Annotated in this window: 432 protein-coding genes, 10 tRNA genes, 1 other RNA gene, 6 pseudogenes and 1 riboswitch (2 of these 450 running past the window's edge); of the genes and pseudogenes, 137 read left to right on the top strand and 312 right to left on the bottom strand. The window is 64.8% G+C overall.

The genetic code is table 11. The features are described 5' to 3' along the window. Positions 1-535, top strand: partial view of an L-serine ammonia-lyase gene (locus tag Cocul_RS03000; RefSeq protein ID WP_055121804.1) — the end only. The gene continues 863 nt to the left of window position 1, outside the view; only the last 535 of its 1,398 coding nucleotides appear in the window; its start codon lies beyond the left edge, outside the window; its stop codon occupies positions 533-535. Between the two features lie 557 nt (positions 536-1,092). On the opposite strand, the gene Cocul_RS12220 is transcribed toward Cocul_RS03000, so the two are convergent. Continuing rightward, positions 1,093-1,299, bottom strand: coding sequence for a hypothetical protein (locus tag Cocul_RS12220; RefSeq protein ID WP_150114324.1), 207 nt, complete (start codon positions 1,297-1,299; stop codon positions 1,093-1,095). 532 nt (positions 1,300-1,831) lie between these two features. Between Cocul_RS12220 and Cocul_RS12765 the strand changes: the two are divergent. Then, a pseudogene (locus Cocul_RS12765) lies at positions 1,832-2,632 on the top strand (transposase). Between the two features lie 93 nt (positions 2,633-2,725). On the opposite strand, the gene Cocul_RS12215 reads toward Cocul_RS12765, so the two are convergent. The 7 genes from Cocul_RS12215 to Cocul_RS02955 all read right to left on the bottom strand — a co-directional run bounded on the left by Cocul_RS12215 (position 2,726) and on the right by Cocul_RS02955 (position 9,474). After that, positions 2,726-3,049, bottom strand: a complete 324-nt coding sequence (locus tag Cocul_RS12215; RefSeq protein WP_150114322.1) for a hypothetical protein — start codon at positions 3,047-3,049, stop codon at positions 2,726-2,728. Between the two features lie 381 nt (positions 3,050-3,430). Further along, complete coding sequence (locus tag Cocul_RS12210; RefSeq protein ID WP_150114321.1) at positions 3,431-5,641, bottom strand: hypothetical protein; 2,211 nt, start codon at positions 5,639-5,641, stop codon at positions 3,431-3,433. A gap of 479 nt (positions 5,642-6,120) precedes the next feature. Beyond that, positions 6,121-6,396 carry a hypothetical protein gene (locus Cocul_RS02975; RefSeq protein WP_055121799.1) on the bottom strand — a complete coding sequence of 92 codons (276 nt, stop codon included), beginning with the start codon at positions 6,394-6,396 and terminating at the stop codon, positions 6,121-6,123. A 12-nt stretch (positions 6,397-6,408) separates the two neighbouring features. Continuing rightward, positions 6,409-6,960, bottom strand: coding sequence for an MspA family porin (locus Cocul_RS12760; protein WP_281176039.1), 552 nt, complete (start codon positions 6,958-6,960; stop codon positions 6,409-6,411). Then, on the bottom strand, positions 6,939-7,340 hold the full coding sequence (locus Cocul_RS12755) for an MspA family porin (RefSeq protein WP_281176038.1): 402 nt from the start codon (positions 7,338-7,340) through the stop codon (positions 6,939-6,941). The genes Cocul_RS12760 and Cocul_RS12755 overlap by 22 nt, the downstream gene beginning before the upstream one ends. A 222-nt stretch (positions 7,341-7,562) precedes the next feature. Then, the gene (hisS, locus tag Cocul_RS02960) at positions 7,563-8,840 is read right to left on the bottom strand and encodes a histidine--tRNA ligase (RefSeq protein WP_055121796.1); all 1,278 of its coding nucleotides are present in this window, start codon (positions 8,838-8,840) and stop codon (positions 7,563-7,565) included. A 10-nt stretch (positions 8,841-8,850) separates the two neighbouring features. After that, positions 8,851-9,474, bottom strand: coding sequence for an MBL fold metallo-hydrolase (locus tag Cocul_RS02955; protein ID WP_055121795.1), 624 nt, complete (start codon positions 9,472-9,474; stop codon positions 8,851-8,853). 67 nt (positions 9,475-9,541) lie between these two features. Between Cocul_RS02955 and Cocul_RS02950 the strand changes: the two genes are divergently transcribed. Continuing rightward, positions 9,542-10,387, top strand: coding sequence for a peptidylprolyl isomerase (locus tag Cocul_RS02950; RefSeq protein WP_055121794.1), 846 nt, complete (start codon positions 9,542-9,544; stop codon positions 10,385-10,387). A gap of 41 nt (positions 10,388-10,428) precedes the next feature. On the opposite strand, the gene Cocul_RS02945 is transcribed toward Cocul_RS02950, so the two are convergent. The 21 genes from Cocul_RS02945 to Cocul_RS02845 form a co-directional block, all read right to left on the bottom strand. Next, positions 10,429-12,711 (bottom strand): RelA/SpoT family protein, encoded by a 2,283-nt coding sequence (locus tag Cocul_RS02945; RefSeq protein WP_055121793.1) that lies wholly within the window; start codon positions 12,709-12,711, stop codon positions 10,429-10,431. A 4-nt stretch (positions 12,712-12,715) separates the two neighbouring features. Further along, on the bottom strand, positions 12,716-13,276 hold the full coding sequence (locus tag Cocul_RS02940; RefSeq protein ID WP_055121792.1) for an adenine phosphoribosyltransferase: 561 nt from the start codon (positions 13,274-13,276) through the stop codon (positions 12,716-12,718). Positions 13,277-13,278: 2 nt separating this feature from the next. After that, complete coding sequence (locus Cocul_RS02935) at positions 13,279-14,895, bottom strand: ABC transporter substrate-binding protein (protein ID WP_055121791.1); 1,617 nt, start codon at positions 14,893-14,895, stop codon at positions 13,279-13,281. 321 nt (positions 14,896-15,216) lie between these two features. Further along, the gene (secF, locus tag Cocul_RS02930; RefSeq protein WP_055121790.1) at positions 15,217-16,371 is read right to left on the bottom strand and encodes a protein translocase subunit SecF; all 1,155 of its coding nucleotides are present in this window, start codon (positions 16,369-16,371) and stop codon (positions 15,217-15,219) included. Then, positions 16,368-18,191, bottom strand: coding sequence for a protein translocase subunit SecD (gene secD / locus Cocul_RS02925; RefSeq protein WP_082422123.1), 1,824 nt, complete (start codon positions 18,189-18,191; stop codon positions 16,368-16,370). The genes secF and secD overlap by 4 nt, the downstream gene beginning before the upstream one ends. 168 nt (positions 18,192-18,359) lie before the next feature. Next, complete coding sequence (gene yajC / locus Cocul_RS02920) at positions 18,360-18,680, bottom strand: preprotein translocase subunit YajC (protein ID WP_055121788.1); 321 nt, start codon at positions 18,678-18,680, stop codon at positions 18,360-18,362. A 53-nt stretch (positions 18,681-18,733) separates the two neighbouring features. Then, positions 18,734-19,789, bottom strand: coding sequence for a Holliday junction branch migration DNA helicase RuvB (gene ruvB, locus Cocul_RS02915; protein ID WP_055121787.1), 1,056 nt, complete (start codon positions 19,787-19,789; stop codon positions 18,734-18,736). 9 nt (positions 19,790-19,798) lie between these two features. Continuing rightward, complete coding sequence (gene ruvA, locus Cocul_RS02910; protein ID WP_055121786.1) at positions 19,799-20,413, bottom strand: Holliday junction branch migration protein RuvA; 615 nt, start codon at positions 20,411-20,413, stop codon at positions 19,799-19,801. After that, on the bottom strand, positions 20,410-20,943 hold the full coding sequence (gene ruvC / locus Cocul_RS02905; protein WP_055121785.1) for a crossover junction endodeoxyribonuclease RuvC: 534 nt from the start codon (positions 20,941-20,943) through the stop codon (positions 20,410-20,412). The genes ruvA and ruvC overlap by 4 nt, the downstream gene beginning before the upstream one ends. Positions 20,944-21,070: 127 nt before the next feature. Further along, positions 21,071-21,823 (bottom strand): YebC/PmpR family DNA-binding transcriptional regulator, encoded by a 753-nt coding sequence (locus Cocul_RS02900; RefSeq protein ID WP_055121784.1) that lies wholly within the window; start codon positions 21,821-21,823, stop codon positions 21,071-21,073. 192 nt (positions 21,824-22,015) lie between these two features. Further along, on the bottom strand, positions 22,016-22,855 hold the full coding sequence (locus Cocul_RS02895; protein WP_245622079.1) for an acyl-CoA thioesterase: 840 nt from the start codon (positions 22,853-22,855) through the stop codon (positions 22,016-22,018). Between the two features lie 86 nt (positions 22,856-22,941). Next, positions 22,942-23,394: a LemA family protein gene (locus tag Cocul_RS02890; protein WP_055121782.1), complete on the bottom strand. Its 453-nt coding sequence runs from the start codon at positions 23,392-23,394 to the stop codon at positions 22,942-22,944. Beyond that, positions 23,394-24,518 carry a glycosyltransferase family 4 protein gene (locus Cocul_RS02885; protein WP_055121781.1) on the bottom strand — a complete coding sequence of 375 codons (1,125 nt, stop codon included), beginning with the start codon at positions 24,516-24,518 and terminating at the stop codon, positions 23,394-23,396. Before Cocul_RS02885 ends, Cocul_RS02890 begins: the two co-directional genes overlap by 1 nt. 3 nt (positions 24,519-24,521) lie before the next feature. Continuing rightward, positions 24,522-25,430, bottom strand: coding sequence for a phosphatidylinositol mannoside acyltransferase (locus Cocul_RS02880; protein WP_055121780.1), 909 nt, complete (start codon positions 25,428-25,430; stop codon positions 24,522-24,524). Between the two features lie 35 nt (positions 25,431-25,465). After that, positions 25,466-26,128 carry a phosphatidylinositol phosphate synthase gene (gene pgsA / locus Cocul_RS02875; protein WP_055121779.1) on the bottom strand — a complete coding sequence of 221 codons (663 nt, stop codon included), beginning with the start codon at positions 26,126-26,128 and terminating at the stop codon, positions 25,466-25,468. Then, complete coding sequence (locus Cocul_RS02870; RefSeq protein ID WP_055121778.1) at positions 26,121-26,768, bottom strand: HIT family protein; 648 nt, start codon at positions 26,766-26,768, stop codon at positions 26,121-26,123. Before Cocul_RS02870 ends, pgsA (Cocul_RS02875) begins: the two co-directional genes overlap by 8 nt. After that, entirely contained in the window at positions 26,740-28,788 is a 2,049-nt protein-coding gene (thrS, locus tag Cocul_RS02865) for a threonine--tRNA ligase (RefSeq protein WP_055121777.1), read from the bottom strand. Before thrS ends, Cocul_RS02870 begins: the two co-directional genes overlap by 29 nt. A gap of 281 nt (positions 28,789-29,069) precedes the next feature. Beyond that, entirely contained in the window at positions 29,070-30,272 is a 1,203-nt protein-coding gene (locus Cocul_RS02860; protein WP_055121776.1) for a Dyp-type peroxidase, read from the bottom strand. Positions 30,273-30,320: 48 nt separating this feature from the next. Continuing rightward, complete coding sequence (locus tag Cocul_RS02855; RefSeq protein WP_055121775.1) at positions 30,321-30,902, bottom strand: copper chaperone PCu(A)C; 582 nt, start codon at positions 30,900-30,902, stop codon at positions 30,321-30,323. Between the two features lie 6 nt (positions 30,903-30,908). Next, positions 30,909-31,484 (bottom strand): copper resistance CopC family protein, encoded by a 576-nt coding sequence (locus Cocul_RS02850; protein ID WP_245622078.1) that lies wholly within the window; start codon positions 31,482-31,484, stop codon positions 30,909-30,911. Positions 31,485-31,713: 229 nt separating this feature from the next. Beyond that, a tRNA-Val gene (locus Cocul_RS02845) sits at positions 31,714-31,788 on the bottom strand. A gap of 304 nt (positions 31,789-32,092) precedes the next feature. On the opposite strand from Cocul_RS02845, the gene Cocul_RS02840 reads away from it, so the two are divergent. The 9 genes from Cocul_RS02840 to msrB all read left to right on the top strand — a co-directional run bounded on the left by Cocul_RS02840 (position 32,093) and on the right by msrB (position 35,208). After that, positions 32,093-32,165: transfer RNA gene (locus Cocul_RS02840), tRNA-Gly, on the top strand. A 25-nt stretch (positions 32,166-32,190) separates the two neighbouring features. Further along, positions 32,191-32,262, top strand: a tRNA-Val gene (locus Cocul_RS02835). 18 nt (positions 32,263-32,280) lie between these two features. Continuing rightward, positions 32,281-32,353, top strand: a tRNA-Gly gene (locus tag Cocul_RS02830). Positions 32,354-32,385: 32 nt separating this feature from the next. Beyond that, positions 32,386-32,456: transfer RNA gene (locus tag Cocul_RS02825), tRNA-Cys, on the top strand. Between the two features lie 9 nt (positions 32,457-32,465). Beyond that, positions 32,466-32,537 (top strand) — tRNA-Val (locus Cocul_RS02820). An 18-nt stretch (positions 32,538-32,555) separates the two neighbouring features. Continuing rightward, positions 32,556-32,628: transfer RNA gene (locus tag Cocul_RS02815), tRNA-Gly, on the top strand. 48 nt (positions 32,629-32,676) lie between these two features. Continuing rightward, positions 32,677-33,402 carry a pyrimidine reductase family protein gene (locus tag Cocul_RS02810; protein ID WP_150114320.1) on the top strand — a complete coding sequence of 242 codons (726 nt, stop codon included), beginning with the start codon at positions 32,677-32,679 and terminating at the stop codon, positions 33,400-33,402. A gap of 4 nt (positions 33,403-33,406) precedes the next feature. Next, on the top strand, positions 33,407-34,801 hold the full coding sequence (locus tag Cocul_RS02805) for a glycosyltransferase family 87 protein (protein ID WP_069723546.1): 1,395 nt from the start codon (positions 33,407-33,409) through the stop codon (positions 34,799-34,801). Next, positions 34,798-35,208, top strand: a complete 411-nt coding sequence (msrB, locus tag Cocul_RS02800) for a peptide-methionine (R)-S-oxide reductase MsrB (protein ID WP_055121773.1) — start codon at positions 34,798-34,800, stop codon at positions 35,206-35,208. The genes Cocul_RS02805 and msrB overlap by 4 nt, the downstream gene beginning before the upstream one ends. Before the next feature lie 66 nt (positions 35,209-35,274). On the opposite strand, the gene hemQ is transcribed toward msrB, so the two are convergent. Next, positions 35,275-35,976: a hydrogen peroxide-dependent heme synthase gene (gene hemQ, locus Cocul_RS02795; protein ID WP_055121772.1), complete on the bottom strand. Its 702-nt coding sequence runs from the start codon at positions 35,974-35,976 to the stop codon at positions 35,275-35,277. A 147-nt stretch (positions 35,977-36,123) separates the two neighbouring features. Here hemQ and Cocul_RS02790 point away from each other — a divergent pair, with 147 nt between their 5' ends. Together Cocul_RS02790 and Cocul_RS02785 are read left to right on the top strand one after the other, a co-directional pair. Then, positions 36,124-36,834, top strand: a complete 711-nt coding sequence (locus Cocul_RS02790) for a DUF3000 domain-containing protein (RefSeq protein ID WP_082422122.1) — start codon at positions 36,124-36,126, stop codon at positions 36,832-36,834. Then, a complete protein-coding gene (locus Cocul_RS02785) occupies positions 36,824-38,029 on the top strand; it encodes an HRDC domain-containing protein (protein ID WP_055121771.1) in 1,206 nt (401 codons plus the stop codon). Before Cocul_RS02790 ends, Cocul_RS02785 begins: the two co-directional genes overlap by 11 nt. Here the strand turns inward: Cocul_RS02785 and dxs are convergent. The 5 genes from dxs to dut all read right to left on the bottom strand — a co-directional run bounded on the left by dxs (position 38,018) and on the right by dut (position 43,239). Beyond that, the gene (dxs, locus tag Cocul_RS02780) at positions 38,018-39,955 is read right to left on the bottom strand and encodes a 1-deoxy-D-xylulose-5-phosphate synthase (protein ID WP_055121770.1); all 1,938 of its coding nucleotides are present in this window, start codon (positions 39,953-39,955) and stop codon (positions 38,018-38,020) included. The genes Cocul_RS02785 and dxs overlap by 12 nt on opposite strands. A 47-nt stretch (positions 39,956-40,002) precedes the next feature. Next, the gene (locus tag Cocul_RS02775; RefSeq protein ID WP_055121769.1) at positions 40,003-41,241 is read right to left on the bottom strand and encodes a class I SAM-dependent RNA methyltransferase; all 1,239 of its coding nucleotides are present in this window, start codon (positions 41,239-41,241) and stop codon (positions 40,003-40,005) included. Continuing rightward, the gene (locus Cocul_RS02770) at positions 41,231-41,890 is read right to left on the bottom strand and encodes a DUF3159 domain-containing protein (RefSeq protein ID WP_055121768.1); all 660 of its coding nucleotides are present in this window, start codon (positions 41,888-41,890) and stop codon (positions 41,231-41,233) included. The genes Cocul_RS02775 and Cocul_RS02770 overlap by 11 nt, the downstream gene beginning before the upstream one ends. A 6-nt stretch (positions 41,891-41,896) precedes the next feature. Further along, entirely contained in the window at positions 41,897-42,676 is a 780-nt protein-coding gene (locus Cocul_RS02765) for a DUF3710 domain-containing protein (RefSeq protein ID WP_055121767.1), read from the bottom strand. Between the two features lie 116 nt (positions 42,677-42,792). After that, positions 42,793-43,239, bottom strand: coding sequence for a dUTP diphosphatase (gene dut, locus Cocul_RS02760; RefSeq protein WP_082422120.1), 447 nt, complete (start codon positions 43,237-43,239; stop codon positions 42,793-42,795). A gap of 104 nt (positions 43,240-43,343) precedes the next feature. On the opposite strand from dut, the gene Cocul_RS02755 reads away from it, so the two are divergent. Continuing rightward, the gene (locus tag Cocul_RS02755; RefSeq protein WP_055121765.1) at positions 43,344-43,829 is read left to right on the top strand and encodes a DUF3093 domain-containing protein; all 486 of its coding nucleotides are present in this window, start codon (positions 43,344-43,346) and stop codon (positions 43,827-43,829) included. Between the two features lie 446 nt (positions 43,830-44,275). On the opposite strand, the gene Cocul_RS02750 is transcribed toward Cocul_RS02755, so the two are convergent. Next, entirely contained in the window at positions 44,276-44,569 is a 294-nt protein-coding gene (locus Cocul_RS02750) for a DUF4193 domain-containing protein (protein ID WP_055121764.1), read from the bottom strand. Between the two features lie 190 nt (positions 44,570-44,759). Beyond that, positions 44,760-45,596, bottom strand: a complete 837-nt coding sequence (locus Cocul_RS02745; RefSeq protein WP_082422148.1) for an inositol monophosphatase family protein — start codon at positions 45,594-45,596, stop codon at positions 44,760-44,762. A gap of 39 nt (positions 45,597-45,635) precedes the next feature. Between Cocul_RS02745 and ppgK the strand changes: the two genes are divergently transcribed. Both ppgK and Cocul_RS02735 read left to right on the top strand, forming a co-directional pair. Then, positions 45,636-46,388 (top strand): polyphosphate--glucose phosphotransferase, encoded by a 753-nt coding sequence (gene ppgK, locus Cocul_RS02740; protein WP_055121763.1) that lies wholly within the window; start codon positions 45,636-45,638, stop codon positions 46,386-46,388. 158 nt (positions 46,389-46,546) lie between these two features. After that, positions 46,547-48,136 (top strand): RNA polymerase sigma factor, encoded by a 1,590-nt coding sequence (locus tag Cocul_RS02735; RefSeq protein ID WP_055121762.1) that lies wholly within the window; start codon positions 46,547-46,549, stop codon positions 48,134-48,136. 100 nt (positions 48,137-48,236) lie between these two features. Here the strand turns inward: Cocul_RS02735 and Cocul_RS02730 are convergent, their stop codons facing one another. The 4 genes from Cocul_RS02730 to Cocul_RS02715 all read right to left on the bottom strand — a co-directional run bounded on the left by Cocul_RS02730 (position 48,237) and on the right by Cocul_RS02715 (position 52,383). After that, positions 48,237-49,025 (bottom strand): DUF4190 domain-containing protein, encoded by a 789-nt coding sequence (locus tag Cocul_RS02730; RefSeq protein ID WP_055121761.1) that lies wholly within the window; start codon positions 49,023-49,025, stop codon positions 48,237-48,239. Between the two features lie 42 nt (positions 49,026-49,067). Then, positions 49,068-50,315 (bottom strand): DUF418 domain-containing protein, encoded by a 1,248-nt coding sequence (locus Cocul_RS02725; RefSeq protein ID WP_055121760.1) that lies wholly within the window; start codon positions 50,313-50,315, stop codon positions 49,068-49,070. 116 nt (positions 50,316-50,431) lie between these two features. Then, a complete protein-coding gene (locus Cocul_RS02720; RefSeq protein WP_150114319.1) occupies positions 50,432-52,189 on the bottom strand; it encodes a DEAD/DEAH box helicase in 1,758 nt (585 codons plus the stop codon). Then, complete coding sequence (locus Cocul_RS02715; RefSeq protein ID WP_082422147.1) at positions 52,144-52,383, bottom strand: DUF3039 domain-containing protein; 240 nt, start codon at positions 52,381-52,383, stop codon at positions 52,144-52,146. Before Cocul_RS02715 ends, Cocul_RS02720 begins: the two co-directional genes overlap by 46 nt. 59 nt (positions 52,384-52,442) lie before the next feature. On the opposite strand from Cocul_RS02715, the gene Cocul_RS02710 reads away from it, so the two are divergent. The 6 genes from Cocul_RS02710 (at position 52,443) to galE (ending at position 57,713) form a co-directional block, all read left to right on the top strand. Beyond that, positions 52,443-52,916, top strand: coding sequence for a DUF3099 domain-containing protein (locus Cocul_RS02710; protein WP_245622077.1), 474 nt, complete (start codon positions 52,443-52,445; stop codon positions 52,914-52,916). Between the two features lie 3 nt (positions 52,917-52,919). Then, positions 52,920-54,467 carry a DUF7782 domain-containing protein gene (locus tag Cocul_RS02705; protein WP_055121757.1) on the top strand — a complete coding sequence of 516 codons (1,548 nt, stop codon included), beginning with the start codon at positions 52,920-52,922 and terminating at the stop codon, positions 54,465-54,467. Beyond that, the gene (gene dtd / locus Cocul_RS02700) at positions 54,464-54,898 is read left to right on the top strand and encodes a D-aminoacyl-tRNA deacylase (RefSeq protein WP_055121756.1); all 435 of its coding nucleotides are present in this window, start codon (positions 54,464-54,466) and stop codon (positions 54,896-54,898) included. The genes Cocul_RS02705 and dtd overlap by 4 nt, the downstream gene beginning before the upstream one ends. Before the next feature lie 65 nt (positions 54,899-54,963). Continuing rightward, complete coding sequence (locus Cocul_RS02695) at positions 54,964-55,950, top strand: sigma-70 family RNA polymerase sigma factor (RefSeq protein WP_055121755.1); 987 nt, start codon at positions 54,964-54,966, stop codon at positions 55,948-55,950. A 111-nt stretch (positions 55,951-56,061) separates the two neighbouring features. Then, positions 56,062-56,748, top strand: a complete 687-nt coding sequence (locus Cocul_RS02690; protein ID WP_055121754.1) for a metal-dependent transcriptional regulator — start codon at positions 56,062-56,064, stop codon at positions 56,746-56,748. A gap of 5 nt (positions 56,749-56,753) precedes the next feature. Next, positions 56,754-57,713 (top strand): UDP-glucose 4-epimerase GalE, encoded by a 960-nt coding sequence (galE, locus tag Cocul_RS02685; RefSeq protein ID WP_055121753.1) that lies wholly within the window; start codon positions 56,754-56,756, stop codon positions 57,711-57,713. On the opposite strand, the pseudogene Cocul_RS12750 reads toward galE, so the two are convergent. Continuing rightward, a pseudogene (locus Cocul_RS12750) lies at positions 57,710-58,685 on the bottom strand (DUF4192 domain-containing protein). The gene galE and the pseudogene Cocul_RS12750 sit on opposite strands and share 4 nt — an antisense overlap. Positions 58,686-59,019: 334 nt before the next feature. Between Cocul_RS12750 and Cocul_RS02670 the strand changes: the two are divergent. From Cocul_RS02670 to Cocul_RS02660, 3 genes are all read left to right on the top strand, one after another. Then, positions 59,020-59,949, top strand: coding sequence for a PAC2 family protein (locus Cocul_RS02670; protein ID WP_055121750.1), 930 nt, complete (start codon positions 59,020-59,022; stop codon positions 59,947-59,949). A gap of 54 nt (positions 59,950-60,003) precedes the next feature. Then, on the top strand, positions 60,004-62,523 hold the full coding sequence (locus Cocul_RS02665) for a DEAD/DEAH box helicase (RefSeq protein WP_055121749.1): 2,520 nt from the start codon (positions 60,004-60,006) through the stop codon (positions 62,521-62,523). 82 nt (positions 62,524-62,605) lie between these two features. Then, entirely contained in the window at positions 62,606-63,556 is a 951-nt protein-coding gene (locus Cocul_RS02660) for a hydrogen peroxide-inducible genes activator (RefSeq protein ID WP_055121748.1), read from the top strand. 5 nt (positions 63,557-63,561) lie between these two features. Here the strand turns inward: Cocul_RS02660 and Cocul_RS02655 are convergent, their stop codons facing one another. Beyond that, positions 63,562-64,410 carry a hypothetical protein gene (locus tag Cocul_RS02655; protein WP_055121747.1) on the bottom strand — a complete coding sequence of 283 codons (849 nt, stop codon included), beginning with the start codon at positions 64,408-64,410 and terminating at the stop codon, positions 63,562-63,564. Between the two features lie 165 nt (positions 64,411-64,575). On the opposite strand from Cocul_RS02655, the gene hrpA reads away from it, so the two are divergent. Further along, the gene (gene hrpA / locus Cocul_RS02650; RefSeq protein ID WP_055121746.1) at positions 64,576-68,415 is read left to right on the top strand and encodes an ATP-dependent RNA helicase HrpA; all 3,840 of its coding nucleotides are present in this window, start codon (positions 64,576-64,578) and stop codon (positions 68,413-68,415) included. Between the two features lie 7 nt (positions 68,416-68,422). Here hrpA and nrdR read toward each other — a convergent pair whose 3' ends face one another. Together nrdR and Cocul_RS02640 are read right to left on the bottom strand one after the other, a co-directional pair. Further along, positions 68,423-68,905 carry a transcriptional regulator NrdR gene (gene nrdR, locus Cocul_RS02645; protein WP_055121745.1) on the bottom strand — a complete coding sequence of 161 codons (483 nt, stop codon included), beginning with the start codon at positions 68,903-68,905 and terminating at the stop codon, positions 68,423-68,425. Positions 68,906-68,994: 89 nt separating this feature from the next. Continuing rightward, entirely contained in the window at positions 68,995-69,195 is a 201-nt protein-coding gene (locus Cocul_RS02640; RefSeq protein WP_055121744.1) for a hypothetical protein, read from the bottom strand. Between the two features lie 404 nt (positions 69,196-69,599). Here Cocul_RS02640 and lexA point away from each other — a divergent pair, with 404 nt between their 5' ends. Together lexA and Cocul_RS02630 are read left to right on the top strand one after the other, a co-directional pair. Then, positions 69,600-70,310 carry a transcriptional repressor LexA gene (gene lexA / locus Cocul_RS02635; RefSeq protein ID WP_055121743.1) on the top strand — a complete coding sequence of 237 codons (711 nt, stop codon included), beginning with the start codon at positions 69,600-69,602 and terminating at the stop codon, positions 70,308-70,310. Positions 70,311-70,548: 238 nt separating this feature from the next. Then, a complete protein-coding gene (locus tag Cocul_RS02630) occupies positions 70,549-71,331 on the top strand; it encodes a DeoR/GlpR family DNA-binding transcription regulator (RefSeq protein WP_055121742.1) in 783 nt (260 codons plus the stop codon). A 73-nt stretch (positions 71,332-71,404) separates the two neighbouring features. Here Cocul_RS02630 and ptsP read toward each other — a convergent pair whose 3' ends face one another. Then, complete coding sequence (gene ptsP, locus Cocul_RS02625) at positions 71,405-73,102, bottom strand: phosphoenolpyruvate--protein phosphotransferase (RefSeq protein WP_055121741.1); 1,698 nt, start codon at positions 73,100-73,102, stop codon at positions 71,405-71,407. Positions 73,103-73,290: 188 nt separating this feature from the next. On the opposite strand from ptsP, the gene Cocul_RS02620 reads away from it, so the two are divergent. The 3 genes from Cocul_RS02620 to Cocul_RS02610 all read left to right on the top strand — a co-directional run bounded on the left by Cocul_RS02620 (position 73,291) and on the right by Cocul_RS02610 (position 76,800). Continuing rightward, positions 73,291-74,265: a 1-phosphofructokinase family hexose kinase gene (locus tag Cocul_RS02620; protein ID WP_055121740.1), complete on the top strand. Its 975-nt coding sequence runs from the start codon at positions 73,291-73,293 to the stop codon at positions 74,263-74,265. 50 nt (positions 74,266-74,315) lie between these two features. Further along, on the top strand, positions 74,316-76,385 hold the full coding sequence (locus Cocul_RS02615) for a PTS fructose transporter subunit IIABC (protein ID WP_055121739.1): 2,070 nt from the start codon (positions 74,316-74,318) through the stop codon (positions 76,383-76,385). 145 nt (positions 76,386-76,530) lie between these two features. Continuing rightward, positions 76,531-76,800, top strand: a complete 270-nt coding sequence (locus Cocul_RS02610; protein ID WP_055121738.1) for an HPr family phosphocarrier protein — start codon at positions 76,531-76,533, stop codon at positions 76,798-76,800. Between the two features lie 71 nt (positions 76,801-76,871). Here Cocul_RS02610 and Cocul_RS02605 read toward each other — a convergent pair whose 3' ends face one another. Then, the gene (locus Cocul_RS02605) at positions 76,872-78,149 is read right to left on the bottom strand and encodes a uracil-xanthine permease family protein (protein ID WP_055121737.1); all 1,278 of its coding nucleotides are present in this window, start codon (positions 78,147-78,149) and stop codon (positions 76,872-76,874) included. A 158-nt stretch (positions 78,150-78,307) separates the two neighbouring features. Next, positions 78,308-79,828: a GTPase HflX gene (gene hflX, locus Cocul_RS02600; protein ID WP_245622076.1), complete on the bottom strand. Its 1,521-nt coding sequence runs from the start codon at positions 79,826-79,828 to the stop codon at positions 78,308-78,310. 47 nt (positions 79,829-79,875) lie between these two features. Between hflX and Cocul_RS02595 the strand changes: the two genes are divergently transcribed. Next, the gene (locus tag Cocul_RS02595; RefSeq protein WP_055121735.1) at positions 79,876-80,622 is read left to right on the top strand and encodes a hypothetical protein; all 747 of its coding nucleotides are present in this window, start codon (positions 79,876-79,878) and stop codon (positions 80,620-80,622) included. Here Cocul_RS02595 and dapF read toward each other — a convergent pair. Genes dapF through Cocul_RS02580 form a run of 3 tightly spaced genes read right to left on the bottom strand, consistent with a single transcriptional unit; the run spans position 80,619 to position 82,962 of the window. Continuing rightward, positions 80,619-81,431, bottom strand: coding sequence for a diaminopimelate epimerase (gene dapF / locus Cocul_RS02590; RefSeq protein ID WP_245622075.1), 813 nt, complete (start codon positions 81,429-81,431; stop codon positions 80,619-80,621). The genes Cocul_RS02595 and dapF overlap by 4 nt on opposite strands. Beyond that, a complete protein-coding gene (gene miaA / locus Cocul_RS02585) occupies positions 81,428-82,345 on the bottom strand; it encodes a tRNA (adenosine(37)-N6)-dimethylallyltransferase MiaA (protein ID WP_055121734.1) in 918 nt (305 codons plus the stop codon). The genes dapF and miaA overlap by 4 nt, the downstream gene beginning before the upstream one ends. Continuing rightward, on the bottom strand, positions 82,342-82,962 hold the full coding sequence (locus Cocul_RS02580) for a hypothetical protein (protein WP_245622074.1): 621 nt from the start codon (positions 82,960-82,962) through the stop codon (positions 82,342-82,344). Before Cocul_RS02580 ends, miaA begins: the two co-directional genes overlap by 4 nt. Positions 82,963-83,089: 127 nt before the next feature. Between Cocul_RS02580 and Cocul_RS02575 the strand changes: the two genes are divergently transcribed. Further along, the gene (locus tag Cocul_RS02575; RefSeq protein WP_055121732.1) at positions 83,090-84,409 is read left to right on the top strand and encodes a DUF349 domain-containing protein; all 1,320 of its coding nucleotides are present in this window, start codon (positions 83,090-83,092) and stop codon (positions 84,407-84,409) included. A 63-nt stretch (positions 84,410-84,472) separates the two neighbouring features. Here the strand turns inward: Cocul_RS02575 and Cocul_RS02570 are convergent, their stop codons facing one another. From Cocul_RS02570 to recA, 4 genes are read right to left on the bottom strand one after another with little or no spacing between them, the layout of a single operon-like run. Continuing rightward, positions 84,473-85,165 (bottom strand): Rv2732c family membrane protein, encoded by a 693-nt coding sequence (locus tag Cocul_RS02570; RefSeq protein ID WP_055121731.1) that lies wholly within the window; start codon positions 85,163-85,165, stop codon positions 84,473-84,475. 52 nt (positions 85,166-85,217) lie between these two features. Then, a complete protein-coding gene (gene miaB / locus Cocul_RS02565) occupies positions 85,218-86,708 on the bottom strand; it encodes a tRNA (N6-isopentenyl adenosine(37)-C2)-methylthiotransferase MiaB (RefSeq protein WP_055121730.1) in 1,491 nt (496 codons plus the stop codon). Positions 86,709-86,743: 35 nt separating this feature from the next. Continuing rightward, entirely contained in the window at positions 86,744-87,361 is a 618-nt protein-coding gene (locus Cocul_RS02560) for a regulatory protein RecX (RefSeq protein WP_055121729.1), read from the bottom strand. A gap of 7 nt (positions 87,362-87,368) precedes the next feature. Then, a complete protein-coding gene (gene recA / locus Cocul_RS02555; RefSeq protein WP_055121728.1) occupies positions 87,369-88,511 on the bottom strand; it encodes a recombinase RecA in 1,143 nt (380 codons plus the stop codon). A gap of 199 nt (positions 88,512-88,710) precedes the next feature. Between recA and Cocul_RS02550 the strand changes: the two genes are divergently transcribed. From Cocul_RS02550 to Cocul_RS02540, 3 genes are read left to right on the top strand one after another with little or no spacing between them, the layout of a single operon-like run. Further along, positions 88,711-89,271, top strand: coding sequence for a biotin transporter BioY (locus Cocul_RS02550; protein WP_055121727.1), 561 nt, complete (start codon positions 88,711-88,713; stop codon positions 89,269-89,271). Further along, positions 89,264-89,956 (top strand): energy-coupling factor ABC transporter ATP-binding protein, encoded by a 693-nt coding sequence (locus Cocul_RS02545; protein ID WP_055121726.1) that lies wholly within the window; start codon positions 89,264-89,266, stop codon positions 89,954-89,956. Before Cocul_RS02550 ends, Cocul_RS02545 begins: the two co-directional genes overlap by 8 nt. After that, complete coding sequence (locus Cocul_RS02540) at positions 89,953-90,588, top strand: energy-coupling factor transporter transmembrane component T family protein (protein ID WP_055121725.1); 636 nt, start codon at positions 89,953-89,955, stop codon at positions 90,586-90,588. Before Cocul_RS02545 ends, Cocul_RS02540 begins: the two co-directional genes overlap by 4 nt. An 11-nt stretch (positions 90,589-90,599) precedes the next feature. Here the strand turns inward: Cocul_RS02540 and Cocul_RS02535 are convergent, their stop codons facing one another. Continuing rightward, positions 90,600-91,424 carry a PspA/IM30 family protein gene (locus Cocul_RS02535; RefSeq protein WP_055121724.1) on the bottom strand — a complete coding sequence of 275 codons (825 nt, stop codon included), beginning with the start codon at positions 91,422-91,424 and terminating at the stop codon, positions 90,600-90,602. Between the two features lie 177 nt (positions 91,425-91,601). On the opposite strand from Cocul_RS02535, the gene Cocul_RS02530 reads away from it, so the two are divergent. Next, complete coding sequence (locus Cocul_RS02530) at positions 91,602-91,973, top strand: helix-turn-helix domain-containing protein (protein WP_425388762.1); 372 nt, start codon at positions 91,602-91,604, stop codon at positions 91,971-91,973. 42 nt (positions 91,974-92,015) lie between these two features. Here Cocul_RS02530 and Cocul_RS02525 read toward each other — a convergent pair whose 3' ends face one another. The 15 genes from Cocul_RS02525 to Cocul_RS02460 form a co-directional block, all read right to left on the bottom strand. Next, on the bottom strand, positions 92,016-92,492 hold the full coding sequence (locus Cocul_RS02525; RefSeq protein WP_055122014.1) for a CinA family protein: 477 nt from the start codon (positions 92,490-92,492) through the stop codon (positions 92,016-92,018). A gap of 70 nt (positions 92,493-92,562) precedes the next feature. Beyond that, positions 92,563-93,162 (bottom strand): CDP-diacylglycerol--glycerol-3-phosphate 3-phosphatidyltransferase, encoded by a 600-nt coding sequence (gene pgsA / locus Cocul_RS02520; protein WP_055121723.1) that lies wholly within the window; start codon positions 93,160-93,162, stop codon positions 92,563-92,565. An 11-nt stretch (positions 93,163-93,173) separates the two neighbouring features. Continuing rightward, entirely contained in the window at positions 93,174-94,187 is a 1,014-nt protein-coding gene (locus Cocul_RS02515) for a TerC family protein (RefSeq protein ID WP_055121722.1), read from the bottom strand. Positions 94,188-94,368: 181 nt separating this feature from the next. Next, positions 94,369-97,356, bottom strand: coding sequence for an FtsK/SpoIIIE family DNA translocase (locus Cocul_RS02510; protein ID WP_082422117.1), 2,988 nt, complete (start codon positions 97,354-97,356; stop codon positions 94,369-94,371). Positions 97,357-97,435: 79 nt separating this feature from the next. Beyond that, the gene (locus Cocul_RS02505; protein WP_245622073.1) at positions 97,436-98,068 is read right to left on the bottom strand and encodes a TIGR03085 family metal-binding protein; all 633 of its coding nucleotides are present in this window, start codon (positions 98,066-98,068) and stop codon (positions 97,436-97,438) included. 39 nt (positions 98,069-98,107) lie between these two features. Next, complete coding sequence (locus tag Cocul_RS02500; RefSeq protein WP_055121720.1) at positions 98,108-100,114, bottom strand: ribonuclease J; 2,007 nt, start codon at positions 100,112-100,114, stop codon at positions 98,108-98,110. Between the two features lie 2 nt (positions 100,115-100,116). Next, positions 100,117-101,022 carry a 4-hydroxy-tetrahydrodipicolinate synthase gene (dapA, locus tag Cocul_RS02495; RefSeq protein WP_055121719.1) on the bottom strand — a complete coding sequence of 302 codons (906 nt, stop codon included), beginning with the start codon at positions 101,020-101,022 and terminating at the stop codon, positions 100,117-100,119. A gap of 50 nt (positions 101,023-101,072) precedes the next feature. Continuing rightward, entirely contained in the window at positions 101,073-101,825 is a 753-nt protein-coding gene (locus Cocul_RS02490; RefSeq protein ID WP_069723545.1) for an FAD-dependent thymidylate synthase, read from the bottom strand. A 1-nt stretch (position 101,826) separates the two neighbouring features. Further along, positions 101,827-102,573 (bottom strand): 4-hydroxy-tetrahydrodipicolinate reductase, encoded by a 747-nt coding sequence (gene dapB / locus Cocul_RS02485; RefSeq protein WP_055121717.1) that lies wholly within the window; start codon positions 102,571-102,573, stop codon positions 101,827-101,829. A 153-nt stretch (positions 102,574-102,726) separates the two neighbouring features. Further along, positions 102,727-104,994: a polyribonucleotide nucleotidyltransferase gene (locus Cocul_RS02480; RefSeq protein ID WP_055122012.1), complete on the bottom strand. Its 2,268-nt coding sequence runs from the start codon at positions 104,992-104,994 to the stop codon at positions 102,727-102,729. Positions 104,995-105,253: 259 nt separating this feature from the next. Then, positions 105,254-105,523: a 30S ribosomal protein S15 gene (rpsO, locus tag Cocul_RS02475; protein ID WP_055121716.1), complete on the bottom strand. Its 270-nt coding sequence runs from the start codon at positions 105,521-105,523 to the stop codon at positions 105,254-105,256. 100 nt (positions 105,524-105,623) lie between these two features. Further along, positions 105,624-106,859, bottom strand: a complete 1,236-nt coding sequence (locus Cocul_RS02470; protein WP_342669499.1) for an MFS transporter — start codon at positions 106,857-106,859, stop codon at positions 105,624-105,626. A 9-nt stretch (positions 106,860-106,868) separates the two neighbouring features. Next, complete coding sequence (locus tag Cocul_RS12585; RefSeq protein WP_211257084.1) at positions 106,869-107,027, bottom strand: hypothetical protein; 159 nt, start codon at positions 107,025-107,027, stop codon at positions 106,869-106,871. Further along, positions 107,024-107,971, bottom strand: a complete 948-nt coding sequence (locus Cocul_RS02465; RefSeq protein ID WP_055121715.1) for a nucleoside hydrolase — start codon at positions 107,969-107,971, stop codon at positions 107,024-107,026. The genes Cocul_RS12585 and Cocul_RS02465 overlap by 4 nt, the downstream gene beginning before the upstream one ends. A gap of 47 nt (positions 107,972-108,018) precedes the next feature. Continuing rightward, on the bottom strand, positions 108,019-108,981 hold the full coding sequence (locus tag Cocul_RS02460; protein ID WP_055121714.1) for a bifunctional riboflavin kinase/FAD synthetase: 963 nt from the start codon (positions 108,979-108,981) through the stop codon (positions 108,019-108,021). 30 nt (positions 108,982-109,011) lie between these two features. Between Cocul_RS02460 and truB the strand changes: the two genes are divergently transcribed. Further along, positions 109,012-109,902 (top strand): tRNA pseudouridine(55) synthase TruB, encoded by an 891-nt coding sequence (gene truB, locus Cocul_RS02455; RefSeq protein ID WP_055121713.1) that lies wholly within the window; start codon positions 109,012-109,014, stop codon positions 109,900-109,902. On the opposite strand, the gene Cocul_RS02450 is transcribed toward truB, so the two are convergent. The 8 genes from Cocul_RS02450 to Cocul_RS02415 form a co-directional block, all read right to left on the bottom strand. Continuing rightward, positions 109,897-110,547, bottom strand: a complete 651-nt coding sequence (locus tag Cocul_RS02450; RefSeq protein WP_055122011.1) for a 4'-phosphopantetheinyl transferase family protein — start codon at positions 110,545-110,547, stop codon at positions 109,897-109,899. The genes truB and Cocul_RS02450 overlap by 6 nt on opposite strands. Beyond that, positions 110,544-111,314, bottom strand: a complete 771-nt coding sequence (locus tag Cocul_RS02445) for a metallophosphoesterase family protein (RefSeq protein ID WP_245622072.1) — start codon at positions 111,312-111,314, stop codon at positions 110,544-110,546. Before Cocul_RS02445 ends, Cocul_RS02450 begins: the two co-directional genes overlap by 4 nt. A 25-nt stretch (positions 111,315-111,339) precedes the next feature. Next, positions 111,340-112,662, bottom strand: coding sequence for an MATE family efflux transporter (locus Cocul_RS02440; RefSeq protein ID WP_055121711.1), 1,323 nt, complete (start codon positions 112,660-112,662; stop codon positions 111,340-111,342). Further along, on the bottom strand, positions 112,659-113,624 hold the full coding sequence (locus Cocul_RS02435) for a DHH family phosphoesterase (protein WP_055121710.1): 966 nt from the start codon (positions 113,622-113,624) through the stop codon (positions 112,659-112,661). Before Cocul_RS02435 ends, Cocul_RS02440 begins: the two co-directional genes overlap by 4 nt. Positions 113,625-113,630: 6 nt before the next feature. Next, entirely contained in the window at positions 113,631-114,077 is a 447-nt protein-coding gene (gene rbfA, locus Cocul_RS02430) for a 30S ribosome-binding factor RbfA (RefSeq protein WP_055122010.1), read from the bottom strand. A gap of 150 nt (positions 114,078-114,227) precedes the next feature. Next, the gene (infB, locus tag Cocul_RS02425; RefSeq protein WP_055121709.1) at positions 114,228-117,128 is read right to left on the bottom strand and encodes a translation initiation factor IF-2; all 2,901 of its coding nucleotides are present in this window, start codon (positions 117,126-117,128) and stop codon (positions 114,228-114,230) included. Positions 117,129-117,232: 104 nt separating this feature from the next. Next, positions 117,233-117,610, bottom strand: coding sequence for a YlxR family protein (locus tag Cocul_RS11680; RefSeq protein ID WP_082422116.1), 378 nt, complete (start codon positions 117,608-117,610; stop codon positions 117,233-117,235). A 164-nt stretch (positions 117,611-117,774) separates the two neighbouring features. Next, positions 117,775-118,086 carry a hypothetical protein gene (locus Cocul_RS02415; RefSeq protein WP_055121708.1) on the bottom strand — a complete coding sequence of 104 codons (312 nt, stop codon included), beginning with the start codon at positions 118,084-118,086 and terminating at the stop codon, positions 117,775-117,777. Positions 118,087-119,494: 1,408 nt separating this feature from the next. On the opposite strand from Cocul_RS02415, the gene Cocul_RS02405 reads away from it, so the two are divergent. Continuing rightward, a complete protein-coding gene (locus Cocul_RS02405) occupies positions 119,495-120,058 on the top strand; it encodes an Ltp family lipoprotein (protein WP_245622070.1) in 564 nt (187 codons plus the stop codon). A 21-nt stretch (positions 120,059-120,079) separates the two neighbouring features. After that, a complete protein-coding gene (locus Cocul_RS12545) occupies positions 120,080-120,826 on the top strand; it encodes an excalibur calcium-binding domain-containing protein (RefSeq protein WP_055121706.1) in 747 nt (248 codons plus the stop codon). Between the two features lie 29 nt (positions 120,827-120,855). On the opposite strand, the gene nusA is transcribed toward Cocul_RS12545, so the two are convergent. Both nusA and rimP read right to left on the bottom strand, forming a co-directional pair. Further along, positions 120,856-121,857, bottom strand: coding sequence for a transcription termination factor NusA (nusA, locus tag Cocul_RS02395; RefSeq protein WP_055121705.1), 1,002 nt, complete (start codon positions 121,855-121,857; stop codon positions 120,856-120,858). Continuing rightward, complete coding sequence (gene rimP, locus Cocul_RS02390) at positions 121,854-122,402, bottom strand: ribosome maturation factor RimP (protein WP_055121704.1); 549 nt, start codon at positions 122,400-122,402, stop codon at positions 121,854-121,856. Before rimP ends, nusA begins: the two co-directional genes overlap by 4 nt. Before the next feature lie 38 nt (positions 122,403-122,440). On the opposite strand from rimP, the gene Cocul_RS02385 reads away from it, so the two are divergent. Further along, positions 122,441-123,265: a hypothetical protein gene (locus tag Cocul_RS02385; protein WP_150114316.1), complete on the top strand. Its 825-nt coding sequence runs from the start codon at positions 122,441-122,443 to the stop codon at positions 123,263-123,265. A 1-nt stretch (position 123,266) separates the two neighbouring features. Here Cocul_RS02385 and Cocul_RS02380 read toward each other — a convergent pair whose 3' ends face one another. Then, entirely contained in the window at positions 123,267-125,024 is a 1,758-nt protein-coding gene (locus Cocul_RS02380; protein WP_055121702.1) for a proline--tRNA ligase, read from the bottom strand. A gap of 32 nt (positions 125,025-125,056) precedes the next feature. Here Cocul_RS02380 and yaaA point away from each other — a divergent pair, with 32 nt between their 5' ends. Further along, positions 125,057-125,788 carry a peroxide stress protein YaaA gene (gene yaaA, locus Cocul_RS02375; RefSeq protein ID WP_055121701.1) on the top strand — a complete coding sequence of 244 codons (732 nt, stop codon included), beginning with the start codon at positions 125,057-125,059 and terminating at the stop codon, positions 125,786-125,788. 1 nt (position 125,789) lies between these two features. On the opposite strand, the gene Cocul_RS11670 is transcribed toward yaaA, so the two are convergent. The 10 genes from Cocul_RS11670 to mqo all read right to left on the bottom strand — a co-directional run bounded on the left by Cocul_RS11670 (position 125,790) and on the right by mqo (position 135,558). Beyond that, positions 125,790-126,611, bottom strand: coding sequence for a chymotrypsin family serine protease (locus Cocul_RS11670; RefSeq protein ID WP_150114315.1), 822 nt, complete (start codon positions 126,609-126,611; stop codon positions 125,790-125,792). Between the two features lie 116 nt (positions 126,612-126,727). Beyond that, entirely contained in the window at positions 126,728-126,970 is a 243-nt protein-coding gene (locus Cocul_RS12205) for a hypothetical protein (RefSeq protein ID WP_069723543.1), read from the bottom strand. Further along, on the bottom strand, positions 126,970-128,187 hold the full coding sequence (locus Cocul_RS12745) for a chymotrypsin family serine protease (RefSeq protein ID WP_082422115.1): 1,218 nt from the start codon (positions 128,185-128,187) through the stop codon (positions 126,970-126,972). The genes Cocul_RS12205 and Cocul_RS12745 overlap by 1 nt, the downstream gene beginning before the upstream one ends. Continuing rightward, positions 128,187-129,344 carry a chymotrypsin family serine protease gene (locus tag Cocul_RS02360; protein WP_055121700.1) on the bottom strand — a complete coding sequence of 386 codons (1,158 nt, stop codon included), beginning with the start codon at positions 129,342-129,344 and terminating at the stop codon, positions 128,187-128,189. The genes Cocul_RS12745 and Cocul_RS02360 overlap by 1 nt, the downstream gene beginning before the upstream one ends. Before the next feature lie 36 nt (positions 129,345-129,380). Further along, a complete protein-coding gene (locus Cocul_RS02355) occupies positions 129,381-130,133 on the bottom strand; it encodes a hypothetical protein (protein ID WP_055121699.1) in 753 nt (250 codons plus the stop codon). Between the two features lie 31 nt (positions 130,134-130,164). Then, positions 130,165-131,070: an ABC transporter ATP-binding protein gene (locus tag Cocul_RS02350; RefSeq protein WP_055122007.1), complete on the bottom strand. Its 906-nt coding sequence runs from the start codon at positions 131,068-131,070 to the stop codon at positions 130,165-130,167. A gap of 61 nt (positions 131,071-131,131) precedes the next feature. Beyond that, positions 131,132-131,818 carry a response regulator transcription factor gene (locus Cocul_RS02345; RefSeq protein WP_055122006.1) on the bottom strand — a complete coding sequence of 229 codons (687 nt, stop codon included), beginning with the start codon at positions 131,816-131,818 and terminating at the stop codon, positions 131,132-131,134. Next, positions 131,812-132,816, bottom strand: coding sequence for a sensor histidine kinase (locus Cocul_RS02340; RefSeq protein WP_160318482.1), 1,005 nt, complete (start codon positions 132,814-132,816; stop codon positions 131,812-131,814). The genes Cocul_RS02345 and Cocul_RS02340 overlap by 7 nt, the downstream gene beginning before the upstream one ends. Before the next feature lie 175 nt (positions 132,817-132,991). Further along, positions 132,992-133,756: a uroporphyrinogen-III C-methyltransferase gene (cobA, locus tag Cocul_RS02335; RefSeq protein ID WP_055121697.1), complete on the bottom strand. Its 765-nt coding sequence runs from the start codon at positions 133,754-133,756 to the stop codon at positions 132,992-132,994. Between the two features lie 314 nt (positions 133,757-134,070). Next, the gene (gene mqo / locus Cocul_RS02330) at positions 134,071-135,558 is read right to left on the bottom strand and encodes a malate dehydrogenase (quinone) (protein ID WP_055121696.1); all 1,488 of its coding nucleotides are present in this window, start codon (positions 135,556-135,558) and stop codon (positions 134,071-134,073) included. Positions 135,559-135,809: 251 nt separating this feature from the next. Here mqo and Cocul_RS12740 point away from each other — a divergent pair, with 251 nt between their 5' ends. The 3 genes from Cocul_RS12740 to mtr are packed head-to-tail and all read left to right on the top strand — an operon-like array spanning position 135,810 to position 138,260. Then, on the top strand, positions 135,810-136,052 hold the full coding sequence (locus Cocul_RS12740; protein WP_245622069.1) for a hypothetical protein: 243 nt from the start codon (positions 135,810-135,812) through the stop codon (positions 136,050-136,052). Continuing rightward, a complete protein-coding gene (locus Cocul_RS02325) occupies positions 136,010-136,846 on the top strand; it encodes an alpha/beta hydrolase (protein WP_245622068.1) in 837 nt (278 codons plus the stop codon). The genes Cocul_RS12740 and Cocul_RS02325 overlap by 43 nt, the downstream gene beginning before the upstream one ends. A gap of 28 nt (positions 136,847-136,874) precedes the next feature. Further along, complete coding sequence (gene mtr, locus Cocul_RS02320) at positions 136,875-138,260, top strand: mycothione reductase (RefSeq protein ID WP_055121695.1); 1,386 nt, start codon at positions 136,875-136,877, stop codon at positions 138,258-138,260. Between the two features lies 1 nt (position 138,261). Here mtr and map read toward each other — a convergent pair whose 3' ends face one another. Beyond that, positions 138,262-139,152 (bottom strand): type I methionyl aminopeptidase, encoded by an 891-nt coding sequence (gene map, locus Cocul_RS02315; protein WP_055121694.1) that lies wholly within the window; start codon positions 139,150-139,152, stop codon positions 138,262-138,264. Positions 139,153-139,241: 89 nt separating this feature from the next. Between map and Cocul_RS02310 the strand changes: the two genes are divergently transcribed. Then, positions 139,242-141,047 carry a metallophosphoesterase gene (locus Cocul_RS02310; RefSeq protein ID WP_055121693.1) on the top strand — a complete coding sequence of 602 codons (1,806 nt, stop codon included), beginning with the start codon at positions 139,242-139,244 and terminating at the stop codon, positions 141,045-141,047. A gap of 170 nt (positions 141,048-141,217) precedes the next feature. Here Cocul_RS02310 and Cocul_RS02305 read toward each other — a convergent pair whose 3' ends face one another. The 7 genes from Cocul_RS02305 to dxr form a co-directional block, all read right to left on the bottom strand. Beyond that, positions 141,218-142,225, bottom strand: coding sequence for a poly-gamma-glutamate biosynthesis protein PgsC/CapC (locus Cocul_RS02305; protein ID WP_055121692.1), 1,008 nt, complete (start codon positions 142,223-142,225; stop codon positions 141,218-141,220). Further along, positions 142,222-143,499, bottom strand: coding sequence for a poly-gamma-glutamate synthase PgsB (gene pgsB / locus Cocul_RS02300; RefSeq protein ID WP_055121691.1), 1,278 nt, complete (start codon positions 143,497-143,499; stop codon positions 142,222-142,224). The genes Cocul_RS02305 and pgsB overlap by 4 nt, the downstream gene beginning before the upstream one ends. 52 nt (positions 143,500-143,551) lie before the next feature. Further along, positions 143,552-145,336, bottom strand: coding sequence for a gamma-glutamyltransferase (locus Cocul_RS02295; protein WP_055121690.1), 1,785 nt, complete (start codon positions 145,334-145,336; stop codon positions 143,552-143,554). A gap of 157 nt (positions 145,337-145,493) precedes the next feature. Further along, complete coding sequence (locus Cocul_RS02290) at positions 145,494-147,338, bottom strand: penicillin-binding transpeptidase domain-containing protein (RefSeq protein ID WP_055121689.1); 1,845 nt, start codon at positions 147,336-147,338, stop codon at positions 145,494-145,496. Positions 147,339-147,371: 33 nt separating this feature from the next. After that, entirely contained in the window at positions 147,372-148,526 is a 1,155-nt protein-coding gene (gene ispG / locus Cocul_RS02285) for a flavodoxin-dependent (E)-4-hydroxy-3-methylbut-2-enyl-diphosphate synthase (protein WP_211257092.1), read from the bottom strand. A 140-nt stretch (positions 148,527-148,666) separates the two neighbouring features. Then, positions 148,667-149,809 carry a M50 family metallopeptidase gene (locus tag Cocul_RS02280; protein ID WP_055121687.1) on the bottom strand — a complete coding sequence of 381 codons (1,143 nt, stop codon included), beginning with the start codon at positions 149,807-149,809 and terminating at the stop codon, positions 148,667-148,669. 35 nt (positions 149,810-149,844) lie between these two features. Next, complete coding sequence (gene dxr, locus Cocul_RS02275) at positions 149,845-151,029, bottom strand: 1-deoxy-D-xylulose-5-phosphate reductoisomerase (RefSeq protein ID WP_055121686.1); 1,185 nt, start codon at positions 151,027-151,029, stop codon at positions 149,845-149,847. Between the two features lie 258 nt (positions 151,030-151,287). On the opposite strand from dxr, the gene Cocul_RS02270 reads away from it, so the two are divergent. Then, entirely contained in the window at positions 151,288-151,713 is a 426-nt protein-coding gene (locus Cocul_RS02270) for a DUF2631 domain-containing protein (protein WP_055121685.1), read from the top strand. Between the two features lie 132 nt (positions 151,714-151,845). Here Cocul_RS02270 and Cocul_RS02265 read toward each other — a convergent pair whose 3' ends face one another. From Cocul_RS02265 to rlmN, 3 genes are all read right to left on the bottom strand, one after another. Further along, a complete protein-coding gene (locus Cocul_RS02265; protein WP_055121684.1) occupies positions 151,846-153,429 on the bottom strand; it encodes a hypothetical protein in 1,584 nt (527 codons plus the stop codon). Further along, entirely contained in the window at positions 153,426-154,208 is a 783-nt protein-coding gene (locus Cocul_RS02260; protein ID WP_055121683.1) for an ABC transporter ATP-binding protein, read from the bottom strand. The genes Cocul_RS02265 and Cocul_RS02260 overlap by 4 nt, the downstream gene beginning before the upstream one ends. Positions 154,209-154,277: 69 nt before the next feature. Then, a complete protein-coding gene (gene rlmN / locus Cocul_RS02255) occupies positions 154,278-155,387 on the bottom strand; it encodes a dual-specificity RNA methyltransferase RlmN (RefSeq protein ID WP_055122005.1) in 1,110 nt (369 codons plus the stop codon). A gap of 57 nt (positions 155,388-155,444) precedes the next feature. Here rlmN and Cocul_RS12735 point away from each other — a divergent pair, with 57 nt between their 5' ends. Next, complete coding sequence (locus Cocul_RS12735; RefSeq protein WP_425388768.1) at positions 155,445-155,819, top strand: LapA family protein; 375 nt, start codon at positions 155,445-155,447, stop codon at positions 155,817-155,819. 6 nt (positions 155,820-155,825) lie between these two features. Here the strand turns inward: Cocul_RS12735 and Cocul_RS02245 are convergent, their stop codons facing one another. The 5 genes from Cocul_RS02245 to rpsB form a co-directional block, all read right to left on the bottom strand. Further along, positions 155,826-156,704, bottom strand: coding sequence for a phosphatidate cytidylyltransferase (locus Cocul_RS02245; RefSeq protein WP_150114311.1), 879 nt, complete (start codon positions 156,702-156,704; stop codon positions 155,826-155,828). Positions 156,705-156,747: 43 nt separating this feature from the next. Then, a complete protein-coding gene (gene frr / locus Cocul_RS02240) occupies positions 156,748-157,305 on the bottom strand; it encodes a ribosome recycling factor (RefSeq protein WP_055121681.1) in 558 nt (185 codons plus the stop codon). Positions 157,306-157,418: 113 nt separating this feature from the next. Next, positions 157,419-158,105, bottom strand: a complete 687-nt coding sequence (gene pyrH / locus Cocul_RS02235) for a UMP kinase (protein ID WP_425388767.1) — start codon at positions 158,103-158,105, stop codon at positions 157,419-157,421. Positions 158,106-158,327: 222 nt separating this feature from the next. Then, a complete protein-coding gene (tsf, locus tag Cocul_RS02230; RefSeq protein WP_055121679.1) occupies positions 158,328-159,146 on the bottom strand; it encodes a translation elongation factor Ts in 819 nt (272 codons plus the stop codon). Between the two features lie 228 nt (positions 159,147-159,374). Beyond that, positions 159,375-160,178 carry a 30S ribosomal protein S2 gene (rpsB, locus tag Cocul_RS02225; RefSeq protein ID WP_055121678.1) on the bottom strand — a complete coding sequence of 268 codons (804 nt, stop codon included), beginning with the start codon at positions 160,176-160,178 and terminating at the stop codon, positions 159,375-159,377. Between the two features lie 334 nt (positions 160,179-160,512). Between rpsB and Cocul_RS02220 the strand changes: the two genes are divergently transcribed. Beyond that, positions 160,513-161,091: a M23 family metallopeptidase gene (locus tag Cocul_RS02220; RefSeq protein WP_055121677.1), complete on the top strand. Its 579-nt coding sequence runs from the start codon at positions 160,513-160,515 to the stop codon at positions 161,089-161,091. A gap of 11 nt (positions 161,092-161,102) precedes the next feature. Here Cocul_RS02220 and Cocul_RS02215 read toward each other — a convergent pair whose 3' ends face one another. From Cocul_RS02215 to rplS, 8 genes and pseudogenes are all read right to left on the bottom strand, one after another. Continuing rightward, entirely contained in the window at positions 161,103-162,068 is a 966-nt protein-coding gene (locus Cocul_RS02215; protein WP_055121676.1) for a tyrosine recombinase XerC, read from the bottom strand. Between the two features lie 81 nt (positions 162,069-162,149). After that, positions 162,150-163,343 carry a DNA-processing protein DprA gene (gene dprA / locus Cocul_RS02210; RefSeq protein ID WP_055121675.1) on the bottom strand — a complete coding sequence of 398 codons (1,194 nt, stop codon included), beginning with the start codon at positions 163,341-163,343 and terminating at the stop codon, positions 162,150-162,152. After that, positions 163,340-164,916 (bottom strand): annotated as a pseudogene (locus Cocul_RS02205) (YifB family Mg chelatase-like AAA ATPase). Before Cocul_RS02205 ends, dprA begins: the two are co-directional and overlap by 4 nt. Further along, entirely contained in the window at positions 164,876-165,286 is a 411-nt protein-coding gene (locus Cocul_RS02200; RefSeq protein ID WP_069723541.1) for a YraN family protein, read from the bottom strand. The pseudogene Cocul_RS02205 and the gene Cocul_RS02200 overlap by 41 nt, the downstream one beginning before the upstream one ends. A 111-nt stretch (positions 165,287-165,397) precedes the next feature. Next, positions 165,398-165,703 (bottom strand): DUF2469 domain-containing protein, encoded by a 306-nt coding sequence (locus tag Cocul_RS02195; protein WP_055121674.1) that lies wholly within the window; start codon positions 165,701-165,703, stop codon positions 165,398-165,400. 60 nt (positions 165,704-165,763) lie between these two features. Continuing rightward, positions 165,764-166,414: a ribonuclease HII gene (locus Cocul_RS02190; protein WP_055121673.1), complete on the bottom strand. Its 651-nt coding sequence runs from the start codon at positions 166,412-166,414 to the stop codon at positions 165,764-165,766. A 2-nt stretch (positions 166,415-166,416) separates the two neighbouring features. Further along, on the bottom strand, positions 166,417-167,220 hold the full coding sequence (gene lepB, locus Cocul_RS02185; protein ID WP_055121672.1) for a signal peptidase I: 804 nt from the start codon (positions 167,218-167,220) through the stop codon (positions 166,417-166,419). A gap of 278 nt (positions 167,221-167,498) precedes the next feature. Then, entirely contained in the window at positions 167,499-167,840 is a 342-nt protein-coding gene (gene rplS, locus Cocul_RS02180) for a 50S ribosomal protein L19 (RefSeq protein WP_055121671.1), read from the bottom strand. Positions 167,841-168,144: 304 nt separating this feature from the next. Here rplS and Cocul_RS02175 point away from each other — a divergent pair, with 304 nt between their 5' ends. From Cocul_RS02175 to Cocul_RS02150, 6 genes are all read left to right on the top strand, one after another. Then, complete coding sequence (locus Cocul_RS02175) at positions 168,145-168,774, top strand: thiamine phosphate synthase (protein ID WP_055121670.1); 630 nt, start codon at positions 168,145-168,147, stop codon at positions 168,772-168,774. Further along, entirely contained in the window at positions 168,771-169,892 is a 1,122-nt protein-coding gene (gene thiO / locus Cocul_RS02170; RefSeq protein WP_055121669.1) for a glycine oxidase ThiO, read from the top strand. The genes Cocul_RS02175 and thiO overlap by 4 nt, the downstream gene beginning before the upstream one ends. Continuing rightward, positions 169,889-170,083: a sulfur carrier protein ThiS gene (gene thiS, locus Cocul_RS02165; protein ID WP_055121668.1), complete on the top strand. Its 195-nt coding sequence runs from the start codon at positions 169,889-169,891 to the stop codon at positions 170,081-170,083. Before thiO ends, thiS begins: the two co-directional genes overlap by 4 nt. A 2-nt stretch (positions 170,084-170,085) precedes the next feature. Next, on the top strand, positions 170,086-170,871 hold the full coding sequence (locus Cocul_RS02160; RefSeq protein ID WP_055121667.1) for a thiazole synthase: 786 nt from the start codon (positions 170,086-170,088) through the stop codon (positions 170,869-170,871). A 3-nt stretch (positions 170,872-170,874) separates the two neighbouring features. Then, positions 170,875-171,987: a ThiF family adenylyltransferase gene (locus tag Cocul_RS02155; RefSeq protein WP_055121666.1), complete on the top strand. Its 1,113-nt coding sequence runs from the start codon at positions 170,875-170,877 to the stop codon at positions 171,985-171,987. 481 nt (positions 171,988-172,468) lie between these two features. Next, entirely contained in the window at positions 172,469-172,678 is a 210-nt protein-coding gene (locus Cocul_RS02150; protein ID WP_055121665.1) for a hypothetical protein, read from the top strand. Here the strand turns inward: Cocul_RS02150 and Cocul_RS02145 are convergent. Continuing rightward, positions 172,653-174,980 (bottom strand): Tex family protein, encoded by a 2,328-nt coding sequence (locus Cocul_RS02145; RefSeq protein WP_425388761.1) that lies wholly within the window; start codon positions 174,978-174,980, stop codon positions 172,653-172,655. The two genes, Cocul_RS02150 and Cocul_RS02145, sit on opposite strands and share 26 nt — an antisense overlap. A 54-nt stretch (positions 174,981-175,034) precedes the next feature. Between Cocul_RS02145 and Cocul_RS02140 the strand changes: the two genes are divergently transcribed. Both Cocul_RS02140 and Cocul_RS02135 read left to right on the top strand, forming a co-directional pair. Next, the gene (locus tag Cocul_RS02140) at positions 175,035-175,394 is read left to right on the top strand and encodes a GntR family transcriptional regulator (protein WP_055121663.1); all 360 of its coding nucleotides are present in this window, start codon (positions 175,035-175,037) and stop codon (positions 175,392-175,394) included. After that, entirely contained in the window at positions 175,391-176,338 is a 948-nt protein-coding gene (locus Cocul_RS02135) for a hypothetical protein (RefSeq protein WP_055121662.1), read from the top strand. The genes Cocul_RS02140 and Cocul_RS02135 overlap by 4 nt, the downstream gene beginning before the upstream one ends. 316 nt (positions 176,339-176,654) lie before the next feature. Here the strand turns inward: Cocul_RS02135 and trmD are convergent, their stop codons facing one another. Further along, positions 176,655-177,506 (bottom strand): tRNA (guanosine(37)-N1)-methyltransferase TrmD, encoded by an 852-nt coding sequence (gene trmD, locus Cocul_RS02125; protein ID WP_055121660.1) that lies wholly within the window; start codon positions 177,504-177,506, stop codon positions 176,655-176,657. After that, complete coding sequence (gene rimM / locus Cocul_RS02120) at positions 177,506-178,006, bottom strand: ribosome maturation factor RimM (protein WP_055121659.1); 501 nt, start codon at positions 178,004-178,006, stop codon at positions 177,506-177,508. Before rimM ends, trmD begins: the two co-directional genes overlap by 1 nt. 118 nt (positions 178,007-178,124) lie before the next feature. Between rimM and deoD the strand changes: the two are divergent. Then, positions 178,125-178,848 (top strand): annotated as a pseudogene (gene deoD / locus Cocul_RS02115) (purine-nucleoside phosphorylase). Between the two features lie 35 nt (positions 178,849-178,883). Here the strand turns inward: deoD and Cocul_RS02110 are convergent. Genes Cocul_RS02110 through Cocul_RS02100 form a run of 3 tightly spaced genes read right to left on the bottom strand, consistent with a single transcriptional unit; the run spans position 178,884 to position 182,571 of the window. After that, entirely contained in the window at positions 178,884-180,614 is a 1,731-nt protein-coding gene (locus Cocul_RS02110; RefSeq protein ID WP_055121658.1) for a phospho-sugar mutase, read from the bottom strand. A 4-nt stretch (positions 180,615-180,618) separates the two neighbouring features. Further along, positions 180,619-181,260, bottom strand: a complete 642-nt coding sequence (gene deoC / locus Cocul_RS02105) for a deoxyribose-phosphate aldolase (RefSeq protein WP_055121657.1) — start codon at positions 181,258-181,260, stop codon at positions 180,619-180,621. A 21-nt stretch (positions 181,261-181,281) separates the two neighbouring features. Then, positions 181,282-182,571: a thymidine phosphorylase gene (locus Cocul_RS02100; protein ID WP_055121656.1), complete on the bottom strand. Its 1,290-nt coding sequence runs from the start codon at positions 182,569-182,571 to the stop codon at positions 181,282-181,284. 161 nt (positions 182,572-182,732) lie between these two features. Between Cocul_RS02100 and Cocul_RS02095 the strand changes: the two genes are divergently transcribed. Both Cocul_RS02095 and Cocul_RS02090 read left to right on the top strand, forming a co-directional pair. Further along, positions 182,733-183,188, top strand: coding sequence for a cytidine deaminase (locus tag Cocul_RS02095; protein ID WP_055121655.1), 456 nt, complete (start codon positions 182,733-182,735; stop codon positions 183,186-183,188). Positions 183,189-183,191: 3 nt separating this feature from the next. Beyond that, complete coding sequence (locus tag Cocul_RS02090) at positions 183,192-184,406, top strand: NupC/NupG family nucleoside CNT transporter (protein ID WP_055121654.1); 1,215 nt, start codon at positions 183,192-183,194, stop codon at positions 184,404-184,406. A gap of 43 nt (positions 184,407-184,449) precedes the next feature. On the opposite strand, the gene Cocul_RS02085 is transcribed toward Cocul_RS02090, so the two are convergent. The 4 genes from Cocul_RS02085 to Cocul_RS02080 all read right to left on the bottom strand — a co-directional run bounded on the left by Cocul_RS02085 (position 184,450) and on the right by Cocul_RS02080 (position 186,619). Continuing rightward, a complete protein-coding gene (locus tag Cocul_RS02085; protein ID WP_055121653.1) occupies positions 184,450-184,752 on the bottom strand; it encodes a hypothetical protein in 303 nt (100 codons plus the stop codon). A gap of 171 nt (positions 184,753-184,923) precedes the next feature. Continuing rightward, positions 184,924-185,229 carry a hypothetical protein gene (locus Cocul_RS12190; RefSeq protein ID WP_150114309.1) on the bottom strand — a complete coding sequence of 102 codons (306 nt, stop codon included), beginning with the start codon at positions 185,227-185,229 and terminating at the stop codon, positions 184,924-184,926. A 2-nt stretch (positions 185,230-185,231) separates the two neighbouring features. Next, positions 185,232-185,744 carry a hypothetical protein gene (locus Cocul_RS12185; protein ID WP_160318481.1) on the bottom strand — a complete coding sequence of 171 codons (513 nt, stop codon included), beginning with the start codon at positions 185,742-185,744 and terminating at the stop codon, positions 185,232-185,234. 242 nt (positions 185,745-185,986) lie between these two features. Beyond that, the gene (locus Cocul_RS02080) at positions 185,987-186,619 is read right to left on the bottom strand and encodes a hypothetical protein (protein WP_150114307.1); all 633 of its coding nucleotides are present in this window, start codon (positions 186,617-186,619) and stop codon (positions 185,987-185,989) included. 171 nt (positions 186,620-186,790) lie between these two features. On the opposite strand from Cocul_RS02080, the gene Cocul_RS02075 reads away from it, so the two are divergent. After that, positions 186,791-188,356 (top strand): alkaline phosphatase D family protein, encoded by a 1,566-nt coding sequence (locus Cocul_RS02075; protein WP_055121651.1) that lies wholly within the window; start codon positions 186,791-186,793, stop codon positions 188,354-188,356. A gap of 83 nt (positions 188,357-188,439) precedes the next feature. Here the strand turns inward: Cocul_RS02075 and rpsP are convergent, their stop codons facing one another. From rpsP to gdhA, 17 genes and pseudogenes are all read right to left on the bottom strand, one after another. Further along, positions 188,440-188,928, bottom strand: a complete 489-nt coding sequence (gene rpsP / locus Cocul_RS02070) for a 30S ribosomal protein S16 (RefSeq protein WP_055121650.1) — start codon at positions 188,926-188,928, stop codon at positions 188,440-188,442. A gap of 198 nt (positions 188,929-189,126) precedes the next feature. Then, a complete protein-coding gene (ffh, locus tag Cocul_RS02065; RefSeq protein ID WP_055121649.1) occupies positions 189,127-190,767 on the bottom strand; it encodes a signal recognition particle protein in 1,641 nt (546 codons plus the stop codon). A 46-nt stretch (positions 190,768-190,813) separates the two neighbouring features. Further along, the gene (locus Cocul_RS02060; RefSeq protein WP_055121648.1) at positions 190,814-192,853 is read right to left on the bottom strand and encodes a [protein-PII] uridylyltransferase; all 2,040 of its coding nucleotides are present in this window, start codon (positions 192,851-192,853) and stop codon (positions 190,814-190,816) included. Next, positions 192,850-193,188, bottom strand: a complete 339-nt coding sequence (locus Cocul_RS02055; protein ID WP_055121647.1) for a P-II family nitrogen regulator — start codon at positions 193,186-193,188, stop codon at positions 192,850-192,852. The genes Cocul_RS02060 and Cocul_RS02055 overlap by 4 nt, the downstream gene beginning before the upstream one ends. A gap of 46 nt (positions 193,189-193,234) precedes the next feature. Further along, a complete protein-coding gene (locus Cocul_RS02050) occupies positions 193,235-194,491 on the bottom strand; it encodes an ammonium transporter (protein WP_055121646.1) in 1,257 nt (418 codons plus the stop codon). Positions 194,492-194,624: 133 nt separating this feature from the next. Then, positions 194,625-196,577 (bottom strand): signal recognition particle-docking protein FtsY, encoded by a 1,953-nt coding sequence (gene ftsY / locus Cocul_RS02045; protein WP_055122002.1) that lies wholly within the window; start codon positions 196,575-196,577, stop codon positions 194,625-194,627. Positions 196,578-196,837: 260 nt separating this feature from the next. Continuing rightward, the gene (locus tag Cocul_RS02040) at positions 196,838-200,314 is read right to left on the bottom strand and encodes a hypothetical protein (RefSeq protein ID WP_055121645.1); all 3,477 of its coding nucleotides are present in this window, start codon (positions 200,312-200,314) and stop codon (positions 196,838-196,840) included. Between the two features lie 53 nt (positions 200,315-200,367). Continuing rightward, positions 200,368-203,961, bottom strand: a complete 3,594-nt coding sequence (locus tag Cocul_RS02035) for an AAA family ATPase (protein ID WP_055121644.1) — start codon at positions 203,959-203,961, stop codon at positions 200,368-200,370. A gap of 51 nt (positions 203,962-204,012) precedes the next feature. After that, positions 204,013-204,297, bottom strand: coding sequence for an acylphosphatase (locus Cocul_RS02030; RefSeq protein WP_055121643.1), 285 nt, complete (start codon positions 204,295-204,297; stop codon positions 204,013-204,015). After that, the gene (locus Cocul_RS02025; RefSeq protein WP_055121642.1) at positions 204,285-205,778 is read right to left on the bottom strand and encodes an alanine/glycine:cation symporter family protein; all 1,494 of its coding nucleotides are present in this window, start codon (positions 205,776-205,778) and stop codon (positions 204,285-204,287) included. Before Cocul_RS02025 ends, Cocul_RS02030 begins: the two co-directional genes overlap by 13 nt. 128 nt (positions 205,779-205,906) lie before the next feature. After that, on the bottom strand, positions 205,907-206,767 hold the full coding sequence (gene mutM / locus Cocul_RS02020; protein WP_055121641.1) for a bifunctional DNA-formamidopyrimidine glycosylase/DNA-(apurinic or apyrimidinic site) lyase: 861 nt from the start codon (positions 206,765-206,767) through the stop codon (positions 205,907-205,909). Positions 206,768-206,904: 137 nt separating this feature from the next. Beyond that, a pseudogene (gene rnc, locus Cocul_RS02015) lies at positions 206,905-207,630 on the bottom strand (ribonuclease III); the annotation flags it as partial. Then, a complete protein-coding gene (locus Cocul_RS02010; RefSeq protein ID WP_055121640.1) occupies positions 207,630-208,160 on the bottom strand; it encodes a YceD family protein in 531 nt (176 codons plus the stop codon). The pseudogene rnc and the gene Cocul_RS02010, both read right to left, overlap by 1 nt. Positions 208,161-208,187: 27 nt before the next feature. After that, positions 208,188-208,919: a DivIVA domain-containing protein gene (locus Cocul_RS02005; protein ID WP_055121639.1), complete on the bottom strand. Its 732-nt coding sequence runs from the start codon at positions 208,917-208,919 to the stop codon at positions 208,188-208,190. A 254-nt stretch (positions 208,920-209,173) separates the two neighbouring features. Then, positions 209,174-210,583 (bottom strand): DUF6114 domain-containing protein, encoded by a 1,410-nt coding sequence (locus tag Cocul_RS02000; protein ID WP_055121638.1) that lies wholly within the window; start codon positions 210,581-210,583, stop codon positions 209,174-209,176. Further along, a complete protein-coding gene (locus tag Cocul_RS01995) occupies positions 210,573-211,142 on the bottom strand; it encodes a DUF6230 family protein (protein ID WP_055121637.1) in 570 nt (189 codons plus the stop codon). Before Cocul_RS01995 ends, Cocul_RS02000 begins: the two co-directional genes overlap by 11 nt. 260 nt (positions 211,143-211,402) lie before the next feature. Beyond that, positions 211,403-212,746: an NADP-specific glutamate dehydrogenase gene (gene gdhA, locus Cocul_RS01990; RefSeq protein WP_055121636.1), complete on the bottom strand. Its 1,344-nt coding sequence runs from the start codon at positions 212,744-212,746 to the stop codon at positions 211,403-211,405. A gap of 173 nt (positions 212,747-212,919) precedes the next feature. Here gdhA and Cocul_RS01985 point away from each other — a divergent pair, with 173 nt between their 5' ends. Beyond that, entirely contained in the window at positions 212,920-214,047 is a 1,128-nt protein-coding gene (locus Cocul_RS01985; protein ID WP_055121635.1) for a glycerate kinase, read from the top strand. On the opposite strand, the gene Cocul_RS01980 is transcribed toward Cocul_RS01985, so the two are convergent. Further along, entirely contained in the window at positions 214,017-214,415 is a 399-nt protein-coding gene (locus Cocul_RS01980) for a hypothetical protein (RefSeq protein WP_055121634.1), read from the bottom strand. The two genes, Cocul_RS01985 and Cocul_RS01980, sit on opposite strands and share 31 nt — an antisense overlap. An 83-nt stretch (positions 214,416-214,498) precedes the next feature. On the opposite strand from Cocul_RS01980, the gene Cocul_RS01975 reads away from it, so the two are divergent. Next, positions 214,499-215,752 carry an amidohydrolase gene (locus Cocul_RS01975; RefSeq protein ID WP_055121633.1) on the top strand — a complete coding sequence of 418 codons (1,254 nt, stop codon included), beginning with the start codon at positions 214,499-214,501 and terminating at the stop codon, positions 215,750-215,752. Here the strand turns inward: Cocul_RS01975 and Cocul_RS01970 are convergent. The 17 genes from Cocul_RS01970 to Cocul_RS01890 form a co-directional block, all read right to left on the bottom strand. Further along, on the bottom strand, positions 215,749-216,669 hold the full coding sequence (locus Cocul_RS01970) for an NAD(P)/FAD-dependent oxidoreductase (RefSeq protein WP_055121632.1): 921 nt from the start codon (positions 216,667-216,669) through the stop codon (positions 215,749-215,751). The two genes, Cocul_RS01975 and Cocul_RS01970, sit on opposite strands and share 4 nt — an antisense overlap. Positions 216,670-216,732: 63 nt before the next feature. After that, positions 216,733-218,181, bottom strand: a complete 1,449-nt coding sequence (gene pyk / locus Cocul_RS01965) for a pyruvate kinase (protein ID WP_055121631.1) — start codon at positions 218,179-218,181, stop codon at positions 216,733-216,735. A gap of 108 nt (positions 218,182-218,289) precedes the next feature. Next, positions 218,290-219,171, bottom strand: coding sequence for a prolipoprotein diacylglyceryl transferase (lgt, locus tag Cocul_RS01960; protein WP_055121630.1), 882 nt, complete (start codon positions 219,169-219,171; stop codon positions 218,290-218,292). A 126-nt stretch (positions 219,172-219,297) separates the two neighbouring features. After that, positions 219,298-220,119: an indole-3-glycerol phosphate synthase TrpC gene (locus Cocul_RS01955; protein WP_055121629.1), complete on the bottom strand. Its 822-nt coding sequence runs from the start codon at positions 220,117-220,119 to the stop codon at positions 219,298-219,300. 128 nt (positions 220,120-220,247) lie between these two features. Next, positions 220,248-220,922, bottom strand: a complete 675-nt coding sequence (locus Cocul_RS01950; RefSeq protein ID WP_055121628.1) for a TIGR02234 family membrane protein — start codon at positions 220,920-220,922, stop codon at positions 220,248-220,250. Beyond that, positions 220,919-221,287: a phosphoribosyl-AMP cyclohydrolase gene (hisI, locus tag Cocul_RS01945; RefSeq protein ID WP_055121627.1), complete on the bottom strand. Its 369-nt coding sequence runs from the start codon at positions 221,285-221,287 to the stop codon at positions 220,919-220,921. Before hisI ends, Cocul_RS01950 begins: the two co-directional genes overlap by 4 nt. Next, entirely contained in the window at positions 221,284-222,048 is a 765-nt protein-coding gene (gene hisF, locus Cocul_RS01940) for an imidazole glycerol phosphate synthase subunit HisF (protein ID WP_055121626.1), read from the bottom strand. The genes hisI and hisF overlap by 4 nt, the downstream gene beginning before the upstream one ends. Positions 222,049-222,098: 50 nt before the next feature. Further along, positions 222,099-222,929, bottom strand: a complete 831-nt coding sequence (locus Cocul_RS01935) for an inositol monophosphatase family protein (protein ID WP_055121625.1) — start codon at positions 222,927-222,929, stop codon at positions 222,099-222,101. A 57-nt stretch (positions 222,930-222,986) separates the two neighbouring features. Next, entirely contained in the window at positions 222,987-223,730 is a 744-nt protein-coding gene (priA, locus tag Cocul_RS01930) for a bifunctional 1-(5-phosphoribosyl)-5-((5-phosphoribosylamino)methylideneamino)imidazole-4-carboxamide isomerase/phosphoribosylanthranilate isomerase PriA (RefSeq protein ID WP_055121624.1), read from the bottom strand. 35 nt (positions 223,731-223,765) lie between these two features. Next, the gene (hisH, locus tag Cocul_RS01925) at positions 223,766-224,401 is read right to left on the bottom strand and encodes an imidazole glycerol phosphate synthase subunit HisH (protein WP_055121623.1); all 636 of its coding nucleotides are present in this window, start codon (positions 224,399-224,401) and stop codon (positions 223,766-223,768) included. Positions 224,402-224,420: 19 nt separating this feature from the next. After that, the gene (locus Cocul_RS01920) at positions 224,421-225,707 is read right to left on the bottom strand and encodes an MFS transporter (protein ID WP_055122001.1); all 1,287 of its coding nucleotides are present in this window, start codon (positions 225,705-225,707) and stop codon (positions 224,421-224,423) included. A 60-nt stretch (positions 225,708-225,767) separates the two neighbouring features. Then, the gene (locus Cocul_RS01915) at positions 225,768-225,974 is read right to left on the bottom strand and encodes a hypothetical protein (protein ID WP_055121622.1); all 207 of its coding nucleotides are present in this window, start codon (positions 225,972-225,974) and stop codon (positions 225,768-225,770) included. A gap of 1 nt (position 225,975) precedes the next feature. Beyond that, positions 225,976-226,578, bottom strand: a complete 603-nt coding sequence (gene hisB / locus Cocul_RS01910; RefSeq protein ID WP_055121621.1) for an imidazoleglycerol-phosphate dehydratase HisB — start codon at positions 226,576-226,578, stop codon at positions 225,976-225,978. A 40-nt stretch (positions 226,579-226,618) separates the two neighbouring features. Further along, complete coding sequence (locus tag Cocul_RS01905; protein WP_055121620.1) at positions 226,619-227,743, bottom strand: histidinol-phosphate transaminase; 1,125 nt, start codon at positions 227,741-227,743, stop codon at positions 226,619-226,621. Between the two features lie 4 nt (positions 227,744-227,747). Continuing rightward, positions 227,748-229,064, bottom strand: a complete 1,317-nt coding sequence (gene hisD, locus Cocul_RS01900) for a histidinol dehydrogenase (protein ID WP_055122000.1) — start codon at positions 229,062-229,064, stop codon at positions 227,748-227,750. 21 nt (positions 229,065-229,085) lie between these two features. Beyond that, entirely contained in the window at positions 229,086-229,679 is a 594-nt protein-coding gene (locus tag Cocul_RS01895) for a hypothetical protein (protein ID WP_055121619.1), read from the bottom strand. Then, positions 229,680-230,402 (bottom strand): hypothetical protein, encoded by a 723-nt coding sequence (locus tag Cocul_RS01890; protein WP_055121618.1) that lies wholly within the window; start codon positions 230,400-230,402, stop codon positions 229,680-229,682. 179 nt (positions 230,403-230,581) lie between these two features. Here Cocul_RS01890 and Cocul_RS13070 point away from each other — a divergent pair, with 179 nt between their 5' ends. The 4 genes from Cocul_RS13070 (at position 230,582) to Cocul_RS01870 (ending at position 234,899) form a co-directional block, all read left to right on the top strand. Further along, a complete protein-coding gene (locus tag Cocul_RS13070; protein ID WP_082422112.1) occupies positions 230,582-231,778 on the top strand; it encodes an NAD(P)H-binding protein in 1,197 nt (398 codons plus the stop codon). 64 nt (positions 231,779-231,842) lie between these two features. Then, entirely contained in the window at positions 231,843-233,228 is a 1,386-nt protein-coding gene (locus Cocul_RS01880; RefSeq protein WP_055121617.1) for an exonuclease domain-containing protein, read from the top strand. Between the two features lie 87 nt (positions 233,229-233,315). After that, positions 233,316-233,891, top strand: coding sequence for a hypothetical protein (locus Cocul_RS01875; protein ID WP_055121616.1), 576 nt, complete (start codon positions 233,316-233,318; stop codon positions 233,889-233,891). 12 nt (positions 233,892-233,903) lie between these two features. Next, positions 233,904-234,899 (top strand): GTP pyrophosphokinase, encoded by a 996-nt coding sequence (locus Cocul_RS01870; RefSeq protein ID WP_055121615.1) that lies wholly within the window; start codon positions 233,904-233,906, stop codon positions 234,897-234,899. 184 nt (positions 234,900-235,083) lie between these two features. Here the strand turns inward: Cocul_RS01870 and Cocul_RS01865 are convergent, their stop codons facing one another. From Cocul_RS01865 to ilvA, 4 genes are read right to left on the bottom strand one after another with little or no spacing between them, the layout of a single operon-like run. After that, positions 235,084-235,476, bottom strand: coding sequence for an RNA-binding S4 domain-containing protein (locus Cocul_RS01865; protein ID WP_055121614.1), 393 nt, complete (start codon positions 235,474-235,476; stop codon positions 235,084-235,086). After that, positions 235,476-235,712, bottom strand: coding sequence for a hypothetical protein (locus Cocul_RS01860; RefSeq protein ID WP_055121613.1), 237 nt, complete (start codon positions 235,710-235,712; stop codon positions 235,476-235,478). The genes Cocul_RS01865 and Cocul_RS01860 overlap by 1 nt, the downstream gene beginning before the upstream one ends. 10 nt (positions 235,713-235,722) lie before the next feature. Next, entirely contained in the window at positions 235,723-236,349 is a 627-nt protein-coding gene (locus Cocul_RS01855) for a YigZ family protein (protein WP_055121612.1), read from the bottom strand. 3 nt (positions 236,350-236,352) lie between these two features. After that, positions 236,353-237,618, bottom strand: a complete 1,266-nt coding sequence (gene ilvA / locus Cocul_RS01850; protein ID WP_150114306.1) for a threonine ammonia-lyase IlvA — start codon at positions 237,616-237,618, stop codon at positions 236,353-236,355. A gap of 120 nt (positions 237,619-237,738) precedes the next feature. Here ilvA and Cocul_RS01845 point away from each other — a divergent pair, with 120 nt between their 5' ends. After that, entirely contained in the window at positions 237,739-238,821 is a 1,083-nt protein-coding gene (locus Cocul_RS01845) for an alpha/beta hydrolase (RefSeq protein ID WP_055121610.1), read from the top strand. Between the two features lie 186 nt (positions 238,822-239,007). Next, positions 239,008-239,292, top strand: coding sequence for a hypothetical protein (locus Cocul_RS12180; RefSeq protein ID WP_150114305.1), 285 nt, complete (start codon positions 239,008-239,010; stop codon positions 239,290-239,292). A 36-nt stretch (positions 239,293-239,328) separates the two neighbouring features. Here Cocul_RS12180 and Cocul_RS01840 read toward each other — a convergent pair whose 3' ends face one another. Then, on the bottom strand, positions 239,329-240,666 hold the full coding sequence (locus Cocul_RS01840) for an MFS transporter (RefSeq protein ID WP_055121609.1): 1,338 nt from the start codon (positions 240,664-240,666) through the stop codon (positions 239,329-239,331). Positions 240,667-240,706: 40 nt separating this feature from the next. Then, on the bottom strand, positions 240,707-244,267 hold the full coding sequence (gene dnaE / locus Cocul_RS01835; RefSeq protein ID WP_055121608.1) for a DNA polymerase III subunit alpha: 3,561 nt from the start codon (positions 244,265-244,267) through the stop codon (positions 240,707-240,709). A gap of 103 nt (positions 244,268-244,370) precedes the next feature. Here dnaE and rarD point away from each other — a divergent pair, with 103 nt between their 5' ends. After that, positions 244,371-245,258 (top strand): EamA family transporter RarD, encoded by an 888-nt coding sequence (rarD, locus tag Cocul_RS01830; protein ID WP_055121607.1) that lies wholly within the window; start codon positions 244,371-244,373, stop codon positions 245,256-245,258. Here the strand turns inward: rarD and Cocul_RS01825 are convergent. The 3 genes from Cocul_RS01825 to lspA are packed head-to-tail and all read right to left on the bottom strand — an operon-like array spanning position 245,227 to position 247,186. Then, a complete protein-coding gene (locus tag Cocul_RS01825; protein WP_055121606.1) occupies positions 245,227-245,805 on the bottom strand; it encodes a hypothetical protein in 579 nt (192 codons plus the stop codon). The two genes, rarD and Cocul_RS01825, sit on opposite strands and share 32 nt — an antisense overlap. Then, positions 245,802-246,728 carry an RluA family pseudouridine synthase gene (locus tag Cocul_RS01820; protein WP_055121605.1) on the bottom strand — a complete coding sequence of 309 codons (927 nt, stop codon included), beginning with the start codon at positions 246,726-246,728 and terminating at the stop codon, positions 245,802-245,804. The genes Cocul_RS01825 and Cocul_RS01820 overlap by 4 nt, the downstream gene beginning before the upstream one ends. Then, a complete protein-coding gene (lspA, locus tag Cocul_RS01815; RefSeq protein ID WP_425388766.1) occupies positions 246,728-247,186 on the bottom strand; it encodes a signal peptidase II in 459 nt (152 codons plus the stop codon). Before lspA ends, Cocul_RS01820 begins: the two co-directional genes overlap by 1 nt. Before the next feature lie 121 nt (positions 247,187-247,307). On the opposite strand from lspA, the gene Cocul_RS01810 reads away from it, so the two are divergent. Further along, entirely contained in the window at positions 247,308-248,447 is a 1,140-nt protein-coding gene (locus Cocul_RS01810) for a DUF6263 family protein (protein ID WP_150114303.1), read from the top strand. Between the two features lie 603 nt (positions 248,448-249,050). Beyond that, a complete protein-coding gene (locus Cocul_RS12445; protein WP_160318480.1) occupies positions 249,051-249,323 on the top strand; it encodes a hypothetical protein in 273 nt (90 codons plus the stop codon). A gap of 160 nt (positions 249,324-249,483) precedes the next feature. On the opposite strand, the gene Cocul_RS12175 is transcribed toward Cocul_RS12445, so the two are convergent. From Cocul_RS12175 to Cocul_RS01780, 8 genes are all read right to left on the bottom strand, one after another. Continuing rightward, positions 249,484-250,248: a hypothetical protein gene (locus tag Cocul_RS12175; RefSeq protein WP_150114302.1), complete on the bottom strand. Its 765-nt coding sequence runs from the start codon at positions 250,246-250,248 to the stop codon at positions 249,484-249,486. Between the two features lie 15 nt (positions 250,249-250,263). Then, positions 250,264-250,569: a TNT domain-containing protein gene (locus Cocul_RS01800; RefSeq protein WP_082422111.1), complete on the bottom strand. Its 306-nt coding sequence runs from the start codon at positions 250,567-250,569 to the stop codon at positions 250,264-250,266. A gap of 265 nt (positions 250,570-250,834) precedes the next feature. Then, on the bottom strand, positions 250,835-251,554 hold the full coding sequence (locus Cocul_RS12170; protein ID WP_150114301.1) for a hypothetical protein: 720 nt from the start codon (positions 251,552-251,554) through the stop codon (positions 250,835-250,837). A 2-nt stretch (positions 251,555-251,556) separates the two neighbouring features. Next, the gene (locus Cocul_RS11645; RefSeq protein WP_150114300.1) at positions 251,557-252,435 is read right to left on the bottom strand and encodes a TNT domain-containing protein; all 879 of its coding nucleotides are present in this window, start codon (positions 252,433-252,435) and stop codon (positions 251,557-251,559) included. A gap of 257 nt (positions 252,436-252,692) precedes the next feature. Beyond that, on the bottom strand, positions 252,693-254,714 hold the full coding sequence (locus tag Cocul_RS12165; protein ID WP_150114299.1) for a hypothetical protein: 2,022 nt from the start codon (positions 254,712-254,714) through the stop codon (positions 252,693-252,695). Positions 254,715-254,735: 21 nt separating this feature from the next. Next, positions 254,736-255,092: a hypothetical protein gene (locus tag Cocul_RS12160; RefSeq protein WP_055121599.1), complete on the bottom strand. Its 357-nt coding sequence runs from the start codon at positions 255,090-255,092 to the stop codon at positions 254,736-254,738. A gap of 35 nt (positions 255,093-255,127) precedes the next feature. Next, the gene (locus tag Cocul_RS01785) at positions 255,128-255,835 is read right to left on the bottom strand and encodes an MspA family porin (protein WP_245622067.1); all 708 of its coding nucleotides are present in this window, start codon (positions 255,833-255,835) and stop codon (positions 255,128-255,130) included. A 530-nt stretch (positions 255,836-256,365) separates the two neighbouring features. Then, a complete protein-coding gene (locus tag Cocul_RS01780) occupies positions 256,366-257,058 on the bottom strand; it encodes a WKL family lipoprotein (RefSeq protein WP_055121598.1) in 693 nt (230 codons plus the stop codon). 144 nt (positions 257,059-257,202) lie between these two features. On the opposite strand from Cocul_RS01780, the gene Cocul_RS01775 reads away from it, so the two are divergent. Both Cocul_RS01775 and fic read left to right on the top strand, forming a co-directional pair. Continuing rightward, a complete protein-coding gene (locus Cocul_RS01775; protein WP_055121597.1) occupies positions 257,203-258,135 on the top strand; it encodes an asparaginase in 933 nt (310 codons plus the stop codon). Between the two features lie 12 nt (positions 258,136-258,147). After that, a complete protein-coding gene (gene fic, locus Cocul_RS01770) occupies positions 258,148-258,750 on the top strand; it encodes a protein adenylyltransferase Fic (RefSeq protein WP_055121596.1) in 603 nt (200 codons plus the stop codon). Here fic and Cocul_RS01765 read toward each other — a convergent pair. The 24 genes from Cocul_RS01765 to Cocul_RS01650 all read right to left on the bottom strand — a co-directional run bounded on the left by Cocul_RS01765 (position 258,745) and on the right by Cocul_RS01650 (position 286,812). Then, positions 258,745-260,142 (bottom strand): DNA polymerase IV, encoded by a 1,398-nt coding sequence (locus Cocul_RS01765; RefSeq protein WP_055121595.1) that lies wholly within the window; start codon positions 260,140-260,142, stop codon positions 258,745-258,747. The two genes, fic and Cocul_RS01765, sit on opposite strands and share 6 nt — an antisense overlap. A gap of 67 nt (positions 260,143-260,209) precedes the next feature. Further along, the gene (locus Cocul_RS01760) at positions 260,210-261,571 is read right to left on the bottom strand and encodes a dihydrolipoyl dehydrogenase family protein (RefSeq protein WP_055121594.1); all 1,362 of its coding nucleotides are present in this window, start codon (positions 261,569-261,571) and stop codon (positions 260,210-260,212) included. 38 nt (positions 261,572-261,609) lie between these two features. Then, positions 261,610-264,825, bottom strand: a complete 3,216-nt coding sequence (ileS, locus tag Cocul_RS01755; protein ID WP_055121593.1) for an isoleucine--tRNA ligase — start codon at positions 264,823-264,825, stop codon at positions 261,610-261,612. 233 nt (positions 264,826-265,058) lie between these two features. Beyond that, positions 265,059-265,244 (bottom strand): hypothetical protein, encoded by a 186-nt coding sequence (locus Cocul_RS01750; RefSeq protein ID WP_055121592.1) that lies wholly within the window; start codon positions 265,242-265,244, stop codon positions 265,059-265,061. A gap of 114 nt (positions 265,245-265,358) precedes the next feature. After that, positions 265,359-266,258: a DivIVA-like cell division protein Wag31 gene (wag31, locus tag Cocul_RS01745; protein WP_055121591.1), complete on the bottom strand. Its 900-nt coding sequence runs from the start codon at positions 266,256-266,258 to the stop codon at positions 265,359-265,361. Between the two features lie 211 nt (positions 266,259-266,469). Next, on the bottom strand, positions 266,470-266,763 hold the full coding sequence (locus Cocul_RS01740; protein ID WP_055121590.1) for a YggT family protein: 294 nt from the start codon (positions 266,761-266,763) through the stop codon (positions 266,470-266,472). A gap of 58 nt (positions 266,764-266,821) precedes the next feature. Next, positions 266,822-267,340 carry a cell division protein SepF gene (locus Cocul_RS01735; protein ID WP_055121589.1) on the bottom strand — a complete coding sequence of 173 codons (519 nt, stop codon included), beginning with the start codon at positions 267,338-267,340 and terminating at the stop codon, positions 266,822-266,824. Positions 267,341-267,403: 63 nt separating this feature from the next. Further along, complete coding sequence (locus Cocul_RS01730; protein WP_055121588.1) at positions 267,404-268,099, bottom strand: YggS family pyridoxal phosphate-dependent enzyme; 696 nt, start codon at positions 268,097-268,099, stop codon at positions 267,404-267,406. Next, positions 268,099-268,833 (bottom strand): peptidoglycan editing factor PgeF, encoded by a 735-nt coding sequence (gene pgeF, locus Cocul_RS01725; protein ID WP_055121587.1) that lies wholly within the window; start codon positions 268,831-268,833, stop codon positions 268,099-268,101. The genes Cocul_RS01730 and pgeF overlap by 1 nt, the downstream gene beginning before the upstream one ends. Positions 268,834-268,844: 11 nt before the next feature. Continuing rightward, the gene (ftsZ, locus tag Cocul_RS01720) at positions 268,845-270,092 is read right to left on the bottom strand and encodes a cell division protein FtsZ (RefSeq protein WP_055121586.1); all 1,248 of its coding nucleotides are present in this window, start codon (positions 270,090-270,092) and stop codon (positions 268,845-268,847) included. A 126-nt stretch (positions 270,093-270,218) separates the two neighbouring features. After that, positions 270,219-270,968, bottom strand: coding sequence for a cell division protein FtsQ/DivIB (locus Cocul_RS01715; protein WP_055121585.1), 750 nt, complete (start codon positions 270,966-270,968; stop codon positions 270,219-270,221). Between the two features lie 8 nt (positions 270,969-270,976). Then, positions 270,977-272,419: a UDP-N-acetylmuramate--L-alanine ligase gene (gene murC / locus Cocul_RS01710; protein ID WP_055121584.1), complete on the bottom strand. Its 1,443-nt coding sequence runs from the start codon at positions 272,417-272,419 to the stop codon at positions 270,977-270,979. A gap of 48 nt (positions 272,420-272,467) precedes the next feature. Beyond that, complete coding sequence (gene murG, locus Cocul_RS01705; protein WP_055121583.1) at positions 272,468-273,547, bottom strand: undecaprenyldiphospho-muramoylpentapeptide beta-N-acetylglucosaminyltransferase; 1,080 nt, start codon at positions 273,545-273,547, stop codon at positions 272,468-272,470. A 3-nt stretch (positions 273,548-273,550) separates the two neighbouring features. Beyond that, the gene (locus Cocul_RS01700; protein WP_055121582.1) at positions 273,551-275,122 is read right to left on the bottom strand and encodes an FtsW/RodA/SpoVE family cell cycle protein; all 1,572 of its coding nucleotides are present in this window, start codon (positions 275,120-275,122) and stop codon (positions 273,551-273,553) included. A gap of 16 nt (positions 275,123-275,138) precedes the next feature. Beyond that, complete coding sequence (murD, locus tag Cocul_RS01695) at positions 275,139-276,572, bottom strand: UDP-N-acetylmuramoyl-L-alanine--D-glutamate ligase (RefSeq protein WP_425388760.1); 1,434 nt, start codon at positions 276,570-276,572, stop codon at positions 275,139-275,141. After that, entirely contained in the window at positions 276,569-277,708 is a 1,140-nt protein-coding gene (gene mraY, locus Cocul_RS01690; protein WP_055121581.1) for a phospho-N-acetylmuramoyl-pentapeptide-transferase, read from the bottom strand. Before mraY ends, murD begins: the two co-directional genes overlap by 4 nt. Before the next feature lie 20 nt (positions 277,709-277,728). Then, positions 277,729-279,219 (bottom strand): UDP-N-acetylmuramoyl-tripeptide--D-alanyl-D-alanine ligase, encoded by a 1,491-nt coding sequence (locus Cocul_RS01685; protein ID WP_055121580.1) that lies wholly within the window; start codon positions 279,217-279,219, stop codon positions 277,729-277,731. A gap of 2 nt (positions 279,220-279,221) precedes the next feature. Continuing rightward, complete coding sequence (locus tag Cocul_RS01680; RefSeq protein WP_055121579.1) at positions 279,222-280,748, bottom strand: UDP-N-acetylmuramoyl-L-alanyl-D-glutamate--2,6-diaminopimelate ligase; 1,527 nt, start codon at positions 280,746-280,748, stop codon at positions 279,222-279,224. A gap of 53 nt (positions 280,749-280,801) precedes the next feature. Beyond that, complete coding sequence (locus Cocul_RS01675; RefSeq protein ID WP_055121578.1) at positions 280,802-282,664, bottom strand: peptidoglycan D,D-transpeptidase FtsI family protein; 1,863 nt, start codon at positions 282,662-282,664, stop codon at positions 280,802-280,804. Between the two features lie 154 nt (positions 282,665-282,818). Further along, positions 282,819-283,550, bottom strand: a complete 732-nt coding sequence (ftsL, locus tag Cocul_RS01670; protein WP_069723540.1) for a cell division protein FtsL — start codon at positions 283,548-283,550, stop codon at positions 282,819-282,821. Further along, the gene (gene rsmH, locus Cocul_RS01665; protein ID WP_055121576.1) at positions 283,547-284,602 is read right to left on the bottom strand and encodes a 16S rRNA (cytosine(1402)-N(4))-methyltransferase RsmH; all 1,056 of its coding nucleotides are present in this window, start codon (positions 284,600-284,602) and stop codon (positions 283,547-283,549) included. Before rsmH ends, ftsL begins: the two co-directional genes overlap by 4 nt. 233 nt (positions 284,603-284,835) lie before the next feature. Further along, positions 284,836-285,270, bottom strand: a complete 435-nt coding sequence (mraZ, locus tag Cocul_RS01660; RefSeq protein WP_055121575.1) for a division/cell wall cluster transcriptional repressor MraZ — start codon at positions 285,268-285,270, stop codon at positions 284,836-284,838. Positions 285,271-285,846: 576 nt separating this feature from the next. Next, a complete protein-coding gene (locus Cocul_RS01655) occupies positions 285,847-286,239 on the bottom strand; it encodes a DUF3040 domain-containing protein (RefSeq protein WP_055121574.1) in 393 nt (130 codons plus the stop codon). Between the two features lie 120 nt (positions 286,240-286,359). Beyond that, positions 286,360-286,812, bottom strand: coding sequence for an SAV_6107 family HEPN domain-containing protein (locus Cocul_RS01650; protein ID WP_055121573.1), 453 nt, complete (start codon positions 286,810-286,812; stop codon positions 286,360-286,362). Positions 286,813-287,013: 201 nt separating this feature from the next. Here Cocul_RS01650 and Cocul_RS01645 point away from each other — a divergent pair, with 201 nt between their 5' ends. From Cocul_RS01645 to Cocul_RS01635, 3 genes are read left to right on the top strand one after another with little or no spacing between them, the layout of a single operon-like run. Continuing rightward, positions 287,014-287,682, top strand: coding sequence for a GNAT family N-acetyltransferase (locus Cocul_RS01645; RefSeq protein ID WP_055121572.1), 669 nt, complete (start codon positions 287,014-287,016; stop codon positions 287,680-287,682). A gap of 54 nt (positions 287,683-287,736) precedes the next feature. Then, positions 287,737-288,846, top strand: a complete 1,110-nt coding sequence (locus Cocul_RS01640) for a polyprenyl synthetase family protein (protein WP_425388765.1) — start codon at positions 287,737-287,739, stop codon at positions 288,844-288,846. Positions 288,847-288,863: 17 nt separating this feature from the next. After that, positions 288,864-290,378, top strand: a complete 1,515-nt coding sequence (locus Cocul_RS01635) for an alpha-(1->6)-mannopyranosyltransferase A (RefSeq protein ID WP_055121571.1) — start codon at positions 288,864-288,866, stop codon at positions 290,376-290,378. On the opposite strand, the gene Cocul_RS01630 is transcribed toward Cocul_RS01635, so the two are convergent. Further along, the gene (locus Cocul_RS01630; protein WP_055121570.1) at positions 290,311-290,679 is read right to left on the bottom strand and encodes an Rv2175c family DNA-binding protein; all 369 of its coding nucleotides are present in this window, start codon (positions 290,677-290,679) and stop codon (positions 290,311-290,313) included. The genes Cocul_RS01635 and Cocul_RS01630 overlap by 68 nt on opposite strands. A gap of 61 nt (positions 290,680-290,740) precedes the next feature. On the opposite strand from Cocul_RS01630, the gene pknB reads away from it, so the two are divergent. Then, complete coding sequence (pknB, locus tag Cocul_RS01625; RefSeq protein WP_055121569.1) at positions 290,741-292,936, top strand: Stk1 family PASTA domain-containing Ser/Thr kinase; 2,196 nt, start codon at positions 290,741-290,743, stop codon at positions 292,934-292,936. A gap of 21 nt (positions 292,937-292,957) precedes the next feature. Here the strand turns inward: pknB and Cocul_RS01620 are convergent, their stop codons facing one another. Together Cocul_RS01620 and Cocul_RS01615 are read right to left on the bottom strand one after the other, a co-directional pair. Continuing rightward, positions 292,958-294,346: a class II 3-deoxy-7-phosphoheptulonate synthase gene (locus tag Cocul_RS01620; protein ID WP_055121568.1), complete on the bottom strand. Its 1,389-nt coding sequence runs from the start codon at positions 294,344-294,346 to the stop codon at positions 292,958-292,960. Between the two features lie 81 nt (positions 294,347-294,427). Continuing rightward, positions 294,428-294,943, bottom strand: a complete 516-nt coding sequence (locus Cocul_RS01615; RefSeq protein ID WP_055121567.1) for a polyadenylate-specific 3'-exoribonuclease AS — start codon at positions 294,941-294,943, stop codon at positions 294,428-294,430. Between the two features lie 147 nt (positions 294,944-295,090). Here Cocul_RS01615 and Cocul_RS01610 point away from each other — a divergent pair, with 147 nt between their 5' ends. Continuing rightward, positions 295,091-296,308 (top strand): glycosyltransferase 87 family protein, encoded by a 1,218-nt coding sequence (locus tag Cocul_RS01610; protein WP_160318479.1) that lies wholly within the window; start codon positions 295,091-295,093, stop codon positions 296,306-296,308. A gap of 69 nt (positions 296,309-296,377) precedes the next feature. Here Cocul_RS01610 and Cocul_RS01605 read toward each other — a convergent pair whose 3' ends face one another. The 13 genes and pseudogenes from Cocul_RS01605 to ctaC all read right to left on the bottom strand — a co-directional run bounded on the left by Cocul_RS01605 (position 296,378) and on the right by ctaC (position 310,351). Then, a complete protein-coding gene (locus Cocul_RS01605) occupies positions 296,378-296,593 on the bottom strand; it encodes a hypothetical protein (RefSeq protein ID WP_055121565.1) in 216 nt (71 codons plus the stop codon). Between the two features lie 63 nt (positions 296,594-296,656). Then, a complete protein-coding gene (locus tag Cocul_RS01600) occupies positions 296,657-297,886 on the bottom strand; it encodes an acyltransferase family protein (protein ID WP_160318478.1) in 1,230 nt (409 codons plus the stop codon). Positions 297,887-298,039: 153 nt separating this feature from the next. Then, positions 298,040-298,780, bottom strand: coding sequence for a lysophospholipid acyltransferase family protein (locus Cocul_RS01595; protein ID WP_055121563.1), 741 nt, complete (start codon positions 298,778-298,780; stop codon positions 298,040-298,042). Positions 298,781-298,831: 51 nt separating this feature from the next. Beyond that, positions 298,832-299,782: an ROK family protein gene (locus Cocul_RS01590; RefSeq protein WP_055121562.1), complete on the bottom strand. Its 951-nt coding sequence runs from the start codon at positions 299,780-299,782 to the stop codon at positions 298,832-298,834. Positions 299,783-299,823: 41 nt separating this feature from the next. Continuing rightward, the gene (locus Cocul_RS01585; RefSeq protein ID WP_055121561.1) at positions 299,824-300,969 is read right to left on the bottom strand and encodes a glycosyltransferase family 4 protein; all 1,146 of its coding nucleotides are present in this window, start codon (positions 300,967-300,969) and stop codon (positions 299,824-299,826) included. A gap of 21 nt (positions 300,970-300,990) precedes the next feature. Beyond that, positions 300,991-302,226 (bottom strand): NlpC/P60 family protein, encoded by a 1,236-nt coding sequence (locus Cocul_RS12720; protein ID WP_245622066.1) that lies wholly within the window; start codon positions 302,224-302,226, stop codon positions 300,991-300,993. A 257-nt stretch (positions 302,227-302,483) separates the two neighbouring features. Further along, the gene (locus tag Cocul_RS01575; RefSeq protein ID WP_055121559.1) at positions 302,484-303,119 is read right to left on the bottom strand and encodes a C40 family peptidase; all 636 of its coding nucleotides are present in this window, start codon (positions 303,117-303,119) and stop codon (positions 302,484-302,486) included. Between the two features lie 10 nt (positions 303,120-303,129). After that, positions 303,130-303,327: riboswitch (cyclic di-AMP (ydaO/yuaA leader) on the bottom strand. A gap of 646 nt (positions 303,328-303,973) precedes the next feature. After that, positions 303,974-305,593, bottom strand: coding sequence for a cytochrome bc1 complex cytochrome b subunit (qcrB, locus tag Cocul_RS01570; protein WP_055121558.1), 1,620 nt, complete (start codon positions 305,591-305,593; stop codon positions 303,974-303,976). Beyond that, on the bottom strand, positions 305,593-306,813 hold the full coding sequence (gene qcrA / locus Cocul_RS01565) for a cytochrome bc1 complex Rieske iron-sulfur subunit (RefSeq protein ID WP_055121557.1): 1,221 nt from the start codon (positions 306,811-306,813) through the stop codon (positions 305,593-305,595). Before qcrA ends, qcrB begins: the two co-directional genes overlap by 1 nt. After that, positions 306,810-307,697: a cytochrome bc1 complex diheme cytochrome c subunit gene (gene qcrC / locus Cocul_RS01560; RefSeq protein WP_211257083.1), complete on the bottom strand. Its 888-nt coding sequence runs from the start codon at positions 307,695-307,697 to the stop codon at positions 306,810-306,812. Before qcrC ends, qcrA begins: the two co-directional genes overlap by 4 nt. Before the next feature lie 72 nt (positions 307,698-307,769). Beyond that, positions 307,770-308,384, bottom strand: a complete 615-nt coding sequence (ctaE, locus tag Cocul_RS01555; protein WP_082422106.1) for an aa3-type cytochrome oxidase subunit III — start codon at positions 308,382-308,384, stop codon at positions 307,770-307,772. A 440-nt stretch (positions 308,385-308,824) separates the two neighbouring features. Beyond that, positions 308,825-309,256, bottom strand: a complete 432-nt coding sequence (gene ctaF / locus Cocul_RS01550; protein WP_055121555.1) for an aa3-type cytochrome oxidase subunit IV — start codon at positions 309,254-309,256, stop codon at positions 308,825-308,827. Positions 309,257-309,273: 17 nt separating this feature from the next. After that, a pseudogene (gene ctaC / locus Cocul_RS01545) lies at positions 309,274-310,351 on the bottom strand (aa3-type cytochrome oxidase subunit II). A 454-nt stretch (positions 310,352-310,805) separates the two neighbouring features. Here ctaC and asnB point away from each other — a divergent pair. Next, the gene (asnB, locus tag Cocul_RS01540; protein WP_055121553.1) at positions 310,806-312,728 is read left to right on the top strand and encodes an asparagine synthase (glutamine-hydrolyzing); all 1,923 of its coding nucleotides are present in this window, start codon (positions 310,806-310,808) and stop codon (positions 312,726-312,728) included. 81 nt (positions 312,729-312,809) lie between these two features. Here the strand turns inward: asnB and Cocul_RS01535 are convergent, their stop codons facing one another. Continuing rightward, positions 312,810-313,151, bottom strand: a complete 342-nt coding sequence (locus Cocul_RS01535) for a HesB/IscA family protein (RefSeq protein ID WP_055121552.1) — start codon at positions 313,149-313,151, stop codon at positions 312,810-312,812. Between the two features lie 165 nt (positions 313,152-313,316). Here Cocul_RS01535 and Cocul_RS01530 point away from each other — a divergent pair, with 165 nt between their 5' ends. Continuing rightward, the gene (locus Cocul_RS01530; protein WP_055121551.1) at positions 313,317-314,033 is read left to right on the top strand and encodes a DUF3043 domain-containing protein; all 717 of its coding nucleotides are present in this window, start codon (positions 313,317-313,319) and stop codon (positions 314,031-314,033) included. A 31-nt stretch (positions 314,034-314,064) separates the two neighbouring features. Next, positions 314,065-315,036, top strand: a complete 972-nt coding sequence (locus Cocul_RS01525) for a nicotinate-nucleotide--dimethylbenzimidazole phosphoribosyltransferase (RefSeq protein WP_055121550.1) — start codon at positions 314,065-314,067, stop codon at positions 315,034-315,036. Between the two features lie 77 nt (positions 315,037-315,113). Here Cocul_RS01525 and Cocul_RS01520 read toward each other — a convergent pair whose 3' ends face one another. Further along, the gene (locus Cocul_RS01520; RefSeq protein WP_055121995.1) at positions 315,114-316,232 is read right to left on the bottom strand and encodes a branched-chain amino acid aminotransferase; all 1,119 of its coding nucleotides are present in this window, start codon (positions 316,230-316,232) and stop codon (positions 315,114-315,116) included. A gap of 106 nt (positions 316,233-316,338) precedes the next feature. Here Cocul_RS01520 and Cocul_RS01515 point away from each other — a divergent pair, with 106 nt between their 5' ends. After that, positions 316,339-317,856, top strand: coding sequence for a leucyl aminopeptidase (locus tag Cocul_RS01515; RefSeq protein ID WP_055121549.1), 1,518 nt, complete (start codon positions 316,339-316,341; stop codon positions 317,854-317,856). On the opposite strand, the gene Cocul_RS01510 is transcribed toward Cocul_RS01515, so the two are convergent. Next, entirely contained in the window at positions 317,853-318,242 is a 390-nt protein-coding gene (locus Cocul_RS01510; RefSeq protein WP_055121548.1) for a hypothetical protein, read from the bottom strand. The genes Cocul_RS01515 and Cocul_RS01510 overlap by 4 nt on opposite strands. Positions 318,243-318,391: 149 nt before the next feature. On the opposite strand from Cocul_RS01510, the gene sucB reads away from it, so the two are divergent. The 7 genes from sucB (at position 318,392) to Cocul_RS01475 (ending at position 327,487) form a co-directional block, all read left to right on the top strand. Then, on the top strand, positions 318,392-320,119 hold the full coding sequence (gene sucB / locus Cocul_RS01505) for a 2-oxoglutarate dehydrogenase, E2 component, dihydrolipoamide succinyltransferase (RefSeq protein WP_055121547.1): 1,728 nt from the start codon (positions 318,392-318,394) through the stop codon (positions 320,117-320,119). Between the two features lie 150 nt (positions 320,120-320,269). Continuing rightward, positions 320,270-323,170 (top strand): aminomethyl-transferring glycine dehydrogenase, encoded by a 2,901-nt coding sequence (gene gcvP / locus Cocul_RS01500; protein WP_281176032.1) that lies wholly within the window; start codon positions 320,270-320,272, stop codon positions 323,168-323,170. 29 nt (positions 323,171-323,199) lie between these two features. Continuing rightward, positions 323,200-324,321 carry a glycine cleavage system aminomethyltransferase GcvT gene (gene gcvT / locus Cocul_RS01495; RefSeq protein WP_055121546.1) on the top strand — a complete coding sequence of 374 codons (1,122 nt, stop codon included), beginning with the start codon at positions 323,200-323,202 and terminating at the stop codon, positions 324,319-324,321. A gap of 40 nt (positions 324,322-324,361) precedes the next feature. Further along, positions 324,362-324,754: a glycine cleavage system protein GcvH gene (gene gcvH / locus Cocul_RS01490; RefSeq protein ID WP_055121545.1), complete on the top strand. Its 393-nt coding sequence runs from the start codon at positions 324,362-324,364 to the stop codon at positions 324,752-324,754. Positions 324,755-324,783: 29 nt separating this feature from the next. Further along, positions 324,784-325,539 (top strand): lipoyl(octanoyl) transferase LipB, encoded by a 756-nt coding sequence (lipB, locus tag Cocul_RS01485; RefSeq protein WP_055121544.1) that lies wholly within the window; start codon positions 324,784-324,786, stop codon positions 325,537-325,539. Positions 325,540-325,602: 63 nt separating this feature from the next. Further along, positions 325,603-326,655, top strand: a complete 1,053-nt coding sequence (lipA, locus tag Cocul_RS01480) for a lipoyl synthase (protein ID WP_055121543.1) — start codon at positions 325,603-325,605, stop codon at positions 326,653-326,655. Between the two features lie 46 nt (positions 326,656-326,701). After that, a complete protein-coding gene (locus Cocul_RS01475) occupies positions 326,702-327,487 on the top strand; it encodes a DUF4191 domain-containing protein (RefSeq protein ID WP_055121542.1) in 786 nt (261 codons plus the stop codon). Between the two features lie 10 nt (positions 327,488-327,497). On the opposite strand, the gene Cocul_RS01470 is transcribed toward Cocul_RS01475, so the two are convergent. Further along, complete coding sequence (locus tag Cocul_RS01470) at positions 327,498-327,971, bottom strand: RDD family protein (protein ID WP_055121541.1); 474 nt, start codon at positions 327,969-327,971, stop codon at positions 327,498-327,500. A gap of 138 nt (positions 327,972-328,109) precedes the next feature. Here Cocul_RS01470 and glnA point away from each other — a divergent pair, with 138 nt between their 5' ends. Then, a complete protein-coding gene (gene glnA, locus Cocul_RS01465) occupies positions 328,110-329,546 on the top strand; it encodes a type I glutamate--ammonia ligase (protein WP_055121540.1) in 1,437 nt (478 codons plus the stop codon). Between the two features lie 77 nt (positions 329,547-329,623). On the opposite strand, the gene Cocul_RS01460 is transcribed toward glnA, so the two are convergent. After that, positions 329,624-330,820 carry an MFS transporter gene (locus tag Cocul_RS01460; RefSeq protein ID WP_069723539.1) on the bottom strand — a complete coding sequence of 399 codons (1,197 nt, stop codon included), beginning with the start codon at positions 330,818-330,820 and terminating at the stop codon, positions 329,624-329,626. 108 nt (positions 330,821-330,928) lie between these two features. Between Cocul_RS01460 and Cocul_RS01455 the strand changes: the two genes are divergently transcribed. Beyond that, positions 330,929-331,468: a GNAT family N-acetyltransferase gene (locus Cocul_RS01455; protein ID WP_055121539.1), complete on the top strand. Its 540-nt coding sequence runs from the start codon at positions 330,929-330,931 to the stop codon at positions 331,466-331,468. A gap of 67 nt (positions 331,469-331,535) precedes the next feature. Here the strand turns inward: Cocul_RS01455 and Cocul_RS01450 are convergent, their stop codons facing one another. Together Cocul_RS01450 and Cocul_RS01445 are read right to left on the bottom strand one after the other, a co-directional pair. Continuing rightward, positions 331,536-332,501, bottom strand: coding sequence for a trypsin-like serine peptidase (locus Cocul_RS01450; RefSeq protein WP_055121538.1), 966 nt, complete (start codon positions 332,499-332,501; stop codon positions 331,536-331,538). Between the two features lie 218 nt (positions 332,502-332,719). Then, positions 332,720-333,403 carry an NAD(P)H-binding protein gene (locus Cocul_RS01445; RefSeq protein WP_055121537.1) on the bottom strand — a complete coding sequence of 228 codons (684 nt, stop codon included), beginning with the start codon at positions 333,401-333,403 and terminating at the stop codon, positions 332,720-332,722. Between the two features lie 260 nt (positions 333,404-333,663). Here Cocul_RS01445 and Cocul_RS01440 point away from each other — a divergent pair, with 260 nt between their 5' ends. Continuing rightward, a complete protein-coding gene (locus Cocul_RS01440; RefSeq protein ID WP_055121536.1) occupies positions 333,664-333,921 on the top strand; it encodes a hypothetical protein in 258 nt (85 codons plus the stop codon). 99 nt (positions 333,922-334,020) lie between these two features. Here the strand turns inward: Cocul_RS01440 and Cocul_RS01435 are convergent, their stop codons facing one another. From Cocul_RS01435 to Cocul_RS01430, 3 genes are all read right to left on the bottom strand, one after another. After that, positions 334,021-334,563 carry an NUDIX hydrolase gene (locus Cocul_RS01435; RefSeq protein WP_055121535.1) on the bottom strand — a complete coding sequence of 181 codons (543 nt, stop codon included), beginning with the start codon at positions 334,561-334,563 and terminating at the stop codon, positions 334,021-334,023. Between the two features lie 93 nt (positions 334,564-334,656). Further along, positions 334,657-335,100: a hypothetical protein gene (locus tag Cocul_RS12155; RefSeq protein ID WP_150114298.1), complete on the bottom strand. Its 444-nt coding sequence runs from the start codon at positions 335,098-335,100 to the stop codon at positions 334,657-334,659. Between the two features lie 96 nt (positions 335,101-335,196). Then, the gene (locus Cocul_RS01430; RefSeq protein ID WP_055121534.1) at positions 335,197-335,568 is read right to left on the bottom strand and encodes a roadblock/LC7 domain-containing protein; all 372 of its coding nucleotides are present in this window, start codon (positions 335,566-335,568) and stop codon (positions 335,197-335,199) included. Positions 335,569-335,848: 280 nt separating this feature from the next. Here Cocul_RS01430 and Cocul_RS01425 point away from each other — a divergent pair, with 280 nt between their 5' ends. Then, positions 335,849-336,475 carry a hypothetical protein gene (locus tag Cocul_RS01425; RefSeq protein ID WP_055121533.1) on the top strand — a complete coding sequence of 209 codons (627 nt, stop codon included), beginning with the start codon at positions 335,849-335,851 and terminating at the stop codon, positions 336,473-336,475. Then, a complete protein-coding gene (locus Cocul_RS01420) occupies positions 336,472-336,912 on the top strand; it encodes a roadblock/LC7 domain-containing protein (RefSeq protein WP_069723538.1) in 441 nt (146 codons plus the stop codon). Before Cocul_RS01425 ends, Cocul_RS01420 begins: the two co-directional genes overlap by 4 nt. A gap of 38 nt (positions 336,913-336,950) precedes the next feature. Here Cocul_RS01420 and Cocul_RS01415 read toward each other — a convergent pair whose 3' ends face one another. The 7 genes from Cocul_RS01415 to Cocul_RS01385 all read right to left on the bottom strand — a co-directional run bounded on the left by Cocul_RS01415 (position 336,951) and on the right by Cocul_RS01385 (position 344,915). Beyond that, positions 336,951-337,346, bottom strand: a complete 396-nt coding sequence (locus Cocul_RS01415; RefSeq protein WP_055121531.1) for a glyoxalase/bleomycin resistance/extradiol dioxygenase family protein — start codon at positions 337,344-337,346, stop codon at positions 336,951-336,953. A gap of 52 nt (positions 337,347-337,398) precedes the next feature. Beyond that, positions 337,399-338,844, bottom strand: coding sequence for a threonine synthase (thrC, locus tag Cocul_RS01410; RefSeq protein WP_055121530.1), 1,446 nt, complete (start codon positions 338,842-338,844; stop codon positions 337,399-337,401). 58 nt (positions 338,845-338,902) lie between these two features. After that, on the bottom strand, positions 338,903-339,148 hold the full coding sequence (locus tag Cocul_RS01405) for a hypothetical protein (RefSeq protein WP_055121529.1): 246 nt from the start codon (positions 339,146-339,148) through the stop codon (positions 338,903-338,905). A 98-nt stretch (positions 339,149-339,246) separates the two neighbouring features. Beyond that, on the bottom strand, positions 339,247-339,510 hold the full coding sequence (locus tag Cocul_RS01400; RefSeq protein ID WP_055121528.1) for a hypothetical protein: 264 nt from the start codon (positions 339,508-339,510) through the stop codon (positions 339,247-339,249). A 52-nt stretch (positions 339,511-339,562) separates the two neighbouring features. Continuing rightward, positions 339,563-340,234, bottom strand: a complete 672-nt coding sequence (locus Cocul_RS01395; protein ID WP_055121527.1) for a biliverdin-producing heme oxygenase — start codon at positions 340,232-340,234, stop codon at positions 339,563-339,565. 122 nt (positions 340,235-340,356) lie between these two features. Beyond that, positions 340,357-343,521: a bifunctional [glutamine synthetase] adenylyltransferase/[glutamine synthetase]-adenylyl-L-tyrosine phosphorylase gene (locus Cocul_RS01390; protein WP_055121526.1), complete on the bottom strand. Its 3,165-nt coding sequence runs from the start codon at positions 343,519-343,521 to the stop codon at positions 340,357-340,359. A 50-nt stretch (positions 343,522-343,571) separates the two neighbouring features. Continuing rightward, positions 343,572-344,915, bottom strand: coding sequence for a glutamine synthetase family protein (locus Cocul_RS01385; RefSeq protein ID WP_055121525.1), 1,344 nt, complete (start codon positions 344,913-344,915; stop codon positions 343,572-343,574). Between the two features lie 1,064 nt (positions 344,916-345,979). Between Cocul_RS01385 and Cocul_RS01380 the strand changes: the two genes are divergently transcribed. Next, on the top strand, positions 345,980-347,632 hold the full coding sequence (locus Cocul_RS01380) for a CYTH and CHAD domain-containing protein (protein WP_055121524.1): 1,653 nt from the start codon (positions 345,980-345,982) through the stop codon (positions 347,630-347,632). Positions 347,633-347,683: 51 nt separating this feature from the next. Here Cocul_RS01380 and Cocul_RS01375 read toward each other — a convergent pair whose 3' ends face one another. Further along, positions 347,684-347,866 (bottom strand): SPOR domain-containing protein, encoded by a 183-nt coding sequence (locus Cocul_RS01375; protein ID WP_055121523.1) that lies wholly within the window; start codon positions 347,864-347,866, stop codon positions 347,684-347,686. A 150-nt stretch (positions 347,867-348,016) separates the two neighbouring features. On the opposite strand from Cocul_RS01375, the gene Cocul_RS01370 reads away from it, so the two are divergent. Further along, complete coding sequence (locus Cocul_RS01370; protein WP_055121522.1) at positions 348,017-349,285, top strand: galactokinase family protein; 1,269 nt, start codon at positions 348,017-348,019, stop codon at positions 349,283-349,285. 12 nt (positions 349,286-349,297) lie between these two features. Here the strand turns inward: Cocul_RS01370 and rnpB are convergent. The 4 genes from rnpB to Cocul_RS01355 form a co-directional block, all read right to left on the bottom strand. Further along, an RNA gene (gene rnpB / locus Cocul_RS03955) (RNase P RNA component class A) lies at positions 349,298-349,715 on the bottom strand. A 51-nt stretch (positions 349,716-349,766) separates the two neighbouring features. Continuing rightward, positions 349,767-350,927 carry a bifunctional RNase H/acid phosphatase gene (locus tag Cocul_RS01365; protein WP_055121521.1) on the bottom strand — a complete coding sequence of 387 codons (1,161 nt, stop codon included), beginning with the start codon at positions 350,925-350,927 and terminating at the stop codon, positions 349,767-349,769. After that, a complete protein-coding gene (locus tag Cocul_RS01360; protein WP_055121520.1) occupies positions 350,924-351,649 on the bottom strand; it encodes a zinc ribbon domain-containing protein in 726 nt (241 codons plus the stop codon). Before Cocul_RS01360 ends, Cocul_RS01365 begins: the two co-directional genes overlap by 4 nt. A gap of 11 nt (positions 351,650-351,660) precedes the next feature. Continuing rightward, positions 351,661-352,527 (bottom strand): Nif3-like dinuclear metal center hexameric protein, encoded by an 867-nt coding sequence (locus Cocul_RS01355; RefSeq protein ID WP_055121519.1) that lies wholly within the window; start codon positions 352,525-352,527, stop codon positions 351,661-351,663. 117 nt (positions 352,528-352,644) lie between these two features. Between Cocul_RS01355 and Cocul_RS01350 the strand changes: the two genes are divergently transcribed. Next, positions 352,645-353,145, top strand: a complete 501-nt coding sequence (locus Cocul_RS01350) for a low molecular weight protein-tyrosine-phosphatase (protein WP_055121518.1) — start codon at positions 352,645-352,647, stop codon at positions 353,143-353,145. Between the two features lie 38 nt (positions 353,146-353,183). Beyond that, positions 353,184-354,119 (top strand): SURF1 family cytochrome oxidase biogenesis protein, encoded by a 936-nt coding sequence (locus tag Cocul_RS01345; RefSeq protein ID WP_069723536.1) that lies wholly within the window; start codon positions 353,184-353,186, stop codon positions 354,117-354,119. Here Cocul_RS01345 and Cocul_RS01340 read toward each other — a convergent pair. Further along, entirely contained in the window at positions 354,116-354,766 is a 651-nt protein-coding gene (locus tag Cocul_RS01340; RefSeq protein ID WP_055121517.1) for a LuxR C-terminal-related transcriptional regulator, read from the bottom strand. The genes Cocul_RS01345 and Cocul_RS01340 overlap by 4 nt on opposite strands. Next, positions 354,763-355,488 carry a sensor histidine kinase gene (locus tag Cocul_RS01335; RefSeq protein WP_055121516.1) on the bottom strand — a complete coding sequence of 242 codons (726 nt, stop codon included), beginning with the start codon at positions 355,486-355,488 and terminating at the stop codon, positions 354,763-354,765. The genes Cocul_RS01340 and Cocul_RS01335 overlap by 4 nt, the downstream gene beginning before the upstream one ends. 133 nt (positions 355,489-355,621) lie before the next feature. Here Cocul_RS01335 and Cocul_RS01330 point away from each other — a divergent pair, with 133 nt between their 5' ends. Beyond that, on the top strand, positions 355,622-356,308 hold the full coding sequence (locus tag Cocul_RS01330; protein WP_055121515.1) for an ABC transporter ATP-binding protein: 687 nt from the start codon (positions 355,622-355,624) through the stop codon (positions 356,306-356,308). Then, positions 356,305-357,705, top strand: coding sequence for an FtsX-like permease family protein (locus Cocul_RS01325; RefSeq protein WP_082422102.1), 1,401 nt, complete (start codon positions 356,305-356,307; stop codon positions 357,703-357,705). The genes Cocul_RS01330 and Cocul_RS01325 overlap by 4 nt, the downstream gene beginning before the upstream one ends. 197 nt (positions 357,706-357,902) lie before the next feature. Here the strand turns inward: Cocul_RS01325 and Cocul_RS01320 are convergent, their stop codons facing one another. From Cocul_RS01320 to Cocul_RS01310, 3 genes are all read right to left on the bottom strand, one after another. Continuing rightward, positions 357,903-358,151, bottom strand: coding sequence for a hypothetical protein (locus tag Cocul_RS01320; protein ID WP_055121514.1), 249 nt, complete (start codon positions 358,149-358,151; stop codon positions 357,903-357,905). A 576-nt stretch (positions 358,152-358,727) separates the two neighbouring features. Beyond that, positions 358,728-358,800 (bottom strand) — tRNA-Val (locus Cocul_RS01315). Positions 358,801-358,902: 102 nt separating this feature from the next. After that, positions 358,903-359,313 (bottom strand): DUF3052 domain-containing protein, encoded by a 411-nt coding sequence (locus tag Cocul_RS01310; protein ID WP_150114297.1) that lies wholly within the window; start codon positions 359,311-359,313, stop codon positions 358,903-358,905. Positions 359,314-359,595: 282 nt separating this feature from the next. Here Cocul_RS01310 and aceE point away from each other — a divergent pair, with 282 nt between their 5' ends. From aceE to Cocul_RS01295, 3 genes are all read left to right on the top strand, one after another. Next, positions 359,596-362,334, top strand: a complete 2,739-nt coding sequence (gene aceE, locus Cocul_RS01305; RefSeq protein WP_055121512.1) for a pyruvate dehydrogenase (acetyl-transferring), homodimeric type — start codon at positions 359,596-359,598, stop codon at positions 362,332-362,334. 66 nt (positions 362,335-362,400) lie between these two features. Next, positions 362,401-362,700, top strand: coding sequence for an acyl carrier protein (locus tag Cocul_RS01300; RefSeq protein WP_055121511.1), 300 nt, complete (start codon positions 362,401-362,403; stop codon positions 362,698-362,700). Positions 362,701-362,720: 20 nt separating this feature from the next. Beyond that, entirely contained in the window at positions 362,721-363,560 is an 840-nt protein-coding gene (locus Cocul_RS01295) for an HAD-IIA family hydrolase (RefSeq protein ID WP_055121510.1), read from the top strand. Here Cocul_RS01295 and Cocul_RS01290 read toward each other — a convergent pair. From Cocul_RS01290 to Cocul_RS01275, 4 genes are all read right to left on the bottom strand, one after another. Further along, positions 363,515-363,859, bottom strand: a complete 345-nt coding sequence (locus Cocul_RS01290; RefSeq protein WP_055121509.1) for a hypothetical protein — start codon at positions 363,857-363,859, stop codon at positions 363,515-363,517. The two genes, Cocul_RS01295 and Cocul_RS01290, sit on opposite strands and share 46 nt — an antisense overlap. Positions 363,860-364,059: 200 nt before the next feature. Then, the gene (locus Cocul_RS01285) at positions 364,060-364,887 is read right to left on the bottom strand and encodes a serine hydrolase domain-containing protein (protein ID WP_055121508.1); all 828 of its coding nucleotides are present in this window, start codon (positions 364,885-364,887) and stop codon (positions 364,060-364,062) included. 35 nt (positions 364,888-364,922) lie between these two features. Continuing rightward, on the bottom strand, positions 364,923-366,197 hold the full coding sequence (locus Cocul_RS01280; RefSeq protein WP_055121507.1) for an acid phosphatase: 1,275 nt from the start codon (positions 366,195-366,197) through the stop codon (positions 364,923-364,925). Between the two features lie 190 nt (positions 366,198-366,387). Further along, a tRNA-Asn gene (locus Cocul_RS01275) sits at positions 366,388-366,460 on the bottom strand. 209 nt (positions 366,461-366,669) lie between these two features. On the opposite strand from Cocul_RS01275, the gene Cocul_RS01270 reads away from it, so the two are divergent. After that, a tRNA-Ile gene (locus Cocul_RS01270) sits at positions 366,670-366,743 on the top strand. Between the two features lie 82 nt (positions 366,744-366,825). On the opposite strand, the gene Cocul_RS01265 is transcribed toward Cocul_RS01270, so the two are convergent. From Cocul_RS01265 to Cocul_RS12150, 5 genes are all read right to left on the bottom strand, one after another. Continuing rightward, positions 366,826-367,743: a tyrosine-type recombinase/integrase gene (locus tag Cocul_RS01265; protein WP_055121506.1), complete on the bottom strand. Its 918-nt coding sequence runs from the start codon at positions 367,741-367,743 to the stop codon at positions 366,826-366,828. A gap of 154 nt (positions 367,744-367,897) precedes the next feature. Beyond that, a complete protein-coding gene (locus Cocul_RS01260; RefSeq protein ID WP_055121505.1) occupies positions 367,898-368,722 on the bottom strand; it encodes an FtsK/SpoIIIE domain-containing protein in 825 nt (274 codons plus the stop codon). Further along, positions 368,715-369,188: a hypothetical protein gene (locus Cocul_RS01255; RefSeq protein ID WP_055121504.1), complete on the bottom strand. Its 474-nt coding sequence runs from the start codon at positions 369,186-369,188 to the stop codon at positions 368,715-368,717. The genes Cocul_RS01260 and Cocul_RS01255 overlap by 8 nt, the downstream gene beginning before the upstream one ends. Beyond that, positions 369,188-369,511: a hypothetical protein gene (locus Cocul_RS01250; RefSeq protein ID WP_150114296.1), complete on the bottom strand. Its 324-nt coding sequence runs from the start codon at positions 369,509-369,511 to the stop codon at positions 369,188-369,190. The genes Cocul_RS01255 and Cocul_RS01250 overlap by 1 nt, the downstream gene beginning before the upstream one ends. Before the next feature lie 192 nt (positions 369,512-369,703). After that, complete coding sequence (locus Cocul_RS12150; protein WP_150114295.1) at positions 369,704-370,885, bottom strand: hypothetical protein; 1,182 nt, start codon at positions 370,883-370,885, stop codon at positions 369,704-369,706. A gap of 234 nt (positions 370,886-371,119) precedes the next feature. Here Cocul_RS12150 and Cocul_RS12145 point away from each other — a divergent pair, with 234 nt between their 5' ends. Beyond that, entirely contained in the window at positions 371,120-371,347 is a 228-nt protein-coding gene (locus Cocul_RS12145) for a hypothetical protein (protein WP_150114294.1), read from the top strand. A 284-nt stretch (positions 371,348-371,631) separates the two neighbouring features. Beyond that, on the top strand, positions 371,632-371,874 hold the full coding sequence (locus Cocul_RS01240; RefSeq protein WP_055121501.1) for a hypothetical protein: 243 nt from the start codon (positions 371,632-371,634) through the stop codon (positions 371,872-371,874). A 13-nt stretch (positions 371,875-371,887) separates the two neighbouring features. Here the strand turns inward: Cocul_RS01240 and dnaG are convergent, their stop codons facing one another. Then, positions 371,888-373,783: a DNA primase gene (gene dnaG, locus Cocul_RS01235; RefSeq protein ID WP_055121500.1), complete on the bottom strand. Its 1,896-nt coding sequence runs from the start codon at positions 373,781-373,783 to the stop codon at positions 371,888-371,890. 75 nt (positions 373,784-373,858) lie between these two features. Here dnaG and Cocul_RS01230 point away from each other — a divergent pair, with 75 nt between their 5' ends. Further along, positions 373,859-374,326, top strand: a complete 468-nt coding sequence (locus Cocul_RS01230; protein ID WP_055121499.1) for a guanyl-specific ribonuclease — start codon at positions 373,859-373,861, stop codon at positions 374,324-374,326. A gap of 5 nt (positions 374,327-374,331) precedes the next feature. Beyond that, positions 374,332-374,574 (top strand): hypothetical protein, encoded by a 243-nt coding sequence (locus Cocul_RS01225; RefSeq protein ID WP_055121498.1) that lies wholly within the window; start codon positions 374,332-374,334, stop codon positions 374,572-374,574. 9 nt (positions 374,575-374,583) lie between these two features. Here Cocul_RS01225 and Cocul_RS01220 read toward each other — a convergent pair whose 3' ends face one another. Beyond that, positions 374,584-375,879, bottom strand: a complete 1,296-nt coding sequence (locus tag Cocul_RS01220; RefSeq protein ID WP_055121497.1) for a deoxyguanosinetriphosphate triphosphohydrolase — start codon at positions 375,877-375,879, stop codon at positions 374,584-374,586. 35 nt (positions 375,880-375,914) lie between these two features. Here Cocul_RS01220 and Cocul_RS01215 point away from each other — a divergent pair, with 35 nt between their 5' ends. Continuing rightward, positions 375,915-377,927 (top strand): TPM domain-containing protein, encoded by a 2,013-nt coding sequence (locus Cocul_RS01215; RefSeq protein WP_055121496.1) that lies wholly within the window; start codon positions 375,915-375,917, stop codon positions 377,925-377,927. Positions 377,928-377,935: 8 nt separating this feature from the next. Here Cocul_RS01215 and Cocul_RS01210 read toward each other — a convergent pair whose 3' ends face one another. The 3 genes from Cocul_RS01210 to Cocul_RS01200 are packed head-to-tail and all read right to left on the bottom strand — an operon-like array spanning position 377,936 to position 380,310. Next, positions 377,936-378,400, bottom strand: a complete 465-nt coding sequence (locus Cocul_RS01210) for a hypothetical protein (protein WP_055121495.1) — start codon at positions 378,398-378,400, stop codon at positions 377,936-377,938. 10 nt (positions 378,401-378,410) lie between these two features. Continuing rightward, positions 378,411-378,923 carry a hypothetical protein gene (locus Cocul_RS01205; protein ID WP_055121494.1) on the bottom strand — a complete coding sequence of 171 codons (513 nt, stop codon included), beginning with the start codon at positions 378,921-378,923 and terminating at the stop codon, positions 378,411-378,413. A 1-nt stretch (position 378,924) separates the two neighbouring features. Then, positions 378,925-380,310, bottom strand: coding sequence for a glycine--tRNA ligase (locus tag Cocul_RS01200; protein WP_055121493.1), 1,386 nt, complete (start codon positions 380,308-380,310; stop codon positions 378,925-378,927). Between the two features lie 553 nt (positions 380,311-380,863). On the opposite strand from Cocul_RS01200, the gene Cocul_RS11635 reads away from it, so the two are divergent. The 3 genes from Cocul_RS11635 to phoA all read left to right on the top strand — a co-directional run bounded on the left by Cocul_RS11635 (position 380,864) and on the right by phoA (position 383,426). Continuing rightward, complete coding sequence (locus Cocul_RS11635) at positions 380,864-381,154, top strand: ArsR/SmtB family transcription factor (protein WP_245622065.1); 291 nt, start codon at positions 380,864-380,866, stop codon at positions 381,152-381,154. A 115-nt stretch (positions 381,155-381,269) separates the two neighbouring features. Beyond that, on the top strand, positions 381,270-381,749 hold the full coding sequence (locus tag Cocul_RS01190) for a Fur family transcriptional regulator (protein ID WP_055121491.1): 480 nt from the start codon (positions 381,270-381,272) through the stop codon (positions 381,747-381,749). Between the two features lie 159 nt (positions 381,750-381,908). Further along, positions 381,909-383,426: an alkaline phosphatase gene (gene phoA / locus Cocul_RS01185; RefSeq protein WP_055121490.1), complete on the top strand. Its 1,518-nt coding sequence runs from the start codon at positions 381,909-381,911 to the stop codon at positions 383,424-383,426. Here the strand turns inward: phoA and Cocul_RS12440 are convergent. The 22 genes from Cocul_RS12440 to Cocul_RS12135 all read right to left on the bottom strand — a co-directional run bounded on the left by Cocul_RS12440 (position 383,423) and on the right by Cocul_RS12135 (position 404,759). Next, positions 383,423-384,019 carry a maltokinase N-terminal cap-like domain-containing protein gene (locus Cocul_RS12440; RefSeq protein WP_055121489.1) on the bottom strand — a complete coding sequence of 199 codons (597 nt, stop codon included), beginning with the start codon at positions 384,017-384,019 and terminating at the stop codon, positions 383,423-383,425. The genes phoA and Cocul_RS12440 overlap by 4 nt on opposite strands. 33 nt (positions 384,020-384,052) lie before the next feature. Next, positions 384,053-385,126, bottom strand: coding sequence for a VIT1/CCC1 transporter family protein (locus Cocul_RS01175; RefSeq protein ID WP_055121488.1), 1,074 nt, complete (start codon positions 385,124-385,126; stop codon positions 384,053-384,055). Between the two features lie 70 nt (positions 385,127-385,196). Next, entirely contained in the window at positions 385,197-385,940 is a 744-nt protein-coding gene (locus tag Cocul_RS01170) for an isoprenyl transferase (RefSeq protein WP_425388764.1), read from the bottom strand. Positions 385,941-386,010: 70 nt separating this feature from the next. Continuing rightward, a complete protein-coding gene (gene recO, locus Cocul_RS01165) occupies positions 386,011-386,745 on the bottom strand; it encodes a DNA repair protein RecO (protein ID WP_055121486.1) in 735 nt (244 codons plus the stop codon). Then, complete coding sequence (era, locus tag Cocul_RS01160; RefSeq protein ID WP_055121485.1) at positions 386,746-387,663, bottom strand: GTPase Era; 918 nt, start codon at positions 387,661-387,663, stop codon at positions 386,746-386,748. It lies immediately after the preceding gene. Between the two features lie 60 nt (positions 387,664-387,723). After that, positions 387,724-388,572 carry a pyridoxal kinase PdxY gene (gene pdxY, locus Cocul_RS01155; RefSeq protein WP_055121484.1) on the bottom strand — a complete coding sequence of 283 codons (849 nt, stop codon included), beginning with the start codon at positions 388,570-388,572 and terminating at the stop codon, positions 387,724-387,726. A 5-nt stretch (positions 388,573-388,577) separates the two neighbouring features. Next, on the bottom strand, positions 388,578-389,939 hold the full coding sequence (locus tag Cocul_RS01150) for a hemolysin family protein (RefSeq protein WP_055121483.1): 1,362 nt from the start codon (positions 389,937-389,939) through the stop codon (positions 388,578-388,580). Beyond that, positions 389,936-390,538: an rRNA maturation RNase YbeY gene (ybeY, locus tag Cocul_RS01145; protein WP_055121482.1), complete on the bottom strand. Its 603-nt coding sequence runs from the start codon at positions 390,536-390,538 to the stop codon at positions 389,936-389,938. Before ybeY ends, Cocul_RS01150 begins: the two co-directional genes overlap by 4 nt. Next, positions 390,535-391,491, bottom strand: a complete 957-nt coding sequence (locus Cocul_RS01140) for a PhoH family protein (protein WP_150114345.1) — start codon at positions 391,489-391,491, stop codon at positions 390,535-390,537. The genes ybeY and Cocul_RS01140 overlap by 4 nt, the downstream gene beginning before the upstream one ends. 44 nt (positions 391,492-391,535) lie before the next feature. Then, positions 391,536-392,291, bottom strand: a complete 756-nt coding sequence (locus tag Cocul_RS01135) for a 16S rRNA (uracil(1498)-N(3))-methyltransferase (protein WP_055121480.1) — start codon at positions 392,289-392,291, stop codon at positions 391,536-391,538. A 19-nt stretch (positions 392,292-392,310) separates the two neighbouring features. After that, the gene (gene dnaJ / locus Cocul_RS01130) at positions 392,311-393,447 is read right to left on the bottom strand and encodes a molecular chaperone DnaJ (RefSeq protein WP_055121479.1); all 1,137 of its coding nucleotides are present in this window, start codon (positions 393,445-393,447) and stop codon (positions 392,311-392,313) included. A gap of 59 nt (positions 393,448-393,506) precedes the next feature. Further along, entirely contained in the window at positions 393,507-394,535 is a 1,029-nt protein-coding gene (gene hrcA / locus Cocul_RS01125; RefSeq protein WP_055121478.1) for a heat-inducible transcriptional repressor HrcA, read from the bottom strand. 198 nt (positions 394,536-394,733) lie between these two features. Next, complete coding sequence (hemW, locus tag Cocul_RS01120; RefSeq protein WP_055121477.1) at positions 394,734-396,023, bottom strand: radical SAM family heme chaperone HemW; 1,290 nt, start codon at positions 396,021-396,023, stop codon at positions 394,734-394,736. Between the two features lie 24 nt (positions 396,024-396,047). Further along, on the bottom strand, positions 396,048-396,731 hold the full coding sequence (locus Cocul_RS01115; RefSeq protein WP_055121476.1) for a hypothetical protein: 684 nt from the start codon (positions 396,729-396,731) through the stop codon (positions 396,048-396,050). A gap of 199 nt (positions 396,732-396,930) precedes the next feature. Further along, positions 396,931-398,028, bottom strand: a complete 1,098-nt coding sequence (locus Cocul_RS01110; protein ID WP_245622064.1) for a replication-associated recombination protein A — start codon at positions 398,026-398,028, stop codon at positions 396,931-396,933. Continuing rightward, a complete protein-coding gene (locus Cocul_RS12715; RefSeq protein ID WP_245622063.1) occupies positions 398,000-398,245 on the bottom strand; it encodes an AAA family ATPase in 246 nt (81 codons plus the stop codon). Before Cocul_RS12715 ends, Cocul_RS01110 begins: the two co-directional genes overlap by 29 nt. A 279-nt stretch (positions 398,246-398,524) precedes the next feature. Continuing rightward, on the bottom strand, positions 398,525-399,313 hold the full coding sequence (locus Cocul_RS01105) for a TetR/AcrR family transcriptional regulator (RefSeq protein WP_055121475.1): 789 nt from the start codon (positions 399,311-399,313) through the stop codon (positions 398,525-398,527). A 39-nt stretch (positions 399,314-399,352) separates the two neighbouring features. After that, entirely contained in the window at positions 399,353-400,279 is a 927-nt protein-coding gene (locus tag Cocul_RS11630; RefSeq protein WP_160318477.1) for an MFS transporter, read from the bottom strand. A gap of 366 nt (positions 400,280-400,645) precedes the next feature. Continuing rightward, positions 400,646-401,776, bottom strand: coding sequence for an L-tyrosine/L-tryptophan isonitrile synthase family protein (locus Cocul_RS11475; RefSeq protein ID WP_150114293.1), 1,131 nt, complete (start codon positions 401,774-401,776; stop codon positions 400,646-400,648). A gap of 478 nt (positions 401,777-402,254) precedes the next feature. Next, positions 402,255-404,102, bottom strand: a complete 1,848-nt coding sequence (locus Cocul_RS01095) for an AMP-dependent synthetase/ligase (protein WP_055121473.1) — start codon at positions 404,100-404,102, stop codon at positions 402,255-402,257. Positions 404,103-404,377: 275 nt separating this feature from the next. Then, a complete protein-coding gene (locus Cocul_RS12540; RefSeq protein WP_169786393.1) occupies positions 404,378-404,518 on the bottom strand; it encodes a hypothetical protein in 141 nt (46 codons plus the stop codon). A gap of 16 nt (positions 404,519-404,534) precedes the next feature. Next, positions 404,535-404,759: a hypothetical protein gene (locus Cocul_RS12135; protein WP_150114292.1), complete on the bottom strand. Its 225-nt coding sequence runs from the start codon at positions 404,757-404,759 to the stop codon at positions 404,535-404,537. A gap of 40 nt (positions 404,760-404,799) precedes the next feature. Here Cocul_RS12135 and Cocul_RS01085 point away from each other — a divergent pair, with 40 nt between their 5' ends. Then, complete coding sequence (locus tag Cocul_RS01085; protein ID WP_055121471.1) at positions 404,800-406,128, top strand: carboxylesterase family protein; 1,329 nt, start codon at positions 404,800-404,802, stop codon at positions 406,126-406,128. 12 nt (positions 406,129-406,140) lie between these two features. Here Cocul_RS01085 and idi read toward each other — a convergent pair whose 3' ends face one another. The 5 genes from idi to Cocul_RS01070 all read right to left on the bottom strand — a co-directional run bounded on the left by idi (position 406,141) and on the right by Cocul_RS01070 (position 409,944). Beyond that, positions 406,141-406,716 carry an isopentenyl-diphosphate Delta-isomerase gene (idi, locus tag Cocul_RS01080; protein WP_055121470.1) on the bottom strand — a complete coding sequence of 192 codons (576 nt, stop codon included), beginning with the start codon at positions 406,714-406,716 and terminating at the stop codon, positions 406,141-406,143. A 33-nt stretch (positions 406,717-406,749) separates the two neighbouring features. Continuing rightward, positions 406,750-406,908 carry a hypothetical protein gene (locus Cocul_RS12435; protein WP_160318476.1) on the bottom strand — a complete coding sequence of 53 codons (159 nt, stop codon included), beginning with the start codon at positions 406,906-406,908 and terminating at the stop codon, positions 406,750-406,752. A 436-nt stretch (positions 406,909-407,344) separates the two neighbouring features. Beyond that, on the bottom strand, positions 407,345-408,535 hold the full coding sequence (locus Cocul_RS12130) for a hypothetical protein (protein WP_150114290.1): 1,191 nt from the start codon (positions 408,533-408,535) through the stop codon (positions 407,345-407,347). Between the two features lie 255 nt (positions 408,536-408,790). Beyond that, positions 408,791-409,189: a DUF3558 domain-containing protein gene (locus tag Cocul_RS01075; RefSeq protein ID WP_055121469.1), complete on the bottom strand. Its 399-nt coding sequence runs from the start codon at positions 409,187-409,189 to the stop codon at positions 408,791-408,793. Between the two features lie 230 nt (positions 409,190-409,419). Further along, entirely contained in the window at positions 409,420-409,944 is a 525-nt protein-coding gene (locus Cocul_RS01070) for a hypothetical protein (RefSeq protein ID WP_150114288.1), read from the bottom strand. 169 nt (positions 409,945-410,113) lie between these two features. Here Cocul_RS01070 and Cocul_RS01065 point away from each other — a divergent pair, with 169 nt between their 5' ends. The 4 genes from Cocul_RS01065 to Cocul_RS01050 are packed head-to-tail and all read left to right on the top strand — an operon-like array spanning position 410,114 to position 415,631. Then, positions 410,114-411,997, top strand: coding sequence for an ABC transporter ATP-binding protein (locus Cocul_RS01065; RefSeq protein WP_055121468.1), 1,884 nt, complete (start codon positions 410,114-410,116; stop codon positions 411,995-411,997). Between the two features lie 52 nt (positions 411,998-412,049). Next, the gene (locus Cocul_RS01060; protein WP_055121467.1) at positions 412,050-413,189 is read left to right on the top strand and encodes a MalY/PatB family protein; all 1,140 of its coding nucleotides are present in this window, start codon (positions 412,050-412,052) and stop codon (positions 413,187-413,189) included. 44 nt (positions 413,190-413,233) lie between these two features. After that, positions 413,234-414,571 (top strand): branched-chain amino acid transport system II carrier protein, encoded by a 1,338-nt coding sequence (gene brnQ, locus Cocul_RS01055; protein WP_245622061.1) that lies wholly within the window; start codon positions 413,234-413,236, stop codon positions 414,569-414,571. Positions 414,572-414,626: 55 nt separating this feature from the next. Next, positions 414,627-415,631 carry an LLM class flavin-dependent oxidoreductase gene (locus tag Cocul_RS01050; RefSeq protein ID WP_055121465.1) on the top strand — a complete coding sequence of 335 codons (1,005 nt, stop codon included), beginning with the start codon at positions 414,627-414,629 and terminating at the stop codon, positions 415,629-415,631. 12 nt (positions 415,632-415,643) lie between these two features. Here the strand turns inward: Cocul_RS01050 and Cocul_RS01045 are convergent, their stop codons facing one another. Then, positions 415,644-417,431: a BCCT family transporter gene (locus Cocul_RS01045; RefSeq protein ID WP_055121990.1), complete on the bottom strand. Its 1,788-nt coding sequence runs from the start codon at positions 417,429-417,431 to the stop codon at positions 415,644-415,646. Positions 417,432-417,631: 200 nt separating this feature from the next. Next, positions 417,632-417,958: a hypothetical protein gene (locus Cocul_RS01040; protein WP_055121464.1), complete on the bottom strand. Its 327-nt coding sequence runs from the start codon at positions 417,956-417,958 to the stop codon at positions 417,632-417,634. A 148-nt stretch (positions 417,959-418,106) separates the two neighbouring features. Between Cocul_RS01040 and Cocul_RS01035 the strand changes: the two genes are divergently transcribed. The 7 genes from Cocul_RS01035 to Cocul_RS01005 all read left to right on the top strand — a co-directional run bounded on the left by Cocul_RS01035 (position 418,107) and on the right by Cocul_RS01005 (position 427,233). Next, on the top strand, positions 418,107-419,666 hold the full coding sequence (locus Cocul_RS01035) for an ABC transporter substrate-binding protein (RefSeq protein ID WP_055121463.1): 1,560 nt from the start codon (positions 418,107-418,109) through the stop codon (positions 419,664-419,666). Then, a complete protein-coding gene (locus Cocul_RS01030; protein ID WP_055121462.1) occupies positions 419,666-420,643 on the top strand; it encodes an ABC transporter permease in 978 nt (325 codons plus the stop codon). The genes Cocul_RS01035 and Cocul_RS01030 overlap by 1 nt, the downstream gene beginning before the upstream one ends. Then, positions 420,640-421,455, top strand: a complete 816-nt coding sequence (locus Cocul_RS01025) for an ABC transporter permease (RefSeq protein WP_055121461.1) — start codon at positions 420,640-420,642, stop codon at positions 421,453-421,455. The genes Cocul_RS01030 and Cocul_RS01025 overlap by 4 nt, the downstream gene beginning before the upstream one ends. Before the next feature lies 1 nt (position 421,456). Beyond that, positions 421,457-422,962 (top strand): ATP-binding cassette domain-containing protein, encoded by a 1,506-nt coding sequence (locus tag Cocul_RS01020; protein ID WP_055121460.1) that lies wholly within the window; start codon positions 421,457-421,459, stop codon positions 422,960-422,962. A gap of 93 nt (positions 422,963-423,055) precedes the next feature. Further along, positions 423,056-424,333, top strand: a complete 1,278-nt coding sequence (locus Cocul_RS01015; RefSeq protein ID WP_055121459.1) for an alpha-hydroxy acid oxidase — start codon at positions 423,056-423,058, stop codon at positions 424,331-424,333. Positions 424,334-424,596: 263 nt separating this feature from the next. After that, the gene (locus Cocul_RS01010; RefSeq protein WP_055121458.1) at positions 424,597-425,505 is read left to right on the top strand and encodes a ribokinase; all 909 of its coding nucleotides are present in this window, start codon (positions 424,597-424,599) and stop codon (positions 425,503-425,505) included. A 186-nt stretch (positions 425,506-425,691) separates the two neighbouring features. Beyond that, positions 425,692-427,233, top strand: coding sequence for a metallophosphoesterase family protein (locus Cocul_RS01005; RefSeq protein WP_055121457.1), 1,542 nt, complete (start codon positions 425,692-425,694; stop codon positions 427,231-427,233). 31 nt (positions 427,234-427,264) lie between these two features. Here the strand turns inward: Cocul_RS01005 and uriH are convergent, their stop codons facing one another. Genes uriH through Cocul_RS00995 form a run of 3 tightly spaced genes read right to left on the bottom strand, consistent with a single transcriptional unit; the run spans position 427,265 to position 429,712 of the window. Next, the gene (uriH, locus tag Cocul_RS01000; RefSeq protein ID WP_055121456.1) at positions 427,265-428,206 is read right to left on the bottom strand and encodes a uridine-preferring nucleoside hydrolase UriH; all 942 of its coding nucleotides are present in this window, start codon (positions 428,204-428,206) and stop codon (positions 427,265-427,267) included. A 2-nt stretch (positions 428,207-428,208) separates the two neighbouring features. Next, entirely contained in the window at positions 428,209-428,349 is a 141-nt protein-coding gene (locus Cocul_RS12430) for a hypothetical protein (protein WP_160318475.1), read from the bottom strand. Between the two features lie 25 nt (positions 428,350-428,374). Then, entirely contained in the window at positions 428,375-429,712 is a 1,338-nt protein-coding gene (locus tag Cocul_RS00995; RefSeq protein ID WP_055121455.1) for a YeeE/YedE thiosulfate transporter family protein, read from the bottom strand. Positions 429,713-429,907: 195 nt separating this feature from the next. Here Cocul_RS00995 and Cocul_RS00990 point away from each other — a divergent pair, with 195 nt between their 5' ends. The 5 genes from Cocul_RS00990 (at position 429,908) to Cocul_RS00965 (ending at position 435,876) form a co-directional block, all read left to right on the top strand. Then, a complete protein-coding gene (locus Cocul_RS00990) occupies positions 429,908-431,701 on the top strand; it encodes a BCCT family transporter (RefSeq protein ID WP_082422139.1) in 1,794 nt (597 codons plus the stop codon). 34 nt (positions 431,702-431,735) lie between these two features. Further along, the gene (locus tag Cocul_RS00985) at positions 431,736-432,890 is read left to right on the top strand and encodes a DUF418 domain-containing protein (RefSeq protein ID WP_055121453.1); all 1,155 of its coding nucleotides are present in this window, start codon (positions 431,736-431,738) and stop codon (positions 432,888-432,890) included. 78 nt (positions 432,891-432,968) lie between these two features. Continuing rightward, positions 432,969-434,066, top strand: coding sequence for a PTS sugar transporter subunit IIC (locus Cocul_RS00980; RefSeq protein ID WP_245622060.1), 1,098 nt, complete (start codon positions 432,969-432,971; stop codon positions 434,064-434,066). A gap of 175 nt (positions 434,067-434,241) precedes the next feature. Then, positions 434,242-435,348, top strand: coding sequence for an ATP-binding protein (locus Cocul_RS00975; RefSeq protein WP_055121451.1), 1,107 nt, complete (start codon positions 434,242-434,244; stop codon positions 435,346-435,348). Positions 435,349-435,645: 297 nt separating this feature from the next. After that, positions 435,646-435,876 carry a hypothetical protein gene (locus tag Cocul_RS00965; protein WP_055121449.1) on the top strand — a complete coding sequence of 77 codons (231 nt, stop codon included), beginning with the start codon at positions 435,646-435,648 and terminating at the stop codon, positions 435,874-435,876. 10 nt (positions 435,877-435,886) lie between these two features. Here Cocul_RS00965 and Cocul_RS00960 read toward each other — a convergent pair whose 3' ends face one another. Together Cocul_RS00960 and lepA are read right to left on the bottom strand one after the other, a co-directional pair. Continuing rightward, on the bottom strand, positions 435,887-437,212 hold the full coding sequence (locus Cocul_RS00960; RefSeq protein WP_055121448.1) for an FAD-binding oxidoreductase: 1,326 nt from the start codon (positions 437,210-437,212) through the stop codon (positions 435,887-435,889). A 55-nt stretch (positions 437,213-437,267) separates the two neighbouring features. Continuing rightward, complete coding sequence (lepA, locus tag Cocul_RS00955; protein ID WP_055121447.1) at positions 437,268-439,124, bottom strand: translation elongation factor 4; 1,857 nt, start codon at positions 439,122-439,124, stop codon at positions 437,268-437,270. 154 nt (positions 439,125-439,278) lie between these two features. Between lepA and Cocul_RS00950 the strand changes: the two genes are divergently transcribed. Then, positions 439,279-439,830 (top strand): type II toxin-antitoxin system PemK/MazF family toxin, encoded by a 552-nt coding sequence (locus Cocul_RS00950; protein WP_055121446.1) that lies wholly within the window; start codon positions 439,279-439,281, stop codon positions 439,828-439,830. 216 nt (positions 439,831-440,046) lie between these two features. Then, positions 440,047-440,310 carry a 30S ribosomal protein S20 gene (rpsT, locus tag Cocul_RS00945; RefSeq protein ID WP_055121445.1) on the top strand — a complete coding sequence of 88 codons (264 nt, stop codon included), beginning with the start codon at positions 440,047-440,049 and terminating at the stop codon, positions 440,308-440,310. A 118-nt stretch (positions 440,311-440,428) separates the two neighbouring features. Here the strand turns inward: rpsT and Cocul_RS00940 are convergent, their stop codons facing one another. The 11 genes from Cocul_RS00940 to Cocul_RS00890 form a co-directional block, all read right to left on the bottom strand. Then, positions 440,429-441,070 carry a LysE family transporter gene (locus Cocul_RS00940; RefSeq protein ID WP_055121444.1) on the bottom strand — a complete coding sequence of 214 codons (642 nt, stop codon included), beginning with the start codon at positions 441,068-441,070 and terminating at the stop codon, positions 440,429-440,431. After that, positions 441,067-441,453, bottom strand: a complete 387-nt coding sequence (locus Cocul_RS00935; protein ID WP_055121443.1) for an ankyrin repeat domain-containing protein — start codon at positions 441,451-441,453, stop codon at positions 441,067-441,069. The genes Cocul_RS00940 and Cocul_RS00935 overlap by 4 nt, the downstream gene beginning before the upstream one ends. Positions 441,454-441,463: 10 nt before the next feature. After that, positions 441,464-442,408, bottom strand: coding sequence for a DNA polymerase III subunit delta (holA, locus tag Cocul_RS00930; protein WP_055121989.1), 945 nt, complete (start codon positions 442,406-442,408; stop codon positions 441,464-441,466). A gap of 61 nt (positions 442,409-442,469) precedes the next feature. Continuing rightward, a complete protein-coding gene (locus Cocul_RS00925; protein ID WP_055121442.1) occupies positions 442,470-444,260 on the bottom strand; it encodes a ComEC/Rec2 family competence protein in 1,791 nt (596 codons plus the stop codon). Continuing rightward, positions 444,257-444,970 carry a ComEA family DNA-binding protein gene (locus Cocul_RS00920; protein WP_055121441.1) on the bottom strand — a complete coding sequence of 238 codons (714 nt, stop codon included), beginning with the start codon at positions 444,968-444,970 and terminating at the stop codon, positions 444,257-444,259. Before Cocul_RS00920 ends, Cocul_RS00925 begins: the two co-directional genes overlap by 4 nt. Positions 444,971-445,035: 65 nt before the next feature. Beyond that, positions 445,036-445,803: a DegV family protein gene (locus tag Cocul_RS00915; RefSeq protein ID WP_055121440.1), complete on the bottom strand. Its 768-nt coding sequence runs from the start codon at positions 445,801-445,803 to the stop codon at positions 445,036-445,038. 4 nt (positions 445,804-445,807) lie between these two features. Next, the gene (locus Cocul_RS00910; RefSeq protein WP_055121439.1) at positions 445,808-446,491 is read right to left on the bottom strand and encodes a histidine phosphatase family protein; all 684 of its coding nucleotides are present in this window, start codon (positions 446,489-446,491) and stop codon (positions 445,808-445,810) included. Positions 446,492-446,495: 4 nt separating this feature from the next. Then, positions 446,496-446,963 carry a ribosome silencing factor gene (rsfS, locus tag Cocul_RS00905; protein ID WP_055121438.1) on the bottom strand — a complete coding sequence of 156 codons (468 nt, stop codon included), beginning with the start codon at positions 446,961-446,963 and terminating at the stop codon, positions 446,496-446,498. 161 nt (positions 446,964-447,124) lie between these two features. Further along, positions 447,125-447,736, bottom strand: coding sequence for a nicotinate-nucleotide adenylyltransferase (gene nadD, locus Cocul_RS00900; protein ID WP_055121437.1), 612 nt, complete (start codon positions 447,734-447,736; stop codon positions 447,125-447,127). Positions 447,737-447,790: 54 nt separating this feature from the next. After that, positions 447,791-449,515, bottom strand: coding sequence for a hypothetical protein (locus tag Cocul_RS12575; protein WP_245622059.1), 1,725 nt, complete (start codon positions 449,513-449,515; stop codon positions 447,791-447,793). A gap of 86 nt (positions 449,516-449,601) precedes the next feature. Then, positions 449,602-450,597 (bottom strand): hypothetical protein, encoded by a 996-nt coding sequence (locus Cocul_RS00890; protein ID WP_150114287.1) that lies wholly within the window; start codon positions 450,595-450,597, stop codon positions 449,602-449,604. Positions 450,598-450,708: 111 nt separating this feature from the next. On the opposite strand from Cocul_RS00890, the gene Cocul_RS00885 reads away from it, so the two are divergent. Beyond that, on the top strand, positions 450,709-451,128 hold the full coding sequence (locus Cocul_RS00885) for a hypothetical protein (protein WP_055121434.1): 420 nt from the start codon (positions 450,709-450,711) through the stop codon (positions 451,126-451,128). A gap of 51 nt (positions 451,129-451,179) precedes the next feature. Continuing rightward, positions 451,180-452,226 carry an asparaginase gene (locus Cocul_RS00880; RefSeq protein ID WP_082422097.1) on the top strand — a complete coding sequence of 349 codons (1,047 nt, stop codon included), beginning with the start codon at positions 451,180-451,182 and terminating at the stop codon, positions 452,224-452,226. On the opposite strand, the gene Cocul_RS00875 is transcribed toward Cocul_RS00880, so the two are convergent. From Cocul_RS00875 to obgE, 5 genes are read right to left on the bottom strand one after another with little or no spacing between them, the layout of a single operon-like run. Further along, positions 452,223-453,488: a glutamate-5-semialdehyde dehydrogenase gene (locus Cocul_RS00875; RefSeq protein ID WP_055121433.1), complete on the bottom strand. Its 1,266-nt coding sequence runs from the start codon at positions 453,486-453,488 to the stop codon at positions 452,223-452,225. The genes Cocul_RS00880 and Cocul_RS00875 overlap by 4 nt on opposite strands. 26 nt (positions 453,489-453,514) lie before the next feature. Next, positions 453,515-454,546, bottom strand: coding sequence for a hypothetical protein (locus Cocul_RS00870; RefSeq protein WP_055121432.1), 1,032 nt, complete (start codon positions 454,544-454,546; stop codon positions 453,515-453,517). Next, a complete protein-coding gene (locus Cocul_RS00865) occupies positions 454,543-455,502 on the bottom strand; it encodes a D-isomer specific 2-hydroxyacid dehydrogenase family protein (RefSeq protein WP_055121431.1) in 960 nt (319 codons plus the stop codon). The genes Cocul_RS00870 and Cocul_RS00865 overlap by 4 nt, the downstream gene beginning before the upstream one ends. Positions 455,503-455,526: 24 nt before the next feature. Beyond that, entirely contained in the window at positions 455,527-456,630 is a 1,104-nt protein-coding gene (proB, locus tag Cocul_RS00860) for a glutamate 5-kinase (protein WP_055121987.1), read from the bottom strand. A 44-nt stretch (positions 456,631-456,674) separates the two neighbouring features. After that, positions 456,675-458,198 (bottom strand): GTPase ObgE, encoded by a 1,524-nt coding sequence (gene obgE / locus Cocul_RS00855; RefSeq protein ID WP_055121430.1) that lies wholly within the window; start codon positions 458,196-458,198, stop codon positions 456,675-456,677. A 233-nt stretch (positions 458,199-458,431) separates the two neighbouring features. On the opposite strand from obgE, the gene Cocul_RS00850 reads away from it, so the two are divergent. Together Cocul_RS00850 and Cocul_RS12980 are read left to right on the top strand one after the other, a co-directional pair. Next, complete coding sequence (locus tag Cocul_RS00850) at positions 458,432-458,722, top strand: hypothetical protein (RefSeq protein WP_055121429.1); 291 nt, start codon at positions 458,432-458,434, stop codon at positions 458,720-458,722. Positions 458,723-458,731: 9 nt separating this feature from the next. Then, entirely contained in the window at positions 458,732-459,280 is a 549-nt protein-coding gene (locus Cocul_RS12980) for an ATP-binding cassette domain-containing protein (RefSeq protein ID WP_082422096.1), read from the top strand. On the opposite strand, the gene rpmA is transcribed toward Cocul_RS12980, so the two are convergent. From rpmA to Cocul_RS00835, 3 genes are all read right to left on the bottom strand, one after another. Then, complete coding sequence (rpmA, locus tag Cocul_RS00845) at positions 459,216-459,491, bottom strand: 50S ribosomal protein L27 (RefSeq protein ID WP_055121428.1); 276 nt, start codon at positions 459,489-459,491, stop codon at positions 459,216-459,218. The two genes, Cocul_RS12980 and rpmA, sit on opposite strands and share 65 nt — an antisense overlap. Positions 459,492-459,521: 30 nt before the next feature. Beyond that, positions 459,522-459,827, bottom strand: a complete 306-nt coding sequence (gene rplU, locus Cocul_RS00840; protein WP_055121427.1) for a 50S ribosomal protein L21 — start codon at positions 459,825-459,827, stop codon at positions 459,522-459,524. A gap of 166 nt (positions 459,828-459,993) precedes the next feature. After that, positions 459,994-461,373, bottom strand: partial view of a translation initiation factor IF-2 N-terminal domain-containing protein gene (locus Cocul_RS00835; RefSeq protein WP_055121426.1) — the end only. The gene runs 1,623 nt beyond the window's last position; 1,380 of the gene's 3,003 nt are visible here — the last part of the coding sequence; its start codon lies beyond the right edge, outside the window — the gene reads right to left on this strand; its stop codon occupies positions 459,994-459,996.

Genomic DNA, 461,373 nt, shown 5'->3' with positions numbered 1-461,373 from the left:
CGCCCCCACCAACGGCGCCGCCGGGATCATCCCCGCCGTGATGCACTACGCACGGGACTTCCTCGATGACTTCACCGCCACCAAGGCCAGAGAATTCCTGCTCAGCGCCGGGGCCGTGGGGGCGATCATCAAGGAAAACGCCTCCATCTCCGGAGCCGAGGTGGGCTGCCAGGGCGAGGTAGGCTCCGCCTCCGCCATGGCAGCCGCCGGACTCTGCGCCGTCCTCAGCGGCACCCCCCAACAGGTGACCTGCGCGGCGGAGATCGGTCTGGAACACAACCTCGGGCTTACCTGCGACCCCGTGGGCGGACTCGTGCAGATCCCCTGCATCGAACGCAACGCCATCGGAGCCGTAAAATCCATCAACGCCGCCCGCCTGGCCAAGCTGGGCAACGGAACCCACCGGGTGAGCCTAGACGAGGTGGTAAGCACCATGGCCGAGACGGGGCGCGACATGCTCACCAAATACAAGGAAACCGCCGCCGGAGGCCTGGCCGTGACCCTGGGACTGCCGGTGAGCTTTACGGAGTGCTAGGGGGCGTGCTGTAAAATCCACCGGCCCCGATCACCATCACTGGGGCAGGCCGCCCACACCGAGGCATACACATTTTTGGTCCGATCACTGCGTACATTCCTCCGCTCAAACCGAACGGTTCCTTTGCACCCCTCCTCCTCTCCTCTGGGAGAGGCGCTGAAAGTAAAAGAATAGGTTTTTGAGCGGCCGCTATAGGGAAGATCAACCACCGCCCCACCGGTTTCCGCCTCAATCCCCTCAAGCCGATAGAGAGCATCAAGCGTATTCAGGTATTCACTGAGATCCACGGTATCAATATTATCTTCCGGTGTAAGGGCAGCACCCATATACCGAACGCAAACACTGTGGGTGCACCCAAGAGGAGAATGGCACGCCTGACCGATTTGGATAGCTTTAATGGGTTTCCATACGCCAGCCAAGGGGGCACGAAAAGCAGGAATGTTAATCCAAATATGGCAAGGGTAGTCCAATCCGTTGGATTGTTTACGGCCATACCCACAACGGGGACGTTTTCTATCTACATGAGGTCCTCCATTCAAAATTTTCTACCGTGACATCTACCCACCCGAAAGCAACCTTCCAGCCCTTATCAATCCAACAACTCCTTCATGCCCCAACGGACCATACACGATAGGATTAATAACCCAACCAGTAAACCCTTCAACCACGCCATGCTTTTTATAGGATAAGAACTTTCCCTTCCCCACCTCCCACTTACCCTTAAGCTTAAATGTTTTAACGAATAGAGCCTTGTTATTTTCCATCAAATTGACAGCAACTGGAATTAAGCTGTAATTATTGAATGGCTTAACAGAAAATGAATCTCACTTCACATGGCAGTATATAATACCAAATCCAGTGAAGCCAACAATATCCACAATCTCCAATCCTATATAAGGATAAGTAGGCGAAAGCAATCCAATATCAAATCCATTTCCCGCATAGATATCGCCCAAAATATACATCATCCCTACAACTAAAGATAGTAAAAACAATGAGCCGACTCTGAGGAAATAATTTTATGACGATCCCTTCCCCAGGTCTCGACCGGATAGTCTTAACAAGTATCCAACCGAATATCCGAGGAAAGATAAGTATACAAAAATGAAAAGAAAAATAGAAACACGGCAATATCATCCAGAAATTCCACAGCATCCCCGTAAAGAATGTAGGAAGCGGTGGGCATTATCGGACATATTGAGGTTTATCCATGAGGTAGTATTCTACCCAAATGATTCCCTCACTTCCCCGCGTGTCACACGCAAAACAAGGGGGTGTTGCTGATTTGATTAAAGTGTGAGCAATAAACAAACAACAACACCCAACTTTAAAAGTATCCTACCGCTTACCGCCTGGCACCTAACAGCCCTCGAAGTAGAACTCGCATATCTCCTTGACGAAGCAGATGACAGGGTAGGCACCCGGACACTGACCGTAAAAGCCCGCCTGCTTCTCGTGTTGGACTACATGAGGGAAAACCGCACCCAACAAGCCCTCGCTGTTACCTTCGACATCTCCCAGCCAACCGTCTCCCGTATCCTTACCCACGATGTTCCCCTGCTGGCCCATCTGGTCAGTGTGTGGATCCCCACCTGGAATGACATCATGGATACTTATGGGTTCCTCATCGTCGATGGCGCCTTAATTACCTGCACCAACACCCACACCCGGAAAGACTTATACTCCGGGAAGCATCACACCACCGGCTACAACCTCCAAATCGCCTGCGATGTGGACGGACACCTCGTCTGGACCTCCAACCCACAACCAGGAAGCATGCACGACACGGCAGCCTTGCGTGCCTCGGGTTTTATCACCCACACCCACAACATGAGGATCATGGCAGATAAAGGCTACATCGGTCTAGGGTTTATTACCCCGATGAAGAAACCACCAGGATAATCCTTGGATGCTCACGATCGGGCTTATAACCGCAGCCACGGAACAATCCGCTCCACAGTGGAGCGCACGATCGCGAAGGTGAAATCCTGGCGGGTATTAAAGACCCGCTACCGCGGGCGGCTGCCCTTGTTCGAGGATATTGTGACCATCATTGTCGGGCTTATGTTCTACCACTCTCTAAAAACCTATGAATAAACCTCAGTACATAGAACCCCAGGAATAGAATAGATAAAAATCTTAATACCCCACACTGCACCTCAACAAATTTCCTGCCAGATAGCAGATAAGTTATATAGAATTTTCTCTTTCTAGAATTCCCCCTTTTATTATACTTTTAATATATTCCATATTGGAATTTCCGAAGCAGTAGGGGGTCATACGGATGTCTCTTTCTTCTCGACGGGTAACACTTGGCCTGAAAATACTTTTTTCTTCCACTTCCCACTCTCCCCTGATTATAAATTCATCCACCCCCCAACTATTACAACTATCAACTATTTCCATTGTTCCAGGTATCAGAAAGAATTTTTTAGAAAAGTTCAACTGTATGCAATCTTTCGATAGGAACACATTCCCCCGCCCCCTGTCAGGGTTCAAGATAACAACTTTCACAATCCAAAAAAGTATCGATGCGGATATAATGAGAAAAATAAGACTTCGTATATTTTTACCATTCCCCCAAGAGGCTAGCCAAATGAAAAGGCATCCCGAAAACAATGAAAGGAAAAAACTAGCCCTACCCACGGATAATATGTTAGACCCTGGAATGGGTACATATGAGTCCTGTGAAACAACAATCCTCCAATCATTTCATTAAAAAATAGTCCAGAAAATATAAACATTGCACATAGCGCCGAGATTAACACAGATACCGAAAGGCCAAAAAGATACACATCCCCTCCCTCTAGCAATGATCCCATAATACATATTAAGAAAATGGAAAATACAAGGGTAAGTAGGATTACGGTCAGGCCAATCCAATTCGATCTATGCTTATTTTTTATCATTTTCATTCCATAAGTATTGAATGCCTTTAGTTGTTACCGCTCCGACAATATATGAAGCAGCAATTGGAACGAAAATTGTTGCTGCTGCGGGAACCGCGAAAGGTAGCAACGCTAACCCTCCCGCTGCCAATGCTCCTGCACCAAGACTAGCGGCGCCTCCAACTCCGTTAGATACCCACGCTTCAGTTGGGTCCATGTCATCTTCAATATCCATCAAGGCTCCAGCAGCAACACCAGCACCTCCAAATACATGGCTGCTAAGTCCCGCAATTCGCGCTACATCATCAACCGATCTTCCTGCTTTTTCTGCTCCTTTTTCAGAGATTTTTTTAGTGACTCGTTTTGCTTCTACTTCAGAAAAGGCTAGAGGGGTTCCTGTCCCAAAGTCATAAATACCGCCTGCTATATCAGTTCCTCCAAGGGAGGGGCCCTTCACTTCTCCATATTTATCAACATATTCATCTCTTGTAAGGTACGGGTCCTGTTTAACTACTTCTGGGTCCCCATTACCATCCCAATCTAATTCTCGAACTACAGATCGGTCACCATTCCGCTTTTCCTGTACCCAATCGGTGTGATTGAAAATATCTTCTTTCCCATACAACACCGTCCCATCATCCATCCGATACACAGGAGTATCCGCACCCTCAACGTTTTTCGCACCGTCGTGCCAGCGCCCCTGCTCGTCCTGGAACATGCCGTCATAAGGGTCTTGGGTGACCGTACCGTTGTACCAGGTCTGGTCGTTCTCCCCCGTCTCGGGAGGCGATTCCACCAGCGTATTATCGATCATCTGGGCTTGTTCTAGCCCACCCTCGTCCTTCCATTCCAAGGAAGCAACGGCCTCTTGCTGTCCTTCGGTGTTGTTGTGCGTCCAGTCCGAGGTGCCATTACCGTTGGGGTGCTCGGTGATGTAGCCACCGTTTCCATCGGCAAAGGAGCGCTTATCCAATTCACGGTTGTAGTATCCGGGAACCGTCGTCCCCTGCGTGGGGTCGGAGAAGGTACCATCGCCGTTGTTGAACGGGTGGTTATCAATGTTGGAGCCTTTGCTGGTTCCCGTGCGGTTTGCCCAGTCCTGGCGGTCTTGCTGGGGTAGATCCACCGCCGAGTTGTTGATCGTCTTGAGGTTCGTGGGGCTGCCGTCCTCGTCCCACTGAACCTGGGAGAGGGATTCTTGTTTGGTTCCCTCTTTATTCGTCAGAGTCCAGTCCGTGCGTCCGGAACCATCTTGGCGGGGGTGCTCCGTGACGATCCTCCCATCGCTTAGTTCCCAGGAGCGTTGCCCGGTCACCGGATTCTTGCTCATGTTTTCCGGGTTTTTAGCGGGATTATCACTGGCGGGCTTGGTGGCATCATACTTATCCGGATCAGCCAGGATCGGCAGAGCCGTAGTACGCTCCGGATCCACCACCTGTACAAGTTCCCCGGTCTCCGGGTCTACCTCAAAGTATGTGGGTACTTCCCTTCCCAGTGCGTCATAGGCCCACGGAGCTTTGACGTGTTTCGTCACATTACCCTGGGCGTCGAGCACGTCCACGGAACCGTCGAGATTTTCCACCACTCGCCCACCCGGAGGAACCTCAAGATCATAGCGGTACTCGCGGGGAGATTCCGGGCCCTCTAATAGAATCAGGGATTGCTCCCGGCCATTGCCCCAGTCCAGGTCTCCCTGCCAGGAGCGGTTGCGGCGGCGTCGTTCCAGCACACCTATGCCACCGATAGCCGCGCCGATTGCGCCCAGCGGAGCTACTGGAAGCTCGTTCGTCTCTTCCTCAGCCTCGGGTTCCGCCGCCGGATCATTCTGCTGCGAGACCTTGGGAATCGATCCAGGCGCAGCGGCTTCAGTTTCCTGCGGAGCAGCGCTTTCCTCGGCGGCGTTCTCTGGTTCCGGGTTCAGCACCCTGCCGCGCAGACCCTCCTGCACCTCCACGATCTTTTCCCCTGTTACCGGGTTCGGCCGCACCACCTCCCCGGTGGCGCGGCCGTCCTCGCCCACCACGGCCTGCGTGCCATTACCAATATCGGCTACCTGCACCGTGCGCGATTGACCATCATCACCGCGTATTTCCTCCTCCCAGAGGGGAATGGTGGGGACATTGGAGCGAGCGCTATCCGCGGCGGAAAGGCCGTCAGGCCCCGTGTTTCCCGGTTGGACTCCTCCCGTGCGCGATTCACTCAACGGCCCCAGACGCATATCTTGCTCATACTGCGAGGGGGTGTGCGCGGAATCGTCCCAACGGTGAGTCCGCTCGTGCCCGGTTGTGCCCTCCTCCCAGCGATGCGTGCGTTGATGCCCTTGATTCGCCCCGTCATCCCAGCGGTGCTCGCGCCCGTACATAGGCCCGGAATCCTCCTGGCCAGTAGCCCCGTTTGTTCCCGGTTGTTCGGCCACAGGCGGGTTGACGTTCTGTTGGCTGCCATTGTCCGGGCCACTCGGCCCACCTACGCACACATAGGGAGGCCAGGCACCCGGCCCAGGCTCCTGCCCCGGGTGGGAGGCCCGCCATAGTGCCTCCATCGTGGCATTATGAGCTGCCGTTTCCCGTGCGCAGCGTTCCTCCGGGGTCTCCGCCTGAGCGTATGGTGTTCCCAGGGTCAAGCCAGCACCTACAGCAAGGAGAATGACGCCACGCCATGGTGCGCGCTCCATCTGCTTTCTCATCAATGCCTCCTCTACTTGGCCGTCGCCCGACCCCAAAGCGTGGTAAAACCTGACACCATCAGTCCGCCGCCAATAATCATGAGAACCACGTAGAAGAACATCACCTGCACGTATCCGTGTTCCTCGATGGGCTTGTCGAGGTACTGCGACCACGTCAGGGTGGCGATCATCATCGCCACGCCCAGGCACAAATTGACGATGGGAATCCATATCGGCGTGCGCTGTGGTTTCTGCGCGGTGGCCTTGGCCACTTCGATGGGGTATTCGCTGCGCTCGTGCTGAGTCATCGTCGCTCTCCCTTACCTAATGCGCTGCGGATCGCCGTACACGTTCACGGCATCAATGGAGGTGGGGCTGACCGTGGAGATCGTCACGTAGGAACGCACCGTCACCGGCCCAGCACACCCGTTGACCTGAAGATGAGCGCCGGTAAAACCACCGGCGGCGCGCTTGTACTCCTTATCAATCGGCATAGAAACCAACGCCACGTTGGTAATCTTGCCGGGCTGCAAGTGGCCCTTGATGGCGGGCGAAACCTCCGCCTTGCCGTCTACGCCGCCTTCGAGTTTGCCGGTGGCGTCCGCGCCCGCTTCCAATTTGCCGGTGGCGTCGGCTCCACCCTCAACCTTGGCCGTGGCGTCCGCACCCGCTTCGGTTTTTACCTTTCCATCCGCTCCTACCTGAATATTTCCCTCCGGAAGGTTCACCGATACGCTCGGCCCAGTCTCCCCGCCGACCCCCACATTCGGGCCGCCCTCCACGCCGCCGGAAACGCTAGGACCACCCTCGATAACACCAGAAACGCTGGGTCCGCCCTCCACGCCGCCGCTCACTCGCGGGGCAACACCCACGGTTCCGGCTCCACGCCCGTGGAAATATCCACGCCACAACCCACCTGGTATCCGGCCTCAAAAACCGCGCCGCGCAGCTCCGGTTCCCCCTGCCCGGTGATCCATACCTTGGCTTTGAGGCTGCCGAAGCTCTCTCCGGTGGTGGCCGCCGAGTCCAGTGGCGGGGCCACGTTGATAACCTCGTCCTTCTTCTCCGCGTGGAGCACCCAACCGTCATCGGTGGTCTTTTCCACGTAGCGGTTTTCCAGGGCTTTCTCACCGCCAAAGGGAGCCACGGGCCAGGGCAACACGTCCACCACGGGTGCGGCATGAACCGCCCCGGCACTCATCGCGGTGAGCACGCCCGTGATACCCATGCACGCGATCTTCCATGTTTTCATCCTCACAACCTCCATCTGGCGTGATCCATGATTACTATGTCGAGCAACAGTAATCACATGAGCACCAGAAGTAAAGGATTTTCACATATTTATTTTCATCACCCGCACCAATAACCACTGTGTTGGGCACCGCACAGCCCCGCACCCTACGCACCGCCCCCAAAAAACACGCAAAAAGGCGGTGCCACCAGGCACCGCCTCGCACTCACGAGCCCCGAAAACCTACTCCCCCAGCACCTCGTTCACCACCCCCACCACGGATTCCAGCGCCACCTCTCGTTGATCGTGCGCGGCCAGGTTCTTCACCGCCACGGTTCCGGCCTCGATCTCCTGATCTCCCAGCACCAGGGCCACCTTCGCTCCGGCCCGATCGGCTCCCTTCATCGCGCCCTTCAACCCGCGATCCCCATAGGCCATGTCCGCCCGCACCCCGGCCACGCGCAGATCGTTTATCACCCGCGCCATCACTCGCTTAGCCGCAGCCCCCAAGGCCACGCCGTAGACCTCCACGCGCGGAGCACCCAGGTCGATCCCCTCGGCCTCCAGGGCCAGCACGGTACGATCCACGCCCAGCCCGTACCCAATGCCCGAGAGGTCTTGGCCGCCCAGTTGGGCCAGCAGGCCGTCGTAACGCCCACCGCCGCCGATGCCGGACTGCGCCCCTAAGCCATCGTGGACGAACTCGAAGCAGGTCTTGGTGTAATAGTCCAGGCCGCGTACCAGGCGCGGGTTCACCACGTATTCCACGCCCATGTCATCGAGCAACCCGGTGACGGTCTCAAAGTGCTCGCGGCTCTCGGCGGAAAGGTGATCGAGCATGAGCGGGGCGTTGTCTACCATCTCACGCACCTCGGGGCGCTTGTCGTCGAGCACGCGCAGGGGGTTGATCTCCGCGCGGCGGCGGGTTTCCTCATCGAGGGGCAGTTTAAAGAGGAATTGCTGAAGTTTCTCCCTATATTGGGGGCGGCAGGTGGCATCGCCCAGGCTGGTGATTTCTAGGCGGAAGCCGCTCAGCCCCAGGGCGCGGTAGCTGCGATCGGCCAGGGCGATGACCTCGGCGTCAAGCGCCGGATCGTCCACGCCGATGGCCTCCACGCCCACCTGCTGTAATTGGCGGTAGCGTCCCGCCTGGGGGCGCTCATAGCGGAAGAAGGGCCCGGCGTAGCAGAGCTTGGCGGGGAGTTGTCCGCGATCTAGGTGGTGCTCGATCACCGCGCGCATCACCCCGGCGGTGCCCTCGGGCCGCAGGCTCACCGAGCGGCCGCCACGATCCTCGAAGGTGTACATCTCCTTGGTCACCACGTCCGTGGACTCGCCCACGCCCCGGGCAAAAAGTTCCGTCTCCTCAAAGACCGGCAGCTCGATGTGCTCGAACCCGGCGGTGCGGGCCTGCTGCACAAAGGTATCGCGCACCCGCACGAATCCGGCCGAGGCCGGGGGAACGTAATCGGGCACGCCCTTGGGGGCCTTATGGGCTTGGTACTTTTTCTTCTCGCTCACCCTCCATACTTTAGCTTCCCAGGCGCAGCAGGTGGGGGTTGGTGGCCCGCTCGTGGCTCACGGTGGTCTCCGCGCCGTGACCCGGCAGCACGCGCAGGTGCGCGGGCAGGTCGGCCACCGGCCCACGCAGGGTGTTCAGCATGGCCTCGGGATCGGAGCCCGGCAGGTCGGTGCGCCCGATTCCGCCGCAAAAAAGCACGTCCCCGCTCCAGCACACCTGCTCCCCCACCAGGAGCACGCTGCCGGGCGAGTGACCGGGCGCGGGCACTACTTGGTGTTCCTCCCCGGCGATGCGCACCGCCTCGCCCAGCTTATCGACGTCCCGGATGGGCACCATCGAGGCGACGTCGAAAAGCTCCCGCAGCAGCGGGCCGCGGTCCAGCATGTGCTCGTCAGCGGGGTGAACGCGCACGGGCACCCCGAACTCCGCCGAGAGTTCGCCCGCGTCTCGAATATGGTCGATGTGCCCGTGGGTGAGCACGATGGAGGTGACCGGAACCTCCGCCCCCTCCATCTCTCGGCGCACCAGCGCAGCCGCGCCCAGGCCCGGGTCGATCACCGTGGCCTCCGCCTCTCCCAGGGCCAGGTAGCAGTTGGTTTGTAGGGGGCCGCAGGTGAGCGTGAGAATCTCCATGCCCCAACGCTACAATATGACAGATACCCAGTACCCCTAACCGAGGAATCCGAGGTCATACACCGGGATGAATAACGAACAGCGAGGCCAAGAGGCCCTCCAGCAACTTGACCGGGCCCTGCGCGGCCGCGATCGCGCCGAAAAGACCAAGCCGCTCATGGTGGTGCTCATGGCCGCCGTGGCGATCCTGGTTCTGGTGGGCGGCATCGTCTACGCCGCCACCCGCGACGGCGGCGATACCTCCGCCGAGGGCTCCACCGATACCAGCGTGGACGAACTACCCACCCCGGAGATTCTGGCTATGTCCCGCGAAACCCCGCTGGACAAGACGGTAACCTGCGAGTACCCGGACTCCGGCGAGGCCGCCAAGCAGGTGAGCAAGCCGCAGACCAAGGACGTGCCCACCACCGGCACCGCCACGGTGACGCTGAACACCAGCCAGGGAGAGATCGGCCTAGAACTGGATCGCTCCGTGTCCCCCTGCACCGTGAACGCCATCACGCACCTGGCCAAGGAAAAGTACTATGACGACACCGTGTGCCACCGCATGACCAACGATGGTATTTACGTGCTGCAATGCGGCGACCCCTCCGGCACCGGCGCCGGCGGCCCCGGCTTTAGCTTTGCCGACGAATACCCCACGGATTCCCCCGAGGGCGAGGAAGCGCGCGTGACCTACCCGCGTGGCTCCCTGGCCATGGCCAACTCCGGCCCGGATACCAACGGCTCCCAGTTCTTCCTGAACTATCAGGACTCCCCGCTCCCGCCCGCTTATACCTACTTCGGGCAGATCAGCGACAAGGGCCTAGAGACCCTGGATAAGATCGCGGAGAAGGGCATTACGGCTGGCGCAACCCCGAACGACGGCACCCCGGCCGAGGAGGTCAGGATCACCAGCGCCACGGTCTCCTAAGAGCAGATAATCCCCGCCGGGCGGCGGGGATTTTTTCTGCCCTAATTGGTCACCCGATACACATCAAAAACGCCCTCGGTATTGCGCAGCGTGGTAATAAGCGCCCCTAATTGCTTAGTATCCGATACCGCAAAGGTAAACCGAATGGTGGCAATGTGATCCTCGGCGGCCTGGGAATTCATGGCCATCACGGAAAGCTTCTGCTCGGTAATGGAACGGGTGAGTTCCATGAGCAGCCCCTCCCGATCCAGCGCCTCCACCTGCAAGGTGGCGCTAAACACCGAGCCCTTCTGCTCCCCGGCCCAGGCCACGGTGATGAGCCGCTGCGTCTCCGCCCGCAATTTTTCCGCGTTGGTGCAGTCGGTGCGGTGCACCGACACCCCGCCGCCGCGGGTAACAAACCCAAAGATATCGTCACCGGGCACCGGCTGGCAGCACTTGGCCAGCTTGGCCATCACGTCCGGGCTGCCCTCCACCAGGATTCCCGAGTTATCCGCCGTGGCCGTGGGCTTGGCGTTGATGATCTCGGAGAAGGGGGTGCGGTTCACCAGCTCGTCCTCGGCGGCCTCCTGATCCCCAAACACCGCCATGAGGCGGTGCGCCACCTGCTGCGCGGAGATCGTTCCCGCGCCGATGGCGGTATAGAGCGCATCCACGTCCGGGTAGTGCAGCTCCGCCGCCACCGTCTTCATGGACTGGGCGGTAAAAAGCCGGTGCAGGGGCAGGCCGCCGCGCTGCACCTCGGCGGCCAGGGCATCGCGCCCGGCCTCCAGGTGCTCCTCGCGCCGTTCCTTGCTGAACCACTGGCGGATCTTCGCCTTGGCCCGGCCGGAAACCACAAAGTCCTGCCAGTCCCGCGAGGGGCCGGCGTTTTCATCCTTAGAGGTGAAGATCTCCACGCGATCGCCGGACTTGAGCTTGGTCTCCAGGGCCACCAACTTGCCGTTGATCTTGGCCCCAATGCAGCGGTGCCCCACCTCCGTGTGCACCGCGTAGGCGAAGTCGATGGGGGTGGAATCCACCGGAAGGTTCACCACGTCCCCCTTGGGGGTGAAGGCAAAGATTTGCTTGGTGGTGAGGTCATAGCGCAGGGAATCGAGGAACTCGTTGGGGTCGGCTGCCTCCTTCTGCCAATCCAGGAGTTGGCGCATCCACGCCATCTGATCCACCTCGGCCTGATCCCCCTTGTGGGAACCCTTGGTCTCCTTGTAGCGCCAGTGAGCGGCGATGCCGAACTCCGCGTTGTAGTGCATCTCATGGGTGCGCACCTGTACTTCCAGGGGACGCCCGGAGTTGGTCATCACGGTGGTGTGCAGGGACTGATACACCCCAAAGCGCGGGGCGGAGATATAGTCTTTGAACCTTCCCGGCATGGCGGAAAAAAGCGCGTGCACCACGCCGATGGCGGCGTAGCAGTTGTGCACGTTATCCACCAGCACCCGCACGCCCACCAGGTCAAAGATCTCATCGAAGCTATGGCCGCGCACGATCATCTTCTGGTAAATAGACCAGTAATGCTTCGGGCGGCCCATCACCTCCGCCTCGATGTTATTCTCCCGCAGCGCCTCCTCTAACTGCCCCTTGATCTCCGTCAGGGCGCGATCGCGCTGCGGAGCACGGTCTGCCACCAACCGCACGATCTCGTCATACTTCTTGGGATAAAGAATGGCGAAGGAAAGATCCTCCAATTCCCACTTCACGCTGGCCATGCCCAGGCGGTGCGCCAGGGGGGCGATCACGTCAAGCGTCTGCTTGGCCTTCTTGGCCTGCTTTTCCGGGGGGAGAAAGCGCATGGTTCTCATGTTGTGCAGGCGATCGGCCACCTTAATCACCAGCACGCGGGGATCCTGAGACATCGCCACGATCATCTTGCGGATCGTTTCCGCCTCCGCCGCCGCGCCCAGGGCCACCTTGTCGAGCTTGGTCACCCCGTCCACCAGCCGGGCCACCTCCTCGCCAAAGTCTCCGGTGAGGTCCTCCAGGCTGTACTCGGTGTCCTCCACCGTGTCATGCAGCAGCGCGGCCACCAGGGTGGTGGTATCCATGCCCATCTCCGCGGCGATGGTGGCCACCGCCAGCGGGTGCGTAATATAGGGCTCCCCGGATTTGCGGTACACGCCCTCGTGCAGCCGCTCCGCGGTGGCGTAGGCGCGATCCAGCAGTTCCCCGTCCGCCTTGGGGTGAAACTGCCGGTGAATGCTCAGCAGTGGATCCAGCACCGGATTGACCTTGGTGCGGTTCCCGGTGAGGCTGCGGGCCAGGCGTGCGGACATGCCACGCATTCCCACGGCGGCTCGGGGCTTATTGGGGCGTTCCTGGGTCATGCGCTCAACGATCCTCGGGATTCGGGGGATAGACAACGGTCAACGGGCCATCCCCCAGTTTTTCCCGCCCGCCCAGGCCCGGAACCTCCAGCACCACGGCATGCCCGGCCACCACGGCCCCCACCCGTTCCAGCAGGGAACCTGCCGCCACGAGCGTGCCCCCGGTGGCCAGGACGTCGTCGATAAGCACCACCCTGCGCACCGCCAGATCCATGCCCTCGGCGGGAACCTCCAGGCAGGCCTTGCCGTATTCGAGGGCGTACTCCTCCCTTACCACCGGCGGAGGCAGCTTCCCCTTCTTCCTGATCGCCACCACACCCAGGCCCAGCTCATAGGCCACCGCGGAGCCCAGGAGGAAGCCCCGGGCGTCGAGCCCGCCGATGAGTTCCGCCCCGTACTCGCGGGCCACCCGCGCCAGAGCCACCACGATCTCATGGAAGGCCCGCGCGTCCGCCAAGGCCGGGGTGAGATCCTGAAAGATCACCCCCGGCTCGGGAAAATCCTTCACATACCGCATGGTGCGATCTAACGCCGCCACGGCCTCGGGGAATTGCGGTGTAGCCACGCTTAATCCTTACTCATCTGCCAGCGATCCAGGTTCCAGCCAATGCCGGTGAGCCCGGTGTACACGTTTACGTTACTCACCGTGGGGTCTATCACAAAGGTGCGGGGCTGCGCCGCGAGCGGAATGGCCGTCACCTCCTCCCACAGCTGGCGCTCCGCGTTGCGCAGCGCGGGGGTCTCGGTGTTTTCCAGCTCCATCTCCCCGTACTCGGCGGACGGATCGACGGCGCGCAGTACCGCGTCCATCGTCTCGGTGCCGGGGGCTGCCGTGCCCGCCAGCGACCCCAGATCGCCGCCCTCGGCCGAGGCGTCCACCACCGCGATCCCGGCGGGCTCGCAGGAGACGCGAATGGCCTCCACCATGTCCGCCTTGCGCTGATCCGGGCCCATATAGCCAATGCGCACGGTGCTCCCGCGCAGCGCCTCCGCGATACCGACGTCCACGCCCAGGTGCAGATCGGCAATATCGGCCAGCTGATGGCGCACGGGGTCGGTGGCCCCCACCACGTGCGCCGCCGTGGGCGGCACCTCCACCCCGCTGGCCTGGGAAGAGGCCTGGGCCACCGCCGCCTGATCCACGCAGGCGGCAAACTGCCCCCGGGCCTCCTTGGTGGCAAAGAGCCCATCGCTGCCCAGCAGCAACGTATCCGTGAGCGCCCCGGCCTCGGAGTACACCTCGTGCGGATCGGCCTCCTCGCCCTCGGCGGCACCCCCTATCTCGTGACTAGCGCCGTTGCTCACATCGGCCACGCGGATCCTGGTCTGCCCGCTCAGTTCCTGAACATCGCTCGTGCCCGGCCACACGGTCAGACGTTCCAGGCTCGCGGGGTCTCCGTAATAAGAATCATTACGCGCCAGCACCACCTCACCGCGATCCCCCACCTTCTCAATGCGGTACGGGCCGGCGGAGACCTGCAAGTCCGGGTCAAAGGAACCGGGATCACCGAGGTTATAGCCCTCGCGCCACACCCGCACCAGATCCACCAGGGCGGCGCGGTCATTATTCACCAGGGCGCTGGTGAGTTGCTGCTGAGACATGCCGGCCTTGCGGGCGATGGAATGAGCGGGCAGCACCTCCCCCGGCCCAAAGAGATTACGCCAGCGGCCCCCCATCTTCTGCTCAAACACCACCGTGAAGGTCTTGGCCCCCGGCGTACACTCCAGGTTTTGCACCTGCTCCATGAGCGGAAGATAGGAGCCAAAAAGCTCGGACATCTCCCCCGCCTTGTACGTCAAAAAGAAATCCGTGCAGGTAATCTCCACCCCGTCGGAAAACCTCGCATCCTCCGCGATGGTGTACACCACCTGGCGGTTTTCCCCCGGGAGCACCTGCGCCGTGGCCAAGTCCGTATTGGGGATCATCTGGCCGGAGGGCCCCGGCGTGTACACCCCGGGATACACACGCCCGGACAACACCTGGGCATTAGTAGAGGCCCCCAGGCTGCTGCCCGCATTGGACGTCAGCAACGGGGTGGACACCAAGTAGCCCGGGTAGTCCAGGGTGGAATCCTCCGGGGCGGCCTCCTCCGCCTTATCCGCGCAGGCCGCAAGCCCCCAAGCCATTGCCGCAGCGACGAAGCCGCCCACGAGCCGAGTTGCCGTCTGCCGGGCTATGCGCATAGTTGCCGTCCCTCGAACCTTTCTCCGCCTACCGGCGAACACTTTCTATCTCTCCCCTGCGAGCGCGCCGCCTCACTCCCGGTCGCCGCCTTGGCCTCCGGTCACCTCACCGCCACGCGGGAGCGCCACCACAGTGGGTCAGGATACGCCGCCCGGCGCCGGGAGTGCGGCACAGGAACCAGCAACCGACCGGAGATCGCAGCCGCAAGACCGCGAGGGGATAACGCCCCCCGAGTTTATCCTGCCGCCCCGGCCGGGCCCACACCACTACCCGCGAGGGCCACCCCTTCGGTGCCCCGCTCCCCTATGCACTCACAAGTACTACGGCCGCCAGGTCACGTTACGGCCCTCCGCCTCGGCGGCGTTCGGAAAGCGCACCACGCGCGCGCCCTGCCCTGCGGTGTGCGTGGTCTCCCCCTCCAGGGAGGCGCGCGCGGACACCGAGGCGGCAGCGCCGGGGTTACTGGCCCGGTACCGCTCCACCTCCTCGTTATGGCGGCGCACCTCCTCGGTGCGGTTGGCGATGCTCACCAGGATGGGGGTGGCCAGGAAGATCGAGGAGAACACACCCTCGATCACGCCGATGAGCTGAATGAGCGCCAGATCCTTCAGGTCGCCCACCCCCAGCATCCACACCGCCACCACCATGAGCGCCACGATGGGCAAGGCGGAGATCACGGAGGTGGAGATGGAACGCATCACCGTCTGGTTCACGGCGGCGTTGGCGGCCTCGCCGTACGTTTGGGTGCGCGACCCCATGATCCCGGCCGTGTTTTCCCGCACCTTGTCAAACACAATCACCGTGTCATAGATGGAAAAGGAGAGCACCGTGAGCAGGCCGATGATGGCCGCGGGCGAAACCTCAAAGCCAAAGAGAGCATAAATACCGGCGATCACCACGGCGTCAATAATGAGCGCGATCATCGCGGCGGCCGCCATCTCCCGCTTGAGGCGGGCGGCGATGTACACGAAGGCCAGCACCAGGAACACCACCATCGAGATCAGCATGCGCTTGGTGATGGTGGAACCCCAGGATTCGGACACCGTGGAATCACCCACCGCATCAGGGGTAGCCTTACCTGCGGCGTCCTTGGGTTGGTAGGCCTCAAAGAGCGCCAGGCGTGCCTGCTGGATCTGATCCTCGCTGAGGCGCTGGGAATTAATTTCCAGGGTGGCGGTGGAGCCGGAGCCCACCACCTGCGTGAGCTCCGGGGTCACGCCGGTAGCCTCCTCAAAGGTCTGCGTGACCTCCTCGGTGCTCAACTCCGCGGCGGGGAGGCTCATCTTGGTGCCGCCCTCAAAGTCAATGCTCATATCAAAGCCGCGCAGGCCCACCGCCGCTATGCTCAACGCGACCAAAGCCGCGGTGATCCAATACCACAGGCGGGAGCGGCTGATGAAGTCGATGCCGCCCTCACCCGTGTAGAGCCGATCAAAGAAGTTCATCCTGGGAACTGTGGTGTCGATGGTGGTCATCGTTTCTCCTCGGGAGCCTCAGGAAGCTCGGAAGCCGCAACAGCGGTGGAATCGGCCGGAGTGGCGGTGGGTTGCGCCACCGCAGCGGTCCCGGGGGCACCGGCAGCGTCCGCTTGACGGCGCGCCTGCGCCAGCGCAAAGACCTTGCCCATGCCGTTGACGGCGGGCTTGGACCAGAACGGCTTATCTGCGGCGAGCTTCATCAACGGGGCGGTGACCAGGAAGGTCACCACCAGGTCAAAGACGGTGGTCATGCCGAGGGTAAAGGCAAAGCCCTTGACCTCACCCACGGCCAGGAAGTAAATGACCACGGAGCCGATCAGCGTGACCATGTTGCCGGTAATCACCGTGCGCTTGGCGCGATCCCAACCACGGTGGGTGGCGGAACGGAAGGTGTGGCCCTCCCGCACCTCATCCTTGATGCGCTCGTAGATCACCACGAAGGAGTCCGCCGTGGCACCCAGGCCGATGATCAAACCGGCGATGCCGGAGAGATCCAGGGAATAATCCACCCAGCGACCCAGCAGCACCAACGCCCCGTACACCACGATTCCCGAGCACAGCAGCGTGAACAGGGAGATCAGGCCGTAAAGGCGGTAGTACGCAAAGACGAAGATGGTAATCGCCACCATGCCCACGATGCCCGCGATCAGGCCGGCCTTCAGGGAGGCCTCACCCAGGGAGGCCGGAATGGTCTCCGTGGTGCCGCCGGACTCGCCGTTCTCGCCCGCAAAGGAGAGCGGCAGCGCTCCATAGCGGAGGTTATTGGCCAGGGTCTGGGCCTCCTCTTGGGTGAAGTTACCCGTGATCGAGGTGGCTTCGCCCACCGGGGTGGCAGACTGAATCACCGGGGCGGAGATCACCTGGGAATCCAGGGTGATGGCCACCTGCCGACCCTTATACTCCGAGGTGAGCTTGGCCCAGGTCTCCGATCCGCCGCCGCTGGCAAAGGCAAAGTTAATCACCATCTGCCCCTGCTGGGAATCATAGCCACCAAAGATCTGCTGGCCGGTATCAATCTGCGCGCCGGAAAGACGGGTGCCGTCCTCCCCCGCCGGGCCCTCCAGCACCGGGGCGGGATCGAGAAGGATCACTCCCGACGCCCCCGCACCCCCCGCGCTGGGGTCGCAGGTAACCAGGGGCTTGGCGGGGTCATCGGTGCCCTGAAGCGGGTCGATGGAATCATCGCAGTTCAGCAGGGTGCTTGCCGCCAGCTGCGTGGTGGGATCCTCGGATTGCCGATCCTTGCGCAGCATCTCCGTGAGTTCCTGGCGGCGCTCGGTGGCCTCGATGGAGTTGGCCGGCTCCGGCTTAGCGGTGGCCGTGACCTCCGGGGCCTTGGTCTCCTCCTCGCCCTCCGGAAGGGCAGAGTTGATGTTGCCCACCATCTCCTCGATGGCGGCGGTGGCATCCTCCTTGGAGACCACGCCGTATTCCACCCAGCGGTTAGCCATGTCCCGCACCGCCTCGGGATAGGCCTTGAGGTCGGGGTTACCACCCTGAGCCACCGGGCGGAAGAGCAGCTTGGAGGTCTGGCCCAGCGCGCGAGCCTGCGAGGTATCCTCGCCCGGCACGGTGATCACCAGCGTGTTGCCGTCGGTAATCACCGAGGCACCGCTCACGCCCATGCCGTTGACGCGATTCTCCATGATCGTGCGGGCCTGCGCCAGCTGCTCCTGGGTGGGCTCATCGCCCTGGGGCACCAGGGTCACGCGCGTTCCACCCTGAAGGTCAATGCCGAGCTTGGGGGTGGCGTGGCGATCCCCGGTGAAAAAGATGAGGGCATAGACCACCATGACGAGGAGGAGGAATCCCCCCATCGCCTTCTGCGGCCAGGTGCGGCTTGCCGTCTTGGCAGCCCGTGTTCTGGGTTGTGACACTACTTATTCTCCTCAGTGGCTCGCGTCAAAGGCGCGCAGCGGATGCTTCTTTTAGGAATCCAAGCCCACATGGTACGTCATGGCCGTGGCGATAGGAACGCCCAGGTGCTAGGAGTTCTCCGGGTGATCCCGCTCCTCTGCCTGATTCTCCCCTTGCGCGGCCGCGGCGTTCTCCGCGTCCAGGTTGCGCACCACCGCCAGAAGTTCCCAGGTGGTGACCGTGCCCGGGGCGATTTCCAGTTCCACCACATCCCCCTGCACCGCGCGTACCACGCCGTGAATCCCCGAGGCGGTGACCACCCGCGTGCCGGGAGTAAGAGAGCGCTGTGTGTTCATGATCTCCTGCTGCCGCTTGCGCTGCTTGCTAATCAGCAGCATCTGCGGGACCAGGAACACCATGAGCAAACCGATAATAAAGATCCATTCCATGCCCCTTACTATCCCATGCGCGGCGGGCGGGCCGTAATCTTAGGGCCGTAATCTCAAAGGCCCATCGCTCCCTCCGGCGGCTCCAAACCCAGATGCCGCCAGGCGCTCACCGTGGCCACCCGTCCGCGACCTGTGCGCGCGATCAACCCCGCGCGCACCAGGTAGGGCTCGCACACCTCCTCCACCGTGGTGGGCTCCTCACCCACCGCGATGGCCAGCGTGTTTACCCCCACCGGGCCGCCGCCGTGCCCCCGCACGAGGGCGCTGAGCACGGCGCGGTCAAGGCGATCAAGACCCAACTCATCCACGTCAAAGATCTCTAGGGCTCCCTGGGCTGCCGCTAAGTCCACGGAACCATCGGAGTTCACCTCCGCAAAATCCCGCACGCGGCGCAAAAGCCGATTGGCGATGCGCGGGGTGCCCCGGGAGCGCGAGGCGATCTCCGTGGCGGCCTCCGTGTCTATGCGCACATCGAGGATCTGCGCCGCGCGGGTGACCACGCGGGTGAGATCGGGAACATCGTAGAACTCCATCTGCGCGGTAAACCCAAAGCGATCGCGCAGCGGCCCGGTGAGCATACCGGAGCGCGTGGTGGCTCCCACCAGGGTAAAGGGGGGAAGATCCAGGGGAATCGAAGTGGCTCCCGGCCCCTTGCCCACGATCACGTCAATGCGGAAATCCTCCATCGCCATGTACAGCATTTCCTCTGCCGGGCGAGCAATGCGGTGAATCTCGTCGATGAAGAGCACGTCCCCCTCCATCAGGTTAGACAGCATGGCCGCCAGATCGCCTGCGCGCTCCAGCGCCGGGCCGGAGGTCATGCGCAGCGAGGTTCCCAGCTCCTGCGCCACGATCATCGCCATGGTGGTCTTGCCCAGACCGGGCGGCCCGGAAAGCAGCACGTGATCCGGCACCACGCCCCTATTCTTGGCCCCCCGGAGCACCAAGGAGAGTTGCTCCCGCACCTTCCGCTGGCCGATGAACTCGCCCAGGGATTTGGGGCGCAGGTTCTTCTCAATATCCTGTTCCCCGGCGTTAAGGCGCGGGTTGACCTCTTGGGAGGGGGTTGGGGCCTGCACCTGAAACTCGGTGCGCTCAATATCAGACATCGCCCGCCCTTACTTCTTACCCAGGCTCACCAGGGCCGCCCGCAGCGCCTCCGCGGTACCCATATCGGGCTGCTGCTCCAGCACGCGATCCACGGCGGTTTGCGCCTGTTTCTCGGGAAAGCCCAGCCCCATGAGTGCTTCTACCACCTGCGCTCCATGCGCCCCGGCGGTGGAGGGGAGGGGAAGATCGAGGCCCTCGGCATCACCCGGGGCCTGCCCGCTAAACTGCGCCACCTTGTCCTTGAGTTCCACCACCATGCGCTCGGCCATGCGCTTGCCCACGCCGGGAATGCGTTGCAGCGCCTTGGTATCCCCGCCCGCGATGGCCTGGGCGAGTTCCACCGGGCTGAGCACGGATTCCGCCGCCAGGGCCAGGCGCGGCCCCAGCCCGGAGACGCTTTGCAGTACCCCGAACATCTCCCTGCTGGCGGCGTCGGCAAAGCCATAGAGCACCATCGTGTCCTCCTTGACCGCCAGCGTGGTCATCACCGTGGCCTCCTCCCCCCGGCGCAGCGTTCCGAGGGTGGCGGGGGTGGCGCGGAAGAAATATCCCACCCCCGCGCATTCGATCACGGCACCGTGGAGTTCCACGCTCGTGACGGTGCCTCGCAGTGAAGCGATCAACGGATTCCTCCTTGAGAAAGGGTAGAGCGGGTGCGCGCAAGCAGCGGGGCGCGCCAGCAGTGGCAAACCGCCAGCGCCAGGGCGTCGGCGGCATCGGCGGGCTTGGGAGGCTCGCTGAGCCCCAGGATGCGGGTAATCATGGTGGTCATTTGGCGCTTATCGGCGCGACCATTACCGGAGACCGCCTTTTTCACCTCGCTGGGGGTGTACATATGCACCGGGATACCCCGCTCGGCAGCGGCCAGCACCAGCACTCCCACGGCGTGCGCGGTATGCATCACGGTAGAGACGTTACCGCGCTCAAACACGCGCTCGATGGCCACCACATCCGGGCGGTATTCCTCCATCCACTCGGCCACCGCGCGGGAAAGACGCAGGAGGCGTTCCGATAAATCCGCCCCGGCCGGGGTGCGCACCACCCCCACCGCCACGGGTATTACCGCGCGGCCGCGTCCGGCCTCCACAATGGAGAGCCCGCAGCGCGTCAAGCCGGGGTCAATCCCCATCACCCGCAGTCCCTCTAGGTTCACGGGGCCTCCTTGCCTGTACCGCCTTATATCACCCGCACACTCGCCCCTCATTTTTAGCACATAATTACGAAAACCCCGGCGGCCGGATCCCTCCGGCGCCACCGGGGCGTCGATAAGCAGCGGATGCTTAGTCCTCCAAGGCCGCCATGACCTCGGGGCTTAGGCTCATGTTCGTGTACACGTTCTGCACATCGTCGGAGTCCTCCAGGGCATCAATGAGCCGCAGGATCTTCTTGGCGTCATCGGCCTCCAGGGGCACCTCCAGGTCGGCGCGGAAATCCTGGTCAAAGTCCTCCACCGCGATCTCCGCCGCCACCAGGGCTTCCTTAACCGCCGAGGCATCCTCCGGGGCGCTGACTACCTCAAACACCTCCCCGAGGGCGTTGACCTCCTCCGCACCCGCGTCGAGCACGGCCATGAGCACATCGTCCTCGCTCAGATCGCCCTTGAGCACCTGCACCACGCCCTTGCGGTTGAACATGTAGGACACCGCGCCGGAGTCCGCCATGTTGCCGCCGTTCTTGGTCATCGCGGTGCGTACCTCGGTGGCGGCGCGATTACGGTTGTCGGTGAGGCACTCGATCAGCATGGCTACGCCGTTGGGGCCGTAGCCCTCGTACATGATGGTCTGCCAATCCGCGCCACCGGCCTCTTCCCCAGAGCCGCGCTTGCGGGCGCGCTCGATGTTGTCATTGGGCACGGAGGCCTTCTTGGCCTTCTTAATCATGTCATCCAGGGTGGGGTTCGCCGCCGGATCGCCACCGCCGGTGCGGGCCGCCACCTCGATGTTCTTGATGAGCTTGGCAAACTCCTTGCCACGCTTGGCGTCATTAGCCGCCTTTTTGTGCTTGGTGGTTGCCCATTTAGAGTGTCCTGACATCTCGTGGGTCCTTTCTCAGCCGAGCGGCTACGGGCCTAGCAACCCACCCCGCGAGGAACGCGGGGCGGGGAGGCAGCCATAGCGCGATGTGCGGCCTTCTCCGGGTACGGTTTTCCAGCTTGCTCGATTATACGCAGTGCTTTTCCACAACGCGCACATGCCCGCCCCACCGCCACCGCGCACCCAGGGCCCCTACGCCCTGAGCGTGCGAGTCAGCCCCTCCTGCGCCACCGACGCCACCAACTGCCCTTCCTGGGTATAAATCCGCCCGGTGCACAGGGCACGCCCCTCGCTGGCACTGGGCGAAACCTGATCGTAGAGCAGCCACTGGTCCACCCGCACCGGATGGTGGAACCACAGCGCGTGATCCAGGCTGGCCATCTGCACCGGGTGGTTCCGGTGCGGGGCCATCGCCCCATACAGGATCGTCATGTCTGACATGTAGGCCAAGGCGGCGGCCTGAAAGGCGGGATCCTCCGGCAGCGGTCTGCTGGCCTTAAACCACAGCCGCTGGTGCCCATAGCCCTCGGCGGCGTGGTTTTCAATCATGCGGAACTCCCAGTCCTCCCACTCGGAGAAGAGCAGCAGGTTCTTCTGCGGCAGGTACTCCCGGCCGTCGCTCAGCCCCTCCGGCGGGGGCACCTGGGGCATGGGGGCGCTGTGGACGGGGCCGGGATCGCCGGGGCGTCGGAAGTTCACGTTACCCACGAAGAGCGTACGCTCCCCCTGGGCGGCACGTACGGCCAGGTTGGTATAACTGCGACCTCGGCGCACCGGGGTGACTTCCACCTGCATGGCCTGGGCGGCGTCGCCACCGGAGACGAAGTACCCGTGGAGGGAATCCACCACCTTCTCCCCGTCTCCCGTCTCGCCCAGGGCGGCGGTGGCCGCCGCGAGGGCCTGGCCCACCACCTGCCCGCCAAACGTCCGCTTCTGCCGCGTGCCGGAGGCGATACCCTCCCATACACCCGGTTCCGTGGGCGTGACGCCCAGAATCTTCTCCACGCTCTCCATGCGCCGCTCCTTCGTCATGCTCTAGAAGAGACTATAAGACACCTCACACCGTAGCGTCTTTATGCTTGCAGCTACACATGCGGGGCCTATGCCGCGCCGCTTCCCTAGTCCGGGCTGTGCATCAACTCAAAGTACACCGGCAGCGGCGCCGTGCCCCCCAGGCGCAGAAGCCTGACCAGGGGGCGGGTGCGCAGGGCTCGGGTATCGGTGACGGCATCGTTATAAAAGCGCCGGGCCAGTTCCACGCGCGCCGAGGCATCCACCACCTGTGCCGGCAAATCCGGCAGCACGCCCAACGATTCCTCCATGCGGGCCTCCGCCAGCGCGCGACGATCCAACGCCCGCGCCGAATAATCCGCTCCCAGGACTTCCCGCGCCTGCGCGGCCGCCTCGGGCACCAGAGCCTCTACCAGGCTGGCCCGACGATCCAGGCTAGCGTGCAGGTTTTGCAGGGCGGAATCGGTGCGAATATGAAGCCTGTTGAGGCGCTGGGCCGTAAAATACGCCCACGCCAGGATCAGGGTCAGCAGCACCGCCAGCGCAATCCAGCCGCCCATCAGCGTATCCCCACCGTGGTGCCATCGGCCACCGTTTCATACACCGCAAAGACGTCATCGGCCACCGTGGCCCAATCGTAGCGGTGGGCGCGCCGCGTTCCGGCCTCCTGCAACTGCTTCCGACGCCCCGGATCGCGCACCAGGAGCCGCAGCTTCTCCCGCAGATCGGCCGCCGAGCCATTCTTAAACAGCAGCCCCGCCGGCGCCGCTCCTTGCGCTCCTGCCGTGCCTTCCCGCCCCTCCGCGCCGCACACCGCGGCAAAGGCCTCCAGGTCGCTGGCCACCACCGCGCAGCCCGCCGCCATCGCCTCCACCAGGACGATGCCAAAACTCTCCCCGCCGGTATTAGGGGCCACGTAAATGTCCGCGCGCCCCAAAATCTCCGCCTTTTCCGCGTCGCTCACCCGGCCCACAAAATCCACCCCCGGCACGGAGCGGGGCTTGCCCCCGCCGATCACGGTCACACGCACGGGCTCCCCCAACCCGTCCAGGGCCCGCAGCAAAATATCCAGGCCCTTGCGGGATTCATCAATGCGGCCCAAAAAGACTATCTCCGGCACCCGGCCGCCGTTCTTCCCGTATCGCCGCCGCGCCTGCCGATACACCTCGGTGTCCACCCCGTTGGGGATCAGCACGGGATCGCCGCCTAGCTGCTCCACCTGCCACCGCCGGGCCATCTCCGATACCGCGATGCCCCCGCGAATCTTCTCCAGGTACGGGCGCAGCACCGGCAGGGCGACCTTCAGCAGGCGCGACCCCGCCGCGGAGGCGTGATACGTGGCCACCAAGGGGCCGGAGGCGTATATCATGGCCGCCATCGAATAGCTGGGGGAATTGGGCTCATGGATGTGCAAAACATCAAAGCGCCCGCGTTCCACGAAGGCTCGCACGTTGCTAAACACCTGCGGCCCAAAGGCCAACCGAGCCACCGAGCCATTGTAGGGAACGGGGATGGAACCCCCGCCACGCATCACATAGCCCGGCAATGGGGTGGATTCCGCCGCCGGGCCCAAAACCTCCACCTTATGCCCGCGCTCCCCCAGGATCCGCGCGAGGTCAAGGATGTGGGCCTGAACTCCGCCGGGCTCGTCGAAAGAATAGGGACAGATAATACCGATGCGCACGGGCTAACCCCGCTCCTTCGCCGGGCGCTGGGGGCGTGCCCGGCGCTCCTTGCGCAAGGCGACGTCGCTAGGCCACAGGGGTTGCAGCATGTGCCAGTCCGCGGGGTGCGCGGCGATATTTTCCGCAAAAATATCGGCCACGCGCTGCATGGTGGGCTGCATCTCTCCCACCTCTATTTCCTCGGACACGGAGAAGCCCCAGGAATCCTTTCCCTCAAACCAACAGTGCACCACGTGCAGCGCCGCACCGGTCTGCCGGCATAGTTCCACCGCGCCCACCGGCATGGTGGTGGTTTCCCCAAAAAACTCCACCTCCACGCCCCTGCGCTTAATATCGCGCTCGCCCAGGAGGCACACCACCTTCGCCTCCCCCAACGCCTCCTTGAGATGAGGGAAGGGCGGCGCGCCCCCGGACAGCGCAGAAATATCAAAGCCCAAACTCTCCCGGTACTCCACGAAGGCATCGAATAGGGCCTCCGGGCGCAGCCGCTCCGCCACCGTGACCACGGAACCAAAGGCGCTCACCGCGTACACTCCGGCCATATCCCAGTTTCCCGAATGGGGCAGCACCAGCACCACCCCCTTGCCCCGCGCTGCGGAGGCCTCCAGGTGCTCGCTCCCGCGCACAAAGCGGGCCAATCGCGCCCCCAGGGCGGCGTCGCGCGCCTGGGTGGGCAGCCTGAAGGTCTCCAACCAATATCGCGCGTAGGATCGCAGGGAATCCCGGACGAGATCCCTGGTGACGTTCTCCTGGCCCACCACGCGCGCTAGGTTACGGCGCAGATACTCCGCGCCCCGGCCGTGATCGCTGGCGATGTCCGCCCCCCGCTCAAAGAGCCACCGGGCCCAGGATTCCGGGAGGAAGCGCACCACCCGCCACCCCGCGAGGTAGCCCATCGTGCTGAGGTCCATACACCGCCCTTTCTGTCTCAAGCCTTGGAGGTACGTTAATGATCCCGCTCGGGGCGCGCTTCCTTCGACCCCGCCGGCGGCGCGGAAAGCTGGTTGGCCAGCGGGGATCGGGAGGCAATGCGCAGGCGCTGAATCACCGTGAACACCGAGCCTACCGCCAGAACCCAGATCGCAATGTCGATCGCGTAGGGCACGCCCATTCCCTGCAAACCGATGCCCACCAGGCCGATAATCAACCGCTCCGGGCGCTCGATCAACCCGCCCACCATGCGGAATCCGCTGGCCTCGCCCCTGGCTTTGACGTACGAGATCACCTGGGAGCACACCAACACCACCAGCGCCGCCGCCACCAGGGGCTGCGGGGCATCGTAGGAGTACACCAGCCACCAGATGATCGCGGCGAAGAGCGCGCCGTCGGTGATGCGATCGCAGGTGGCATCCAGGGTGGCGCCGTACTTGGTGCCACCGCCACGCATGCGCGCCATGGTGCCGTCGATCATATCCGTGGCGGCAAACACACCGGAGAGCACCGCCGCCCACACCAGGTGGCCCGTGGGGATCAGCACCACCGAGACCGCGATGGTAAGCAGGGCACCCGCGATGGTGATGGCGTTCGGGGAAAGCCCCGTGCGCAAGAGCGCCGAGGCCACCGGCTCTACGACCACCGCTGCGGGGCGTCGCCCGTACACGCTAAGCATGGGAATCCTCCTGGGTATTCTGCGCCGGGCTCTCGACGCCCTCGGCCGCGATCTCGGCCCAGCCCGCCGCCAGCAGCGCTCGGGTGTGCCGCAGTGTCTGCGGGAGCACCTTGGTGCCCGCCAAGACCGTCATGAAGTTGGCATCGCCGGCCCACCGGGGTACCACGTGCATGTGCAGGTGATCGCGCACCGAGCCTCCCGAGCCGTGGCCGAGGTTCAGGCCCACATTAATCCCCTGCGGGCGCGAGACCCGCTTGAGGGTGCGCACCGCCATCTGGGCGAAGGCCATCAGCTCCGCGCTCTCCGCCTCCGTGAGGGCCTCCAGATCCGCCACCTTGCGGTACGGCACCACCATCATGTGTCCGGCGTTATAGGGAAAGAGGTTGAGCAGGCAATACACGCTTTTACCCCGGGCCACGATGAGCCCCTCCTCATCGCTGCCCCGGGGGGCGGCCAGGAAGGGATCGGTGCCACCCTGCCCCTCGGCGTGCGACGCCCCGGGATTCTCCGCGCCCGTGGAGGCCACCGAGGCCACATAGTTCATGCGGTAGGGGGCCCAGAGGCGCTGGAGCCTATCCGGCTCCCCGGCCCCGGTATCCACCCAGGCGTCCTTATCGTCGTGCGGCAAGGCGTTCCTCATTCGGTTGATCGTTCCTGCGCTCGCCCACCCACGCGGCGATGAGTTCCACCGCCTCGGCCACCGGCACGCCGTTAATCTGGGAGCCGTCCAGGAACCGGAAGCTCACCGCCCCGGCCTCCACATCGCGGCCACCGGCCAGCAGCATGAACGGGATCTTGCCGGTGGTGTGGTTGCGGATCTTCTTTTGCATGCGGTCATCGGAGGCATCCACCTCCGCCCGAATGCCCCGGGCGCGCAGGGCCTCGGTGACCTCGCGCAGATGCGGCACGAACTCATCGGCCACCGGGATACCCACCACCTGCCGAGGGGCCAACCACGCGGGGAAAGCACCGGCATAGTGTTCCAGGAGCACGCCGAAGAACCTCTCGATGGAGCCAAAGAGCGCGCGGTGAATCATAATCGGGCGCTTCTTGGAGCCGTCCGGGGCGGTGTATTCCAGGTTGAACCGCTCGGGCAGGTTAAAGTCCAGCTGCACGGTGGACATCTGCCAGGTGCGCCCGATGGCGTCGCGGGCCTGCACCGAGATCTTCGGCCCATAGAACGCCGCCCCCGCCGGATCGGGCACCAGTTCCAGGCCGGACTTGGTGGCCACCTCGCGCAGAATGCCGGTGGCCCGCTCCCACACCTCGTCATCGCCCACGTACTTCTTGGGGTCCTTGGTGGACAGTTCCAGGTAGAAATCGTCCAGGCCGTAGTCCCGCAGCAGGGAGATGATGAACTCCAGCACATCGGTGAGTTCCCGCTCCAACTGCTCCTCGGTGCAGTAAATGTGCGCGTCGTCCTGGGTGAAGCCGCGGGCGCGGGTCAGCCCGTGCACCACGCCGGACTTTTCATAGCGATACACGGTGCCAAACTCGAAGAGCCGCAGGGGCAGTTCGCGGTAGGAGCGCCCCCGGGAGGCAAACACCAGGTTGTGCATGGGGCAGTTCATGGGCTTGACGTAGTAGTCCTGGCCCGGCTTGGTCTCCTGGCCCTCCGCGTTGTACTCCGCATCCAGTTGCATGGGGGGGAACATTCCCTCGGAGTACCAATCCAGGTGACCGGACTTTTTGAAGAGGTCTCCCTTGGTCACGTGCGGGGTGTTCACAAAGGAGTACCCGGCCGCCAGGTGACGCTGGCGGGAGTGCTCCTCCATGGCAAAACGCACGATCCCGCCGTCCGGGTGGAATACCGGGAAGCCGGAGCCGATCTCATCGGGGAAGCTAAACAAGTCCAGTTCCGCACCCAGGCGGCGGTGATCGCGCTTCTCCGCCTCCTCCAGCATGGTGCGGTACTCGTCCAGGGCCTCCTTGGACTCCCAGGCCGTGCCGTAAATGCGCTGCAAGCCGGCGTTATTCTGATCGCCTCGCCAATATGCCGCCGAGGTGCGCATGAGGGCGAAGGCCGGAATGTACTTGGTGGTGGGCACGTGCGGGCCGCGGCACAGGTCAAACCACTCCACCTCGCCGGTGCGGGGATTCACGTTGTCATAGGCGGTGAGTTCACCGGCGCCCACCTCGGCGGCCTCGTCCGAGTTTGGATCAACATTGCCCTTATCCTCGATGAGTTCGAGCTTGTAGGGCTCGGCGGCGAGGGCCTCCCGGGCCTCGTGCTGGGACTCCCACACCCGGCGCTCAAACCTCTGGCCGGACTTGATGATCTTCTTCATGCGCTTTTCCAGCGTGCGCAGATCCTCCGGGGTGAAGGGCTCGGCGGCGTCGAAGTCGTAATAAAAACCATTCTCGATGGCCGGGCCGATGCCCAGCTTGGTGCCGGGAAACTCCAGCTGCACGGCCTGGGCGAGCACGTGGGCGGCGGAGTGGCGGATCACAAAGCGCCCCTCCTCCGTGTTGGCCGGAACCAGGAAGAACTCGGTATCCGTTTCCGGGGCGTGGGAAAGATCGCGGAGATTCCCCTGCCGATCCTGGGCGCACACGATGGCCTCCGGCCCCTTGGTGGGAAGATCATGCTCCCGCATCGCCTTGCCCACCGGCACCCCGGCGGGGACAAGCAGGGACCTTTTCTCGGCAGAGTTCACCATGTATTCCGCGCTCCTTCTTGCGCTCGTGCGGGAGACGGCATACCGGGCCGCCCCCGCTGTTGTCTCAATCACTGCTGCCGGATCCGCCCTCGTTCTTTCCCCCGGTGCGCCACGGGCGTGCTCAGGGGTTCTAGGAACGGCACGGCAGTAATCCGCCCACAGCATACCCCGGCGGGGATCAAACCCCGGAATGAAGCGCCGGGGCGGCCCCGCCGCTCGGAAGCCCAGGGGAGGCACAGCGTCGGGGTACCCGAAGGCCATAGAAACAGTGCACCGCCGCGTTAGTCCAGCAGGTGCGCTCCCCAAAAATCTCCTCGCCCCTCCCCCGTGCCCGGCGGGATAAAGTACACGGCGGAGCCGATGTGGGTGATCCACTGGTTGAGTCGATCCGCCGCGTCTAGGCGCCGCTGGATCGGAGTGAACTGAACGGTGGGGTCTTTTTGAAAGCAGATGAAGATCTGCCCGGAGTTGGAGCGATCCTCCGCCCCCGGTTCGGGGGCCACATCCCAGTTATAGGGCCGCCGCAGGATCCGTTGCTCCGGGTGTTCTCGCGGCGGCACCGCGCGCGCCATGTGGCTATTGACGTCGATGGTGGGCAGCCCGTATTCATCGCGCGCCTGGAAGTCCGCGGCGGTGTGTTCCTCGCCGCCGGAGAGCGGGGCTCCGCTGTCGAGCGTGCGGCCCACCACCTCCTCGCGCGAGGTGCGGTCGAGCTTTTCCCACTCGTCCATGTGCATCTGGATTCGGCGCACCACCATCGCGGTGCCACCGCGCGCCCACTCCGGACCCTCGTCGATCCACACCTGATCTTGCAGTTCCTCCTCGCCGCGCGGGTTGACGGTGCCGTCCTTTTGCCCAAAGAGGTTGCGCTTTGTTTCCTCCGGCTTCCCGGCGGAGACAAAGCCCTGCTGCAACCACGCCACGTGGGCGTAGTCCGAGCCGGAGCGCACCATGTTGCGCATGGCGTGGGCCGCCACGAGGGGGTCTTCACTACAGATTTGCAGCACCAGGTCCGTCTGCCCCCAGCGCTCCTCCAGGCGATCTTGGGAGAACTCTGGAATGGGCGCCAGCCAGGAGGGACGTTGATCGGCCAGGCCCACTCGATCAAAAGCACCGGGCCCCAGGCCGCAGGTGATCGTCAACCGGGCGGGTTGGGTGGCCAGTTCCGGTTCCAGGCTGCCGCGCGGGGCCCGGCCGACGCAGAGTTCGCGGGCGTCCTGCGTCCACAGGGTGAGCAGCCGACGCAGATCGCGCCGATCCGCCCCCTCCACCAGATTGAAGGCCACCAGGTTCAGGTGGGCCTGCTCGGGCGTGGCAATGCCAGCCTGGTGGGGGCCGTCGAAAGGCACGGTCTCCGCTCCTGCGGTTCCCATACTCGCGGTCTCGGGCTCCCCCGCCTCCGTGGAACGGCACCCGGCCAGCGCTAATCCCCCGGCGGATAGGGAAAGGCCGGAAAGAAAGCCCCTGCGGCTCACCGAACTCATCGGTTCTTCCTCCTCCTCGCGCCCCTCGCGTGCGCGACTTTTTCGGTGCTAGTGCGCGTGATCCGCGTGTTCTCCGTGAGCCTGGTCCTCGTGGCCACCCTGGCCGTCAAGATCGCCGTAGTTCTCGTCGCCCGCGCCGATGCTGCGCACCGGAATGGGATCAAGCTCCACCTCGGAACCATCGCTCAGGGTGAGGGTCACGGTGATCTCATCACCGGCGGCCACGGGGTGCGCGTATCCCATCACCATCATGTGATCGCCGCCTGGTTGCAGCGCGTGGGTGCCGTGCGCGGGAACCTCAAAGCCCCCGGACTTCTCCCGCATCACGCCGTCTACCACCTCGTGCATTTGGTACTCCGCCTCGCCAAGGGAGGTGGTGAAGGACTCCACGGTGATGTCCTTATCCGTATCGTTAACGAGGGTGCCAAAGATACTGGTCATATCGTTGTCCTCCCCCTTGGCCTTCACCACGGCGTCGTCAAGCCGTACGCTCGGCGAGGAATCCGACGCCGTGGCGCTCGACGTCGCAGCACTCGACGCCGTGGATTGCTCATCGTTGCTTGAGCAGCCGGCCGCGAACAGCCCCAGGGCCAGCGCCATCGCGCCCGCACCGATCTTCATAGCCTTCATAATGGGTTACTCCTTATCAGGAAAGTGACGTTGCCGCGCCACGGCGACCACCACAACCGCCGCCATGGCCAGCACCCCCAGGGCACCGACGATCCACGCCAGGGGCCCGGAGAGAAGGGAAGAGTTCTCCTCCTGCTCGTTTTCTTCGCTTGCCGAAGCCCCCGCTTCCGCGTCCCCACCGGCCACGCTAAAGGTGGTCTTTCCCCTGGTGGCATGGCCATCCGAGGAGGTGATCTGGAAGCCCACGGTGTATTGCCCCGGGCCTGGGTTGACGTCCTCGGGCACGGTAACGCTGACGTCCTGCCCGTCGAGGGTGGGCTCCTGGGAGAACAGCACCTCATTGGTCTCGGTGTTGCTCACGGCCAGGGTATTAAAGGTGTCCTTGGGTATGCCGGAAAAAGTCAAGACGATCCCGCGGGGGAACTCCTCCACGGTGCCGCCGTCCTCCGGGGTGGCCGCGATCACGCTATCGTGAGCGCGCGCCGGTTCGGGATAGAGGGCACCCACCGCAGTCCAGGAGAACACCCCCGCCGCCGCGGCCAAGGCCGCCGTGCGGGAAACACGGGAACGAGCAATGCGCACCAATACTCACCTCATATTTTGTGCCGACATGGTTGGAGAACAGGATACCCGCACGCCCGTCAAACCCCGGAAAGGCAAGAACCAGGCGCGGCATCCTGCAGGAGGAGTCGGCGCGCCACGGTGGATAGTTCCGTGCCGGGACGTGCGGTGCATCACCTTCATCAAAGAAACCCGGAAACGAGAAAAACCCGCGCTATTTCCCGTAGCGCGGGTTCTTTTCTTAATCTTGTGGTGGTCCCAGCTGGGATCGAACCAGCGACCTTTCCGGTGTGAACGGAACGCTCTTCCACTGAGCCATGGGACCTTAAACTTGCTGTGCTCGCCGTGTGGCTTGCGAGGAATAAGTTAACACGGGGCCGATCACTCCACCTAATTTGCAGGTCATGCAGCATTTCCCGGTTCCACCCCAGCCACAGTCCGGCCGCCGCATCGCGCTGCCACCATCGGTTCCGCCTTCACTACGGGGCCGCCCCCACACCCAAGAGCCCGTACCCCGCGCGCATCTCCCGTCAAACAGGCGATTTGTTTCCCGGCCCTCCTCGGGATAAAATGTGTCATCGCACCACGGCGGAGCAGGGTTATACCCCTTGCTTTCGCGGAGGAGCAATGCGGATGTAGCGCAGTTGGTAGCGCATCACCTTGCCAAGGTGAGGGTCGCGAGTTCGAGTCTCGTCATCCGCTCCGGGTTATTTCCCTTATAGTGCTTGCGCGTTTAGCTCAGCGGGAGAGCGCTTCCCTGACACGGAAGAGGTCACTGGTTCGATCCCAGTATCGCGCACGGAGGAGTAATCCTCACGCGGATGTAGCGCAGTTGGTAGCGCATCACCTTGCCAAGGTGAGGGTCGCGAGTTCGAGTCTCGTCATCCGCTCCGGTACCACGTACCTGAGGCGGTCACGCCACGGTGGAATGGCCGAGTGGTGAGGCAACGGTCTGCAAAACCGTGCACACGGGTTCGATTCCCGTTTCCACCTCAAGAGTTAGCGCGTTTAGCTCAGCGGGAGAGCGCTTCCCTGACACGGAAGAGGTCACTGGTTCGATCCCAGTATCGCGCACGGAGGAGTAATCCTCACGCGGATGTAGCGCAGTTGGTAGCGCATCACCTTGCCAAGGTGAGGGTCGCGAGTTCGAGTCTCGTCATCCGCTCCGTTTTCTTTTCGGGGGAATCAGGGAAACCGTGCAAACATAGTGGGCATGGAATCCCTCCTTGGCCCCCAACTCCCCCTCTCCGTCCCGGAGAACCGAGCCATCGCCATTAGCACCCCCACCGGCAGCTGCACCCTGCACGGCACCTCGGGCGCGCTGGGCAATCCCACGGACGCCGCGCTGCTCGCTCGCTTGCGTCAGTGGTCGGACGCGGTTTTATGTGGTGCCTCCACCGTGCGCAGCGAGGATTACGCCGGAGTAGCGCTCTCCGCCGAGGCCGCCGAGCAGCGCCGGGGCGAGGGCCGCGCCCCGCTTCCGCCCATCGCCACCATGAGCGCCTCCCTCGATCTTGACCCCGCCAGCAGGTTCTTCACCCACGCGGACGTCTCGCCCCTGGTTTTTACCGTGCCGGATCATCGCGGCACTCCCCGAGCCCAGGCCCTACACCGCGCCGGGGCGCGCCTGTTCTTCCTCCCCAATCCGCGCCCCTCGCGAGTGCTCGCGGAGCTGCATCGCCTCGGCTATCCCCGCGTGGTCTGCGAGGGCGGCCCCAGCGTCTACGGGGAGTTGCTGAGCGCGCGGCTTATCGACGTCTTCCATCTCACCCTCGCGCCCTTTCTCACCTCCTCGGTGGAACGAGCACTCGTGAACGGTGACCCCGCCGAGCCTCAGCGCTGGCTGCTGGAACACACCTTTGCGCACCCGGATTCCACGATGTTTCTGCGCTATCGCCGCGCGGCCCCACACCCTTCTGATCCTGGCTGGGTACGATGATCGGGTGCCTGTTCTTCCGCGCGATCGCCTTTCTACCTCCTGGGTGGCGTCCTCTCCACTGACCTCGCAACGCCCGAGCACCTCACCGCGCGCGGATCGGCTGCTGCGCCCCATCGCGTGGCCGCTGGCCCTCCTCTCGATGATCCATCTGGTGTGTTTCCCGGCCGCCACCGGCACGGAGACGGACGATTTCACCACGGTGTACCGCGCCCTGTCCCGGTTCCTCGACGGCCAGGTGGTGTACAACGAGACTTATTCCCACGTAGACCCCCACTATCTCTACAACCCCGGCGCCACCGTGCTGCTTTCTCCCCTGGGCCTGGCCGGGGATCTTAGCGCCGCCCGCATGGGCTTCATCGTGGCCAACGCGCTGGCCATCATCGCCGCGCTCGGCCTGCTCACCCGCCTCTTTGGCTTTTCGCTTCGCAGCTGGATTTTCCCCGTCTCCGTCCTGGCGGCCTCCGCCACGGAGGCGGTGCGCAGCACCCTGATCTTCTCCAACATCAACGGCCTGCTATTCCTGGCGCTGGTGGCCTTCATGGCTCTGCTCCTGCGAGATCGGTTGTGGTGGGCGGGAGTGGTGCTGGGGCTGGCCATCGTGATTAAGCCCTTCTTCGCCCCGCTCCTCCTCCTGCCCCTGGTCAAGGCCCAGTGGCCCGCCATTATCTCCGCCATCGGACTCCCCGTGGCCTCAAATCTAGTGGCCTGGCCGATGATGAAGCAGCCAGAGCGCTACTTCACCGAGGTCACCCCCTACCTGAGCCAGGTACGCGATTACGCCAATGCCTCCTTAAGCGGCCAGGCGGTGTATTTTGCCATGCCGGGCGGGCTGCACACCGTCGCTTTTCTCCTCATCGCGGCCTGCGTGGCCATCAGCGTGGTGGTGCTGCTGCGGTGGCGCTATACCGATCCCCTGCTGTGGGTGGTTACCACCTCCACGGTGCTGCTCAGCGGGGTGTTCCTCCTCTCCTCTTTGGGCCAGAAGTATTATTCCCTGCTGCTCATTCCCCTCTTCTTCACCGCCGTCCAGACCCGCAGCGTGGCGCATCATTGGCTCACCTGGGTGGCCGCGTATCTGTTCTTCACCCCGCAGACCTTCGTCTCCGGGGGCTGGCACCGCGAATACGTGTTCACCACCGTCACCGCGCCCCTGGGGTGGGCGCTCCTGGTGTTCGCTATCACCGGCATCGTTATCGGCTGGTGGCGCTACGCCGAGCGCGGTGCCCAGCACGGCACACAACGCAGAACCCGCCACCGGGGGGTTCGGCCCCACGAGACGCGCAATGGGCCCCGCAATAAACGCCGTCCTCGGCGGGTTGTACAAAGGAACGTTGCACAAGGGGACGTTGCGCAAAGAAACCACGCCTCCCCCACCCAGCAAAGGAGATTCCACCCATGACTGATTTCAAGCTCATCACGGACGCCCAGTGGCGCGAACGCCTCAGCGCGGAGGAATACCGGGTGCTGCGCCAGGCGGGAACGGAGGCGCCCCACGTGGGCGAGTACACCTCCACCACCACGGAGGGCGTCTATTCCTGCAAGGCCTGCGGGGAGGAGTTATTCCGTTCCACGGAAAAGTTCGATTCCCACTGCGGCTGGCCCTCGTTCTTCTCCCCCAAGGACTCCGATCGCGTGATCGAGCGCGAGGATCACTCCCTGGGCATGACCCGCACCGAGGTTCTGTGTGCCTCCTGCGGCTCCCACCTCGGCCACGTCTTTGCCGGTGAGGGCTATGCCACCCCCACCGATCTGCGCTACTGCATTAATTCCATCTGCCTCACCCTGGAGGAAAAGCCGGTGGACTAAGCGCGTGGCCTACCGACGCCGCCTCACCCCTCCGTGGAGCCTCGCGCGGCGTCGGCAAGCATCCCGCTAGGCCAGGGCCGCCAGCAGTTCCTCAGCGTTATCCACGCGCCGCCCGCTGTAGAAGGGAATCTCCTCGCGAACGTGCAGGCGTGCCTCGGTGTAGCGCATCTTGTGCATGAGGTCCACGATCCTGTCCAGGGAACCCGCCTCGAAGGCCAGCATCCACTCGTAGTCGCCCAGGGCGAAGGCCGCCGTGGTGTTGGCGCGCACGTCCTTGAAGCCCGCCGCTGCGCGTCCGTGCTCGGCCAGAATGCGGCGTCGATCGGCGGGATCGAGGACGTACCAGTCGTAGGATCGCACGAAGGGGTACACCGTCATCCAGCGCTCCGCCTCCTCGCCCATGATGAAGGAGGGCAGGTGGGACTTGTTGAACTCCGAGGGGCGGTGCAGGCCGTTGCCACACCACACCAGCTCGGATACCTGCCCCAGGGTGGTCTCCCGGCGGAAGGCGTTGAGCGCGGCCTGGAGGTGTTCAAACTCCTCGGCGTGCCACCACACCATGAAATCCGCGTCCGCCTTGATCCCGGAGGTAAGGTACACGCCGCGCACGGTGACGTTCCCCTCCCCGGCGAGGCGATCGAGGAAATCCTGCACCTGGGTGGCGTGCTCGGCGCGATCCCCGCCTAGCGCGCCGGGGGCGGTGCGGAATACCGCCCACTGGGTGTAACGCTGTACTTTGTTCAGTTCCTCCAGGTCAAGCTCTGCCATGATCCTGTGGCCTTCCTTTCTCTTTTCGACCCTCTCTTGGGGCCTCTACGAGGCTCAAAGACACGTACCACCCCATCATAAGTTGTAGGCACCGCCCGCGGAGAACGGACCCTTCCTCGGCGCGCCTCCACGGCAAGCACCCCCTTGATGTCTACCTTGGTGAGCGTGACCGATTCCGATTCCTCCTCGACGCCGCACACGCAGCAGTCCCCGCAGCCTCGCGCGCTGCGATCGCCAGGCCCCTCGAACCCGGCCGATGCGCAGCACGACCCCGAGGCCTGGCCCGCCGCTTTTTCCGCCGCGGTGGAATCCATGCACGCCGCGCGGCTGCGCCCCGAGCTTTCCCTGGGCACGATTCGCCCCCCGCAGCGCCTGGCGCCCTATAGCCACGCCATCGGCCTCGAAGTGGAGCACGGCGAGGCAGAGGTGGTGCCCCGCGATTCCGAAGGGGATGCCTTTGGTCGGCTCATCGTTCTGCACGATCCCAAGGCCGAGGACGCCTGGGAAGGTTCCATGCGCCTGGTGGCCTACATCCAGGCCGACATGGATGACGAGGTAGCCGCCGATCCCCTCTTGCCCGAGGTGGCGTGGCAGTGGCTCACCGAGGGATTGGGCAACCATGATGCCGCGCACAGCAACCTGGGTGGCACCGTGACCTCTACCTCCTCCGTGCGGTACGGGGACATCGGCGGGCCGCCGCGCGCCTACCAGTTGGAATTACGCGCCTCCTGGACCGCTAGTTCGGACAACCTCGCCCCGCACGTCCAGGCCTTCGCAGAGGTCTTGGCCCACGTGGCCGGGCTCCCCCCGGAGGGGATCACCGAGCTATCTCGCTCGCGCGCCACCCATGAGCGCTAGCCCGCTGCTCACCCCGCGCGAGGGCACCCCGCCTCTCTCCGACACCCCGGAGGACTTCGCCCGCGCGGCCGCCGCCCTCGCGCGGGGTCGCGGCCCCTTCGCCGTGGACACCGAGCGCGCCTCGGCCTACCGCTACGACGATCGCGCGTTCCTGCTCCAGGTGCGCCGCCGGGGCGCGGGCACCTTTCTCTTTGCCCCCGAGGGCTACCGCTCCGAACTCAGCGCGGCCCTGGTTCCCGTGCTCAACGGGGCCGAGTGGGTGCTCCACGCCGCCGCCTCCGATCTGCCCAGCCTCCTTGCTTTGGGCCTGCGCCCGGGGCGGCTCTTTGACACGGAGCTCGCCAGCCGCCTCGCCGGATTCGCCAGGGTCAACCTGGCGGCCATGACGGAGGAACTCTGCGGCTACGCCCTGGCCAAGGGGCACGGGGCGGAGGATTGGTCCACCACTCCCCTGCCCGCAGAATGGCTCACCTACGCCGCGCTGGACGTGGAAACCCTCCTCGACCTCGCGGACGCCCTCGCGGAGATCCTCGATTCCCAGGGAAAACTCCCCTGGCTGGAGCAGGATTGCGCCGCGCTCATCGCCGCCACCGCGCTCCCCGAGCGGCGATGGACGGCGCTCAAGGGGCTGGGCCGCCTGCGCCGCCCGGCCGACCTCGCCCACGCCCGCGCGCTGTGGGAGGCCCGCGAGGAACTGGCCGCGCGTCACGACGCCGCCCCCGGCACCCTCCTGCCCGATAAGGTACTGCTGGCCATCGCCTCCGATCCGCCCGCCCGCGCGGGCCACCTGTGGCAGGTGCCCGGCTACTCGCGCCGCTGCGACAAACATAGCCAGGCATGGATGCGGGCGCTGCGGCGGGTGCGGGATCTCGACCCCGCTCAGTACCCCGAGGCCCCCGCGCCCGCGCGGATACCCTCGCATTCGCGCTGGCCGCAGGTGGCGCCCCAGGCGGCGGCCGCCCTGGCAAAAGCCAAGGAGGCCTTCCGGTTGTTCTCGGAAGAGACGGGAACCCCCGTGGAAAACCTCCTGCGCCCCAAGATCCTGCGGCGGGTGATCTGGGACGCAGTGGAGGAGCGGCGGCTGCACGATGCCGCCGATCTCCGCGCGGAGCTCGAACAGCGCGGAGCCCGCCCCTGGCAGCGGGATCTCAGCGCCGCGCTGCTGGGGCCGGTGCTGTGGGATTTAGCGGTCTGATTCCTCGCCGGAGGGTTCCGGGAAAAGGCTCGCCAACCAATCCTTCGTGCTCGCCTCGATCGAGGCGGCATCCAGCCCCACTTCGCGCAGCAACTCGCTGCGGGAGGCGTGCGCGGGAAAAATATCGGGGAAAGCCAGGTGGCGCACGGGGGTGTCCACCTCCGCGGCGGCCAGGGCCTCGCTGATCTGCGCCCCGATCCCGCCCCGGATCACCCCGTCCTCCACGGTCACCACCAGGTCATGATCCCCCGCCAGCGCGATCACGGAGCCGGGAATCGGGGAGACCCAGCGCGGATCCACCACGGTCACCCCCACCCCCTCGGCGGCCAGGGCATCCGCCGCCGCCACGACCTCGCCCGCGAGCGCCCCGATGCTCACCATGAGCACGTCCACGCCCTCGGCCTCCCCGGTAGCCCCGGCGGCGTCGCTATAGCGCAGCACCTCCACCCCATCGGCCAGCGCCCCCACCGCAGGAATCGGCTCGGGCAACTCCCCCTTGGGAAAGCGCACCACGGTGGGGCCGTCCTCCACGGCCAGGGCCTCGTGGAAAAGGGCGGCCAGCTGTTCCCCATCGCGGGGCGCGGCCACCGCCAAGCCCGGGACGATGGAGGCGATGGCCAGATCCCAGACTCCGTTGTGGCTGGGGCCATCGGAGCCGGTCACGCCCGAGCGATCCAGCACCAGGGTCACCGGCTGGCGAAGGAGCCCCACGTCCATGAGCAGCTGGTCAAAGGCCCGGTTGAGAAAAGTGGAATACAGGGCTACCACCGGGTGCAGGCCCCCCAGGGCCAGGCCGGCCGCGGAGGTCAGGGCGTGCTGCTCCGCAATGCCCACGTCAAAAAAGCGCTCCGGGTACCTCTCCCCGAAGGCGGCCAGGCCCGTGGGCCCCGCCATCGCGGCGGTGATCGCCACGATGTCCTCGCGCCGCGCCCCGGCTTCAAGCAGTTCCCGGGAAAAAACCGAGGTCCAGCTCGGCCCCTTGGCCGCCCCCACCGCCCGACCGGTGGCCGGGTCGATCACGCCGGTGGAGTGCATGAGGTCGGCAGATTCCGTGGCCGCCGGGGCGTATCCACGGCCCTTCTCCGTCACCACGTGAACGATGATCGGCCCCTCGTAATCCCGGGCGTATTCTAGAACGTTGCTCAGAGCCTTGAGATTATGCCCGTTCACCGGCCCCACGTACTTCATGCCCAGTTCGGGGAACATCTCCGTGGGCAGCACGGAGGATTTCACCCCCTCCTTGAAGGCGTGCAGGGCCTCAAAGGCCCGCTCCCCCACCCAGCCCAGGGATTTGAGGGTGCTCTTGCCTTGCTCCATCACTCGATCATAGGTGCGCATCATGCGAAGTTCCGCGAGATTCTCCGCAAAACCGCCGATGGTGGGGGAATAACTACGCCCGTTATCGTTGACCACGATCACCACGTTGCGGGTCTTGTCCGCGGCGATATTATTCAGTGCCTCCCAGCACATGCCGCCGGTCATGGCACCGTCACCCACCACTGCCACCACGCTGCGCTGTGCCTCCCCACGCAACTGGAAGGCCTTGGAAAGCCCATCGGCGTAGGACAGCGCCGCCGAGGCATGAGAGGACTCCGTCCAATCGTGCTCGCTTTCCCCCCGATCGGTGTAGCCGGATAAGCCTCCCTTTTTGCGCAGGGTATCAAACTGATCCCGCCGCCCCGTGAGGATCTTGTGCACGTAGGACTGGTGCGAGGTGTCAAAGATGAGGGGGTCACGGGGGGAATCAAACACCCGGTGCAGGGCAACGGTGAGTTCTACCACCCCCAGGTTGGGGCCAAGGTGCCCGCCCGTGGCGGAAACCTTGGTGACCAGGAAGTCCCTCATTTCCTGGCACAGTTGCTCTAGTTGATCGGCTTCCAGCGCCTTTAGGTCTGCGGGTGACGATATTTCACGGAGAATATCCATCAGTCTGCTCGGCTCCTTCCGCCTCACACCGGCGATTAGCGTTTGTTCTACTTTACCCCCGGTTGCTCCCCTGGAACGATCAGGGCCAGCACTTCGCTGTGATGGGTTCCGGGGAAGGCATTAATCAGTTCCATCTTCTCCACCCGGTAGCCGTTCTCTCCCCACGCACGCACATCTCGGGCGAAGGTAGCCGGATCGCAACCGATGTGGATGACCGCCTGCGGCCCCGCCTGAGCGATGCCGCGCACCACCTCGGCACCGGCCCCGGTGCGCGGCGGATCGAGCACCACCGCCTGCGGGGCGGGAAGCGTGCCCAGGCAGCGCTCCACCCGGGAGCCGCGCACCACCACATCGTAGGGTTCCAGGCAGGCCTGCGGGGTGGCGGTGGCGGCGTGGGAAGCATCGACGGAATAAATCCGTGCCCGCTCCCCCAGGGCCGCGGCGAGCGGGGGCACAAAAAGACCCACCCCGCCGTAGAGATCCCACGCCACCGCCGGGGAGGGAGACTCGCCCAGCGCCTCCCCCAGCCACCGCGTGATCCTAGAACCATAGGCCTCCGGAGCGCGGCGGTGCACCTGCCAAAAAGCGGTTACCGGGAAGCGGAAGGTGTGCCCCGCCACGGTGTGCCTTACCTCGGGGGTACCCTCAAGCGTCTTTTCTATGTTCTCCGTGCGCCGCCCCCGCGAGGCCCGCCGGGTTTCCACCACGTGCCGCTGGGCATCGTCGCCCATCACCGCGACCACTTCCGCCCCCGGGCGAAATCCCCGTGCCCCCTCGCCCACCAGGCCGTCAAGCAGGCCCGGCACCGGCTGGGAGCAGGAAACCTCCGTGATGAGATCGTGGGAGGCTAATCGACGCACCCCGGCCCGCCCTTGGGCATTCACGCCCAGCCGGGTGCGGGTGCGCCACCGGGTGTCCGGCTCTAGCGCGGTGGTAGCGATCGTGTCCACCCGTATCCCGCCGATGCGGGAGAGTTGATCGCGCAGCACGGACTCCTTGATCTGCATCTCCGCCTGCGGGGTCAGTGGGGCGAAGTCGCAGCAGCCCGCACCTAGCTCGGCGGCCGCGCACCGCGAGGCAGCGCGCAGGGGCGAGGGCTCCACGATCCGCTCGGCGTGGCCGCTCAGGAAGGAACGCTTAGCCTTGGTGATGCGCGCATCCACGGTATCCCCGGGGAAGCCCCCGGCCACGAACACTATGCGCCCATCGACGGTGCCGATCCCCTCGCCACCGTGAGCCATGCGGTCAATGCGCACGCGCAGGGTTGATGCTTCCTTATCCGTCATCTTCCGGGGACTCCTTGCTATCGGGGAATTGTGCCGCCACGGCGGCGTCGGCACGGCGCACCATGATGATGGTCAGCACGGTAACCACGCCCGTGAGCGGCCAGCCCATGAGCATCCTGGCCACGGCCAAGTCCGTGGTGGAAAAGTCCTCATAGAGCACCTTTTGCACCACAAAGCGGGAGAAGAACACCACGGCCCAGCCCGCCGTGGCCCAGGCATAGGCGCGGCGCGCCGGGGCCACGGAGCGCCAGGCCATGCCCTCGCCGTTGATCCCCTTCCACATCAGCCCCACCAGGGGCCAGCGCACCGCAATCGAGACGAGAGCCGCAATGCCAAACACCAACGAGGCCCAGATCCCGTAGAGGAAGTACCCCTTGGCGTCCCCGATCCACCACGCGATCGCCGCGCAGATTCCCACGCCGATGAGCCCGGAGATGGCGGGTTGCAGGGATTCCTTGCGCAGCAGGCGCCACACGAAGATGAGCAGGGCCACACCCAGGGCCGCCAGCAACGCAGGGGTCAACCCCCATAGCGTGTTGACCGGCACCAGCACCAGCACCGGGAGCGTGGAGGATACCAGCCCGGTCAATCCCCCCATTCGCTCCAGGAGGGTAGGTTCCGGTCTGGGGGTTGTTGTCTGATCTTCCACGAATGCTTAGGCCTTCTGCTGATTGTCCTGCTCGGCACGCTGTTTCATGGCCTGGTTAACCTGATCCACGAGCTGTTTGGGCAGAGCCACGGGCAGGGAGTTCCCCGCCAAGATGGGCTGCTCCCCGCGATACACAAAGGTGCGGGCAGCCAGTTCACGGCCCAGGGTGGCGAGGTCATCGGCGGCCTCCAGCGGCCCGGCGAGGGTGAAGCGCAGCATCCAGCGCGGGCCGTCCACGCCGATGAGACGGATGGCCCCGGCGGAGCCGCGCGTGACCACCTCACGCCCCCAGGGGCCGTCCTCCACCTCGGGTTCGAGGCCGTCACCGCGCATCTGATCCACAATCTCCGTCACGGCCTGGCGCCACTGGCTGCCCGAGCGCGGGGCGGCGAAGGCCACGGGGGTGATGCGGCCATAGCGGGTGACCACGTGCAGCATGCGGGGGCCCTGCTCGCCCATCTCCACCTGCACCTGGGACTCGCTGGGCAGCGGGAGTTTGAGGGAGCCGAGGTTGAGGATTCCCCCGGCGAAATCGGAGAAGTCAAAGTCCTCGATGTTGACGGAGTCTCCGTCGAAGGGGCCGGTGTCCCCGTTAATGGCATCATGCCAGGAGGTAGAAAAACCCTCTCCGGCGGCGGGCTCTTCTGCCTGGGTGGTGGCCTCCGTGGAGGCGGGGACGTGTTGCACCTCGGGGTTCTCAGTGCCAGACGCCGCCACGGCGGTACCGGCCTGCTCCTCTTCCTTGGGGGTGTCCTTATCCTTCTTACCAAACGGCCACAGAGCCATGTGGGGGTCACGTCCTTTCTTCACGAAGATCGCGGGGATCTTGGGGTATGGGATTCTGGCTTTTTCAGTCCCAGGATAGCGATACCAGCAGCGTGGAGCGCTACGGGGAGAGAGTTTTAATCAATACCCGTGGAACCATACCCGCCCGCGCCACGATCCGTCTCGTCCAAATCCGCTACTTCCTCAAACTCCGGCAGCTCCACGCGCTGCACCAGCAGCTGCGCGATCCTGGTGCCTCGTTGAATGTGTATCGTCTCGCGCGGATCGAGGTTAATCAGGCAGACCTTGACCTCACCGCGGTAGGCGGCGTCGATAGTCCCCGGGCTATTGACGATGCTCAGGCCCTGCCGCGCCGCCAGCCCCGAGCGCGGGTGTACCAGGCCGACGGTGCCATGCGGCAGCGCAAGGGCGATGCCCGTGCCCACGATGGCGCGCTCCCCCGGGGCCAGATCCACGGACTCGGCGGCGTAGAGATCCGCTCCCGCATCGCCGGGAAAAGCCCTCGTGGGCAGCGGAAGTTCAGGATCAAGGCGTTTGATTTTGATTGCTTCAAGGGGATTCACACGCCCCACCCTACGGCCTCGAGCACCGCTTGGGCTTAACGACGCCCCGACGGGCCGCAACACCGGCGCGGGGACGGCGCGGCGATGCCGTAGGATAGAAAGCCGTGACTGACTCCGCTTCCCCCGCACGCACTGTTCTCTACCGGGAACGCCAGTGGGTGCCGCTGTACTGGTGGCTCCTCGCGTTCGGTTTGGTGGCCCTGGTGACCGCCCAGTTAGCGCACAATCGCTCTACCGCGTGGCTGGTGGCCCCCGCCATTATCCTCTCCGTGCTGGCGGTATGGCTGCTGCTGTGGCTATCCTCCACCGTGATCCAGGTGGAACGGGACGCTCAGGGAGTGCGCTGGCTGCTCGCAGGCGGAGCGATCCTGCCGCATCACGTGGTGGATCGCAGCCTAGCGGTTCCCGCTACCGCCAAGCGCAACGCGATGGGACACCAGCTCGATCCGGCGGCCTTCGTGGTCTCGCACGGGTGGGTACCGGAGATGGTGATGATCGTTCTCGACGACCCCGATGACCCCACCCCCTATTGGCTCATCGGGTCGAAGAACCCCGAGGCCCTGCTGGCGGCCTTTACCCAGGGTGAATAACCTCCCCCTGTCCCGCAGGTAACCTGACAAAATATGGAGTTGCTCGCTTACCTCTCCCCACTCACCGGAGTTCTCCTTATCATCGCCGTCACCCAGGCGATGTGCTCGGCCATTGAGCGCGGCAATCTTCCCCGCCAATCCCTCGTGGGGTTGCGCACCACGGCCACCCAGTCCTCCGATCAGGCGTGGGAGGCAGGACACCTGGCGGCGCTCCCCGCCCTGCGAGCCTCGGTGAAAAGCGCGTACATCATGCTTGCGTTAGCGGCGCTCAGCGCGATCTTCTTCCTCACCGCAGGCACAAACCTCACCCCCCGAGTACCTGCTTATCCCCACGATGGGTGGCCTGATCGTTCCGGCCGTGGTGATGGTGTACGCGGCCCGCGTGGCCGACCAGGCGGCGCGGGCCCTCGGTTCTTCTACCCCCTAAAGTCCCCTCTTAGTGCCCCTTATGCGCAATCCTGGCAGATGATCGAGCCATCATCCTCCACGTGGGAGATGCGGTTCTTGCGCTGCACCAGGAAGCAACTGGAACAGGTGAACTCATCGGACTGGCGCGGAACCACGGTAACGTTCAGTTCCTCGCCGCTGAGGTCCATCGTGGGCAGCTCGAAGGAGTCGATAATCTCCCCGTCCTCGTTCATCGAGGAGTTTTCCGCTTCTGCGGCCTTGATCCCCTCTAAGGAATCGGTTTCAAGATCATCTTCGGCCCTGCGTCGCGGGGCGTCATAATCGGTTGCCATGCGGTTCACCTCTGGCGTCGTCGTTGTGCCACGCCAGTTCACTCCCGGCCGCCCGTGACGTGCAGAAAATGCGCAAGCACGCAACCTCACGGGCCCAAGCGTTGAACTGGCATTGTGTTCTTGGAGGCGCATATTAAACCACGCGGACAGCCCTGTCATATCCGCAGGCTAACTGCGATTTTCCGCCCCCTTAGCCGCCCAGGCGCTCCCCGGCCCCGGCGGCGTCGAGAAGCCTCCCGATCTCCGCCGCGATCCCGGGGGCGGCCGCGAGCGTGCGGCGGAACTCCTCGCCCGGCACGGACAAGGCCGGCGTCTCCACCACGGCCCCGGCCTCCTGGGCGATGAGCGAGCCCGCCGCGTAATCCCAGCAGTGGATCCCGTGCTCGTAATAGGCGTCCGCGTGCCCCTCCGCCACCGCACACAGATCCAGCGCGGCGGAACCCAGGCGGCGAATATCGCGCACCTGCGGCAGGATCGCGCACAGGGCCTTCGCTTGTTGTTCGCGGCGCGCGGCGCTATAGGAAAACCCCGTGGCTACCAGGGCCCGGGCGGCTTCCTCCACGCTCGAGGCGTGCAGTTCCTCCTCGCTATCCCCGCGCAGTACCTGCGCCCCCTGCCCGCGTGCGGCGCGATAAAGCGAGCCATCGGCCACGTTGATTACGGCCCCGGCCACCACGTGTCCGTCGATGGCTGCGGCCAGGGATACCGCGTAACGCGGAATGCCGTAGAGGAAGTTGACGGTGCCGTCGATGGGGTCAATGATCCAGGACACTCCCGTGGTGGATCGCCGCGCGGAGCCCTCCTCCGCGATGATTCCATCGCCGGGCCGCCGTTCCAGGAGCGTTTCCACCAGGAATTCTTCCGCCATCGTGTCCACCACGGTCACCGGGTCCACTGCGGAACTCTTGGTCAGGGTGTAGGGGCGCACATCGCCCAGTTCCTCCCTCTTTTCCTCGATGGCGCTGGCGGCCATGCAGACCAACCCCTCAGCGAGGTCACGCAATGAGATCAGTTCCTGTTGCTCCATCATGCGCCCCATTGTGCCGATTTTGTACACTGCAATGCTATGAGCAGCATCGGATTTGGTATTGACGTGGGGGGTTCCGGGGTCAAGGGGGCCCGCGTGAACCTGGAGAGCAGCGAGTTCGCCTCCGAGCGCATCAAGATCCTCACCCCCCAGCCAGCCACGCCCGAGGCCGTGGCCGAGGTGGCCGCGCGGATCGTTGAACAGGCCGGGTGGACGGGGCCGGTGGGCATCACCGTTCCGGGGATCGTGCGCGATCAGGTGGTGGAAAGCGCCGCCAACATCGACCCCTCCTGGGTGGGGGTCAACGCCCAAGAACTCTTCTCTCGCCACCTCGGCGGGCGCACCGTGACCGTGCTGAATGACGCCGATGCTGCGGGCCTCGCCGAGGTCACCTACGGCATTCCCGAGGCCGCCACCGGCCCCGTCATCTTCCTCACCCTGGGCACGGGGATCGGTTCCGCCATTCTTATCGACGGCCGCCTCTACCCCAACAGCGAACTCGGACACCTGGAGGTCGATGGCAAGGAGGCCGAGCACCGCGCCTCCTCGGCCGTCAAGGAGCGCAAGGACTTGAGCTACAAGCAGTGGGCCAAGCAGGTGGACAAGGTGCTGCGCACCTACGAGGCGCTATTTTCCCCCTCTCTCTTCATCGTGGGCGGGGGCATCTCCCGCAAATCCGAGAAGTGGATTCCGCTCCTTAGCTGCCGCACGAAGGTGCTTCCCGCCCGGCTTCTCAATACCGCAGGTATTGTGGGGGCGGCTATGGCCGTGGAGCGGGTATCCACTCCGTAGCGCATTACCTGCTAAACTGTGCGGTTGTCTATCGTAGCCCCGTGTTGTAATAGGGCCACGCACCAAGCACAGCGAGAGCACCCGGAATCCATGCCGGAGTTCTCGCGAGTATCATCCTTGGATGGTTGAGGAAGCATAAGCAAGTCGAAAGGGCGTACGTGGTAGCCACCACTACTTCAGGAAACTCCGGTGCGGGAGAAAACGAGGCTCACCAGCCCGTATCCTCCACCGCCTCCGCGAAAAAGACTGCAAAAAAGACCGCGCGCAAAGCCGCCCGCAAGGCCGCCCCCCGCACAGCCATGACGGCCGCCCCGGAGGCTTCCGCGCCCTCGTCGGCGCCGAAGAGTCCCGCCGCCACGGGTTCCGCCGAGGCGACGGAGTCCGCTGCGACGCCGCCCGCGAAGAAAACCACGAAGAAAGTGGCCAAAAAGTCTGCGAAAAAGACCGCGCGGAAGGCCACCAAGAGCACCGCGAAAGAGACGGCCAAGAAAACCACGCGCAAGTCTGCGGCGAAAAAGGCCCCTTCCCGCGCCAAGAAGGTAAAGGAAGAGACCCCGGCTCCCGTGGAGGAGGATGAGACCCTCACCGAGGAGGAACTCACCCCCCAGGACGAGGATCAGGACTTCGATCCCGGCCTCGACGAAGAGGACGAGGACTTCGCGGACGTCGAGGACATTAACGATGTGGAGGACTCCGAGGCCTCCGACGATGCCACCGAGGACGAGGAGGAAGCGGACGAAGGTTCCTCCGTGTGGGACGAGGACGAGTCCGCCGCGCTACGCCAGGCCCGCAAGGACGCCGAACTCACGGCCTCCGCAGATTCCGTGCGCGCCTACCTCAAGCAGATCGGCAAGGTGGCGCTGCTCAACGCCGAGCAGGAGGTCTCCCTGGCCAAGCGGATCGAGGCGGGGCTCTACGCCACCTACCGCATGGAGCAGATGGACGAGGCCTTTGCCGCCGGGGATAAGGACGCCAAACTCACCCCCGCCGTCAAGCGCGATCTGCGTTCCATCGCCCGCGACGGCCGCAAGGCCAAGAATCACCTGCTGGAGGCCAACCTGCGCCTGGTGGTCTCCCTGGCCAAGCGCTACACCGGGCGCGGCATGGCCTTCCTGGACCTCATTCAGGAGGGCAACCTGGGCTTGATCCGCGCGGTGGAGAAGTTCGATTACACCAAGGGGTACAAGTTCTCCACCTACGCCACCTGGTGGATCCGCCAGGCCATCACCCGCGCCATGGCGGATCAGGCGCGCACCATTCGCATTCCCGTGCACATGGTGGAGGTCATCAACAAACTTGGCCGCATTCAGCGCGAGTTATTGCAGGATCTGGGCCGCGAGCCCACCCCGCAGGAACTGGCCAAGGAAATGGATATCACCGAGGAGAAGGTGCTGGAGATCCAGCAGTACGCGCGCGAGCCCATCTCCCTGGATCAGACCATCGGTGATGAGGGCGATAGCCAATTGGGTGACTTCATCGAGGACTCCGAGGCCGTGATCGCCGTCGATGCCATCTCCTTCACCCTGCTTCAGGATCAGCTCCAGGACGTGCTGCATACCCTCTCCGACCGCGAGGCCGGGGTGGTCAAACTACGCTTTGGCCTTACCGACGGCATGCCGCGCACTTTAGACGAGATCGGCCAGGTCTACGGGGTGACCCGGGAGCGCATCCGCCAGATCGAGTCCAAGACCATGTCCAAGTTGCGTCACCCCTCGCGCTCCCAGGTGCTGCGGGACTACCTGGACTAATCCCCTCCCCACGGGGCAAGCAAAGGCCCTCGCCGCACCGATCATCATGCCGGTGCAGCGAGGGCCCTTTCTGCGTTCAAGAATCGTTTAACGGCGAGACCTAGCGGCCAATCGCCCCGTCAATCACCTCCGCGATGCACTGATCTTGCTCGAAACCCGCAGGGTACTTCTCGGAGCAGTCAACAATATCGGGGCTGTATCGGACGAAAAATATCACGCCCACGATGGTGATGATCAGGCTGATAGTGAACGCCACCCCGGACATCACCAGGCCCGCCACGGACATGCCCATGCGGCGGCCCTCCGTGGTGTTTTTCTTAGCCTTGCGCACGGCCAGCGCGCCCACGATGATGCCCGCCAGGCCCACCAGCAGAGGGGGAAACAGCAAAAACAGAGAAAGCAGGGAGGCAATACCCAGTCCCAGCGACCACGAGGCCAGGGGGTTCTTCTCCACCGCCGCGGCCGTCCACCCCTCGTCAGGCTCCGTGGAGGTATGCGGCACCTGCACCAGGGCGGGAACGTCCGCCTCCTCCCCCGGCTTCGCATCGCCCTTAGCAGGTTCCTTGGTGGCGGCCGTGCCCTGCTGAGCCTGCTGCGCCGCGGCAGCCTTTTTCGCCTCTTCCTCCTCCGGGGTGGGAATCCGGGGGGCCTTTTCCACCGCCGTCTTTCCCTCGGCGGCGGCCTGCTCCAATCCCGGCCAGGCCGCAGGCGCAGCCTTCTTCTTCCCCTCGGGCTTCTCCCCCTCGCCGGGGGACTCAGACTGCCCCGGGGCGTCCATCGGCACGGCGATCAGGGGAGCCGAGGAATCCTCGGGCTTCTTCTCCGAGGCATCCGAACTTTCCGGGGTTTCCGGCTTCTTGGCGTAGGGGTTCTTCTCCGAGGAGGTCATCAACTTATCCTTTCGCAGGCTATGCGCATCTATGGGAAAACCTTAACACTCCTGCGGTGCCTGCTCACCACGTCCGCGCTCCGGCTGCCACTGCTGCGGCAGCCCCTCTTTGCCGTAGCTCAGCCTCCGGTGCAAGGCCTCCAGTGGGCCTGGCTTCCCGGCGCGCTCCAGGGCCACCGCCGCCAGCAACGTGAGCGCCCACACGCCCACCGCGATGAGGGACTTCCCCGCCGCTCCCATTCCCTCCGCCAGGTTGGCGGTAAAGGGCAACACCAGGAGGAAGAACAGCACGGACTGGGCCACGTAGCCGGACATGGATCGCTTGCCCAGTGCCACGAGGGCAGAAATGATCGGGCTCATGGTGCCCTCACTGTGCAGGCGCCGCTGCGCGGGTTGCACGATCAGGGCGATGGCGGCCACCAGGCCCGGCCCGGTGAGGAAGCCTAATGCCTGGTTGAGGGCGTAGAGAGGCTGTGCCCAGGAGGCGGGGAGCACGCCGATCTCTGCGAGTCCCCAGGGTAGGCCCACGAGGAGGATGAAGGCGGCCGCGATGGCGGCCCAGATGGTGAGGGCGCGGCGGTGCGCGGGGACGTCATGCAGCATGAGCGTGCGAGCCATGAGGAGGCCCACGATCATGGCCGGAAGGAGGGTGAGGAGCAAAATCGGGCTCATCATGGCGATGGATACGAGCGTCAGGGCACCTCGCCCCAGGTACTCCAGGTAGTCTTCGGCGCCACCCGCTCCGCCCATGTCCACCAGACTGAACAAAAACGTCACAATCGCTCCCACGATCCACAGCCCGGCCGCGATTCTCTTGAGGTTTTTATTCCCCACCGCGATCAGCCCTGCGAGGGCAAGGCCGCAGATTCCGTAGCTGAACATAATGTCTCCGTAGAAGAGGAACACCGTGTGAATGGTCCCAAAGAGCACCAACCACCCGTAGCGGCGCAGGAGAACCACCTGGGCGTTCTTGCGCGGATAGCCTCGCCGCAGCAGGCTCAGGGAGATCATGCCCACGCCAAAGCCCAGCAGGGTGGCAAACATGGGCAGGCCCCGCACGTGAATGAACATCGTGCCAAAGACCACGGCGATCTTATCCGCCAGGGAGCCCTCCCGCACTCCGCCGATGCTCTCCGCCATCATGCCCTCGTGCGCGGGCGCCCACGCGGTGACCACGTTGGCGAGCGCGATGAAAAGCAGCATGAGGCCCCTGGCTACGTCGGGGGCAAGGAATCTCGTGGATACCGCGTGGGTGTTTTTCTGCGTCGCGGGCCGGGCCTGCTGCGTCATGGCGTCCTTTCTGAGGAAAAGCAACGGGGTTACCACAGTGATCCCTCATGGTAACTTCCCAGCCTCTCCCCCGCACCCCGCTCAACGAGCTCGCCAGTAAGCAACTCGCGTGATCGCTAGCACTTGCGCAAGTAGGCAATCCGATCGCGCAGTTGCTCCGCCGAGCACATCGCCGTGGGCGGCCCTCCGCACACCCGGCGCGCCTCGTTGTGGATCGAGCCGTGTGGCCTGCCCGTGCGCGCCGCGGTGATGGAGACGATCGCGTTGAGTTCCTTGCGCAGGGTGGGCAGTTCCTCGCTGGCCACCCGGTCGCGGGCCGCGCGGGCGCCCTCGGAGGCCTGGGCCTGGCGCTCCTTTTCCCGCTCGGCCTCGGCACTGCGGGCATCGAGTTGCTCTTTTTCCCGTTTGCGCAGCAGGGCGCGCATCTGCTCGGCGTCAAGAAGCCCGGGCAGCCCCAGGTAATCCGCTTCCTCCTCGGAGCCGCTGAGCGCCCCGGTGCCGTAGGTGGAGCCGTCATAGATGAGGGACTGTAGTTCCGCCTCGGCCCCAAGGGATTGGTAGCTGCGGTCGAGGTCGGGCTCGGTCTTTTCCTTGTTTGCCTCGGCTAGGAGGGCGTCGTCGAGGCCATCGGAGGGGCGGTCGGGTTTGCCCAGCACGTGATCCCGGGACTTTTCCAGCTTGGCGGCGAGGTCGAGGAGCACCGGCACCGAGGGGAGGAACACCGAGGCCGTCTCGCCCGGGATCCGCGAGCGCACGAAGCGCCCGATGGCCTGGGCAAAGAAGAGCGGCGTGGAGGCCGAGGTGGCGTAGACCCCCACCGCGAGGCGCGGCACGTCTACCCCCTCGGAAACCATGCGCACGGCCACCATCCATTCGTCGGTGGAGTGGGAGAACTCGGCGATGCGTTCGGAGGCCCCGGCCTCGTCGGAGAGCACCACCGTCACCGGGGTGCGGGAGATTTTTTCCAGGATCTTGGCGTAAGCACGGGCGGTCTTGGTATCGGAGGCGATCACCAGCCCACCCGCGTCCGGCATGTTCTGCCGGAGTTGGAGCAGGCGGGTGTGCGCGGCAGACAGCACCGCCGGGATCCATTCGCCCTGGGGGTCGAGCGCGGTGCGCCAGGCGCGGGCGGTCTGTTCCGCGTTGAGGGGCTCGCCCAGGCGGGCGGTGTATTCCTCGCCCGCGCTGTCGCGCCAGCGGGCCTCGCCGGAGTAGGCCAGAAAGACCACGGGGCGCACCACGCCGTCGGCAAGGGCGTCGGAGTAGCCGTAGGTGTGGTCGGCCTGGCTCACCAGGTGGCCTTCGCCGTCCTCGGCGTAGCGCACGAAGGGGATGGCGGAGTCGTCCGAGCGGAACGGGGTGCCCGTGAGCGCGAGGCGATGCGTGGCGTCGGCGTAGGCCTCGCGGATGCCGTCGCCCCAGCTTTTGGCGTCGCCGCCGTGGTGAATCTCGTCGAGGATCACCAGGGTGCGCCGCGCGGTAGACACGGAGTAGTGCTTGAACGGGTGCAGCGCCACCTGGGCATAGGTGACCACGATGCCGTCGTGGGCGGCGTTGACGGCGTCGGAGTTGCGGAAGTTCGGGTCGAGCGAGATGCCCACGCGCGCGGCCGCGCTGGCCCACTGCACTTTCAGGTGCTCGGTGGGCACCACCACGATCACGCGATCGACGGTGCGGTTATCTAAAAGCTCGGTGGCCACGCGCAGGGCAAAGGTGGTTTTACCCGCGCCGGGGGTGGCCACCGCGAGGAAGTCCTTGGGCTTTTTTACCAGGTAGGCGGTCAGCGCCTTGCGCTGCCACTCGCGGAGTTGCCCCTTAACGCGCCCCGTCACTTTTTCCGCAGGCCCTTGTACACCCGCTCGCAGTCGGGGCATACCGGGGAGCCTGGCTTGGCTTGCTTGGTCACGGGGAAGGTTTCTCCGCAGAGGGCCACCACCATGTTGCCGCTCACGGCGGACTCAACGATCTGGTTCTTCTTCACGTAGTGGAAGAACTGAGGGGTGTCGTTATCGGTGGTGGTTTCTTCCCTGATCTCGGGGCGATCAATGGTCGTCGTGCTCGTACTCACCTCACCCATCATGCCCCACTCGTACCGGTGGGGGCCACACGTGCGGTTACCCTGGGATCATGGCTTCTCACAGTGCTGGCGGCGCGGTTCCCGACCCCGGGACTATCGACGCCCCCGCGGGCCCTGCTTCCGCTTCCCGACGGCGTCAGCAAGCACTACCAAGGGGGCTGCGGCGGCGTCGGGTAGCGCTCATCACGGATGCTCACCGCACCCCGGAACAGAACCTGCGCCACCGGGAGCGCCTGTACGGGATCATGCAAGGCGTGCGCCTGCCCCTGATTTTCCTGGCCATGCTCGCGCTGGTGGCCTGGGATAATTGGTGGGTTGCCGGTGCGTTATTCTGCGTATCTATTCCGATGCCGTGGCTGGCTGTGGTCGTCGCCAACGGGCGCGGGGAACCCCGCGATCCGCGCGCCCAGCAGGTGTATAAGCCCGCGTTGGCGCGCCAACAGCAGGCCGCCGCCTTAGCGGCCCCCGCCGACCGGCAGGAACTGCCCGCCGCCCCCACTTCCCACCCCACAAAGGACGCTTAATTCATGCCTCTTTCCCGCCTCGTGGACGTCTCCGGTGCCCTGGTGGCGCTGCTGCGTGACTCCCAGTTCACCGCCTCGGGGATCCGCCGCCATCTTGGGGCGCCCGCCACCGACGCCCTCTATCGCGGCGAGCCCGCCGCCGTTCGCCGCGCGGCGCTCGACGATTCCCGCCTCTCTTTCCTCGTGCGCTTCTTCCTCCTTCACGACACTCTCCCCTGGGAGCGCTGCCGGGACGTCCTCGGAGAAGAAGTGGCTCAGGGGTTGCTGAATGCCTCCGCGCTGCGCCGGGAGGGCGACCTCGCGCGCATGCTCATCGACGTCCGCCCCCACGTTCTTTCCGGGCGGGATCAGTGGGTGTTCTCCGATGCCGATGCCTCTATGGTTGAGCACGTTCCCGGCCCCGATCACGTGCTGGGCGTGGGTGCGGCAAGTATCTCCCTGCTCGATTCCGTGCCCACCTCCCCGGTGGGATCGGTGCTGGACCTGGGCACCGGCTCGGGTGTGCAGGCGCTGGGGCAGTCGGCGTGCGCGGAGCACCTCACGGTCACCGATGTCCACCCCCGCGCCCTGAGCTTTGCCCACGCCACGTTCCGCGGTGCCGCTTCTACGGTTTCTGTGTTTCCCGAGGTGGAGGTGCTGGAAGGATCCTGGTTTGAGCCGGTGGCCGGGCGGTGCTTTGACCGGATCATCACCAATCCGCCGTTCGTGGTGGGCCCGCCCGCCGTGGGGCACGTGTACCGGGATTCCGGCCTGGCGCTCGACGGCGCCTCGCGGCTGGTTCTCTCCCAGGCCCCGCGCCACTTGCGTCCCGGCGGTACCGCGCACGCGGTGGCCGCCTGGGTGCACCGCGAGGGGGAATCCTGGCGGTCCCGGGTGGCCTCGTGGCTGCCCTCCCACGGGGTGCAGGCCTGGGTCTTGCAGCGTGACGTCGCCGACCCCGCCCTGTACGTGGGCACCTGGCTGCGCGACGAATCCCTCGATCCGCGCTCCGCCGAGGCCGCTCGCCGCACAGGCGAGTGGCTGGACTTCTTTGAGCAGGAGGGCGTCACCGGCGTGGGTTTTGGCTTTGTGGCCCTGGAGCGTCTGCCCGATGATGAACCCAGCGAGGTGGTGGCGGAGGAGCTGCACCACGACTTCCACGATCCGCTGGGGCCGGAGGTAGAGGAATACTTTGTGCGCAATAACTGGTTGCGCTCCCTCCGCGGGGTGCAGGAGGTATTGTCCTGCCGCTTTGGCCTGCGCCCCAGCGTGGCCCAGGAACGAGTGAGCGTGGCCGATGCCGCCACCGGCATGGGCTTTAAGCCCGCCGTGCAGCGGCTCAGCCGCATGGACGGGCCGCGCTTTAGCCACGAGGTAGACGAGCACATCGCCGCCATCGTCTCCGGCCTGCACCCCGAGGGATTAAGCCTGGGCGAGGTGGTGCACCTGTACTGCGCGGCGCACGATCTTGACGCCGCCAGCGTGCTACCGGAGATCAGCGCCGCCGTGGTGGATCTGGTGCGCCACGGCCTGCTTCTCCCCGCCGATCTCATCACGGAGGAAGCCGCATGAAGGCCGTGCTCAGCCGGGTAACCCGCGCCCAGGTAACCGTAGAGGGCACCGTGGTGGGGGCTATCGACGGCCCCGGCGTGCTCGCGCTCGTGGGCGTGCACCGGGAGGACACCCCCGCAGACGCCGCGACGATGGCGCGCAAGATCGCGGAGCTGCGCCTGCTCGACGGGGAAATCAGCGCGGCGGATGCCGGCGCCCCGGTACTGGTGGTCAGCCAGTTCACCTTGCAGGGGCGCACGTCCCGGGGGCGATGCCCCTCCTGGGCACAGGCCGCGCCCGCCGACCTCGCTCGGCCCCTCATCGAGGCCGTGGTGGCAGCGCTGCGCGAGCGCGGGCTTAGCGTGGAGCAGGGTCAATTCGGGGCCATGATGCAGGTGGAGTCCGTCAACGATGGTCCCTTTACCCTCCTGGTGGACACCCGGGAAAAATAAGCGGGAACTAATGCGAAGGGCCGGGCGTTGTACTGGGCAGCATCGGTGAGAACGAGGAGGCTTTCATGACAGCGTCGGTGACCGAGTTTGACTCTGAGGAACAGGATCGCGGCAGCCGCCGTAACCAGACCAACGATAATCCCTCGGCAGACCTGGTTCGCGTGTATCTCAACGGCATCGGCAAAACCGCCCTGCTCACCGCCGAGGACGAGGTGGAATTAGCCCAACAAATCGAGGTGGGCCTCTACGCCGAGCACCTCCTCCTCAACTCCGAGGAACCCCTCACCCGCGCCAAGAAGCGCGACCTTAAGGTGCTGGCCCGCGAGGGGAAGAAAGCCCGCAGCCACCTGCTGGAGGCCAACCTGCGCCTGGTGGTCTCCCTGGCCAAGCGCTACACCGGGCGCGGTATGCCGCTGCTGGACCTCATCCAAGAGGGCAACCTGGGGTTGATCCGGGCGATGGAGAAGTTCGATTATTCCAAGGGATTCAAGTTCTCCACCTACGCCACCTGGTGGATCCGCCAGGCCATCACCCGTGGCATGGCGGATCAATCCCGCACCATCCGCTTGCCCGTGCACCTAGTAGAGCAGGTCAATAAGCTTTCCCGGATCAAGCGTGAGCTTTACCAGCATCTCGGGCGAGAGGCCACCAACGAGGAGCTGGCCGAGGAGTCCGGCATTGACGAGTCCAAGATCGAGATGCTTCTGCGTCAATCCCGCGACCCGGTGAGCCTGGACATGCCCGTGGGCGCCGACGAGGAGGCCCCCCTGGGCGACTTCATCGAGGACGCGGAGGCGGCCGACGCCGAAAGCGCCGTGGTGGCCTCCCTGCGCCACTCCGATATTCGCTCCGTCCTTTCCACCCTGGAGGAGCGCGAACAGGACGTGATCCGGCTGCGCTACGGCCTTGATGACGGCGTGCCGCGCACCCTCGATCAGATCGGACGCCGCTTTGGGCTATCCCGCGAACGGGTGCGCCAGATCGAGCGCGAGGTGATGAGCAAACTGCGCGACGGGGAACGCGCCGACCGCCTCCGCGATTACGCCCAGTAGTTTTCCGGTTCTCTTGGGCCTGGGGAGGCCTCGTGACAGCAAGAGCCCGGGAGTACGGGTATTGTGATGGTCACTTCCTTAGCGCGAAAGAACACAACAAAGAGGTAAACAGTGAAGGATCTCGTCGATACCACCGAGATGTATCTGCGCACCATTTACGAGCTTGAAGAAGAGGGCATTATTCCCCTGCGCGCTCGCATTGTGGAGCGCTTAGAGCAATCGGGCCCCACGGTGAGCCAGACGGTGGCCCGCATGGAGCGCGACGGACTGCTGCACGTGCGCCCGGATCGCAGCCTGCAACTCACCGACGAGGGCCGCGAGCGCGCCACCGCCGTGATGCGTAAGCATCGCCTCGCGGAGCGCCTGCTCACCGACATTCTCCACCTTGATCTAGAACAGGTGCATGATGAGGCCTGCCGTTGGGAACACGTGATGAGCGACGAGGTGGAGCGCCGCGTGGTGGACGTGCTCGCCGACGCCGCCTATTCCCCCTTTGGCAACCCCATCCCCGGGCTCAAGGAAATCGGCATTGATCGGGAATCCGCTAGCGAGCGCGGGGTGCGCCCCGTGGATCTCCCCGAGGGCCAGGACATACCGGCGCTGCTCCTCCAGCTCAACGAGATCGTACAGATGGAGACCCGCCACCTGCGGGCCTTTGCCGACGCCGGCATCAGCATGGGTTCCGAGGTCATGGTGCACAACGAAGGCGGACTGGTGACCATCTCCAAGGGAGATAAGAGCATCGAACTCGCCGATGACCTCGGCCACGCCGTGCGCGTGGAGCCCCTGGAGGGATAACACCCATGAAGTTGCTGGTTACCGGCGGGGCGGGGTACGTGGGCAGTGTGTGCTCCCAGGTTCTCCTGGAGGCTGGACACGATGTGACCATCGTGGATGACTTTTCCACCGGCAACCGCGACGCGGTTCCCCACGCCGCCCGGCTCGTGGAGGGCCGGGTGAGCGAGGTGGCGGATACCGTGCTCGCGGAGGGCGATTTTACCGGTGTGCTGCACTTTGCCGCCCGTTCCCTGGTGGGTGAGTCCATGGAGAAGCCCGATGAGTACTGGCGCGACAACGTGGGAACCTCGCTGGACTTGCTCGATGCCATGCGCCGCCACGGGGTGAACAACCTCGTCTTCTCCTCCACCGCCGCCACCTACGGCGAACCGGAATCCGTGCCCATCACCGAGGACTTTCCCACAGCCCCCACCAATACCTACGGGGCGACAAAACTCTCCATCGACTATGCCATCGCCTCCTACGCGCAAGCCTACGGCCTGGGCGCCACCAGCCTGCGATACTTCAACGTAGCCGGGGCCTATGGTGGCCTGGGCGAGCACCGTGAGAAGGAAACCCACCTCATTCCGCTGATCTTGCAGGTGGCCCTGGGGCAGCGCGATAAGATCCTCGTCTTTGGCGAGGACTGGCCCACCGCGGACGGCACGGCCGTGCGCGATTACATTCATATCCGAGACCTCGCCCAGGCCCATGTGCTGGCCCTAGAAACAAATCGCCCCGGAACCCACCGCGTGTATAACCTCGGCTCGGGTGACGGCAACTCCGTGCGCGAGGTCATCGAGGCCTGCCGTGCCGTGACCGGCCACCCGATTCCCGCGGAGGTCGCTCCCCGTCGAGCGGGAGATCCGGCCGTGCTCATCGCCTCCTCACAGCGAATCAAGGAGGAATTAGGCTGGCGGCCCGAGCGCACCGATATTCGCACCATCGTCTCCGACGCCTGGGAGTACACCCGCAGGCGGGGCTAGCGGTGGCGGCCATCGGTATCCGCCCCGGTACCGCCTGCGGTGGCGTCACTGTTTTTGCTTTGTGCCGGTGCCACCGCCTCTTTCACCGCGTCAAGCATGGCCTCCGCCCCGCGGCGGCTGACCACGGAATAGAGAAGCCCGCTCAGACCGTGCTCCGGGGCCTCCTCCACCGCCAGGTGAAGCGCAAGAGCCACGCGCCAGGAATGTCCGCAGGCTGCGGCGGCAAGTGCGTAGAGGCACAGCGCGTTGCTCCGCGCTTCCCCCCTCGTGCGCTGGGCCACCCGCCGCAGTATCCGATGAGCCTGGTCCGCGTGCTCTATCGTCGGTGCCACCAGCGCATCGCGCAACATCGGATGGCTGAGCAGGAACGCCAGGTGGCTGGCGTCCCCCTCACCGCGCAATAATTCCCCGGCCTCGGCGGCCAGCTCCCCCAGCAGGGGTGGCGAGAGGTGCGCCCTGTGCACCAGTCGATGCACATCGCGCATGTTTACTGCCCAGGGTTTTCCACGCGGTTGGAAATGCGCGCAGGCCTCCGCCCTGGTGAGTTCCGGCACCTCCCCGCATTCCACCAGCGCCCGCATGGCGGGGGTACGGGAAACCGCCGGAATCACGCCCCCTGGCCACCTGTTCCCAGAGCCGCACGTATCGCTCTCCCGTGATAATTCTGCGGCACCACCATCCTCCCCACAACCGCAAGGGCGGATTCTCCGGGAGACGGTGCGCCTCCAGGAGGCGCCGCAAAGCCGCCACCTCCGGCCGAGACGGAGGGGCACCGATGAGAAAGACCATCGCGGAGGAACTACCCGCCTCACCGATCATGCGCAGGCCCTCGTCCAGGACACCCGGAGGGAGAGGATAATCAGCCCGCAGAACCGGCCCCAGGTGATGGGTGCTGCCCCGGTGGTGTTCGAGGCCCACCAGCACCAGGGAGTCTTGGGGATAGAACCCCAAGACGGCCGGGAGGTTAGCCATGAGGTAGCCGGGGACACCATCGGTCGGGGCGGGATCTGGGGCATGGGTGGGATTCTGTGGTTTCATGCCCCACAGCGTGCCCCGGTGAAACACCGCGAGTGCACCTGACCGGTATGCCCATGTGGATAAGCCGCGCTATCCACACCCCCAGGCCCGGCGCGTGGCGCTGATTCTGCGGGCAAGGTTGGTTACACTGGCGAGACACTGCCGCGAGTTCCTGTGATGCCTCCCCCGTGCGTATTCCCGCTTTGTCCGTCGATATACGGTCTCTCTGGGAATCAATCCACGGGGTGCTTCGTTGCACGGTATAGACCAAGAACTAAGGAGGACAATCATGCCGGAAGAACACCGCCACATGTATGAGTTAGAGTATCCATCGCCAGAAGTTTCCTCCGATGGGGCCGCAGGCCCTACCCTTATCGTCGCCCTTCAGGGATATGCGGATGCTGGCCAGGCCGTGAGCGCCAGCGCCGATCACCTGCTGGCGGCGTTAGAAAATAGGCTCGTGGCCTCCTTTAATACCGATGAACTCATCGATTATCGTTCCCGCCGCCCCACGGTCACCATGGAGAACAATGAGGTTACCAAGGTAGAAAAATTATCCCTGGATATGCGCGTGCTGCGTGATATTCAGGGCCAGCCCTTCCTTTTGCTTTCCGGCCCGGAGCCGGATTTACGCTGGGATTCCTTTACCCAGGCCACAGCCGATCTGGTGCGCAAGTACAACGTGAGCCAGGTAATCTGCCTTTATTCCGCCCCCATGACGGTTCCGCATACCCGTCCCCTGGTGGTCTCCGCCCACGGCAACAGCCCCGAACTCATGCAGGATCTTTTCCGTTTTGATGGTTCCGTCATGCTGCCGGGCTCCGCGGCCCTGCAATTAGAGTCGGTGCTGGGAAAACAACGCACGGCGGTGGCGGGCTTTACCGCTCACGTTCCGCATTATGTTTCCTCCTCCCCCTACCCGGAGGCCACGCTGAAGCTATTGCGCTCGGTGGCGCATAACGCCAACTTGGAGTTACCCCTCCAGACTCTCGAACGGGATTGGGAGCGCGTGGCGCAGCAGCTCACCGAGCAGATGGACGATTCCTCCGAGATCCAGCACGTGGTGGCGGCCCTGGAGCAGCAGTACGACGAAGAGGTGGAGCAGTACCGCACCCGCCACCCCAAGGCTGTGCTTCCCGGAGAGGAGGATCTGCCCAGCGGGGAGGAGATCGGCCAGGAATTCGAGCGCTTCCTGGCAGACCTCGACGAGGAGGAATAACCAGGAGGCACAACCCCGTCCCTCTCCCGGGGTTGGTCTACTAGGGTGGGGTGAATGAACCTCTCCCAGATGTTGCCTGACCTCAGCGAAGTCCCGGAGTCTCTCTTTGAGGAATCCATCTTTGATTCCTTCCTCGCCTGGGCGCGCCAGCGGGATATTAACCTTTATCCCGCTCAGGAGGAGGCCTCCCTGGGGATTCTGGCGGGCGATAACGTCATTCTGGCCACCCCCACGGGTTCGGGGAAATCCCTGGTGGCCATCGCCGCGCACTTCATCGCCATGGCGCGGGGCCAGCGGAGCTTTTATACCGCCCCCATCAAGGCCCTGGTGAGTGAGAAGTTTTTTGCACTCTGCGAGACCTTCGGCCCGGATAACGTGGGCATGATGACGGGCGACGCCACCGTGAACGGCAACGCCCCCATTATCTGCGCCACGGCGGAAATCGTGGCGAATATCGCGCTGCGCGACAGCAACCAGGCGCGCATGGATCAGGTGATTATGGACGAGTTCCATTACTATTCCGATCCCGAGCGCGGCTGGGCCTGGCAGGTGCCCCTGCTGGAATTACCGCAGACCCAATTTCTGCTCATGTCCGCCACCCTGGGGGACACGGAGTTCCTGCAAAAGGACCTCAGCGAGCGCACCGGGCGCACCACCTCGCTGGTGGCCGGGGCCACCAGGCCGGTTCCCCTGGATTTCTCGTACGTTTATACCCCGGTGCATGAGACCATCGAGGAACTTCTTTCCCAGGGCAAGTCCCCCATTTACGTGGTGCATTTCACCCAGCGCGAGGCCGCCGAACGCGCCCAGGCACTCACCTCCCTGGCCATGGTCACACCGGAGGATAAGGAGGCCATTGCCGCCGAGATTGGGGCCTTCCGGTTCAGCACGGCCTTCGGCTCGCAGCTGTCCCGGCTGCTGCGCAAGGGCATCGGAGTCCACCACGCCGGCATGTTGCCCAAGTACCGGCGCCTCGTGGAGCGCCTGGCGCAAAAGGGGTTGCTCAAGGTGATCTGCGGCACCGATACCCTCGGGGTGGGCATCAACGTGCCCATTCGCACCGTGGTGATGACCGGCCTGGCCAAGTTTGATGGCACCCGGCAGCGCATCATGAAATCCCGCGAGTTTCACCAGATCGCGGGCCGCGCGGGCCGCGCGGGCTTTGATACCGAGGGCACCGTGGTGGTCGAGGCGCCCGAGCATGAGATCGAGAACTGGCGGCTGCGCCAGCGCGCGGGCAGCGACCCGAAGAAACTCAAGAAACTGCGCAAGAAGCACGCCCGGGACGGCGAGGTGAGTTGGAGCGAGCGCACCTTTGAAAAACTCACCCAGGCCGAGCCGGAGCACATGGCCTCACAGTTCAAGGTGTCTAATTCCATGGTGATTAATCTGGTCTCGCGCCCGGGAAATACCTACGAGCACTTTGCGCATCTGCTGCGCACCAATCACGATCCCCGCGCAAAGCAGAACAAGGATATTCTCACCACCATCGAGTTAGGGCGCGGATTGTTACGCGCGGGGATCGTGGAAAAACACGGTGAAGGCTATCGCCTCACCCGGGAAATGCAGCGGGACTTTGCCCTTAACCAGCCGCTCTCCCCCTTTGCCCTGGCCGCGCTCACGCTGCTTGACCCGGAATCGGAGGGGTACGCCCTGGACGTCATCAGCACCTTCGAGGCGATCTTGGACGATCCACGCCCCGTCCTGGTGGCGCAGCAAAAGGCGGCCCGTGGGGAGCGCATCGCGGAACTCAAGGCCGATGGCGTGGATTACACCGAGCGCATGGCCATCATCGAGGACATCACCTGGCCCATGCCCCTGCACGAGGAATTAGAGGATGCCTTTGAGACCTTTTCTCAGGGCGCCCCCTGGGCCCGCGAGTTCCGGCTAAGCCCCAAGTCCGTCCTGCGTGACATGATCGAGCACGCCATGACCTTTTCTGACCTCGTGGCCACGTATTCCCTCGCCCGCTCCGAGGGCGTCGTTTTGCGCTACCTCACCGATGCCTGGCGTACCCTCCAGCACTCCGTCCCCGCGGAATATCGCACGGAGGAGTTGGAGGACATCATCGTGTGGCTAGGCGAATTGATTAGGCAGGTGGATTCCTCGCTCGTGGACGAGTGGGCGCACATGGCCGATCCCGATGCCCCGGTTTCTCAGGCCGTGGTGGATCAGGAGCTGGCCTTTGGCGTGGAGGATCCCACGGCGCTGAGCGCCAACCGGCGCGCCTTTACCATCATGGTGCGCAACGCCATGTTCCGCCTGGTGGAACTCTTTGCCTGGGAGAAGGAAGATCGCCTGGCGGAGCTGACCGACTATATCGAGGACGCGCCGGACTTCCCCGCCGCGATGGACGAGTACTTTGACCAGTACTCGGACCTCGATACCGGCCCCCAGGCTCGCGGGCCGGAGTACTTCCGCCTGGATACCACGGGGCGGGCCTGGCAGGTGCGGCAGATCTTCAAGGACCCGGAGGGCGATAATTCCTTCGCCTACGAGGCCGTGGTGGATCTGGATGCCTCCGACGAGGCCGGGGAGGTGCGTTTTTCCTCCCTGCGGATCGACGCACACTAGGGTGCGCCGGGGCGGCGTCGATAAGCCCGACGGGGAGTTATTAATGGCTCCCTGCCGGTGTCATAGGTTAAGGTGATGGACTATGCACAATAAAGAGTACCGGCCGACTCTTGCCCAGCTACGCACCTTCGTCACCATCGCTGACAATAAGCACTTTGGCACCGCCGCAGCCAAGCTCAATATCTCCCAGCCCTCCCTTTCCCAGGCGCTCTCCGCGCTGGAAAACGGGATCGGCGTGCAGCTCATCGAGCGCTCCACCCGAAAGGTCATCGTCACCCCCATCGGGGAGCGGCTCCTGCCCTACGCCAAGGCCGCCCTGGACGCCACCGACATCTTCGTCGCGCATTCGCGCGGCTCCTACGGCCAGCTCTCCGGTCCGCTCACCCTCGGCGTAATCCCCACCATCGCTCCCTATCTCCTGCCCACCCTGCTCCCCCTGCTTCAGCAGGAATACCCGGAGCTAGAGCCGCGCATCGTGGAGGATCGCACCACCCACCTGGTCACCATGCTGCGCGATGGGCGTATCGACGCCGCCCTGCTCGCCCTTCCCTCCGAGGCCCCCGGCCTCGTGGATATCCCCCTCTACCAGGAGGAATTCGTGGTGGTGGTTCCCTCCTCGCACCAACTGGCCGGGCGGCACGACCTCACCCTCCAGGCGCTTGAGGAACTGCGGCTTCTTTTGCTTAACGACGGCCACTGCCTCCACGATCAGATCGTGGATCTCTGCCGCAAGGCGGATCTCAACCCCGGCGAGGCCGCAAGCGCCGTCACCCGCGCCTCCTCCCTAACCACCATCGTGCAACTGGTGGCCGGGGGGCTGGGTTCCACGCTGGTTCCCATCAGTGCGGTGGAGGCGGAGTGCCAGCGCCCGGGCCTGAGCATCGCCACCTTTGCCCCCGGGGTGAGCGCGGAACGCCACGTGGGCCTGGCGTATCGAGCCTCAAGCTCCCGCGCGGCGGAGTTCACCAAATTCGGCGGCGCCATCACCCGCGCCTATCGCACGGCCGTGCCGCTGCGCCCGCCGATGAACTGAAGTGCTTAGGCGGCCGGGAGTGCGCCCTGGCTGGCCTGGCGGAACATGTGCGCGTATATCAGATAGTACGCGGGCAAAAGCACCAGGAAGCCCAGGGTGAAGGTGAAAAGTCCGCCAAGAACCAGCGCGATGCCGCCCGCGAAGCTAAAGAGCAGCAGCACGCCGTAATTGCGCTTGCCCGCCTTGAAGCCCAGGACGATGGATTCTTTGAATCCATAGCCATCGGCGGCGTACCAATTCCAGAAGATAAAGAACGGGTTGATGAGGAAGCTGAGGATCATCACGGCACCCAGAATCCCCACGATAAAGAGGTCATTTGCCCCCGTGGTCACGACGGCCACCACCAGGGGAACCACGACGATCGCGAGGCCCACCACGCTCAGGAAGAACTGCACGATGGACAGGGCCAGCACCTGAAAGTACCGCACGTTACGGAAGAAATCGCCCAGGCCCACGCGCTTCTTATTCACCTGCGCCAGCAACCCGGTGAGGATAAACGGCGTGATGAGCACTTGGCCCACGCTCATCAAGAGCGAACCCCAATCATCCCCCAAATTAGTGGTGGTGTACATCTCATCGGCCTCGATGGAGTCCATGGCCTCCATCGCCGGGAGAAACGAAACCACAAAAAACAGGGCAGCGGTCACGATCCCCAGAATCAGGGTGCCGATGATCCAGATGTACCAACTACTAAATACGGCCTTAAAACCCCAGGATATGGCCTCCCCGACGTTCACCTTGCCGGTGCCCTCGCGGGGCTTTTCCTGGGCCCATTCGGGAGTCTCCTGAACGTACTGGGGATATTTATCAAAACCCGGAGAATCCTCCGGGTGCGGGGTAGACGGATAGGTCATTACGGTATCCTTCCTTTCTTTGTTCTCCTCTGTCGCGTCACCCAGGTTATCGCAAACCAGCCTGCGTTTGTAGGGAAAACCCTGGCACGGAGCACCTCTGCCGTGCTTTATATACCGCCTCGCCATTGGTGCGCCGCCCCGCATGGCCTAAAATCGGCCGATAGCATGGATACTTCTAGTGTGAAAGAGCGCATCGCCGCCCGGCTTCCCCACGTTCCCCTCGCCCAGGAGCGCTCCCTGCGCCGCCGCTTCCACAAGGCCCGCACCGCCGAGGACTGGGAGAGTCTGGCCCGCGACGTCGATCGCGGCTGCGCCGAGGTGGAGCGGCGCACCCAGGCAATCCCGGAGATCGCCTACCCCGAGGAACTCCCCGTGAGCGCCCGCCACGATGATATTGCCCAGGCGATCAGGGATCACCAGGTGGTTATCATCGCCGGCGAGACCGGATCGGGAAAGACCACGCAGATTCCTAAGATCTGCCTGGAGTTGGGCTTTGGCCGCCGCGGCATGATCGGGCACACCCAGCCGCGGCGGCTGGCCGCGCGCACCGTGGCGGAACGCATCGCCCAGGAACTGGGCCAGGATATTGGGGAATCGGTGGGTTACGCCATTCGCTTTGATGATCGTGTGGGGCCCCGCACCGCCGTGAAACTCATGACGGACGGTATTCTCCTCGCGGAAATGCAGCGCGATCGCTTTTTTAACGCCTACGACGTCATTATCATCGATGAAGCCCACGAGCGCTCGCTTAATATCGATTTCCTTTTGGGCTATCTCAAGCGGCTGCTCCCCCAGCGCCCCGACCTCAAGATCATCATCACCTCGGCCACCATCGACCCCGAGCGCTTCGCTCATCACTTCGCGGACGCCCAGGGCACCCCCGCCCCCATCGTCGAGGTATCCGGGCGCACATACCCGGTGGAGATTCGCTATCGCCCGGAGGAGGATGACCCCGACGCCCTCGTGCATGCCATCGAGGAACTCATGGCGGAGGGCCCCGGAGATATTCTCTGTTTCTTCCCCAGCGAGCGCGATATTAGAGACGCCATGGAGCTGCTGGAGTCCCGGCGCTGGCGCGGAACGCATATCCTGCCCCTCTTCGGCCGCCTGTCCAACCAGGAACAACACCGGGTGTTCTCCCCACACGCGGGGCGTCGCATTGTGCTGTCCACCAACATCGCGGAAACCTCCCTCACGGTTCCCGGTATTCACTACGTGGTGGACACCGGCACCGCGCGCATCTCCCGCTATTCCACCCGAACAAAGGTGCAGCGGCTTCCCATCGAGGCCATCTCCCAGGCCAGCGCCAATCAGCGCTCCGGGCGCTGTGGGCGCGTGGCCGAGGGCGTGGCGATCCGCCTCTACTCCGAGGAGGACTTCCAATCCCGCCCGGAGTTCACCGACCCGGAGATCCTGCGCACCAACCTCGCCAGCGTTATTCTCCAGATGGCCTCGCTGCGCCTGGGCGATATTGCCCGATTCCCCTTTGTGCAGCCCCCGGAGGCCCGCCATATCCGCGACGGCCTCACCCTTTTGCACGAACTCGGCGCCATCTCCCGGCCCCGGCCCGAGGGCCCGCCCACGCTCACCCGCATTGGCCGCGATCTCGCACGGATTCCCGTGGATCCCCGGCTGGCCCGCATGCTGGTGGAGGCCCAGCGCCTGGGCTGTCTCCACGAGGTCATCGTGATCGTGGCGGCCCTCACCACGCAGGATATTCGCGAGCGGCCCCTGGATCACCAGGCCCAGGCGGATCAGCTGCACGCGCGATTCCGCGATAAAAAGAGCGACTTCCTCAGCTACCTGAAGCTCTGGGATTACCTTGGCCGCAAACGCCAGGAACTCAGCGGCAACGGCCTACGCCGATTGATGAAGTCCGAGTTCCTGCACTACATGCGCTCGCGCGAGTGGCGGGATCTGGTGCGCCAGTTGCGCGAGGTATCCAAGCAACTGGGGTGGAATATCCCCGATCCCTCCGGCGATGCGGAGGCCATCCACTCCAGCCTCCTGGCCGGGCTGCTCATGAACATCGGGCAACGCGACAGCAACTCCAAGGAGTTCCACGGCACCCGCAACACCAGGTTTATGGTGTTCCCCGGCTCCGCCCTGGCCAAGAAGCCCCGGGAGTTCGTCATGGCCGCCGAGCTGGTGGAGACCTCGCGCCTGTGGGCCCGCGACGTCGCCGCCATCGACCCCGCCTGGGTGGAGCGCCTGGCCGGGGACCTGCTCAAGCGCCAATACTCCGATCCCGCGTGGTCGCGCTCCAAGGCCGCCGCGGTGGTGCGGGAAAAGGCCACGCTCTACGGGGTGACCATCTATGCGGATCGCACCGTGCCCTATCATCGCGTGGATCCCCAGGCCGCGCGTTCCCTCTTTATCCGGCACGCCCTCATCGAGGGGGACTGGGCCACCCGCCACCACTTCTTCCACGATAATGCGGCCAAACTGGCAGAGGCCGCCGAGGTGGAGGACAAGGCCCGGCGCCGAGGCCTGGTGGCCGATGAGGATATTCTCTACGAGTTTTACGATCAGCGCATACCCGATTCCATCACCACGGGCGCGCACTTTGACTCCTGGTGGAAGAAAAAACGCCGCACAGATCCCACCGCCCTGGACTTCTCCCCCGAGGCCCTGCTGCACGACGACGCCCAGGACATCACCCACGAACTCTTCCCCGACCACTGGGATCAATTCCGCCTGGAATACTCCTTTTCCCCGGGGCACAAGGATGACGGCGTGCGCGTGCTGATCCCCGTGCCCATGCTCGCCAGCATTGACCCGGCCCCCTTCCAGTGGCTCGTTCCCGGCATGCGCGTGGAATTGGTCACCGAGCTGATCCGCAGCCTGCCCAAGGGGCTTCGCCGCAGCGTGGTACCCGCCCCCGACTTCGCGGAAAAGGTCGCCCCCCTGCTCAACCCTGGCGCTGACCTACGGGAATCCCTCGCCGCTGGGTTACGGGGCCTGGGTGGCACCGGCATTGACGCCGCCGATTTCTCCCTCTCCGCCCTACCCGCGCATCTGCGCATGACCTTCGCCGCGGTGAATAAGCGCGGCAAGATCATCGACACAGATAAGGACATTCACGCCCTGCGCAAGCGCCAGGCCACGCAGATCCGCTCCTCCATGGATCGCCTGGGCAGTTATGCCGAGACCACGTCCGCGAAAGAATGGACCGCACAGACCCTGGGTACCATTCCGGAGACGGTGGAGACCTCCGTGGACGGACACTCCGTCATCGCCTACCCCGCCCTCCGGCTGCACGAGGGGGCTATCTCCGTGGTGGTGCTCCCCACCAAGGCCGCCGCGGAGCAATCCATGCTCACCACCACGCTCACCCTGCTGATGCGGGCCGCCCCGGTCAACGCCAAACAGATGACCAAGGGGCTACCCCTGCAACAGCGCGTGGCCCTGGAGCACTATCCGCACGGCGGGGTGGAGGGGATCGTGGAGGAGGCTCGCGTGGCGGCCATCCGGGATCTTCTTCTGGCTGCGGGCGGCCCCGTGCGCAGCCCTGATGGCTTTGCCGCCCTGCGCGATTCCCTCGTACCCAAGGTGGCCGGCGAGGTTCGCCGCAGCATCGTCACCATCGCCCCGGCCCTGGTCTCCTACGAGCACGCGGTGGAAGAATTACGGGGTTGGGAGGGCCCCGCCATCGACGATATGCGCGGGCAACTCAACTTCCTGCTCCCGCCCAAGGCCCTCATCGTGCACGGGATCGAGCACCTCAAGCACCTCCCGCGCTATCTTCAGGCCATGAACCTGCGGTTGGAGGAAATGAATCGCGATCCCGATAAGGATGCCGCCCGGCAGGACGAGGTGGACGCCGTACTCACCCACCTGCGCAAGGTACTGGCCGCCAAACCCAAGGGCCTGGAAAAAACCCGGCCCGTGAAGGAGATTTATTGGATGATCGAGGAGTTTCGCGTGAGCCTGTTTGCGCAGCGCCTGGGCACCGCCCAGCCGGTCTCTCGCAAGCGGATTACGCGGGCCATCGACAAACTCTAGGCGAGCTCTAGATCTCGTGCGTGGCTATATCACCCCGGCCCTCCCGTTCGCGGCGGCGCATGAGACGAATCTCCTTTTCAAAGTCCTCCGCGCAATCAAAGGATTTGTACACGGAGGCGAAGCGCAGGTATGCCACCTCGTCTAGTTCGCGCAAGGGCTCCAGGATCGCCAGGCCAATGGCATTGGCATTGATCTGGGAACTACCGTGGCTGCGCACCGTCTCCTCCACCTGCTGAGCCAAGCGCTTCAGGGCATCATCGGAAACATCGCGCCCCTGGCAGGCCCGGCGCACGCCGGTAATCACCTTGTCCCGGCTAAAGGGCTCCGTGACCCCATTGCGCTTGACCACCAGGAGAATCGCCTTCTCCACCGTGGTAAAGCGCCCGGAGCAACTGCTACATTCCCGGCGGCGGCGGATCGCCGCCCCGGCGTCAATCACCCTGGAATCGATCACGCGGGAATGCATGTGGTGGCAAAAGGGGCAATACACGGAAAAACCACGCTTCCTTATGGATTCATGGCAAGTAGCCATGCGGCAAAGGAATAATCATACCCTCCCGATTCTATGGCGATCCCGGCCTACCGCGCCGTCGCTGCCGCCCCTGCATGAATATCCGTCCCTGCGGGCACCGCCGGATCGGTGCTCTCATCGGTGAGGAACACGGCACCAAGCACCACGCTAAGACCAAACACCCCACCCACCACGTAGGTGGTGATCTGATCGCTCAGGCGGCGTCGCGGACGTGTTCCACCTCCCGTACCATCGCCGCGCACAAGCATCGGCCCTTCCTTTCGTGCCGGCACCGCTTTCTTATTCGAAAGAGAGAGCGTTCGAATAGAGCCTCGGGAATCCTTCACCCCAAGGCGAGTACCCGGCTCCCATACCGCCGCCGGGGGAACGGGACGAGCGCGAAGTTTACTGTGGTTAATGGGGTAGAGAGAGGTGGTCATGGGGTTGCCCTTCCTGTTCGTGTTTCATGGGAAATATCAGCATGGACACTCGAACACGATACCCACATCATGTAGATCAGATGTTCGACTATATGTCCGATACCTGTTGTAGCACCCGGCCCGGCGCCTGTCTAGCCTCGCCTCAAAAATTTTCGAACACTCGTCCCAAACACCCCTCGGCATTGTGTACAGTGAAGAGCATTGGAATCGCACCGGCAAAGGAGTACCGCACCATGGCACGCACGCCAGGCAAGCCCGCCGCAGATAAAGACGCACCCGATCTCTCCACGCTTTCTCCGCGGCAACGCAGGATCCTTGAGGTCATCCGAGACGCCGTGGTACTGCGCGGATACCCCCCGAGCATCCGGGAAATTGGAGATGCAGCGGGGCTTCAATCCACCTCCTCGGTGGCGTATCAGCTCAAGGAGCTGGAGAAGAAGGGATTCCTGCGCCGCGACCCCAACAAGCCCCGCGCGGTGGACGTGCGGCACCTCCCCGGGGACGCCACCCCGGCCGCCGCAAAAAAGAAAACCACCACCCCCGGCGCACCCGTTCCCTCCGAGAGCGGCGCCACCTCGTATGTGCCGCTCCTGGGCAGCATCGCCGCCGGCTCCCCCATCCTCGCAGAGGAAAACGTTGATGATTACTTCCCCCTACCCAGCGACGTGGTGGGCGATGGGGAACTCTACATGCTCAAGGTATCCGGGGAATCCATGCGCGATGCCGGCATCCTGCACGGCGATTGGATCGTGGTGCGCTCCCAGCCGGTGGCCGAGGAGGGGGAGTTTGTCGCCGCCCTCATCGACGGCGAGGCCACCGTGAAGGAGTTTCACCGAGACTCCACCGGGGTGTGGCTCCTGCCCCACAACGAGGCCTTTGACCCCATCGATGGCTCCCAGGCTCAGATCATGGGCAAGGTGGTATCCGTCATGCGGAAACTGTAGGATCACAACCCCCAAAAGGGGGTGTTTCCTTCCCAGCGCCTCACCTTTCCCACTTTCTGACCTCCGCTTTTAGCCCGAGCCAACACGAGGTCAATCAATCCCACAAAGAGAATGTGGTTTTTGTGGAAGAATGGGAACACCGCAGGAGCAGCGGAAGTAGCCGGAACTGTGGGAGCACATGCCCAGGCTGCATCCGACCGCCGTCCGGTGGAAGCCCGATTGGAAAGGAATGACCGCCATGTACGCAGAGGAGCGTCGGCGTCAGATCGCCGCGCAGACCGCCGTCGAGGGCCGGGTGAACGTGACCAAGCTCTCTCGTAAGTTCGATGTCACCGCGGAGACCATCCGCCGCGATCTCGCGGTGCTTGACCGCGAGGGCATCGTCCATCGCGTTCACGGCGGTGCCGTGGCCACGCAGTCCTTTCAGACCACCGAACTCTCCCTGGACGCCCGCCTACGCTCGGCACCCAACGCCAAATCCGCCATCGCCCGGGCCGCGCTGAACTTCCTCCCGGAGACCCCCGGCAGAGGCCTTTTCTTGGATGCCGGAACCACCGTGACCGCCCTAGCGGATCTCATCGCGGATACTCCCCAAGCCAATCAGTGGTCCATCGTCACCAACAGCCTTCCCATCGCGTTGACGATGGCTAATAAGGGGCTCAGCGAGATTCAGCTATTGGGTGGTTCCGTCCGCGCCATCACCCAGGCCGTGGTGGGCGATACCGCGCTGCGCACCCTGGCCCTCATGCGCGCGGACGTGGCCTTCATCGGCACCAACGCCCTCACCCTCGATCACGGGCTGTCTACCGCGGACGCGCAGGAGGCCGCCATCAAGTCCGCGATGGTCACCAACGCGCGGCGGGTGGTGGTGCTGTGCGATTCCAGCAAGATCGGCAATGATTACCTGGTGAGTTTCGCCGCCATCGAGAACATTGACGTCGTCATCACCGATAGCAACGCCCCAGAATCCTACGTGCAGAGCCTGCGCGACCGCGATATTGAGGTGGTCTTGGGCTCCTAGCGCCACCGCAACAGCCGCCAAGAAACGCACAACGGCGAGGGCAAAACCCTCGCCGCACGGCTTTTATAGGCAATCAGGCCAGGATCGCCCGCACGGCGTCGCGCGCCTCGGAGGCCCCCTCGGAGGCAAGCGCCGCAGCGGCCGCCGCCTCGCACTCCTCCAGGGTCACCTCCGCGAGCTGCGCGCCCACTCCGGCTACGGCCGTGGAGGCCGCCGAGAGGGAGTTCACGCCCAAGCCGGTGAGCACGCAGGCCAGGAGCGGATCGGCGGCCGCCTCCCCGCACACGCCCACGGCGGTGTGGGTATCGTGCCCCACCATGCAGGTGTGCTGAATGAGGCGCAGCACTGCGGGCTGCCAGGGGTCGGTGAGGTAGGCCAACTGGGAGGAAAGACGATCGGCCGCCATCGTGTACTGGGTGAGGTCGTTGGTGCCGATGGATACAAAGTCCAGGTGAGGCATGATCTTATCCGCCATGAGGGCGGCGGCGGGCACCTCGATCATCGCCCCCGGCGTGAGGCCGCGCTCTTTACACAGGGAGGCAAACCACTCAGACTCCCGCGCCGTGGAGACCATCGGGGCCATGACCCAGGTGGGGGCCTGATCGCCCCGGCCCTCGGCGGCCTGCGCAATCGCGTCAAGTTGGCGGGTGAGCAGGGCCTCGTTATCCCGGGCGATGCGCAGCCCGCGCACGCCCAGGGCGGGGTTTTCCTCCTCGCTCATGTTCGCGTAGGCGATCGGCTTATCCGAACCGGCGTCGAGGGTGCGCACCACGACCTTGGACTCCGGGAAGGCCGCGAACACCTTCCCGTACAGCGCCGCCTGCTCGTCCACCGAGGGTTCCTCCGTGGCGGAGAGGAAACTCATCTCCGTTCGGTACAACCCGATCCCCTCCGCCTGGGTATCGGCGGCGATGCGCGCGGCGTTGGCGTCCTGAACGTTGGCGAGCATCTGCACCCGATGTCCATCCTTGGTGCTGGCGGGCCCGGTCCACCGCGCGATCTTGGCGGCGCGCTCCTGGGATTCCTGCACCATGCGCACCGCCTCCTCCGGGTCGGCGCCGCTGCGCACGGTGCCCACGGAGCCGTCGATAAGCACCTTAGCGCCCGCCTCGAAGTCGCGGATCGCGGTGCCAGCGGCCACGATGCAGGGAAGATTGAGCTGACGGGCGATGATCGCGGTGTGGCTGGTGGGGCCGCCGAGTTCGGTGACCAGGCCCCGGTAGTGCTCGATGTCCAGCGCGGCGGTATCGGCCGGAGAGAGGTCATCGGCAAAGAGAATGGCCTCGCCGTCAATGGCGGGAAGGCCCGGCTCCTCCTCCCCGCGAAGTTGCGCGATCACGCGATCCCGAATATCGCGCAGGTCGGTGGTGCGCTCGGCCATCACGCCACCGGCGGCATGAAACATGGTCACGAACTTAGCGGTGGCCTCCACGGTGGCGAAGGCGGCGTCCATGCCCGATCGGATATTCTTACGCACGGTTTTGCGCCAGCCGCGATCGCGCACCATGCCGGCGGTGGCGTCGAGTACCTCCGCCGCAGGCCCCTCGGCACTGCGGGCGCGCCCGTCGAGGCGCTCCGCGACGGTATCCGCCGCCGCCACGAACCGCTCGTACTCCGCCTCCCGTTCTTCCTCGGGAATCGTGGTGCCGCCGGTGGGGAGTTCGGGGCGAGGGCGCACCCACACCACGTCCGCGTAGGCGATGCCCGCGACCACGCCGGTTCCTTTCACGGTGAGGTGAGCAGAAGCATTGTTTCCAGAGCCTTCGGTCATGCGCACCACTCTAGCCGGGATCGCGGAGATCACGCCACAGCAACGTGCCCGAGCAAACACGCAATACGCCGTACCTTTCCCATAAACAGACATATGACCTCTTGACTTTTCGGGCATCAAGCGAAAGGATTAAGACATAATCAGACATTTACAGTGACCTCCGTCTCCCACCGACCCCAAGGACTCCCGTGATCCTCACGCTCACCCCCAATCCCAGCGTCGATGCCACCCTCACCCTCCCCGAACCCCTCTCCCCAGGCTCCGTCCACCGGCTGCGCTCCCTCAGCCACGTGGCCGGCGGCAAGGGCGTCAACGTGGCACACGCCATCCACCTCGCCCAGCACCCCACCCTCGCCCTCTTCCCCGCACCCAGCACCGATCCCTTCGTGGAACTCGCCGCCCGGGAGGCCATCCCCCACCGGGCCATCGCCATGAGCGAGCGCGTGCGCACCAACACCACGATCACCCAGCCCGACGGCACCACCACCAAGCTCAACGGCCCCGGCCCGCAGATCAGCCCCGAGGTGCGCGAACTCCTGGCCGATACCCTGGTGGAAACCGCGCAGCACAACGACGCCCCGTGGATCGCCCTCTCCGGCTCCCTGCCGCCGGGGCTGCCTGCCGGCTGGTACGGGGAACTCGTGGCTCGCCTGCGCGCGGAGGCTCCCCGAGCCCGCGTGGCCGTGGATACCTCGGACGCGGCAATGATCGCCCTGGGAGAAAGCTTTGACCGCGCCGCCCCCCACCTCATCAAGCCCAATGGTCTGGAACTAGGGCAACTGGTGGGCTGCGATGGGCTGCACCTAGAGCGCCGGGCCGCGGCGGGTGACGTTCAGCCCGTGGTGGAGGCCGCCCGCTCCATCGTCGCCCGTGGGGTGGAATCCGTGCTCGTCACCCTCGGCGGCGCCGGGGCGGTGCTCGTGACGGCCCAAGGCGCGTGGCAAGCCACACCTCCGCCCACCGCCGTGGTGTCTACCGTGGGAGCCGGGGATAGCTCGCTGGCCGGGTACCTGCTGGCCGCCACGCAGGGGGCCGCCCCCGAGCAGCGCCTGCGCCAGGCGGTAGCCTACGGCAGCGCCGCCGCCGCCCTGCCCGGTACTACCCTGCCCCGGCCCGACCAGGTAGACATGGAGCGAACCCAGGTCACCGGCATCGCCGCCTAAATCCTTACCCACCCGTACAACTTCATACCGCAATCTCAGAAAGGAACCCGATGTCCTCCCCCATCATCACCGCCGACCTCGTCGGCCTCGACGTGGACTACGGCGGTGAACCCGCCGCCGTCATCGACAATCTCGCCCGCCTCGTCGCCCACACCGGACGCGCTACCGACGCCGCCGTGCTCGCCCGCGACGCCCGGGCCCGCGAGGAGAAATCCGGCACCGGCGTTCCCGGCGGCGTGGCGATCCCGCACTGCCGCTCCGCCGCCGTCACCGAACCCACCCTCGCCTTCGCCCGGCTCAGCCGCTCGGTGGACTTCTCCGGCCCGGACGGGGAGGCCTCCCTGGTGTTCCTCATCGCCGCCCCCGAGGGCGGGGGTAAGGAACACCTCAAAATCCTCTCCAAACTCGCCCGCGCCCTGGTGCGCAAGGACTTCCTGGAGGGGCTGCGTGGGGCCGCCACGGCCGAGGAGATCGTGGAACTAGTCACCGGCGTGGTCAATGCCGCGCCCAAGAAAAAGAAGCCCGCCCCAGAGACCGCCCCCAAGGCTCTGGCGCAGGAGGCCACGGCCAAGGTCACCCGCGTGGTGGCCATCACCGCCTGCCCCACCGGCATCGCCCACACCTACATGGCTGCCGACGCCCTCACCCAGACCGCCGAGGCCCGCCCGGACATCGAGTTCGCCGTGGAGCCCCAGGGTTCCTCCGCCGTCACCCCGCTGCCCGCCGCCACCATCGAGGCGGCCGACGCCGTGATCTTTGCCACCGACGTCGGGGTGAAGGACCGCGAGCGCTTCGCAGGCAAGCCCGTGATCGAATCCGGGGTTAAGCGCGCCATCAACGAGCCGGGCGTCATGCTCGACGAGGCGGTGACCGCCGCCGCGAATCCCCGCGCCCGCCGCGTGGCCGGTGGGGCGGCAAGGCCAAGCGACTCCGCCCCGGAAGAGGGCTCGGGCCTCAGCTGGGGCAAGCGCATCCAACAGGCCGTGATGACCGGCGTATCCTACATGGTGCCCTTCGTGGCCGCCGGTGGCCTGCTGCTGGCCCTGGGCTTCATGCTCGGCGGCCGGGAGGTGGGTGACTACTGGCAGGTTCTGGTGACTCAGTACTCCCTGACTAACCTGCCGGATCAGATGGCCGTCATCAACGGCCAGTTGGTGGCCTTTGACCGCGCTGGGCTGGGGCTCTATCTGGCCGCCGTTTTCTTTGCTACCGGCCAGGCCGCGATGGGCTTCGTGGTAGCCGCGCTCTCCGGCTACATCGCCTACGCCCTGGCCAACCGCCCCGGCATCGCCCCCGGTTTTGTGGGCGGTGCGCTGTCCGTGGCCCTCGGCGCGGGCTTCATCGGCGGCCTGGTCACGGGCATCCTCGCGGGGCTCATCGCCATGTGGATCGGCTCCTGGAAGGTGCCGCGCTGGGTGGCCTCCCTCATGCCGGTGGTGATTATCCCGCTGCTGACCTCCATGATCGTGGGCCTGGCGATGTTCCTGTTGCTGGGCAAGCCGCTGGAAGCCATCATGACCGGCTTGCAGGATTGGCTGAACTCCATGTCTGGTTCCTCCGCCGTTCTGCTCGGCGTGATCCTGGGCCTGATGATGTGCTTTGACCTCGGCGGCCCGGTCAACAAGGCGGCCTACCTCTTTGCCACCGCCGGCCTTTCCACCGGGGATGATTCCTCCATGAAGATCATGGCCGCCGTGATGGCCGCGGGCATGGTGCCGCCCATCGCGCTCTCCCTAGCCACCTTCCTGCGCGGCAGCCTGTTTACCCCCGCCGAGCGGGAAAACGGCAAGTCCTCCTGGCTGCTGGGTCTCTCCTTCGTTTCCGAAGGCGCGATTCCCTTCGCCGCGGCCGACCCGCTGCGCGTGATCCCCTCCATGATGGCTGGCGGCGCGGTCACCGGCGCGCTGAGCATGGCCCTCGGCGTCACCGCCAGCGCCCCGCACGGCGGCATCTTCGTGCTACCCGCGATCTCCCCGGCCCTGGCCTGGGTGCTCTCCCTGGTCGCCGGCATCGCGGTGTCCACCCTGGCGGTGCTCGCCATGAAGCAACTGTGGCCCAACAAGGCCGTGCGGGAGGCGGCCGCAACCACGGCCCCAGAGAACGCCCCGGCCGCCGCATGATCCCCCGCACGCGCTGTGCGGCCAAGAGCGATCAGGAGTGGCCAGGAGCATGAACCTGGCACCGCCGCCCCGGCGCGCCTAGACTACAAGACTGAGCATTTTTCTATTTCCCGCCGCGCCTCCGGGCGCGGAAGAAAGGACAATCATGGCCTCTAAGACCGTCACCGTTGGTTCCGCCGTGGGTCTGCACGCCCGCCCGGCCTCCATCATTGCCGATGCCGCCGGCGATTACGACGAGGACATCTTCCTCGCCCTGGTAGGGGGCGATGAGGACGACGAGACCGATGCCGCCTCCTCCCTGATGATTATGGCCCTGGGCGCGGAGAAGGGTGACCAGGTGACCGTGACCTCGGAGAACGCCGAGGCCGTGGAGAAGATCGCCGCCCTCATCGAGAAGGACCTGGATTCCGAGTAGCCCTCCCGGCCCAAATCAAACGAGCACCCGGCCCGCCACCCCATGAGCGGCCGGGTCCTTTTCTACCGCCTTTACCGCGCTTGGGCCACCGAGTTTCCCTCCCCCACGCGGCGATACAACCACATCAGCACCGGGTATCCCAGCATGATTCCGGCCGAGCCCCAGGCGATGCCCTCTAGTTCCACCGAACCCACGCGCAGGGTGAGATTGCCGATCCCCGCCACCAGGGCCACGGCCGCCGCCGTCAGATTCACCGGGTGGTTGAAATCCACCTTGTTATCCTGCCAGATCCGCACGCCGAGCATGCCGATGAGCCCATAGAGCACCAGGGTGGCCCCGCCGAGAACCCCGGCGGGAATGCTCAGGATCAGCGCGCCAAACTTGGGGATAAAGGCCAGCGCCACGGCAGTGAGTGCGGCCACCCAGTAGGCGGCGGTGGAATACACCCTGGTGGCGGCCATCACGCCGACGTTCTCCGCGTAGGTGGTGGTGCCCGATCCTCCGAAGCCACCGGCGAGCGTGGTGGCGAGGCCGTCGGCAAGCAGGGCGTCCCCCGCACGATCGTCGAGGTTGCGCCCCGTCATGGCGGAAACGGCCTTGACGTGGCCCACGTTTTCCGCGATGAGCACGATGACCACCGGCAGGGTGACCAGGATCGCGGAGAGCCGGAACTCCGGGGTGTGGAACTGCGGCACGCCCACCCAGGCGGCCTGCGCAATCGTCTCGCGCGCGCCGTCCGCGAGGTTGCCCGTGGCGGCGGCAAAAACCCAGCCGATCAATACCCCGCCGAGGATCCCCAGGCGCGCCGCCATGCCCCGGCCCGCCACCGTGAGGATCGTGATGCTCAGCAGGGTCACGGCGGCCACCAGGGGCTGTGCCTCAAAATTACGCGCGGCGGTGGGCGCAAGGTTCAGGCCGATCAGCGCCACGATCGCGCCGGTGACGGCGGGCGGCATGACCGCATCAAGAGCCTTCCTCCCGGCCACCTTGACCGCCAACCCCACCGCGGCGAGCACCAGGCCCGCGGCCACCACGCCGCCGAGTTGCACCGCGATCCCCTCGCCCTGGGTAGCCGCCAGCGGGGCGATGAAAGCGAAGGAACTACCCAGGTAACTGGGCAGGCGGTTGGCGGTGAGGAGGAGAAAAAGCATGGTGCCCACCCCGGAGAAAAGCAGGGTGGTGTTCACCGGGAAGCCGGTGAGGGTGGGCACCAGCAGGGTGGCCCCGAACATGGCGATGACGTGCTGCATCCCTATGCCGATGGTGCGCGGCCAATCCAGGCGCTCCTCGGGGGCCACTACCTCCCCGGGAAGGATCTTCTTGCCGTCGCCGTGGACGGCCCACCTCATCACGGTTGTTCCTTGACGGAGAGCATGAGCGGAACCTATCTGCCAGAAATACCCTTACGCGAGGATTATACGAGGCCCCTGCCGTGCGGTGTTTCCTCGGCGGTGGCTTTTCGGAGAGGGCTGCACAACGCCCCTCCGGGGGAGGTAATGATAAATAATCATTCCTCCAGGGAAGATATAACCTCAAACTCCCCCAGTTCCTCCGCCAGGCGGCGCGGCAGGCGCACGTCGATCCGCGTGCCGGTATCCGTGTACTGCTCGTCCAACACGGTGCCAAACTCGTGTACCCGGGAGACCACCTCGCCCCGGGTAAAGGGAATCTCCAGGATCACGTGGCTGTCAAGGGTGTTGAGGAAGAGTTCGATGCGCGATTCCAGCTCCCCGATCCCTTCCCCGGTGGCGGCGGAGACGAATACCGCGTCCTCGATCACGTGCCTCAGCTCCGCCAGGGCCAGGGGGTCCGCGATGTCCGTCTTGTTCACCACGATCACCTCGGGCGGGGCCTGCTCGCCGGTTTCCCGCACGATGTCCGCGATCACGTGGTTGACGGCCTGAATCTGCTTGAGGGGGAAGGGATCGGAGCCGTCCACCACGTGCAGCATGAGGTCCGCCTCTAGCACCTCCTCCAGGGTGGATTTGAAGGCCTCCACCAGCTGCGTGGGCAGGTGACGCACGAAGCCCACGGTGTCGGTGAAGATGATGGAGCGGCCGTCGGCCAGCTGCGCCTTGCGGGTGGTGGGATCCAAGGTGGCAAAAAGCGCGTCCTCCACCAGCACACCCGCCCCGGTGAGCGCGTTGATGAGGGAGGACTTTCCGGCGTTGGTGTACCCGGCGATGGCGATCTTGGGCGTGAGCGAGGCGCTGCGCCGCGAGCGCTTGACCTCGCGGGAGGTTTTCATCGCGGCGAGTTCCTTGCGCAGCCGCGCCATGTCCGCGCGCAGGCGGCGGCGATCCGCCTCGATCTTGGTTTCGCCGGGGCCGCGCAGACCCACACCGCCGTTGGACCCGGCGCGCCCGCCCGCCTGGCGCGAGAGGTTACCGCCCCAGCCGCGCACGCGGGTGATGAGGTATTCCATCTGGGCCAGGGAGACCTGCGCCTTGCCCTCCTTGGACTTGGCGTGTTGCGCAAAGATGTCCAGGATCAGCATGGTGCGATCAATGACCTTGGTATTCAGCGCGTTTTCCAGGGCCACCAACTGCCCGGGGTTGAGTTCGCCGTCGCAGATCACGGTGTCCGCCCCGGTGGCGGCCACCGTATCGCGCAGTTCCTCCACCTTGCCGGAGCCCACGTAGGTGCCAGAATCCGGCTTATCGCGGCGCTGATAAAGCATCTCCACCACCTCCGCGCCGGCGGTCTCCGCCAGGGCCGCCAGCTCGTTCATGGTGGCCTCCACCTCCGCGAGGGTGCCCTGCGTCCACACCCCCACCAGGATCACCCGTTCCAGGCGTAGTTTGCGGTACTCCACCTCGTAGCCATCGGCTTGTTCCTCGGCGTGAATGGTGGTGTGGCGGTACACGCGCCGCAGGGAGTTGCGCTCGGAGAGGTCGAGATCGCCCACCGTGGGTTCGTCGGTGCTTATCGACGCCCCCTCCGGGCCCGCGCTGCCGCTCAAGGCCTGGGCCAGGAGTTCCTCGTGGGAATCGGGGAGGGAATCGGTGGAATCCATTGGGTTGTTCATCGCCGCCCATTGTCCCACACTCCCCGCGGGGGACTAGAGTTTGTGCCATGAGCACGGATCTCAAAAGCATCGGCCTGGGTTTTTCCACGTGGCAGGACGCGGTGGAGGCCGCCATTGCCTCCAACGCGCTCTCGGTAACCGGGGAGGTGCGCGGGGGGCAGTTGATCCAGTTCGCGGATCGCTCCGGGGCGCAGATCAACATCCTGGCGGTGGAGCCCTTTGCTACCTTCGCTGGCTTCGATTCCGTCACCCAGACCTACGCGCACGTGGACATGCTGACCGACGTGGTGGCGCTCTGCGAGATCGTCGATCCCCTGGGCAACGCGCTGACCGCCGTCACCTGCAACCTTGCCCAGGGCCCGCTGCTGGCCGAGGACGGCCAGCAGCAGTTCCAGCCGCTGGCCGTGACCGCCCTGGGCATTGATACCGCCGTCTATCCCTCGGCGGTGGAATATGAGAACGCCACCGGCAACGTCCTTGGCATGATCCTCTCGGAGGGGGCCCAAAGCGTGGCGGCGGGCACGGGGGCCACGGCTCCCGACGCCTCCGCGGAGTTCTCCGCGCGGGTGCTTGAGGCGGAGTACCGCACGGCGGAGCTGACCGGGCAGCGCTTTATCCACGCCACCGTGGACGGCCCCTTCCCCTTCGACGTGTGCCTGCCCGATGCCCCCGAGTTACCCCAGCGCGATGAGGTCATCGCCGGGACGGTCATGCTGGTGGCCTCCATTAAAGCCCCCCTCGGCGGGGGCTGCTGCGGCGGGGGCGGCGGCTCCTGCGGCTGCGGCGGGCATTAAAGCCAGGTGGTGCCCTCCGCCACGATCTCCGAGGGGCCGGTGAGCGTGGCGGATTCCTCCCCGAGGGTCACGGTCACCTCGCCGCCGGGAACCCGCACGGTGACCTCCCCGGTGGTGCGCCCGGCGTCGGCAAGCGCCGCGGTGGCCGCCGCGACGGTACCGGTACCGCAGGAGAGGGTCTCCCCCACGCCGCGCTCCCACACGCGCATGTCCACCGCGCCGTCGATAAGCGGGGTGAGCACCTCCACGTTGACGCCCTGGGGAAAGAAGTCATGGTCCCACTCCGGCTGGCCCAGTGGCCAGTCCGCTAAGCCCCGGGTATCCAGGTTCGGGATCACCGCGGCCAGGTGGGGGTTGCCCACGTTGATGCCCAATCCGGCGAAGGATCGCTCCCCCATGCGCGCGGTGGAGAGCCCCTCCACCCGCACCGGCCCCATGTCCACAGACACCACCGCGCGCCGGGCCGTGGCCTCGCGCACCTCTACCACGCGGAGCCCGGCCCTGGTGTCCACGGTGAACGCGGCGGTATCCACCAACCCACGGGAGTAGAGCCAGTGGGCAAACACCCGCACGCCGTTGCCGCACATCTCCGCGAGGGAGCCGTCCGCGTTGCGGTAATCCATAAACCACACATCATTCCGGCGCACCACGCGCAAGATGCCATCGGCGCCCAGGCCCCTGTGCCGATCCGCCAGGCGGGCCACCCGCTGCGGGCTTAAGTCAATCTCCTCGTTTTCATCGGGAATGATGAGGAAGTCATTGCCCGTTCCGTGGCCTTTGGCATATAGCAATTCCGTTTCCTTGCTCACCCCAGCCACTCTAGCGCCTGGGCGAAGGTATCACCGGCCGCGTCAACCCAATGAATCCGGGGATCGCGGCGGAACCATGCCCGCTGCCTGCGCACATAGCGCCGCGTGCCCGTGGTGGTGCGCTCACGGGCCTCCTCCCAGCTCAGCTCCCCCGCCAGGGCCGCCAGCACCTGCGCGTACCCGATGGCGCGGCCCGCCGTGGAATCGCGCCGCAGGCCGCGCTGGGCCGCCAGCCCCTCCACCTCGGCCACCAGCCCCGCCTCAAACATGCCCTCGGTGCGCCGAGCGATGCGCGGGTTGAGCCACTCCGGCGTGGTCTCCAGGCCGATGATCCGGGTATTCCAGCGCGGCGGCGCGCCGATCGGTGGCTGGCTCGCCTGGTACGGCCTGCCGGTGAGTTCGATGACCTCCAGGGCGCGCACGGTGCGGCGGGGATCTTGATCCTCGATGATCCTGGCCGCCTGCGGGTCACGCCTCGCCAACTCGGCGTGGAGGGCCGCCACGCCCTCCTCGTCCAGGCGCTCCTGCCACCGTTGCCGCACCGTCGGATCCGTGGGGGGAAACTGCCAGTCGTCGAGCAGCGACTGCGCGTACAGCATGGAGCCGCCCACCAGGATCGGGGTGACGCCGCGCCCCCGCAGGGCCTCCACGTCCGCCACCGCCGCACGCTGGTACCGCGCCACCGAGGCCGTCTCTGTGACCTCCCACACGTCTAACTGGTGATGGGGTACGCCCTCGCGCTCCGCCACGCTGAGTTTGGCCGTGCCGATGTCCATGCCCCGGTAGAGCTGCATGGAATCCACGTTCACGATCTCCCCGCCCAGATGATGAGCCAGAGCCAGGCCCAGAGCGGACTTTCCCGACGCCGTGGGCCCCACCACGGCGATGGGGGTGGGCGGGTGCGGGGCGCTCACGCCTCCCACTCCCACTGGGCCACATACCGGCCCACCCCGGCGGTGGCGTCCGCGTCCACCAGGTGCGCGCGATCGGGTCTCAGCGCGGCGAGTTCGCACCACAGTTCCGGCTCGATCACCCCGGCCCGGCTCAGCCAGTGGCAAAGATCACCACCCTCCTCGCCAGGCCCGCCCTGCCGCAGGCGGCCCGCCAGCAGATCGCGGCACCACTGATCGGCGCGGGAGGCGCCGTCGAGGAGCGAAAGCGGCGCGCGAGGGGTCAGCCCCGCCGAGCCGTCCAGGGCCACCACCGTGAGAACACCCTCCTCCGGGGTGCACAGGCGATCGCGCACCTGCACCACGTTCGCCCGGGGGCCAAGCACGTGGCGCATGACCAGTTCCGGGAGGTAGTGCCCCTCACCCACCTGCTCCTGCGGGGCTCCCCAGGCGCGGAAGCTCCCCGCATGGGCGGTAAACCATCTCTCGTCCTCGCTGCCCACCAGGTGAATCGGCATGTCCGCGTACCTCTCCGCGCTGCGTTGGGCCAGCGCGCGCAGGCGCTGCGCCGCCTCGTCGCGTTGGGCCAGCGCCGCAACGAGGGCGGGGCTTCCGGGCATCACCAAGAGTTGAGCAGTCACGAGGAATAAGGTTAATGGGTGGATCATGACGCGCAAGGGGCGGGCCTGTACATTTGATAGGTGCGATGTGTGACGGTCGCGCGCAGCGCGGCGTGAGAACTCAACCAATAAGGACGTGGTTTCCGATATGACCCCCCAGCCCGCCCCCAACCCGGCGCAATTGGCAAAGAAAAAGCCCGCCCTCGGCCCCAAGGCCGCGGCGCAGGCTCCCGCCGCCCGGCCCGCGCCCAATAATCCGGCGCAATGGGGGCGCGTGGAGGCCGACGGCACCGCGTGGGTACGCACCGGCGACGGAGAACGCCGCATCGGCCAGTACAAGGCCGGCACCCCCGAGGAGGGCCTGGCGCACTTCGGGTCCCGCTACGACGACCTCTCCACCGAGGTTTCCCTGCTGGAATCCCGCCTGCGCCTCCACCCCGAGGACGCCGCGGCCATCCGCGCCCAGGCCAAGGACATCCGCTCTCAGCTCGATACCGCCGCCGTGATCGGTGACCTCGACTCCCTGGACACCCGCCTGGTGGGGATCATCGCGGATACCGATACCGCGCAGGCCCAGGTGACCCAGGAAAAGCAACGCCGCCGCGCCGAGGCCATCGCCGCCAAGGAGAAACTGGCCGCCGAGGCCGAGGAGATCGCCGCGAACTCCACCGAGTGGAAGGCCGCCGGGGACAGGATACACGCGATCCTCGACGAATGGAAAACCATTCACGGGGTGGATCGCAAGACCGACGATCAACTCTGGAAGCGCTACTCGCGCGCCCGCGACTCCTTCAACCGCCGCCGCGGCTCCCACTTTGCCGACCTTGACCGCGCCCGCGCCCAGGCCAAACGCTCCAAGGAAGAGCTGGTGGAGCGCGCCCAGGCGCTGCAAGACTCGACGGACTGGGGCGAAACCGCCCGCGCCTTCCGCGACCTGATGAAGGAATGGAAAACCATCGGGCGCGCCCCCCGCGAGGCGGACGACGCCCTGTGGGAACAGTTCCGCAGCGCCCAGGATCACTTCTTCAACGCCCGTACCGCCGCCAACGACGCCCGCGACCGCGAATACGCGGACAACGCCGCCGCCAAGGACGCCCTGCTGGCGGAATACCGGCCCCTGATTAACCCCGAGGACAACCTAGAAGCCGCCCGAGACAAGCTGGCGGAGTTGCAGGAGAAGTGGGAGCAGATCGGCTACGTTCCCCGCGGCAAGGTGCGCGAATACGAGGATAAGATCGCCGCCGTGGAACGCTCCGTCAAGGAGGCCGCCGAAAGCAAGTGGCGGCGCACCGATCCCGCCGCCCAGGCGCGGGCCGCGCAGTTCCAGGCCAAGGTGGACGAGTTCACCGCCCAGGCCGAGCAGGCGGAGGCCAAGGGCAACGCCGCTCAGGCCGAGAAATTCCGCGCCCAGGCTGCCCAGTGGGCCGAATGGGCCAACGCTGCGGCGCAGGCCGTGGAGAATCGGTAGCCACCCACCAATACGAATCCCCCTCGGCCTCATCCCAGCATGGATGCGACCGAGGGGGTCGGTTTATTTCTCCCTATTCTTTCTCTTCCCAGTGGGTTCCGGCCGCCTCGCTCGCGCGGCCCGCTCCGTGGCCCGGCTACGCCGATCATCCACCAGCAGCGGATTGTCCTGCTCGCCGCGCTGCTGTTGTTTCACCAGGGCCGCTCGCTGGGCGTAGCCCACCTCGTCGAGATCACTGACCTCGGCTCGCGCCTGCGCGATGCGTTCCTGCTCCGGGGAGCGGCGCAGCGCGATGAGGGAATACACCACCACGGCCACCACCACCGCGAAGATCGCCAGGTACGCCCCGGCCCCGGCGCTGGTAGCCTCCTCGCTGCCCGGGCGGGTCTGACGCAGCCACATGGCCAAGAGCGCCTCCACCATTGCCACGGTGCACAGCATCCAGGCCAACAAGGCCCACACCGTGCGACGCAGGGCGAGCGCCAGCCCCGTGAACACGCCCAGGCCCAGGAAGGCACAGACGGCGAAGATATACTCGGTGACCTTCACCCCGGCCTCGGAGGCGGCGTCGCTAAAGAGCAACACCTGGTATCCCGCCACCCCCGTGACCTGGGGAAGAAACAGCGAGACCACGTAGAATACGAAGGCACCCAGCAGCACGTACCCCGGTGTACCCAGCCATAGCCGCGAGGCCGCCTTGCGCTCCAGCTCGGCCAACTGCGCCGCCGAGTGCTCTTCCTTGTGTGCTTCTGCCATGAGATTCCTGCCCTCGGTCGTGCTCAGTTGATATGTGATGCCGGCGAAAAAATTAGGAGCGCGGGCGCAGGCTCGGCATGCCCAAGCCCACCCCCACGGGCGCGGTAGTGGGCGTGCGGCCGATCTCCGCCATGTCTCCCGCGCGGGTGCGGCGGTGCCACGCCACCCCGGAGTCCGCGATGAGGAAGAACGGGGTGGAATCCGTCACCGTCACCTCCACCACGTCGCCGGGGCGAATGGCCTCCGTGGCCCCCGAAGGATCAAAGTGCACCAGGCGGCCATCGCGGGCGCGCCCGGACATGCGCCGGGTGCGGTGATTCTTTCGCCCGGCCTGATCTTGCACGATGAGTTCCACCGCCGTGCCCATCAGGGCGGCGTTATCCTCCGCGCTAATCCTCTCTTGGAGGGCGATCAGCCGCTCGTAGCGCTCCTGCACCACTTCTTTGGGTACCTGGTTGCCCATCTCTGCCGCCGGGGTGCCGGGCCGGGGCGAGTACTGGAAGGTGAATGCGGAGGTAAAGCGGGCCTTTTCCACCACATCGAGGGTGGCCTGAAAGTCCTCCTCGGTCTCCCCGGGGAAGCCCACGATGATGTCCGTGGTGATCGCCGCGTGCGGAATCTTGGCCCGCACCTCCTCCAGGATGCCCAGGAACTTTCTGGTGCGATAGGAACGCCGCATGGACTTCAGTACCGCATCCGAGCCGGATTGCAGGGGCATGTGCAACTGCGGACACACGTTGGGAGTTTCCGCCATGGCGTCGATGACGTCCGAGGTGAACTCCGCCGGGTGGGGGCTGGTAAACCGCACCCGCTCCAGGCCCTCGATCTCCCCGCAGGCGCGCAGCAACTTGGAGAAGGCCGAGCGATCGCGCTCCAGATCGGGATCGGCAAAGTGCACGCCGTAGGCGTTGACGTTTTGCCCCAGTAGGGTCACCTCCGTGACCCCCTGATCCACCAGGGCCTGCACCTCCGCGAGAATATCGCCGGGACGGCGGTCTGCCTCCTTGCCGCGCAGCGAGGGAACAATGCAAAAGGTGCAGGTGTTATTGCACCCCACGGAGATGGATACCCACCCGGCATAGGCCGATTCCCGCTTGGCGGGCAGCACCGAGGGAAACTCCTCCAGCGCCTCCACGATCTCCACCTCGGCGCGATCATTGTGCTGGGCACGATCCAGCAGCGCCGGCAGCGAGCCAATGTTGTGCGTGCCAAACACCACGTCCACCCAGGGGGCCTTGTCCACCACCGTGGAGCGATCCTTCTGCGCAAGGCACCCACCCACGGCGATCTGCATTCCGGGGTGCTGATCCTTCACCTTTTTCAACTGCCCCAGGGAGCCATACAGGCGGTTATCCGCGTTTTCCCGCACGGCGCAGGTGTTATACACCACCAGATCCGCCTGGGCGTCGGTGGAGGCCGGAACGTATCCGGCTTCCTCCAAGAGACCGGCCAGACGCTCAGAATCATGCACGTTCATCTGGCACCCAAAGGTTTTCACCTCATAGGTGCGGGGGTGGGCTTCTTGCTTCATCACGGGCCACATTCTAATGGCCTGGACCGGTGAGAACCCAAACTCACCTAGCCCTCAAGTTCCCGGTATCGCTCCTCCACCGCCTCCCGCGCTAGGGCCAGGGATATTCCCTCGGAGAAGCCCCGGCGAGCCAACACGCCCACCACCCGGCGGAGATCCTTGTGCTTGCCCACATAGTCCTCCGGCACCTCCTTGATCCCACGTGCCTTCTTGCGCGCACAGGCCAGGGCGGTGGCGCGCTCCTCCTCCCGGGTGATCTGCGCCAGGGCCTCCTGGCGTTCCCCCGCCGCCACGCCCTTTTCCCGCAGTTCCCGGGCGAGGAGGCGGGTGGATTTGCCCCGCCTCCCGGAGCGTTGCCGCACCCACTCCCAGGCAAAAGCGGCATCGTCTACCAGGCCCGCCTCCTGCAAGTCATCCAGCACTGCGGCCACCAGGGCCGGATCGTGTTCCTTATCCAGCAGCCGTTCCTGTAGCTCGTGCCGGGATCGCGCCCGGTGATCCAGCAGCCGCAGCGCCGCCTCGCGCACCGTGGACTTGGACTGTTCCTCCTCGGCGTTAAAGAAACCCTGCGGCTGATAGTGAGCGATGGCGCTGCGCAGCCGCGCGAGTTTTTCTTCCTTGCTTTCTCGCTCCTCGCGGATCGCTTGCCTCGCTCTCTCAGACATGGTGGGATCAGTCCTCGTCGTCAAAGTCCACGTTGGGCACCACGTCCACAGGCTCGTCGCTCAATCCCTCGTTCGCACCTGCCGCTGAGCCTGCCGGGCCCTCTGCTCCTTCCGATTCCGGGTTCTCCCCCATGCCGAGCTTGGCCAGGATCTTCTGTTCGATCTCATCGGCCAGGGCGGTATTCTCCTTGAGATTCAGGCGCACCTTTTCCTTGCCCTGGCCCAGCTGATCGCCCTCGTAGGTGAACCAGGAGCCGGACTTTTTAATCACGCCGTTTTCCACGCCCATGTCGATGAGAGAGGACTCGCGGGAGATGCCCTCGCCATAGATGATGTCAAACTCCGCCACCTTGAAGGGCGGGGATACCTTGTTCTTGACCACCTTGATCTTGGTGCGGTTGCCAATGGCATCCTGGCCGTCTTTGAGGGTTTGGATACGGCGCACGTCGCACCGCACGGAGGCGTAGAACTTCAACGCCTTACCGCCCGTGGTGGTCTCCGGCGAGCCGAACATCACGCCGATCTTCTCGCGCAATTGGTTAATAAAGATGGCGGTGGTGCCGGAGTTATATAGCGCGCCCGTCATCTTCCGCAGCGCCTGGCTCATCAGGCGGGCCTGGAGGCCCACGTGGCTATCGCCCATCTCGCCCTCGATCTCCGCCTTGGGCGTCAGCGCCGCCACGGAGTCCACCACGATGATGTCAATGGCCCCGGAACGCACCAGCATGTCCGCGATCTCCAGGGCCTGCTCGCCGGTATCCGGCTGGGAGACCAGCAGGGCATCGGTATCCACGCCCAGTTTGCGGGCGTACTCGGGGTCGAGGGCGTGCTCGGCGTCGATAAACGCCGCAATGCCGCCGTCTTTTTGCGCGGAGGCAATCGCGTGCAGCGCCACGGTGGTTTTGCCCGAGGACTCCGGGCCGTAGATCTCCACGATCCGCCCACGGGGAAAGCCACCGACGCCCAGGGCAACGTCGATAGCCGTATTGCCGGAGGAAATGGCGCGCACCGGGGGGCGTTTATCCTCGCCCAGGCGCATCACGGCACCTTTGCCGAAGTCCTTTTCGATCAGCGCCAGGGCGGCGTCGAGAGCCTTCTGCCGATCCTCGCCGGTGCTCTTTGCGTTGGTGGTCTTTTTCTTTGCAGCCATTATCTTTAACCCTTCGGTGATCGCTGGAAGCCCTCACAGTTTAGACCGCCGCGGAACCATCGTGGTTCCCCCGCTAGCCTGGCCCTCACCCTAGACGGTGGGCGCGACAATTCCCGAACATACACGCACGCATGTTCGAATGGCAAACCCGCGAACCCCGCGCTCCACATTAAACGGTGTTCAAGGTAAGTTCTCTAGCATGAATCCCTCGCTTCGTTCCCTCACCGACCTCGCTCTGGCCGCCGTGTTTGCCGCGCTCATCATCGTGCTGGCCTTCGTCTCCATCCCCGTGGGCAGCGCGGGCGTGCCCATCGTGCTCCAAAACGCCGCGTTCATCCTCACCGGACTCGTCCTCGGGGCGCGCCGCGGCCTCATCACCGTGGCCATCTTCTTCGCCCTCGGCCTCGTTCTCCCCGTCCTCGCCGGGGGCCGCAGCATCACCGCCGCCCTCGCCGGCCCCACGGCGGGCTACATCATCGGCTATATCGTCTCCACCGCCCTCGCCGGGTTTCTCGCCTACCACCTGCGCGGCAACCGCTACCTCGCGCTGAGCATCGCCGCCATCGTCGCGCTGTTCTCGCAATACCTCTGCGGGGCCATCGGCCTCGTCCTACGCGCGGACATGTCCGTGGGTGCGGCTACCCTCTCGCAGGGTTCCTTCGTGCTTATCGACGCCCTCAAGCTCCTCGTGGTCATCGCCGTCGCGGCGACGATCCACGCCGCCCTGCCGCACCTGCTGCGCCCCGCCGCCCATGCCTGAGATTCAGTTCCGCGACGTCACCCTGGACTACGGCACCGGCCCGATCCTCCACCACGTCACCACCACGCTGCGCGAGCACCGCATCGGCATCATCGGGGCCAACGGCTCCGGAAAGTCCACCTTCGCCCGCATGATCAACAGCCTAGCCACCCCCACCAGCGGCGAGGTGCTTGTTGACGGCCTGAACGTGCGCAAACAGGGTAAGCAGGTGCGTCAACTGGTGGGCTTCATCTTTTCCGATGCCGATAACCAGATCATCATGCCCAATGTGCGCGATGACGTCGCCTTTTCCCTGCGCACCAACAAAACCCTCAGCAAGGCCCAGCGCCAGGAGCGCGCCGAGGCTGCCCTGGCGGAGATGGGGCTTACCGCGCACGCGGACTCCTCCCCGCACGTGCTCTCCGGTGGACAAAAGCAACTCCTCGCCCTGACCTCCGTGCTCATCTCCCGGCCCAGCCTCATCGTGGCCGATGAGCCCACCACCCTGCTCGACCTGCGCAATCGTCGCCTTATTCAAAGCCGCTTCGCCGCGCTGCGCCAGCAACTCATCGTGGTCACTCACGACCTCGACCTTCTCGCGGACTTCGATCGCGTGCTCTGCATCGACCAGGGCGGCATCGTTGACGACGGTACCCCCCACGAGGTCATTGAGGCATATAAAACCCGCATCGAGGCCGAGCAATGACCCCCCTGGGCGTGTACGTTCCCGGCCATTCCCCGGTGCACCGAGCGGGCGTGGACGCCAAGCTCCTCGCCGTGCTGGGATACGTGCTCGTGGGCGTCCTGGCCGTCCATTCCCTCCCTGCCGCCGCGCTCTACGTTCTGCCCTGCGCGCTGGGCTACGCACTGGCGCGCATCCCCCTCCCCGTGGCGTGGTCACAACTGTGGCCACCCCTGCCCGTGCTGCTCTTTCTCGGGGCGTTCCAGTGGTGGCAGCGCGGCGCGGAACACGCCGCCGTGCTCGTGATAACCCTGGGTTCCTCGCTCATGGCGGCCGCCCTGCTCACCCTGACCACCACCATCGCTGACCTCATGGAGGGGCTAGAAAAGGGACTCTCCCCACTGGCGCGCTGGGGGTTTCCCGCCGAGCGATTCTCCCTCGCGCTCTCGCTCACCCTGCGTATGATCCCGGTGCAGGTGGGCACCGTGCGGGAGGTGCTAGAGGCCCGCAGGGCGCGAGGAGCCGCGTGGAGCGCCCGCGCCTTCATTACCCCCGTGCTCATTCGATCCCTCAACCGCGCCCAGGCCATCGCGGAGGCCCTGTGGGCCCGCGGCGCGGGCGACGAGGAGCACTCACCTCGCCGCCCTGATATTTAAATCTCGCCTATTTAAATCTCGCCACGCAGTTCCTTCATGCGGCGAGCCACGGCGTCGTCCGCCGCCGAGGGGGCCTGCGCGCCGCCGGACTCGATCTGCTTGGCCTGCTCCTGGGTACCCGCGTTCATTTCGCGGCGGATCTGCTCCAACCGGGAATGCCCGGCCATCTGAATCCCGGCCTGCTGCACCTCTGCCATGCGCGCCTCCACGGAGTTCTCCGCAAGTTCCGCCTGGCCCAGGGCATGCGAGTAACGGCGCTCGATCTTATCGCGCACCTGATCCAGATTCGGCGTAGCACCGGAGGTCAAGGCGTTCATCGACTTGACCGACTCCGCCACCTTCTCCTGCATCTTCGCCTGCTCCAGCTGGCTGAGCAGCTTGGAGCGCTCGGCCACCTGCTGCTGTAACTTCGCAGAGTTGCGCTCCACCGCCTGCTTGGCCTGCTGCGCCTGCTGAATGGCCTGATCGTGGAGCTGCTTAGTGTCCTCCACGGACTGCTCGGCCGTGACCAACTGCGCGGCAAAGGCCTCGGCGGCGTTTTCATACTCCACGGCCTTCTTCTCATCGCCCTGGGCGCGGGCCTGATCGGCCAGTTGCAGCGCCTGCTTGGTATTGGCCTGGAGCTTCTCAATCTCCTCCAGACGGCGATTAAGCTGCATTTCTAATTGACGCTGATTACCAATCACCGCCGCGGCCTGCTTGGAGAGTTCCTGATGCTGCTTTTGGGCCTCCGCCATGGCTTGCTCGATCTGCACCTTGGGATCGGCGTTCTCCTCGATCTTGCTGTCAAAGAGCGCCATCAGGTACTTCCACGCCTTGCTGAACGGGTTTGCCATCGTCCGTGTTCCTCCTATTGTGCGTATCCAGTGTGAATAGTACCGCGTTTATTTCCGCGCCTCCCAGCGGGCCAACCGCGCACCCATGGAACCCACGTTCCCCGCTCAGCGGCACCGGGAACCGGGGGAGCAGAACCCCCGGTGGGAACAAAAACCCGGTGCGGCGAGTTACATAACATGATGGGTACACAAACCGCTACTTTGACCACCCGCCCCGCGGCCCCACGGACACCCCAGCGCAGGCGGCCCCGCCCGGAGCCCCTGCTGCGCGAGGCCCTTGGGGACGCCCTACGCGCCTTCCGCGCCGAACGGCGCATCACGCTGCGCGAGTTGGCGGAATCCGCGCGCGTCTCCCCCGGATACATCTCCGAGCTGGAGCGCGGCCGCAAGGAGGTCTCCTCCGAGCTTCTTGCCTCCGTGTGTCACGCCCTGGGAGTAACCGTGGCGGACGTGCTCATCGAGGCCGCAGGCTCCATGGCTCTGGGCGATGTGGCGGAGGAACTGGCCACGGGCGATCTCAGCGGGGCCGCCCCCAGGGAAACGCCCTAACCGGGCTACCGCCCCACGCCGCGCCCTCCCCGCGTGGAGGCGCTAGGTGCTCTTCGCGGCCGAGTGAACCAAGCGCAGCAGGCCATCCAGGGCAAGGCGCACGGATTCCTCCCGGATCGCGGCGCGATCCCTCGCCAGGTCATGACGCCGCGCCGTCCATAGGCCCGGGCCGTAATACCCCAGCCATACCTCGCCCACCGGATGCCCATCCTGGGGTTGCGGCCCGGCCACCCCGGTGAGCGCCACGGCCCAGGTCACCCCCAGTTTTTCCGCGCAGCCGCGGGCCATGTGCAGGGCCGTCTCCTTAGCCACCGGGCCATGATCGGCCAGTACCCCGGCGGGAACCCCGGCCAGGGATTCCTTCAGATCCGTGGCGTACACCACCAGGCCGCCGCGCAACACGGCGGAGGCCCCAGGGATCTCCGCGACGGTGGCGGCGGCCAACCCGGCGGTGAGGGATTCACACCAGCCGAGGGTTTCCCTACGACCACGCAGCGCAGCCACCACGTCTCCGGCGATGTCGCGCGCGGTAGCCTGCTCCCCGCGCCGGCCTCCATGACCCCCGAGCGCGGTCTCACCGACCACGCCGCTACCCCTCGGCTGGTTTTTGCCGCTGCGCGTCCACCACGTACTGCACCCCGGTGACCACGGTAACGGACACGGCCACCAGCATCACGCCGTAGGTGGGCCAATCCATCCACCCCGGCAGCGGGCACAGATACAGGGCCACGCCCAGGGATTGCAGCACGGTTTTCAGCTTGCCGCCCCTACTCGCCGGAACCACCTTGCCCCGGCGCAACAACACCATGCGCCACAGGGTGATGCCAAGCTCCCGCACCACGATCACCACGGTGATCCACACCGGCATGGCCCCGGTGAGGTTGAGGCACACCAGCGCGGTAATCATCAGAGCCTTATCCGCGATGGGATCGGCAATCTTGCCAAAGTCCGTGACCAACCCCCGCGACCTGGCAATATCGCCGTCGAGCTTGTCGGTCATCATCAGCGCCGCGAAGGTGCCAAAGGCCGCCCACATCCACCCGGTGTGGGTGTTATCCCCGCGCAGCGTGAGCCACGCAAACACGGGAACAAAAACGATGCGCAGGCACGTCAGCACGTTGGGCAGGTTCCAGTTCGATGGAGCCTGCACGGGGGACCCGCCGCTCGTCGTTGAGGCATTCACGCCCATCACTGTACCCCTTAGGGGTGCGCGGGTGCCCCCGTGGTCTGCTCGTTGCGCCTATCCCGCTTGTTCTTCCATAGCGAGGCCACCACCGTGACCACCAGCACACCCACGATCACCAGCAGGGAGGCCTCCGTGCTGATCTCCGGCACGCCGTGGACGGACTCTCCGCCATTGATGAAGGGCAGGTTGTTCTCGTGCAGGGCGTGGAAGATCAGCTTGATGCCGATGAATCCCAGGATGATCGAAAGCCCGTAGGAAAGATAGCCCAGGCGATCGAGCAGGCCGTCGAGCAGGAAGTAGAGCTGGCGCAGACCCAGCAGGGAGAAGGCGTTGGTGGTGAACACCAGGTAGGCCTCCTGGGTGACCCCGTAGATAGCCGGAATGGAATCCAGGGCGAACATCACGTCCACCATGCCAATGGCCACCAGCGCCACCATGAGCGGGGTGAAGTAGCGCTTGCCGTTCTTCTTCAGGGTGAGGTGATCGGACTCGTACGTTTCCGTCACCGGCACCACCTTGCGCACCAGCTTGATGACCCACATATCCTGCGGGTCCGTGGGCGGGGCATCGCGCACCTCGTCCAGGATCATCTTTGCCGCGGTAAACAGCAGGAAGATGCCGAAGAGGTAGAACACGTCCGACCACGCATTGATGATGGAGGCGCCCAGCAAGATAAAGACCAGCCGGAACACCAGGGCCAAGGCGATGCCGATCAGCAGCACCTTTTGCTGGTATTTCCGGGGAATCTGGAAGGCACCCATGATGAGGGCAAAGACAAAAAGGTTATCCACGGAAAGCGCTTTTTCCGTGACATAGCCGGTGAGATACTCTATGCCGTGCTGGTGGTCCCACACCGCGTACACGAAGCCGCCAAAGGCCAGGGCCAGCAGCACGTAGACTACCGACCACCAGGCGGATTCCTTGATCGTGGGCTCGTGGGGGGTACGCACGTGGGAGTAAAAATCGAAAATAAAAAGACCGAGGATCACCAAACAGGTGGCTCCCCAGATCCATAGCGGAACAGTCATGCTGACACGCAGCCTCTGGTTCGGTGGAAAGATAACCGGAGGTCTCCCCCACTCGCCACGAAGCCGAGCCAGCATGACCGGGGACTTCGCCGCGCCTTCACCCGGCAGCCGCAAAGCCATCCGTGTTGACGATCAATGCTGTGGGCGGGGTACTCCCCTCCTATGGCGGATTAGTTTAGCACTAGAAGGCTCCGCCGGTGGGATTATAGGTGGCGCTCACGCTGCGCGCCTCGCTCCCGGAACCATCGGCCCCCTCAGCGCCCCCTCCATGTCCCTGCGCCGCGGGGGCGTCGAAAGTCTCCTCCTTGGGCGCCTCGGCGGGATCGGCCCCCTTAATCATCCACACGATAGTGTCCAATTCCTCGGGCTTGACCAGCACCTCGCGGGCCTTGGAGCCCTCGGAGGGGCCCACCACGCCGCGCGATTCCATGAGATCCATGAGGCGCCCGGCCTTGGCAAAGCCGATGCGCAGCTTGCGCTGCAACATGGAGGTGGAACCCAGCTGGGAGGTCACCACCAGTTCCACGGCCTCCAGGAGGTCATCCATGTCCTTTCCGATGTCCTCGTCAATCTCCTTTTTCTCCGCGGCTTTCTCCTCGGTCACGCCCTCGGTGTAATCCGGCTCGGCCTGCTCCTTGGCGGCCTCCACCACCCGCTGAATCTCCTCGTCGGTAACAAAGGAGCCCTGCAAGCGCTGCGGCTTCCCCGCGCCCTGAGGGATAAAGAGGGCGTCGCCCATGCCGATGAGTTTTTCCGCCCCGCCCTGATCCAGGATCACGCGGGAATCCGTGAGAGAGGAGGTGGCGAAGGCCAACCGGGAGGGCACGTTGGTCTTAATCAGGCCGGTCACCACGTCCACCGAGGGGCGCTGGGTGGCCAGCACCAGGTGGATACCCGCCGCGCGCGCCTTCTGGGTGATCCGCACGATGGATTCCTCGATCTCCTTCGGGGCCGTCATCATGAGGTCGGCCAGCTCGTCCACCACGCACACGATGAAGGGATAGGGCCGGTACTCGCGCTGGGAGCCCGCCGGGGCCTGGATCTCCCCGGAGCGCACCTTGCGGTTGAAGTCCTTGATGTGCCGCACGCGGGCGGCCTTCATGTCCATGTAGCGCTGTTCCATCTCCTCCACCAGCCATTGCAGGGCGGCGGAGGCCTTCTTCGGCTGCGTGATGATCGGCGTAATCAGGTGGGGAATCCCCTCGTAGGGGGTCAATTCCACCATCTTGGGATCCACCAGGATCAGACGCACCTCCTCCGGGGTGGCGCGGGTGAGAAGGGAAACCAGCATCGAGTTCACAAAGGCGGACTTGCCCGAGCCGGTGGAGCCGGCCACCAAGAGGTGCGGCATCTTCTGCACGGAGGCGGAGATGAAATCACCCTCGATGTCCTTGCCCAGGCCAATGAGCATCGGATCCTTGTTGTCCACCGTGGCCGGGGCGTTGAGCACATCGGCCAGGCGCACCATCTCCCGATCCGTATTGGGCACCTCGATGCCCACGGCGGACTTGCCCGGAATCGGCGTGAGCAGCCGCACGTTATCCGTGGCCACCGCGTAGGCCAGGTTCGATTGCAGGTTAGTGATCTTGGAGACCTTCACGCCCGGCCCCAGTTCCACCTCGTAGCGCGTCACCGTGGGCCCGCGCGAGAAGCCGGTCACCGCCGCATTCACCTTGAATTCCTCAAACACCGCCGTGATCGCCTCGATCATGCGATCGTTGGCCTCGGAGCGCTCGCGGGGCGGTTCCCCGACGATCAGCAGCTCCGTGGAGGGCAGGGCATAGTCGCTTTCCGACGCCCCCGTGGCCGCCGCGGGGGGCAGGAACTCCTCGTCCTCCCCGTCCTCCTCCGGTTCCGTCACCACGGGCGCGGGCGCGGGGGGCGGCGTCGGCTCGGCGGCGCGGCGCGGCGCGGCTCCCCCAGAGCGCGCGATGATGGCCTGGCGGATGGACTCTCGGCTGGTGGTGACCGCATCGCGGGGGACCTCAGGGGTTTCTTCCGGCGGCTCGGTCTCCTCAAAGTCCAGGGCCGGGAACTCGTCGGTATCGGCCACCGAGGGGGAGGCCTGCGCGCGCCTCTTCCGGCCAAAGAGCCCCTCGGGATCAGGTTCCCGCTCCTCAACGTCCTCGGGGGGAAGGTCATAACCGCGCGGGGCGGGGCGCTTGGGGGCGCGCGGCGCGCGAGGCTCTCGGGGGTTCGGGGTGGCCGGTTGAGCCTCCGGGCGCACGCGACGCTCCAATTCCTCGTCCACGTGGGAGTAGGCGTCCTCGGGTTCCTCCTCCCTATCCGCGTTAGCGGAGCTGCGGATCAGCTCCACCACGTAGTCATAGCCCTCCCTCACGGTAATACCCGTGACCTTGAGCGCGCCATAGAAAATCACCAGCGCCAGGATGGGAATGGCCAGGTAACGGCTAAATCCCACGGCCAAGACGCCGCCGGTATAGGCTCCCACCAACCCCCCGGCGGCGTCCCTCCCGGTCGCCTCGGCCGGATCGCCGGCGAGCAGGTGAATCAGCCCCAGCATCGCCACCGCGATGAGCGCGGTGCCGCCGGTCACGCGCACCATCACCTCCTTGGGCTGGCGTATTCCCATCATCAGCGCCACGGCCACCGCCACCAGGGCGATGGGAAGCACAAAGGCCCCGGCCCCGATCACGGCGTGCACTCCCCTGGCGATGAACTCCCCGATGGGGCCGGCCACGTCGAACCACACCGAGGCTCCCAGCACCACGGCCACCCCGATGAGGCTCAGGCCGATGCCGTCGGAGTGCTCGCGCACGCTCTCGGCCAAGCCTACGGAGGGAGCGGCGTTCTCCTTCTCCGGCTCCTCCTCATAGTTTTCCTTGGCAGCGGCCTTCTTCTTGGGCTTTGCGGGTTTCCTGCTCATATCCTCCGATTTTTCTTCTGGTGTGTGCGCGCCACCGAGGCGGCGGGTGAGCCTTCCCACCCCGCCGGCGGCCGCGCCAAAGAGGGACTTCACTCCGCTGCTCACGGCTCCCACCGCGCTCCCGGTGCGCTCTTGCGAGGTTTCGGCGGCGCGGAAGGCCGCCGTGGCGGGGACACCACGATCACGCGAGATGACCGCGGTGCGCTCCTCTAGGCGGCGGGTTTCACCCGGGCGGGTACCGGAGCGGCGCGGTTTCCGGGTGGACGAACTCGTGGCAGACATGCGCACCAGGATAGTTCCTCTAGCCCCATGATTCACATGCGCCACACCAGCGCGCTAAAAACTTTTCCGTATCCCCCAGTCACCCCTGGAGGCTTGACTCGGAGCCTTCGCCCTCGTTCCCCTCCACCGTCACCTCCGCCGCGGAACGCCCGTAGCACCACAGCAAGATCTCGCCGGGCTCACCCTGCACCCGCGTCACCGCATCACCCTTGGCCGCCACCCCGCGCCGATCCGCCGCCACGATGGGACGCATACCGCGCCCCTCCAGCACCACCGGGCGCGGGTTGCGGCGCAGTATCATCGGCGCCATGCGCCCGCAATACCCCCACAACAACTCGTTGACCCGCCGGGAGAAATCCCGGGGCTCCACCTCTCCCCCACCCCGGCGCACGTCCTCGTGATGGACGAAGTGCTCGACGGTGTTGAAGGGGACGTCGATAAGCCGCGCCGGAGACAGCCTGCCGGGGCCGGAACCCCACTCGCGCACCACGGACTCATACGGACGGGACTTCTGGCGGCGCGTGAGCGATTCCAGGTGCCCGTTGAGAAAGCCAAGAACCATTCCCGCCGAGGCATCGGGGCGGCATTCCCGCAGCCACAGGTGCACCGCCAGATCGTGCGTTACCCACCCCTCGCACAGCGTGGGCGCCTCCGGCCCCACTTCCAGCAATAAATCGCGCAGTTTGGCGCGCTCGGCGCTCGCAAAAGACATGCGCCCCAGCATAGGCCGGGGCGCATGAGCGTGCAGGGTTTAGAGGGATTCGCGGGTGGAATCCACGTCCGAGTCGGCCACGGGGCCACCCTGATCCGAGCTCATGGGGATCACCGTGGGCATAATCATCGGCTCGCGCCGCCACTTCTGCTCCACAAAGCGCGAGACCTTGCGGCGCAACTGCTGCACCATGCGGTAGGGATCATTCTCCCCCTCCGCCGCCAAATCATTCAGGGTGCTCTCCGCCAACTCCCGAACCTGCGGAACCATGGAGCGGTCATCCTCGGCAAAGCCCTTGGTCTGCACCGTGGGCGCCTCCAGGAGGCGGCCGGTGCGGTTATCAATCACGGCGGTGATGCTCATGATGCCGCCCTCGCCCAGGGAGGTACGATCCGCCAACACATCCGAGTCCACCTCGCCCATGGTCACGCCATCGACGTAGAGGTGCCCCACCGGGATCTGGCCCACCACCTTGGCGTGGCCGTTGACCAGGTCCACCACCACGCCGTTTTGCGCGAGCACCGTGTGATCCTCCCGCACGCCGGTGGCGATGGCCAGCTCCTTGTTCGCCCGCAGATGCCGCCACTCGCCGTGCACCGGCATGGCGTTGCGGGGGCGCGCCGCGTTCCAGAGGAAGAGCAGCTCGCCCGAGTAGCCATGACCCGAGGTGTGCACCTTGGCGTCCCGGCCGGTGACCACCGTGGCACCGATCTGGAAAAGCATGTTAATCACGCCGAACACGGCCTCCTCGTTGCCCGGCACCAGGGAGGAGGACAAGATGATGAGGTCACCCTCGCGCACCGTGATCTGGCGATGCTCGCGGCGAGCCATGCGCGAAAGCGCCGCCATCGGCTCACCCTGCGTACCCGTGGTCACCAGCAGCACCTTGTGCGGGGCCATCTTGGCGGCATCGTCCATGGAGACGATGGTGCCGCGCGGGGCCTTGAGGTAGCCGAGTTTCTCCGCGATCTCCATGTTGCGGATCATGGAGCGGCCGTTGAAGGCCACCTTGCGGCCCGCCGCCACCGCCGCGTCCACGGCGGCCTGCACGCGGTACACGTTCGAGGCGAAGGAAGCCAGAATCACGCGCTGCTTGGCCTCCCCGATCAGGCGCTTGAGCGTGGGGGCGATCTCCGCCTCCGAACCCGAGACGCCGGGGGTGGTGGCGTTGGTGGAATCGCACAGCATGAGATCCACGCCCTCGTCGCCAAAGCGAGACAGCGCGGGCAAATCGGTGGGACGACCATCGGTGGGGGTCTGATCCACCTTGATGTCGCCGGTGTGGATCACCAGGCCCGCGCCCGTCTTGATCGCGATGCCCAGGCAATCCGGCACGGAGTGATTCACGTGCCAGAAGCGCAGGTTGAAGGGGCCGCGATTCTCGTTGGAATCCTCGTTGATCTCGATCAGCTTCGGCCGCTGGCGGTGCTCCTTGCACTTGGCGGCGATCAGGGCCACCGTGAACCGGGAGGCCAGGATCGGGATATCCGCGCGCAGCTTCAGCAGCCACGGGATCGCGCCGATGTGATCCTCGTGCCCGTGGGTAATCACCAGGGCCTCCACCCGATCCAGGTGCTTTTCGATGGGCCCAAAGTCCGGCAAGATCAGATCCACGCCCGGCTCGCTGGAGGTGGGGAACAAAACGCCACAGTCCACGATGAGCAGGCGGTTATTGTACTCGAACACCGTCATGTTGCGGCCGATCTCGGAGATGCCGCCGAGGGCGTAGATGCGCAGGCCGTTCTTGGGGGCCTTGGGCGGTGCGGGCAGGCGCTTGGTGAGGTCCGCTCCCTGCATGGACTTCACCACATTGCGGCGGTTGCCACCATTGCCGCCCTGTCCGCCGTTATTGTTGCGACCACCGCGACGGCCCCGGCCGCCGCGCTTGTTGCCGCCATTGCCCCCGCCCTGGGAGCGCGGGGCGGAATCGTTCTTTGCGCCGTTGCCGTTCCCCTCGTTCTTCTCCGGGGCCTGGAACACCGGGGCTTCCTCCGGGGGGCCGGCCTTGCGGGTTACCTTGCGGGAGCGGTTTCGGGTTTCGCTCATATTTATAGAACTCCAGCTTTCTGCATATCACGGCGGAGTTCCTCCACCTGCTGCGAGGTCGGAGCGACCACGGGCAGGCGGGGATCCCCTACCTCGATGCCCTGCACGCGCAGGGCAGCCTTAGCGAGGCTGACCCCGCCCAGGCGAACCTGGGCGCGGATCAGCGGATTCAGTGTGGCGTTGATTTCTCTAGCTCGAACGAGGTCGCCTTCCTCGAAACTGGTGTGCAGCAAGCGAAGTTGCGGGGCCGCCACATGCCCGATCACGGAGATGAAGCCGCTCGCGCCCAGGGATAGCCAGGGCAGGTTCAGCGGATCATCGCCGGAGTACCAGGCCAGGCCGGTCTCCTGGATCAGGGGGGCGGCGGTGGCCAGATCCCCCTTGGCGTCCTTCACGGCCATCACCGTGGGCAGTTCCGCCAGGCGGCGAATGGTATCCGCCTCGATGGGGATGCCGCTGCGCCCGGGAATGTCGTAGAGGCAGATGGGGAGATCCGTGGCACCCGCCACGGCCTCGAAGTGCCGGTACACCCCCTCCTGGCTGGGCTTGGAGTAGTACGGGGTGACCACGAGCAGGGAGTCCGCGCCCGCCTCGGCCGAGGCCTGGGCGAGGCTTATCGACGCCCGCGTATCATACGTTCCCGCGCCCGCGACGATGCGCGCGCGGTCGCCCACTTCCTGCTTGACTGCGGTGAGCAGGCGCAGCTTTTCTTCCACGGTCACCGTGGGGGATTCCCCCGTGGTGCCGCCGAGAACGAGGGAGTCGCATCCGCTGTCCACCAGGTGGGCGGCCAGCCGGCAACCAGCATCAACATCAAGGTCACCCTCCTTGGTCAGGGGGGTGACCATCGCAACGCTGACCGTGCCGAAGTGCTCGACTCCCGCCTTCGCTGTCAATCCTGTGCTCATGCCCATAAACACTACAGTCTCGGCGGGAATAACGGCACAACGCCCCACGGTTAATCCGCCCCGTAGGCGCTTTCCACCCCCGGCGGGCCGTCGGCGGCCGGAACCTCCTCGACGTCGATGAACAGCGCCGGAGCCACCGGCCGCAGGGCCCCCAGCAGGGCCGAGGCCAGGCTGCGCCACTCGGAATCCGCGTGCTCGGCGCCAAAGCTCAGCATGACCGCGCGCCACGCCTGCATGGAGCCGGTGACCACCAGGGAGGTCGCCACCGCCACCGGCACCACCGCGTGCGCGGCCTGGTGCGCCTGACGCGCCGCCCACACGGCATCGCTATGCTGCGCCTCCTGCTCCCCCAGCCCCTCCACGATCTGCCCGTAGGCAAAATGCGCCTCGTCCATCGTTCTCAGAAAAAGCGTGCGCAGGGCCTCATCCTGCGCGATCACCGGCGGAATCACCACCTCCGTGCGTTCCGCGTCCATGGGCGGGGTGGCCCTGGTGACGGTGAGGTCCTCCCGGCAGGCCAGGGTGTCCACGCACCGCCGCGATAACCCGGTGATGTACACCGTGACCGTGGCGTGCGCCATGAGATCCCAGCGGGCCACCTCCTGAAGATGCCGCAGGTACGCCGCCGTGCCCCGGGTACGCGGGCGGGGCTGATCCAGGCTTCCCGATTCCAGCCTTCCCGCGAACTCCACCGCGGCCTCCGCCGCCGTGGCCCCTTCCTCCGGGCGCCAGGGCGTATCCCCCGGGACGGTCAACGCGGGGGCGCTGAGCACCCGCACCCGCAACGTCGCCTGCCGTACCACGCTAGAGCCCCAAGTAAGAGTCCAGGCCCACCGTCAACCCACGGTGCTCGGCCACCTTGCGCACCCCGAGCACCACGCCGGGGACAAAGGAGGTGCGATCGTAGGAATCCTGGCGGATCGTGAGCGTCTGCCCCTGGGTACCAAAGATGATCTCCTCGTGGGCGTTCATGCCCTGCATGCGCACCGCGTGCACCGGGATGCCGTCCACGGCGGCCCCCCGGGAGCCGTCGAGAGCCTGCTCGGTGGCGTCCGGTGCGGGGGCCATGCCCGCCTCCCGACGCGCCCGCGCGATTCCCTGCGCGGTGTGCACGGCCGTGCCGGAAGGGGCGTCGAGCTTATTGGGGTGATGATACTCCACCACCTCCGCCGACTCAAAATACGTGGCGGCCTGGCGGGCAAAGGCCATAGCGAGCACAGCCGAAACGGCGAAGTTCGGGGCGATGAGCACGCCCACCTCCGGGTTGCCCTCGCACCAGCTGCGCACCTGGTCTAGGCGCTGCTCATCGAATCCGGTGGTGCCCACCACGCAATGAATCCCCCGCTCAATGCAGAACTCCAGGTTGCCCATCACCTGATCGGGCACCGTGAAGTCCACGATCACCTCTACCCCGGCGTCCACCAGTTCCTGCTTATCGTCCCCGTGATCCAGGGCCGCGGCCAGTTCCAAGCCCTCGGCATCCTTGATCCCGGTCACGATGGTGGAGCCCACGCGGCCCTTGGCGCCCAGAACGCCAACCTTGATCGTCATGTGTTTCCTCCTCGGAGATATTTTTATGCTCCCACCACGCTAGCGCAGGCGATCCGCCCGCACCCCGTGGCACGCACAAGGGCCTCGCCGCGTTTTCCTCGGGAGTGATTCCCGGGGCGCGGCGAGGCCCTACGTGCTGGGGTTCCGGGGCGGTTACTTCTCCGCCACCGGCACCAGGGAAAGCTTGCCGCGGTTATCAATATCCGCGATTTCCACTTCCACCTTGTCCCCGACGTTAATCACGTCCTCCACCTTATCAATGCGCTTGTTGCCGCCCAGGTTGGAAATGTGGATCAGACCGTCGCGCCCCGGGGCGATGGACACGAAGGCACCAAAGGCCACGGTCTTGACCACGGTGCCCAGGAAGCGCTCGCCCACCTTGGGCAGCTGCGGGTTGGCGATGCTGTTGATCTTCTCCACGGCGGCGTCGGCGGCGTCCCCGCTGGTGGCGGAGACGTACACGGTGCCGTCCTCCTCGATGGAGACCTCCGCGCCGGTTTCCTCCGTGATCGCGTTGATGGTCTTGCCCTTGGGGCCGATCAGCTCGCCGATCTTGTTCACCGGCACGCTGACGGTGACGATCTTGGGTGCAAGGCCGCTCATCTCATCGGGACTATCGATGACCTCCATCATCGTGTCCAGGATCGTCAGGCGCGCCTCGCGGGCCTGATCCAGGGCGGAGGCCAGCACCTTGGAGGGAATGCCGTCGAGCTTGGTGTCCAGTTGCAGGGCGGTGATGAACTCACCGGTGCCGGCCACCTTGAAGTCCATGTCGCCGAAGGCATCCTCCGCGCCCAGGATGTCCGTGAGCGCCACGTACTGCGTCTTGCCCTCCACCTCGCCGGAAACCAGGCCCATGGCGATGCCCGCCACCGGGGCCTTCAGCGGCACGCCGGCGTTGTACAGGGACAGCACGGAGGCGCACACCGATCCCATCGAGGTGGAGCCGTTTGAGCCCAGGGCCTCGGAAACCTGGCGAATGGTGTACGGAAACTCCTCGCGGGAGGGGATCACCGGAACCACCGCGCGCTCCGCCAGAGCACCGTGGCCGATCTCGCGGCGCTTGGGCGAGCCCACCCGGCCGGTCTCGCCCGTGGAGTAGGGCGGGAAGTTGTAGTGGTGAATGTAGCGCTTGGACTTCACCGGGGTCAGCGAGTCAATCTGCTGCTCCATCTTGAGCATGTCCAGGGTGGTCACGCCCAGGATCTGCGTCTCGCCCCGCTCGAACAGGGAGGAGCCGTGGGCGCGCGGCACCAGATCCACCTCCACCCCGAGGTCGCGGATGTCGGTGAGGCCGCGGCCATCGATGCGGAAGCCGTCGGTGAGGATCATCTCCCGCACGATCTCCTTCATCACCGCGCCGTAGGCGGCGCGAATCTGCTTGGCGGCCTCCTCCGGCTCCTCGTCCTGCGCAAAGCGATCCAGCAGTTGCTCCTCCACCTCGGCGTAGAAGGCGTCGGTGGCCTCGTCGCGCTCCTGCTTGCCGGCGATGGTGAGCAGCTTGCGCAGCTTCTTGGCGGCCTTCTTTTCCACCGCATCGTGAATCTCCTCGCTGTAGGAGGGGAAGAGCGGGAACTCGCGTTCCTCCTTGGCCGCGCGCTCGGCCAGGCCCTCCTGGGCGCGGCAGAGCGTGGCCAGGAAGGGCTTGGCGGCCTCCAGGCCCTCGGCCACCACGGACTCCGTGGGGGCGGGCGCTCCCTGGGAAATGCGCTCCACCACGGTCTCTCCCGCGCCGGCCTCCACCATCATGATCGCCACGTCTTCTACCGTGCGGCGGCCCTGGCGGCGCTTGACGATGCGCCCGGCCACCACCAGCTCAAAGAGGGCGTCCTCGTGCTGCTGCGCCGTGGGGAAGGCCACCCACTGCCCCTGGGGGTGCTCCTCATCGGCCAGCAGAGCCATGCGCACGCCCGCCACCGCGCCGGAGACCGGCAGGCCGGAGAGCTGCGTGGCGGCGGAAGCGCCGTTGATGGCCACCACGTCATAGAAGTCCTCGGGAGCCTGGGACATCACGGTAATCACAATCTGCACCTCGTTGCGCAGCCCCTTGGTGAAGGTGGGGCGCAGCGGGCGATCGATCAGGCGGCAGGCCAACACGGCGTCCGTGCTGGGGCGTCCCTCGCGGCGGAAGAAGGAGCCGGGAATCCGCCCGGCGGCGTACATGCGCTCCTCCACGTCCACGGTCAGGGGGAAGAAGTCCAGCCCCTCGCGCGGCTTGCTCGACGCCGTGGTGGTGGCCAGCAGCATCGTGTCCTCGTCGAGGTAGGTGGTCACCGAGCCGTCGGCCTGGCGGGCCAACTGGCCCGTTTCAAAACGCACCTCGCGGGTGCCAAAGTCACCGTTATCTATGGTGGCCACGGCCTCGGTGATGCCGTATTCCTCGTCGAAATTGAATTCGAGGTTCTTTTCCACGTTCTTCAGCGGGTTATTTTCGTTCTTCCTGCCGGGATTCGGCTTCCCGGACTGAGACTTCCTAGGCAAAGGGGTGCCCTCCTATAGGCATACATAGCGTGATGGCGATCGTCGGTGCCGCCTTCATCCTCGTGCGTGCTATGAACAACGCTCACCCTAACACGCCCACGCGCAGACACGCACCCCGCCGCACCATGACAAACACGGTGCGGCGGGGTGCGTTATGCCTCTGGCCGATACGCCTCTCGGCGCCTCTTATCGGCGGCTTCTATCGGCGCAAGCCCAGGCGGGAGATCAGATCGCGGTAGCGATCCACGTTCGTCTCCGCCAGGTAGTTGAGCAGGCCACGACGCCGACCCACCATCAGCAGCAGGCCGCGGCGGGAGTGGTGATCGTGCTTGTGGCTCTTCAGGTGCTCGGTGAGGTTGGAGATACGCTCGGTGAGCAGCGCCACCTGCGCCTCGGGGGAGCCGGTATCGGTCTCATGGAGGCCGTACTCGGACAGGATTTCCTTCTTCTTCTCAGCGCCCAGGGACATTGAGATCATCACCTCTTGGTTATTTCAGTCCACACGAAAAAACAATCCGGGCAACTACTGTGGACCGCAGTTGCCAGACCGCGCTACAGGATAGCAGGTTTTATTCCTCCACAGAAACCCTGCCCCAGGAATCCGGGTACAAATACTTCTTCATGGCCAGGAACCACACCACCCCGGCGATCATCACCACGCCCAGGAGCAGGAAGATCACCGAGTAGTTGGCCGCCTCCCCCGCCGTGGCCCCGGTCACCGTCACGTCTCCGAACACCACGCCGGTCATCAGGCTGCTCACCAGGGCCACACCGATGGAGGGCGAGACCACCATCGCGAGGTCGTTGAGCCCCACCGCGCGCCCGGACTCGGAAACATCCACCGTCCCCACCACCGTGTCCACCGCCGGGGAGTACAGCATGGAAATGCCGCCGAAGAACAGCACCGCGCACAGGCCCACCGCCCAGATCCCCGATTCCAAGGTAAAGGCAGCCAACAAGCAGCTCAGGATCATCAGGCTCACCGCCAGGAGGATTCCCGGCCCGCGCCCAATCCACCCCACGATGTTCCCGGAGAGCATGCCCGTGACCCCTCCAATGAGGTTGGCCCAGATGAGCACAAAGGCCATGCCCGCGGCGTCGTAACCGTAAAGCTGAGCGCCCACCTCCTTGAACAAGGGGTTCATGGCGAACTGGGCCGCGTAGAAGATCAAGACCAACGAGACCGCCACCAGGTAGGCGCGGTTACGGAAGAACTCCGGGGTGATAAAGGCGTGGGACGCCACGCTGATGTACACGCCAAAGCACACCGCCAACAGCACAAAGGCAATTCCCCACGTCCAGGAGAACTCGGACATGAACATCACCAAGCTGCCCACCGTCGCGGAGACGAGGAGGAAGCCCACCACGTCGATGCGGCGCCCCTCACCGCGCACGTCGGGCAAATTGCGATACAGGCAGGGAAGGAAGATCACCGAGAGCAGAGGGATAGCAAAGAGCCACACCCAGCTGATCTTGCTGAGCTGCCCCGCCGCCACCAGGCCGACCGCCGTGGAGAACTGATACGCGGCAGTAAACAGGCCAAAGTACACCGCCTTCTTGGGGCCCGGGACGTATTTGGTGGTCACCACCAAAAACACCGAGCCGGCCACCTGGCACCCGGCGGTTTGAATCACGCGCGCGATAATCACCAGCCAGATCGAGGCCGTGGAAAACAGGCCCAGCACCGAACCCACCACGATGAGCGCCATGCCCACCATCATCATGCGCCGCAGGGAGACGAAATCCCCCAGGGAGCCGTAGATCACGCATACCACGCCCAGCACCACGCCGGGCAGGGAGGTAATCAGGGCCGCCTACCCCGGGGCCCCAAGATCCTGGCCGATGTCCGGAAACACAAAGTTAAAGGAGTGCAGGCACAGGATTCCAAAGACAAAGACGCAGAGGAGCCCGGGGATGGCCGTCATGGCGTTGCGCTGCACCTGGGGGTCTACCTGCGGGGCGGGGGCGCTCATCGGAGCACCGAACCAATGCGCTCCATGAACTCCCTCAGAAAGCGCGGGGCGTCCACCGCCACGGCGGCCCGCGAGGTGCGCTCGGGGTGGTTCAGCCGCTTCTCATCACCGATGGTGCGCCCGCGCGTGGGCCCCTCCAGATCCACCTTGAGGTTGATCGGCAGCAGGGTCACCAGGGAGGGATCCACCGCCACGGCCACCGCCAGCGGATCGTGGAGTCCGCAGCCGCCAAGGTAGGGCGCGGTGGTCTCGTAAGCCTTGATGTAGTAGTCCGTGATGTCCGCCAGGGCGCGGCCCGCCTCGGTGCCCAGCTCGCGCCACTGGCGAGTCTCCGCGTAGGTGAGCAGGGTTTGCAGGGTCACGTCCAGGCCGATCATGGTCACGTCCGCCCCGGAGCGCAGCAGGGCATCGGCGGCCTCCGGGTCCTGGCTGATATTGGCCTCCGTCCAGGCATTGACGTTGCCGGGCACCGTGAGCGCGCCGCCCATGATGATGATGTGGGCGGCGCGGGCAAAGTCGGGATCCTGGGCGATCGCGGCGGCGAGGTTGGTCATGGGGCCGGTGGCCACGATCACCAGATCCTCGCCGTGCTCGCGCACGGAGTTCACCAGGAAGTCCACAGCCCCGCGCTTCTCCACCGAGCGCGGCGAGGGGGAGAGTTCTACCTCCCCGATGCCGTTCTTGCCGTGGATAAAGGCGGAGATGTCCAAGACCTCAAAGCTGTCCTTGGCCTGCGCGTGCGGCTCCCCCACGAACACCGGCACCTCAGCGTGCCCCAGCAGGTCAAGCAGCGCGAGGTTATTGGCGGCGCCCTGCTCGATGAGCACGTTGCCATACGTGCAGGTCACTCCTATAAGTTCGAGCTCCGGGGAGCCCAGTGCATAGGCCAGGGCCAGGGCGTCATCGACGCCGGTATCCAGGTCAAGGATGATTTTACGTGCCACGGGGTGTACTCCTTGTGCCGATCGTTCGGTTGAGATCACCCCATACTTTATCCCGCGAGAATCTCCCGAGCACGGCTAACATCCTGCCCCATCGCCTCCAGGAGTTCCTCGACCCCGTGGAACTTCACCATCGGACGCAGATGAGCCACGAACTCTACCGTGGCGGTGTGCCCGTAGAGGTCGGCCTCCTGGTCGATCACAAAGGATTCCACGCTGCGGGGCTCATCGCCAAAGGTGGGATTGGTGCCCACGGAGATCGCGGCCGGGTACCTTCGCTCGGCCACCATGCTCCCCTTGATCGGCCCGGAGTCCACCACCGTGAGCCACCCGGCGTACACGCCATCAGCCGGCAGGGCCATGGACTCGGAGAAGTACTGGTTGGCCGTGGGGTAGCCCAATTCCTTGCCCCCGCGCCCCGCGCCGTGCACCACCTTGCCCGTGACCCGGAACAACCTCCCCAGCGCCCAGTTGGCCCCCTCGATATTGCCCTCGCTGAGGTAGCGGCGCACCAGGGAGGAACACAGCCGCTGCCCGCCATCGTGGTAGAGGCCCACCACAATCGGCTCGATGCCGTATTCCTCACCCAACTCGCGCAGCGTATCCACGGTGCCCGCGGCATCCTTGCCGAAGGTGAAGTTCTCCCCCACCAGCACCGCCGTGGCCTTGAGGGTATCCACCAGCAGCGAGGTGAAGTAATGGCGCGGGCTGAGGCCCGCTAGTTCGCAGGTGAAGTTCACCACCAGCATGGCGTCCACGCCCAGTTCCCCCGCCAGCCGCAGGCGCTCCTCCAGGGAGGTCAGGCGGGCCGGGGTCTTTTCCGGGAGGAACACGGAAACCGGGTGGGGATCAAAGGTCACCATCACGCAGGGCACCCCGCGGCGGCGTGCCTCCTCCACCGCGCGCCCAAGCAGGTGCTGGTGCCCCCGGTGCACACCGTCAAATACCCCGATGGTGGCCACCGATCCAGCGAGATCCGAGGGAACGGTTGCAAGCCCGTGCCAAATATTCACGCACCCAGACTACGGCATACACTACGAGGCATGATCGATCCCCTCGCGCGCTCAGGAATAGTAGTGGTAGATAAGCCCCAGGGGTTGAGTTCCCATGACGTGGTTTCCCGGCTGCGCAAGGCCTTGGGAACCAAAAAGGTAGGCCACGCCGGCACCCTCGACCCGATGGCCACCGGCGTCCTGGTGGCAGGGGTGGAGCGCGGCACCAAGTTCTTGGCCCACATGACCGCCGCCACCAAGGCCTACCGCGCCACCATTCGCCTGGGACAATCCACCACCACCGACGACGCCGAGGGAGAAATCACCGCGCAGGTCCCCGCCGCGCGCCTGCGGGACCTTAACCCCGCGCTTATCCACGCCGCCCTGGCCGCCCTCACCGGGGACATCATGCAGCGCCCCTCCACGTTCTCCGCGATCAAGATCGACGGCCAGCGCGCCTACGCCCGCGCCCGTGCCGGGGAGAAGGTGGAGATTCCCCCGCGCCCCGTGACCGTCTCCCGCTTCGATCTGCTCAACCGCCGGGGCACCGACCTCGATGTGGAGGTGCACTGCTCCTCGGGCACCTATATCCGCGCCCTGGCCCGCGACCTCGGGGAGAACCTTGGCGTGGGCGGGCATCTCACCATGCTGCGTCGCACCGAGGTGGGCCCGTTCACGCTCGCGGATTCGGTGCTTCTTGACGCCCTCTCCGAGAACCCACGCCTCAGCCTCACCCTGGACGAGGCTCTGCGGCGCTGCTACCCCACCGTGGCGGTGACCGCCGACGAGGCCGCAGCCCTGGCCAAGGGACAGTGGTTGGAACCCCGTGGCCTAAGCGGAATCCACGCCGCCGTGGATCCCGAGGGGCGCAGCATTGCCCTCATCAGGGAACAGGGCAAACGGCTCTCCACCATCTTTGTGGCACGGCCATCCACCCTATAACAGCACCGTGATCGCCGCGCAGCAGTACCCCTCGCGCACGATCCACCGCCCCGCGAAAGAGCGCATCGGCGCGGCGTCGAGAAGCAGCCGCGAGCTAAAGGTTCCCTCCGGGTGCAGCACGATCTCCGCCTGGTCAAAATCCAGCCAACGCTGTGTGAGCGGGAACCACGCCTTGTAGGTGGCCTCCTTGGCACAAAAGAGCAGCCGATCCGCCCATTCCCTTCCCTCAGCGCGCCATCGCTGCACCGTTTTTCTTTCTGCGTCCAGCGCGATGCTGCCCAGCACCCCCTCCGGGAGCGCGGCGGCCGGTTCCACGTCCAGGCCCACCGAGCGCACCACGGATCGGGGGGCTACCGCCGCCGCGCGCAGCCCCTCGGTGTGGGCGAGCGAGCCGGTGAAACCCTGCGGCCACAGCGGCATTCCCTTGGCTCCCCGGAGAATAGGGGCGCTGGGCGGTACCCCGTAATAGGCCAGCGCCTGGTGCGCGCACCAGCGGGCATCGCCAAACTCCGCCTTGCGCTTATCCACCGCGCGCGCCACCAGGGCGCGCTCCACGGCGGGTAGTTCCGCGTAACGGCACAGGGAATCGCCGTTTGACCGGAGAACCCGCCACTGCACCTGCGGCGGAAACAGCGCGTCCATCATCGCGCCCACCCCCTCAACACCGGGTGGGGCCACGGGCTGGCGGGGCGCGCGCGCCACTCCCTCGGGTACCCCAGGGAGGCCTCAATGTGCGCCACCTCCTTCACCCGGGTGATTCCCGGCAGATGAAGATGCCCGTGCACCACGGCGCGGGCGTGGTAACGCTGCGGCCAATGCCGCGTGTGCTCGGTGCCGCACCACAGGGACAACTCCGGTATGCCCATGCGAGCCACCGGCTCGCGCACCAGGGGCCAATGGTTGACCAGCACCGTGGGCGTACCGGTCAATTCCGCGAGCCTGCCCGCGCTATAGGCCAGGCGCTCCCGGCACCACCCCGGAACGTCCACGAAGGGCTCCAGCGCCACGGCGTCGATCAGCATTCTCCCCGAACTCCGCGCGCTTTCCGGGGTGATCCCCGCCGGGGCAAAGCTGTAATCGTAGAGGGTACACAGCGCCGCCACGGCAATACCCTGGAAAACCGGATACTCGTCCTCCGGGGTATGCACGCCGATCTCCCGGCAGCGGCGCACCAGTTCCGCGTAGCGCTCGCGGCCCCGGTAGGGATCATCCGCCCGGCTCAACAGCTCGTGATTACCCGGTGCCCATACCACCCGGGCGAAGCGCTCGCGCAGCCGCGCCAGGACGTCCACCACCAGATCCATCTTCTCCGCCACGTCCCCGGCCACGATCAACCAATCCCCGGGGTGGCTCGGGCGCAGGGCGTCCACGTGCTGCCTATTTGCGGGAACGGCGGCGTGTAGATCGGACACCGCCCACAGAGTAGGCCCGGTCACCTCACGCCGCCCACTTCATCGAGCGGAAGCGCCACACCACCGCCACCAGGCGCAGCCCGATGAACGCCAGCAACCCGCACCACACGCCCATGAGGCCGCCGTCGAAGGCATAGGCCAGCCACACGCCGGGCAGGAAACCGCAGAGCACCGACGCCACGGTGGCGTTGCGCAAAAAGGCGGCGTCGGCCGCGCCCAGCAGCACGCCGTCGAGGGCAAAGAGCACACCGCCCATCACGATCATGGCGATCATCAGCCACCACGGGCCGGCAATCTCCCTCAACACGGCATCCTCCGCGCTAAACAGACGGGGAATCACGCCCGCCCCCAGGGCAAAGCACGCCGCGAGGAGGCAGGAAAAAGCCACGGAATAGCGCGTGATGGCCACCCCCACCGCACGCGCCTGCCGCACCGTGCCCCGGCCCAGGGCCGCGCCGGTGAGGGTCTGGGCGGCGATCGCCAGGGAATCCAGCACCAGGGCCAGGAAGTTCCACAGTTGCAGCATGATCTGGTGTGCCGCCAGGGCCGCCACGCCAAAGCGCCCCGCCACCCCGGCGGCGGAAAGAAAGGCCACCTGGAAGGAGGCAGAGCGCACGATGAGATCGCGCCCCAGCACCAGCTGCTCGCGGATCACGCCCCATTGCGGGCGCCACGGCCCGCGATGCTCCCGGAACAAGGTACCCAGAAAGAGCAGGGCCGCGATGCTCACCCCCACCAGGTTCGCCACCGCCGAGCCCACCAGACCCATGCGCGCCACCAACAAGGGCACCAGGATCGCCCCGGGGATCACCCCGGCCAGGGTGAAATACAGGGGACGGCGGGTATCCTGCACCCCGCGCAACCAGCCATTGCCCGCCATGATGACGAGGGTGAGCGGAATGCCCACCGCCGCCACCCGTATCCACGCCGCCGCCTCCTGGGCCACCTGCGCGTTGCCGCCCAGCCAACCGGCAAAGAGCGGCGCTCCGGTGAATACCACCAAAGCCAGGCCTAGGCCCACGCCCAGGGCCACCCACGTGGCCTGCACCCCCTCCGCCACCGCTGCGGCGCGCCTGCCCTGGCCAAAGAGCCGGGAGGAGCGCGCGGTGGTGCCGTAGGAAAGGAAGGTCAGTTGGGTGGTCACCTGGGATTGGATCGTCGCCCCCACCGCCAGGGCCGCCTGTTCCATGCCGCCCAATCGCCCCACCACGGCGGTATCCAGCAGCAGATACAGCGGGGTGGCAGCCAGCACGCCCAGGGCCGGCAGGGCCAGGGCAAAGATGTCTCGTGCCTTTACCTGTGGAGAATCCTCCACCGCTTCCCTCCGCGCTCCCTGCGCGGCGCTCATGCGTCCTCGTTCTGTTCGCGCAGCACCGCGATCAGGGCGTCGATCACCTCTTGACGTTCCCCCACCGCGGTATAGCCCGCCGCCGGCCGGTGCCCCCCGCCGCCCAGGGCCACCGCGATGCGGGAGACGTCCAGCGTCTCCGAGCGCAAGGACACCGCCCAGGCGTCCGGCGAGGTGGCCTTGAACACCACCCCCAACTGGCAGCCCTGAATGGAGTGCACGAAGTCCACCAGGAATTCCACGGCCGAGGCCGAATGGCCCACCACGTCCCCGTGCTCCGCCACTAAGAGGGCCAGGGAGAGACCGTCGATATTAAGCACGTCAATCCCCGCAAGCACGGTGCCCACCATCTTGAGATCATGGGCGGACACCTGATCCAGAAGGTCTGCGGCGACCTGGCGGGCGTTCACCCCCCGGCTCATCAGATCCGCCGCCACGGTGTGCATGCGAGTGCTGCCCCAGCGAAAACTGCCGGTATCCGTGGCCAGCCCCGCGTAAAGGCTGTGCGCGATCTGCGGGGTCAGCTCCACCCCCATGAGGTGAAAAAGATCGTAGAGGATCATGGTGGTGGACTCCGCCTCCACCTCGATGTAATTGAGGGCCCCAAATCCGGGGTTGGAGGCGTGATGATCCAACACGATCACACGTTGGTGGCGCTCCCGTACCCCCTCGCTCAAGAGCCCCGTGCGCTCCAGGGAGCCGCAGTCTACCGCCACGTACACGTCCGCCTCGGGCAGGCGCGCCCCACGCAGCACCTCAGCCGCGCCGGGAATGGTATAGAGGTTTTCCGCAAAGCGCTGTTCCTGCCCGATGATCCCCTGGGCCTGCACGCCCCGCTTTCGTAGGGCCGCCACCAGGGCGGTCACGGAGCCGATCGCGTCCGCGTCGGGGCGCAGGTGGCCAATCACCACCGCGCTGCGTGCGGTTTTCAGCCACGCGGCTACCTGCTCTAGTTCTGCCACTGGCGTTTAGCGCCCTTCCTCAGCGTCGCTCGTCTTATAGGGGTTGGCGTCCCATGCCGGAGTGGCCTGGGCCTTGAGCCGCGCCAATTCCTCATCGCGCGCCTTGGCCCGAGCCAACACCGCCTCCATGTGCGCGGAGGTTTCCGGCACCGTGTCCAGGGCAAAGGTCAGCGTGGGGGTAAACCGCACGCCCAGCTCGTCGCCCACGATCTTGCGCAGCTGGCCTCGGATGCGTTCTAAGGTCTCGGCGGCGGCTTCCTCGTCCGGGGCCTGCCCGATGTTCTCTCCGCGCACGGTGTAGTACACGGTGGCGTCGTGGAGGTCACCGGTCACGCGGGCGTCCGTGATGGTGATGAGTTCCACCCGAGGGGCCTTAATCTGGCGTTCCAACGCGGTGGCGACGATGGTTTGGATGCGCTTGGCCATCCGCCCGGCCCGTGCCTGATCGGCCATCATGTTCCCCTTTCGGTTCATGCTTAATTGAGGTCATGCTCAATAAGGTCAATTCCACGGCATTGTACCCCGCTGGGCCAGGCGGAAATGCGGCAGGCCCGCCGTGGACGCGGGGCTCACGACGGGCCTGTCAAGGAACCACACAAGGGGTTATGCCTCGCGCGGCACCTCCACCATCTCGTAGACCTGAATCTGATCGCCCACCGCGATGTCCGGGTACGAGAGCACCATACCGCACTCGTAACCAGCCGACACCTCGGTGGCGTCGTCCTTGCCTCGGCGCAGCGAGTCGATGGTGGCGTTTTCCGTGACCACGTTGCCGTCGCGCACCAGGCGCACCTTGGCATTGCGGCGCACCTTGCCGGACTCCACCATGCAGCCCGCGATGAGGCCCACCGCAGACGCCTTGAAGAGCTGACGGATCTCCGCGGTACCCACCTCGCGCTCCTCGTAGATGGGCTTGAGCATTCCCTTGAGGGCGGACTCCACCTCGTCGATGGCCTGGTAGATCACCGTGTAGTAGCGGATATCCACGCCCTCGGCGTTGGCCTCCTCGGTGGCCTTGCCCTCGGAGCGCACGTTGAACGCGATGATGATGGCGTTCGACGCCGCCGCCAGGGTCACGTTCGTCTGCGTCACCGCGCCCACGCCGCGGTCGATGATGTTGAGCTGCACCTCATCATCCACCTCGATCTTGAGCAGGGCGTCCTCCAGGGCCTCCACCGAACCGGCGTTATCGCCCTTGAGGATGAGGTTGAGGGTGGAGTGCTCCTTGAGCACCTCGTCCAGATCCTCCAGGGAGACGCGCTTGCGGTTGCGCGCGGCCTCCGCGCTGCGGCGGCGGGCATCGCGCTGGTTGGCGATCTGCCGCGCCACGCGATCGTCCTCCACCACGAGCAGGTTATCGCCCGCACCGGGCACGCCGTTGAGGCCCTGCACCTGCACCGGCCGCGAAGGCCCGGCCTCCTCGACGTCCTGGCCGTGTTCGTCCACCATGCGGCGGACGCGGCCGTAGGTATCGCCCACCACGATGGAATCGCCCACGCGCAGGGTACCGCGCTGCACGATCACGGAGGCCACCGGGCCGCGTCCGCGATCCAGGTGTGCCTCGATGGAGGTGCCCTGGGCGTCCATCTCCGGGTTGGCCCGCAGGTCCAGGGCGGCGTCGGCCGTGAGCAGCACGGCTTCGAGCAGGGACTCGATGTTTTGGCCCTGCTTGGCCGAGATGTCCACAAACATCGTGTCGCCGCCGTATTCCTCGGGCACCAGGCCGTACTCGGTGAGTTGGCCTCGGATCTTATCCGGCTGCGCCTCCGGCTTATCAATCTTGTTCACCGCCACCACGATCGGCACGTCGGCCGCCTTGGCGTGGTTGATGGCCTCCACGGTCTGCGGCATCACGCCGTCGTCCGCCGCCACCACCAGAATGGCGATGTCCGTGGACTTCGCGCCGCGGGCACGCATGGCGGTAAAGGCCTCGTGGCCGGGGGTGTCGATGAAGGTAATCGTGCGATCGCCGCCCTCGGCCTCCACGTTGACCTGGTAAGCGCCGATGCCCTGCGTGATACCGCCGGCCTCGCGGCCGCCCACGTTCGCATTGCGGATGGTATCCAACAGGCGGGTCTTACCGTGATCCACGTGACCCATCACGGTGACCACCGGGGGACGCTGCGCGAGGTCCTCCTCGCCGCCCTCGTCCTCACCGAACTGAAGATCAAAGGATTCCAGCAGCTCGCGATCCTCGTCCTCGGGCGAGACCACCTCGACGGAGTAGTTCATCTCCTCGCCCAGCAGCTTCAGCGTCTCCTCCGAGACGGAAGCCGTGGCGGTGACCATCTCGCCCAGGTTGAACAGGGCCTGCACCAGCGAGGAGGCATCGGTGCCGATCTTCTCCGCGAAGTCAGACAGGGAGGCACCGCGCCGCAGGCGCAGCTTCTTGCCGCCGCCATCGGGCAGGTGCACGCCACCGATCACGTTCGGGGCCTTCATCGCCTCAAACTCGTTGCGCTTCTGCCGCTTGGACTTGCGCCCCTTGCGCGGAGCGCCGCCCGGACGCCCAAAGGCACCCGCCGTGCCGCCACGACGCCCGCCGCGGCCACCACGGAAACCGCCACCGGCGGGGCCGTTACCGCGATTATTGCCGCCGCGACCACCGCGACCACCATTGGCGGAGGTGGCCGGCATCTGATTCGGATTCGGGTGTGCCGGCATCATCGCCGGGGTGGGAGCCTTACCCGAGCCACCCGGACGCGGCGAGCCACCGGGTCGCTTGCCCTGCTGGCCGGGGCGCGGCGCGCCGCCGGGATTGCCCCCGGAGCCACCGGGGCGCGGTGCCGGGCGATCGCTGCCGCCCGTGGAGAACGGGTTGTTCGCCACGCGCGGGGCGCGGCCACCCGGCTTCGGGCCGGGCTTGGGCATGGAACGCGGGGTGGGGCGCTCTCCCCCGCCCTGCTTAGCGCGCTGCTGACCGGGCTTGGGCATGTCCTGCCCGCCCTGGCCGGGCTTCGGCGCGGGCTTCTTCTCTGCGCGTCCACCGGGGCCCGGCTTCGGGCCGGGCTTGGCCCCCTGTGCGGGCGTGGGGTTCTGTGCGCTGCGCGCGCTCTGGAAGGCCGGGCCGGGCTTAGCCGCAGGCTTGTTCGCGGCGGGCTTCTTCTCCGAGCGCGCCGCAGCATCGGCCGCGGGGCCCGGCTTCGGGCCGGGCTTGCCAGCGCCAGGCTTAGCACCGGGCTTCGGCGCGGTCGCCTGAGCCGCGGGGCCCGGCTTGGCTGCGGGCTTGTTCGCGGCGGGCTTGGGGCCTGGCTTCGGGCCGGGCTTGCCGGCGCCAGACTTAGCACCGGGCTTCGGCGCCGCCTGGTTGGGCTTATCGGCGGCATTATCCGCACCGCCGGAGGCCGCCTCATAATGCGCACGCATCTTCTTCACCACCGGGGGCTCGATGGTGGAGGAGGCAGTCTTGACAAACTCGCCCTGCTCCTTGAGCGTGGCGAGCAGTTCTTTACTGGTAATACCGAGTTGCTTGGCCAGCTCGTGTACACGTAGCTTTCCGGGCACTTCTCTCCTTAGCTGTTGTGCTAGGAACCGCGAAGCACCCGTAAAAAGTCTTTAAGGATACTTCCAGTTCCTAGTCCTGGTTCTTGACGTTCATCGCTGATGCTTCATCGTGTGCTCATCAGTGTTCGGTCTTCTTTCCTTGTATCCGTTCCGTTCCTCGAACCGTGGGCGGCGTCGGCCGCTGCCAGACGCTGCTCCAGGTAGGCATGAACTTCACTCGTGTCCGTATCCACGGGCACCTTCAGCGCGCGCTGAATCGCGCGGCGCTTTTCCGCAAGCTCTAACGCCTCAAGGTCTGGGGTGATCCACGCGCCCCGCCCGGGCATCATCTGCCGTGGATCAGGAATAATCCTCCGATCATCCTGCGGGGCTACCACCAAACGCAGAAGATCGGTGTGAGGGCGGCGCTGCCGAGTGGCAACGCAGGTGCGGATTGGCTTTGCGTGCGACAACCTGCCCCGTGCCTCCTTATGATCTTCCATGCGTAACCAGACCCTGCGACGGCCAGGGCCGCAGTACAGTGTACGCCACGGATCGTGGAAGTTGTAGTTAGGTATTCCCCCGCTTATCGACGCCCCCTTGACACCACTATTCCCCGCGTGCAGGCTAAGAGCGAAGTGCGCGCGGGGAATACGTGGGACTACTTTTACTTAACGACGGCGTCCTGCTTCACCCAGAAGCGCCCCTGATCGTCCTTGTACACGGTATCGCCAGCCTCGGCGGTCTCGTACTCGTTAACCTTCAGGCTGCGCAGATCGAGCGTCTCAAACTCCGGCTTGACGAAGTCCTCGCCCGCAAACCACTTTTCAAAAGCGGCCACGGAGGTGGAGGAACCGGAGAACAGGTGCTCCTCGTAGCCGGGGTGCGGCTCGCTGGTGGCCGAGGCCACGGCGGCGGAACCAAAGGCCAGGGCGGAAGCAGCGGCTGCGGCGATGCCGCGACGCAAAGACTTAGACATAGCGAACTCTCCTTAACACTGTATGGCGGAACACTAACAATTTCCCACCGTACAGCACGAGGGAAGCCTCGTCAATGGTAGGAGCGAGGTTATTTTTGCTCCAGCACCCCGGATAACGGCCGTACGCTGAGACCACTGCGGCAGGGCCTTCCATGAGATAGCCCAGCCAGGTTTTCCCGGAACCGCGCTCCGCAATAACAAAGAACTATGGGCTTTATCCAAGAGGCACTACCCCCACACCACAACCCCCAATCTGTAACGCTCCCTTCACGCAAGAGATAGACAAAGGGAAAGTCCATACTCGTGTACGAAAGGCCTCCCATGTCTACCGAACCAAAGAATTTGAACCGAGCCGTTCTTACACTCGGCGTCTGCAGCCTCATCACCCTGAGCGCCTGCGCCTCCGAGGGAAAAGAGGAGTCACAGGATACCCCTTCAGCCGCCCCCACCTCCACCGTGAAAGTCACTGCCTCTGCCACCGGCACGAACGCGGCAGAAGATCTTGATAAGACCGCTGGTGATATGGCCTCAAGGATCTCAGAGGAACGCGATCACACGGGCCAGCAAACGGAGCCGCGCGCTACCGGCGGCGACAATAGCCAGGCCCCGTCCACGCCTGTGGCTAAACAGGATACCGACGCACAGGCACAACCAGGGGCCGCGCCAGCTTATCCCCAGCAGCCTGCCCCAACCCCGGCGAATCAACGGCAGCCAATTCCCACCGCACCCGCACAGCCGGCTTCCATCGACCCCAACGATGTACCCCTCGAATGCATACATATCCCCGCCCGCGATGGCGATACTCCCCCGGTTTTCCCAGAGTCTTGCCCCACCACGATCCTGGCAGACCTTGATGACCCTAACGGGTTTGAGGCCAGTGCACGCGACCGCAATATGACTGCCGAGCCTACGGATCACACGGATCACACAGCCCCAACACAGTAACACGAGTATTGCGCTATCACGATCACCTTATCCTCCGCGGAATAACAAATAATTTTATTCCAAATCCGGGTGATGCCAATCTTATAAGTACGCTATCCGCCCCCGTAAGCATTATGTCGAGCTTTATCGAGCCCCATCAATATCGACCGTAGCGGAACATGGGATAACACTCGACGAACTACCCAGCCGCCGGGGGCGACGACAACCCTGCGACCACCGGAAGCAGATGGCCCATAACCAAGAGACTAGCTATCGCCACAACCCCGACAGGCAGGGGGCTCAGCGATCCGCATGGCCCCCTTCGACGTTCTGAAGTGTCGCCCACGCACCAATATCCACCCCTTTGACCTGCATTTTTTCTAAAGATTACCCCCCCCCCGCTACCCCCATCCTGTAACACCTTTCAAGAGAATAGGAATATATTTCACAGTTAATTCCATACCTATCCGAAAGGAGATACCCCGTGTCTACCCCCGATCCCACGCAGCAGCCCCAGCCCCAGGTGGTCTACGTCAAAGAGGAGAAGAAATCCTGGTACAAGAAGCCAGGCTGCATGATCCCGCTCGGCCTGGTCGCCCTCATTGCCATTGCGGCCGCCGCGATGGGCGGCGACGGCGAAAGCACCAGCACCTCCGCAAAGGACGAGGAGGTGGCCGCACAACAGGAGAACGCCTCCGGAGAAAATGGAGAGGAGGCCGCTGCCGAAGAAAACTCCGATGATGGCGTGCCCAAGGAATACAAAACTGCACTGCGTAAAGCCGAGTCTTACTCCAAGACCATGCACATGTCCAAGCAGGGTATCTACGACCAACTCACTTCCGAGTATGCGGAGAAATACTCGCCCGAGGCAGCACAGTACGCCGTGGACAATATGGAAGCGGACTGGAACGCTAACGCCCTGGAAAAGGCAAAGAGTTACCAAGACGATATGGATATGTCCCCTGATGCGATTTATGACCAGCTGACCTCGGATTACGGGGAGAAGTTCACCGCCGAGGAAGCCCAGTATGCAGTAGACAACCTCTGAACTCAATAAAAGGAGTACCCCATGTCTCCCACCACCATTCTCTCCTCTCGGCGGCGTGCCGCGTGCGCCATGGCGCTGGCCGGGTTGCTGGCGCTCACGGCGTGCGGCTCCGGCGGCGATGATGAGCCGCAGGTGACTTCCTCGGCGCGCCCCACCTCCACCACCAAGGCCACCACCGCCGCGACTACAACGCGCGCGACGGACGACCTCGATAAGGAGGCCAGCGACCTAGCCGAGGAGATCGAGGAGGAACGCCACGACCGCGACCAGGAAGCGGAGCCGCGCGCCGACAACACCAGTGGAAACAAGCCCGCCAGTACCCCTGTGGTGCGGGTGTCTACGCGCGCCGATAGGAACTCCAATGCGGGGCGCGCGGAGCAACCTGCCGCCGAGGAGAACTACGAGGCCCCAGGTGCTCCGGACGCCCCCGTGGAGGCTGGAGTGCCGGAAGCTCCCGGGGACGATCCCAACCCCATCGAGGCCCAAGACGTACCGGCAGACGAGACGTACTACGCCAACTGCGCCCAGGCGCCGGGGCCGCTGCTGCCGCACCAGGCTGGCTACCGCACCGCCCTCGACGCCGATGGGGACGGCATCGCCTGCGAGCCAGACGAAAGCGACATCATCCAGGCCGTCACCGCGCCTGCCGGTGGGTACGAGTCCTGTAAGGCCGCCCGTGAAGCCGGGGCCAAAACCCCACTCCATGAAGGCGACCCCGGCTACAGCCGAAAGCTAGATCAAGACGGCGATGGCGTAGCCTGCGAATAGCACCCCTCCCCGCAGTTCAAACGGTATTTTTACTCCGCGTCCGAGTGGATGTCGATCTTCCAGCCCGTCAGCCGCGCCGCCAGGCGAGCGTTCTGCCCCTCTTTGCCGATGGCCAGGGAGAGTTGGTAATCCGGCACCACCACGCGCGCGACCTGTTCCTCCGCGTTGGTGATCTCCACGCGCACCACCTTGGAGGGGGAGAGCGCATTGGCCACGAACTTCTTGGGGTCCTTGGAGTAATCGATGATGTCGATCTTCTCCCCGCCCAGGGCCTCCATGATGTTGCGTACGCGCTGGCCGCGCGGCCCGATGCAGGCGCCCTTGGCGTTGAGGCCCCTGGAACGCGCCTTCACGGCCACCTTGGAGCGGTGCCCGGCCTCGCGGGCGATGCCCACGATCTCCACGGAACCCTCCACGATCTCGGGCACCTCCAGTTCAAAGAGGCCGCGTACCAGTTCCGGGTGGGTGCGCGAGAGGTTGATCTGGAGGCGCTGTCCGCCGCGGTTCACGCCTACCACATAGGCCTTGACGCGGTCACCGTGGCTGAGTTTTTCTCCGGGGAGCTGCTCGGCGGGCAGCAGGATCCCGTCTTGGGGGTCTAGCTCCGTGCCCAGTTCCACCACCACGATGCCTTTTTCGTTGGCGTAGACGTCGCGCTGCACCACGCCGGAGACCACCTTGCCCTGGAGTTCCTGGTAGCTGCCGTAGGCCACCCCGGTTTCCGCCTCGCGCAGCCGCCTAATCAGCGCGGTGCGCACCTCGGGTGCGGCCACCCCGGCGAAGCCCTCGGGGGTGTCGTCGTACTCGGAGGAGACGGAGCCGTCTTCCTCGTATTCGGTGACGATCACGCTGACCGCGCCGGTGAGGGAATCGATGTCCACGCGGGCACGCTCGGCGGATTCACCCGGTTCGGTTCCCCGGTAGGTGCGGTAGGCCTTGAGCAGCGCCCCCGCGACGGTCTGGAGGAGTTCATCGACGGGAATGCCTCGGTCATTCTCGATCGCCTGAAGCGCGTCCAGATCAATATTCACTTGTGCTCCTCCTGCCACTGCGTGGCTTCTTCGAATGTGAGGCCGGTGAGCGCGGTCTGCTCTTCCGGCGGCTGTGCGAACTCAATTTGTACCACTGCGGTGATTTCCTGATCCAATCGCAGCGCCTCTAGCCCCACGCTTTTGCCCTTGCCGCGCACGAGGATCACGGCGGACCCGTCCTCCGCCAGCGCACCAATGCGCCCGATCGTGGGCTCCCCCTCCCCCTCAAGGGCCACGGAGACCAGCCGGTGCCGGTTGCGCCGCCAGTGGCGGGGAGCACTCAGCGGGGTATCCACGCCGGGGGTGCTCACCTCCAGCGTGTACCCGGGGCCGAAGTTGCACTCGCCTGCGGCCTCGGCGGCGTCGAAAAGCGCCGAGAGTTCGGTGGAGATGGCCTCTAGGGTGTCGGAATCAGCGTCCACCATGACCGCCACCAGGGATTTTTTCCCGGCGCGGTGGAGCTTCACCCCCTCAATGGGGTGCCCGTGGGCTTCTACCACGGGGCGGGCGAGGGCGGTGATTTCTTCCGAAGTGGGGAATGGCATGAGCCAAGCCTAGCGTGAAGCCGGTATGGTCAATGCACGTGTCACTCCCGTTTCGCTCCCGCACCAGCCTCGCCCTCGTCCTCGGCCTCGCCGCCGCCCCGCTGCTTAGCGGCTGCGAGATAGACGAGTTCCTGGGCCCTCGCCCCAACGCAGCGGTGAGCGAGCTGGCCGCCGGGGCGCGCGCGGACGCCGATCGCCTCTCCGTGGATAATCCGAACCTTGCCGCGCTGCGGGAGGAGCAGGCTCGGACTTTCGACGCCGAGGTGGCCCGCCTCTGCGGCACCCTGGAGGATGGCAGCACCCCGGCCTCCTGCACCAACGAGGAAGAAAACACCGAGCCGCTAGAGCACACCGGCCTGGAACAAATCCTGCTGAGTTTTGCCTCCCTCCCGGAGGAATCCCGGCCCCTGGCCGCGCAGCAGGCGATCATTCTCGCAGAAGCCACCGGCACCACCGACGTGGAGGCCGCCGCGCAGCGGGCAGACCTTTCCTCCGATCCCGAGGCCGCCGACGCCGCCCGCGAGGTGCTGCGCCGGGAGCACGCCCTGGCCTACGGGGTGGGCGTGGCCAAGGCCTTCGGCGCGAGCAACCTCAAGGACCTCACGGCCGCGATCAACGAGCGCATCGCGGCGCTGACCACCGCTCTAGAACCCACCGGGGATGTCCCCGTGGCCGAGGCCGGGTACCTCATCACCGGCGTGCCCTCCCCCACGGACGCCGCCTCCGCGCAGGGGTTTGTTACCGCCGCGATTAATCAGGCGGCGGATTCCTGGGAGGCGGCCGCTGCGGCCGCCACCGGCGATGAGGCGGGGTGGCTGGAATTGGCCGTCACCGGGGCCGCCCACGCGGGGCGCTTCCGCTAGTTCAGCCCCTAACCCAGCCCAGCAGGGTCTGCACGGCCTCCTCGGCGGGCACCTCCACGGATTCCCCGCCGCGGGCGCGCAGCTCGATCTTGCCGTCCGCGTAGCCTCGGCCCAGGATCGCGGCAAAGGGCATGCCCAGCAGCTCGGCGTCCTTGAACTTCACGCCGGGGCTGACCTTGGGGCGATCGTCAAAGAGCACCTCGATCCCCTCCTGGGAGAGTTCCTCGGCCAGGGCACCGGCGGCCGCCACGGCGGCGGCGTCCTTGTTCGCTGCCACCACGTGTACCTGGTAGGGGGCAACCTCCACCGGCCAGCGCAGGCCCTTCTCATCGTGCAACTGCTCCGCCAGCACCGCCATCACGCGGGACACGCCGATGCCGTAGGAACCCATCGTGGGCACGGAGCGCTTGCCGTTGACATCAAGGATCTGCACGTCAAAGGCCTCGGTGTACTTGCGGCCCAGCTGGAAGATGTGGCCGATCTCGATGCCGCGCTCCAGGGTCAGGGTGCCCTGGCCCTCCGGGGCGGGATCGCCCTCCTTGATCTGGGCTGCCTCCACAAAGCCATCCGGGGTGAAGTCTCGCCCGCACACCAGGTTCACCACGTGGCGGTTCTTCTCATCGGCCCCGGTGATCCACCGGGTGCCGCGCACCACGCGGGGATCGGCCAGCACGGTGATCCCGTTGGCGGCCAGGCCGCGCGGCCCGATGTATCCCTTGACCAGGAAGGGGTTGTTCTTGAAGTCCTCTTCGTCCGCCAGTTCCACCTCGGCGGGTTCAAAGGAGGCCTCCAGGCGCTTCATGTCCGCCTCGCGGTCGCCCGGCAGCAGAATACCCGTCAGTTCTGCCTCCTCGGCCCCCGGCTGGGTCACCTTCACCATGAGGCACTTGAGGGTGTCGCTGAGCTGCACCGGACGGTCGTCGATAGTCAGCCCCTCGGCCCGCGCCCAGTCCAGCAGGGTCTCCATGGTGGGGGCGTCCGGGGTCTCATACACGCGGGCCTCCGGCTGGCCCTCGATCTCCCGCTCCTGGCCGGGCTGGGTGACCACGGCCTCCACGTTGGCGGCATAATCGCCCTGCGTGGCACGCACAAAGGTGTCCTCGCCATTGGGGGAAACGGCCAGGAACTCCTCCGAGGCCGAGCCTCCCATCGCCCCGGAGGTGGCCGCGCAGATCACGTAATCCAGGCCCAGACGATCAAAAATGCGCTGGTACGCGCCGCGATGGCGCTGGTAGGATTCCGCCAACCCGGCATCGTCCATGTCAAAGGAATAAGAATCCTTCATCACAAACTCCCGGCCGCGCAGGATACCGGCGCGGGGACGCTCCTCATCACGGTACTTGGTCTGCACCTGGTAGAGGGTGACCGGAAAGTCCTTATAGGAGGAATACAGATCCTTCACCGCAGTGGTGAACATCTCCTCATGCGTGGGGCCGAGCAGCATATCCGCCCCCTTGCGATCCTTCAGTCGCAGAAGAGAGGAGCCATACTCCGTCCAGCGCTGCGAGGTCTCATAGGGCTCGCGCGGCAGCAGCGCGGGGAAGAGCAATTCCTGGGCGCCGATGCCGTCCATCTCCTCGCGCACCAAGGTTTCGATCTTCCGCAGCGTGCGCAGGCCCAGCGGAAGCCAGGAATAAATACCGGGGGCGACACGGCGAATGTACCCGGCGCGAACGAGCAGCTTATGGCTGGGAACCTCGGCATCGGCCGGGTCCTCGCGCAGGGTGCGCAAAAAGAGCGTGGACAAGCGAGTAATCATGCCCTCAGACTCTACCCGTTAGGCTAGAGCGCATGTTGATCGTCCTACCCCCATCGGAAACCAAGGCTCACGGGGGTTCCGGCGCGCCGCTGCGCTGGGAATCGCTCTCCTTCCCTTCCCTCACCCCCAGGCGGAGCAGCATCGCCGCCGACCTCGCGGCATTGCCCGTGGACGAGGCCCTGGGAATCCTCGGAATCTCGGAGAAACTACGCCCCGAAGCCGAGGAAAACACCCGGCTTCTCTCCGGGCCCACCATGCCCGCCATCGAGCGTTACACGGGCGTGCTCTACGACGCCCTCGACGCCCCCTCCCTCCCACCCGCCGCCCGCGAGCACCTGGCGGTGGGCTCGGCGCTGTTCGGGGTGGTCCGCGCGGGGGACATGATCCCGCACTATCGCCTTTCCGCCGGCACCAAACTCCCCGACGCCTCCGGGAACTTCCCCACCATGAAGGCCCGCTGGGGCAAGGCCATCACGCAGGCCCTGAGCGAGGTGGAGGGCCTGGTGATTGACCTGCGCTCCGGGGGCTACCAGCAACTAGGCCCCTGCCCCGGCGCGCTGACCGTGCGAGTGGAATCCGTGCGCGAGGACGGCAGCCGCAAGGTGGTCAGCCACTTTAACAAGCACTACAAGGGGGAATTGGCTCGCGTGTTGGCGCTCAGCGACGCCGAGCCTACCGACGCCGCCTCGGTGGCCGAGGTGGCGCGCGCAGCGGGCATGACGGTGGAGGAGGACTCCCCCACCCGGCTCACTTTGGTGGTGTGAGTTATTCGGTTTCTTCTTCCGCAAATAATGCTTGCTCATACACAGAGGCCGTCTGCCTAGCCATCTCACCGAGAACCTCGGCCCCGTCTACGGCATTTTCCACCACGGTATCCAATCGCTCGGGATTGTTTGCAAGGGTGGACACCGCGTCCTGTGCCTGCGCCCTCACCTCTGCTAATCCATACATGGAAGCAAAAAAGGCCATATCGTTCGCATCGTCCAGCGTGGGAGGTTCACCCGAGTTCATGGTCTCTGCGGGTAATGCCTCCGCCTCCCACTCCGTGAGGCGTTGCTGATATTCATTGTAAGTCAATACCGAATCATTCTGCTCAGCAGTCTCCGTGAACTCCGGCAACTCAAATCGCTCATTCACCTGCCCATCGGGAATGCCATAGGCCTCCTCTAACGCCACGTCAAAGGGCTGCGTGGCCAAAAGAACGCCGAATATAGTCTTGGAGGTCGTCCCCAATGCTTCACCATTGTTGGGGTCAAAGTTGATTCCCCCAGAGTCTCCTGGAAGCCCTGGAGTGGTGGACCAGATGTTATTCCTGGTGCGCAGAAACTGCACGCCGCACGTACGCCCCGTGGTCTGGCCGTCCTTGCAGATGGGCTGACCGAAGTTATCAAAGGAAATCTCCCCTTCCCCAAGATCGCGGTAATCACGCACTCCCGTGAGCACCACGGGAGTGCCGTGGCTATGCCCATATTGATCCACGGAATCGCCCACTCGCGTCATCTCCGCCTCGGGATTGATCTCAGCGGTGCCCCAGTCTGGATTCCATAGCCAAAAATCCGCGTCGAATAAATGCTGTTCATTCTGCATTTTCTCCCCACGATCGGGCCTAGCAATCAGCATATTTCCATCGTCCATAGGGGCATAGAGGTAGGAAATATCCCCCTCCCCTTCCGATCCCTTCACGCAATGCGCCGCACTGACCATCACGTTCTTCTCTGAGAGCCATCGGGCAAAGTCACCGTGCCGGGAAGCCCCTGAGAACACCTGCCCACCACGTCAAACTCCGGCGGTACCTCGACGGGCAAATCATGAGAGGGGTTCTCCTCCCCCAATACCATCAATGCTCCCGGGGCCACCTCGGCGGCGGTGGCAGAGGCGGGCATCACCACGCCAGCGGTGATGCCCGCCAGACCCACGGCTATAGCGCCATAACGAATACACGACATTATTCTTCCTCATTTCCTTCTTCTGCAAGCAGGTTCTCAAAGGCCTCGCCATAGGCCTGCGCGGTCTCCTCCACCAGATTGCCCACGTACTCGGCGGTATCCACGGCATTGCTCACCACCGTGCCCATCTGGGTGGGGTCCTCGGAAAGGAGGTTTACGGCGTCCTGGGTTTGAATCCGCACCTCGCCTATCCCTGACTCCAGATTGATCCAGGCCTGCTCCTGTGCATCCTCTAGTGCCAAAGGTTCTTCCGATACAAGCATGTCCTCGGGAAGATTCTGTTCCGCCCATTCATCGATCTGCTCCGTGTCCTCTTTTAGGGTGTAGGCCTGAGAGTGCTGATCCGTGGATTCCGGCAGAGTGAAACGCTCATTGACCTGTCCATCGGGAATGCCATAAGCCTGTTCCAGAGCCACGTCCATAGGCTGAGCACGGCCTATGAGCCCCACGATCCCTATCGAGGTAACACCCAATGCCTCACCCGTGACGGGGTCAAAGTTCACTCCTCCGGAGTCCCCGGACAGGTAGAGGTTCGTGTGCCAGATTCCGTTGCTCGTGCGCATGAGTTGAGCCCCACAAGTGCGCCCGGAAGTTTGCCCATCTTTGCAGATAGGCTGACCAAAGTTATCAAAGTCCACTTCCCACTTTTCGAGGTCTCGGTAATCTCGCACCCCAGTGAGCACCACCGGATCGCCGTGTCTACGCCCGTACTGATCCACGGAATCCGCCACACGGGTCATATCTGCATCGCCGACCACTTCTGCGGTGGCCCAGTCGGGGCCATCAAACTGCCGGATCACCGCGTCTATTCCGCCTCCTTCCGGGACCGGGTACACCTTGTCTCCGTGCTCTCGCCGAGCAATAAGCTTCCGGCCTTCGGATAGCGGGGCATATACCTCGGGATATGTTTCTACTCCTTCCCCCTCAATGCCGTAGAGGCAGTGTCCGGCGCTCACCAACACGTTGCGCTGGGAACCATCATCAAGGGTTACCGTCCCCGATATCCCCTGAGAGCATGAAGCCGTGGTGATGATCTCCAAGGGGACTTCCCCAACCTCCTCCTGCACTCTGTCATCAAGGCCGTCCGTGGCCATTCTCATCGGCGCACCTGGCGCGACCTCGGCGGCGCTGGCCGTGGTAGCGAAAACAGGGGTGACCATGCCAGCGGCGATTCCCGCCAGACCCACGGCTATAGCGCCATAACGAATACGCGACATTATGCTTCCTCTCCTAGCAGCAGGCCTAGTCCTGCCTGGATGTTTTCCTCGGTCAAGGCAGCCACGTGCTGCGCAACTTCTTGGGTATCTGCCACCACGGCGGGCAATTCTGCGGGGTTCTCCCATACCCGCTGGGTGGAGTCCTCCGCCCATTGCACGGTTTCCTCCACCGCTTCCTGGGTATTGGCCTCGATGATCTCCCCCGCTGGCGTGGCGGGTTCCTCCTCTTCCAAATTTTCCTCAGCCCATTGCCGCTTTTGTTGCTTTTCTTCCTCATACACGCGCACCGGGTCGTGCCCCTCCGTGGATTCCGGCAAGGCAAAGCGCTCATTGACTTGTCCATCGGGTACCCCATAGAGCTGCTCGATGGTGCGATCAATGGGCTGAGAGACAGAAAGCATGTTGCTGAAGGACAATCCATAGGAAACCATTGCCAGCGCTTCCCCAGTCTCAGGATCAAACTGAATACCACCGGAATCTCCTCCAGCGATCTCATTCAACGACCACAGGCTGTTCTGCGTCCTCATGAGTTGCACGCCACAGGTGCGTCCGGTGGTCTGACCGTCCTTGCAGATGGGCTGGCCAAAGTTATCAAAGGAAACCTGCCAGGGCCCCAACGCGGGGTAATCGCGTATTCCGGTGAGAGTCACGGGTTCTCCGTGCGATTGTCCGTATTGATCCACCGAATCCGCAACCCTGGTGGTATGAACCCCCTCAACTAATTCCGCCGAGGCCGCATCGTCTGTATCAAAAAACAGCCTTAACCGCTCTATGTCGCCAAGGTCATCGGGAAATCCAGGCACCTCTTCCCCGTGCTCCCGCACGGCAATGAGTTTATCTCCTTCAGGGGTGCGCGCATATACTTCTGGTTTGAGGGTGACGGAATCTTGCTCCTCACCCACCAGACAATGCGCCACGCTGATAAGAACGTCCTTACGTGTTCCATCTTCCAGGGTGACCGTTCCTGGCAATCCCTGGCTGCACGTAGAATTCAGAAACTCCTGGGGTGCCTCAGCCAGCGGCGAACCCTCTTCCGGTTCCAGGTAGATTTTCATCGGTGCCCCCGGCGCGACCTCGGCGGCGGTGGCCACCGGGGCGGCAAGCCCCAGGCCGGTGGTGGCCAGGCACAGAGCCAGTCCAACACGCATATTCTTCATAGTCATTCTTCCTTTCCGCGAATGTGATTGCAGGGATTAGTTCACCGCGCGTCGATTGATAACCCACCCGGCCGCAGCGGTGACGGCAAAAACCATGCCAACCAGAACCAGGGTGGCCACCGGGCGATCGCTCCCCGTCACCGTGTAGCCGGAATCCTCACCCAGCATCATGATGGCGGTATTGCGCCTGGGCAGCAGGTGGGCGAGCGCCTGAGCCCAGCTCGCCCCGCCCTCGGCATAAGCGGTAACAGCAAGTTCCAGGATCATCATGTCGATGAGCAAGATCATCGCCGCGTACACGGCCTTACCTAAGACGTAGGTGAGCATGGCCGCCAGAACGAGGAACACCGCGACCTCCACATAGGATGCCAAGATAAAGAGGAAGTCGCTCCCCTCCGGGGAGAAATTAACATCATGCCCCAGGGCCACCACTACCAGCATGGCCACGGCCGCTCCCAGGGTGATAGCCGCGAAGAAGCCGAGCACCAGCAGCGTCACGCGCGCCAGGGCTATGCCAAGGCGGTGGTTGGTGGAAAGGTACATCCAGCCGATGCTGCCCCGGGAGATTTCCGCCCCAATGAGCATGGCCCCGGCGAAGATGGCCACCAGACATATCAGATCCGAGCCGCCAAAGAAGCCACTGAGGGATAGGGGCCCGTCATCCTCTTCCCTCGTTGTGAGAACAACAAGAACGGGGAGCGCCGCCACCGCGAGCAGGGTGATAATGAGATACACCCAGGTGGATCGGAGGGAAAAGAGGGATCGCGCTTGGCTGACCAGGTATGACATATCAATGATCCTTTCTGTGGTGAAACGGCGCTTATACAGCCCGGTATTCGGTGGACTCGGCCGTGGCGGAGAGGAATGCCTCCTCCAGGGAGGGGGTGCGGCGTTGTAATCCGGCCACCGTGAGATCCAGCGCCCGGCACATCGCCCCCACCTCCATGGGGTCCTCCACGCCAAAGACGTTCAGTTGATTCTCCGGGCCGCGCTCCACCCTGATCCCGCTGCTGGTCAGTGCGTCCTCCAACTCGTCGGGTCGGTCCACTCGCACCTCGATCAGCGATTCCCCGCTGGTGCCCACGAACTCCTCCACGGTGCCCTCGCGCACCAGCTGCCCGCGCCCAATCACCACCAGGCGATCGGCCGTTAGGGACATCTCGGAAAGCAGGTGTGAGGACACCAGCACCGAGCGCCCCTCGGCGGCTAGTTCCCGGATTCGGTCGCGCATCCAGTGCACGCCCTCGGGGTCAAGGCCGTTGACGGGCTCGTCGAGAAGCAAATGCTTCGGATCGCCCAGCAGCGCGCAGGCCAGCCCGAAGCGCTGCTTCATGCCCAGGGAGTAGCCGCCCACCTTTTTCTGCGCCACGCTGGCGATTCCCACGCGCTCTAGCACGTCGTCAACGCGGCTCATGGGAACGCCTTGCAGGGCGGCCATCATGCCCAGGTGCGCGCGGGCGCTGCGTCCGGGGTGGAACCAGGTGGCATCAAGCAGGGTTCCCACCACCTTGGCCGGGTGGGGGAGGCTGCGGAACTCCGTACCGTCAAAAGTTGCGGTGCCGGAGGTGGGTTTTTCCAGCCCCACCGCCATGCGCATGGTGGTGGATTTTCCCGCACCATTGGGCCCGAGGAAGCCGGTGACTAGGCCGTCGGGCACCGTGAACGAGAGATCGTCCACGGCGTTTTTATCCTTATACGTTTTGGTCAGATTCTTTACTTCGAGCATGTACCCCATCGTGCTGTATCCGTTTTCTCAGCACATCGCCCCCAGGGGTGAAAAACCATGCTCAACCGTGGGGATGATGGAGCAGTTCCTCCGGGGTGACCACCCCGCGCCGATAGGCAAAAAGCACCGCCTGTACGCGATCCCTGGAACAGGTCTTCATCAATATATGCCGCACATGGGTTTTCACGGTGGCCATAGAAACAAATTCCTGCTCCGCAATCTCCTGGTTATTCAGCCCCAACGCCATCAGGCGCAACACGTGCGTTTCCCGCTGCGTCAATTCCTCCACTTCGCTCACCGTGGCGCTTATCGACGCCGCCCCTCCCGCAGGCGCCAGGTCTCGCAGGACGTTCGCCGTCACCTTGGGGGAAAGCACTGCCTCCCCGGAATGCACCACCCGCACGGCGCGCAGTAATTCCTCCGGTTGGGCGTCTTTCAACAAGAACCCGCTGGCCCCCGCGTCAATGGCACCGCGCACAAACTCGTGATCGTCAAAGGTGGTAAGCATGATGACCTTGGTGGTTGGTTGTTCCCGCAGCAGGACTTCCGCGGCAGCGATGCCGTCTACCCTGGCCATTTGCACATCCATGAGCACCACGTCCACGGGGGTTTGTCCCGGCACCTGGTCGCCATCGCTAACGTCCCAGGCCACCTCCATATCCTCCTGGGAATTCACCAGCATGGCAAAGCCGGTGCGCACCAGAGGTTGATCGTCCACCAGCCCCACCGTGATTTTTTCGCTCACCAGGTTACCCTCGCTTCCACTAAGAACTCGCCGTCTTTCCTTTTCACGTCCAGGGTGCCACCCTGGGCGCACACCCGCTCCCCCATTCCGATGAGCCCATAACCGTTCTCCCCAACGCTTTCCTTCGCGGGGTTGCGCGAATGAATCACCACCGCGCGATTTTCCACCTTTACCGTGAGGCCACCCGTGCCCGTGCTGGAATACTTCAGCATATTGGTGAGCAGTTCCTGCACCGTGCGATAAATGATGAACTGGGTAAGGGCGGGAAGATCATCAGGAATATCTCTTAGCCCCATCACGGTAAGTTCCAGTCCATTGCGACGCGCCTCTCCCACCAGCATAGAAAGGTCGGCAACTCCGGGAGCAGAACGAGTATCGCGTTGCCCGTCCTCCCTCAGTACCGAAAGCAAACCCCGCATTTGTGTGAGAGCTTCCCTTGATGTTTGCGAGATAGTTTCTAGGGTCTTCACCGCCAATTGAGGCTCCTTAGCCGCATTGTAGCGCGCGCCATCAGCCAAAGCGATCACACCAGAGAGGCTGTGCGCCACGATATCGTGCATCTCCCGAGCGATACGAGTTCGCTCTAAAGTACCCGCCATGTCAGCCCTCTCTTGAAGAATTTTGCGTTGAACCTTTACCATCCTCCTATTATTTCCAGAAATCCAGAAAAATAGGATGAACACATCCGTCAGAATAAACGAGCCCATAACATGCTCCACCACAAGACGGATACTGCCCATATCAAGCATATTCCCCATCCAACTTAATGCCGCAGCAGAATATCCCACCACCATGATACCTAGCCATAACTTTGCAGAAATCTTCTGCGACCTCTCCCCAGCCAGGTAGGACATATAAAATATCACCGCGTAGCCAAATGATATGGCTGAATACTCATAATATACCCAATAAAGAATAAAGGATATAAGAGTCGCAATACCCAAGACCAGATCAGGAGACCTGGGTATAATAAGCAGCAGTACCCCCAAAGCAAGAATCATCACCGAAGTGGAAGTCCGAGCATCAACAAGGCTTAGGTATGAAAATATCGTCCACGTACTCAGCGCTATTACTCGCCACAGGTTCCCCACCCAACCCACGTCAGGCCACGTTATCCACTTCAACAATCCCATAACGCCCCCACCGTAACGCACCTGCTCCCTCCCCACCTCACCCCTAGGGTTGATCTCCCCTCGGCCCCGCCACCTCACCAATCACGTACACAGCCGGGGAACGCACCTGGTTCCGGCTCATCGTTTCCGCCAAGTTCCCCAATGAGCAGCGGAACACCCGCTCTTTCTCCGTGCTCCCCTCCTGCACGATGGCGCAGGGCGTGGTGGGTTCCAGGGCGGCGTCGATAAGCGCCCCCGCAATGGCACCCGCCTGCCTCACCCCCATGATGACCACGATGGTGCCGCCGCTGCGGGCCAGGGCCGGCCAATCCACCTGGGAGCGCGGGTGGCCGGGCGGGAGGTGGGCGGAGACCACGTGAAAGGAATGCACGAGTCCGCGCTGCGTGAGCGGTATTCCCGCCAGCCCCGGCACGGCCACCGCCGAGGTCACGCCGGGAATCACCTCGCACTCAATCCCGTGACGCAGGCAGTGCTCGTATTCCTCGAAGCCTCGGCCAAACACGTAGGGGTCTCCGCCTTTGAGGCGGGCCACCACGGCCCCGGTACGGGCGTGCTCCACCAGCAACGCATTGATCTTTTCTTGGGTGGTTTGTTTGCCGTAGGGCAGTTTGGAGACGTCGATGATCTTCTTGGCGGAGGTATCGCAGAGTTTGTCCAGTTCCGCCGTGGGGCCAAGGTGATCGGTGAGGATCACCTCCGCTCGTTGCAGGGCCCTCATCCCCCGCACGGTGATGAGATCCCAGGCACCCGGCCCGCCGCCCACCAAGTACACGTGGCCGGGGCTGAAATACTGGTGCGTTGCCGTCATGGGTGCCGAGTGTACCCATACCGGGGCGGCCCGCTGAGGTTTTTCACCACCTTTTCACCGGGGTGTGTGACGGGAGTGATTCCCACCAATCACACAGTGGCAAGGAAAGGTGCTTTCTTTACGTTGTGGTGCCGGTGTGCACCCCATCCGTCACACAGTGGCAGGGAAAAGTACCACCACGCCACCGGGAAACACCACTGATTCACTCCCGCCCCACACCGGCGAGGAAAATCCCGCCCACCCCACGCAAAAACCGCCGCTCTCCTCACATCGTGAGCAAGAGCGGCGGTGTCAAGCGGGTATAAAAGGAAAACCTAGTCCTCCAGCTGCAAGGTGCGCTGGGTGTGCTCCCACACCTCGGCGAACATGTCCGGCTCGCCGGCCAGCTTGTGCCCGTAGGAGGGGATCATCTCGATGAGCTTATCGGCCCAGTCGATCATGCGCTCGCCAAAGCAGCGCTCCAGCAGTTCCACCATCGCCGCCGGGGCGATGGAGGCTCCGGGGGAGGCTCCGAGCAGGCCGGCGATGGAGCCGTCGGTGTCGTTGACCAGGGCCGTGCCAAACTCCAGGGAACCAAAGCGCGGGGCGGCCACGGGCTGAATCACCTGCACACGCTGGCCGGCGATCACGGTCTCCCAGTCCTTACCCTCGGCAAGGGGCATGTACTCACGCAGGGATTCCACGCGGCTGTCAAAGTTCTTCAGCACCTCGGTGACCAGGTACTTGGTCAGGCCGAATTCCTGCACCGCCACGCCCAGGTAGGAGGGGATGTTATCGGGGCGGATGGACTTGAAGAGGTCAAGGTAGGAGCCCTTCTTGAGGAACTTGGGCGTCCACCCGGCGAAGGGGCCAAAGAGCAGGCCGCGCTTGCCGTCGATCACGCGGGTGTCAAGGTGCGGCACGGACATCGGCGGGGCGCCCACGCGGGCCTTGCCGTACACCTTGGCCTGGTGCTGGGCGATGAGTTCCTCGTTGGTGCAGCGCAGCCACATGCCGGAGATGGGGAACCCGGCGATGCCGCGCACGTCGGCCACACCGGCCTTGCGCAGGAGGTCGAGCGCGTAGCCGCCCGCGCCCACGAACACAAAGTTCGCCCGCACCACGGAGAGGTCACCCGTGTGGACGTTTTTGACGGTGATGCGCCACTTCTTGCCCTCGCGCTTGAGCGCCTTGACCTCGTGCCCGTAGCGGAATTGCGTCCCGGCGCGCTGCCCGGCGTCGAAGAACTGGCGGGTCAGGGAGCCGTAGTTGATGTCGGTTCCGGCGTCCGTCCAGGAGATCGCCACGTCCTCGGAGTAATCGCGCCCGGCGGCCATGAGCGGCAGCTTCTCGGCAAACTCGTCGCGGTTATCGGTGAACTTCATGTTCGGGAAGAGCGGGTGCTCCGCCAGCACCTCGTAGCGGCGTCGCAAGTAGCCCACCTGGTCCTCGCCCTGGGCCAGGGAGACGTGGGGGACGGGGTTGATGAAGTCCCGGGGGGAGGGCAGCACGCCGCTGGTCACCTGGTGGGACCAGAACTGGCGGGAGACCTGGAACTTCTCGTTGATGGCCACGGCCTTGGTCACGTCGATCTTGCCGTTTTTCTCCGGCGTGTAGTTCAGCTCGCACAGGGCGGAATGGCCGGTACCGGCGTTGTTCCAGGGGGAAGAAGATTCCATCGCGGCGCCGTCGAGGCGTTCGAACACCATCTGTGTCCACGTGGGTTCCAGCTCTCGTAGCATGGCACCCAGGGTGGCGCTCATAATCCCGGCGCCAATGAGTGCGACATCCACCTCGTCGCTGATCGTTGTTTTCTCAGACACTTGCTCTTTTACCTCTTCTTCTTTGCGCTGGCGGCTGCCTCGCTTGGCTCCTGCAAACCCCGCGGCCCCGCCCGTATGCTCACGCGGGCCGCGGTCAGTGACCTACACCTTACGCCCCTGGGGGACGAAGTCCCGCACTATGGCACGCCTTTTCTTTCCCAATCGGGTGTTCTGCCATGCCACGGCTACCGAATGGCACCCCCGGTCTCTCCCCCACCACGGCAGGATAGAACCATCTACACTGGCTCGACATGGATCGTATCGCCGAGGAAGAGCTGCATTGGGATAAGGACATCCTGGGGGCGGGATTTTCCGCCGCCACCCTGAGCTTCGGGCGTGACCCGGATGGCGAGGGGGAGGCGGTGGCCACCCTCGTGCGTGCCGACGCCCCCGTGGCCACAGCTGCTTCCGCGTCCGCCGCCCAGGCGGGCCCCGGCAAACCAGCCGTGCTGTGGATACACGGCATGACCGATTACTTTTCCAGCGGCACGTAGCCGAGCAGTTCCGCGAACAGGGCTACCCCTTTTACGCCCTTGACCTGCGCAAGTGCGGCCGCTCGCACCGCCAGGGCCAGCATTGGCACTACACCAGCGATCTGCGCCACTACTACCCCGAGCTCACCGCCGTGGCGCGGTGGCTAGGCGAGCGCCACGGCGGCGTGGTTCCCCTGGCTCACTCCACCGGGGGGCTGGTGACCGTGCTTTGGCTGGATCACCTGCGCCATACCGATCCCGCCCTCCTGGGGAGGGTTCCCGCGGTGATCCTCAATAGCCCCTGGCTCGATATGCCCTTCCCCAAGGCCGTGGTGGCCGCCACCAAGGCGCTCACCAGCACCGTCGGCAGGGTACGCCCCTTCGCTTCCCTGCCGCAGAAGGAGGTCAGCGCCTACGGCCAGTCCCTGCACCGCTCCCTGGGCGGGGAATGGGAGTATGACACCACGTTCAAGCCCCTGGGCGGGCACCGTAAGTATTACGGCTGGATTCAGGCGATCTTTGCCGGGCAGGCGGCCGCACGTTCCCAACAGAGTTTGCCTATGCCCCTGCTCACGCTGTGCTCCGCCAAGTCCTGGCTGGGGCACGAGTACTCGGCGGCCTCCGATAGCGCCGATACCGTCCTGGACGTGGAACAGATTCAGCGCCTGGCCCCGGCCCTGGCGGAGGATTCTACGGTGGTGCCCCTCGATTCCGCCCGCCACGATGTTTTCCTTTCCACCCCGCTGGTGCGGGAGGAGGCCTTTGAGGTGACCTTCACGTGGCTTGATCAGACGCCCGATAAAGCACGGAAATAACTACCAGCCCCCGGAGGTTGTATCCCACATGAGTTCCCCCGCCAAGCATTATGACCTGATCGTCATCGGCTCCGGTTCCGGCAATACCCTGCCCGCCGAGTTCGATGATCTCTCCATCGCCCTCGTGGAGGAAGCCCGCTTTGGCGGCACCTGCCTCAACGTGGGCTGCATTCCCACCAAGATGTACGTGTACGCCGCGGACCTCGCCCTGAAGGCCCGGCACGCCGCCAGGCTCGGGGTGGACGCACAGGTTAATTCCGTGGATTGGCCCGGCATTGTGTCCCGCGTGTTTGACAAGCGCATCGATCCCTTTGCCAAGGCCGGGGAGGAGTATCGCCGTGGGCCCCGAACCCCCAATATCGATGTGTACGATCGGCACGCGGTGTTCGTGGGCGAGCGCACCCTGCGCACCGGACAGGGCGATACGGAAGCCCTCATCTCTGCCGATAACGTGGTGATCGCGGCGGGTTCCCGCCCCATGATCCCGGCGGCGATCACGGATTCCGGGGTGGAGTACCACACCAATGAGACGATCATGCGGCTGCCCGAGCAGCCGGAATCCCTCATCATCGTGGGCGGCGGGTACATCGCCATGGAGTTCGCGCACGTGTTTGAGGCCCTGGGCACCAGGGTGACCATAGTGAACCGCTCCGATGCCCTGTTGCGCCACCTGGATACGGAGATCAGCCGGGAGTTCACCAAGCTGGCCGCCGAGCGCTACGACGTGCGCTTTAACGCCGAAATCGAAGGACTCACCCAGGCCGAGGGCAGGATCACCGCCGCACTGAGCGATGGCTCCACCGTTCAGGCCACCCACCTGCTGGTGGCCACCGGCCGGGTGCCCAATGGTGATCGCCTCGATGCCCAGGCAGGCAACGTGTCCGTGACCAAGGGCAGGGTGGACGTGGATGAGTACGGCCGTTCCACCACCGCCCACGGCGTGTGGGCGCTTGGCGACGTCTCCTCCCCGCACCTGCTCAAGCACGTAGCCAACGCGGAGGCCCGCGCCGTGTGGCATAACCTGCTGCACCCGGAGGATCTGCGCCCCATGCCGCACGAGCACGTCCCCGCGGCGGTGTTTACCCACCCGCAGATCGCCACCGTGGGGCTCACGGAGGAGCAGGCCCACCGCAGCGGGGCGGACGTGACCGTCAAGGTACAAAAGTACGGCGACGTGGCCTACGGCTGGGCGATGGAGGATACCACCGGACTGGTCAAGCTCATCGCGGATCGCTCCACCGGTCGGCTTCTGGGCGCACACCTCATGGGCCCGCAGGCCTCCACCCTGATCCAGCAGCTCATCACGATCATGGCCTTTGACATTGACGTGCGTAAGGCCGCCCGCGAGCAGTATTGGATCCACCCCGCACTGCCCGAGGTGGTGGAAAACGCCCTGCTGGGGCTGGAGTTCTAGGCTAGGCCCCGGCCTGCTCGGTGGGGAGGGTGAGGATCTCGTTGCCGTCCTCGGTGATGAGGATGGTGTGTTCAAACTGCGCGGTGAACTTGCCGTCGCGGTTTTGCACCGTCCAGCCGTCCTCCCAGATGTCATAGTCCAGGCCGCCGATGTTAATCATCGGCTCCACCGTGAGCGTCATGCCGGGCTCTAGCACGTCGCGGTAGGCATCGGAATCGTAGTGGAGCACGATCAGGCCGTTGTGGAACGTGGTTCCCACCCCGTGCCCGGTGAAATCCGTGACCACGTTGTACCCAAAGCGTTTGGCGTAGGACTCGATCACCCGGCCAATCACGTTGATCTCCCGGCCCGGCTTGGCGGCCTTGATGCCGCGCATGGTGGCCTCATAGGTGCGCTCCACCAGCAGGCGGTGTTCCTCGGATACCTCCCCGGCCAAGAACGTGGCGTTGGTGTCCCCGTGCACGCCGTTTTTAAAGGCCGTGACGTCGATATTGACGATGTCCCCGTCCTGGATCACCGTGCTATCGGGAATGCCGTGGCACACGATCTCGTTGAGGGAGACGCAGCAGGACTTGGGAAAGTGCAGGTACCCCAGGGTGGAGGGGTACGCGCCGTGGTCGATCATGTATTCGTGGGCCACGCGGTCGATCTCATCGGTGGTCACCCCCGGCTTCACGGCGGCCCCGGCCACAGCCAGGGCGTTGGCGGCGATGGCGGAGGCCTCGCGCATGGCCTCGATGGTCTCGGGGGTTTGGATAAACGGCTCCCCAATGTTTTCTTGCACCTCGTCCTTCCAGGCGTACTCCGGGCGGGCGATGTGCTCGGGCACGGCGCGGATGGGGGTGGGCTTTCCGGGGGTCAGCTTGGCACGGGTTGCAGACATGCTGCCCATGGTAGCCCCCGGCTAACGCCCCGCTTTGTTTACCCGGGGGTAACCCGCCCGACACGCCGCCGACACATCGCCGCGCTACCCTGCCGCCCATGAACACTCTGAAACGCCGCCAGTTCCTCCGCCTCAGCGCCTTGGGTGCGCTGGCCCTCCACCCCGCCCTGGCCCGGGCCTATGCCAGCGCGCAGGCAGGCTCCGGGTTCACCATCGGCGTCCTGCCGGACACCCAGTTTTATTCCCGCTACGCCACCCCGGACACCGGCAACCTCTACCGCGCCCGCTACGGCGTGGAGCCCTACGCGGAACAGACCCGCTGGCTGAGCCAGCACCAGGAGGAATTAGGCATCGCCTTTGTCACCCACCTGGGCGACATCGTGGATCAGGCCGACGTTGCCCAGGAATGGGAGGTCGCCAGCGCCGCCATGCGCACCCTCGACGAGGCCGCGCTGCCCTATTCCGTGCTGCCGGGCAACCACGACCTCTCCGAGCAGCGCCCCACTCCCTTCGCCGCACACTTCCCGGCGTCGAGAAGCACCTGCCGGGGACGCTACGAGGCACCCAACAACGAATGCGAGTACCACCTCTTCCGCGCCGCCGAGCAGGACTTCCTGGTGCTCGCCCTGGCCTGGCGCGCTAACGACGCCGCCCTCGCCTGGGCGCAGGGGGTGCTCGACGCCCACCCCGGCGTGCCCACCATTCTCACCTCGCACGAGATCACGGGGATCGACCCGCAGGGCGAGGTCTTTCTCACCGAGGAATACGGCGAGCACCTGTGGGAACGGCTCATCGCGTCCAACGATCAGATCTTCCTCACCCTGGCCGGGCACCACCACGGCGCGGGATACACGCTGCGCCGCAACGCCCACGGCCACGAGGTTATCCACGTCTTGCAGGACTACCAGATGGCCTACCAGGGCGGCAACGGCCTGCTGGGGCTGCTGCACTTCGACCTCGCCGCCGCTACCTTGACCATGACGGCGCTCTCCCCCTGGGTGGCCACCAAGCCCTCCGCTACCCTCAACCAGTTTGACGCGGTACTCCTGGACGAACCCGACTCCTGGACGCTGCCGCTGCGGCTCCCCCGGCGCGCCGGCACCGCCCCGGATTACACCGGCCGCGCCCTCACCCTCATCACCGCCGGGTACACCGCCCCGGTGATTGATCCCGGCCAGCTCCCCCGCTCCGCCGAGGACTATCCGCGCGTCCCCGCCGCCGCACACTGGCGGCCCGGTGCGTCCACCCCGGGCACGCTTATCGACGTCTCCGGCAACAACAATCACGCCACCGCCGCCGACCCCGGTGGGCTGCGCGTGATTCCCGAGTCTCACCCACTCTCCGCCGACGGAGCGGCCCTGTACTGGGCACAGCCCCACCGCAGCTGGCTGCGCACCGCGCCCGACGCCCCGCTCAACTCCCTGACCTTCGAGGAGGGCTACACCCTAGAGACCTTCCTTTACCTCGATCCCGCCTTTGGTGAGGAAAACTTCTGGATGGGCCTGCTGGGCCGCCTGGGCGAACGCGGCGGAGAGGAACCAGAGGAACCCCCGGCGCTGCTGGCCATCTCCTCGCTGCGCGAGGTGCAGTGGTCCGCCGTGGCCACGCGCGGAAACACCACCGGCTCCTCGAACTGGTCCCACGAGGTTCCCCTGGGCAGGTGGCTGCACGTGGCCGTGGTCAACGATCCCACCCGCGACACCGTGGAGATGTTCGTGGATCACGCCCCCATTCTGCGCGACGTCCTCGGGGCCAACGGGTTAGCCACCGCCCACCAACCCTGGTTGATCGGGGCCTCCATCTGGGCTGGGAAGCCCGATACCCCCTGGGTGGGCGGCATGGGCGAGACCCGCCTGGTGGCCAGGCCGCTGGGGCGGGAACAGTGGTTGACGGCGCGGGGCTAGTCTTTCCCTTTCTTTCCCCTCACCTCGCCTGTGGGTGACGGGTGGGAGCCACACCCGTCACGCAGTGGCGAGGAAAGGTGCGCGCTTATCGCTCGGTGCCTCCCGAGGATCACACCCGTCACGCAGTGGCGGGGAAAAATCGCCATCCGGGCCGGGAACCGGCCTGACCCTTAAGACAGCGCCGCCACCGGCGCGGCGATCGCCGCGCACACCACCACGGCCAGGGCCAGACCCCCGCCCGTGCGCTTCCAGCCATGCTGCACCAGGTCATTGGCCACGATCGCCGGGAGGATGCAGAACACGATATTCTCCGCCCCGCCCACGCGGTGCCCCGTGAGCGCCACCACCAGGGCCTCCAAAGCAATCACGGTGAGAATGGAGAGCGCGCACAGAACGATGAAGCGATCCTTGCCAAAGAGCGGCACCCGACGCGCATACAGGCTATAGATCGCCCAGACCACCACGGCGGAGGCCGCCAGCACGGCGATGTAGCGGGGGTGAATGGAGCTGGCCACCAGCAATCCGGCGGTGATGTAACCGCCGGTGCGCAGCTTGAGGTTTTTAAGGAAGCCGTCTTGGATAAGGATGGCGCACAGCACGGAGGCCGCCGCGATGCCAAAGAACTTGGGTTCGGAGCGCGCGATCTGCTCGAAGAGCGCGCTGGAGAAAGAAAGCGGCAGCACCACGCTGGTGAGCCAGGTGATGGCCAGGCCGATGAGCCCGGCCAGCGGCACCATCCAGGCCAGGGGGATCAGGGTGCGGCGCGGCCCCTGCTTGACCAGGGAGTTGCACAGCATACCGGGCACGATCACGCCGATGAGCGCGAACTCCATGCCGTGTACCTGGGCACCAAAGAGGTATTCGCTGCCGATCACCCACAGCGCCCCGCAGAGCACGCCCACGAAGAGGCCGATGGCGAAGATTTGGCGGGGGCGCGGCAGCCAGACCTTGAGGATCACGTACTTGATGAGCAACCAGGCCACCACGGATACCGCCACCGTGAAGATCACGTTCCACGGCATGTACAGGGAGGCCGCCAGGTAGCCCACGGTGAGCGAGCCGCCCACGGAGATCTGCCGGGAGCGGAAGTAGAGGTAGCTCACCACCAGGCCCACCAGGAAGGTGATGTGGATGAGGTCTACCAGGAAATAATAGGAGCCAAAGTCCACGCTGGTCACTGGGCTGCGGCCTCGCTTTCGGTCTCCGCGGCGGGCATGGGCGTGCGGTTGGTGGTGCGATCCACGACGTCGGAAATGTAGCGGCGCATGGCGGTGACGTGATCGGTGTGGATATTGACCATGCCGAAGATGGCCACGTCCTGCCCCTCGAAGCCGCGGCGGGCTCGGGCCACTAGTTCCTTGCCGTCCTCGGTTTCGTTTTCCACCTCGCAGTCGGCGGTGGTGATGATCCCGTCCTCGGGGAATCCCTGGTCAATCAGGCGTTGGCGCACCACTTCTTGCAGGTCTCCGTAGAGCACCACGCGGTCGATCTCCGCACGCAGGTCGGTGGATACCAGGTCGATGAACATGGCGGCGCGGTCGGTTCGGTCGGCACGGTTGTTGAGGGCCACCACGCGGCGGCAGGAGTCCGGGAGGAAGGTCTCGGAGACGCTGTCAAAGACGCGCACGGTGGATTCCCAGTCGTTCACCGCAAACATGGGCACCCAGAACATGGAGTCGTGTCCGTCGGGGATCTTGGTCACGGAGGTGGTGCCGGGGTCGGGTGCGGCCTTGAGCATTCCGCGCACGGCGGTGTGCGTGTCAATGCCCAGTTCCTCGGCCACGGCCAGGGCCACCGCGATGTTTTCCTCGAACTGCTGGTAGCTAAAGCGCGGCACCAGGTCGCGGGAGAGTTCGGTTTCCTCCGCCACCACCAGGCGGCTGCCGCGCTCCTGGGCGTGATGGCGAATGATCTCCACCAGTTTGGGGGAACGCTCCCCGGTAATCACCACCCCGTTCTCCGGCACGGTGTTGCACAGTGAGGCCGCGATCTCCTCCAAGGTATCGCCCATGTCCTCCTGGTGATCCAGGCGCACGTTGGTAATCACCGTGATGGGCGAGCGCAGGATGGTATCCTGGCAGATGCGCTGGTATTTGGGTTTGACCGCCATGCACTCCACCACCAGGGCGTCTATTTCCGGGGTGATCCATTCCTTGACAAAGCGGTACTGCTCGTTGATGTTGGCGGGGCCGGTGCGCCGGATGGGGTGTTCCTCGGCGTGGCCGTCGATCACGCAGGCGTAGGTTCCCGTGGTCTTGGCGATGGTGTTGTGCCCGGCCTCGCGCAGCACGCCGCCGATCATGCGGGTGAGCGTGGATTTTCCACGGATTCCGTTGACGTGGACGTGGTGGCGCAGGCCGTCGAGCCGGGCGCGGTGCTCGCGCTCGTGGCGGTGGAAGTAGGTCATGGACGCCCCGGCGAGCGCGCCGGACATCGCGAGGAAAGCAAGCATGTATCCGTGATTCCTGATTCTTAGTTAAGAGGAGTAAAAGATCGTGCTGTGTTTATCCGCCAGCCACGGCACCGCCGCGTCGTGAGTCTGCACCGCCTTCCCATCCGTCGGGGGTGCTGCGCACGATGCCGGCACCGCTATCGGCCTCCCCCACCGTGAGGGGTTGGCCCCACTCGCGCAGCAGCCTTTGCAGCGAACCCTGGTGGGAGAGGGTTTCCTCCCCGTACATGGTTTCCGCGTAGGCCCCGTTGCGGTTATCGGCCCCGAAGTTGGGCATGGCGATCGCCTCGGCGGGGCTGAGTCCCCATTGGGTCATGGCCACGAGGTTCTTGAGGTTGTAGGAGGGGATCTTGCGCCCTCCGGGAGAGCCCAGCCCCAGCACGGTGTCCCCCGAGCGCGCAATCAGCGGGGCCATCATGGTTCTGGGGGTAGAGGCGTTACGACGCCCATTCGGCCCCTCCGGGGTGGCATCGGCAGAGAAGTTATCCAGGGAATTGTTGAGGAAGAAGCCCTGCGCCATCAACCCACTGCCGAAGTTGCGTTGCAGCGTGGTGGTCATGGCGGCCACGTTGCCTTGCCCATCGGCCACGGTGATCTGCGCGGTTCCCTCCTCCTGAGAGTCCTCGTAGCCGTGGTGGCTAAAGCCCTCAAGGTCTGCGGGCTGGGGATCGTCCACGCTGTTTTTCTGCGTGATCTCCCCGGCCTTGGCGCGCAGGTAGTCCTCGTTGGTCACCACCTGTTCCAGGTAAGCCCGGGCGCGCTGGGGGTCAAAGTTCGGATCGTCCATCCAGGTGTTGGCGTCCGTGAAGGCCAGGCGCTCGGCCTCCGTCATCATGTGCGCCGCCGTGGCCCGGGCCACCTGGGTATCCTCCTCGGAATAGGGGTCTAGCCTGCCCAGATCGAGGTGACGCATGATGCCCAGGGCCTGGGCCACCACCATCATGCCGGTGGCGGTGGAGGGGTTGCCGCACACGCTGGACTCAGCAAAGTCCGTGCACAGGGCCTCCCGTGATTCCACGGGGGCGGATGCCTCCCGCTGCCACTCGGCCAGCAGGGAGTCCACGTATTCCTCCCCCGCCGCCTGGTCCAACAGCTCGGCGCGCATGTTCGCCACCATTTCCTCGCTCAATCCGCCCTCGCGCGCCCATTCCCGCAGAAATTCCGCGTAGGGCTTATTGTGCAGTTCGTCCCCCTCGGCGGGGCGGTCCCCGCTGGCGTTGCGCAACACCGCCCCCGGCTTGGAGAGCCTAAAGGGGCGCTGGTTTCCCTCCATCGCCCCCGCCAGGCGCGCGCTGGCGCTAAAACCCCGGGTTCCCAGCTGGTAGGCGGGATCAACCAGGTCGCTCAGCGGCATGGTGGCGTGATCCTCGTGGAGCTGGCGCAGCAGGCGCAGGGTCTGGGGCACGCCGATGCTGCGCACCTCCTCGTCCACCCCGTCCGTCACCGCGTCATCGTTATTCAGGCTGTGCACCACCGCGTCGTAGGCGCGGGTCTGTCCCGTGGCGGCGTCGTGGTAGAGCGCGATCGCCCCGCCGCCGGGCCCCGAGGACTGTGGTTCCACCAGCCCCAGCACCGCCTGGGCGGCGATGAGGGCATCGGCCGCGCTGCCGCCCTCGGCCAGCACGTCGCAGGCGGCGCGGGTGGCATCGGGGTGCGTGGTGGCCGCCATGTATTCGGGGGCCTGGGCGACGGTGTCGGCGCCGGTGACCTCGCACTGAGAATGCTGCGCGATGGCGGCCTGGTGATTCCCCGTGGAGCACGCGCTCACCCCCGCGCCGAGCAGGACGGTACTCAGTGCGAGCGCGAGGATTCCCCGCCCGCTGTGGCGCACAACCATCTCTTCCTTTTCCCGTTGGCAACGATGAAGGCGCGGCATGACACCGCGCTGACAGTTACCCGAAGATAGCAACGCTCAGCAGGTCTGACAACCCTCATTATGAGGTTATCCTGGGCTTTCTCCCCAGGAATCCCGATAAAACTCAGGAAACCAGGTACTAAAGTAGATTCTCCTCGGCCTCCGGGTTCTTATACTTGTCCAGCGTGGTCAAGAAGTGATCGGTGATCTGCACCGATACCTCGGAACCGCCACCGAGAACCACAAGTGTGGCGAAGGCAATATCGTCGCGGTATCCGGCGAACCAGGCATGGGAGCCCTCGTTGATTTCCGCCTCACCCGTCTTGCCGTAAATCTCTCCCTCGGACTTCATGCCCCGCGCGGTGCCCTGGGTAACCACGCTGCGCATGGAGCGGCGCAGGTTATCTATCGCCTCCGGGGCTGGTGGGGCCACCTTCTCGCTCACGGTGGTCTCATGGCCGGTAATCAGCGTGGGCGTGGGCGTGTGCCCGGCGGCGGCGGTGGCGGCGCTCAACGCCAGGCCAAAGGGGCTGGCCAGATCCAAGCCCTGGCCGTACCCGGCCTCCGTGCGATCCAGCGCGCTCTCCCCCTCCGGCACGGAACCCGTGATGGTATCCAGGCCGGGAATCTCATAGTCCAGGCCCACGCCAAACTGCTTGGCGGTCTCCTTGAGCTGGCCGGGTTCCAGCTTCGTGGAAATATCGGCAAAACTCGTGTTGCAGGACTGCGCAAAGGCCTGCTCCAGGGGCACGTTGCCCAGGGAGAACTGGTTGTAGTTGGTCACCGTGCGGCCATAAATATCCATCGTTCCGGGGCAGGGCACAATGGAATCCGCGCTGAGCCCCTGGTTCTCGAACCCCGCGGTGGCGGTAATCATCTTGAATACGGATCCGGGGGGATACTGCCCGCTAAGCGCAATATCGCCATCCTTGTCCGCCTCTGCCGTCTGCGCCACCGCCAGGATCTCCCCGCTTGAGGACCTAATGGCCACCAGCATCGCCTTATCCCCCGCGCGGGTGTTCACGGCCTCCTCGGCGGCGCGCTGCACGTCATAGTCGATGCTCACTCCCACCGCCGGGGCCACCGTGGCGGCGTGATACTCCACGTCGTCAAGGGAGGAGCCTTGCTCATTGACCACCGCCACGCGCCACCCCGCCGCGCCGTCGAGGTCATCCTCCACGATGGTGCGCACCCTCGACATGATATCGGGGGCGAAGTCCGGCTTGGGCGTGACCATCGCGGCCTCCGGGTTCAGGCGCACCGCCGGGTCGCCGGAGAGGGCCTCGGTGACCTGCTGGGTCACGGCGTCGGGAAGCGTGGTCACGGAGTACTCCCCCCGCGCGCTGCGCAGCGTCCCCTCCAGCGCGGAGGCCTCCACGGTGCGCACCGTGGGATCGGCCTCCTTGGCCTTCTTCAACGCGGCCTCGATGGTGCGGGCGGTGCGCCCGGGATCACTGAGTTCCTCGGTATTGACCAGCAGGCGCTGCATCACCCCCGGGCTCAGCAGCGCTACTCCATCGGAGCTGACCACGCTGGCGCGCTCGGCGGGCACCGGGCGCAGTTCCAGGTGTTGATGCGCTCCGAGGGTGGGGTGCATGATGGTGGGCTGCCAGCGCACCGACCACTCCCCCTCCGCCGTCTCCTTGCGGGTGAGCAGCATGGAGGACTCGTAACTCAGCGTGCGTTCCCGGGGGAGTTGCCACTCCATGCGGTACCGGGCGGTGGCGGACTGCTCCTTGAGGTCTATCCCCTCCACCGTGGCGCTCAACCCCTCCGCCTGAAGCCCCTCCACGCTGGCCTGGATCAGCGGCAACGCGGACGTAGGATCGTCCACGTACCCTCCCACCGCATCCCAATCCCGCGCGGCGATCGCGTTAAGGAAGTCCTGGGCCACCGGCCGCGCGTCCGCCGGCTTGGGCGTGCAGGCCACGAGGCTTATCGACGCCGTGACCAGCGCCAAGAGCAAAGCGGGCAACCTTTTCATAGCGCCCAAGACTAGCAGTGCGCGCCCGGCCTCCTACTGAGTGACGCGCACCTTAGAACCCACCCCCGCGGCCTGGGCGGCGGCCAATTCCTCTGGATCCATCCCCTCCATGATCCGCATGGCCTCCTCGATCAGCGTTTCCACGATCTGAGATTCCGGCACGGTCTTAATCACCTCACCCTTGACAAAGATCTGCCCCTTGCCATTGCCCGAGGCCACGCCGAGGTCGGCGTCGCGCGCCTCGCCGGGGCCGTTGACCACGCAGCCCATCACCGCCACGCGCAGCGGCGCATCCATGCCCTCCAGCGCGGCGGTGACCTCCTCCGCCAGGGTGTACACGTCCACCTGGGCGCGCCCGCACGAGGGGCAGGACACGATCTCCAGGCCCCGGGGGCGCAGGTTGAGCGACTGCAAGATCTGATCGCCCACCTTCACCTCCTCCTTGGGGTCGGCGGACAGCGAGACGCGAATGGTATCCCCGATCCCCGAACCCAGCAGCCAGCCAAAGGCCACGGAGGACTTGATGGTGCCCTGGAACGCCGGCCCGGCCTCCGTCACACCCAGGTGCAGCGGGTAATCCGTCTTGGCCGCCAGTTGGCGATACGCCTCCACCATCACCACGGGATCGTTGTGCTTCACGGAGATGGCGATGTCCCCGTAGCCGTACTCCTCGAAGAGGCTGGCCTCCCAGATCGCGGACTCCACCAGGGCCTCCGGGGTGGCCTTGCCGTACTTTTCCAGCATGCGCTTATCCAGGGAACCCGCGTTCACCCCGATGCGGATGGGAATGCCCGCGTCCCCGGCGGCCTTGGCCACCTCCTTGACGCGGCCGTCAAACTCGCGGATATTGCCGGGGTTCACGCGCACGGCGGCGCAACCGGCGTCGATGGCCGCAAAGATATATTTGGGCTGGAAGTGAATATCCGCGATCACCGGGATCGGGGACTTCTTGGCGATGGCCGGCAGGGCCTCGGCATCCACGGTCTTGGGGCAGGCCACGCGCACGATGTCACAGCCGGAGGCGGTGAGCTGCGCGATCTGCTGCAAGGTGGCATTGACGTCATGGGTCTTGGTGGTGGTCATCGACTGCACCGAGATCGGATAGTCCGATCCCACGCCCACCGATCCCACCATGAGCTGGCGCGTCTTGCGGCGCGGCGCCAGGGTGGCCGGCGGGGCTTCAGGCATACCTAGTCCGACGGGAATGGACAAGTTCTCATACTCCTTGCAAGGCAGTGCCGCGCCGCACCATCACGGCCCGCGCGCACCGCCCTCGAATCAACACTCTCAGGCTCTCTGCCAACACCACGAGCATACACGGGCCACCACTAGGGGAAGAGCCGCACCGGATTGACCACATCGGCCACCACGAACACCAACCCCAGGGTCAGCAGCGCCGCCCCCATCGCGTAGGTCAGCGGCATCAGCTGGGTGTAATCCGCCGGGCCGGCCGGTGCCAACCCACGCAGCCCGCGCACCGCGTCCCGCGCCTTTTCATAGAGCACCACCGCCACGTGGCCGCCGTCGAAAGGCGGCAGCGGGATCAGATTAAACACCGCCAGGAAGAAGTTGAGGCTAGCCAGCAGCATCCAGAACATGCCCCAATACGAGCGCTCCACGAGCTCCCCGCCCGCGCGCGAGGCCCCCACCACGCTCATGGGGCTATCCGCCGCGCGCTCCGCCCCAAAGATGGAGGCCGCCACCCCCGGGATCTTGGCCGGGAGCTGGCCCAGGGCCTGCACGGTGGACACCATCAGATCCTTGGCGTAGGAAAACGCCACCCCCACGGCCTCCACCGGGCCGAAGGTGGCGATGGCGTTATCCACCGGGGCCGAGGCCACCCCGATCATGCCCTGGCCCTGCTCCCCGGTGGCCGCCACCACCTCCACCTGGCTGCGCTGCCCCTCCCGCTCGATGGTCAGCGTCAGGGTGTCGCCGGGGCGCTGGCGAATGTCCTCGGCCAGTTGCCAAAAGTTCTGCGTGGCCTGCCCGTCAAGTTCCACGATCCTATCGCCGGGGCGTAGGCCCGCCTCCTGTGCCGGGCCCGCATGCACCTCCGCCACGGTGGGGGTGAAATCCGCCTTGGGATTGGGCAAACCGGAGGTCATGGCCACGCCGTAGAGAATGAGCATGCCCACGATGAGATTCATGGTGATCCCGCCGAGCAACACCGCGATGCGCTTCCACCACGCCTTCTTGTACATGGCGTGGGGTTCCTCCTCGGGGGTGAGGGCGGGGTCCTGTGCCGTCATGCCAGCAATATCGCAAAACCCGCCGAAGGGCAGGGCCTTGAGGCCGTACTCCGTATTACCGCGACGGAAGGAAAAGACCTTGGGCCCAAATCCGATGAAGTACCGCCGCACCCTCATTCCGCAGGCGCGGGCCACCGCGAGGTGCCCCCATTCGCGCAGGGCGATGGTCACCGCGATGCCCAGGGCAAAAAGCGCCACCCCCATGAGGTTTGCCGCCATAGATCCGCTCTCCTCTCCTACCTGTTGCCTACCCCTCAGCGCGCCAGGGTAGCCACGATCTCCCGCGCGCGACGCCGCGCCTGTTCCTCCACGCCCAGCACGTCCTCCACCGTGGCGGGGTGGATAGCCCACCCCCCGGCCTGGGCCAGCACCCGCTCCACCACGTCCACGATCTGCGGGAAACGAATCCCGCCCTTGAGAAACGCGGCCGCCGCCTCCTCGTTGGCGGCGTTATAGATGGCCGGGTGGCTGCCGCCCTGGGTCACCGCCGCGCGAGCCAATTCCACGGCGGGGAAGGCCTGGTGATCCACCGGCTCGAAATCCCAGGAAAACGCCCGGCCAAAGTCCAGCGCGGCCTCGGCCCCGGGCACCCGATCCGGCCACCCCAATGCAAGGGCGATGGGTAACTTCATCGACGGCGGCGAGGCCTGGGCTATGGTGGCGCCATCGCGGAACGTCACCATCGAATGCACGATGGACTGTGGGTGCACGGTGACGTCGATGTCGCCGGGAGCCACGCCAAAAAGTAAGGCGGCCTCGATGAGTTCCAGGCCCTTGTTCACCAAGGTGGCGGAGTTAAGGGTGTTCATCTGCCCCATCGACCACGTGGGGTGCGCGGCCGCCTGCTGCGGAGTGACCTCCCACATCTCCTCGCGGCTGCGCCCGCGAAACGGCCCGCCCGAGGCCGTGAGCACCAGCCTCGCCACCTCCCCGCGCGCTCCGGAGCGCAGGCACTGCGCCATCGCGGAGTGCTCTGAGTCCACGGGAACCAACTGCCCTGGTGCGGCGCTGCCGAGCACCACCTCCCCACCGGCCACGAGTGATTCCTTATTCGCCAGCGCCAGACGCACCCCGGCGCGCAGGCTCGCCATCGTGGCTGGTAACCCCATCGAACCCACCAGGGCGTTGAGCACCACGTCCATGCCGCGAGCGGCGTCGAGAGCCTGCACGAGGTCGCGCGCGGCGTCGGGGCCGTCAAACACCGTGGCGCCCAGGGCCTCGGAGACCTCGCGTGCGGCCTCCGGGCGGGCCACCGCCACCCTCTCCGCGGGCAGGCCCAGCCGCCGCGCCTGGGTGATGATCTGCGCCGCCGAGGAACCCCCGGCGGCGATCCCCGCGACCTCGAAGAGATGGGGGTTTTCCGCAATGACCTCCAGGGCCTGCGTGCCGATGGACCCCGTGGAACCGAGAATAAGAATGCGCTGTGCCACGAACACCATTGTTCACCATCGACGGGACACGGCGGCACTGCGGCCTCTCCTTCCGGCCTCCCCGACCCACGCCCCAGGGGCAACCGAAAGGTGGATATGTGGGCGCCACCAGGCCAGAGGCGCGGCGATAAGTTCTCCCCGCCCCCACCCCTGTGGCACAATATGAGGCAGTGCGCAAGCGCCGTTCGAGCCGTTCAAACCATTCGAGCGCCAATGGGGCGTTGCGCAAGCGTGAAGCCCGCAGCATGTACTTAAAGGAGAGATACCGTGGCTGGTTCCCACCACATCGAGCCTGAGATTCACAATGGCGTGTCCACCCTGGACGAGCCCTCGGCCGCCTGGGGCTGGCATGACATCGGCTTCCGCGTCACCCAGCTCGCCGGCTGGGTCTCCGTGATCTTCCTGCTGGGCTACAACTTTGGTAACCACAAGGGCCACGTGGAGACCATCTGGCTGTTCACCCTCGCCGCGCTCATCGCGGTGGGCCTGCTCTTCCACGCCTTCCGCCCCAAGCTCAGCCAGGTGCGCACGCTGAGTTCCCACAACAAGCCGGTGGGCCACAAGGAGCCGGAATGGGCGTACCTCCAGGCCACGCTCCAGGGCCCCTATGCCGAGCTGAGCGATAGTGAGCTCCGCGCCCTCAACATCGAGCCCTCCCGAGTGGAGCACCTGCCCGCGATCCCGCAAAACTAGTACTATTTTCCGCACGGATAAAGGGCCCGCTCTGAGCGAGGCCCCTTATTTTTATGCTTTCCAGTGTTGCGCCGGGTTTCGGTAAGGAGTTCCGGGGGTCAGAACGGATCTTTCACCCCTTAAGTCCGCCTCTTAATTCACCCAGGAACGCACCCTGGTATAAATCTCCGGCCACTTCTCATCTATCCTGCGCGCGCACCGGCGGATCACCACCAGGTACAGCACCAGCGGGGTACCCACGGCCAGCACCACGCCGAGCCCCGCCACCCACGCAATGTCCTGGGTAGCACCCAAGACCAGGGCCACCACACCGGGAATGAGCGGAATCCACCCCATCAGCAGGAAGGCGAAGCCGCTGATCATCGCGGCGGAGGAATAACCTGAGCGATCGGACCAGGGGTTTGTTCCCGGCCTTGAAGTGGGAAAGGGATTGTACACAGATAGGAGTAGCCCCGATCCCGCGGCGGAAAGGGCATAGCCCAGCACCGCCGCGAGCACCAAGGCGGAGTTTCCCCGATCCGGGAGCAGGACCAATACCACCGCGCAATACAGCACGAGGAACGCCCCCGGCACCGCCACCGATCCCGCGTGACGCGCCAAGAGCAGCGTGCGCGCCCGCACCCCGCTCACCATGTGCAGCCACCCACCGGGGCCGTCATAGCCAAAATCATTGGCGGACGTGCTGGCCAGGAAGAAGCACAGAATAAAAGCGCCCATATATGCGCTAAAGGCGCCGTCCGCGTACCCGCGATACAGGAAAAACACCATCACCAGCGGAAGCACAAGCAAGGAACCCACCATGCGGCTATCCCGGCGCATATACCGCAGCGCGCGGGAGAAAATGGCGGTGGCCTGATTATGCTTTAGACCAGGCAGAAAGACCGTGGCGAGCCCCTCCTTGCCCCGGCGGCTCTTTTTCTTCTCCTTCACCGCCACGCTGTGTATCTGCGGCTCCCGCAGATCCTGCGCCACGCCCCGGTACCACAGCCACAGCAGCGCGCCCAGGCTGGCCACGGCGATCAACCCCTGCGCCACGGCCACCGCCCACTGCCCGCTTATCGACGCCCCCACGGCACCACCCGCCGCGCCCAGGGGAGTCCAGGCGACCACGTTCCCCAACGTTTCCAGGGGAACACTCTCGTTGCCATTGACCACCATGTTGAAGGCGAGAACCAAGGCGATGAACCCCACCATGCTCCACGCCGCCAGGCGATCCTTCCCCACGGCGCCACGCCCCAGGAGCCTTCCCAGCACTTCACCAGAAAGAACCGTGGTGAGGAAGGAGATCGCCAGGAAGGGCACCGCCACAACCACCGCCACGGCCGATCCCGCCGCCAGGCACACCACGAGCGCGGTGGCCACCGAGCACAACAGCGCCACCACCGCGCGACTGTGCAAAAACGCCAGCCACCATAACCCCGTGCGCGCCTGCTGCGGGGTCACCGGGAGCGTGGCGAGATCACGGGCGGTGACCTGCTGTTCGCCGGAGGGCATCATCGCCATGAGCACGATGTATGCGATCATTCCGGCAGCGATCGCCGCGGGAATGATCGCGGTCTCTTCCTCCTGAATGTAGAGGAAAAGGAGAGCACCCGCCGAGGCCATGCCGATCAAAGCATAAAAGCCAACGAAGAGGGCCATGATAATCACGGAAGGGTTGGACTTCATCGTGCGGCCCCACAGCGTTGTGTGCAGCTTAATCAGAGTCTTGGTCATCGGGAGTGCTCACCGCCCAACCAGGTAAGCCCCTCCCCGCCGCGTTCCCCGCCCACGGCGTCCACAAAGACGTCCGTGAGAGAGCGCCCACCGCGCACCTCGTCCACGCTGCCCGCGGCCTGAACCCGGCCCTGGTTGATGATGGCCACGTGGCTGCACAGCCCCTCCACCAGTTCCATCACATGAGAGCTAATCACCACGGTGCCGCCGGAGGCGGCGTAGCTGCGCAGGAGGTTTTGGATCGTGCGCCCGGAAACCGGGTCCACGGCCTCCAGGGGCTCATCGAGGATCAGCACCTCGGGATTATGCAGCAGGGCCAGGGCGAGCAGGATCTTCTTGGTCATTCCGGCGGAATAGTCCACCACCCGCTTCTCCCCCGCCTCCTCCAAGCCCAGGGCCGCCAGGAGTTCCCGGCTGCGTTCCTCCACCGTGGCGGAATCCATGCCGCGCAGCGCCCCAACATAGCTGAGCAATTCCGGGCCGCTGAGGCGATCAAAAACGGGAACGCCATCTGCCAGGAGGCCCATGGACTTTTTCATGTCCAGGGGCTCTTTCCAGGTGTGGTGCCCCGCTACCCAGGTATCGCCGCGATCCGGGCGCAGCAGGCCCGCAACCATGGAGATCATTGTGGTTTTGCCCGCGCCATTGGGGCCCACGATGCCGTAAAGAGAGCCTCGGGGAATATCAAGACTGATCTCGTTGACGGCTACCTTGCCGTCAAACGCTTTGCACAACCCCCGCACCGCGAGGGCTTGCGTGGTGGGATCTTCCTGTAACACGTAAAGGCACGTCCTTTCTGCAAAGAAGTATCGTGCCTCTCAGTCTATAGAAGAAAAGTGAACAAGAGATTAAGCAGTGGCCGCTTTCTCTTCCGCCGCCAATTGTCCACATGCCGCCGCGATTTCCGAACCTTTTGTATTGCGCACCGTGCACGGAACGCCCTGGGCGATCACCCTGCGCACGAACTCGTCCTGGCGCTCCTTGGGCGAGGCGTCCCATTCCGAACCGGGGGTGGGATTCAGCGGAATCACGTTCACGTGCACCTTAGATCCCAGGGCCGCATGCAATTTCTTGCCCAGCATATCCGCGCGCCAATCCTGATCGTTTTTATCTCTAATCAGGGCGTATTCCACCGATACGCGGCGGCCGGATTTATCCGCGTAATACCGCGCGGCATCCAAGACCTCCGCCACCGGCCACCGATTATTCACCGGCACCAGGGTATCGCGCAGTTCATCGTCGGGAGTGTGCAGGGAAATGGCCAGGGTGACAGACATGTCCTCGTCCGCGAGCTTGCGGATCGCCGGCGCCAATCCCACGGTAGACACCGTGACGTTGCGCTGGGAAATACCAAAGCCCTCGGGAACCGGGCTGGTGATCTGCCGCACCGCCGAGACCACGCGCTTGTAATTGGCCAGCGGCTCGCCCATGCCCATGAACACCACGTTGGACAACCGCCCACCCTCGGCCTCCATCGTGGCGGCGGCGGTGCGAACCTGATCCACGATCTCCCCCGTGGAGAGGTTGCGATCCAACCCACCCTGGCCCGTGGCGCAAAACGGACAGTTCATGCCGCAGCCCGCCTGCGAGGAGATGCACAGCGTGGCGCGATCCGGGTACCGCATGAGCACGGATTCCAGCAGCGTGCCATCGTGCAAACGCCACAGCGTCTTTTGAGTCTCCCCCTCGTCCGTGGCCGTCTGCGTCACCGGGCGCATGAGCGGTGGGAACAACGCCTCGCGCACCTTTTCCCGCGCCTGTGCCGGGAGATCGGTCATCGTGCTCGGATCGGCCTCATACCTCCCGTAGTAGTGGCGGGCAATCTGATTGGCGCGAAACCGCGGCAATCCAAGATCGGTCACCGCAGACACGCGGGCCTCGGCATCGAGATCCGCGAAGTGATTGGGGGGCATACCGCGTTTGGGCGCGGCGAACTGGAGCTTGATTGGTTCAGCCATGATGCGCACCATTGTTCCACCTTGGAGGCGGTGAATCTAATCCTGCGTCACCCCAAGGTGGACTCCCGCCCAGGCACACGATTGAATAGAGGCATGGCTACACATACCGATCCCACTTCCGACGACGTCCCTGCCGCCTCCCCCGAGGCCACGGAGGCGTCGCAAAGCACCCCCGCCAAGCCGCAGCGCACCTTTGCCGCCACCACCTGGGCCGCGCTGATCGTGGGGGCGCTGCTGCTGATTCTGCTGCTCATCTTCATTATGCAGAATCAGCAATCCGTGGAACTCACGCTCTTTGTGTGGAAGTTTAGCTTCCCCGCCGGGGTGGGATTCCTGCTGGCCGCCATCGCCGGGGCACTCATCATGGCACTGGTAGGCGGGGTGCGCATGTTCGAGCTGCGCCGCATAGCGAAGAAAAACTCTCGCGAGTAACCCTGCTTAGGAGATCCCCTGGGTGACCAGGCTCAGCAGGAGCCACGTCACCATCGCCGCAGGTAAAAGCCCATCGAGGCGATCCATCATGCCCCCGTGGCCGGGCAGCATGGCCGACATATCCTTGATCCCCAGGTCCCTCTTGAATTGAGATTCCACCAGATCCCCCAGGGTGGCACAGACGGCCATGAGCAGGCCCATCGCCACCCCAAGCCACCACTGCTGCCCCAGGAAAAATACCACGCACAGCAGCCCCACGAGCGCCCCGGCGGTGAGCGACCCCACGAAGCCCTCCCAGGACTTCTTAGGGCTGACTGCCGGGGCCATCGGATGCGATCCAAAGAACACCCCGGCGATATAACCGCCGGTATCCGAGGCCACCACGCAAGCCATGAAGGTCACGATGAACAACGGTGCCGCGGCGAGATCCGATTCGATCCGGGAAATCAACGCGGCAAAGGCCCCAAACATGGGGATCCACGTGAGCACAAAGAGAGAAATAGCTACGTCGCGCACGTAATTGCGCGCCCGCACGCTGTCTACCTGCACAAAGAGCCGACCATACATCACCACCAGGGCCACGGCCACGTACGAGGCGGCCATACCCCCCACCCCCCACGGCCAGGTAAGCCACACCAAGAACTGCCCACCGACGATCAACACCGGGCGGCTAATCAGATAATCCGCCTCCATCAGGCGGGTGGTCACCTCCCAGGTGCCCAGCCCCACGGCCGCGCTGACCAACAGGTACCAGCCCAGCGGCCCGGAAAGAACCGCCGCAATCACCAGGGCACCCAGGCCCACCCCCACGGCCACCGCGACCGGGAGATTGCGCCCCGCGCTGTTTTTGGGTTTAAACCGCTCGGCGCTGCGGGATCCGGCCACGATGATGCTCCTTTTCGACGGTGAACGGGGACTCGGCTCCGGCTTAGACCTCCATCAACTCCGTTTCCTTGTTCGAGACCACCTCGTCCACCTTGGCCACATACTCCTGGGTGGTCTTGTCCAGATCCTTCTCCGCGGCGATCACCTCGTCCTCGCCGGCGTCGCCATCCTTTTGCAGCTTCTTCAGCTGCTCCATGCCCTTGCGGCGCACGTTGCGGATGGCAATCTTGCCGTCCTCGCCCTTAGACTTGGCCAGCTTCACCATCTCCTTGCGGCGCTCCTCCGTGAGCTGGGGAACCGTCACCCGCAGCACGTGGCCGTCATTCGTGGGGTTGACACCCAGATCGGAATTGCGGATGGCGTCCTCGATCTCCCCCATGATGGAGGGCTCGTAGGGCTTAATCAGCAGCATGCGCGGCTCCGGCACGGAAATAGAAGCCATCTGGGTAATGGGAGTAGGCACGCCATAATACTCAGCGACCACGCCATTAAACATGGAGGGATTAGCGCGGCCGGTGCGGATCGTGGTGAGATCCTCGCGGGTGTGCTCCACGGTATTACCCATGCGCTCTTCTGCTTCCATCAAAATCTCATCGATCATGGCTCAATCCTTTTCTATAGTGATTGTTGAAAACGTACGGGCAGCCCGCCGCGGCACCTTACCGCCTCAATCTATCAGGCGCGCCCGCACGGGGATGCCTATTTACGACTGCTTTACGACTGCACCAGAGTGCCAATGCGCTCCCCAGCCACCGCACGGGCGATATTGCCCTGTGTGAGCAGGTTGAACACCAAGATCGGCATGTCATTATCCATGCACAGGCTAAAGGCCGTGGCGTCCGCCACCTTGAGGTTCTTCTCAATGACCTCCCGGGGAGTGATCTCATCATAGAGAGTTGCCTCCGGGTTGGTGCGGGGATCGTCCGAGTACACGCCATCGACGGCCTTAGCCATGAGCAATACCTCGCAGCCGATCTCCAGGGCACGCTGGGCTGCGGTGGTGTCCGTGGAGAAATACGGCATACCCATGCCCGCGCCGAAGATCACCACGCGCCCCTTATCCAGATGGCGCGCGGCGCGCAAGGGCAGGTACGGCTCCGAGATCTGCGCCATGTTAATGGCCGTTTGCACGCGACACTCCACGCCCTCTTGCAGCAGGAAGTCCTGCAAGGCCAGGCAGTTCATCACAGTGCCGAGCATGCCCATGTAATCCGAGCGTGCCCGATCCATGCCGCGCTGCTGCAACTGCGCGCCCCGGAAAAAGTTGCCGCCGCCGATCACCACGGCGATCTCCACGCCCGTCCTGGCCACCTCCGCGATCTGGCGGGCCACGTTCTCCACCACGTCAGGATCAATGCCCACCTGACCTCCGCCAAACATTTCGCCGCCGAGCTTGAGCATGACGCGGCGGTATCCTTCGCTTCTGGCGTTATCCTGCGCAGAGGTCACCGGGAGACTCCTTCTCATATCACGTGGGGCTGTGTTCCTTCGGATAGTCTACCGTGCCCGCCGCGCCAGACCGCGCTGCGGCACAGGCGTTCCGCGCGCACACATCACGGAGAAAAGCGGCCCGCGCCGAGTCACCCTCTCGGTGCCCGGCGCGGACCGCTCTCCGCAGCGTAATTACTGCTGGCCCACCTCAAAGCGGGCGAAGCCGGTGATGGTCACCCCGGCCTCCTTGGCCATATCGCCCACGGACTTCTTGCCGTCCGCCACGGAGGCCTGCTCCAGCAGCACGACGTCCTTATAGAAGCCGTTGAGGCGGCCCTCCACGATCTTCGGGATAGCCTGCTCCGGCTTTCCTTCCTCGCGGGTGATCTGCTCAGCGATGGAACGCTCCTTCTCCACCACCTCGGCGGGCACGGACTCGCGGTTGAGGTAACGCGCCTTGAGGGCGGCCACCTGCATGGCCACGGCGTGAGCGGCCTTCTCATCCTCGCCCTCGTAGGCCACGAGCACGCCCACGGCCGGGGGAAGATCGGCGGAACGCTGGTGCAGGTACACGGAGATCTTCTCACCCTCCAGGGTGACCGCGCGGCGAAGTTCCAGCTTCTCGCCGATCTTGGCGGAAAGCTCCTGCACCACCTCGGAGGCAGGCTTGCCATCAACGTCCACGGCGGCCAGCTCCTCGGCGGAGTTCGCCTTGGCCGCGGCGGCAGCCTCCGCGATCTTGGCGGCGAGATCCTTGAACTCGGCGTTCTTGGCCACGAAGTCCGTCTCCGAGTTCACCTCGATCATGGTGTTGCCGGAAACGGCGATCAAGCCCTCCAGGGCGTTGCGCTCGGCACGCTTTCCGACGTCCTTAGCACCCTTGATGCGCAGGTTCTCCACGGCCTTCTCGAAGTCGCCGTCCGTCTCGTCGAGGGCCTTCTTGCAGTCGAGCATCCCGGAGCCGGTGATCTCGCGCAGCTTCTTCACATCAGCAGCAGTGTAGTTCGCCATTGTTGGGGCGATCCTCCTTGTGTAGAAACAGTTACCGTTAAAAATCGTAGCGGAGAAACGCTGAGCGCGTTGACCCCAGCGTCTGCCTCGCAGCGCCAGCACGATAGTCCACGGCAGATTATAATAAAGTGAAAACAAAACGAGAGGCCCCGCGGTGCCTCCACCACAGTTCATGGCGGCATTCACCTGGGGCCTACGCTTGTGCGGGCACGGTACCCGGAAAGAGGATTAAGCCTCCTGGGATGCCTCGGCGGCGTCGGCTTCCTGAGCCTTCTGCGCGTCCTGGGCTTCCTTCTCCTGGGTATCACCGGCGGCTTCCTTAGCGGCGGCCAGCTGGCGCTCCTCGCGGGACTTCTTGCCCTCGATCACGGCCTCGCCCACCACGTGGGTGAGGATGTTCACGGAGCGGATGGCGTCATCGTTGCCCGGAACGGGGTAGGAGACGTCATCGGGATCGCAGTTGGTGTCCAGGATGGCCACCACGGGGATGTTAAGCTTGTGCGCCTCGTGGACGGCGATGTGCTCCTTGTTGGTGTCCACGATCCACAGGGCGGAGGGAACCTTGGTCATCTCGGAGATGCCGCCCAGGACGCGCTCCAACTTCACGCGCTCGCGGGTGAGCATGAGAACTTCCTTCTTGGTGCGGCCCTTGTAGCCGTCCTCGGCGGCGTCCATGGCCTGAAGCTCCTTCATGCGAGCCAGGCGCTTGGACACGGTCTGGAAGTTGGTGAGCATACCGCCGAGCCAGCGGTGGTTGACGTAGGGCATGCCCACGCGCCCAGCCTCGGTCTGAATGGCCTCCTGGGCCTGCTTCTTGGTGCCCACAAAGAGGATGTTGCCGCCGTGCGCGACGGTCTCCTTGATGAACTCGTAGGCCTCATCGATGTAGGTCAGCGTCTGCTGAAGATCAATGATGTAGATGCCGTTGCGATCGGTGAAGATGAAGCGGCGCATCTTCGGGTTCCAGCGACGGGTCTGGTGGCCAAAGTGGACACCAGAGTCCAGAAGCTCGCGCATGGTCACGACTGCCATGGTGTGCTCCCTTTCTTATCTTGTCTTTCGGTTTTGAAGCTGCAACAGGTTTTGTTGGTTTGTCCTGCGCCCTGGCGGCTACGCCTTATAGCCCCAACACCCGGCATTAGCCGGGACCACGTCGGGGCACATTGCATATTCCGCGCGTAGTCAGTACGTCCACCACTACGGTGGACACACTGCTATCGGCCATAATATCGCCCTTCCCACCGCACATCAAACCCACCCTCGGACTTTTCCACAGGTAAACCACGCCTTTCACTCCCGCACCACCATCCACAGCCGCTATCGCACGCCTCCATCCACGCCGGGCAGATGCCCGCACGATGGAGGCATGAATGCTCACCGCACCCTCATCGCCCTGTACTTCCTATGTGCCCTCACTGTTCTTTTCTACTGTCCGGTCTCCCCTCCGCACGCCTCCGCGTGGGTATCCCCCACCACCAACGGCCCCCGCCCCGGAGGAATCCACCAGGCCTTCCACGCACCCCCGCACAACTGGCTCAGCGGGCACCGGGGCGTTGACCTCACCGCCGCCCCCGGAACCCCTATCCACGCGGCGGGAAGCGGCGTGGTGGCCTTCGTGGGAAGAATCGCCGGAAGCCCCATCGTCTCCATAGACCACGAGCAGCCGGTACGCATCGGGAAGGCCCACGCCACGGCGCATCTCGCTGCGGGCTCGGAGGTAACGATCCGCACCACCTACCAACCCGTGATCCCCCGGGTGGAGCAAGGCCAACGTATAGAAGAAGGCGAGGTGATTGGACACCTCGGGGGCACGCCCGCGCAACGTCACCACGCGGCAAGCGGCCTGCATTGGGGAGCGCGCGTCCTGCCCACCGACGATCAGTACCTCAACCCGCTCATTCTGCTTCCCACCCCCGTGATTCGACTCAAACCCCTCTCCCCCTAGAGCAAGGCCAATCAGGCACGCGGATGCGCCTGGTCATACACCTTTTTTAGCCGCTGAGCACTCACGTGGGTATAGATTTGCGTGGTTTGCATAGAGGAGTGTCCCAGTAGTTCCTGTACCTCGCGTAAATCCGCTCCGCCTTCTAGAAGATGCGTGGCCGCGCTGTGACGCAACCCGTGCGGGGTCAATCCCTCCGCTCCCACTCCCCGAGCCGCCACCTCCACGATCCGACGCACCTGGCGAGGATTAATACGTCCTCCCCTGCTGCCTAAGAAAAGAGCCTCGGTGTCCTTTCCCCCGGCGGCACTCTTTTTATTCTTGCGCATTAACTCCGGGCGCCCCCGTTCTAGCCACCCGTGCAGCGCGACGCGGGCGGGTTGGCCGAAAGGCACCACGCGCTCCTTATTCCCCTTGCCCAACACCCGTACCGTGCATCCCCGCAGATCAAGCCTCGGCACATCGAGGCCACATAATTCCGATACCCGGATTCCGGTGGCATAGAGTAATTCCACCATCGCCCTATTGCGCAGGCCCTCCGGGGTCTGCGGTGCATCGGAGCCCACCGCTTGTTGATCCACCCCGGAAGCACCTGGAAGATACCCGCCCTCCACGAGGTCTCGGGCCTGGCCCGTGCTGAGTACCTTGGGCAGGGTGCGGTGGATCTTCGGAGTCTTCAGGCGTATGGAGACGTCCGTCTCCAGGTGCCCTTGGTCAAAGGCCCACCGAGAAAAAGCCCGGGCGGCGGCCGTACGCCGCGCAATGGTAGAACGGCTCATTCCCTTTTCCACCGCTATCCCCAGCCATGTACGCAAAAAATTGAGATCCCACTGGGCAAAGGTGGGCGCCAACTCCGAGAGATCCAGGAGGTCATTGCGATAAGCGCGAATGGTAGCCTCCGCACGGCCCAACACCAAGCGCTGGTATTCAGCAAAGTCCTCCACTGCCTCGCGCACCTGACTCCCCACAGCCTCGCTCATGGAAGCCCATTTTAGGTTCCCTTTCCCCTTCCTTCCACGCGACCTTTCCGCACAGGTCTCCGTTGGAGGTTCCTCGCGGGCCTATCCTTCGCAGCCTTCGCGCCCCGCTACGCGGTGCCATTGATCCCCCTCCAAGGCCACCATGTTCTTGGTACTCAATTCCACGAGCAGATGAACCGTGAGAGGAAGGGACAACCCGGCCTGGCGGGCGATAACCGAGGTCTCTTCACCACCGGAGACCGGAAGGGCATCAAAAACGCGCAACTCGTTCCTGCTCAAGGCCTGGATGGAATCGGGGGCATAACTGAGCTCATATTGCTCGGCCACGTCCACGGCCCCCACAGCGCTCAACAACGCCCTAATATCATCCGCGCTGGCAACTAATTGCGCCCTGCCCTCCCGGATGCGTTCGTGGCAGCCCAGGGAACCCGCCCCGGTGATGGGGCCGGGCACCGCCATCGCGATCCTGCCCAAACCCTCCGCCCAGCTCAGCGTATTTAAGGCCCCGGAGCGCCACGCCGCTTCCACCACCACGGTGCCCTGGCTCAACGCCGCCACCAACCTATTCCGGGTGAGAAAGCGATGCCGCTGCGGAGAAACCTCCGGCGGGTATTCCGTGATCACCGCGCCCTGCTGCGCCACGGCGTCGAAAAGCCGGGCGTGCCGGGCGGGATATACCTTATCTATCCCGCAGGCGGCAACCACCACCGTGGCGCCGCCGCAGCGCAAGGCAGTGTTATGGGCCTCGGCGTCGATGCCCAGGGCACCACCGGAGATCACCGTCCACCTGTGCTGCGCTAAGCCCTGCACCAGGTGTGCCGTGGCCTGCGCGCCGTAACGGGATTGCGCGCGGGTACCCACCACCGCCACCGCCTGTGTGCAGAGTTGATCCAGGTGTGCCCCACGCACCCAGAGGGCGTGCGGTGCCACGGCGTCGGATTGGTAGGTGCGCAGGTGAGTGCTCACGCCGCTGCGGGCAAACCCAAAGGCGTGGTCGAACTGGGTGGTCGGCCATTCCTCGTGGCCGGGGTAAAGGAGCCTGGCCCCGTGCGTGCGGGCCAGGGTGAGGTCGCGCTCCGCTCGTTCCCAGTCATAGCGCGTGGCCGTTTGCTCTAATAAATCCCCCACCCACCGCTTGCGCATGCGGATCCCCTCCGCGATGACCGGGGCCTCGCGGCCCTCGGTAAGGAGCGTGGTGAGTTGCCGCGAGGGGCCCTCCACCACGCGGGAAAGATAGGCAAAGGCGAGTTCTTCGGCGGAAAATATCGTGTTCATTCCCGCACCGATCCGTGAAGGTGAATCGCCTCGGTGATCTCCGCCAGCCCCGGTTGATCCCCGCCGGAGAGGTCCGTGAGCGTCCAGGCGACGCTGAGGGCGTGATCCACCGCGCGTTGGCTCAATACCCCTTGAGCCAGGTATGCCTCCAGAAGCAGCATCGCTTCCTCCGTGGCCGGGAAGTTCCGGCGCAATACGTGCGGGGGAACCGCGGAATTACACCGCTCGCTCCGCCCGGCATCACCCCACCGGCGCCTAGACCTCTGCCTGGCCTGGGTCACGTTCGCGGCCAACTCCGCGCTGCTGCGCGCGGAATCGGTACGCAGGTGTGCTCCCACGGCGGTAGTGTGTACAACGATGTCCAGGCGATCGCGCAGCGGGCCGGATAGGTTATCGAGGTAGGTGGCCCGCTGCCGGGGCAGGCACCGACACTCCTGGGGATCATTCGCCGCGCACCGGCAGGGGTTGGCGGCCAGCACCAGCTGGAACCGGGCGGGAAAGAGATATTCGCGGTGGGCGCGCACCAAACGCACCTGGGAGTTATCCAAGGGGGTGCGCAGACCGTCGAGCACGGAGGCGGGAATCTCCGAAGCCTCATCGAGAAAAAGCACCCCGTGGTGAGCCAGGCTCACCGCGCCCGGGCGCGGCACCCCGCTGCCTCCACCCAGAAGTCCAGCCCTGCTCACCGAGTGGTGCGGGGCGACGAAGGGTGCGCGGTGGATCGGCCCGCTAAAGGAGGGGGCCACCACGGAGTGCACGGCCGTGGCTTCCAGCATTTGCTCTTGCGTCAGGGACGGCAGAATGGTGGGCAGACGCTGGGCGATCATGGATTTCCCCGAACCCGGCGGCCCGATGAGCATGAAGTGGTGCCCGCCCGCCGCAGCGATCTCGGCGGCGCGCACCGCGTGATCCTGGCCCGCTATCTCGGAGAAGTCTCCCGATTCTGCGGGAGGGCTCAGCGCATCCCCGCCCCGCGCCTGCGCCAACGTCCGTTCCCCACGCGCCCATTCCATCGCCGCGCGCAGGGTCGGAGCCACCAGCACCTCCAGGGGGCTGGCCAGCGCGGCCTCGGCCTCGTTTCCCGGCGGTACCACCGCGCGGGTGAGCCCCTGGCGGTGCGCGCTCAACAGCGCGGGCAGCACCCCGGAGACGGGACGCAGGGTGCCATCGAGGGCCACCTCGCCCAGCAGCACAGTAGAGCGCAAGCGGTGCCGCATTTGCTCTGCTTCCGCCCCCGTGGACATTGCGCTGAGAATGGCCAGAGTGATCGAGAGGTCATAATGCCCGCCCGATTTGGGTAGGGATGCCGGGAAAGAGAAACCACGATCTTGGTGTGTGGCCAGGCCAAACCACTGTTCGATACCGCCGTGCGGATACGGTCACGCGATTCCCGCACGGAGGCATCGCCCAGCCCCACCACGTACATGCCGGGTAAACCGGGCCCGATGTTGGCTTCCACCGTGACGTGGTGGGCGCGCAGACCGTGCAGCGCCGTGGTGTGCGTTCTACCCAGGCGGCAGGGGGTCACAAGATCAGCGGGCACCGGATTCCACCCCCTCGTAGCGCTGTGCATGAAAGGTCAGGCGCTCGCACCGAGAATCGGCGTCCCTGTCCGCCACGGTGAGCACGAGGACGTCGAAACGCACCCGTTGCCAGGGTTTATCCCGCAGCCAGTGCGCGGCGGCGCGCCGCATGCGCGATAATTTGCGGCTATCCACCGCCTCCGCCCCGCCGAAGGCGTTCCCGCTGCGGGTTTTGACCTCCACGAACACCACCGTTCCCCCGGGTTCTCTCACGATGAGGTCGATTTCCCCGGAGGCGCAGCGCACGTTCATGCCCACCACCTGAGCACCGCGTTCACGGTAATACGCCGCAGCGAAGGCCTCTCCTTGGCGGCCCAGTGTCATCGCAGCCATCGCCGCCATTGCCGTTGTCTTAGTCATGCTCGCCAGCCTGCCCCGCAAAGCCCGCACCGCCGGGGAACACACAAAAAGGGGTGTGCATAACCTCGGTTATCCACACCCCGGGTGCCGCTCGCGCTGGCGGTGACAGGCCTAGTCCGGTACCACCAGATCCGGCTTATCCAGTTCCTCGATGTTCACGTCCTTAAACGTCATCACCCGCACGTACCGGACGAATCGGGCGGGGCGATACATGTCCCACACCCAGGCATCGGACATGCGTACCTCGTAATACACGTCCGCCCCACTTCCGTGAGGGATCAACTCCACCGCGTTGGCCAGGTAAAAACGGCGCTCCGTTTCCACCACGTAGGAGAACTGGCTGACCACATCGCGGTATTCGCGGTAGAGGGATAGTTCCGCCTCGGCCTCGTAGTTTTCCAGCTCTTCCGCACTCATCGCGCTCCTATATCCTTCCTCATCTCAACGCCCACCCCCGCAACAAAAACACCGGCGCGCTCAGCGCGCATCCTGGCCTCGGAGCCACTGGGAGTGAGCAGCACTCACGTTGGAGTAAGTGTATCTATGCTCCGGGCTCGCCCCGTGGCGGCGCACCGCGTCCATGTGTGCCTTTGTGCCGTACCCCTTGTGCCCGGCGAATCCGTAACCGGGATATTGAGCGTCGAGGTCCGCCATCATGTGATCCCTGGTGACCTTAGCCAGAACGCTGGCGGCGGCGATGCACCGGGCGGCGGCGTCCCCGCCGATGATCGGCAGGTGGGGCTGGCGCATTCCCGGGATCCTCACGGCGTCGCTGAGCACATAGCCGGGAACCTTATCCAGGGCCACCACCGCGCGCCGCATGCCGGAAACGTTGGCGCGCTGGATGCCGTAGGCGTCAATGTCCTGTGCGCTGACCACCACCACGGCCCAGGCGAGCGCGTGGCGCTTAATCAGCGGGAAGAGGCGCTCGCGCGCGGCGGGGGTGAGTTTCTTGGAATCGGTGAGGCGATCCAACTCCGCGATGGCGCCCGGCGGAAGCACGCAGGCCCCGATGGTCAAGGGCCCGGCGCAGGCGCCGCGCCCGGCCTCGTCTACCCCCGCCACCGGGCCCAGCCCCGCGCGATCCAGCGCCACCTCCAGGGTGCGCAGTTGCGTCAGGCGACGCATGATTAGGCGGCCGCTCCCTCCGCCGCGGCGTCATTCTGAAGATCCGGGGAGTCCACCAGGCCGATGCGGTTCAGCGGCCAGATCCGCGCCACCGTCTTGCCTCGAATGTTCTCCACCGGAACGGTGCCCTGGTACTCGTCGCCCATGTGCGCACGAGAATCCCCGGAATTGGTGCGATTATCCCCCATCACCCACACGTTGCCCTCCGGCACTGTCACGGGGCCAAAGTACGGGCCGCCGCAGGCATCAGAGCCGCCCTCACCAACAACCGGGAACTGCGGCGGGTCAAGGGTGAAGGACTGATCGGTGGGTTCGCCGTCCACCATCACGGCCGGATCGCCCTCCTGGCAGGACACCGTCTGCCCCTCGGTGGCGATCACGCGCTTGACCAGGTTGTTCTCATCGGGGGCCACCAGGCCCACGTAGGAACCCAGCTCCTGGAAGCCGCGCACCACTGGGTTCTCCGAGCGCTGGGAAACAAAGTTCTCGTTCCAGGAGGGAGTACCGGCAAAGACCACCACGTCACCCGGCTTGGGCTCGGAGAAGTAATAGGACACCTTCTCCACCGCGATGCGGTCGCCCGTGCAACCATCACAACCATGCAGCGTGGGCTCCATCGAAGCGCTGGGGATCATGTACACGCGCCCCACGAAGGTTTGCACCAAAAAGACGATCAGGAAGGTCACGCCGATGATCAGCGGTATTTCCAGGTACCACGGCAGTTCTTTTTTCTCTTTCTTGGTTGCCTTAGCGTCCTCAGCTGCGGAGCCCTCGGCGGCACGGGAAGCACGAGAAGAATCAGTCACGGCTCTCGACTCTAGCAGGCAGCCCCGGCAATCCCGTGGAACCCAGGCTGAACCCCCACCGCCGGGGTTGTGCCCGGCCCGCGCACAGCCGCACACACCACAGCGCCGCTGCGTCGCCAGGCTCATTCTGCCGGACTTCGAGCGGAGGACTTCGCACGGGTAAGCACGCACTGCCCCGGATCAGCGACGTCGATAAGCCCCGATATCCCCACCCAAACGCGCGATACCCCCGCGCCCGGATAACCGGGATCGCGGGGGTATCGGTACGCCGTGGAGGACTAGCGGCGCTCCTTAATGCGAGCTGCCTTACCGCGCAGGTTGCGCAGGTAGTACAGCTTGGCGCGGCGCACGCGGCCGCGGCGGGTGACCTCGATGGAGGCAATGTTCGGGGAGTGCACCGGGAAGGTACGCTCCACGCCGATGCCGAAGGACACCTTGCGCACGGTGAAGGTCTCGCGGATGCCGGAACCCTGACGGCGGATCACCACGCCAGTGAAGAGCTGGGTGCGCTCGTTGGAACCCTCGATCACCTTGACGTTCACGCCCAGGGTATCGCCGGGGCGGAAGTCCGGGATATCATCGCGGAGCTGGGCTGCATCGACCTTGTCGAGAATGTTCATGAGAAACAATCCTTAATCTTCGGGAAAGAGGACCCTGGCGGCGCTTCCCTTCCGGGCGCTCGGCCGGTTCGTATCCGTGACATATCTTCGCCGCGTGCCCGCCCCCAAGAAAACAAGGCAGGCTGAGCAAGCAACCTGTTCATTATTCCACTGCACCCCGGCGATCACCAAACCCACCCACCGCGCTACACTGGGCCACAGCCTCACGGGAGCCCGCGGCCAAGCGGGCTGAGAACGCGCTTTGCCCGCCGCGCGGACCGTCGAACCTGCCCGGATCATACCGGCGAAGGAAGCAAGGAGAATCATGCTGGATCTACGGTGCTACCTGGTCACCGGCCCGGGCGATGCCGTGGGCGTGGCCGCCGCCGCGGCGCGCGGCGGGGCCGGGGTGGTGCAGGTGCGCAGCAAGCCCATCTCCCCCCGCGATCTGCTCAGCCTCGCCACCGAGGTAGCTAGGGCCGTGGCCCGGGCCAATCCCGCCACCAGGGTGCTTATCGACGACCGCGTGGACATCGCCGCCGCCCTCATGCACCGCGGCGAGCACGTCCACGGGGTACACCTGGGGCAAGATGACCTCCCCGTGCGCGATGCCCGCGCGATCCTGGGGCCCCGGGCCATCATCGGCCTGACCACCGGCACCCTGCCGTTGGTGGAGGCCGCCAACGAGGTGGCCGAGGCCATTGATTACATCGGCGCCGGGCCGTATCGCCCCACCCCCACCAAGGATTCCGGCCGCCCGCCCCTGGGGGTGGCAGGCTATATACCCCTGGTGCAGGCCTCAAGGGTTCCGGTGGTGGCCATCGGTGACGTCACCGCCCAGGACGCCCCGGCGCTCGCGGACACGGGGGTGGCCGGCGTGGCCTTGAGCCGGGGCCTCATGCGCGCCGAGGACCCCGAGGCCGTAACCCGCAGCGTGCTCGGGGCGTTTGCATGAGCGCCACGCTCCGCCAACACGGCCTGCCGGAACGGGTGATCGTGGTGGGGGCCGGGATCGTCGGCCTGTGCACGGCCTTTGAGCTGACGGAGATCGCCGGAAGCGGCCTCGCGGTGACCGTGATTGACCCCGCCCCGGTCAGCGGCGCCTCCCGGTACGCCGGGGGCATGCTCGCCCCGGTGGCGGAGGTGCAGTACCGCCAAGAAGCCCTGTATCCCCTCATGCTGGAATCGGCCCGGTTGTATCCCAGCCTGATCCGTCGGGTGGCCGAGGCTACCGATCTTCCCACCGGATTTCGTGGAGAGGGCACCCTCGTGGTGGCCGCCGACCGCGCGGACGCGCACCACCTGCGCGAGCTCACCGCTCACCAGCAGGCACACGGCATGACGGTGGAGCCCCTGGGGGTGCGCCAAGCGCGTCGGCTGGAACCGGCCCTCTCCCCCGCCTTAGCCGGTGCGGTCTCCATTCCCGGCGATACCCAGGTGGCGCCTCGGCTTTTTACCGCAGCGCTAAAGGACGCGCTGCTCCGCCGGGGGGTGGAGTTCCTGCCCGCCACCGTGACCGGGGTGGGCGAGAAAGAACTGCACACGGATCGGGGGGACGTCGATACGCGGGGCGCGCGCGTGGTGCTGGCGGCGGGGCTCGGCGCCTCCCGCCTCACCGCGGGCTTAGCCTTGCGGCCGGTGTACGGGGACATTCTGATCGCGCGCTGCCCCGGCCTGCTCAATCGGGTGGTGCGCGGCTTCGTGGAGGATCGCCCCATCTACCTCATTCCCCGGGGCGAGACGATCGCCATCGGGGCGACCTCGCGGGAGGATCACCGCGCCGATATTCCCCTGGGTTCGGTGCGCGATCTGCTGCGCGATTCCTGCCGGATCGTGCCCGGTTTAGAGGAGGCGGACCTGGTGGAATGGGGCACGGGCGCGCGCCCCGGCACCCCGGACGATCTGCCCTACCTGGGGCTCATCGGGGATACGGTGGTTTCTACCGGGTACTTCCGCCACGGCATCTTGCTGGCGGCCCTGGGCGGGCTCGTCGGCGCGCGCCTGGCCCTGGGGATCGACCCCGGCTATGACATCGGTGCTTGCCACCCGCAACGCCACAGGGAGGAACAATGATCTACACCGTTAATGGAAGCACGCGCACGGGCGGCCCGCTGACCGTCGCGGAACTGGTAGACGCGGAGGCGGGCTCGCGCGAGGGCGTGGCGGTGGCCATCAACGCCCAGGTGGTGCCCGCCTCGCGCTGGCACCGGCCGATCGCCGAGGGCGACGCCGTGGATATTCTCACCGCCGTGCAGGGAGGGTAGCCGTGCTCACCATCGCTGATCGAACCTTTGAGTCCCGGCTCATCATGGGCACCGGCGGGGCCACCTCGCAGGCCATCTTGGAGGAATCGCTGGTGGCCTCCGGCACGCAACTGACCACCGTGGCCATGCGCCGCCACTCCGCGCGCACCCCCGGCGGCGGGGAATCCCTCTTTGATCTGCTGCGCCGCCTGGGCATCGCTCCCCTGCCCAACACCGCCGGGTGCCGCACCGCCCGCGACGCCCTGCTGACCGCCCAGCTCGCGCGCGAGGCGCTGGGCACCTCCTGGGTCAAGGCCGAGGTCATCGCGGACGAGCACACGCTCCTGCCGGATACCACGGAGCTGATCGACGCCTGCGAGCTCCTCATCGCCGATGGCTTCACGGTGCTGGCCTATACCTCCGACGATCCCGTCACCGCGCGCCGCCTAGAGGACATCGGCGTGGCGGCGGTCATGCCCCTGGGCTCGCCCATCGGCACGGGGCTGGGGATCCTCAACCCCCACAACATCGAACTGATCTGCCAGCGCGCGGAGGTTCCGGTGATCCTCGATGCCGGGGTGGGCACGGCCTCCGACGCCACCCTGGCCATGGAACTCGGCTGCTCCGGGGTGCTGCTGGCCAGCGCGATTAACCGCTGCCACGATCCCGTGGGCATGGCCCGCTCCATGCGGCTCGCCGTGGAGGCCGGGCACCTGGCCCGGGAATCCGGGCGCATTCCCCAGCGCCGGCACGCCCGGGCCTCCTCCGACTTCGAGGGCCTCGCGCAGTGGGCGGATCAGGTGCTCTAGGCCATGAACGAGCAGGAACTACGCCGGGTGGCCCGCCAATTGGCCCTGCCGGGTTTTAGCCTGGAAAGTCAAGAACGCCTTCGCCGCGCGCACGTGCTGGTCATCGGCGCCGGTGGTTTGGGCTGCCCCCTGCTGCAATCCCTCGCCGGGGCAGGGGTGGGGCGGTTGAGCATGATCGACGACGACGTGGTGAACCTCAGCAATATCCACCGGCAGATCCTCTTCGGTGCCTCCGACGAGGGAAAACCCAAGGTGGAGGTGGCCGCCGCTCGGCTGCGAGAGTTGCAGCCCGGAATCAACGTTACCGCGCTGTTCTCCCGCCTCGATGTGCATAACGCCCTTGGCCTCTTCCGCGCCGCCGACCTGGTGATCGACGGCTCCGATTCCTTTGCCACCAAGTACCTCAGCGCCGACGCAGCCGAGATCACCGGCACCCCCCTGATCTGGGGCACGGTTCTGCGCTTTTCCGGGCAGGTAGCCCTGTGGCACTCCGGGACCGCCGCACCCGGGGGCGGAGTGGGGCTGCGCGATCTCTTTCCCACCCAGCCCGGCCCCGATTTTGCCCCCGACTGCGCCACGGCGGGCGTGCTCGGTGCCACCACGGCGGTAGTGGGAAACCTCATGGCCACGGAGGCCATCAAACACCTCAGCGGCCTGCACCCCGTGATCCCCGGGCGCGTGACCTCCTACGACGCCCTCGCCGCCACGCTGCGCACCCTCACCGTCACCGCCGACCCCGCCCGCCCCCGCGTGCAGGAATTGCAGGACTCCTACGCGGCCGCGGCCTGCGCCGCGCCCGGCGATCCCGAGGCCGCCCGCGTGCTGCTTGCCGAGCTCCGCGCGGGCACCGCCACCGCCCTCGACGTGCGCGAGCCACACGAATCCCTGCTGGCCGATCTCCCCGCACCGATACGCCCCCACAGGCTGCCGTTGAGCGCCCTCGACGAGGCCGGTGAGCAGGTTCGCGCGGCATTAAACTCGCTGTCCACCCGGCGCGTGGTGGTGTACTGCGCCTCCGGGAAACGCAGCGCGGAGTTCGTGCGCAACTACGCCGCCCTGGCCCAGGAGATGGGGCACGAACTCATCAGCCTGCCCGGCGGGGTGCCACGCCCTTAATTAGGGCATAATCGGGGAATACGCATATCGGGGGTAAAGGAAATGTTGGAACATGGGGAGACGCTCATCGGCGCGGTGCAGAGTCACACGGCGGACTGGAACTGGGATCTGGTCTGGCGCGCGATACAGGTGGCGGTATCCGTCCTGGGGTTCATCACGGTGGTGTGGACGATCCGGTTGAACACCAAGGCACATATTCAAAAGGTGCTGGCGGATAATCGCGCCGAGTGGTGGCAGCGGTTCACTTGGGCGGTGGATAAGACTCAAGACTCTTCCACATTGCTCCGAGAAATGGGGTGGAACGCGCTGGAGGAACTCAGCGGCAGCGCCCTGCTGACGCCCACGGAATTATATTGGGTAAGGTCCGGTGCCCAAGTACTCCATCCCCGTCCCGTTCTTTGGTTACCCATCGACGGCCAATGGACACCCTGCTCCGTGGAGAAGTACGCTGGCCATAGCGCTAGAAGAGAGGAACCAGATCATGGTGTATCCGCTGTCACCCAGGTCCGAGATTTCGTACGCCCGTATCCAGACCAACATCGCCGATCGCATCGATGTCGAGGTTCCCGATAAGTACTACTACATGGTCGGCCGCACGCCGCCGAGGCTCCTGCCGAAGCCCCGGAAGCTCTGGGGCTTCATTCCGCTACCGCAGAAGAAAACACCTAAGCACCAAACCCGGCGCGTTTAAGAGCCTCTGCCATCGAACCACCGGCGGAGGTTCCCGCACCACCGCGGTGGCGGCCTCCTCGTCCACTCTGGTTCCGCCCAGACCGAGCGGCCTTATCCCCGCCACGCTTATTAGCGCCGCGCCTGTTCTTCCCCGTGGGTTTCTCCTCGCGGGTGGAACCGGGGTCATCGTCGAGCCGCAGGGTGAGCGAGATGCGCTTGCGCTCCACGTCCACGTCAAGGACTTTCACGCGCACCACTTCCCCGGAGCGCACCACGTCGCGCGGGTCGGAAACGAAGTTCTTGGACATGGCCGAGACGTGTACCAGCCCGTCCTGGTGTACTCCGATATCCACGAAGGCCCCGAAGGCCGCCACGTTGGAGACGGTGCCCTCCAGGATCATGCCGGGTTCCAGGTCGGAGACCTTTTCCACCCCTTCCTTGAAGGTGGCGGTAGTGAACTCCGGGCGGGGATCGCGGCCCGGCTTGTCCAGCTCCGCGATGATGTCCGTGACCGTGGGAACGCCAAAGGTCTCGTCCGCGTAGTCACCGGGGCGCAGCCCCTTGAGCAGGCGGGTGTTGCCGATGAGTTCGGCCACCGCGCAGCCCTGGGCGGCGGCGATGCGCTCCACCACGGGGTAGGCCTCGGGGTGGACGGCCGAGGCGTCGAGGGGTTCGGCACCGCCGTTGATGCGCAGGAAGCCCGCGCACTGTTCAAAGGCCTTGGGGCCCAGGCGCGGTACCTTGCCCAGTTCCTTGCGGGTGCTAAAGGCCCCGTGCTCGTCCCGATAGGCCACGATGTTCTCGGCCACGGTGGCCGTGACTCCGGCAACCCTGGTAAGCAGTGGCGCGGAGGCGGAGTTGAGGTCCACGCCCACGCCGTTGACGGCATCCTCCACCACGCCGTCGAGGGTGCGGGCCAGGGCCGCCTGGTTGACGTCGTGCTGGTATTGGCCCACGCCAATGGCCTTGGGGTCGATCTTGACCAATTCCGCCAGGGGATCTTGGAGGCGGCGGGCGATGGAGACCGCCCCGCGCAGGGAGACGTCCATGTGGGGGAATTCCTGGGCTGCCAGCTCGGAGGCCGAGTACACCGAGGCCCCGGATTCGGAGACCACCACGGGGGTGGGGCGCGCCGCTCCAGCCTGGGCGAGGGAGTCTGCCACCTCGCGGGCGAGTTTTTCCGATTCGCGCGAGGCCGTTCCGTTGCCCACGGCGAGGAGTTCCACCCCGTGCCGGGAGCACAGGGCCACCAGGGTCTCTAGGGCCTGCTTCCAGCGGTTTTGCGGTTGGTGAGGGTGGACGATGGCGGCATCAAGCACCTTTCCGGTGGCGTCTACCACCGCGCACTTCACGCCGTTGCGGTAGCCGGGGTCGAGCCCGAGCACGGCCTTGGGCCCGGCGGGGGCGGCGAGCAGCACGTCGCGTAGGTTGGCGGCAAAGACCGCTAGTGCCCCCTGCTCGGCGCGTTCCTTGAGCCGGGTGCGGGCGTCGAGGCCGGAGGAGACCTCTAGTTTGGTGCGCCAGCCCCAGCGCACGGCGTCGGCAAGCCAGCGCGAGGAGTGGGTGTCCAGGTCGAAGGCGCGGGCGATCATGCCCTCGTAGAGTTCGTCCTCACCCGCGTCAAGGTCGAGGCGCAGCACGCCCTCGGCCTCCCCGCGCAACAGGGCGAGGATGCGGTGGCTGGGCAGGGCGCGCAGCGGCTCGGAGAACTCGAAGTAGTCCTTGTATTTGGCCCCCTCGGTTTCCTTGCCCTCGATCACCCCGGAGCGCAGGTGCCCGCGCTCGAATACCTCCTCGCGCACCTCGCCCACGAGGTCGGCGTTGAGGGCAAAGCGGTCGATGAGGATGGCCCGTGCCCCGTCGAGGGCGGCCTTGGCGTCGGCGTATCCCTCGGTGAGGTAGGTGGCGGCGGTTTTCTCCGGGTCGAGGGAGGAATCGGCGATGAGGGCGTCGGTCAGCGGTTCCAGCCCGGCCTCGCGGGCCTTGTCTGCTTTGGTTTTGCGGCGCTTTTTAAACGGCGCGTAGAGGTCCTCTAGGCGGGCCTTGGTGGTGCATTCCGCGATCAGGGCGCGCAGGGTGTCATCGAGCTTGCCCTGTTCCTCGATGGCGGCCAGCACCGTTTCCTTGCGGTCTTGGAGTTCGCGCAGGTAGGTGGCGCGTTCTTCGACGGTGCGCAGGGCAGTGTCGTCGAGGCCGCCGGTGGCCTCCTTGCGGTAGCGCGCGATGAAGGGCACGGTGTTGCCCTCCTCAAGCAGGCGCAGGGCGGCCTCGACCTGCTCCCGGCCCGCGCCGATCTCCTGGGCGATGGTGGCTGCGATCATTCGGTTCATTGTAGCGGTAGCCCCCTGCCCACCATTGTGCTAGTTTTACTAGTTGTGCTAGTTCTTATTGATCCCCAGGACCCCCAGCCCATCTACGAGCAGATCGCGGCGCAGATTGAGCGCCAGATCCGCAAGGGGCCCGTCACGCCCGGGCAGCGCCTCCCCGCCGCCACGGAACTAGCCGCCTCCCTGAGCCTCAACCGCAACACCGTGCTCCAGGCCTACCGCCTGCTGCGCGATCGCGGGCTGGTGGAACTGCGTCGCGGGCGCGGCGCCGTGGCGCTCGCCCCACCCGAACCCGCCACCGACCAGGAGGTACAGCGCAGCGTCCAGGCGCTTATCGACGCCGCCCAGCGTCACCGCCTCTCCCTCGCTGACGTAACCAAGCTACTTTCCCAAGGAGGTCTGCAATGACTCGTTTTCTGCTCAGCACCGCCCTACCCACCGGCCTCATCAGCGCCGCCCTGCTGCTGTGGTCGTTTCTCCTCCTCGGTGAGGCCCCCAACCCCCTCGCCGTGCACTTCTCCGGCGCCACCCCCGATGGTTTTGCCTCCCCGTGGACGCTCTGGTTCCTCTCTACCGGCCTGGTGATCGCGCTCCTGGGGCTGTTCTGCTGGCTCGCCCGGCGCGGGCTGGCCTATGGTTTCGCGGCCCGTTTTCACGCCGGGAGCGCCGCCTTTTGCTGCTTCCTCGTCTCGGGAACCACGCTCATGCTTCTGCTCCTCCCTGTGGGTTCTTCCCTCACCGCCACCCCGATCCTTATTCTCCTGGGTGGCGCAATAACGAGCGGGGCACTCATCGCCGCGATCGCCCGGCCTCTGCCGCCGTACTCAACCGCCCCGATGGTTCCCGGCGCGCTAGAGATTCCCGCCGGCGGGGCCGCCACCTGGATCGGCACGACCTCCCTGCCTCTGCCGCTGATCGTTCTCCTGGGTCTTGGCACCGCCACCGTGCTCCTGTGCGGGGTGCTCTTGGAACCGTGGCCCCTGCCCGCCGGGCTGGTGATGTTCCTCATCACCCTGAGCACCGCCGCCTGGCAGGTGCGCGCCGATTCCCACGGCCTGACCGTTCGCTCCCTGGTGGGTTGGCCGCGCTTGACCATTGCCCCCGAAGAGATAAAGCACGCCGAGGTTGCTCGCCTCAACCCCGCCGACTGGGGTGGCTGGGGCTGGCGCATCTCCTCGCGCGGGCGCGCCCTCATGCTGCGGGGTGGCACCGGACTACGGGTGCATACCAAAACCGGAGGCATGGTCGAGGTGAGTTGCACGGACGCCGAGCACGCCGCCGCCGTGCTCAACTCCTATGCCGTGGCTCCCGAGGGTGCTGCCACGCACACGCGGCAACCTCGCCAGAGCTAAGGTGCCCGTTGAGGAGGTGCCGTACCAGTACGTGCCCTCCGGCAGGCAGGCCACCACGGCGGCGGTGGCCGCGCGCAGGTCGAGGTCGCTGCTCCCGTTGATGACGATGTGGTGCAGCACCTCCGCGATCGGTGGGCGCCCCTCTACCTGGGCGTACTGGGTGGCCAGCATGTTATCCGGCTCGCAGGTCAGATCCACCTCCTGCGCCCACAGCCCGGATACCGCATAACCGCGCCGTTCTAGTTCCTCCGGCAGCGCGGATTCACACCGCCGCCACTGCGCGGGCAGCAGGAGCGCCTGAAGATCGGTGGCGATGTCACGCACCCTTCCACCCCCGTTCCGCCAGGAAAGCGCGATCCTCCGCACTCAGCTCCGCGGCGTCGAGAAGCTCCGGGCGCACGGTCAGGGTGCGCAGCAGGGATTGCTCCCGCCGCCACCGATCCACCCGCGCATGATCCCCCGAGAACAGCACCTCCGGTATCTCTAAATCCCGCCACCGGCGGGGCTTGGTGTAACACGGCCCCTCCAGGAGCCCCTCGGAGAAACTATCCTCCTCGTGGCTGCGCCTATTTCCCAGCACCCCGGGAATCAGCCGCACGATCGCCTCCGCGATCACCAGGGCCGCCACCTCCCCGCCGATGAGCACGTAATCCCCGATGGATACCTCGCGCACGCGGTAGCGGCGGGCGGCATCCAGCAGCACGCGCTGGTCAATCCCCTCGTAGCGCCCGCAGGCAAAAACGATGTGCTCCTCGTGCGACCAGGCGCGCGCGTCCGCCTGCGTGAACGGCTTTCCGGCGGGGGTGGGCACGAGCAACAGCGGCAGGTCGCTGTCCTCCTCGCGCTCGGCGTAGTGGTGCTCGGCCACGCCCTCCAACTCGTCGTGGCGGGCGCGATCCAGGTGAGGCAGCGCGCTTTCAAGGGCGGGGGTGGCGGCGGTTCCGGTGGCGACGTCGTCAAGCGCGGGACCCCACACCTGGGGCTTCATCACCATGCCGGGCCCGCCGCCTGCCGGGGAGGAATCCACGGACTTGTGCCCGTCCGTGGCCCAGGCGCGCAGGTCATGCACCCCCACCTCCAGGCGGCCCTGCTCGATGGCCTTGCCCAGCAGCGCGTGACGCAGAGGGTCAAGGTACTCGGGAAAGATCGTGATGACGTCTAGGCGCATTAGAGTTCCAGCAACCCCTCGGGCGGGGTGATGGTCACCGTGCCGGCCTCCAGATCCACCTCGGGCACGATCTCCTCCACGAAGGGCACCAGGGCCTCCTTCCCGGACTCCAGGGTGACCTCCAGGAGATTGCGGTGCGGCCCGTGCATAATCCCCGTGACGGTGCCGATCTCCTCACCGGAGTGCAGCACACGCAGCCCCTCCAGCTCGTGATCATAAAAGCCCTCGTCATCGCCGCCCTCGCGGGGCTCGGCAAAGAACTGCATCCCGCGCAGGGAATCTGCCGCCGTGCGATCCGGCACCTCCTCGAAGGTCAGCAGCAGCCGCCCCTTGTGCGGGCGCATAGCGCTGACCGTGAGTTCCCGATCCTTCTTATTCTGCCTCCCGGTGAGCACCTGCCCCACGGCAAAGCGCTCCTCCGGCTCGTCCGTGGTGGCCTCCACGGAGACCTCACCCCGGATTCCGTGGGACTTGATTACCCTTCCGATCATCAGCTCCATGATCTAGCAGTCTAGCCAGGCCCCGAGGTGCAGGGCCCAACGCCCGAGGGACGGCGGTAACCTCGATGGCATCTACTCGTTCCCCCAGTACTCCTACCCCCAGCCTTGAAGGAAAACCATGCCCGCCACCACCGCCTCCACCCCGCATATCCAACCCCACGGCGCACCCATCGCGGAAACGGTGCTGCTGCCCGGCGATCCGCTGCGCGCCAAGTTCATCGCGGAGACCTACCTCAAAGATGTGGTGCAGTTCAATTCCGTGCGCAACATGCTCGGCTACACCGGCACCTATCGGGGCCTGGAGGTCTCCGTGATGGGTTCCGGCATGGGAATCCCCTCCATCTCCCTCTACGCCTACGAGCTGATCCACTTCTTCGGGGCCACGAGGCTCATTCGCGTGGGCTCCTGCGGGGCGCTACAAAAGCACCTGGATACCTACGAGATCATCGTGGCCCAGGGGGCCTGCACGGACTCCCGCTTCCTGGAACAGTACAAGGTGCCCGGTACCTTCGCGCCCATCGCGTCCTGGCGGCTGCTCTCCGCGATCCAGGAGGAGGCCGCCAGGAAGGGGATCACCACGCACGTGGGCAATATCCTCTCCAGCGATACCTTCTATGGCGATGATGACACCGCCGTGGAGCGATGGTCCCGCATGGGGGTGTTGGGCGTGGAAATGGAGTCCGCGGGGCTCTACGCCGTGGCGGCCCGCGCCGGGGTGGAGGCCCTGGGCGTGTTTACCGTCTCCGATAACATTCTCACCGGGGCCTCCACCACCCCCGGAGGAACGCCAAACCGCCTTTACCTCCATGATGGAGCTGGCCCTGCCGCTGGTGGCGGTCTAAACAGGCGGTATAGGCACGGGGCGACGAACCCCGGCCTAGTTCAATGAGATGAACCCCAGTGCCGCCTCTAGATCATCGAGGAGCGCCGCCATGCGCGCCTGCGCCTCGGCGCGATCCTGGGCGATCACCTCCACGTAGCACTTGAGCTTGGGTTCCGTGCCGGAGGGACGCAGGATCACCCGATCATCGGCCTGCGTGAATAACACCGCACCTGGGGTAGCGGGCAGGCCCCGGTACCCCGCGCCGAGGTCATGGGTGGCGGTGACCGTGATTCCGCCCAGGGAGTCCGGCGGGGCGGACATAAAGCGTTCCACCGCCGCCGTGGCCTGTTCCGGGGAATCCATGCGCACCGTGAGCGGGCGGGTGAGGTACACGCCATAGGTGGCGTCGATGCGCCTACCGTATTCCCGCAGATCCTCGCCGTGCGCCTCGCAGCGCGCCGCCAATAGGGCCACGCGCAGGCAGGCGGCAATGCCGTCCTTGTCCCGCACCGCCCAGGGATCGGGGCAATAACCAATGGCCTCCTCATACCCAAATACCAACCCCGGCACCCGGCCGATCCACTTGAAGCCGGTGAGCGTGGGCTCAAAACCCAGCCCATGCCGCCGCGCGATGCGCTCCAGAAGCCTCGAACTCACGATGGAACAGGCCAGCACTCCCTCCCCTGCGGCGCAGCGGGCGGCCTCCTCCCCCAGCAGCGCGCCCACGCGATCCCCGCTGAGTTGCTCCCAACGGGTTCCGCTGTCCTCGTCCGCCCCACCCGCCGGGATCGCCACCGCGCACCGATCCGCGTCCGGGTCTAAAGCCAGGATCAGCCGCGCGCCGGTGGCCTCGGCGGTGGCATAGGCCAGGTCAAGGGCTCCGGGCTCCTCCGGATTGGGGAAGGCCACGGTGGGAAAGTCCGGGTCGGGCCGCTGCTGCTCCGCCACCGGGGTCACCGCGCTAAAGCCCGCCTCGCGCAGCACGCGCACGAGCGTCTCCCCACCCACCCCGTGCAGTGCGGTCACCACGATGGGCAGGTCGCAGGGCGCGGGGCGTTCGCTTATCGACGCCCCGTCTAGCACCGCGCGCACATAGGCCGCCACGATTTCCTCCCCCACCGGCACCAGGTATTCGCTCTCCTCATCTTCCGCAGGGGCAAAGCGCGGCACCTCGTCGGCGGGCTCGGCGGCCTCGATCGCGGCGGCGATCTCGCGGTCATCGGGGGAAATGAGTTGGACGCCCCGGGCGGCGTCGGTAGGCACCGCGCGTCCGCCCAGGTACACCTTGTAGCCGTTATCCTGCGGGGGATTGTGCGAGGCGGTGACCATCACGCCCGCCTCGCAGCCCAGCTGCCGCACCGCGAAGGCCGTCACGGGGGTAGGCAGTTGCTCTGGTAAAAACAGCACCTCGCACCCGGCGGCGGCCAGCACCTCCGCCGCCGCGCGGTGAAACTCGCGGGAGCCGTGGCGGGCGTCGCAGCCCACCGCCACGCGGGGGCGCGTCCCCCAGCCCTCGCGCTCCCCGCGCGCGCTCAGCCAACGGCCCAGGCCCCGGCTCGCGCGGATCACGGTGGCCAGGTTCATGCGGCTTTCCCCCGCGCCGAGCCGACCGCGCAGGCCGGCGGTGCCAAAGGTCAGCGGCCCGGCGAAGCGCTGCTCCAGCTCCGGGTCACACCGAGCGATGAGCGCATCTATCTCCGCCCTGGTGCGCGGGTCGGGATCGTGATCGCGCCAGTGGCGGGCGCGGGCTAGGGTCTCTGCGCCGGGTTCCCGCTGCGCGGACACTCCCCTACCCCTCCACCACGGCACGGCTCGACGAGCAGCCCAGGCGCGTGGCCCCGGCCTCGATCATGGCGCGGGCGGTGGCGGCGTCGCGGATACCCCCGGAGGCCTTGACCCCTAAACGATCGCCCACCGTCTGTCGCATGAGGCGTACGGCGTGCTGCGTGGCCCCGCCCGCCGGGTGGAATCCGGTGGAGTTCTTTACAAAGTCCGCCCCGGCGGCCTCGGCGGCGCGGCAGGCCAGCACGATCTGCTCGTCGCTGAGCGCGGCGGCCTCAATAATCACCTTGAGCACCACACCGGGGACGGCCTGGCGCACCGCGCGAATATCATCCTCTACCGCCTGCGCATTGTTTTCCCTAGCGGCGGCGACGTTGATCACCATGTCGATCTCCTCGGCCCCGTGAGCGGCGGCCAGGGCGGCCTCGGCGGCCTTGACGGAACTGTGGTGCGCCCCGGAGGGGAAGCCGCACACCACCGCCAGGTGCAGGCCCTCGGGGAGGTCGGCGGCCAGCGGCAGGTGCGAGGGAGAAACGCACACGGAGTAGCAGCCGAGGTCTGCGGCCTCGGTAATAAGTTCCGCGACGTCCTGCGCCGTGGCCTCGGGCTTGAGCAGGGTGTGGTCGATCATGCGGGCGATGGTGCTCATAGGGGTGTCCTCCTGATGGTTTTAAGAAATAACGTCATGCACGAGCGTGCGCGGCGCAGGTGGTTCCTCCCCGATGCGGATACCGGGGGTGATGGACTCCAGGGCGCGATCCAGGCGCTCCGGGGTGTCGGTGTGCAGCGTCGCAATCGGCTGCCCCGGCACCACCCGCTGCCCGTAGTCCACGTGCAATTCTATGCCCGCCCCGGCCTGCACCGCGTCCTCCTTGCGGGCACGCCCCGCGCCCAGCCGCCAGGAACCCACGCCCAGGGCCAAGGCATCGAGCCTATCCACGTATCCCTCGTGCTCCGCGCGCACCTCGTGCGTGTGACGGGCGGTGGGCAGCGGGGCCTCGGGGTCCCCGCCCTGGGCGATCACCATGCGCCGCCAGGTGTCCATCGCCCGGCCGCCATCGAGGGCTGCTTCCACGTCGGCCTCGGGCACGCCCGCAATCTCCAGCATGGCGCGGGCCAGGGTGCAGGTGAGTTCGCGCACGTCCACCGGCCCACCGCCGCTCAGCACCTCCACGGCCTCGCGCACCTCCAGGGCGTTGCCGATGGTGCGCCCCAGGGGCACCTCCATGTCCGTGAGCAGGGCGCGCGTGGCCACGCCCGCGTTCGTTCCGAGGTCTACCATCGTGCGCGCGAGTTCCCGCGCGGAGTCCACCTCGCGCATGAAGGCCCCGGAACCCACCTTCACGTCCAGCACCAGCCCGGAGGTGCCCTCCGCGATCTTCTTGCTCATGATGGAACTGGCGATCAAGGGTATGCAGTCCACGGTGGCCGTGACGTCCCGCAGGGCGTACAGTTTCCTGTCCGCCGGGGCAAGATCGGCGCTAGCCGCGGCCACCACGGCACCCACGTCCTCCAGAATCTCCCGCATGCGCCCGGTGCTCATCTCCGGCGACCAGCCAGCAATGGCCTCCAACTTATCCAGGGTGCCGCCGGTGTGCCCCAGCCCGCGCCCGGAGAGCTGCGGCACGGCCACCCCAAAGCTCGCCACCAGCGGCCCCAGCGGCAGCGTCACCTTATCGCCCACCCCGCCCGTGGAATGCTTATCGACGGTCCTCTTGGTCAAGGTTCCCAGGTCAAGGGTGCTGCCACTGGCGATCATCGCGCGCGTCCACTGCGCGATCTCGCGGCGGTTCATTCCGCGCAGGAAGATCGCCATTGCCAGAGCCGCCATCTGCTCCTCGGCCACTACCCCGCGCGTATAGGCATCCACCACCCAGGCGATCTGGGCCTCCTCCCACTCGCCGCCATCGCGCTTGGCTCGGATAATGTCCACCACGTCAAACTGCTCGGTGCTGCTCATGGTTATGCCTGGCCCCTTCGCTCGTATTTACCGTGCCGATATTCCCTCATGCGGTATGGCTCGGATTAAGTTGGCCGGTTTCCGTACTGAAGTTTATCATCTTTATCAAAACGTAATCCTTGTCTTTTATGGCCTCACGCCCTGATATCCCAGGAGACTCCATGACTCCCCCGCCCTCCCTCGATACCGCCCGGCGGCTCCTCGACGCCGCGCGCGACGTTGCCCACCGCGCCTGGGTGCCCTACAGCCGCTTCCCCGTGGGCGCGGCGGTGCTCACCGCCCAGGGGCAGATCGTTTCCGGCTGCAACGTGGAAAACGCCGCCTATGGCGAGGCCATCTGCGCCGAACGCAACGCCGTCACCAGTATGGTCGCCGGTTCTGACCGACCCGAAGGGGCTACGCCCCCGACCATCGAGGCCGTGGCGGTGGTGGGCCTGCGCGCCGCTCCCTGCTGGCCCTGCGGCGCCTGCCGCCAGGTGCTGCGCGAGTTCCACTGCCACCACGTGATCGTGGAGGACGCCTCCGGGGAACCCATCACCGTGTCCTTTGCAGAGATTTTGCCCCACTCCTTTGGCCCCGAGGCCTTAACTTCCGCCCCTCACACGCAGGGAGAATAGAAAATGGATCGTTTTCAAGGGCTCATCGGCATTGCCTGCATCTTTGCCATCATCGTGGCCTTTTCCAGCAGCCGCCGCGATATTAAATGGCGCACCCTGGGCGTGGGCTTTGCCCTCCAGGCAATCTTCGCCCTCCTGGTACTCAAATGGGAACCGGGGTTCCAGGCCCTCAAGGCCACCGCCAACGGAATATCCAAACTCATCGACTTCACCAACGAGGGCACCAGCTTTGTCTTTGGCTCCCTCTTTGACACCGAGGGCGGCTTTGTCTTTGCCCTCAACGTGCTGCCCATCATCGTATTCCTGGGTGCGATCATCGGCGCACTCTACTACCTGCGCGTCTTGCAATGGTTCGTGGAGATCGTGGGCACCGCGCTGAACAAGATTCTGGGCACCTCCAAGCTCGAATCCGTGTGGGCCTCCACCGTGATCTTTCTCGGACAATCCGAGGCACCCCTGGTGATTAAACCCTGGCTGCCCAAACTCACCCGCTCCGAACTCTTCGCCTGCATGACAGGCGGCTTCGCTTCCGTGGCCGGCTCCACCCTCATCGGCTACTCCCTGCTGGGCGCGCCCCTGGAATACCTGCTTGCCGCCTCCATCATGAACGCCCCCGGCTCCCTCATCGTGGCCAAGGGGCTCATGCCGGAAACCGAACAATCCGTGGCCAGCGCCAACGTGCGCGACATTCGGGATACCGAAAACCGCAACCTCATCGACGCCCTCGGAGCCGGGGCGCTCTCCGGCGGGCGCATCGCCGTGACCGTAGCCTGCCTGCTGGTGGCCTTCATCGCACTCATCGCCATGATCTCCGCCGCGCTCGGGGGCATCGGCCACCTCTTTGGGCAGGAAAACTGGTCCCTCGACGGGCTCTTTGGAATCCTCTTTAGCCCCGTGGCCTGGGCCATCGGCGTGCCCTGGGACGAGGCCTCCCTGGTGGGCAACTTCATCGGCCAAAAGACCATCCTCAACGAGTTTGTGGGCTACACCAGCTTCTCCGAGCACGTGGACACCATGAGCGCCAAGGCGATCATGCTCAGCACCTTTGCCCTGGCGGGCTTTGCCAACCTGGCCTCCATCGCCATTCAGATCGGCTCCTTCGGGGCGCTGTGCCCGGAGCGGCGTTCCGACGTCGCGGAACTAGGGCTGCGCGCGCTCTTCGCCGGGTTCCTCACCAACATGCTCAACGCGGCGATTGTGGGGGTAATTGTGTTTTAAAGGAGGGGCGGGGTATTATTCCCACCCCTCTTTTCCCCGGAGGCTAATCCTCTAGCACATCAATGTAGTAGGCCATCGCGGAGTACTTCCGGTCATGCGAATCCACCTCCTCAATCACCGCCTCCACATCGACCTCACCCGGGAGAAAAACCTTTTTGATACCCGGGTCCACCAGCATCACCTTCAGCTTTCCCGTGTCGAATATCGCGTTGATGGACGCGGCGATTTGCTCCCGGGTTGGCCCAAAGGGACTGTAATCGAAGAAACAATACACGTCGTACAGGGAGGGCCAGTCCCTAACCTCTTCAAGGTATTCCTCCACCCAATAGTAAAGATCTTTTCCCATACCAATACCCCTTAGTCCCCTTCACCTTTGACATGCAGTTTATGCTTTTCCTTTTTCCACCAGTATCCTTGGAAAAATCCAACGTCATACCTCCAGATTTACTATCATTCCTGAAGTAGATAGTCGAGCCACCCCCATACATCACATAAGGATTCTTAAGGGAAGAGAGCTTCACCTCGGCACCATCCGAATCAAGCCTGGCTTGAGCGCCAGTAGCTTCACAGAATAGATCCCATATCTCATCCTCATTATTCGCAAGCCAAATGAATGACTTTTCTCTTTAGGCCCTTCAAACCGCTCCGCAAGATACTTCTTCGCCTGCTCAAAATCTTTCCATCCCTCCTGCGTGAAGGCGGTATGGCGACAATCCCGAACAGTTCCCGCAGGCGGAACTTCCCCTGCCTGCGCCACCACTACAGCAGGAACAGTGGAGAAGAAAGTTCCTGCGACTAGAATGGAACCAAAAATTTTCTTCACACTTAGGCGCATAGTATCACTCCATCAACACGCTGAAAAATGTTTCCAGCTCCACCAAACTCTACACTTTCCCCGGGAGCCACCGACTGACAATCACTATCGGGGGAACCCGGCAAAGGACTGGTGATCGAGTTTTTCCTCACCTTCACAAAAAATGCCTCTCCTCCCTCAGCACAATTATTCTCCACTATCGCTTTCCCATCCTTAACTTTCACTTCCACACAGCTAGGAGCGGGATCCCCACTAGCATAGTATGAGAATGAGGAGCCAGCAGAACCAATCTCCATCACCGAAAAGCTATCCAGATCTACCTCAACAACTTCACCAGAGGCCAAGGAAAAATCTTGCCCATCACCACTCTCTGCATTTGCTACCGGCAGCACCAACATCGAACATAGGGCAGGCACCAAAATTTTAGCCAAGGATACCGAAAGTCTCATCCCAGACAACTCCTCACAGATAGAAGAGTATCGGACAATGACGAGAATAACACCATCCAGCGAGATATTAAACAAGAATTTCAATTATTTTCAATACTATTGCAAAAAATGGGCAAGATCCAATAAAAATACCCCATACACTGCAAGAACATCAAACATCTGCATCACCCGAACACGTACAGACCTTATAGGGTTAGATCACCCGCTTCACCTATGGTGATTACGTATCTATCTGCCCACCCCGTAGTCACGAACCCCCTCTATACCCCACCCTGATTCCCTCTAGAAGTGCTAGCCCGCATACCCCTTCTTCTACCTCACAAAGCGGGAGCCGCCCGCACATAAAACTCCTCCACAGAAGGTTCCGTCATGGCTGGCGTGAGCAGTTCAAAGTTCTCCACCAGCCGCAGTGGCGTGAACTGCTTGCACCTCGCCGCGGTGCTATCGCCCTCCGAGTTCGTCACCCGGCACAACACATGCGCATCAGTTTCCGAAATATCCTGGAAGATCAAATCAGGTTCCTTATCCCGGTAGGCATGGGAACGGATCAAATACTCCGGCCGATAAGGCTGCCAATCACCGCCGTCCTTGCTGCCAATGCTCATGGTGAGGGACATGGGAGTCACCGGGGTTATCGCAGCAAGCACGAGCGACCACACCGCAAACAAGGGCCGGAGGGGTAAGCGATCCCCCGTCACCGCCACGGTGAGGAGAAAGGTGGCCCACTCCCCGTTCTCCGGGGCCTCGCCCAACATTGCCGGGAGGTTGTGATAATCGTGCACCTCCCACAGCGCAGCCGAAGCAGCGGGAGCGGCGCTGATCTTCCACTCGCACTCCCCGGTGCACGAAAACCCCAGGATTTTCTCACAGTCCCGGAAATCCCGCAGCGGATCAATATCCTCATTCAACACAGTTCCCCGTGGGTAGGAGGCCGCTAACTCCATATTCACGGAAAGGCTATCCCCACCGATCAGCAGGGGCTTCCTTATCCCAAAACATTCTTCATCGTACATACCTGGCCCCATGTGGCTCATAGCAGTGAAAATATCAAGAAGAAATATATTCTTCCCGTTCACCCGCCCGCCATACCCCGTTCACCTCCACCCCCTACCATCACCCCCATGTCTGTTTCCCGTCGTCTCTTCCTGGCTTCCTCCGGCCTCGTCACCGCCAGCACCCTCCTCCCCCACGCAGCCACCGCAGCCTCTTCCAATACACAAGCCTCCTCTTCCTTCGGCGGCCTTATCCCCGAGCGCCCCTCCCTTACGCACGGCGTGGCCTCGGGCGATATTCGCCCCGATGGTGCCCTGATCTGGACTCGGGCGGATCGCCCCAGCCGCCTCATCGTGGAGGTCTCCCCCACCGATTCCTTTCACAATCCCCGCCGTTTCACCGGCATGACCATGACCCCGCAGTCCGATCACACCGGCAAACTCCGCCTGGTGGGTCTCAATACCGATTCCGATGTTCATTACCGGGTGTTCGCCCAGGACCTCGATACCGGCCTGTTCTCCGAGCCGGTGCAGGGGACGTTCCGCACCGCGCCGTCGCAAAGCAGGAATATCCGCTTCCAGTGGTCGGGCGATGTGGCGGGCCAGGGTTATGGCATTAATCCCGATCTTGGTGGTTGGACGGCGTGGTCAAAGATGGCGGAGCGCAACCCGGACTTTTTTATTCATTCCGGGGATACCATCTATGCGGATAATAAGATCGAGGAATCGGTGACGCTGCCCGATGGGCGGGTGTGGCGCAATATCGTCACGGAGGCGAAGTCCCGCGTGGCGCAGAGCCTGGACGATTATCGCGGCAATTATGCCTATAACCTCATGGACGCGCATTACCGCCATTTCAATTCCCTCGTGCCGCAGATCGTGCAGTGGGATGACCATGAGACGGTAAATAACTGGTATCCGGGTGAGGTGCTTGACCTCCCGGAGTATCGGGTGAAGGACGTGAATACCCTGGCCGGGTGGGCGCACCAGGCTTTCCACGAGTGGCAGCCCACCGATCAGAGCATGGCGGTGGATGGGCGCATTTATCGCAAGATTTCCTATGGGCCGCTACTGGATATTTTTGTGCTGGACATGCGTTCCTATAAGGACGATAACGAGCTGAATCATCGCGGCACCAAGGCCGATGGCGCGATCCTGGGTGAGCAGCAGGAAAAGTGGCTGATTCAGGGCCTGCAATCCTCCACCGCCACGTGGAAGGTGGTGGCTAATGATCTTCCGCTGGGGATCATCGTGCCGGACGGCAAGAGTGGTAATCAGGAGGGCGTGGCCAACGGCGGGCCGGGGGCTCCGGTGGGGCGGGAATCGGAGATCGCCCGCGTGCTGCACGCGATCCGCGAGGTGCGCAACGTGGTGTGGCTGACGGCCGATGTGCATTACACCGCGGCGCACCACTATCACCCGGATCGCGCGGCGTTCCAGGAGTTCTCGCCGTTTTGGGAGTTTGTTTCCGGCCCGCTGCAAGCCGGGGCCTTTGGGCCGAATGAGATGGATTCCACCTTTGGGCCCGAGGTGGTATATGTGCACGCCCCGGAGGAGCCCAATCAGTCTCCCTTAGACGAGTTCCAGCACTTTGGTGAGGTGGACATCAACGGGGAAACCCAAGAAATGACGGTCAAACTGCTCACCACCCAGGGCACGGAATTGTACCGTACCACCCTCGTTCCCCAGCGCTAGGAGGCATGAGATATACCAAAGCCCGCCCTGGGCGATCCTCGGGGCGGGCATGAGCATCGTGGTGCTATCGCACCACGCAATAATTACTCGGCGGACTCTTCCTCGGCGTCCTTCTCGCCAGCCTCGGCGGCGGCCTTCTCCGCAGCCAGCTTCTCGGCTGCGGCCTTGGCCTCCTTCTCCTCCTTGGCCTTGCGCTTCTTCTCCACCACGTCCTCCACGGAGGGGCCGTTGTTGGCCTCGGACAGGGCCTCGTTGAACAGATCCAGCTTGGACTTCTTCTCCGGGGCCACCTTCAGGGTGCCCTCGGCGCCCTCGATGCCCTTGAACTTCTGCCAGTCGCCGGTGACCTTGAGCAGGGCCAGCACGGGCTCGGTGGGCTGAGCGCCCACGCCCAGCCAGTACTGGGCGCGCTCGGAGTCGATCTTGATAACGGAGGGGTTCTCCTTGGGCTCGTAGATGCCGATGTTCTCGATCACCTTGCCGTCGCGGCGGGTGCGGGCGTCCGCGATCACCACGCGGTAGTGCGGGGTGCGGATCTTGCCGAGGCGCTGGAGCTTGATCTTGACAGCCATGCTGGTGTGTCCTTTTCTGTTGGTCACTGGGCAGTTCGGGCACCCGCCCAGGTGGGGCGGGCCGGTTCAACCCTTGGATTAGCCTGCGCGTGAACCTGCTGGCCGGCCGTGGCCGGGAACAGCGTCACACAGGAATGTTCTAGCGCTGCCCACGCTGGGGCAACCCGGAAAATACTACTACAGCGACCTTCCCCGGCGCTACTTGCCCTTACCCTGACCAAAGTCCAGGTTGTTGAGGTCAATATTCTCCATGCCCTTGGGCATCTTGGGCATTCCCTTGGCCAGTTTGCCCAGGCCACCCAGGCCGGGCATACCGCCCCCGGCCTCCATCTGCTGCTGCAACTGCTGGAGTTGCGCCATGTCCGGCATTCCGGCTCCCATTCCCCCCATGCCGGGCATCTTGGGCGGGGTGGGCCCCTTCTTGGCGGGCTTGCGCTTGCCGTTCTTTCCCTTGCGGCCCTTGGGCTTCTTCTTGGTGGCAGAGCGCATGCCGCCGCCCATGCCAAACTGCCCGGCCATCTTGCCCATCATCTTCTTGGCCTCAAAGAACCGCTCCACCAGCTGGTTCACGTCGGAGACCTCCACGCCGGAACCGGCGGCGATGCGCTTGCGGCGTGAGGCGTTAAGGATCTTGGGGTTTTCCCGCTCCTGCGGGGTCATGCCCCGGATGATGGCCTGGATGCGGTCGAGTTGCTTCTCATCGACCATGTCCGCCATCTGGTTCATCTGCTTGCCGCCGGGCAGCATCTTCAGCAGGTTGCCAATGGGCCCCATGCGGCGGATCATCAGCATCTGATTCAGGAAGTCCTCCAGGGTGAGTTCCCCGGTGCCGATCTTCTGGGCGGTGGCCTCCGCCTGCTGCTGGTCAAAGACGGTCTCCGCCTGCTCGATCAGGGAGAGCATATCGCCCATGCCCAGGATTCGGCTGGCCATGCGCTCGGGGTGGAATACGTCAAAGTCCTCCAGCTTCTCGCCGGTGGAGGCAAAGAGGATGGGCTTGCCGGTGACCTCGCGGATAGAGAGCGCCGCGCCGCCTCGGGCGTCGCCGTCGAGCTTGGTAAGCACCACGCCGGTGAAGTCCACGCCGTCGCGGAAGGCCTCGGCGGTGCTCACCGCGTCCTGGCCGATCATCGAGTCGATGACAAAGAGCACTTCGTCCGGCTGCACGGCGTCGCGGATATTGCGGGCCTGCGTCATGAGTTCTTCGTCGATGCCCAGGCGGCCCGCGGTATCCACGATCACCACGTCGTGCTGGGCGCGGCGAGCCTCCTCGATTCCGGCCTGGGCCACGGCCACGGGATCGCCGTGGGAGGTACCCATCTCATGCTCCGAGGAGTCGATGGAGGTGCCGGGATCGGGGGCAAAGGTGGGCACCCCGGCGCGCTCGCCCACGATCTGCAACTGCTGCACGGCGCCGGGGCGCTGGAGGTCGCAGGCCACCAGCATGGGGGTGTGCCCCTGCTTTTCTAGGTGCTTGGCCAGTTTTCCGGCCAGGGTGGTCTTACCCGCGCCCTGCAAGCCGGCGAGCATAATCACGGTGGGCGGGTTCTTGGCCAGGTTGAGCCTGCGGGTCTCCCCGCCGAGGATCGCGGTGAGTTCCTCGTTGACGATCTTGATGACCTGCTGGGCGGGGTTGAGCGCCTGGGAGACCTCCGCGCCGCCAGCGCGCTCCTTGACGCGCTTGATGAAGCCGCGCACCACGGGGAGGGAGACGTCCGCCTCTAGCAGCGCCAGGCGGATTTCCCGCGCGGTGGCGTTAATATCGGCCTCGGTGAGTTTGCCCTTTCCGCGGATACCGCTGAGCGCTCCGGAAAGGCGATCGGACAAAGACTCAAACACGTTGGTGCTGCTCCCTCGTAGAACTACGGGCTGTTCACTGCTTGGTTTAGTCTACGTTACCGCCCATCGCGCGGGCGATCCCGCGCTCCACCGCCACGCGATCTATGCCCTGTTCCAAGCGAGCCTGGACGATCATGGTGCCACCCACGTTGCGCATGGTCAGCCACCGCGCCGGGGCAAGCGCTGTGGCCACCGCTCCGAGCGCGCCCACGCTATCCACGGCGCGCACCTCCACCACCGAGCCGTGCCAGTAGACGTCCGTTTGGGTGGAGGCCACCACCGGCAGGTCGCGGTACACCCCGGAACGGTAGGCGCGCACGAGGCCCTGGGTGTCCAGGCTGGGGTGGACGGTGGATCGCACCTCAAACTCGGCGTGCACCTGGCCGTCGGTGCGGGTGATAACGCGGGCGGCGTCGATAGTCCAGGCCTTGGCCGCGATCACGGCGAGCACCCCCGTGAGCCCCGTGCCGCCGGCGGAGCGCCAATACACGGTGGAACCTCGCACGCCGATGTCCGCCGGGGCGTTGACCAGCGGCGGGGTGGGGGAAAGCGCGGTGAGGTGGCGGCGGGCCCGCCCGCTGAGTTCCGCGATGCCGTGGGCCAGGCGGAGGTTCCACACCCCCGGCCCCGTGGCCTGGGCGTCCGCCGGGGCCAGGGCCGTGAGCAGATCCAGGGTCAGCAGGTCATAGTGCACGGCGCGCAGCAGCTCATCGACGGTCTCCTCCGCTCCGGGATCGCGGGTGGACACCAGCCGGGCCAGCGTGGTGTGCTCCGCCACGATGGTTTGCACGCAGCTGCGCTCCCGGAGGTTGAGCCCCAGGCGCGTGCCCATGCGCGCCACGAGTTCCGCCCCCACCAGTTCGTGCGGGCGGCGCTGCCCCTTGCCGATGTCGTGATAGAGCGCCGCGAGCAGCAACAAATCCGGCCGCGCCACCGTGGTCTTGGCCGAGGCGCAGCGCGCCAACACCCCCAGGGTGTGCTCGTCGATGGTGTGGGTGTGGCTGGGCTCGGCGGGCATGCGCCCGCGAATATGCGCCCATTCCGGCACCACCCTTTCCCACAGCCCCCGGGCGTCCATCTGGCGGATCAGCGGGGCGCTGTGCTCCGGGGAATTAAGCAGCGAAAGAAAGTCCAGGGCCGCCTGGCGGGAGAATCGCTCGGGCAGGGGCGGCAGGGCACCCAGTTGTGCCCAGGTGCGCGGGGCCACGGGCAATCCGGTACGGGCTGCCGACGCCGCCACGCGCAGCAGCAGGGCGGGGTCATCGAGGTGCGGCTTGCGGGCAAGCACGATCCGCCCGCTATCCTCCACCACGTCCACGTCCAGGGGGCGGCGAACCCGCTTCCGGGTGCGAGTGCCCAGGAGATCCCTGGCCTGCGCCAGGGCGGCGGTGAGTTCCTCCTCCACGCGGCGGGCATTCGCCGCCAGGGCGCGCCCCAGGGCGTAGCGATCCCCAAAGCCCAAGTCCAGCGCGATCTCGGCGGCGAACTCGGGATCGAGCACGTCCCGACGCCGCCGTGCGTGCCGGTGGAGGCGCGCGCGGACGTCGAGAAGCAAAGCGCGCTCCGCGCGCAGGTCGGGCATATCGCAGACGTTGCCCAGGGCCAAGGCCCGCAGCAGCTCTATGTCCCGCAGCCCGCCGCGCCCGTGCTTGAGGTCGGGGCGGGTCATGGTGACCAGCGAGCCGGAGCGACGCCACCGCGCGATCGCCGTATCCACCACGGCATTGAAGCTGCGGCTGAGTTCCCTGCGCCAGGTGCGCAGCACGGCGCCTCGGCACCGCGCGGTCAGAGCCTCCTCCCCCCGCAGGTGGCGCAGATCGAGCAGCGCCAGGGCGGCGGTGGCCTCCTGCGTAATCAGCTCCACGCAGTCGGTGGGGCTGCGCACCGAGTGATCCAGGCGCCGCCCGGCGTCCCAGATGGGATACCACAGGCTCTCCACCTGCTCCCGGCTAGGCTGGCTGCCCTCCGGGTGCAGCAGGATCAGATCAACGTCGGAGTATTCCGTGGCCTCCCCCCTGGCCACGGAGCCGGTGGCCGCCAGCGCGCAGCCCGCCGGAACCTCCAGAAGGTCCAGCAGGCGGTTCACAGGGCCTCGTGGTCGCGCTCCCCGGTGCGCACCCGCACCACCTGCTCCACCGGGCTCACCCACACCTTGCCGTCACCCACCTTGCCGGTGTGTGCGGCCTCGGTGATGGCGGTGACCACATCGTTGAGGGCCTCATCCTCGATGAGCACCTCCACCTTGACCTTGGGCACGAACTCCGTGGCATACTCCGCGCCCCGGTAGAGTTCCGTGTGCCCGCGCTGCTGACCAAAGCCCTGGGTTTCGGTGACGGTCATGCCGTAGATGCCCAGTGCGTCCAGGCTCTCCCGGATATCGGACAAGGTAAAGGGCTTGACCACTGCGGTAACGAGTTTCATTCCTGCTCTCCTTCGCGCTTGGGCGGTGTCTCCACGCTGCATAATTCTACTTTGTTCCGGCGGTGTCATAGGCGGATTCCGCGTGCTGGGCGTAATCCACGCCGTTGTATTCCTCTTCCCGATCCACGCGCCACCCCATCGTGGCCTCCAGGGCCAGGACGATCACGGCCGTGATCAGCCCGGAGAACAGCACCGCCACCACGGCGATGACGATCTGCACCACGGTGAGTTTGAGGTCCCCCAGCAGGATTCCCAGACCCACGGTGCCCCACAGCCCCGCCACGAGGTGCACGCCCACCACGTCGAGGGAATCGTCATAGCCAAAGCGGAACTTCAAGCCCACCGCCAGGCAAGCAAGCACGCCGCCCACCGCGCCCAGCACCAGGGAGGTCATGGGGTTCAGCGCCCCGGCCGCCGGGGTGATGGCCACCAGGCCCGCCACGATTCCCGACGCCGCGCCCAGCGAGGTCGCGTGCCCATCGCGCAGCCGCTCCGTGGCGAGCCAGGCCAGCAGGCCCGCAGCCGCAGCGGCGGCGGTATTCACCCAGGCCAGGCCCGCCGTGGCATCGGGCGACAGGGCGGAACCGGCGTTGAAGCCGCACCACCCGAACCACAGCAGGGCCGCGCCCAGCATGACCATCGGCAGGTTGTGCGGGCGAGACACCCGGCGCGGGAAGCCCTGGCGCTTGCCCACCACGAGGGCCAGCACGAAGGCCGCCGCGCCGGCGGAGATGTGCACCACGGTGCCGCCCGCGAAGTCGATGGGAGCCACCAGCGCCTCCCCCTCCTCGGTGGTGCCGAAGATCCAGGCGGACAGGGAGTCCGCGCTCTCCGAGAGCAGGCCCCCGCCCCACACCATGTGCGCCAGGGGGAAGTACACCAGGGTGGGCCAGGCGGCGGTGAACGCCAACCAGGTGGAGAACTTCACGCGCCCGGCCAGGGCGCCGGAGATGATCGCGGTGGAGATCACGGCGAAGGTGAGCTGGAAGGCGACGTCGATCAGCGCGGGGTAGCCGTTATCGCCTTGCATGGTGGCGTCGATCCCGCGCAGGCCGAAGAACTCGGTGGGATCGGCCACCACCCCGCCGAGAGAACGGGTGCCGTAGGACATCGACCAGCCCCACAGCAGATACACCACGGTGACCACGCCCAGGGCGGCAAAACTCATCATCATCATGTTCAGCACGGCGCGGCGTCCCGCCATGCCGCCGTAGAACAGGGCGAGGGCGGGGGTCATCAGCAAGACGAGGGAGGCCGCAACCAGCACCCATGCGGCGTTGGCGAGGAGAACTCCTGAATCCATCGGGCACCTACTTTCTCGGGTTTCTATCGTTATATAGATAACCTAGCCCAGGAGAGCGGTTTCCGAATGGTCTATAGAAAAGAAAGTGGCGCAGACCATAAAACCTGCGCCACATTCTCAGCCCGATACAGCCCTAAGCAGACTCCCCCAGCAAGGCGTCCACGAAGCCCTCCACCTCGAAGGGCGCCAGATCATCCGAACCCTCGCCCAGGCCCACCAGCTTCACCGGAACGCCCAGCTCCTCTTGCACCTTAAACACGATGCCCCCCTTGGCCGTGCCGTCAAGCTTGGTGAGCACCACGCCGGTGATGTCCACCACCTCGCTAAACGTGCGCGCCTGCATGAGCCCGTTCTGCCCCACGGTGGCATCCAGCACCAACAGCACCTCGTCCACCTTGGCCTTCTTCTCCACCACGCGCTTGACCTTGCCCAACTGATCCATCAGCCCCACCGAGGTATGCAGGCGCCCGGCCGTATCCACCAGCACCACATCGGCCTGGGAGTCCACGCCCTGAGCCACGGCGTCGAAAGCCACCGAGGCCGGATCCGCCCCCTCCTCGCCGCGCACCGTCTGCGCCCCCACCCGGCGCCCCCAGGTCTCCAACTGATCGGCCGCCGCCGCGCGGAAGGTATCCGCCGCACCCAGCACCACCTTGTGCCCCATCGACACCAACACGCGGGCCAACTTGCCCGTGGTGGTGGTCTTGCCCGTGCCATTAACGCCCACCACCAGCACCACGGCGGGCTTACCCTCATAGGGCATGGCCTTGATCGAGCGATCCAGCCCCGGCTGGCAGGCCTCGATCAGCGTCTCGCGCAGCATGGCGCGGGCCTCAGCCTCCGATGACACCCCGCGCTCCGCGATCTTCACGCGCAGATCCTCCACCACCTTGGTGGTCACGGTGGTGCCCAGATCCGCCATCACCAGGGTGTCCTCGATCTCCTCCCAGGCGTCCTCGTCCAGATCGCCGGCGGAAAGAATATCCAGAACAGACTTGCCGATCACATTCTGCGAGCGGGACAACCGCCCGCGCAGGCGGCCAATGCGGCCCGCAACCGGAGCGATCTCCTCCTGCGGCTCCGCCGCCTCGGCCTCCTGAGCCGCCTCCACCCGCTCCGGGGCGGGGGTGCTTGCCAGTGCTTCCTCTGCCGTGCGAGCGGTGGCGTCCGCAGCAGCGGCGGCCTCCTCGGCCCTGATTTCCTCGGCTGCCTCGATCTCCTCGACCGGGTCAGCGGACTCAGACCCAACGGGCTCGGTGGACTCAGCAGGCTCGACAGCGGAGGCCGCTTCCTCCGTGACCGCGGGTTCGGTGGGCTCGGTAGATTCGGCAGGCTCCGAAACCTCGGCAGAGATTGCGGCGGCTTCCCGCCCCTCCGCTGCCTCTACGACCTCTCGGTTTTCAGTCACCTCAGCCCTGATCGGCTCCGGTTGCTCCTGCCGCTGCTGCGCGCTCCGCGCGGGTTCCTCCACGGCCTTCTCCGGCTGCACGCTCTCCTGCGGGGCCTCCTCCACCACCGGCTTCGGCGGCTCAGGGGACGCAACCTCCGAGGGAACTGGGGCGGGGGCCGCCGGGGTCTGCTCCTGCTGGGGCTTGTCGGTCTTTTCCGTTGCTGGCTGTGCCGGTGCCACGGGCTTCTGCGCAGCTTCCGGTTGAGCCTGCTCTACTCGCTCGACCGGCTTTACCTGTTCAGCGGGCTTGACTCGCTTTGCCGGTGCCGAGGGGCGCGGGTGCGGCTGCGCGCGACGAACCGGGGGCTCGGGATTGCTCTGGTTGCTCTGCTGAACCTGCTGGTCAGCACGCAGCACCGGTTCCTTCTCCTTATCTTCAGCGGCCGGGGTGTTCTTGGTAAAGGCCGCCACGCTGGCGTCTGCCGCGCCACCGGAGGCAAAATTAAAGCCGCCCTTGGCCTGATAGTTACCGGATTTTTGCTGCTGGGTGAGTTGCTTGGGTTCCTCTTCTTCTTTCTTTTCAAAGGTCACGGTCTTAGAGGCCGCGTTCCTGCGGCCAATGAGTACCAAAACCGCCGCCAAAAGAAGGATGACAAGGAGCGCTATGCCAGCGATGATCCAAAAATCCGTAGTCATGCCCTCCATCATGGCAGCACACCCCCTCTATTGACCACCGCACCACACCATACAGCCCCCTCCCTCGCCGCCCTCCCCACCGCAATGTGACGCATGTGATTCACTTCCGTCACACAGCGGCAGGGAAAAGTACTACCTGGCCACCAAGGGGCACCACGGATTCACACCCGTCACACACCGGCAGGAAAAATCACCACACCCCCCAAAAAACCGATCCCCGGGAGTAAAACCCCGGGGATCGGCATTGAAAAACTACGCTGCTACCCCTTCGCCGCGGAGGCCGCCAGGGCCATCGCCTCGGCGGAGATCACGTCCCCCGTGACCAGATCCGGCACCACGTCGGCCAGCTGCGACCACCCCTGCGCGGCCGCATCCAGGGTCTTGGACTTGCCGATCAAACCGTGGGCGTGCATGCGCGCCGCAAGCGCAAACACCAGGGATACCACCGGGGCCAGGGCCCAGGCGTTGTCCTTATCCTCGGTATTCACGCCGTCGAGCTTGTCAAAGCGCACGCGCGCCGCCGAGTACAGGGCCCGGTGCGTGTTGCGTAGCGCCCGCAGGAGAGAAACGGCGGGCTTGACCAGCCCCTCCGAGGTGAGCAGGCGGTTGAGTTCCTCGCGCTTGCGGAAGGTTTCAAACACGGCCATGAGACGCGGGCCGTCCTCCATGATGGGGCCGGGAACGATGTCCGCGTTGGCGAAGAACATGCTCATCAGCTGCTCCTGCTGCGCGGAGTCCATGTGCGCGATGCGCACGGTGGAGGCATCAATGCACGCGGAGTCCAGGGTGGAATCGCGCCCGGTGAGCAGGGTGTTGACCAGGGCTGGGCCGGCGGTCTTTTTCAGCTGCGCCAGCAGGGCCTTGAGTTCCTTGGTGCTCTCGGGCCGCCCCAGAGCCCCGCCCACCTCGCCCAATTGCATCATGATGGTGATCCACGGGCTGCGGTGATCCTCGCGCTCCACGGGAGCCTCCTCCGTGAGGTTGAAGGAGTGGTTGACCAGGCCGGTGACGATCATGCGACCGGGCTGTAAGTGAGCGGGCACCAGGGAATCAGACAGCCCGCGCAGGGCGGCGCGGGGGGATTCCTCAAAGATCGTGTGGGTCACGTCGCGTTCCCGCGTGGTGGAGCCAAAGTGATCCCAGATCACCGGCAGCACCTGCGCGCTGGCGGGCGGGGTCTCCTCCTCCCCGGAGAGGAAGGCCGAAAGGCGCGCTAGTTCCTCCGGCTGGTCGGCAAGGTAGCCGGGCTGTTCTACGCGCAGCGCCGTCTCGCCGGGGTGCTGCGGGGCGCGAAGGGTGCCAAAGGGATCCCCGGCGTAGAGCTGCACGACGAGATCGCCGGCGTCGATAAGCGATTCCGGCAGCGGCGTGACCTCGGTGACGTGGCGGATGTGCCGGGCCACCGACCACGGCGCGGTGGCGGGCCACACCCAGGCCGCGAGGTTGCGTGATTCCATGAGGTCCGCAAAGCGCAGAGCCCCGTCCGCCACGCTCACCTCGGTGGCGTGCGGGGTGGAACTCATCACCGCCAGCGTCACGGACACGCGATTATTACTGCCCGGATCGGTCCACTCGAATTCCAGGCGCCCCTCGGGCATGACCGCCACGGACTGCGCGATGGCGTCCACCGGCGCGGAGTAAGTCACCGCGTCCTCCCTAGTCAGCGCCACGGTGCGCACCGGGGAACCGTGCTGGTTGCGCACGCTCACCCGGGGCCGCTCCAGTTCCCCGGTGGCGCGCACACGGATCCGCCCCGCCGGATCAATGTGGCGGGTGCCCAGGTATAGGCGGCTGGTGCGCCACATGGGCTGGTACGTGGTCATGCCCAGTTCAAAGGACAACGCCGGGGGGCTAAACCGCAGCGGGAGGCTATCGCCCTCGTCCGTGCTCACCACGAAGTCCGCGCCTGCCTCATGCGGAGCCACGGCGATGCGGCGCGGGGAGACGGAAAAATCCTTCTCCCCATGCCCCACCGCGAGCACCGCCGGGGAAAGCCCGCCTTGGGCGGGAATCCGCACGCTGTGCCCGCCCTCCATCGTGGTCTCGCAGACCATGCCCTCCACGATGGCGTAGCGATGCCGGAAGGACTCGTTGCGCGGGCCGCGCAGGCGCACCAGGTACTCGCCCACCCAGGGGGCGTCGTACGCCTCGGGGTCAAAGATCTGGAAGGCCCCACCCTCGGCGGGTACCTCCAGCGGCTCCGGCTCCGCGATCTCCTCGGCGGTTTCCCCCACCCCGGAATAGGCGGAGATGGAGAGATACCAGATCTCCTCACGCCCGGAAAGGGTGGCCGGGAAGTCCGCCACCAGGGACTCCGCGTGCACCGGCAGGCGGTTGAGGGTGCGCACGTCCGCCACCGGCTCCACCGGGTGCACGAAGCGCACACGCTGCCGGGGGTCCACGCTGCGCAGGTGCGACATCGCGGACGGAGACTGCCCCACCCGCACCACCTGAAGAGAGGCTATCGACGCCGCCTCCACCCGTCGGCATTCCCAGCCCGACCAGCCCTGGATGGACTGGGTACCCAGCACCGGCACCGGCTGCCCGGACACGGCGTCCACTAGCTGCGCGTCATCGGGCACCACCACGAAGAGTTCCGAGTGATGCAGCGAGACCTTATCCGTGAGGTTTTGCCCATTGGCGGCAAAGATCAACACGGGATCTTCGGCGTCCACCACCGGCACCACCCAGGTGATCCCGTTGGTGGTATCGAGCACCGTGGCCTCGCGCACCTGGTTTTCCACCGCCACGTCCAGGGACTCCGCGTAGGTGGGTTCCCCCCAGGGGCGGGCGGTGCGGAAGATCCTGGTGGTGCCCGCCACGCTCACCCTCCAGGAAACCTCGGCGTGCACGCCATCGCCCACGTACTGCGTGGACACCCGCTGCTCCGGCAGACGCAGACATACTCGCCCGCGCTGCGTATCGAGCACCAGGCGCGGGCGAATCTCGCGGGGTGCCACCCCCACCGCCGTGGCGCGCTCCGGGGTGCCCACGGGACGCTCCCGTAACTCCGCCACCACGGCCTCATCGACGAGCCTGGGCAGGGCGGGCTCCAGGTGGGAGCGATCCCGATCCAACCAAGAGGTAGGGTGCTGGGTGGAAAAGGCCCGTACTGCCTGCACACCGCGAACAAGATGCCCCATGCGCTCGGGCGCCCGGGTGGCGATCAGGGCGGTGGCCGGAAGATCGCTGCTCTCCAGGGCAATCAGGGCCTCCTGCTCGCCTGGGTTGCCCCTCTCATCGAGCTGATCGAGCAGCTCCAGCAGGCCCGCCACCTCGCGGTAGATCACCCCGGCGTGATAGCAGAGCAGATCCACGCTGCCCAGCCCCTCGGGGGTCTCCAGGCCCGCCCGAGCCAAAAGCCCGGGGACCTCCCGATCCAGGGCCGCCACCCAGTCCTCGGTGGCGCTCAATCCCAGCCCCGCAAAGTATTCGGTATAGAACTCCGCGCGATCCACCAGGCGGCTGGCGCGGAAGATCAGCGTCACAGAGGTCATCACGGGGGTGACCTCCCACAGGCTCGGCAGATCCGCACCCGCCGTGACCTGCCGGGAAAGGAACAGGCCAAAGAGCCTGTCATAGCGCTCCATCTCATCGCTGCTTAGCCCCGCCTCCGGGAAATACGGGTGCTGCGCGAAGGTCTCCGCCAGGCGCAATTCTCCCTGCGAGGCCCAGCCCAGCAGGGAATCCGTCATATCGGCAAAAGGAGTACCTGCCCCCGTACCGTGCTCGCTCATCACCGTGTGTTCGACCCCTTAATGTTTCCCTCGATCGTTCCTGACAACCCTCATCAGCCTAGAGCAGGCGCGCCCGTCGCGGTATCGTCGGGCTGCATACGCTGGCTGAGCACCCTCGTGATGCCGTCGCCGCGCATGGTCACGCCGTAGAGCACGTTGGCCACGTCCATCGTGGGTTTTTGGTGCGTAATCACGATGAGCTGGGAATCCCGGCGCAACTCCCTGAACAGGTTAATCAAGCGGCGCAGGTTGACGTCATCCAGCGCGGCCTCCACCTCATCCATGACGTAGAACGGGCTGGGGCGGGCGCGGAAGATCGCCACCAACAGGGCCAAGGCCGTCAGGGATTTTTCACCGCCGGAGAGCAGGGAAAGCCGCTTGACCTTCTTGCCCGGCGGGCGGGCCTCCAGCTCGATCCCCGTGCTGAGCATATCCTCCGGCTCGGTGAGCACCAGGCGGCCCTGGCCACCCGGAAAGAGCGTGTGAAAGACCTTGGGAAACTCCGCCTCCACGTCCTGCCAGGCCTCGGTGAACAACTGCAAAATGCGGGCGTCCACCTCCTCGATCACACCCTGAAGATCCTCGCGCGCCTCCTCCACGTCCGCCAACTGGGTGGACAGGAACTGGTAACGCTCCTCTAAGGCCTTGTACTCCTCTAGGGCCAGCGGGTTGACCTTACCCAGGGCGCTTAAGTCCTTCTCCGCCTGCTTGAGCCGAGCCTGCTCCGCCCGGCGATCAAAGTCCGGCTCCGGGGTATAGTCCGCCAACAGATCGGGAATGGCCACACCCAGCTGCTCCACGGTCTTGGCCTCGGCCTCGTCGATGCGCACCTGGGCCTGGCTGGCCGCGATCTCGGAGGCATGCGCGGTATCGCTGAGCCTTCCCAGCTGCTGACGCACCGCGCTCACCGCGTCCTTAGCCTGGGAAAGCCGCGCGGTGATCTGCGCCTTGCTGCGTTGCACCTCGTCGCGCCGCGCGGCGGCGCGCCCCACGGCCTCCTCCACCCGGCCTTCCACCTCTTGAGCCCCGGCCGCCACGGCGCGTGCCAGGGCGGCCTCGGCCCTGCGCTTAGCCATGGCTTCTTCGTGGCGGGCCCGCGCCTTGCGCTCATGGGTTGCCTGGCGGCGCAATTGCTGCGCCTTGCCGCGAGCCTGCTCCACTCGGTCCTCCGCGCTGCGGGCGCTGAGTTTGGCCTCCATCTCCATCGCCCGGATCTGGTTCAGGGCCTCCTTGGCGGTATCGCGAGCCTGGGTGGAGGGTTCCTCGGTGGCGGTGTCCTCAGTATCCACCTGGGCGAGGCGCTGGCGCACGGCCGCTAACTCCGCCCGCGCCTGGGCGAGGCGCTGTTCAATCCCTTCGCCTCGCTTCTTCGTTTTATCGCGCGCCGCCTCCTGCTCCGTCACCGCGCGCTCTAAGCGGCGTACCTCCCTGGCCCATCCCTCGGCCTGGGCATCGTGTTCGCGCAGCGCGGCGGTGGCGGACGCCGCCTCCACGCGGGCCTCTTGGGCGGCCAGCGTGGCACCTTCCACCGTGCCGGAGAGTTCCGCCAGCCGTCCCTGAGCGGCGGCTAGTTCCCCCTCGGCCTGGGCGATCTGCCCCTCCACCTCCACGGAACTCGCGGCGGCCTGGCCCACCTGCACCCAGCCCTGGCCTACAAGTTCGCCCTCGCGGGTGACGGCGCGCAAGCGGGGATCGGCGGCCACCGCCTCCTGGGCGGCCGCCCAGGAGGGCGCGAGTGCTACGTCTGCCAGCAGACGGTTGATGGCGGGAGCCACCGCCGGGGAGAGGTCCACGTGGTCAAGCAACCACTCGGCCCCCTCGGGGAGATCGGCATCAAGGCGCCAGGTGCGCGCCGCGTCCTGCCAGGTCTCCTCAGGTCGCCCGGGTCCCTCGTGCTCCCCCGTGGCACCGTGCTCCGCGTCCTGCCCGGTCGCCGCGTCCGCGCCGCCCTCCCCGCCGCTTCGCGGGGCCGCCAACAGCACCGTGCGCTCTACTCCCGCCTCGCGCAGGGTTTCGATCACCTCGCCGGTCAGCGGCCCCACCAGGGCCTCTCCATGAGCGCCCAGGGCGGCGGCCAGGGCGGTCTCCATCCCGGTGTGCGGACGTACCTCCCGGCTAAGCCCCCGCCACAGTTCCCCGTCCAGGATCTCCGTCGCGCTGGCTCTGGGGAGGGTGTGGCGCAGCGTCTCGATCCTGGCGCTGAGCGTGTACACCTCGCGCTCGTGTTCCCGCTGGGTGGCGCGTACTTGTTCCAGGCGTTCCTCGGCGGCCTGGGCCTCGGCGGTAGCCCGGGTGCTGGCCTCCGCCAGGGGTTCGCGCTGATGGTTTGCTTGCTCGTGTTCCTCCCGCGCCGCCTCCCATTCTTCTCGGGTGTGGGCCAAGCGCGCCTGCGCCTCCTCCCCGGCGCTGCGGTGGCGCTCTAATTCCTCCTCCGCGCTGTTCACCCGCGCGGAGTGGTTCTCCTCGGCCGCCAGCAGCCGCACCACGCCCTCGCGGTGATCGGCCAGGGCCTTGATCTGCGCCAGGTGTTCGCGCTCGGCCTCGCGGGCGGTTTCCTCCCGCTGCGCGGCTTCTTCCTCGATGACCTCCAGGCGCTCCCGCGCGATCGCCGCGGCCTCTTCCAGGCGGGCGAACTCCGCGTCCGCTTCCTCGGCGCGGTGTTCCAGGGCTTCGGGGTCTATCCCGGAGTAGGGAACCTCGTGGCCCGCTCCCCGGGCGCGTTCGGCAGCGATGCGCGCGGTGGCGCTGACCCGCTCGGTCAGGGTGGAAAGGCGGAACCAGAGTTGCTGGGCGGCTTCCTCCTTGGGCAGCACCTCGGAGAGGCGCTCCTCCCATTCCACCTGCTGTTCGGTGCGCTCCTCTAGTTCCTCGGTGAGGGCGCTCACCCGTTCCCTGAGTACCTCGGCCTGGCGGGTGGTATCGCTTAGTTCCGCGCGCAGGGTCACAATGCGATCCCCGGCCAGCCGCAGGCGGGCATCGCGCACCGTGGCCTGTACGGTGGCGGCGCGCCGCGCGGCCTCGGCCTGGCGGGCCAGGGGCTTGAGTTGGCGGGCTAGTTCCTCGGTGAGATCGCGCAAGCGATCCAGGTTGCCCTGCATGTTGGCGAGTTTGCGCTGGGCTTTTTCCTTGCGCCTGCGGTGTTTGAGCACGCCCGCGGCCTCTTCGATGTAGGCGCGGCGTTCCTCCGGACGGGATTCCAGGATCTCAGATAGCTTCCCCTGCCCCACGATGACGTGCATTTCCCGGCCGATTCCGGAATCAGAAAGCAATTCCTGAATATCCATCAGCCGGGCTTTGGAGCCGTTAATTTCGTATTCACTGGCCCCGTCCCGGAACATACGGCGGGTAACCGATACCTCGGAATAATCAATGGGGAGTTTCCCATCGGCGTTATCAATAGTGAGCGTCACCTCCGCCCGGCCCAGGGGCTTGCGATCCCCCGCGCCGGCAAAGATCACGTCCTGCATCTTGCCGCCGCGCAGCGTCTTGGCCCCCTGTTCCCCCATCACCCAGGCCAGGGCGTCCACCACGTTGGACTTTCCCGAGCCATTAGGCCCCACCACCGCGCAGATACCCGGCTCAAACTTCAAGGTGGTCGCGGACGCGAAGGATTTAAATCCCTTGAGCGTCAGCGATTTGAGGTGCATGGTGGGAAGATTTTAGCTTATCGACGCCCCGCAGGCCCGAAGCGGCCGCGCCTAACGCTCCACGAACCCTTCTTCCCCCTTGGGCCGTGCCCACTGCTCCACCACCGTATCCACCCGGCCCGGCGTGCCGCCGCCCCGGAGGAGACCCAGCAGATCCTCGCACTGGGCGCGGGTGCCCTCGGCCACCACGCACACGCGGCCATCGGGGAGATTCGTGGCGGAACCGCGCAGGCCGATCTCCAGGGCGCGGCTGCGCGTCCACCACCGAAACCCCACCCCCTGTACGTGCCCGTGGACAAAGGCCGTCAGCCGGGTATCCGGGGCTACCTGTGCCATTGGTAATCCAGGTTCTCGTAGCGCCCGTCACGGTGGGTGATGGGATCGGCCCCGTCCCAGGCCTCCATGTGCTTCCAGCCCAGGGTGGAACGGGGAATATCCTCCCGGTGGAACACCGGGTTGAGCCCGGCACGGCGTTGCACGGAGTAATGGCGCAGCACCGCCACGGCCACCCCGCTGAGCGGAATGAGCGCGATGAGGTTAATGGAGGCCATGATTCCGCTGAACACGTCCGCCAGCGCCCACACCAGGGGCACCGAGCCGATGGCCCCACCGAACACGCACACCGCCACCAGCACGCGGAAGGCCCGCAGCCACCGCTGGCTGCGCTGCTTGCCCGCCAGGTATTCGATATTGGACTCGCCGTAATAATAATTGCCGATGATGGAGGAATAAGCCAGGAAGATGATGATGAACGTGAGGAAGTGAATCCCCCACTCCCCCACCGAGGCCGCCAGGGCGTGCTGGGTGAGTTCCATGCCTCCGGTTTCCTTACTGAGATCCTGCCCTGCGAGCAGAATGATAAAGGCCGTCATGGAGCACACCACCAGGGTGTCAAAATACACGCCAAGGGTCTGGATTAGCCCCTGCTTAGCGGGGTGGGAAACGGAGGCGGTGGCGGCGGCGTTGGGCACCGAGCCCATGCCCGCCTCGTTGGAGAACAAACCACGCCGCACGCCCTGAATAAACACGGTAGCCAGCGCGGCCCCGGCGAACTCCCGGAAGCCAAAGGCGTGGGCCACAATGTCCACCACCATGCCCGGCACCTTATCAATGTTCAGGCCGATCACGATGAAGGCCAGCACGATGTACAGCACCGCCATCACCGGCACCACGGTCTGGGTAAAGGAGGCGATGCGCTGCACCCCGCCGAACACGATGAGCAGGGTCACCGCCGCGAGCACCAAGCCGATGACGGCGTTGGTGCCCATGCCCTCGCTGCCCACGGAGGTGGAGATCGCCGCGCTGATGGAATTGGACTGCACCGCGTTGAACACAAAGCCGTAGGTCACGCAGATCACCACGGCGAACATCACGGCCAGGGGCTTCCAGCCCAGGGCGCGCGTCATGTAATAGGCCGGGCCGCCGCGATAGGAATCCTTATCCCGCACCTTGTACACCTGCGCCAGGGTAGATTCCACGAAGGAGGTGGCCCCGCCGATGATCGCCAGGCACCACATCCAAAACACCGCGCCCGGCCCGCCGACGGCCACCGCCAGGGCCACCCCGGCCACGTTGCCGGTGCCCACGCGGGAGGCGGCGGACATGGTAAACGCCTTAAACGCGGAGATGCCCTTGGTGCCCTCAGAAATGTCCGAGGGCTTTTCCACCACGGAGCGGAACATATCCGGCAGGAAGCGAATCTGCACCAGGGCGGTGCGGAAGCAGTAGGCCACACCGGAGAGAACCAGAACCGGGACAACCCACCACGTCCAGAAGCCCTCATTGAATGCCTCCACGGCATCGACCAAAAAATCCATGCGCAAAAGATTACCGTTCCCCCGCGCCTGGGTAATAACTCCGCGCACGGTGCGGCGGCATTATTACCCCCGCCATTTATCGTCCCGATTCTTTTTGCGCGGGTGGGGCGGCGTCGCAAAGCCCCCTCCTACCGGGGCCGCTGACACCTCGGGCAAAAGTGCGAGGAACGATTCATAAACGCCTCACGCCTGATCTCCGTTCCACAACGGGGGCAAGGCTGGCCGTGGCGGCCATAGGCGTGCAGGCTCAGATCAAAATATCCCGATTCCCCGTTGACGTTCACGTACAGCGAGTCAAAGGAAGTACCACCCTGTTCCAGCGCCCTTTCCATCACGCCCCGCCCCGCCCACAGCAGTTCCTCCAGGCGGGCCAGGCTCACCCGTGAGGCTCGTTGCCGCCCGTGCAGGCGCGCCTCCCAGAGCATTTCATCGGCGTAGATGTTGCCAATACCGGAGACCACCTCCTGATTAAGCAACACCCTCTTGATCTCCGTGGGGCGGGCCTTGATCCGCCGCGCCAACGCAGCAATATCCAGGGCCGGATCGAGCAGATCCTGGGCGATGTGCGCCACGGGCAGCGGAACCCCCTGTGCATCGCCGGGGGTGGCGTGCCAGTAGCCAAAGGTGCGCTGGTCAATGAAGTGAAGCCAGGTTCCCTGGGTGTGTTCCGCCCCCAACACCGGGGAAAGGAACGCACTCGCCCGCAGGTGCGGGTGTGGTTCCTGGTGATCCTTGATGAGCATCTGCCCGCTCATGCCCAGGTGCACCAGCAGACGCTCCGGGCGATCCGTGCTCAGCCACAGGAATTTGCCGCGCCGGTGCGCGCCCGTGAGCGTGGCCCCCTCCAAGAGTTCTTCGAGCGCCGCCCCGCCACCGGATTGGTTGCGCGCGGCGCGGGGGTGCGACACCTGCACCCGGTGCAGGCGACGGCCCACCGCGTGATCCGCCAGGCCCCGGCGCACCACCTCCACCTCGGGTAACTCAGGCATGTGCTACCTCAAGCATGGGCGGCATCATCGGGCGGGGTGGAATCCACGATCTCCGGGGAGTCTTCTGCGGGGGCCTCCACCGCAAGCCCCTCCACCGCAGACCCCTCTGCCACGGACACGGCGGCGCGCACCTGGGGATCGGCCAACGCCAGATAAGCCTGGTGCGCTGCTTCCTGCTCCGCGATCTTCTTGTTCTGCCCCGTGCCCGAGCCCACCGCGTGCCCGTTGACCGCCGCGTGCGCGCTAAACACCAGCTCGTGCTCCGGGCCGGTGGAGGTGGAGGAGTAGGTGGCCATGGGCAGCTTCAGTTCCGCCAGGCGCTCCTGGAGCACCGTTTTCCAATCCTCGTGGCGGCCCTTGGCCGTGGCGGTGTCAATCTTGTGGCCAAAAAGCCGCAGGATCACCTCGCGGGCCACCTCAAAGCCGTGTTCCCGGTAGATCACGCCCAGGATCGCCTCGGTGGTATCCGCCAGGATTGATTCCTTGCGTCGGCCTCCGGTGGCCAGTTCCCCCTTGCCCAAAAGGATGTGATCGCCCAGGCGAATATCCCGCGCAATATCCGCGCAGCCGTAGCGAGAAACAATCCCGGCGCGCATCTTGGAGATTTCCGATTCCGGGCTGGACGGGTACTGGGCATAGAGCTGCGTGGCCACCGAGAGCCCCAGGACCGCGTCCCCCAGGAACTCCAGGCGCTCATTATTGGGCAGCATGCCGTTCTCGTTGGCAAAGGAGCGGTGCGTGAGAGCCAGGCGCAGACCCTCCTCGCTGATCTCTACGCCGAGTTTGTCCAGCAGCGGGCGGTGATTGATCGCCCCGAAGGCCGCGTCGAGGGCCTCTTGTCCGCTGAGCCGCTTCTTCTTCATCACAGAAACTTCTCCAGCCCCGCCCAGCGCGGATCGGGCAGGGAGCCCTCGTCCTCCCCGGAGACGCCGTCGGGAGCCGGAGCTGCGGACTCATCCTGCGCGCAGCCTTCCGGGCAGGTGGGGTTAAACGGCAGGGTCAGGCCCACCTCATCGGTGACCGCCTGCTGAATATCCACGCGATCGTCCACGATCTGCGGGATCTCTTCCGCTTCGTCGTCGTCCGAGCCTTCCTCATGCACCACCACGTCTGCGGAATCGGCAAAGAACTGGTTGATGTGGAAGTCCCCCTCCTGGTGCAGTTCCGCCAGGCACCGCACGCACTGCCCCCGGAGGGTGGCCTGTACCTGCGCGTCCACGAGCACGCCGGTGCCCAGCGGCGTCACCAACGCCTCCACGGTGACCTTCTCCCCCTCCTCGATAGCGATCATCGCCGCGCCGATGCGCGCCGGGGAAGGCCCGGTGAGGGTGCGCCGCTGCGCGGTCGAGGAGTGCACGAGGCCCGAGACATCAAAAACAAAAGGTGAGTTCATAGCGTGCCCAGCCTACCCTTGCGGGGATTAATCCTCGTACCCGTACGGCTCCCGCGGTTCGCGGCCGGTGCCCGCCGCCCCCGCGCCGCGGCGCAGCGCCGCCCGATCCCGGGACACGGTGCGCAGCACCCCGGAAAGGGTCTCCTCGAAGTCCGCGAGCTTGCCGTCTACAAACTGATCGCATTCGCTGCGCAGCTTCTTGGAATCCGCGTGCGCGGCGTCCACCACGCGGTGTGCCTCCTCGTTGGCGCGGCGCACCACCTCGGACTCGGAGACCAGGCGATTTTGCTCCGCCAGGCCCTCGTCCACACTGCGCTGGTAAGAATCGTTGCCGTCCGCGATCAAACGATCCGCCTCCGCCTGGGCGCGGGAGAGCGTGTCATCGGCCTCCGCGCGGGCACGGCTGACGGTCTGGTGCGCGTCCTCCTCCGCGCGTGCCACCACGGTGGTGGCACGGTGTTGTGCGTCCGCCACCATCTCATCGGCCTCGCGTTGCGCGCCATCAACGATCTCCGCCGCCTGGGCGTCGGCATCGCCCACGATGGTGCTGGCGCGCTCCTCCGCACCGCGCAGGATCTCGTCCTGCTTGTCCAGGACGTCCTGCGCGTCGTCGATCTCGATGGGCAGGGCGTTGCGCAGATCGTCGAGGAGTGCCAGGACGTCATTACGCGGCACCATGCAATTGGAGGTCATGGGCACGCCGTAAGCCTGCTCCACTGTTTGAACCAGTTCATCCAGGGCTTCGAATACGCGGTACATGGAAAAAATGCTACCTGTTGGCCCGCGAACATATCATTAGCGCTGGTCAGCGATACCCCCTGGCCGATCAATTCTCGGGGTGGGGCCTCCCGCGGCGGGCTTATCGACGCCCGTGGGGTGCGCGGCTGGGCACAGCACAGGCACCCCGGCAGAATACGCAGACAGCCCTGAAGCGCCCTGGGTTTTGGTCCCCAATTTTTATAGGAAGGCAGGAACCAAAACCCAGGGCGCTTCAGAAGGCTCGTTGCCCCGGATCACTCACCAAACGTGGTGGCAGGGGAAGCGATCAGATCATCGGAAGAGATGTAATACGTGTCCATCGTGCCGTTGAGCATCACCATCTGATCGGAGAGCACGTCGGGCAGGCCCAGCCCCAGAGTTTGCAGGGCGGATTTGAGTTCCTCCGGGGGCATGTCCGCGCTGAGGGTGAGGGAAGCCGGAAGGGTAACCCCGGCTACCTGCGGGGTCACCTCCACCGCGTGCACGATGATGTGGAAGTTTCCGTTCAGGGTGGTAATCGCCCCCGGCGCGCTGCGCTTCCACACGGGAGGCACCCCGGAGGCATCTCCGGGGAAACGAACAGAGAGGTTATCTAGGATCGCGTGATCCGCGTCGATTCTGATCGCCTGGCGCGGCCCCTGGACGGTATCGATGGTGACATAGGAGAACTTCACGTTCCCCACCAGCGAGGTCTTATCCGTCATCACGGTGTAGCGGTTACCGCTGGGCGGAACGGTCCACGGAATCGGCTCGGGTGGCGCAAGATCGATCCCCGGCACCTGCGGCAACGGGGCCTGGTTGATCTTGTCCATGAGTTCCCCGTCGAGTATCTCCTCACCGCGCTCGCGCAATTCCTCCGCACCGGGCAGCGGCGGCAGTTCCGGCAGGCCCGGTATACCGGGAAGCGCCGGGGGCGCGGGATTATTTCCGTTATTTTCCCGTGGTGTCTCCCCCACCGGAGCCTGCGGCTGCGGCGCCTCATCCTCCTGCGGGAGGAAGGGGATCACGTCCTGGATCCGGGGAAGCAGGGCCTGATTGGCCTCTGCGGCGGGTTGTTCCATCACCGAGATTCCCAGGGCGGCGGCGGTCACGGCCGCCACCGCGCTGCTTCCGGCGGCGCGTCGCCGCTTCTTTCTACGCTCCTTTGGCTCCTTATCTTCTTCCGTCCAGGACAGCGCCAGCGCGCCACCCACGAGGGCCAGCAGCGTACCCACACCAAAGCCACCGAAGTTCGAGGTGGGCAGGGCCACCACACCCAGGATCAGGGAAACCACTCCGGTGAGAATGCGCCCCTCCCCCCGGAACCAGGTGAGGAATCCGCACACGATGAGCAGCACCCCGATGATGAGGGTGGATACCCCGGAGATGGTGGATATTTGCACCTGGATATTGGAGATCTCAAAGGAGAGATACGCGGGGGTCATAATCACGGCCCCGGCGAAGATCATCACCAGCCCGGCCCCGAAGGGACGCTGCCTGCGCCAGGCGGTAAAACGCCTGTTGTTCTTTTCCAGCCTCTCGCTGGTGCTCTCAGCCTCGTGGTTCTCCACCGCCTCAGCAACCCCAGCGGCCCCGGCGTGGTCAACAGTATTCTCCCCCACCGCGGGCCCGAGGTCGCGCGTAATTTCGTTGGCCTCCTCCGTCTGCGAGTATTTAGCAGACACTCTTGTCCACCTCTTCGATGGTGATCTTGGCACCCGCAGCGGTGAGCTTGTCCGCCGCCACGGAGGCGGCCCTGATCTTTTGGTCGTTGGCCACCAGGCCCTGAGCCACGATGGCACTTGCGCCCGGCTCCGCCTTATCGGAGAGCTGCTGGGCGTCCACGCCGATCTGCGGCTTAATCATGGTGAGGGAACCGTCGAGGTTCTTTGCGCCGATCACCAGGTTTGAGGCGGTGGTGTTCGGGCCGCTGGCGATCATCTGGAACTTGCGCTCACCCAGACCGGGGACGTTGATGGGCATGGACATGCACATGTCGCTGATGGTGGCCTCGTCGAGACGCAGGCGCGTCACGCCCGTATTGCCGTCGCGCATCTGCTCGTTGTCCACAAAGAGGTTCATGCCCTGGGCCTCCAGGCTGCCCACCTGCATGGAAAAGATGGTGTTGGACAGCGCCAGGTTGGCGGAGAGTCCGCCCTGCGCCATCGCCACGCCCATGCCCGCCGTCACCAGCGCGCTGCCAGCCATGATGGCTGCGAATCGAATCTTCCTAATGTGCCCCACGGCTCTCCTCCTCCAAACTTAAAAGTGGCAGCAACCTCACCATACAGGAGGAGTGAGGGCAGACACTTTATTGTTTCCTTCAACTATGAAAAGGGATACTAACACCCTCCCCGGCGCTTCGCGCAAGTTTTCTCATAAAATTTTCACCCCGCTAAGGTACTCACCCCCAGAATCCACGCTCACCGGCAACAAGAAAAGGGCCCGCGCACGCGGCGCGGACCCTCCTACCGGGAGCAACCCGGCGTCGGAAAGCTGAGAACCTAGATGATCCCCTGGGCGAGCATGGCGTCAGCCACCTTCTTGAAGCCGGCGATGTTCGCGCCCACCACGTAATCACCCTCGTGTCCGTACTCCTTGGCGGTGCGATCCGCCGCCTTGAAGATGTTGGACATGATCTTGTGCAGGCGCTCGTCGGTGTACTCGAAGCTCCAGGAATCGCGGGAGGCGTTCTGCTGCATCTCCAGCGCGGAGGTCGCCACACCGCCGGCATTAGCGGCCTTGCCCGGGGCGAAGTGCACGCCCTCCTTGCGGAATACCTCGATCGCCTCGGCCGTGGAGGGCATGTTCGCACCCTCCGCCACGTAGCGGCAGCCGTTGGCCGCCAGCGTGCGGGCATGCTCGCCGTCGAGCTCGTTCTGGGTGGCGCACGGCAGGGCGACGTCGCACGTCAAGTCCCAGAGGCTGCCCTCGGTGTGCAGCACGGCCCCCTCGGCCTCCTCCACGTACTCGTTCACGCGGGCGCGGCGCACCTCCTTGATCTCCTTGAGCAGTTCCACGTCCACGCCGTTGGGAGTTTCCACCCACGCGGAGGAATCGGAGAAGGCGATCACGGTGGCGCCGAGCTCCTGGGCCTTTTCGATGGCATAGATGGCCACGTTGCCGGAGCCGGAGACCACCACCTTGGCCCCGTCAAGCTTTTCCTCGTGGGCCTTCATCATCTCCTCGGTGAGGTACACCGCGCCGTAGCCGGTGGCCTCGGTGCGCACCAGGGAGCCGCCCCAGGTCAGGCCCTTGCCGGTGAGCACGCCGGACTCGTGCTGGTTAGCAAGGCGGCGGTACTGGCCAAAGAGGTAGCCGATCTCGCGGCCGCCCACGCCGATGTCACCGGCGGGAACGTCGCGATACTCGCCGATGTGGCGGTGCAGTTCCGTCATGAAGGACTGGCAGAAGCGCATGACCTCTCCGTCGCTCTTGCCCTTGGGGTCAAAGTCGGAGCCGCCCTTGCCGCCGCCGATAGGCAGGCCGGTCAGGGAGTTCTTGAAGATCTGCTCGAAGCCCAGGAACTTGATGATGCCCAGGTTCACCGAGGGGTGGAAGCGCAGGCCGCCCTTGTACGGGCCCAGCGCGGAGTTGAACTGCACGCGGAAGCCGCGATTGACCTGCACCACGCCCTCGTCATCCACCCAGGGCACCCGGAAGATGAGCTGGCGCTCCGGCTCGCACAGGCGCTGAATCAGGCCATAGTCCGCGTAGTGGGGATCCTTTTCCAGCACGATCTTGAGGGAGTCCAGCACCTCGGCGACCGCCTGGTGAAACTCCGGCTCTCCGGCGTTGCGCTTCAGCAACATGTCGTAGTAGCTGGATACCTGCTCTTCAATGGACACGGGGGTTCCTTTCCTCTCGCGGCCCCGCCGCCTGCTTCTTCCGTGCAGTGCGGCGCGAGCCGGTGCGTGATCGAGACATTTCAATTAAAGCACAGGTATTGCCCAAACGGAACACCTTTTTGTTCACGCCCCGGCGTTTCCCATGCTCAGAGCGGGTAAGTATCATTGGTCGGGTGACCGAAAATACGAGCCCCCGCACCCTCTCCATCGTCATCGCCCCCGATTCCTTCAAGGGCCGCGCCACCGCCCCCGAGGCCGCCGCCTACCTCGGGGAGGGCGTACGCGAGGTGCTTCCCCACGCCGAGATCACCCTGGCCCCGATGGCCGACGGCGGGGAGGGCACCTCCGCCACGTTTGGCGGGCGCACCATCACCCTGCCCACCACCGACGCCTCCGGCCGCCTCACCGAGGCCAGCTACCGCTACGACGAGACCTCCGCCACCGCCTACATCGACGTGGCCGCCGCCTCCGGACTCCCCGCGGTGATCGACCGCCCGGTGCCGCTGACCGGCGATACCTACGGCACCGGGGTGCTCATCGCGGACGCGCAGACGCGCGGGGCACGCACCATCACCCTGGCGCTGGGCGGCACCGCCACCATCGACGGTGGCACGGGAATCCTCGTGGCCCTCGGCGCCACCCCGCTTGACCCGCGCGGCTACGCGGTGCCCAAGGGCGGCGGTTATCTCTCCGCGATCCGCAGCATCGACACCGCCCAACTCAACATTCCCGCCGCCGCCTGCGAGTGGGTGCTGCTGTGCGATGTCTCCTCCCCCGCCACCGGCCCGCAGGGCGCGGCGGCCGTATTTGGCCCGCAAAAGGGGGCCGAGCCGGAGGACGTGGAGATCCTCGATCGCGGCCTGGGCCACCTCTGCTCGCTCCTCAGCGTCGATCCCGCTACCCCCGGCATGGGGGCCGCCGGCGGCGTGGGCATCGGGCTGACCTGGCTCTCGCGCACCCTACACGGCGATGACTCCCACATCCGGCTTCTCCCCGGCGCCCCCGTGGTGGCCGCCTCCCTGGGCCTACCGGAACTCATCGCGCAGGCAGACCTGGTTATCACCGGCGAGGGCCGCCTGGATCACCAATCCACCCAGGGCAAGGTGGTGGGCACCGTGCTCGACCTCGCCCGCCCCCACCACACCCCCGTGGCGGTGGCCACCGGTTCCGTGGCCGGGGAGGTGCCGTCCGGGGCGTCGGTGACTCTCCTTGAGGACAACCCAGACGATCGCGCCCAGCTTATCGACGCCGGGCGTCGCATAGCCCAGCGCTACCTGCGCACCTCCACCGTCCAGGGGTAGTGCGCGGGCTGCTCGTGGGCGGCCTCGTTGGCCAGCAGCACCGGGTCCTGCGGGAGGTTCGCCTGCGGGGTGAGCATCCTCGACAGGCTCATGGTCAGCTCGTTAATAGAACCATTCACCCCGTCCACGTCGAGGGTATAGCGGCGCACGCTCGCGCCGTCGAGGTCACGGCCCTCATGCTCGGCGCGGAAAATCTCCCGGAGTTGATCCTCCACCCCCGCGGCCACCTGCGGGCTCGGGTCAAAGGAAAGCGCGGCGTGGCGAGCCTTGCCGGTGGAACGCAGCCGCTCGCTGGCCGTGGAGAAGGCGGAACGCAGTTGTTCGGCCTGATCGCTGGGGATCAACACATCAAACTGAATCTGAGGCATGAGGCAAGCCTAACTAGAAATGTCCGCGAATGGTTCTATGATGGTGGCAACCCACATTTTTTCATAGGAGTGAAACGTCACCGATGGGCACCATTGCTCAGTTGTTGCAGACCAATTCCGTCGATCTCACCTTCCAGCGCGCCTTCTACGAGGATCTTCACGAGCACCCGGAGCTCTCCGGGCTGGAGCGCGCCACCGCGCAGCGCATCGAAACCATGCTGGAACGCTTCCGCTGTGAGGTCATCACCCAGATCGGCGGCTTCGGCATCGTCGCCATCTTCCGCAACGGCGAGGGCCCCACCGCGCTCATGCGCGCCGACTTCGACGCCCTCCCCGTCAAGGAGGCCACCGGCGTTTCTTACGCCTCTACCCGCGTCCAGGCCCGCCCCGACGGCTCCACCACCCCCGTCATGCACGCCTGTGGGCACGACATGCACACCACCGCCCTCATGGGCGTATGCGCGCTTCTCGACGCCTCCCGCGAGCACTGGAAAGGCACCTTCATCGCCCTCTTCCAGCCCGCCGAGGAAACCGGCACCGGCGCGGACGCGATGGTGGCCGACGGGCTGGCCCGCCACATTCCCAAACCCGACGTGTGCTTTGGCCAGCACGTCATGCCCGGCCGCGCCGGAGAGGTACAGACCATGCCCGGCGCGCAGCTGGCCTCCACCAACTCCATCAAAATCACCGTCACCGGGCGCAGCGCCCACGGCTCCATGCCGCACCGCGCCATCGACCCCACCTACCTCGCCGCCATGATCGTGGTGCGCCTGCAAGGAATCGTGGGCCGCGAGGTGGACCCCAACGAGTTCGCCGTGGTCACCGTGGGTTCCCTGCGCTCCGGCAGCACCAACAACATCATCCCCGATACCGCCGAGATCGTGCTCAATTGCCGGTTCTACAACGAGGACGTCAAGCGCCACGTGCTGCGCGCCATTCGCCGCGTGGTCACCGCCGAGTGCGAGGCCTCCGGCTCCCCGCAGCCCCCACAATTCGAGTTCTTCTCCCACGGGGAACTCACCGATAACTCCCCGGCCGTGTTCGACCGCGTGCGCCCGGTGTTTGACGATGTGTTTGGCCGCAATTCCGTGGACTCCGCCCGCTCCACCGTCTCCGAGGACTTCTCCCACATTCCCCGCGCCTTCGGCGTGCCCTACCTCTTCTGGCTAGTGGGCTGCACCCCGCCCGAGGTATGGGACAAGGCAGTGGCCAATAACAGCGTGGGCCAGGACGTCCCCGTGAACCACATGCCCACCTTCCTCCCGGATTATGAGCCCACCGTGGCGGCCGCCACCCGCGCGGGGGCGGCGGCGGTGTTGGCGTATTTGGGAATCTAAACCCCCTGCCCCGCTATATCCTCCTCCACCAACGTCATGTTGATAACGGCAGCGGCCTGAGCACCCGCCCCGGCGGCCACGGGGACGATCGCCCCGGGGTTACACACGTTTCCGGCCGCGTACACGAGCGGGTGGGAAGTTTGGCCCATGTTATTTACCTCTAAGGCCTCCCCCATCGGGGTCTGCGTGGTGGCAAGGCTCAACTCCGAGGCAAAGCCGAGTTCAAGGCGCAGTATGGTTCCCACGAATACCGCATCTACTGGGTATTCACCTGCCGCAGTGCGCACCGCTGCAAGCGCACTCGGTTCCCCCACCAACTCCATCACCGAGGCCTCCACCAGGCGCGCTCCGTGTGCGCGCAGCCTCTCGGCGGACTCCAGTTCCATGCCTTGCGCAAAAAGCGTGAGGTCGCTCGTCCATTGGGTAAGCAGTTTTGCCTGGTGCTCGCTCATCGGCGAGGTGGCGATCACGCCTAGGCGTTTATGTGCTACCTCGTAGCCGTGGCAGTAGGGGCAGTGCAGAACGCCGCTTCCCCAGTGCCGTTCCAGGCCGGGGATCTCCGGCAATACGTCCACCGCACCGGTGGCCAGCAGCACGCGACGTGCGCGGTGAGTGGCCGAACCGGAATCGGTAGTAAAGGTCACGTCCATTCCAACCGTGCCTTCGGCAAGCCGGGTCACGGCGCCGCTCACAAACTCCACCCCATAGGCCTGGGCCTCGGCCCGGCCCGCCGCCACAAACTCCGCAGGTTCCTTGCCATCAAACCCCACCACGTTGTGCATGTAGGCGGCAAAGCGATTGCGCGGGGCACCCGCATCCACCACGAGGGTGCGGCGCAGGGAGCGCCCAGAAGTGAGCGCTGCTGCTACCCCCGCTGCCGAACCGCCAATAATGATGAGATCCCAGTGCTGCGCCATGTCACCCCACCCTAATGAAAAAGACTCCCACTTACAGTGGGAGTCTTAAGCGGCAAGGATGCCCTACTCGTCCCCGCGCGCGGACTGCGCCTCGGCCTTGCTGAAGCTATCGCCCAGCAGATGCACGTGGATCATGTTGGTGTTGCCCTGGATTCCGGGAGGCGTACCGGCCACCACCACCACCATGTCATCGCGGGAGTATTCCTTCATCTCCAGCAGTTCCGCGTTGACCTCTTCCATCATGCGGTCGGTGGAGTCCACATCGTCCACCAGGAACGTCCGCGTTCCCCAGCTCAGGGCCAGCTGCGAGCGCACGGACTCGTTAGGAGTGAATGCCAAAAGCGGCAGGTGCGAGTGCAGGCGGGCCACACGGCGGGCGGTATCGCCGGAGGTGGTGAACGCCACCAGAGCCTTGGCGCCGAGGCGCTCGGCGATGTCACGGGCGGAGTAGGAGATCACGCCGCGCTTGGTGCGCGGAATGTGCGAGAGCGGGGGAACCACGCCGCCGTCCTCGGCCTGGCGCACGATGCGGGCCATGGTGCGCACCACATTGTGCGGGTCCACGCCCACGGAGGTCTCGCCGGAGAGCATCACGGCGTCCGCGCCGTCGAGCACGGCATTGGCGACGTCGGAGGCCTCGGCGCGGGTGGGGCGCGAGTTCTGGATCATGGAGTCCAGCATCTGGGTGGCCACGATCACGGGCTTGGCGTTCTCGCGGGCCACCTGGATCGCGCGCTTCTGGAAGAGCGGCACCTGTTCCAGGGGCACCTCCACGCCGAGGTCGCCGCGGGCGATCATGATGCCGTCGAAGGCCAGCACGATGGATTCCAGGGCGTCCACGGCCTCCGGCTTCTCCAGCTTGGCCACCACGGGCACCCGGCGGCCTACCTCGTCCATGACCTCGTGCACCAGGTCAACGTCGCCGGGAGAACGCACGAAGGACAGCGCGATGATGTCCACGCCGAGTTCCAGGGCGAAGCGCAGGTCTCGGATGTCCTTCTCGGACAACGCGGGCACGGAGACGTCCATACCGGGGAGGGAAACGCCCTTGTGGTCGGAGACGGGGCCGCCCTCGGTGACCTTGCACACCACGTCGTTGCCCTCTACCTCAAGGCACACCAGGCCCACCTTGCCGTCATCCACCAGCAGGCGATCGCCCGCCTTGGCGTCGTTGGCCAGGCCCTTGTAGGTGGTGGACACGCGGTCGTGCGTGCCTTCCACGTCCTCGGTGGTAATGCGGATGATCTCGCCGGTCTCCCAGCGGGTAGCGCCCTCGGTGAACGTGCCCAGGCGGATCTTGGGGCCCTGGAGGTCGGCCAGGATGCCCACGGCCTTGCCGGTCTTGTTGGCGGCCTGGCGCACCCAGGCGTAGTTCTGTGCGTGATCCTCGTGCGAGCCGTGCGAGAAGTTCATGCGCGCGACGTTCATGCCGTCGTTGACCAGATCCAAGATGGCGGTCTCGCTCGCCACGGCCGGGCCGAGAGTACAAACAATCTTTGTTCTTCTATCCACGTTATTCCACCCTACTGATAATCGCGTCCGGTCTCCACGGATATGCGCCCGAATACGCCCACTCCTGTGGGGTTATCCGGGCCTCTTCCGTATGCCAATGTACCCGTCTCAGCGCTCGCTCGCCTCGCTGCCAGCGGTGCCCTCGGCGGCGTCGATAGTCCCCCGCCTGCGCAGCGCAAAGAACGCCGCCACCGCCCCGGCGCACACCACCGCGGAGACGATGGTGTTGATCCGCAGGCCCCCCACCAGGGTGGCGGGATCGTCGCGCATGAGCTCGATCCAGAACCGCCCCACCGTGTATCCCGCCACGTAGAGGGCAAAGAGCTGACCGCCGCGCAGCGTGAAGCGCCGGTCGATCCACAACAAAAGCGCGAAGATCGCTAGGTTCCACATCATCTCGTACAGGAATGTGGGGTGCACCGAGGTCAGCACCTCCCCCGTGGAGGTTCCCGTCACCGGGGCGGGACGGCCCTGCTCGTCTACTCGTTGATAAATATCCAGCGCCCAGGGCACCTCCGTGGGACGGCCGTAGAGCTCCTGATTAAACCAGTTGCCCAGGCGCCCAATGGCCTGCGCCAGGATCACCCCGGGAGCCACGGCGTCCGCGAAGGGGCCCAGCGCCACCTTCTTCCGCCGCAGGTACCACCACACCGCCAGCCCACCCAGGGCCACCGCGCCCCAGATCCCCAGGCCGCCGTTGGTGATCTTCAGCGCGTCGATCGGGTTGGCCCCCTCCCCAAAGTACTTGGGCCAGTCCGTGAGCACGTGATAAATCCGCCCGCCGATGATTCCGGCGGGAATGGCCACGATGGCCACGTCCAGAACCAGGTTGGGATCGCCCCCGCGAGCCGCGTAGCGCCGGGTGGTCAGCCACAGCGCCACCACGATTCCGGCGATGATGCACAGCGCATAGGCGCGGATGGGCACCGGGCCGAGGTACCACACGCCCTGCGGCGGGGAGGGAATATTGGCTAAGTAATCAACACGCACGCCTATCAGTGTGCCTCATCGCCCACGGGTCGCGCTGCCCCACCCGGGCCCGCGCGGGAAAGCGCACCCGGGCACACAAGAACAGGCACACAAGGACGGACGCACAAGAAAAAAGCCCAGCCGCGCTCACCGCGCGGGTTTGACCCTCCGCGCCGCGCAGGCCGGGTGCTGCCCCGCCGCCGTGAGCGCGCGGAGGCTCTCCCGGATTCCCGCGCTCCCGCGCACCGCGCGCCCCACCACCACGGCATCCGCGCCGTTGGCGGCGTAGGACAGCAGATCGCTGGGGTCCTCCACCCCGGCGAGCCCCACGCACAGGGCGGATTCCGGCAGCCCGGCGGCTATTTCCGCAAAGAGTTCTGAGTCCGCCGCCCCTGTGTGCCGATCCCTGGTGTTGATCCCCAGCACCCGCAGGCCCGCGTCCAGGGCGCGCCCGGCCTCCTCCGGGGTGCGCACCTCCGCCAGGGCCACCATGCCCAGGGATTCCGCCCGATCCGCCAGGGCCACCAGGCGGTACTCGTCCAGGTATTTTACGTGCAGGGGGATCACATCGGCCCCGAATACCCGGGCCTCGTGGATCTGGTAGGGGTCAAAGAACAGCCCCCGCGCCATCACCGGCACGCTCACTGCGGGGCGCACCTGCACCATCGTGGCCAGCGCCCCGAGAAAGCGCTGCGGTTCCGCGTGGCAGGCGATGAGGTGCGCGCCTTCCTCCTCGTATCCGCGCGCCGCCTCCTGGACTCCGCTTTCTCGCGCGTCCGAGGAGGTCAGGCCCCGTAATTCGGGGATCACCCCGCAGCCGCTGCGCAGCAGGGCCGCCACGGCATCGCGCGCGGGGGCGACGGCGCGCGAGCGCGCCTTGATCTCCTGGAAGGGCAGCCGCGCCTCGCGCAGGGCGAGGTGGTGGCGGGCCAGGGCGGGAATGGGATCAACAACCGCGGAAAGTCCCATGGCCCCTCCTCCGCTCATGTCCCGGACGTGACTCATACCACCTGTGGATTCCCCACACAGGATAACCGCTGCGCAGAACAGAGAAAAATCACGTGGCCTCGCCGCCGGGCCACCGGGCCGCCCGCCGGCTAGTCTCGCCGCGTGTCCTCCGTGGGATCAATATCCGCGTCCAGCGCGTCCCACATCACGCGCCCGGAATCCGGTGCGTTGTTAAGGTCATCGCGCAGGCGTTGCTGGCGGCTCTGCTTGCGCTCGTAACGGTTCATCGTGGCAGCGTCCTGCCCCGGGCGCAGGGCCAGGATAATCCCGCACACCAGGGCGATCGCCGCCCCGGCCACGCTGAGCCCGGGGCCCGCGTAGTGCAGGGTCACCGAGGATATTTCCGCCCACTCCGAGAGCGTCACCGATCCCGCCTGGGTTCCGGTGGCGGTCTGCGCTCCCCCCTCCACGCTGCTGCTGAGCAGACTGTGTACGCGCTGGGTATCGATCTCCTGGTTCAGGGTGCGCACGGGAATCCAGGCTATCCCGGCCCCCGCCAAGGCGCACACGGTGCCGACCACGCGGCGGCCGAGGCGTCGTAAAGCCAAACCAGCCACGCACCCGGCGGCCAGCAGCAGCGCCACGGCGGTGAGTTCCGTGGCCCAGGTGGCCCCCGTTAACGAGGCGGAGACGGCCCCCGATTTATCGTCGAAGGCCTCCACGTCCAACCACGTCATGCGCGAGGCCGCCCAGTTCAGGCCCGCGGCCACCAGCAATCCCAGCGCCGCCACGCGGCCGGGCCGGCGCGAGGCCGCCGCGCTCATGCGGGCTCACCCACAAGGAGGCCCGCATCGAAGCACGTGCGATCCCCCGTGTGGCAGGCCGCCCCCTCCTGATCCACGAGGAGCAGCACGGTATCGCCATCGCAATCCAGGCGCACCTCACGCACCGCCTGGGTGTGCCCGGAGGTGGCGCCCTTGATCCAGTATTCCCCGCGCGAGCGCGACCAGTAGGTGCCCTGCCGGGTGGCCAGCGTGTGCGCCAGCGCCGTGGCGTCCATCCAGGCCAGCATGAGCACGGCACCGCTGCGAGCGTCCTGAGCGATGGCCGGCACCAGCCCCTCCTGGTTGAAGCGCACCCGGCGCGCGATGTCCGCATCGAGGGTGTACTGCTCCACCGCCGCGCTCATCGCCGTACCTCCTGGCCCGCCTCGGCCAGACCCGCCTTAACCTCGGGGATAGAGGTCATCCCAAAGTGGAAGATCGAGGCAGCCAGCACGGCATCCGCCCCGGCCTCCACGGCGGGTGGAAAGTCCGCCGCGCTGCCCGCACCGCCCGAGGCGATCACGGGAATGGTCACCGCCGCCCGCACCGCCCGAATGAGTTCGAGGTCAAAGCCATCGCGGGTGCCATCGGCGTCCATCGAGTTCAGCAGGATCTCCCCCACACCCAGCTCCTGCGCCCGGCGCGCCCAGGCCACGGCGTCCACGCCTGCGGAACGACGCCCCCCGTGCGTGGTCACCTCGAAGCCGGAGGGTTGCTCCGCACTGCGGCGCGCGTCCACGGAGAGCACGATGCACTGGGCGCCGAACTGCTGGGAAAGCTCCCTCAGCAACTCCGGGCGGGCCAGCGCCGCGGTGTTGACCGAGACCTTATCCGCCCCGGCACGCAGCAGGGCGCGCACGTCCTTAGCGCTGCGCACCCCGCCGCCCACGGTGAGCGGAATGAACAGGGCCTCGGCGGTGCGGCGCACCACCTCGATCATGGTGCCGCGCCCGGCGGCCGAGGCGCTCACGTCGAGGAAGGTCACCTCGTCTGCCCCCTCGCGCCCGTAGCGCGTGGCCAGTTCCACGGGGTCGCCCGCGTCCTTAAGGTCAGCAAAGTTGATGCCCTTGACCACACGGCCTTCATCAACGTCCAGGCAGGGGATCACCCGCACCGCTAGCGCCATCGGTTACCTTCCACCGTCTCTATCGCGTAATTTTTGGGATTCTTGGGGGATTAGCGCTGGTCATCAGCGCGATCCCCTTCCGGTAATAATGCCATTTTCATGGTACTCAGCACCACCGCGTGAGTGGCGGCATCGCCCGCCACCAGGCCGGAGGACTCCGGGGTCCAGGGTCTCCCGGCAATGTCGGTGACCACTCCCCCGGCCTCGCTGATCAGCAAAGCACCGGCGGCGTTATCCCAGGCATGCGGGGAGAAGGAGATGGCCCCGGCAAAGATCCCCTGCGCGGCAAAAGCCAGATCCACCCCCACCGAGCCGGTCACGCGGGGGCGCAGGTAGGTCTGGGAGAGGCGGGCCAGGAGCCGATGGCGGGTGAAGGTGGAATACCCGCACCGCGTCTGGGAGGACAGCGAGGAGAGGCCCACCTGGGCTATATCCTTATCCTTAGCGTCCTTATCCGCGGCCCTCAGCGGGGTGGCGGGGCTGCCGTTGACCTGCAATCCTCCCCCCTCCCAGGCGCTCAGCCTGCGCCCGAGCAGCGGCAGGGAACTGATGGCCAACACCGGCCGACAATCCACCAGGAGGCTCAACAAGATGGAGCAAAGCGGGTTGCCCACGGCGTAGTTGGCGGTGCCGTCGATGGGATCGATCACCCACACCGGGTCCGAACCCAGCCGCCCGCCGTGTTCCTCCCCATATACGGAGATCCCGGTGAGCTGAATGAGCGTGGTGCGCACGTAGTCCTCGATGCGCAGATCCACGTCGGTGACGTACTCCCCCGGCGCCTTCTCGTGGCGCTCAAGCGTGCCCACCCCGCGCAGGAAAAGGGCCTCGGCCTCGTCCACCACGGCCTGCGCTATGGCCAGTAATTCTTGCGCGTCCACGCGGCCTCCTTACGCTTGCGCCTGGGCAAAATGCTGCCTCGTATTCCTTCGGTTTTGCTACCGCGCGAGCGCTTCCAGCGCCGCCAGCGCCTCTGGCAGGCTCACGGTTCCCTCGTAGAGGGCCTTGCCCACGATGGCGGAATCAATGCCCTCCTCGGCCACCCGGGCCAGCGCGGTAATATCGGCCACCGTGGAGATGCCCCCCGAGGCGGTCACGGCGGCGTCGGTAGCGGCGGCGACCTCCCACAGGAGATCCACGTTCGGGCCGCCGAGCGTGCCGTCCCGGGATACGTCCGTGACCACGAAACGCTGGCAGCCCGCCGAGTCGAGGCGCTCCAAGACCTCCCAGAGATCGCCGGCGTCGGCCGCCCAGCCGCGCGTCTTAGCCCGCCATTCTCCCTCAACTTCCTGCGCGGCCAGATCAATAGCCACGGTATCGCCGTGGCGCTCCAGCACACGCGCGATCCACTCGGGGTTTTCTATGGCCGCCGTGCCGATGTTGATCCGCGAGGCCCCGGTGGCCAGGGCTCGCTCCACGGAGGCGTCATCGCGGATTCCCCCGGCGATGTCCACGGAAATGTCCAGCTTCCCGGCGATCTCCGCCAGGATCTCGTGGTTGCTCCCGCGCCCAAAGGCGGCGTCAATGTCCACCAGATGCACCCACTGCGCGCCCTGCTCCTGCCAGGCCAGGGCGGCGTCGAGGGGGCTGCCGTAGGACTTTTCCGTCCCGGCCGCCCCCTGGTGCAGGCGCACCGCCTTGCCTTCGGAAATGTCTACTGCGGGCAGGAGTGTCAGGATCATAGCCACACAGTCTAGCCGCGCGCCCGCGCCCCTGGCTATAATTGCTCCACCCAGTTGCGCAGCAGCCGCAGGCCCGCCTCCCCGGACTTCTCCGGGTGGAACTGCGTGGCCCACAGCGGGCCGTTCTCCACCGCCGCAACAAAGCGATCACCGCCGTGTTCAGCCCAGGTCACCGCCGGGGGTTCGGTGAGGTCATCGCCCTCAAACTCCCAGGTGCGCACGCCAAAGGAATGCACAAAATAAAAACGCTCCTGAGGATCAATGCCCGCAAACATCGCGGAATCCTGCGGCCGCTGCACCGTGTTCCACCCCACGTGCGGCAGCACCGGGGCTTGTAGTTGCTCCACCACGCCCGGCCACTGCCCGCAGCCCGGCGTGTCCACGCCATGCTCCACCCCGCGCTCGAATAAGATCTGGTGCCCCACGCAGATACCCAGCACCGGGCGGCCCCCGGCTAGGCGTTGGCCGATGATGCGCGGCCCGTAAATACTGCGCAGGCCCTCCATGCAGTAGGAAAAGGCCCCCACTCCGGGCACCACCAGGCCGTCGGCCTGCGTGGCCACCTCCGCCTCGGCGGTCACGCTCACCCGGGCACCCACGTGCTCTAAGGCCCGCTGTGCCGAACGCAAATTACCAGCACCATAATCTAAAAGAGCCACATGCGCAGACATGCGGATTATTCTACTGCGCTTATCGACGCCGCCGCACCAGCCGCCACGCCCGCCGCGCCGCCGGAATCTGCCGCAGGCGCGCGCGGGTGTTGTGATACTCCGTGAGCCTATGCCGCCCGGCGAAGGCATCGGCCGCCGTGAGCGCGATGCCCACCGCGATGAGCGCCGCCGCCGTGGCAAAGGCACCGGAATACGCCGCGCGGGCCGCCACCGCGCCCAGGAGGAAGGAACCCACCCCCGTGCCGGAATCGTAGGCGATATTCCAGATGGCCGAGGCCTCCGAGACCTTCGACCGCGGCAGCCGCAGGAACATGGACAACAGCGCCTCGTTTTGCACCACGCCAAAGCCACCGCCAAAGGCCACCGCCCCCAGCACCAACCACCACACCGACCCCTCGGCCATCAGCACGGCGGCGGTCAGCGCCACGCCCAGGCCCGCCAACACCTGCCCGGGAATCATCAGCGCTCCGGGCGTGCCGCGACGATCCGCAAACATACCGGAGAAGTACCGGAAGATCATGGAGGCTCCACCCACGATAGAAAGTATGAAGCCCGCCAACAGCGCCCCGAGATCCGCGTCCAGCGCCGTGACCGCCGCCGGGAGGAACGAGGAGACCGCCCCGAAGCTCATGGAGATGCTCGTGACGGCCAGGGCGGGCACCGTCACCAGCTTCCAGGTGGACACGGCGGGCAGGGGGCGGGGTTCCTCCTCCCGCCGGGCGTCCGGGGTTTCCGCCGGGGCCGTCCGCGAGGCCTTCAGCTTGGGAATCCGCAGGCACATCGCCCCCGCCAGCGCACCCACCGCCGCCGCGAGCACGTACACCCCCGGGTATCCCAGGGCCGTCTGACCCAGGACGAGGCCCAGGGGCAGGAATGCCATCTGTGCCAGGCCGATGAACACCCCCAACATTCCCGAGGCCTTCCCCAGAAACCGCACGGGCACCAGCTCCGCAACCAGGGCCGATTCCGCCACGGTGAGCGCGCCAAAGCCCACCCCGCGCAGCGCGGAAAACAGCAGGGCCGGTGCCGCGTCCATGCCCATCAGGTACCCCAGGGAGGGCAGCCCCAGCATGAGCGCGGAGGCCACCATCACGGGGTTATAGCCCACGCGCCGCAGCAGCGCCGGGGTACACATCTGGGTGAGCACCGTGGCCGCCATGAAAATGCCGGTGGTGGCCCCGGCCAGCAGATCGCCGCCGCCCGCGTCGAGCACCGCCGAGGGCACCACCGGCAGCAGGAGCGACCACGAGCCGAAAGCACAGGCCACCGCCAGCAGGGTGGGAATATAACCGGGAGTCTGCCACACGCTGCTGATCCGCCGCGCTTCCGCGCTCTGGGTGTGCTGGCCGTACTCCCGATCTGCCACTTACCTCATTCCTCCTATCAGCCACAGTATCGCCCCCGCCAGGGCGAGGGCGGCAAGCGTACCACACACAAGGGTGAGTTTCTTCGCGCCGTTTTGGTAAGCGGACCACGTGCCGCCCACCAGGATCCCGGCCACCGCAAACATGAGGTAAATAAACCAGTTATTCGTGCTATTGGCCCCCTGGGCGGCCGCGAGCAGCGTCTCCATGCTAGAGCGCCCCCTTGGTGGAGGGAATGTCTTTCACCCGGGGATCGGGTTCCCAGGCCTGGCGCAGTGCGCGTGCCACCGCCTTGTACTCCGCCTCCGTAATGTGGTGCGGATCGCGCCCATAGTGGCACACCAGGTGCAGGGTGATGTGGGAGTGGAAGGCCAGGGATGCAAAGAAGTGCCGGTTAATCACCGTGGCGTAGTGCCCCCCGATGATCTGGTGCACCATGTGCTCCGGCTCCCCGCGCATCTCAAAGTACGGTCGGCCGGAAATATCCACCACGGCCTCTACCAGGGCCTCGTCCATCGGCAGTTGTTGGGAGCCAAAGCGGCGGATTCCCGCCTTGGTGCCTAGCGCTTGAGCAATCGCCGTGCCCAGCACAATCGCGGTGTCCTCCACGGTGTGATGGGCGTCCACCTCAATATCACCTTTGGCTTGCACCGTGAGATCCACGCAGCCGTGGGTGGCAAAGGCGGTGAGCATGTGGTCAAAAAAGGGCAGGCCGGTATTAATCTGAGCGGTTCCGGCGCCGTCAAGGTTGATCTCCACGGAAATCTGGGATTCGCTGGTGGCCCGCTCGGCGCGGCCAATGCGTTGCGGCATAGTTGAAAGATCCTTTCTGGTTATCCCGATCATCGCGGCCCTAGCCGCCAAAGATGCCTTGGGCGGCGCTCAAGAAGGCATCGTTTTCCTCCGGCTTGCCGATGGTCACCCGGAGGTGGCCGGGAATACCCACGTCCCGGATGAGCACCCCCTGATCCAGGAAGCGCTGCCATGCGGCAGCGGCATCGGCCAACCCGCCGAAAAGCAGGAAGTTCGACTCGCTCGGCACCACCGTGGCCCCCATCTCGCCCAACGCCTTCGCCACCCTCTCGCGCTCCCCCACGATGGTGCGCACCGTGGCTAGGGTCTCCCCCGCGTGTTCCAGGGCGGCCAGGGCCGTCACCTGGCTCAGCGTGGAGAGGTGGTACGGCAGGCGCACCAGCATGATCGCCTCGATGATCGCCGGAGCGGCCACCAAATAGCCCAGGCGTCCGCCGGCGAAGTCAAAGGCCTTGGACATGGTGCGGGATACCACCACCGTGGTGGGATACTCCGCCACCAGGCTCACCGCCGAGGGGGAATCGGAGAACTCCATGTACGCCTCGTCCACGATGACGATGCCGGGGGCCTGTTCCACCAGGCGGCGCAGATCCGGCAGCGGCAGCACCGAGCCGGTGGGATTGTTCGGGGTGGTGATAAACACCACCTCGGGGCGCTTCTCCCGCAGCACCGCCAGCGCCTCCTCCACGTCGATCTGGAAGTGGGAGTCGCGCGGCACGCTCAGCCAGGTGGTTTGCGTCCCCTCGCTGAGGATCGGGTGCATCGAGTAACTGGGGCTAAAACTCAGCGCGGTGCGCCCCGGCCCGCCAAAGGCCTGAAGCAACTGCTGAAGAACCTCATTAGAGCCATTGGCCGCCCAGAGATTATCCTCGCTCACCCTGGTGCCGGTCTGCGCGCTCACGTACCCGGCCAGGGCGCGGCGCAGCCGCGTGGCATCGCGGTCGGGGTATCGGTTGAGGCTACCCGCAGCCTCGCTCACGTGGCGGGCGATCTTATCCACCAGGGCCGGCGACGGCGGATAGGGATTCTCATTGGTGTTCAACTGCACCGGCACCTGAAGCTGCGGCGCCCCGTAGGGGTGCTTACCGCGCAGTTCCTCGCGCAGGGGCACCTCATCCAACCGAACCTGGGGGGCCACCGTCGCCTCGGCGTAGTCGCGCGTCATCTGCTCATTCCTCCTTGGAATCAAAGCGAGCCCGGATGGCCTCGCCGTGGGCCGGAAGCCGCTCCTCGTCGGCCAGGGTGATGATCGCCGGCGCGATCTGCTCCAGCGCCGCACGGTCATACACGATGGTGTTCACCGGGCGCAGGAACGTGTGGGTAGACAGGCCCGGGGAAAAGCGCGCGGTGCCCGAGGTGGGCAGCACGTGATTGGAGCCCGCCGCGTAATCGCCCAACGGCACGGGGGAATACGGCCCCACAAAGATCGCCCCGGCGTGGCGGATACGCGCGGCGTCGGCCTCCGCCTGCCGGGTGTGAATCTCCAGGTGCTCGGCGGCGTAGGCGTCGGCGGCGTGCAGGGCGGCGTCGATCGAGTCCACCAGCACGATCCCGGATTGATCCCCCCGCAGCGCCTCCGCCACGCGCTCGGCGTTGGCGGTGACGGTGTAGCGCTGCGCCACCTCCCGCTCCACCGCATCCGCCAAGGCGGGCGAATCCGTAATCAGCACGCTCGCGGCCAGGGGATCGTGCTCGGCCTGGCTAATCAGGTCATAGGCCACGTACACCGGATCGGCGCTCTCATCGGCCACGATGGCGATCTCCGTGGGGCCGGCCTCCACGTCCGTACCCACCACGCCGCGCACCAGGCGCTTGGCGGCGGTGACAAAGATATTGCCGGGGCCGGTGATCATGTCCACCGGGGCCAGGCCCGCCTGCTCATCGCCATACGCCATCAGGGCCACGGCCTGCGCGCCGCCCACGGCCCAAACCTCCTCCACCCCCAGCAGTGCCGAGGCCGCGAGGATCGTGGGGTGCGGCCATCCGCCGTGATCGGCCTGCGGTGGCGAGGCCACCACCATCGACTCCACCCCGGCCTCCTGGGCCGGAATCACGTTCATCATCACGCTGGAGGGATACACGGCCCTACCACCGGGAACGTACAGACCCACCCGCTCGATGGGGGCAAAGCGCTCGATCACTCTCGCGCCGGAGCCAAGTTCCGTGGTGTGCTCGGCGGGTACTTGATCCGCGTGGACGCGGCGCACCCGCGTGATCGCCTCGGTGAGCGCCGCGCGGACGTCCGGGGATAGGGCGGAGACGGCGGCCTCCATGACCTCCCGGGGAACGCGCACGGCTTGCGGGCGCACCCCGTCAAAGCGTTCCCCGTAGTCCAGGGCCGCCTGCGCGCCGCGCTCCTGGATCTCCGCGATGATGGGGGCCACGGTCTCCGATACCGCCGTGACGTCGGTACGCCCTCGGGGCAATCGACGGCGGAGTTCCGCGGTGGTGGGGTGGCCACCGGTGAGATCAATACGCTGCATCATCATAGGGCGCTCTGCTTTCCGTCAGGACGTTTTTTCTGCCTCTTGATTGTAATATCCCGGTGTGTCCTGGGCCTCATCGCTGAGGGCTCCCGCCGCACCTGCCGTCAAGGCTCCGGGCTCGCCGGGGGTTATCACCAGGCAGCTCCAATAGGCCAGCACCGCCATGAGCGCGGGGAATAAAAAGGCAATGGGTGCCCCCAGCCCCACCGCGCCGAGGATTTCTACCTCATCTCCAGGGCGAAGCGCCGTGGGATCGGGAACCGGAACGCGCCGCCGCGCCAGCCACAGCCCCACCTCATAGGCGCAGGCGGTTCCCCCGGCGGCGAGCAGCCCCAACCACACCTGCATCAGGAGGCTACGGCTGCGCTCCGAGCGCAGGAACACCCCCACCGCCAGCGCGCTGGCAATCAGGCCCGTGCCCAGCACCAGCAGTAACCAGGCGCTAAATTCCGTCCCCTGGCCGGGCTCTAGGGCCACGGTTCCGCCTTCGAGCAGGGTGCCGCGATAACTCGGGTACGCCAGTCCCCACAGCAGCCCCGCGGCGAGAAAAAGAAGCGCGCTCAGCGCCAGCACGCCGCTGGCCGCGCTGAGCGCCGCGCGCATTCGCACCGACATTTAGTTACAGAACGTCCACGCGCCGTTCTCCCGGGTGAAGCGCTGCGTGGCCTCCGAGGGGCCGTTATTGGAGGTGGCCACCACGGTGGCGGAGGCTTGGTCGCTGTCCACCACAATGTCCCGCACCTCCGTCACGGAGGAGTCATACTGCTCCCCGCCGGGCATGTCGTTGAGGTTGACATCCGGGATCGCGGAGAAGTCAAAGACCTCGGGGCCGCCGTTTTCCTGGATCACCCGGGAACAGGTGTGCTGCGGCAGGTATTCCATCTTGCGGCGCATAGAGGTCTCGTTATTAAAACCGGTGACCAGCGTGCGGATCGCCTCCGCGTCCTGATCGTTGGCGGGCTGCCCGCCGGGGATGGGGGCCACGGTGGCGATCGGCAGGCCGTTATCGTCCGCCGGGGCCGGTTGCGCCTGGTTCTGCTGGTCTCCCTGGGCGCCGTTACGCTCCTGCGCCGCCTGCGTGCCCGCCGGCGGGGCGGTCTGCGGCACCGGAGTGAGCTGCTGCTCGGGTGCCGCCGGGGAGGCGGAGGCGGTATTGGCCGGGGCCTGGCTGCTCGGGGCCTGCGAGGGGGCGGCCGTGCCCGAGGCGGCAACGCTGCTGGTGGCGGACGCCGAGGCCTCCGTGGAATCCTCCGAATCCTTGCTGCACCCGCTGAGCACGAGTGGGGCGGCCACGAGGGCGGCGATCAGGACTTTGGTGGAAGCGGAAAGGTTCACCACGGGGTTCCATCTCCTTTGTGGTTTTCGGCGGCTGTCGGTTCAGCGTGTTCAGGCAGCCCGCTGCCCGATGCATGTCACTCTACCAAGCATTATCGCCTCCCCCTCGGGCCGGCGTTACAGGCCGCCGGGTGTGCCCCCGCCGCCGGGCGTCGATAGTCCGATGCGCCTAGGCTGACAGGGTGCATCTTCACCGCGAAGCGCTGATTAGCGCGAGCCTGGACATCGTGGACCGCTACGGCCTCGCTGACCTCTCCATGCGCCGTCTAGCTCGGCACCTGGGGGTGACCCCCGGCGCGCTGTACTGGCATGTGGAGAGCAAGCAGCACCTGCTGGAGATGGTGGCGCGGCACATGCTCGCCCCGGCCCTGGGTGCCGCGCCGACGGGCGATACCCCCCTGGACCCGGTGAGATACGCGCGGCTGGTGCGCTCGTGCCTCCTTAGCCACCGCGACGGAGCGGAGATCGTCACGGCGGGCCTTTCCATGCCCGACTTGCACCGAGAGGTGGTGGCGGCGGGTCGGCGCGTGCTCGGCGGCGACGCCGTAACCTCCCGGACGTTCCTGGCCTTTGTCCTGGGCTCGGCCACCTTGGAGCAGGCGCAGCGGCAGTTGCGGGAGGTCACCGGCCTGGGCGCGGACGCCCACCCGGAGGCCAACGCGGAGGAGTTTTTTGTGCTGGGAATAACGGCGGTGCTTTCCGGCTTGAAGAAGGAGAAATCATCCCCCGCTTCTTTTCGAGGAGAACGCATGTCCCGCATTGTCATCATGGGCGCCACCGGCATGATCGGTTCCGCCGTGGCCGCCGAGGCCCGTTCCCGAGGCCACGAGGTCCTCGGCCTGTCCCGCCATATTCCCGCCCCGGAGAAGCGGGTGGAGGGCGTGGAGTACCACGAGGGGGAGGTCAGCGATACCGGGGCGCTACTCGACGCCGCGCGCGGTGCCGACGCCCTAGTGGTCACCGTTCCGATCAACCGCGCGACCGGAGAGGCGGACGCCATCGTGGAGGCTCATCGCAGCCTCATCGCCGCCGCCCCGGATACCCGCGTGATCGTGGTGGGCGGGGCCGGCGGCCTCCAGGCCGATGAGAATACGCTGCTGGTGGATACCCCCGACTTCCCCGAGGAATACCGGGCCGAGGCCCGCGCCTTCGTGCGCATTCTGGCGTTGTACCGCCAGGCCCCGGAGGCCCTGGATTGGACGATGCTCGCCCCCTCCCCGGAGATCGCCCCCGGCCCCGCCGCCGCGTCGCACCGCCTCTCCACGGACTCTCCCGCCGGTTCCTTCGTGAGCACCGGAACCTTTGCGGTGGCGCTGCTCGACGAGGTGGAAAACCCCCGGCACCGGCGCGCCCGCTTTAGCGTCGCGGACGCCGAGTAGGCTATCCCGCATGGGCCCGCAGCGGCCCGCACCGCAGGTCTGGCTGAAAGGATAGGTCTCCCACGTGATTCCGGCTCATGGCGCCCAGGTAACCGTCGCCCACGGCGAGGTACGCATCGCCTACTCCGAGCTTGCGGCCGCCCTCTCCGGGATACCTCGGCGCACGGTGCCGCTGAGCCAGATAGATTCCCTAGAGACGCACCTGCCCACCGCCCACCGGGGCGGCTGGGTGGAGCTGCGCGGCCCACAGCCAGCGGTGCGGGTGCGCTTCGCCCCGCACCAGGAGGCCCAGGCCCGGCTGTGTGCGCAAACGCTCAGCGCGGCCCTGCGCGGGGAGGACCCCGCCGGGGCCGAGGCGCGCGTTCCTGGCCTGAACTTCGTGGCCCTGGACGTGGAGACCGCCAACGCGGACTGGGGTTCGATCTGCCAGGTGGGCGCGGTGCGCTTTATCGACGGCCGCGAGGTCGCCGCCGAGTCCTGGCTGTGCCAGCCACCCGTGCCCGGCTTCCACCCCACCAACGTGGGCGTCCACGGGATCACGCAAGACGATGTGTCCCAGGCCCCCACCTTTGCCGAATGTCTCCCGCGGATCGTGGAGTTCCTGGGCGATCTTCCCTTCGTGGCACACAACGCCCAGTTCGACGCCACGGCCCTTCACCGCGCCTGCGCCGCCGCCGGGATTGACGCCCCCACGCTGCACTTCGGCTGCTCCCTGGCGCTCGCTCGCACCCAGGGCCGCAGCGGCCTGCGCGTGGTTAATCATCGCCTGCCCACGGTGGCGGCCGCTCTCGGCGTTCCCCTCGATCAGCACCACGAGGCTCTGTCCGATGCCCGCGCCTGCGGGGCCATCGTGGCGGCGCTCGCCGCGCGCCACGGGTGGTCCGGTTCCACCCTGGGCTTTATCCATTCCCAGGGCTTCACCCTGGGCACCGTGGATAAGCAGCGGGTATTCCCCGTGCTCAAGGATCGCACCGGGGCCGGGATCGCGCTTCAGCAGCGCGATCTGGCTTCCCCGGAGAAGGTACGCGCGGTTTTGGAAACCCAGCGGGCGGAGGCGGAGCCCGGTAAGAGCCCGAGCGCCGTGAAGGAAACCCGTGGCTCCGCTAGGCGGAGGGCCAACTGGCAGGCCGTGTCCACACCCGAGGTCATTCCCGATCCCAACCCGAATGCCGCACCGGACGGCCTGCTCTTTGGCCACCACGTCACCCTCTCCGGGGAGTTTGAGCCTTTTGATAAGGGCACGCTGTGGCAGCGGATCGCGGATCAAGGGGCGCGCATCGGCAAGAACGTGACCAAGAAAACCACGATCCTGGTCACCGGCGCGTGGACCGCCAAGACCTCCAAGCACAAGCGCGCCGAGGAGCTCCAGGCCCAGGGCCAGCCCATAGAGATCTGGTCGCAGGAGGAACTCCTGGCGGCACTGGGGCTTAACGAGCAACCGCCGTTCTAGGCTTCCCCACCTCACGGGGAACCACGGGCGGCGGCCACGGAGTCTAAGGGGAACAACACTAAGACCCCCTCGAAAGGCCCCACGCCCATGACCACCATCCTCCTCGCCCCGGCCCCGCCCCTGAGTCCCCAGCTCCTGCTCCGCCAAGCCAGAAGCGGGCCGCCCCTTGATGAGGCCTACGGCCGCGCCCGGGCGGCCGTCATGCTCTCCCGCGACTTCGCCTCCGGACTGCTCGTGGGCGATCACCCCGCCGCCCACGATGAGATCGCCGCCCTGGGCATGAGCCTGCACCAGGCTTGGGATCGCGCGGCGGCCCGCCTGCTGGGTACCGCGCAGCGCGCCCAGGGAACGCAATTTCGCACCCGGGCGGCCACCGCCTTGCATCCATGTTTCCGGGGCCAACCGGTGTGGCAGGTGGACTGCCCCGGCTCCCCCGCCACCGCCTGGCTGGCCCACCCCTACCCCTTTACCGTGCTGCACCGCCACCTCACCTTCCTGGGAAAAGGCGCACAACCCTGGTACTTCGCCCCACGCCCGGATATTTTGCTGGCGGCCCCGCGCGGCACTCACATCGACCTCTCGGTGATCCCCGTGCGGCTGTGCGCCCACCCCATTGGGTATCGGCACGGCTTTCCCGTCCTCCTCCCGGGTGAGCAGGGGTAGCATGAGACCACGATGTCCGATACCGTCATTGCCCGACTGGGAACCACGTACCATGAGTGGGTTCGCGCCCACCCCGACGCCGCCGAGCGATTCATCGACACCATCGAGGAGCTTCTCTCCGACGCCGGCGTGACCTATGACCGGGTGGTGGCCCGGATCAAGGCCTGGCCCTCCCTCAAGGCCAAGGCCCGCAAGCGCACCGCCGACGGCAACCCCCTTTATCCTGATCCGTGGGAGAACATTCACGATCTCATCGGGGTGCGGGTGACTACCTTCCATTCCACCGAGATTCCGGTGGCGATCAACGTGCTGGGCCAGTCCTTTCACGTGCTGCGCTCCGTGGATAAGGCCGCGGAAACCAAGGTGGCCGGGGATTTTGGGTACGGCTCGCATCACCTGGTGCTGCGGGTGGAGGAGGACTCCGATGAACTGGAGGACTATCGCGGCATGGTCTTTGAGGTGCAGGTGCGCACGGTCTTGCAGCACGCCTGGGCGGAATTCGAGCACGATATTCGCTACAAGAGCGGGGCGGATCACCTAGACCCCCAGGTGGATCGCGCCTTTACCCTGGCCGCCGGGCTGATCGAGTTGGCCGACCAGCAATTTGACCAGATCGCCGCCCTCAAGGGCAGCCAGGTCGAGGCCGGGGACGAGGTGGAACTCACCGCCGAGACCCTGCCCGGCGTGCTGGCGGTGCTGATGGAATCGCGCTTTCCGCGATCCCGCTCCGATCACTACCGTTGGTTGCAGGAGTTGCTCAGCGCCCACGGCATCACAAAGATGGCGCAGTTGCGGGATCTCTTGCAGGAATCCGATATTCAGGCCGTGCGCGCCGCCATGAAGTACCGCTACCGCCCCAGCCAGGTCCGCATCATCGACGATCTCTTACTCAACCGCTATGGAAAGGAACACATCGAACTAACAGGTGGCAGCGGGAAGAGGGCCGAGCAGCGCCCGCACCGCCTCGCCCGGCGGCTCAAGGCTCTGCGCAGTGCGGCTGCGCCATAGCCTCGACGGCGTCAGCCACTACGATGGTGATGGGTTCTTCCTGATATACCCTCACAAAAGAAAGGGGAAACCATGACCATGCTTTTTACCTCCGAGCGCATCTCTGACTTTGTGCACGTGTGGGGCCTGAGCCTCACCGAGCTGCTGCGCATGTTTGGCCTGTAGCCACCGCAGTTAACTGCGGTTAACTCCGGCCCCGGAGCCGGTCGAGCTGGCGGCGCTCCTTCTTGGTGGGCCGCCCGCTGCCGCGATCGCGCTGCGGTAGGCGGAGGAACGCTTCCTTGGGTGGGGGCGGCGGGGTGTGATCCACATAGCATTGGGTGGCCACCGCAGCCCCCACCCTTTTGCGCACGGTGGCGGTGACCTCCACGTCCACCTCGCGGTGATGCGCCCACACGCGCACGCGGTCTCCGGGAACCACCTGCTGGGAGGGTTTCACGCTCTCCCCGTTGATCTTCACGTGCCCCGCGCGGCAGGCGGCGGCCGCCTCCGAGCGGGTCTTGAGCAGGCGCACGGCCCACACCCAGGCGTCGATGCGCACGGGGCCCGCGGCGGGGGTGGTGCCCTCCGGCGGCATCAGCCCTCGTCCTTGTGATTGACGATCTGCTGGACCTTTCGGTAATGAGAGAATGCTCCCACCACGCCCACCAGCAGGATCACCGCCGCCAGCCACCAGGAGTTCGAGGCAAAGACGATCACGCCGAGGCTGGCCGCCACGCCGCCGCCCGCCCATATCATCATGCGGTTGAGGTGATGGCGCGCGGCTTGTTTGCGGGCCTCGATGGGGTTATTCGGGCGCGGCTGCATAGTCATGGCGGCCAGTCTACCCTTCCACCCAGGTGCTTCCGGCGGCCTTCGGGGCCGCCTGGCCGGAGGTCACCGCGCTGATCGTGTGCGCGAGCGCGTCTCCGGTTCCGGGGTCGGCCGCCAGGGTCAGGTGCACCTGCTGCCCGTATTCCACGTCGGTCACGGCGATTCCCCGGGCGCGTAGTTCCGCCTCGTAGCGCCCGGCCTGGGCGTAGGGAAGGTCGAGCCGCCAGAGTTCCTTGCGCGCCCGCCGGGTGCGGGTGACCAGGGGTAGGGCGTCGCCCACGGAGTTGGAGTAGGCGTGCACCAGGCCCCCGGCCCCGAGTTTGATTCCGCCGAAGTAGCGCACCACCACGGCGGCGATGTCGAGCATTCCCGAGCCACGCAGTTGCTCCAGCATGGGGGTACCGGCGGTCCCGGAGGGCTCGCCGTCGTCGGAGGAGCGTTCCACCGGGTTAGCTCCCTCCACGTGGTAGATGTAGGCGCTGCAATGGTGGCGGCCGTCGGGAAAGTCCGCGCGCACGGAGTCCACGAAGGCGCGGGCCGAGGCTTCGTCGGTGATCCGGGCGATGTGGGTGATAAAGCGCGAGCGCTTGATTTCCAGGGTATGCGTGATGGTCTGCGGCGCGGGACGAAGATACATGGGTTAGATCAGGAACTCGTATTCCGGACTGCCGGGGTGAAGCTGGCGGCAGTCCAGGCGGGAGGATTCCATGCGGTCGAGCAGCGGAACGAGGTCTGCTGCGGCGCTCAGTTGCAGGCCCACCAGGGCGGTGCCGGTCTCCCGGTTATTGCGCTTGAGGTATTCAAAGCGGGTGATGTCATCCTTTTCCCCCAGCACCTCCTCAAGGAAGTGCCGCAGCTGCCCCGGCTCCTGGGGGAAGTTCACCAGGAAGTAGTGCTTGAGCCCCCGGTGAACCAGGGAACGCTCCATCACCTCGTTATAGCGCAGCACATCATTATTGCCCCCGGAGATAATGCACACCACCACCTCGCCGGGCTGGAGCTTCAGTTCGCGCAGCGCCGCCACGGAGAGCGCCCCGGCCGGTTCCGCGATGATCCCCTCGTTCTGGTAAAGGCCCAGCATCTCTGTGCACACGGACCCCTCGGAAACGTCCATCGCGTGCAGGCGGCCGAGGTTGGCCTCCACCACCTCCCAGTTCAGATCGCCCAGGCGTTTGACGGCCGCGCCGTCCACGAAGGGGTCCACGCTCTCTAGGGTCACCGGGGCGTCGTTGCGTATGGCTGCTTGCAGGGAGGCCGCGCCGCGCGGCTCCACGCCGATCACGGCGGTGCGCGGGGCCATGTCCGCCACGTAGCTAAGCACCCCGGAGAGCAACCCCGCGCCCCCCACGGGTACCACGATGGTATCGAGGGATTTGCCCTCCGCCGTGAGCTGGGAGAGCACCTCGGCGGCCACCGTGCCCTGGCCGATGATGGTGGAGCGGTTATCGAAGGGCTCCACCACGGTGGCCCCGCGCGCGGCGGCGTCGGCACGCGCGGCCTGGGCCGCCTCATCGAAGTTATTGCCGGTGACCACGAGTTCCACCGCCGCGCCCCCATGCACCCGAATCCGATCCCGCTTCTGCTGAGGGGTTTGCGTGGGCACAAAGATCTTGCCCTGGATGCCAAAGGTCTTGCAGGCATAGGCCACGCCCTGGGCATGATTGCCTGCCGACGCCGCGACGATCCCCGCCGCGCGCTCCTGCTCGCTGAGCTGGCTGATCGCGTTCATCGCCCCGCGGATCTTATAGGAGCGCACGTCCTGCAAATCCTCCCGCTTCAGGTACACCTGCGCGCCCGTGGCCTCCGAAAGCCGGGGGCAGTATTGCAGGGGGGTGTGCGCAATCGCGGAGGAAATCCTCGCCTGGGCCAGCTGAATATCCGAGGCATGGATCGGCGTGCTACTCATGCACACGGATTCTAGCCCCTTGGGCGCCACCTCCATACGGGTGGTCACTTTAGTACCCTCGCCCCTCCCTCACTTATATTGCTTTTAGTCAATCCTTTATCAGGAAAGGTTATATTTTCTATGAAGCGCACCGCACTGGGCCTGGCGCTCGCCACCGCCCTCACCGCCTCCCTCGCCGCCCCGGGTATCGCCCAGGCCGCCCCCTCCTCCAGCGATATTCCCATCCTGGATCGCAACATCACCCTGCCCGTGCCCGAGGAGCTCGCCGCCCAGGGCAGCACCGGCGTGATCGCCACCGCCCCCTACAACGAACCCGCCGGGGCCATCCGCACCACCTTCGGGCAGCGCGGCCCGCACCCCGTCACCGCCACCGCCGAGGCCCACGAGTGCACCGACCTGGTGTTCTCCATCTACAACCAGATCCTGCGCTTCCAGCACGGCGTGCCGGGCGGCGCCCCCTGCTATGACACCTTCCCCGCCGGCGAGGAATCCCCCGTGGGCAGCAAGTTCATCTACCCCGCCGACATCGCCACGATGGAAAAGGCCCCCCTGGTGATCCTCAGCCCCGGCATCGGCGCCGAGCCCGGCCTCGTCTCCCGCCAGGCGGAGCTGTATGCCTCCCATGGCTACGTGGTGGCCCTGGGCTACTCCTTTGTGAACTGGTTTGGCGAGCAGGTGGAGCGCGCCGCCGCAGAGACCATCGCCGCCAACCAGGATCCCGCCTCCCCGCTGTTCGGCAAGGTGGATACCTCCCAGACCACGCTGGTGGGCCACTCCGCCGGCGGCGGCTCCGTGGTGCGCGTCTCCGAGACCCTGGAGCAGGGCGCGCACGCCGCAGGCGACAATAACTTCCACGTCACCGGCGTGGTGGCCGTCAACCCCGGCCCCTCGGACTTTGGCCTGGCCTCCCCCGCCACCACCAAGCCGGTGCTCTTCACCCTGGCGGAGAACGAGTCCCTGGTGCCGCACCCACTCTCGCGCATGCTCTATGATCGCGCCACCGGCCCGAAGTGGTGGGCCGTGGTCAACGGCTCCTACCACGGCACCTTCACCGGCGATCCCGCCGATTCCGTGCTCGGCGGCCTGGTGCTTTCCTTCGCGGAGTACACCACCACCCACAGCCCGCGCAGCACCGAGATCTACCAGGGCGAGGGCCTGGCGCAGGATTCCGAGCTGCACGGCGTGGAGCGCGCGGGGGTATAAGCCGCGCTCAACCGTGATCGGGGGGTCGGGGGATTCCCGCACGGATCGACCCATGCAACCACGCAAATCTGAAACATGCGTGGCATCACAATTCGGTAACTTTTCCTTTCCGTTCCTTGCCCCATGACCGCTTCCGGGCTATCGTCGGCGGCTGAAATATGAGAAAAGCCGCATTGGAGGCCAGACTTGAGGAACTTCCTGCAAAAGATCCGGCCACTGCTCTGGGGAATTAGGCTCGTCTGCGGGGCTTTTACCATATGGTTTGCCCTCCAGGGAAACTACGCTATGGCAACAAACTTTGGGATAGTGTCCACCATCATAGTCGGCGTCCCGGAAATACTCTCCGAAAATATAAAGAAGAGCAGCAAACCCCTCCCCTCCTCCACGGCCATTGGCGAGCATCAAAAGAAAAATCCCACGCAGGCGTTTGCAGAATCCATCAACGAGATCAGAGAGGAGGAATCGCAGTAGGAATATCCTCGGGGATAGTCCCCCATACATACGCCCCTACCCCAACACCCTCCCCCGCTGCTCCGGCAGCGTCCAGGCCGCCAGCGCCGCGATCACAAAGGCCGCCCCGAAGAGCCCAAAGAACGCCCCGGTGCCCCACCCGGCCACAATCGGCGGCACGATGAGCGGCGCGATGATGGAGGCGATGCGCCCGACCCCCGCTGCGGCCCCGGTGCCTGCCCCGCGCACCGCCGTGGGATAAAGCTCCGGCCCAATGGCGTACAGGGCTCCCCAGGCCCCGAGGTTAAAGAAGCTCAGCAGGCACCCGGCCAGGATAATCAGCGGCACGGAATCCGCGTAACCATACAGCCCAGCGGAAAGCGCCGATCCCGCCAAAAACGCTGCGAGAGTGGCCCGCCGCCCCCAAACCTCAATGAGCCAGGCGGCCACCGCATAACCGGGTAATTGCGCCAGCGTGATAATCAGGGTGAATTGGAAAGACTTCACCAATCCAAAACCATCGGCCACCAGCAGCGAGGGAATCCAAATAAACGCGCCATAATAACTTAAGTTGATGCAGAACCACACCACCCACAGCGCCGCCGTGCGCCCGCGCAGGCCCCGCGCCCAGATGCTCCGCGCCCCCGCGGCCGTCTCGTCGTAGCGTTCTTCTTCCTCGCTCACCGGAGCGGCGTCGATCAGCGCCGCCTCGCGCTCGAACTCGGCCACGATCCGCTCCGCCTCCTCGTGCCTGCCCTTCGATTCCAGGAAGCGCACGGACTGCGGCAGCCGCAGCCGCACGTAGAGCGCGTAGGCCGCCGGCACGCAGCCCAGGGCCAGCGCCCAGCGCCAGCCGCTTTCCGAGGCCGAGACCACGAACGCCCCGATGGCCGCCGCCGCGATCCAACCCAGCGCCCAGAAGGCCTCAAGGAGCACAACCATACGGCCGCGCAGGCGGCGCGGGGAGAACTCCGAGATCAGCGTGGAGGCCACGGGGAGTTCCGCGCCGAGGCCCAGGCCCACGACGAAGCGCAGCGCCATGAGCGCCGCAAGGGACGTCGCCAGCGCGGAGGCCCCCGTGGCCACGCCGTAGACGAGCAAGGTGGCGGCAAAGACCTGCCTGCGTCCCAGCCGATCTGCCAGCAACCCGCCGAAGGTGGCCCCCAGTGCCATGCCGACGAAGCCGATGGAGGCCAGCCAGGAGGTTTGGGTGTGGCTTAGCCCCCAGTGCGTAGCCAGGGCCGCCATGATGAAGGAGATGAGGCCCACGTCCATCGCGTCGAGCGCCCAGCCGATGCCGGAGCCCCAGAGCATCTTCTTGTGCTTGGGTGTCAGCGGCAGGCGATCCAGGCGCTCGTTGCGGGTGAGGCTTTTACTTAGACCATTGTGCGACATAGCCATACTGTAATCGCCTGACCAGCCGCGCACGGGCTTTTTAGCCCAAAATTCCGGTCCCCATCGTGGCCTTGAGATCACCCATGAGAGAAGCCGAACGATCCACACGCAGATGCTCACCCAGGATCATGAGGGTGGATTCCTCCCCGTTGACCAGTTTGAGGTACACGTCCGATTCTCCCCTGTTGGCCACCAGCACGTCCTTGAGCTTCTTGATGTTGACGGGGGTGCACTGATCGGTGCGCATGGTCAGCCGCAGCGGCACGCCGCTGCCGTTGCCCGCGCCGAGTTCGGGCACCTTGAGGTCATCGCAGAACAGGCTGGTGCGCTCGTCTCGGATGGAAACGTGCGCCTTGGCCAGGATGATGTTGTCCTCCACGATCTGCGAACTCACCAGGGCGTAGACCTTGTTGAACACCAGTAGGTCCGTCTGCGCGCCGTTGTGATCCTCCACGGTCACGATCGCCCAGGGGGAGCCGTCCTTCTTGGAAAAGCGCCGATCCACCCCGGAGATGATGCCGCCGATGGTCACCTCTTGGCCGTGGCGCAGTTCCCCGCCCAGGATGGTGGTGATCGCGGTATCGGTTTGCGCGGCCAGGGCCTCCTCGAAGCCGTCCAGGGGGTGCCCGGAGACGTACAGGCCCAGCATCTCGCGCTCCAGGGCTAACTTGTGCTTGCGATCCCACTCGGCATCGGGCACCTCGATGGCAAAGACGTTATCCATCGCCTCATCCTGGCCGCCCAGGCCCGCAAACAGGTCAAACTGGCCCTTATCCGCCGCCTTTTTGGTGGCGGTCACGGCGTCCACGGCGTCCTCGTGGATCAGGGTCAGCCCCTTGCGCGGCAGCCCCAGGGAGTCAAAGGCCCCGGCGCGGATCAGCGATTCCGTGATGCGCTTATTGCAGGGCAAAAGCTCGATCTTTTCTAAGTAATCGCCAAAGTCCTTGTACGCGCCCTGGGCCTCGCGGGTGCGCACGATGGAGTCCACCACGTCCTTGCCCACGTTGCGGATCGCGCCCAGGCCAAAGCGGATGTCCTCCCCCACGGCCATGAAGTCATTGTGGGACTCGTTGACGTCCGGGGAGAGCACCCTGATGCCTAGGTGGCGGCAGTCCGCCAGGTAGATCGCGGACTTATCCTTCTTATCCGCCACGGAGGAGAGCAGGGCCGCCATGTACTCCGGGGCGTAGTGGGCCTTGAGGTACGCCGTCCAGAAGGACACCAGCCCGTAGCCCGCCGCGTGGGACTTGTTAAACGCGTAGGAGGCAAAGGGCTCGATGGTGCCCCAGAGCGCGTCCACGGCGGCCTTGGAATAGCCGTTATTCTTCATTCCTCCGGCGAACTTCTCGTACTGCTTGGCCAGCACCTCCGGCTTCTTCTTGCCCATCGCCTTGCGGAAGTTATCGGCCTCGCCGGCGGTGTAATTGGCCACCTTCTGCGAGATACGCATGATCTGCTCTTGGTACACGATCAGGCCATACGTCTCATCGAGGATCTCGCGCAGCGGCTCCTCCAGTTCCGGGTGGATGGGAGTGATCGGCTTGCGGCCGTTCTTGCGGTCCGCGTAGTCCCAGTGGGCGTTCACGCCCATCGGGCCGGGGCGGTACAGCGCCAGGGAGGCCACGATATCCTTAAATCCCGTGGGCTGCATGCGCTTGAGTAGTTCCTGCATACCGCCGCTATCGAGCTGGAACACGCCCAGGGTATCGCCCCGGCTGAGCAGCTTGTACACCTCCTCGTCCTCCGTCTCCAGGGTCTCCAGCGGCACCTCCTCTCCCCGGTTGGCCTTGATGTTCTCGATCGCATCGCCGATCACGGTGAGGTTGCGCAGGCCCAGGAAGTCCATCTTCAGCAGGCCGATGGCCTCGCAGGCGGGATAGTCCCAGCCGGTAATCAGCGCGCCGTCGGCCGCGCGCTTCCACATGGGAATGTGATCCAGCAGCGGCACGGAGGCCATAATCACGGCGCAGGCGTGCACGCCCGCCTGGCGCACCACCCCTTCGAGGCCGCGCGCGGTCTCGTAGATCTGCTTGACGTCCGGGTCGGATTCGATGAGGGAGCGCACCTCGCCGGCCTCGGCGTAGCGCTCGTGGTTGGGGTCGGTGATCCCGGAGAGTGGAATGTCCTTGGCCATGATCGCCGGCGGCAGGGCCTTGGTGATGCGGTCGGCGATCTGGTAGCCGGGCTGGCCGAACTGCACGCGGGCGGAGTCCTTGATGGCCTGCTTGGTTTTCACCGTGCCGAACGTAATCACCTGGGCGATCTTGTCCTCGCCCCAGCGGTCGGAGGCGTAGCGGATCATCTCGCCGCGGCGGCGATCGTCAAAGTCAATATCAATATCGGGGGCGGAGGGCCGCTCGGGGTTGAGGAATCGCTCGAAGAGGAGGTCATGCTCAATGGGATCAATGTTGGTGATGGTCAGGGCGTAGGCCACCAGGGCGCCGGCGGCCGAGCCACGGCCCGGCCCCACCCGGATTCCCACGGAGCGGGCGTGCTTAATCAGCTCGGCCACGATGAGGAAGTAGGAGGGGTAGCCCTTCATGTCGATCACGCTGATCTCATACTTGGCGCGTTCGATGTATTCCTGCGGCACCTCCTGGCTGGGAAAGCGCTCTTGCAGGCCCGCCATCACCTCGTGGGTGAGCCAGGAGGTGGGGGTTTCCCCCTCCGGCACGTCCGCGATGGGCATGCGATCGTGCGGGTGATCCTCCCAGAGTTCGCCGTAGTCTCCCACGCGCTCGGCGATCCACAGGGTGTTATCGCAGCCGTCGGGCACCATCTCGTCCCAGATCTCGCGCATCTGGGCGGCGGACTTGATGTAGTAGCCGTCGCCGCCGAACTTGAAGCGGTCGGGATCGTGCAGAGTCTTGCCCGTCTGCACGCACAGCATGGCCTCGTGCGGCTGGGACTGGGATTGCAGCACGTAGTGGCAATCATTAGTCACCAGGGGCGGCAGGCCCAGCTTGCGGCCGATCTCCAGGAGCTCGGAGCGCACCCTGGTCTCAATGTCCAGGCCGTGATCCATGAGTTCCAGGAAGTAATTGTCCTTGCCGTAGATGTCCTGCCACATCGCGGCGGCCTCCAAGGCCTTATCGAACTGCCCCAGGCGCAGGCGTGTTTGCACGTCCCCCGAGGGGCAGCCGGTGGTGGCGATGATACCGTCGGCGTGCTCCGCGATGAGGTCGGCGTCCATGCGCGGCCACTTGCCCAGTTGCCCCTCGTAGGAGGCCATCGAGGAGAGATAAAAGAGGTTGCGCAGGCCGGTGGCGTTTTCCGCGAGCATGGTCTGGTGCAGGTACGCGCCGGAGGCGGAGACGTCATCGGATTTCTGGTGGGGCTCGCCCCAGCGCACGCGGTTTTTATTGAAGCGAGATTCCGGGGCCATGTACGCCTCGATGCCGATGATCGGCTTGATTCCGGCCTCCACCATCTTGCGGTAGAAGGCGTTGGAGCCAAACATGTTGCCGTGGTCGGTGATTCCCACCGCTGGCATCCCCTGGCGGCTCACCTCCTCGGCCAGCATGTCCACCTTGGCCATTCCGTCGAGCATGGAGTATTCCGTGTGGTTATGCAGGTGCACAAAGGAGGAGTTCTTGGCCATGCCGCTCAGTCTATCCGCTGGGGCAAATCCCCCACCCCGAGCGGAAACCGGCAGGTAGAGCTCATCGCGGGCACGCGCCCCACCCAGCGGCTACAGTAACCGCATGGTCTACGGCATCCTGGCGTATCTCTTGTGGGGGCTTTTCCCCGCGTTCTTCCCGCTCTTGGAGCCCGCCAACGCGGTAGAGATCCTCTCTCACCGGATCATATGGGCCGCCGTGCTCATGGCCCTGGTGCTCAGCGCCACCAAGGGCTGGGCCGAGCTGCGCCGCGCCTCCCGCGCCACCTGGCTGCGCATGGGGGCGGCGGGCCTCCTCATCGCGGCCAACTGGCTGATCTACATCGTGGCGGTGAACTCCGGGCACGTGGCGGACGCCGCCCTGGGGTACTTCATCAACCCCCTGGTGAGCGTGCTCTTGGGCGTGTTCATCCTGGGCGAGCGGCTGCGCCGGTTCCAGCTCATCGCCGTGCTCCTGGCCGGGGTGGCGGTGCTGTGGCTGACGGTCATCGGGGGCCATCCCCCGGTGTTGGCGCTGGGCTTGGCCCTGAGCTTTGGGGTGTATGGCCTGTTGAAAAAGCAGATTTCCGTGTCCGGGGCGGCGGGCCTGGCGGCGGAGACCCTGGTGCTCACCCCGCTGGCGCTGGGCTACCTGGGCTGGCTTGAGGGCACCGGGCGGGGCACCGCCTTCGATCACGGCCCGGGCCACCTGGGGCTCCTGATGCTCTCCGGGGTTATCACGGTGATTCCGCTGCTGCTCTTTGCCCGCGCCACCAAGGCGATCACGCTGTCTGCCGTGGGCATGCTGCAATATCTCACCCCCACCATGCAGATGCTCTGGGCGCTGTTTGTGGTGCAGGAGCACATCTCCCCGCAGCGCTGGGTGGGGTTCCTGCTGATCTGGGTGGCGGTGGCGATCTTCATCACGGACGCCACCCGGCACCGGGCGCGCCGCAGCCCCGCTACTCCCCCTCGTGATCCATCGGCGGGGTAAAGCGTATGCCAAAGAAACCCCACACGGCGTCGGCGGGGAGCACGTCCACGGCGGTCAGATCCTCCTCATGCTCCCGCGCCCAGTCGCGCAGCGTGGCCCCGGTATCGCGCACCACCACCGCGCTCAGGCGCGGCTTGGCGGTGTCATAGATCACCAGCGTGCGCTGCATACCCAGGTCAAGCACCTCGGCGCGCGAGGCCTCGGCCACCGGCTCCGGCAGCGCGGCGATGTGCACCGCGTCCACGATCTCGGCGTTCACCCTGTCCAGCGGCTCCACCAAGGCACCGGCCTGCTCGGGATCGAGCCAATCGCGAAACACCACCAGGGCGTAGGCCGATTGATCCTCCGGTGCGGCTCGCAGGCTGGCCGCCGCGCGGGTCTGGTAATCCGCGTAGGATTCCTCGGCCTCGATCCCCACCGAATCGCCGTTGATCAGCGGGGTGGCCTCCCCGCGCGATTGCGCCCAGGAACCCAGGAGCAGCACGCCGCCGAGGAAAATCACCAGGATCAGGGAGGGCAGCAGCGTGCGCGCGATCCGGGCACTCATGCGCGCACCCTTTCCAGAGCGGCCTCAAGGTCCGCCGGGTAGGGGGCCTCAATCTCCATCCAGCGGCCATCGGCGGGGTGATGAAAGCCCAGGCGCACCGCGTGCAGCCACTGGCGGATCAGCCCCAGGCGGCGCGCCAGCTCGGGATCGGAGCCGTACATCGGATCGCCGCAGCAGGGGTGATGAATGGCGGACATGTGCACGCGGATCTGGTGGGTGCGGCCCGTCTCCAGGTGCACCTCCAGCAGCGTGGCCTCCGGGAAGGCCTCGATGGTTTCGTAGTGCGTCACCGCCGGCTTGCCGTCGGTGGTCACCGCAAAGCGCCAGCCGGAGGAGGGGTGCCGGCCGATGGGGGCGTCGATAGTCCCGGTGAACGGGTCCGGGTGGCCCTGCACCAGGGCGTGGTACGTCTTGGTCACCGTGCGTTCCTTAAAGGCGCGCTTGAGCACGGAGTATCCGCGCTCGGAGGCCGCCACCACCATCACCCCGGAGGTGCCCACGTCCAGGCGTTGCACGATGCCCTGGCGCTCGGGTGGGCCCGAGGTGGAGATGCGAAAGCCCGCCCCGGCCAGGCCACCCACCACCGTGGGACCCTCCCAGCCCACCGTGGGGTGCGCGGCCACGCCCACCGGCTTGTGCACGGCGATCACGTCGGAATCGTAGTAGAGGATCTCCATGCCCTCTACCTCCTCGGGCGTGGGCTCGGCTGAGACGGCGGGCTCCGGCAGGGTCACCGTAAGCAGGCTGCCCGCGCCCAGCCGCGCCGACTTCCCCGCCGCCGCGCCATCGACGAGCACGTCGCCCGCCGCCGCGAGATCCGCCGCCACGCTGCGGGATAAGCCGAGGAGCTTGGACAAGGCGGCGTCGATACGCATACCCACCAGCCCCTCGGGGACGGGGAGGCTCCGCACTTCCCTGCCCATCAGCCCACCTCCTTGGCGCGTCGCTCCTCCAGAAGCATACCGATGATGAAGATCACCACTCCGACGCTAATACAGGCATCGGCGATATTAAACACCGCAAAACCCCCCACGGAGATGTAATCCACCACGTGCCCCAGGAAAAACTGCGGGTCGCGGAACAAGCGATCCATGAGGTTCCCCAGGGCCCCGCCGCCCACCAGAGCCAAGCCCAGGGCCGTCCAGGGATCGCGCACCCGGGGGGCCGCCACCGCCACCCCCACGATGAACGCGATCTGGAAGCACGTAAAAAGCCAGGTGGAGTTCTGGCCCATCGAGAAGGCCGCCCCGGGATTAAAAAGCAGCAGGAACCGGAACCAGTCCCCCAGCACCGGCTGCGGCACCCCCGGCTCCAACCAGGACAGCATAATCGCCTTGACCGCCTGATCCACCGCCGCCACGAGGAGCACCGTGGCGGCCATGAACACCACAAAGGGCCGTTTTTTCTCCGTTGAGCGCTGCGTCACGGCTCCCATTGTCCCCCATCCCCACCGCCCGGCACCACCGCACCCCGCGCGGAAGTCAGGCGGTAAGTTGGACACCGTGCGTGTACTAGGTTTCCGTTACTCCCACCGCCCGCGTATCGACGCCCCCCGCTACCGCCGCGCCCTGCTCTGCGCAGCGCTCAGCGCGACCCTGGTGCTCACCGCCTGCTCCACCGAGGACACCCCGGACAACGTGGAGACCCCCGTGGCCCTCCAGGTCGATCCCGCCCGCGTGCTTCTCCAAACCCCCGGCAACGCCCCACACCGCACCCTGGAATACGCCTCCGAACGCCCCGAGCAAAAGGTCAGCGTGGCCGTCACCTCCGGCTTCGAGCAACAGGTGATGCGTGCCGACGCCGTGCAGGTACAGGCCCCCGAGGCCGCCCAAGACACCCCCCTCATGCAGGACGCGGAAACCCTCACCCTGCCCCTGCGGGCCACCGGCAGCGCGGCGGAGGGCTCGCGCGATTCTGACGATTCCGGCGATTCCGACAAGGACGGCGGAGCCGGTTCTGCGGGAACCGAGGAGGCCGCCACGCGGCGCGTGGACACCACCCTGGGCAAGCCCACCTCCTCCCTCGCAGAACAAAACCCCGACTTAGAGACGGCCCAGGGATTCACCCTGGGCTGGCAGGGCGACGCCAGCGGGCGCATCGACACCGTGAACCTCGCCGCCCCCACCGAGGCCAATGATGAGAGCCGCGCCCTCGTGGAAAAAGCCATGATGAAACTGCTTTCCCTCCCCGTGATCTTCCCCAAGGAACCCGTGGGTGTGGGGGCCGTATGGAGCGTGGACTCCCGCGTGACCGGGGAGGCCACCCTACTACAAACCACCACGTACACCCTCACCGCGCTCGACGGCGACACCGTGGAACTTAGCGTGAGCGTGCAGCAGCGGCCCGCGCAGGGGGCGCTCACGCTCGATACTGGTGCTGCCTCTGCGGAGAACGGCGCGGAGGTTGAGGATTCGGATACGGCTAGTACTACTGCCGACGCCCCTTCCCAGGCCAACCTAGGGACACAGACCCTCGACGTCATGAACACCAATACCAGCAGCACCGGCACCCTGCGGCTCAACCTCAACGAGGCCCTTCCCCACGAGGGCACAGTGGCGCTGACCACCCGCGTGGTCTACGGGCAGCAGGAATCCGACGTCCGCGTAGTGCAGGACACCGCCACGCAGTTACGGTTTAGCTAGCCCCCAATTTCTGGGCCACCTACACCCGTTCCCTGCCCCGTTCCCTGCACAGCAGGAACCGGGCTTCCGGGGGATCATGGATGCACCTCACCGCGTTGGAAAAAGATGCTAGAAGAAGTACGGAGTGGGGCCAGGCTGGCGCGGTTCTCCAGGGGCGCTTATAAAAGGCCTTACTCCTCTCCATTCTTCTCCCCCTCCAAGCCTCTCATCCAATCCTCTCAGAAGCAGCTTCCCTCCCCCGCATATAGCGGCTTTAAATCCCCCATGCCCTCTCTACCCACCCGCCCCCTCCTACCACCAGGATTATTCCTTCTAGATCATCGCCGATCCCAAAAACTCCGCAACCACAAGAACCACGTGGGCTTACTTTGACGCCTCCGCCTATTCCTACCATCCACCAATTCCACATGGTCCCTATAATAAAATTGATATTCACCATCACCCACATCCAACCACCTATCCCCCTCTATATCCGCATATCCATATGCCTTCACCCTTTCACAGAAGCCATCCCACCGGGCCTGTCCCGCCCGAGAGTGAGTCCAGCCATTCCCCCGAAGAAACATGAATAGGATATCAAATCTGTACATCCATACATAAAAGATGGCAGCTGAACATATCAGATCGAATCTAATATCAAAAATTCTTTTGATAGGAATCTCTTCAATGAACATCAAGGGAATGATCATCACCGCGATCAAAAATATCGGCGAAATAATTATCGATGGAGATAGGAATGGATCGAAAAGTTTGGATGAATATCTCGGAAACCACGACAGGAATACCGATACAGAGAATAGAAACATGAGTGGGAACGGGGGAAATACAATAAAACCATATAAAATCAACTCTTGCTTCACACTGAGATTATCATAATTGTATCTGATAACGCAAAACAGGACCACTATCCAGAAGAACGATAACGCGATGATAATATCCAGCAAATATTCACACACCTCCAATCCCAGCCGATAGAACGTGGTACTCCACATTTTTATTATGCGTAGTACCTACAGTATTTAGGTTAGGTTAAGCATTAGGCGATCCCCTCAAGATCATTCAAGGACTCCATCGTTCCCACGGTGAAAAGCAAGGAAACATAGTCCTCAATATCCAAACCAAACCCCCACGTAAGATCCACACCACTCGACCAAACATTCTTATACCAATCAGAAGGATCATCTATGGAAAAGAATACAAACCCCGGACCAAGGGACAGTTTTTCCGATCCTCCGTCACCCAGGAAGTTCTCACGATGAGCCTCCCACCACGTGTGACCGAGCGATGAATGACGACCATGCGGGTGCGGTGTTCCGTCAACACCTACTTGCAAATATGCAGCGCTCTGATCCGATTTATTCCCAAAGAAAGAAGAACGCCCCAGACCCTTCCAAAGATCAGAATCAATAAAATGATCCAAGACGCAATTACGCATGACATACTTCCACGCAAGATCAAACGTACTCGCCTGATCTATACCTCCAGAACCCTCCCCATTTCTATCACAAAGAGAGGTCACACACCAGCCTGAAGGAACTTGATTCCTCCGCCGAACACCAAGATAACGGCCGCCCAACTCCAAGGGAGAATCAGCGCCGTACACGAGATACTTATCCCCTAACCACAAACCACGATCAATCTTCTCGCCAAAGCGCTCCTCAACCTTCTCCTCATAGCAGCGCAAACCTCGTATCGCCAAGGCCCAGTCCTCACTATCCAGCGGCGCGATCGGAAGATACCACGGCTCCCTTTCACTATTCGCGTTAGCGATCTTATGCGCTCCGTATTCCATTACCTGCATGGATAAATCCTTTCCTCACTCAACTTCTCGCAAAATTCCATAAGCCACAAGTTCTTCCACCGACAGCGATTCCACCCCTACCGGCTCACCATTACGATAGAGAACCTTCTCAAACAAGTACTGCGTTCCACCACCGGGCTGTTCAAAAGCCGGAGCGATCTCCCCATAGCGGACCTGGACCCCCTCCGGGAGCGGATTCTCCGTCCTTTCAAACTTGGCATAGTACGTCATTTCAATCCACGGCGGAAGCGAACGCATGGGGAAAGAATCTGTAGCGTTCCATAGGTAGTTTCCCTTTTTGCTACCAAGCCTATCAATCACAGCAACTCCTCAATCACATAATTTCATGTCAGCGATTTTTATATACCTTATTTAAATAGTTTCATTCATGGTCTCCTCAATGCTTCCATCAAGATAGTGGAGAAAGTGAGTGGAAAACCGCCTTACCGTGATATCAAAATTTCTCATCTCTCCATTCCTCCAAGTAGCCTATGCGAAATGCAAGATAATGGCAAATAGCACATACCGATTTTCGGGATTGAATCTTGGAACGAACACGACGGTAAGGTGAAGCCCTACTCACACGTCAAGATATTGCAGTTTGGAATAAAAGTTCAACATAATCCTCAATATCAAGACCCAATCCCCAAGCAAGATCTGTATCTAATTCAGTATCTGTAAGATACCATTGCAAGGGGTCATTGCGATGATAAAAAATAAAGCCAGAGCCGGACGAAATATAATCTTTGCCCCATATTTTTTTCGAATCGCGGATAATATCACTCCAATGAAAACCATCTTTCTCGGGATTCCCCTCTACAATATCTCCATACATCGATACCTGGAAAGTATTTACAGAATCAGGAATCTCCCCCCTAAAGACAATATGCCGTAACTCTGACCTCCAATGCGGCGTACGCCAAAAGCTATCAACCACACAAGACCTCATATTATCTTTCCACACCACATCGAAGGAACTTCCCTGTGTATCTAGCGTCTCATCACCACGATCCGAAAGTGAAGCCTTCATCCATCCAGAAGGAATCTGCTTCCACTTTCGAACTCCCCCATACCAATTACCGTTTTCCAAAAGACCTTGAGCACCATAAGCAAGATACTCATCTCCCAGCCATAACCCCCTATTCACCTTCTCACCAAGGTAACGAAAGGCACACTCTTCATATTTATTTACACCTCGAATAGCGGTATCCCAATCTTTATCTGACAGCGGGGAAATTGGCAATGCATACTTTTCCCCACTATTCCTCTCGGCAAAAATCAGACTACCATATTCCATAACAATCATAATTAAATTATCTCCCTGAAAAATCCGCGGTCTATCAATTCCCTTAAACTGACCAACTTAATTTCTGGACCATCGCTTCCCATTCCGATAATCTTTTCAAAGATATACTGCGTACCACCACCGGGCTGTTCAAAAGCAGGAGCAATCTCGCCAAAACGAACTCGAATATTATCCGGCAACGGTACATCTGTCCTAATCACCTTCGTGTACTTTTCAAACGGCCTATCCGGGTGCATGGATCGCATCGGGAATGAGTCTCCGGCATCACCCAAGAACTTTCCTTCTAGGTTACCTATCCTATCAAGAACCTTCCGTTCAGGTATATCTTCCACTAAGGTTGTAATCGGATTTCCCTCTGCGTCGAGAACAAATCCATTCTTTGGTGGCCACTTGGGATCATCTCCCGGCCCCCATTTCTCAACAAATTCTGGATGAGTAAGGTCTCCATACGGACGATATTCCTCGGGGAAGAACTCTTCGTTCCGAATGGTAGGCGGAACGGTATCAGGGTTCTGCCCCTCTGCGCGGTACCATGCTGGACTGGAATCAACTTTACCCGTTTCTTTCGGCAACGGATTCTGCTGTGGAGGAAGAACTCGAGGGGACGTCGTCTCCGGTTTGACAGCCCGTGGTTTTTCCAGTGAAATTTTTACAGGTTTTGTCGGTTTTTGCTCCGGAACACGTGGGCTACCCTGTATAGGTTTTGCAGGTTTCGGTGTCGGCTTAGGTTGCGGAAATGGCTGCGTCGGCTTTTTAGGCTTTATCGCCTTGCCAGACTTATCTACACCTTTTAGCCCAACGAGGTTTATTGCGGTAAGCGTAATCGCCTCTGGGTACTTTTTCTCCTTCCATTCATCATAGGCAATTGCTTCTTTACCCACAGACTTCCATGCTTCTTTAGGGGATACATCATCGCTAGCACCAACTAATGCCCCTGGTCCGTCTCGCCATGACTCTTTGACACCGGGTCCGCCATCTTCCCCTAGTCCGACCAGGGGTGCCGCACCCCCAATCCCATCACGGAATGACTCAGAGAGTTTCTTTTCTCCACGATAAATCCAGCGTTCAACCTTCGCCGTACCTCTAATTACTTTATTATCAGATTTTTCACGTTTCTTTAGAGCATCTTCTTCGCACTTTAAGTTACCATCTTCCCATTTGTCAATTTTTTACCCCCGGCCCGAATGGCATCTTTTACTTTCGTGCGGAACCCCTTATTCTCCTCCTCATTCTTGCCAGAAGAATCTTTAGTCAGCTTCTGATTCTGAGCAGCATTATTTCCTTTCCCACCTTGCTCTTGTGCATACGGATCAGGCTGAGGCCCTCCCACTGCCGTGATCTTCCGGCGTGGCGCATTAGGCGGCAACGGCTTACCCACCTGACTATAGTCCGGTGGCAACGGATTCTTACCGGGACGTACATGCTTGTCAAGGTTTCCGTCCTTCCCCTGGGAATCAACTTTCTTAGGAAAGTTATTCTGATAGTTGGGGTTGACGGTTCCGTCCTGATTGAACATCTGGATCGGTTTGTACTGCCCTTCGGGCACCACGGACGCTTTCTCCGGGTCAGCTGGTGGAACATTCAATATGTTCCTGCCACTTGCAAGGGGATCATTCTTAGCCGTTGACTGCGGTGGATACCCTACACCCTTAATCTTCTGCCTCGGGCTCCCCGGAGGCAGCGTTTTTACCTCGGGTTGCTTCACCGGCTGCTGCGGCTTCGGGCTAGGCTTAGCGCTTGGTTTGGGCGTACTCGGCTTAGGAGCCGTAGCCGTGGGCTTTCCACTTCCTTTTTGCGATGACGGCGGCTGCCCGATCCCCTTAATCTTCTGCCGTGGGGGCCTCTTGCCACCGCCTGCGCTCTTACTCTTATAGGCGCTTGCTCTAGCCTTTTTCCTATCGGGGTCCGCCACCACTGGCAACGCAGTGGTGCGCTGGGGGTCTACTATCTGGACTAACCGGTTATCCTCCCCCACCTCATACCAGGTGGGCACCTTGCGGCCGGAGGCATCGTAAGCCCAGGGAGCTTGGACGTGTTCCACCACGTTTCCCTGAGCGTCCAGCACGTCCACGGAGCCGTCGGCGTTTTTGCTCAGCCGCCCGCCGGGAGGCACGTCCATGTCAAATACGTGCTCGCGGGGTGAGTTTGGCCCTTCGAGTAGCACCAGCGATTGCTTGCGTCCACCACCCCAATCAATATCTGCCCGGTGGGAGCCATCGCGGCGTCGTACCCGCCTCGCTACGACGGCCGCCGCACCCGCCACGGCTCCGGCTGTGCCGAGTAGCCCTTCTCCCGGTGCCCCGGTGGCGGGCCGATTTTCTTGCTCGTCGCCGCTGGTTCTACCTGATTCTTCATGGGGCGCCGCAGGGGTTTCGCTCCTCGCAGTAGTCAGCTCATTCTCGTTCCGCAGGGGCGCGCCTGCCTCATCGAGTACCTCAAAGAGCTGCCCGGCCAAGGATTCATCGCGCGCCACGGCGATATTGCGCCCGGTGGCGGGATCGCTCACAATCACCTCCCCGGTGGCTCGTCCGGCGTCGTCTACCACCACCGTGCGGCCCTGCTGATCCTCCACCACGCGCACCCGCCGCGATTCCGTCCCGGTTGCGCCATGAGTGTCCACAGGTTCCGGGACGGTGATCTCCCAGGAGGGCACCTGGGGCACATTGGAACGCGCGCCACCAGGACCCATCGTTCCATCACCCGGTGCAGAAGAAACAGGGGCAGCACCGCCTTGATTACCTCGGCTCGTTTCTCCCAGACCACCCAGGCGCATGTCCTGGGAGTATTCGGATTCGCGCGGGCCAAAGCCCTCATACCTGTGGACCCGTCCCGGCGGGGTGGCGTCATCTTCCCAGCGGTGTACCCGTTGGTGCCCGGTGCCGGAGTCCTGCTCCGCCGGGCTTGGTACTCCGCCCAGATCATCGGATACCCCATTGCCCTGCTCGGTATCCCCGGAGGTACCAGGTATATCCGGCCCACCCACGCACACGTATCCGGGCCACGCCCCTGGGCCGGGTTCCTGGCCGGGGTGAGTGGCTCGCCACAATGCCTCCTGCGTGGAGTTCCAGGCTGCGGTCTCGCGTTGGCACCGCTGCTCCGGGGTTTCCGCCTGCACCATCGGTGTACACAAGAGGTGTACCGTGCCTGCGGCGAGCAGCACCCGGAAAAGCGCCTTTGTTCCTCATGCCCACTTGTTCCTCACCGTCGCCCATATGCCCATCGCCCCCGCAGTGAGCAAAGCACCGGCGCACATCATGTCCACCATGTACACGAGCATCACCGGCACGTATCCCCAGCGCTCTATGTACGCGCCCATGTTCTGCCCCAGGGCTAGCACACCGATCATCGCGATGAGCCCCACCACGGCCTTACCGATGCCCGCCCACACCGCCGAGGCGGCGGGTTCCTGGGAGTCCTGCGGCAGTGTTCCCGCTACCGGGTACACGCCCTCCTCGGCCGCCTGCCACTGATCGCCCGTATAATCCGCCCCCACCAAGGTATCGGTGCCTTCCGTGTCATACCGCTCATGCTGTCCCATAGCATTCCCCTTGTATCCCTGTTCGGCCCCGCTTGTTACCGGATGCGCTGCGCGTCCCCGTACACGCTCACCGCATCCATCGAGGTGGCAGACTTGGCGGAGATGGTCACGTAGGAACGCACCGTCACCGGGCCGGCACACCCGTTGACCTGCAAATGCGCCCCGGTAAAGCCGCCGCCCGCGCGCTGGAAACGCGGATCAATGGGCATGGATACCAGGGCCACGTTGGTCACCTTGCCCGGGTGCAGATGTCCGCGAATGGTGGGGGTGACCTCCGCCTTGGTGTCTACTCCGAACTCTCCCTTGGCGGTGGCATCACCGCCCATTTCCAGTTTCCCGGTGGCATCGGCACCCGCCTCCGGCTTGACTTTGGCGTCCGCGCCTGCGGTGAGGGAGCCGTCGGGAAGCGTCACCTTGACCTCGGGGCCTGCCTCTCCGCCGAGGCTAACGCTCGGGCCTCCCTCCACTCCGCCGTTGATGTGCGGGCCGCCCTCCATGCCCACGGTGCCGTGCGGTGCCACCCCCACGGTTCCGGTCACGTCATAGTCCACTCCGCCGGAGACGTCCACGCCACAGCCGATCTGGTATCCCGATTCAAAAACCGCCCCCGCAATCTCCGGATTGCCGTGGCCGTCGATCCACACCCACCCAGTCACGGTGCCAAAACTCTCTCCGGTGGTGGCTGCGGAATCCAACGGCGGAGCGACGTTGATTTTCTCCCCCTCCTTTAGTGCGTGGAGCACCCAGCCGTCTGCGGTGACCCGCTCCGCTTAACGATCCGGTAGTTGCTTCTCTCCGCCAAACGGCGCGGCCGGGTAGGGCAGAAAATCAATGATCGGCGCGGCGGAGGCCAGTCCCGGCAAGAAAACAGGGGAAACTGCACACCCGCACGCCACCAGGGCACGGCATAGGTGTTGAAGCATAATAGTCCTCACTTCCAAGCATAAGTTCCTGTAAGAATCTGCAATAGAACTGAACATACTCCTAGCAATAGCCACGCCGATAGAGTTTTCTCCCCTGTAAATATATGGCATATTTCACAGCAGAAACCCCCTCCACACACCGCCGCATAGGTCTATGATCCCGGCACTACTGGCAGCGAAGAAGCACAAAACAGCAGGTAAAGAGCCACCCCCCCCCAGCGGCAAGGCACACAGCACAAGACGCACACGATTCCCCACACAGAAAAAGGGCCGTGGTGTACACCACGGCCCTACCCCCTAAGAACTACCCCCTAGGAGGGGTCACGGCACAATGAAGCGCAACGCATATGCTACTGCGCCGGGGCGTTCCCGGCGTCATCAGCAGCCGGAGCAGGTGCCGGAACCTCCGCCGGAGCCTGCCCCGGTGCGGGAGCGGCCGGAGCCGCAGCACCCTCACCAGCCGGGGCCTCGGGGGCCGGAACATCAGCGGCGTCGTCAGCCGGAGCGGGCGCGGGGGGCACGTTGGAGGGCACCTGATCGGCACACATCGCTGGGGCCCGATCCGGCACCACGCGGGTAATCAGGGTGCAGGCCCAGCTCTTAGAGAGCTTCCAGGTGCCATTCTCATACACAAAGGTGACGTTATCGGCCATCTGCTCGGGCTGATCGGGGCGAATGAATTGCACGCTGGTGAGCACCTCATTAGCGGCGTATCCGGCCAAAACGGGGTCTACCACCTGGAAATCCGCGCCGGATTCCTCCTTGGAGCGCGCCATGACCTCAAAGAGTTCCGGTGCCGTTTCCCCGCCCTGGACGGTGGCGATCTTATCTTCGATGGGCCGGTTTGGGTCGGTGGCGGCGGCGAGAACCTGGTTGAGATCGGCGGCGGTGGGCAGCGCGGGGGCCACCTCGGCGGCCGTGGTGGAGGCCGGAGCGCTGGTGGTGGCTTCCGCCTTATCGTCCTGATCATCGCTAGAGCAGGCGGTCAGGCTTAGCCCCAGGCCGAGCGCGGCGGTGGCGGCGGCGATCTTGTGCAACTTCACGGGTCTCTCCTCATATACTTTTGGCATCTCGCACAGCATGAGGACGGCGCGCGAGGGCTCAACAGTTACGTTTGGGAAAGATGTTACACCTGTTTTTATGATAACACTACGCGCCCAGCGTACACCGCCTACAATGGCGGGATCATGAGCAGCCCGCAGACCCTCTCCCTCCTCACCACCGGCGGCACCATCGCCTGCACCACCGACGCCTCCGGCGCGCTCATCCCCACGCTCTCCGGGGAGAATCTGGTGGCCCCGCTACGCTCCCGCTTCCACCCCGAGCGCGTTCGCCTGCGCGTGCGCGAACTCGGCCGCGTGGATTCCTCCTCCCTGCGCCTCGACGAGGTCGATGCCCTCATCGCCGCCGTCCACCAGGAACTCCGCGATCCCGCCGTGGCCGGGGTCATCATCACCCACGGCACCGATTCCCTGGAGGAAACCGCCCTCGCCCTCGATTCCTTCCACTCCGACGAGCGCCCCGTGATCCTCACCGGGGCCATGCGCCCTAGCGACGATCCCGCCCCGGACGGCCCCGATAACCTCTTCGAGGCCTGCACCATCGCGCTCGATCCCGCCGCGCGTGGCATGGGAGCGCTGATCGTCATGGGCCACAAGGTGCTGCCCGCGCGCGGCACCATCAAGGTGGATACCTCCGCCCTGGAGGCATTCGCCTACCTCGGCCCCGCCGAACCCCGCCGCCCCGCTCCCCTCCCCGTGGCGGCGCTGAGCGGGCACAGGGTAGACATCGTCGCCGCCTATCCCGGCGCGCCCCGGGCGCTTATCGACGCCCCCGTCTCCGCCGGCGCTCACGGCCTGGTGATCGAGGCGATGGGGGCCGGAAACATCGGCACCGACCTGGCCCGTGGCGTGGAGGACGGACTTGACCAGGGGATCCCCGTGGTCATCACCACCCGCACCCATCGCGGCGAGGTGCGCTTTGATTACGGCGGCCAGGGCGGAGGAGCCTCCCTGGGCGCGCGGGGTGCCGTGGGGGCCGGGTATCTGCGGGCCGGGCAGGCCCGCATGGCCCTGCTGGTGGCCCTAGCGGCGGGGATACGGCCGGACGATGTTTTTTAAGGATGGATACACATGCTCGCCAACAAGCTCGGAATCACCGATCCTCACGAACTCTCTCTCATAGAAGAACGCATCACCAAATCCCAAGCCATGCGGATTATCGATGAAAGCCTTCTCCTCAATCACCCTGCAGGAACGTTCTCCACATTAAAATTCATTCACACAATCCTATTTCAGGATATTTATGACTTTGCCGGAAAAATTCGCACAATCAATATCTCTAAAAATGATTACCGCTTCGCCTCGGCGCTCTATCTCCCCGAGGCCGTGCACGCTATTGAAGCTATGCCGCACACGACCCTCCGTGAGATCGTGGATAAATACGCGGAAATGAATGTGGCTCACCCCTTCCGCGAGGGCAACGGGCGCTCCATGCGTATTTGGCTGGACCACCTGCTCTCCCATGAGCAGGGCCTGGTTGTACAGTGGCATCTTATTAACTCGGAGGAGTATCTTTCTGCTATACGGCGCAGCCCCCTGAACACCCTGGAGCTTTACGATCTCGTGCAGCGTCATACCACTCCTGATCGCGGCGACCGCACCCTTTTTGCCCGCGGCATCAACGCCAGTTATGCCTACGAGGGGTACACGCGGTTTGACGCCAACGATCTATAATTCCTCCTCTTCCTCCTGGTGCGCTAGCCAGTCCCCCCAGTCCAGGCTGTCCACCGGGTCGGCGGGGCGCAGGTCAGGATCGTCGTGGGCAAAGGTGCGGGTGCAACCGGCCTTGGTGGTGCGGGTTTCAAAGCGCACCGTGACGATCCCGTGCCCGCTTCCTTGCACCCAACCGTGCCCGTATTCGGGGTGGTACACGTCCTCGGTGGCGTACCACCCGGCGGGCGGAGCCTCGATGCTCACGGCCTCGGCCTTCTCCGGCTCCCCGGGGATCGCGGCCACGCCCACCTCGTAATCGTTATCGGCGCGCTCCGGGGCGGAGAGGTGCCGCTCCAGTTCGGCGAAGAGCACGTCCTGGGCGGTCTCCAAGCCGGAATACCCCACCCCCACCAGGCGGATCGGGCCTACCTCGTCCGGGTAACGCACCAGCCGGTTTGCCGTGGCGCGCAGGGTTTCGGGGTTGTCGGTGGCGTAGGGCAGGGTGACCGAGCGCGATTCGATATGGAAGTCCGCCATGCGCAGTTTCACGGTGACGGTGCGTGCCCCGCGACCGTCGCGAAGCAACCGACGGTGCGCCCCCTGCGCCGCGCGGGTGATGGCCGCATCGACCTCCGCGCGGGTAACCAGGTCCCTCGGGTAGGTATGCTCGGCGGATATTTGCTTGGCCTCGGCACGCGGCTGCACCGGGCGGTCGTCGTGCCCGCGCGCGAGGTGCCATAGCTGGACGCCGAGGGTGGAACCAAGGGTGATTTCCACCTCGCGCTGGGTCATCGCCGCAAGATCGCCGATGGTGTTCACGCCCACGGCCCGCAGCTTGTTCTGGGTCACTGGCCCCGCCCCCCAGAGTTTTCCCACGTCCAGGGGATGCAGCATATCGATCTGGCGCTCCACGGGGATCACGTACATGCCATCCGGCTTGGCCTCTCCGGAACCGATCTTGGCGTACTGCTTGCCCGATCCCGCCCCGATGGAGGAGGGCAGGCCGGTCTCCTCGCGGATCACCTCGCGCAGGCGGTTACCCCATTCCTCCACCTCCTCCGCGCTGGCCCCCACCAGCTCCTCCGGTTCCAGGAAGGCCTCGTCTACGGAAAGTTGCTCGATCACGCCCGCGTAGCGCCGCACGATCTGGAATACCCGGCGCGAGGCCGTCATGTACACGGCGCGACGCGGCTTGACCAGCACCGCACGGTACCCCACCAGGGCTGCGGCGCGGTGGGTGGGCATGGCGGAGTGCGCGCCAAAGCGACGGGCCTCGTAGGAGGCCCCGGCCACCACCCCGCGCCCATCCACCCCCGCCACGAGCACCGGGCGTCCCCGCAGCGTGGGACGAGTGAGTTGTTCGCAGGAGGCAAAGAAGGCATCCATATCAATATGAAGGACCCATCGCTGCATATCTGTGAGGATACGTCACCCGCCGCGATTTGTCGATCACATGTGCGAAAATATGGCTCAGGGAACCTTACCCCAACAGGGCGTTAAACACCTCGGAACTGCTGGGGTGAGTATAAATGCCCGCCCCTAGCTCCGAGGCCGCCACCCCATGCCGCATGGCCACCGCCACGGTGTTGATGAGTTCCTGGGAGTCCACGCAGTACAGGGTGGCCCCCAGGATGCGGTCATCCTCCTTATCCACCAGGAACTTCGCCCGGCCCTGCGGCTGCTCGAGGATCTTGGGGCGGGGAACAATCGCCATGTCCGCGACGTCCTGTGCCTTGATCTCCAGGGTGTGTCCCCGGCGCTGGGTGTCCTCGCGGGCCTCGTCCTCCCCCATGCCGATCTGCGCCAGCGGCGGCTGCACGAAGGTGGTGGTGGGGAAGATCCTGCCCTCGGTGGTGCGCTCGCCGTCTCCCCACCGATCGTCCAGGATCACCCGGTGATCGTCATAGGAAATGTAGGTGAACTGCGGCCCGCCCGTCACATCGCCGGCGGCATAAACCCCCGGCGCGCTGGTGCGCAGGTGCTCGTCCACCTCGATCGCCCCGCGCTCGGTGGTGGCGACCCCCGCCTTGTCTAGGCCCAGCCCTTCCGTGGCCGGGCGGCGGCCGATGGCCACCAGGGCGTAATCCGCCTCCACCTCGCCACCGCTATGCCGCACAACCACGCCCTCGCCCTCGGCCCGGAACTCCTCCACCCGCGCGCCGCTGATGATCTCGATGCCCTGCGCCTCTAGGTCGCCCCGCACGGCCTGGGCGATGTCTCGGTCATAGCGCCCCAGGAAGGTCGAGGCCCCGTCTAGCACCGTTACCTGGGTGCCAAACTGCGCGAACATCGTGGCAAACTCCAAGCCGATCGGCCCGCCGCCCACCACCGCCAGGCGGCGGGGATACTCGGGCACGCGCTGCACCTGGGTGGAGTCCAGCACGCGGTCGAGGTCTATTCCCAGGATACCCGGCCGCACCGGCACCGCGCCGGTGTTGATCACCACGGTCTCCGCCGTGATCGTGAGCCGCTCCTCCCCGCCGGTGACCTCCACCGTTCGCTCCCCGGTGAACGCCGCGCGGCCGTCGATAAGCATCACGTTGCTGCCCTCTGCCAGGCGCTTGTTCGCCTCGTTGAGCTTGGCGGTCAGGCCGTCGCGGCGGCGCTGCGCCTCCTTCAGGGCCGTGGCGTGGTTGGCGTCCCCGGTGCGGTGGTGTCGGTGGGCGTCGGTCAGCAGCGTCTTGGTGGGCACGCAGCCGATGTTGATGCAGGTGCCGCCGTACATCTGCGGCGATTGCTCCACGATGGCCACGCGGTCTCCCGCCTGGCCCCGCTTCATGGCGATGGTCTTTCCGGCCTTACCGAAGCCGAGGATCACAACGTCCAGATCAAGAGTGCTCATACCAGGTATAAAACCACACGGAGCACCCTTATTCCCGCCTAGTTGTTCACCCGCACCGTGGCGGTGACGCCCTTCACCACCTCGTGCGCCCGCTCGCCCGGCTCCTCGGTGATGATCTCCAGGGAGGTGGCCAGCACCTCGCCCGCGATGAGGTCGCGGTGGCGCGCGGCCCACTCGCGCTTGTCCTCCGGCACGCTCAGCACCACGGCGATCCTATCGGAGACCTCCAGGTTCTCCGCCTTGCGAGCGTCTTGGAGGCCCCGGATCACGTCGGCGGCCCAGCCCTCGGCCTCCAGCTCCTCGGTGACCTCCATGTTCAAGGACACCAGCCCGCCCAGGCCGTCGATCCGCGCCGTGGACTCGGGGTGGGCCGCCACCAGGCGCTCCGTGAACTCCTCGGCCGTGAGTTCCACGCCATCGGCCACCACGGTCTCCCCCATACGCTCGTAGTTCCCGGCCTTCACGGCCTTGATGACCCGCTGCACGTCGCGGCCCAGGCGCGGCCCGGCCACCTTGGCGTTGACCACCACCTCGAAGCGGCCCACCGCGTCCACGTCATCGCTTAGGAGCACCTCCTTGACGTTCACCTCGTCGCGGATAATCGCGGCGAACTCCGCCAGGGAATCCGCTCCCGGCATGGCCACCGTGAGCGCCGGCAGCGGCAGGCGGTTGCGCAGCTTGTGCGCCTTGCGTACCGACGACGCCGCCGAGCACACCCCGCGCACCGCGTCCATCGCGGCCACCAGGTTCTTATCCGCCGGGAAGTCCGCCGCCTGCGGGTAGTCCGTGAGGTGCACCGAACGTCCCCCGGTGAGGCCGCGCCACATGACCTCGGTGGCGTAGGGCAGCAGGGGGGCCGCCACGCGGGTGATGGTCTCTAGCACCGTGTACAGGGTGTTAAACGCCTCCGGGTGCTCCTGATCCCCGGCCCAGAACCGCTCCCGGGATCGGCGCACGTACCAGTTGGTCAGCGCGTCACAGAACCACCGCACCTGATCGCAGGCGGAGGCGATGTCCGTGGCATCCAGGGCCCTTTCCACCCCGGCCACCACGTCGTGCAACTTGGCCAGGATATAACGATCCAGCACATCCGGGGAATCCACCGACCACCGCGCGGGCTGGGAGGAATACAGCTGGAGGAAGGAATAAGCGTTCCACAGGGGCAGCAGCGCCTGACGCACGCCCTCGCGGATACCGCGCTCGGTGACGATGAGGTTGCCGCCGCGCAGGATAGGCGAGCTCATGAGGAACCAGCGCATGGCGTCCGAACCATCGCGGTCAAACACCTCATTGACGTCCGGGTAGTTGCCCTTGGACTTGGACATCTTCAGCCCGTCATCGCCCAGCACGATGCCGTGCGCCACCACCTTTTTGAAGGCCGGGCGGTCAAAGAGCCCCGTGGAAAGCACGTGCAGGAGGTAGAACCAACCGCGCGTCTGCCCGATGTACTCCACGATGAAGTCCGCCGGGGCGTGGGACTCAAACCACTCCTTGTTCTCAAAGGGGTAATGGAACTGCGCAAAGGGCATGGAGCCGGAATCAAACCACACGTCGAGCACGTCCGGCACGCGGCGCATGGTGGACTTCCCCGTGGGATCGTCCGGGTTGGGGCGGGTCAGCTCGTCGATGTAGGGGCGGTGCAGGGAGGTGGGGCGCACGCCGAAGTCCCGCTCCAACTCGTCCAGGGAGCCATACACGTCCACGCGCGGGTATTCCTCGTTATCGGACACCCACACCGGGATGGGCGAACCCCAGTAGCGCGAGCGCGAGATATTCCAATCGCGCGCTCCCTCCAGCCACTTGCCAAACTGCCCGTCGCGCACGTGCTCCGGCATCCACTCGATGCCCTCGTGATTGAGTTCCACCATGCGCTCGCGGATCTTGGTCACGGATACGAACCAGCTGGGCAGCGCCATGTAGATCAGCGGCTCCCCGGAACGCCAGGAATGCGGGTAGGAGTGCACGATGGTCTGGTGGCGCAGCACTCGGCCGGTGGCCTTGAGATCCCTGATGATGTTCTTGTTCGCGTCGAATACCAGCTGCCCCTCGTACTCCGGCACCAGGGAGGTGAACTTGCCGTCCATGTCCACCGGGAGCACCATCGGGATATTCTCCGCCTGGCAGGTGTTCATATCGTCCTCACCAAAGGCCGGGGCCTGGTGCACAATGCCCGTGCCGTCCTCGGTGGTCACGTACTCCGCCGCCAAGATGCGGAACGCCCCCTCCTCCGCCTTCTCCGCAAAATGCTCGAAGATCGGCCGGTAGGTCAGCCCCACCAGATCCGCACCGGCATAGGTGCCCAGCACCTGAGCGTCCTCGCCCAACTCCTTGGCGTAGGCCCCCCGGAGGTTCTCCGCCAGCAGCAGCGTGGCCCCGGCAAAGCCCTCCGCGCCCTGCTCCCCCACGCGCACCAGCGCGTAATCCACCGTGGGGTTCACCGCCAGGGCCATGTTCGAGGGCAGCGTCCAGGGCGTGGTGGTCCAGGCGATCGCGGCGGCCTCGCGCAACTCCGGGTGGGCCTCCAGGGTCTCCTCGCCCCGGGTGCCCGGCTTGGCCCCGGTGATCGGCATGGTCACCGTGAGCGTGGGATCCTGCCGCTCCTTGTAGGAATCATCCAGGCGCGTTTCCTGATTAGAGAGCGGGGTGTGCTCCGCCCAGGAGTACGGCAGCACCCTAAAGCCCTGGTACACCAGGCCCTTCTCATAGAGCCGCTTAAACGCCCAGATCACGGACTCCATGTAGGAGAGATCCATCGTCTTGTAGCCGTTATCAAAGTCCACCCAGCGCGCCTGCCGGGTCACGTACTGCTTCCACTCCTCCGTGTACCGCAGCACCGAGGAGGCGCAATACTCATTGAACTTGGCCAGACCCATCGCCTCGATCTCGCCCTTGTCCTTGATGCCCAGCTGCTTTTCCGCCTCCAGCTCCGCGGGTAGGCCGTGGGTATCCCAGCCAAACACGCGGGGCACGTGATAGCCGCGCATGGTCTTAAAGCGCGGAACGATGTCCTTCACATACCCGGTGAGCAGGTGCCCATAATGCGGCAGGCCGTTGGCAAAGGGCGGACCGTCATAAAAGACGTACTCCGGGCAGCCCTCGCGGCGGCGCAGCGACTCCTGGAAGGTGCCGTCCTCCTTCCAGTAGGCCAGCACCTGCTGCTCCATATCGGGGAAACGGGTAGACCCCCCCGTGAGATCCACCTTGGGATATACCGAACCCACCTGGTTTTCATTATTTCCGGCACTCGCGGCCATGACGCCTCTCCTTCACTCATGCGAACTGGAATGCAGGGACGCGGATCACCGCGCGGTACCACCCTGCTTGCCGCGCCCCGCCGCTTTCCGCCGCGCAACACAGCCGCTTCATTGCTCAAGTGAAGGCACTAACGGGCCTCAGCCGTTCGGTTCTACTAAGCGGCACCCCGCCGTTCTTCCGAATGCTCCCCGGTGATGGCCGGATCGACGCATATGCACCACAGTATAGCGCCCTACCGGTCCCCCGCCGAGTGCCGCCCCGTGGGGTGCCGCTTGGCGCTCATGTCAATCACCAGCAGCGAGGCCGCCACCGCCACCAACAGGAACATCACCACCAGCCCGAGGGTGTATCCCGTCACGATCACGACGACGAAACTCACCAGGGCGAGGGCGGTACAGATCAAGGCGGCAACGAGCATGGCCCCAGTGTAGCCGCCGCGTTCCCCTCGCTCCGGCACCGTCCTTCATCAGACGCGCTTGACCCCCGCCGCGAGGTGCTATCGCGGCGGGGGTCAAGGGGCGTGGAGGGGCGATTAGCTCTCCGTGGAGTTCGTCACCGTGGAGCCGCGAGACTCCAGTTCCTCCAGCTGGCTTTGCAGCATGGTCTTGAGGCGGGTGCGATACTCGCGCTCGAAGGTACGCAGCTCCGCGATGCGGGATTCCAGGGCCGTCTGCTGCTGCTTGACGGTGGACATGATCTCGGAGTGCTTGCGCTCCGCGTCCTGCTTGAGGGCGGCGGCCTTTTCCTCTGCCTGACGCACCTGGGTCTCCGCGCGGGAATGCGCGGCGGCCAAGGTCTCCTCGGACTTCTTCTCCGCGTCCGCCACCAGGGTGCGCGCCTTGGTATCGGCCTCGCTGAGCTGCTTCTCCGCGGCCTGGCGGGCCTCGTCCAGCATGGACTTGGATTCCATCTGGGCCTCGGTGGTCAGGCGGTCGGCCATCTCCTGGGCCATGCCCAGAACCTTCGCGGCCTGGACGTTGGAATCCGTGGAGGTCTCCACTGCGGCGGAGGCCTGTGCCTGCTGGGAGGAGGCTGCGGAGGCGCGGTTCTTGGCCTCTGCGGCCTCCTTCTTCGCGCGGTCGGCCTCCTCGCGGGCGGCCTTGATGTCAGCCTCGGCCTTCTGGGTGGCCTTCTTCGCCTGGGTGAGCTGAGCCTCATACTCGGAACGCAGCTCGGACTCAATCTCGCGGCGCAGCGCGGACTCGTCCACGGAGGAGGAGGTGGAACGGGAAGCCGCAGCCCCAGCGGAGGAGGAGGAATCCTTCAGCTCGCCCACGCGCTGGCGCAGATCCTCGTTTTCCTCCTGCAACTGAGCGAGGGTGTCCTCCACCAGATCGAGGAACTGATCCACCTCGTCCTCGTTGTAGCCCCGCTTGCCGATCGGCGGCTTGCTAAAAGCTACGTTGTGCACATCTGCTGGTGTCAGCGGCATTGGAGATCCCTTCGAGTTCGTCGCCCCGATGGGGCTAGGTGTAAGGCCCATCAAGCCTTACGGTTGCGTTCTGTAAATTACATTGCGGTTCTTCGCAGCCAGTGTAGATGAATCCACACTGACACCGAGTATAGTACCTAACTTAATTCTTTAGTTGATCTTGAGTGTTTCCGCCAATCAAAGCGGGTTTTTACCCGCCACCCCCGCGGCATCAGCGGAAGAAAGCCACCAGAACCAACTGGCTCAGCAGCGAGCAGATCAAGAACAACACGATCACCGAAATATCCAGCGCCACCCCGCCCATGTTCAGCGGGGGAATCACCCGCCGCAGGGCCTTCAGCGGCGGATCGGTGACCCGGAAAATCGGCTCCGCCACGAGATAAAAGGCCCGTGGCGGGCGGAAACTCCGGGAAAAAGACTGGATCATTTCAACCACGATGCGCACGATGAGCAGCAGGGTAAAGATCCGCAACAGGATCAGGAGTACGAGGCCGAGGTCTATCACGGTGATCCAGCCTAATGGAGTTTCCCGCGCACGGGAGCCAGGGGTAGCCGCCCGCGGGTTAGCGCAGGCGGGCGGCCTCTTCCAACTCCCGGGTGGAGATGGAGGCGCCATCGGGAACGATGGCAAAGACGCGGGGAACCAGCTTCTTCATCTGCCCGCGCAGCGCGAAGCACAGGCCCGAGGCGAAGTCGAGCACCCGCTTGGCCTCATCAAGGTCCATGCCGCTGAGATCGAACACCACGGCGTCGCCATCGCGGAAGGGCTCGCCCACCTCCGCGGACTGGGTGAAGGAGGTCAGCCGCACCGGCACCACGGCGGGGACGTAAGGCCCGGCCGCCACGCTGCCCGCGCGCTCCACGTTCCCCCGGCTGACCGGCTCGTGTCGGCTGGGTGCCGAAGCCGCACCGCGTTCCCGCCCGTAGTCCGAGCCGTACTCGTATCCCGGCTCGCGGCGGGGCTGGTAGGCGGCGCTACCCTGCGACTCGTAGTGGACGTCCTCACCGTAGTAGGCGTCGTCGTGGTAGGCATCCGCCGGCGCCAGGCCGAAGAACTCCTTGGCATTCTTGATGATCGACATCTCTCACGTCCCCTCTGCTCGCGGTGCGCCATGAGCACCGCGGTGGCTAACTTGAATCGGTACTCAGGCTAGTGGGCGCGCGCCCATGATTCCCGTTCCGACACGCACAATATCCGTCCCCGCCGCAATCGCCTCACCCATGTCTCCCGACATCCCGGCGGACAACAGGAGGCGACGCCCCAGGCGCTCCTCCTCCTCGCGGCGCAAGCGGTGCGCGCGGGAAAAGACCTCGGCGGCCTCGCTGCCCACCGGCGGCACGCACATGATGCCCGCAAGCAGCAGGTGCGGGGCGGCCACCAGGGCGTTAAGAAGCGGAGCGACCTCGGTAGCTCCGCCGCGCCGAGCGTCCCCGTCCGCGCTCCACTGCACGAAGCATGCCAGGGGGCTCTCCCGCTCGCCTCGCTCCACAGCCCGGCCCGCCCCGCGATCCAGGGCGGCCACGAGCTTGAGGGAATCCACGGAGTGAACGCTCGCCGCCCAGCGCGCCACGGAATTGGCCTTCTTAGTCTGCACCTGGCCGATCATGTGAAATTGCACACGGGGCAGTTCCTCCGCCTTGGCGCGGGCCTCCTGCTCGCGGTTCTCCCCCACCTCGCGCACGCCGAGTTCCGCAAGCAGGGCAACATCGCTGGCCGGGTGGAACTTGGTTACCGGCAGCAAGGTAATCCCTCGCGGATCGCGCCCGGCGCGCTGGGCCTCCCGCGCGATCACCTCGCGCACGCGCTGAAGGTTCTGCCGCAATTCCTCGCGTCGATTCATCAGGCTTCCTTCCCCTCCAACCACACCAGCCCGGCCTGCCGCCCCGTGGTGCCCTCGCGGCGATAAGAGAAGAATTGCTCATCGGCGATGGTATCCCGGGGGTCTACGTCCACCGCCCGCACGCCTAATCCCCGCAGTTGCCTCTCCAGGCCCGCGCGCAGGTCCAGCCCCGGCGTGCCCGCCTGCGTCCGCGTCAACGCCCCCGGCAGCCGCGCCTCCACGTCCCTCGCCATCGCCTCCGGCACCTCGTAGGATTCTCCCGCCGCCGCGGGCCCCACCAGCGCGTGCACATCCTCCGGGTGGGCCCCGCAGCGTACCATCGCCTCCACCGCGCGCGGCAGGATCCCGTTACGCGCGCCCAGCCTACCCGCGTGCACGGCCGCCACCACCCCGGCCCGAGCGTCAGAGAGCAGCACCGGCACGCAATCGGCCACCAGCACCGCGAGCACGAGGTTCGGGGTGGTGGTCACCAGCGCGTCCGTGGCCTCCACCGGGCCCTCTGCGGGCTCGGTTACCACCGTTACCGTATTGGTGTGCAGCTGTTCCATCCACACGAAGCGCTCCGCAGGCACTCCCACCACCCGGGCTAATCGACGCCGGTTGGCCCCCACGTCCTGTGGGTCATCGCCCACGTGCAGGGCCAGGTTGAACGAGGAGTACGGGGCAGAAGAAACCCCGCCCGCTCGGCTGGTAAAAACCTTGCGGACGGGGCGGGGGCTATCGGTCAGTGGCATACCAGCGGAATCTAGCGCAGGAAATCCGGCACGTCGAGTTCGTCACCCTCATCGTCGCGGCGGCGCCAATCGCGCTCCTCCTCGCGGTGAGTAAAGAGCCCGCTGCCGCCTTCTCGACGCCGGGGGGAATCCAGGCGGTGCCGCGCGGAGGGCTCCTCCTCGCGGCGGCGCTCCCGCTCGGCAAAAAGCGAGCCGCGCTCGCTCGGCGCCGGGGTGGGATCTTCCGCAGGAGCCGCCGGAGCCGCGGAGGCTGCCGACGCCGACGACGCGGCCGCCGGGGCCTGCTCGCGGGAGGATTCCGACACCGCGTTCGTGGCGGCGTCGAAGCCGGTGGCCACGATGGTCACGCGCACCTCGTCGCCAAGGTTATCGTCGATGATCGTGCCCCAGATGAGGTTCACGTCCTCGTCCGCCTTGTCCTCCACCATCGAGTTCGCCTCGTAGACCTCGTGCAGGCCCAGATCGGAGCCGCCAGCCACGGAGAGCAGCACGCCGGTAGCGCCCTCCATCGTGGACTCCAGCAGCGGGGAGTTGATGGCCTGCTCGGCGGCGTTCATCACGCGGTTATCGCCGCGCGCCGAGCCCACACCCATGAGGGCGGAACCGGCATCTGCCATCACGGAGCGCACGTCCGCGAAGTCCACGTTGATCACGCCGGGGGTGGTAATCAGGTTCGTGATGCCCTGCACGCCGTTGTGCAGAACCTCATCGGCGGCACGGAAGGCCTCCATCATGGAGAGCGTGGCGTCGCCCAGCTCCATGAGCCGATCGTTCGGGATCACGATGACGGTATCGCAGACCTCCTTGAGGGCGTCGATCCCCTCCAGCGCCTGCCGGGTGCGGCGCTTACCCTCGAACTTAAAGGGGCGGGTCACCACGCCAATGGTCAAAGCACCCATCTTCTTGGCGATCCCCGCCACCACGGGAGCCGCGCCGGTGCCGGTTCCGCCGCCCTCACCTGCGGTCACGAACACCATGTCCGCGCCCTTGAGCGATTCCTCGATCTCCGACTTGTGATCCTCCGCCGAGGCGCGCCCCACCTCCGGGTTCGCCCCGGCCCCCAGGCCGCGAGTGGCCTCGCGCCCGATGTCCAGCTTCACGTCCGCGTCGGAAAACATCAGGGCCTGGGAATCGGTGTTTACCGCAATGAACTCAACACCCTTGAGTCCCTCCTCGATCATGCGGTTCACGGCATTAACGCCACCGCCGCCGACGCCGACGACCTTGATGACGGCGAGGTAATTATTCGGAGAGGTCATGAGATGCGGCTCGCCTTTCAGAAGAGTTGAGAATTCTATAAAAATCTACGCTGTCCATCATGAGGGAAAAATCCGCCGGAGTGGCGGACATTTGCGGCGGCGTGTCGCGCCGCCGCCGGGCACGGCCTAGCGCACCGTGACCAGCCGGGGATTAGACACGTCCCACCGCTGCCCCTCCCGGGTGAGCACCGTGCGCATGGCCAAAGCCTTGTCTCGGTAATCCTCCAGGGAGCCCCAATACACCGTGCGGCCATCGGCAAGGCGGAACTCGATCTCCCACTGGTTCGGTACAGACACCGAGGCTACCTGCGCACGCACCCCGGGATCAATGGCATTCACGGCCTCCACCAGGGTTCTCACCATCTCCGGATCGGCTGCCTCCCCGGTTATGCCCTCGCCCGTGGCCTCCACCGTGCCTTCCGGGGGGTCGCCGTAGGCAAAGGCTTGGCCGTGGGCGTCGATAAGCAGCGCCTGATCCCCCTCCCTCGTGAACAGCACGGGGGTGTGCTCCGTGACCTCGATGCGCACCGTGGACGGCAGGGAGCGCGATACCGTCACGCTCTCCACCCAATCCAGCCGGGCCACCTCCGTGGCCGCCGCGGATTCGTTCACCCGAACCAGGTTCTGGCCCTCCGTCACGCCGCTGACCTCGCGCACCTGCTCCACCGGCACGTGCCGGGTCCCCGTGATCTCCACGGCACCCACCTTGAGCACCGGCTGCGTCCACAACACCGCCGCCGCTCCCGCGATCAGCACCAGCAACGCCGCCGCGATGATGAGCAGCAGGCGGGGGGTGATCCGCCTCGGGGATCGCTCCGGTTGTTCCGGTTGCTCCCGCCGCGACCTGCGCCAGGGAAAAGAAGGAAAAGAAGCCATATCCGCCCTCAGCGTCCCAGTTCCTCAAGGACCCTCGGCCCCAGGCGCGTGACCGATCCTGCCCCCATCGTCAACACCATGTCACCCGGCCGCGCCCACCGCGCGATCCGAGCGGGGGCAGCATCAAAGTCCTCTTCCCGCACCGCCACGCCCGGGGCCATGCCCCGCGCGATCAACCCGGAATCCACGCCCTCGCGGGGCTGCTCACGAGCACCAAAGATATCCAGGAGCACCACGTGATCCGCCAGATTCAGCGCCTGGGCAAACTCCTGGGCAAACTCCGCGGTACGCGAATACAGGTGTGGTTGAAACACCACCCCCACGCGCCCGCCGCGCCCGGCGGCCTCCTGCGCCGCGCCCGCCGCGTTGAGCACGGCCGTCACCTCCGTGGGGTGGTGGGCGTAATCGTCGTACACCTCCACCCCGCCGGCTTCACCCTTGCGCTCGAAGCGACGCCGCACGCCGTCAAAGCTCGATACCCCCTCGGCCAGGGCCTCCGGCTCGCCCCCGGCGAGGTATCCCGCGCTGAGCGCCGCCGTGGCGTTGAGCGCCATGTGGCGTCCGGGAATCCCCAGGTTGATCCGCACCTCCGCGCCGTCCAGGTGCACGGCCACCCGTGTTCCAGCGGCCGTGGTCTCCATGCCGGTGATGGTGGCGAGCATGGCGATCTCCGGGTGGCGGCGCGCGGCCTCGGCCGTGCCATAGCCACGCACGCTCACCCCGCGCTCCTGGGCGCGCAGCGCCACCCCCACCGCGTGATCGTCCTCCACGCACACCACCAGGTGCCCATCGGAGGTGATTCTGGAAGCGAAGTCCTCGAATACCTGAAAGTACGCCTCGGCGCTGCCAAAGTAATCCAGGTGATCCGGCTCCACATTGGTCACCACCGCCACCTGGGGGCGATAGCGCAGCAGGGAGGCATCGGACTCGTCCGCCTCGGCTACAAAGGCCATGCCGGCGCCGTGATGAGCACCCAGGCCATCGCGGTTGAGCTGCCCGCCGATCGCGTAGCTGGGATCCAGGCCCGCCTCCCGCATGGCCACCACCGTCATCGACGTGGTGGAGGTCTTACCGTGCGTCCCGGCGATGAGCACCTGCTGGAGTCCCTCCATCAGCAGGGCCAAGAGATCGGATCGGCGGATCACCTCGATGCCGTGGGCGCGGGCCGCCACCAGCTCCGGGTTATCCTTGGGGATCGCCGCAAAGGACGTCACCACGGCGGTGGGCAGCTGCCCGGACAAGGTGAGGTTTTCCTCCGCGTGGCCCACCGCGATGATGGCCCCGGCCCCCCGCAGGGATTCCACCACGGCGGAATCGGACACATCGGAACCCGTGACCGTCATTCCCCGATCCAACAGAATCCGCGCGAGCCCGGACATACCCGCACCCCCGATGCCCACGAGGTGCACCCGCTCCAGGGAGGGGGTCGGGCTGGTTTCAGGGGAGGTCATGGGGTGTCCTTTCACAGTGGTTTCTCATGGAAATGGGGCTCAGGGAGCTCAGGCCAGCGCCGCCGCCACGCGATCCGCGATGACCTCGGCGGCATTATTGCTCGCCCGGGCGGCGGCGGCGCGGCGCATCTTCTGGTGTTCGTGCGGGTTGGACAAAACGCTCAAGACCTCGGCGGCAAGGCGCCCGGCATCAAGATCGGAATCCGCGACGGTGCGGGCAGCCCCGGCTTTAATCACGTCCTTGGCGTTGAGCCCCTGCTCCCCGTTGCCGTGCGGCAGCGGCACATAAATCGCCGGGAGGTGCGCCGCCGTGACCTCCGCCACTGTCATGGCCCCGGAGCGGCACACGATCAGGTCGGCCACGGCATAGGCGGCCGCCATATCCGTGATGAAGGGCAGGGGCACGTAATGCTCGCGGGCCTGCGGGGCCGCATTCTTCTTGCCATAGGCGTGCAGCACCTGAATCCCCGCCCCCGTGATCTCATCGAGCGCCCCCGCCAAGGCCTTGTTCAGGCTCACCGCGCCCTGGGAACCTCCCGTGACCAGCACCGTGGAGCGATCCACGTCAAGGCCCCACGCGGCGCGGCCGCGCTCGGCGGCGGCGCCCTCGCGGTCATTGGACAGCGAGGACCGAATGGGAATACCCACCACATCGCCCTTCATGCCGGAGCCGGACACCGCATTAAAGCCAGTGCCCCCCAGCCACACCCCCAGCTTATTGGCCAAGCCGGCCTTGGCGTTGGCCTCGTGCACGTAAAAGGGCAGGCCCAGGCCCGCCGCCGCCAGATAGGCCGGGGCCGCCACGTAGCCGCCGAAGCCCACCAGGGCATCTGCAGAGACCTCCCGCAGAACCTTCTTGGTCTCCCGCACGGCACCGCGCACCCGCAGCGGGAGGCGCAGCAAATCAGCATTGAGTTTGCGTGGCACGGGCACCGGCGGGATCATCTTGAGGTGAAAGCCCCGCGCCGGCACCAAATCTTTTTCCAGGCCGCGCTCGGTTCCCAGCGCCGTCACCGTCATGCCGTGTCGATCCCGCAGAGCCTCGGCCACCGCCAAGGCCGGTTCGATGTGCCCCGCCGTGCCGCCGCCGGCGACCACGATGGACGGGCTCTGAGATTGGTGCGCCATGTCTTACTTGCTTCTCCTTGTTCGTGGCTGCCGGGGTGCCCTCTGGCCCCCGGAAGCAGATCCTCGGGGCCGAGGATTGCGCGTAGGAACACTATCGTAATCCCGGTGCGAGCGGGGCGAATCCACAGGGGCACCCGATCCGGCCCCGCCGCGCGCGGCGTGAGCCACCCCACGCGGCGTCTGGGCCGGGCGGCGCGGCCGCCCCGTCACCGGCTGCCCGAATCGGGCCTGCCGATCTTCCTCCCCGCGCCCCCGGCGCAGCCCCTGGGGGCGTCGCCCGTTCTCCGGGTGCGCCTCCGCATCGGGAGAGTCCGGCTCCGCGATGAAAAGCAGGCGATCAAACATGGGGCGGCCATAGGATTTCACGGCCGACACCGCCTCCGGCTCGTGCCGGGCCACGTTGGCCAGAAGGCCCATCGAGGTCAGCGTGATAATCGCGGAGGTACCACCGGCGGAGATCATGGGCAGCTGGATGCCCGTGACCGGGAGCAGACCCACCACGTAACCGATATTGATAAACGCCTGGGAAACGATGCCCGCCGTCAGCGTGGCCGCGAGGAGCGACTGATAATTATCCCGCGCCCGCAGCGCCGTGCGGAAACCAAAGAATCCCAGGATGCCAAAGAGCGCGATCACCACCACCCCGCCCCACAGTCCCAGTTCCTCACCGATGATGGCAAAGATGAAGTCATTGCGCGCCTCGGGCAGATAAAACCACTTGGCGCGGGACTGCCCCAACCCCACCCCGCCCACGGAGCCATCGGCCAGGGACAAAAAGCCCTGGTAGGACTGGAAGGCCGTGCCGCGCGTGTCATCAAAATGCCCAAAGAGCGCGTCAAAATACACGTGGAAACGATTCGAGCGGAAACCACCCACCGCCAGCACCGCGGCCATGCCGAGGAAGCCAAAAGCCAAGGCCGCCACGATCCACCGGTGCGAGACCCCCGCAAAGAGCAGCACAAACAACACCACGATGGCGAAGGAGATGGCCATGCCCAGATCGCCCTCCGCCATAATCAACAGCATGAGCACGATGGCGATACCCGTAAAAACGGTATAGGGGCTGCGCAAGCCCGAGCTTTCCACCCTACGATTGGCCAAGAAATGCGAGCCAAAAATGGCGATGGCCACCTTGGCAAACTCCGAGGGCTGCAAGCGCAGCGGCCCCAGCACGATCCAGGACTGCGAGCCCACCTCCTCGCGGCCCGTACCGATGCCGGGGATCAGCACCATCACCAGCAGCACCACGGCCACCAGCAGGATCCCACCGGACCACTTGCGCACCGTCTGCGGCGGGATCTTCAGGCAGAGCCAAAACATCACCAGGCCCGCCGCCACCATGCTGCCCTGACGCAGCGCCGTGCTCCACACCGTGGCTCCCTCGATGATCGACCAGGTCATCGAGGAGGACATCACCATCACCAGGCCAATGCCGGTGAGCAGAAAAACCGTGATGCGCAGCATCAGGTAGTCCAACCCGGGCTGCCCGTCCATCGCGCGATTGAGACGGCGAATGGCCTGGGCGATCCGTGAGGGCGGCTCGGTGGGGGCCGTCGGTGCGGTGATGGTGCTCATGTGGGTTCTCCCTGTCCTACCTCGACGGTGGTTCCGGTTCTGCCTGGGGGGCACGCGCCGCCGCCCGCAGCGCTGCCGCCGCGAACATGTCGCCGCGCTGCCCCATGCCCGTGTACATGTCTAACGACGCCGCCGCCGGGGCCAGCAGCACCGTATCTCCCGGCCGCGCCACCCGCTGCGCGATCTCGCCCACCTCCATCATGGCCTCGCGTGGGTCGCGTTCCGCCACGCTATAGATCGCCACCTCGGGGGCATGGGCCCGCAGCGCCTCCTCGATGAGCAGGCGATCCTGCCCCAGGAGGATCGCGGCGCGCAGGCGAAACCCGTGTTCTTGCACAAGATTGGTGACATCCGCGCCCTTAAGTTGGCCCCCGGCCACCCACACCACGGATTCCTCGGCCGCCAGCGCCGCCTCGGCGGCGTGGGGATTCGTGGCCTTGGAATTATCCACCCAGCGCACGCCGCCGCACTCGCTGACCACGTGCCCGCGATGCCCGGCCACATGGAAATCCCGCAGGGCCTCGGCGATCGCCTCGGGGCTCACGCCCTGGCTCCGCGCCACGGCCGCCGCCGCCAGGGCGTCGAGCACACCGGCCGGGCCCGCGGGTTCGATGCCCTCGGCGGGGGCCAGCGCCGCCCGCGTCGCGTCCACCAGGTAGCCCTCGACGACGCCCAACGCACCCGGCTCCGGCTCCCCCAAGGTAAAGGGGATGATCTTTTCCTCCAACCCCTCGGCCTGGATCAGGGCACGTACCTCGGCGCTATCCACCCCGGCCACCGCCACGGGGCCGCTCAGGGCCTTGGCCTTGGCCTTGGCATAGGCCGCGTAGGAGCCGTGCCAGTCCAGGTGATCTTCCGCCAGGTTGAGCAGCACGCCAGCGTCCGGGACAAGCCGCTGCGACCAGTACAGCTGGAAGCTCGATAGTTCCGCCACCATGACGTCCACGCGGGCGCTTCCCTCTTCGGTGACCTGGCCGTGGCACAGGGCCTCGCCCACCGCGGTCCCGATGTTGCCCACGGCCTGCGCCCGGAAGCCCCCCCGCTGCATCATGGCCGCCAGCATGGCGGTGGTGGTGGTTTTTCCGTTTGTGCCCGTGACCACCAACCACGTGCGGCGCGGCCCGAATACCTCTGCCGCGTCAAGCCTCCAGGCCAATTCCACGTCGCCCAGCACCGGGATTCCCCGCAGGCGCGCCCGCTCAAAAAGCTCCGTCTCCGGCCGCCACCCCGGCGAGGTAACCACCAGGGCATAATGCTCCAGGCGCGCCAGAGCCGTGGCCATGTCCAGGGCATCCTGGGCGTTCTCGTCCACCAGGGTGTATTCCACGCCGATCGCCTCACACATGCGCGCGGTGGCCCGGCCGGATACCCCGGCGCCCGCGATCAGGGCGGGGCCGCGGAGATCCGCGGGAATGTTGTCTCGCCGCACCGTATTATTCACCTCGCTCACGCCCCCATCCTCTCCGCGAGTGCTACCACGGTGTATTCATCCGCAGCCCCCACCCACTCGCCGTAGAACAACGCCATGCCCACGGCCACGGCCAGGGCCGCGAGGATCCAGAAGCGGATCACCACGGTGGTCTCCGCCCAGCCACCGTTTTCAAAGTGGTGGTGAATGGGGGCCATGCGGAAGAAGCGCTTGCCGGTGGACTTGAACACCGCCACCTGGATCACCACGGAGGAAACCTCCATCACAAAGAGGATGCCAAAGATAATCATCAGCAGTTCCGTGTGCGAGACCACGGACAGGCCGGCCACCAGCCCGCCCAGGGCCAGGGAGCCCGTATCGCCCATGAAGATCTTGGCGGGGGCCGCGTTCCACCACAGGAACCCCAGGCACGCGCCCAGGGCCGCCGCGGCGATCACCGCGAGATCCAGCGGATCGCGCACCGAATAGCAGCCGGGACCCACCTGCTCGGAGCAGGAGTTACGGTACTGCCAGAAGGTGAGCACCATGTACCCGCCCATCACGAGGGAGGTGGTACCCGCCGCCAGGCCGTCCAGGCCGTCGGTGAGATTCACCGCATTAGACCAGGCGCTAATCAGGATCACCATGAAGCCGATGAAAAAGAGCAGGCCGATCCCCCCGCCCAGGGCCAGATCCACCGTGGGAATATCGCGGATGAAGGAGAGGTTGGTGGAACCGGGCGTAATGCCCTTATCGTCCGGGAATTGCAAGAGCAAAACGGCAAAGGCGATGCCCAGCACGAGTTGCCCCACCAGCTTGGCGGTCTTGTTCAGGCCCAGGTTGCGGGACTTGAAGAGCTTGATGGAATCATCGGCAAAGCCCAGGCCACCCAGGCCCAGGGTCAGGCCCAGAACCAGGAGGCCGGAGGCGGTAAAGCCCCCCGAGCCGGTATCCGTCGCCAGGGCGTAGAGGCCGGTGACGGCGTAGCCAGCCACGATGCCCGCGATGATCGCGATGCCGCCCATCGTGGGGGTGCCGCGCTTGCGCAGGTGGGACTTGGGGCCGTCCTCCCGGATCTCCTGGCCCAACCCCTCGCTGCTGAATCGCTTGATGAGGACGGGTGTGGTCACGATGGAGACGAGGAAACTAACGATTCCTGCGATGATGATGTGGGTCACGGGGATTCCTTCGCCTGCTCTTACCTAGAAATATCTCGGGGGTTATCGTGCGCGCTCATCAGGCGCTCGGCTACTCGCCAGAGCCCCTGGGAGTTGGAGGCCTTGACCAGCACGGCATCGCCGGGGCCCAGGCGGCCCTCCAGCTCGGCCACGGCGGCGTCGATAGTATCCACCATGCGCGTGCGCACGCCGCCCTCCGCTGCCGCCTCGGCCGTCGCCCGGCAGGCCTGGCTCGTTCCCACCATCACCAAATCTGCGATGTGGTAGCGCGCCACCTCCCTGCCGAGCTCCCGGTGGGCGGCCACCGCCTCGGCGCCGAGTTCGCTCATCTCGCCCAGCACCGCCACGGAGCGCGCCTGCGTGCGGGCCGAGGCCGTGTAGGCCAACGCCGCGATGCCCGCGCGCATGGAGTCAGGATTGGCATTATAGGCATCGTTGATGATGGTCACCCCATCGGCCCGGGTGTGTACGTCCATGCGGTGCGCGGAGGCCGTCACGTGGCTGGAAAGCCCGGCGGAAATCTGCTCCAGGCTCAGCCCGTTTTCCAGTCCCACCGCCGCGGCGGCCAGGGCGTTGGAAACCTGGTGCGCGCCAAAGACCTGGAGGTTCACCCGCACGTTGTCTCCCCGGTGAGTCAGGGTGAAGGAGGCGCGAGCCACGTCGTCGAGGTCGATCTGCGTGGCCCGGAGATCCGCGTCCGGTTTCCCTTCCGCGGAGAAGGTGAGCACGCGCGCCTGGGTGCGCCGCGCCATCGAGGCCACGTAATCGTCATCGGCGTTGAGGATCGCCACGCCCTCACCGGGCAACGCCTCCACCAACTCCGCCTTGGCCTGCGCGATGTTCTCCCGGGAGCCAAACTCCCCCAGGTGGGCGCTGCCCACGTTGAGTTCCACGCCCATCAGCGGCGGGGCGATCCGCGCCAGGTGGGCGATGTGCCCCAGCCCGCGCGCGCTCATCTCCGCCACCAGGAACCTCGTATCCGGCTCGCACCGCAGTGCCGTGTAGGGGTGCCCGATCTCGTTATTAAAGGAACCGGGGGGTGCCACCGTGGGGCCGATCTGGCGCAGCACCGAGGCGATCAGGTCCTTGGTGGAGGTCTTGCCCGCCGAACCCGTCACGCCGATCACTCGCAGCCCGTGCTCCCGGCTCAGTTCCCCTACCACAGCGCGGGCCAGGGCAGAGAGCGCTTCCACCACGGCGGCGGCGGAGCCGTCCTCGTCGTGGCTAAATAGTTCCGCGTTGCTGCTCGCCTTGCCCCGGGGCTTGACGACGATCGCGGGCGCGTCCACCGGGCGCGCGGCCAGCACGGCGACCGCGCCAGCGGACACCGCCGTAGCAGCGAAGTCATGGCCATCCACGCGGGCACCGGGCAGGGCGATAAAGAGGCCGCCGGGGGTGACCTTGCGGGAATCGAACTCCACAAAGCCCGTCACCAGGGCCTCGGGATCGGGAACATCATGTAATTCACCGCCGACGATATCGGCTATCTGCGCGAGTGAAAGCGGTATCATACTTACCTTTCCGTACCCGAGTCGGCCGCGGCGCGCTTTTCCACGGCGCGGCGCAATTCTTCGCGGTCATCAAAGGGGTGGTTCACTCCCCGGATCAGTTGGCCGTTTTCATGGCCCTTACCCGCCACCACGATGGCGTCGCCGGGCCGGGCCCACGCCACCAGCGCGGCGATGGCTTCCCGACGATCCCCCATCTCCACGATCTCCGGGTGCGGCTCGCGGCCCTGAGCGGCCTGCCGGGCGCCTTCTACCACGGCGGCGCGAATCGGCGCGGGCTCCTCGTCGCGGGGATTATCGTCCGTAATCACCACGAAGTCCGCGCGCCGCGCCGCCTCCGTCCCCATGATCGGGCGCTTGGAGTGATCGCGGTTGCCGCCCGCCCCCACCGCGATGCCAAGGCGACCAGCCACCTGTCCGCGCAGGGTGTCGAGCACCTCCGCGATCGCGGCGGGCTTATGCGCGTAGTCCACCACGGCGATGTATTCCTGCCCCGCGTCCACGCGCTCCATGCGCCCAGGCACCGCCACCTCGGCCAGCGCCCGGGTAAACACCTCCACGTCCACCCCGGCGGCATGCGCGATCGCCACCGCCACGGCGGCGTTGGCCACGTTGAAGCGGCCCGGAAGCGGCAGCGTGACCTCCAGTTGGGTGCCCTCCACGTCGAGGCGGAAGGTCTGGATTCCCTGGGCGTCCGCCTCCACGTCGTGCGCCTGCACCAGCGCCTGGCGGCCTCGGGTGGATACCGTCAGCGGGCGCTCCCCCGCCAATGCCGCCATGCGCTGGCCCCAGTCATCGTCCACGCACACCACGGCCTTCTCCGCCCGCAGGGCGGAGCCCTCACGGAAAAAGAGCGCCTTGGTGTCAAAGTAATCCTGCATGGTGGGGTGGAAATCCAGGTGATCCTGGGAGAGGTTGCTAAAGGCCCCCACGGCAAACCGCGTTCCCTGCACGCGGCGCAGGGCCAGGGCGTGGCTGGATACCTCCATCACCACGTGCGTGACGCCTTCCGCCACCATGCGGGCAAAAAGCGCCTGGAGCGTGGGGGCCTCCGGGGTGGTCAGGGAGGTCGGCACCGGCTGGCCGTTGATGCGGGTGCCGGTGGTGCCGATCAGCCCCACCGAGTGCCCGGCCGCCAGCAATCCGGCCTCCACCAGGTAGCTCGTGGTGGTCTTTCCCGAGGTTCCCGTGATCCCCAAGACGGTGAGCCTGTGGCTCGGGTGGTCATATACCTCGGCGGCGGCATCGCCGAGCACATCGCGGACGTCGGCCACCTCGATCACCGGCCGCGTCTCTCCCGCCTCTTTCAGGATGCCCACTCCGTGCTCGTCGGTGAGGATCGCCCCCGCCTGCGTCTTATCCGCAAAGGAGGCGCCGTGTACCCGCGTTCCCGGCAGGGCGGCAAAGAGGCCACCCGGTTCCACCGCGGCGGAATCCAGGCTCATCGAGGCAAATATCTGGGAGTCGTCTGCCTGGCCCAGCGCAACCCGTCCCTTGGTCACGCGCACAACCTCAGCAAGCGTTGCTGTCATTTTTCCTCTCCGTCATTCTCGTTTTCACAACACACAAGGTCTATCCCAAAGGTCTATCCCGCTTGAAGGGTCAGCAACCCCTCCATCGGGGCCGAGGTGGGCACGTTATCCCGGTCCAGCAGCCAGGAGGCCACATCCCGGAACACCGGGGCCGCCGATTGTCCTCCCTGGCCGCCCGGTTCCACGCCACGATCGGGGTCATCCAACATCACGGCAATAACGTAACGGGGATTATCCGCCGGGGCCATGCCCGCAAAGGTAATCCAAAAGTCGCTCATAGAATACGCCCCCGTGTTGGGGTCCACCTGTTGCGCGGTGCCGGTCTTGCCGGAGGTCTGGTAGCCCTCGATAGCACCGCCCGGCCCGGTGCCCGATTGCACGCCGGTGGGATCGGATTGGGTAACCGCCCGGAACATATCCACCACCGTGCGGGCCGTCTCCGGGCGCACCACCTGGGTGCGCTTGGGAGCGGGCAATTCCTCCTCGGTGCCGTCGGGGTTGGTCACGGACTTGATGATCCTGGGCTCCACGCGCTCACCGCCGTTGGCCAGCGCCTGATACACGCTCGCCATCTGGAGGGTGGTCCAGGACATGCCCTGCCCGATGGGCAGGTTGGCAAAGGTGCCGCCGGACCACTGCTCGGGAGAGGGCAGCAGGCCGGCGGACTCGTTGGGCAGTTCCACGCCCGTGGTTTGCCCGATGCCAAACTTTTCCAGGTACTGCGCGTACTTTTCCTCTCCCAGCCGCTGGGCGAGCATGAGGGTACCCACGTTGGAGGACTTTCCAAAGATGCCCGTGGTGGTGTACGGCGCGGTGCCGTGTTCCCAGGCATCGTTGACCGTCACCCCGGACATGCTGATCGCCCCGGGTACCTGCAACACCTCGTCCGGGGTGGTCAGGCCCTCCTCGATCACGCCTGCGGCGGTGATGATCTTGGCCACGGAGCCCGGCTCATACGGAGCGCTGATGGCGGGGTTGTCAAAATCCTTGCCGCGTTCTAATTGCTTTTCGATGTCCCCGTTGGGGTCGATGGTGCCGGTGTTGGCCATCGCCACCACCTCGCCGGTGTGCGCGTCCAGTACCACGGCCTCGGCATCCTTCGCCCCGGAGTTGGCGCGCGCCTGCTCTACCTTTTGTTGGAGGTAATTCTGCGCGTCCAGATCCACGGTGAGGCTCACGTCCTTGCCGTCGATAGCCGGAACCTGATCGCGCAGCGTGCCCGGAATGACCTGCCCATCGGTGGAGACGTCCTCCGTCATCCGCCCGTTGATGCCGGATAGGAGGGCGTCACCGGAGGCCTCAAAGCCAAATTGTCCCTGGCCGTCCATGGATACCTTACCCAGGATGTTTTCCCCCACCGCCCCGTTGGGGTATTGGCGGATGTCCTGGTGATCGGCGGCAACGCCGTGGAAGGTCTCGGCGATCTGGGCCGCCACGTCCGGGTCCACGTTGCGCACCAGCACCTCATAGTGGCTATCGGCCCGCAGCTTCTCCTCGATTTCCTTCGCGTCTACCTCGTCGGTGGAAGCCCCGGAATCCTTAATCATGCTGGGAATCCGCTCCGCCATCTCCTTTAAGGTGGCGTCCACCTGGTCATCAAGGTAGGCGTCACGGTCCTGCGGCACTGCCGCGCCCTCCATGCGCAGATCCAGTTCCTTTTGTTCCCGCAGTTCCTTGCGCAAAAGATCGGGGGAAACGGTCAGCGACCGCGCCTGCATGGTATAGGACATTTCCCGGCCGTTGCGGTCGGTAATATCGCCCCGGCGGGCGGGCTCCACGTAAATGCGCGCGCGTTGTTCCTCTGCCTTGGCCGAAAGCTCTGGGCCCCACACCACCTGCACCCAGGCCAGGCGGGTGGCCAGCACGAGCACCACCACCACGAGGAACGCCAGAACGAGGCTGAGCCTGCGCCGCATCACCTGCTGCTGAGTCCGCGGCGTAGGGCGCGTCCGCTCGGCGGGGGGCGCAGGGCGATACGACGCCCCGGCGGAGTACCGGGGCGTCGCCGGGGTGCGGCGATCATGAGGGGGAGTCACTGCCCAATGCCACCTTCCCTAGTGCTCATAGCCGTTAATTCAGATAAGGAGGCTGCGCCTGGCCGCCTGCCGGAGGTTGCGCTGCCTGCGGGGCTTGTTGGCCCTGCGGCACCGCCTCAAGGTTCTCACCCATGCCCTCGGTCTTATCTGGGCTACTCGACGCCGCGTTGGCGCGCGTGGGCGCCCCGTTGACATCGACGATGGGGCGCGACTCGCCCTCGGCCGGGCGGCGCTCCGTTACCTCTCCGTTTTCTTCCACGGCCAGGATACCGGGCTGTTGGGGCACCACCATCCGATTGTCGTTGGCGTGGCGCACAAACTCGGAGGAGCTGCGCACCGTCTCCACATCGCGGTTGAGCGTCTCGATCTGGTTGTCCAGCTGCTTTTCCTGGGCTGTGAGTTGCTGCAACCGGAATGTTTGTTGCGTGGAGATGCCCGAAAGAGCCATCGCCAGGGCCACGCCGCCCACCAGCAGCACGATCGCTACCAGGCTAATGCGTGTCAGCCTGGAGGACTGCCGTGCCGTGGCCACCCTGCGTCCGCGCACGGACACCACCTGACGAGACCCCAGCCGTCCCGCGGCGGGTTTGGGTACCACGCGGCGCACGGGGTTGCGCAGGGTGCGGTGCGGCACCGCAGTGGCCGGACGCGCGGAGGCGTGATAGCGCGCCTCGCGGTCCAAAAGCGCGGTAGCCGATGCGGGCGCGGTGGCCTCCATGCTCATGTCTCGGCTACGACGAGCGCTCGTCTCGCTGTGGGAGTTCATTGGTATCCTCCGGGGATCGTGCTCTCGGCGTCTGTTCGTATTCTTTCGATAGCGCGTACCCGCACCGGGGCGGCGCGGGGGTTATCGTCGATTTCTCGGTCCGTGGCCTTTTGCGCGCCCCGGGTAATCAACCGGAAATTCGGTTGCGTGCCCGGCAGCTCCACGGGGAGGCCCGGCGGCGTGGCGGAGGCAGTTACCTCCGCAAAGTGCCGTTTGACCAGGCGATCCTCATGGGATTGATAGCTCATGAACACCGCTCGCCCGCCGCTGCCAAGGCTGCTTGTGATGGCGGGCAGAGCCGCCGCCAAGGAGGCCAATTCCTCATTGACCTCCACGCGTAGGGCCTGGAACGTGCGCTTGGCGGGGTGCCCGCCTGTGCGCCGGGCGGCGGCGGGGATCGTCGCATAGAGGAGTTCCACCAACCGGCCCGAGGTGCTAAACGGCTCTTTTTCCCGCTCTCGCACCACGGCGGAGGCGATCTTCCCGGCAAAGCGCTCATCGCCGTAGGTCTTGAGCACCTTGGCCAATTCTCCGTGGCTGTAAGTATTAAGCACGTCGGCGGCGGTGCGGCCCGAGGTAGGATCCATCCGCATGTCCAGGGGAGCGTCCACCCGGTAGGCAAAGCCTCGTTCCACCTGATCCAACTGCATGGAGGAAACCCCGAGGTCATAGAGCGCACCGGCTATCCCATGAGCACGAGCACGCTCCACGATCGCCCCCTCGCCCCGCTCCAGGGCCTCCTTCACCTGGTCATAGCGCGCGTGGACGGGATAAAACCGCTCCCCTAAGCCTGCCCGGTGAATCCTGCGGGTGGCGTTGTCCAAGGAGGCCGGATCGCGGTCAAAGCCCATCAGCACTGCCTGGGGGAATACCCGCAGGAAATGCTCGGCATGGCCCCCGGCACCAAGGGTGCCATCGACGATGACCGCCCGGTCACCCGCCGATTCCACGGCGGGAGCGAGGAGAGCGGTCACGCGATCGCGCAGCACAGGAACGTGCCCGTGATTTTCTGCAAGGCGCTCGCCGTATTCCGCGTGCTTGTGCTCTTCCATCGTCACCGTTCTCCCCCTTTCCTGCTTGTGCCGCGTCACGCTGTGCCGCAGTGTTGCACCGTGTTCTAGCCGAGGTTCTGGTCAAGGTCGTATCCGCGAGTAATAGCCAAGTGCGTGCAGGGCCCCACCCGGATTGTTCCGAGGCTCTGATGTCGGGGAAGTACACCAGAACGCTCGTTCTATCCGGGCAGAGTCCTCCGCGCACTCTGCCGCGGTGGTCTCAACACCAGCCCCTAGAGCAGGCCTCCGAGGACTTCATTGGCGTCCGCCGAGGAAAATGCCTCTTCCGTCTCCTGCTGGTACTGAGTCCAGGCCTCCGCATCCCAAATCTCCAGGAAGTCCACCGAGCCGATCACCACGCACTCCTTGGTGAGCCCCGCGTAATTCCGATGCGCCGCAGAGAGCGTGATCCTGCCGTGTCCGTCGGGACGCTGCTCATCGGCGCTCGCCGCTAAGTTACGGATAAACGCGCGGGCCTCCGGGTTAGTGCGGGACACCGCCGCAGCCTTACGCGCTCGCTGCGCGAACTCCTCGCGCGGATAGACCGCCAGGCTGTGATCCTGCCCCTTGGTAACCATCAATCCACCCACCAGCTCGTCACGGAACTTGGCGGGGAGAGTGAGACGCCCCTTGTCATCGAGCTTCGGAGTATAGGTACCGAGAAACATCCCGGAACCACCTTCCTTCACTCGCTGCCACGGGACCGGCTTCCCTTCCCCTAGCCGGTGCCGGGGCGTTCACTCCCCAGCATCAACCAGTGCGCCCCACTCTACCCCACTTCCCCCCACCACCACTAGCCATAAGACAACTTTAGCCACACAAGACACCAGAAAACACAGGTCATGGCCCTATTTTTTCGTGGGTGGGCCACCCACGAGCCCAAACATCAATAACCACTTTAAAACCTAGAGCAACTTTAGAAACATTGACACCATCTCCCCCTTGCCACCGATGCCGCCACGCAAGAGAGCACTACACCCCGCACCCCACCAAGTCCCACATGGCCTTTTCCGGCAGTGAACTGCCCTTTTCCCCTACAAGACCCGAATACACCGGCACACCGCCGCCCGCCCCCGACCTTCCCGGAAATCCCGGTGGGAGAAAGTGGGGCCCACCTCACCCCTCCGCTTCACCCCGGGCGCCCTCCCCAAGAAATGACAAAAGACCTACGCCCACTCCTCAAAAAACCAGAGAAGCGAGCGAGGTCTCACCGACAACCGGACGCCTTGTTGGCGCCACGCCCTCTACTCAAAGCGGCGCCGAAAATCCTCCTCCATCCGGCTCGCCATAGTGGAACCCCCCGCTCGCCTCCCAGTGCTCTCGGCGCGCCCTCCCATTCCCCGCCCAGGCAGGGCCGCCCCGGAACCACGGAGCACCCACACCCCGGCACCAAACATCAAGAGGAACCCGGCCACGCTGAGCGCAATGAACCACAGGGAGTTCTGCGCAAGAGCCACCCCGCCGATGAGCATGACCAAACCCAACACGCCCAGGGCGATACCACGAAACACGCGCCCCGGCGCGGCCCCCAGCGCTCCCCGCCCGCCGGTCACCGAGGAGCCAAAGCCGGGATCTTCCGCCAAGAGAGACTGCTCAATCTCCCGCAGTGCTCGCTGCTCCTGCTCTGATAGCGCCACGATTCCTCCCATAATATTTTGGCCGTTCGCCGCTCACTATGCTTTCAACGTCGGGGAACACCACTGTGTTCCCCACGCCTCAGCCCGGGCGCCCTAGCCGATACCGCAGCCCGGCGCCGGCTAGGCAGCGGCGGCAACAACCGGAGATTCTGCCTCCACCTCAGCCAGAAAGGCAGATGCCAAATCAATCAGCCGATGCGCCACACGCTCTTCTATCCGCGATTCTAGCCCGGAGTTCCACCGGGAGCGCAGCCGGGAAAAGGCCTCGAACTGCCCCGCCCAATAATCCCCCCGCCCATCCACCAAACGCAGGCGGCCCCATGCACCATCCACGGCGCGTCGGCGGCGGGCAGCGGGGTGAGAGGCCAATACCGCCCCCGCGACGCGCAGGGCGCAGCGATAGGAAGATTCAAAGGCCTCCCCGTATCGCCCGGCGTCATGATCCGCTAACGCCTGGGCCAGCAGGCCCTTCGCCTTGGCGATAAAATCCTCTCGGCCTATCCCGGAGGGGCGCACGGCGCGATGACTCCCGCGATACGCCCCCAAAGCCGTGGCAGAAATTACCTGCGCCATCTCTATCCCCTCTCCTTACCGCATCCACCACCGGGCCGCGCGCCTTCACTGACGCTCCACCGCGCCGTACCTCAAGAACATCGCTCACCCTAAACACCCCGCAGGACAACCACACCCCCATCATAGAACATGTTTTCGATTTCCACCGTTCAATCAGCCTCCGCCCACGCACCTCACGAGCCAACGTGGTTGCATAGACGCATGCCCCTGTCTCTCCGCGCACTCACGGCCCCCGAGTTCGTCGCCACCGCGCCCTCCCTGGTGGACATCCACCTCAGCGCCATGCGCTATCCCGCTCGCCTGCGCGAAAGTCGGATCGCAGCGTGGAAACAAGACAGCACCATGCCCGGATTCCTCGCCTTCTGCGCGTTCTCCACCCCGCCCCCACCCTCACCGCAAACCCCACCCGGTGCTTCCCGCGCACCAAGCCCAGGGGGCGCGTCGCAAAGCGCAAATGGAATCCTCGCCGGGATCGCCTATGGTTTCCGCGGTTCCCCGGATACCTGGTGGCATCACAACGTCCGCCGCGGCCTGCTCTACCGCCGGGAGCCCGCCTCCGTGTTGAACGATTACTTCGAGGTCGCCGAGGTACACGTGGCCCCCGCTCACCAAGGTCGCGGCGTGGGACGCGCGCTTCTCACCCGCCTCCTTGAGCACGTCTCCGAGCCCGAGGCGCTCCTATCCACCCCTGAGGTTCCAGGGGAGGATAACCGCGCGTTTCACCTCTATCGTTCCTTCGGTTTCCGGGACGTGCTCCGTTCCTTCTATTTTCCCGGAGATTCTCGCCCCTTTGCCGTGCTGGGCGCGTCTCTTCCGCTGGTTTTCTCCTCTCCCCCGCCCCCGCCCCCGCAGGAAAGTCCCACCGGCTAGGTATCGTGTGTGTATTACCCCGCGCCCTGCCCTTCCTTGAAAGGACTGTCCCCCATCGTGGCTCATGACGCTCGCTTGGTTTCCCTCCGCGATATTCCCGCCGCAACCCAGGAGATTCTCACCGCCTACCTCGATTCCCGCCTCCCCGAGATCAAGGCCATTGGCGCGCCGGTTACCGAGGCCGCGGAGAGCCTGCGGGACTTCGTCCTGGGCGGCGGCAAGCGCATCCGCCCCCTCTACGGCTGGGCGGGTTTCCTGGGTGCACACAACCCAGTGGAAACGGGCAGCGGGGCGGAGGATCCTCAAGCCGTTCTTCAGGCGATCAGCGCCCTGGAATTGATCCAGGCGTGCGCGCTCATTCACGATGACATCATTGACGCCTCCGATACCCGGCGCGGCGCCCCCACCGTGCATCGCCGCATGGAACGCCACCATCGCGCGTCCGCCTGGCGGGGCGAGAGCGCCCACTTCGGCCGATCCGTGGCTACCCTCGTCGGCGATCTCGCCCTGTCCTGGGCAGATGACATGCTTCACGACGCCGGGCTGTCCGAGGCCGCCATGACCCGAGCGCGCGAGCCGTGGCGCGCGATGCGCACGGAGGTCATCGGCGGACAGTTGCTCGACATCACGGTGGAGGCCACCGCCAGCGAGGACATCGCGTTGGCGGAGGCGGTCAATCGCTTCAAGACGGCCGCCTACACCATCGAACGCCCCCTGCATCTCGGTGCCGCTATCGGCGGGGCCTCCCCGGAGGTGATTCGGGCTTTCCGGCGCTATGGGCACGACGTAGGGATCGCGTTCCAGCTCCGCGATGACGTGCTGGGGGTGTTTGGTGATCCCGAGGTAACCGGGAAGCCCGCCGGCGACGATCTGCGTGAGGGCAAGCGCACGGTGCTCCTGGCCCTCGCTCTTGCCGCGACGGATCGGCAGGACCCGGCCGCCGCGGAGGAGTTGCGCCGCGGCGTCGGCTCCCCGCTTGATGAGCGCCAGCTGGCCCGCCTCACGGAGATCATCGCCGCCTCTGGCGCCCAAGACGAGGTGGAGCGCCGCATCGCCTCGCTGGTGGCCTCCGGGGTGGCGCATCTGGAGGTAGAGGAGATCTCCCCCGAGGTGCGCACCGCGCTCAATGGTCTAGCCATTCGTTCCACGGCGCGCCGAAAGTAAAGCGCAGGTCAGCAGGTATGTCCGCGTTCTCTCTCCGCCCGCTCCCCGTAGGAGCGCTGGGCACCGCGCTCATCGCCATCGGCTCTTTCGGCGCCGGGGCCACCCGCAATCGCGGCGGGGTCTTGCACGCGCTGGGGCTCGATTTCTTTGCCTACGGGCACGGCGCGGGCCTGGCCAATACCCTCCTGTGGGCGGGGATCGTGCTCCTCATCGCGGCGTGGGTGCTCCTGGGCAGGCGGGTTCTTTCCGCCGCTTCTCCCTCCGCCTCGGCCGCACGGCTTGACGAGGTACGCCGGAGCCTGATCGCCTGGGTCATTCCCCTGATATTTGCCGCCCCCATCCTGTCCCGGGACGTGTACTCCTACCTCATGCAGGGCGCCATGCTCCGCGATGGCTTTGATCCCTATACCCAGGGTGCCGCTATCAATCCAGGCCCCATGCTCCTAGAGGTTTCGCACGATTGGCGCAATACCACCACGCCTTACGGCCCGCTCCACCTGTGGCTCGGCGAGGGGATCACCCGGCTCGTGGGGGATAACATCACCGTGGGCATCATCCTTTATAAATTGCTGTCCATCGCCGGGTTCAGCGCCATCGTCTGGGCGATTCCCCGGTTGGCCCGGGCCTTCTCCGCCCCGCCCGCCACGGCCCTATGGATAGGCGCCGCCAATCCGGTGACGATCCTGCACCTGGTGGGCGGCATGCATAACGAGTCCATCATGGTCGGGCTCGTGAGCCTCGGCCTCGTGTGCGCCGCGCGCCACCGCTACGTCGGGGCGATCATCCTCATCGCGGTGGCGGTGGCCCTCAAGGCCACGGCGGCCTTCGCCCTGCCCTTCGTGGTGTGGATGGCCCTGCGCCATTACACCACCGCGCAGACCCCCGTGCTGAAGCGCTGCGCCGCTTTCCTCGGGCTCGGGACGGCGGGCGCGCTTCTTACCCTCGGCGTGGTGGCCGCCATCACCTGGGCCTCGCGCTCCTCCTGGGGCTGGCTGGCGGAAATATCCGGCAACTCCAAGGTGATTAATCCCCTGGCCCTTCCCTCCCTCCTCGCCGGGGTGGCCACGGATTTTCTTCTGCTTTTCGACGCCTCCCTCACCTTCAACGTCCCCCTGGGGTTCCTGCGCCAGGTTTCCACGGCGCTCATGGGGCTGGGACTCGTGGCGGCGTGGTGGTTCTTCCGTTCCACCGCGTCCCAGGCGGTGCGCGGCATCGCGGTGGCGTACTGCGTGGCCTTCGCGTTGAACTCGGTCACCCTGCCCTGGTACTACGCCAGCCTTCTCTCCCTGGTGGCCGTCACTCCCGTGCCGCGCTGGGTGCTGCCCTGGGCCACGGCGGCCTCCATCGTGGTCACCCTGGCCTTCACCGGCTCGGGCAATCACCAGTTGTACAACCCCCTGTGGATGCTGGCCTCCGTGATGATCGCCTGGGCGTTGACCTCCTGGTTGTTTCGCTCCACGGCCCCTACAACGCCATCGCCTGCGCCCGCCGCATCACTTCCCGGGCCAGATGCCCGTGCAGGGCGTCGATAGGCCTGCCCGGGAGGGAATCGTCCTCCGTAAACAGGTAGCGGATGATCTCTTCGTCGCTGTAGCCGCCGTCGGAAAGCAGCGCGATCGCGCCGGGCACAAAACGCTGTACCGTTCCCTTGTCCCCCAGGAAAATCTCGGGAATCATGCGCACGCCCTCGTGCGTGATGGCGATGATCTTGTGATCCCGGATCATGTCGATCACGCGGGTGACCAGGATTCCCAGGCGCTCGGAGGCCTCCTCCAGGGTCAACAGGGGCTCGGGCGCGGGGAGGACGGCAGAAGACACAGCTTGAACACTCACGGCACCTGAGTTTAGACGATGTGGCTACCACTCCCCCTGTGCCTTCGGCCATACTGGGGCCATGGCTCAACTTCAGGTGGGAGACGTCCTTGAGGGCAGATACCAGATAGATCACCCGATCGCTCGCGGCGGCATGTCCACGGTCTATCGCTGCGTGGATCTCCGCCTGGGCCGAGCCGTGGCGGTAAAGGTTATGGACGATCGCTACGTAGACGATCCCGTCTTTCGTCAGCGCTTCCGCCGCGAGGCGCGCGCGATGGCCAAGATCAACCACCCGCATATCGTGGGGGTCTATGACTTCGGTTCCGATGGCAACCACGTCTTTTTAGTCATGGAACTCATCACCGGCGGAACGCTGCGGGAGCTGGTGGCCGAGCGCGGCCCCATGCCGCCCCATGCCGCGCTGTCCGTCATGCGCGCCGTGCTCACCGGCCTGGCCGAGGCTCATCGCGGAGGCCTGATTCACCGCGATATTAAACCGGATAACGTGCTCATCAGCGCCGATCACGCCGTGAAGTTGGCGGACTTTGGCCTCGTGCGCGCCACGGACTCCGAGCAACACACCACCACGCATATCGTGGGCACGGCCGCCTATCTCTCCCCGGAGCAGGTGCGCGGCTCGGAACTGGGCCCGGCCAGCGACGTGTATTCGGCGGGCATCGTCCTATTCGAGCTTCTCACCGGGGAAACCCCCTTCCACGGCGGCACCGATCTTGAATGCGCCTATCAGCGCCTCGACCGCGACGTCCCCCCTCCCTCCGAGGTGATCGAGGGGATTCCCCCGGAGATCGACGCCCTGGTGGCCCGGGCCACCCGGCGCGAGCACGCCCACCGCTACGCAGACGCCCCGGCGTTCTTAAACGCCACCGAGCAGATCATTCGGGGGCTGCACCTGCCTGCCTTCACGGTGCCTCTACCACGTAACTCCGCCGCGCACCGCGCAGCGGAGATTCCCACGGACACCAGCTCACTGCCCACGGAGATGATGGCCACGGGGGTGATCGCCCCGCCCCAGAGCCCAACCGCGCTCACGGTTTCCGCCGCCACCCCGCCCCCGGGGGACGCCACAGATCACACCGCCCTGTTACCCGCCGAGGCGCCCCAACCCCCGGACGCGATCTCCTCTCCCGCTGAGGCCCCCACCCCCGCACCCCGCCCGGCCTCATCGCCCCGGACCTACACCAACCGTTCCTCGGTAAGGCTTGCGGCCTGGCTCATCGCCGTTGCCGTGCTCATCGGGGCCGTGGCCCTGGGCGGGTGGTGGCTCGGCTCCGGCCGCTACGGCGAGATTCCCGAGGTCATCGGCACGGATAGGGCCTACGCGCTGGCCGCCGTGCAGGAGGCCGGATTCGAGGCCACGGCACGCGAAGTCTACGACGACGATGTGGCCCGGGGCGAAATTATCGACACCGATCCCTCCGGGGAGCGCGCGGTACGGGGATCGGAGGTGACGGTTCTGGTCTCCCAGGGCAGGCCCACGGTGCCCACCGTTCCCGACGGCGCCGATGCACAGCGCTACGAGCAGCTTCTGAGCGACCGCACCCTCTCCTCCCGCGTGGCGGGACGGGAATACTCCGATGATGTTCCCGCCGGCGGCGTGCTGTCCACCTCCCCCGAGGCCGGGGAATCCGTGCCCACGGACTCCACCGTGAGCCTGACGCTCAGCAAGGGGCCGGCTCCCGTGCAAATCCCCGATCTTCGAGGCATGGAGGAAAAGGAAGCCCGAAAGGCCCTGGATAAAGCGGGCTTGAAAGTCAGCGCGGTGGAGTGGGCCTTTGATTCCCGCCGTGACTACGGAGAAGTCAGCGCGACGGTGCCGGACAGCGGGTCCGAGGCCGCCCGTGGAGATGGCGTGCGCCTCACGTTATCCTCCGCGCGCACGGTGCCGGACCTCTCGGGAATGGATACCGATGAGGCCGCCGCCCGCCTGGCGGAGGAGGGACTCACCCTCGGGGAGATCACCACCGATCCCGATGTCACCGGCTCCTACGGCGAGGTGGAAAGCAGCACCCCGGAGGCCGGAACCCGCGTGGATCCCGATGCCACCGCCGTGGACCTGGTTCTCCCCGGGCGGGTGCACGCGCCGCTGCTCCTAGGCAAAACCGTCTCCGAGGCGGAGCGGATCGCCCGCAAGCAGGGCCTCACCCTGGATGCCGGGAACTCCACCTCCGGGCAAGCCCGGATCATCACCCAGTCCCCCCTCCCCGGCAAGGCGCTCTCCCTGGATTCCCCGGTGGTGGTCACCGCCCTGGGTTAGGGGCCACCACCCGCTTGGCCTCTAGCGGCGCAGCATCTCCGCCACGAGGAACGCCAGTTCCAGCGATTGCTGGGTGTTCAGGCGCGGGTCTACGGCGGACTCATAACGCCCCGGCAGATCCACGTCCGTGATGTCCTGAGCACCACCCAGGCACTCGGTGACGTCCTCCCCGGTGAGTTCGATGTGCAAGCCGCCGGGGTGCGTGCCCAGGGCGCGGTGTACCTCGAAGAAGCCCTGCACCTCGTCAATAATCTTGTCGAAGTGGCGGGTTTTGTACCCGTTGGAGGCGGTAAAGGTATTGCCGTGCATGGGGTCGCACTGCCATACCACCTTGTGCCCGGCGTTCTCCACGGCGCGCACCACGCCGGGAAGCACCTCGCGTACCTTGCCGTAACCCATGCGGGAGACAAAGGTCAGGCGGCCCGGCTCGCGCTCCGGGTCAAGTTTCGCGGCGTAGGCCACGGCCTCCTCCGGGGTCACCGAGGGGCCGATCTTCAAGCCCACCGGGTTAGCGATCATCGCGGCGAAGTTGATGTGGAAATCATCAATGCCACGGGTGCGCTCCCCGATCCACAGCTGGTGGGCGGAAAGGTCGTAAAGCCGGGTGGTATCGCTCTCGTCCTTGGCCAGGCGCAGCATGCCGCGCTCGTAATCGGCCAGGAGGGCCTCGTGAGAGCAGTACACCGTGGCGCTGCTGAGGGAGTCGTCGCGCACCTGGCAGGCCTCCATGAACTTCAGGCCGCGCTCTATCTCCTTGGCCAGGGCCTCGTAGCGGGCCCCCGCCGCCGAGGTGGCCACGAAGTCCCGGTTCCACTGGGTCACGCGGTGCAAGTCGGCGGTCCCCGAGGAGGTCAGGGCGCGCACTAGGTTCATGGCGGCGGAGGAGTTCGCGTAGGCGCGGATCATGCGGGCGGGATCGTGCTCGCGGGCCTTTTCCGTGGGCTCCACGCCGTTGACGATGTCCCCTCGGTAATTCAGCAAGCCGTTATCGTCCCGGTCGGCCGAACGCGGCTTGGCGTACTGCCCCGCGATGCGGGCCAGCTTCACCACGGGGGTAGAGGCGCCGTAGGTCAGCACCACCGCCATTTGCAGGAGGGTCTTAATGTTGGCGCGGATATGCGGCTCGTTATTCGATTCGAAGGTTTCCGCGCAGTCTCCCCCCTGGAGGAGGAATGCTTTGCCCAGGGCGACGTCGGCAAGCTGCTGCTTAAGCTCGCGCACCTCGGGGGCCACCACCACCGGGGGCACGGATTCCAGGAGTTTACGCACGTTATCGGCGCTCACGCGATCCCAGGTGGGTTGCTGATGAGCGGGACGCGCGATCACGTCCTCAAACACCTCTTGAATGCCGTCCGGCAGCGGGGGAAGATCAGGCAGGGCTTCTTTGGGAATATCTACGGTCCAACTCACACTCCCAGTGTAATCAAGAAGCCCACAACCATGCGGCTATTTGTTCACCGCACCCCCGCTACGGCCTCCGGCCCGCCGGGCTCAGCTCACGCCGCGCACCCGATTATCCTCGCCCAGGAAAAGCCGCTCCTGGCACACCCGGAATTTCACCACGTTATATCGGGCGTCCGCCAAGGCGTCGTGAGCATTGGTCGGGGGTGCCGGCAACTCCGGGCGGCCCGCCATCTCCCACAGCTGCTTTAGCTCCCGGGTATAGCGCGGAATCTCCCTGGGCAGCCCAGCCATGTCCCCCCAGAGTTGGGCCAGTACCACGTGGTCATAGGCTCCCACCCACGCCCATAGTTCCGGGCGCCCCGCCCCGGAGGTGAGGAACTCATATACCTCCTGCCGGATCTCCTGCTGCGGCTTCCATTCCCGAGCATGGGGGCTGGGAAGTTTACTGAGCACGTTCTCCCGTACCCAGGGGTTTGCGCGCCGCTCGTCAAAGTCCGTGGACACCGCATAATACTCCCGCCCGTCCTCGGACACGATGCCGATGGACACGAGTTCTATCGTGCGGCCATCCTCCACAAACTCGGTGTCATAGAAATACCGCACGGGCGGCCCTCATTCCCTTTCCGTCCAGGTGTATTGTCCTGCAAGGATTTTCCTCTCTCCCCGAGGGTAGCGCGCACGCCTTGCCCAAAGAACCTCGCCCTCATCATGGCGGCCCTTCCCGCTACTCGCTGTGCCTATAATACGCAGGTGCTCGATGATAAAACACAGGCAGCGCCCAGGTTGATTGCACCTCCGAGGTGGGCTCAGTACACCGGGGCGGCCCTGCTCCTCCTGGTCACCGCCTTGACCCTTTTCCAAGGCGCATTTCACCTGCGGTACTTCCTCGACTTCGAGGTGTACCGCGCCGGCACGCAGGCATTCCTCCACGGGGAATCCATCTATGAGCGGGACTATGACATGGGCATTGTCACCCTGCCGTTTACCTATCCCCCCTTTGCTGCCCTGCTGTTCGCGCCGCTGGCCTGGCTGCCCTCGGCACTCGGGGCGGTGCTTCTCTTTATCATCAATGCCGCCTGCATCTGGTGGGTTATGGTGCTCACCCTGCGCTGGTGCGCGCCACGGCTTTCCGCCCCGGCCTGGGCCGCCTGTGTTCTTCCCCTCGTGCTCCTTTCCGAGCCGGTGCGCGAAACCCTCCTTTTTGGCCAGATCAACGTGATCCTCATGGCCATCGTGTGCACGGATATTTTGGGCAGGCGCCTGCCCCTCCCCCGGGGCGTCCTGGTGGGACTAGCCGCCGCGATCAAACTCACCCCGGCGGTATTCGGCCTGTATTTCCTGGTCAAGCGGGATTGGCGGGCGGCGGGGTGGGCCGTGGGTTCCGGCCTTGGCTTTACCGCCCTCGCCGCGCTCATCAGCCCGCATAATTCCCGCGTGTATTGGCTCGACACGCTCTCCAATACCGGGCGCATCGGCTCTCCCTTTTACGCCTCCAATCAGTCGCTCCAGGGTTTCTTGTACCGCATGGAGGTGCCACCCGAGGTTCTTTCCGTCGTGTGGGTTGTCGGCAGCATTCTCTGCGTCGCACTCGTGACATGGGCGATGCACCGGCTGCTTCATGTCGGCGCGGTACCGGCGGCGCTCGTGGTGAACTCCCTCATCGCGCTGATCTGCTCCCCGATCTCCTGGACGCACCACTGGGTGTGGCTGATTCCCGCGCTCATCGTCACCGGGGCCGCCGCCCGCACCCACCGTGCCCTGGGAGCGCTCGCCGTCGCCATCGCTGCCGCTATCCTCGCCGCCCCGCACTGGTTGTTGCCCACGAACGACGGCCGCGAGCTCGACTGGCCGCTATGGGCGCTCCCCCTGGGAAACGCCTACCTGGTGCTCGCGCTTCTTCTCCTCGGCTACGCGGCGATCTTCCCCCGGCACTTCGCCCCCGCGCAGGCCCCGATTCAGCAGCGCTGAAGCATAAAACGCTGAAGCATAATAGGCCGCGTGTCCGCGCGGCCGCCCCACCGGGCAGCCGCCGGTCGGCTAATAGCGCGGCGTCGCCCCCGTTTCCCCTGCTTGGGAAGCCTCCGCGGGCGTCGGGTTCTTGGCTCCGGGCAGCGGCACAAACATCACCAACCCGATGAGCACAAAAAACACCGGCCCGGCCTCCAGGTGGTGAAACTCCAGCACCGCCAGCACCAGGTAGGCCACGATGAGCGCCACGGCCACCACCATGCGGCCCACCAGAATCTTCTTCATCTCAGGTTCCCCATCCTTATGTTTTCCGCGCCGGACTGCTGCTACCGGACTACCACTGCCGGATTATCGCCGCAGTTTACTCGCTCCCGCACCGCTCGGGTTCTGCCCACCCCACTCACGATGCGCAGGCTCCGCGCCTCTCCTTCGCCCGAGGTGCGCGCATACCATGCCCGGTAGCGGCGCGATGGCGGGCGGCTTCAGCGTCCACCCGACTACCGGAGTACGTTGCAGCGCCCACATCGCCGCGCCCCCGGCGAAGCTCAGAATAATGCAGGCAATTACCCAGAACTGAGTGCTGTGTTCCCACTGGGTAGCGTCCAAGGAAATCTCCACCCCGCCCAGGCGCGCCAGGGGGACATGAAAGAAAATCGTCAGCGCGATGGGATGCCCCAAGTAGATGGGCAACGTATGGCGACCCAAAAATTGCAGCGCCGGGGAAAGGTAGGGCACCTTGGAAAGCCCCACTGCGGCGAGCACCGCGATGGGCAACATGAGGAACTGCCCCACCGTGCGCACCAGAGTCCACACGTCATTCGCCTCCACCACGGCTCCCGGCCACAGCGGCCAGTCCATGATCGCCGGGCCGTCGGTGGAGACGAGGTACCACATGGCATAGACGGCAAAACCAATCACGTAGGCCGTGGCCGCGCCCACGATCTTCGGCGGGGTCATCGCGCCGCCGGCAAAGCCGCGCACCGTGCGGGAAAGATGCGCCCCCACCATAAAGATCGGCAGGTACATGATGAACTTGCCCACCGTATCGCAGGAAGAGTTGAGCGGAAGGGCCAGCACGGTGCTAAAGGAGATCACCACCGCCACCCACGGACGTAGTTTCCGGGTGGCCCAGAGCACCAGATTAAAGGCCGTGAGAACATACAGGAACCAATACATGTTCTGGGCCGTGAGCAGGGTCTCCGCATAAAAGGAGAAATCCGCCAGGTCGGAACCATAATAGGAGGCCCTGTGCCAATCCATCAGGCCCACCTCGATGGGCGTCCACAAAATATAGGGCACGAGGAAGAACCACAGCCGCCTGCTGAACAGTTCCCACAGGCTCATGCGCAGCACCTTGGTGGAAAAGACCCCGCTCACCAGGAAAAAAAGCGGCATCCGCAGCGGATCAAGGAGGTGATTAACCTGCGCGGCAAAGGTATCCATGCCAAAGGGCACCGCCAGGCACACGTGGAGAACCACGACGCCCAGGATGGAGACCCCCTTGGCCACGTCCGGCCACGCCACTCGCCCCGGAACGCTGGCTTTTCCCGGAGCGGAGGCGGCAAGGTGCGGGGCCATAAGCATGAGAAAAAGAGCGGGGTCCTATCGTATGCGGGAATCTGAAAGAAAACTTATGCGTTTTACCCTACAGTGAGCACCGCCTGGGAATGAAGTCAGAGGTCTTACCCGTGGCCCCGCGCACCCCGCCCGAGTCCCTCCTTCGGAGGAGACTCAGGAAAAGCTCGGCTCCGCCCCGCGCGGGTAGCCGTTCCCCGCCTCCAGGGACTTCTTCACCTCGGAGGCGTACATGTCCACATAGTCATAGCCGGTGAGTTCCACCAGCCTACTCATCACGTGATCGGTCAGAGCGCGCACGGCCTGCTGGGAATCCGGGTCAAGGCCTTGTTCCTTGACGTAGGCGATGGGATCAATCGGCTCACCCACCTTCATGCGCACCTTGCGCGGGCGCAGCAGCCAGGAGCCGATGGGGTTGGCCTCCCGCGAGCCGATCATGCCCACCGGAATGATCTTCTCCCCGGTGGCCAGGGCGATGCGCGCCACCCCGGTGCGGCCGCGGTAGATGCGGCCGTCGGGAGAGCGGGTGCCCTCCGGGTAGATGCCAAAGAGATCGCCTCGGTCAAAGACCTCCTGTGCGGCCTTCTGCACGGCCTCCGCCGCCCCGGCCTCGTTGCGGTTCACGGGAACCTGGCCCACGGTGCTAAAAAACCAGCTCTGCGCCCGGCCCACCACGCCGGGGGTGGTGAAGTACTCGGACTTGGCCGGGAAGGTGATCTGGCGCGGGCACATCAGGGGGAAGAAGAAGGAATCCATCACGGATTGGTGGGAGGAGGCCAGCAGGGCGGACCCCTTGGCCGGAATATTCTCCACGCCCTCGATCTCGGGGCGATTCCACACGCGCAAAAACGGCCCCATCAGGATGTATTTGAAAGTCCAGTACCATTTGTTGTGCATTGCTCGTCCTCCGTGACGGGTTGAGTCTCTTTCGGCGGGCTATCCGGCCCGTTATCCGGCCACAAGCCCCCGAGCCAGATCGGCTACGCCAATCATACCCGCATCCGCCACCAACTCCGCCGTGGCTACGCGCGCCAGCGGTCGATACCCGGTTCCCACGATCTGCGAGGAGAACTGTTCCGTGGCCTGCTCCAGATACAGATCCGCGTCGCGGGACACCCCGCCCCCCAGCAAGATCAGTTCCGGGTCTAAAATATCCGCCACGATGGAAAGCCCCGTGCCCAGCCAGGAGGCGAATTCCTCCACTACCGCCAGGCCCGCGGCGTCCCCCTGGCGGGCGGCCTGCATGATGCGCAACCCGTCCACGGAACTGGGATCGCGGCGTACCCGCGCGGCCAGGGCCGAGCCGGAGAACCGCCGGCGGTGCACCAGCTCGATGGCGGAATCCATCAGCGCCGTGCCCGAGCAATAGCGCTCCAGGCAGCCGAGCTTGCCGCAGGGGCAGGGCCGTCCCCCCGGCACCACCGTGAGGTGGCCAAACTCCGGGGCCGTGCCGTAGGCCCCGCGGAAAATCTCTCCGTGGTTCATCAGCGTCGCCCCGATGCCCGTTCCCACCGCAAAGAGCACCCAGGTATCCACCCCCCGGGCGGCGCCAAAACGGTACTCTCCCCAGGCTGCCGAGTTCGCATCGTGTTCCAACCGCACCGGCAGGTCTAGACGCTCTTCCAGGATGGAACGCACCGGGGCGTCGCGCCACGGCAGGTGCGGCGCAAAGCGCACCACCTCGCAGCTGGGGTCAAGGAAGCCCGCCACGGCCACGCCCACGGCGGCGATCTCGTGATCCCGGCGCAGCAGATCCACCAGGTGCGCGATGCCCCCGCTCATGCCCTCCGCGTCGCGCGGCGAGGGGAGCGAGCGGGCGTCGATAATGCACCCCCCGGCGTCCACCACGCCGGCGCGCATGTTGGTACCGCCGATGTCGAAGCCCACGGTGAGGGTCATCGCTTTCTCGCCTCCGTCAGACCTGGTGATAGATAACCGTCTCAGTATAGGCGAGGTTCGGACACATTCAGAAGCCGCCGCAGGCGAGCGGACATGATCTCCCACGTCCAGTTCTGTTCCACGTATCGACGCCCCGCCGCCCCCATCGCCGCGCGACGCTGCGGGGAGCCAAGCGCATCGATCAGCGCCTCGGCCAGCTCATCGACGTCGTTGCCCCGCACCACGTAGCCGGTATCGGGCCGCACCGTCTCCGGGGCGCCACCGGAATCCCCGGTGATGACCGGAACCCCACATGCCTGGGCCTCCAGATACACAATCCCCAGCCCCTCGACGTCCAGGCCCTTCCCCCTGGTGCGAGCGGGTACCGCCGCCACATCGGCCGAGCCCAGCAACTCCACCATCTGCGCAAAAGGCAGGCTGCCCGCCAGTATCGCGGTGGGATCGTAGCGCCGAGCAAGCGCGCGCAGCACGCCTTCATATCTCCCCTGCCCCACGATCACCAGTTGCACCTCCCCCACCGCCTCGCGTACCCGCGGCATCGCGCGCAGCAGTTGATCCTGCCCCTTGCGCGGAACCAGCCGAGAAACGCACACCACCAGCGGGGTTCCTTCCGCTATCCCCCACCGCGCACGCACGCTGGCCTTCGCGTGCGCGCCGAGGGGCGCAAACACCTCCACGTCCACTCCCGAGGGCAGGTGCTCGAAGCGCGGCCCCGGCCCAAAGGCCCGGCGAAACCTCCGCAGGGTGTACTCGGATATGTAGGTCACCACGTCCGCCTTCCTGCCGATCGCGCGCAGTACCTGCCGCGCACCGGGAAGCATCGACCACCCCACCTCGTGCCCGTGCGTGGTGGCGATCACCCGCCGGGCTCCGGCCCGTTTAGCCGCGCCTCCCATCACCGCCAGGGGCGCCGCCGCGCCAAACCACACCGTGGTGATCCGGTGCTCTCGTATCAACTCGCGCATGCGCCGCACGGTCGCCGGCGTGGGCAACATCACGGAGTGTGGCCACCGGACCACCGTATAAGGCACCTGCGCGTCATGTTCCCGAGCAGCCTCCGCGTCCTGGGTGGAGGCAAAAACCACGATGTCGTGCGGGTCAAGGCGGGAAACAAAATCCCTCAGATATGACTGAATCCCGCCCACTCGGGGCGGGAAGTCATTGGTAACCAGGAGCATGGTGGGCATAGACCCACTCTAACCCGAGCGCTAGAAGCGCACCGCCCCCGCCCACGGCATAGAATCCACGTCCACGATCTGCACCGGGATACCATAATCCGAGGCGTGCACCAGCTTGCCGTTACCGATGTACATGCCCACGTGGGTCACGCCGGGGTAATAGCCCACCACGTCACCGGGCTGGAGCTGATCGCGGCTCACCGGGGTGCCACCGGCCAACTGAGACTGCGAGGTACGCGGCACCGTCATGCCCTGCTGCTGATACGCCCAGTAGATCAAGCCCGAGCAGTCAAAGGCATCCGGCCCCGTGGCCCCCCAGCTATAGGGCGCTCCCAGCTTAGAGAGGGCCGCCTGCACGGCACCGGCGGCCCTGCCGGAACCCGCCGGAATGCTCGACGACTCCGAAGTTCCGCCACTGCTTCCTGCGCTGCTCGGGGTAGATTCCGGGACGGAGGGCCCCTGGACAGGCGAGGAACCCTCCTCTGGGGCGGCCGGAGTGCTCAGCTCCTCTGTGATCTCGGTGATCTCCGTGATGGTGCTGGTAGAAAGCTCCGTGGTCTCCTCGATCTCCTCCGGGGCCGCCTCCTCCACGGTCTCGATGATCGTCTCACGCAACCGCGCGGTGAACTCATCGAGGTTGACCACCTGGGGGTTGTTCTTCCCCTCCCAGCGCTCGCGCTCTTCCTCCGTGAGGGCGTCAATGCGCTCCTTCACCTCGGCCACCTTGGCCTCAAGTTCTTCCTTCTCCGCGCGCAGGCCGTCGAGAGCGTCCTGGAGCTTCGCCTGCTCGTACTTGGCCGTGGCCGCCTCCTCCTCGGCGTCCTCCTGCGCATTGAGCGCCTCCTGAGAGGCATCGCGGAGGTTCTTCATCACCGCGTCCGCCTTGCGGGAAAGCGTGCCCAGGTAGGAGGCGCGGTCAATGGCGTGCTGGGGATCGTCCGCACCCAGGGTGCTCACCTCGCGGTTGAGGTTGGAGAGGCGATAACGGGAACCGGCTAACTTATCAAAGTCCTCCTTCGCCTTCTCCCACTTCTCCTTGGCCTCGTCCGCTAATTCCTGAGCCTTCTCCGCAGCCTCCTGGAGCTTATCGACCTCCTCGGTCTCCTTATCAAGTTCCTCCTCGTGCTGCTTCACCTCCTCATTCTTGGCGGCAGCATCACGGGAAAGCTGTTCCATCGAGGCGATAAGGTCATCGGTCTCATCGGCGTGCACTACCGACGCACCCCCCACGGTGAGGGCGAGGACCGTGCCAGTACCAATGAGCAAGCGCTGGGTGTAACTCGCAGCGCGACGTGGGTTGAACACTCTTGTACTCCAGGCTATGAGAGGAGGGACGAAGATAACGAAAAGAACTATAGCGGTAAAAGAGGCTTCTTGCCTAGTGGAGCAAGAGAAAAATTTTATTGGTCTCCCCCTGGCCCGCCTTATCACACCGGCCGCCCCACCGCCCCGATCCCAAGCACCCAACGGGAAGAGCCTCGGCGCCCCCTGGGAGGCGCCGAGGCTCTTATAATTATTTTTGCTTAGAAGCGCACCGCGGAGTGGAACGGCATCATATCAAGCGGACGCTCCGCCACCGGGGAACCGGAGTTGAGGGCGTCAATGATCATGCCGTTGCCCACGTAGATGCCCACGTGGGAGGCCCCGCCGTAGAAGGCCACGATGTCACCGGGCTGCAAGTCACCATAGGCCACCGGCGTGCCCGAGGAGGCCTGGGCCTGAGAGGTACGCGGGATGGACTTGCCCACCTGGGAATACACCCAGGAGGTGAAACCGGAGCAATCGAAGGCATTGGGGCCCGCGGCGCCGTACACGTAGGGGGAGCCGATCTTGCCGCGAGCCACATCCACGATGCTCTGCCCCACAGACGAGGAGGCCGCGCTGGGAACCCCAAAGTCCTGGGCCGGAGGGGTGGACAGCTCGGAGACGGAGGCCGGGGTGAACTCCGTGCTCTGCGCGGGCTGGTCAAAGGAGCCCAGGTCCTGCAAGAAGCCCGCGTTACCGAAGTCCGGGATGTCCACGGAGAAATCCGTGTTGGGAACGGTGAAGGTGGCGGCGTTAGCCACACCCGGGGTCACCACGGTGGCACCCACGGCGAGGGCAGAAGCGGCGGCGAAACGACGAGCGGCGGTGTTCTCCTGCCGACGGTGCTTAGTCACGAATGATCTCCAAATCTTCCTGTCATGCCTACCGGGTTAGCTGTCGAGTGAGGAAACGGAAGGCTCCTCCCCTCAGTCCATCCAGATAGGAAGAGCGCCATGCCCTTCCCCTCCAGACTCTCCCGAGGGGTAAACCCCAGAAGCGAGTGGTTCCCCGGCTCCCGGTGGAAACCTTGGGGTTCCCGCCGAGACTCGGCTTTAGTTTTCAGTTCATGTACTTGCCCCAGGGCGCTGCCCCGCTGCAATGTCTCAATTAGGTTACGAAACGGCCACAAACCTTGTCCAACCGCCCCCGCCGCGAAGCGCCGTTACCGAACCGTTATCAAAAAGATACTGAAAGTTTCCCTAACGTTCTCTTGGCAGCACCCTCGCTCGCACCGCTCCCGTCGGCTCTACCGTTTTCGCAGGTCAAAGACTCTACACATGAGGCGAGACTCCGGCGACCATCACGGCATCCCCACGCATTTCCCAAGAAGAATTAAGCTGCAAATCTCCCACTGTGACCTTAGACACAATGATCTCTGGCGCCGTCCCGGGCCGTCACATGTTTCTCTCCCGCCCCATTCGACTCGCAACGCCAACGCAACCCATTCTTCCCTCTCCCCCGTGGATCTAGCCACCCTGGGTTTGGGAGAGACACCCCTGGCCGCCCGATCCCCGGCCCTACGCCAGTAGCCCCTCTACCCAAGAGCTTCTTCACCCGGCGCACCCGCCATTCAGCACGCCCCACACAAAAAGAGGGCGCCCCCGCAATGATGCGGCGGCGCCCTCTCCCCTCTGAGATCACCCGGGAGGCCTTATATAAAGGCTGCGCACAGCAGCCCGCTCATCCCTCCTCCGGGGTCCTCAGCGGATTAACGATCCGAATCCCGATCGCGCTCCTCATTGGCCTTGTTCAGATTCTCAAACATCTGCGTTTCCTCGTGGTGATTCTCGCGCGCAATCTGACGCTTCCGCTCCTGGATATTCTCAGGATCGGCGGAGAACACACCGTAGGACTCGGAATCCGCGAAGCCGAGCTCGTTGAGCTGCTTGGGCACCTTAGCACCCGAGTACGGCAGCGGAATCGCGTGGCCATGCTCATCCACGCCGCCGAGGGGCTGGTGCACCTCAATGAACGCGCCGTTGGGCAACTGCTTGATGATGCCTGTCTCGATGCCGTGCTCCAGTACCTCACGATCCGAGCGCTGCAAGCCGATGCAGATGCGGTACGTGATGAAGTACGCCAGCGGAGGCAGAACCAGCAGACCGATGCGGCCCACCCAGGTCATCGCGTTCAGCGAGATCTGGAAGTGATAGGCAATGAGGTCATTACCACCCGAAAGGGTAAGCAGGATGAAGAAGGTCAGGCCCATCGCGCCCAGGCCGGATCGCACCGGCACATCGCGGGGACGCTGGAGAAGGTTGTGGTGAGCATCATCGCCGGTGATGGCCTTCTCGATGAAGGGATAGGCGAAGAGAAGGATCACCATGAGCCCCGCCAACAGCGCCACCCAGAACACACCGGGGATCGTGTAGTTACCCAGGTAAAGCTCCCAGGCTGGCATCACACGAGCCGCGCCGTCCGTCCACAGCATGTAAATATCCGGCTGCGAACCAGCCGAAACCTGCGAGGGGTTATAGGGACCCAGCAACCAAATGGCGTTGATGGTGGTCAGACCGGCCATGAGCGCGAGCACGCCAGCAGCCAGCAGACCAAAGGCCACGCTCTTCACGGCAAAGACCGGAAGGATACGAACACCCACCACGTTCTGTTCCGTGCGGCCAGCACCGGGGAACTGGGTGTGCTTCTGGTACCACACCAGGGCCAGGTGCGCGGCGATCAGGCCGAGCAGGATGCCCGGGATGATGAGCACGTGGGCGATGTAGAAGCGATCGAGCATGATCTCGGAGGGGAAGTCGCCACCGAAGATCAGCCAGTGCAGCCAGGTGCCGACGATCGGCAGGCCCACGATGATCGCGGACATAATGCGCAGACCCACGCCGGAGAGCAGATCGTCCGGCAGGGAGTAGCCAAGGAAGCCCTCGGCCATGCCCAGCACGAGCAGGGTGCAGCCGATGATCCAGTTGGCCTCACGGGGGCGTCGGAAAGCACCCGTGAAGAAGATGCGCAGCATGTGAGCCACCATCGAGAACATGAACATCAGCGCAGCCCAGTGGTGCATCTGGCGCACAAACAGGCCACCGCGCACCTCAAAGGAGATGTTCAGCGCGGTTTCGTAGGCGCGAGACATCTCCACGCCCTTGAGGGGGAGGTAAGCGCCGTCGTAGATCACCTTCGTGATGGAGGGATCGAAGAACAGTGTGAGGTACACACCGGTCAGCAGCAGGATGATGAAGCTGTACAGCGCAATCTCACCGAGCATGAAGGACCAGTGGGTCGGAAAGACCTTGTTGATCTGCGGGCGAAGTAGGCCCGAGACCGTGTACCGCTCATCAACGTTATTGCCAATGTGGGCAAGTTTATTACTCATTATGACTTACGCTCCCAGAATGCCGGGCCAACGGGCTCAACAAAGTTGTCCTTGGCGATGAGGTAGCCTTCCTCGTCCACCGTGATCGGCAGCTGCGGCAGCGCGCGAGCGGCGGGGCCGAATACCGGCTTGCCGTAGTGAAGCGCGTCGAACTGCGACTGGTGGCAGGGGCACAGAATACGGTTGGTCTGAGCCTCATACAGCGAGGTGGGGCAACCAATGTGCGTACAGATCTTCGAGTAGGCGTAATAATCACCGTAGTGGAAATCTTCCTGCCCTTCGCGCTCAACCACCTTGGTGGCATCTGCGGAACGCAGGCGAATCAGCATCACGGCGTTACGCGGCCCGTGAATGGAGTGCATGTGGTTGGTGTACACGTCGCGCTTGGGGTCGTAGCGGTCGCCATCGTTGACGTCCTCCTCGGCGAGGGGGAACACCGTCTCCATTGCGGCGGCGTCGAGATCCTCCGGGCGCATACGCACCAGGCGGGAAACGCCCTCGGTGGTCATGTGCGTGCCGGTCTGCCCCTTGTGTTCCTCGGCCACGGCACCGGTGTCGCGGCCAAGGTAAAGCTTCACCCCATTCTCGTGCAGCGTCCACCCAGAGGTCCACAGAGTTCCGTCACCGTTATAGTTCAGCTCGTGTCGCTTCCAAGGGTTCTTTACCATGCCACCCAGCGGAGCCACCACAACCAAACCCGCGAAAATGGCACCGGCGCCCAAGAGCCCCTGCATCGCCTTACGACGCCCCAGCGTCGAGGTCGTCCAGGCATCGTTCAGGAGAGCCGTGACGGTGCGACGATCAATCTCGTCAGAGGGGCCGTCATGGCGCTTCTGCACGGAAATCTCTTCAGGAACAAAGGACTTCACGTACTGAACCGCAAAGATACCCAGGCTCAGAATGGTCAGGCCCGCGGTGAGGCCGAGCATCGGGGTGTAGAAGGTGTACATCCACATGCCCTCATCCCCCAGGCCCTTGTACTGCCACGGCCAGAAGAGGTACGTGGCCAGGAAGCTGAGGCCGGAGACGATGGCAAGGATGAGCCAGGCGTTGAGGACGCGCTGAGCGCGCTTCTCCGCCGGGTCATTGGGCACCGGGAAGCGTTCCTTGCGGTACGCCACAGTGACGCCATCAAGCTCAGTACCCAGACGAGCAAGTTCCTCATTGCTCATGGATTTGAGCTGCTGTTCCGTATATTCGTGATGCTTTGCGTTACTCATGAGCGCGTTCCAATCCAGATAGCAGCGGCGATGAGCGCCACGATGCCGACGAACCACACAAAGAAGCCCTCAGAAACCGGGCCGAGACCACCCAGCGACCAACCACCGGGGCTGGGCGTCTCCTTCGCGGACTTGATGAAGGCGATGATGTCCTTCTTCTCATCCGCGGAGAGCTGGCGATCCGAGAACTTCGGCATGTTCTGCGGGCCGGTGAGCATGGCCTGATAGATCTCCTGCTCGTTGGCGGGATCGAGCACAGGCGCATACTTACCGGAGGAAAGCGCGCCGCCGCGGCCCGTGAAGTTGTGGCAGGAAGCGCAGTTCAGGCGGAAAAGCTCCGAGCCGCGGGCCACATCGGCCGGATCAATCTTGCCGTCGTAGTTCGCTCCGCGCAGCTCCTCCATGGCAATGGAGCCGTCGTCGTTGTACACGATCTCCGGGCCACCGCCGTTTGCCGCCACGTACGCAGCCATAGCGAGCGCCTGCTGCTCCGTGTAGCGCGGGCGCTTGCGCTCCGCCTGGGCGTCATTGGACATCATCGGCATGCGGCCGGAATGCACCTGGAAGTACACCGAGCCTTCGCCCACGCCGATGAGGGAGGGGCCTCGATCTTCCACGCCCTGAAGGTTCGCGCCGTGGCACGTAATACAGGCGACGTCGTAGAGATCCTTGCCCTCCTGGATCAGCGCCTGATCGTCGCGGCTAGCGGAAGCCGTCTGAGCGTCCGGAGTGAGGGCGCTGGCCAGCACACCGGCGCTCGTGAGTCCGAGGGTAAGAGCCAGCGCACCACCAGCGGTCCGGCGCATCTTGCGACGGTTCCGGACCTTCTTACCCGAGGCGGCGGAATCCTGCCGCTCGGTGTTCTTTGGGTTGGTATCCATCATTTCCCTTTATTCTTTATGCGGGTCATGAACACGCGGGGCGATCCAGGTGCAGTGAAACTGGATCGGGCTCCCCTAGTGAATCACGTACACGACCACAAACAGACCGATCCAGACGACGTCAACGAAGTGCCAGTAGTAGGACACCACCATGGCCGCCGTTGCCTGCGCGGGCGTGAACTTGGACTTTGCCACGCGGAGCAGGATCACCACGAAGGCCAGCACGCCGGCCAGCACGTGGGCGGCGTGGAAGCCCGTGGTGATGTAAAAGACGGAAGCGAACACGCTGTTCGAGATGGTCACCCCATTCATGATGAGGTGCGCGTACTCGTACCCCTGAAGGCAGAGGAAGATTACGCCCAGCAGGATCGTCAGCGCGTACCACCTGCGCAGCCCATATACGTCACCTCTTTCCGCTGCGAACACACCGAACTGCGACGTCACGGAGGAGGTCACCAGCACCACGGTAATCATCAACGCGTACCACACGTTGAGATGCTCGGCCTGGTGTGCCCAGTCTCCAGACTGGCCGTTGGCCCGCGACGTAAAGTACATCGCGAAGAGTCCGGCGAAGAACATCAATTCCTGCGACAAAAACACGATGGTGCCGACGCTGACCATATTGGGGCGGTTCAGCGTCGGAACACGCTGCGGTGCTGCCGTACCTGAGTTTGAAATTGCGCTCGTCACGCCTATTAGTATGACTGCTCAAAGCCTGGAAGTCACTTCGTCTCCCCCTCCCCTTTTCAGCGACCCCTTAACAAAAGGGCAGCAACCCCCAGAGTCACTCCAGAAACCCATCCACCCCACCCCTCCCGGCATGGGCATTCACGCAGGTCACGGAGGCGAAGGGCACCTCACCAAGAAACAGCAGGTAGAGGCTGGCAGCACACTCCCGAGAAGGGGGCGTCGCACGCCGGTTTCCCACAGTTCCCCAGAGAGACGTAACTCACATTTTAGCCCGCGCCCACCCCGCCCGGATCAAACTTTTGGATAACCCCCGCCCCTCATCCTTTTTATCGACATCCCCGCCGCCCTACGCGGCCACCATTCCATTAATCTAAGCGATAATAATGGAAAAAAGAATACCCCGCCGATAATTAATAGCGGGGTATTCTTTTTATCAATTCTTAGTGCTTTTCCTTCGGCTGGCCGTACTGAAGGCTCAGCTTGGTGGTGGTGTAGATCAATAGCACTGCACCCAGGGCGATCATCCACCAGTGGAGGTAAATAATGCCCAGGCCCAGCACGAGGATCGCGCCAGACATGGCCGCCGGCCAGATGGAATTGGGGCTGAAGAACCCGAGGGTACCCGCCTTATCCGCCACCTCGGCCTCCTCCCAGTCCTCGGGAAGGATATCAATGCGGCGCTCAGTGAAGTGCAGGTAGCCGCCGAGCATGAGGGTCAGCGCAGAGGCCAGAACCAACCCCACCACACCGGCCCACTCGGTGCCGTGTCGGTAGCCATCATCCTGCACGTAGGTGGTGGCCAGGATGTAGATCACCGCCATGATGACCAGGAAGGCGGTCATCGAGTACATAATCTTGGTGCTTGATTTCATGATGCAGCTCCTACGCCTTAAGCGTTGTTGTTCACGTAGTTATCGCCGTCGCTGGTGTTGCGATCAGAGTTGAACGGGTGCGTGCTGGTGGCGTAGGGCTCTTCACCGATGGCCTTGAGCGCGTCGGAGTTCGGGGCACCGGGATTAGCGGTACGGAACGCCATGTAATCGCGGAACTGATCCGGGGTGACCACGCGCAGCTCGAAGTTCATCATCGCGTGATAGGTGCCGCACATCTCCGCGCAGCGGCCCACAAAGGCACCTTCCTTCTCAATCTTCTCGATCTGGAAGGCTCGCTGTTGCTGGTTGGCCTCCGGGTGGGCGTAGGCATCACGCTTGAACAGGAACTCGGGGATCCAGAAGGAGTGAGCCACATCGCCGGAGGCCAGGCGGAACTCAATCGGAGTCTGGCTCGGCAGAACCAGCACCGGCACCTCTTCCGTGGTGCCCAGCGTCTCCACCCTGTTGTAGTTCAGGTAGGACATATCGCGCTTGGACTTGCCGTGAATGGGGTTATCGCCGTTGGGGTTCACCTGGGTCTCATCGGCCAGGCGCTGACGCTCCTCATCGGTGCCCACATAATCCTGCCCACTCGGCATGAGGGAACCGTCCACCTCGGCGTAACCGAACTTCCAGTTCCACTGGAAGGCCGTGACGTCAACGGTAACCTCCGGGTTCTTGTCCAGGGCAGTCACCTTCTGCTGTGTCTGCACCGTGAAGAAGAAGATCACCATGACGATCACGATGGGCAGGGTGGTCAGCACGAGTTCCAGGGGAATGTTGTACTGCGTCTGCCGCGGGAACTCGCCGGCCCCCTTCTTTTCGGCGCGCTTTGCGCCCCAACGGAAGATAGCGGTGAGGAAGAGACCCCACATGATGAGACCGATGATCCACGCCGCAACCCAGACCCAGACCCAGAAGTTGCCCATGGCGGTGGCCTCCGGGGTAATTCCCTCGGGCCAGCCCATGCGCAGCAACCGATCCACGGCCTCCGGCGGAGCGACGTCACAGCCAGACAAGGCAAGACCCGCAGCGGCAACGATGCCCCCCCAGGGCTACCTTCCGGCCGCGGCCTGCTCGATTTCGCTGTTCCACGTGTGTCTGCCTTTCCTTCCACACAGCTTCCAAGAACCAAGATCAATCAAAGAGGACTGTGGTTCATTCCTAACCAGCAGGATAGCCGATAAGACTCCTGAAACCACGCTGAACCCCTCCGCCCTAACTCTCAGCATCGCCACAGATTATCCCCACTCGAAGCGAATCTTACTGGCCTAGCCCCTTTTCAGCCCCCATCCCTCCCCTTACGCTGTGGCGCAGCCCTCACCAAAGATCCATCGAAAGTTGTCACCCATTCGGGGAGAGCGACCGAGGTTTCCCGGCATATCCACCGATCATCCTCCGGATTCTGCCGGCAGTTCGCCTCCCCCTCACTGCGAGCGGAAGCCATCTTCATGGCGATCACCCGTGTGCGGCGCACAACCTCTCGTGCCATCATTACTTATAATACTTTTTCACCCTCCCCCACCTGTGTAAGGAGTAGACAAAGAATATGTGCGGGCTTCTTGGTTTCCTATCCGCCGATGGGAAAGCCGCTGGCTTTACCGACGCCGTGACCCACGCGCTTGTCTGCCAGCGTCACCGCGGCCCCGACGATTCCGAGTCGTGGTCGGACGGTGACATCGTCTTAGGTTTCAACCGCCTCTCCATCGTGGATCTGGAGCACTCCCACCAGCCCCTGCGCTGGGGGCCCCCGGAGAACCCAGAGCGCTATACCCTGACCTTCAACGGGGAAATCTATAACTACGTGGAGCTGCGCGAGGAACTTCAAAGCGCCGGACACGAGTTCCACACCACGGGTGATTCCGAGACCATCGTGGTGGGGTATCACCACTGGGGCGCGGACGTCGTGGAGCACCTGCGCGGCATGTTTGGCTTTGCCGTATGGGATTCCCAGGAGCGCACGCTTTTCCTCGCCCGAGATCAGTTTGGCATCAAGCCACTCTTCCTGGCCACCACGGATCGCGGCACCGTTTTTTCCTCGGAGAAGAAGTCCATTATGGACATGGCCTCCTCCCTGGATCTAGATCTCAGCCTTGACCGGCGTGCCATCGAGCACTACGTGGACCTCCAGTACGTGCCGGAGCCGGAGACGCTGCACTCCGGAATCCAGCGGCTTGAGTCCGGCTGTTACGCCACTATCACCCCCGGCGCGCAACCGGAGATCACCCGCTATTTCCGCCCCCAGTTCCGCACCTCTCCGATCCCCCAGGGACAGGAGCAGGCCCTCTTTGATCGCATCGCGCGCGCGCTGGAAGACAGCGTGGAAAAGCACATGCGCGCCGATGTCACGGTGGGGTCTTTCCTCTCCGGCGGGATTGACTCCACCGCCATCGCCGCCCTGGCAAAGCGCCACAACCCGGATTTGCTCACGTTCACCACCGGGTTCGAGCGCGAAGGATACTCCGAGGTCGATGTGGCGGCAGAATCTGCGGCGGCCATTGGGGCCAAGCACATCGTCAAGATCGTTTCCCCCGAGGAATACGCGAACGCCCTGCCCAAGATCATGTGGTACCTCGATGATCCGGTGGCCGATCCTTCCTTGGTTCCGCTGTATTTCGTTGCCGCCGAGGCCCGCAAGCACGTCAAGGTTGTGCTCTCCGGCGAGGGAGCCGATGAGCTCTTCGGCGGATACACCATCTACAAGGAGCCGCTTTCCCTCGCGCCGTTCGAGAAGGTCCCCTCCCCCCTACGCAGGGGTCTGCGCCGTCTGGGCGCCGTGCTTCCCGAGGGTATGAAGGGCAAGTCGCTTCTGGAGCGCGGCACCATGAGCATGGAGGAGCGCTACTACGGCAATGCCCGCTCCTTTAATTTCGAGCAGATGCAGCGGGTGCTTCCGTGGGCGATCCGCGAGTGGGATCACCGGGAGGTCACGGCCCCCATCTACGCGCAGTCCCGGCACATGGATCCGGTGGCCCGGATGCAGCATCTTGACCTCTTTACCTGGATGCGTGGCGATATTTTGGTCAAGGCAGACAAGATCAATATGGCCAATTCCCTGGAATTGCGCGTGCCCTTCCTGGACAAGGAGGTGTTCCGTGTGGCGGAGTCCATTCCCCACGAGTTCAAGATCTCCCACGGCACTACCAAGTACGCCCTGCGCAAGGCCATGGAGCAGATCGTTCCGCCGCACGTCCTGCACCGCAAGAAGCTGGGCTTCCCCGTTCCCATGCGCCATTGGCTCGCTGGTGAGGAACTATACGGGTGGGCGCAGGACACGATCCTGGAGTCCCAGACCGAGGAGATCTTTCACAAGCAGGCCGTCCTGGAGATGCTCAAGGAGCACCGCGATGGGGTCTCCGATCACTCGCGGCGGCTGTGGACGGTGCTTGCCTTCATGATCTGGCATGGCATCTTTGTGGAACAGCGCATTGATCCGCGGATTGAGCACAAGGACTACCCGGTGGACATCTAGAACCACGCAGAAAGCCGCGGGCGGCCTCTCCCACAATGAAAGGAGGCCGCCCGCGGCTTTGTGCGATTAAGCTACGTAAACCTAGTGGAAGGAATCCCCGCAGGCGCAGGAGCCACCGGCGTTGGGGTTATCGATGGTGAAGCCCTGCTGCTCGATGGTGTCGGCGAAGTCGATCGTGGCCCCCATCAGATACGGCACGGACATCTTGTCTATCACCAGGCGCACTCCGCCAAACTCGTCGACCTTATCCCCATCGAGCGTGCGGTCGTCAAAGTAAAGCTGATAGCGCAACCCTGCGCAGCCGCCAGGCTGCACGGCGATGCGCAGGGAGAGGTCGTCGCGGCCTTCCTGGTCTAAGAGCGCCTTCGCCTTGGCCGCAGCGGCGTCGGAAAGCGTTACTCCGGTGCTGGTGGGTGCAGTCATCTCGATAAACTCCTTGCTGCCTGAACTATCATGCTGGGGTTTCCCATCACCCTACCCCGGCGCTGCCGTCGCGTTATCGAGGTCACGGGGTGACGCTGCCAAGTGTAACGCGGGAACCTCCGCCGGTATTCCCGCCGGACACGGTGGGCTTGTACAGTTGTAGCCGTGAAATTACCGTGGCAGAACAGTAGCGATCCCACCCCCCGGGACGATTCTCCCGCCGAGGCTTCCGCGCCACAGCAATCGGAGAGCGCTCCCCTCCCCAAGGGATATACCGCGCCCAAGGGCCGCCCCACCCCCAAGCGCAAGGACGTGGAGATAGAGCGCGGAGTGATCCGCGGGACCTCGATGGCCCCCACTACTCCCCAGCAGCAGCGCCAAAAGCGCAAGGAACTCAAGGCCTCCATGTCCAAGCAGGAGTGGAAGGATTACAAGCGCAAGGAGCGTGAGGAGTCGCGGCGTCGCCAGCGGGAAACCCAAGCGGCGATGGATCGCGGCGAGGAGCGCTACCTGCTGCCCAGGGATAAGGGCCCCGAGCGCGCCTTTGCCCGCGATTGGGTGGACTCCCGGCGCTTCCTCACCAACTGGGTGATGCCCTTTGCTTTAGCACTCCTGGTATCCATGTTCGTGACCAACGGGTTCCCCCAGGCCGCCGGCATCGTCTCCCTCGTCTCGATGGCCATCATCCTCGTGTTCGCGGTGGAGGGCATCATCATCGGGCGACGCGCCAACCGCGCCGTGCGCGCCGAATTTCCCGATACTACCCAGGCGGGCATCGGCCTTGCCTTCTACGCCTATTCCCGCGCCTCGCAGCCCCGGCGCTGGCGCAGCCCCAAGCCGCGCGTTGATCTGGGCTCCAGCGTGGGCCGCAGGAACCAGTAGCACAACCCCATAGCCAGCAGCGGAGGTCACCGTGGAGTTATTCAGGACCGTCACGCCCCCCACCGGCGGCGCGGAGCACCTGCCCGCGCCCGTCCCCGTGGAAGCCGCAGGAAGGCTGCGCGACATCGCCGCATTTTTCGCCGCCGTCCAGGGCGTTTCCCCCGAGGCTCCGCTGAGGCCCATCGCCCAACCACGGCTCATCGCCCTCGGTGGGGAGGACTCCCGCCGCGTCTCCCCCACGGCTTCCACTTCCGACGCCCCCACCGACGTCGCTAAGTCCGACGTCGCTAAGGCTACAGCCACCGCTGATACCGCAACCGCTACGAGCAGCCTCACCCCGATCGCTCAATTCCGCTCCGGCACCGGCCCCGTCCGCGCCTTTGCCGAGGCCACAGGGGTGCCCGCCGAACTCGTGGACGTCCCACACCACAGTTCCTTTGAGGAGGCGCTGGCCCTGGGTATCCGGGCCGCCGACGCCCAAGCGGATTGCGGCGTGGATCTCGTTTTACCCGCCCCCCTGGGAATCCCGGACGAAGAGGCCTTGGCGCTCCTGGGGCTACTGTGCTCGGAAGAACCCGTGGTGGTGGTGGGTTTTCACGGCACCGCAGATAAGCAGTGGAGCCAGCGCGTAGAGCGTGTCCGCGATCTCATGTTTGGTGTGCGTTCCCACCGGGGGTCTGCCGCCGAGGTTCTGCGTCACCTGTCCAGCCCCGCGATGGCTGCCCTCGTGGGTTTTCTCGCGCAATCCGCGGTGCGCCGCACCCCGGTCTTGTTAGACACCACCGTGACCTGCGTGGCTGCCTGCTACGCCCAGGCCCTCGCCCCCGGAGCTCAGTCCTGGATGCTGGCCGGGCAGCTTACCCCCCAGGCGGGGCATCTCCTCGCCGTGCGACATCTTGGGCTGACTCCCCTGTTCGCCCTCAACATGCCGCTGGGCATGGGCACCGGCGCGGCCGCCGCTCTACCCCTCATCCGGGCCGCCACCACGCTCTACTCCGGTTAAGGTCGCTGGGCCGCCCGACTCCCCCGGGAGCCCCACCCTGCGCTCCTGCGGGTAAGGCCCAGAGGTTAAGCCCGGGCCTATCCGGCCGAGACCAGGCCGTACACCCAACCGTGGGTGTCCTGCGCCACCCCGCGCTGAATATCGGTGAGCCGCTGGCGCAGCTTCATCGTCACCGCGCCCGGCTGGTTATTACCCACCACAAATTCGCCGTCCTGGGACTTGACCACGCCCACCGGGGTAAGCACCGCCGCGGTACCACAGGCTAGGGCCTCGGTCATCGCGCCGGATTCGGCGTCCCCGCGCCACTCTTCCTTAGAAATACGCCGTTGCTCCGTGGCGTAGCCCAGGTCGCGTGCCACGTGCAGCAGGGAGTCCCGGGTCACGCCGGGCAAGAGCGATCCGCTCAGCTCCGGGGTCACCAGGGTGACTCCCTCCGGGGAGTCCTCGGAGCCGTAGACAAACATGAGGTTCATGCCGCCCATTTCCTCGATGTACTTCCGCTCCACCGCGTCCAGCCATACCACCTGGTCGCACCCCTTCTCACTGGCCTGGGCCTGGGCCAACAGGGAGGCTGCGTAGTTGCCCGCGAACTTCGCGGCCCCGGTCCCTCCGGGGGCCGCGCGCACGTAGTCCTCGGAGAGCCACACGCTCACCGGGTTCACGCCCCCCTTGAAGTACGCTCCCGAGGGGGAGGCCATGAGCAGGAAGGTGTAGGAAGCCGAGGGGTGCACGCCCAGCGTGGCCTCCGTGGCAAACATCAGGGGGCGCAGGTATAGGGCAGCCTCACCACCGGCCGCGGGGACCCACTGCTGATCCACCTCGACGAGCACGCGCAGGGCCTCAAGGAAATCCGCCACCGGCAGTTCCGGCATGGCCATGCGCCGCGCGGAATCCTGCATGCGCTGTGCGTTGCGCTCGGGCCGGAAGGTCGCGATCGAGCCGTCCGGCATGCGGTAGGCCTTGATCCCCTCGAAGATGGCCTGCCCGTAGTGCAGCACCGAGGCCGCCGGAGATAGTTCGAGGGCCCCGAAGGGCATCACCTGGGCGTCGTGCCAGCCCGATTCCCGGTTCCACTCGATGCGCACCATGTGATCCGTAAACTGCTGGCCAAAAGCGGGGTTGGCCAGGATTTCCTCGCGGCGTTCTGCGGGGGTGGGGTTGGGATTACGGTGGACGCCAAAAGTAAGAGAAGTCATGATCCTCACCATACATGCCCCTCATGCTGATCCTGCCCAAACGATAGGCTTGATGGAAGTCTGTTCGATGACCCCAGCTTTGTTACTTCATCACAGGAGGTTTCCCATGCTCAGCGGCCTACCCATTCGCGGCGCGCTTGCGCCCGCCACCTTGGCCACAACCATCCCCGATCACGTCCAGGTGATGCTCATCCCGGCCTTTTCTGGGGAGGAAGGGCCGGAGTTTCCACTCACCACGATCCTCAACGCCAAGGCCGCCCGTGGCGTTATCGACGCCGCTGAGGCCGTGGGCTTTAGCGGCAAGCCCAACGAGGTTATCGTCGTGCCCGCTCCCGCCAAGATCGCGGCGCAGGCAGTCGCGTTGCTGGGGCTAGGTACCGCCGACGACTTCGATCATGAGGTTCTGCGGCGGGCGATGGGCACGGCGGCACGCGCACTTCGCGCTCATGGGCATGTCCTCGCCGCGGTGGGAAACCTGGGCGACGACGCCCTCGGGGCCGCCGTCGAGGGCTATCTCCTGGGGTCATACTCCTACCCTGGCAGGCGCTCCACGCAGCCCGAGTCCCCCGGCGAGGTTACGTTCCTGGGTAAGGGCAAGCGGAACAAGGCCGCTTTCCGGCGCGCCACGATCGCTGCCGAGGCCGTGGCCCTGGCCCGCGATTTCACCAATACCTCCGCCCGGGATCTCTACCCGGCCTCCTATGCCGACGCCCTCGCAGACCTTGCCGCAGAGTACGGGGTGGAGGCCGAGGTCTATGACGCCTATCGCCTCTCCTCAGAGGGCTTCGGCGGGATTCTGGCCGTGGGCGCCGGGTCCCAGCGCGCTCCCCGCCTGGTGCGGCTGCGCTGGGCCCCCGCCACGCCCCGGAAAACTTCCCAGCCCCCAACAAAAGTGGCGCTGGTGGGCAAGGGAATTACCTTTGATACTGGCGGTATCTCCCTGAAGCCCCCGGCCAACATGGAGATTATGGTTTCCGACATGGGTGGTTCTGCGGCGATGGCTGCCAGCGTTTTCGCCGCCGCGCGCCTGGGGCTTCCCGTGGAGATCACGGCATGGCTGCCGCTCGCGGAAAACATGCCCTCGGGTTCCGCCACCCGCCCGGGCGACGTCATTACCCATTACGGCGGCATCAGCTCCGAGGTCATCAACACGGACGCGGAGGGCCGTCTGGTGCTTGCCGACGCCCTCGCGCGCGCCAGCGAGGATCGCCCCGACGCAATCATCGAGGCCGCTACCCTCACCGGCGGGCAGCTCGTGGCCCTGGGCACCCGCACCGCGGGGGTGATGGGCTCGGAGGATCTGCGCGATCTCGTGGCCGAGGCAGGGAACGAGGTGGGAGAATCCGCCTGGGCCATGCCGCTTGTGGAGGAGCATGAAGAGGCCCTGTCCTCCCCGGTGGCCGACGTGCGCAACACGCACAATTCCCGTAACGGTCAGATGCTCTTCGCCGGGGCCTATCTCTCGCGCTTCATCGCCGAGGGGATCGAGTGGGCGCACCTCGACGTGGCCGGCCCGGCATGGAACGAGGGCGCGGCCTACGGCTATACCCCGCAGCGCGCCACCGGAGCCCCGGTGCGCACCGTCCTGCGTGCCTTGGAACACCTGGCGCAGCGGAAGAGCTAAGGGCTCTCGCCGCGTTCCCAGTGAGCGCGGCGTCGTTGTTGCTCCTCGCGCTTGCGCACGATGCGCTCTCGCTCTATGCGGTCCCGCATGCGCTGGGGGTATCCGGTTTCCTCCACGTCATACACCGGGCAGTCCAAGAGTTTCGCCAGGGCGTCTATCCCCTTGGGGCCGCCGATCCGGCGGCGGATGAAGTCCCCGGATTCGTCCACCACCACGGCGGACATCTCGTTGACAAAGGTCTCCGGCTCCACGAAGGCTTCCACGAAGGCTCGGCCCTGGGCCCACTGGCGCAGTTCCTCGGCGTCGTCGGGGCGGATCGTCGCGCCTGGGGCGCGGGGCGGGCGCGTCCCCTGCTTGCTTTTCCGGCGACCAAAAAGTTTAAACACGGCCTACAATTGTAGGGGTACTTGCTGTTATCCCGCGATGATCCTCCCGCCGTGACTCTGGAGGTACCTCCGGTGCGCACCAGTGACGGCGGGCAGGTACGGTTAATGTATTAGATCCACCTACACGACTATCGAGGAGTCTGACACACATGGCGTTCTCAGTAGAGATGCCCGAACTGGGCGAGTCCGTCACCGAAGGAACCATCACCCAGTGGCTCAAGTCCGTCGGTGACACCGTTGAAGCCGACGAACCCCTCCTGGAGGTCTCCACCGACAAGGTAGACACCGAAGTCCCCTCCCCGACCTCCGGCGTTCTCCTCGAAACCAAGGCGGAGGAAGATGACACCGTGGACGTGGGTTCCGTCATCGCCGTGATTGGCGATGCCAACGAGGCTCCGGCCGAGGATTCTCCGGCGCCCGCAGAGCCCCAGGAGCCCGAGGACGCCCCCGCGGAGGCCCAGGAGGCCCCCCAGAGCGCCGCCGAGGAGCAGGCTCCCGATTCCTCCGGTTCTGCCGGGGAGGCCACCGACGTGGCCATGCCGGAACTGGGCGAGTCCGTCACCGAGGGAACCATCACCCAGTGGCTCAAGTCCGTCGGTGACACCGTTGAAGCCGACGAACCCCTCCTGGAGGTCTCCACCGACAAGGTAGACACCGAAGTCCCCTCCCCCGTCGCTGGCACCCTGCTAGAAATCCTCGCGGAGGAGGATGACACGGTGGACGTGGGCGCCACCATCGCCCGCATCGGGGATAAGAACGCCGCCCCTGCTAAGAAGCAGCCGGAGGAGCAGGCTCCCGAGCCCACCGCTCCCGAGGCGGAGGCCCCCGCCGAGGAGGAGGCACAGCAAACCCCCGCTCCCGTCGCGGAGAAGACCGAGGAACCGGAGGAAAAGAAGGAAGAGCCCGCCAAGCCCTCCGCTACCTCCGGCAACCTCCCCTACGTCACCCCCCTGGTGCGCAAGCTCGCGGAGAAGCACTCCGTGGATCTCAGCACCGTCACGGGCACCGGAGTGGGCGGGCGCATCCGCAAGCAGGACGTTCTTGACGCCGCCGAGGGCGCCTCCGCTTCCGGCGATACCGAGTCCGCTGAGTCCACGAGCACCCCCAAGGCTCCGGGGGCGGCTTCCACCAAGTCCGTGGATCCGGAGAAGGCCAAGCTGCGCGGCACGGTGCAGAAGGCCAACCGCATCCGCCAGATCACCGCCACCAAGACGGTGGAGGCATTGCAGACTTCCGCGCAGCTCACGCAGGTGCAGGAAGTAGACATGACCAAGGTGGCCCAGCTGCGCAAGGCCAATAAGCCCACCTTCGCGGAGAAGCACGGTGCGAACCTCACGTATCTGCCGTTCTTTGCCAAGGCCGTGGTGGAAGCCCTGGTCTCTCACCCGAACGTGAACGCCTCCTACAATGCGGAAACCAAGGAGATCACGTACCACGAGAGCGTGAATCTTTCCATCGCGGTGGATACCCCTGCCGGCCTGCTCACCCCGGTGATCCACAACGCACAGGAAAAGACCCTGCCGGAGTTGGCTCAGGCCATCGCGGAGCTGGCCGACCGCGCCCGCAATAACAAGCTCAAGCCGAACGACCTGGTGGGCGGCACGTTCACCATCACCAACATCGGCTCCGAGGGCGCGCTGACCGATACGCCGATCCTGGTTCCGCCGCAGGCCGGCATCCTGGGCACGGGTGTGATTACCAAGCGCCCGGTGGTGGTCACCCGCGATGGCTTGGATTCCATCGCCATCCGCCAGATGGTGTTCCTCCCGCTAACCTACGATCATCAGTTGGTGGACGGCGCCGATGCCGGTCGCTTCCTGACCACCGTCAAGGATCGTTTGGAGACCGCCGACTTCGAGGGCGATCTTCTGCTCTAAGCCCCTCCCCGGCGCGCCTCACCCGAGGTTGCCCAGGTAATACGAGGCCCTAACCCCATTTGGGGTTAGGGCCTCGTTGTTATGCACCTCGCAGTGCTTATAATGCGGCTAGATAGCTCACTCATCTTGTGGTTAAAGGAGACACCTCACTTGACTCACCTCACCCCCGTGACCGATCCCTCGTCTTATCCCGCGCGGCACCTCGGCCCGGATCACACCGAGTCCGGCGCGATGCTCGCCGCCCTCGGTTTTTCCTCCATGGAAGAACTCCTCGATTCCGCCCTTCCCCCGGCCATTCGGGCCGCCGAGGCCCCGGCACTCCCCGCCCCGTTCTCCGAGCACCAGGCGCAATCCCGGCTCCGGGAGCTGGCGGCCAAAAATGTGGCGCTCACCCCTCTCTACGGCCAGGGCTACTATGACACCATCACGCCGCCCGTGATTCGCCGCGGGGTATTAGAGGATCCGGGGTGGTACACGGCCTATACCCCCTACCAGCCGGAGATTTCTCAGGGGCGTTTGGAGGCCCTGCTGAACTTCCAAACCCTCATCTCCGAGCTCACCGGCCTGCCGATTGCCGGGGCCTCCCTGCTCGATGAGGCCAGCGCCGTGGCGGAGGCCGTGGGGCTGATGTCCCGCGCCAAGAAGAAGGGGCGCCGCGTGCTCCTCGATTCCCGCCTGCACCCGCAGGTGCTGGCCGTGGCTGCTGAGCGAGCCCGCGCGATTGAGCTTGAGGTGGAGGTGGAGAACCTCCGTGGCCCCATCGTGGGCGAGGATTATGTGGGCGTGGTGATCGCCTATCCCGGTACAGAGGGGGACATTGTGGATCCCCGGCCGATCATCGAGGAGATGCACACCCGCGGTGGTTTGGCCGCCGTGGCCTGCGATCTCATGGTCTTGCAGGTGTTGGAGTCTCCGGGGGCGCTCGGGGCGGACATCGCGGTGGGATCCTCCCAGCGCTTTGGCGTTCCGCTCTTCTTCGGCGGCCCCCACGCCGCCTTCATCTCCGTGACGGACAAGCTTAAGCGCCAACTCCCCGGCCGCGTGGTGGGCGTGTCCAAGGACGCCGCGGGGACGCCTGCCTATCGCTTGGCGTTGCAGACCCGCGAGCAGCATATTCGCCGGGAAAAGGCCACCTCCAATATCTGCACCGCGCAGGCGCTCCTGGCCGTCACCGCCTCCATGTACGCGGTGTACCACGGCCCCGAGGGGTTGAAGCGCATCGCCCACGCCATTCATCGGCGGGCCGCTCTGCTGGCCCGCGCCGTGGCGGAGGCACCGGGGCTAGATCTGGTGCACGATACGTTCTTTGATACCGTGGCGATCCGCACTCCACAGGCGGCCTCGGAGGTGACGGAGAAACTCGCCTCGGCTGGCTACTTGGTGTGTACGCTAAGTCAGGACACCGTTTCCATTGCCTTTGGCGAGTCCACCACGGACGAGGACGTCCGCGCGATCGCCGAGGTTTTGGGCGCCACCACAGGCTCCGATGTCCCGGAGAATCAGGGGCTACCGGAGGCCCTGCTGCGGCGTTCGGAGACGCTCACGCACCCGATCTTCTCGCGCGTGCATTCGGAGACCCACATGCTGCGCTACCTGCGGGAACTTTCGGATAAGGATCTCGCGCTCGACCGCACGATGATCCCCCTGGGCTCCTGCACGATGAAGCTCAATCCCACGGCGGGCATGGAGCCGATTAGTTGGCCCGAGTTTGCCAATATTCACCCCTACGCCCCGGAGGAGCACACTCGCGGCTGGCGGGAGTTGATCGAGGAGATCGAGGCCTGGCTGGCCGAGATCACCGGCTATGCCAAGGTGTCCGTGCAGCCTAATGCCGGCTCCCAGGGCGAGCTCGCCGGTCTGCTGGCGATCCGCCGGTATCACGTGGCACGCGGGGACCATGCGCGTGATATTTGTCTTATTCCGCAGTCCGCGCACGGCACCAACGCGGCCTCGGCCACGCTCGCGCACCTGCGCGTGGTGGTGGTGGCCACCGCCGAGGACGGTTCCATCGATCTTGCGGATCTGGATTCCAAGCTCGCTCAGCACGCCGATCACGTGGCCGCGATCATGATTACCTATCCCTCCACGCACGGCGTGTTTGAGCCCCAGGTTCGCGAGGTGTGTGAGAAGGTGCACGCGGTGGGCGGCCAGGTGTACATCGACGGCGCGAATATGAACGCCCTGGCGGGCCTGGCGCGGCCCGGAGAGTTCGGCGGCGACGTCAGCCATCTGAATCTGCACAAGACCTTCACCATTCCGCACGGCGGCGGCGGGCCCGGCGTCGGCCCGGTGGCCGTGCGCGAGCACCTGGTTCCGTTCCTGCCCACCGATCCCAACGCCGCCGATCCGCTCCACCCCGCCCCCGAGGGCGGCGGGGTGCCCATCGCCGCCACGCGGTACGGTTCGGCGGGCGTGCTGCCCATTTCCTGGGCCTACCTCGCCATGATGGGCGGAGAGGGGTTGCGTCAGGCCACCGCGCACGCCATTTTGGGGGCTAATTACGTGGCCGCCCGCCTGCGCGATGATTTTCCCATCCTGTACACCGGTTCCACCGGCCTGGTGGCTCACGAGTGCATCGTGGATCTGCGCGCCCTAACCGATGCGTCTGGGGTCACCGCCGCGGACGTGTGCAAGCGCCTCGTGGATTATGGCTTCCACGCCCCCACCCTGGCTTTCCCCGTGGCGGGAACGCTCATGGTGGAGCCCACGGAGTCGGAGAGCCAGGAGGAGCTTGATCGCTTCATCACCGCCATGCGCTCTATCCGCCGGGAGATTCAGGCCATCATCGACGGTGAGGTGGCCTACGAGGATTCCGTGCTGCACCACGCGCCGTTTACCGCCGCCAGCGTTTCCGCTACGCAGTGGCCGTATGCGTTCAGCCGGGAGGAGGCGGCCTGGCCGGTGGCCTCCCTCTACCGGGCTAAGTATTTCCCGCCGGTGCGCCGCATTGATGAGGCCTATGGGGATCGCAACCTTGTGTGTTCGTGCCCCGCCCCGGAGGCCTTCGATATTTCCGGCGATCATGCCCCCGATCCCACCGGCTCCCTGTGACCACCGATACCACCAAGAACGGAGGAACGATGTCTCATTCCGATTCCCTGCGCCAGTCCCCTCTGCATGCCGAGCACGAGGCCCTGGGCGCGTCTTTTACTCCCTTTGGGGATTGGTCCATGCCGCTGAAGTACGGCAAGGAACTTGATGAGCACCGCGCGGTTCGCACCAGCGCCGGGCTCTTTGACCTCTCGCACATGGGAGAGGTGCGCGTCACCGGCCCGCAGGCGGCGGAGTTCCTGGATTACGCCCTTATTTCCCATCTCTCTGCACTCGCCGTGGGCCGAGCAAAGTACTCCATGATCGTGCGGCCCGATGGCGGGATCCTCGACGACCTCATCACGTACCGCCTGCGCGACCACGAGTTCCTGGTGGTGCCCAATGCCTCCAATACCGCCACGGTGGTGGCCGCCCTGCGCGAGCGCGCCGAGGGCTTCGAGGTCACCGTGGAGGACGAGTCCACGAGCACCGCGCTTATCGCCGTGCAGGGCCCGCGCGGCCAGGAGATCGTCCTCTCCCTGCTGGCCCCGGAGGATCACGAGGCGCTGCGCACCCTGAAGTACTATGCGGCCTTCTCCGCCACGGTGGCGGGTATCCCGGACGTCCTGGTGGCCCGCACCGGCTATACCGGCGAGGATGGCTTCGAGCTCTTTACCCCCAATGCCACCGCCCCCGCCCTATGGGAGGCCGCCTTCCAGGCTGGGAAGCCCCATGAGATCCGGCCCGCGGGGCTCGCCGCCCGCGATTCCCTCCGGTTGGAGGCCGCCATGCCCCTCTACGGCAACGAGCTCTCCGAGGAACTCACGCCTATCGACGCCGGCCTGGGCGTGCTCGTCTCCAAGAAAAAGGAGGGGGACTTCGTTGGCCGCGCGGCCCTCGACTCCGTGGAGCAGCCCTCCCGCCTGCTGGTGGGCTTGGTTTCCGAGGGGAAGCGCGCCGCGCGGGCGGGGGCCACGGTGCTCTCCGAGGAGGGGGCGGAGGTCGGCGTGGTGACCTCCGGGCAGCCCTCGCCCACGCTCGGGCATCCCATCGCCTTGGCCTATGTGGATCGCACGCTGGCCACCCCCGGCACGGAACTCACCGTGGATATTCGGGGTAAGCACTACCCCTTCCGCGTCGTGGAGACCCCGTTTTACCGGCGCTCCCGATAAACTCACTATCGCATCCCTCACTGTATGAAAGGAGCCCCTCATGGCTACCCTTCCCGATTCCTTCTCCTACTCCGACGAGCACGAGTGGATCAACTCCGCCGCCGATGAAGCGGTGGGCAAGACCGTGCGCGTGGGCATCACCTCCGTGGCCACGGAGCGCCTGGGCGAGGTGGTGTTCGCCGAGCTTCCCGAGGTAGGCGATACCGTCACCGCTGGCGAGCCTTGCGGCGAGGTGGAATCCACCAAGTCCGTCTCCGATCTCTACGCCCCCGTGAGCGGCACCGTCACCGCCGTCAACGAGGAGATCGAGAATAACTACGAGGTCATCAACGAGGATCCCTTCGGGGCCGGCTGGCTCTACGAGGTCGAGGTCACGGAGGTGGGTGAGCTGCTCACCGCCGCGGACTACGCGGCCGCCAACGGCGTGGAGTAACGCGCCCCAGGGGCTATGATGTAGCCACTATGACTGCACCTCGAGCCCCCTTTTTTCCCGCTCACCGTTCCATCCGTTCCACCGAGGACCCCCTGGTCATCCGCCATCTTGGGGTGGTGGACTACCAGGAGGCGTGGGATCTTCAGGCCGATCTCGCCGCGCGACGCCACCGGGGGGAGGTGGGCGATACCGTGCTGGTGCTCGAACACCCCAACGTGTACACGGCGGGCAAGCGCACGCAGCCGGAGGATCGCCCCCACAACGATCTCCCCGTGATCGACGTGGATAGGGGTGGGCGGATCACCTGGCATGGTCGCGGCCAGCTGGTGATCTACCCCATTATCCAGCTTGCCGACCCCGTGGACGTGGTGGATTACGTGCGCCGCCTGGAGGAGGCAATTATTCAGGCGGTGCGGCAGGCGGGCATCGCCAACGCCGGGCGTATCGACGGCCGTTCCGGGGTCTGGGTTCCCGCCTCCGGGGTGGAGCCGGACCGCAAGGTGGCGGCCCTCGGGATCCGCATTACCCACGGCGTGACCATGCACGGCCTCGCGCTGAATTGTTCCAACACCCTGGAGTATTACCATCACATCATTCCCTGCGGGATCACTGACGCCGGGGTCACCACGATGTCGCGGGAGTTACGCCGCGAGGTCAGCACGGAGGAGATGTCCGCCCCTCTGCTCGATTGTCTGGACGCCGCCCTGTCCGGCCGCCTCACCGTGGCCGATCACTCCTTTGGTTCCGCCCCCGATCCCACCAAGGGTCTGCCCCGCCGGGACTGAGATTTTGTCTCGTTCTTCACGCGGTTTTACCTCCCGGTGGTCAAGGGCTGTAAGGTGACGCTTGTGACTATCGCACCTGAAGGCCGTAAGTTACTGCGCATTGAAAAGCGCAATGCGCAGACTCCCATCGAGCACAAACCGCGCTGGATCCGGAACCAGGTGAAAAATGGCCCGGAATACCAGGACATGAAGAAGCGCGTTTCCGGTGCCTCCCTCCACACCGTGTGCCAGGAGGCGGGCTGCCCCAATATCCACGAGTGCTGGGAGTCCCGCGAGGCTACCTTCCTCATCGGTGGGGCAAACTGTTCGCGCCGGTGTGATTTCTGCCAGATCAATTCCGCCCGCCCCGAGCCCCTGGACGTGGACGAGCCCCGCCGCGTGGCGGAGTCCGTGCGCGAGATGGGACTGAATTATTCCACCATCACCGGGGTGACTCGCGACGATCTCGATGACGAGGGCGCGTGGCTCTATGCCGAGGTGGTGCGCCAGATTCACCAGCTTAATCCGCACACCGGCGTGGAGAACCTGGTACCGGATTTCTCCGGGAAGCCCGATCTACTTCAGGAGGTCTTTGAGTCGCGCCCCGAGGTTTTCGCGCACAACGTGGAGACGGTTCCCCGCATCTTCCGACGTATTCGGCCGGCGTTCCGCTATGACCGCTCCCTAGATGTGATCCGCCAGGCGCGTGATTTTGGGCTCATCACCAAGTCCAACCTCATCCTCGGCATGGGGGAAACCCGGGAAGAGATTCTTGAGGCGCTGGCCGACCTGCACGAGGCGGGCTGCGACATTATCACGATCACCCAATACCTGCGCCCCGGCCCGATGTACCACCCCATTGATCGTTGGGTGAAGCCGGAGGAGTTCGTAGAGTACGCCACGGCGGCGGAGGAGATGGGCTTCGGCGCCGTTATGTCCGGCCCGCTGGTGCGCTCCTCGTATCGCGCCGGCCGCCTGTACGCCCAGGCGATGGCGGCGCGCGGTACGGATCTGCCCGAGAACCTGATGCACCTGGCGGAAACCTCTCAGGGTTCCACCGCTCAAGAGGCCTCCACCCTACTGTCTAAGTACGGGCCTTCCCAGGAAACCCCGGTGGTATCGGCGCTGGCGCGCTAGAGATGCGCTTATCCCTTCGGATCGGCTATCCCCTATCATGAGGGGCATGGCTGATCCGAAGAAGCAGGCTGCGAAAGCCGCCAAGAAGGAAGAGCGCGCGGCCAAGCGCGCCAAGCGGAAACAGAATTACTCGCAGATCTGGCAGGCCTTTAACCTCCAGCGCAAGCAGGATAAGGCCCTCATTCCCCTCATGCTCGCCTCCGTGGTGGGCTTGGCAGTGGCGTTCTTCCTCATTGGCCTGCTCTTTAATGCCGAATGGTTTATGCTTCCCATCGGCCTGTTGCTGGGTGTGGTTCTGGCGATGTGGATCTTCTCTCGCCGCATCGAATCCTCCATGTACAAGCGCGCAGGCGACACCCCCGGTGCCGCCGGGTGGGCGTTAGAGAATATGCGCAACACCGTGGGCGTGGTGTGGTTTACCAAGACCGCCGTGGGGGCCACCACGCAGATGGATGCCGTGCACCGCGTGGTCGGTGTGCCCGGCATCGTGCTGGTGGGCGAGGGATCTCGGCACCGCGTGCGCCCGATCATGGAGCAGCAGAAGAAGCGTCTGAACCGCCTGGTGGGCGGCGTGCCGATTTATGAGATCTATGCGGGCGATGGTGAGGACGAGGTTCCGCTGAAGCGCCTACAGCGGGAGTTACTGAAACTGCCGCGCAACTATAAGAAGAATGACGTCTACCCCATCAACGCCAAGATCGAGGCGATGGATAATGCCGTGGCGGGCGCGCCGGCCGGGATGCCCAAGGGGCCGCTGCCCAAGGGGGCGAAGGTCTCCGGGCTGAATCGCCGCGCCCGGCGCTCGGCGGAGCGCTCCAACAGGGGCCAGTAGTCCGGGGCGCTCAGCCCCGTACCACGGCCGTTCCGGTGGCGCGGTCGTGCATTCCCCGGCCGTCGGAGTCCACGAGGGCTGCGGGGAAGATCAGGCAGGTCAGCAGGGTTCGCACCGCCGCGCGCCACAGGCCCACGCGTTCGGGGGCGTCGATACGCGCGATGCCCATGCCCAGCAGCGCCTGGCCGGGCGTGCGGGCGAAGAGCCAGCCGGTGAGGATGCCCAGGATCGCATAAAAGAGGTAAGTCATGGTGCTCACCCCGCCCAGGGCGGTGGTGAACATGTGGACGAATCCCGCGAGAATCCAGGCGATGATCCAGTCGATGAGCACTCCACCCGCGCGCCGTGCCACCGTGCCCAGGGAACCGGGGCCGCTGCGGGGCAGCCCCAGGTTGGCTCCCGGATAGGCGCCCGGCCCCTCGGGGCCGTCAAACTGCGAGGGAATCTGGGGGCCGTCGAGCCAACTTCTCTTGGGATTCTCCATACCGCTCAATCTATCGCACGTGATGCGGCACGCGGTACACTACAAGGTGTTTGGTGGCGCGTATTTTTGGTAGTCCTATAGTTATTGCGTTACACTCATATACCATACCCCTAGCCGCGAGGACCCCAGGAGCAAACCATGGCTTTCGCCTCCCATGAAGATCTACTCAAGTACATCAAGGATGAGGGGGTGGAGTTCATTGACGTGCGCTTTACCGACGTCCCCGGCACCGAGCAGCACTTTTCCATTCCCGCCAGCGCGCTTGACGCGGACGCGCTCGAAGAGGGCCTGGCCTTCGACGGCTCCTCGATTCGCGGCTTCACCACCATCGATGAGTCGGACATGAACCTCCTACCCGACCTCGCCACCGCCAAGATCGATCCCTTCCGCCGCACCAAGACCCTCAACATGAAGTTCTTTGTGCACGATCCCTTCACCCGGGAACCCTTCTCCCGCGACCCGCGCAACGTCGCACGCAAAGCGGAGGAATACCTCGCCTCCACCGGCATCGCGGATACCTGTAGCTTTGGCCTCGAAGCCGAGTTCTACGTCTTTGATTCCGTGCGCTACAGCGCCGAGACCAACCATGCCTTCTACGAACTCGACTCCAACGAGGGCTGGTGGAACCGCGGCGAGCTGGAAAACTTCGATGGCTCTCCCAACACCGGCTACAAGAACCGCCTCAAGGGCGGCTACTTCCCCGTGGCTCCTTACGATCAGACCGTGGAGCTGCGCGATCGCATGGTGCGCACCCTGGCGGAATCCGGCTTCGAGATTGAGCGCTTCCACCACGAGGTAGGAACCGGCGGGCAGCAGGAGATCAACTACAAGTTCAACACCCTGCTCCACGCTGCCGATGACCTCCAAACCTTTAAGTACATCATCAAGAACACCGCGGCGCTGGAGGGGAAGAGCGTCACGTTCATGCCCAAGCCCCTGGCCGGCGACAACGGCTCCGGCATGCACGCCCACCAGTCCCTATGGAAGGACGGCCAGCCCCTCTTCCACGACGAGTCCGGCTACGCCGGGCTTTCCGACGTCGCCCGCTACTACATCGGCGGTATCCTCCACCACGCGGGCGCCGTCCTGGCCTTCACCAACCCCACGCTGAACTCCTATCACCGCCTGGTACCCGGCTTCGAGGCCCCGATCAACCTCGTGTACTCCCAGCGCAACCGCTCGGCTGCCGTGCGCATCCCGATCACCGGCTCTAACCCCAAGGCCAAGCGCATCGAGTTCCGCGCCCCGGACCCCAGCGGCAACCCCTACCTTGGCCTGGCGGCCATGATGCTCGCCGGCCTGGACGGCATCAAGAACCGCATCGAGCCGCACGCCCCCGTGGACAAGGATCTCTACGAGCTTCCCCCCGAGGAGGCCGCCTCCATTCCCCAGGCCCCCACCTCCCTGGACGCCTCCCTGCGCGCCCTGGAGGGGGACAACGAGTTCCTCACCGAGGGTGACGTGTTCACCGAGGACCTCATCGAGACCTACATCCAGTACAAGTACGACCACGAGATCACCCCGGCGCGCCTGCGGCCCACGCCGCTAGAGTTCGAGATGTACTACGATTGTTAGTTTTTTAGCGCCTCCGTAATGCAGCGCCTCACCCTGCGGGTGGGGCGTTTTTGCTGGTGCACGGCGTGCAGGGCGGTTCAGTGGCGGGAAAATACAACCTTCACGCCCCGCCACGCCCCCACGCCGAGGACCAGCCCGCAAGAAACCACCGCCATCAGCAGGATCGCTACCGCCTCCCACCCGTGGGCAAGGTACAGGCCCACCGGGGCCGAAGCCCCAAGGGCCCCACCCAAGTAATAGCCGGATAGATACAGCCCCACCGCCGCCGAGCGGGCCTGCGGCGCCAGCTTTCCCGCCATCGACGTCCCCGCCGCCTGCCCGGCAAACACGCCCACGCAGGAGAAGGCCAGGCCGGAGACCATCGCAGGCACCGTGGGAATCAGGCTGATCGCCAGCCCTACCACGCTCACAGCCTGGGCCAGGGCAAAGACCCGTAATTCTCCCCGGCTCTGCATGAGCCTGCCGCTCAGTGGCGTGGTGAGCATGGGGAGAAGGAAAATCACAAAGATCAGCCCCACGGCACCCGTGGGGAGGGAAAAGGGCGGCCGTGCCAGCGTCAAGGAGGCGAAGGTAAAGGAGCCCACCTGCTGGAAGAGCAGGGTTGCCCCGAGCAGAACCGTGGCGAGCAGTCGGGGGTTATGGAATATGATGCCCGCTCCCCCACGGCCCCGCTCAGCCGAGTGGAAGCGCGCCTCGAAGCGCCGCTCCAGGGGAAGGCAGGCACGCGCCACCGCCCAGGTGCCCGCGATCATCAAGGCATTGCCCAGGAAGGAAAGCCGCCACTGCCCACTCGTCTCGACGATCAGGGCCGCAACCATGCGCCCCAAGAATCCGCCCAGGGCGGTGCCCGCCACGTAAAGGGAGTTAAGCCGGGCTGCGAGCGGCGGCGCATACTCCTCTCCCACGTAGGCCACCACCACGGCAAAGATGAACGGGCAGCACATTCCCTGCGCCGCGCGGATCGCCAGGAGGGAGGCCAGATTCCAGGCCACGAGGCCGCCGAGGCTTAATAGCGCCATGCAGCACAGGGCGGCCAGAATGATGCGGCGCCGCCCCCAGCGATCGGAGATCATTCCCGCCCACGGCGCGGTGAGCACTACCCCCACCGTGGTGGCGCTCACCGTCCACGTGGCTCCCCGCAGTTCTGTCCCCGCCCATTGGGCCACGTCCGCCAGGATCGGCTGCGTGGAGTACATGTTGAGCAGGGCACTCATGCCCAAGAGGACGAGCGTTACGCGCGTGGACAGCCGCGCGCTGTTTCTTAGTTCACTCATTGACGCCTCTCCATGACACAACACAATAGTCCCGGCACGCGGCCGCACAAGGGCGTAAAGTGAAAGATCACATAGTCGATCAAGCAGGAGAGACGGAAAGGCTCCGCCATGTCCCAGCCCCCGCACCGCATTGTTCCCGTCACAAAATCGCAGGTGGAACACCTCCAGGAGATCAGCCGGACGACGTTCACGGAGACCTTCGCGCGGCACAACACCGAGGAGAACATGCGCGCGTACCTCGATAGCGCTTATCACGTGGATAAATTACGCCAGGAAATAGACAATCCAGAATCGCAGTTCTTTTTTATTTACCACGATTCCGAGCCGCAGGGCCCACCGGTCGGATACTTAAAGCTCAATATCGGCGCGGCCCAATCCGAGCCGATGGGGGCGGATCACCTGGAGCTAGAGCGCATCTATATCCGTGCTGCCCACAAGCGCCAGGGGTTGGGCAAGGCTCTTTATGATCTCACCGAGCGTCGCGCGCGGGAGGAAAATAAGCGCTATATCTGGCTGCGCGTGTGGGAGCACAACACCGCCGCCAAAGAATTTTATTCCTCCCTGGGGTTCCGGGAGATAGGGGATCACATTTTCCCCGTGGGAGATGATCCCCAGCGAGACATCTTGATGGAAAAGGATACGCGGTAACCGGCATCTGGCAAGAAAAAGATCCCGGCACCGGAGAACAACCGGTGCCGGGATCTCTCAATAGAGATTAGACCGTGGCGGGATCAATCCCCTTCACGGGAGCCTGGGGCTGCTGCTCGAACTGAGCCGGATCGATGCCCTTGACCGGGGCCTCCGGCGCGGAGGGCTTTTCGGCGGGATCGGCTTCCTCCGCAGGCTTATTCTCCTGCGGAGCGGGCTGGGCCGGCTGGGCCTCCTCGGCGGGCTGCTGCTCGGCCGTCGGCTGTTCCGGCTTCGGGGCCTCGGCGGGAAGGCCGCCCTTGATGTTGCTCACGAGCTCGCGCACCACGGGAGCGATGTCTCCGCCACCGCCGGAGTTCAGGACGGTGATAACATCACCGGCCAAGGCCGGATTCTCGCTGGTGGTCACGAAGGGGCCGCCGCTGGAGCCGCCGCCCACCCAACACTCGCGCTCGCCATTGACCCGGCGAATCTGGCTGTTGCCGCCGCCCTCGTACTTCGTGTAGTTGCCCACGCACACGGACTGCGATTTAGAGTGGAACGGTGCCGGGGCGGGGTACCCGATCAAGGATGCCTGCACCACCTCGCCCTGCTGTAGTTCGCGCACCCCAAAGGCCCCGGTGACCTCCTGAATCGTGCGCCCCTGATCGTCGGGGGCTATCTCCAGTACCGCCACGTCCACCCCGGAGGTCGCGGAAACGTGAGCATCCGTGACCTTCCAGCTGCCCAGCGGGAAACGCTGCTCGTGGGTTTCCGCCGTCCCCTCAAGGGCCGGAATGAAAACGCTATTGCCCGCCGCGATGGCGTCGTGTGTGGCCTGGGAAATCTCCCACGCGCCGTCCTTGAGCTTGCCCAAGCAATGGGCCGCGGTGAGCACCAAGCTCCCCGAGGCGCTGTCGATCACGGAACCCGTGCACAGGGAGCCCGCGTTGCGCAGCTGACCCACGGCGCGGGAAGCCGCCTGCTCGGTGTAGGGCTTATCCGCAAAGTATGCACCCTTGTCGTTGATCTCGGAGAGGTGCCCGTCCAGCACGGAGCCAGCCGGATCCGGCTGCGGCAGGCGGGAGTCGTCGTCAGCCGTGGCCAGGGGGGCCAGGTGGGCGGTGGCAAATGCACGCGGCGCTCACGGCCGCCAGGAGGGACTTTTTCACTATCCCGAAACTCTTTCCGTCAAGGATGATTGTGTAGCAGGGTTTGAGCATACAGGTTTTTGCTTAGCGACGCCGCCCCGCTCCCCTCCCCAGCCACCGCCTATCGGGCGGCGCGCAGCGCCTCTGCGAGGGGCACCGGGCCGTCGTTAAAGCGCACGAACTTGCGCACCGCGGCACCGTTGAGGCTCTCCACGATCGCCTTGGCCACGTTCTCGCGGGAAGCCGTGCCGCCTTTTTCCCGCCACTCGTCCTGGGGCGCCAACAACTCGATGCGCCCATCGCCGGATTCGGCGCTCAGCGTGCTCGGGCCCAGGATCGTCCAGTCCAGATCGGTCCCGCGCAGATAATCGTCGGCCTGAAGTTTCGCGTCAGCGTAGGAAAAGAAGTCCTCGCTCTCCGGCACCCCATGCCGCGGCACGGAACCCACCCAGCTCACCATCACGTAGCGCTTCACCCCGGCCCGGTCTGCGGCCTCCATGCTGCGAATCGCGGCGTCTCGATCTACGGCGTAGGTGCGCTCGGGGTCTCCCCCGCCGGCCCCGGCTGACCACACGATGGCGTCCTGCCCGGCAAATAGCTCCGCGAGTTCTTCCACGCCCATCGCCTGTACATCGGCCACCACCGGGGTCGCCTGCGCCGCGCGGACGTCGTCTGCCTGTTCTTCTTTGCGGATCACCGAGCTGACGGCATAGCCCTCCCGAGCCAACAGGGGCGCGGCCAGCAGGGCCACCTTCCCGTGTCCGCCCACGATGATCGCCTTCTTCTGCTGCTTCTGTTCAGTCATTTCCTGTCATCCTCCGTGTGCTTCGTCCTTGTGCTGCGTCCTTGTGCGTCCAGTGAGCACAACGACCGTCCGCGGCACATCATTCCAGACCCCAGGAAAAGCCCAGTTCAGCGCCCTTACCAAAAATTTTTACCGCTCTTCCCAAGAAAAATGCCGCTTGCTCTTCCCCTGGACGGAAGAGGCTGCTATGTTTAGCACTTGTAGCTAGCGCGTACCCCGCCGTGGCTACTGACATGTCGATACTAGTGAGAGGACAGAGCATGAAGCTCTCCCGCAAGCTGGCCGTTTCCGTTGCCGCTGTTTCCATCGCCACCACCACCGCTGTTGCCCCGGCCATGGCTGCTACCCCCGCCGCTCCGAAGGCTCCCAAGTCCTACGAGGAGCAAGTTCAGCAGGCTGAGCTGACCGGCAAGCGCCTGGACAACGCCAAGAAGGGCGTGGAGACCGCCAAGGGCATCGTGGACACCCTGGGTGGCCTCGGCGGCCTGTTCGGCGTGAACAACGGTGGCGGCAAGTAAATCCCGCCTTCCACAATCCTGCTTCCGAGCCTCCGCTCGGGGCAGGATTTTTTATTACCTCGGTTCCGCCTCCCCGCCCTTCCCATGCCCATCAGCCCATTAGGGGCGGGAACGCTTGTGATAGCCCATGCGAGGCCGGAAACCCGCCGGATGCCGCAGCTGCGCCACCGCGTCTGCGCAGAGGAGCCGGAACCGCGGCTGCATGGGCGGCAACTGCGCCACCTCAAACCACCCCACATTGATGGATTCATCATCGCCAATGACAGGCTTCGCTTCCTCCTCACCGCCAGAAACGGAGAGCCGCACGGCGGTATCCACGTAGCTGACTACGTCGCCGTTCGGGTAGGTCACCGGCCCCACGGCCCCCACCCCCAAGAGCGCCTCCGCGCGGGCCGCCACCCTCGTTTCCTCCCAAACCTCCCGCACAGCAGCATCGTGGGGCTGCTCGTCCGGATCGACAATCCCCGTCACCGGAGTCCACTGCTCGTTATCCGCGCGCTGCACCAGCAGCACCGAAGCCGTGGCCCACGCCGGCGCATCGGCGGGAATATCTCGAACGACGATTGCCGTGACTCCCGGCAGCCAGAGGGGATCATGGCCGATCTTCTTTCTCAATTCCACAATAAAATCCGGGGTTGCCATTGCTCGCTCCTTATATATTTCCCGTTATGCATATAGAGCGAGGCACCCCCTATCCTTACTTCAAGATAGGAAGTGCCTCTTGACCCTCAATAACTAGCTTCGTTCTTGGCTCTCTCGCCAGGAACGCAACCAATCGCTGAACTTAAAGCCCTCCGGATCTTCCACCGGCCGAGCCAAGGGATCGGGATTAATCACCTTGGCACCGCTGGAGCCCTTGTCCTGCGTGCGGGCGGTAGCCTGCTTAGGTCCCGTGATGGTCTTTCCGCCGGAGGCGGGTTGACGCTGCTGTGACGGGCTAGGCGAGCTGGGTGCAGAAAAACGCGGCTCAGGCTTTTTCACCGGCGGAGCATACCCAGCGGGTTTCGGCTTGACCGCCTCGGAGGGCTTAGCGTAAAACCGCTGATCGGGCTTTACCCCTCCGCTCGGCTTCGCCGCCTGCTTGGGCTGCGGTTCCGCGCGGCGTACCGCTGGCCCCGGATACGAGGCCGCCTGGTTCTTCGTCGCGTTGTTCTGGGCCCGTCCCGTTTGCACCTTCACGGATCCCGGTGCGGGCGTGCTGGTTTGTGACGAACCCGAGGGTGCGCTTATCTGTTCTTTGCTGAGACGATTAGCGCCCTCGTCCCGCCGCGCCCTTCAATTCTGGAGGGCGCTCACGTAGCGGTTCACCACAGAACGCAGCATGGCCAGGTTGGTACCCTGACGGGAAACAGCCACGTAGATGAACTCGGTGTTGCTCAGCATGCGGATAAGGTGAAGCTGATCCGAGAGGGTCAGCAGCATATCCTCCAGGCCGGTGTCCAGGTTCAGGGCAGCGATGGTCTTGAACTTAGCCTTCACCATCTCGCTGTTGTAGGCGGAAGCCACATCAAGGTCAAAGTTGTTGATGCGAGAAATGCTAGCCAACGACATGCCGGTGTCCAGGTCCACCACGGAAGCACCGTAGAAGCCCTCAAGCTCATTGGCGATGTCGTTGAGCATATCGTTCAGGTCGGTTTGGCGAGACATATAAAAAGAGAACCTTTCTCACACTTTTAGGAATATGCCGTCCTCACCCGCAGGGTCGCGGAGGAGGTGTCCAGGTGCCACAACATTCATCGTTCGTGCGGACGTTGCAACATCACTATATGTACCAGAATTAGCCGGAAGAATCATGCGAACCTTCCCCCGTCACCCCCTCAAAGCACATATCTGAGGGTTTCCCTATACAATGCCCATGCACAGCCCATACCTATGGGCGCAACGCCTCGCGCTGGTGTTCCAAGGACAGGAAGGATGTACTAAGCCCATGACTCCTCGCCATCGGCTCACGAAGAAGCGCTCTACCGTGACCGACGCCGCGCGACACCCCGGCGACTTTTTCGTCGGCTCCCCCACCTCCACCGAGGTGGTCTTTATCGGCCCGGTGGGCGTAGGCAAAACCACGGCCGTACGGACGCTCTCCAGCATTCCCACGATCAACACGGAGGCCCAGCTCTCCTCCGAGGCCGACCTATCCCCCGAGCACACCCCCACCAAGCAATCCACCACGGTGGGGCTCGACATCGGCCTATGGGAACGTCCCGACGGCACCCTCGTGGGGCTGTACGGCACCCCCGGACAAGACCGCTTCGTGGCCTGCCGCACCCCGATGCTCAACCCCCAAGCCGGAATAGTCATCTGGCTCTACGGCAATTCGCCCAAACTCCTGGAGGATCTATACCATTGGATTGATGTTGCCGGGGGCAAGGACAGCGCACACCGCCTCACCGTGGCGCTCAACTATGCCAGCACCTCGCATCTTTCCGACGTGCAAAAGAGCCTGAAAAAGAAGGGCTACAAGGGCGTCCCCGTGCATCTGGTTGATCCCCGCCGTGAAGAAGAAGTACGACAGCTCGTGACCACCGCTATTAGCCGCCAAGGACTCCCCGCATGATGACCCCCCACTCCCGCATCCGCACCACGGATCTTGACTCGAACCCGCTCGCCCAGGCCGCCATGCCGATCCTCGGCAATATCTTCGAGGCTCTCGACGGCGCCCGCTCCATCGTTCTAGGCACGGGCGACGGACTGCACATCTGCTCCATGGGCCTCTCCAACGCCGTGGAGGGCGCACAGCTTGCCGCGCTCAACGCCTCCATGGCAGGGGTCTCCGCAGCACAATCCGTGCTACTTGGGCACAAGGACGATGACGGCGTGGGCACCATCGTGGCCATGACGCTTCCCGACGAAAACCTCGTCATCGCCAGCGTGCCCTTCCCCGAGGTACATGACCTCCTCCTCGGGGTATCCGCAAAAGACGCCCAGATCGGCGTGGTGATTCAGCAAACCCGGAAGGCCGCCAAGCGCCTCTCCGAGTGGCTCAACAAGTAGCTTCCCCTCTGCCCGGGCCCAGCGCCCAGCCGTGCAGCCTAGGCCGTGGGTTCCACGATCTGAATGAGGTTGCCACAAGTATCATCAAAGACCGCGATCACGGCGCCCGGCACCGGCATCGGCCCCTGGGTAAACCGCACCCCCTCGCCGCTGAGTCGGCGATACTCTTCCTCCACGCTGTCCACGTCAAACTGCGTGAACGGGATGCCATCGTTGTACAGGGCCTCACGGAAATCCCGCGCTGCGGGGTGCGCGGCAGGCTCCAGCAAAAGCTCCGGCCCCTGCGGGTTCTCCGCGGAGACCACCGCTAACCACCTATTTCCCGCCTCATCGACCACAATGTCCTTGGATACCTCAAACCCGAGGGTATCCCGGTAAAAACCCAGGGCATGCTCCTGGTCATCCACAAAAACGCTCACGATATTGATGCGCATGACGAATCTCCCTCCTCTATTGTCTCTGCACTGTGAAGTACTGTGCAGGGCCTCAACGCGCGGGATGATTTTCCACGTGGGCCGCAATGATTTCCTTTACCTCGTCCACGCTATTCGATACCGTGCGCACGCGCCGCGGGGCCCTCATAATCGCTTCAAATCGCTCGGGAATCGGGGGTTCCTGGCCCGTGGCTTCCCGGATAGTATCGGAAAACTTCACCGGCAGAGCCGTTTCCAAGCACACAATCGGCCCCTCGATGTCCTCGCCCAGGCGACGCGCCACCACGAGGCCATCGGCGGTGTGGGGATCCACCAACACCCCCAGCCGAGCATAGAGGTCTCCTATTTCCCGAACCCGATCCTCATGATGGGAGGAACCGGACGCGAAGCCAAATTCCGCCGCCAAGCGGGGGAATGCTTCGTCCTCAACGAGGGAGAAACCACCGTTTTTCACCTGCACGCCAAAAAGTTCCTTGGTACGGTCGGCATCGCGCCCCAGTGCGTCAAAGATAAAACGCTCGAAATTGGAGGCGCGGGAAATATCCATCGAGGGACTTGAGGTCTCCCAGGTCTCTGCGGAGGAACGCACACGGTATTCTCCCGTGCGGAAGAACTCATCGAGGACGTTATTCTCATTGGTGGCCACGATGAGCCGATCAATGGGCAGCCCCATCTGGCGAGCGATGTGCCCGGCACAAATATCCCCGAAGTTACCCGTAGGCACGCTGAAGCTCACGCGCTGCGCGTTATCCGTGGTCACCCGAATCCAGCAGGAAATATAGTAAACCACCTGGGCCATAAGCCGCGCCCAGTTAATAGAATTGACCGCGCCCACGTGATACTTTGCCTTAAACTCGGCGTCGCCGGAGATCGCCTTAACCACATCTTGGCAATCATCAAACACACCATTGAGAGCCATGTTCACGATGTTCGCATCATCAAGACCAAACATCTGTGCCTGCTGGAAGGGCGTCATGCGGCCTGCCGGGGTCAGCATGAACACGCTGATGCGATCGCGCCCGCGCATGGCATACTCCGCAGCCGATCCTGTATCCCCTGACGTGGCACCCAGGATATTGAGCGGTTGATCCCGCCGTGCTAACTCGTATTCAAACAACTCTCCCAGCAGCTGCATGGCCATATCCTTAAACGCCGCCGTAGGCCCCTGGGAAAGATGGCCAAGGTAGAGATTTCCCTCCACATGAGAAACTGGAACGATCTGCTCATCGTCAAAAATCGGAGAGCGATACACCCGCGCCGTGATCGCATCAATATCGGCCTCGGGAATATCATCAATAAAAAGCTTCAGCACCTCCGCCGCCAAGGCCGCGTAACCTCGCTGGTTGAGGGTTATCCGCAGGCGGGTGAGATCTGAATCATCAAGGCGCGGGTATTCTTCCGGGAGGTAGAGGCCGCCATCCGGGGCCAAACCTCCCAGCAGAATATCGGTGAAGCGGGTGGGGGTGGAGGAGGCGTCGCGAGTAGAAATGTAGCGCATGGCAGATAAGTTTAGCCTGCCGCCTCACGGCGAGGGCCACTTTCTGCTTCATCGCCGCCTAATCCCACGCCACCTCGACAGGCCGCGCCGTGTCCGCTACGGGAACCATACCCAAGTCCTCGGTCAATTGATGCCACGTCGCCATCTGTTTCAAAAACGGTCCCGAATACTCCTGGTGCCACTGCTCCACCGTCAAAGGTGATTCCTCGATGGTTTCCTGGCTTTTCACTACGATCAGCACTCCGGCCACCAGCGCCACCGCAATACCGATGCTCACCATCACCCGAGTTTGCGTAATCCGCATGTCTTAGCCACCTTCCCGTGCGCTTTTCCCACGATGGTAGGAAGCAAACCTCCCCGCGAGGTGGCCGCTTCCTGAAACAAAGATGAGAATCTCCCCCGTTAACGCCGTGGCGGCTCTTGGCGGCCGGTCAGAATATCAATCACGCTGCGCACCGCCGCTTCCCCCACCCCGCTTCCCTCTCCTCGAGAAGCATCCTGCGAGGCGTACCTCGGGGCCTGCGCCCGCACCGAGAGCACGCCCGCTTCCGCATCGACGTCGATCACACTACTGCTCTGCGCTCCGGCGCTGCGCGCTGCGGCGACGAGGGCCTCCACGTCACCCAACGTGGCACCGTGAAGATCAAGGGAAAGGTGAAGAGCCATGCACACTCCTTTTACATAAACGCTATCGCCTTACCGTGCCCAGTATATCGCCTTAAGCGTCACGCCCTAGATCGGCAAAAACATTCATGTTCAACACGAAGGCATAAGCAGCCTCTTCGAGCAAAACGCCGCGCTCATCCTCACTAAAATTCATGGCATTGAGATTGGCGCGATAAGCATCCTTGTAAGGCTTAAGCTTCTCTATACCCGCGAAACGATAAAAGCTCAGCCCCTCCCAAGCAATGCCGTAATGGCGGGCCATCATCGTCGCTATCACCTGCCCACCCGACATGTCACCGAGATACCTCACATAGTGGTGCGCCACCAACCTGGGCTCGTCCAGGCTTTCATACACACGATGCAGTCGTTCCACGTAGGCTGCCGTCGCCGGAAGAGGCACTACCCTCTCCCGCCAGTCTCCCGTTTCCCCCTCCCCAAGACCGTGTAGATAGGTGAGATCACGCTCTAGAGCCGCGGCGCGATCCAAACGCGGATCAATTATCTTCCCCGCACGCTCCGTATCCGCCAACGCATGCGCCGCCTTTTCCAGCGCCGAATAAAAGAGCCACGCCTGCTCCTGGAGGCGCACAAATTCCGCAGCGCTCAATTTTCCCGCCAACAGATCGGCCATAAAAGTAGAGGACTCCGCCTCCTCGTGGGCCACCGCCGTAAATGTTTTTAGATCGGCCGACAGATTCTGGTTATGGAGAACTACACTCGCCATGCAGGGTTCCCCCTCTCTTGACTCATAATGGTTATCCTCGCCCGGACCACCCGGTACCCCGCGCGATGGGCTTCCAAGCCAGGCACCACGCGGTCATGGAGTACCACTGAGACTAAATTAGGTTACCCATACCTACCATCGTTCTTTTGGTTGATTTTACCCGCTACCGCATGGATGCCTCCCCCCAAAAAAAACACCTGATCCACCACCCGACGCGCGCGCCGCGTCTTCTTCAAATAATCCTCCAGGAACATCTGATAATGCGCGGGGTCCCACCCCGCAGCGCCCGCCACCTGGGCCAACTGCGGCCCTGGGCCCGGAATCTGATCCGTGCGCTTACCCCGAACCAGCACCAAGGCATTGCGTACATTCGTGGCCTCCAACCATGCCTCGCGCAATATACGCACCTGCTCCTCCGGCAGAATCGCCTCTGCTTCCAGTACCTCCAATACCTCCAGCGTCGAGGTATTGTGCAACGCGGGATACTCATGAGCGTGCAGCATCGTGAGTAATTGCACCGTCCACTCAATGTCCGTGAGCGCACCCCGGCCCAGCTTCGTGTGCGTATTCCGATCCGCGCCACGCGGTAACCGCTCCTCATCAATGCGAGCCTTCATGCGCCGAACCTCCCGGATCACAGCGGGAGAAATACCCTGCTTGGGGTAACGGAATTCATCGATCATATGCAGAAACTCCGTTCCTACCTCCCTATCACCCGCCACCACCGTGGCTCGCAAGAGGGCCTGCGTTTCCCACACCTCTCCCCAGGAGGAGTAATAACGCCGATACGAGGAGATAGAACGCACCACCGCTCCGCTGCGCCCCTCGGGGCGCAGTCCCAAATCCACCTCCAGCGGGGGATCACCAGAAGGCTTGGCCAACCGCGACCGCATGGACTCACACACGCTTGACGCCCAACGCAGTGCCTCGTGCTCATCGTGTCCTTCCTCTGGCTCCGCCACAAACATCACATCGGCATCCGAGCCAAAACCGAGCTCCGCACCCCCCAGGCGCCCCATCCCGATGACAGCAATGCGCGCCGGAGCCCTCCCCTGCCCCTCCGCTGTCTTTCCCTCCGTCAGCCTGCTGCGAATCTCCGCTTGGAGGGCAGCCTCAAGTACCGCGTTCCACACCATCGACAGCCCCCGACACACCGAGCGCACGTCCATCATGCCCAGCAAATCCGCTGAGGCCAACCGCGCCAGCTCCGCCCTGCGCAGGGAACGAGCAACAGCAATAGCCTTATCGGGGTCACGATGTCGCCCTGCCGCCGCAACCAGGGAAGAGGACACCGTACCCGGTGCTTTATCCAATATCTTCGGCCCGCTCGCCCCGTCTCCCAACGCCTTAACAAAATCAGGAGAGGAGATGATGAGAGCGGCCGTATAAGGCGAGGAACCCAGAATCATCATCAACCGCTGCCCCACCACGCCTTCGTCTCTAAGCAGACGCAAAAACCAGCTGCGCTCATAGGCGGCATCGGAGAGTTTACGGTAATTAAGCAATCCCGCATCGGGATCGGCCGTTTGAGAAAGCCAGTCCATCAGCGTAGGCAACAGCATCGCCTGGATTTTAGATTTACGGCTGGCTCCCGAGGCCCCCGAAGCCAGGGCCGTGAGATGTTCAAAGGCACGCTCCGGGAAACGATACCCCAGCGCTGCGAGCTGCAACTTTGCGGCGTCGGGAGAAAGCTTCAGCGTGTCCACCGACATATTCACCACGGAATTAAGCAGCGGGCGATAGAACAATTTGGAGTGCAACCCCAAAATAAGGAAACGGACACGACGCAGGGTGGTACGCAAATTATCTACCGAGGATTTCCCCTCCACCGCCCCATAGCCTGAGGTAAGCGCCAAGCGCGTCATCGCCGCGCGATCATCTTCCTCCGGAAGCGTATGAGTGCGACGCAAGCGGTGTAACTGCAAGCGATGTTCCAAAAGACGCAGAAACTCATACGCCTGGATAAGCCCCTGCCCGTCCTCTCTCCCAATGGCCCCCGCCTCCACCAAAGCCCGAAGGGCCGCCACGGTGGCCGGTACTCTTAACGATTCATCAGAGCGCCCGTGCACCAGCTGCAAAAGCTGCACCGCAAACTCCACATCTCGTAAGCCACCACGGCCGAGTTTTAACTCCCTGTCCCGCATCTCTGCCGGGACGTTGTCCAACACGCGACGACGCATGGCCTGGACGTCCTCCACGAAGGAATCGCGCTGGCTAGCGGACCATACCAGGGGAGCTAATTTCTCCCGGTATTCCTCACCCAGCGGCAGATACCCTGTCTGCACACGTGCTTTTAATAAGGCCTGAAACTCCCAGGTTTCCGCCCATCGCCGGTAATAAGCACAGTGCGAGTCCACGGTGCGCACCAAGGAACCAGAACGTCCCTCCGGGCGCAGGTTAGCGTCTACCTCAAAAAAGTGACGCGAGCCGATCCGCACACACTCTCCCGCCAATCGAGTCAGACGCGGGGTAACATCACTTCCCACAAATATGACATCAACATCGGAAATATAGTTAAGTTCACCAGCACCACACTTTCCTAGTGCGATAACAGCCAAGCGCGCATCAAGGGGGGAATCTCCATAAACATTATCAACGGCAATAGCTAAACTCGCGGTTAAGGCCGCATCCGCAAGATCGGAAAGTAATTCCGTGACCCGCTCGAAGAGGATCGGCTCTAGTCCCTGTTGCCGTTTAGTCGATGGGTACGTTCCCGCGAGATCATGGGCGGCAATCCGCATCAAGAAAAGACGGTACCGCTCCTTCAATCGGCGCTGCGTCTCCGCATCCGCCAACCTCGCCCGATACGTACCCACCCTACTCAAATCCGAGCAAGCGGGGTCCGGCTTCTCCAGATCCTCCCCATTGCTCGCGGGGCCATAACTTGCGGGGACCGCATCGAGCACCTCAAGTAGCCCTCTCAGCATTTCTTCCCTGCTAGGCAGGGGGCCAAGGAGTTCTTTCCATGACTCAGGGTGCGCCACCAAGTCATCCCCCAATGCCACCGATCCGCCCACCAAGGCCATCAGGCGGATGCGAAACGCATGGTTCTCCCGCAACGCTCGATGGAAGGCCTCAGCCTCACCAATACCCTCCAGAGCAGCCACCAAGCGAACAAGGATATTAAGAGCTTGGTCGGGATCTCCCGAGCCCGCTAGTGCCCAAAGAACGTCAAGGGAATCCTGATTATCCCAACCCACATGGCCTATATCTTCCGCCGCACGGGTCCCTTTCAGACCTAAAACAGCGGGGGTGGGGATAGAAACACGGGGATTCGATAACGCCATTATTTCCCTTTCACAGAATCAGTATGCCAGGGCCCTACGGATGATGTAATCTAATAATTAAAATTACTGCGCAATTCCCACGGGGTGATCTGCTCCTGATAGTTTCTCCACTCCCGCCACTTAGACCTCAGGAAAAACTCGTACACCCTCTCCCCGAGAATCTCCGCCATCAGTTCCGATTCCTCCAGGCGGTGCAGAGCCTGATCCAGGCTTGATGGTAAATCCACATAACCCATCGCCCTGCGCTCCCGCCGCGTCAATCGGGAGATATTGTCCTCGGCGGGATCGCCTAATTCATACCCCTCCCGGATACCCTTGAGGCCCGCTCCCAGCAACGCAGCATAAGAAAGATACGGGTTACAGCCCGCATCAATGCTGCGCACTTCCACTCGGCGCGATTCTTCCTTTGTCAGTCGGTAGGTGGGCACCCGCACCATCGCAGAGCGGTTAGACACCCCCCAGGTGGCCGCAGTAGGGGCCTCATCGCCAAAGATGATGCGCTTATAGGAATTCACCCACTGGTTTGTTACCGCAGAGATTTCCGGAGCATGACGCAGCACCCCCGCGATAAATTGTTTGGCCGTGTGTGATAGCGAGTATTCCGCATCGGGATCATGGAAGGCATTGCTATCGCCCTCAAAAAGAGAGATATGGCTGTGCATGGCGGAACCCGCCCATTGCTGGAATGGTTTAGGCATGAACGTCGCCTGCGCACCGTTGCGCAGCGCCACCTGCTTCATAAGGTAGCGGAAGGTCATGACGTTATCCGCCATCGTGAGGGCCTCTGCATGACGCAGATCAATTTCCTGCTGTCCGGGAGCGGTTTCGTGGTGGGAGAACTCCGTGGCGATCCCCACGGCTTCCAGGGCCAGCATGGCCTGCCCGCGGAACTTGGGAGTCGCATTCCTGGTGGACTGGTCAAAGTAGCCGCCGTTATCCGTGGGTTTGGGTTGAGGATCGGCGTCCTCCTGCGCCGTGTTCGTGCATAGATAAAACTCAATCTCCGGGGAGATCATGCAGGTAAAGCCCTCGTCCGCAGCCTGCTGAACCTGCCTGCGCAGCACCTGGCGCGGATCGTTCCATGAGGGCTGCCCGTCCGGCATGGAAATATCGCAAAACATTCGTGCGGTTTGCACCTCCGCCCCTTCGTCGAAGGGAAGGATTTGAAACGTGGAGGGATCTGGGAGGGCGATGGTATCCGCCTCTGAGATCCGCGAGAATCCTTCGATGGCGGAGCCGTCAAAGCCTATTCCCTCTTCAAAGGCGCTCTCCAACTCCGAAGGGGCCATCATAACCGATTTGAGGTATCCCAGAATATCCGTGAACCACAGGCGGATGAACTTGATGTCGCGTTCCTCAACGGTGCGCAGCACGAACTCTTGTTGGCTGTTCATGCCACTACCTTAGCCATCGACTGCGCCACGGCACATGCTCCCGCCCCTGGGGGTACGCGCCACGCAGTATCGGTGCCGCTCAGCCCGGTTAGGGGAATAAATTTTCGAACAGATGGGGGTAAGTCCCTCACGCCACCCTCTATCGTCGCTCATATCACCAGCAAGATGACCTCAACACCAACCTGGATACGTCTACCCGAGATCAAAGGAGAAACACATGATCGACTCCGCTGTTCTGTTACAGGAAGCAGCCCGCAACGGCTGGACGGCGCGCGACCTCCGCCACATCGGCCGAGAGGACGTCGTCCGCCCTCTCCCCACCGTCTTTGCCCAGATTCATCGTGATACCGCCGTGTCTCGTCCTGTCGCTTCGTGGTGGAAGCATCACCTGATGAGCAGTGGCTCCACCAATTCTGCCCTCCCACAACTGCGGTCTCTCTTCCCTGAGTCCACGCGCCTTTTAAGGGTTTCTCCCCTCCTTGATCGCGCGATCCTCGCCCCGCCCCCATGCGTCACCTTTAACCATCCACACGATTTTCCACCCGATGTTTCTACTCGCGTCTATCTTCATGGACCGTGGGTACGGCACCAGTTTCTCCTGCTCCGCGTCGTGGCACAGGCCCATCGCGCCCAGGCTTTTCTCCTCAGCCCCCAAGGCATCGCCACTTTAATCACGCCCGTTGGCAGACATCGCGGCCCGATGGCGCTCTTCCATCGTTTGAATGAGCATCAACACCAACTCCTCTCCCAAGCACAATCAGAGCGCTCCCTTTCACCGCTCCCGCGTTCTTATAAGCCAAGCTTCATGCTCGGCTATGCCCAGCGCCTATCTCAGATCCTTCCCCTCACCCAACCCTGCCTTTTGCCCTCCCACCCCACGAATATTCGCGGATACCAGGAGGGAATGACCGCCGCAGAGGATGCTCTCCGTGGCTCCGTGGCTACCCTGGAGTCAGCAATCTGTGGTGCGGCATAGCGCCCCATGCCACAGAGAAAATGCAATGAGACCATAGAGCGCTACGAGATCACTGCACCATTTTCAACCATGTTGGAGGATGACCCCCATGAGCACCACACAGTTTCTTGAGGTAGAGGCCAAGTATTCCGTAGGCGCGGACGATCCCGTGCCGGATCTCACCAAGATCCTGAACGTCCATTCCACCCAGGCGACGCAGCAATACGAACTCTCTGCCATTTACTATGACACCCGCGATCTTCGGCTCACCCGTTCTAAAATCACGCTGAGGCGGCGGACCGGCGGGAAAGATGACGGCTGGCATCTCAAACTCCCCGATACCGGCAGCGGGCGGCTAGAGATAAGCACGACCTTAGGCCAAGAAGCTTCGGCCGCCCACGCCCCATCGAGCCCCATCGGCAACAACACCGACGCCGTCCCCGCCGAATTGCTCAGTCACGTGCGCGCCGTGGTGCGAGATCACAAGCTCATTCCCGTGGCGCAGGTAGATAACCTCCGTGTGGAGTCCACGCTCCAAGCCGAGGACGGCAGCGCCGTAGCGGACTTCTGCGATGATCGCGTCACGGCGTGGTCTCTCCTTCCCGAGGCATCACCGGAGCCACGCCACTGGCGCGAGTGGGAATTTGAACTGGCCGAATCTCTCGCCTCCACAAAGCTAGGTCGGCAAATACTTGAATCCGCCGATGAGCAACTTACTACCGTTGGCGCGGTGGATTCTCATTCTCCCTCCAAGTTACTTACCGCCCTGGGGGAGAGCTTCGCACTGGCCCCCGCGCCGCCCACTCCCCTCGTTTTCCGTAAATACGATGACCGCGATGAGGCATTTGCCGGTGTTCTCCACGCCCTGATCGCCACTCGGGACTCCTTGGTGGAGCAAGATCCCGGCGCGCGCCGAGGCGATCGCCGTTCTGTGCGCACCATGCTGAACGCTGTCCGCGATCTGAGGAGTGTTCTTAACATGTTTACCGAGCTTTTCGATCATGAGCGCTGGGATAATCGCATCGCCACGGCTTCGGATATTGAGGCGGAATTAAAGCAACTCACGGTGGTATTGCACCGCGCCTGTGACGCCGACGCCGTGGCCCAGCAGGTGCATTCGTTATTAGACGCTGATGCCACGGAACTCATTGACCGTCAAGCCCGGCAACGACTAGAGCACGATGTGGATTCCAGGAAAAAGCGAGCCTACTACCGTGTAGGGGCAGCGCTGGACTCGGAGCGGTATCTCACTATGCTCGATACACTCGACGACTTTCTGGCCGATCCCCCGTTGCCCGGAAGGATGGAACGGCGCAAGGCTACGGCCATCATCGTGCGTGCGGTAAAGCGGGGATACATGGACTTCAAGAATCTCCGCAGTTCAGCGCTTGAGGTTTTTGACGATCCCGAGGTCACCGAGTCCGAGTATGAGGCCCATCTCTCTCAGATGCACAGGGTGGCGGAGCGCCTGCGCACGGTATCGCGCGTGGCTTTAGAGTTCACCCCCTATGATTCCAGCCGGCTATCCAAGGAATCGAAGAAGCTCGTGGATACGCTGCTTGAAGCCCAGTACTCCGTCTCCGTCTGCGAGTTGATCCTCAAGCGAGCCCGCCAGGCCGCCGGGCGTGGGGAAGATACCTTCGCTTACGGGCTGTTGTATCAGGCGGAGCGGGAACGCTCCCGGAAGGTTCTCCGAACTATTGATCAGCGTCACCGCTCGGTGAAATCTGGGTACAAGCGCTTCAAGCAGTCCATAGCGTGACTCGGAGTGACTAGCGTGGCCTAAGGTAGCAGCAGCCTCGATTAACTCGGTTTAATCCCAGTCCTCGTCCTGGGCGTCGTACGCACTGTTGCGTTGGGCGGCCTTGTCTAGGGCGCGCTCGGCCTCTTCCCGCGTGGCATAGGGGCCCATGCGATCTTCCCACGATCCGTTCAATCCCTGAGTTACCTCGCCGGTGGCCGGGTGGTAGAACCATTGTGTTTCTTTTTCCTGCACGGTGTTGCTCTCCTGTCTATGCTGCCCTTGCAGCGATTCTCGTGGGGCGGGGAGTGCTCCACTGCGCTCAAGGCTATAACCTAAGCGGTCACTAGACTATCGGTATCCTCGTCCCCTACCGTTCTCGTTTCACCAGGAGCCATCGCGAATATGCTGCAATCCACCTCGGTTATGGATCGTGCCAGGGCGCTTCACCGCCGCGAGCTGGGTGTGCCCCCCAGCATGGGGGCCACGGCCCCTGGTACCTGGTGCATCGTCGGTGAGCACACCGATGAGTTCGGAGGAACTGTGGTGATCGCCCCGCTCGACCTGGCCACCGCGGTTGTTCTTAGCCCCCGGAAGGACGGAATGCTCTCCGTGCGCGGTGATTTTGCGGGTTTCCCCATCGCGCAGGAAACCGCTCGCTTTCGGCACTCAACCTCCCACTCTGGTTTACTCGCGCGCGCGGCACGACTGATCGTCACGTTGATCCAGCGGCAAATGCTCAGCCGGGATACCTCCGGTTTTGACCTCACCGTGTGCTCCGATGTTCCTCTTGGTTCTGGGCTGGGTGCTCTTCATTCCTTTGATGCGGCGTTGGGGTTGGCTCTTTATCCCGAGGCCCATCCGCTTGCGGAGTCTCCCTCGCGCGCTCGATTGGCCTCGGTGTGCACTCAGGCGGTGCGGAGTCTTCCTGGCGCGCAGGTTTTGCGCGCCCGCCACATCGCCGCGTTGCGGGGGGTATCGGGCCGACCCTGCATGGTGGATTATTCCGATGGTTCGGTCACCGAGACTCCCCCGCTTCATTCCCCGCGCACCGTGGCTTTGGGCATCGCTCCCGGCGGAGCCGAGAGCACCACAAACCTCGTGCATGAGGGCGCAGATAAGCCCAGGGATACTCCGCGCCCGGCTCCCTCCGCAGAATCGCCGCATTCTCCCGAAGATGCGGCGGTTTTAGCGCGGAGACGCCTCATCGAGGATGCCGCCCATGCTTTTGGCACGGAATGTTTGCGGCTGCTCCCCGATTCCACGCCACGGGTTCTCGATTGGCTCAAAGCGGTGTACGCCGTGCACGGCCCGCAGGGCTATCCTTCCGTGGAGGAGGCCGCCACCCTGCTGCGTTTTTGGGAGGAGGAAACCCACCGAAGCCACCGGCTTGTGTCCCTGCTGCGCGGGCGGCGCGAGGGCGAGGTACCGGCCCTGCTCAACGAGTCTCGCGAGGCTGTCGCCAAGGCCTATGGGGAGGCCGCATCGGGTCTTGTTGGGGAGTGCCTGCGTCGGGGGGCTTCCGGTGTGCGTCTCGCGCGGGCCGGCGTCTCCGAATGGGTCACGGTATTGGTGGGGGCGGAAGAGGCCGAGGCACTCCGCGAAAGGATGGCAACCACCCGGGAGATCGTGGTACTGCGCCCTGGTGACATCGCGCAGGCCCAAGAGGGATAAGCCCAAGAAGGGCGAATGAGTCGATCTATGAGCCGGATTCTGTCTCCTCCCACCGCTGCGGATAGGTGGCGGCGAACATCCATCTGGGTCGATCATCGCTGATCGCCTCAAGCAGCTACCTGCGGACTCGGGCGGGCAGCCCTCAATCATCCGCTCCCGGCGCACTTCGTGGTGCCCCTCGTTGCCTTGCTCCCGGTGGGGTTTACCTGGCCGGGGCAGTCACCTGCCCCGCCGGTGCGCTCTTACCGCACCCTTTCACCCTCACCCGCGCCTTCGGCGCGGGCGGTCTCCTTTCTGTGGCACTTTCCCGCGGGTTGCCCCGGGTTGCCGTTAGCAACCACCGTGCCCTGTGGAGTCCGGACTTTCCTCGGCGGCGCGCCTGCCCACACGGGTGGGTGGTTCGCCTCGTCGCGTTCGCCCGATCGACTCATTCGCGATTGTTAAGGATACTCCCTCGGCCACGAAGCAAAAAGGCCGCTGGTTAGCATCCGGCGCGTCCAATGTTGATGCCCCGGATGAGGCCCCGGTCTCCCATGAACTCCACCACGGAAACAGAAGCGATCTCCACAAAGACTCGGTGGAAGAACTCCGGCCCGCCGTCGAGGGCCTGGCGCAGAAGGGACTTGATGGGGTTCACGTGGCTGACCACCACCACCGTGGCACCCTCATGATCCTCCAGCATCCTCTGGCGCCATTGCGCGACGCGTCGATGCAGGTCATCGAGGGATTCTCCGCCGGGTGGAGCGATCGCGGCGTCGTTGAGCCAAGCGGCGTGAAGCCTGGGGTTTTCCTGTTGCGCCCTGGCGATTTCCTTGCCGTCCCAATCGCCAAAATCCAACTCGATGAGTGCATTCTCCACCTCCACCGTTCCCCCCACCACCCGCGCCACCTGCTGCGCGGTGTGGCGGGCACGAGCCAGGGGGGAGGAGATAATCACCGGCGTGGAGTCCCCCACCAGGGAGCGCACCACGGCGGCGGCGTTCTTCGCCTGCGCTGTCCCTCTCTCCGTGAGGTCGGGGTCGCTCTGCCCGGAGTAGCACCCGCGCACGGTGTGTTCCGTTTCCCCGTGGCGTACCAGGATGAACCTGGTGGTGGGCTTGCGCTCCGGGTTGAGCCATGTCATCACGGTAGTTGGCCCCGCAGCCGGGGCGGGAGAGGGCGGGGCTGGAGAGTCCGGCGAAGCCCCGGCGAGGGGCACCGCCCCCGTGTCCTTCACCATGCCTGGTTTCTCCCCGCGCGCGGCGGCGTCCATCGCCACGTTGGAGAGGGCGTCGGCCTTTTTATTCTTCTCTCGGGGCACCCACTGGAAGGTCACCTTGTCAAAGGTGTCCATCACGCGCCTGGCCTTCCGCGCCAATTTCTGCATATCGGGGTGCTTGATTTTCCAGCGCCCGGACATCTGCTCCACCACGAGTTTGGAGTCCATGTACACCGCCACCTCGGTGGCACCGTAGTCCCTGGCGGCCTCAAGCCCGATGAGCAGCCCGTAGTATTCCGCCACGTTGTTCGTGGCGGACGTCCCCACCACGTAAGCCTGTTCGCGCAGGATCGTGGTGCGGTGGGCGTCGTAAAGCACGCTGCCGGAGCCCGCGATGCCGGGGTTGCCGCGCGAACCGCCGTCTGCCTCCAGGCATACCTTCATGAGGCGCTCCCCTGCCGGATCAGGTAGGAGCCGCAGTTGGGGCATTGCGGAACCACCTCGACGGGGGCGCGGGTGATCTCGGAGCGATCCGCGGCGGGAAGCACGATGAAGCAGCCCCCGCAGGAGCGCCCGTTGAAGGCTGCGGCGCCCACGGCGTTTTCCTCGCGCTGCCGGTAAAACTCCGCCACGGCCTCCTCGCCCAGCGTCTCTTCTATCTCCCGGACGCGGGCCCGCCGGGTTTCCTCCTGGCTCTGGGGGGTGCTGCCCACGGCCGCCTGCTCGGCGGCTTCGATGCGCCCGTTGAGATCCTTGAGCTTTTCCTCGTGCACATCGCTGTTGGCGCGCAGGGCGTGGATCTCGTTGTGCGCCTCCTGGAGCTCGCTCATCAGGTCCGCTATGCGGGACTTGGCGGAATAGAGATCGTGCTTCAGGTCACGGCGGCGCTCCTCGTCCTCGGTGGCTCCGAGTTCCCGCTTGTCCTCACGCTCCCGTTTGCGCAACTTACGCTCGTCATCCTGGATTCGCAGGATTTCTGCCTCCATGTCCGCCACGGCCATGCGCGCGCTGGCGGCGGCGGTGGAGAGGCGCTGGCGCTCAGCACGCAGCCTCTCTACTTCTTCTTCCTCGGCGCTGCGCTGCGGGCGGCTGCCCACCACGGCGGCGGAGCGGAGCAGGGTGGACAGTTCCAGGAGGGCGCGTTGTTCAGAGTTGCTGAGCTTCATATCTGTCCTTTTTACCCCTGCGGGTGCGCGGAGAGTGTCCACGGGTCGGTGCGAATGTCAATGACCTCGGTGCGCAGTCCCGTCCGATCCGCCACGATCTGCGCGGCCTGCTGCGTCCACGGGAACTCGCTGGCCCAGTGCGCGGTGTCGATCACGGCGGGTCCCCCGGCGCGCAGGTACTCGTCCACCGGGTGATGGCGCAGGTCAGAGGTCACGTACACGTCTACGTCCAGCTCGCGCACGGCGTCGAGAAAGCTATCCCCCGAGCCCGAGGAGACCGCCACGGTACGCACCATCTGTTCTGGATCGCCCGCGGCGCGCACGCCCCACGCCGTTGTGGGGAGGGCGTTCGCCACCTGCTGCACAAAATCCTTCAGCGGCATGGCGGCGGGCAGGGTGCCAATGCGCCCCAGTCCGGTGGCCTCATCGAGCCGCTCGGCGTGCGGGTCGGTGGGCCTGATGGGGCGGCCCGGGGTGATGCCCACCAGCTCCGCCAGGCGATCATTGACGCCGGGGCGCGCGGAGTCGGCGTTGGTGTGTGCCGCCATGAGCGCCACTCCCCCGGCGATCAGGGTATGGATCACCCTGCCCTTGGGGGTATCGGCGGCCACGCTGTGCACCCCGCGCAGCAGGAGCGGGTGGTGCACCACGAGCATCTGTGCCCCCATCTCCACGGCGCGCTCGGCCACCGCCTGCGTGCAGTCGAGGGCAAAGGCCACCGTGTCCACCGGGGCCTGCGGGTCTCCGCAGATGAGCCCCACGCGATCCCAGCTTTCTGCGAGGTGCGGCGGGTAAGCGGCTTCGAGCGCGGCGCGCACCTCGCCCACGGTGATCGCGGAACCCGATTCCCTCACCGTGGCATTATTCACATGATTCATGGTGCGTCCTTTCCTGCGCTGCTGATACGGCCGGTGGCCTTCCTGATTCTCCACAGTGTAGGTATTCTTCTGCCCCACTGGTGAGGGTATAACCCATTTTCCATCGGAAGGAGAAGCATGACCCAGGCAGAAGGCCCGCACCTACATATCGACTTTGTGTGCACCGGAAATATCTGCCGTTCTCCGATGGCAGAGGTGATGCTTCGCGACGCCGCCGCGCAGGCGGGCATGGGCGAATGCCTCACCGTCACCTCCTGCGAGCTCGGCGGCTGGCACGAGGGGGAGCCTGCGGATGCGCGCACCCTGGCGGAACTCGCCGCGCACGGGCATGACGGCTCGGCCCTGCGCGCCAGCGTATATGGGCCCGATGACGCTCGGGCAGATCTACTCGTGGCCCTTGATACGGGGCATCGCTCCCGGTTGATCGCGGAGCACGGTATCCCCGCCGAGCGCGTGCGCCTGCTGCGCAGCTTTGACCCGCAATCTCCCGAGGAGGCGTCCGTGGCCGACCCCTACTACGGCGGGCAGGAAGGTTTTCGCTCCTGTTACGAGCAGATCGAGGCCGCGCTACCCGGCATGCTCGACTGGGTGCGCTCGCGCCGCGATGAGGTCTCCTGATCCGAGCCCCGCCCGGGCTCTCGGCTAGGCTTAACCGCGTGAGCACAACCGTGAAGGATCGTTACGGAGCGCAACGCCGCCGCCCTCTGTGGCGCGTGTTTTTCAAGCCCGGGTGGATTATCTCTGCCCTGGTGATCGTGGTGTTTTCTTACTTTGCCTTCACCTTTTTGGCCCCCTGGCAACTCGGCAAAGATTCCGACATCGTCGAGCGCAACGAGCGCATCGCTGAGGCCTTTGCTCACGATCCACTGCCCGTCACCGAGGTCTTTGACCACGGCACCCTCGCGCCTTCCGACGAATGGCGCCGGGTGACCCTCACCGGGCGCTACCTCCCCGAGGCGGAAGCGGTGCTGCGCATGAGGGCCAGCGATTCCGGCCCCGCCGTGCAGGTGCTCACCCCATTCCGCGCCACCGACGGCACCACCTACCTGGTTAATCGCGGCTTTGAACCCACCACCGGGGCGGGGGTGCCCGAGTATCAGCCCGCTCCCGCCACGGAGGTCAGCATCGCGGGGGTGGCGCGCCTCAACGAGGCCACGCCGGATCGCCAGCCCTTCGAGGAGGCTGGCCACATGCAGGTGTACGGCATCAACACCGAGCAGATCGCCCAGGCCACGGGGCAGGAATTGGCGCGGGACTACGTTCAGCTCACCGAGGGGGAGCCGGGCGAGATCGCCGCCATGCCCATTCCCAAGCTTGACCGCGGATCGCACCTCTCCTATGGGCTGCAATGGATCGCCTTTGGCGTCATGGCTCCCCTGGGCCTGGGTTACTTCATCTATGCCGAGACGCGGGAACGCCGCCGCGCCAAGGCAGAGGCCGCGGAGATGAACGCGAGCGCCGATGACACCCCGCACGATCATCAGCCCCGGCTTTCCCGTCGCGAGCGCCGCAAACGCTTCCAGGAGCAGCTGTGGGATGATGGGCAGGCCTCGGGCGACTCCCCCACCATGAAGGATCGCTACGGGGGTTAACCGCGCGCGGAAAGGTATTCCAGGATGGCTTTGACCCGCCGGTTTTCCTCCGCCGGGTCAAGGCGCAATTTGCTGAAGATATTGGACACGTGCTTTGCCACCGCCGCCCCGGAGATCACCAGGCTACGCGCAATATCCCGGTTGGATTGCCCACGCGACATCAACTCCAACACCTCGCGTTCCCTGGGGGTGAGTTCCCCCAGACCGCTGCGCCCGGAGGCCATGAGCGCACTGGCCACCGTGGGATCGATCACCGTGCCGCCCTGGGCCACCACCGCGAGCGAGGCGAGGAAATCCGCTACGTCGGACACGCGATCCTTCAGCAGATATCCCGTGCCGCTGGTGGCATGGGCAAAAAGCTCCACGGCATAGGCGGGGGCCACGTATTGGCTCAGCACCATCACCGCCATCTCGGGGTATCGCGCGCGGAGGGACACGGCGGCCCTGAGACCATCATCGGCCATGGTGGGCGGCATCCGCACGTCCGTGATGAGGACATCCGGCAGGGCGATCCCGCCGAGTACCTCCCCTATTTCCGGCCCGGTGGCCGCCTTGCCCACGATGCTGTGGCCTCGGCGTTCCAGGAGTCCCGCCATCCCCTCGCGCAGGAGGGCGGAGTCATCGGCGAGAACGATGCGTAGGCTCATGCGGGTTCCTGCACTCCGCTTTGCCCGCGTTCGAGCAGCAGGGGGATCGTGCAGCACACCTTGGTGGGGCCGCCCTGGGGCGAGATGAGGCTAAACGTTCCGCCAAAGGCCGCCAGCCGCTCACGCATTCCGTCGAGCCCGTGCCCCGCGCGCAGCGTCGCTCCGCCTGGGCCGTGATCGACCACGCTGATGCGCAGGTGGGCGTCGGAAGCCACGAGTACGCTCACCCGGGCTCCGGGGGCGTGCTTGGCGGCGTTGGTCAGCGCCTCCGCCACGAAGAAGTATCCCGAGGCTAAAACGCTGGGGGAAAGATCGGGAAGATGGTGCGGAGTGTGCACGCTGACGTGCGGCCCATAGTTCGCGGCGGCGTCGCGCACCGCGGCACTCAACCCGAAATCGCTCAGTACCTGCGGGTGTACCCCGCGTACCGTCGAGCGCAGGGCGGCCAGGCCGGCGTCGAGGTCTGCCTTGGCGGCGCGCACCAGGGCTAACGTCTCCCCGTGGGCGTCGAGTTCCGCTTCCCCCAGTTTGATGGCGGCCGCCACCAGGTACTGCTGGGTGCCATCGTGGAGGTCGCGCTCGATGCGCTGGCGTTCCACCTCGTAGGCGTCGGCAATGGCCCTGCGTGAGGCCGTCAATTCCGCTATTTTTGCCGCCTGCCGCTGCTCGTGCGTGCCCTCCGCGCTCGGCTTTTTCTTCTGCCTTCCCCGCCACCACGGCATGTTTTCCCTCCTTTGGGCCGATCTGGTTTACCACACTAATGCGAGGGTAAAAATGGGGGTATTGCCAGCACTACCCCGAACTTCATTGCCAGCACTCTGGTTTCTCCCCGCACCGTCGCATGAAATAAAAGCCATGACCCATTCACTCCGAGTTTCAGACATCACCAAGAATTACGGTGGCCATGATGTTCTCTCCGGCGTATCACTGACCGTCAACGCCGGAGAGACCGTCGCCATCATGGGCCCCTCCGGATCCGGTAAATCCACCCTCCTGCACTGCATGTCCGGGGTGCTCACTCCCACGCACGGCGACGTATGCTTTGGCGATACCCGCGTCTCTTCCCTCCCCGATCACCAGCGCTCCCGCCTGCGGTTGCGGCACTATGGTTTTGTGTTCCAGGACGGACAACTCCTACCGGAACTCTCCAACCTGGAGAACATCGCCCTGCCGGCCCTCCTCACCGGGCTCACCCGGCGCGCGGCCCGCACGCGCGCCCAGCGCCTCCTCGACCAGCTCGGCCTCGGCGACATCGCCCAGCGCCGCCCCGCGGAGGTCTCCGGCGGCCAGACGCAGCGCGTGGCGATCGCCCGCGCGCTGGTGACCAAACCCGCCGTCATCTTCGCCGACGAGCCCACCGGAGCGCTCGACCAGGGCACGGGCCACGAGGTCATGCAGATGCTCAGCGCCCTCGTACAACACTCGGGAGCCACCCTCATCATGGTGACTCACGACGCCCAAGTGGCGCGGTGGATGGAGCGGCGCGTGGAAATCCGCGATGGCATTATCCACGACGACCGTGTGCTGCGAGGTGCCCAGTGACCACCACCGTGGCCCTACGCCTTACCCTCGATCTGCACAAGGCAGGCCTCCGATCCCGCACCGGGGCCTGGCTTCTGCCCCTCCTGGCGCTCCTCTCCCTCACCGTGAGTGCCACCGTGGCGTTCCTCGTGGCCGGGGGAACCTGGATGTTTTGGCAGCGCGCTCAGCATCCCGAGGAAGCCACGGTGCTTGTCCGCGAGGAACTCCCTCCCCTTAACTGGCTCTTCCTCGCGCTCTTTTCCTGCGCCTTTATCCTGCCCGCTCTTTTTAGCCTCACCGCCCAGGCCGCAGTTCTGGGCGCCGCGGGGCGTGAACGCCGCCTGGCCGCCCTCCGGCTGCTGGGGCTTTCCTCCCGCGACGTGACCCGGATCACCGTGGTGGAAACGGGATTCCAGGCGATCCTTGGGATCGGATTGGGTCTGGCCTTGAGTTTCTTAAGCGCACCGGCCTTGACGTCCTTTCGTTTCCAGCAACGGCCCGTGGCGCTCCACGAGATTCTGCTGCCGTGGTGGGGCTATCTCTCCGTGTCCGCGATTCTTCTCCTGCTCGCGCTCGGGGCCGCCTTCGCGGGCATGCAGCGCGTGCGCGTCACCCCGCTGGGGGTGGCCCGCCAGAATATGCCCGCGGCGCTGCGACGATGGCGGCTTATTGTTTTCCTCGCCGTTTTCCTCCTCACCGCCCTGGTACTGCGCAGGCTGGACATCACCCATTCCGAGGCAGACGTGATGCTCAGCGCGATCGCGCTCCTTTTCTTCCTCATCCTGTGCGTGAATATCGTGGCCCCCTACCTGCTTCAGGTGGCGGCACGGATGCTCGCCCTCCTGCCCGGAACCGCACACCTGGTGGCCTGCCGGCGCATATCCGGCAACGCGAAGGCGGCATGGAAGCGCAGTTCACCCATCGCTTTCTTCGGCTTCCTCGCCGGGTATCTCATCATCACTCCCCTCGTCGAGGACGAGCTGACCCAGGCTCTCCGGGAGGATCCGAGAATCGACCTCATCTTTGGCGATATCAGTACCGGCGCAATCCTCACCCTATTCTTTGGCTTCCTCATCACCAGCACCTCTATCTTCTTAGGACAGGCGAGCGAGGTCTTTGAGTCCGCCGCGCTCTCCCGAGCGCTGCACCTCATCGGCGTGCGCCGTGGCTTCCTCTCTCGGACATCCTTCATTGAGGTGATGCTCCCTGCTTTCCTCGTGGGAGCCTTCGGATTCTGCTGCGGAGCGGGCTTGGCTTCCCTGATGCTCACCGCATCGGAATCAATGGACATGCCTGCGCGCATCGGCCATTCGCTCGGATTTCTCGTCGCGGGATGGGCACTTACCTTCCTTGCTCTCCTGGCGGCCGAGCCGCTACGCACGCGGGTGCTGGCGAGGCAGACCAGACGCAACGATTAGGCCGGCGCGGGACTGCACGCGGGCCTCCAACGCAGGGCGCACGGTTTTCGCGTCCTGCTCCCAAGGGCCAGGCCCACGCACGGCGAATCGTGCACGACAACTCATGCAAGGCGACTCGTGCAGGGCGCACGCATAAAAATGAGGCCTCCCCCCGAGCGCGATGCACCCTGGGGAGGCCCTATGCCTCTGCGAAGGCTTTAGCCCACGAAGCGAGCCACGGTGTCGGCGATGGTCTTAACGACCTTGGCGAAGAGATCCACGCCCTTCTCGGCAGCCTCCAGGCGCTCCTTCTGATCGTCGGCGGGCTTGGTGGCCACAACGTCCTGCTGGCCGGTTGCCGGACGATCCTGGCCCACCACGGTGTCGGCGGTGGCCGGGGCGATAGCGGCGGTGGCGGCGATGGCCACGGTGGCAACGGAAACGGCAAACTTGCGCTTCAGGTTCATGGAAGATCCTTTCTCAAAGAACAACGAGCGTGTGACCAGCACCTCTATGGCTTGGCCCACCATGCGCGGATAAGAATAACCTAACCTGTGGGGAAGCAAAAGGGGAGGAACGCCGGGGATACGGCGCCGGGGAAGTATTGCGCGGCGCAAAAGAGACGAATGTCCCCTCCAAGGCACCCATCGTGGCCCGATGTGGCCGCTCACGCTGGTGGTATCGCCTCTGTTCATCGCTCAAGATCTAGGGGGCATTCTTAATGTTTCTCCTTTTCACCAGGGCCTTTCCGCCGGCGAGGCGGATCGCAGGAGCGCTGAGCGCGGCGTGAATGGCGGCAGGGAAGGCCTGCGGTGACTCGCACCGTAACAAGGGAAAAATAGGACTGATGTCATACTTCTGTCGTCCTACTTCCACGGCCTCATGCCAATCAAGTACGCATTTCTTTACTTAAACCCCGCCCCGGATCCCCCTGCGAAACCAGCTCCCGCGAAAAGCAGTACGAGACTACGAGCAGCATGAATAGAATTGAATCAAGGGCGGCCCCTTTCCGGGAAACCGCCCCTGACCTTGCGTTTCATCCGTGCGTCCTGACGGGCTCGAACCGCCGACCTGCTGGGTGTAAACCAGCTGCTCTCCCAACTGAGCTAAAGACGCCAAACCTGAAAAGGCAGCAAAAGCTGCGCGCGGCCGTATGTCACGGCGCTCAGGCAACTCGATACACTATAGCACAGTGGCTATGTGGAGACGATGCGCGGGCTACTTGCGCGTGGATCCGCGCTGCACCAGGCAGGATCCCTGCCACTGCCCCAGGCGCTCCGCCTTGGTTTGCACCAACCCGGAAAGTTGCGCCGATTCCGCGATCACCCCCGGCTCCACGGTGCCCGAGCGCCCCGCGCCCGGGGTGAGCAACCACACCCGCCCGTTGTCGGAGAGCGGACGCACCGCGTCCACCAGCCCGTCCACGAGGTCGCCGTCCTCTTCGCGCCACCACAGCAGAACCACATCGCAGATCTCGTCAGTGTCCTCGTCCAGCAGCGCCTCCCCCAGAAAATCCTCGATGGACTCGGAGATCGCGCTATCGCAATCCTCGTCCCAGCCCACTTCCTGGATAACGGTGCCCTGCTGGATGCCAAGGCGCTGAGCGTAGTCCTGGACGTCTTTGTTCATAACGCCCGGAGCGTCCACCACTGTGATATTCCTCCCGTTCCTGTCCCCCGGTGGTGCCGCCGCTCACCGGGTGAGGAGGGCATCTCCGGGCACAATCTGCTCTTTGCAAGCAGGATACAGCCTTCGCCCGATTTTCTCCCCATTTCAGCCCCGTCCCTCTGCGGCACGCACCCGGCCTTATCACTACACTTGGGTAAAGGTGCGTGGCTATTCGCACGTTAAGGCAACCCTGAACGCGAAGCACGCCTGTAATAGACCTGAACAAACCCAGGAGGTTTACCTATGGCTGAGGGCAATCTCAGCGGAAATCCGACGGAGGACACCAACTTCGCCCTCATCCGCGATGGCGTGGCGTCCTACCTGAATGACTCCGATCCTGAGGAGACCCGCGAGTGGATGGACTCCCTCGATGGACTGCTGGATAGCTCCAGCCCCGATCGCGCGCGCTACCTTATGCTCCGCCTCCTGGAGCGGGCATCCGCAAAGCGCGTCCAGCTTCCCCCGCTGCTCTCCACGGACTTCGTGAACACCATCCCTACCTCCTCCGAGCCGGAGTTCCCCGGCGACGAGGAGATTGAGAAGCGCTACCGCCGCTGGATCCGCTGGAACGCCGCGATCATGGTGCACCGCGCCCAGCGCCCGGAGATCGGCGTGGGCGGGCACATCTCCACCTACGCCGGCGCGGCCCCCCTCTACGAGGTGGGCTTCAACCACTTCTTCCGCGGCAAGGATCATCCCGGCGGCGGCGATCAGGTGTTCTTCCAGGGGCACGCCTCCCCCGGCATGTACGCCCGCGCCTTCCTGGAGGGCCGCCTCAGCGAGGATGACCTGGACGGCTTCCGCCAGGAGGTTTCCCGCGAGCAGGGCGGCTTGCCCAGCTATCCGCACCCGCACGGCATGAAAGATTTTTGGGAGTTCCCCACCGTGTCCATGGGTCTGGGCCCGATGGACGCGATCTACCAGGCGAGGTTCAACCGGTACCTGCACAATCGCGGCATCAAGGACACCTCCCAGCAGCACGTGTGGGCTTTCCTCGGTGACGGCGAGATGGACGAGCCGGAGTCTCGCGGCCTCTTGCAGCAGGCCGCCCTGAACAACCTGGATAACCTCACCTTCGTGGTGAACTGCAACTTGCAGCGCCTCGACGGCCCGGTGCGCGGCAACACCCAGATCATTCAGGAGCTGGAGTCCTTCTTCCGGGGCGCGGGCTGGTCCGTCATCAAGGTCGTGTGGGGCCGCGAGTGGGACGAGCTGCTGGAAAAGGATAAAGAAGGCGCGCTCGTGGAGATCATGAACAGCACGCCGGACGGCGATTACCAGACGTTTAAGGCTAACGACGGCGCGTACGTGCGCGAGCACTTCTTTGGCCGCGATCCGCGCACCCTTAAACTCGTCGAGGACATGACGGACGATCAGATCTGGGCGCTGCGCCGCGGCGGCCACGATTACCGCAAGATCTACGCCGCCTACCAGCGCGCCCTGGAGACCAAGGATCGCCCCACGGTGATCCTGGCGCACACCATCAAGGGCTACGGCTTGGGCCATAACTTCGAGGGCCGCAACGCCACCCACCAGATGAAGAAGCTCACGCTGGACGATCTCAAGCTCTTCCGCGATAAGCAGGGCATTCCCATCTCCGATGAGGAGCTGGAAAAGAACCCCAAGCTGCCCCCGTACTTCCACCCCGGTGAGGATTCCCCGGAGATCAAGTACATGAAGGAGCGCCGCCGGGAACTCGGCGGCTACCTCCCGGAGCGCCGCGAGTCCTACGAGCCGCTTGCGGTTCCCCCGATTGATAAGTTGCGCTCGGTGCGTAAGGGTTCCGGCAAGCAGGCCGTGGCCACCACGATGGCCCTGGTACGCACGTTCAAGGAACTCATGCGCGATAAGGGGCTGAAGGATCGCCTGGTGCCCATCATTCCCGATGAGGCCCGCACCTTCGGCATGGACTCCTGGTTCCCCACCATGAAGATCTACAACCCGCACGGGCAGAACTACGTGCCGGTGGATCACGACCTCATGCTCTCCTACCGCGAGGCCACCGACGGCCACATTCTGCACGAGGGCATCAACGAGGCCGGCTCCATGGCCTCCTTCATCGCGGCGGGCACCAGTTATGCCACCCAGGGCGTAGCCATGATCCCTCTGTACATCTTCTACTCGATGTTCGGCTTCCAGCGCACCGGCGATTCCGTGTGGGCCGCCGCGGATCAGATGGCCCGTGGCTTCCTCCTCGGCGCCACCGCCGGACGCACCACGCTGACCGGCGAGGGCCTACAACACATGGACGGCCATTCCCAGATCCTGGCCTCCACCAACACCGGCGTGGTCTCCTACGACCCCGCCTTTGCTTACGAGGTAGCGCACCTGGTGCGCGAGGGCATTGATCGTATGTACGGCCCCGACCGCGGCGAGGATGTCATCTACTACCTCACCATCTACAACGAGCCCATTCCGCAGCCCGCCGAGCCGGAGGATCTGGACGTGGAGGGCCTGCACAAGGGCATCTACCTCTACGATCGCGGCACCAAGGGGTCCCTGAATGCCTCCATCTTGGCCTCCGGCATCGGCATGCAGGCCGCGCTGCGGGCGCAGGAGATCCTGGCCGAGGACTTTGACGTGAAGGCCTCCGTGTTCTCCGTGACCTCCTGGGTGGAACTGGCCCGCGAGGGCGCCAGGATCAACAAGGAGACCCTGCGCCACCCGGGTGGGAAGCACCCCGAGCCCTTTGCCACCACGCAGCTCCGGCAGGGTTCCGCACCGTACGTGGCGGTGTCTGATTTTGCCACGGATTTGCAGGAACAGATCCGGGCCTACGTTCCCGGCGAGTACCTCGTTCTGGGCGCGGACGGCTTTGGCTTCTCCGATACCCGCCCGGCCGCCCGACGGTACTTCAACATCGACGCGGAGTCCGTGGTGGTGGCCGTGCTCATCGGCCTGGCCCGCGAGGGCAAGATCGACATGCAGGTGGCCGCCGACGCCGCCGAGCGGTTCCACCTCGACGACCCCACGCGGGCATAGCGCCGCCGTGAGGTGCCGATAGCGGGAGATTTTTGGGAAAGAATCTCCCGCTATAATTTTGAAAGCATGGGAAACCTTGCCGACCAATTAGCCGCCAAGTTCGGGGCGGAAACGCAGGAAAAGGAGAAACCAGAGGGCACCCTGGCCCGGTTGGCCCTCATCGTGGCGGAGGCCACCGGGCGCGACGTCCAGGAGATTCAGCCAAGCACACGGCTGCGCGATGGTTTGGGCACCAGTTCCCTCGATTTGGTGGAAATCACGGTGCGAACGGAAGAGGCCTTTGGTGTGGAATTAGAGGGACGCACCGTGGCCGATTTTGAGACCGTGGGGGACGTGGTGGATTTTCTGGATAACACTTCCCGATAAAAAAGAGCACAATGGGACGCATGACTGCCCATATTTCCTATCTCTCTGACATGGACGGCGTGCTCATCAAAGAGGGAGACATGATCCCCGGCGCGGATCGCTTCCTCCGGGCCCTCTATGACCATGACGTCAACTTCATGGTGCTCACCAATAACTCGATCCACACTCCGCGTGATCTGTCGGCACGGCTGCGCAACACCGGGTTGGATATTCCCGCCGAGCGCATTTGGACCTCCGCCACGGCCACCGCGCACTTCCTCAGGAGCCAGGAGAAGGAAAGCACCGCCTACGTGATCGGGGAGTCCGGGTTGACCACCGGGTTGCACGAGGCCGGATGGATCCTCACCGATAACGATCCGGAGTTTGTGGTGCTGGGCGAGACCCGCACCTATTCCTTCGAGGCGATCACCACGGCGATCAATCTCATTCTGGGTGGTGCGCGCTTCATCTGCACCAACCCCGATGTCACCGGCCCCGCCCCGCAGGGGCTGCTGCCGGCCACGGGTTCGGTGGCCGCGCTCATCACGGCGGCCACCGGCCAGGAGCCCTATTACGTGGGTAAGCCCAACCCGGTGATGATGCGCTCGGCGCTCAACACCATCGGGGCGCATTCCGAGCGGACGGTGATGATCGGCGATCGCATGGATACGGACATGCGATCCGGGCTGGAAGCGGGAATGCGCACCATCCTGGTGCGCTCGGGCATCTCCGATGACTCGGAGATTAACCGCTACCCCTACCGCCCCACCAGGGTTCTGGATTCCGTGGCTGACCTGGCCGATTGCTGGGACGATCCCTTCGGGGACGGCAGCTTCTACGCCTCCGCGGGATCCACCGAGGCGGAAAATCCCTCCGCCTGAGCCAGCGCCACGAGGGCGCGCTCGAAGCGTTGGAACTCCTCCCGCGTGGCGGTCAGGGGTTCGCGGCAGCGCACGATGCCGAGGCCAGCCCTGCCCCATCGGGTACACCAGTGGGCGTCGAGGGGATCGACGCCCGGCTGCGCGGCCGGGGGTTGGCTGAGCAGGCATTCCACCATGAGGGCCTCGACCCTGGGCCGCAGGGCCCTGGGCATGGCCTCGATGCTAAGAACGCCATGAAAAATCTCCGTGGAGCCCTCTGCCAAGGACTCCACCGGGGTATCGAGCAAGAGTGTGGTCATTGTGTGGGTTCCTTCGGCACAATTTATGCCGCCCTTGCATGAGGCGGCACCAGACGAGTTTCGTCTTCCCCAACGATCTCGCGGTGGCTTCTGGCCCGTACGTATGAACACTGTTGCATTCGAGTGTTCCCCTCGGGGCACGAAGGCGGCAACTCTCAAGTTCCGCTTTATCCCCCGATTATTCAAGTTCTAGTTCAGGCTTATCCGGCCAGGGCGGCCCATACCTGATCGTTGAATCCCGCCCAGCGTTGCGCCGCCCAGGGGCCAAAATCCCGGTCAGCGAGCAACACCATCGCGCAGTCCTGCTCCGGGGCCACCCACAGATATGTTCCGCTCATGCCAAAGTGCCCCGCCACGTTCCCCGGCATGGTCTCCCCCACCCAGTGCGGCCGCTTTTCCCCATGAAGCTCAAAGCCCAATCCCCATGGACAGGGCTTGTGCATCCCGTATCCGGGAACGATCCCCCGCAGATCGGGAAACTGCGGGCGCATCGCCTCGCGTACCGTCTGCGGGTGCAATAGCTTCGGGGACAGTAGTTCTTGGGAAAAGGCCAAAAGATCGGCGGCCGTCAATACGCCGCCGTGCCCGGCCGAGCCCTCCAAAACCGTGGAATCCATGCCCAGCGGCGCGCACACCCCCTCTCGCAGGTACTCCGCGAAGGGGATCTCGGTGAGGTCCGTCAGGGCGTCGGCAAGCAGCTCGTAGCCGGCCGAGGAATATATCCTGCGCTCACCCACGGGCTTGATCTGTTCGCGGGAATCAAAGGCCACCCCGGAGGCGTGCGCGAGGAGATGACGCACCGTGGAACCGGGAGGCCCCATCGGGTCATCGAGGCCCACCGCCCCCTCCTCCACCGCGAGCAGCACCGCATACGCGGACAGCAGCTTGGTCACGCTCGCCAGCGCGTACGGCCGGTGCAGATCTCCCGCCGCGTGCACCTCACCCCCGGAGAGCACCGCCGCAACCACGTGATCGGCGGGCCACTGTTGAGTTTCCCGGAGTACATCGAGCAGCGCGCGAGCAGTCATGCCCCACATGCTACCCGCACGGCGCTACCCCCAGCTCACCCCAGGCTTACCGTGCCGTCCGGGTTCACCACGGGGTGAGCGTTCCACGCCGCCACCAGGTTCAACCGCTGCCACGGACCCTCGGGCCCGCTCTTATCCAGGGGGTAGCCGGAATCCTGAGCGGTCAGATGCAGGACCTGCGCGCGCTGCTGCGGGCTAAGATCCGGGAACCGGGCCGCCAGCAGCACCTCGGCCCCCTCGGGCACCACCATCGGCGCACCCGCCTGCCCCACCTGCTCAAAGCCGTAGTTCATGCGCTGCGTGAACGCCTCCTGCGCCTCCTGGGCGCTCAAATACTGTTCGCCTCGCTGCGCGCACTCGGCTATCGACGCCCCGCAGCGCCACTCCAGCTCCGCGCGCACCTCCGCCGCGGCCTCCTGGATCAGCCCCCGGAACTCGGGATCGTTCAGGCGATCCGCCGCCGCCGCCATGCCGGACATGCGCCCCCCGATCACGTCCAGAGGATAGTGCACGCCCATCACCAGGCGGTGATAACCCACCTCGGACCCTCGCGCCAACATCTGCGCGCCAAACTCCGGCACCAGGGCCGCCATCACCGCGGACTTCCAGGTGGCCATATTCGTGTGCCCTGAGGGGTACGAGGGCGTGGTGGAGTACTCATCGTCCCCGCCCTCGCGGTGATACCGGTTGATCCGATCCGGGGCCACCACGAAGGGGCGGTCATAGCCGAACCAATACTTCTCCACGAACGTCGAGGAGGCCAGCCCCCCGCCACGCGCCAGGTTCCCGGACAACAACTGCGCGGTCTTGGGCAGGCGATTCTCCGCCACGGCCTGCCTAAACGCCTCCCCTAACTCCGTGCCCCAGGCCTCGGACATGGTGAGCATGAGGTCATCGTGATCGTCAGCCAGGGCGCGCTCCACCAACTGTGGATCGGACGCGGCAGCATTATTAATGCGCACCACCTCCTCCAGGTTGCGGCTCATCACCTCCGGGTGCTCGCGCTGCACCTGGTCAAAGGCATCCACCACGGGGAAATAAAACACCCCGTGCGAGGAGGCATCCGACTGATACCAGCGCACCACGCGCTCCGGGCTAAACGGCTGCGGCGCGGGAGCGCCCTCGTGCGCCACCGCGGCGGGAACCAGCACCGGGTTAGCCGGCAGGTACTCCGCCGCGCCTGCCGACGCCGCCGAGGACAACTCCTGCGGCATATCCTGCGCCCACGCCGCCGGGCCCAGCGTTCCCGCCCCCAACGCCACCACCACGCTCGACGCGACTGCCGCCCGCGTGATCGCCGTGTACTTCATACCGTGCCCTCTTTTCCTGGTGCCCCGCTGACCGTCTTTCCGCAATATAACCTGCCGCACCCAAGTAAACACTCGGTTACAGGCCCGTAAACGCTGGGCAACTTTGCCCAGAATCATAGCCACCCACCCCACGCACGCAGAAAACCTCCCGACGGTGGAGTGTCATCCACGGCCAGGAGGCTAATCTTTGCTCCTCCAACTGGGCTCGAACCAGTGACCCTTCGATTAACAGTCGAATGCTCTGCCAACTGAGCTATGGAGGATTATCGTCTGCGCCGATCCCCTCGGCGGCAACGAGGATTCACTATAGTTCCACCCAAAAGAAAGGGGCAAATCGCCTGGTCATTGCCGCTACTCCCACCCCGCACCGCCGGGCACCCGGCCCCACCTTTGGCAAGCCATCGGGGCTGTATATACTGAGTAGCGCCGAAAAACGCGGTGCCTGTTCGCGCAGGTCACCTCAGACGGTGGAGGGGCTATAGCTCAGTCGGTTAGAGCTACGGACTCATAATCCGTTGGTCCTGGGTTCGAGCCCCAGTAGCCCCACTCAATCAGGATTGTGTGCTACGGTCTTGGTTGGTTGTAGATCCCGGAACATTTTGTCTGGTGTTCGGATCTTTCGAAAAAATTAGCTGGCGGTCTGGGAATACTCGGCAAAAAGTTGTCCCAGGTCATCGGCTAATTTTTTTTGGTCACCAACAAGTACACCAGCGTAGTGCTTCAGCGTCACCGAAGCATCTGTATGCCCTAGTTGCGCCGCGACAACCTGGGGAGCGGCGCCCTGCCTCAGCGCCAGGGTTGCGCACGTATCGCGGAGCGCATGCGGGGTGACCTGCTTAATCCCGGCTCGGTTACATGCCGGCTTCAGGATCCTCTTGACCCAATTACCGCGATGAACCGGGGTGCCCGTACTCGAGGGGAAGAGTACCTCCTCCTCGTGCTTGCCCTTGATGTAGGACTGCAGCTCGTCAAGCAGCGCCTCGGGTAGGTAGACGCGGCGCTGGCGGTGAGCCTTGGTGTCGCTGCGGATAAGTCCGCCTCCCCGGCGGGGCTGCAGCCCTGCTCCTACGTTGAGATAGTCCTCGTGGACATCGCGGACCTCCAGGGCGGATAGCTCAGAGAACCGTAGCCCGCCAAGTCCTAGCACTAGGCTCATCAAACGGTCCCTCGTGGTCGGCATCGCCTCCACCAGACGGTGGAACTCCTCGGGGGAAAGCGGATCAGGTAAGGACCGGGTTGCCGAGGGGAGGCGCACCCACTGCATCGGTGTGCGCTGGATGTGCCCCTCCCTCTCCGCGAGATCAAGGATCTGGCTTAGCACCGTGAGTGCCTGGCGGGTTTGGCTATGGGAATGCTCGGCACTGCGGTTGGTCCACTCCTGGATGAGGCGGTAGTCGATATCGCTCAAGCTGTAGGCGCCGAATGCTGGGATGAGCATCCGGTCGAGAAGTGAGGAATAGTCCTGGCGGGTGCGCTCGGCTACGGGGTGAAGGGTAAGCCAGTCTCGTGCGTATGGTTCAAAAAGTGGTGTGACCTGTGTGTTCATGTATGTCGTTGTCCTTATGGGTTCGTTGTGGTTCTTCCCGGGGGATACCCCCGGTCCCCCGGCATGGACGGGAGGAGGTGGTGTTGGTCGTGGCGCTGGGGTGATCACCCTGCGCTGCTGCTTGGTGGGGGCGTGTGGTGTGTATCGGTGGGGGCTACTCCCCCACACCCCGCAAGGATCGGGGGCTTGCCCCCGATACCCCCAAGCCGAGCGTGGGACCTCGATAGCGGTCAAAGATTAGCTCGCAATACCGGGCGTAGTTCAGATCTGGTGCTTGGAACCATCTCGGTGGAGATCCCGCCTCCCAGACCAAGCCCTGCCCGGGTGGCACGTTGACCAACCTCGCAACCACCGGGGCGCTGGCATCCTCGAAGAGCATCCGGACCGAATCCGCGTTGTCCAACCTGCAGCTGATGCGCCGGGAATACTGGGCACGATCGTGAAGCACCGCCGCCTCGGGGCGCTGGATCACCGTGAAAACCCGGATCCCGGCCTTCGCACCCTCGCGCAGTAGACGCCCAACCTGAAGGACAAAGCCCTTCTGGCGCTTCTTATCCCATGCCTCGAGTGCGGCGAGCATCCCGGCGTACTCCTCGAGTACAACAACGATCAACGGGCACTCCGGGGAGAAATGGTCCATCTTCTCCTCGAGGCGGTCCAGCAAGCCCATGTTGCGCTGCTCCATGACCTCCACGAGATGGTCGATAAGCTTCACGGCGTTCTCCAAAGCGGGGATCCCGGAACCTACCACGACGTCCTCGGGGCGAAGCCTGGCGAAGGGGGCGAGCAGCCCACCGGCGGGATCAACCCCGCACACCGCGACCTCCGGGCACCTCGCCAACTGCACCAGGATCGCCTGGGATAGCTTCGACTTGCCCGACCTCGTAGCCCCGGCGACGATGGTGTGCATCGCCACTGTGGGGGCGAAGAGGATCTCCTCGCCGTCCTCGTCGAGCGCCCACCGTAGCCGCCTACTCAAGGAAATCCCCTGTAAGGCGACCAGAAAAAGGCGGGCGGCTAATCAGCGTCAGCTTGGCTTGTCCGAACCCAACCCGTTCGCACCGTAGCTCGGCTTTGCCGAACACAAGCTGTCCTCCACCCTTGGCGATCGCCTTCTCGAACTCTTCAAAGGGCATGCCCAGCGGTAGGTCGAAGAGGATCTCCACGCCCGTCGAGGTCTGGTCAACGCAGCGCTTCTGGGGGTAGTAGCGCTTCGGCTCGTCGTCGTCAACGAACCCCTTCTCGTAGCAACCGGTGGCGTCGAAGAACTCCCGGGCGCGCTTAGTGTTCGAGAACAAGCTGACGAAGTCCTCGTCATCGACCGACATCGCCGCCTTGTTCATCCCGCCGTAGGTGTCCTTCTCCTCGTCGGACTTCTCCAGCTTCGACGCCAACAAACCCAACACCACGAGACCAATGCCCGCTACTAGCACTAGCAAACCCATTACGCTGCCTCCTGCCCGTAGAGCGCCTCGCGAAGATCCGATACCGGCTTGAGCCCATCGGAAGTCACGGTAATAGTTTGCTCGGCGAACGTTGAGTTCATTGCGGTGCGTGCCCCGAGTGTCACCACCGCGTCGGGGTCCACGGCGTAGACATAGCCGCCGTTAAGCTCAGCGCTTATCGCGGTGACTAGGTTGCCCATCTCAGCTTCCCCCTCCCAGATCACCAGCACGTCGCGCACTTGGTAAGCCGGGCGACCCGACGGGGTGACCTCCTGGACGTTGGTGCGCTCGCCGTTTTCCCAGCGGTAACGCGGCTGCGGCACAACATCAACCAGGGGGAGGATGCGCACTGAGGGCGCTTTAATAGTTCGTGCGTTTTTGGACACGGATATTTTCCTTTCATACTAAAAATTACTATTCACGACCCGTAGGGAACGGTTCGCGACTACATTAGAACACATTTTCGTCGGGCGTGCAATAGCCAATCTTGGAAATTTTTCCACACCCAGAACCGGTTACGAATTAAGCTCAACGCCATGTTCATCCGCCCACCGGATAAGCGTAGATCGGGCTTCCTTTTCTCCTGCGTTATCTAGAGATTCCAACAGTCCGGAAATTAATGACGGTCGCCATGTCAAATTTTTATACCAGGACTCCCTCGAGATTTCTCCGAGAAACTCATCATCCAATGTGCCCTGTTCCGCGATCTCCTGGTCGCTCATCTCTTGACCGCGCGCATCCAGGATCCTATTCCACATTTCATGGTGTGACCTTATGTTTTTCTTCACCCTCCTGGACCACATGATCTGACGTTTCCCCTTGGAAACACGCTCCCACTCGTGCCATAGTCGCCATGACTTTTTCGCCCTCATCTCCACCACTTCACCGGTTTTTGTTTCCACAAGCAAGTATTCATTTTCGCCAATATGGTGGAATATTGACCCCTTAGGTAAAGGAAAACCAAATTTGGGCTGCTCTTCAATCGCGTCGGCAAGAATTTGAAAAGGAGTGCGCCCTCCTCCTTTCTTCGTGTGCATACCGGACGCTACTTCAATTCCTAATTTCTCAGCTGGGGTGTACGAGTTCTTCACAAGATAGTCTCCTAGGTATTCATTGCCCCCATCAGAAATACGGCGTATATCGAAACCTTGGTGCCCTGGGCTAGCAAACCCGGCTTTCTTCACCGCATCGATCCACCACCGCGCCCACATAGATCCAAGGTAAGTACGCAACACTGCCTCTTGCGCGGCATCGCTTACCTCGTTCTCCGGTAGTCCAAGAACCTTAGCGATCCGGGAAATCGCTTTTCCTTTTCCCTTCGCTTCTTCTTCATCAGTACGTGGTGGCATACCCAGCAGGTCTGCGGAAAAGGTATCGATCAGTGGCTTCTCTAAAAACACCAGCGCATGAACATGGACATGCCACCCGTTGTCTCCATGGGTTGCCTCCACAACACGAGCCGTACCTGCAACGCCAAGCCGGTCACGCTCTCCTTCTGTGCCTCGCTTTTTGCGCCCCGTCCACCTCGTGTTCCCCGTAACACCACGCCAACCTGCTGAAACTGCTTCCCACACATCCTGTAGGGATTGCCCGGCATGATGCCGCACGGTCAACGTGATCAGGTAGACCTCGCCGCCTTCTACTTGGCACTGTTCAATCGCGGAACCAATCTCCCGTGTCCGCTTCATAGCGATCACTGCTGAACATCTTGGACACACCCACACTGATGAACATGTCGCTAGTCCAATGAACCCAGATGCCCCTTGGAACCGCTTGACCCCCACGCCCGGCATGTCATCGGTAATCAACCTTCCGCAGTACCGAACCCCCCTCAACGTGCTTGCCGCCCACAACCTCGATCGTGCCAACCACCGTTCTTCGCGGCGCTCCGCCCGTTTTAGCTCTGCTTCTATTTCCGCTGGTCGTAGGGGGTGGCAGCAATAACTCTTATTACTATCAAGATCCCCCTCCGCGCCCCCCTCTCGGGGGCGCTCCGGGGCGGCGGTTTCGGCGGTGCGGCGCGCCTGCGGCTGCTGGTCTATGGGGTCGCAACTTGGCGTTGCTACGGCCGCGTGCGGCGTGCCGCCGGTCTGCCGTACCCCGTCGCCCTGCTGCCTCGTCTGCGCCTGCTCCGCCGCCCGCTCGCCTCCGGGGTTTAGGTTAGCCATGATCTGGACTTCTCCTTGATGGATCAGCCCGGAATCGACCCCAACCTGAGCCGCTAGCTCATAATCCGCAGGTCCCGGGTTCGAGCCCCGGTGGCCCCACGTTTTCCTTCACCACCCCAGCGCGCCGGATAAGGGCGCCGGGGGTGGTTTTCGCCTGCTTTCCCGCCGCCACCGCAGGCCGAGGAACCGCCGGGACTGTAAGATATACCCAAGCGTGACTCCCCTCGCGGGAGTCCCCTGCCCTGTCCCCGCGATCAGTTAGGACGTTGACCGCCATGATCCAGCTCGTTATCGGCGCCGCCGCCGGTTATGTTTTTGGCACCAAGGCCGGGCGCAAGCGCTACGAACAGATCAAAAAGGGCTACCAGACCACCATCAACTCCGAGGTCACCCAGAACGCCCTCAAGGCCGGGCGCAAGGCCCTGGCCGATCGGCTTGATCCCCAGCCGCGCATGCGGGAGGTCAAAAACCTACGCCGGGATGATTCCAGCACGATCCTGGAGCCGGACGAGGACTAAAAGGCTAGGAGGATCAGCCGCGCAGCGCCCTGTCCTGGAGATCGCGGCGGGCCTTTTCCAGGGCCACCAAATCCTCAAAGAGCGAGTTATAGGTCACCTCGTCGTCCGAGGGGCGCATGCGCTGCAATTGCCCCTTCAATTCCGCAATCTGGTTGCCCACCTGTACCTCCTGCAACCGGGACAACACCGAATCCGCGTACCTGCTCATCTGAGCCTCCTCCATGCACAGATCCTCCACCGCTAACTCGGACACCAGCGAGCGTCCGGTGAGATCGGCCATGCGATCGGAGACCCGCGCGATCCACTGCGCGCCGCTCTGCGCGGAGGCGCACCCCCCCGCCTCCGCGATAGCGATGCGTACCGCCCGATAGGCCGGGTGGGTGTAGGCTTCCTTGCCCATGCCGTCAAAGTAGCCGCCGGTGAGTTCCGGGTACTGCAGCGCCAGTTTCAGCGATTCCCGCTCCGGCCACAGCGCCGGGTTCCGCGGATTGGGCATGACTATCGACGCCCCCTGCGGCAGGGGTTCGCTCGCGGCGGCGTCGAAACGCCGGGCCCGGCGCGGCTCCGCCTTCTTGGGGCGCGCGGCCTCCTGCCGCACCTGTTTGAGCACCTCGTTGGGGTCGGACCAACCGATCCACCCGGAGAGCAGGCGGGCGTATTCGCTTTGCAGAACGCGGTCGCGGATTCCCGCCACCACGGGAACCGTTCGGCGCAGCGCTTGAAGGCGCCCCTCCACCGTGTCCAAGGAGTATTGGGCGAGCATGGAGCGCACCACGAACTCGAACATGGGCACGCGATCGGCCACGAGGTCGCGCACCGCGCTATCGCCCTTTTCCAGGCGCAGATCGCAGGGGTCCATGCCTTCGGGAGCCACGGAGACAAAGGACTGCCCGGTGAACTTCTGATCCCCCTCGAAGGCCCGCATGGCGGCCTTCTGCCCGGCCTCATCGCCGTCAAAGGTGTAGATGAGTTCGCCGCGGAAGTAGTGATCGTCCAGCATGAGCCGCCGCAGCATTTGCAGGTGCTCGTCGCCAAAGGCGGTGCCGCAGGAGGCCACGGCGGCGGTGACTCCGGCGGCGTGCATGGCCATCACGTCCGTATAGCCCTCCACCACCACGGCCTGATGCCCCGCCGCAATGCTCTTTTTCGCCTGATCCAGGCCAAAGAGCACCTTGGATTTGTGATACAGCAGGGTATCCGGGGTATTCATATATTTACCCAGCTTGTCATCCTCAAAGAGCTTGCGGGCCCCAAAGCCGATCACGTCCCCGGACATGTTCTTGATGGGCCACAGCAGGCGGCGGTGGAATTGATCGATGGGCCCCCTCTTGCCCATCTTGGAAACCCCGGCGGCCTCTAGTTCCTTGAAGCTAAATCCCTTGGCCAGGAGCACCTTGGTGGCGGTGTCCCAGCCCTCGGGGGCGTATCCGCATTCAAAGGCATAGATGTGTTCCTGGGAGAACCCCCTATCCAGCAGGAATTGCCGCGCCGGGGCGGCCTGCTCCGTTTCCAGCTGCTCCCGATAAAACTGGTGCGCGGCCTTGTTGACCGCGATGAGCCGCTGCCGAGTGCCCGGCTCCTCCCGCCGCCCCGGGCCGCCCCCCTGATAATTGATCTGGTAGCCGATCTTCTCCGCGCAGTACTCCACGGCCTCGGGAAACGTGATGTGCTCCATCTCCATGAGAAAGGAGAACACATCGCCGCCCTTGCCCGTGGAAAAGCAGTGATAATAGCCCCGGTTGGGCCGCACGTGGAAGGACGGGGTTTTCTCATCTTTAAAGGGGGAAAGCCCCTTGAGCGAATCCGAGCCTCCCGGTTTGAGCTGCACGTATTCCCCCACGATCTCCTCGATGGGCGTGCGCTCCCGGATCGCCTGAATATCGCTTTCCGGTATGCGTCCCTTCGCCATGCCTCCAACTTACCGGCGCGGTCAAACCACGGGGCCGGTTCTTTACCCGGAGACCGCCGTGCCAAGATACAGGACATGACTGCTCAACCCAGCACCCGGCTGCGCACCATCCTCGCCTCCGTGGGGGGCGTGGCCCTGGCGGCAGCGGCGGCCTGGTTTGGCCTGGACTCCGGCGATTCCCCCGGCACCTCCCCCACCACCCAGGCCGCGCATACCTCGGTGGCGGATTCCCCGGCGTCGAATAGCGGCGCCACCTGCGCCCTGGAGAGCCTGCCCCCGGAGGCCGACGAAGTCGTGGAGACGATCATGGCCGGTGGCCCCTTCGAGTACCCGGACAACGATGGCACCCGATTTGGCAATTATGAGGGCCTGCTCCCGCAGCAAGATCGCAACTATTACCGCGAATACACCGTGGACACCCCCGGCCTTAGCCATCGCGGCCCCCGGCGCATCGTCACCGGCGGGGAGCAGCCCACCGACCCCGAGGTCTGGTACTACACCTCGGATCACTACGAATCCTTCTGCGAGATCCCCGACCTATAAGAGCCATGACCCATAATCCCCTCCTCATCACCTGCCCACTCACCTCCCGCCACGACCTGTATCAGGCCCTGGGGTGCTGCCTGTGCCAGGCGGATCGCCCCGCGCCTACCAACCTGGACGGCATGGCCGACCTGCTGCGCGAGGCCCAGGTGCGCACCATCATTTGCGCACAATGGGCGCTACCCGCCGGGGATTCCCGCGCCGTGCAAGAAGTCCTCCGCGACCTCGGGATCACCCTCCAGCGCTAAACGCGGGGCCTACCCCCAAAAGTCCGCCAGGTTCGCCGCCCGGCGCGCCAGGCGTTCCAGGCGCGATTCCGTCATGGAGGCGATCTGATCTATCACCACGCGCTGCCGCGCCGCCTCCCCGTCAGCCTCATACCACCACTGCCGCATCATGGGATCGAGCGCGCCGGGACCACCCGCGCAGAGGTAATCAAACACGCGGTAAATGCGGTCGCGCTGTTGATCCTGGCGCACAAGGTGCCGGTGCTCGTCCATCACGTAGAGCACCGCGATGGTCTTGAGCAGCATGACCTCCGCGCGCGCCTGATCGGGAACCACCAGCCTGCCGTGGGTTCTCCCCAGCCACCCGTCCCCCTGGAAATGCGCGGAGAGGGTGGCCTGAATGGTGGAGGAGACGTAGCGTCCCACTAACTCACTGGTGAGCTTTTTGAGGGTGGCGTGCGCCCGCAGGCTGGCGTTAAACTCCGCGCACTGCGCCACCAGGGGCAACTGGCGCAGACCATCGGCCGCCTCGATGAGTTCCTCCTGGGTGCCGCCGAAGGCCCGCGCCCCCTTTTCCGCAAGTTTGGCCAGCTCCACGAAGTCCCACAGCACGCCGAGCGAGACGCGCCCGGAGACGATGCCGTCCTCGACGTCATGCACGGAATAGGCTACGTCGTCGGCCCAATCCATCACCTGCGCCTCCATGCAGGCAGTGGCGTCGTCATGCCCCCTGCGCACCCATTCCAGCACGGCGGCGTCCTCGTCGTAGCAGCCGTACTTGCGGTTGAGGGAGCCATCGGGGTTGCTGCGCAGCCGGGGATACTTACAGGTGGCGTCCAAGGCCGCGCGGGTGAGATTGAGGCCAAAGCTGTGCCCCTGCTCATCGAGAACCTTGGGCTCTAGGCGGGTGAGTATCCGCAGCGTCTGGGCGTTGCCCTCGAAGCCCCCGCAGTCCTGGGCCACCTCGTTGAGCGCGCGCTCCCCGTTGTGCCCGTAGGGCGGGTGCCCAATATCGTGGGTGAGTCCGGCCAGCTCCGCCACGTGCGGATCAAGCCCCAGGCCCGCCCCCATGCCCCGGGCGATCTGTGCCACCTCCAGGGAGTGTGTGAGGCGGGTGCGCGGGGTGTCCCCGTCGCGGGGGCGCACCACCTGGGTTTTATCCGCTAATCGACGCAACGCCGCCGAGTGCAGCACGCGGTCACGGTCGCGGGAGAAGGCGCTGCGATGTTCCTGGGGGGCGTGCCCCAGGCCGCTGCCCTTGGGGCCCTCGGAAAATCGGCGCTGGCGGTCCTCGGCGGTGTATTGGTGGGGGTGCCTCGTGCTCATCGCCCCTATCTTATCCAGTTGAGTATCCTGGCCCCATGATGGCGAATATCCCGTTCACGCGAACCCTTGCCGCCGCTGCGGCCTGCACCATGACGCTGATTCCCGCCGCGACCACGGCGGCTCTCGCGGCCCCCGCGCACGCCTCCTCGCAGGTCCTCGCCGCCGCCCCCGTGGCCTTTGCCGAGGCGATTTATGACGAATCCGGGGTGCTCAGCGACGCTCAGGTGACGGAACTGGAACAGCGGATCTCTCAGTTCCTCAAGTCCCATCAGCGCAACCTCAAGATCGTCTTTGTCAATAGCTTTGACGGCATGGGCCGCGCGGAATGGGCTCAGCAATCCTTGCAGGCCAACGGCGGCGGGAACCTCGCTCTCCTGGCCATTAATACAGGCGATGATCAATACAGCCTTGTCGGCGGAAATAAGTGGACGAACTCGGAATTAGCGGATCTGGACAAGGCTATTAGCGCTCCGATCGCGGAAAAGGATTTCTACGGCGCCGCCTCCACGCTCATCGACGCCGCCGAATCCAGCGGCGAGGTCTCCGGGGAATCCGTGGCCTGGCTGGGGGCCGGTGCCGTGGCGGTTGCCGGGGCCGGAGGCGGGATCTGGTACTTCGGCCGCAAACGCCGCAAGGAGGAAAAGAAGCAGGTGGTAGAGAGCGCCCGCCGCATCGACCCCGCTGATACCGCATCCCTTACCCAACTGCCCATCCCCGCCCTGGGACAGGTGGCCGATGATTACTTTGTGGCCACCGACGAGTCCATCCGGCGCGGCGAAGAGGAATTAGAGGTGGCCACCGCCGAGTTTGGCTCCGCGCGCACCCGCCCGTTTAGGCGCGCCCTGGACAAGGCGCAGGCCGCTTTAAAGCGAGCCTACGATATTCACGATCAACTCCACGACGCCATCCCGGAGACCGACGAGGAAAAACGCGCCCTGCTCACGGAGGTGATTACCTCCTGTTCCTCCGCACAAAAGGAACTGGATAAGCAGGCCAAGGACTTCGCCGACATGCGTAGCCTCCTACTGAACGCGGATAAGAAGATCGCCGAGATCACGCAGCGCACGGTGGATATTAGGGCGCGGCTGCCCAGGGTCTCCGATACCTTGGACAACCTCGCCGCGAGGTACCCGGAGACCACCTTGGCCTCGGTGCGGGATAACCCGGAGTTGGCCTCCGCAAGCCTCGATGCCGCAGAGAACTCGCTGAGCGCCGCGCGCTCCCTGGCCAGCAAGCCCGCGGGTCAGCAGGGCGGATTGGTGATGGTTCTGCGGGAGGCCGAGCACGCCGTGAAGGTGGCCGACCGCATGCTCTCCGCCGTGGAGCACGCCGACGAGAACATCGCCACCGCGCGGGCCTCCCTGGATTCCCTCGTCGAGGAAGTAGAAGAGGAGATCGAGGAAGCCGAGGAGCTGCGTGCTCGCGGGACCGCCAACGGCGCCCGCGCGGACTGGGACGCACTGGATGCCTTGGTAGCAGAGGCGCGCGGGCTCGTGGATAAGGCCCAGCGCCACGGCCAAGAGGATCCCCTGGGAACCTACACCGAGCTGAACGACCTCGATGCCCGCCTAGATGAGAAGCTCGACGCCCTACGGGAGACCACCTCCACCCAGGATCGCCTGGTGCGCATGTACCGCCAGCACCGCGACGCCGCGAACTCCACCATTCAGGCCGCCGAGGATCTCATCTCCTCACGTGGCCGCCTGGTGGGGGCGCAGGCACGCACCTACCTCTCCGAGGCCAAGCAACTCGCCCAGCGCGCCGACTCCCTCGAAAATCAGGATCTACGCCGGGCGGTGGATACCGCGCGGCAAGCCACGCAGCGCGCCCAAGCCGCCGTGCGGGCGGCGCAAGATGATATTGATGAGCACTATCGGCGCCAACGCCGCCAGGAGTTTAGCTCCGGCGCGGGGAGCCTGATTACCGGCATGGTGATCGGCAATATCCTCGGCGGCGGGAACCACGGCGGGGGCTTCGGGGGCGGCTTTGGCGATGACTTTGGCGGCGGCTTCGACGGAGGCAACGACGTCTTCGGCGGGAGTTTCTAGCCCGGTTTCTACCCCCGGCTCAGCCGGGGGCGGCGCACCGGGGAGTCCACCAGCACGCAGCCCCAGGACAAAAACACCGTGTCCAGCGGGATGATGGGGCGGGGGGCCTCGGGGGCTTTTTCTACCTCCACGCGCCCGCTAATGAGGGGGCGCACCACCATGAGGGGCACACCCTGGCTGCTAATCACCCGGTGCTTGCGCCACAGGCTGCTGCGCATGAGGTCGTACTCCCGCTCCATGCAGCGCGCCTGCAACCTCTGCACGGTAAAGCCCGCCTGGGCTATGGTAAACACTCCCCCGCTCATGGAGGTGGCGCGGGCGCGAAACCTCGGCCCCTCGGCGGCGCTTTCGATGAGCAGGCGTTCCTCCCCGCAGTAGAGCACATCCGAGCGGACGGAGGCGATGGTCTGCCCGTTGGCGTCGATAAGCTCGTTGCCCTGCCACACCCACACACCCTCGGCTGCCTTGGCCACCCGATTCTCCTTAGAGCAGTACCGCCAGCACCGCGATGAGCGTGGCTGCCAGCAGCGTGACGATGAGCACCGTGGAGGAGGCCCCCAGGCGCGCCTCCAGGATCAAGCGCACAAACCAACTCAACGCCACCGCCTCGGCGGTGGACACCCGAGCGCCCTCCTCTATTTCCAGCACGCAGCGCCGCACGCCGTTATTCCCGCCGGAAAACTGCGCGATCTTGGTCCCCTGGGCGTCCACGATCACCCAGTCCTGACGCGCCTCGTTGAGGAGGGTCACGGCCCTACCACCCAGGTCTGCGCTGAGCGTCTTGGCCCGGGCGCGCTTGCCCGTGAGCGTAAACGCCACCCCTGCCTCGGTGGTGGCGGTGACGGTTTCCTTGGTGGCGCTGAGCAACCAGGACTGCTCCCCCACGGTGGCGCGCTCCACCCCAAAGGTGCCCAGTTCCTCGGGCCCCTCCTCCACCAACAAGGGAGTGGTGGAGCCGCGCTGGCCCCAGGAGGTGTAGCGTGCCGAGAACGTCATCTCAGCACCCCAGCAGGCGCTGCGCCAGGTAGGCCTCAAGATCAGCGATCTTCACGCGCTCCTGCTCCATCGTGTCGCGCTCCCGCACGGTCACCGCCTCATCCTCCAGGGTGTCAAAGTCCACGGTCACGCAGAAGGGGGTACCGATCTCATCCTGGCGGCGGTAGCGGCGGCCAATGGCACCGGAGGTGTCGTAATCGATGTTCCAGTACGCGCGCAGCTTATCGGCCAACTCCTTGGCCTTACCCGCCAGCGGTTCCTTCTTGGACAACGGCAGCACGGCCACCTTGACCGGGGAGAGGCGGTAGTCCAGCTTGAGCACCACGCGCTTGTCCACTCCGCCCTTGGCGTTGGGGGCCTCGTCCTCGGTGTAGGCGTCCACCAGGAAGGCCATCATGGAGCGGCCCAGTCCGGCGGCGGGCTCAATGCAGTAAGGGATCCAGCGCTCGTCGGCCTCCTGGTCATAGAAGCTCAAGTCCTCGCCGGAGCTTTCCGCGTGCACGCGCAGATCATAATCCGTGCGGTTGGCCACGCCCTCCAACTCGCCCCAGCGGGAACCCGCAAAGCCAAAGGCGTACTCCACGTCCACGGTGCGCTTGGAGTAGTGGGAGAGCTTCTCCTGCGGGTGCTCGTACAGGCGCAGGTTCTCCGGGTTAATGCCCAGATCCACGTACCACTGGTAGCGGTTATCAATCCAATACTGGTGCCACTGCTCGTCCTCGCCGGGCTTGACAAAGAACTCCATCTCCATCTGCTCGAACTCACGAGTGCGGAAGATGAAGTTGCCCGGCGTGATCTCGTTGCGGAAGGACTTTCCGATGTTGGCGATGCCAAACGGGGGCTTAATGCGCGCGGAGTTCATCACGTTCTTGAAGTTGATGAAGATGCCCTGTGCCGTCTCCGGGCGCAGGTAGTGCAGGCCCTCCTCATCATCCACCGGGCCGAGGAAGGTCTTGAGCAGGCCGGAGAAGGCGCGCGGCTCCGTCCAGTTGCCGGGCTGGCCGGTCTCGGGATCGTTGATGTCCGCCAGGCCGTTCTCCGGCGGGTGCCCGTGCTTTTCCTCGTAGGCCTCGATCAGGTGATCCGCGCGGTAGCGCTTGTGGGTGTACAGGGACTCCACGAGGGGATCGGTAAACACCTCCACGTGGCCGGAGGCCACCCACACCTGGCGCGGCTGGATCACCGAGGTATCCACGCCCACCACGTCCGCGCGGGAGGTCACCATGTGCCGCCACCACTGGCGCTTGATGTTTTCCTTGAGTTCCACGCCCAGCGGGCCGTAATCCCAGGCAGAGCGGGTACCGCCGTAGATCTCGCCCGCCGGATAGACCAGACCGCGCCGCTTGCACAGATTGACCACGGTTTCGATGACGGACTGCTGCGCCATAAGGGGAGATTCCTCCTAGTAGTAATCGCCGGTGCATCCCTCCCGGCCGGTGCCCGCGTATCGTCCGCGGGGCGAATAGGCCACCCGCATGCGGATCGCCTCGACCCACACCACCGCGCCTGTCCGCACAGCCTGCGCCAGCTATCCTAGCCTGCGCGGCCCGCGCGGTGCCAGAGAGAAGATTCCTCGTCATTCTAGCCGTACCCCACCGCCGCCGCGCCCTCGCCCACCCAGAGCCCACCCGGAGCCCGGCGCGAGAGGCCGACGCGACGGTCTGGCGCGACGGTCCGGGCGGGTACCTGAAAGGCGCTCACGCACAACGAACCCACCCTTTTATCACCAGAGTTACAGACCAAAGAAAATAATATATAGCCAAACTATCAGTATTGTGACTAGAATCATTCAGGAAAATTCTATCTGTAGCACACACCACCACCCTTTGGTCTATTATTTTTGGTTACTAGTTACTGGACGATTTATAGACGAGAACGACATGCCAGGGCACACCGAAGAAACACACCCACTCCTTGCTCGCAGCCACGCTGCCAGCACAGTGATTAGTGCAATCGACTCGGAAATCCGCGTCAGCATCCTCTCCCTCCTGGTAGAACGCGAGTATCTGGTCAGTGAGATCGTCACGCAACTCGGCCGACCCCAGCCCCTTATCAGCCAACACCTGCGCGTACTCAAAAACGCCGGGATTGTGGTCTCCCACCCCCAGGGGCGCAGCCGCTGCTACAAGCTCAGCTCCCCCGAGCTACATGGATTCTTCCGCGACATCATCGCCCTCTCCGCCACGGTTATGCGCACCTGCTCAAACCCTCGGCGGAGATCGCAGAAATAGCCACGATCGACGTCTCAGAGGTCACCGAGGAGTCCAATGCGCCCCTGACCCCCGCCACGCCCGTGTAGTACCCTGCGAACAGCACCCCCAGACAACACGGGGAAGGACACGGAGAATGAATAACAGATCCGCAGCGCGGGCACCCAAGCTCGGCGCGCGCAACACCAAGCAACGCGCCGCCGTGGTGGACGCGCTCGTCGCGCTCAATAACTTCGCCTCGGCCAAGACGATCCACCAGGAGCTCACCCAGCGGGGCACCCCCGTGGGACTATCCACCGTGTACCGCACCTTGCAATCGCTGGCCGAGGTCCACGCCGTAGACGTGCTCAGCGTGGCCGGGGGCGAAAGCCTCTACCGCCACTGCCTCAGCGAGGATCACCACCACCACCTCGTGTGCACCGAATGCGGCTCCACCAAGGAAATCGACGGCGGCCCGGTGGAGCACTGGGCCAAGGAGGTAGCCTCCCATCACGGCTTCGCCCTCACCGGCCACGACGCCGAGATTTACGGATTGTGCCCGGCCTGCCGCTCGCGCGCCGACCACGCCGACCGCACCACCGCTGCCGAAACAACCGGAAACACAAAAACCAACTAAACCCAGACTAAGCTGCGTTACCTTCCGTTCACCAGGTTTTCACCTGCGGGGGTTCTTTTGTCCATGTCATGTTCACAAAGGCCCCCTATCTTTTCCCCTGAGCGATGCTCGTTGTCCTCCCGGTGTCATCCCGGTTCATCAACACTTGGAAGAGTAGCTATGTCTTATACCCGCCATATCCTCCCCGCTGCGGCCGCCCTGACCAGCCTGGTGCTCATCGCCGGGTGTTCCAGCGCCGATAACACCGATACCAACGCCGCCGATGCCTCCACCCCGCAGAGCACCGCGCAGCAGACGAGCAACACCATTACCCCCGTGTCTCAGACGGAGTCCACCAACAGCCGCGAGGCCGCGGGCACCCTCTCCGAGCACGGCGGCGCCCGACGCCTCCAGGGGGATCAATCCGGCAGCCTCCAGGAGGCCATCAGCAAGACCGGGGCGAAGAACGTGATCCTCCTCATCGGAGACGGCATGGGCGATTCCGAGATCACCTCCGCCCGCAACTACGCCGAGGGGGCGGGCGGTTCCTTCAAGGGCCTCGACGCCCTCCCCGTAACCGGCCAGTACACCCACTACTCCCTGGACAAGGAGGGCAAGCCGGATTACGTCACGGACTCCGCAGCCTCCGGCTCCGCCTGGGCCACCGGCACCAAGACCTACAACGGCGCCATCTCCGTAGACATCCACGGAAAGGATCAGGAAAGCATCCTCGAGCGCGCCAAGAAGGCCGGCCTGGCCACCGGCAACGTCTCCACCGCGGAGATCCAGGACGCCACCCCCGCCGTCCAGGCCGCCCACGTGAGCCACCGCAAGTGCTACGGCCCGGATTCCACCGCGGAGAAGTGCCCGGAGAACGCCCTGGAAAACGGCGGGCGCGGCTCCATCTCCGAGCAGATACTGGAGACCCGGGCGGACGTGACGCTGGGCGGCGGCGCCGAGAGCTTCGAGGAGAAGGCCAAGGCCGGGCAGTACAAGGATAAGACGCTGCTGGAGCAGGCCCGCGAGCGCGGTTACCAGCTCCCCACCAACGCCGAGGAGCTGGGCAAGATCACCGAGGCCAACCAGGATAAGCCGGTGCTGGGGCTCTTCTCCGAGGGGAACATGCCGGTGCGCTGGGAGGGCCCCAAGGCCGCCAAGGGCGGATACCTTGAGGACGCCGCCACCTGTTCCGATAACCCCGAGCGCACCGCCGAGGTGCCGCTGTTGGCGGATATGACGGCCAAGGCGATCGACCTGCTCAAGGACAAGGAGGAGGGCTTCTTCCTCCAGGTGGAGGGGGCCTCCATCGACAAGGAGGACCACGCCGCTAATCCCTGCGGGCAGATCGGTGAGACCGTGGATCTTGACGAGGCCGTGCAAAAGGCCCTGGAGTTCGCCAAGGCCGACGGCGAGACCCTCGTGGTAGTCACCGCCGATCACGCGCACACCAGCCAGATCGTTCCCACCGAGGACGAGGAGGAAGAGGGCCTCTACCCCGGCCTGACCCGCAAGCTGCTCACCCGCGAGGGCTCGGAGATGACCATCAGCTACGCCACCACGGATGACGTGGACGGCTCCCAGCAGCACACGGGCACCCAGCTGCGCATCGCCGCCTTTGGCCCGAACTCCGCCAACGTGGCCGGCCTGAGCGATCAGACCGACCTCTTCTTCACCGTGACCGAGGCCCTGGGGATCTAGACTCGCTCACCCGGCGCCACCAGCACCGCGCTGCGGCGCCGGTCTCCCTCGCCCCAGGTGCCCACGATGGTGCCTGGGGTTTGTGCTTCCATCCCCTCGCGCGGCTCCTCGGGCAACACCTTGATCTCAGCAACCTCGGCGCTCCCGGCGTCCAAGCCCGAGGCCACGCGGAACTCCACCTGCGGCGGAATGATCTCGCCGGTACCAAGGTCCTTCTTCGAGGCGGGCTGGCGGCCCTCCCGCACCGCCTCCGCCAGGGCTGCGCGGAAGGCCGGGTCGCGGCGGGCGTCGTAAATATAGCGGGTGCCCAGCACGGAATGATCCATCTCCCCCAGCAGCCCGGCCGTATCCGGCAGGGCGCTGGGGCGATACGCCAGGGGCACTTGGATGAAGCGCCCGCGCACCGAGACCACGGCCACCTCCATGCCCACCTGTCCCTCGGGGTCAATCAGCCGCCACGAGGCCTGGGGAATCAGATCCTCCCCCGGTTCCATCAGGCCCTCGCGCTCCGCAAAGAGGCGCTGAAAATGCTCTTTACCGGGACTCAACTGGGCATCCGCATAAACCTCGGCCACATTGTGATGTTCGCTCATGCCCACCAGGATGCCACAGCGCGGCGCGCAGGATCAGCCGATCACCTGGCCGAAGAGCACGCCGAGCACGTAGGTCACCGCGGTGGCCCCCATGCCCACCAGCCATTGACGCAGCGCGCGCGGCCCCGGCGGCTTACCGGAAAGGATCCCGGTGAAGGCCCCCGTGCACAGCAGTGCCACGGAAACCAGGGCGATGGCGATCACCCCGCCCAGCAGGGCGGAGGCCCCAAAGAGGAAGGGCAGCACGGGGATCAGCGCGCCCGTGGCAAAGCACAAAAAACTCGACATCGCGGCCGACCACGCTCCGTCCTTGGCTTTCGACGCCGCGACCTCGCCGCTGGCTTCCGCCACCGCCCCGTGCGCCTGCGCGAAGGCCTCCCGGGCGCGCTGCTCCGCCTCCTCCGCGCCGTAGCCGCGGGCGCGGAATACCAGGGCTAGCTCGTTGGCGTTCACGTCGAGTTCCGGCAGCAGCGTGGCGGTGTCCTCCTGGGGGGTGGAGGCCTCCAGGAGTTCCGCCTGGGACTTCACGGAGATGTACTCCCCCGCAGCCATGGAGAGGGCGCCGGCCAGCAAGCCGGAGACGCCGGTGAGCAGGATCATCGAGGAGGAAACCCCCGAGCCCATCACGCCGATCACCAGCGCAAGATTGGACACCAGGCCGTCATTCGCCCCAAAGACGGCGGCCCGGAAGTCCCCCGACATGCGCTCCCGGCTTTGGGCGGCCAGGCCCTTGACCACCTCGGAATGAACGTGCTCGTCCGCCGCGATCTGATCGGGGGCGTCGTCATCGCTGCTGTAGGGGTTGCGGGCCTCCGCGCTTTGCATCATCGCCAGCACGAATACGGAGCCAAAACGGCGCGCCAACCACCCGGTGAAGCGGGTTTTCACCCCCGGGCGCTGCGGCATGCCCACCTCATCGCCGAGTTTCTCCCGCCAGTATTCCTCGTGGCGGGACTCCGCCTCGGCCAGTTTCAATAGAATCTCGCGCTCCTCTCCCGTCTTTTTTCGGGCGAGTTCGCGGTACACGGCGGCCTCGGCTCGTTCATCCGCGAGGTACTGCCGCCAGCGCTGAATTTGCTTGCGGGTGGGAGGGGGAGACGTATTCACTCGTGGTTCTCCGGGTGGGGTGGGAACAATCCTGGATTATGCTACGCGCCGATCAGCGGCAGCGGAAGAGTCAGGCGGTTCCGCCAAAGCGACGATCCCGGCGCGCGTATTCCTCCACGGCGGCAAAGAGATCCTCCGCGCGAAAATCCGGGAAGAGTTTGTCCTGATAGATCATCTCCGCATAGGCCGATTCCCACAGCAGGAAGTTCGAGGTACGCTTCTCCCCCGACGGGCGCAAAAAGAGATCCACGTCCGGCATATCGGGATCATAGAGCCACTGCTGAAAGCTCTTTTCCGTGATCTGCTCCGGGCGCAGCCTCCCCGCCGCCACCTCGGCGGCGATGCGGCGGGTGGCGTCGATAATCTCCGCGCGGCCGCCGTAATTCACGCACATGACCAAGGTCATGCGGGTGTTATGGCGAGTGAGTTCCTCCGCGGCCTCAAGTTCCCTAATCACCGAGCGCCACAGGCGCGGGCGGCGGCCCGCCCACACCACGCGCACGCCCTTTTCGTGCAGAATGTCGCGCTCGCGGCGCAGAACATCGCGGGAGAAGCCCATGAGAAAGCGCACCTCCTCCGCGCTGCGTCGCCAGTTCTCGGTGGAAAAGGCGTACGCCGAGAGATACGGCACGCCCATCGCCAGGCAGGCGTCTACGGCCTCCATGAGCACGGCCTCGCCGCGCCGGTGGCCCTCCGTGCGCTTCATGCCGCGCTGCTGCGCCCACCGGCCGTTGCCGTCCATGACCAAGGCGATGTGCCGGGGCAGGAACCGCGCCGGTATCTGCGGGGGCTGAAGATTCCGGTTCTCAGAGATCACCCGGCCATTCTACGCAGCAGTGCCGCCCAACGAGCCCCCAGTGCACCCAGTAGTCCCGTGCGCCGCCCTACGCCGAGGGCAGGAGCGTGGTAATCCGCTGCTCCAGGTGATATTGCAGGTGCACGCTGGTGAGCCGGTGCACCCACTCGTGGAGATCGTGGCGCCGCATGATCTCCTCGGCGGCCTGGCGGTGCCCCTGTTGCAGAAGCCACATGGCGTGCAGCGTCTCCGGGGGAATATCCGCCGAGCCCGGCGGGCGGCAACGCACACATACCGCGCCCCCCGCGCGGGGGTGGAAGGCGTGATGGGGGCCGGCCTCGCCGCACTGGGCGCAGGCAAAGAGGCTTGGCGCCCACCCGGAGTGCCCCATAGCGCGCAGCAAAAACGCATCGAGGCACACCTCGGGCTGGGATTCGCGCTGCATGACGGCGAGGGTATCCACCACCGCGTCAAAGAGGAAGGGATCCTCCCCCGTTTCCGCCACGCACAGCCGCTCCGCGCAGTTCACCACGGCGCAGGCCGCGGTGTAGCGGGCGTAATCCTCGATGATCCCGGAGGCATAATAAGCCACGGTATCCGCACCGGTGAGGGTGGCGAGGTTGCGGCCGGGGTAGAGGTGCACATCGAGGTGCACAAAGAGCTGCACGCGCGAACCAAAGCGGGACTTGGCGCGGCGCACCCCCTTGGCCACCGCGCGCACCAGGCCGTGCCCCCTGGTCAGCAGCACCACTACGCGGTCGGCCTCGCCAAAGTCATAGGTGCGCACCACCACGGCGCGGTCGCGGTAACTGGGCCTGCGCACCTAAAAGCCCAATCTCCCCAGGGCCTTGGGGTCTGATTGCCAGTTCTTGAGCACCTTGATCCGCAGGTCAAGGTAGATGTTCTGCCCCAGCATTTCCACGATGGACTTGCGGGAATGATGAATGATCCGGCCCATGCGGCGGCCCTTGTAGCCGGTGATGATGTCCTTTTGCCCGGGGCGTTCCACGTAGATGATGGCATGAACATCGAGCACCCCCTCACGCTCCTGGCTGGGCAGGATCTCGTCTACCTCCACGGCCACGGAGTGCGGCAACTCGTCCTTGAGGCCGGACAGCGCGGCCTCACGGATAAGCTCCGCGATGCGGGTATCGCGGTCATCGTCGGTGACGTGATCGTCCGGGTAGAGCTTGGGGCCCTGCGGCAGATACGCGGTGATGACCTCGCTGAGGACGTCCAATTGTAGGCCATCGGCGGCGGAGACGGGCACCACCTCGGAGTCCCCGCCCAGCAGGTCGTGCAGGGCCAGCAACTGCGCGCCCACCTGATCCTTGGACACCGCGTCGATCTTGGTGACCACCCCCACGATCGGGGTGCGCGGGGCCACCGATCGCACGTTGTCGAGGATCCAGCGATCGCCGGGGCCGATCTTCTCATTAGCCGGAATGGTCAGCCCGATCACGTCCACGTCCGCGTAGGTATCCTTCACCGCGGCGTTGAGACGCTCCCCGAGCAGGGTGCGCGGGCGGTGCAGGCCCGGGGTGTCCACCACCACGATCTGCGCGTCCTCGCGGTGAACAATCCCCCGAATGGGGTGCCTGGTGGTTTCCGGCTGATCGGCGGTGATGGCGATCTTCTCCCCCACCAGCGCATTGGTCAGGGTGGACTTGCCGGTGTTGGGCCGGCCCACAAAACTCAAGAACCCGGAGCGAAAGCCCTCGGGCGTATCTGCAAAGCTCACCTATCTCCTTATATCGACCGTATAGACCGGCAGCGGGGTACCTCTTAACAATATAGGCCGCTAGAGTTCCCGCACCTCAAACTGGCACCGGGGCCGTGCATAATAATCCTGCGCCGCCACCAACTCCAGCTCCGGGCTCTGCGCCTCAAAGGTCAACCGCAGCAGATCAAACACGCTCGACGCCGTGTCCGCCAACGCCTGGCGCGCGTTGCCGGAGGCCACGTAGTGCCCCGTGAACAGGGCGGCCGCCACATCGCCCGAGCCGTTGCGCTTGAAGGGCAGGTGCGGGGTTTGCACCACCCACGCGCCGCCATCGTCCACCGCCATCATCTCGATGGTGCCCTCGGGGCGATCGGGGCGCTCCACGGAGGTCACCAGCACGGCTCGCGGCCCCATCGTGCGGGCGGCCGCCACGGCCGCGAGGGTGGAATCGAGGTCATCGGCCGTGCGCCCGGTGAGGTAGCCCAGCTCAAACTGGTTGGGGGTGATGATGTCCGCCGCGGGAACCACCACGTCGCGCAGCAGGGGCGGGATGGCCTCGTCCACGTGGCAGCCGGACTTGGCGTTGCCCATCACCGGATCGCAGGCGTACACGGCCCGGGGGTTGGCCTGCTTCACCCGGGCCACCGTCTCCACGATCACCTGGGCGATGTCCGCCCCGCCCTGGTACCCGGAGAGCACGGCGTCCACCTGGGCCAGGGCTCCGCGCTCCGCCATGCCCTCGATCACCTCGGCCACTTGTTCTGCGGGGATCACCGGGCCACGCCAGGCACCGTATCCGGTGTGATTGGAAAAGTTCACGGTGTACACCGGCCAGACCTCGTGCCCCAGGCGCTGGAGGGGAAAGACCGCCGCGGAGTTACCCACGTGCCCGTAGGCCACGGCGGACTGGATAGACAGAATGTTCATGCCCTCTATCGTGCGGTATGGGCTCCCTCTGCGCCAACCTCGCCCTCGGTGTCCACACCGCCCGAGCCCTCGGCGCCGGGCAACTCCACCACCACGTGCCGCACCCGCACGCGGCCCCTGCGGTCGTGCCCGCCCTCGGTGCGCAGCCGCAGCCCCGCGACCTCCACGGTGGAGCCGGGCAGCGGAACCCTGCCCATGCCATAGGCCACGAGCCCCGCGATGGTGTCCACCTGATCGCGGATTTCCTCGTCAAAGTGGAGCTTCTCCCCCAGCTGCTCGTGCACCTCCTCCTCCAGGTCATCCAGGGAAACCCTGGCCACCACGCGGAAGGAGCGCGGCCCGATCTGCTCGATGGGCACCTCCTCGGTGCCGTCGTACTCGTCGGTGATCTCACCCACGATCTCTTCGAGCACGTCCTCCATGGAGATCATGCCGGCGATGCCGCCGTACTCGTCCACCAGCATGGCCAGGTGATTGTGGTCGCGCTGCATGTCATGCAGGGTGGCGTCCAGGGGCTTGGAATCCGGGATGAACACGGCGTCGCGCATGACGTCCGCCACCGTGACCGAGCGCCCGCCGTCGCTCATGTGGTATGTCCGAGCCACCAGATCCTTCAGGTACACCACGCCCACAATGTCATCAATGTTCTCGCCCACCACGGGAATGCGCGAGTGCCCCGAGCGCACGCACAAGGTGGTGGCCTGGCCGGCGGTCTTACTCTCCTCGATCCAGATCATCTCCGGGCGCGGCACCATCACCTGCCGGGCCGTGGTGGTGGCCAGGTCAAAGATGTTTTGGATCATGCGGCGCTCCTCCACCTCCACCACGCCGTGCTCCTGGGCCATGTCCACCATCTCCCGCAATTCCACCTCGGTGGCGTACGGGCCGTCGCGAAAACCGCGCCCGGGGGCCAGGGCGTTGCCCGCGGCGATGAGCAGGCGGGCCACCGGGCCAAGCACCGTGCCCACCACGCCGAGCAGCACCGCGGCCCGCAGCGAGATGGAATACGGATTCTGCCGCCCTGCGGTGCGCGAGAACACGCCCACCACCACGAAGCTCACCAGGGTGACCCCGCCGATGGCGGCGGCAAAGGCCCAGGCCTCGGAGGGAATAAGGCTAAACGCGAGCGACGCCGCAAAGACCGCCGCCGTGGCATCGAGAAGCGTGCGCAGCAGCACCAGAAGATTGATGTGATCCGCCCGGCGATCCAGCACGGCCAGCAGCCGACGCGCCCCGGGGCGCTCCTCCTGGGCTAGTTGCTCCACCCGAGCCCGGGATATGGAGGACAGCGCGGATTCTGTGGTGCTCAGCAGGCCGGTCAGCAGCAGGGACGCCAGGGTGGCACAGGCAAGAAGCAGCGAGGTCATGCGTCCTTGGGCTCCCCGATCGCGGGAATCCCGCCCCCCGGCACCTGCCGATCCAGCGCCGCGCGATCCGCCGCCGTGGGAAAGGCCCCCGCGCCGCTGGGCTTGGGCTGATACTCCACCCCGCGCGCGGCGGCATCATCGTACCAGTCCGCGAGCAGCTCATTTTGCAACGCAAACATTTCCCGTTCCTCGGCCGCCGTGGCGTGATCGTAGCCCAGCAGGTGCAGGCAGCCGTGCGTGGTGAGCAGGGCGAGCTCATGATCGAGGCTGTGGCCGGCCACCTCGGCCTGGCGCAGGGCAAACTCCGGGCACAGCACAATATCTCCCAGCATCTGCGGGCCGGGGTCGGCGGCATCCGGGCGCTGCCCGCGCTGGCCGGGGGTGAGCTCGTCCATCGGGAAGCTCATCACATCGGTGGGCCCCTCAAGATCCATCCACCGCACGTGCAAATCCGCGATGGTTTCCAGATCCACGATGGTGATGGTCAGTTCCGCGTCCGGGTGGATGTCCATGCGTCCCAGGGTGAAAGAGGCGACGTCGATAAGCATCTCCTCGTTGACCCCCGGATAGCCGGACTCGTTGAAAACCTCAATGCTCATGGCCGCCGCCCTTCCTCATGTTCCTCGTACGCCTCCACGATCTTGCCCACCAGGGCGTGCCGCACCACGTCCGCGCTGCCTAGTTCCGCGAAAAAGATGTCCGGCACGCCGCGCAACACCTCGCGCACCCCGCGCAGGCCGGAACGCTGGCCGCCGGGGAGATCCACCTGCGTGACGTCTCCGGTGACCACCATCGTGGAGCCAAAGCCCAGGCGGGTGAGGAACATCTTCATCTGCTCGCAGGTAGTGTTTTGTGCCTCGTCCAGGATCACAAAGGATCTGCTCAGCGTGCGCCCGCGCATGTAGGCCAGCGGGGCCACCTCGATGATCCCGGCCTCCATGAGCTTGGGAATCGTCTCCGGCTCCACCATGTCCCGCAGCGCGTCGTGCAGGGGACGCAGGTAGGGGTCAATCTTCTCCCCCAGCGTGCCGGGAAGAAAGCCCAGCTTTTCCCCGGCCTCCACGGCTGGGCGGGTCAGGATAATGCGATTAACCTCCTTGGCCTGGAGGGCCTGGACGGCCTTGGCCATCGCCAGGTATGTCTTGCCCGAGCCCGCGGGGCCGATGCCAAAGGTGATCGTGTGGGCGTCGATGGCATCCACGTAGGCCTTTTGGCCCATCGTCTTGGGGCGGATCACCTTGCCCCGGCGCGCCACGATCTCCGCCACCGCCAGCTGGGCTGCGGTCTCCGGGGCCTCGGCGGTCACGATCGCCACGGTATGCCGCACGCTATCGGGGGTTATTATCACCCCTCGGCGCGCCGTGGCCTGCATCTCCGCCAGGGCGCGCTTGGCGCGCTGCACCTCGGGGCCGGGGCCGGTGAGGCTGACCTCGTTGCCCCGGGCAAAGAAATCGCAATCGATCAGGTCGCTGAGCACCCGGAGATGTTGATCGTTCACCCCTAACACGAAGGGGGCCGCGGCGTCATCGAGGATCACCCGCGCCGCGACCACGGGAGGCCTTTGCTTTGAGGTCGTTCCTGCCACGGCGCACCAGCCTACCAGCGGGAGGTGAGCACCCCGAGGGCGGCAAGCCCCACCATCGCCGCGCTCGCGGTGCGCAGCACCTCCGGGCCTAGTCGCACGGGTACGGCCCCCGCCCGACGCAGCCGCTCGGCCTCCTCCTCCCCGATACCGCCCTCGGGGCCCACGATGAGGTACACGTGATCCACGTCATCCGCGTCGAGGCCGCACGCGGAAATCGGGCGGGCGGCCGCCTCGTGTAGCAACAGCGCCCGCGTCCCCGGAGTGTCATGCAGCAGGTCGATCAGGCCCGCCGTGTCCACCGGCGCCGTCACCTCGGGCACCCGGGCGCGGCGCGCCTGCTTGGCGGACTCCCGCGCCACGGCCTGCCACTTCTCCCTCCCCTTCTTCTCCTTGGGCCCCACCCAGCGGGCCACGCAGCGCTCCGCCTGCCAGGGCACAAAGGCATCGGCGCCCGCCTGGGTGGCGAGGTCAATGGCCAGATCCGAGCGCTCGGCCTTGGGCAGCGCCTGCACCACCGTGACCCGGGGGCGGGGTGGCCCCTCCACGGCGATGCTTTCCACCTCGGCGCTCAGGCGGGCCTTGGCCTCCACCGCGCGTACCACGGCCACGGCGCGCACCCCGTGGGAATCCACCAGTTCCACGCGCTCGCCCTCGCGGATGCGCTTGACCGTCACCGCGTGGCGCCCCTCGGGCCCGTCGAGCACCAGGACGGCGCCGGGGGGAGTTTCGGCGGAGAGCGCCTCGCAGAGAAAAACGGGAAGAGACATGGCTGGTATCTCCCCGCCCCTACTTGCGGAACTTATTGCGCAGGCGGCTAAACAGGCCTTCCTCGGCGTCGTCGCTGCGCTGCACCTTGGCGGAGTCTCGGCAGTGCTCCCGCACCTCCGTCAGGAGGGAACGGGTGCGCTCGTCGAGGTCGGTGGGCACCACCACGTCGATGTGCGCCAGCATGTCCCCGTAGCCCTCGCGGCGCAGGTGCGGCATGCCCGCCTCCTCCAGGCGCAGACGCGCGGCGGGCTGGGTACCGGGGGCGATCGTCAGTTCGCGCTCTGTGCCATCGAGACCCTGAATGGTCACGGCGGTGCCCAGGGCGGCGTCCACCATCGGCACCCGCAGGGTCAGGTGCAGGTCATCCCCCTCACGCTCGAACACGGGGTGCTCGCGGGTGGTGACCTCCACATGCAGGTCGCCGGCGGGGCCGCCGCCGTGACCAACCTCGCCCGCGCCGGACATGCGAATCCGCATTCCGCTGGAGATGCCGGCGGGCACGGCCACCGTCAGGTCGCGGCGGGAGCGCACCCGGCCCTCCCCGTCGCACTTGTGGCAGGGATCCTGGATGATCTCGCCGTACCCGTGGCAGACGGAGCACTCCCGGGTGGTCATCACGTTGCCGAGGAAGGAACGCTGTACCTCCTGCACCTCGCCCATGCCGTGACAGCGCTCGCAGGTCACCGCCTGGGCCTTGGACTCCGAGCCGGAGCCCTCGCAGCGATCGCACAGAATGGCGGTGTCCACCGTGACCTCGCGGCGCACCCCCGCGTAGGCGTCCTCCAGGGAGATGTCTAGGCGCAGCAGGGCATCGTTGCCCGGCTGCACGCGCGAACGCGGGCCCCGCGAGGCGGCACCGCCGCCGAAGAAAGCCTCGAAGATATCGCCCAGGCCCCCGCCGGCGAACCCCCCGGCGCCGGGGCCGGGTTGCCCACCCTGGGCCAGGGGATCCCCGCCCATGTCCACGATCCGTCGCTTCTCTGGATCGGTTAATACCTCATAGGCGGTGGAAACCTCCTTGAACTTCTCCGCCGCCTCCTCCGAGGGATTGACATCCGGGTGATACTTCCGGGCGAGCGAGCGGTAGGCCTTTTTAATCTCCTGCTCGGTTGCCGAGGAACTCACGCCCAAGATGCCGTAGTAATCACGAGCCACAGTTATACAGTGCTTCCTAGTCGGTGCCAGTACATACCCGAAACAGTGTAATAGCGCCCCTACTTGACCGCGAGCACCCTGCTGACATATCGCGCCACCGCCGAGACCTTAGACATCGTTCCCGTGTAATCCATGTACGTCGGCCCCACCACGCCCAGGCCCCCCAGGGAGGCCCCATCCGCGCCATAAGCGGTGGTCACTACCGACGCCCCGTGGAACTCCTCGCTTTCGTTCTCCTCCCCGATGCGCACATTGACGTAGCCCATGCCCGGGGCGTCGGCAAGCAGGCGCAGCACCACCACCTGCTCCTCCAGCGCGTCGAGCACCATCGGAAGGTTCTCCGGGAGGTCATAGGACATGCGGGTCAGATGCGAGGTTCCCGCCAGAATGAGGCGATCGGTGGGCTGCTCCACCAGCGTCTCGATCAAGACGGTGCAGGTGCGGGTGAGCACCCCGCGCAGATCATCCGGCCCCTGCGCCATCAGATCGCTCAGCCGCACCGAGGCCTCCGCGAACTTCTGCCCCTCCAACACGGAGTTAAGCGTCTGGCGCAACGTAGCCACCTGAGCCTCGTTCACCGGATCGGCCAGGGCCACGTTGCGCTGTTCCACCCGCCCGGTGTCCGTGATGAGCACCAGCAATAGGCGCACCGGGGAAAGCGCCACCACCTCGCAATGCTTGATCTTAGAGACCGTGAGCGTGGGCAACTGCACCATCGCCACCTGGCGGGTGAGCTGGCTGAGCAACTGCACGGAGCGGCGCAGCACATCCTCCAGGTCAATCCCCGCTTCCAGAAAACTCAAGATGGCGCGGCGCTCCGGGGCGGACAGCGGGGCGAGCTCATGAATGGAATCCACGAACTGCCGGTACCCCTTCTCCGTGGGGATTCGCCCGGAACTGGCGTGCTGCTGCTGGATATACCCTTCCGATTCCAGCACCGCCATGTCATTGCGAATGGTAGCCGAGGAAACGTTGAGCTTATGCCTCTCCAGCAACGCCTTGGAGCCCACCGGCTCCTGCGAGGCGATGTAGTCCGCCACGATGGCGCGCAACACCTCGCGGCGGCGCTGATCGGTGGCCCCAGCCATGTTCCTTGCACCTCCGTGAGTCTCGTTGCCTGGTAGCGCCCGGCAATTCCCGCTCGTTTCCACGCAATTCCACGCGGGGGAGTCTTGCGCGGACATTTCCTCGGGGCGCCGCAGCGTTACGGCATTATGTACGGGCCATATTCTACGTAATTCTCCTGTGCTTCTCCCACGGCCCGCCCTAGTCCTACTTGGCTCGTTCTACCTAGCTCGTTCCTCCGCCACCAACAGATCGGCCACGATCCCATCGGCAAAAAGCCTCCCGGCGTCGGTCACCGCCACGCGCTGCGCGGCCTCGGCGGGAGGCCTTTGCCCCTTTTGCGCACAAGACCCCCCCTCCCGGGGATTATCCTCCCCGAAAGCCTCCGGCGCCGCTAGTTCCTCTCCCTCCGCTTTTTCCCGAAAGCACTTTTCCGGGAAGCACCGGAGCAGGCCGCGTTGGCAGTAATCCTCCACCACCGGCCACGCCTGGGGCGCGATCCACTCGGCGGGCACCCCGCGGCGCATGCGCAGCCCCAGCATGAGGCGCTCGGTGTGCCGCTCCTGCGCGCTCAGCCGTTCTCTCTCCTTAATCGGCAACCGGCCCTCGGCCACCGCGCGAGCATAAGTGGCCGGGTGTTTCACGTGATAAAAGCGCTCGCCGGCGATGTGGGAATGGGCCCCCGGCCCCGCCCCCCACCACTGGCCATCGCGCCAATAGATCTCGTTGTGGCGGCACTGCCCTCCGGGGCGGGCCCAGTTGGATACCTCGTACCATTCCATTCCCGCAGCAGCCAGGTAGGCATCAATCATCTCGTAACGCGCGGCCAGCACGTCGTCCTGCGGGGCGGGCAACTCACCCCGGCGCACCTTGCGCGCCATGCGCGTGCCCTCCTCCACGATGAGGGAATAGGCGGAAACGTGATCCACCCCCGCCCCCACGATGGCCTCCAGGGTGGCCTGCACATCTGCGTCCGTCTCCGTGGGGGTGCCGTAGATCATGTCCAGGTTGACGTGCTCGAAGCCCGCCGCCAGGGCCTCCCTGGCCGCCTGCACCGCGCGCCCGGGGGTGTGGCGGCGTTCCAGGATCGCCAGCACGTGGGGCGCGGCGGACTGCATGCCCAGGGATACCCTGGTGAATCCGGCGTCGAGCAGGCCCGCGAAGAACTCCGGGGAGGTAGATTCCGGGTTGGACTCCGTGGTGATCTCCGCGCCGCGCGCGATGCCAAAGGAATCACGCACGGCCGCCAACAGGCGGGTCAAACCCCGCGCCCCCAGCAGCGAGGGGGTGCCGCCGCCCACAAAAACCGTGTGGGCCGGGCGGGCCAGGCCGCGCTGAGCGAGGGACTGCGCGGCGAGGTCAAGTTCCCGTTCCAGGGCGTCAAGGTAGCTCTCCGGCGAGGCCGAGGAGCCCAGCTCGCCGGGGGTGTACGTGTTGAAATCGCAGTAACCGCAGCGCGTGGCACAAAAAGGCACATGCACATACACGCCAAAGGGATCGTCCTGGTTCATGCGCACCACCCTAGCCAGCGATGTTTAACTCGCCGCGCCGGACCCCGCGGCCTGCTGCCTGCGCTGGGCCACCCGCGCCACCACGGCGTCGATGCGCGCCCGCTCCGCGAGGAAATCCGGGGGGTTGCCGCCGCGCCTGGCCCGCGAGTAGGTGGGGTGCGCGTGGGCCACGCACTCGAGCCACCCCTCCGTGGCCGCGTGCACCGCCCGCCGCACGCGGGAATAGAAGTGCGGGAGGCTCAACGCCTCAAGATCGTTAGCGGCCACGTCGGTGCTCGCCAACACCCACTCCACCACCTCGGCCAGGCAGTCCTGCGTCGCCCTCGTTCGGGCATCGAGCGCCCCGGCCAGTTCCGCCACGATCACCGGAGAGGACTCCAAGGGGTGCCGGGTGCGCAGGGATTCCGCATCGATCAGCGTGGGCGGGACGCTGGGGCTCGGCAGCGGCCGCGCGCTCAGCCTCCCGGAACGCAGGCCCGAGGTCAACGCCTGGCGCAGGCCCATCAGTTCCCCCAGCGCCACGCGCGAATCCACGCGGGCATCCGCCACGATCTCCTCAAACTCCGCGAGGCAATCCTCCACCAGTTCCGCATCCCAATCCGCGACGGCCTGGCTGATGTGCTCAATGTATTCCGCCACCTCATCCCCGATGTCATAAAGCTCCTGGGTGAGCTCCCGGTGGCGCAGCTCGGCGGCAATGCGATGCATGATGGCTGGCTGCTCCTTTCGGGGTTTATCCGGGCATTCATCCGGGGCAGGGTCAAGGATTACTTGAGGGTTGGCAACGAAGAATGACTCTAGGACACCGCCGCGCCGTTTTCCGCGCGGCACGCCGTGCGCGGGCGTCTTCCGGCTATCGGGGCTTCCCGCACCCGCTTTTCGACGCCGCCCCTACCGCGGGTGGGCGCTACCGCTGAGGGTTGTCACGAGCCTCGGCGCGCAGTCGCTCCCAGTATTCAAGCCGCTTGCCGATCGTGCGTTCATATCCAAGGTCGGCGGGTTGGTAAAACGTCTCCCGCTCCATGCCCTCGGGAAAATAATTCGCCCCGGAAAAGCCCTTCTCGGTATCGGGATCGTACTGGTATCCCTTGCCGTAGCCGAGGTCCTTCATCAGGCGGGTGGGAGCATTGAGGATATGCGCCGGCGGCATGAGCGATCCCGTGCTCCGGGCGGCTTTCCATGCCTTATTGAAAGCCGAGTACACACCGATGGATTTTGGTGCCGTGGCCAGATACACCACAGCCTGCGCCAGGGCCAGTTCCCCTTCCGGGGAACCGAGGCGCTCATACACGTCCCAGGCGGCCAGCGCCTGCTGCACCGCATGCGGGTCCGCCAGGCCGATATCCTCATTGGCAAAACGGGTAATGCGCCGGGCGATAAACAGAGGATCCTCTCCCCCGATGAGCATGCGGGAAAGCCAATACAGAGCAGCGTCCGGGTCAGAGCCCCGCATGGCCTTATGCAATGCGGAGATAAGGTTGTAATGCCCCTCCTGAGACTTGTCATACAGCGGAGCGCGCTTGTGCACCGCCGCCGCAAGCGCGGCCCTCTCCACAGGACGCGGAAGCCCCTGCACCTGTTCGATCATGTTGAGCAGGTACCGGCCATCGCCATCCGCCATCGCTATAAGCAGTTCCCGGGCTTCCTCATCTAATGGAAGCGGCCCGCCTAAAAGATCCTCGGCACGCTTTATGAGCGCGGCAAAGGCCTCCTCATCGAGGCGTTTGAGCACAAATACCTGGCAGCGCGATAACAACGCGCCATTGAGTTCAAAACTCGGGTTCTCCGTGGTGGCACCCACCAGCACAATGGTGCCGTTTTCCACGTAGGGCAAGAACAAATCCTGCTGGGCGCGATTAAATCGGTGGATCTCATCGACAAAGAGCAGGGTGCCCTGCCCCATTTTCCGGCGCTGCTCGGCCGCCAGGAATACCTTGCGCAGGTCTGCGGCCCCGGTGGACATTGCCGAGAGGGATTCAAATGCCAGGTCGGTTTTGCGCGGCAAGCAGCCGCGAGATCGTAGTCTTTCCGCACCCCGGCGGGCCCCACAGCACCATCGACACGAGCCGACGCCCCACCACCATGCGCCCGATCGGGGCATCGCTGGCGAGAAGATGATCCTGCCCCACAACGTCCTCTAACCTCTGTGGACGGAGGCGATCCGCAAGCGGCCGAGACCGATCATCTTCCTCAAACAGCGATTGCTGCACCGTGTCCATCATCAATACTCCTCCGATCAGGGTTCGTGCGCGCAGCCAAGGCCACCGCAGCGATGCTAACGCTCCCTAGTCGAAAGGTTCATGCGCCGCGAGGGTGAATTCCGGGGTTCTCGATGCGTGGTTCCTCGCCTACTGCGAGGGTCACCGCGCTCGTCGTTCTTGTGTAGCTTAACCCCTACCGTCGATCCAGAACGAACACCACCCCCTCAAACAAATTCATTAACATGTGCATAAAACAAGCCACCCCCTCCACTGTTCAATAAAAATACCATTAATTATCTCCTATGGTATTATCCATTCATAAGAAAGCCGCCGCACACGCCCCCGAGAGCTCTCCCATAATTTTTCCGGCGGAGTCACTCGATCCACAGGAAGGCGCACGGTTTCCAGGGTCGATAAAATCAGAGTAATTGTTTGCTCATAGGCAGTCTCCTGTGCCCATGCATAATTATTATCCACTACGTTAAGCACGCATAGACCCGCCGCTGCGGCACGCACCGTATGCAAGGCAAACTTAGCGCGGCGCAGCGCCTCGTCAGCGCCCTCCCCCCGCACGGCAAGCCTGTCACCCTCACGAAGCATTCGCAGCACGATTTCTTGGTTCGCACCTTCCGCTGCATCAAGCGACGCGATCCCCTCTAGGGAAACGTCCCCCTCCCCCCGCGCCCAAGTTCTCGACAGGACACCACAGGTCCACATTTCTGGGTTAGTGATAGCATGACTAACATAGTCCAGGAAGATCGAGGTAACCTTCCAGTCAAGCGGCCGATTCTCTTCAGAAAAAATTTCCCTAAAGTATTGCTGCTGCTGCATCGCATTTTCCGTGGCGATAGCCACGATCACATCACTGATTGAACCAAAATGATTATACCAGGTACCTTTTGAGTAATCGCTCTCCGCAGCCAAACCGGTGAGGGTAAAAGACTCAATCCCCGATTCCTTAAATTTTGCAAGAGCGATACGAAGAAAATCTTTCTGTCGCCGCTGGAACGCCAGCCGACGCCGCCGCGTGGCTGGCGATTCCCGCTCTTCTTCCTGCATCATAGCTCCCGGCTTGCTCGTTTCTACCATTTCTAGCTACCTAATATTCGCAACACACCTCCCCCTAGCTTACTCCGCCTTATGGAGTCTCCCTACCACCAGCCACGCCCCAGCCATAGCCGCCGCAGCCGTGGCAATGAGCGGATACCAGCCCCCTGCAGAGACGATAACTGCAGCCAACAAACTACCCAGTGCAAGGCCAGCAACAGGAAAAAGCTCACCCACTCCGCGCGCAACGGAACGCTCATCCGCCGAGTAGGAGGTTGTCAGCAACGAACTTCCCACTCCATACAAGACAGCCCAGGCTACCCCAATGGCCAAAAGAGAAAAAAGAACAGCTAGTGGAGAATTGATAGCCCCTATAGCCATACCACCAATTCCCACCGAAAACGCAACCACTATCTGAGATACCTGCGAGAAACGATCTACCATCAATGGCAAGAATAACATCGGAAAATACATTCCGATCATATGCGTCTGCATCGCAACTGCCCGGAATGAATCACTAGCATGCAAATCTTTTTCAAGAACCAACGGTGCCCCAGACATAATAAGGGCCATAGCAAAACAACCAGAAAAACAAACCGACGCTCCCATAATAAATTTTGGCCTAAGTAATAAATGGCGGATCATAGTCATAATACCTACCCCCTCTCCCTTATCACTTAACTGACCGCGCGCCTGCGAATCAACGATCCCAACAGTTGCCACACCCCTTGGCAGACCAAGAAGAGTAAGAAAAGCGCACGCAGCCAACGCACTAACGAGGAGGTAGGACCCGGCATACTTCGGCGTCATGATAGTTGCAGCGACAGTCGCCAACACCGGCCCCGCTACGGCTGCAGCAACCCCCGCCGAAAGAACAATAGACACCGCACGATTTTCATGTCCGGGAAAAAGATCGGCCGCAACATAGCGGTAGTAGTTTGCAATTGCCTGATAGATCCCCACCAAAAAAGTCCCCAGACATAGCAGGAGAAACCGACCGTGAACCAAGGAAAATACGAAGAAATACCTCCTGCGGCCGCAATCAATGCTCCTACAAGAAACATTCTCTTTGCACCGATCTTAGACATGAATCGACTCACCACGGGTGCAACCAAAACACTGCCAATGGAGATGAGAGCCATAGGTAATGTAGCCAACATTGGAGAAGGGGAAATAAGTGCACCCGCCAATGCTGTCACGGTAAGATCAACGCTCATTGCCGAGAGGTAGAAACCTTGACCAACCGCAAGAAACCCTAAAGCATAACTCCTCATGGATCTTTTTCCGCTCTTCATCACACACCATCGATCCAGATATTTCCAACCCGTGAGACATTTTCGGCGTAATAGAGAAAAGAACCATCAGCATCATTCCTCACCACGCACCGAGCGTGATCCCAAGCCTCAGCCGTGGAGACACAATACGGAATCTACCGTCACTCCCCCTAAGGGGCACCCCCTGCCAGGGAAACACCCTCGTCTTACTATTGACCAAATGGATACCAAACTGCCCGATCTTCGGATGGACCGTCGCCCGAACACTCCCCGGATAGCGCTCAGCTAGCACATCAAGAACTTTCAGAGTCACCAACTTTGCCATAAACAAAAAAGCGGCATCCTCAACCTTCCTAGACATCAAACTCTTCAACTCATCCCCCCTTCTATCCCCCAACATGCCAAACAAATTACCATACGCAAGGCATTCTAATTCAAGATAGAAATTCACATTCGACGACATATTACGGATAAGATACTGGACAGGTTTACTTCCCCTATTCACCTCCCACCATGATGCAAGTTCTTCCTTAACCCTCCCCAAGGTTTCACTAAATTCCTCGCGACGATCACCAATGACATCATCGACCATGTCAACATAATCTAACGAGCCTGCCAACCCCATTTGGCCAATTGCCTGACGAGCACTCCGACTATATCCCTGATAGGTCTCTGCATTTACCCCGCAAATATCAGAATATATCTTTCCATCTGACACCACATGAAAAACGGATGGCTTATCTAGAAGTTCGGTTGTCACCTCATTAATTAATTGCAACCTCTGCAGGCAGAGTATCTCGCCTGCGTCAAAGTGACCATAAGGCGATTTTTCCATGTTAGGAATCTTGAAAGGAAAAGAGGGAAGAACATACTCAACCTTGTCCCCAGAGCGCTCATACATTCTCCTCAGGTATTCCCGAACCTGCAAAGAAGGTCCGCTGCGAAATTTTTGCGAACTAAGCAGTAGCGCCGCAGACTCCACTGGAGTGAACTTTCGCAGATCCCTCCATCGCTCTCGAATCACCCCCTTCGCACAACGAGAGGCCTGGTGTGCGATCTCTTGATAGTCAACACCAACCCCCACCTCCGGCAGCGATGGAGGCCAGGAGTGAAACAGCCGCCGCTCACCTACCCGCTCCGGAGGGGAAAGTAAGACATACCACGGGTCAAAGCTTTCCCCCAGGATCGGTTTCGAGGCTTCAGCCTCCGGGCAAGATTTACAAGTAGTCATGAGTTGACTATATGTCAAAAAATATCGGAACGTCAATACCTTTATTGTGACATATCTCTCTCCTTGGGTGATGTGCCCCGCTCTGGCTGCAGCCCTGCACTGGGGTCATCCCTGGCACTGGGGTCATCTGACCTGTAAAAAGCAAGCCCCTATTCACTGAGGCTCCATGCCGCGTGAGAGTAGTTACACAACTCCGCCCCCTATGATCCGCTTGTGCTGCCCTGCTCTCCGCCCCTACGACTGCGCAGACCCAACAACCCACCGATAGCCCAAGCGGCAGGGTGGGGATCACACCCAGCCATACCCGCATCGTCCGTCTGCGCCACCATTCCTAACCCCCCCAGCGGAATAGTGTTTCGCATCCCTACGCTCCGGCCGTAACTGCCGTATCACAACGAAAAAGCGGCCTGCCCAGGTTACTCGCTTTTGCGGTACCTAGGCCGCCGCTGTCTCTTATAGGTTTTTTACAGCAGTTCCCCTACCTGCGGTAGATGCGCTCGATGTCCTCCGCATAGCGCTCCGTGACCACGTTGCGCTTCACCTTCATCGTGGGGGTCAGCTCGTTGTTCTCCTCCGTGAGGTCATGGTCCAGGATGTAGAACTTCTTGATCCCCTCCGCGTGAGAAACGGTCGCGTTGGCGGTGTTGATCGCGTCCTGGATTTCCGCGCGCAGCACCGGATCGGCCGCCACCTCCCGCACGGAGCGGGAATCGGGGATATTGCGCCCGTGCTTCCAGCGCGCCAGTTCCTCCTCGTCCAGGGTAATCAGCACACCGATGAAAGGCTTGCCGTCACCCACCACCATCGCCTGGCTAATCAGCGGGTGGGAGCGCAGCAGATCCTCCATCGGGGCCGGGGACACATTCTTGCCGCCGGCGGTGACAATCAGATCCTTCTTGCGTCCGGTGATGCGGATATGCCCGGTGGAATCCAGTTCTCCCAGGTCGCCGGTGTTGTACCAACCCTCTTCGTTGAAGGCCTCCTTGGTGGCCTTCTCGTTGTTCCAGTACCCGGAGAACAGTACGTTGCCGCGGAACATGATCTCGCCGTCGTCGTTGATCTTCACGGACATGCCGCCCACGGGCTTGCCCACGGTGCCGATCTTCTGGTCTTCAAAGTCCACGGCCGCGGCGGCGCAGGTCTCGGTGAGGCCGTAGCCCTCGTACACCGGCACTCCCACCCCGCGGAAGAAATGCAGCAGATCATGGCTCATCGGGGAACCACCCGTGATGCAGTAGCCCACCTCCCCTCCGATGGCCTCCTTAATCTTGGAATACACCAAGCGATCGTAGAGGCGGCGCTGCGTATCCAGGAAGCGGGTGGGCCCCTCCGGGGTGTCCAGAGCCTTGGAGTATTCGATGGCCACCTTCTCCGCCCGGCGGAAGATGGCAGAACCCACGCTGCCCTTCGCCGCGGCCTGGCCGGCGGCGGCGTTGCGCACCTTCTCAAAGACGCGCGGCACCCCGAGCAAGAGGTTGGGCCGGGAGCGGGGCAGTTCCACGGTGAGGGTGGAGGGATCGGGCCAGTGCGACTGCGTAGCACCGGCGATGGATACCGCCAGGCATACCGCGCGGGCCAGCACGTGCGCCAGCGGCAGGTACGTGAGCACGCGGCGGCCGGGGGCGGCAAAGGCGCCGATCGGGTTGGTGAGCAGGGCTCGCACCTCGCTCAACCACGCATAGTGGGTCAGAATGCATCCCTTGGGGCGCCCGGTGGTACCCGAGGTGTACACCAGGGAGGCTAGGTCGCTGCTCTTTGTGCCCTTGATTCGCTCCCACACCTGCTCATCGGTGATGTCACGCCCCTCAAAGCGCAGGGTTTCCACGGCGGAGGAATTGATCTCCAGCACGCGGGCGAGTTTGGAGGAGGAGCCAGCAAGCACGGGGTTGCCGTCCTCGTCCAAGACCAGGTGGTTGAGCATCTCCGTGTGGGCTTGCGTCTCCGTGATGGCAAAGACGGCCCCGGAGTCCTCCACGATCCACTCCACCTGGCTCATGGAGGAGGAGGGGTAGATCGGCACGGAAGCCGCTCCCGCCGCCCAGATGGCGTAGTCAAAGAGCGTCCACTCGTAGCGGGTATTAGAAAGCAGCACCACGCGGTCGCCCTTGCCCACTCCGGCGGCGATCAACCCCTTGGCTACCTCAAAGACCTGCTCGATGAACTCGGTGGCGGTCACGTTGACCCACTCGTAGTTCGCGGGGCGGGAAAACAGCACGCTGTAGGGGCGCGACCGAGCCTGGTCAATGAGCGCGGTCAGGCAGGTCTCCCCCTCCTTGACCTCGTATTTAGCCGGTTCGGTGTACTCCTTGAGCACCTGCGTTTCCATCTCACTCTCCTCGCTCTATGGCACCGCCCATCGTGCTACGGCGCTACCGATTCATGGCATTCACGTCAGCTCGCCTCCGCGCTTCCCCCAACTTACCTAGACGGGAGGCTCCACGCGGGCGGGAACTATTGTCGGTTTCCACCAGGAAGTATGGAGTATCGCAGATCCCCACACTCAGTGATGTTCCACACAGGATACCTTATTTCCCGATTCCCGCCACCCACGCGGGGCGGCTCCCCTCCCCCGGTTCCCCCATCGCTTCCCTCCTTCCGACATCACAGCATGGAAATCAACCACGCCACCAGCACCAATGCCAGCAGAACCCACAGCGATTGCGTGACCCACGAGGTGGGATACCGCCGCTTGGCCTTGGGCAGCTTCCGATCTTGCTTCCGCAATTCCTCAGGATTAGGCATAGTAAGGAATGCTCCTTTAACTCGTTTCCTCTGGCTGAATGTCCTGGCCCGTCCGGTTCCTCGCCCGACTCCCGCGCGGCACCAAACGCCACACCACATCGCTCACCACATTCACCGCACGCTGCAAGATTAGTGCCGCCACGGCGCAGGCAGGTAGGGCAACACCCAGAACCACCGCGTTTTGCAGCGCCAGCGGCGAAGCCACCAGGCCTTGCACAAACCAGTCATACAGCGCAGTCATGCTCACCATCGTAGAGTGCCGAAGTTGCTATGGTTCAACCATGCCTACCGCGCCCTCCACCGTGACGATCCACACCCCCGAAGGCCGCTTCCGCGGGGTGGCCCACCGCACGCACACCGAATTCAGCTCCATCGATTTCTGTACCATTCCCGGCCCCTTCCAGGACTCTCGCCCCAGGCGCGGCACACCCGAGGAGCTTATCGACGCCACCGTGCCCCACCCGGAGCGCACAGCCCTAAGCATCACCGCGCCGCCGGGCGCCACCTTTGGCGATGACCTCCCCGTCATCGTCTATATCCACGGCGGTTCTTATGATTCCGGCACCCACGAGGAACAGGATTCCAAGGGCACAGCCATGGCCCAGGCCGGGATCATCGTGGTGCGCTTGGGCTACCGCACCGGTCTCCCCGGCTTTGCCCAATTCAGCGACGATGAATCCCACCACTACCGTGGGGTGGCCGACTGCCAATGGGGCCTGGAATGGGTACAGCGCTGCATCGAATACTTCGGCGGAGACCCCACCAATATCACCCTGGTAGGGCAGTCCGCGGGAGCGGGCATCGCCCTCTGGCTTACCCGGCGCGACCACTACCAAGGCGCTTTCCGACGCCTCGTCGCCATGTCCCCGGCCTACCCCCGCACTCCCTTCCATCAGCGCAAGGGCTCACTGCGCCGCCTGCTTTTCACCCCCATTACCCGCAGACACCTCACCGAACTCCATGAGAAGAACCCAGCCGCTCTGCGTCGCGGTTACCGCCGCCTGCGCACTCGGTTCTTCCACGATCTCGTGCTTGGCCCCGGCCCTTTCGCGGCCAACGAGCTGGTCAATATCCCCATATTGGTGACCTGCACCAGGGAGGAATGCTTCGACTTCGTTCCCATTGCCAAACGCCTCGACCGGCGCGGGCGCGGCGGGATAGCAGTGCGCGTCATGGCAAAAACGATGGGGCTAGAAATACCCGCCTCCTCCTACCTAAAATCCGCCCGGGCGATCTATCCCCACCGCGAAATGTCCCAACTCATCAGCGACTCCGCCATCCGACGCTGGGTATCCGACACCACCGAAAACGCGCCCGCACAGTGCTGGGTGCTGCAATACGAGGGCGAAGAAGAACAGCCCATGCTGCATTGCGACGACCTACGCCTCGTATTCCGCCCCGATCCCTCACGACGCACCATTCACAGGATCATGGTGGACTTTGCGCGCGGCACCATGCCTCCGTGGCCGCGCTATCAACGCACCGACGGACGCAAAGTAGAGATCTACGACGCCCCCACGGGCCGCCTCCACACCGCGACCGACCCCCTCAAACCCGTGCGCCTTGCCTTTACCCACCACATTCCATGGAAATCGGCAGGTGCACGATAAACATATCCCCCATTAATGCACCCCGAGTAACTCCGCTTGTAGAGCCGAGTGGCTAAGCTGCTCCACCAACCACGGAGAAAACACCACCGGAGCCGCCTCCACCGCGCGCACCACAGCGGAGGGCTTCAACCATTCCCAGGAATCTACCTCTTCCGCGGAGGGATGAACCTCGGCTCCCGCGACAAGCCGCACCACAAACACCGGACATATCTCATTTTCCACCACCCCGGAAGAATCACACGCCCGATAGCGGAAATCTGGAAGCACCTCACTTATCTGGGCAATCTCCGCAGCAGGAACCCCCAGTTCTTGCGACAAACGACGCCGCAGCGCATCCTCCGTGGACTCCCCGGGAGCGGGGTGACCGCAAAAACTATTCGTCCACACCCCCGGCCACGTCTTTTTCACCAATGCCCTGCGGGTGAGCAACACCCTCCCCGCAGAATCCACGAGGTAAGCCGAAAAAGCCAAGTGCAGCGGAGTGTCCTCCGTATGCACGCCTTCCTTCAGGGCCGTTCCCGTGGGGTTGCCCGCCTCATCGCTCAAAACCACCAGTTCCTGGTCCGCAGCACTACCCGTGGAAATCATGCGCTCACCCTACCCGGCGTCAAGCGCGCTTACCTAACCTCGCGCCCAGTGCCCAATTACCCCCGGAACCACGGCAGGACGCTCCCGCAACAAGGCACGCAGGTTCTCATTCTGCTCCACCGAGGACGTAATGGTCTTAATCTTCTTGCTGCGTGTCCCCTGCCCCGCGCTGTTATTCGCGGCTCCAGCCATAGGCCCCAGCAAGGTCTGTGACCGTACCGTCTGACTTCCCCCTGCGGGCACAGCTCCCGATCCAATCCGTACCCCCATCGCACTCGCAGCGCTATTGACAACACCACTAGACCCCATGCCCGCAGCCAACCCGGTGGGTACTACGCCACTAGTTTGCTGCGCACCAAAACCCCCAGAACCCGCGTTTCCCAATGCTCCCGAGGAAGTAACCCCACCGAGAGAAGGTCCCATTCCGCTACCGGGCCCCGCCATGAAACCACCACCCGACCATGATGACGCCGTAGTAGTGACATCATCGGGGCTAAGAACCGTAGAGGAATCACGCTGCACTCCACCTGACCTCACCGCAGAAGATTCACCAGCACGAGCCATCCCCGCCGAACCCATTGGGCCTAGTCCGGGGTTCCCCATCATCACGGGCGAAGCACCCACTGCGTTACCCCCCAGCGGAAGAAACAGATGCTGCGGTATTCGCTGGATTGGCCGAAACGACGCCACCGGGGGTAGCGGTGACCGGGGACATAGCAGCCTCAGCAGTAGTTGCCGCCCCTACTGTGCCAACCGCCTCCGCTCCGATCTCTTCCACCACCGGGGTACGCGCAAGAACTTCTGCAAAGGTCTCTTTACCTCCCTCTCCCACACGCTGCGCGGCTTGAATGATCCTGCGCAATTCCCTTTCCCCCTCGGGACGCAGACCCATAGCATTATGCTTATGGCCTTTACCTGCGGTAGATCCCATTCCCGTAGGAATGAGGCTACCAAGAGGCAAAGTGAATGCCGGATCAGTAAGAGACCTCACCACAGGAACCCCTGGCAACAACATAGGCGTGTAAGCAGCTGGAAAGGCTTGAAGGAAAGCAGCCTCCGCCGCCTGCCTCTCCCGCGGCTCCGGTATCGCGTTCAAGGCACTTTGCATAGCAGACACCAATTGTGCGCCCTGCTGCTGCGCAGGTCCAAGATTCATAGTGCTGCTCACCATCAACGCCGCATTACGAGCAAAAGCCTTTCCAGTTTCTGCAACCTCGATCACCTGCTTAATAGCAGAATCGATCACATCGCCATAATTATGCACGCGCAAATCAGCAGCCACAGCAACCAACCCCGCAGCAACAGACCCAATACCAGCCGCCATCTTCCCCCACAGCGCTGCCGCGTGATGAGCCTGCCCAACCTGCGTAGCACCAAACGCGGCGGCCAATTGATGAATCGATCCCGACGGCCCCACCACCGGAGGAGGAAATACGAACGGCTCATACCGAGGCACGGGCCCCAGTGGGAAAACAACACCACTCACACTTCCCGAGCTTCCCTCATCGGCACGATCCAGGCTACGAGCAAAGGCCTCATTCTGTTCAGCAAGGGCCTGAACACTGGCCCGAAGTGCATTTTTCAACCACTCTACCTGCTCCGCATAAGATTCCAACACGCTCCGAGCCGAACCAGGCCCACCCATGAGGACCACCCCATGATGGTTACCCAATTGATCCAGGCCAGATACCGCGGAGAAACTGCCGTTGATGGTTGCACGGAGAGGGAGGGAAACAACAGATCTTACCGTACGAGAAATGGCCGATAACTTCACTACAGACTGAGAAATATTACCCAAACTTAGACTAATACCATTCATGCCTCAAATCCTTTCAAGGATATTTTTATGTATGCGCAATGCATATTCACATAAGTCTCCCCCTGCCCCACTCTCAATGAAGTAAACATCAATACCCCACCTTCCCCTACTCGTCCTCATAGAAGTAGCACACGATTCATCTGAAGAATTTATATCCTGCACTAGAGATATTCCATTAGTATCCACATCCCGCTTTTTCCGTATCATTGCCTCACCATAATCACCCTCCTGAACAAGATCAGAAAATAATGTCGCCTATATATCCGAAGTTCCCCCTTCAAGAGAAGAAACAACGAAAAAACACGTAGAATAATACCCTTCATCAAAAGTAAACTTCCCGCTCATCTCCCCCAACCCCGCTTCCACAAACACATCCGCCGGTATCTCCGTGCACGGGTCGAAGAATCGGAAGTTGGGGTCATTCACGTCCCATTCCCCCACTTCAAAAGGCAGGCCTTCTCTGGCCACCGGCGCAGTCGAGACCTCCGAATCCTCCGCCTTCTGGACGGGCACGGCGGAGGAAGTACCCGCCCCGTCGTCGATACCCCTCGCAGCGTCCTGTTTGCCAGAACTTGAACATGCAGCCAGTCCCCCGCCCCCAAGGACGAGCAGACACAACAGAGCACACAGGCGGGGTAAGGCAAGCTTTCTCATCACGGGAACCTCCATCGCGGTCAAGGATCAGCAACCCCCGTGGACGCCACACCCCTTGTGGCGCCCACGTTTTACTTAGACTTCACCACGCGGGGTCCGGTTCCCGTCGATATTTTTTCATACCCAAAAGAAAATGGGGATCGCCACCCCAGCGATCCCCGCTCCAAGCCGTGACCAGTCTTTGACCAGCCACATACGCTGCGCTGGCCCGGTCTACTCCTACGCTCCTTCTATAGGCTCCCCTCGAACTTCACGTTGCCGATCTCAAATTCCGCGTTGTAGAGGTTTCCTGGTGCCACGTCAAAGGCGTAGCGCAGGTTGGTGGTGGCGTGCGGCCCGAGGGGCCGGTCAAGGCCGTCTTGGTGGGCCACCCCGGAGGCCTCGGCATCGAGGCGATCGACGGTGGTGCCGCCGTTGATGGTGAGGATGGGGTCACCGATGGCGTCTTGGGGGATGGCCACGTCATTGAGGTTGGTCACCTCTACGGTGATGATGGAGCCGCCGGCGTTGCCGCTTACCGTGCCTTGCATGTGCCAGCGCACGTTGAGCCCGGTGTCTACCACGGGTTCCCATTTGCTTTCCGCGACGATGGTGTCCACGTCTTGGGGTTGGTAGGCGGGGGTCTCGGAGGTGGTGACCTCGATGGAGCCCTCGGGGTCTCCCACCTGCCCCTCATTGTTGTGGGAGCAGGCCGTAAGTGCGAGGGCGCAGCTCAGCGCCATTCCTCCGAGGGCGATGGTTTGGTTCTTGTTCACTTCGGCCCTTACGCCTTCCTGATGTTCCTGCCGGTGCGGTGTCCCATTGTAACCAGGCGATTGTACCCAGGTATCGGGCGCCTGCGGCAAGTGAATGGCATAATGGTCGCCCTGGTGCGTCCCCACACCCGTTCCCGTTATTCCCTGAACTCTCTCCGGAGGCTTTTGCGTGCAGTCTTTGTCCCGTATCCTGCGCAGCACCTCGGCTTTATGGCCGTATTATCTGGGCATTATTATCACCGCTGTTATTCATGCGGCTTTGTCCTTGGTGTTTCCGTTCATCTTGAAGCACGCCACGGATACCATCGTGGCGGCGGTCAATGGGGAGGGCGCAACGCCCAGCGTGGTGCATACGATCTTGTGGTTGGCGCTGGCGCTGTTTTTGGCGGAGCTGGGTTATACGTTGATGAGTAATATCGGTGGCTATATCGGTGACGTGATGGCGTCGCGGATGCGGCAGATCCTGTCCACCAGGTATTTTTCCAAGCTTCTGGCCATGCCGCAGAGTTATTTTGATGCGCAGGCCACCGGGGCAATCATCGCGCGGTTGGATCGCTCCATCTCTTCCATCACGCAGTTTTTACAGTCCTTTTCCAATAACTTTTTCCCCATGCTGGTCACGGTGGGTGCCGTTTTGACTATCTGCGGATGGTATTACTGGCCCCTGGCTATCTTGCTCGCCTCGCTCTTTCCTATTTATATGTGGCTCACGGCGTTGACGAGCGCCCGGTGGCAGCGCATCGAGGGCGCCAAGAATGAGCATGTGGATCAGGCCGGGGGCCGGTTTGCAGAGGTGATTGGTCAGGTGAAGGTGGCTAAGTCGTTTGTCTCGGAGCCGCGCGAGTTGGATTCTTTCGCCCGACATTATGGCAGCACCATCGCGCTGACCCGTTCTCAATCGCGGTTCTGGCATTCGATGGATACGCTGCGTGGGGCCGCGATGAACGCTATTTTCTTGGCCATTTACCTGCTGATTTTTTATCGCACCCTGCACGGCATGTTTTCCCTGGGTGACATGGTGATGCTGATTCAGTTGGTGAATATGGCACGTCAGCCGGTATTCATGATGAGTTGGATCGTGGACACCGCCCAGCGCGCTATCGCCGGGTCTCGGGATTACTTTGCCGTGATGGAACATGCCCCCGAGGCCACCGCCAATAAGGAGATCGTGGCCGCCACCGCCGCCAACGATGTTCCGCAGCTGGATCTCACCCCGGCTCGTGCTTTGACGCCCATCAAGGGCCGTCCCATGATCGAGTTCCGGGACGTGTCCTTTGCCTATGAGGAGAATAAGCCGGTTCTTGATTCCATGTCCTTTTCCCTGGCTCCCGGCGAGCGCGTGGCTTTGGTGGGGGAGTCCGGGGGCGGGAAATCTACCATCGTGAATCTTCTTTTGGGGCTGTACCGCCCTACTCGGGGCACGCTGTCCGTGGGTGGGCATGATGTCTCGGAGATCAGCGGTGAGGCGCTGAGGGCGTCGGTAGGCGTGGTGTTTCAGGAGCCGAATCTCTTTTCCGGCACGGTGCGGGAGAATATCGCCTATGCCCGCCCCCAGGCCAGCCCGGAGGAGATTGAGGCGGTGGCGCGGCGCGCCAATGCCCACGGCTTCATCATGGATTTTCCCGATGGGTATGACACCGTGATTGGCGAGCGCGGGCTGCGGCTTTCCGGCGGCCAGAAGCAACGCATCGCGGTGGCGCGCGCGATGCTCAAGGACGCCCCGATCCTGGTGCTGGATGAGGCCACCTCGGCGCTAGACACCAAGGCGGAGCGCGCGGTGCAGGCGGGCCTGGATGAGCTCATGGCGGGGCGCACCACCTTGATGATTGCGCATCGGCTTTCCACCATCGCGGAGGTGGATACCATCATCACCATCGAGCGGGGACGCATTGATGAGGTGGGGCCGCCGGCGCGGTTGGCGGTCTCGGGAGGCATTTATAGTCAGCTTTTGGCGCTGACGTCTTCTGACTCGGAGGCTAACCGTAAGCGCTTGGCGCGCTTTGGATTCCGGGAGCACGCCGAGGCACACCACCATAAAGGAGAGGAAGAATAGGCTAGACCACTTGGTCTAGTAAAACCTTTGGGGACGCACTACCCTGAGCACCATGCACGTACCCGATCTTGATACCCTCCGGGCCCGCCGCACCCGCAAGTGGACGGCCTACCCCGATGATGTTCTTCCCGCGTGGATCGCGGAGTCGGACTTTAGCACCTGCGCGGCCGTGAAGGAGGCCATCGTGCGGCGCGTGGAGGCGGAGTCCTTTGGCTATACCCCGGCTTCATCGGGTCTGCCCGCGGCCCTGGCGGATTTTTCCCAGCGCCGCTACGGCTGGCGTCCGGAGCCGGAATCCATCGTGGAGGTGGCGGACGTGGTGCGCGGGCTTACCCTGGCCGTGCAGTTTCTCACCCGCCCGGATTCCCCGGTGGTGGTGCCGGTGCCCGCGTATCCTCCGTTCTTGGATATTCCGAATGCCGCCGGGCGCGAGCGGATTGACGTCGGGGCGCAGGGCGGGCTGGATCTCGATCAGATCGAGGAGGCCTTTGCCCGGGGCGCGGGCTCGATCCTGCTGTGTTCTCCTTATAACCCCCTGGGGTACACGCTGAGCGAGGAGTTCCTGCGCAGCCTCGTCGCCGTGGCGCAGCGCCACGGCGCCCGGGTGCTGGTGGATGAGATCCACGCACCGATGGTGCTTGACGGCCGCCACACCGCCGCCGCGGGCCTGTCCGACGAGGCCGCGCACGTGTGCGTGACCGTCACCGCCACCTCGAAGGCGTGGAATATCGCCGGCTTGAAGTGCGCCCAGATGATCCTGAGCAACCCCGATGATCTGCGCGCCTGGCGTGGATTAAACCCGGTGGTCAAGGACGGCGTGGGTACCTTGGGGGTGTTCGCCGCCGAGGCCTGTTACCGCCACGGTGAGGAATTTCTGGATCGGCAGGTGGCTCTTCTGCGCGATCACCGCGATTGGTTGGTGCGGGAACTCCCCCGGCGCGTGCCGGGCCTGCGCGTCTCACGCCCCCAGGCCACCTACCTCCTGTGGCTGGATTTCTGCGATACCGCGCTGGGGCGAATCACGGACGATCCGGCGGGCCACCTGCTGCGTCACGGCAGGGTGGCTCTCAACGATGGCCGCCACTTCGGCCCCGGTGGTCAGGGGCATGCCCGGCTGAACTTTGCCACCTCACGGGAAAACTTGGAGGAAATTGTGCACCGGATTGTATTGGGAACACAGCAACACGGGTAGTGTGTTCTCTATTCTTGTTCCCTGCTTAAGGCACAGGTGACCTCATGACTAGAGATCAATCCTCCCCGATGACCCTCATCGTGACGGCTTTCATGCTGTTTTCGATGTTCTTTGGGGCAGGCAACCTCATCTTCCCGGCGATGCTGGGAGTGGAAGCCGGCACGAGTTTTACCCCCGCTATCCTCGGCTTCCTGGCCACCAGCGTGGTGCTGCCCGTGCTGGCCATCATCGCCATCGCCATTTCCGGGCGCAACGTCCGCGATCTAGGCAATCGCGGCGGCGTCGTTTTTGGTTTGGTTTTTTCTATTTTGGCCTACCTTTCCATCGGCGCCTTCTATGCGCTGCCCCGAACGGGCGCGGTGAGTTATTCCACCGCCATTCAGCCGCTCACCGGGTGGGACTCCCTGGCCTCCTCCGCGATCTTCAACGCCATCTTCTTTGGCATCGCCCTGGCGCTGGCTTATAAGCCCGGCAAGATCGTGGATAACCTGGGGAAGTACCTCACGCCCCTGCTCCTGATCCTGTTGGTGGTGCTGGTGGCGCTCTCCCTGGCCTCCTTCCACGGGGAGGAGCTGGCCCCGGCGGAAAAGTACGCCTCCTCCCCCGCCACCACGGGCCTGCTGGAGGGGTACCTCACGATGGATTCCATCGCCGCCCTGGCCTTTGGCATCGTGGTCATTTCCGCGCTGCGCTACAAGGGCGTGGGCGAGGGCTCTCCCCTGGTGCGCGGCACCATCATCGCCGGGCTCGGCGCGGGCGGGCTCCTCGGCGCCATCTACATCGGGCTGGGCCTGATCGGGCATAACATTCCCGATCCCGCCTCCTACGAGGACGGCGCGGGGCTGCTTTCCGACGCCGCTCGCCTGACCATGGGCACGCCCGGCCAGGTGCTCTTCGGGGCCATCGTCCTGCTCGCCTGCATGACCACGGCCGTGGGGCTCATCGCCGCCACCAGCGAGTTCTTCGAGCTTCTCCTGCCGGGGATCAGTTACCGCATGTGGGCGATCATCTTCTCCCTGATGTCCTTCGGCATGGCCACGATGGGCCTGGACACCGTGCTCAGCGTCGCGGCACCCATCATCACGTTCATCTATCCTCCGGCCATCACCTTGATTCTGCTCACCCTCGTCGAGCCGCTGGTGCGCCGCCGCGTCCACCTGGTACGCACCTTCCTCATCGCCATCTGGGTCTCCGTGGTGTGGTCGGCACTGACCACCCTGGCCGATCTCGGACTCACCGCGCTCTCCCCGCTGGTGGACTGGGCTCCGCTGTCCGCTCAGAGCCTGGGTTGGGTGCTTCCCACCCTGGCGGGCGCGCTCATCGGTGTGCTTATCGACGTCGCTAAGCCCCGGCGCGCCACCTGGCTGGAGGAAGCGGAATAGATGCGCCGCGCGCGGGCGTTGTAGGAAACAAGCACGACCCGAAAGAAAGTTTCCTATGGCACCCGCTATTCCCCTTTCCCTGATTGATTTTTGCACCGTGCACGAGGGGGAGCGCCCCGGCGCTTCCATGGCACGCTCGGTGGAGTTGGCGCAAAAGGCCGAGTCCCTGGGGTTTCACCGCATGTGGTACGCCGAGCACCACAACATGCCGGGTATTTCCTCCTCCGCCCCGGCGGTTCTGATCTCCCATGTGGGCGCGCATACCAGCACCATTAGGCTGGGGGCGGGCGGGGTCATGCTGCCCAATCACTCGCCCTACGTGGTGGCGGAGCAATTCGGCATGTTGGCCGAGCTCTACCCCGGCCGCATCGACCTCGGCCTGGGACGCGCCCCCGGCACCGATATGAACACGCTGGGCCGGGCCCTGCGCCGCGACGCCCACGCCGCGGAGAACTTCCCCCAAGATGTGATGGAACTCGCCGGATACCTCTCCGAGGAATCCCCCATTCCCGGTGTGCAGGCCGTACCCGGTCGGGGCACGCACGTTCCCCTCTATATCCTGGGTTCCTCCATGTTCGGCGCCTCCCTGGCCGCCAAACTCGGCCTCCCTTACACCTTTGCCTCCCACTTCGCACCCACGCACCTGGCGCAGGCCACCGCGTACTACCGGGAAAACTTCCAGCCCTCCGAGGACCTTAGCGAGCCCTACGTCATCGCGGCGGTCAACGTCATCGCCTCCGATACCCACGAGGACGCGCAGCGCCAGAACAAGCTGGTGATCCGCGAGCGCGTGCGCGCCCTGGCCACGCGCGGCAACCGAAGCATCAGCGATGCCAACCTGGATCAGCTGGTGGCCTCCCCCTCCGGGCAGCAGATCGCGGGAATGCTGCACTACAGCGCCATCGGCACCGAGGCTAAGGTGCGTGATTACCTCTTGGACTTCGCGCGCCTGGCCCAGGCCGATGAGCTCATGATCTCCATCCTCGCCCCCACGGGGGAGGAGAATCACCGCTCGATGGAGATTCTTGCCCGGGGTTGGGGGCTAAGCGCCCCCAGGTAACCCCGCGGGTCATCAGCGCTCCTCCCACTCCCGCGCGCTCTGCGGGCGGGAGTGCTCGATCACCTTCACCCTCGGCTCCTCCCCTCCCGGATCGTCGGTCATCTCCCCCTTCACCCCAAGATCGCCGCCGATGACCACGTTGCCCGGCAGCACGATGTTGCCCTCCTCGTCGTGCTCCAGCACCGGGGCGGGCAGCGCGTTCCCCTCCTCGTCATAGCCGGGGGCCGGGCGGTTCTCGTGCTCCTCCAGTTTCTCCGCGCTATCGGTGCGCTCCCACCGGCGGGTGCGCACCAACCTGGTGGCGGCGGCGTCATCGCTCATTCCCTTGAGCAGCGAATACATCATCACGAACTGCATGAGGAAGAAGGGGAAGGCCACGATGATGACCACCTCCTGCAAGGAGGCGATGCCCGTCTCCGGGGAGATCAGCAGCAGCGCCGTGCACACCGCGCCGATCATCACCGCCCAGAGCACTCGATACCAGGTGGGGGTCTTTTCTTCCTCGCCCGTGGCAAACATGTCATTGACCAGGGCCGCGGAATCAATCGAGGTGATAAAGAAGATCACGATAATCACCAGCGCGAAGGCGGAGACGATCCCCGCCAGCGGGTACTGCGCCAGGAAGTTAAAGAGCGCGGCGGGCACGTCCCCCTCCTCCACCGCCGGGACGGTAAGGTACCCGGGATCGTTGAGTTCCATTTCCATTCCAGCGCGGCCAAAGATGCTAAACCAGATCACCACAAAGATCGTGGGCAGGGCCAGCACCCCCGCGATGTATTCACGCACCGTGCGACCCCGGGAAATACGCGCCACAAACATGCCCACGTACGGCGACCAGCAAATAGTCCAGGCCCAATAAAACACCGTCCACTTTCCCTGCCAGCCGGGATTGCTCTGATAGGAGTCCGCCCAGAACATGATGTCCGGCAGCCACGCGGCATAGATGCCGAAGGCCTCCACCGTGTGCCGCAGGAGCGTCAGCGTGGGGCCGGTAAAAAGAATAAAGGCCATGAGCGCCACCGCCACGCCGATATTGATATTGGAGAGCAGCTTGATCCCCTTATCCAGGCCCGAGGCCACCGAAAGACACGCCACGGCGGTAATCACCACAATGATGAGCAACTGCACGCAGCTGATAATCGGGGTGCCCCACAGGGCATTCATCCCCGCATTGATCTGCAACACCCCCAGCCCCACGGAAACAGCGATGCCAAAGGTGGTACCCACGATGGCCAGAACGTCAATCAGTTTGCCCGGGGTGGAATAAATCCGCCCGCCCAACACCGGGGCGAACACCGAGGACAAGCGGGGCGGGAGTTTGCGCTTATAAATGAAGTACCCCAGCGCCAGGCCCGGCAGCGCCATAATCACCCACATATGAATGCCAAAGTGATAAAAGGTAAAGGCAAAAGCCTCGGTGATGGCCCCCTGGGACATGCTCGCATGATCCGCCATCGGCACGTGATAGGCGTGGTTGATGGGCTCGGCCACGCCCCAGAACATCAAGACCGCGCCCACGCCGCCGGCAAAGAGCATGCAGAACCAGGCCACCAGGCTGTGCTCCGGCTCCTCGTCATCGTCGCCTAGCCGCACTCGCCCATAGCGGGAGGCGAAGATACCCAGCAGGAAGATGAGCATCAGGGAGACCCCGCCGATGTACATCCAGCCGAGGTTTTCCAGCAGCCACCCGGCCGTGTGGGAAAAGGCATCCCGGGCCGTGGAGCCCAGCGCGATGGTCACCAGGACGAAGGAAATGATGATCCCCGCCGAGGCCAGAAAGATCACCGGGTCCGATTGCAGTCGCGGAAGCCTCCGCCCGCTCCGTCCGGGCGTTGCGGGAGTGTGCTGAGGGTGGGAAGGCGGTGCCACGGGAAGAACCTCTTTTGCTGTGAATAGCGGAAAACTTCCACTCAGGCTACCCACCCGTGACGCTTTGCGCAGGCATAAGGGCCTTCAGCCCGGCTTTCCCGGCTCCCCCGGCAGCCGGTGTGACGCGCCGGTTACTGGATCACAAACTCCCCGTTGGAGTCCTTCACGATCACGTCGCCGCCGCGCGCCACCTGCCCGTTGGGCAGCTCCAGCGGGCGGTAATCCTTGGTCTCGCCGTCGGGAGCCACGAAGTCCTCCCCGGCAAACCACTTCTGGAAGGCCTCGGCCGCCGTGCCGGAGCCGGAGTAGCGGTGAGCCTCACCCTCGATGGTCTCAGTGGCCTCGGGGGCTTCTGCGGGGGCCTCCTGCTGCACCACGATCGGCTCCGGGAGGATGGGCTCTTGGTACACGGGCGCGCCCGTGGTGGCGGCGGAAAGCAGCAGGGTGCTCAGCAGCATGGGAATCTCCTTGGTATGAGGGAAGCGGTAAGGGGATTTTAGCAAGGTACGGCATCGGCGTCACCTGCCCGGCAATGCCCCGCAGACCGTCGTCTCCTACCCCCATTGCACCCCCGCTCCCCCACCCCTCTCTGTTACTCTGCTCCCCATGTTTTCGCGGTATCCGGCGCGGCCCCTCGTGGCCCTGTTTCTCGCCTGCTTGCCCCTGGTGGCGTCGGGATGCAGCGCGGGCTCGACCGCGCTCAGCGCAGCCCCGCATCGCGGGGACGCCGGAAGCACCGTGGTGCTCGCCGCCAACGCCGCCCCGGCCTCCCTGGACTTCACCACCACCTCGGGCGCGGCGATCCCCCAGGCGCTCATGGGCAACGTGTATGAGACGCTGGTGACCGTTGATTCCTCAGGGCAGATCCAGCCCGGCCTAGCCCGGGATTGGGAGGTCTCCCCCGCAGGCACCGCCTATACATTCCATCTGCGTCCCGGCGTGCGCTTTAGCAACGGCGATGCTTTCACCGCGCACACCGCCAAGTTTTCCCTTGATCGCGTGCTCAGCCCGGCCTGGACGAACGGCCTGAAAGCACAGATGAGCCCGGTATCGGCCACCTCCGTCCTTGATGACCTCACCCTGCGGGTAGATCTACACCACCCCTCGACTACCTGGCTGTGGAGCATGGGCACCCTGGTGGGAGCCATGATGAGTCCGCAGGGCGTGGACCGCCTGGCCACCGACCCCGTGGGCACCGGCCCCTACGCGGTGGAAGACTGGGCGGTGGGCAGCGCCCTGCGGTTGCGCGCGCGGGCGGATTACTGGGGCGAGGCACCGGCCAATACCACGGCGGAGATCAGGTATTTTTCCGACGCCATCTCCGCCACCAACGCCCTGGAATCGGGTGACGTGGACGTGCTGTGGGGGCTGCAAAACCCGGAGCTTCTCGATCCGCTCCGGGCGCGCGGTCGGTGGAACGTGGACGTGGGTACCACCAACGGCGAGGTGCTGCTCAGCATGAACAATCGCCGCGCCCCCTTCGACCGGGTGGAGGTGCGCCAAGCCGTGATGCACGCGATTGACCGCCAGGCGGTGATAAACACAGTGTGGGACGGCTACGGCACGGATACCGGCGGCGCTCCCGTGCCGCCCACGGACCCCTGGTACACGCCCTCACAGCGCTACCCCTTCGACCCCGAGCGCGCCCGGAACCTGCTGCACGCGGCCGGTTTTACTACCGACGGCCGCGATCCCCGCCTCGCCGTGACCATCACCGTCCCGGCCCTGCCCTACGCGCAGAGCACCTCGGAATTGCTCTACTCCCAACTGCGCGACGTAGGCTTTCAGGTCACCCTGGAATCGGCGGAGTTCCCGGCCGTGTGGTTATCCCAAGTACTCAAGGGCCACGATTACGATATGTCCCTGATCGCGCACGTGGAGCCCCGCGATATTCCCACGCTCTTTGGCAACCCGGATTACTACCTGGGCTTCGATTCCCCACACACCAGGGAATTGCTCCGCGCCGCAGAGACCGGCGGCACTGACCCCGAGGAAAGTACGCGCCTCATGGCTCAGGCCGTGGATGCCCTCATGGAGGAGGCCGCCGCGGATACCCTCATGAACTTTCCCAATATCGTGGTCTCGCACCCCGCCATCAGCGGGATTGATCCCACCGTGGTGGTGGATTCCCTGCCGCTTTCACGTCTGTCCAAGGAGGCCCACTAATGTGGCGCATCGTAGGCACATACGTTCTGCGTTTTCTCCTCTTACTCTTGCTGGGCAGCCTGGGTATCTTTGCGCTGCTGCGCATCATGCCGGGCAACCCCGCCGAGGTGGCCCTGGGGGTCACCGCCACGGAGGAAAACGCGGCGGAGCTCTCCGCGCAGTGGGGCACGGATCGACCCCTGCACCAGCAGTACCTTGACTGGGTGGGCAGCATGGTGCGGGGAGACTTCGGGGCGTCGTTAAGCAGCGGCCAGGAGATCGCCCCCCTGCTGGTGGACCGCGGGGCCGTGTCCCTCATTTTGTGCCTCAGCGCCCTGGTGCTTTCCCTGTGCCTCGCGGTTCCCCTGGGCATGGCCGCTACCCGCAAAAAAGCCGGTGCCGTTATCTCCGGGCTGAGCCAGGTGGGCATCGCCGTACCCAGTTTCCTCGCCGCCATCGTGCTCGTCTCCGTATTTTCCCTGCGGCTGGGGTGGTTTCCCGCCAATGGCTGGGTGCCACCGAGCGAGGGCGCGGGGGCGTTTCTCTCTCGGCTGGTTCTCCCGGTGCTTTCTCTGGCCGCCGTGCAGGCGGCGATCCTTACGCGGTACGTGCGCTCCGCGTTGCTAGAGGTACTCAGCCAGGACTTCATGCGCACCGCATATGCCACCGGGCAGGGGCGTATAGCCGCGCTGATGACGCACGGCCTGCGCAACGCCGCCATTCCCGTTCTCACCGTGACGGGTGTGCAGCTTACTTCCCTGGTGGTAGGGGCCGTGGTGATCGAAAAGGTGTTTGTGATTCCGGGTTTGGGTTCACTCCTGCTCGACGCAGTGAGCAACAGGGATCTGCTCATGGTGCAGGCCATAGTAATGGTGCTGGTGCTTTTTACCCTCACGATCAACCTCGCGGTGGACATCGCCACCACCCTGATCGATCCGCGCCTGCGCGCGCCCCACAGGCTGCGCGCAGGTTCTCCCGCTCGGGGTGCCGCAGCATGAACAATCGCCTTTCCTTTTCCGGCTGGGTGGGCCTCGGCCTGGTCTCCGCCGTGGTTCTTCTGGCCCTTGTTTCTGCCCTGTGGGTGCCCCACGATCCGCTCGCTGTTTCCCCGGAGCACCGCCTGGAGGGAACCTCGGCTCAGCACCTGATGGGCACCGACCGCTTTGGCCGCGATGTCCTCTCCCGCCTCATGGCCGGTGCCCAGATCACCCTGCTGGTGGGCCTGGTTTCCGTGGGGATTTCCGCGCTGATCGGGGTGCCGCTGGGCCTGTGGGCGGCCCTGCGCGGCGGCTTTGCGGAGACGGCCCTCATGCGTGGGGCCGATCTGCTCCTGGCCTTCCCCGCCCTCCTCATGGCTATCCTCACCGGGGCGGTCTTTGGCGCCTCCACGTGGTCGGCCATGATCGCCATCGGGATCGCCGGGATACCGGGTTTCCTCCGCGTGACCCGCGCCGACGCGCTTCGCGTGCTCAGCCAGGACTACGTGGCCGCCGCGCACTTGGCGGGGCGCAGCCGCCCGGCCATCGCCGTGATCCACGTGCTCCCCAACATCTCCGCCACCTTGATCGTGCAGGCCTCGGTATCCTTCGCCCTAGCCGTGCTCGCCGAGGCCGCGCTGAGTTTCCTCGGCCTCGGCACCCCGCCACCAGAGCCCTCGTGGGGCCGCATGCTCGGCGACGCCCAGGCATACCTCGCCACCGCACCTCACCTGGCCCTGTGGCCGGGGCTTGCCATCGCCGCCACCGTCTTAGGGTTTAATTTGCTTGGCGACGGCCTCCGCGACGCCTTCGACCCCCGCAGGAGGGCATAAATTGCTGCGCGTAGAAAACCTCAACATCGCTGCCGGTGACTCCCCCGGCCGCCCGGCCCTGGTGTCTGGTGTTTCCTTTGCCCTGCGGCCCGGCGAACGGGTGGGCCTCATCGGGGAATCCGGCTCCGGCAAAACGCTCACCGCCCTCGCCCTCATGGGCTTGTGTCCCCTGCGGGTGCGCGGCAGCATCACCCTCGGCACCACGGAACTCGTGGGCCTGCCGGAAAAACACCTGAGGCGGGTGCGGGGGCGTCGCATAGCCATGATCTTCCAGGAGCCCATGACCGCCCTTAATCCCCTCATGGTGGTGGGAAGGCAACTCACCAAAGCCATGCGGGGACGGCGCTCGGGCGAGGCACAAGAACACGCCGCCGCGCTCTTCCGGGACGTGGGCCTGGAACCGGAGCACCTGCGGGCATACCCGCACCAGCTCTCCGGCGGGCAACGCCAGCGCGTCCTCATCGCCATGGCGCTCGCGCAGGACCCGGAAGTGCTCCTCTGCGACGAGCCCACCACCGCCCTCGACGCCACCGTGCAACGCCAGATCATGAACCTGATCCAACGCATTACCGCGCAGCGCAACATCGCCGTGGTATTCATCAGCCACGATCTTTCCCTCGTGGCGGGCCTGTGCGACCGGCTGCTGGTGATGGAGGCCGGCCGCATCATCGAACGCGGCGAGACCCCCCGGGTGCTGAGCCAACCCGCCCAGCCACGCACCCGCGCGCTCATCTCCGCCACCGCGCTGAGCCCGCGCGCGGGGAGCGGCGATCCCGATACCGCTGCTCCTTCGACTGCCGCCCACGCGGTATCCGTCACCGAGGTTTCCCACACCTTTCGCTCCGCCGGGCGCGCCGTGCCCGCGCTGCGCAACATCAACCTGGAGATGCCTCGCGGCACCCGGTGGGGAATCGTGGGGGGCTCCGGTTCGGGTAAAACCACTCTGCTGAGAATGATCGCGGGATTAACCAGCCCCGATTCCGGTGAGATTCGGGTATCCGGGCGGACGCACATGGTGTTCCAGGATCCCTTCTCCTCCTTCAACCCGCGCATGCGGGTTGGCGCGGCGATCACGGAAGCACTCACCGACCTTCCCCGCGCGCAGCGCCAACGCCGAGCCGCAGAACTCATGGAACGGGTGGGCCTGAACCCCCAGGCTGCGCGACGTTTTCCCCACGAGTTTTCCGGCGGGCAGCGCCAACGCCTTTCCCTCGCCCGCGCGCTCTCCACCGACCCGGAGATCGTCCTGGCCGATGAGGCCGTTTCCGCGCTAGACGTGACCGTGCGCGCGGCGATCCTCGACCTTCTCGACCGCGCGATCACCCCGCAGCGCACCCTTGTCTTTGTCTCTCACGACCTCGGTGTGATCCGCCACCTGTGCACGCACGTGGCGGTCATGCGGAGCGGGGAAATCGTGGAACGCGGCCCCGTAGAGCGCGTGTGGGCGCACCCGGAACACTCCTATACTCAGGAACTCCTGGCCGCAGCAACCTCCCCCGTGGTGTGATAGTTCATAGCACAATCTGTTTTTTCCGGCACCACCACTGGGATAAAATGCGGAAAGAAGATTGTTTTCCTACAAGGAGCGCCGCTGAGCATCATGGCCAAGATTCCCCGCCAAATCCCCAATCCCACCGAGATCTTCGATCTACTCAAGTTCAAGACCCCGGACCTCAACCTGAAGCGCGCGCGACTCAGCAAGGCCCAGACCATCGATGATCTTCGCGCCATTGCCAAGCGCCGCACCCCCGCCGCCGCCTTCGACTACACCGACGGCGCCGCCGACGATGAAATCTCCATGAACCGCGCCCGCCAGGCTTTCAAGGACGTGGAGTTCCACCCCTCCATCCTCAAAGACGTCTCCCACCTGGACACCTCCTGCGAGATCTTCGGTGGCCCCTCCGCCCTGCCCTTCGGCATCGCCCCCACCGGCTTCACCCGCCTCATGCAGACCGAGGGAGAGGTGGCCGGTGCCAGCGCCGCCGGCCGCGCCGGCATCCCCTTCGCGCTCTCCACCCTGGGCACCACCTCCATCGAGGACGTGAAGAAGGCCAACCCGCACGGGCGCAACATGTTCCAGCTCTACGTCATGCGGGATCGCTCCATCTCCTACGGACTGGTGGAGCGCGCCGCTAAGGCGGGCTTTGACACCCTCTTCTTCACCGTGGACACCCCGGTGGCAGGTGCCCGCCTGCGCGACGCCCGCAACGGCTTCTCCATCCCACCGCAGATCTCCCTGGGCACCGTGCTCAATGCCATTCCGCGCCCCTGGTGGTGGTGGGACTTCCTCACCACCCCGCCGCTGGAGTTCGCCTCCCTGACCACCACGGGCGGCACCGTGGGTGAACTGCTCAACAACGCGATGGATCCCACCATCAAGTTCGATGACCTCAATGAGATCCGCTCCCTGTGGCCCGGCAAACTCGTGGTCAAGGGCGTGCAGAACCTTGAGGACTCCAAGAAACTTGCGGATCTGGGTGTAGACGGCATCATCTTGTCCAACCACGGCGGCCGCCAACTTGATCGCGCCCCCGTGCCCTTCCACCTCCTGCCCGAAGTGGTGCGCGAGGTGGGCAAAGACCTTGACGTGGCCATGGACACCGGCATCATGCACGGCGCGGACATCGTGGCCGCCCTTGCGATGGGTGCCAAGTTCACCTTCATAGGCCGCGCCTACCTCTACGGCCTCATGGCCGGTGGCGAGGCCGGCGTGGATCGCACCATCGAGATCCTGTCCGACCAGGTGCGCCGCACCATGCAACTGTTGCAGGTCTCCTCCGTGGAGGAGTTGGGACCGCAGCACGTCACCCAGCTCAACCGGCTGAACCCACGCCAGATCGACTTTGATGCTCGTGAGGATCGCGGCGGCTTCGTGTAAGCCCTGGGTTTCTTCGTAGTAACCGGCTGTACCCCCTGGGGTGCGGCCGGTTTTTCATGCCCGGGGCCGGGTGGATTCTGCCGGGTGGATCTAGGGGTGGGTCTGGTGGTGGCCTCACCCGTCACGCAGCGGTAGGAAAAGATACTTCCCTTGCGTTGAGATATGGCTGAGATTCACATGCGTCACACAGCGGCGAGGAATGATAACCGTGCCAGGCCACACCGGGCTAGGCTTGCGGTAGCACTCCCAGGGAAGGAAGACACATGCCCCACAAGGTCGTGGTGGTCGGCTCCATCAACGCAGACCTCACCGTTCACGTTCACCGCCATCCCCAGCCGGGCGAGACCCTGGCGGGTTCCGGCGGCACCATTTCCGCCGGCGGCAAGGGGGCCAACCAAGCAGTGGCTGCCGCGTTGCAGGGGGCGGACGTCGCCCTGGTAGGTGCGGTGGGGCGCGACGCTTACGCCGCCCCGGCCACCGAGCACCTGCGTTCCTCCGGGGTGGATCTCGGCGCCGTCAAGGAGGTGGACGGCCCCACCGGCCTGGCGGTGATTACCGTCTCCGAGGACGGGGAGAACACCATCATCGTGGTGCCGGGCGCTAACGCGGCGGTGGATAGCGCCCAGGTGAAACAGCAGGCCGCGCTGCTGCGCGAGGCCTCGGTGCTGCTGCTTCAGGGCGAGATTCCCGCCGGAAGCTTCGCGCAGGCGGTGGCGGAGGCCGGGCCACACACGCGGGTGCTTATCAACCTGGCCCCCGTGGTACCGGTGCCCCGGGAGGCGCTGCTGCGCGCCAAGCCCTTGATCGCTAATGAGCATGAGGCCGGGTTGATCCTCGATCAACTGGGCCAACCCCTCGATTCCACCGACCCCGCCGCCCTCACCCGGGCGCTACGCCAGGCGGGGTTTGAATCCGTGGTACTTACCCTGGGCAAGCGCGGGGCCCTCGTGGCGGAGGGTGAGGGGATCACGCCCATTCCCACGCCCGCCATCACCGCCGTGGACACCACCGGGGCGGGCGACGCCTTCGCAGGTGCCCTCGCCGCTCGCCTGTCCGCCGGCGATTCGCTTATCGACGCCGCCTGCCACGCCGCCCGCGTGGGGGCCTACGCCGCCACGGGGCACGGGGCGCAGGCCTCGTATCCGGGGTTGAAGGATCAGTTACCGGAGTGAGTAATTTCCCCAGTTCAGAAGTTCCATTGAGTCATATGGCCCATTTTTATTGAGCGATTTGGCCGTCGCGTTCACCTAGGGTTTCCCCGTTGCTCATCTGCGCGCCTCGCCGCGTTCACCTGGATTTTCCCTCTTACTGCCATAATGCGTGCCGTACCCAGATGCACACGCACGCAAGGAGTTCTGGTGAAGCGCCGTACCCTCCTCAAGGCAGCCGCAGCGGCCAGTTGGCTGCCCGCCCTCGGTTCCGTGTCTCCCGCCCAGGCCAGCACTGCCATAGCAACCCGTCCCGGCGTGCTGTTCTACGAGGGCTTCGACGAGGTGCCCAACCCCGCCTCTTTTACTCACCGCCTCCCCGAGGGGTGGACAAGCAGCGTGGAGGGTGTGACCTCCGGGGAGAAGCGCTGGGAGGGGTGGACTCTGGCCACCATTCGGGATTGGGCCTGGGCCTGCGGCACCGATAAGCGCCACTGGTTCACGCGGGGTTACCGGCAGGTGTGCATCGTGGATTCCAAGCAGCAGCGCCTCAATTCCACCGACAGCATGGACGCGCACCTGTTTTCCCCGGAGATTGACGTCACCGGACACAGCACCGTGACGGTGGAGTTTGATTCCCACTATCGGCAGGGGCGCAAGGGGCAAAGCGCCGAGGTAACCGCGCATCTGGGCGATCAGGAGATCACGCTCCTGCAATTCACAGAAGACAAGTTCTCCTCCCACGAGGCTCTTTCCGTGGAGATTCCCGCAGGCGTGAACACCCTGCACCTGGGTTTCCATTACCTTAGCGGCAACGATGACTGGTTCTGGGCCATTGATAACGTGGCGGTCACCACTCCCCTACCGGAGGTCGCGGGGCCACCCATCGCCATTATCGACGTCCTCTCCGACGTCCAGGGAGACATCACCGACTACGAGGACGCGGTGCGGCAACTCAACGCCATGCCGGAACCCGCGCACGCCCTGGTGATTAACGGCGATGCCGTAGACGACGGCAGCACGGAATTATGGGAGGAGTTCGAGGCCGCCACCGCGCGCACCCCGCATATTTCTGGGCAAACGATCATGACGGCGGGAAACCATGAGATGTACGGCGACGAAAGCTCCGGCACCTACATAGAGCGATTCCTGCATTACTCCCACAGCCAGGACTTATGGCGAGAAGTGATCATCAACGGCATACCGATTATCACCCTGAATTCGGAGTACTACTCCGACGTGGACAGGGACGGCAAGGAACCCTTTGTGCGTCTCTCCCCCGATCAACTCGCCTGGCTAGATGAGCGCCTGCTGCATTGGCAGCAGCGCGGCGTGAGGGTGCTGCTTTTTGCCCATTACCTGCTGCCCGGCACCGTCTCCATGTCTCATAGCGCCTGGTACCAGAACGACTACGAGGACCTAGAGGCACTCTCCAATGTGCTAAGCAAGTACACCCACCAGATCATGTTCACCTCCCACAGCCACGCCTCCCTGCTCCACCAGCACGATTGGTGGGGAATCCGGCGCTACCCCGGCACTGGGGAGGCCGGGGCCATTGGCTTCCCGGTGGTGAACACCGGGGCGATCCTCAACGCCTATATGCCCGAGGACGATCACGACGAAATGATCCTTGACGGCCGCGCAGCCTCCGGGCTGCGCGTGCGCGTGTACGACGATCGCGTGCGCGTGGAGGCCTGGGACTTTGTGGAGGGAGAGCCGGTGAAGGGGTGGGATTTTAGGGATGCGAAGTAGCAATGCCCCCAAAAACTTGGCAAACCCCCTGCTAGTGGAGCCTTTCCACCGCCCCCACCACCAGATCCCAGAACCCCTCATGGTCTAGCTTCACCGCTACGGAGGTGGTGCAATCCTGAGGCGCGGGTGCCCTGAAATCGGCCACCGTCATGCCCGCGGTGAGTTCTCCGCGTAGTTCCACGTCGAGGGGCACTGGCACCGTACTCGCCACGTCTGGGTCGATGAGGTAGGCGATGGTGCAGGGGTCGTGTACCGGGGGATCGTCGAAGCCCTGGGCCTCTCGGTAGGCCTCCCGGAAGAAGCCGCAGAGTCCTACCACGAAGTCCCCCGCCCGGGTGCCCAGGGCGGCAAAGCGCTGTTCTACTTCCCTGGTCGCCAACGCCTGGTGGGTGAGGTCAAGGCCCACCATCACCAGGGGCCAGGCCTCGTTGAATACGATGTGCGCGGCCTCGGGATCGGTGGCGATGTTGAATTCCGCCGTGGCGGTCTTGTTGCCCTCGTGGTAGCCGCCGCCCATGAGTACTACCTCGCGCACCCGCTCGGCGATGCGCGGTTCCTTGCGCACGGCCATGGCGATGTTGGTGAGCGGCCCGGTGGGCACCAGGGTGATTTCGCCTGGCTCGTGGGCCATGACGGTGTCAATGATGTAGTCCACCGCGTGTCCGGGCTCCACAGCAACAGAGGGCGCGGGCAGTTCAAAGCCGTGGATTTCCATGCCGCTTTCGCCGTGGACGTCGGCGGCTACTTCTGCCCTGCGCACCAGGGGGCGGGCGCAACCGGCGTGGAGGGGGACGTCGATAAGCCCGGCGATGGTCATCACCTGCCGGGCGTTATTGGTGACCTTGGCGAGGGTTTGGTTGCCGCCCACGGTGGTGATGCCAAGGAGGTCGATCTCGGGGCTGCCTGCGGCCAGGAGGATCGCCACGGCGTCGTCGTGGCCGGGGTCACAGTCCAGGATGATCTTGCGCGCCATGGTCACCCCGCGTACACCCGCAGCAGCACCGAGGCGTCAAGCAGGTGTTCCTCGGGAACCTCGAAGATTCCCATCATGTGGTCAAACTCGTGGGCTTCCGCGCCGGAGAGCAGCACCTGCTCCCGATCCATCCAGGGCTCCATGCCCCAGAGTCTAACACCGGGCGGCTCATGCGCCCTTGCGCACGGTGATGCTCCACCCGGCCGCGCCGCGCTCGGTGAAGTCCACCACCTCGTGCCCGTCCTCGGCGGCCCATCGGGGCAGGGTGTCGGTGGCCTGGGTGCAATCAACCAGCTCCTCCCCCGCCTCCAGCCGCTTCATAGCCTCCTTGGCCTCGATCAGGGGGAAGGGGCACACCGCACCGAAGGTGTCCAGACGGTAGCGCCCCGGCGCGAGCGTGGCCACTCCTCCGCCGGTTGTGCTTTGCAAAGCCCCCAGGCTCACCAGCCCGCTCACGCTCGGCAGGGCGTTCACCGCGCCACCCGGCGACGGCGCAGTGGCGGCCACCGTGCCGGAGGGCTTGAGCCACCACCGCGTGCCCAGGGCCACGCCGAAGGCGATGAAGAGCAAAGCCAGCCAGCCCTGGTAGGTGAACAGGGAGGTCTGCACCATGCCGTTGCCCACGGTGCAGCCGCCGGCGAGCGAGGCCCCCACGCCCATCGCCACCCCGCCGATCACGGCGCGGCTCGCGGCGGTGGCATCGGGCACGCGCACCCGGAACTCCCCGGCGGCCACGGCCGCCGCGAAGGCTCCCAGCAACAGCCCGAGCACCAGCATGACGCCCCAGTCCAGGCGGGTGGCATCCCCGGTGACCGCGTAGCGCAGGATATTGGAGGTGGGGGTGGTGATGCCCAGGCCGTCGTTGCGCCCGGTGGCGGCGGAAAGCGGCCAGGCCAGCACGCCGAGCGCGCCGATCAATACCGCCGCGGTGTAGAGGTGCAGCGGGCGCTTCCACAGCGGCGGGTGAGCGTGAGGCACCGGCAGGCTCTTCTCCACCGCAAGGTAGCGCCGCGCCCACACCGCCGTGCCCGCACTCAAGGCCAGGGCGAAGAACCACGGGGAGAGGCCCAGGGTTTCCGGGAGGCTGCGGAGCGGAACCGTGTGGGATTGCAGGGCCTCGTTGAAGCCGCGCAGCGCCCCGCTCTTCATCGCGGCGGCGGAGAGCGCGTAGGTGCCCAACGCAATCCAGGAGCCCACCAATCCCTCGGCGGAGCGGTACCAGGTGCCGGACGCGCACCCGCCCGCCAGCACGATCCCCAGCCCAAAGAGCAGCCCGCCCGGGATCACCGCGAGGGGCGCGAGGTCCGCATACTCCGGGGCGATCACGCCCAGGCTGGTGGGCGCGGCCAGGCCCACCGCATGCACGGAGATCACGATGAGCAGGCCGGTGAATCCGCGCCAGGAGCCGCTGAGAAAAATATCGCGCAGCATGCCGGTCACGCAGAAGCGCCCGCGCTGCATCACCGCGCCCACGGCCGCGCCGAGGGCCAGTCCCGTCACTATCATGCTCGTGCCTTTCTGTCCGTGCCCTGCAATCTGGCTGTAGGGACGTCGATAGTAGACTTATCTGTCTATGTAGAACATACAGTACTGTACGAAAATTGGCATACCCGCCCCGGTGCTGAATAATGGGCCACTTCCGCATACCTCGTACCCCTGGGAGGGGATCTTTCCGTGCCCGATAACGCCTATCCACACAACATGCACCCCGGCCTGGTGCCGGGCATTGGCGTGGACGAACAACGCAACCGATTCGGGCTTGACCGCTGGGTATTCGGCGCCACCGCCGCGCTGATTCTCAGCTTCATCGCCTGGGGAGTACTCGCCCCCGAGGCCGTTTCCCGCACCGCCACCACCGCCTTTTCCTGGGCGATGGAAAACACCGGCTGGCTGCTCAACCTCACCATGATCGCCGGCATTGCCGTGATGGCCTACCTGGCGTTTTCCCGCTTCGGAGCCATTCGCCTGGGCCGCGATGACGAGGAGCCGGAGTTCTCCCGCTTCTCCTGGGTGGCCATGATGTTCGGCGCGGGCATTGGCGTGGGCATCTTCTTCTTTGGCCCCTCCGAACCGCTATCGCATTACCTTTCTCCCCCACCGCACACCGTGGAGCCCGCCACCCCGGAGGCCCTTCACCAGGGCATGGCGCAGTCCCACTTCCACTGGGGGCTCTCCGCCTGGGCGCTCTACGCGATGGTGGGCGGCGCGCTGGCGTATTCCTCCTACCGGCGCGGCCGCGTCTCCCTCTTCTCCTCCGCCTTCCACGCGCTGCTCGGCCCGCGCCACGCCGAGGGGCTGGCGGGCAGGCTTATCGACGTCACGGCGATCATCGCCACCGTGTTTGGCACCGCCGCCACGCTCGGTTTATCCGCCATCCAGATCGGCCAGGGCGTGAGCATTGTTTCCGGTTGGGGGCAGTTGGGCAATTCCGCGCTCATTATCATCATGGCGGTGCTCACGGTGGGCTTTATTATCTCCGCCGTCTCCGGGGTGGCGCGCGGGGTGCGCTACCTTTCCAATATCAATATCTCGCTCACCCTGGGCCTGGTACTTTTTGTATTCCTCACCGGCCCCACGCTCTTCCTCCTCAACCTCCTCCCCTCGGGGCTGCTCCATTACGGCGATCAATTGCTGGTGATGATGGGCAAATCGCTCTCCTGGGGGCAGGAGACGGTGGACTTCCAGGCCAGCTGGACGGCCTTCTACTGGGCCTGGTGGATCTCCTGGACCCCCTTTGTGGGCATGTTCATCGCCCGCATCTCTCGCGGACGCACCCTGCGCGAGTTCGCGCTGGTGGCCATGGCCGTGCCCACGTTCATTCTGGCCTGCGCCTTTACCGTGTTTGGCGGCACCGCCATCGTCTTCTCCCGGGAAGGGCGCCCCGGCTTCGATGGCTCCGCCACCCCGGAGCAGGTGCTCTTCTCCCTCTTTGATGCCCTCCCCCTCGCGCAGATCACCCCGTTCATCATCATCGCGGTGCTCGCCGTCTTTTTCATCACCTCGGCCGATTCCGCCTCCGTGGTCATGGGCACCCTCTCCTCGAGAGGTAATCCCGCGCCGCCGCGCGCCGTGGTGGTGTTCTGGGGCCTGTGCATGATGGGCATCGCTGTGGTGATGCTGCTCGCCGGGGGCCAGGACGCCCTTTCCGGGCTGCAATCCCTCACCGTCCTCATCGCCCTGCCCTTCTCCCTGGTGCTCATGCTGCTGGTGGTGGCCTTCCTGCGCGATCTCCACACCGATCCCGCCGCCATTCGGCGCACCTACGCCCAGGCCGCCCTGCGCAACGCCGTCTACCGGGGCCTGGAGGAACACGGCGACGAGTTTGAGTTAGCCGTTGGCCGGGCGCAAACCGGCCAGGGGGCCGGGGCGGACTTCGATTCCACCGCAGAGAACGTAACCCGGTGGTATCAGCGCACCGACGAGGACGGCAATGACGTGGACTATGACTTTGACTCCGGCACCTGGGGAGACGGCTGGGAGGACCCCACAAAGTAGCACCGCACACACATTCGTGACACCCTAGGACACCATGTCCTCCACCCGTATTCATGGCTTCGACCTCGCCCGCGCGCTCGCCATCATCGGCATGATGACCGCCCACCTGGGCCCCTCCCAACCCTGGGTTGGCGCGCTCAGCAACGGCTTCCCCTCCGCCCTCTTTGCGGTGCTCGCCGGGGCGTCGTTAAGCCTCATGCATGCCAAAGCCGACGCCTCCGGCGGCACCCCCCTCGCCGCAGCGCGACACCGCACGCTGATCCGAGGCGTGATCCTGGTGGGCCTGGGCATGGTGCTGGCCACCGTGCAATCCGTCATCTCCGTGGTGCTGGCCTCCATTGGCGCGATTTATCTGGTGCTGGGGCCTTGCACCCGGTGGCGCACCCGATACCTGGTGGCCGGGGCCGTGATTCTGCCGCTGGTGGGAATCGGCTTAAGCTTTTATCAGGTGCAGGGCTCCCTCATGGCCCAAAGCCCCCTGCTGGAGGGGGCCTATCCCCTCCTCAACTGGCTGGCCTACGGGCTTTTTGGCATGGTGCTGCACCGCGCATTCTTTGCCAGGCCGCTGATCGCCGTGGCGGTCACCTGCCTGGGGCTGCTCGTGGGCGGCTACGCCGTGTGGCAGCGTCACCTCACCGGAGAACTCGGCCACGGGGAGAACCCCCTGGACGTGGTGTACTCCTATGGCTTTAGCGCGGGAGTGATCGGCCTTTGCCTGCTCATCACCCGCCCCCGCGCGCTCACCGCGGCTCTCTACCCCCTGCGCAGCCTGGGCGTGATGGCCCTGACCGTGTACGTGGCGCACGTGCTCACCGCCGCAATCCCGCTCCAGGGCTACCCCACCTTTGGGTCTGATTCCTCCGCGGAGTCCGCCTATGCCGATTCCATGGAGGAACTCTTTGCCGGGGTGGACTTTGAGCAGTTCCGTGAGGACATCGCCGCCACCGAGACCTGGGAGGAATACATGGCGGTGGAATCCCAAACCTTCTCCACCGCCACCGAATCCGCCGCCTCCGCCGCTTCCCTGCCGCCCGCCGAGCAGGATCACACCGCCTGGTGGTTGGGTTCCATCGGCGTGGCGCTCGCGCTGTGCTCCCTGTGGCGCGGATTCCGCCCGCGCGGCCCCCTGGAGGAGGCCCTGCGCTGGGCCACCTACCGGGGCAGCACACCAGAGTTGGCGGGGAGGTAATTATTTTTGCCTCACTCCCCAGGGCGACGGGTATCGTCCTAATATCCTCCGTGTTTTTTCGTCTAAGCAAGGATTACCGTGTCTGAACCATCTCCCGCGCCTGCGGCCCCCACCGCCCCAACCACTTATGCCACATCCGCAGGTGATTTCACCCTCAAGGTGCTCAATGGCATCTCCATCGCCGTCGTCGTCTCCCTGGTTCCCCAGGCGCTCCTGGGAGAACTCTTCAAGGCGCTGCTCCCAGTATTCCCCCAGGGAATCAACATCATCAACATGGTGAGCCTCACCGCCTCCATGATGCCGCTGATTATCGGCGTGATGGTGGCCATGCAGTTCAAGCTCACCCCCATTCAGACCGCCGCCGTGGGCATCGCCGCCATGCTCGGCTCCGGGGTGGCCACCCCCGACCCCGAGGGCGGATTCCACGTGCAGGGCACCGGCCTGGTGATTAACTCCGGGCTCACCGCCGCCCTGGCCGTGGGCGTGGTGGCCCTGATCGGGCAGAGGCTCAAGAACTACACAATCCTGCTGCTCTCCATGATCGTGGTGCTTGTGGCCGGGGGCATCGGCTCCATGGTCACCTACCCGGCGGTCAAGGTGCTCACCCAATGGCTGGGTTCCCTGGTCAACGGGGCCACCGGATTCCAGCCGATCCTCATGGGCCTGGTACTGGCCGTGCTCTTCTCCGTGCTGATCGTCTCCCCCATCTCCACGGTGGGCATCGCCACCGCGATCTTCATGGAGGGCGTCTCCTCCGGCACCACCAACCTCGGCGTGACCGCCGCCGGCTTCGGCCTCATGGTGGCCGGGTGGAAGGTCAATGGCTTTGGCACCTCGATCCTGCACGTGCTCGGCTCCCCAAAGGTGCAGATGGCTAACCTGTGGTCGCGCCCCGTCACCATGCTGCCCATGATCTGTAGCGCGGCGATCGTGGGCGCCCTCGGCGGCATGCTCGGCATCTCCGGCACCCCGATCTCCGCAGGCTTTGGTGTTTCCGGCCTCATGGGGCCGCTGGCCGCCCTGAACTACGAGGGCTGGGGGTGGACGGCGGCGAACATGCTCATCGTGGGCCTGCTTTTCTTTATTCTTCCCCTGGTGCTCGCCATCGTGTTCAGCAAGGTGTTTGAAAAGATCGGGTGGGTGCGCCCGGAGCATTACAAGCTGGATTTTGAGTAAATCTCTCACACGTGGGCGGGGTGCGGCGGCACCCCGCTTTTTTATGCTTATCGACGCCCCGGTGGCGTTACGTGGTGCTGCGGGACGTCGATAAGCACAAATTCGTATAGATCGTACAGCAGAGGGAGGTTCGTACAGCGTGCTATAGTTCGTACAGATCGTACAAGGAGCAGGCATGGCACCACGCAACCCCTTCCGCCCCACCTTTGGCATCGTGCCCGAGGTGGTGGCTGGGCGCAGCGGCACCGTCGCCCAGGTATCCCTGGCGCTGGACGAGGGGGCGGGATCGCCCTATCGCTTCACCCTCATCAGCGGAGCGCGTGGTTCCGGCAAGACCGTGCTGCTCAACCTCCTGGAAAAGGAGGCGCGCGCACGCGGCTGGACTCCCCTGCGCGTCACCGCTGCCGGCACCATGCTGGGTAAACTCACCCAGACCGACCTGCCGAAACTCCTCGCGGAACACAGCCCCAACGCACACCGCACGCAGGTCACCGGAGGCTCGCTGCCGGGGCTGGGTTCGCTCAGCGTCACCCGCACGCAGCGCTACCCCTACCAGGAATCGATCCACAGCCTCCTGCGAGAAGCTGTGACCACGCTCGATGCGCGCGGTGGCGGACTCTTCCTCTCCCTCGACGAGCTGCAATCCGCCTCACCCGAACACCTGCACACCCTCACCGACGCCATTCAGGACGTAGTGCGCGATGAACTCCCCATCGCGCTCACCGTGGCGGGCCTGCCCTTTGAGATAGCCGAACTCCTCGACCACCCCGGCACCACCTTTCTGCGCCGCGCTGTACCCGTGCCGCTCACCGCACTCCCCCAAGCCGAGGTGGAGGCCACCCTGCGCGATACCGCCCTGCGCGGCAACAAGCACTTCAACGACGAGGCCGCGCGCACCGCCGCCAAGGCCACCCAGGGTTATCCCTACCTGGTGCAACTGCTCGGCTCGGTAGCCTGGGCGCTCGCGGATAAGGAAATCACGCCCGCTACCATCGACACCGCCCTGCCCCTCGTGATCGAACGCATGGGTCTACAGGTACACGCCCCGGCGCTGCGCGGGGTGCCCGAGCGAGAACGGGAATACCTGCTGCACATGGCGGGTGGTACACGCCCCATGCCCACCGGGGAGATCGCTGCCGCCATGAAGATTCCGGCGAACCAGCAATCCACCTATCGACGCCGCCTCATCGAACGCGGGCTCATCGCACCCGCCGGGTACGGGCGCGTGGACTTTGCACTGCCGTATCTGGAGGAGTATTTGCGTGGGGTGGAGGGTGATTAGCGCCTCTCCACGCAAGCAAGTATTTATCATTCCGCGACTATAGACTATAGGGAGTCATGAATCCATTACTCGGCATTGAAACATGGCATCTTACGCTGCCAACATCCGTAAAATGGTAGAGAGTGCTCCCTATCGTGAGGAAATCGGGGAAGATACAACTAAACTCATCTATGTAGGCTTTGATACACGCGGACGTGCACTAGAAGTCATCACTTTCATCTCCCACGGTGAGGAAGAAATCGTCATCCACGCAATGAAGCTACGGAAGCAGTACCATCACCTGCTAAGGAGGATATTATGACCCAGCACATACCACCGTGGACCGAAGAAAAAATCCAGTCCCTCGTCGCTGAAGCGGAGGCTGGGCTTGATCTCTCCCAAGCACGGCGCGAACCTAACCCGCACTACACGGGCCCGCGATTGAGTGAAGAAACCTGGGAGCATCTTCATAGCCAGGCTTTGGCGGAGGGACGGCACCCGGACGAGATTCTGGAAGAAATCGTCAGCAGATTCTTTCATGCAGCGTGATCGTCGATAGCTAAATCCCCCGCCCCGGCGAAAGAATGCCTCGAGGATCCAACGCCGCCTTGATCGCGTGCTGGGCACGCAGCGTAGCTGCATCATATTGGCGGTGTAATTCGTGCCGCTTGAGCAGACCAATTCCGTGCTCTCCGGAGATCACACCGCCAAGCTCCACGGCTGCGGCCACGATCCGATCCATCACCGCCTGCGCTCGTTCCCGCTCCCCCGGCTCCACGCGGATCATCGGGTGCAGGTTCCCGTCCCCGGCGTGCGCCACGATCCGCACTGCCTGGCCTTCTTCCTTTTCCATGCGCGCTATCGCCTCGAACATCGTGGGCAGAGCGGGAACCGGCACACCGACGTCCCCCATCACCCACTCCCCATGAGCCTGCATGGCGGGCAGAGCCAGGCGACGCGCCTCCAACAACGCGGCCCCCTCTCCGGTGCACGCCTGCGCCGCCCCCGCCCGCCGGCTGATCGCCGTGGCCTCCTCCACCGCGCGTTCGGCCTGGGGGCCAAGGGCCTGACCGATGAGCAGCGCCGCACCCGGCTGCGGGAGTCCGGTGGGCCGGTACCGCTCGACCATCGCGGCAATGGGGGCGTCGATAAGCTCCAGGGTCTCCAGCTCCACGGAGCGCACGATCTCCACCACCGCGCGCCCGGCCTCCTCGAAGGAATCGAAGCTACCCAGGAAGGAATGCTCGGGCCCCTGCGGCACCGGGGTCAGCCACACGGTGGCCTCGGTAATGACCCCCAGGGTGCCCTCGGAGCCGACGAAGAGCTGGGTGAGGTTCAGGCCGGTGGAGTTCTTCACGGTGCGCGCCCCCGTGCTAATCACATCGCCGCTGGCCAGCACCACCTTCAGCGCCGCCACGGCCCTGGCGGTATCGCCGTGAGCCAGGCAACGCAGGCCCCCGGCGTTGGTAGCAATATTGCCGCCCACTGTGGAGATCGCGGCACTGGCGGGATCGGGAGCCAAGAAGAGGCCGTGCTTGCGCGCCTCGGCATCGAGATCGGCGGTGAGCACCCCGGCCTGCGCGGTGGCCAGGCGGGCGTCCGCATCAATCTCCACGATGCGGTTCATCTCATGCAGGGCGATCACCAGGCCGCCCTCGTAGGCCAACGCCCCGCCGGACACTCCACTGCCCCCAGCACGCACGGATACCGGCACACGGTACTCGTGCGCCCAGCGCAGGGCGGCGGAGACGTCCTCGGTGGACCGCACCACGGCCACGGCCCGGGGTAAACCCTCCGGGGCAACCTGGGAGGAATCGGTGGTTAGAGGCCGCATCTCCGCCTCCTCGGTGAGCACGCGGCCGTGAGGCAGGATCAGGGAGGTCATGGAGCCTTACTGTACCGGCCTGGCACACCGCAGGGTGGAGTTTTTACCCCGCTATTTATGCCTCATCCGTAGACAACGCCGCCACGAAGGCCTCCTGCGGCACGTTCACCGAGCCGATGGACTTCATGCGCTTCTTGCCCTCTTTTTGCTTCTCCAGCAGTTTACGCTTACGGGAGATGTCACCGCCATAGCACTTGGAGAGCACGTCCTTGCGCAGGGCCTTAATATTCTCGCGCGAGATGATCTTGGCCCCAATGGCCGCCTGCACGGGCACCTCGAACTGCTGGCGAGGAATGATCTCCTTGAGCTTCTTAGTCATCTTATTGCCGTACCACTGGGCGTTATCCCGGTGCACGATGGCACTGAAGGCATCCACGGGATCGCCTTGCAGCAGAATATCCACCTTGACCAGGTCCGCCTCCTGTTCCCCGGCGTCCTCGTAGTTGAGGGAGGCGTACCCCTTGGTGCGGGACTTGAGCATGTCAAAGAAGTCAAAGATGATCTCGCCCAGGGGCATCACGTAGCGCAGTTCCACGCGATCCTCGGAGAGGTAGTCCATGTTCTTCATCTGCCCGCGCCTGCTCTGGCACAGTTCCATCGTGGGGCCCACGTAGTCGGAGGGAACGATGATGGTCATGTCCACGATGGGCTCGTAGACCTCGCGCAGTTTGCCGCCGGGCCAGTCGGCGGGGTTGTGCACCACGTGCTCCTCGCCGTCCTCGGCCACCACGCGGTAGGTCACCGACGGCGCCGTGGAGATGAGGTTGAGGTCAAACTCGCGCTCCAGGCGCACGCGCGTAATCTCCATGTGCAGCAGGCCAAGGAAGCCACAGCGGAAGCCGAAGCCCAGGGCTACCGACGTCTCCGGCTCGAAGGTGAGGGAGGCATCATTGAGCTGCAACTTGTCCAGGGCGTCGCGCAGCGCGGGAAAATCCTCCTGGGAGATGGGAAAGAGCCCGGAATACACCATCGGGGAGGGGTCCTCATATCCCTGAAGGGGTTCCTCCGCACCCTTGGTAGCCCAGGTGACGGTGTCGCCCACCTTGGTCTCGCGCACGTCCTTCACGCCGGTAATCAGGTAGCCCACCTCGCCGGGGCCCAGGCCCTCGCACTTCTTGGGCGTGGGGGACACGATGCCTATCTCCAGTAGCTCGTGCAGCGCGCCGGTGGACATCATGCGCACCTTTTGGCGCGGGGTGAGTTTGCCGTCCATCATGCGGATATAGGTGACCACGCCGCGATAGGTGTCATAGACGGAATCGAAGATCATGGCGCGCGCGGGGGCGTCCTCGAGGGCGTCGGTATGCGGCGGGGGCACCATCTCGCACACGCGATCCAGCAGCGCCTCCACCCCTTCGCCCGTCTTGCCGGATACGCGCAGCACATCGTCCGGCTCGCAGCCGATGATATTGGCTATTTCCAGGGCGTACTTCTCTGGATCGGCGGCGGGCAGATCAATCTTGTTGAGAACCGGAATGATCTCCAGGTCCTTTTCCATCGCCAGGTAGAGGTTCGCCAGGGTTTGTGCCTCGATGCCCTGGGCGGCGTCGACAAGCAAAATGGCACCCTCGCAGGCGGCGAGCGCGCGCGAGACCTCGTAGGTGAAGTCCACGTGGCCGGGGGTGTCGATCATTTGCAGCACGATCTCCCGGCCCTGGGCCGCACCCGAACGCGGAACCCACGGCAGGCGCACGTTTTGGGCCTTGATGGTGATGCCACGCTCGCGCTCGATGTCCATGTTGTCCAGGTATTGATCGCGCATATCGCGCTCCTCCACCACCTTGGACAGCTGCAAGATGCGGTCCGCCAGCGTGGATTTGCCGTGGTCAATATGGGCGATGATGCAGAAGTTACGGATGCGATCCTGATCCGTGAACGTGGTTTCTGCGAAGTTACCTGGCGTGCTGGCCATGAACGTGGAGACCCCTTCCGTCGAGCTAACCCCTGACACTCTACCGAACAAAACGGTATATTCTAAGCCATGTAACAGCGGTGACGGGTGAGACGATATTCCCAACGAATACCCCTCCCCCACCTCCGACGCTCGCAGTACCGGGATGATGTGCATGAGTAAGTCCAGCACGGCGCACGACCTCGCCACCATGTGTAAAAAACTCCTGCCCGGCAGCAAGGTACCCCCGCTGCAAGCCGGACTCGACCGCATCAGTTCCCGCCTGGGCTTTTGCGATACCCCCACCCCCGCCGCACAACACCACCTGAGCACCATCAACGTGGCCACCACCTCCTCCAAGGCCCGCAGCATCTACTACGCGCCGGACATGGACGGCCAACCCGAACCCGGCGAGGTGGTGTGGGTGTGGGCCCCCTCCGACGGCCCCAACCGCCCCCTGCGCGACCGCGCCGTGCTCGTCATCGGCCACGGCCGCGACTCCGTACTGGGTCTGCTCATCTCCCCCAATCCCCGCCACGCCAATGAAAGCGAATGGCTCGACATCGGCTCCGGGGAATGGGACGAAAAGGGCCGACAGTGCTGGGTGCGCCTGGATCGCGTGCTGGAGGTTTCCCACCTGGGCATCCGCCGCCAAGGCGTGCTCTTCCCCCGACGCCGCTTCGAGCGCATCGCCTGCAAGCTACGCAACCGCTACGGGTGGACCTGAGGGTTTTGGCTTAGCACGCCGCTCCTGCTAGCATTTCTCAGGTTGTTCTTTGCCGCACGCACCGACCACGGCGGGCAGGACCTTGGGTTCGCTAGAGCCGGTGCCGAGGCCAGCACCCAGCATCATCATCGCAGGGTACCGGCCGGGATACACGTTCGCGCAGGGAAGCACAACAGTCTGTCCATGCTTTATATAGAGACCAAGAGGTAACCTTTCATGGCTAATATCAAGTCCAAGAAGAAGCGCATTCTCACCAACGAGAAGAGCCGCCAGCGCAACAAGGCCGTGCGCTCCCGCGTGCGCACCGAGATCCGTAAGTTCCGCGAGCTCGTGGCCGAGGGCGATAAGGCCGCCGCCGAGAAGCAGCTGCGCACCGCCTCCCGCATTCTGGACAAGGCCGTGTCCAAGGGCGTGCTGCACCGCAACAACGCCGCCAACAAGAAGTCCGGCATGGCCACCAAGTTCAACAAGATGGACTAATTCATAGTCTTTATCAAAGGGGCACCCGCCGCGAAGGAATCGCAGCGGGTGCCCCTTTTTATTCTTGCTGCCTGCTTTATACCGCCTTTATACTGCCGAGCATTAGTCCCACCCGCGCCTAGACCACAACCTCCCCCACACCGCGCAGCACCAAAACCAACCCAAAGGCCATGAAAAGCGCCCCGGCGGCCATATCAATAAACGGCCCCGCGCGCAGCGCCCGCCGCTGCACCGCCCGCGTGGAAAGAAGCGTGGCGATAAGAAGAAAATACGCCGCCGAACTCAGCCACAGGCACCCAATAATGACGGCCGCCGTGCCCCAGGAGGGAGCGGCAGGCATCACCGGGGCGATGATGGCCGTCAAGAAGAGCACGATCTTGGGGTTGGAGAGGTTCGTCCACAACCCCTGCCGCGCGCACTGCGCGGCGCTTGCCGTGGTAACGCCGGGGACGTCGGCCGCCCCGTAACCACGCAGCCTCCACCCGGCGCGCGCCATCTGGCTACCCATATACCCCAGGTAGGCCCCGCCGAGGAGTTGGATAACCCCGATGAGCACCGGATAGCGGCCCAACACCGCCGCCGCACCACATACCGTGAGCACCATCCACAGCAGCACACCCACGTGTATGCCCGCCACCGTGGCGTAGGCGTGACGGCGCGATCTCGTGGCCGCGCGCATAACCAAGAGGGTATCGGGGCCGGGGGCCGCCACTCCCATGAGGTTGAGCGCGGTGAGGGAAAGAAGCCCGCCCGGCGTCATCGCAGGCGTTCCAGGAGGTCCTCCCGGCCAAACATGCGCGCGGTCTCTACCGCCGTGGGGCTGCCGCGATGGGGATCGGCCTGGGCCTCGATGAGCGCCTCCGCCACGGCGTCCTCCTTTTTAAAGATCGCCCCGGCCAGCGGAGACTGGCCGCGATCGTTGAGCTTGTTCACGTCCGCCCCGCGCTCGATCAGCGCGGCCACCAACTCGGCGTGCCCGGCGTAGGCGGCGAGCATGAGAAAGCTATTGCCCTCCTGATTCACCATGTCCACCGCAACACCGTGGTCGATGTACTGCACCAGCTGCTGATCGCCCTGGCGGGCCATGTCAAACAGCCGGGTGGCTAATTCCTGCACGTCCTGGGGTATATCCGGAGAAGTCATGATGTGTAGTTTAACCAGCCAGGTGAGACACACGCCGCACGGCGGACTCGATGGCAAAGAGCGGGTCACCGCCCTGCCCCTTCACGGCGGCGTCGAGATCGGCCATGAGGATCACCGCCCTGCTCACGGAGTCGCTCGACCACCGCCGCGCCACCTTGGAGGTTTTTTCTATAACAAAGGGGTGCGCGCCCAATTGCCCCGCCAGGCGGCGGGAATCCACCCGCCCTGTGGTGGAGTAAAGCCGCGCGATCATGCCTACCTTGGAACTTAAGGCCGCCGCGATCACCACCGGGCTCATGCCCAATTGCAGGGCCCGCCGGGTAGCGGCCACCGCCCGGGAGGTCTGGCCAGTTACCGCCCAATCCGCGATGTCAAAGGCGGATACCTCCGCCACCCCCGAGTAATAGGCCCGAACGGTGGACACCGTGACCTCTCCCTGCGCATCCGCCACCAGCTGGCTCACCGCCGAGGAAAGTTCGCGCAGATCAGAGCCCACCCCTTCGAGCAAGGCGTGAACCACGTCCGGGGTGATACGCACCCCGTGCGCCCGGAACTCCTGGGTCACCCAGCTGGGAAGTTCCCGCTGTTTTACCTCATCGGCGCGGTGCACGGTGGCGATTTTTTCCAACTTGGATACCAGTGCCTTGGTGCGGCCACCCCCGGAGTGCTCCACGATCAGATAGATGCCCGGCCCCGGATCCACGGCGGCCTGCAAAAGCAGCTCGGTGGGTTCTTTGCCCGCCGTCTCGGTGTTTTTTATCACCGCTACCCGATCCTCCCCGAACAGCGAGGGGGATAGCACCTCTAGCACCTCCGAGGCCGTTAACTCTCCGGCGTTCATGGAGGTCACGGTCACCTCCGGGCGGCCTCCGCGAATCTGCTCGATGATCGCCTCGCGGTGCCGCTCCACAAGGAACGATTCCGTGCCGACGATGAGGTGCACCTGGGATTCCATGCCCTCTACCCTATCGCGCCTCCCATCGTGCCCCGGGCGCACAAGCTCAAAAGCGCCATCCTCAAAAACGCCCATCGGCGGCGTGCTGCGTGCCATCGCGGTACAGGGTCACCGGGCCGTCGCGCTCAGAGAAGAGCACGGGAATTCCCTCGGCCGTCTGGGTGGGGTATTCCGCCGGGCGGCCCGATCCATCGCGCACCACGATCGCCTGGGGGCACGGCTCTCTTGCCCCAGGAGTCGCCATACTTCCGGGACTCACCCGTGGCTCGTGCGACGCCCCCGCCGTCTCACAAGACGCCGTGCCCGCGCTCAGCGCAATGGCTTCCTCCTCAGTATCCACCACGGCAACACGCAGTCGGGTCATATCCACAGGCTCGGCCCTCCGCCACGGCCGGGCCCCTGGCCACGCTCCCGACGCGAGCGCATCAAGCACCACGATCACCGCGCACAGGGCCAGCGCCCGCAGTACCTTTCTGCCCCGACGTCTACCCCGGTCATGCCTCCCCAACACCATCAGGTATGCCAGGTACACGCCCCAGGCATAGCCCACCAGCACTCCCGCGGGAGTAGCCTCTGCCGTGGCGAAGGGCAGGGCGGCGCAGCGCTGCGCCACGTGGTGTATCCACCACGCGCAGGGTTCGATCAGCCACAGCATCACCGCCTCCCCGCCGCCCGGCAGCAGCAGCGCTACCACCGCCAGCAGGCCGCCGAGGGTAATCGGGGCCACCGCCGGGCCCACCAGCACGTTGGCCAGTACGGAGACCGCCGATACCCGCCCGCTCATCGCCGCGATCAGGGGCGTGGTAGCGAGGTCGGCGGCGAGGGATACCGCTAGAGCGCGCACCAGAATATCGGGTAGCCGAGCCCTGGCGATCCAGCGGTAGAGCAGCGGGTAGAGGATCACGATGCCCGCCGTGGCCGCCACCGAGAGAGCGAATCCCCAGTTTGCTGCGAGGGAGGAATCGTAGAGCAGAAGAACAATCACCGCCACGCTCAGCCCATGCAGGGGCGGAAAGGTAGCGGAATGGGCTACCGCGAGCAGACCCACGAGTCCGGTGAGCGTGGCGCGCAGCACCGAAGGGTCCGGGCCGACGAGGAGGAAGAAGGCCGCCACGGCCGCAGCCGCCGCCGCGAGTTGCGTCCGTGGCCCTAGCGTGAACAGGCGGCACAGCAGGAAAACGCAGGTGGCCACGATGGTGACGTTCGCCCCGCTGACTGCGGAGAGATGGGAGAGGCCCGTGGATACGTAGAGTTCCCGCTCCGCTTCATCTTGGGCGGTGGTATTGCCCAGCACCATGCCGGGTATAAGCCCCTGGCTGGACTCCCCCACCCGTTCCTGTACCGCCATGAGGAAGCACTCGTGCACGCGGGCCACCCACCCGGCCATGCCCTGTGGGGCACCGGCCCGCCAGTCCTGCACCACGCCCACCCACTGCCCCAGGCCCGGCCGCTCGCTCGGGTTCCAGTGCACACGGGCTATCAGGGGGCTGCCTCGGCTCAGCGCGACCGGGTGTTCTGATTCCACGAAGAGCGGAACCTGCGCCGGATAGTTGTCCACGCGCACCGGCACCAGCCAACGCTGCTCGCCTATGGTGTGGGGTTCGCCCGCCACCTGCGCCCGTATCTCCTCCGGGAGTGCCCTGTGGGCGAGGCGCCACCGCAGGCGGGTGAGTAGGCAGGCCACGGTTCCCAGAGTGCCCACCACCAAGGCTTGGCCCACGGAGCGTAGCGCGAGCGCCGTCATCACGGCGGCGCACACCAGTATCCACGCCGCCGGCTCGCGGGAGAGCAGCACGGAGAGGGTGGCCGCCCACACCAGCGCGGCTGTGGGGATCAACCGTACCTCGTTCACGGCACCACCTCCCCCTGGATCGCCGCGTACTTTGCCGGGCCGATCCCCCGTACCTCCTGAAGCTGGCTGACATCGCTAAACCCGCCGTGGGTTTCCCGGTAGTCCACGATCGCCTGCGCGGTCACCTGCCCCACGCCGTTGAGCGCCATGAGTTCTTCCACGCTGGCCCTGTTCAGCGATATTTTCCCCGCCTCGGCGGCCGCAGACCCCGCCGCGCCCGCCCCATCAACTCCCGCCGGTGTCTCTCCCGGTACCGGGACGTAGATTTGTTCGCCGTCTTGGAGCGGGCGGGCGATGTTCAGCGCCACGGTATCTACCTCCGGTTCAGGGGTGGCGTGGGCCAGGGCGTCTGAGACCCGCGCCTGCGGCGGGAGGCGCACCAGGCCGGGGTTCTTCACCGCGCCCACCACCGCCACCACGATCTCCGTGGCGGGTTCCGGCGGCACGGCTCCCGCCCCCGATGCCGGTGCAGGAAACGAGGCGGAACCAGGAGCGGCAGCCAATGGTTCCGGTGGCACGCCCGGGGTCTGCGCCCTTGGCCATAGCCACCACAGGGCCAGGGCGAGGGCCGCTATGCAGGCCACCGCGATCCCCTGCCTCGGGGTGATCTGCCACCGGCGTGCGGCGGGGTATTCCACCCGCATGAGGTCTTCTTCCCCCGTGGGGCGGGTGAGATCCTTAAGCCGGTCAAGCGCCTTATCTGCCTGCATGTGGCGCAGACTAAGCGCTGGCCAGAGTCCTCACGGCGCCCGCACCGCCGGGGCTGTGGATAACCCTAGTTATGCGCAACCGAAACGGCGATGGCCCCCGGCCCCGCGTGCACCGCCAGCACTTCCGTGAGGGGATACACGCTCACCTGCGATCCCTGGGGAAGGGCCTCTTCCAGCAGGGCCGCGAGTTTCCGAGCGGCCTCCCTGGCCTCGTGTTCCTGCAAGAACACCCGCACCGGCCGCTCCCCTGCGGCCTCCGCCACCAGCGCGGTGAGGCGGTCAAAGGCGCGCGATTGCGTGCGGGATTTCACCGCTAGTTCCACGCGCCCCTCCCGCACCCGCATGATCGGCTTGGTGGCCAGTGCGGTGGAGATCATCACCGTGCCTGCGGATACCCGCCCGGAGCGCCGCAGCTCGTCAAGCCGGTGGGCGTAGAGGAACGTGGATTGGGTGTCCAGCACCTCCACGGCGGCCGCGTAGCACTCCTCTAACTCTTCTCCCCGCGCCGCAGCGCGGGCGGCGGCTATCGCGGCGGCCCCCAAACCCAGGCCCACGGTGCCGGTGTCCACCACCCGCACCGCGTCGGAGAAGAGTGCGGCGGCCTCCACAGCGGAGGACCAGGTGGAGGAGAACTCCTTGGGGGCGTGCAGCGCCACCACCCCGGCGTCGCCGCCGCGCTCTAGCTGGCGGGCGTAGCAGGCGCAGAGTTCCAGCGCGCTTAATCCCGCGGTGCCGGCCCCGGTGAGGTGCATGCTCGCCACCTCGATGCCGTGTTCCCGCGCCATCTGCGCGGGCAACCCGGCGGTGGAGTCCACCACGATGCGCACCGCCATCGCGCTAAGCCCCCATGTTCCAGGCGTCGAGGTACCACTGCGCCTGGGCCACCGTGTCTGCCTCGAAGCGAGGCAGCGAACCCGGATCGAGGGCGTCGGTGCTGCCGGGGCGAAACCGTGGGCGGGCGGTGAGTTGCGCCCAGTGAGCGTTACTCAGGCCGGAGAGCAGGGGGTATTGGGCGTCGTGAAGCCCCAGCAGCGAGCCCGTGAGCGCGGAGATCGTGCCGCCGTGGGCAACAATCAGCACGGCGGCGTCGTCCCAATCCGGGTAGTCCGCCATGAGTTCCTCGACCACGGGTCGTGCCCGGCGCGCTACCTCCAGGCGGGACTCGCCGCCGGGTGGGGCCCAGGAGGCGTCGTGCCGCCACACCGCGCGGGCTCCGGGGTGTGCGCCATCGACCTCCTGGTGGGTCTTGCCCTGCCACTGGCCCAGATTCGTCTCGCGTAGTCGAGCATCGGTGCTCACCAGCAGGCCCAGACGATCCCCAATGATCTGCGCCGTGCGAGCGGCGCGCTCCAGGTCGGAGGCCACGATGCGGGCGATGCCGCGCCCGGCTAGCAGGCGCGCGGCTTCTTGCGCCTGGGCCACCCCGGCGTCGGAAAGCGCGGTGTCGAGTTGGCCCTGCATGCGCCGGGTGGCGTTATACACCGTCTGCCCGTGCCGGGCCATGATGAGGCGTCGCGTCATGGGGTCAGTATTCGTCCTCGCCGGGGGCCTGCGCCGCCAGCGGAATGTCCTCGATGGATTGCACCTGGCGCAGATCCACCTCCTCGGCCCACTCGCCGGGGCGCTGCGGGGTATCCAGGCCCTCGACCTCGATCAGCGGGCAATCGCGGTACAGGCGATCCAGTCCGTAGAACTCGCGCTCCGGCTCGCGCTGCACGTGCACCACCAGGGAGCCGTAATCCAGGAGTACCCAGTGGTTTTCCCGGTGCCCCTCGCGGCGCAGCGGTTCGCGCTTTTCCTTCGTGAGGGCGTCCTCCACCTCTTCCACGATGGAACGCACCTGGCGTTCGTTATCGGCCGAGGCGATCACAAAAACATCGCTGATGGCCCTGACGTCGGAGACGTCGATGACAGCGATGTTGCTGGCCTGCTTTTCCTCCGCCACGCGGGCCGCGATGCCGGCCAGGTGGCGGGATTGTTCAGATACAGTCACGCAAGTCCTTCGTTGCTCGTATCAGGGGATACATACTGGCCCTATCATTCCACGACATGCAGGTCACAGGCCAATGCTGGGGCAAAGCCGCGAGCCGGGTATGAAGCGAGCCGGACGCGAACGCAGGGTGCGCGGCGCATAAGCGCCTAGCCTCGACAGCCTCAACCCGCATAGAGCCCGTTCTGCTCGATGTACCGCGCCACGGCCTCGGGCACCAGGTACCGCACGGGGCGGCCCGCCCGGCAGCGGCGGCGGCATTGGGTGGAGGAAATATCCAGGGCCGGTGCCTGCACCAGGGTGATCCGCTCACCGTATTCCGGGGGCAGATCGCCGCGCGTTAATTCATACCCGGGGCGCGTGACCCCAATAAACTGCGCGAGCGATAATGCCTCCTCCCATTCCCGCCACGAGGTGATGCCGGATAAGGCGTCCGCCCCGGTGATAAAGAACAGTTCCGCCTGCGGGAATTGCGCGCTCAGATCGCGCAGAGTGTCAACAGTATAGGTGGCACCGGCGCGCTCGATGTCTATTCTGCTCACGGAAAATCGCTCGTCCTCGGCCGTGGCCAGGGCGGTCATGAGGTAGCGATCCTCCGCCGCCGAAACCCCCTTGCCCGCCTTCTGCCAGGGCTGGCCGGTGGGCACAAAGATCACCTCGTCCAGCCCGCACTGGTCGGCGGCCTCGCTCGCCGCCACCAGGTGACCATGATGGATGGGATCGAACGTCCCGCCCATCACGCCCATGCGGGTTGCGGTCGCCTCACGGTTGTTCATGGCTTCAGGATTCTACTGCTTATCGACGCCCCGGTGGCCCCGCGCCAAGCATCATCACCCCTCCGCGTGCTCCAGGCGAGCCACCTCGCTGAGCAACGGCACGGCCATGTTTTCCACCGGGGAGTTCCACACCTCCATCGTCTGCGGGGTGACCTTCAGATACACCTGGTGGTAGCGCTCACCTTCCAGATAGCCGGACAGGAACTGCGCCAGGGCGGGGTTGCTCTGCGCCTCCTCCGCCGCCTGGGCCCGCGTTTCCTCCGGCACCTCCAGGGCCGCCAGGTAATTGCGCGGTACCCCCTGTGCCAGGCCCGCCGGGCGGGAGCCAAACTCCCCCTCCACCGGGAGGGTGCGCATGGAGAACGGGGTGCCCAGGCGGCCGTCGATGGTGTGCAGCACAAAGCGGTAATCACGCCCGCCCACGGTGAGCGTGACGTCACGCTTGGGCGAGGCATAGGCAAACTCGGAGACGTTCATGGTCACGCCGGGGGTGAGTTCCCCGCGATAGGAAAAGGGCGAGGGGGCGGCCAGGGTTTCGGCGCTGCGATCCTGTAAGGAGTTGTCCAATTCGGTTCCCTCAAGGGGCATTCCGGTGGGAATAAATTCCCATTGGCTCGCGGTTAATTCCTTGCGCCAGAATCCCGTGGTGCCCTCTGCATTCACACCTTCCACGCGCAATTCTCGGTTATTCGATCCCGGAGCGGTGGAATGTATGGACAGGCGGTTGGTGATGCGCCCGGGAATCTTGGGCTGGTGGTGCCAATCGTCGGCCGGCAGGCCGATGGGGGCGGTGGATTCGTCGATGCGGTGCTGGGCGGCGTCGTTCGCTGCGGGGCGTTCGTCCTCGCCCCAGCCGTAGCGGAATTGCGCGGGATCAGAGCCATTGATGTCAAAGTCCGAGAGGCGAGTGTACATGTCACCGTACTTATTGGTGATAAAAATGACCGACCCGGAGGCGGACATGGCCTCCGCCTGGAACCGGGAGTTCCACGGCGTGCCTACCTCGTAGGAGTAATCGCGCGCGAGCCAGGGGTCAAGGGAATAGATGCGCGAGCCGTCCTCGTTGAGTGCCACCACCTGCGTGACCTTGGCCAGAGACACCGGCTGCTGCTTGCCGTCCGGGGTGTCATACACCCGATCCGTGTGGGTGCCGATGAGGCTCAGCGCCCACCTTCCCGGCTGCGTGGTGGGCGATTGCAGTCCCTTGCCCAGCCACACCGGCCCGCCCCAGGCCCTGATCCAGCCCCAGCGTTCCGGGCTGGATTGGAGGTTGGAGAGGGTGTAGATCCAGCCGTCTCCGTCGAGGGCCACCAGGGCGTCATCGTTGAGCGAGATACCCACGATCTCCCCGCGCAGGCAGTCCGGGGTGGGCAGATCGCGCCACTGCTGCTCCCCGGTGCGGCGCACAAAGAGTTCTCCCCCGCGGAGAACCGCCTCGATCTGTCCATTAAACCCCTGGGTGTTATCCCGCAGGTCCACCCTGGGTGGGAGGTCCTGCTGCCGCGCGCTCACCGGCAGATCCTCGTACCCCTTGGCTCCGTAATCCGGCGGGACGAGCCCCAGGGGGAATTGCCCGTTGCCCTTGAGCAGATCGCCCAGGTAGGGCACGCATTCCCTGGGGCCGGAGGAGGGCGGGATCACCGGCTGCGGGGAGTCTGCGGGAGCAGCCTGGGCCGTCGGCACGCCCGCGGATATTCCCGCACACAGCAGGGCGAGGGCGGAGAGGGTGGTGGCAGCGGCGCGCGCCGCTCGAAAGCGATTATTTGGTATAGAAAGCACGGGCATTCCTTTCTTTTTTTAGCCCATATTCAGCTATTGAGTCAGCATAGCCCCTTGCTTCCCACCGGGAAAGGCGCCCTTACCTTTTACTCCTCGCGTTCTCCTCCACCCTCACGCAGCGCCCGCGTTTCCTCCACCCATCGGGCAAAGGAATCCGCCAGGGCCTCCTCCGCCGCCGTGGCTTGTTCCGGGTGGGCAGCGGCGTTGAGGAAATACAGCGCGTGCGCGCCGCCGCCCCCGGACAGCGCCTTGGTGGCGGACTCCCACCCCGCATCGCACACGAAGTCATCGCGCAGGCAATAATTCAGGCGGTGCTGCTCGTCCACGGCGGAGAGGGTCCGAGAGTTCAACGGCGCAAGCCCCAGCAGGCCCACCCCGTGTTTAGGTTCCCCCACCAAGGAGGGATCACCCCAGGCCAGCAGGGGGTTACCGATGTAGAGGGTTCCCGCCAGCCGCCCCTGCACGGACTCCTGTATATCCCGCTCCCGGGCGGAAAGCAGCATGGCCCCCTGGGAATAGCCAAAGAACACGTAATGCGGTTGGCAGCCCGATTCCGCCTCATAATCCCGGATCACGTTATCCACGCTCAGCGTGCCGTGCACCAGGGAATCAAGAAAGCCGCGCACGGCGTTGCCCGCGATCTCCTGCGCGGGAGTCTCGCGCAGGAGTTGCCCCACGCGCCGCAGGGTTTCCAGCGCCGTCATCTCCTCCCCTACCTCCGCGATCCGGGGCACGTGGAGGGAGGCCGGGTACACGGAAGCATCCAGCGGCAGCACCTGCACGTCCCGCATGAGCGATTCCCCGGTGCGTTCCCGGTACCGCTGCTCGGAGAACTGGAAGAAGGCCCGGATATTTTCCTCCTCATACCCGTTGGACTCCCAGGGCGCCTCCGGGCTGTAGCGCGTGGGCTCCAGGTTCTCATTCTGCTCCGAGCCGCGCGCCGCGATCACCGTCACCGCCGGGCATCGGGCCGGTGCCTCCGGCGCGGCATGGGCAGTGCTTACCGACGCCGCCATGGAGCCGCACACCGCCAGCGCAACCAGCAACGAGGAACATACTCGGGGAATAGTCCGGGAACCCATGCCCTTCATCGTAAACACTCAGCGCGGTATCCGTGTTCTTGGTTCTTGACAGCCGCATCCCCCAGAATACTAGCCCCTGCGCACAATACATAATCAAGGTGGTAAGAGAAGATGTTTGGCTATAGCCCGGAATACATCGACAAAGAACTCGACTCTATCCGCCACGGCCCGATCACCCGAACCAAACAACGCGCCTATATCATCGCCGTGTGGTCCGGGTGGGGCGGCGGGCACAACTACTTCCTCGGCCAGCACGTTCGGGGACTTGCCCGCAGCGTCCTGCTCATGCTGACGCTCGACGCCGCCTTTCGGCTCCACTCCCCTTGGTTAGTACTCCTATATATCCTGCTCATCGTGGCGCTCACCTTCCTTAGCATCTTCGTCATCGCCCGCAGCGATCCAGATGCCCACCCCTATCACACCAAGACAGATCCATTCTTCTATTGCTGGGTGGCCTTTTTTATCTGGAACGTACTGTGGGGGTGGAATTACTGGAAGGTTCCCACGCACAGCCGAGAAAAAGAAGAATAGGTGCCGCCAACCTCACAGTTTCCCCGGCCCACCGCGCCATATACTCGAATTATGAGACTGCTGATCCGCACGATGGTGGCGCTGCTCGCCACCCTCGGCTTGCTTAGCGCCTGCTCCGCCTCCGACCGCAGCGCCACCAATGCCCCCACGGAAACCTCCGCGACCGCCGCCCGCGACCTCCACGGCCGCGTGGTGGTGCTCACCACCGGCGGCACCATCGCCAGCACCGCCGACTCCTCCGGCGCCCTCGTACCCACCCTCACCGGGGAGCAACTGCTCGACACGGTGCGCGACCGCTTCGGCCCCGACCTGGATCTTCAGGTGCGCCCGGTAGCGCAGCTCGATTCCTCCGCCATGACGCTGAGCGATACGGACACCATTCTCTCCGCCATTCACACGGCGATGAGCGACCCCGAGGTCACCGGCGTGGTGGTCACCCACGGCACGGATTCCATGGAGGAGACCGCCGATGCCTTCCGCCCCGATTCCCGGCCCATCGTCCTCACCGGCGCCATGAAGCCCGCTGACGATCCCCAACCCGACGGCCCCGATAACCTCGCCCAGGCCATCGCCCTGGCGGCGGATAAGAACACCCCCGAGGGGGCGTTCATCGCCTTCGGCGGCTCCACCTTCCCGGCGCGCGGCACGTACAAGGCCCACACCACCGAGGTGGATGGTTTTGCCAACAACGCCCCTGCGGATAGCCCCCGCCCCGCGGCCCTGCCGCTGAGTCCGCTGGGCGACACCTCCGTGGAGACCATCGCCGCGTACCCCGGCGCGCCCCGCGCACTCATCGACGCCGCCGTGGAGCGCGGCGCGCGCGGCCTGGTGATCGAGGGCATGGGCGCGGGCAACGTGGGCGGGGATCTCGCCGCCGCCATTGATGACGCCCTCGATCTAGGCGTGGCGGTGGTGATGAGCACCCGCGTGCCCACCGGCAGCACCGAGGCCGCCTACGGCGGCGCGGGAGGAGGGGCCACCCTGCGCGAACGCGGCGTGATTAGTTCCGGCTACTTCCGCTCCGCACAGGCGCGAATGCTGCTGGCCGCCGCGCTGGCCACGGGCACCGATCCCGCGGTGCTCTTCGGCCAAGGTTAGGGCCGCACCTGCCCGGTGCCCTCCAGGATCCACTTGGTGCTGGTGAGTTCCGGCAGGGCCATCGGCCCGCGCGCGTGGAGCTTCTGGGTGGAGATGCCGATCTCCGCGCCCATGCCATACACCTCGCCGTCGGTAAAGGCGGTGGAGGCGTTGACCATCACGGCCGCCGAGTCCACCTCTCGGGCGAAGCGCTGCGCGGTGGCGTGGTTGCGGGTGGCAATCGCCTCGGTGTGCCCGGAGGACCACCGGGCGATGTGCGCGATGGCCCCGTCCACGCCGTCCACCACTGCGGCGGCGATGTCCATGCTCAGGTACTCCTCACCCCAATCGGCCTCCGTGGCCGGTTCCACGCCTAAGAGCTGCTCGGGGTCGCCGTGCACGGTGACCCCCGCCTCCTGGAAGGCCTCAACCACGCGCTGACGCTCGGCGGCGGGCAGGGCGGCGTCGATAAGCACCGTTTCCGTGGCGTTACACACGGAGGGGCGGCGCGTCTTGCCGTTGAGTGCCATCGTGATCGCGGATTCGAGGTCTGCCTCGCCGTCGATGTAGAAGTGGCAGTTGCCACTGCCCGTTTCGATGGTGGGAACGGTGGCCCCGGTGACCACGGCCTGGATCAGGCGGGCGGAGCCGCGCGGGATGACCACGTCCACCAGGCCGCGCGCGGTGATGAGGTCCTGGACAGAATCGTGCGTCTCGCAGGGAAGCAGCTGCACGGCCTCCTGCGGGAGGTCATGCGCCCGCAGCACCTCCTGCAATACCTCTACCAGGGCGGCATTGGAGTTGCGGGCGGACTTGGAGCCGCGCAGCAGCGCCACATTGCCGGACTTGAGCGCCAGACCAAAGGCGTCCACGGTGACGTTGGGCCGGGCCTCGTACACCATGCCCATCACGCCCAGGGGCACGCGCACCTGGCGCATCTGAATGCCGTTGGGCATGGTGCTGCCGCGCACCACCTGCCCCACGGGGTCCGGCAGGGCCGCCACCTGGCGCAACCCCCCGGCGATGCCCTCGATCCGGGTGGCGTCCAGGCGCAGCCGATCCACCAGGGAATCCGCCATGCCGGCGTCCTGCCCGGCCTGCACGTCGCGCTCGTTGGCCTGGAGAATCTTCTCCGTGTTCTCCGCGAGCGCCTGGGCCGCGGCGTGAAGAACCTTGTTCTTCTGCCCGGAGGTCAGCCGAGCAACCCGCGGGGCGGCCGCCTTGGCGGCCCGTGCCTTGGCGAGGACCTCTGCGCGTTCTGACTCACGAGTATGAGATTCCATGCCCCGCCAGTGTACGCGAGGTCACGCTACTTCTCTTCCGGTTTCCCCTCCGGCTCCGTCGCCCCCGTCCCGGGGGACTCCGCCGGTGTCTCCGCCTCCCCGCTGCGCCACCGCTGGCGGGTGCGCCTGGCCGTGCGCGCACGGCGCAGCGAGATCACCCCCACCACCAGGCCCAGGAGCAGGGGGAACCAAATCTTCTCGTGTTCCACCACCACCTTGATCCAGTCCGGCACCGTCACCGAGGGAAAGGAAATATCGGGCCAGGGAATATCCGGCCACGGGATACTCGGCAGCGAGATGCTCGGCCACGAGATAGAGGGCAGAGAAATATCGGGCCGGGGCACATCGATCGAGAAATCCGGGAGGAGGCTCACCAACCAGGAAATCAGCCGGGAGACGAGCGGCCCCAGGACTAACACGCCCACCGCCCACCCGGCCTTGCTCATGCCGCCGAGCAGCGGGTACACCAGGCGCTTCCACGGCGATTCCTCCATCGCCCGGTAATACTCCTGCGCGCGGGAGCCCTCGGGGGGAATGATGTCCACGGTGCCGCCGTGGGCGTCCTGCACGTAGATGGACTTCACCCACCGATCCCCTCGCCCCGTGTCCACCACCAGGCGCGGGTGGGAGGGGCTAGTGATGGCGATCGTATAGCTGTCCGCCTCCAGCTTCTCCGCGGCCTCCATATCCAGGGGTGCCTTGCGCTCGTCGAGCCGCTCGTAGCGGGCCACCACCGCGCCCTCGCGGGTCACCAGCATGGCGGGTACGCCCGTGCCCACCGCGATCAGGGCCTTCAGCAGGCGGGCGCTCTTCCCCTCGGCTTCCTTCGCCTCCACCAATTCCGCTGCCTGGGTTATCCGGTCGGCTCCCTCGGACTCCGTTCCTTCTGCCTCCTCCGCCTCGTCCGGCTCCTTCGCCGCCGGGAACCCCGGATCCATCGCCCGCAGTTGCTCCGCGGAACCCACGTGCACCTGTATCCGCCCCAGCTCCGGGTGCTCTATCCCCCAGGTCTCCACCTTCCCCGGCTTCGGTTGATCCTCCTCGGGTGCCCCGCTCATATCGCCTCCTCATGGCATCTCCTACGGGAATACGCGTAGTACCCCGCCTCGGGGTCAAACTCCGTCTCCATGCGCTCCCCCGCCGCGAATAGCTCCGCGTTGCGCACCGCCAGCGCGCCCAGGCGCTTCTTCATAATCGGAATGGTGTTGGTGGTGTGCGGGGTAATCAGGCAGTTCTCCAATCCCCACAGCGGGTGCCCGTCCGGCAGGGGTTCGGGCTCCATCACGTCCAGCCCGGCCCCGGCGATGACCCCCTCGCGCAGGGCGTCCACGAGGTCATCGGTGTTCACCAGCCCGCCGCGTCCGGCGTTGATGAGGAGGGCCGTCTGCTTCATGTGCCCCAGCACGTCCGCGTCCACTAGGCCCCGCGTCTCCTCCGTCAGGGGAGCCAACAGCACCACAAAGTCCGCCCTGCCCCACAGTTCCGGCTCGCTGCGCACCTGTTCCATCGGGTATGTTTCCCGCGCACCGGGGACGGCCCGGCCGGATTTATTCACCGCGATCACCTCGCAGCCAAAGGGTTCAAGCAGCTCCATCAGCCGCAGTCCGATGCCCCCGGCCCCCACGATCATCACGGTTTTATCCTCGTAGAGGAACTGGGATTCGTACTGAATCTTCTTGGCCACGTCCCACGAGGCCCGGGCGGTGACCAGCTTGTACATGTGCGCAGCCCCCAGCATAAGCCCCAGGGTTCCCTCCGCTACGGAGTCCGAGTAGAGTCCCGCCGCGTTGGCCCAGCGCACCCGATCGCTCAAGAGGCCGGCCTCGCGCAGACCGTCCACCCCAGCGGTGGCGGTTTGTACATACTTCACCCCAGCGGGAAGATCGGGGAAATCCGGGCCGTCACCGTTGAATACCACAAACTCCGCTTCCTCCAGGCTCGCCTGCTCATGCCCTGCCGACTCCAGCGCGGAGACCACGGCGGGCCAGGCCTTGGGCAGCATGGCAAAACGCATGGTGCTTCCTCCTTATGCAAGTAATTAGTGCCGCGCCGCAAAATAGGAAAGATAGTCCGTGTGCACCACGGCCCGGCGCTGCTCCTCGGCCAATTCCGAGGTCTTTTTTCCCTTCATTCCCTGCAAGTCCGCCGCCGAATAGCCCACCTCGCCGCGGCCCACCACCTCGTCGTCCTCGTCCACGATGTCCACGATCTGCCCGGCCTCAAAGTCACCCAGCACCTCGGTGATCCCCACCGCCAGCAGGGACGTCCCCCCGGAGCGCACGGCCTGGGCCGCCCCGGCGTCGATACGCAGCTTCCCCGCGATGTCCGCCGCGTACAGCGCCCAGAACTTCCACGCGGACAGGCGGTTGTCCTTGGGGTAGAACACCGTGCCCACGTCCGCCGTGTCCAGCGCCCTGCTTATCGACGCCGCCGAGGTCATCAGCACCGGCACCCCGCCGCGCGCGGCCAGGCGCGCCGCCGAGATCTTCGAGGCCATGCCCCCCGTGCCCACGGCCCCGCCATCACCGGCGGAAACGCCGCGCAGATCCTCATCGCCGCGTACCTCGGGGATAAACCGCGCTCCCGGTTCTTGGGGGTTGCGGTCGTAGAGGCCATCGACGTCGGAAAGCAGCACCAGGGCGTCCGCCCACACCAGGTGCGCCACCAGCGCGGAGAGGCGATCATTATCGCCAAAGTGGAACTCCGAGGTGGCCACCGTGTCATTCTCGTTGATGATGGGCACCGTGCCCATCTGACGCAGCCGATCAATGGTGCGCTGGGCGTTGCGGGCGCGGTCGCGCACGCCGGTGTCCCCGGCGGTGAGCAGCACCTGCGCCACCGTCCTGTTGTAGCGGGCAAAGGACTTGCCCCATTCATGGGCCAGTTCCACCTGGCCCACCGCCGCCGCGGCCTGCTTGGTGGCCAGATCCGTGGGGCGTTGCTTGAGCCCCAGCGGCCCCATGCCAGCGGCCACCGCGCCGGAGGACACCACGATCACGTCCGTGCCGCGCCCCATGCGCGCCGTGAGCGCATCCACGATCTCATCGAGCCGGAACGTGTCCACGGTGTGGGCCTCATTGGTGAGGGAAGAAGACCCGATCTTGACTACGATCCGCTTTGCGTGAGCAAGATATTGTCTCATGCTCACTACATGGTACACACCCGGTGCGCGTCCGGCCGTGCTTCTTAGCCCTGCCAGCGCTCCCGATCCGAGGGGCCCTCGTCCTCGTAGTGGTACTCGTCAATGAGTCCGCGGCGGGCCTGCGAGGCGCGCTTGCGCTCCGCCGCGGAGGCTCGCTGGGAGCGCGCCAGGCGCGGATCGGTGCCGCGCGCCGTCATCACCATCTCATCGCCAGCGGTGGTCAACGGCTCCCACTCAAAGCTCACCTCCCCGATGGTCACGGTGGCCCCCTCCTGGGCCCCCGCCTTGAACAGGGCCTCCTCCACCCCGGCGCGCGCCAGGCGATCCGCCAGGTAGCCCACGGCCTCATCGTTGTCAAAGTCCGTCTGGGCGATCCAGCGCTCCGGCTTACGCCCGCGCACCAGGTAGGCCCCCGGCTCCTCGGGATCGGACAGCACCTCGAAGTCCCGCCCGGCCTTGGCGTTGCGGCCACCGGCATCCACCGCGCGCGGACGGATAATCGTGTTCTCCTGCCTCTTCTCCTTGGGGCGGCGCTTGCGGTCCTCCTCCACGATCTCCAGGAGCGCGTACTTCAGCGGCTCCAGGCCCCGGCGCGCCACGGCGGAGATAATAAAAACGGGCCACCCAAAGCGCTCCTCCAGCTCCGGTTTGACGAACTCCGCGAGTTCCTCCGCCTCCGGCACGTCCGCCTTGTTCAGCACGATGATGCGGGGGCGCTCGCGCAGATCGCCCAGGCCCGTATCCTGATCCAGGGCGGACTGGTAAGCCGCCAGCTCGTTTTCCAGAGCCTCAATATCGGAGACCGGATCGCGCCCGGATTCCAGGGTCGCGGTGTCCACCACGTGCACCAGCACCGCCGTGCGCTCAATGTGGCGCAGAAAGTCCAGGCCCAAGCCCTTGCCCTCGCTCGCCCCCGGAATCAGGCCGGGAACATCGGCCATGGTCAAGGTCTGGTTGCTCACGTTGACCACCCCGAGGTTGGGTTGCAGGGTGGTAAAAGGATAATCCCCGATCTTCGGGCGGGCGGCGGACAGCACCGAGATCAGCGAGGATTTCCCCGCCGAGGGGAAACCCACCAGGCCCACGTCCGCCACGGACTTCAATTCCAGGATCAGATCCCGTTCCTCCCCCGGCTCGCCCTTCAGCGCAAAACCAGGGGCCTTGCGGTTGCGGCTGGCCAGGGCGGCGTTACCCAGTCCGCCGTAGCCTCCGGTGGCCGCGATGAAGCGCGAGCCCGGCACCGTGAGATCGGCCAGGGGTTCGCCGTCCTCCGCAAGCACCACTGTGCCCACCGGTACCTGGAGCACCAGGTCCTCCCCCCGCGCGCCGTTGCGGTGATCGCCCGCGCCGTTGGCGCCGCGCTTGGCCTTCAGGTGCGGGTGAAAGTGGAAATCCAGGAGGGTATGCACCTGAGTGGACACCTCCAGCACGATGTCCCCGCCGTGGCCGCCGTTGCCGCCATCGGGCCCACCGAGCGGCTTGAACTTTTCCCGGTGCACCGAGGCGGCACCGTGGCCGCCATCGCCGGCGCAGCAGTGCAAAACCACACGGTCAATGAAGCGAGCCATAGCAGCAATACCCCTTGTTATCTGTGCGCGATCTGAGCACTCCGATGCTACCACCCTGGATACCCCACCCAAGGACACCTTAAGTACCTTGCGCGCGCCTTAACGCAACCTGCCCTTACTTCCTCCGCCAGTAGCATCCCCTGACAATCCCGCCACTGGCCTTGCCTGCCCACTTCTTCGCCCCTAGCGTGGGGGCCGCACTGATCGCTTCCATCTCAAGAAAGGTACTTCGCATGAAGAAGATGACGCGCCTCTTTGCCTCCGCCACCGCCGCGGCCGCCCTGACCGGCGGGGCCCTGGCCACCACCGCCCTGGCGGCGGAGGACACGGCCACCGCCTCCGAGACCACCACGACTTCCGAGGCCACCAAGCCCTCCGCCCAGGAGCAGGCCGATCTCACCGGCAAGCGCCTGGACAACGCCAAGAAGGGCGTGGAGACCGCCAAGGGAATCACCGATACCCTCGGCGGCCTGAAGGATCTCACCTTCGGCGGCGCTTCCGAGGAGGCCGACGCCGAGGCATAGGCCCTCTCCCTGCATAACGCGCCCCGCCCGTGGTTTTCCGCAGGCGGGGCGCGTTATAGTGTCCGATCATGGTGTGGTAAATCCTCTTCTCCTCCCGCCGAGGATCGCACCAGCCTTATCGGAGAGAACGGCGCGGGAAAGTCCACCCTGCTGCGGATACTCGCCGGAGACCTCACCCCTCATACCGGGAGAATCACCGGCACCGCCACCCACATCAGCCTGCCATCCGGCGGACAGCGGGCCCGATTGAGCCTGGCATGGCTGCTGCTGAGCGCGCCGGAGTTATTGCTTCTCGACGAACCCACCAATCACCTCTCCTTGCGCCTGGTAGAGGAACTGGAGGCGGCGTTATGGGATTTTCCCGGCGCCGTGGTGCTGGCCTCCCATGATCGTCGGCTGCGGCGGCGCTGGAAGGGCGAGGCCTCCTCCTGCGGGCATGACAAAACCCCACCATTTCCTGCGGAAAACGGTGGGGCTTTGCTTCAGGAAAAACTTAGGCGGAAGCAGCCACCGGCTGCTCGGCCTCCACGATGTTCACCATGCGGCGGTTGCGCTTGATGGAGAACTTCACGGAGCCTTCCTTGAGGGCGAAGAGCGTGTCATCGCCGCCACGGCCGACGTTCTCGCCCGGGTGGAACTTGGTGCCGCGCTGGCGCACCAGGATCTCACCGGCGTTCACCTTCTGGCCGCCAAAACGCTTCACGCCGAGGCGCTTGGCATTTGAATCGCGACCGTTACTAGAGCTAGATGCACCCTTCTTGTGTGCCATGTGGGTTTGCCTCCCTCGCTAAAAGCTAAATTACTTGACGCCAGTGACCTTGAGGACGGTCAGCTTCTGACGGTGACCCTGACGAACCTTGTAGCCCGTCTTGTTCTTGTACTTCAAAATCTTGATCTTCGGGCCCTTGGTGTGCTCCACGATCTCCGCGGAGACGTTGACACCCTCAAGCTCGGAAGCGGTGGACTTAATATCGGCGCCATCGACGAGCAGAACCGGGGTGAGAGCCACGGACGAACCCGGCTCACCCTCGATCTTCTCGACCTTGACGAGGTCACCTTCGGCAACCTTGTACTGCTTTCCGCCGGTCTTGACGATCGCGTACATCGGAGGGCTACCCCTTATCTGGTATCTCGGCTCAGACCCGAGCGGGCCTGACATGGACAGGTACTCAATTGCTTCGGAGCGCTGACATCACACAGACAGGTGGAACTCGCCCCAAAACAGCGACTGCCAAAGGTTACCCTGCCGCAGCCGCCGAACACAAACCGCCCTAGCCTCGGCGGCGCGTGGCGCGGCGACGCCCACGGCGTCGAGAAGCACCGGAGTCCACGGTTTCCGGTTCCCGGCGCCCAGACTCCGCCGTGGGCTTCCGGCGCACCGCCGCCGACGCCTCCGCAGCCGCCTTGGCGACACCACGCCGCACCACGCGGCGGCGATGGCGGCGTCGAATAGCGCTTTCTTCCTCGGGCTCCTTGAAGTCCTCCGGCTGCGGGCGACGATCGGAACGGGAATTACCGCGCGTGCGACGCTGACGGCGCGGGGAGGCCTCAAACTCCGCCACCGCCTGCTCGTAGTGCGCCCCATTGGGCTCATGCGGATCGAGTTCATCGGCGGTCTCCACCGCCGCCGCGGCGATCTTCTCCACCTCGGACATCTCGCCCGGCTCGGCTACCACCACGGCGGAGGCCAGCTCCTCGATGGATCGCTGCGCCCCGGGAGCAGAAGCGGGGGTGTCTTCCTTGGCGGGCCTCTTCGCGCCCTTGCGCCTGCGATCCGCCTCGGCGTACTTCTCCGCCTTCTCTCCCGCGCCGTGCTCCACGGGGTCCTCATGCACCAGGATTCCCCGCCCCTCGCAGGTGGGGCACTCGGTGGAGAACGTCTCCAGCAGGCCGGTGCCCAGCCGCTTGCGGGTGAGCTGCACCAACCCCAGGGAGGTGACCTCGGAAACCTGGTGGCGGGTGCGATCCCGGCCCAGGGCCTCCTTGAGGCGGCGCAGCACCAGATCGCGGTTTTCCGGGAGCACCATGTCAATGAAGTCGATCACGATCATGCCGCCCAGGTCACGCAGGCGCAGCTGGCGCACGATCTCCTCGGCGGCCTCAAGGTTATTGCGGGTGACCGTCTCCTCCAGGTTGCCCCCGGAGCCGGTGAAGCGCCCGGTATTCACGTCGATCACCGTCATCGCCTCGGTGCGGTCAATCACCAGGGAACCACCCGAGGGCAGCCACACCATGTGCGCCAGCGCCTTGTGCAGCTGCTCGTCCACGCGGTATGCCTCAAAGGCATCCACTCCGCCGTGCTCCGCGCGGTCATAGTAGGTGAGGCGCTCCTCCAGATCCGGGGCCACCGAGTGCACGTAAGCATGCACCACGTTCCAGGCGCGGCGGCCCTCCACCACCAGGGAGCCAAAGTCCTCATTAAAGAGGTCGCGCACCACCTTGACCAGCATGTCCGGCTCCTCGTAGAGGGTGACCGGGGTGGCCCCGCGAGATTGCTTCTCCTCCTGAGCCTTGGCCTGAATGTCCTCCCAGAGACCGTGGAGGCGGCGGACGTCGGCGGCGATGGCCTCCTCCGAAACCCCCTCGGCGGCGGTACGAATGATCGCGCCGCCCTGGTTGGGCACCACCTCCTTAAGAATGTCCTTGAGACG

The sequence above is a fragment of the Corynebacterium oculi genome, assembly GCF_001412105.1.
GTDB lineage: Bacteria > Actinomycetota > Actinomycetes > Mycobacteriales > Mycobacteriaceae > Corynebacterium > Corynebacterium oculi.
Note: the sequence above shows the minus strand (reverse complement) of the source record. Positions and strands in the feature narration are given on the sequence as shown.

Coding starts and splice junctions, on each gene's coding strand:
- Cocul_RS00960 (WP_055121448.1), bottom strand. CDS start 437,212: ATGACCTCCCTGATCCTGCCTCACGGCCGCGTGCTCACCGAGGAGGCG.
- Cocul_RS01845 (WP_055121610.1), top strand. CDS start 237,739: ATGAAGCGCACCGCACTGGGCCTGGCGCTCGCCACCGCCCTCACCGCC.
- Cocul_RS12740 (WP_245622069.1), top strand. CDS start 135,810: ATGGATCGTATCGCCGAGGAAGAGCTGCATTGGGATAAGGACATCCTG.
- Cocul_RS02550 (WP_055121727.1), top strand. CDS start 88,711: ATGAATCCCTCGCTTCGTTCCCTCACCGACCTCGCTCTGGCCGCCGTG.
- Cocul_RS01420 (WP_069723538.1), top strand. CDS start 336,472: ATGATGACCCCCCACTCCCGCATCCGCACCACGGATCTTGACTCGAAC.
- lipB (WP_055121544.1), top strand. CDS start 324,784: ATGACTGCACCTCGAGCCCCCTTTTTTCCCGCTCACCGTTCCATCCGT.
- Cocul_RS01765 (WP_055121595.1), bottom strand. CDS start 260,142: ATGCAGCGATGGGTCCTTCATATTGATATGGATGCCTTCTTTGCCTCC.
- Cocul_RS02900 (WP_055121784.1), bottom strand. CDS start 21,823: ATGTCAGGACACTCTAAATGGGCAACCACCAAGCACAAAAAGGCGGCT.
- Cocul_RS01585 (WP_055121561.1), bottom strand. CDS start 300,969: ATGCCCACCATGCTCCTGGTTACCAATGACTTCCCGCCCCGAGTGGGC.
- pgsA (WP_055121723.1), bottom strand. CDS start 93,162: ATGGGCGTGAATGCCTCAACGACGAGCGGCGGGTCCCCCGTGCAGGCT.
- Cocul_RS02640 (WP_055121744.1), bottom strand. CDS start 69,195: ATGCTTGTGCGCGGCGATGGTACGGGAGGTGGAACACGTCCGCGACGC.
- Cocul_RS11670 (WP_150114315.1), bottom strand. CDS start 126,611: ATGCAGAATGAACAGCATTTATTCGACGCGGATTTTTGGCTATGGAAT.
- Cocul_RS02655 (WP_055121747.1), bottom strand. CDS start 64,410: ATGACCTATCCGTCTACCCCGCACCCGGAGGATTCTCCGGGTTTTGAT.
- Cocul_RS02945 (WP_055121793.1), bottom strand. CDS start 12,711: ATGACCCAGGAACGCCCCAATAAGCCCCGAGCCGCCGTGGGAATGCGT.
- dapB (WP_055121717.1), bottom strand. CDS start 102,573: ATGACGATCAAGGTTGGCGTTCTGGGCGCCAAGGGCCGCGTGGGCTCC.
- Cocul_RS01855 (WP_055121612.1), bottom strand. CDS start 236,349: ATGTATCTTCGTCCCGCGCCGCAGACCATCACGCATACCCTGGAAATC.
- Cocul_RS02295 (WP_055121690.1), bottom strand. CDS start 145,336: ATGGTTGTGCGCCACAGCGGGCGGGGAATCCTCGCGCTCGCACTGAGT.
- Cocul_RS02030 (WP_055121643.1), bottom strand. CDS start 204,297: ATGGCACAGGTAGCCCCGGATACCCGGCTGACGGCCTTTGTCCACGGG.
- dprA (WP_055121675.1), bottom strand. CDS start 163,343: ATGAACACGATATTTTCCGCCGAAGAACTCGCCTTTGCCTATCTTTCC.
- Cocul_RS02895 (WP_245622079.1), bottom strand. CDS start 22,855: ATGACGAAGGAGCGGCGCATGGAGAGCGTGGAGAAGATTCTGGGCGTC.
- Cocul_RS01515 (WP_055121549.1), top strand. CDS start 316,339: ATGCTCAGCGGCCTACCCATTCGCGGCGCGCTTGCGCCCGCCACCTTG.
- ftsL (WP_069723540.1), bottom strand. CDS start 283,550: ATGAACTCCCACAGCGAGACGAGCGCTCGTCGTAGCCGAGACATGAGC.
- Cocul_RS01895 (WP_055121619.1), bottom strand. CDS start 229,679: ATGTCGGTGCGAATGCGCGCGGCGCTCAGCGCGGCCAGCGGCGTGCTG.
- Cocul_RS02355 (WP_055121699.1), bottom strand. CDS start 130,133: ATGTCATACCTGGTCAGCCAAGCGCGATCCCTCTTTTCCCTCCGATCC.
- Cocul_RS01605 (WP_055121565.1), bottom strand. CDS start 296,593: ATGAAGAAGATTCTGGTGGGCCGCATGGTGGTGGCCGTGGCGCTCATC.
- Cocul_RS00880 (WP_082422097.1), top strand. CDS start 451,180: ATGAGACTGCTGATCCGCACGATGGTGGCGCTGCTCGCCACCCTCGGC.
- uriH (WP_055121456.1), bottom strand. CDS start 428,206: ATGGCGCGCAAGATCATCCTGGACTGTGACCCCGGCCACGACGACGCC.
- Cocul_RS02695 (WP_055121755.1), top strand. CDS start 54,964: ATGACAGCGTCGGTGACCGAGTTTGACTCTGAGGAACAGGATCGCGGC.
- Cocul_RS02955 (WP_055121795.1), bottom strand. CDS start 9,474: ATGGAGATTCTCACGCTCACCTGCGGCCCCCTACAAACCAACTGCTAC.
- Cocul_RS02810 (WP_150114320.1), top strand. CDS start 32,677: ATGGAATCCCTCCTTGGCCCCCAACTCCCCCTCTCCGTCCCGGAGAAC.
- Cocul_RS00870 (WP_055121432.1), bottom strand. CDS start 454,546: ATGAGCGGGGCACCCGAGGAGGATCAACCGAAGCCGGGGAAGGTGGAG.
- Cocul_RS12130 (WP_150114290.1), bottom strand. CDS start 408,535: ATGAATGGTATTAGTCTAAGTTTGGGTAATATTTCTCAGTCTGTAGTG.
- secD (WP_082422123.1), bottom strand. CDS start 18,191: ATGGGGGGATTCCTCCTCCTCGTCATGGTGGTCTATGCCCTCATCTTT.
- Cocul_RS01060 (WP_055121467.1), top strand. CDS start 412,050: ATGCACGTACCCGATCTTGATACCCTCCGGGCCCGCCGCACCCGCAAG.
- Cocul_RS12540 (WP_169786393.1), bottom strand. CDS start 404,518: ATGCCTAATCCTGAGGAATTGCGGAAGCAAGATCGGAAGCTGCCCAAG.
- Cocul_RS01440 (WP_055121536.1), top strand. CDS start 333,664: ATGAAGCTCTCCCGCAAGCTGGCCGTTTCCGTTGCCGCTGTTTCCATC.
- Cocul_RS01980 (WP_055121634.1), bottom strand. CDS start 214,415: ATGCCTCAGATTCAGTTTGATGTGTTGATCCCCAGCGATCAGGCCGAA.
- Cocul_RS01265 (WP_055121506.1), bottom strand. CDS start 367,743: ATGAACACACAGGTCACACCACTTTTTGAACCATACGCACGAGACTGG.
- Cocul_RS01635 (WP_055121571.1), top strand. CDS start 288,864: ATGTCCGCGTTCTCTCTCCGCCCGCTCCCCGTAGGAGCGCTGGGCACC.
- Cocul_RS02085 (WP_055121653.1), bottom strand. CDS start 184,752: ATGGGAAAAGATCTTTACTATTGGGTGGAGGAATACCTTGAAGAGGTT.
- Cocul_RS01475 (WP_055121542.1), top strand. CDS start 326,702: ATGGCTGATCCGAAGAAGCAGGCTGCGAAAGCCGCCAAGAAGGAAGAG.
- Cocul_RS01390 (WP_055121526.1), bottom strand. CDS start 343,521: ATGGCGTTATCGAATCCCCGTGTTTCTATCCCCACCCCCGCTGTTTTA.
- Cocul_RS01435 (WP_055121535.1), bottom strand. CDS start 334,563: ATGGCAACCCCGGATTTTATTGTGGAATTGAGAAAGAAGATCGGCCAT.
- Cocul_RS00865 (WP_055121431.1), bottom strand. CDS start 455,502: ATGCGTTTTGCCATGCTGCCCAAGGCCTGGCCCGCCGTGGTCTCCGCG.
- rimM (WP_055121659.1), bottom strand. CDS start 178,006: ATGGAGCTGATGATCGGAAGGGTAATCAAGTCCCACGGAATCCGGGGT.
- Cocul_RS01015 (WP_055121459.1), top strand. CDS start 423,056: ATGGCCAAGATTCCCCGCCAAATCCCCAATCCCACCGAGATCTTCGAT.
- Cocul_RS02290 (WP_055121689.1), bottom strand. CDS start 147,338: ATGAAAAGGTTGCCCGCTTTGCTCTTGGCGCTGGTCACGGCGTCGATA.
- Cocul_RS12430 (WP_160318475.1), bottom strand. CDS start 428,349: ATGGAGCCCTGGATGGATCGGGAGCAGGTGCTGCTCTCCGGCGCGGAA.
- Cocul_RS01645 (WP_055121572.1), top strand. CDS start 287,014: ATGCCCCTGTCTCTCCGCGCACTCACGGCCCCCGAGTTCGTCGCCACC.
- gcvT (WP_055121546.1), top strand. CDS start 323,200: ATGTCTCATTCCGATTCCCTGCGCCAGTCCCCTCTGCATGCCGAGCAC.
- Cocul_RS02150 (WP_055121665.1), top strand. CDS start 172,469: ATGGTGTATCCGCTGTCACCCAGGTCCGAGATTTCGTACGCCCGTATC.
- galE (WP_055121753.1), top strand. CDS start 56,754: ATGAAGTTGCTGGTTACCGGCGGGGCGGGGTACGTGGGCAGTGTGTGC.
- map (WP_055121694.1), bottom strand. CDS start 139,152: ATGGGCAGCATGTCTGCAACCCGTGCCAAGCTGACCCCCGGAAAGCCC.
- Cocul_RS01680 (WP_055121579.1), bottom strand. CDS start 280,748: ATGACAGCAACGCTTGCTGAGGTTGTGCGCGTGACCAAGGGACGGGTT.
- pyrH (WP_425388767.1), bottom strand. CDS start 158,105: ATGCTCAAGCTCGGCGGCGAAATGTTTGGCGGAGGTCAGGTGGGCATT.
- holA (WP_055121989.1), bottom strand. CDS start 442,408: ATGGAATCCCAGGTGCACCTCATCGTCGGCACGGAATCGTTCCTTGTG.
- Cocul_RS12715 (WP_245622063.1), bottom strand. CDS start 398,245: ATGATGGACACGGTGCAGCAATCGCTGTTTGAGGAAGATGATCGGTCT.
- Cocul_RS02025 (WP_055121642.1), bottom strand. CDS start 205,778: ATGGATTTTTTGGTCGATGCCGTGGAGGCATTCAATGAGGGCTTCTGG.
- Cocul_RS01355 (WP_055121519.1), bottom strand. CDS start 352,527: ATGAATCATGTGAATAATGCCACGGTGAGGGAATCGGGTTCCGCGATC.
- dapA (WP_055121719.1), bottom strand. CDS start 101,022: ATGAGCACAGGATTGACAGCGAAGGCGGGAGTCGAGCACTTCGGCACG.
- Cocul_RS02450 (WP_055122011.1), bottom strand. CDS start 110,547: ATGATGGACGCGCTGTTTCCGCCGCAGGTGCAGTGGCGGGTTCTCCGG.
- Cocul_RS02575 (WP_055121732.1), top strand. CDS start 83,090: ATGACCCCCCAGCCCGCCCCCAACCCGGCGCAATTGGCAAAGAAAAAG.
- Cocul_RS02560 (WP_055121729.1), bottom strand. CDS start 87,361: ATGTCTGAGAGAGCGAGGCAAGCGATCCGCGAGGAGCGAGAAAGCAAG.
- Cocul_RS02890 (WP_055121782.1), bottom strand. CDS start 23,394: ATGGGCGGCTGGATTGCGCTGGCGGTGCTGCTGACCCTGATCCTGGCG.
- pknB (WP_055121569.1), top strand. CDS start 290,741: ATGGCTCAACTTCAGGTGGGAGACGTCCTTGAGGGCAGATACCAGATA.
- Cocul_RS02175 (WP_055121670.1), top strand. CDS start 168,145: ATGCTGGATCTACGGTGCTACCTGGTCACCGGCCCGGGCGATGCCGTG.
- Cocul_RS02515 (WP_055121722.1), bottom strand. CDS start 94,187: ATGACTGTTCCGCTATGGATCTGGGGAGCCACCTGTTTGGTGATCCTC.
- Cocul_RS01430 (WP_055121534.1), bottom strand. CDS start 335,568: ATGTCTCGCCAAACCGACCTGAACGATATGCTCAACGACATCGCCAAT.
- Cocul_RS02040 (WP_055121645.1), bottom strand. CDS start 200,314: ATGAGCGAGCACGGTACGGGGGCAGGTACTCCTTTTGCCGATATGACG.
- Cocul_RS02710 (WP_245622077.1), top strand. CDS start 52,443: ATGGCTTCTCACAGTGCTGGCGGCGCGGTTCCCGACCCCGGGACTATC.
- Cocul_RS01700 (WP_055121582.1), bottom strand. CDS start 275,122: ATGAGCACCATCACCGCACCGACGGCCCCCACCGAGCCGCCCTCACGG.
- wag31 (WP_055121591.1), bottom strand. CDS start 266,258: ATGCCGCTGACACCAGCAGATGTGCACAACGTAGCTTTTAGCAAGCCG.
- Cocul_RS02500 (WP_055121720.1), bottom strand. CDS start 100,114: ATGAGCGAAACCCGAAACCGCTCCCGCAAGGTAACCCGCAAGGCCGGC.
- Cocul_RS02510 (WP_082422117.1), bottom strand. CDS start 97,356: ATGTCTGCCACGAGTTCGTCCACCCGGAAACCGCGCCGCTCCGGTACC.
- dxr (WP_055121686.1), bottom strand. CDS start 151,029: ATGGTGTTCGTGGCACAGCGCATTCTTATTCTCGGTTCCACGGGGTCC.
- Cocul_RS01860 (WP_055121613.1), bottom strand. CDS start 235,712: ATGACTATGCAGCCGCGCCCGAATAACCCCATCGAGGCCCGCAAACAA.
- Cocul_RS02765 (WP_055121767.1), bottom strand. CDS start 42,676: ATGGCTCTGTGGCCGTTTGGTAAGAAGGATAAGGACACCCCCAAGGAA.
- Cocul_RS00910 (WP_055121439.1), bottom strand. CDS start 446,491: ATGACGCGACGCCTCATCATGGCCCGGCACGGGCAGACGGTGTATAAC.
- rpsB (WP_055121678.1), bottom strand. CDS start 160,178: ATGGCAGTCGTGACCATGCGCGAGCTTCTGGACTCTGGTGTCCACTTT.
- Cocul_RS01775 (WP_055121597.1), top strand. CDS start 257,203: ATGAGCAGCCCGCAGACCCTCTCCCTCCTCACCACCGGCGGCACCATC.
- Cocul_RS01105 (WP_055121475.1), bottom strand. CDS start 399,313: ATGGTAGAAACGAGCAAGCCGGGAGCTATGATGCAGGAAGAAGAGCGG.
- Cocul_RS02785 (WP_055121771.1), top strand. CDS start 36,824: ATGAGCGCTAGCCCGCTGCTCACCCCGCGCGAGGGCACCCCGCCTCTC.
- Cocul_RS02705 (WP_055121757.1), top strand. CDS start 52,920: ATGCCTCTTTCCCGCCTCGTGGACGTCTCCGGTGCCCTGGTGGCGCTG.
- Cocul_RS02100 (WP_055121656.1), bottom strand. CDS start 182,571: ATGAGCAGCACCGAGCAGTTTGACGTGGTGGACATTATCCGAGCCAAG.
- Cocul_RS02855 (WP_055121775.1), bottom strand. CDS start 30,902: ATGAAGGCTATGAAGATCGGTGCGGGCGCGATGGCGCTGGCCCTGGGG.
- Cocul_RS02775 (WP_055121769.1), bottom strand. CDS start 41,241: ATGACGGATAAGGAAGCATCAACCCTGCGCGTGCGCATTGACCGCATG.
- Cocul_RS01310 (WP_150114297.1), bottom strand. CDS start 359,313: ATGAACAAAGACGTCCAGGACTACGCTCAGCGCCTTGGCATCCAGCAG.
- Cocul_RS01955 (WP_055121629.1), bottom strand. CDS start 220,119: ATGGGACTTTCCGCGGTTGTTGATCCCATTCCCGCCCTGGCCCGCCAC.
- Cocul_RS01190 (WP_055121491.1), top strand. CDS start 381,270: ATGAATAACAGATCCGCAGCGCGGGCACCCAAGCTCGGCGCGCGCAAC.
- thrC (WP_055121530.1), bottom strand. CDS start 338,844: ATGCGCTACATTTCTACTCGCGACGCCTCCTCCACCCCCACCCGCTTC.
- aceE (WP_055121512.1), top strand. CDS start 359,596: ATGGCTGAGGGCAATCTCAGCGGAAATCCGACGGAGGACACCAACTTC.
- Cocul_RS12545 (WP_055121706.1), top strand. CDS start 120,080: ATGTCTCCCACCACCATTCTCTCCTCTCGGCGGCGTGCCGCGTGCGCC.
- phoA (WP_055121490.1), top strand. CDS start 381,909: ATGTCTTATACCCGCCATATCCTCCCCGCTGCGGCCGCCCTGACCAGC.
- Cocul_RS00950 (WP_055121446.1), top strand. CDS start 439,279: ATGAGTAAGTCCAGCACGGCGCACGACCTCGCCACCATGTGTAAAAAA.
- Cocul_RS01415 (WP_055121531.1), bottom strand. CDS start 337,346: ATGCGCATCAATATCGTGAGCGTTTTTGTGGATGACCAGGAGCATGCC.
- Cocul_RS01750 (WP_055121592.1), bottom strand. CDS start 265,244: ATGCTCGTTGCCGCCTTGATCTGTACCGCCCTCGCCCTGGTGAGTTTC.
- lspA (WP_425388766.1), bottom strand. CDS start 247,186: ATGGCCGCCACGGTGCTCCTCGTGGCGGCGGTGGATCAGGCGGTCAAG.
- ruvB (WP_055121787.1), bottom strand. CDS start 19,789: ATGTCTGATATTGAGCGCACCGAGTTTCAGGTGCAGGCCCCAACCCCC.
- Cocul_RS01760 (WP_055121594.1), bottom strand. CDS start 261,571: ATGAGCACTCTTGATCTGGACGTTGTGATCCTCGGCTTCGGTAAGGCC.
- trmD (WP_055121660.1), bottom strand. CDS start 177,506: ATGCGCCTAGACGTCATCACGATCTTTCCCGAGTACCTTGACCCTCTG.
- mutM (WP_055121641.1), bottom strand. CDS start 206,767: ATGCCTGAGTTACCCGAGGTGGAGGTGGTGCGCCGGGGCCTGGCGGAT.
- Cocul_RS12435 (WP_160318476.1), bottom strand. CDS start 406,908: ATGGCTGGAGCCGCGAATAACAGCGCGGGGCAGGGGACACGCAGCAAG.
- Cocul_RS01395 (WP_055121527.1), bottom strand. CDS start 340,234: ATGGCGAGTGTAGTTCTCCATAACCAGAATCTGTCGGCCGATCTAAAA.
- Cocul_RS02975 (WP_055121799.1), bottom strand. CDS start 6,396: ATGACTCAGCACGAGCGCAGCGAATACCCCATCGAAGTGGCCAAGGCC.
- Cocul_RS02415 (WP_055121708.1), bottom strand. CDS start 118,086: ATGTCTAAGTCTTTGCGTCGCGGCATCGCCGCAGCCGCTGCTTCCGCC.
- Cocul_RS01400 (WP_055121528.1), bottom strand. CDS start 339,510: ATGGCTCTTCACCTTTCCCTTGATCTTCACGGTGCCACGTTGGGTGAC.
- Cocul_RS02095 (WP_055121655.1), top strand. CDS start 182,733: ATGACTCCCCCGCCCTCCCTCGATACCGCCCGGCGGCTCCTCGACGCC.
- ftsY (WP_055122002.1), bottom strand. CDS start 196,577: ATGACTACGGATTTTTGGATCATCGCTGGCATAGCGCTCCTTGTCATC.
- Cocul_RS02310 (WP_055121693.1), top strand. CDS start 139,242: ATGAACACTCTGAAACGCCGCCAGTTCCTCCGCCTCAGCGCCTTGGGT.
- msrB (WP_055121773.1), top strand. CDS start 34,798: ATGACTGATTTCAAGCTCATCACGGACGCCCAGTGGCGCGAACGCCTC.
- Cocul_RS01035 (WP_055121463.1), top strand. CDS start 418,107: ATGTTTTCGCGGTATCCGGCGCGGCCCCTCGTGGCCCTGTTTCTCGCC.
- ftsZ (WP_055121586.1), bottom strand. CDS start 270,092: ATGACCTCTCCGAATAATTACCTCGCCGTCATCAAGGTCGTCGGCGTC.
- Cocul_RS00940 (WP_055121444.1), bottom strand. CDS start 441,070: ATGACGCCGGGCGGGCTTCTTTCCCTCACCGCGCTCAACCTCATGGGA.
- Cocul_RS02950 (WP_055121794.1), top strand. CDS start 9,542: ATGAATAACGAACAGCGAGGCCAAGAGGCCCTCCAGCAACTTGACCGG.
- Cocul_RS01095 (WP_055121473.1), bottom strand. CDS start 404,102: ATGGAAACGCAGGTGCTCAAGGAGTACACCGAACCGGCTAAATACGAG.
- Cocul_RS12755 (WP_281176038.1), bottom strand. CDS start 7,340: ATGAAAACATGGAAGATCGCGTGCATGGGTATCACGGGCGTGCTCACC.
- tsf (WP_055121679.1), bottom strand. CDS start 159,146: ATGGCGAACTACACTGCTGCTGATGTGAAGAAGCTGCGCGAGATCACC.
- Cocul_RS01285 (WP_055121508.1), bottom strand. CDS start 364,887: ATGACTGCTCGCGCGCTGCTCGATGTACTCCGGGAAACTCAACAGTGG.
- Cocul_RS11475 (WP_150114293.1), bottom strand. CDS start 401,776: ATGACTACTTGTAAATCTTGCCCGGAGGCTGAAGCCTCGAAACCGATC.
- Cocul_RS01340 (WP_055121517.1), bottom strand. CDS start 354,766: ATGAGCCTACGCATCGTTCTCGCCGATGACTCCGCCCTCCTGCGCGAG.
- Cocul_RS00935 (WP_055121443.1), bottom strand. CDS start 441,453: ATGACTTCTCCGGATATACCCCAGGACGTGCAGGAATTAGCCACCCGG.
- rsmH (WP_055121576.1), bottom strand. CDS start 284,602: ATGGAAGAGCACAAGCACGCGGAATACGGCGAGCGCCTTGCAGAAAAT.
- mraZ (WP_055121575.1), bottom strand. CDS start 285,270: ATGTTTCTCGGTACCTATACTCCGAAGCTCGATGACAAGGGGCGTCTC.
- rpsO (WP_055121716.1), bottom strand. CDS start 105,523: ATGTCCCTGGGCGCTGAGAAGAAGAAGGAAATCCTGTCCGAGTACGGC.
- Cocul_RS01455 (WP_055121539.1), top strand. CDS start 330,929: ATGTCCCAGCCCCCGCACCGCATTGTTCCCGTCACAAAATCGCAGGTG.
- glnA (WP_055121540.1), top strand. CDS start 328,110: ATGGCTTTCGCCTCCCATGAAGATCTACTCAAGTACATCAAGGATGAG.
- Cocul_RS01405 (WP_055121529.1), bottom strand. CDS start 339,148: ATGCGGATTACGCAAACTCGGGTGATGGTGAGCATCGGTATTGCGGTG.
- Cocul_RS01150 (WP_055121483.1), bottom strand. CDS start 389,939: ATGACCTCGCTGCTTCTTGCCTGTGCCACCCTGGCGTCCCTGCTGCTG.
- Cocul_RS01025 (WP_055121461.1), top strand. CDS start 420,640: ATGAACAATCGCCTTTCCTTTTCCGGCTGGGTGGGCCTCGGCCTGGTC.
- priA (WP_055121624.1), bottom strand. CDS start 223,730: ATGATCCTGACACTCCTGCCCGCAGTAGACATTTCCGAAGGCAAGGCG.
- rplS (WP_055121671.1), bottom strand. CDS start 167,840: ATGAACATTCTCGACAAGGTCGATGCAGCCCAGCTCCGCGATGATATC.
- Cocul_RS02055 (WP_055121647.1), bottom strand. CDS start 193,188: ATGAAACTCGTTACCGCAGTGGTCAAGCCCTTTACCTTGTCCGATATC.
- rbfA (WP_055122010.1), bottom strand. CDS start 114,077: ATGGCCGATCAGGCACGGGCCGGGCGGATGGCCAAGCGCATCCAAACC.
- asnB (WP_055121553.1), top strand. CDS start 310,806: ATGTGCGGGCTTCTTGGTTTCCTATCCGCCGATGGGAAAGCCGCTGGC.
- rimP (WP_055121704.1), bottom strand. CDS start 122,402: ATGCCATTCCCCACTTCGGAAGAAATCACCGCCCTCGCCCGCCCCGTG.
- Cocul_RS01590 (WP_055121562.1), bottom strand. CDS start 299,782: ATGACCCTCACCGTGGGCTTCGACATCGGCGGTACCAACATGCGCGCC.
- Cocul_RS01380 (WP_055121524.1), top strand. CDS start 345,980: ATGAGCACCACACAGTTTCTTGAGGTAGAGGCCAAGTATTCCGTAGGC.
- Cocul_RS02145 (WP_425388761.1), bottom strand. CDS start 174,980: ATGATCGCAGCCACCATCGCCCAGGAGATCGGCGCGGGCCGGGAGCAG.
- Cocul_RS01600 (WP_160318478.1), bottom strand. CDS start 297,886: ATGGCCCCGCACCTTGCCGCCTCCGCTCCGGGAAAAGCCAGCGTTCCG.
- Cocul_RS01205 (WP_055121494.1), bottom strand. CDS start 378,923: ATGACGTTCTCGGCACGCTACACCTCCTGGGGCCAGCGCGGCTCCACC.
- Cocul_RS02870 (WP_055121778.1), bottom strand. CDS start 26,768: ATGAGGAACGCCTTGCCGCACGACGATAAGGACGCCTGGGTGGATACC.
- Cocul_RS00990 (WP_082422139.1), top strand. CDS start 429,908: ATGCACCCCGGCCTGGTGCCGGGCATTGGCGTGGACGAACAACGCAAC.
- Cocul_RS12205 (WP_069723543.1), bottom strand. CDS start 126,970: ATGTCGTGTATTCGTTATGGCGCTATAGCCGTGGGTCTGGCGGGCATC.
- recA (WP_055121728.1), bottom strand. CDS start 88,511: ATGGCTGCAAAGAAAAAGACCACCAACGCAAAGAGCACCGGCGAGGAT.
- Cocul_RS02660 (WP_055121748.1), top strand. CDS start 62,606: ATGCACAATAAAGAGTACCGGCCGACTCTTGCCCAGCTACGCACCTTC.
- Cocul_RS01030 (WP_055121462.1), top strand. CDS start 419,666: ATGTGGCGCATCGTAGGCACATACGTTCTGCGTTTTCTCCTCTTACTC.
- Cocul_RS00915 (WP_055121440.1), bottom strand. CDS start 445,803: ATGGCGGTGCGCATCGTGGTGGACTCCACCGCCGGGTTGCCCGCGCAG.
- Cocul_RS01300 (WP_055121511.1), top strand. CDS start 362,401: ATGGGAAACCTTGCCGACCAATTAGCCGCCAAGTTCGGGGCGGAAACG.
- ilvA (WP_150114306.1), bottom strand. CDS start 237,618: ATGAGTAGCACGCCGATCCATGCCTCGGATATTCAGCTGGCCCAGGCG.
- Cocul_RS01050 (WP_055121465.1), top strand. CDS start 414,627: ATGGCACCCGCTATTCCCCTTTCCCTGATTGATTTTTGCACCGTGCAC.
- yajC (WP_055121788.1), bottom strand. CDS start 18,680: ATGGAATGGATCTTTATTATCGGTTTGCTCATGGTGTTCCTGGTCCCG.
- obgE (WP_055121430.1), bottom strand. CDS start 458,198: ATGGCTCGCTTCATTGACCGTGTGGTTTTGCACTGCTGCGCCGGCGAT.
- Cocul_RS01950 (WP_055121628.1), bottom strand. CDS start 220,922: ATGAGCGCGGCGGCCTCGCGCCGGCCCGGCCGCGTGGCGGCGCTGGGA.
- thiS (WP_055121668.1), top strand. CDS start 169,889: ATGATCTACACCGTTAATGGAAGCACGCGCACGGGCGGCCCGCTGACC.
- Cocul_RS01290 (WP_055121509.1), bottom strand. CDS start 363,859: ATGACCACACTCTTGCTCGATACCCCGGTGGAGTCCTTGGCAGAGGGC.
- hisF (WP_055121626.1), bottom strand. CDS start 222,048: ATGGCGCTAGCGGTGCGGGTGATCCCCTGCCTGGACGTTGATGAAGGC.
- miaB (WP_055121730.1), bottom strand. CDS start 86,708: ATGTGGCCCGTGATGAAGCAAGAAGCCCACCCCCGCACCTATGAGGTG.
- Cocul_RS02135 (WP_055121662.1), top strand. CDS start 175,391: ATGACTCGTTTTCTGCTCAGCACCGCCCTACCCACCGGCCTCATCAGC.
- Cocul_RS02340 (WP_160318482.1), bottom strand. CDS start 132,816: ATGATTCTTGCTTTGGGGGTACTGCTGCTTATTATACCCAGGTCTCCT.
- Cocul_RS01735 (WP_055121589.1), bottom strand. CDS start 267,340: ATGTCGATCATCAAGAATGCCAAGGAGTTCTTCGGCCTGGCGCCGGCG.
- Cocul_RS01905 (WP_055121620.1), bottom strand. CDS start 227,743: ATGACGCGCGACTACGCCGAGGCGACGGTGGCCCCCCAGGTTCGGTTG.
- Cocul_RS02190 (WP_055121673.1), bottom strand. CDS start 166,414: ATGCGTCGCCTGACGCAACTGCGCACCCTGGAGGTGGCGCTGGATCGC.
- Cocul_RS01295 (WP_055121510.1), top strand. CDS start 362,721: ATGACTGCCCATATTTCCTATCTCTCTGACATGGACGGCGTGCTCATC.
- pgeF (WP_055121587.1), bottom strand. CDS start 268,833: ATGCCACTGACCGATAGCCCCCGCCCCGTCCGCAAGGTTTTTACCAGC.
- Cocul_RS02545 (WP_055121726.1), top strand. CDS start 89,264: ATGCCTGAGATTCAGTTCCGCGACGTCACCCTGGACTACGGCACCGGC.
- hisD (WP_055122000.1), bottom strand. CDS start 229,064: ATGATGCAGCGTATTGATCTCACCGGTGGCCACCCCACCACCGCGGAA.
- Cocul_RS02505 (WP_245622073.1), bottom strand. CDS start 98,068: ATGTCTTTTGCGAGCGCCGAGCGCGCCAAACTGCGCGATTTATTGCTG.
- Cocul_RS12585 (WP_211257084.1), bottom strand. CDS start 107,027: ATGAGCGCCCCCGCCCCGCAGGTAGACCCCCAGGTGCAGCGCAACGCC.
- Cocul_RS02605 (WP_055121737.1), bottom strand. CDS start 78,149: ATGAGGTGGGCCGTCCACGGCGACGGCAAGAAGATCCTTCCCGGGGAG.
- hrpA (WP_055121746.1), top strand. CDS start 64,576: ATGGATACTTCTAGTGTGAAAGAGCGCATCGCCGCCCGGCTTCCCCAC.
- Cocul_RS01460 (WP_069723539.1), bottom strand. CDS start 330,820: ATGAGTGAACTAAGAAACAGCGCGCGGCTGTCCACGCGCGTAACGCTC.
- Cocul_RS01040 (WP_055121464.1), bottom strand. CDS start 417,958: ATGCTGCTGAGCACCCTGCTGCTTTCCGCCGCCACCACGGGCGCGCCC.
- Cocul_RS02860 (WP_055121776.1), bottom strand. CDS start 30,272: ATGAGTTCGGTGAGCCGCAGGGGCTTTCTTTCCGGCCTTTCCCTATCC.
- hisI (WP_055121627.1), bottom strand. CDS start 221,287: ATGAGCGCGGCGGTGGAGCAGTACACCCTCGATGCGGACATCGCGCGC.
- Cocul_RS02005 (WP_055121639.1), bottom strand. CDS start 208,919: ATGTACCGCGTATTCGAAGCCCTGGATGAACTGGTTCAAACAGTGGAG.
- Cocul_RS02610 (WP_055121738.1), top strand. CDS start 76,531: ATGGCCTCTAAGACCGTCACCGTTGGTTCCGCCGTGGGTCTGCACGCC.
- Cocul_RS00995 (WP_055121455.1), bottom strand. CDS start 429,712: ATGATAGTGACGGGACTGGCCCTCGGCGCGGCCGTGGGCGCGGTGATG.
- rpsP (WP_055121650.1), bottom strand. CDS start 188,928: ATGGCTGTCAAGATCAAGCTCCAGCGCCTCGGCAAGATCCGCACCCCG.
- rplU (WP_055121427.1), bottom strand. CDS start 459,827: ATGTACGCGATCGTCAAGACCGGCGGAAAGCAGTACAAGGTTGCCGAA.
- Cocul_RS01685 (WP_055121580.1), bottom strand. CDS start 279,219: ATGATACCGCTTTCACTCGCGCAGATAGCCGATATCGTCGGCGGTGAA.
- Cocul_RS02090 (WP_055121654.1), top strand. CDS start 183,192: ATGGATCGTTTTCAAGGGCTCATCGGCATTGCCTGCATCTTTGCCATC.
- lepA (WP_055121447.1), bottom strand. CDS start 439,124: ATGGCCAGCACGCCAGGTAACTTCGCAGAAACCACGTTCACGGATCAG.
- dnaE (WP_055121608.1), bottom strand. CDS start 244,267: ATGGCCAAGAACTCCTCCTTTGTGCACCTGCATAACCACACGGAATAC.
- Cocul_RS02790 (WP_082422122.1), top strand. CDS start 36,124: ATGTCTACCTTGGTGAGCGTGACCGATTCCGATTCCTCCTCGACGCCG.
- pdxY (WP_055121484.1), bottom strand. CDS start 388,572: ATGAACATTCTGTCTATCCAGTCCGCCGTGGCCTACGGGCACGTGGGT.
- Cocul_RS01875 (WP_055121616.1), top strand. CDS start 233,316: ATGACCACCATCCTCCTCGCCCCGGCCCCGCCCCTGAGTCCCCAGCTC.
- Cocul_RS02665 (WP_055121749.1), top strand. CDS start 60,004: ATGAACCTCTCCCAGATGTTGCCTGACCTCAGCGAAGTCCCGGAGTCT.
- Cocul_RS01825 (WP_055121606.1), bottom strand. CDS start 245,805: ATGAGTGCCCGGATCGCGCGCACGCTGCTGCCCTCCCTGATCCTGGTG.
- Cocul_RS00885 (WP_055121434.1), top strand. CDS start 450,709: ATGTTTGGCTATAGCCCGGAATACATCGACAAAGAACTCGACTCTATC.
- Cocul_RS02935 (WP_055121791.1), bottom strand. CDS start 14,895: ATGCGCATAGCCCGGCAGACGGCAACTCGGCTCGTGGGCGGCTTCGTC.
- proB (WP_055121987.1), bottom strand. CDS start 456,630: ATGAGACAATATCTTGCTCACGCAAAGCGGATCGTAGTCAAGATCGGG.
- Cocul_RS01715 (WP_055121585.1), bottom strand. CDS start 270,968: ATGGCTTCTTTTCCTTCTTTTCCCTGGCGCAGGTCGCGGCGGGAGCAA.
- Cocul_RS01470 (WP_055121541.1), bottom strand. CDS start 327,971: ATGGAGAATCCCAAGAGAAGTTGGCTCGACGGCCCCCAGATTCCCTCG.
- Cocul_RS12175 (WP_150114302.1), bottom strand. CDS start 250,248: ATGCAGGTAATGGAATACGGAGCGCATAAGATCGCTAACGCGAATAGT.
- Cocul_RS02630 (WP_055121742.1), top strand. CDS start 70,549: ATGTACGCAGAGGAGCGTCGGCGTCAGATCGCCGCGCAGACCGCCGTC.
- Cocul_RS02745 (WP_082422148.1), bottom strand. CDS start 45,596: ATGGAGCAACAGGAACTGATCTCATTGCGTGACCTCGCTGAGGGGTTG.
- Cocul_RS00920 (WP_055121441.1), bottom strand. CDS start 444,970: ATGCAGGCAGATAAGGCGCTTGACCGGCTTAAGGATCTCACCCGCCCC.
- Cocul_RS02010 (WP_055121640.1), bottom strand. CDS start 208,160: ATGAACTCACCTTTTGTTTTTGATGTCTCGGGCCTCGTGCACTCCTCG.
- brnQ (WP_245622061.1), top strand. CDS start 413,234: ATGACTAGAGATCAATCCTCCCCGATGACCCTCATCGTGACGGCTTTC.
- Cocul_RS02615 (WP_055121739.1), top strand. CDS start 74,316: ATGTCCTCCCCCATCATCACCGCCGACCTCGTCGGCCTCGACGTGGAC.
- ptsP (WP_055121741.1), bottom strand. CDS start 73,102: ATGACCGAAGGCTCTGGAAACAATGCTTCTGCTCACCTCACCGTGAAA.
- hemW (WP_055121477.1), bottom strand. CDS start 396,023: ATGAACCAGGACGATCCCTTTGGCGTGTATGTGCATGTGCCTTTTTGT.
- Cocul_RS12440 (WP_055121489.1), bottom strand. CDS start 384,019: ATGAGCGAACATCACAATGTGGCCGAGGTTTATGCGGATGCCCAGTTG.
- hrcA (WP_055121478.1), bottom strand. CDS start 394,535: ATGGCTGGGGCCACCGATCAGCGCCGCCGCGAGGTGTTGCGCGCCATC.
- ispG (WP_211257092.1), bottom strand. CDS start 148,526: ATGCCTGAAGCCCCGCCGGCCACCCTGGCGCCGCGCCGCAAGACGCGC.
- Cocul_RS12160 (WP_055121599.1), bottom strand. CDS start 255,092: ATGGGACAGCATGAGCGGTATGACACGGAAGGCACCGATACCTTGGTG.
- Cocul_RS02220 (WP_055121677.1), top strand. CDS start 160,513: ATGAATGCTCACCGCACCCTCATCGCCCTGTACTTCCTATGTGCCCTC.
- Cocul_RS01075 (WP_055121469.1), bottom strand. CDS start 409,189: ATGAGAAAGCTTGCCTTACCCCGCCTGTGTGCTCTGTTGTGTCTGCTC.
- Cocul_RS02265 (WP_055121684.1), bottom strand. CDS start 153,429: ATGACCAAGACTCTGATTAAGCTGCACACAACGCTGTGGGGCCGCACG.
- Cocul_RS01225 (WP_055121498.1), top strand. CDS start 374,332: ATGACCCATAATCCCCTCCTCATCACCTGCCCACTCACCTCCCGCCAC.
- hisB (WP_055121621.1), bottom strand. CDS start 226,578: ATGCCGCAACGCATTGGCCGCGCCGAGCGGGCCACCAGCGAATCCCAG.
- pgsB (WP_055121691.1), bottom strand. CDS start 143,499: ATGCTTGCTTTCCTCGCGATGTCCGGCGCGCTCGCCGGGGCGTCCATG.
- qcrA (WP_055121557.1), bottom strand. CDS start 306,813: ATGAGTAACGCAAAGCATCACGAATATACGGAACAGCAGCTCAAATCC.
- Cocul_RS00985 (WP_055121453.1), top strand. CDS start 431,736: ATGTCCTCCACCCGTATTCATGGCTTCGACCTCGCCCGCGCGCTCGCC.
- Cocul_RS01255 (WP_055121504.1), bottom strand. CDS start 369,188: ATGGGTTTGCTAGTGCTAGTAGCGGGCATTGGTCTCGTGGTGTTGGGT.
- Cocul_RS01115 (WP_055121476.1), bottom strand. CDS start 396,731: ATGCATCGCATTGCCGCCGAGCTGCGCCACCGGGAGCTCACCCAGGAG.
- Cocul_RS01215 (WP_055121496.1), top strand. CDS start 375,915: ATGATGGCGAATATCCCGTTCACGCGAACCCTTGCCGCCGCTGCGGCC.
- Cocul_RS02730 (WP_055121761.1), bottom strand. CDS start 49,025: ATGACCTCCTCGGAGAAGAACCCCTACGCCAAGAAGCCGGAAACCCCG.
- deoC (WP_055121657.1), bottom strand. CDS start 181,260: ATGAGCACCATCGCCCGCATGATCGACCACACCCTGCTCAAGCCCGAG.
- Cocul_RS01220 (WP_055121497.1), bottom strand. CDS start 375,879: ATGAGCACGAGGCACCCCCACCAATACACCGCCGAGGACCGCCAGCGC.
- Cocul_RS01200 (WP_055121493.1), bottom strand. CDS start 380,310: ATGGCGCAGCAGTCCGTCATCGAAACCGTGGTCAATCTGTGCAAGCGG.
- qcrB (WP_055121558.1), bottom strand. CDS start 305,593: ATGAGTAATAAACTTGCCCACATTGGCAATAACGTTGATGAGCGGTAC.
- Cocul_RS02880 (WP_055121780.1), bottom strand. CDS start 25,430: ATGGACCTCAGCACGATGGGCTACCTCGCGGGGTGGCGGGTGGTGCGC.
- Cocul_RS01330 (WP_055121515.1), top strand. CDS start 355,622: ATGACCCATTCACTCCGAGTTTCAGACATCACCAAGAATTACGGTGGC.
- Cocul_RS02750 (WP_055121764.1), bottom strand. CDS start 44,569: ATGGCAACCGATTATGACGCCCCGCGACGCAGGGCCGAAGATGATCTT.
- Cocul_RS02540 (WP_055121725.1), top strand. CDS start 89,953: ATGACCCCCCTGGGCGTGTACGTTCCCGGCCATTCCCCGGTGCACCGA.
- Cocul_RS02350 (WP_055122007.1), bottom strand. CDS start 131,070: ATGCTCGAAGTAAAGAATCTGACCAAAACGTATAAGGATAAAAACGCC.
- Cocul_RS01240 (WP_055121501.1), top strand. CDS start 371,632: ATGATCCAGCTCGTTATCGGCGCCGCCGCCGGTTATGTTTTTGGCACC.
- nadD (WP_055121437.1), bottom strand. CDS start 447,736: ATGAACAACCGTGAGGCGACCGCAACCCGCATGGGCGTGATGGGCGGG.
- Cocul_RS00975 (WP_055121451.1), top strand. CDS start 434,242: ATGGCACCACGCAACCCCTTCCGCCCCACCTTTGGCATCGTGCCCGAG.
- Cocul_RS01595 (WP_055121563.1), bottom strand. CDS start 298,780: ATGCACAACAAATGGTACTGGACTTTCAAATACATCCTGATGGGGCCG.
- Cocul_RS11680 (WP_082422116.1), bottom strand. CDS start 117,610: ATGGAAGATCATAAGGAGGCACGGGGCAGGTTGTCGCACGCAAAGCCA.
- Cocul_RS01360 (WP_055121520.1), bottom strand. CDS start 351,649: ATGAAGCTCAGCAACTCTGAACAACGCGCCCTCCTGGAACTGTCCACC.
- Cocul_RS01010 (WP_055121458.1), top strand. CDS start 424,597: ATGCCCCACAAGGTCGTGGTGGTCGGCTCCATCAACGCAGACCTCACC.
- Cocul_RS01840 (WP_055121609.1), bottom strand. CDS start 240,666: ATGTCGCACAATGGTCTAAGTAAAAGCCTCACCCGCAACGAGCGCCTG.
- dtd (WP_055121756.1), top strand. CDS start 54,464: ATGAAGGCCGTGCTCAGCCGGGTAACCCGCGCCCAGGTAACCGTAGAG.
- dnaG (WP_055121500.1), bottom strand. CDS start 373,783: ATGGCGAAGGGACGCATACCGGAAAGCGATATTCAGGCGATCCGGGAG.
- Cocul_RS01870 (WP_055121615.1), top strand. CDS start 233,904: ATGTCCGATACCGTCATTGCCCGACTGGGAACCACGTACCATGAGTGG.
- Cocul_RS02200 (WP_069723541.1), bottom strand. CDS start 165,286: ATGACTAAGACAACGGCAATGGCGGCGATGGCTGCGATGACACTGGGC.
- cobA (WP_055121697.1), bottom strand. CDS start 133,756: ATGACGGCAACGCACCAGTATTTCAGCCCCGGCCACGTGTACTTGGTG.
- Cocul_RS12745 (WP_082422115.1), bottom strand. CDS start 128,187: ATGTCGCGTATTCGTTATGGCGCTATAGCCGTGGGTCTGGCGGGAATC.
- Cocul_RS01675 (WP_055121578.1), bottom strand. CDS start 282,664: ATGCGGCGCAGGCTCAGCCTCGTTCTGGCGTTCCTCGTGGTGGTGGTG.
- Cocul_RS02440 (WP_055121711.1), bottom strand. CDS start 112,662: ATGAGCGCCGCGCAGGGAGCGCGGAGGGAAGCGGTGGAGGATTCTCCA.
- Cocul_RS12135 (WP_150114292.1), bottom strand. CDS start 404,759: ATGACTGCGCTGTATGACTGGTTTGTGCAAGGCCTGGTGGCTTCGCCG.
- Cocul_RS00965 (WP_055121449.1), top strand. CDS start 435,646: ATGACCCAGCACATACCACCGTGGACCGAAGAAAAAATCCAGTCCCTC.
- murC (WP_055121584.1), bottom strand. CDS start 272,419: ATGACCTCCCCTGAAACCAGCCCGACCCCCTCCCTGGAGCGGGTGCAC.
- Cocul_RS02720 (WP_150114319.1), bottom strand. CDS start 52,189: ATGCCCCGACTGCGAGCGGGTGTACAAGGGCCTGCGGAAAAAGTGACG.
- Cocul_RS02155 (WP_055121666.1), top strand. CDS start 170,875: ATGAACGAGCAGGAACTACGCCGGGTGGCCCGCCAATTGGCCCTGCCG.
- Cocul_RS01915 (WP_055121622.1), bottom strand. CDS start 225,974: ATGGAGACGCTGCTCGCGGCCGCCCAGGGGGCCAATAGCACGAATAAC.
- Cocul_RS01370 (WP_055121522.1), top strand. CDS start 348,017: ATGCTGCAATCCACCTCGGTTATGGATCGTGCCAGGGCGCTTCACCGC.
- Cocul_RS01385 (WP_055121525.1), bottom strand. CDS start 344,915: ATGAACAGCCAACAAGAGTTCGTGCTGCGCACCGTTGAGGAACGCGAC.
- Cocul_RS02670 (WP_055121750.1), top strand. CDS start 59,020: ATGCCGGAAGAACACCGCCACATGTATGAGTTAGAGTATCCATCGCCA.
- hemQ (WP_055121772.1), bottom strand. CDS start 35,976: ATGGCAGAGCTTGACCTGGAGGAACTGAACAAAGTACAGCGTTACACC.
- yaaA (WP_055121701.1), top strand. CDS start 125,057: ATGTTGATCGTCCTACCCCCATCGGAAACCAAGGCTCACGGGGGTTCC.
- Cocul_RS01230 (WP_055121499.1), top strand. CDS start 373,859: ATGACTGCTCAACCCAGCACCCGGCTGCGCACCATCCTCGCCTCCGTG.
- Cocul_RS01970 (WP_055121632.1), bottom strand. CDS start 216,669: ATGGCGCAGCACTGGGATCTCATCATTATTGGCGGTTCGGCAGCGGGG.
- Cocul_RS02280 (WP_055121687.1), bottom strand. CDS start 149,809: ATGGCGGCAAACCTCATGGGGGTGGCGCTTTTTGCCCTGGGCATCGCG.
- sucB (WP_055121547.1), top strand. CDS start 318,392: ATGGCGTTCTCAGTAGAGATGCCCGAACTGGGCGAGTCCGTCACCGAA.
- rpsT (WP_055121445.1), top strand. CDS start 440,047: ATGGCTAATATCAAGTCCAAGAAGAAGCGCATTCTCACCAACGAGAAG.
- Cocul_RS00850 (WP_055121429.1), top strand. CDS start 458,432: ATGAAGAAGATGACGCGCCTCTTTGCCTCCGCCACCGCCGCGGCCGCC.
- Cocul_RS02530 (WP_425388762.1), top strand. CDS start 91,602: ATGATGGGTACACAAACCGCTACTTTGACCACCCGCCCCGCGGCCCCA.
- Cocul_RS01320 (WP_055121514.1), bottom strand. CDS start 358,151: ATGAACCTGAAGCGCAAGTTTGCCGTTTCCGTTGCCACCGTGGCCATC.
- Cocul_RS01425 (WP_055121533.1), top strand. CDS start 335,849: ATGACTCCTCGCCATCGGCTCACGAAGAAGCGCTCTACCGTGACCGAC.
- truB (WP_055121713.1), top strand. CDS start 109,012: ATGATCGATCCCCTCGCGCGCTCAGGAATAGTAGTGGTAGATAAGCCC.
- ybeY (WP_055121482.1), bottom strand. CDS start 390,538: ATGAGCATTGAGGTTTTCAACGAGTCCGGCTATCCGGGGGTCAACGAG.
- Cocul_RS02035 (WP_055121644.1), bottom strand. CDS start 203,961: ATGCACCTCAAATCGCTGACGCTCAAGGGATTTAAATCCTTCGCGTCC.
- gcvH (WP_055121545.1), top strand. CDS start 324,362: ATGGCTACCCTTCCCGATTCCTTCTCCTACTCCGACGAGCACGAGTGG.
- Cocul_RS01520 (WP_055121995.1), bottom strand. CDS start 316,232: ATGACTTCTCTTACTTTTGGCGTCCACCGTAATCCCAACCCCACCCCC.
- frr (WP_055121681.1), bottom strand. CDS start 157,305: ATGATCGATGAGATTTTGATGGAAGCAGAAGAGCGCATGGGTAATACC.
- thiO (WP_055121669.1), top strand. CDS start 168,771: ATGAGCGCCACGCTCCGCCAACACGGCCTGCCGGAACGGGTGATCGTG.
- thrS (WP_055121777.1), bottom strand. CDS start 28,788: ATGGTGAACTCTGCCGAGAAAAGGTCCCTGCTTGTCCCCGCCGGGGTG.
- rlmN (WP_055122005.1), bottom strand. CDS start 155,387: ATGGCTGAACCAATCAAGCTCCAGTTCGCCGCGCCCAAACGCGGTATG.
- Cocul_RS12210 (WP_150114321.1), bottom strand. CDS start 5,641: ATGCGTCTGGGGCCGTTGAGTGAATCGCGCACGGGAGGAGTCCAACCG.
- Cocul_RS01820 (WP_055121605.1), bottom strand. CDS start 246,728: ATGGGCAGGGAAGTGCGGAGCCTCCCCGTCCCCGAGGGGCTGGTGGGT.
- Cocul_RS00890 (WP_150114287.1), bottom strand. CDS start 450,597: ATGGGTTCCCGGACTATTCCCCGAGTATGTTCCTCGTTGCTGGTTGCG.
- idi (WP_055121470.1), bottom strand. CDS start 406,716: ATGATTTCCACGGGTAGTGCTGCGGACCAGGAACTGGTGGTTTTGAGC.
- mtr (WP_055121695.1), top strand. CDS start 136,875: ATGAGTTCCCCCGCCAAGCATTATGACCTGATCGTCATCGGCTCCGGT.
- Cocul_RS01350 (WP_055121518.1), top strand. CDS start 352,645: ATGACCCAGGCAGAAGGCCCGCACCTACATATCGACTTTGTGTGCACC.
- rarD (WP_055121607.1), top strand. CDS start 244,371: ATGGTCTACGGCATCCTGGCGTATCTCTTGTGGGGGCTTTTCCCCGCG.
- Cocul_RS02380 (WP_055121702.1), bottom strand. CDS start 125,024: ATGATTACTCGCTTGTCCACGCTCTTTTTGCGCACCCTGCGCGAGGAC.
- Cocul_RS01650 (WP_055121573.1), bottom strand. CDS start 286,812: ATGGCGCAGGTAATTTCTGCCACGGCTTTGGGGGCGTATCGCGGGAGT.
- Cocul_RS00875 (WP_055121433.1), bottom strand. CDS start 453,488: ATGGAATCTCATACTCGTGAGTCAGAACGCGCAGAGGTCCTCGCCAAG.
- Cocul_RS02595 (WP_055121735.1), top strand. CDS start 79,876: ATGAGCACGGATCTCAAAAGCATCGGCCTGGGTTTTTCCACGTGGCAG.
- Cocul_RS01335 (WP_055121516.1), bottom strand. CDS start 355,488: ATGCCGTGGTGGCGGGGAAGGCAGAAGAAAAAGCCGAGCGCGGAGGGC.
- Cocul_RS02535 (WP_055121724.1), bottom strand. CDS start 91,424: ATGGCAAACCCGTTCAGCAAGGCGTGGAAGTACCTGATGGCGCTCTTT.
- Cocul_RS12445 (WP_160318480.1), top strand. CDS start 249,051: ATGGCAGCTGAACATATCAGATCGAATCTAATATCAAAAATTCTTTTG.
- rpmA (WP_055121428.1), bottom strand. CDS start 459,491: ATGGCACACAAGAAGGGTGCATCTAGCTCTAGTAACGGTCGCGATTCA.
- pgsA (WP_055121779.1), bottom strand. CDS start 26,128: ATGCTTAGCGTGTACGGGCGACGCCCCGCAGCGGTGGTCGTAGAGCCG.
- Cocul_RS02725 (WP_055121760.1), bottom strand. CDS start 50,315: ATGACGCAGCAGGCCCGGCCCGCGACGCAGAAAAACACCCACGCGGTA.
- Cocul_RS01730 (WP_055121588.1), bottom strand. CDS start 268,099: ATGAATCGACGCGAGGAATTGCGGCAGAACCTTCAGCGCGTGCGCGAG.
- Cocul_RS01865 (WP_055121614.1), bottom strand. CDS start 235,476: ATGCCGCCGGAGGGCACCACCCCCGCCGCGGGCCCCGTGCGCATCGAC.
- dxs (WP_055121770.1), bottom strand. CDS start 39,955: ATGGATATTCTCCGTGAAATATCGTCACCCGCAGACCTAAAGGCGCTG.
- Cocul_RS12170 (WP_150114301.1), bottom strand. CDS start 251,554: ATGATTGTTATGGAATATGGTAGTCTGATTTTTGCCGAGAGGAATAGT.
- lexA (WP_055121743.1), top strand. CDS start 69,600: ATGGCACGCACGCCAGGCAAGCCCGCCGCAGATAAAGACGCACCCGAT.
- Cocul_RS01280 (WP_055121507.1), bottom strand. CDS start 366,197: ATGAAGTACACGGCGATCACGCGGGCGGCAGTCGCGTCGAGCGTGGTG.
- secF (WP_055121790.1), bottom strand. CDS start 16,371: ATGACCACCATCGACACCACAGTTCCCAGGATGAACTTCTTTGATCGG.
- Cocul_RS01365 (WP_055121521.1), bottom strand. CDS start 350,927: ATGAAGGTATGCCTGGAGGCAGACGGCGGTTCGCGCGGCAACCCCGGC.
- Cocul_RS01535 (WP_055121552.1), bottom strand. CDS start 313,151: ATGACTGCACCCACCAGCACCGGAGTAACGCTTTCCGACGCCGCTGCG.
- qcrC (WP_211257083.1), bottom strand. CDS start 307,697: ATGATGGATACCAACCCAAAGAACACCGAGCGGCAGGATTCCGCCGCC.
- ctaF (WP_055121555.1), bottom strand. CDS start 309,256: ATGAAATCAAGCACCAAGATTATGTACTCGATGACCGCCTTCCTGGTC.
- Cocul_RS02075 (WP_055121651.1), top strand. CDS start 186,791: ATGTCTGTTTCCCGTCGTCTCTTCCTGGCTTCCTCCGGCCTCGTCACC.
- hisH (WP_055121623.1), bottom strand. CDS start 224,401: ATGTCTGCGCATGTGGCTCTTTTAGATTATGGTGCTGGTAATTTGCGT.
- ppgK (WP_055121763.1), top strand. CDS start 45,636: ATGAGCAGCATCGGATTTGGTATTGACGTGGGGGGTTCCGGGGTCAAG.
- Cocul_RS02360 (WP_055121700.1), bottom strand. CDS start 129,344: ATGAAGAATATGCGTGTTGGACTGGCTCTGTGCCTGGCCACCACCGGC.
- Cocul_RS01445 (WP_055121537.1), bottom strand. CDS start 333,403: ATGACTGAACAGAAGCAGCAGAAGAAGGCGATCATCGTGGGCGGACAC.
- Cocul_RS01135 (WP_055121480.1), bottom strand. CDS start 392,291: ATGTCTCTTCCCGTTTTTCTCTGCGAGGCGCTCTCCGCCGAAACTCCC.
- murG (WP_055121583.1), bottom strand. CDS start 273,547: ATGGCGCACCAATCTCAGAGCCCGTCCATCGTGGTCGCCGGCGGCGGC.
- ileS (WP_055121593.1), bottom strand. CDS start 264,825: ATGGCCGCGAGTGCCGGAAATAATGAAAACCAGGTGGGTTCGGTATAT.
- Cocul_RS02215 (WP_055121676.1), bottom strand. CDS start 162,068: ATGAGCGAGGCTGTGGGGAGTCAGGTGCGCGAGGCAGTGGAGGACTTT.
- Cocul_RS02050 (WP_055121646.1), bottom strand. CDS start 194,491: ATGGATTCAGGAGTTCTCCTCGCCAACGCCGCATGGGTGCTGGTTGCG.
- Cocul_RS01085 (WP_055121471.1), top strand. CDS start 404,800: ATGCCTACCGCGCCCTCCACCGTGACGATCCACACCCCCGAAGGCCGC.
- fic (WP_055121596.1), top strand. CDS start 258,148: ATGCTCGCCAACAAGCTCGGAATCACCGATCCTCACGAACTCTCTCTC.
- Cocul_RS02195 (WP_055121674.1), bottom strand. CDS start 165,703: ATGAGTGCGGAAGAGCTGGAAAACTACGAGGCCGAGGCGGAACTATCC.
- Cocul_RS02570 (WP_055121731.1), bottom strand. CDS start 85,165: ATGGCAGAAGCACACAAGGAAGAGCACTCGGCGGCGCAGTTGGCCGAG.
- Cocul_RS12220 (WP_150114324.1), bottom strand. CDS start 1,299: ATGGAAAATAACAAGGCTCTATTCGTTAAAACATTTAAGCTTAAGGGT.
- Cocul_RS01975 (WP_055121633.1), top strand. CDS start 214,499: ATGGGCACCATTGCTCAGTTGTTGCAGACCAATTCCGTCGATCTCACC.
- hflX (WP_245622076.1), bottom strand. CDS start 79,828: ATGAACAACCCAATGGATTCCACCGATTCCCTCCCCGATTCCCACGAG.